Source organism: Xaviernesmea oryzae (assembly GCF_900109605.1).
Taxonomy (GTDB): domain Bacteria; phylum Pseudomonadota; class Alphaproteobacteria; order Rhizobiales; family Rhizobiaceae; genus Xaviernesmea; species Xaviernesmea oryzae.
Genome location: NZ_FOAM01000006.1, coordinates 1 through 351,107, shown reverse-complemented (window position 1 = coordinate 351,107; position 351,107 = coordinate 1). Strand labels below are relative to the sequence as shown.

Here is a 351,107-nt window from a genome sequence, read left to right as displayed (position 1 = left end):
TCTGCTAAGCGCAAGAAAACAAAACTCACAAAACAAACATAAAACCAACGCTATGGAAAACGGCAAATGCCGTCGGCCTCCGGGCAAACCAACCGTATGTTGCTCACGCAAAAACGCGACCGGACGCCAATATTTGCTGAAGAAAAAACATGGCGTATTTTGCTCACGCAAAAATCGGGCGGTATTTTGCTGAAGCAAAAACGCGGCGTATTTTGCTGACGCAAAAACGCGGCGTATTTTGCTGACGCAAAAACGCGATAACGCGGGGTGGAGCAGCCCGGTAGCTCGTCAGGCTCATAACCTGAAGGCCGCAGGTTCAAATCCTGCCCCCGCAACCAAACATTCCCCCTCGATCTCAGTGTGACAAGCCTCCCTCGGGAGGCTCTTTGCGTTCATCGGACGTGAACGCCCCGCATTTGTCTTCCAGTGGTCTTGTCTCTCAGAACAGACCGGGGGAGGGGACATGCGCCATGCCGCTGAGGGGCGCCGGCATTGACCTTAGCCCTCGTCAGGTCTCGCGACTTGATTTCCAAGAAGACAGTACCTCGTTGGATCTGGCTCCCTCAACCTCATGCTGCCCATTGGCAGTGTGATCTTTCTCTGTCTCAGTTTTTCTAGAAATCGTGTTTTCTTTGTGCAGCCGCCGCCGAGCTTGGCAGGCAGTAAAAGACTGACGCATCATTTGGATATTATGCTGCTTTATCAATCATATCCGCTGCTCCAGGCAGCGAGACGCGCCGACGGCGCCTGATGCATATCAGCGAAATATGCGTACGCTTGGTGATCTCCCGGCTTTGGTGCCTGCTCCTGCCGCGTCGTGATCCACGACAGGCAAAGCATTCGGTCACCGTTCGTGGAGGGGTGGGTCGACTTTGCTTAAAGTCTTCATTTTAGAAGTCATTTAATCAATCCGCCGTATCTCTTTTCCAAGCCGTCTATGGGATGAGTCGAGGAAAGGACCGGTTTGAACGATGGGACCTTGATCCCCCTGTCTTGCAGCGCAGACGTCGAAACATGTGCGGCAAAGAGGATGCATGTTCGCAAGCGCTCTCGGGCCCGATCAAGCGTGTGAATCCGCATATGCGACAGATCGCTGCTCCGCGATCTCTTCCGGTAGCTGATGCATTTGGGCAAGGCCGACACAGTCCGATCCAAGGTCGGACTTATCCAATTTTGACCAGCGCCTCCCTAGAGCTCGATCCTGAAATGTGTACCACCTGTTCGCCGGCTTTCCAGAATCCAGGAGATTGACCAGCCATGTCACTCTATGTTCGACTGAAAAAGACGTCCCAGCCGCAAACGGCCCTGCGGGAAATTCGCCGGCTTACGCAAGCCCTGGCGGAGGGAAAGTTAGCCGAGCGTGCTCAGCTCGACGACGCCACCGACGAAGCGCAGGAGATGCTTCAGGCTGTCAACGCGCTTCTCGATGCCGTCGCCGTCCCAGCCTCGGCGTTACGCGAGCGGATTGCTCACATGGCGTCCGAGCATGAGCGTGGCGATATCGATGTGACCGTCGCGCCGGAACAGTTCAAGGGCGACTTCGCCACGATGGCGCGGGACGTCAATGGCATTGCTGCGGGTCACATCCAGGTCAAGAAGAAGGCGATGGCCTGCGTCGAAGCCTTGAGCGAGGGCAATTTTGAAGCGAAGCTTGAGGCCTTTCCTGGCAAGAAGGCCTTCATCAATGAAGCTATCGAGAGACTGCGCGGCAATCTCAAAGGCCTGATCAGCGAGATGAATTACATGTCGTCCGAGCATGATCGCGGCGATATCGATGTCTATGTCCGCGTCGAAAAATTCTCTGGCGATTTTGCCACTATGGCGCGCGGCGTCAACGACATGGTGGCGGGCCATATTGCGGTGAAGAAAAAGGCGATGGCCTGCGTCAAGGAATTCGGCGAAGGCAATTTCGACGCGCAACTGGATCAGTTTCCCGGCAAGAAAGTCTTCATCAACGAGACCATCGAAACATTACGTGGCAATTTCCGGTCGATCATCGCCGAAATTCAACGGCTGATTCTGGCATCGACGGCCGGAAAGCTCAGCGAGCGAGGCGAGGCGACCCGCTTCGTCGGAGACTTCGCCAAGCTCGTCTCCGGCATCAACGGTATGCTCGATGCAATTCTGCTGCCGATCGCCGAGGGCAACCGCGTTCTCAATCTCGTCAGCACCGGCAATCTGACCGAGCGGGTCGAGATCGCGTGCGAGGGCGACCATCAGCGGATGAAGATGTCGATCAACGAACTGGTCGATAGCCTGACCGCCTTTGCCGTGGATGTGGCCGGCGCGGCCGATCAGGTGACCGATGGCAGCCAGGCGCTTTCTTCCAGTGCCGAAGAGGTCAGCCAGGGCGCGACCGAGCAGGCCGCCGCCGCCGAGGAGGCCTCCGCCTCGATGGAGCAGATGGCTGGCAACATCAAGCAGAATGCCGACAATGCGGCGCAGACCGAAAAAATCGCGCGCCATTCTGCCAAAAATGCCGAGCTTTCGGGCGAGGCTGTGCGCAAGGCTGTCGAGGCGATGCAGACCATTGCCGAGAAGATCTCGATCGTTCAGGAAATCGCCCGCCAGACCGATCTTCTTGCGTTGAATGCCGCGGTGGAGGCTGCGCGCGCCGGTGAGCATGGGCGGGGCTTTGCCGTCGTTGCATCCGAAGTGCGCAAGCTCGCCGAACGCAGCCAGAACGCAGCGGCGGAAATCGGGTCGGTCTCCTCCGAAACGGTGAAGGCGGCACAGCAGGCGGGAGAAATGCTCGCCGGTCTGGTGCCGGATATCCGCCGGACAGCCGAGCTTGTTTCGGAGATCTCGGCCGCCTGTCGCGAGCAGGATATCGGCACCACGCAGATCAACCAGGCAATCCAGCAGCTCGACAAGGTGACGCAGCAGAATGCGCTGGCGGCTGAGGAAATGAGCACGACGTCGGAAAAGCTGGCGAACCAGGCGGAGCAGATGCAGGGGTCGATTGCCTTCTTCCGTGTCGCCTCTGCGACCGACAGTGAAACCCCCGTGCGCCTGAACCATGGTCGCCCGGCCGCTAGCGGTCGCAAGCCGGCGGCTAAACAGCAGGCGGCAAAGCCGGTGCCGGCGGGGCGTCATACCGTGGCGCGTCAGCAGGCACGCGTGCGCGGCTTCGCGCTGGATCTCCAGCAAGGCGGTCCCGATGGCGAGGACGATGCCTTCAAGGAGTTCGACTGAGATCGGATAAAGGGCTTGCCAATCTGGCGTACGTGCCCCGCAATCTTGCCGGTCTGCAGCCATATGGACCTGGCATGAGCAGGGATTGAGGAGACTGCCACACGCATGAGGGCGACCGGGCGCTGGGCATCAGGCCTTCCGCCCGGCTTGCGCCAGCCCGTGGAAAGGGTGCTCGGCTTTAGCGGTTGTGAAACGCTCGACCTGACAGCGGCAGGAGAAGCCGGTGGCTGCGACCGTCTCTTCGCCACGCACCGTATCGGCCCAGGCAAGATCGAAAACGGCACGGCTGACGTCCAGGCTGCGCGCACGGTGGCCGAAAAGGCCAGCCATGCCGCAGCAGCCGGCTGACACCACCTTCGTCGGCACATTGAGCGCGGAAAAGAGGGCTTTCCAGGCTGAAACGGCCTTTGCGTCCTCGCTGCAGTGGGGCAGAAAACGCGCGGGCCAGGATGCACCCTTTGGCAGCCTCAGCACCTTGCCGCGTTCCAGCTCGGCCAGCAGGAAATCCTGTACGCTCAGCACAGGCGGTACATCGATGCCTGCTTTCACATAATCCTGGCGCAGCATGGCGATGAAGGCGGGATCGATGCCCAGCATAGGGCGACCGCGCTTTGCTACAGTGGCAAGAGCCGCTGCAAGCTTTTGCGCGTGGCGTTTGAAGCGTTGCCTGTCGCCCAAGCCATGAGCAGCCTTGCCACCGGTCACGAGATCGACAAAGACGGGCTCATAGCCGAGGGCGGCCAAGCCTCCGGCCAGATCGAGCGCCGCCTGCCTGTCGAACAGCGCGGTAAAAGGATCCTGCCAGAGGAAGACGGTCTGGGGGCTCCATTCTTGCCGCGCGATGGTTTCAGCCGAGCGGACCGGATAAGGCCCCGTCGCAAGGCGATTTCTAGAGAAGGCTGGCAGGTCGACAAGGCCGATCGCCCTGCCGATCATCGGCATCAGCAGATTGGCGATCGGCGCCAGCACCGTCCGACCTCGGCTAAGGAGGGCGGCATGGCTTTCGAGCAGCAGCGCGGCCCGGTCACCCCAACTGCGGGCCCGGCGGCTGTGCACATCCGCCAGAAAATGCGATTTCATCTCAGGGATATCGACCTGGACGGGGCAGCCCGTCGCGCAGGCCTTGCAACCGAGACAGCCATCGAGTGCGGCGAGCACGCTGTCTTCCAACCCCACTGTCAGATTTCCGCTCCGCTTGGCTTGGTGCCAGGCGCGCAGCGCTTCCGCCCGTCCCTTGGGCGAATGGGTGACGTCGCGCGTCGCCTTGAAGGAAGGGCACATGGTGCCGGCGCGGGGGTAGCTCAGGCATTGTGCATTGCCGTTGCACGAAAAGGCCAGCGCCAGCGGATCGGCTTCGTCAATGCGGGGTACGCGCATCGGCGTGGTGGAAATGCCCATCAGCGGGCCCGCATCGCTGACCAGCTTGCCCGGATTGAACCGCCCCCGGGGATCGAAGGCCCGCTTGACGGACTGGAAGGCAGCATAGGCATCCATCCCGACGAATTCGGCGAGGTAGGCGCCGCGCACGCCCTTGCCATGCTCGCCCCAGAAGATGCCGCCATGCCGGCGCGTCAACGCGAAGACCTCGTCGGAGATCGCCTGCAGGGTCGCGCGGTCCGCCTCTTCTCCCAGATCGAGCGCCGGGCGGACATGCAGGCAGCCGACATCGACATGGCCATAGATGCCATAGGCCAGGCCGTGGCCGGTGATCAACGCGGTGAAGTCGCGCACGAAGGCGGCGAGATGCTCGACCGGCACGACGCAATCTTCGACGAAGGCCACGGGCCGGCGCCGGCCTTTGACCTTGCCAAGCAGACCGACGGCGGCTGCCCGGACCTGCCAGAGGGCGGCGATCTCCACCTCGTCGCGTGCCACATGAACGGCGACGGCCCCTGGGAGCGCCAGGCCCGCTTTGGCGAGAGCGGCGACGGAGTGGGCAAGGGACACCTCGTCATCACCGACGAATTCCACGAAGCTGTAGGATACCGGCCGGCCGTCGCGCGCGCGCAAGGCAGGCGGAAGCGCGCCCAGCACACCGGCCTTTTCCGCGAGATCCTGAACCCATTCGTCCATGATCTCGATGGCCAGCGGCTCGTGCGCGAGAAGCGCCGTGCCTGCATTCAGCGCTGCCTCGAAACTGTCGAAAGCGATCACGACCAATCGCTTCAGGCGCGGGCGGCGGTGGAGCTTCAGCCGCACGCGGGTGACCAGGCCGAGCGTGCCTTCCGCTCCAATCGCCAGACGCCACCAGTCGAAGCGCTCCGGCGCGGGCAAGGCACGGGCAAGATCATAGCCAGTGAAGCGGCGCGAAAGATCCGGCACGCGGGCAAGCAGGGCCGCGCGTCCCTGCGCGCAGGCGTCGCGCGCCTTCTCCATCAGCGCTGCCGCTTCGCTGGGCGATTGCGCGAAACTGTCGAGCAGCAGCCCGCCTTCGCCCACCAGCCGAAGGCCCAAGACATTGTCGCTGGTCTTGCCATAGATGCGCGAGCCTTTGCCCGATGCGTCGGTGCCGACCATGCCGCCGATTGTGCAGCGGCTGGCGGTGGAGGTGTTGGGCGCGAAAAACAACCCATGCTCGGCGAGCTTGCCGTTCAACTCTTCAAGCACGATGCCGGGCTCGACCTCGACCCATTGCCCGGCGACGTCGAGCGCGAGGATGCGGTTCATGTATTTCTGAAAATCGACGATAACGCCGACATTGAGGCTCTGGCCGTTGGTGCCCGTGCCACCGCCGCGCGCGGTCACCGGCAGGCCGATATAGTCTGGCTGCTCCAGCACCCGCATGAGACAGCGCACATCCGCCTCGTCGCGCGGTGCCACCACCAGATCCGGTCGGATGGCATAGACGCTATTGTCCGTCGACATGGCGGCGAGCAAGGCAGCGTCGCCGCTGACATCCCCGGCAAAGCCTGCTTGGCGCAGCGCAGCCGGCAGGCGGGCGAGCGCGCTCAGCGAGACATGCGGCGGGGTGAAGCGGATCTGTTCCATCATGACCTCAAAGCGAATGAGGCTTCTATTGAACCATATCCCGATGCTTCGTATAAGCAGAATGATATGAAGATCTTTTCGGAAAATACGAATATCGGATTGCGTCATTTCCGTGCGGCTGTGACCGTGATGGAGGAAGGCTCCTTCAGCCGGGCCGCAGACAGGCTCGGCGTCGTGCCGTCCGCCTTGACCGAGACCGTGCGGGCGCTGGAAGCGGAATGCGGCACGCGGATTTTCGACCGCGCCTCGCGGCCCGTGCGGCCAACGGAGGATGGGCGGCGCTTTCTCGACCATGCGCGCGACGTGCTCGACCGGTTCGAACTATCGCTTCATGGCTTGCGCCAGATCGGTGCCTTGCAAACGGGCCGCGTCACCATTGGTGCCGCTCCCTCGTCGGTTCAGGACTATCTGGCCGATGCACTTGCCCGGTTTTGTCAGGATTATCCGGGTGTCGATGTCGTCATTCATGACGATGTCGCCGAGCGGCTTGCCGCCATGGTGGCCGATCGGAGGCTGGATTTCGCGCTGGCCGGCCAAACCGCCGGTTCTTCCACACTTCAGGCGCGCGAGATCGGTGCGGACCGGTTCGGCCTTGTCTGCCATTGCGATCACCCTTTGGCGAAGCCGGGACGTGTCTTGCGTCTTGCCGATCTGCCGGAAGGCGCGATGATCGCGCTCGAAGGGCAGACCGGCATCGCCCGGCTACTGGCCGATCATCCTGACTTGCCGCCGGCGCTTTTGAAAGGGCGCATCCGGACCTACAGCACCATTGCGCAGCTGACGCTGGTGCATCGCAATCTCGGCATTGCGCTTTTGCCCGAGCGGGCGGCGGCCGTGCTGCAAAGCGACCAGATCGTCTTTCGCCTTATTGACGACCTCACCTTGACGCGCAGCATCTACCTGCTCACCCCGTTTCGAACCGCTTTGTCACGCGCTGCCGAGCGCTTCATCGAGTGCCTGCCGGCCGCCTGATGCGGCGCGCGGTGGGGCTGGCTGAATTCCTGGTTGAACCGGCCGCCACTCTGTGCTTTGCCACCTGTGTGTGTTCTTCGCGAGGGGAGACGGGCACGATGACACTCCGGCAGCAGATCATAGCGCTTGCGCTCGTTCCGCTGGTGTTGGCCGTCCTGTCGATCACCAGCTTCATCACCTGGCAATCGGCCGAGCTTGCCGGCAGCAGCATCTCCACCTTCGAGCGCAACATGCTCGACTCCAAAGAGGCGGAAATCGTCAATCTGACGTCGCTCGCCATGTCGGCGATCCGCCCTGTCTATGAAGCGGCGGGGCCGGATGACGCGGCGGCGAAGAGCCGCGTGATCGAGATCATGCGCGGCCTGGATTATGGCCGCGATGGCTATTTCTTCGTCTATGACGATCAGGGCAACAATCTCGTGCATCCCCGCCAGGCCTTTCTGGCCGGCCACAACTGGATCGACCTGACCGATCCCGACGGCAACAAGGTGATCGAGAACCTGATCCGGCAGGCCAAGGCCGGCGGTGGCTTCTATCGTTACAAATGGGAGCGGCCGTCCACGGGCGATGTATCGGACAAGGTTTCCTACGTCGTACCGATGGCCAAATGGGGCTGGATCGTCGGCACCGGTGTCTATCTCGATGAAATCTATGCCCAGACGGAAGCAGCCAAGCGCGATATTCGCGAGCGCATCCGCTGGACCTTCCTGATCGTGGCGCTGGTGGCCATTCCCGCGACGCTGCTGGTCTTTTCCACCTGCATGCTGATCACCCTGCGCGAGCGGCGGCTAGCGGATGCCAAGCTGAAGCAGCTGACCCAGCGGGTGATCGACACACAGGAAGAGGAGCGGGCGCGGCTGGCACGCGAGCTGCATGACGGAATTTCGCAGAGCCTGCTCGGCGTTCGCTATCGCATGGATCTTGCCGCGCGCAAGGTGGCGGCGGGCGCCCCGGATGCGGAAGGCGCCTTAGCCCAAGGGGTGGAGACGCTCAACGGTGCGATCAAGGATGTTCGCCGGCTTTCGCATGACCTGCGGCCGAGCCTGCTTGACGATCTCGGCATCGTCGCGGCGCTGCGTTCCCTCTGCGACAATTTCAGCGAACGGACCGGGATCGACGCGACCTTGTCGGTCGAACGCTTCGAGGACCGGCTGAAGTCGGAACCATCGACCGCGCTCTACCGCATCGCCCAGGAGGCGCTGACCAATGTCGAGCGCCATGCCGGCGCGCGCCGTGTCGATATCACGCTGTGGAGCGAGCGGGGGCGGGCGCGCATGCGCATCAGCGATGATGGCCACGGCTTTTCCGAGGAGGCGCTGCCGGGGGTAAGCGGGCTGGGGCTACGCAACATGCAGGAGCGCATGGCGCATTTCCGCGGGCTCCTGATGATCAGCAGCAATGGCGGCGGCACGGTGATGACGGCGATGATGCCGAAATCCGCCAACCGCCTGCAGGAGGCCTCCTGATGGCGGCCCCGATCTCCCTGCTGCTCGTTGACAACCATCCGCTCGTTCTTGATGGCCTCAAGGCGATTCTGCAAACCTATGACCATCTGCAGGTCGTTGCCACTGCCACGGATGCGCAGGAGGGCGTGGCGTTGGCGGCGGCACTGATGCCTGACGTGGTGCTGCTCGACATCAACATGCCCCGGCTGAACGGCATCGATGCGATCGAGCGCTTTCGCACCGTCGCGCCGCAGGCCCGCATCCTCATGCTCTCCATGCATGACAACAGGGAATATATCTCGTCCTCGGTGCTGCGCGGCGCCTCTGGCTATATCCTAAAGGAGGTCTCGACCGGCGAGATCGTCGCGGCCATCGAAACGGTGATGGCCGGCGGCACCTTCTTTTCTTCCGGCGTCAACGACGCCATCCTGGAGGCAAGGACGAAAGTGGAGGCCTCTAGCCCGGGCCTGACGGCACGTGAGCAGGATATCCTCATGGGGATTGCCACGGGGCGCAACAACCGCGATCTCGCCGAGACGCTTGGTCTTTCTATCGCCACCGTCGAAACCCACCGCAAACATCTGAAAAAGAAGCTCGGCATTGCGACGACCGCAGGGCTGGTCCGCTATGCGCTCGATCACGGCATCGCGCCTGAGGGTGTGCGCTAGATCATCTTGTTAAGGCACGACATGCTTCGGCGCAGTCAGACAAGGCGCTGACGGACCTGAAGGCAACATCCCAAGCCTCTCTCGTGTTCTACCCACTTGTGGGTAGGGGCAAAGAGATCGCCGTCTGTCCTGCTTGCCGGCAGGGCTGCGCAAGCTTACCCCTGATGCTGTTATTTTAGCGAATTCGGGAGGAATTCATGTCGCGTCCGTCCAAGACGGGCAGCCGGGCCGCTCTGTGGCTTCTGGTCCTGCCCTATATCGGTCTTCTCTGGGTGCCGTTCTACAATATGCGCGAGCCAGCGCTGTTCGGCTTTCCCTTCTTCTACTGGTATCAGCTTGGCTTTGTGCCGCTGACTTCGATCCTGATCTATATCGCTTACCGGAGCGTGCGCGATGACGACTGAGATCAATCCCGTCGCCCTTTCCGTCTTCATCTTCTTCTTCGTTCTTGTCACCGTCATGGGCTTTGTCGCCGCGCGCTGGCGCCGGCCGGAAACGCTTGCCCATATCGATGAATGGGGCCTTGGCGGCCGCTCCTTCGGCACTTGGATCACCTGGTTCCTGGTGGGTGGCGATTTCTATACGGCCTATACGGTCATCGCCGTGCCGGCGCTCGTCTATGTGGTCGGCGCCTATGGCTTCTTCGCGCTGCCTTACACGATCATCGTCTATCCCTTCGTCTTCCTCGTCATGCCGGTTCTCTGGCGTCGCGCCCGCGATCGCGGCTACGTGACGGCGGGCGATGTGGTGCACGGGCAATATGGCTCGCGCGGGCTGGAGCTGGCGGTGGCCGCCACCGGTGTCATCGCCACCATGCCCTATATCGCGCTGCAACTGGTCGGCATGACGGCGGCCCTGAAGGCGCTGGGGCTGACCGGCGAAATCCCGCTGTCGATCGCCTTCATCATCCTGGCGGTCTATACCTATTCGGCGGGCCTGCGCGCACCGGCGCTGATCGCTTTCGTCAAGGACATTATGATTTATATCGTGGTGATCGCGGCCGTGGCGCTGATCCCGTCGAAGCTCGGCGGCTATGCCAATGTCTTCGCCTCGGCGGAAGCGGCCTTTGCCGCCAAGGGCTCCGGCAATATCCTGCTCGGCGGCAATCAATATGTCGCTTACGCCTCGCTGGCGCTCGGTTCCGCGCTCGCCGCCTTCATGTATCCGCATACGCTGACCGGCATCTTCGCCTCCTCCGGCGCGCGCACCATCCGCAAGAATGCCGTGCTTTTGCCGGCCTACACGCTGCTGCTCGGCCTTCTCGCCTTGCTCGGCTATATGGGTCATGCGGCGGGTCTCAAGCTGGACAGCCCGAACGACGTCGTACCGGCGCTGTTCCAGACGCTTTTCCCCAGCTGGTTTGCCGGATTCGCCTTTGCGGCGATCGCCATCGGCGCGCTGGTCCCGGCGGCGGTGATGAGCATTGGCGCGGCTAATCTCTTCACCCGCAATTTCTGGAAGGCCTATGTCAATCCGGCCGTTACCGATGCCGGCGAGGCGCAGGTGGCGAAGGTCACGTCGCTGGTCGTCAAGGTTGGGGCGCTTCTGGTCATCCTCTTCCTGCCGACCCAGTTCGCGCTCGACCTGCAGCTGCTCGGCGGCATCTGGATCCTGCAGACGCTGCCGGCACTGGTCTTCGGCCTCTATACGCGCTGGTTCCAGGCGCCGGCCCTGCTTGTCGGCTGGTTCGTCGGCTTTTTCGGCGGCACCTATCTGGTCTGGGATGCCGGCTGGAAACCGCTGCATCTGGTCAGCCTCGGCGGCACGTCCTTTACGGTCTATACCGGCCTGCTGGCGCTGGCCGCCAATATCGCGATCGCCTGCCTGGTCAATGTCGCTCTGCGTACAGGCCGACCAGCCACCGCCTGAGTGATGATGTAGACTTCTCGCAAGACCCATAGCCGTCGACGAATGGCCCGCATGGCAGCGCATGCGGGCCATTCGCTTTTCTGCCGCTGAATCCAGATAGCGTCTCGATCAGGAAAATTCTGAGAAAACGTTTTTTCATTTGACTATGACGGAGGGAAAAGCTTTTCTCAGTGCATGGATTTGGGAGAGAGCGCGAGAATCTCGCAGGAGAAAAAAGGTCGGCTGACCATTCATGATCTGGCGGCCGCAGCCGGTGTCAGCATTTCCACGGCATCGAAAGCGTTGAATGGCACAGGGCGCATGGGCGCGGAAACGCGCGAGCGGGTGCAGCGGGTTGCGCGCGAGATCGGCTTTCGGCCGAACGCGCTGGCCAAGGGCCTCCTGTCGAAGCGCAGCTTCACGATCGGCCTTTTGACGAACGATACCTATGGCCGCTTCACCCTGCCGTTGATGGCGGGTGTGGCCGAAGCGCTGGTCGATCATGGCGTCTCGGTCTTTCTCTGCGCCATCGAGGATGATCCAGCGCTGGGGCAGGTTCATGTCGAGGCGATGCTGGACAAGCAGGTGGACGGCATCATCGCCACTGGTAAGCGTGTGGACCGGTCCTTGCCGATCGACCTGTCCAATTTGCCGGTGCCCGTCGTCTATGCCTTCACCGAGGGAACGCGGGGAAGCGTGACTTTTCGCTCCGACGATGGGCATGGGGCGCGGCTGGCAAGCGAATGGCTGATCGCTCAGGGGCGGCGACGCCTTGTCCATATTACCGGGCCGGAGAGCTTCTTCTCGGTCTGCGAGCGGGCCGAGGCGTTCAGGGCTGTTGCGGGTGGTCAGGCTCCGGTCGTCTACGGCGACTGGTCCGAAGGCTGGGGGTATCAGGCCGTTGCCCGGCTTTGGGATGAGGCGGCGGAAAAAGGGCAGGAGGCGCCGGATGCGATCTTCTGCGGCAATGACCAGATCGCGCGCGGCGTTGTGGACGCGCTGCGCGAGCGGGGCCTGAAGGTTCCGACGGATGTGTCCATCGTGGGTTTCGACAATTGGGAGATTGTCGCCGCCCAGATGCGTCCGCCGCTGACGACGGTGGACATGGAGTTGAGGGAGCTTGGGCGCCAGGCGGGGCTAACCGTTCTGGCGCTGGCCGAAGGCCGGGTGGTGGAGCCCGGCGTGAGGACGCTGCCGTGCCGGCTGGTGGTGCGGGAGTCGTAGGGCGGGAGAGGCCGCCAGGGCATCGGACCGGAAAGTGGGAACCGGTTTCCGAGACAATCCGATGCTCCAGAATAAATGCAGCCCGGCGCTGGAGGAGCGCCGCACAAGGGAGGAATGACCATGATGAAGACGCTTCTGGCGGCAACGAGCCTGGCCGCGCTGATGCTGACGCAGCCGGCCTCGGCCGAAACCATCAATATGTGGGTGCGCACCGGCGTCGGTGACGCCTTCAAGGAGGTCGTTAAAGCCTATAATACCGGCCACGACGACAAGGTGCAGCTCACGGAAGTGCCCTATAGCGAGCTGGTCCAGAAATATGCGACCTCGATTGCCGGCGGCCAGGCGCCCGACGCGCTGTCGATGGATCTGATCTATACGCCCGCCTTCGCCGCTGCCGGCCAGCTGGAAGATCTGACCGACTGGGCCAAGAGCCTGCCCTATTTCAAGTCGCTCTCGCCGTCGCATGTTCGTCTCGGCACCTATGAGGACAAGCTTTACGGCCTGCCGCTCTCCGTCGAAACCTCGGTCTTCGCCTGGAACAAGAACCTCTATCGCAAGGCCGGCCTCGATCCGGACAAGGCGCCCGCCACCTGGGACGAAATCACCGCCAATGCCGAGAAGATCCGTGCGCTCGGCGACGACACCTACGGCTTTTATTTCTCAGGCGGTGGCTGCGGCGGCTGCATGATCTTCACCTTCACCCCGCTCGTCTGGGGTGCGGGCGCCGATATTCTCTCGGCCGATGGCAAGAAGGCGACGCTGGATACGCCTGAAATGCGCAAGGCGGTCGACATCTATCGCACGATGATCAAGAAGGATCTGGTGCCGGCGAGTGCTGCGAGCGACAACGGCGCCAACTTCCTGTCCTTCACCAATGGCAAGATCGGTCAGCAGAGCCTCGGCGCCTTCGCCATCGGCACACTGGTGACCCAGCATCCGGATATCGATTTCGGCGTGACGCTGATCCCCGGCGTCAACGGCACGCCGTCTTCCTTTGCCGGTGGCGACAACCTCGTGGTCACCAAGGGCACGCCGAAGATCGAACAGGTCAAGACCTTCATCCAGTACATCTATTCGATGGATGGCCAGAAGATCATGGCCAAATATGGCAGCCTGCCGACCCGCGGGGATATTGCCGAGGAGGTCTTGAAGGGCCTGGATCCGCGCATGGCCGTGGGCCTGAAGGCGATCTCCGTCGCCAAGACACCCTACACGCTGCAGTTCAACGACCTGATCAATTCCAACAACGGGCCTTGGGCCGCCTTCATCACCGCCGCCATGTTTGGCGACGATGTCGACGGTGCCTTCAAGTCCGCCCAAGACGATATGCAGTCGATCATCGACAGCGGCCAGTAATTCTCCCGATGGCCGCCGGCCGGAGGCGTAAACCCCAGGGCTTGCCTCCGGCCTCCTCCTTCATTCCGAAGGATACCGGTCTGGGCAACGGCCGGTTTCTCAAATCGACGGGCTGGCCCGTGCATTCGGTCGCTTGGCCCGCCGGCAATGGCAAAGCCGGTTTCGAAGCGCGTTTCTCTCGTCTTACGCAGATCGATAAGCCGGCTATTCTTCTTTCAACGGGAGTTCGCGATGACCTCTGTCGTTTCGCCCATTCCGCTTGCGGCTGCGCCCGCGCGCCGTAACACCCGCCGCCGCCGGCGCGCGACGACAGGCTGGCGTGGCCTCGCTTATATCGCGCCGGCCATGCTGCTGGTGCTGATCTTCTTCATCCTGCCCGTGTGTCTGACCGTCTGGATGAGCCTGCACAACTGGCCGCTGATGGGCGTGCACAAATGGATCGGGCTGAAGAATTACACGCGGCTCCTCAGCGACGCCCGCTTTCTCCAAGCGCTCAATTTCACCGCCTTCTACACGCTGGTGGTCACCATCGCGATCTTTGCCGTCGCCTTTCCGCTGGCGCTGTTCGTCGAAAAGCAGCGCCGTTTCGTCGGATTCTATCGCACGATCATCTTCCTGCCGGTGGTTGTTGGCCTTGCGACGGCCTCGCTGCTTTGGGCTTGGCTTTCCCACGTCGAGAGCGGCTTCTTCGGCCCCTTCCTGAAGATGCTCGGCCTGGTGGAGCGCAGCCCCAATTTCCTGGCCACGTTCGACACGGCCTTTCTCGTCATCGTCGTGATGGTGGTCTGGAAGATCGCGGGTTTCACGATGATCATCCTGCTCACGGGCCTGCAGGCCATCCCGGCCGAACTCGACGAGGCTGCGCGCATCGACGGCGCCCGCCGCTTCCAGCGTTTCCGTCATCTGACTTTGCCCTTGATGCGGCGCACCATCGCGCTTGCTTTGATCGTATCGATCACCGGCTCGATCCTCGCCTTCGACCAGTTCTACATCATGACCAGCGGCGGCCCGCAGAACCGGATGATCTCGGTGGTCTATTACATCTTCAACCAGTCTTTCGTGTCCTTCAACCTCGGCTACGGCGCAGCGCTCTCCATCGTGCTGCTGGCCATTCTCGTGGTCATCAGCATCGGCCAGCTGAAGCTTCTAAAAATCGGCGAGGACCGGCCATGACCATCACCGAAACCATGACGCATCGTCCCGTCCGCCCTGCCGACCGCTCGGCGGAAAAGGCCGCGGCCAAGCTTCGCCGCGCGGCGCGGGCGCGCACTGGGGCGATTGCCTATCACACGGCCGGCGCGGCGATCGTGCTCTTCTTCATTGCGCCCTTCGTCATTGCCGGGCTCTCTTCTTTCCGCAACGCCACCGAGGGGCAGACCGCGCCGCTGCCGCCCTGGCCGCGCGCCGGCTTCAGCGTCGACAGCTACCGCACGCTCGACACATTCGGCGCCGGCATCTGGCAGCATACGGTCAATTCGGCCCTGGTCTCGCTTTCAACCGTGGTGCTGACCGTCGTGGTCAGCCTGCTCGCCGGCTATGGCTTCTCGCGCTATCGCTTCCCCTTCAAGAACACGCTGTTCGTGCTGATCATCGCCACGCTGATGATCCCGTTCCAGTCGATCCTGACGCCGCTCTTCATCATCCTGGCGAAGCTCGGCCTCAACAATTCGCTGTTTGGCCTCACGCTGGTCTATGTGACGCTGCAGTTGCCCTTTTCCGTCTTCATGATGCGCAATGCCTTCGATGCCGTGCCCAAGGAGATCGAGGAGGCGGCCCGTATCGATGGCGCGCGCGATCTGCGGCTGCTCGTGCGCGTGCTCCTGCCGCTGGTCCTGCCTGGCGCGGCGACGGTGGCGATCTTCGCTTTCCTCAACGCCTGGAACGAGTTCCTGGCCGCGCTCGTGCTCCTGTCCAGCAATGAGCATTACACGCTGCCCGTCCTGATGATGGCGGTACGCGCCGGCCGCCTCGGCGCCATCAACTGGGGCGCGGTGCAGGCGGGCGTCGTGGTCATGACTGTCCCCTGCCTCTTCGTCTTCCTGCTTCTGCAACGCTATTACATGCGCGGCCTGATGGCCGGCGCGGTGAAATGAAAGGATATTCCATGGACACGACCGCCATGCCATCAGCCCAGACCCGCACTCGGACCTTCCGGCCCTTGCCGGTGCCCAGCGTCACGCTCGGCGGCCTGTTTGGGGAGCGTCAGGATGCCGTCTGCGCCACCACGGCCGAGACGCTGCTCGACCGCTGCGTCGAGGCCGGCATGCTCGACGCCATCGACGTCACCAAGCCGAGCCCCGGCATCGTCATTCCGCTGCAGCCATGGTCCGGCTCGACCCAGATGTTCTGGGACAGCGATCTCGGCAAGTCGATCGAGACCGTCGCCTATTCGCTCTACCGCAAGCCTAATCCAAAACTCGAAGCCCGTGTGGATGCGATCATCGATCTCTATGAAAAGCTGCAGGACGAGGACGGCTATGTGAATGCCTGGTTCCAGCGCATCCAGCCGGAAAAGCGCTGGTCGAACCTGCGCGATTTTCACGAGCTTTATTGCGCCGGCCATCTGATGGAAGGGGCGGTGGCCTATTATCAGGCGACCGGCAAGCGCAAGCTGCTCGATATCATGTGCCGCTTCGCCGACTATATGATCACAATGTTCGGCCATGGCGAAGGGCAGATCCCGGGCTATTGCGGCCATGAGGAAATCGAGCTCGCTCTGGTCAAGCTCGCCCGCGTCACCGGCGAGCGCAAATATCTCGATCTCTCCAAGTTCTTCATCGACGAGCGCGGCACCGAGCCGCATTATTTCACCCAGGAAGCCATCCGTGACGGCCGCGATCCGAAAAACTTCATCCAGAAGACCTATGAATACAGCCAGTCGCACAAGCCGGTGCGCGAGCAGACGCATGTGGTGGGCCATGCCGTCAGGGCTATGTATCTCTATTCCGGCATGGCCGACATTGCTGCCGAATATGGCGACGACAGCCTGACGAAGGCGCTGGAGACGCTCTGGAGCGATCTCGTCACCCGCCAGATGTACATCACCGGCGGCATCGGCCCGGCGGCATCGAACGAAGGCTTTACCGAGCCCTACGACCTGCCGAACGAAAGCGCCTATGCGGAGACCTGCGCCTCCGTCGGCTTGGTCTTCTGGGCCAACCGCATGCTGGGCCGCGGGCCGAACCGCGACTATGCCGACATCATGGAGCAGGCGCTCTACAATGGCGCGCTCTCCGGCCTGTCGCTCGATGGCAAGACCTTCTTCTATGAAAACCCGCTGGAAAGTGCCGGCAAGCATCACCGCTGGGTGTGGCACCATTGCCCCTGCTGCCCGCCCAACATCGCCCGTCTCGTGGCGTCGATCGGCTCCTACATGTATGCGGTGGCCGATGACGAGATCGCGGTGCATCTCTATGGCGAAAGCCAGGCCCGTTTCGAAATCGCCGGCACGGTGGTCACGCTCGCTCAGCAGACCCGCTATCCCTGGGACGGCGCGATTGCGCTGACGCTGGGCGGACTGGAGACGCCACAATCCTTCGCCATCTCGCTGCGCATTCCCGGTTGGGCCAAGGGTGCAAAGCTGACGGTTGGCGCCGAGCCCGTCGATCTCGCGGCCGTGACGGTCGATGGTTACGCCCGCATCGAGCGGATCTGGTCGGCGGGCGACCAAATGCGTCTCGACCTGCCGCTCAATCCGCGCTTCCTGCATGCCAACCCGCTGGTGCGCCAGGATGCCGGCCGCGCTGCGCTAATGCGTGGGCCACTGGTCTATTGCGCCGAAGAGGTCGACAATGGCACGGGGTTGAACCGGCTGACGGTGACGGGCGATCCGCAGGCCGCGCGCGAGGCGTCGGTCGAGGGGCTGAAGAATGCCGTGGCGCTGGACCTCGACGCCGAACAGGATCGGGCCGATTGGGGATCGACGCTCTATCGCGAAGCGCCGCCCCAGACCCAGCCGGCCAAGGCGCGCTTCGTTCCCTATGCGCTCTGGGACAATCGCGCGCCGGGCGAAATGCTCGTCTGGATGCGCCGGCCTGACGGGCGCCAGACCAAGACAGGGAGCGGCGCATGAACATGATGGCACGCGAGATGATCCACTCTGGCAGTGACGTGACGGCCACCAGCGTCGAGCTCGTCGATGTCCGCAAGAGCTTCGGTGCGGTCGAGGTCATCCACGGGATCGACCTCACCATCCCCGAAGGCTCCTTCGTCGTCTTCGTCGGCCCGTCGGGTTGTGGAAAGTCGACTCTGCTGCGCATGATCGCCGGGCTTGAGGAGGTGACGGACGGGCTGATCGCCATCAAGGGGCGCGAGGTCACCGATCTCGACCCTTCCGAGCGTGGCATCGCCATGGTCTTCCAGTCCTATGCGCTCTACCCGCATATGACCGTGCGCGACAATCTGGCCTTCGGGCTGAAGATGGCGCGCACGCCGGCCGAGGAGATCGCCGCGCGCGTGGCCTCGGCGGCGGGGATCCTGAAGATCGAGCATCTGCTCGACCGGCGGCCCGGCCAGCTCTCCGGCGGCCAGCGCCAGCGCGTGGCCATTGGCCGGGCGATCGTGCGCAAGCCCGATGTCTTCCTATTCGACGAGCCGCTGTCCAATCTCGATGCCGAGCTGCGCGTCTCCATGCGCATCGAGATCGCCCGGCTGCATCGCGAGCTTGGCAATACGATGATCTATGTCACCCACGACCAGACCGAGGCGATGACGCTGGCCGACCGGATCGTCGTATTGCGCGACGGGCGGATCGAGCAGGTGGGCAGCCCGCGCGAGATCTATCAGGATCCCGACAATCTCTTCGTTGCCGGCTTCATCGGCTCACCGCGGATGAACATGCTATCCGGGGCTATGGAGGAGGAGGGACATGTGCGTGTGGCCGGGCAGACGCTGCCTGCGCCGGTCTCGGCGCCTCAAGGCGAGACCGTGACGCTTGGCATTCGCCCGGAACATCTGCGCGTGGCCGGAGCCGGCGAGAACGGACTGCCGGCACAGGTGGATTTCTCGGAATATCTCGGCGGAACGCAATATCTGTACTGTACGCTGTCGGATGGCCAGGCGATCACCGCTGAGCATCGCGCCCCGGGCGCGATTGCGGCCGGCACCCTGGTTCAACTGGCCTGGGATGTGGGCGAGGCGCGCTTGTTCGACAGCCAAGGCAGGAGGTTGCGCTAACCTCGCAACACTCGACCTGCCGAGATCGGACCTTCTGGAGGCACTTGACCGATGCGAGGGCGTCGTGCGCCTCCAGTCCGATGCGTCGAGCGCGGTCTTGCATGGAGTCTCAATCAGCGCCTGACTCCGTCAGGCGTCAGGCGATCTCGGCATGGGCCGAGACCGAATCTAACTCGGAGGCAACCCCGCCCGAGAATACACCCGGTGGGGCTGCCAAGTCTCCTTCTCAGAACTCTTCCCAGTTATCATCGGCCACTGCCACTGCGGCGGCGCTGGCGGCGCTCCGGCGGGGCATGGGGGCTGCGGCCTTGCGCACGGGTGTTGGCTTGGCGGCAAAGCGGGCAGGCGCGGCGGCTGGACGGTGCGCCGGGCGAAGCTGTGCTGCCGGTGCATGGCTCCCGACATCGCTCTGCGCGCCCAGGCGGAATTGCGCCAGAAGCGCGAAGAGCCCTTCCGCTTCGCCGGCCAGGCTATGGCTGGCGGCTGTCTGCTGCTCGACCATGGCCGCATTCTTTTGCGTGCCCTGATCGACCATGTTGACCGCCTGGTTGATGTTGCCGAGCGCCAGGGTCTGCTCCCGCATCGCCTTGACGATGGCATCGACATCGGCATGGATTTCGTTGACCGAGCCGGCGATCTCTTCCAGCGCCCCGCCTGCCTTGCTGACAAGCGCGACACCATTGGCGACATGAGTGCTGGAGGCAGAGATCAGCGCCTTGATCTCCTTGGCGGCCGTTGCCGAGCGCTGAGCAAGCTCACGCACCTCCTGGGCAACGACGGCAAAGCCCTTGCCGGCTTCGCCCGCTCGCGCCGCTTCCACCCCGGCGTTCAGCGCCAGAAGATTGGTCTGGAAGGCGATCTCGTCGATCACGCCGATGATATTGGAGATCTCGCGCGACGAGCTTTCGATCTGGTCCATCGCGCCGATGGCCTCGCGCACGGTCTCGCCGGAGCGCTGCGCATGGGCCTTGGTGCGGGTGACGAGGGCGCCCGCACCCTCGGCCCTGCGGCTGGAATCGGCCACGGTCGTGGTGATCTCTTCGAGCGCGGCGGCGGTTTCCTCCACCGACGCCGCCTGCTGCTCCGTGCGCCGGGCAAGGTCGTCGGCCGACTGGCGGATCTCGTTCGAATTCGACGAAATCGCCCGGGCATTGTTGGCGACCGTCAGCATCGCGCTCTTAAGTCTGTCTGAGGCGAGGTTGAAGTCCGTGCGCAGCTTTTCCAGCGCAGGAATGAAGGGGCTGTCGATCCGCTGATCGAGATCGCCGGCGGCAAGCTCGTGCAGGCTGGCGCTGAACGCCTCGACATTGGCGACGCGCGCGGTGATGTCGGTGGCGAATTTCACCACCTTGATGATCTTGCCGTCAGGATCGAAGACCGGTGTGTAGGATGCCTGGATGAAGACCGTGCGTCCGCCCTTGCCAAGCCGCTTGAACTCGCCGACGACGAATTCCCCGGCCATCAGCCGCGCCCAGAACTGGCCATATTCGGGCGAGGCGGCATAGGCGGGTTCGAGGAACATGCGGTGCATCCCGCCGACCACCTCGTCGCGGGCATAGCCCATCACGTCCAGAAAATTCTGGTTGGCCGTGAGGATCTTTCCATCCGTGGAAAATTCGATCGTTGCTTGCGCACGGCCGATTGCATCGACCTTGGCGCGGCTGTCGATCGCGTTCATCTTGGTCTGCGTGATGTCATTGGCGAACTTGACGATCTTCAGCACCTTGCCGCTGGAGTTCTTGATCGGATTGTAGTTGCCGCGAATGTAGATTTCGCGGCCGCCCTTGCCGAGCCGCTTGAATTCATCGCATTCGAAATCGCCCCGGCGCAGCTTTGCCCAGAAGGCGGCATAATCGTTGGATGCAGCGTAGGCAGAATCGACGAAGATGCGGTGATGCTTTCCGACGATCTCCTCGGGCGTGTAGCCCATCAGCTCACAGAAGTTCTTGTTGGCCTTGAGAATCTTGCCGTCCATATCGAATTCGATAATGGCCATGGACAGATCGAGCGCCGACAGCACCTGTTCGGCGCCGGAAGAAAAGATGTTGAGCAAGGTGGCCTCCATAGATCATCCGAGCGCGTTACCGGCATCGGTTTCAAGGCCGATGGGATACGCGCCGCAAAGCATTTGCCAGATTTGTCCTCCAGCAACCCCGCCCTTGCTGCCTGACACCATCCGCCTTTAAGCGTAAGCGGATGCCGTTAAATTTGCCTGAATTGACAGGCTTTTCGCGGGGGTCTCGCTGCCGATTTTCTGCAGATCTAACGTATCTTTATGTAATGCAACGACATTAAAGGCGGATGACGACGTTGCATGCGATCTTTATTGTCAACCTGCATGCGCAGATTGGTCATTCATGCACGTAGCGCGTTTCATTTTGTGTTGCTAAGGCGTTTTGATCTAGTCACCTATGGACGCAGCTGTTTCCCAGGGAAGGTCCTTCTGTATAAGAAGGCGCTAAGCGCTGTATGACTGTATGATGATACTTGGTCGTTCCTGCGCGTGATGGGGTCACCTGACGAGCGGATATCGCCATCGCATCCCCGTATGGTTTTCGCACGGTTGTGGATCGGCATTGCCCGCCGACCGGCTCCCGCGCGGCAATCATTCCCTCCAAGGCGGAAGTTTGGAACAAATTTCCTCAGTTAATTTATAGAGCTTATTATCATTGGAGCATCGGCGAGTAGCAGTCGGTGCCGAAGGGCTGGCTGCGGGAAACGGGAGCCCGGAATGATATCACGCAGGCAGACGCTTTCGCTTCTGGGTGCCAGCACGGCGGCGCTCGCCATGCCGAAGATTGCCTCGGCGACGTCGGGCGGCACCTTCCGCATCGGCTGGCAGAAGAACGGTGTGCTCGCATTGGCGAAGAACACCGGCGTGCTGGAAAAGCGTCTGGCGCCGCTGGGCTTCACCATCACCTGGGCCGAGTTCAGCTCGGGGCCGCCGCTTCTGGAGGCGCTGGGCGCCGGCGCGTTGGATTTCGGGCCGACCGGTGATGTGCCACCACTTTTCGCGCAGGCCGCCGGCGCCAATTTGCGCTATGTCGGCACCTATAGGGGTGCGCCTTCGGGCTCTGCCATCCTCGTTCACAAGGATGGGCCGATCAAGAGCCTGGCCGATCTCAAGGGTCAGCGCCTCGCCTTCAAGCGCGGCTCGAGCGCCCACAATTTCGTGGTGAAGGCCCTGCGCAAGGGCGGGCTGACGGTGAACGACGTCAAGCCTGCCGATCTTTCGCCCGCCGATGCGGGCGCTGCTTTCAAGACAGGCAATATCGACGCCTGGGCGATCTGGGATCCCTATTTCGCCGTGGCTGAAGCCGATCCGAACACGCGCGTGCTGATCACGGGCGAGGGCATTATCGAGAGCTGGAGCTATTATTTCGGCCAGACGGATTTCGTGCGCGACCATCCCCAGGTGATCCTCGACGTGCTGGACGAGTTGGCCAAGACCGGCGCGGCCGCGCAGGCCGATCTCGACAAGACGGTCCCGGCGCTGGCGCAACTCACAGGCGTTTCCGAGGCGATCACCCGCACCGCGCTGACGCGGCCCGGCGCCGATCTCGGCAAGGTGTCGATCGTGCCAGACGAGGCCTTGGCCAATCAGCAAGCTCTGGCCGACGAATTCTACGAACAGCGCATCCTGCCGCGCAAGCTGAAGGTGGCCGACATCGTCTGGCGCCCGAAGGCGAGCTGAGACGCGCTGTTCCCGATAAAGACATGGACAAGGACATTTGCAATGACCGCGACGAAGCCGCTCGATTTTCTCTGGTTCATTCCCTCCTCGGGTGATGGCGCCTATCTCGGCTCGGATGAGCTGAGCCGGCCGTCAGATCCCGCTTATTTTCGCGAGATTGCGCAGGCGGTGGACCGTCTTGGCTATTCCGGCGTGCTGATCCCGACCGGTGTTGCCTGCGAGGAGTCCTTCATTCTCGCCACCTATCTCTCGGCCTTTACCGAGAAGCTCAAATTCCTCGTCGCCATACGTCCCGGTGTCGCCTCGCCGGCCTATTATGCCCGCCTCGCCTCCAGCCTCGACCGGGTCTCCAACGGCCGTCTGCTGCTCAACATCGTGGTCGGCGGCAGCGCCCAGGAACTTGGCGGCGACGGCATCTTCCTGCCGCATGACGAGCGCTATGATCACGCGGAAGAATTCTTTCAGGTGTTCAACCAGCTGCTGGCCGAAGGCCATGCCAATCTCGATGGGCGCTACATCAAGGCGCACAATGCGCAACTCGGCTTCCCGCCGGTGCAGGCGCCGCGTCCGCCGCTCTATTTCGGCGGCTCGTCCGATTCCGCCATCGATTTTGCCGGCGCCCATGTCGAGAAATATCTGACCTGGGGCGAGACGCCAGCGCAGGTGGGCGAAAAGATCGCCCAGGTGCGCGCTTCCGCCGCCAAGCGCGGCCGCGAGGTCAGCTTCGGCATCCGCCTGCATTTCATCGTGCGCGAAACGGATGACGAAGCCTGGGAGGCTGCCGACCGGCTGATCTCCAAGCTTTCCGACGAGACGATTGCCAAGGCACAGGAAGGCTTCCTGAAAAATTCCGACTCAGTCGGTCAGGCGCGCATGCAGGCGCTGCATGGCGGCCGGCGCGACAAGCTGGAAGTGGCGCCCAATCTTTGGGCCGGCATCGGCCTGGTGCGCTCGGGCGCCGGCACAGCCCTGGTCGGTTCGCCCAAGACGGTGGCCGCACGGCTGAAGGAATATCAGGATCTCGGCATCGAGACCGTGATCGCTTCGGGCTATCCGCATCTGGAAGAGGCCTATCGCGTGTCCGAACTGCTATTTCCGGAAATCGGCCTCGGCGGCCCGCGCAACCAGATCCGCTCCTCTTTCGGCGAGCATCAGGTCTTCGGCGGCGGCGGCCATGGTGGCAATCTGCGTGTGGTCGCCGGCTCCTGACGAATGCTCGGCTGTTGAGTGGCAGTCAGACCGCGCGGCGCGATGTCGCCGCGTCAGTAGCTGTCACTCGATTGGGCTTTTGGCCTGCGGTGAACGAGATGCTTATGTGCGCCGTTTCGCTGTGTACCGGGCTTCAGGACGAAGCAGAGGCGCGGCTTCCGGGACGACTACGGGTCTCTTTTGCTTTCCGCTCTGCTGTCTTGATAGGGTGTGGAGGTGACGAGGCTGCTCCCGGCTAGGCTCTGCTTGATCGGCACAGGTCTCCGGTCACGGTAAACGGCTGCAACCAGCAGGCTTCAGCGTGTCGTGCGACGCTGCGGACCTTGGATATTGCGGTCGGTTCTGGCGGCCGGGGTTTTCGCCCAGTGGCCTCGAAAGACAAGTCGGCAAAACCGGATGTCAGGTGTCACCGTCAGTCGGTACCGGTCATCGGATGCCGGCTGCCAAAGTCTCCAACGGCCGCTCATGAGGCCCGTGCCTGAAGCGCGGCCTCAGCTCAGCGCGAATGCCTGGGCCTCGATCTGACGGATCGCATTGCCCAGCAGCGTGTGGGCGATGGCGTCCACCTGGGCGGCGATTTCGGGTACGCCGGTCAGCTCGCCGAAGGTGCCGCGCGCGAGCGGGCCGGCGACGAACAGCGTATCCACGGGTGCGCCGTGGGCGCAGATTGCCCGGCTGGCGCCGTCACAGGCCAAGCCGAGGCCATGACTGTCGCGGCGGATCAGGCCTTGCGCCGCCAGATCCTGCAGATAGCCATGACGGGCAATGACATCCGCATGATCGGGGCCGGTGGCGACCAGCAGCCACTGTGCCTTGAGCCTCCGCTCTTCGCCGCCTCGCGTGCTGACGGTGAGAGACAGGCCCTTGGCATCGCCGCGCGCATCGACAATCCGACCGCCCAGCCTTTGCAACCGGCCGGCGGTCTTGTCCTCTTGCAGCTGTGCGGCGATTTGCGGTGGCATGCGATAGCGGTGGGTCTCGAAACGACGGCGCAGATGCCGAAGGAAGCGCTGGCGTTCGGCATGGGGCAGGGCCGACCATATCGCCTGGCCCTGCTGGCGCAGGCTGTCGAAGACGCTTTGCCAAGCAAGCCCCTGTGCTTCGGCTGCGGCCACCGCCGCGCGCACGCGTGTCAACAGCCGCCGTGCGGTCAGCGGTTGGCCCAGCACCTCGCAAGCCGAAGGCGACGCTGAATGGGCGGTTGCATGTGGCTGCGGCAGCGCGTTTGAGCGCGAAAGCAGCGTGATCAGCCCCTGATGGCCGCGTGCCCTCAGGGAGGCGACGAGGTCGAGCGCCGTCAGCCCTGCGCCGAGGACGATGACCGGATCGGTTGCGGCAATGCGGGCGAGCTGGCGCGTGTCGAAGGGGTCGGTCATCAGGCGCGGCGTGCCGGAGAGCGCCGAGGCGACCGGCTCCGGACATCGCGGTGCGGGATGCGAGGTGGCGATGACGAGGATATCGGCATGCAGGCGGCTGCCACGGTCTCCCGCCACGGCATATCCGCCGTGCTCGCGGCTCACGGAGATGACCGCTTCGCGCCGGTGCTCCACCGCGCCGTAGGCCAGGAGAGGGGCCATCTGCGCCTGCATGAAATCACCGAAATCGGCCCTTCGGGCATAGATCGCCTCGCCGGCCACGGCTTCCGGATCGCAGGCCAGCCGGCCTGTCTCCTGAAGGAAGCGCGCAAAGGCTTGGGGATCGTCCGGCAAAGCGCGCATGCGGGCTGCCGCCACGTTCAGCCGGAGAGCGGGATCCTGCGTGTCATAGGCCAGGCCGGCGCCGAGACGGGCGCGTGGTTCGAAGACGGTGATCTCCAGCTCTGCGCCTGACAGCGCAAGACGCCGTGCCAGCGCTGCGCCTGTAAATCCGCCGCCGATGATGACCACGCGGCGCGTGACTGGGCGGCGGGGCCGTGGGATCTGGCTGGGCGAGGCTTCGGTGATACCAAGCATTGCGCGTCCTCCATGGCTTCGAGGCCTGGCAGCAGCAGATGCTGTCGCCGGCCGCAGAAGGGCGAAATCTCGTCAGGTCGTCGCGATCCGCCCGCATTCTCCATAAAACATATAGAGAAATTGCGCTTTGTCCATCGTGCAAGACAAGCGAGTTGGAATCGCAATCCTCAGGGCACGTGCCGTGGAAACTGCCCTGCATCTGGCGCATTCGCCCAGCTCTGCAGGGTCTGGCCGCCATCGATCAGCCAGTCCACGCCGGTGACGTGACGAGCATCGTCGGAGGCGAGAAAGGCGACGGCGGCGGCCACATCCTCCGGCTGGCCGATGCGGCGCAGCGGAATGCGGTCGGCAAAGCGGCGAATGCCGGCTTCATAGGCTGCCTCGTCCTGCGAGGGCACGCCGAGCCGGGTTTCGATCACGCCGGGGCAGATGGCGTTGACCCGAATGCCGTAAGGGGCCGCATCCAGCGCAGCGATGCGGGTGATGCCGACCACGCCATGCTTGGAAGCGGCATAGCCAACGCCGCCTGAGAGAACGTCCCACCCTGCCATGGAGGAGCCCATATTGACGATGGCGCCTTGAACCTTGCTTTCGATCATCGCCTTCAGCGTCGCCTGCAGCACATAGAAGATGCCGTTGAGATTGATGCCGATGATCTTTTGCCAGTCCTCGATCGCCAGTTCATGCACCGGCGCCACGGTGCCGGAGATCCCGGCATTGTTGAAGAGCACGTCAATCCGGCCGAAGTGCTCTTGCACGGCTTCCACCATATGCGCGGCTTGCGCGGCATCGGCGACATCGACGGCAAAAGCTGCCGCGCCATGACCGATCTCCCGCGCCAGCGCCTCGGCTCTTGCGCCGTCGAGATCGGCAAGGGCGACTTGCGCCCCTTCCTGGACGAAGCGTCGGACAGCCGCCGATCCGATCGCGCCCGCCGCTCCGGTGACCAGCACCACCTTGTCCGTAAATCGCATGGTCTTTACTCCTGCTTGTCTTTGACGCGGCTGCCGATCAGGCGGGATAATCCCGCCAGGAATGGCGCGGCACGAAGCCGAGGGTTTTGCGCGCGGCGCTGGTGTCGATCAGTGCGGCGTTGCCATCCAATGGAGCCTTGAGCGGCACGCCCGGATAGGCTTCAGCGATCAGCGCCGCGCTCGGTCTCTCCATGTAGCTGTCGGCGGCGCTGAGGAACAGGCGCAGATGCCCTGTTACTGGCTGCTCTACCGCCGCCAGGAAGGCGGCCGCCGCATCGCGCGCATCGAGATAGGCCCAGAGATCGCGCGCGGCCTCGGCCTGCAGCCGGCGCGGGCCGATTGAGGTCTGAAAGCTTTCCGGCGTCTGGATCCAGGGCATGCGCAGGCTGACAGCGTCAAAGGCGCGCCGGCGCACCATGGCCTCGACCATCTCCTCGCCCAGCCATTTCGTGGTCGCATAGACATCCTGCGCCGCAGCCGGATGGCCCTCGTCGACAGGCAGATAGGGGGGCGTCACCGGCTGTTCGAAAAAGGGATAGCCGAGCACGCTGAACGAAGAGGCATAGACGAAGCGGGAAACACCCATCAGTCGTGCGGCCTCCGTCGCCGCATACATGGCGGCCATGTTGATGCGGAACACATCGGCTGCCGCCCGTCCCGTCGGGCGCGGCACGGCGGCGATGTGGACAAGCGCGTCCTGGCCCTTCGCCAGCTCGACCATGGCGGCGAGATCGCCGGCCTCGGCCATCACATGTGTCCAGCCGGCGCCTGCCGGCGGCGGCGCGAGGTCCATGCCGGTCACGGCATGGCCGGCCGCGCAAAGCGCTGCGGCCACATGCCGGCCGAGAAGCCCGCTCGATCCGGTGACGAGAATGCGGCTCATGCCGCCGCCTCGTCGCGCGCGGCCATCTTCGCCGGCAGCGCCTTGATGATGCGTTCGGCCAGTTCGAGATCGTCAAGGCCGCCCTGAAGCGGTGTGATCGGCGCCGCCTTGCCTTCGATACAGGCGAGGAAGTGCTGCCATTGCCGGCGGAAGGCGGTGTCCGGGGTGCCGGGCAGCACACGCTCGCTCGCGCCCTCGCTGCCATCCGCTTTCGCCGCCTGCTTCAGCCTGATGGTGGCAGCGGCGTTGCGCACATAGGGGTTCTGGAATTCGATCAGCATCTGGCTCGCCTCGCCATCCACGCGCATCCACTCGTCCCACCATTCATACTGCGCGCCAAAGGCCACTTCCAGAAGGGCCGGCACGCCATCGGGAAAGCCGAGCACGGCCAGGATGTGATAGGGGCCGACGGCCTGCGCGTAGTCGACCCGCTCGGCGACGCCAAAGGCACCGCGCAGCACGGCGAGATCGTGGCTGCCGAGCATCAGAAGCGTCATGTAGAGATCGCCATAGCCGGCATGGTCCGGTCCGAGCGCCGCGGCGATCTCGGCGGCCGCTGCCGCCTGTCCTGCCTTCAACACGGTAGGATCGATGTCGGTGCCACGTAGCTGGGTATAGAGGCTCTGATAGCGGTCGAAGCGGCCGGCGAAGTCATGCACATGGATCATCTTCGGCCGGCCGATGGCCTCAAGCTGCTCCAGCCCCAAGCGGTAGCCGGGATCGTAGAGTTTCATATAGCCGACCAGCGCCACCAGACCCTTCGCCGCAGCCGCTGCGACCAGGGGCCTGGCCTGCTCCGCCGTGAAGGCGAGCGGCTTTTCGACGATGAAATGCTTGCCTGCCTCGATCGCCGCCTTGACCACCGGCCCATGGTCGAAAGTGCAGATCACCACCGCGTCGACGGCGGGATCGGCGAGAAGGTCGCGATAATCCTTGTAACAGGCGGCAACGCCATAATGTGCGCTCAAGCCCGACAGAACCGTGTCGGAGAGATCGCAGAGCGCGGCAATGCGCAGTCCCGGCAATTCATGCAGGATGGGCAGATGCATGAGCTGGGCGATTTCGCCGCAGCCGATAACACCAACACCCAGAGCTTTGCGCGCGACGGTAGGGTTCATGGTGGTCGAGGCTCCCTTGTTGACTGATCGGCCGGCGTCAGGCCTTGACCGCGCCTGCGGTCAGCCCGGCGATGAAGTGCCGCTGCATCAGGATGAAGATGAGGATGACGGGCAGGGTGGTGATGGCGAGCGCGGCGAAATAGAGGTTCCACATCGCGCCATATTGCTGGAAGAAGGCGACGAGCCCGAGCGGAATGGTCTGCAGCGCGGGGTCGCGCAGCATGAGGAAGGCGAGGAAGAAATCGTTCCAGATTTCGATGAAGCCGAAGATGGCGACCAAGGCCAGACCGGGGCGGATCAGCGGCAGCATCACCTTGATGAGGATCTGCAGCCGGCTTGCGCCATCGATCCGGGCGGCATCCTCCAGCTCCATGGGCAGGGACAGGAAGAACGAGCGCAGGATGAAGATCGATAGCGGCAGGTTCGCGGCGGCATGGATCAGCGCCACGCCAATGCGGCTGTTGACCAGGCCGAGATCGCGCGCCGTCATGAACAGGGGAATGGCCATGACCTGCGGCGGCACCAGCATGGCCGAGACGACGAGGCCGAGCAGCAGGCCGCGCCCGCGAAAGACGAGCCGCGACAGGGCATAGGCCGCCGGCGTGGCCGCGAGGATCAGGAGCGCGAGCGCGCTGCCGGTGATCACCAGGCTGTTGACCACCCTGGCGCCCATGCCCGAGACCCGCCATGCCTCGGCGTAGTTCTGCCAGACGAAGCTCGATGGCGGACCCCAGACATTGGCGATCACCTCCTCCTTGGTTTTCAGCGAGCCGAACAGTACCCACACCAGCGGATAGAGCGTTTCGATCAGCACGAGCGCCAGGAGGCCATAGACCAGCGCCAGCTCCTTCATCGAGCGTCCGGCAATGGTCTGGCGCCACCAGGGGCGGTGCGCATAGGCTTGATGCGCTGGTGCCGTCAGGCTCAGGGGCTGCGTTCTGCTCATAGGGCCACCTTTGCGCGGCGCATGAGGGCAAGCAGGCCGATGCAGGCGAGACCGACGATCAGGAACAGCGCATAGCCCATGGCGCTGGCATAGCCCATATTGCCATCCTGAAAGGCGGTCTTGACCATCAGCGTCATCACCACCTCGGTCGCATGGTTGGGGCCGCCCTGGGTCAGCACCTGGACGATATCGAAATTGCGCACGAAGGCGCCGGAGAGGCCGAGGATCACGTTGATCAGCACCACCGGCATCATCAGCGGCAAAGTGATATGGCGGAAGCGATGCAGCGGCCCGGCGCCATCGATGCGCGCGGCCTCGTAGAGTTCGTGTGGAATGGTCTGCAGGCCCGCCAGATAGATGACGGCGTGGAAGCCGAGCCATTTCCAGATGTCGACGGCGACGATGGAATAGAGTGCGACATCGGCATCGCCCAGCCAGGAAAGTTTCAGCGCCGAGAGACCGACGAGATCGAGCGCGGCATTCAACAGGCCGAAGACGGGATTATAGATCCACGACCAGAGCAGGCCCGTGGCCGCGAAAGACAGGGTGACCGGGATGAACACGGCGGCCCGGATCGGTCCGCGCAGGAAGACGGCGCGGTCGAGCAGGATGGCGAGTCCGAGGCCCAGCGCATTCTTGAAGATCAGGATGAGGACGACGAAGATCAGGTTGTTTTCCAGCGCCCCGAGAAACAGCCTGTCCTGAGCCAGTTTGAGGTAATTGGCCGCGCCGACGAAGACGGGGGCGGAAAATCCGTCCCAGCGCGTCAGACTTAGCCACAGGCCGCGAAAGAACGGCCACAGGAAGAAGAGGCCGAAGAGCACGGCCGCCGGCGCGAGCATCAGTGTTGCGACGGTGCCATCGCGGTCGAGCCGTGCCGCAAGTTGGCGCCGCTGGGCCATCTTCGCCTCCCTCAGGCCTGGGCCGGGTTCAGCGTCAGGCCGAGCGTGCCGGTAAGATAGGCGATGCTCTCCTCGGCGCTTTGTTCGGCCGTCTTCTGCGAAGCGTCGAGTTCGACGATGGCGAGCCCGTCATAGTCCGCGTCGATGAGCACGTCGACGAGGCCGGGAAGATCGACCACGCCGGCGCCCAGCTCGCAGAAGGCGGCATAGCGCTCCGGCCCGACAAGGCTGTCATCGACTTTCGTGTCTTTCAGATGCATGTAGCGCACGGCCGAGACATAGGTCCTCAGCGCGTCGACCGGGTCGGAATGGGTCTGGGCCAGATGGGCGGGGTCGATGCAGAGCCCGGCGTGGCGCGTGTCGAGTTCGTCCATCATCCGGTCGAGCTGCTCTCGCCGCTCGATGAACGTGTCGAGATGCGGATGGTAGACGGTGGCGATGCCGAGATCGGCGGTGCGCCGGCCGATATCTTCGAGGGCCCGGCAGAAGGCTTTGTAATCGTCAGGCCTGTGCTGATTGCCCGACGCCTCGGAGGGCCCACCGCCCAGCACCAGCACAGGTGCGCCAAAGCCCTTGAGGATGCGCGCCAGCGAGATGAGGCAGGCGCGCTCATGCTCCCACAGCACCGGGTTGACGAAGGTCGCGTTGACATAGAGCGAGGAGAGGCGAATGCCGAGATCGCTCTGGGCTTCGGACAACAGCGCATAGCGCTTGAGAATATCCGTGTCGGTGGTCACACCCGGCGGCGGCAGATCGCCGAGCTGCATATATTTGCGCGCGAACTGATCGGACAGGCTGGTGAAGGCGAGGATCTCGAACCAGGAGAAGCCCTTACGGGCCAGAAAATCCAGCGCCGGGCGCAGCGGCTGGCCGGTCAGGTCCCAGCTGTTGAGATGATAGCCGATCGAGAATTTCTGGCGAGCGGAGCGGGTCATGGTCGTTCCTCGAGAGCGATGGCAGGTCATCGCTTGGGTATGGTGCCTGAAGGGAAAGGCGTCCGCCGACGCGGGAGGGCTCGCCGGCGGACGGGCCGTATGGACGGCGTGGCGAGAGGCCCGCGCCGGCGGATACGGCAAACTGGAGGAAGGCTGGCAGGGCGACCGAGTGCCACCCTGCCTCTGCGCGACGACATCGATCCTAAGCCGGATTCATGCGTTCCGATGGACCGATGTCATGCAGGAGCGCTCAGTCCTTGGGCGGCCAGTTGCCGTCATCGACCAGCGTCTTGAACGCAGCCTGAACGCTTTTGGCGGCCTCCTCCGGCGTGGTGGTGCCACCGACGACACCGGCAATGCCCGAAGCCACCGCCGTCGTCACCTCGCTTGGCCAGATCCAGTCGAGGAACTTCACCGTGTCGGGGAAGGTGTTGGCGCGCAGATCCTTCGCATAGGGCTCATCGACCCCATCCACGCCCTTGATCGAGGTGGCGATCGGCTTGTCGGCGTCGAGGTAGATCTTGGCGATCTCGGGCTTGGTCAGATAGGCGATGAAATCGAGCGCCGGCTTGACCTTTTCCTCCGGGATGTTGGCCGAAAGGCACATGCCGTTGTCGGCGCCGCCGCCATGCTTGGGTGCACCCGGCGTGCCGGGCATCTTCGGGAAGGGGAAAACGCCCCAAGTGAAATCCTTCACATTCTCTTTCAGCGAAGGCACCTCCCAGGTGCCGCCATAATACATGGCGCTCTTGCCGCTGGCGAAGGCGGCGCGCATGCCTTCCATGTCGACGGAGAGCGAATCCTTGGACAGGATGCCGTCATCCACCCATTGCTTGATCAGGCGAAAGGCCTCCACGCTTGCGGCGTCATCGAAGGGTTCCTTGCCGTCGAGCTGCTTCTGCGTGAGGCCGACCGGATCGCCCGAGGATTGCGAGACGGTTTCGAAGTACCACATCGGCCACATCACGGCATTGGCGCCCTGATGCAGGAGCGGGATGACACCGGCCTCCTTCAGCTTCGGCAAGGCTGCTTTCAGGTCGTCATAGGAAGGCGGCGTGGGAATGCCGAGCTTCTTGAACAGCTCGACATTGTAAAACAGCGTCGAGGTCGACAGCGAGCTGATCGGCACGCCATAGATCTTGCCGTTGATGGTGAAGGCGCCGAAGCTCGCCGGATCGACATTGGCGGCGAACGGCTTCACCTCCTCGGTGATCGGGCGCAGCAGGCCGCGGCGCACATAGGCGCCATTGACCCAGAAGGCCGAGCAGGCGACGAGATCCATCTCCTGGCCGGAAAGCTTTGCGGTCATCATCCGCTGAAGCGAACCGGATTGCGGTCCCTGCGCATCCCATTCGACGGCGGACACATCGGGATGAGCCTTGAGGAAGCCGGAAACGATCTGCTCGCGGATCTTGGTCTGAACTTCCGGCTTTTCGCGCGGAGCGAGGACGTCGAGCGACGAGCCGCCGAAAACCTTCAGCGTGACACCTTCCGCCTGGGCGGCGCCCGGCACAGACAGCGGCAAGGCGACGGACAGGCCGAGCGCCAGCGCCAGAAGGCTGGAAACGGAACAACGGCGTGGTTTGGATGGCAATCGGGATGCAGGCACGAAAACAGGCATGGAAAACCCCTCTTATTGCTTGCGACCGGCGTCGTGCGCCGTGACCATATCGTTGATGGTCATACGAGTAAGGATCAAGTTCCGGCACCTGTCAAGCCGGTGGATTGGAAAGTTTTCACGCCAAATATCGGGGCTTACTGCTCAAAATTGCAGCTTATCCGGTAAATTTAACCGACGGCCTGGGAAAGCCCTTGACAGGTCAGACATTCGGTTGCTTGTTTGATCATCAACGAAATCAGATGGCTTTGAGCCGACTGACAAAGGGGTCGCCATGTCGCTGGATGTGTTTTCCGCTCATGTGAACGAGCAGCAGGTGACGCTTGATCCGACACGCTGCGCCGTGATCGTGGTCGATATGATCAACGAGTTCTGCAAGCCGGGCGGCAGGATGGTGCTGCCGGGCTATGAGGCGCTGGTCGGTCCGCAACGTGCCATCGTCGAGGCCGCACGGGCGGCCGGCGTGCCCGTCATCTGGATTCACGACGCCCACCGGCCGAACATGCGCCACGAACGCGAATGGGCCAAGCGCACCGAGCATGGATTGGAAAATACCTGGGCGACCGAGATCATCGAGGATCTGGGCGCCCGTCCCGACGACATCCATGTGACCAAGCGACGCTATTCCGCCTTTTTCCAGACCGATCTCGACCTGACGCTGAAGGACATGAAGGTCGATCAGCTCGTGGTCTTCGGCGTGGTCACCAATATCTGCGTTCGCTCCACCGTGCACGACGCCTTCTTCATTGGATATGAGGTGGTGGTGCCGGCCGATGCTTGCGCGGCGACTGGCCCGCGGGAGCAGGAAAGTTCGCTCTACGATATTGCCACCCATTTCGGCGTGGTCAGCGATACCAAGAGCGTGGTTGCGGCCTTCAACCAGGGCGAGACGATTTCCAATCTTATTGCGGCCTGAACGGGCATTGGCTAGGCTTGACGAGTGAACAGTGATGCGCCGGGATGGCAGAGGCCGATGCCGGCAGGACGGAACCGGATTTGAGTACTTTCGATGAGATCGAGACAACACGGGTGAGCAAGGCACGTCCTGTCAAAATGGATGACGTGTCAGATGCGACGAACCCGGTGGAAGAGGCACCGGCGCTGGGTCGCGAGGAAATTCTCGCCTTTCATGCCCGCACCGGCTATGCGCTGGATCATCACCCGGCCCATCTCCTGCGTCGCGCTCACCAGCGCGCCACCGCCTGCTTCCAGGAGGTCATGCCGGGTGACGATCTGACGCCCACGCAGCATGCGGCTCTGGCAACGTTGCTGAAGCATGGCGAGCTGTCGCAAAACCATCTGGGCCGCATCACGCAGATGGACCCTTCGACCATCAGCCTGGTGGTGAAGGCGCTGATGAAACGCGGACTGATAGCGCGCAAGCGTTCCGACACCGACCAACGCATGACCATGATCACGCTCACCAATGCCGGTGTGCATTACATCCTGCCGCTGCTGGACCTGAGCATGGAAGTCGCGCGCCGCCTGCTTTCGCCCCTGTCTCCGGGTGAACAGGCCACGCTGCTGGACCTCCTGAAGCGCATCGGCGATGCTGAGACCGCGGGCTAGAACATGTCCAAGTGTCGGCTCGATTCCGGCGCCTCCTGGGCTGTCGCGGTGCCTCCTTCACCGGCTTTCGTAGAGCAGCGTCGGCGCGCTTTTATCCGCATGGCCATCGGCGCCCCTGCGGAGGACATGCCAACGCCGAAACCCTGATCGTCTCCGGCTGCGGTTTGCAGCAAAACAAGCGTCGACGCCTCATGCCCATCGTCAGCGATAGGGCAGATGCGTCCTGATGACCTCAAGGACCAATGCCATGTCAGATGCCACGTCTTCCCCTGCGCCTGCGCCCTCCCGCCTGCTGATCCGCAATCTCGGCCCCGTTCTCTCCGGTGATCTGGCCCAGCCTCTGCTGGATGCGGATGCGATCCTGATCGAAGAAGGCAGGATCCTCGCGGTAGGGCGGGAAAGCGATCTGGGATCGAGCGGCGTGACCCAGCTCATCGATGCCAAGGGCTCGGGGATCATGCCCGGGATGATCGACAATCATGCCCATCCTGTCATGGGCGATTGGACGCCGCGCCAGAATCAGCTCGGCTGGATCGATTCCACCTATCATGGCGGCGTGACCACGCTGGTTTCGGCCGGGGAGGTGCATCTGCCGGGCCGCCCGCGCGATGTCATCGGCGTGAAGGCACTGGCGATCACGGCACAGCGGGCCTTCTCCGCCTTCTCGCCTACCGGCATGAAGGTCCTGGCCGGCGCGTTGATCCTGGAGCATGGGCTGGAGGAAAAGGACTTTGCCGAGCTTGCCGAGGCCGGCGTGACGCTGGTCGGCGAAGTCGGCCTTGGCACGGTCAAGGATGGGCCGACCGGGCGAAAGATGATCGACTGGGCGCGCCGCTACGGCATGACCTCGATGACCCATACCGGCGGCCATTCCATTCCCGGCTCGGCCCGCATCGGCGCCGAGGTGGTGCTGGAGGTCGATGCCGATGTTGCAGCCCATATGAATGGCGGGCCGACTGCGCTGCCGGAGGCGGAACTGCGGTTGATCTGCGAAGAAAGCAAGCGCGGGCTGGAAATCGTCCATAACGGCAATCTGCGCGCCGGGCTGTTCGTGCTCGACACTGTGCGCCAGGTGGGCGCGCTCGACAGGCTGGTGCTGGGCACGGATGGGCCGGCCGGCTCCGGCGTGCAGCCGCTCGGCATGCTGCGTCTCGTCACCATGCTCGCCTCGCTGGGGGACGTCGCGCCCGCCGAGGCCTTCTGTTTCGCCACGGGCAATGTCGCCCGGCTGCGTGGGCTTGAGGATCGCGGCCGTATCGCCCCGGGCCTTGCCGCCGATCTGGTCTTCATCGATCAGGCCATGGGGGGAGCGGGCGAGGATCTGCTCCACAGCATCACGCTCGGCAACATGCCCGGCATCGGCATGATCCTGACCGATGGCGTGCCGCGCATCGGACGCAGCCGCAACACGCCGCCTTCGATCCGCGTGCCGGAGAGCCTGCCGGCTTGAGCGCTTCTTCGATAGGCTTGGCTTTCCAATTGAAGACAAAGGCTTTTTACCTCCGGTAAAAGCCATTGACCTGCCTTCGGCGATCTCCTTAAATCGCTTGAGTCTGGAGCTTCGTGTCGAAAATCGGCGCTGGCTCCAGTGTTGGTTTGCCTCGGATCTGCCCGACATTCGTGTGTCGCTTTTGGGTCCGATGCTTTCAAGCGTGCGGTGGAGGTCGGATGTGAAGATTGCTTGTCTGCACACGGCGCAGAGCAATGTCGCGGTGTTCGAGGCGGCGGCCGAGGATCTGGGCCTGGCGGCCGCAAGCCTGCATCATGTGGTGCGCGCCGACCTGCTGGCCGCTGTCGAGCGCGCGCGCGTGGTGGCGGACGATGTCAAACGCGCGACGGTTTCCCTGCTCCTCGATCTGGCCGAAGAAGCGGATGCGGTGGTCCTGACCTGTTCCACTCTGGGGCTGGCCGCCGAGGCCGTGCGGGAGGTGGTAAACGTGCCGGTGATCAGGGCGGACCGTGCATTGGCTGAGCAGGCGCTGGTCGAAGGCCGGCATGTGATCGCGCTTTGTGCGAGTGCAACGACGCTGGCGCCGACCTCAGCGCTCTTTTCCGAAATTGCCGAGCGGCGCGGCGCATCCTTCGAGATGCGGCTGGTGCCCGGCATCTGGGAGCTTTTTCGCGCAGGCGACATGATGGGCTATTTCAGGCGCATTGCCGAAGCCGTGCAGGACACAGCGTCGGACGGCGCCGTCCGCGTGGCGCTCGTCCAGGCCTCCATGGCCGGCGCCGCCAGCCTGCTGGACAATCGCCAGCGCCCGCTCACCAGCCCGTCCGCTGCCTTGGCGGAGGCGGTGCGCCAGCTGCGGCCACATTGATTTCGAGACATGGCAGGCTGGCGCATGTCGTCAGCAGGGCGTTGAAGACGCTTCCGCCGTCGCGCAGGTCGAAGGCCGGCAAGGCTGCGAGATCAAGGCAAGCGGCATTGCTTGCCGCACGCGCTTTACCGCGATCCAATCAGATCACGCCGTTCTTGCCGATGATCCGGTCCTTGGTCAGTCCGCCGACGCGGGGCAGGGGACGGCCGGAATCGGTCACGGCGATGGCGACGGCGATCTCATCTGCGCGTGGACCGTCCGGCACACGCACCTCCATCCCGTCGAAATGGCTGCGGACGCGCGCCGCGTCCTTGTGGCCGAGCGGAATGTCAAAGGGTGCACCGGGTGCGCCGCGCTTTTTGGAAGACGGGATCAGAGCTGCCCCGCCGCCCAGCACATCGCGAAAGGGTGCGCCAAGGTCCGGATGGAGAAGGGCGGCGGCATGTTCCAGCTCGCCATCCTCACCCACCAGGGCCGCTTTGCCGAAGCTCTCGATGGCGCAACCCTCCATCTCGAGTGCCGCCACGGCACGTTCGGGAAGGAGCCGGCCCAAGGCCTTGCCCGTTTCCATCAGAGGCGCCAGATCTTCCTCGTATATGCCGGAGAAGGGGTTGGCGATCACCGCCACGGAGGCGGCACGGCGCGTCGGCTTGGCCAGCACCTGTCCGCCTTCGATCAGCGTTTCCTCGACAACGGTCAAGATCCGGCGCAGGCCGGCAGGCGCGGCGCCTCTATCCTCCTCTGTCATCGCAAGCCGTCCTCACCCTTGATCTCATTCGCCTTCAGGCCGCCGACGCGGGCATGGATGCGCGGTCCCGTGCTCATGGTCAGCGCCAGAACGATCTCATTGGCGCGCGGCGCATCGGCAATGCCGATTTCGACCGCGTCGAAATGGCTGCGCACATAGGAGGCGTTGATGTGGGTGATTGGCACGTCGAGCCGGGTGCCTGGTCCGCCGACCTTCTTGGTCGAGGGCACGATCGCCTTGGCGCCGCCGAGAAGCTCGCGCATCGCATAGCCGCCCGGATTGTGCCAGAGCGCGGCATGTTCGAGTTCGCCGCCGGTGCCGACGATGGCGCCCTTGCCATAGCCTTCGATCACGGCGGGATCGCCGCCCAGCGCATCGACAAGGCGCTTCGCCATTTTCAGCCCCAGCGGCCGCAGGGCATCCATGAAGGGCGCGATTTCTTCGACATAGGCGCCGGCAAAGGGATTTTCGATCACGGCCAGCACCGCGCCGCGCTTTAAGGGCGTGGGGGACGGAGGGCCGCCCTCGTGAAAGATCTCGTCGACGACGGTGACGAACTTGCGCACGATGGGCTCGCGCATTCTTCTCTCCATAATTGTTAGAGTAGCAACAATCTACGCTCTCAGGAATTTGTCAAGCGCTTGTGGCGCTGCGGCATGAAACGAGGAATTATTCCGCATATTGCACCTGTTTTACGCAGTTGCACAGGAAAACGACCTGAGAAAAGCGCGCCGAGAGGGATTGACAAGGCGTCGTGCTCAAACCAAACTTCATATGACCATCAATTAAATCGGCGCCTCGATAGACCGGTGTGATGGACCTGCCGAACAGGCTACCAGAGGGATTAACAGCAATGAAACTCTTCGCTCGTCTTATGGCGGCCGGCGTCGTGCTGGCTGCATCGGCCTTGCCGTCTTTCGCGGCCGAGAAAGTCCATGTCGCCGCCATCTCCGGCTATTTTGCCCAAGGCTTCGGCGTCTCCATCGTCAACGGCCTGAACAAGGCCAAAACCGATTTCGGCATCGACCTCAAGCTGGTCGATACTGGCAACCGTGCGCTCGATTATGAAGAGCAATTTGCCAATCTTGCCAAGAGCGGCCAGTACGATCTCATCTTTGTGATGGGCTGGGAGCTGGTGGATGCGCTGCAGAAGGTCAGCGCCCAATATCCCAACCAGCGTTTCGTCTTCATCGACGGCGTTCTCGATTCCAAGACGATGATCTACGCCAATTTCGCCGAGGAGCAGGGCTCCTTCATTGCCGGCGCGCTGGCCGGCATGGTCGAGGATCTCGGGCCGAAATTCGACAAGATCGGTGAGGGCAAGGCCATCGGCTTCGTCGGCGGTCGCGACATTCCCGTCATCCGCAACTTCCTCGGCGGCTATGAGCAGGGCGCCAAATATGCAGCCCCCGATGTGAAGGTAAACTCCGTCTTCGCCGGCACCTTCGACGATCCGGCCAAGGGCAGCGAACTGGCGATGACGCTCTACGGCCAAGGTGCCGATATCGTCTATAACGTTGCCGGCCCGACCGGCGAGGGCGTGATGCAGGCCAGTGCGACGGCCGACAAATATTCGCTCGGCGTCGATATCGACATGTGCGCCAGTGCGCCCGGCAATGTGCTGGCCTCCATGCTCAAGCGCGGCGATGTCGCGGTTTATGCGATCATCAAGGACGAGGTCGAAGGCCGGAAGGTTACCCCCGGCACCCGCACCTTCGATCTCGCCTCCGGCGGCGTCGAGGTGAAGATGTGCGAGGATGTTGCCGCCAAGCTGCCGGCCGAGATCAAGGCCAAGCTCGAGACGATCCACAAGGACGTCGCCGACGGCAAGATCAAGATCGCCAGGGCCAAGTAAGCGCTTTCGCGACACCGGGCAGCCTGTCGCTGCCCGGTCTTCATCGGCGCCCAGCAAGCAGATGATGCCAAGCCTCCGTCCGCCTGCTTTCGCCATTCCCGGCTTACGGGATGGACAGCCGCCTCAAAATGACATTTTTTGTCGACAATCTGCATTCATGTGCCGAACGGATTGCATGCGTCCATGGATCTTGCCGTAGACCTCCAAGGGATCACCAAGCGCTTCGGCGCCTTCACCGCCAATAGCGGCATCGATCTTGCCGTGCGCCGTGGCGAAATCCACGCCATCATTGGCGAGAACGGCGCCGGCAAGACGACGCTGATGAACATTCTCTTCGGCCTGTTGCAGCCGGATGAGGGGCGTATCGCGCTGAATGGCAAGGCGATGGTCATCGACAGCCCGGCAGTGGCGATTGCCGAGGGGCTCGGCATGGTTCACCAGCATTTCAAGCTGGTGCCGTCGCTGACGGTGGCCGACAACATCTTTCTCGGCATGGAGATCCGCCGCAACGGGCTGATCGACCGCGCCGCCCAGATCGAGCGCACCCGCGTGCTCTCGCAGAAATTCGGCCTGCGCGTCGATCCGAGTGAACGTGTCGCCGGCCTCTCCGTCGGCATCGAGCAGCGTATCGAGATTCTCAAGGTGCTGGCGCGCGATGCCCGTACCATCATTCTGGACGAGCCGACGGCCGTTCTGACCCCGCAGGAAAGCCGCGACCTCTTCGCCACGCTGCGCAGCTTCGTCGATGATGGCATGACGGTGATCTTCATCTCCCACCATCTGGAAGAGGTGATGGAGGTCTCCGACACCGTCACCGTGCTGCGCGACGGCAAGGTAGTGGCGACACGGCCGAAGACGTCTCTGTCGAAGCGCGAGCTGGTGCGGCTGATGGTCGGTCGCGACGTTAGCTTCGATCGTCGCCCGCGCGGGCCGGTCGACGGCAAGGCGGCCTTGGAGATTGCCGATCTCTGGGCGCGCGACGACCGGCGCCTGCCCATGCTGAAATCCGCCTCGCTGACGGTTCGATCCGGCGAAATTCTCGGCATTGCCGGCGTGGCGGGCAATGGCCAGACGGAGCTCGCCGAGGTGCTCTCCGGCCTGCGCCCGCCAAGCCATGGCAGCGTGCGCCTGCATGGCCAAGAGGTGCTCGGCCTTGCGCCGGCGCAAATCCGCGCGCGCGGCCTGGCCCATGTGCCGGGAGATCGCATGGTGCGCGGCGTCGACCGCAATGCCTCGCTCTCGGCCAATATGCTGATGGGCCGGCAGGATAAAGCGCCCTTTTCTCACAGGGGCATCCTCAGCTGGGCCACCGCACATGCCGAGATGCGGGCGCTGATCAAGCGTTTCGACATCCGGGCGCGCGGCCCGAAGGATCCGGCGCGCAGCCTTTCAGGCGGCAATATCCAGAAGGTGGTTCTGGCGCGGGAGTTCACCGCCGGCGGCGACGTGCTCCTGATCGACCAGCCGACGCGCGGCGTCGATATCGGCGCGCAGGAGGCGATCCATGACGAGATCATGCGCCAGCGCGACCAGGGCCGGGCCATCCTGCTGATCTCGACCCAGCTCGACGAACTCGCGGCCCTTGCCGACCGCATCCTCGTGATGTTCGACGGCCGGATCATGGGCGAGGTCGATGGCGAGGCCATGGACGAGGAGGCGATCGGCCTGATGATGGCCGGCGTCGATCCTGCCACCCCTGTCGATCCCTCGACCGGCATCGACCCGATAGGTGCTGCCGCTGCCCCCGCTTTCCCCCGCCCTCCGGCATCCGAGGAGGTCCGATGAAGACCCTGCCGCTTCCCTCCGGGCTGCTGCGCACGCTTGCCGGCCAGGCCCTTGCCTTTGTCATCGCGCTCGCGCTCGGCGCCGTGATCATCCTGATGATCGACGAAAGCCCGGTTGCCGTGTTCATGACGCTGATGCGCGGCGCTTTTGGCGATGCCGAGAAGATCGCCGGCACGCTGTTGCAGACGACGCCGATCCTGATCTGCGGCATTGCCGCCTGCATCGGCCTTCGCGGCGGCATGTTCAATGTCGGCATCGAGGGCCAGCTCTTTCTCGGCGGTTTTGCCGCCGCCTGGGTCGGCTTCGCCTTCTCCCTGCCGCCCGTGCTGCATGTGCTTGTTGCCATGCTGCTGGCGGTCGTCGCCGGGGCGGCCTGGGTTGCGATCCCCGCCTTCTTCCGGGTGCGGTTCGGCACGAACGAGGTGGTCTCGACCATCCTTGCGAATTACATTGCGACCCTGCTCACCTCCTATTTCACCATCTTCCTGTTCAAGCGGCCGGGCGGCTGGTCGGAAACGCCGCCGATCCTGGAAAGCGCCTATCTGCCGGAGCTCTTCTCCTTCTCGCGGCTCAATATCGGCCTCCTGATCGGCATCGCGCTTGCCATCGCCACCGCTTTGTTCTTCCGCTGGACGGCCAAGGGCTATGCGGTCACCATGGTCGGCTCCGCGCCGAAATTCGCCGAATATGGCGGCATCAATGTCCGCAAGGTCGGCTTCGGCGTGCTGCTCGTCTCCGGGGCCGTCGGCGGCCTGGCCGGCGGCGTGGAAACGCTCGGCGTGCATCACCGCTTCATGGAGGGCTTTGCCCCCGGCTTCGGCTTCGACGGGGTGATTGCCGCGCTTCTGGCCAATGGCTCGCCCATCGGTACGATCTTCACCGCGCTGTTCTTCGGCGCGCTTCGGGCCGGTTCACTGCTGCTCGAAGTCGACACCACGGCCTCGCGGGAGATCATCACCGTGATCCAGGCCCTGATCATCCTCGCCGTCTCGGCCGATCTTCTGATGCGCCGGCGTGGCGACCGTACCGGAGAGCGCCGATGGAAGTTCTAGGCAGCCTGTTCAACGTCGCGCTGCTGGTGGCGACCATTCGCACCACCACGCCGATCCTGCTGGTCGCGCTCGGCGGCTCCTTCACCACCAAGGCCGGCATCTTCAATATCGGTCTCGAAGGGCAGATGCTGATCGCTGCCTTCTTCGCGGTCATCGGCTCGATCTATACCGGCTCCTCGGTCGGCGGTCTCGTGATCGGCGTTGCGGCGGCGCTCGTCTTCGCGCTGGTCTACGCCGTTCTGGTCGTCAGCTTTCGTGCCAACGAGGTGGTGGTCGGCCTTGCGCTGAATATCCTCGCCGGCGGCATGACGATCTCGCTGATGAAGGCGATCTTCGGCACGCGCGGCTCGATCGTCGGGCGCGGCATTGTCGGCCTGCCGAAGGTTCAGGTGCCCGGCGCGCGCGATCTCTTAGGGTTCAACGCCGCGCAGCTGATCTCCGGCTACACGCCGCTCGTCTATGTGGCTTTCCTGGCCGTGCCCGCCATGCTTCTCATCTATGGGCGCACCCGGCTCGGTCTCTATATCCGCGTCGTCGGCGAGAAGCCCGAAGCGGCGGAGGCCTTGGGCATTTCAATCGCCCGCGTGCGCTACACCGCCTCGCTCCTCTGCGGCCTGATGGCGGGGTTGGCGGGGGCGCATATGTCGCTCGGCTACATCACCATGTTCACGGAAAACATGTCGGCCGGCCGAGGCTTCATGGCCGTGGCGATCCTGATCTTTTCCGCGGGCGATCCGTTGAAGGTGCTGGCCGGCTGCCTGCTGTTCGGCTTTGCCGATGCGCTGTCGCTGCGGCTTCAGACCTTCGGTTTCCCGTCCTATCTGGTGCTAGCCGTGCCCTATGCAGTGGCGCTGGTCGCGCTCTTCGCGCTCTCCTGGCGGGCGCGGCCGAAAACGATCCGCGAGACGCTGGAGACCATGCGCCGGGCGCTCTCCGTCTCGCCGGAGCGCGAGAGCTCCTCCACCCGTTCCTGATCCGAAGCTTCACTTCCTCAAGGTTTTTCCATGCAGCGCATCATTCTCGACGTGGATTCCGCCGGCGACGACATTCTCGCCGTGCTCTTCGCCGCCGCCCATCCCGAGATCCAGCTCGAAGGGGTGACCACCACGACCGGCGCGGCCGGACCGATCAAGCAGGTCACCGACGTCGTGCTCAACACGCTGTCGCTCGCCGGCCGCGATCACATCCCCGTCCATGCCGGCGCCTGGCGGCCGATCCTCGGCCATTCCAAGGCGGACATGGAAGCGCCCGTCCATTTCGAGAAGCGGCTGACGGCGCGCTTCGGCGACCGTCTGAAGACCTTCAATCCGCCCGCGCCCGAGCCCAAGCGCAAGGCGACTCCGGGCCATGCCGTGGATTTCATCATCGACACCGCGAAGGCCAATCCCGGCGAGATCACTTTGGTGACGACGGGCCCGACCACCAACGCGGCCATGGCCATCCTGCAAGAGCCGGAGCTGCCGAAACTCCTGAAGAACATGCTGGTGCTCGGCGGCAATTTCACCACGCCGGGCAATATGACGCCGCTGTCGGAATATAATATCTGGGCCGATCCGGAGGCCGCGCGCATCGTGCTCAATGCCGACTGCGACAAGATCCTCGTGCCGCTCGATATTTGCGAGGACAATCGCGTGGCCGATAGCATGCTGACCCGTGACGATATCGCCGACATGCTGGCCGATGGCGCCGACAATCCGGTGATCGCGATGATCCAGCATGTCTTCCCGATCTATATCGACATCTGGCGCGAATTCTTCGGCCTGGTCGGCTTTCCCATGGATGACGTGATCACGGTGGCGCTGGCGATTGCGCCGGACCTGGTGAAGACCACGGATCCCCTGTTCATGGATGTGGTGCTCGAAAAGGGCGTGGCGCGCGGGCAGACGGTTGCCTACCGCGGCCACCAGATCCTGCCGGGCGGCGATGGGCCGAAGACCACGCGGATTGCCACCGGTCTCGACGGCCGCCGCTTCCTCGACATGTTCAAGACGACCATGGCCCGCTACGCGCGCGCCGCAGCCTGAGGGATTTGACCTGCCATGCCGACCCCTATCCTCTATGACTGCGACCCCGGCCATGATGACGCCATCGCGCTTGTGATGGCGCATCGTTCGCCCGATATCGAACTTCTGGGCGTGACCACGACCTGCGGCAATGCCGAACTGGACAAGACCACCTCCAACGCCATCCGCATTCTCGATTTCATCGGCGCGGGCGACGTTCCTGTGGCGGCCGGCTGCGTGCGTCCGCTCGCCCGTCCGCTCGTGCTCGGCACGGCCGATGGGCCGAGCGGGCTGGAAGGATCTCCCTATCTGCCCATGCCGAAGCGCGATCCCGTGCCGCAGCATGCGGTGGATTTCCTGGCCGAGAAGCTGGCGGCTTCGTCCGAGCCGATGATCGTCGTGGCCACCGGCCCGCTCAGTAATATCGGCCTGCTCGTGCTGAAACATCCGGAGGTGCTGCCCAAGATCAAGGAGCTGATCTGGATGGGCGGCGTCTTCTATCGCAAGAGCGAGATCATCACCCCGACCGAATTCAACGCCTTCTGCGATCCGGAAGCGCTGAAGATCGTGCTCGATGCGCGCGTGCCGATCACCATGGTTGGTCTCGACGTGACCATGCAGGTGCTGATCGAAACGCCGCAATATGAGGAACTCGCCACCATCGACACCGAGCTCGGCCGCCTCGTGATGGACTGGCTGCGCTTCTATGAAAAGCTCCACCGCAATTCCATGGGTGTCGGCGGTGCCATGCATGATCCGCTGGCCCTGGCGCTGGTGATCGACCCCACTCTGGTGCGCACGCGGCCGGCCCATATCGGCGTCGATCTCGGCGGCACCTATGCCTTCGGCGCGACGGTGGCGGACTTCTGGAAGGAGCGGGGCGAGGAGGACAATGCCCGCATCGCCTATGAGGTGGATGCCGACCGCTTCTTCAAGCTGATGTTCGACCTCCTGCGCGATCCCGCCTGACGATAGAAGCGATTTTTGGATTTTCGCTCTTGCCTCTCTAGTCACTAGAGGTGGTTTACCTGCTGTGACAAGCATGGGAGCGACCTATGAGCGAGCAACGTCAGACGCGATTTCGGGTGGAGGGCATGGATTGCGCCTCCTGCGCGGCGAAGATCGATACGGCGGTGCGGCGGCATTCCGGCGTGGCGGATGTCGCCGTCTCCGTGACATCGGGCACGATGACCATTCACCATGGCGATACCACCGACCTGCCAGCGATCGAAAGCCAAGTGACGCGGCTTGGCTACAAAACCGTGCGCCTCGCTGCACCGACTGCGCGGGCGCAGGCCGGTTCCGTTATCGTTGAGGACACACCGTCCGGCGCGGGCTGCTGCGCCGGGCATGCGCATGACCATGCAGGCCATAAGCATGGGGAGCATGATCATGACGGTCATGACCAGCCTAGCCACGATCATGCCGGGCATGATCATCACGATCATAGCCATAGCCATAGCCATGACACTGCCGCGCCGGCCGTTTCGGGCCTGCATGGCCATGATCACGGCCCGACGAACGGCCCCTGGTGGGCGAGCGCCAAGGGACGGCTGACCATTTTCTCCGGGCTGGCGCTGGCGGCTGCCTATGGGATCGGCCATCTCGTTCCGTCGATTGCATCCTATGCCTTTCTGCTGGCCATGGCCGTTGGCCTCGTGCCCATCGCGCGGCGTGCGGTGCTTGCCGCCTTCGCCGGCACACCCTTTTCCATCGAGATGCTGATGACCATCGCCGCCATCGGCGCGATCGTCATCAACGCAACGGAAGAAGCCGCCGCCGTGGTGTTCCTCTTCCTCGTCGGCGAGCTTCTGGAAGGGGTGGCGGCCGGCCGGGCGCGTGCGAGCATCCAGTCTCTGACGACTCTGGTGCCGAAGAAGGCTTTGCGGCTCGCCAATGGCAAGACGGAAGAGGTGCCGGCCGAATCGCTCGAGATCGGCACGCTGATCCTCGTGCGCCCCGGCGAGCGCATTTCGGCCGATGGGGTGATCGTCGAGGGCCAGAGCGCCGTGGACGAAGCGTCTGTTACGGGTGAAAGCGTGCCTGTCTCCAAGGGCGTCGATGACACAGTCTTTGCCGGGACGGTCAATGGCGATGCGGCGCTGACCGTGCGGGTCACGGCGGCGGCGGCCGACAACACCATTGCCCGCGTCGTGCGCCTAGTAGAAGAGGCGCAGGAATCCAAGGCGCCGACCGAGCGCTTCATCGATCGCTTCTCGCGCTATTACACGCCTGGCGTCGTGGCGCTGGCTGCCTTGGTGGCGCTCATCCCGCCGCTTGCTTTTGGCGGAGCCTGGGGCGAATGGGTCTACAAGGCGCTGGCCATCCTCCTGATCGGCTGCCCCTGCGCGCTTGTCATCTCGACGCCGGCCGCGATTGCCGCCTCGCTCTCGGCGGGTGCCCGGCGCGGTCTTCTGCTGAAGGGCGGCGCGGTGCTGGAACAGGCCGGCAAGCTTCAGCTCGTCGCGCTCGACAAGACCGGCACGCTGACGCGCGGCAAGCCTGATGTCACCGACATCCTCGCCTTCGACCGCGACGAGCGCGAGGTTCTGCGCCTTGCCGGCGCTTTGGAAACCGGCTCCAGCCATCCGCTCGCTCTGGCCATTCTGGCACGCGCCGAAAAGGATGGCATTGCGCTGCCATCCGCACAAAGCGCGCACGCATTGGGCGGCAAGGGCGTGGCCGCGCGGGTCGAGGGCCGCGACGTCTATCTCGGCTCGCCGCGCTCGGCGGGCGAAAAGACTACGGTGCCGGCAGCCGTCTCCGCGCAGATCAGTGCGCTCAACGATGAGGGCAAGACGGTCTCGCTTCTGGTGGTCGATGGTCAGCTTGCCGGCGGCATCGCCATGCGCGACGAGCCGCGCGAGGACGCCGCAGCCGGCCTCAAGGCACTGTCCGATCTCGGCATCCGCACGGTGATGCTGACGGGCGACAATGCCCGCACGGCCAATGCCATCGGCCGCACGCTCGGCATCGACGTGCGTGCGGAACTAATGCCGGAGGACAAGCAGCGCATCGTCGGCGACTTCAAGCGCGAGGGACTGGTGGTCGGCAAGGTCGGCGACGGGATCAATGATGCGCCCGCGCTTGCCGCCGCCGATCTCGGCATGGCCATGGGCGGCGGCACCGACGTAGCGCTGGAAACGGCCGATGCGGCGATCCTGCATGGGCGGGTTGGCGATGTCGCCCGCATGGTGCAGCTGTCGCGCCGGACCATGCGCAATATCGGCGAGAACATCACGATCGCGCTCGGCCTCAAGGCCGTCTTCCTGGTGACGACGCTGATCGGCATCACCGGCCTCTGGCCTGCCATTCTTGCCGATACCGGGGCGACGGTTCTGGTGACGATGAACGCGCTTCGGCTTCTGCGCGTGCCGGATTGAGGCTTGCCGCTGCCGGTGGCTCAATGAGGATATGCGTGCGTGAAGGAGGCGGCCTGCGTCGGTATGCCACCTCCTGCATCGTCCTTTGCTTTGCAGTATGGTTCAGCGACGAATCACGTCAATCGAGACGCATGCCGGTTTCCTTCGGCCATGCCGGAGGTCCATCCATGCAACGCAAGCTCATTTTCTTCTCGCTGATGGCGCTCGTGGTTCTATCCGTCATCTTCGGCCTGATCGGCGTCTATTCCGTCTGGGCGCCTTTCACGCCCGCACCCGTTCCAGCCCCGGCAGGATAAGCCGCTGCAGAGGGCACCTATGCGACACGGTCTTTGACGGGAGGCGGAAGCCATCCTTCTGCCGGCTTTATGTCGCGGCAGCCGGGCCCGTTCCAAGGCTCGGGCTTCGATCGCGCCATCTGCGTCATTTTAGACCTCACGAACATCTGAGCGGTCGGTGAGCGCCAGACGCCCTATGTGCTTTCTGTCCAGACGCTGATCAATCGGCCGCGGTGCCCGAACCGCCGGCCGGCTTCGAACGTTCTGAGGCCGAAACCCGCATTTCCCTGCGGGAGGATCGCACAGATGAGATCGTCCTTGATGCAAAACACGCTAAGCCGCCGGGGCTTTCTCCTCGGCTCCGGTGCCCTGGCCGCTTTGGGTCTCTCCGGCTGCGCCAGCACCCAGACAAGCCCGGTTCCGGTGGCCGAGGTCGCGCCGCCGGTTGAGACCAGCGCCTATGCCTTCATGTATGGCCCAAAGCCGGATGAGCCTTATCCGCTGCCGCCGATCCCCTATCAGAAGATCCCGAGCCGCTTCCTGCGCCAAATGGTGGCGGACCCGACAGGCGAGCAACCGGGCACGCTGGTGGTCGATACCGGCGGACATTTCCTCTATCTGACCTTGGGGAACGGGCAGGCGATGCGCTATGGCGTCGGTCTCGGCCGGGCTGGCTTTGCCTGGGCCGGTCGCGGCAAGATCCAATACAAGCGGCAATGGCCGCGCTGGACGCCGCCAATCGAAATGGTTGCCCGCCAGCCGGAGCTGGCTCCTTATGGCGTCGGCACGGGCGGCATGGAGCCGGGCCTGAAGAACCCGCTCGGCGCCCGCGCGCTCTATATTTTTCAAAACGGCCAGGACACGCTCTACCGTATTCACGGCTCGCCCGAATGGTGGACCATCGGCAAATCGGTATCGTCGGGCTGCGTGCGGATGATCAATCAGGATGTGGTCGATCTCTACGACCGGGTGCCTGACGGCACACCGATCGTCGTAACCGACCTTTCGGCAGCACCGCAGATGGTCTCGGCCCCAGACGGGTTCGGTGCCCCGCAGGTCATCGGCGGGCCTCAAGTGATCGTCGAGCCGTCGCAACCGGTTTTCTGAGCCTGTCTTGCGCCTTCCTGCGCGCGATGTTCTGGGCTAGAGACCGTACCCCGACTGTCGAGAGGAAGGCGCCGATGACGACGACGATCTACCATAATCCGGCCTGCGGCACCTCGCGCAACACGCTGGCGCTTCTCATCCATGCCGGCATCGAGCCTGTCGTGATCGACTATCTCAAGACGCCGCCGAGCCGCGACGAACTCGTGGCGATGATCGAGGCGGCCGGGCTGACGGTGCGCGAGGCGCTGCGCGAGAAGGGGACGCCCTATGCCGAGCTTGGACTGGACGATCCGTCGCTTGGCGACGAGGCCCTGCTCGACGCCATGCTCGCCCACCCCATCCTGATCAACCGGCCTTTCGTGATCACCCCGCTCGGCACCCGGCTTTGCCGGCCTTCGGAAAGGCTTCTGGAAATCCTGCCGAAGGACGGCTTTTCCTCCGCCTTTTCCAAGGAGGATGGCGAGGCGGTGCTCGACGAGCAGGGCCGACCGATGGGCCGCTGATCAGTAGCCGCGCGCGCGGTCGACAGTCGGCGGCAGGGCGCCCGTCTCGCGGTAGATCGCGATATTGCCGGCGACGATGGCGCTGGCGGTGCGCCGGTCCGTGGGCGCGGAAATATGCGGCAGGATGGTGATGTCGGGCCGGTCCCAGAGCGGGCTTTCGGCCGGCAGCGGCTCCTGATCGAAGACGTCGAGAACCGCATGGGCAAGATGGCCGCTGTCGAGGCTCGCCAGGAGATCCGCTGTCACCACGATCGGCCCCCGGGCGAAATTGATCAGGCTCGCGCCCGGCTTCAGCCGCGCCAGCCTGCCGGCATCGATCAGGCCGCGTGTCTGCGGCGTCAGCGGAACCAGGCAGACCAGAATATCGCTCGTCTCCAGCAGCGCGTTCAGGCCGTCTTCGCCGGAAAAACTCTCCACACCCTCAAGCACCTTCGGCGTCCGGCTCCAGCCGGCCACGCGAAAGCTGCCCTCCTTCAGCCGCCCGGCCGCCGCCGTTCCCAGCGCGCCAAGGCCCAAAAGGCCGACCGTCGTCTCATCGGCGCGCTTATAATCCAGCTGCGCCCAGAGGCGGTCTCGCTGCTGGCGGGCATAGGCCGGCATGTCGCGGAAGAGATAATAGGTCCAGGCAAGCACGGCTTCGGCCATGGTGTGGCTCATCTGCGGGTCGACCAGCCGGACGATCGGCACGTCGAAATCCTCAAGCTCGCTCACCAGCCGCTCGACCCCGGCCCAGAGACCGTGGATCCAGACGAGACTTGGCAACTGCTTCAGATCGGCCGGATCGGGATTGGCGACGATGGCGATTTCGACGGCTTCCCGCTCCTCCCGGGTGAGGCTGGAAAGGCTTTCGATCCGCTCGCCCGGCATGGCTTGGCGCAATGCGGCAAGCCAGACCTGCTCCTCCTCGGGAGAGATGCGGGTGACGAAGGCGATCGGCTGCGGCATGAAAGGCATCCTGTGGTCAAGCGCCCGACCGGGAGGGGTGGTCCGGCGCGAAGAAGGGATCACATGCCTTCTCTCGCATGCCGACAAGGCGGCCGTGAAGCCCGGAAATCTCCGGGAGACTCTTCATTGCGTGAATGCAGAGACGGCGGCTTTCATGCGTCGTGCCGATCGCCGCTCAGGCATACTCCGCCGCCATCAAAGCCAGTTCGTCCCACAGGTTCTGGGCAAAGCCGCGCAGGACGAGAAGCTCGAAGCGATCCTCGTCCGTGCGGGTGAGATGGACGCCGATATGGCCGATGAGGGTCGGGGTGGCGTGGCCGATGGGGAAGGCTGGATCGCCGAGATCGACCGCCGTGCCCTTGGCCAGCACATCGCGTGCGCGAGGGCCTGAGAGCGCGATGCGCACGCGGCCGTGGCCCTGATCGACCAGATCGGCCAAGGGTTTCACGCGGGCTTCGAGATCGGCGAGGGCCTGTGGCGTCAGGACTTCGTCGCCGACGAGAAACCATTGTCCCGGCGAAACGGGGCGCAAGGGGCGGCAGGCCGCGTTCTGCAACGCTCCGGCATCGACCTCCGGCGCGGCGAGCAGATGCAGGACATGGCCCTCCGGAAGCGCTTCGAGTGCGATGCCCGGATGCTGGATGGGCGAACGCTGGCCAAGGGCAGGGCGATGCTGCAGGACGTGGGACATTGCGGGCCTCAGACCTTGAGTTTCTCATGGGCGGGATCGACAAAGACGGGATCGCAGAGCCGGCCTGGCGTATATTCGCCGCGCAAGCCGTTCCACACCATGACCTCCTCCCCATGCCGGCTGGCGCCGGCGCGCACCAAAGCCAGCCCGATGGTGGAGCCTACATGCGGCGAGTGGCAGCTGGAGCTGACATGGCCAAGGCTGCTTTCCAGCGTCGCCGTCGCGCCCTTGGCGAGAATATGCGCGCCGGTGCGAAAACTCGTTGCCGGATCGAGCGGTACGACACCGACGAGCTGATGGCGGTTGGCTGCCACCAAGCCCTCGCGCGACAGCATATGCTTGCCGATGAAGTCCGCCTTCTTGGTCGAGACCATGCGGCCGAAGCCGAGATCGGCCGGCACCACCGTGCCGTTGATCTCATTATGGGTAACGTGGCCCTTCTCGATGCGCAGCACCGAGAGCGCTTCCACGCCATAAGCGCACATCCCGTGCGGCTTTCCGATCTCCATCAATGCGTCGGCAACGCTTTCGCCATAGCCTGCGGGCACGGCCAGCTCATAGGCAAGCTCGCCGGAGAAGGAGATGCGGAACAGCCGGCCGGCAAGCGCACCGTTGAAGAGCGAGACGGTGCGGGCGCCAAGGAAGGGGAAGGCCTCGTTGGAAATGTCCGCGTCGACAATGTCCTGAAGGATCGCGCGGGCCAGCGGACCGGCTATCGCCATCTGCGCCCATTGATCGGTGACGGAGGCCAGCCGCACGTCAAGCTCCGGCCAGAGCGCCTGGGCGCAAAATTCCAGATGATTGAGAACGCCGGCGGCATAGGCCGTCGTGGTCGTCATGAAGAAGCGGTCTTCGGCGAGCCGGCTGGTGGTGCCGTCATCATAGATGAAGCCGTCCTCGCGCAGCATCAGCCCGTAACGCGCCTTGCCCACGGGCAGGTTGGCGAAGCCGTTGCAATAGACGCGGTCGAGGAAGGTGGCGGCGTCCTTGCCGGTGATCTCGATCTTGCCGAGCATGGAGACATCGCAGAGCCCGGCCTTTTCGCGCACGGTGCGCACCTCGCGGTCGACGCTCTCGCGCCAGGTGCTTTCGCCCGCGCGCGGGAACCAGGCGGAGCGATACCAGAGGCCGGTCTCGACGAAGCGGGCGCCGTTCTTCTTCGCCCAGTCATGCAGCGGCGACTGGCGCACCGGCTGGAAATGCTTGCCATGGGAGGATCCCGCCAGCGCGCCAAAAGAGACGGGCGTGTAGAAGGGCCGGAAGGTGGTGGTGCCGACCTCGTCAGGCGAAACGCCGCGCGCCTCGGCAAGCAGGCCGATGGCGTTGACATTGGAGAGCTTGCCCTGGTCGGTCGCCATGCCATTCGTCGTATAGCGCTTGGCGAGTTCCACATGGGCATAGCCCTCGCGCACGGCAAGGCCGAGATCGGCGCGGTGGACGTCGTTCTGAAAGTCGATAAAGGCCTTGCCCTTGATGCCGGGGATAGACCAGAGCGGCTTGGTAGCCGGCGCGACGATATCGCCTTCGACATCGGGGAAGGGCGCAAATGTTGCGGCGATGCCGAGCTGGTCGAGCAGGGCGAGAGCCGTGCGCGCGCCGGCCTCCAGGCAGGTGGCAAGACCGGAGAGGCCGGCGGCGGCCCCTGCCAGCGCCAGGCCCTTGCGGTCCTCGGCGAGAAAGGCCCCGTTCTCATCCGACCAGGATAGCTTGCCGCCGCGATGGCAGGCGAGATGGACGATCGGGCTGAAGCCGCCTGAGACGGCGAGGCCGTCGACGCCGAGCTTTTCCGTGCGTCCTTGGCTGGCGATGGTGATGGCCGAAAGCGACTTTCCGCCATGCGCATCGCGCACCACCGCGCCTGGGATGATGCGGGCGCTGCCCTTGTAAAGGCCGGGTGCAGCCCCCTCGGCGCGGCTGTCGATGATGGCGGAAAGCGACACGCCGGCCGCTTCGAGATCGCGCACCAGCGCATAACCGCTGTCATTGGTGGTGAAGACGGCCATCTGCCGGGCCGGGGCGACGGCGTAGCGGTTGACGTAGCTGCGCGCGGCGCTGGCCATCATCACGCCGGGAATGTCGTTGCCGCCGAACACGAGCGGACGCTCTTCCGCGCCCGTTGCCAGCAGCGCCTGACCGGCGATGATCCGCCAGAGGCGTTCCACCGGCCGGTTTGCAAGCGGTTCGGCCAGATGTTTCTGCACCCGCTCGACCGCACCGAAGACATTGCCGTCATACCAGCCAAAGGCGGTGGTGCGGGGCAGGACGCGGACATTGGGCAGGGCCTCGAGTTCGGCCAGGAGGGTCTCGGCAAAGCGTGGCGCCGGCACGCCGCTGATGGTTGCTGTCTCGGACAAAAGCCCGCCGCCGATGGTCGCCTGCTCATCGAGCAGAATGACCCGCGCGCCGGCGCGGCCGGCGGTCAGCGCGGCGGCAAGACCCGTCGCACCGGCGCCGATGACGAGAAGATCGCAATGGGCCCAGCATTTCTCGAACCTGTCGGGATCGCTCTCCTTCGCGGCCTCGCCGAGCCCCGCCGCCTTGCGGATGAAGGGCTCGTAGAGCTTCTCCCAGAATGTGGCCGGCCACATGAAGGTCTTGTAGTAGAAGCCGGCGCTCAAGAACGGCGAGAGCAGGCCGTTCAGCGCGCCGATATCATGGTCGAGCGAGGGCCAGCGGTTCTGGCTGCGGGCGGTGAGCCCGGCATAGAGTTCCTGCATGGTCGCGCGGGTGTTGGTCTCGGTGCGTCCGCCCTTGCCGATCGTCATCAGCGCGTTGGGCTCGGCCGCGCCCGCCGTCAACACGCCGCGAGGGCGGTGATATTTGAAGGAGCGGCCCATCAGCCGCTGGCCATTGGCGAGCAGCGCCGAGGCGAGGCTATCGCCGGCAAAGCCCGTCATCGGCTTGCCATCGAAGGAGAAGGAGAGCGGCTGGGCGCGGTCGATCAGCCCGCCCTGGTTCAGGCGATAGCTCGTCATCGGGCGGTCTCCCTGCGCCAGAGTGCTGCGTCCCGGGTCTCTTCCAGCTCATGCGTTGCGGTATCGCGGGTCACCACCAGCCAGCGGCGGCAGCCGGAGGTGTGGTGCCAGAATTCCGCGTAGCGACCGCGCGGATTGTCGCGCAGATAGACATGGTCGAACCAGGTATCCGCGTCGGCCTCCGGCTCGGGGCGGACGAGAGCCGCGCCCTTGATGGTGAATTCTTCCTTGGGTCTCCTGCCGCAATGCGGGCAGGCAATCAGGCTTGCCATGTCGGTTGTCCTTGCGAAAGCAGGTTAAGAGCGTCGGACCGATGTTCTCTGATCAATGCAGGTTCGGCTGGGCGCCCTGGCCCTTTTCGTCGATGAGATAGCCGCGCTTGAAGCGGTCGAGCCGGAAGGCCGTCGCGGTCGCCTGCGGCGCGTCGCGCGCCAGCAGGTGCGCGAAGCAGAAGCCGGATGCCGGTGTCGCCTTGAAGCCGCCATAGCACCAGCCGGCATTGAGATAGAGATTGTCGATCGGCGTGCGGTCGATAACAGGCGAGCCATCCATCGACATGTCCATCACCCCGCCCCAGGACCTGAGCACCCGGATGCGCGACAAAGCGGGGATCATCGCCTTGCCGGCCTCGGCCACATGCTCCACCGTCGCCAGATTGCCGCGCTGGGCATAGGAATTATAGCCGTCGATATCGCCGCCGAAGACCAGCCCGCCCTTGTCGGATTGCGAGACGTAGAAATGGCCGGCGCCGAAGGTGACGACGCCGTCGATGAAGGGCTTCAGCCCCTCGGAGACGAAGGCCTGCAGCACATGGCTTTCCATCGGGAGCTTGAGGCCCGCCATCTCGGCGACCCGGGAAGAATTGCCGGCGGCCGCCAGCGCCAGCTTGTTGCAGGCGATGAAGCCGCGTGTGGTCTCGACGCCCAGAACCCGGCCCTGCGATTGGCGAATGCCGGTGACCTCGCAATTTTGCAGGATGTCGACGCCACGCATATCGGCGCCGCGGGCATAGCCCCAGGCCACCGCATCATGGCGCACCGTGCCGCCGCGCTTTTGCAACAGTCCGCCCTGGATCGGGAAGCGCGCATTGTCGAAGTCGAGGAAGGGCACCATGGCGCGCACGGCCTCGCGGTCGAGAAGGTCGGCATCCACACCGTGCAGCTGCATGGCATTGCCACGCCGGGTATAGGCGTCGCGCTGGGCGTCGGAATGAAAGAGGTTTAGCACGCCGCGCTGGGAGACCATGGCGTTGAAGTTGAAGTCCTGCTCCAGCCCTTCCCAGAGCTTCATCGACAGTTCGTAGAAGGGATTGTTGCCCGGCAGCAGATAGTTGGAGCGGATGATCGTGGTGTTGCGGCCGACATTGCCGGAGCCGACATAGCCCTTCTCGACGACGGCGACATTGGTGATACCGAATTCCTTGGCGAGGTAATAAGCGGTTGCCAGCCCATGTCCGCCCCCGCCGACGATGACGACGTCATAATGCGGCTTGGGTGCGGGTGTGCGCCAGGCCGGCTTCCAGCCCTTGTTGCCGAACAGGCCGTTCTTGAGAATGGACAGGGCGGAATAGCGCATGCGCGGAAGCCTCGGGGCCGGTCAGACAGGCCCTGATCCTAGCGGAAGATATCCTCCGGCTATTGCAGGAAAGAGACGGAAAAGTATAAATTCGGGACATGAGCGAAATTGACGCGCGTCCCGACAACCGCAATATCCAGCGCTTCGGCTTTCTTCTGCTGCCGAATTTCGCGCTGATGTCCTTTGCTTCGGCAAGCGAGCCCTTGCGCGCCGCCAACCTGCTGGCCGGGCGGGAGCTTTATGAGATCGCGCTGTTCTCGGTCGATGGTGCGGCGGTCATCAGTTCCTCCGGCCTGCCCATGCCGTGCAGGGCGCTGGCAGCAGGCGGTGAGGCGTGCCACACGCTGTTCGTTTGCGTCGGTGGCGGCTTGAGGGACTGGCGCGCCGCCGAGCCGGCCTTCCCGCTCTTGCGCCGGCTGGCGCGCCAGGGCGTGCGCATTGGCGGCATTTCCAGCGGCGCCTATGTGCTGGCCGCCGCCGGTCTGCTTGAGCGGCGCGATTTCACCATTCATTGGGAACATGCCGCGCTGCTGAAAGAGGCGTTTCCGCATCTCGCCCCGCGCCAGGCGCGCTATGTGCTGGATGGCGACCGCATCACCTGCGCCGGCGGCGTCGCGCCGCTCGACATGATGCATGCGCTGATCGGTGAGCGTATGGGCGGCGATTTCGCTCGTCGGGTCAGCGACTGGTATCTGCATACGGGACTTGCCCAGCCGGAAGCCGCCCAGCGCAGCGCGGCGGCCGAGCGATTCGGCACCCATCATCCCGCCCTCCTGACGGTGCTCGAAAAGATGGAGGCGACGATCGAGCAGCCGCTCGATCGCCAAACCATGGCGCGGCTGGCCGGCATCAGCCCCCGCCATCTCGACCGGCTCTTTGCCCAGCACATGCGCTTAGGCTTTCTCGACACATACCGCGCCATCCGTCTCGCCCATGGTCGGCGGCTGGTCGAGCAGAGCCCGCTGTCGATCGCCGAGATCGCCTATGCGACGGGATTTTCCAGCGCGGGGCATTTTTCACGTTGCTTTTCAGAGCTCTACGACATGTCGCCGCATGCGTTGCGCCAGAAGGCCGGTAAAAATCAATCGCCTTAAGAAGAAAATTTTATTCCTGATAGTTGATCCTGTGGCATGCCATATGATAGGCCTTCCTTCAGCAACGAATGGAGGTGACTTCCGATGTGCGGCATTGTTGGACTGTTCCTGAAGGATCCGAGCCTTGAGCCGCAGCTGGGCGCGCTGCTCTCGGACATGCTGATCACCATGACCGATCGTGGGCCGGATTCCGCCGGCATCGCCATCTATGGCGGCGCGGCGTCCGGCAAGGCGAAGGTGACGATCCAGTCCGCAAAGCCCGAGGTCGATTTCGACGGTCTGGCGGAGGCGCTGACGCAGGCCGGGATCCCCGCCAGCCTGACGGTCAAGAGCACCCATGCGGTGATCGACTGCGATGCCGACAAGCTCGGCGCCGTGCGCGAGACGCTGGCAAGCCTCAGGCCTGATGTGCGGATCATGGGCTCGGGCGAGAGCGTTGAGATCTACAAGGAAACCGGCCTGCCCAAGGATGTCGTCGCCCGGTTCGATGTGCGTGCGATGTCGGGCACGCATGGCATCGGCCATACCCGCATGGCGACCGAAAGCGCGGTGACGACGCTCGGCGCGCACCCCTTCTCCACCGGGGCCGACCAGTGCCTGGTGCATAATGGCTCGCTGTCCAACCACAACAATCTGCGCCGCGAGCTGGTGCGCGAAGGCATGCGCTTCGAAACGCAGAACGATTCTGAAGTCGCCGCCGCCTATCTCACGGCCGAAATGGCCAAGGGCAAGGATCTGGGCGAGGCGCTGACCGGCGCGCTCGACGATCTCGATGGCTTCTTCACCTTCGTCGTCGGCACCAAGTCCGGCTTCGGCGTGGTGCGCGATCCCATCGCCTGCAAGCCCGCCGTGATGGCCGAGACCGACCGTTACGTCGCCTTCGGTTCGGAGTACCGCGCTTTGGTGAACCTGCCGGGCATCGAAGAGGCGCGGGTCTGGGAGCCCGAGCCGGCCACTGTCTATTTCTGGGATCACGAAAAGGCCGCCTGACCGGCCACCGGACCAAACAAAGCCCGGCGAGGAAGAGGTTCACGCCCGCCCGCCGGCATCCTTCAAGAGGGGATCTGATGCCTGTTTTCGACCTGTCCCACACGCCCCTGCGGGCGCTGAACGGCGCGCTACACGGTCTTTCCACCGGCGCCAACGATACCGAATTCGAAGTGGTCAATCCGCGCGGGCATCATGCGGTGGCTGTCGGCATCGACAGTCCCGTCACCGTCGAGGTGCGCGGCTCGGTCGGCTATTATTGCGCCGGCATGAATGATGGCGGCACCGTCACCGTCCATGGCTCCGCCGGTCCCGGCGTGGCCGAGAACATGATGTCCGGCACTGTCGTTATCGAGGGCGATGCCTCGCAATATGCCGGCGCCACCGGGCGCGGCGGCCTTCTGGTCATCAAGGGCAATGCGGCCTCGCGCTGCGGCATCTCGATGAAGGGCATCGACATCGTCGTTCACGGCTCGATCGGCCATATGTCGGCCTTCATGGGGCAATCGGGCCATCTGATCGTCTGCGGCGATGCGGGGGATGCCCTGGGCGACTCGCTCTATGAAGCGAAGCTCTTCGTGCGCGGCTCGGTCAAAAGCCTCGGCGCCGACTGCATCGAAAAGGAGATGCGGCCCGAGCATCTGGAGAAGCTGGCCGAGCTTCTCGACAAGGCTGGCGTGACCCATGCAAAGCCTGAGGAGTTCAAGCGCTACGGTTCGGCTCGCAAGCTCTACAATTTCAATATCGACAACGCCGACGCCTACTGAGCCGGCACCCGCGCGCGCGCCTGCGCGCCGCATTCCTCCTCACATTGCCCGGGACGAGAGGCCAAGACGATGAGCTATCACAACCCCCATACGCCGCCGCGCAAGTCCGCGACCTTCGACGATCACACGATGGCCGAAATCCGCCGGGCTGCCGCCACCGGCATCTACGACATTCGCGGGGCTGGCACCAAGCGCAAGGTGCCGCATTTCGACGATCTCCTGTTCCTCGGCGCCTCGATCTCGCGCTATCCGCTCGAAGGCTATCGCGAGAAGTGCGACACGACGGTCACGCTCGGCACGCGCTTTGCCAAGAAGCCGATCACGCTGAAAACGCCGATCACCATTGCCGGCATGAGTTTTGGCGCACTGTCTGGCAATGCCAAGGAAGCGCTCGGCCGCGGCGCCACGATTGCCGGCACCTCGACCACCACGGGCGATGGCGGCATGACGGATGAAGAGCGCGGCCATTCGCAGACGCTCGTCTATCAATATCTTCCCTCGCGCTATGGCATGAACCCTCGGGATTTGCGCCGCGCCGACGCCATCGAAGTCGTGGTCGGCCAGGGCGCCAAGCCCGGCGGCGGCGGCATGCTGCTCGGCCAGAAGATTTCCGACCGGGTGGCCAACATGCGCAACCTGCCCAAGGGCATCGACCAGCGCTCCGCCTGCCGCCATCCCGACTGGACCGGCCCCGACGATCTCGAGATCAAGATCCTCGAACTGCGCGAAATCACCGATTGGGAAAAGCCGATCTATATCAAGGTCGGCGGCTCTAGGCCCTATTATGACACCGCGCTGGCGGTCAAAGCCGGGGCGGATGTCGTCGTGCTCGACGGCATGCAGGGCGGCACGGCGGCGACGCAGGACGTGTTCATCGAGCATGTCGGCATGCCGACGCTCGCCTGCATTCGCCCGGCCGTTCAGGCGCTACAGGATCTGGGCATGCACCGCAAGGTGCAGCTGGTCGTCTCCGGCGGCATCCGCTCGGGCGCCGATGTCGCCAAGGCGCTGGCGCTCGGCGCCGATGCGGTCGCCATCGGCACGGCCGCGCTCGTTGCCATCGGCGACAACGACCCGAAATGGGAAGAGGAATACAACAAGCTCGGCACGACCGCCGGCGCCTATGACGATTGGCACGAGGGCCGGGACCCCGCCGGCATTACGACGCAGGACCCGGAGCTTGCAGCCCGCCTCGACCCGGTCGCCGCCGGTCGTCGCCTTGCCAACTATCTCAAGGTGATGACGCTGGAAGCCCAGACGATCGCGCGCGCCTGCGGCAAGAACCACCTGCACAATCTCGAGCCCGAGGATCTTGTGGCGCTGACCATGGAGGCCGCCGCCATGGCGCAGGTGCCGCTGGCCGGCACCAGCTGGTATCCCGGCAAGGGTGGGTTCTAACGCTTCATCATAAGCCAGCGCGCAAGGGAGGGCGCGCCGGACACGGTCTTGCGCGGCGTGGGAGTGCCGCAGGCCGGGCCGGACCAGAAGGTGCGAAAGACGGCCATCAAGCGCCGTGCCCCTTCTTCATGTGTCTGAAAGTCAAAAGACAAAGGGGAATGCCGTGACACTTGACCTCTCCGCATTCGCCGCCGAGCGCGGCATCAAATATTTCATGATCAGCTATACCGACCTGTTCGGCGGCCAGCGCGCCAAGCTGGTGCCGACACAGGCGATTGCCGACATGCAGGCCGATGGCGCGGGCTTTGCCGGCTTTGCCACCTGGCTCGACCTGACCCCCGCCCATCCCGATCTCTTCGCCGTGCCCGATGCCGCGTCCGTCATCCAGCTGCCCTGGAAGAAGGAGGTCGCCTGGGTGGCCGCCGATTGCGTGATGGAGGACAAGCCGGTCGCCCAGGCGCCGCGCACCGTGCTGAAGCGGCTGGTGGACGAAGCGGCAGCCGAGGGTTTGCGCGTCAAGACCGGCGTCGAGCCGGAATTCTTCCTGATTTCACCCGATGGTACGCAGATTTCCGACCCCTACGACACGGCCGAAAAGCCCTGTTACGACCAGCAGGCATTGCTGCGCCGCTATGACGTGATCGCCGAAATCTGCGACCATATGCTCGAACTCGGCTGGAAGCCCTATCAGAACGATCATGAGGACGCGAATGGCCAGTTCGAGATGAACTGGGAATATGACGACGCGCTGAAGACGGCCGACAAGCATTCCTTCTTCAAGTTCATGGTCAAATCGGTGGCGGAGAAGCATGGTCTGCGCGCCACCTTCATGCCCAAGCCCTTCAAGGGACTGACCGGCAATGGCTGCCATGCCCATATTTCGGTCTGGGATCTCGACGGCAAGGTCAATGCCTTTGCCGATAAGAGCATGCCCTTCGGCCTCTCCGCCAAGGGCCGGACTTTCCTCGGCGGCATCATGAAACACGCTTCGGCGCTGGCCGCGGTCACCAATCCCACGGTCAATTCCTACAAGCGCATCAATGCGCCGCGCACGATCTCGGGCGCGACCTGGGCGCCCAATACGGTAACCTGGACCGGCAACAACCGCACCCACATGGTGCGTGTGCCGGGCCCCGGCCGCTTCGAGCTGCGCCTGCCCGATGGCGCGGTCAACCCCTATCTGCTGCAGGCGATCATCATCGCCGCCGGCCTCTCCGGCCTGCGCACCAATGCCGATCCCGGCCGCCACTACGATATCGACATGTATCGCGAGGGCCATACGGTCACCGATGCGCCACGTCTGCCCTTGAACCTGCTCGATGCCCTGCGCGACTATGAACGCGACACGGTGCTGCAGGAGGCGCTCGGCACCGAGTTCTCCGCTGCCTATCTCAAGCTCAAGCATGACGAGTGGAACGCCCATTGCGCCCAGTTCACCGAATGGGAGCGGCAGACCACGCTCGATATCTGACATCCCCGGCCGCGCTGGAAGCGCGCGGCCTCTTAGCCCCGCGTCTTATCGCGGGGCATTTTCTTCAACATTGTCCTCACCGGTGGATGCCATGGCCTCATCGGCGCCGGGGTATGGGCGAAAAGCGTTTGCCCTTGCGGCCTCGCCGCCCTATGGCCTTTGCCAGTTCGTCTTCCATTTCTCTGTCTACTAAGGGATGTGCCCGATGTCGCACTTCGTCTTGACCGTTGCCTGCCAGTCGACCCGCGGGATCGTGGCCGCGATCTCGGGCTATCTGGCGAAGATCGGCTGCAACATCGTCGATAGCTCGCAGTTCGATGATCTTCACACCGGCCGGTTCTTCATGCGCGTCTCCTTCCTGTCGGAAGAAGGGGCAGAGTTCGAGGCGATCCGAGACGGCTTCGAGACCGAGGTCGCCACGCGCTTTGCCATGGAGGCCCAGCTTTATCGCGGCAATGAGCGCACCAAGGTGCTGCTGATGGTCTCGCGTTTCGGCCATTGCCTGAACGACCTGCTCTACCGCTGGAAGATCGGCGCGCTGCCGATCGAGATCGTCGGCGTGGTTTCCAACCACTTCGATTACCAGAAGCTGGTGGTCAATCACGACATCCCCTTTCACCACATCAAGGTGACCAAGGAGAACAAGCCGCAGGCGGAAGCCCAGCTGATGGAGCTGGTCAAGGCGAGCGGTACGGAGCTGATCGTGCTCGCGCGCTATATGCAGGTGCTGTCGGACGAGATGTGCCGGGCCATGTCCGGCCGGATCATCAACATCCACCATTCCTTCCTGCCGAGCTTCAAGGGCGCCAATCCCTACAAGCAGGCCTATGAGCGCGGGGTGAAGCTGATCGGCGCGACGGCCCATTACGTCACCGCCGATCTCGATGAAGGCCCGATCATCGAGCAGGACGTGGCGCGCATCACCCATGCGCAGTCGGCCGAGGATTATGTGTCCATCGGCCGCGATGTCGAGGCGCAGGTGCTGGCGCGTGCCATCCATGCCCATATCCATCACCGCACCTTCATCAATGGCAATCGCACCGTGGTCTTCCCGCCGAGCCCCGGCTCCTATGCCTCCGAGCGCATGGGCTGAAACAGAGCGAGGTCGAAAGCCGGCTTGCTTTTGCACGTCCCGCCCGGTAATTTCTTGGTACACCATAATACCAAAAGCCGGTTGGTCTTAGATCAGGCATGACCGGCGCCGGGAGACACCATGAGCCTTGACCTGCCTGACAGTGCCATTCGCGTTGAGCGTCCCAACAAGACTCTGCGCGAACTCGCGCTCGACAAGGTGCGCGAGGCCATCGTCAGCGGCTATTTCCGCCCGGGCGACCGGCTGGTGGAGCGCGATCTCTGCGCCCAGCTCGGCGTCAGCCGCACGGTGGTGCGCGAGGTGCTCCGGCATCTGGAGTCGGAAGGACTTGTCGCCAACCAGCCGAACAAGGGGCCGATCGTGGCCCAGCTCGATCTGGACGAAGCCCGGCAGATCTATGAAATCCGCGGCGCGCTGGAAGGCATGGCGGCGCGGCTGTGTGCGGAGAAAGGCGATCCGGCAATTGCAAAGGCGCTGGAGGCCTCGCTGGCTGAAATCCGTGCGAGCTATGGGCGCGGCGACATGCCGGCTGTTCTCACGCATACCTCCGCCTTTTACCAAACCCTGTTCGGCAAGGTGGATCGCCATGTCGCCTGGGGCGTGGTCAATCTTCTGACGGTGCGCATCAACCACCTGCGCTCGATGACGATCAAGACCAAGAACCGCGACAGCGAAGGGCCGGCACAAATGGCGCGGATCGTCGCCGCCATTCGGAAAGGCGATGGCGAAGCGGCCTATCAGGCCGCGCTCGACCATGTGCACGCGGCCTGCGCCATTGCCGAACAGGTGCTGTCGGCGCAGTCACAGGTTTGACTTGCCGGGATAGAGCAAGACTCAAATAGGTAAGTATCTTCTTACTTTGAAAGCCGACCGTCCAACAGAAATGGGACGGTCGCCATCTCTCTGATGTGCCTTTCGGCATTTTTGGTGGCGAGCTTGCCAACGCCTCAAACATGTGTGCCAACGCCTCAGCATCCGAAGGTTTTACGGTAAGGCACTCTATATAAAAGACTTTTTCCTCCCTGCAGATTTTGCGGCCATCCTCCGCCTTAATGCTTGACTGATGCATATTATGGCATACCATAACATCTAATAGCCAAGGGAACGAGACGATGAGCATCCAGATCCGCAAGACCCTGCTTCAGGTGGAAACGACCTTGATCGAGGGTGGAAAGGCGGCCGCGCAGCCGCTGAAGCTGTTCTCCGCCATCGCTGTGGTGAAAAATCCCTGGGCCGGTCGCGGCTTTGTCGAGGATCTGAAGCCGGAGATCCATGCCGCCGCGCCCGTGCTCGGCGAGCTCTTGACGCGGATGATCTTGGATGCCGTTGGTTCCGGTGAGGCGGTTGAGGCCTATGGCAAGGCTGCCGTCGTCGGTCTCGATGGTGAGATCGAGCATGCCTCGGCGCTGATCCACACGTTGCGCTTCGGCAATCATTATCGCCAGGCCGTGGGCGCCAAGTCCTATCTGGCCTTCTGCAACACGCGTGGGCCCGCCAATGCGCCCGTGATGATCCCGCTGATGGACAAGAACGACGAAGGCCGCCGTTCGCATTATCTCACCATCCAGACAGCCGTTCCCGATGCACCCGCCGCCGATGAGATCGTCGTGGCGCTCGGCGCCTCGGTTGGCGGCCGTCCGCATCACCGTATTGGCGACCGCTACCAGGATCTCAAGGATCTGGGGCAGGACGTTGCCAATCCGGCTGGCGTCTGAGGGAGCGGGAGGATGCAGGCGGGCGCCCTCATGGAATTGAAAGCCGGCGAAGGACCGTCGGCCCTGCCGCGCCTGAAGACCCCGGGCGGCATCGCTTATGCCGAGGCGGGTCTTGGGGAGGGCGCGCCACTGGTCCTGATCCATGGCGTCGGCATGCGGCTGGAGGCCTGGGGCCCGCAGATCGCGGCATTTAAGGATCGTTGCCGGGTGATCGCGGTGGACATGCCCGGCCATGGCGAAAGCGCTGCGCTGGCTGAAGGCAGCGGGATTGCGGATTTTGTGGCCTGGCTCGGCCGGTTTCTGGACGAGATGAAGCTGGAGCGCGTCAGTCTCGCCGGCCATTCCATGGGGGCGATGATTTCGGGTGGTGCCGTAGCGCGTTTTCCCGAGCGGATTGCCCGTGTCGCCCTGCTCAATGGCGTGCATCGTCGGCCGGAGGCGGCAAAGGCGGCGGTGCTTGCCCGCGCTGCCGCGATCCGCGCAACCGGTGTCGACAAGGACGGGCCGCTGAAGCGCTGGTTCGGCGAGGATGCGGCAAGTCTTCAGGCGCGGGCCCTGACGCGCGGCTGGCTCGAAGCAGTCGATCCCGAGGGCTATGCGGTGGCCTACACGGCCTTTGCGGGCGGTGATGCGGTCTATGCCGAGACGTGGCCGACGGTCACCTGTCCGGCCTTGTTTCTAACCGGCTCGGGCGATCCGAATTCAACGCCTGAAATGGCGCAGGCGATGGCGGCCATGGCGCCCAAGGGCTGGGCGCGGATCATCGAGGGCCACCGGCATATGGTCAATCTCACGGCGCCCGAGGCAGTCAACGGCTTTCTGGCGGAATGGCTGGTGGCAGAGGAGAAACCGGCATGAGCGATTCAAGCTTCGATCCGCGCGCCCTGCGTGATGCCTTCGGCGCCTTCGCGACTGGCGTAACGGTCGTCACGGCAAGGGATGGCGTGGGACAGCCGCTCGGCTTCACGGCCAACTCCTTCACCTCGGTCTCGCTCGATCCACCGCTTCTCCTGGTCTGCCTCGCCAAGACCTCGCGCAACTATCAAGCCATGACGACGGCGACGCATTTCGCCGTCAACATTCTTTCCGAGACGCAGAAGGATGTGTCCAACACCTTCGCGCGTCCCGTGGAGGATCGCTTCGCCACGGTCAGCTGGCAGGCGGGGGGGCATGGCTGTCCGCTGCTGGCGGATGTCTCCGCCTGGTTCGAATGCGCGCGTCACGAGCTGGTCGATGCCGGCGATCATGTCATTCTGATCGGCCGCGTGCTCGCCTTCGACAATAGCGGGCGGAATGGCCTCGGCTATGCGCGCGGCGGCTATTTCACGCCGATGCTGGCAGGCAAGGCGGTCTCGGCAGCCAGCGAAGGCGCCATCGAACTGGGCACGGTGCTGGAGCGCGATGGCGAGATCCTGCTTCTTGGCGATGACCTGCTGCGCCTGCCGGCCTGCATGGCCAGCGGCGGCAACCCGACGGAGACGCTGAAGACGCATCTGGAGGCGCTGACCGGCCTGCCTGTGACCATCGGCTTCCTCTATTCCGTCTATGAAAACAAGGCGTCCGGCCAGCAGCATATCGTCTACCGGGCCTTTGCCGGGCCGGGCGTGCCGGCGGAAGGACAGTTCATCGCGCTTGAGAGGGTCGAGCCCGACCGGCTGCAGGACCCTGCCAGCCGCGACATCGTCAGGCGTTTTGCGGCGGAGAGCACGCTCGGCAATTTCGGCGTCTATTTCGGCAGCGAGACCGCCGGCCGCATTCATTCGATTTCCATGGGGGGCGCTCAGCGATGAAATTCTCTCTCTTCGTCCACATGGAGCGGCTCGATGCCAGCCAGAACCAGCGTCAGCTCTATGACGAGTTCCTGGCGCTGTGCGAGATCGCCGACAAGGGCGGCATGCATGCGATCTGGACCGGCGAACACCACGGCATGGATTTCACCATCGCCCCCAATCCCTTCGTCACCATCGCCGATCTCGCCCATCGCTGCAAAAACGTTCGGCTCGGCACAGGCACGGTGATTGCGCCCTTCTGGCATCCGATCAAGCTCGCCGGCGAAGCGGCCATGACCGATCTGATCACCGGCGGCCGGCTCGATCTCGGCATTGCGCGGGGCGCCTATTCCTTCGAATATGAGCGGCTGATGCCGGGTCTCGACGCCTGGGGCGCCGGCCAGCGGCTGCGCGAGCTGATCCCGGCCATGCGCGGCGTGCTGGAGGGCGATTACGCCCATCAGGGCGAGTTCTGGACCTTCCCGGCCACGACGGCGGCGCCGAAGCCCGTACAGGCGTCGATCCCGGTCTGGGTTGCCGCACGCGATCCCAACAGCCATGAATTTGCCGTGGCCAATGGTTGCAACGTGCAGGTCACACCGCTGTGGAACGGGGACAGGGAAATCGACAGCCTGATGGAGCGCTTCACCGCCGCCTGCGCCAAGGCGCCCGAGGTGGCGCGGCCGAAGATCATGCTGCTGCTCCACACCTATGTCGGTGCTGATGCCGCCGATGTGGAGCTGGCGACGCGCGAACTCAGCACTTACTACAATTACTTCTTCGCCTGGTTCAAGAACGAGCGGCCGATCCATCAGGGGCTGATCGAGCGCCTGAGCGAGGAGGAGATCGCCGCCAATGCCATCGTCTCGCCGCAGGTGATGCGCGACAATCTCGCACTCGGGACGGCGGACGCGGTGATCGAAAAGCTCAAGCGCTACGAGGCGCTGGGCTATGACGAATATTCCTTCTGGATCGACACCGGCATGAGCTTCGAGCGCAAGAAGGCCTCGCTCGAACGCTTTATCGCCGAGGTCATGCCGGCTTTCGGGAGCTGAACCGATGCGGCGCTTCCAGCACTATATCGCCGGCCAGTTCGCAGACGGCGAGGCCCGCTTCGAAAGCCTCGATCCGGCCACCGGCGCAGCCTGGGCCGAGATGCCGGAGGCACGCGAAGCTGACGTGAACAGCGCCGTCGAGGCCGCCCATTCGGCGCTTTACGACGGTCCCTGGGCGCGGATGACGGCGAGCGAGCGGGGCAGGCTGCTCTACAGGCTTGCCGATCTGGTGGCGGAAAACGCCCCCGTCCTGGCGGAACTCGAAACCCGCGACACCGGCAAGATCATTCGCGAGACCTCGGCGCAGATCGCCTATGTCGCCAGCTATTATCGCTATTATGCCGGCCTTGCCGATAAGATCGAAGGCTCCTTCCTGCCGATCGACAAGCCGGACATGGATGTCTGGCTGCGGCGCGAGCCGGTCGGCGTCGTCGCCATGATCGTCCCCTGGAACAGCCAGCTCTTTCTCTCGGCCGTCAAGATCGGCCCGGCGCTCGCCGCCGGCTGCACGCTAGTGCTCAAGGCCTCGGAAGACGGGCCGGCGCCGCTGCTGGAGTTCGCCCGCTTGGTGAAGGAAGCCGGATTCCCGGAGGGCGTCGTCAATATCCTCACCGGCTTCGGCGCCTCCTGCGGCGCTGCGCTCACCCGCCATCCCAAGGTTGCGCATATCGCCTTTACCGGCGGGCCGGAGGCGGCGCGGCGGGTGGTGGCCAATTCCGCGGACAATCTCGCCTCGACCTCGCTGGAGCTGGGTGGCAAGTCGCCCTTCATCGTCTTCGCCGATGCCGACCTGACCAGCGCCGTCAACGCGCAGGTCGCCGGCATCTTCGCCGCCACCGGCCAGTCCTGCGTCGCCGGCTCCCGGCTGATCATCGAGCGTCCGGTTAAGGATGAATTTCTGGCGCGGCTGAAGGCCAAGGCGGAAGCGATCCGCATCGGCAGCCCGCTCGACATGGCGACCGAGGTCGGACCGCTCGCCACCCGCCGCCAGCAGGAGCATGTGGATCGCCTGGTTCAGGCCTCTGTCTCGGCCGGGGCAAGGCTGGTGACCGGCGGCGTCAAGCCGGAGGGGCCGGGCAACTACTACCCACCGACCATTCTCGATTGCGACGGAATAAGTTCGCTATCGCTTACCGAAGAATTCTTCGGTCCTGTGCTCTCGGTTCAGTCCTTCGAGACGGAGGCCGAGGCGCTGCGGCTCGCCAATGACACGCGTTACGGTCTCGCCTCCGGCGTCTTCACCCAGAATCTGGCGCGTGCCCATCGGTTCAGCCGGCAGATCCGCGCCGGCGTCGTCTGGCTCAACACCTATCGCGCGGTCTCGCCGATCGCGCCCTTCGGCGGCTATGGTCTTTCGGGCCATGGGCGCGAGGGCGGGCTCTCTGCCGTGCTCGACTATACCCGCACGAAGACCGTCTGGCTGACGACCTCGGATGCGCCATTCCCCGATCCGTTCGTGATGCGGTGAGGGAAGCGCGATGTTCTACGAGATCCGAACCTACAGGCTGAAGAATGGCGCGATCCCGGCCTATCTCAAGGTAATCGGCGAGGAGGGCATTGCGATCCAGAAGCGGCATCTCGGCAAGCTCGTCGGCTACTTCTTTTCCGAGATCGGGCCGATCAACGAGATCGTCCACATCTGGGCCTATGAAAGCCTCGACGATCGCGAAGCCCGTCGCGCCCGGCTGGCCGCCGACCCGGCCTGGCAGGCCTTCCTGCCGAAGATCCGCGATCTGATCGAACTGGCCGAGAACAAGATCATGAAGCCGGCCCCTTTCTTCCAGATGGAGAAGGTAGAGCGGCGCTGAGTAAAGGCCGGGCGGCGGGGAGATGCCGGTCGGCGACAACGAAGGCAATGGCGATAACCTCGTAGAAGGGTGACGCCGCATCCTGAAGACAAGCCGCAAAAAGCGGCCATCGACAACGATAAGGGAACAGATGCCATGAAGATCAAGACTGCGACCACCAAGACTGCCATTCTCTCGCTTGCCCTCATGCTCGGCCTGGCCGGCGCCAGCCATGCCGCCGACATGGTCTTCACCAGTTGGGGCGGCACCACGCAGGATGTCCAGAAGAGCGCATGGGCCGATAAATTCTCGCAAAAGAGCGGCATCAACGTGCTGCAGGATGGCCCGACCGATTACGGCAAGATCAAAGCCATGGTCGAGGCCAAGGGCGTGACCTGGGACGTGGTGGATGTCGAGGGCGACTATGCCATTCAGGCCGGCGACAAGGGCATGCTGGAAAAGCTCGATTTCCAGGTGATCGACAAGGCCTCGCTCGATCCGCGCTTCGTCACCGATTATTCCGTTGGGTCCTTTTATTATTCCTTCGTCATTGGCTGCAACAAGGATGCGGTTTCCGCCTGCCCGAAGAGCTGGGCCGATCTGTTCGACACCGCCAAGTTTCCCGGCAAGCGCACCTTCTACAAATGGTCGGCACCCGGCGTGATCGAGGCTGCATTGCTGGCCGATGGCGTTGCCGCCGACAAGCTCTATCCGCTGGATCTCGACCGGGCCTTCAAGAAGCTCGATACGATCAAGCCCGACATCATCTGGTGGTCGGGCGGCGCGCAGTCGCAGCAATTGCTGGCATCGGCCGAAACGCCCTTCGGCTCCTTCTGGAACGGCCGGCTGACTGCGCTTGCCGCCACCGGCGTCAATGTCGAGACCTCCTGGGCGCAGAACATCACGGCGGCCGATGCGCTGGTCGTGCCCATGGGCGCCAAGAACAAGGACGCGGCGATGAAATTCATCGCTTACGCGACCTCGCCCGAGGGACAGGCCGAAATGGCCGCCGGCACCGGCTATGCGCCAACCAATGTCAAATCGCCCGCGCTGATGGATCCCGCGGTCGCCAAGACCCTGCCGGACCAGCAGACCGCCTCGCAGATCAATGCCGACATGGCCTATTGGGCCAAGCATCGCGACGAGATCGGCGAGCGCTGGTATGCTTGGCAATCCAAGTAAGTCCTGATCGCCCGGGCGTGACCATCGGCTCGATCGGCCGATGGTCTGCGCGAGCCTCCTCGTCGTCTCTGCCGGTAAGGCGATGTCGGCAGGCGGACAGAAAGTGCTTTCAGGCCCAATGGCGAATGTCCTCATTGTGATCAGGAGATCGCGGGCGGCCTGCGGGCATGGTCGGGAGGTGCGAGGTTGTCAATCATGGTCGCTTCAGTCGAAACGGAAATGCCGGCGCTGGCACCGCCGAAACGGCGCTTCGTGCCCACCGGATTCAAGCCGACTTTGCCGGCGCTGATCCTCGTGCTGGTCTTCTTCGTCCTGCCTGTGGCCATCCTGCTGACGCGCAGCGTCACGGAGCCGGTGCTTGGCCTGCAGAATTATGCGACGCTGCTCGGCAGCGCCACCTATCTGAAGATCTTCGTCAACACCTTCACCGTCTCGGCATTGGTCACCCTCTTTTCCGTGATGATCGGCTTTCCGGTTGCCTGGGCGCTGGCGATCATGCCGCGGCCATCCGCCAATATCGTCTTCGCCATCGTGCTGCTCTCCATGTGGACCAATCTCCTGGCGCGCACCTATGCCTGGATGGTGCTGTTGCAGCGCACCGGCGTGGTCAACAAGACGCTGATGGGTCTGGGCCTGATCGACCAGCCCTTGATGCTGGTCAACAATCTGGTCGGCGTCACCATCGGCATGGTCTATATCATGCTGCCCTTCACCATCATCCCGCTCTACGGCGCGATCAGGCGGATCGATCCGATGATCCTGCAGGCAGCGGCGCTCTGCGGGGCCAATCGTCGCCAGGCCTTTACCGGCGTGCTTCTGCCGCTGGCCATGCCCGGCATCGCTTCGGGCGCGCTGATGGTCTTCGTCATGTCGCTCGGCTATTTCGTCACACCCGCGCTGCTCGGCGGCACGGCCAATATGATGCTGGCCGAACTCATCGCCCAATTCGTGCAATCCCTGGTCAATTGGGGCATGGGCGGCGCGGCGGCGCTCGTCCTCCTCGTCGTCACCTTGAGCCTTTATGCGCTGCAACTGCGCCTCTTCGGCACCGCAGGTGAAAGGAGCTGAGATGCTGCTCAATTTCAACAGCCTGGGAAGCTGGAAATGGGCGCTGGTGGCCATCACCACACTGACATCGGCCTTCCTGCTTCTGCCCATCGTCTTCATCGCTGCCCTGTCCTTCGGCTCCTCGCAATGGCTGATCTTTCCGCCGCCCTCCTGGACGCTGAAATGGTATGGCGCGCTGTTTTCCGATCCGCGCTGGCTCGAATCGGCCTGGACCAGCCTGCGCATCGCGCTGATGGTGACCGTGCTGTCGGTCGTCATCGGCCTTTTCGCTGCCTTCGGCCTGGTGCGCGGCCGCTTCGTCGGGCGCGACGGCTTGCGGGCGCTGTTCATGACGCCGATGATCCTGCCGGTGGTGGTGCTGGCTGTGGCGCTCTATGCCTTCTTCCTGCAGATCGGGCTTGCCGGCACCACGCTCGGCTTCGTCATCGCCCATCTCGTGGTCGCCTTGCCCTTCTCGATCCTGGCTTTGACGGGTGCGCTCGAAGGCTTCGACAAGTCGATCGAGGATGCCGCCATTCTCTGCGGCGCCTCGCCGCTGCGGGCCAAGATCACCGTCACCTTGCCCTGCATCGGCCATGGGCTGTTTTCGGCGGCGATCTTCTCCTTCCTCACCTCCTGGGACGAGGTGGTGCTGGCGATCTTCATGTCGAGCCCGACGCTGCAAACCTTGCCGGTGAAGATCTGGGCGACCCTGCGCCAGGATCTCACCCCGGTGATCGCCGCCGCCTCGACCATGCTGATCCTCGTCACCATCCTCCTGATGCTGCTGGCCGCCGCCGTGAAAAAAGGACTGAAGGCATGACGCCCTTTCTCGACATCCGCCATGTGCGCAAGGAATACGGTCCTGTCGTCGCGGTTCATGATGTGGAACTGACCATCGAGCGCGGCGAGTTCATGACCTTTCTCGGGCCTTCCGGCTCGGGCAAGAGCACGACGCTCTATATCCTCGCCGGCTTCGAGCAGCCGAGCTCGGGCGATATTTTGCTCAATGGCAAGACCATCCTGGACACGCCGTCCCACAAGCGCAATATCGGCATGGTGTTTCAGCGATACACGCTGTTCCCCCATTTGAGCGTCGGCGACAACATCGCCTATCCCCTGAAGGTGCGCGGCTGGTCCAAGGCCTCGATCACCGAGCGCGTGCGCCAGATGCTGGCACTGGTGCGGCTCGAAGGCTTCGAGGACCGGCGGCCCGCGCAGATGTCCGGCGGCCAGCAACAGCGCGTGGCGCTGGCCCGTGCGCTTGCCTATGACCCGCCGGTGCTGCTGATGGACGAGCCGCTCTCGGCGCTCGACAAGAAGCTGCGCGAGGAGATCCAGTACGAGATCCGCCGCATCCACCAGGAAACCGAGGTGACGATCCTCTATGTCACCCACGACCAGGAGGAGGCGCTGCGTCTCTCCGACCGCATCGCCGTCTTCTCGCGAGGGGTGATCGACCAGATCGGCACCGGCGCGGAGCTCTACGCCCACCCCCGGACCCGGTTCGTTGCCGAATTCATCGGCGACAGTGATTTCCTGCCCTGCCAGCTTCTTTCGGCACAGAACGGCCGGGCCGACGTAACGCTGCCAGGGGATGTGACCGTTGCCGGCATTCCGCTGCATGGCGCTGCCGCTGACGGCAAGGCCCTGCAACTGATGCTGCGGCCTGAGCGCATCGCGCTTTCACGCGAGAAGGACGGCCATGCTCTGGCGGCCGTGGTCGAAGACATCACCTTCCTGGGCAACAATATCCATGTGAAGACCCGGATCGGCGAGGAAGCGGCCGTTTCCGTCCGCCTGCCTTTCGGTCATGAGGCGGTTTCCGGTCTTGCCAGGGGCATGCCGGTCTGGCTTTCCTTCGATCCGGATACGGCCCACGTCTTCACCGCCTGAGCCGGTCTCGACACGCATCCCTCGGTGACGGTTTGGCATCGGCGGAAAATCCGCTAGATCCTGATCGACAGTCTTATCGAAGGGAGCGCGCAATCATGGCTGAGGAGCCGGCAAAGACCAAGGCGGCGAAGGCGGCGCTGACGCAGAATCCGCATGCCGTGCGCGAGCCGCGCGCCAACAATCTCGAACTGGCCATCGGCCATGAGGTGCGCACGCAGCGCAAGAAGCTCGGCATTACCGTGGCCGATCTTTCGGCTGCTACGGGCATTTCGGTCGGCATGCTTTCCAAGATCGAAAACGGCAATATCTCTGCCTCGCTCGGCACGCTGCAATCGCTCTCCAAGGCGCTGGGCATGCCGATCACCGCCTTTTTTCGCGGCTACGAAGAGCCGCACAGCGCCAGCTTCGTCAAGGCAGGGCAGGGGGTGAACATCGAGCGGCGTGGCACCCGGGCGGGACATCAATACAGCCTGCTCGGCCATATCGCCAATAATTCCACCGGCGTCGAGGTCGAACCCTATCTGATTACGTTGAATGCCGAATCCGACGTCTTCCCGACCTTCCAGCACGAGGGCATGGAGTTTCTCTACATGCTGGAGGGCGAGGTGGTCTATCGCCATGGCGACAGCCTCTACCGGATGGAGGCGGGCGATGCCTTGTTCTTCGATGCAGATGCACCGCATGGACCGGAGGAACTGGTGACTCTACCGGCACGCTATCTGTCGATCATCTGCTATTCCAAAGGATAGTTGGCAGGTTCCTGACGCTTTCCGGGGATCGTCATTCCCTCAAAATGAGGAAAGGCGAAAAATCCTATGTTGAAGCGCCGGGTTAAAATGCCGACAAAGGCGGCCGTCGACAGTTTTCACGGAGACGCTCCGCATGACCCAATATCTTCCCGCCGCAGACCGTTATGAGGTTGCGCGCTTTCGCCGCGCCGGCCGCAGCGGGCTGGACCTTCCGCTCGTGTCCTTTGGCCTCTGGCATAATTTCGGCGACACGACGACGCTCGACCGCCAGCGCCAGATCCTGTTCAAGGCCTTCGATCTCGGCATCACCCATTTCGACCTCGCCAATAATTATGGGCCCCCGCCCGGCAGCGCCGAAATCAATTTCGGCCAGATCCTCAAGCACGACCTCGCCGCCTATCGCGATGAGCTGATCATCTCGACCAAGGCCGGCTGGGACATGTGGCCCGGCCCTTATGGGCGCGGCGGCGGCGGCAAGAAAGCGCTGCTGGCAAGTCTCGACCAGAGCCTGAAGCGCATGGATATCGACTATGTCGACATCTTCTATTCGCATCGCTTCGACGCGACGACGCCGCTCGAAGAGACCGCCGATGCGCTGGCCACCGCCGTCGGACAGGGCAAGGCGCTTTATGTCGGCATCTCGTCTTATTCCGGCCGCAAGACGCGCGAGATCGCGGCGCTGCTGGCCGAACGCGGCGTGCCGCTGCTCTTGAACCAGCCGTCCTACAATCTCTTCAACCGCTGGATCGAAGGCGATCTCTTGGATGCCTGTGACGAAGTCGGCGCCGGCGTTATCGCCTTCACCCCACTCGCCCAGGGCCTGCTGACCGGCAAATATCTGAATGGCGTGCCGCAGGATGCCCGTGTCAATCGCCCGGGTGGTGATTATCTGCGGCCGGAGCATCTGAAGGATGAGAACATCGCCCGCGCCCGGGCACTGAACGAGATCGCGCGCGCGCGCGGCCAGAGCCTCGCCCAGATGGCACTCGCCTGGGTTCTGCGTGACCCCCGCGTGACTTCCGCGCTGATCGGCGCGAGCTCGCCGGAGCAGGTGGCGGAAAATCTCGGCGCCTTCTCCAATCTCAGCTTCTCGGAAGAGGAATTGAAGGCGATCGACGTCCATGCCGTCGAAGGCGGCGTCAATCTCTGGGAAAAGCCTTCGAGCGACGAAGCCGTTTAAAGACAGAGAAGACCGGCCTGCGCGCCAAGCCGGCCGGTCTTCCGCCTTCTTCAGATGCGTTTGTCCAAGCGTGCCACCAGAACATCGCCCAGCCACTGGATGAGGCAGACGAGCAGGATCAGCACGGCGACGACGGCGACCATGATCGCCGTTTCGAAACGCTGATAGCCATAGCGGATGGCAAGATCCCCCAGGCCGCCCGCACCGATGGCACCGGCCATGGCGGAGGCGCCGATCAGCGTCACCAGCGTGACCGTGAAGCCGGCGACGATGCCCGGCAGCGCCTCGGGCAGAAGCACCTCGCGCATGATGGTCCACCGGTTGCCGCCCATCGCCCGCACGGCCTCGATCAGACCGCGATCGACCTCACGCAGCGAGACTTCGGCGATCCGCGCATAATAGGGCGTGGCGGCGATGGCGAGCGGCACGATGGCAGCCCAGGTGCCAATGGAAGTGCCGACGATGAGCCGGGTCAGCGGAATGAGCGCGACCAGCAGGATGATGAAGGGCACGGAGCGGAAGCCGTTGACGATGGCGCCGACCACCCGGTTGACCCAAAGGTTTTCCGCAATTCCGCCCTTGGCCGTGGCCACCAGCAAAAGACCGAGGGGCAGGCCCGCAATGAGCGAGATGACGCCTGAGGCGACCGTCATGATGACCGTTTCCCAGAAGGCGCGGACGAACAGGCTATACATCATCGGCGACATGGCCGAGCACCTCCAGATGCGCCCCGGAAGGGACAAGGTGGGCTTGAAGGGTGGCGAGGCTTGATACCGGCAGCGCAAGGAAGAAACGGCCGACCGGCCGCTCCTGAATGGTCTCGACGCCGCCATGGATCAGCCGCCAGCCCGCAATTTCGGTCGCGAGACCCGGCAGCAGCGTTGCGGCTTGAGGGCCGGTGATGTCGATGCTCACGATCATCTCGCCGCGCGCCGTGGCGGAGGGTGCGAGCCGGGCGGCGACATGTCTCGGCAGGCTGGCGCGCACGCCTGACAGCAACGCCTTGGTGGTGTCTGCCTCAGGCCTTGAAAAAACCGACCAGACCGGCCCCTCCTCGACGATCCTTCCCTTGTCGATCACCGCAACGCGATCGGCGACCTGGCGCACCACCTCCATCTCATGGGTGATCAGCAGAATGGTGACGCCGAGCCGGGCATTGATGTCCTTGAGTAGCGCCAAGATCGAGCCGGTGGTTTCCGGGTCGAGCGCCGAGGTGGCTTCGTCGGACAGGATCAGTGCCGGATTGGCGGCCAAGGCCCGGGCGATGCCGACGCGCTGCTTCTGCCCGCCGGAGAGCGCGCGCGGATAGGCGCGCGCCTTGTCGGTCAGGCCGACGAGATCAAGAAGCTCGCGCGCGCGGGCAAGCCGCTTCGCTCTGTCCCAGCCAGCGATCTTCAGCGGCAGGGCGACATTGTCTTCCACCGTCTTTGCCGAGAGCAGGTTGAAATGCTGGAAGATCATGCCAATGCGCCGGCGCAGGGGCTGCAATTGCTCTTCCGAAAGCCCGACAATGTCGCTGCCCTCGATTTCGATCACGCCGCTATCGGGCCGTTCCAGCCCGTTCAGGCAGCGGATCAGCGTTGACTTACCGGCGCCCGAGCGCCCGATCAGGCCAAGGATTTCGCCTTTGGCGACGGTGAGCGATATGCCGTCAAGTGCCGGTGTGGTGCCGAAATGACGACGCACGTCGTCCAGGCGAACGACGGGCTTTGCCGCTGCGCTCTGGTTCGGCACGCCGTCTGCAACGCCGGATGCGGCATCGGCCGGGACGGGCAGGGGAGCCTGTCTGGTCATCGATGACTTACCTTTCAATGCGAAAAACGACCCGCTATCGTCTCTTGAAGACGGAGCGGGCCGTTGCAGTTCCTTCACGCGATGCGCGTCATTGCATCGGGATAATCAGTAGGCGCTGAGGCCGGTGCCCTTGTAGACCCGGTCGAATTCCGCCTTGACCGTGTCGTTCTGGTAGGACGAGACAAGCGTCTTGACCCAGGGCTGGTCTTTATCCGCTTCGCGCACGGCGATGAAGTTGCGGTAGGGATTGTCGGCGATCTGTTCCTGGGCAATGCGGTTGGCCGGGGTGAGCCCGCTCTTCAGCGCCCAGTCGGTGTTGACGACGGCGGCGTCGAGATCGTCGACAGCGCGGCCGACGATGCCGGCATCCAGTTCCTTGATCTCGATCTTCTTCGGATTGTCGGCGACATCGGCGATCGTGGCGAGAATGCCCGTGCCGCTCTTCAGCTTGATCAGGCCCTCATGTTCGAGAACGCGCAGTGCACGACCTTCATTGGACGGATCGTTCGGCACGCCGATCACCGCCCCGTCCTTGATCTCGGCGATCTTGGAAAATTTCTTGGAATAAACGCCGATCGGCCAGACGCCCGTATAGCCGACCGGAACGATCTTGTAGCCGTGCTGACGAACCTGGTTTTCCAGATAGGGCAGATGCTGGAAGGCATTTGCGTCGATCTCGCCGCGATCGAGTGCCTCGTTTGGCTGGGTATAGTCGTTGAAGATCACCGGCTCGACCGTCAGCCCCTTCTTGGCGGCTTCGGCGACAACCACGCGCCAGACTTCTTCATCCTCGCCGCTGATGATGCCGACCTTAACGGTCTTCTTGTCTTCAGCCTGCGCAGTCTGCGCGTTCAAACCGATGCCGGCGACAGCGAGCGTGGCCAGGGCCGCAAGGCCGATGACGCCAGCACGGCGGGTGAGGGAAAAGCGGTTCAAAAAGCTCGTCATGATCGTCCTGCTTTCGCGTCCAGAGGCATTTGCTGTGATAATAAGTGGCAAATGCTCAAGTTCTGGGCAACGCATAGGCCTATCTTGTGCGCTGCAAAAGAGGAAATTCACTCCAATTTGGCCGGGCAAGGCAAAATGCTGTTCTAGCAAGATCCAGTAACCGGCCTTGAGGCGATAAAAACCATCTTTAGAGGGTGCGAAGTCAGGAGGGTTGCGGTTCGGCGTGGCGGCTCTTCAGGCCGTCAAGTGCTAGAAGCAGCGCGATGCCGCCGCCGCCGGCAAGGGCGCTGAGGATGGCGGTGCCCGAATAGCCCGAGACAGCCGTGCCCAGCCCGAAGATCAATGCGCCAAGACCGGCGCCGAGAAACATGTTGACCGAGATCAGCGCGCTGCCGAGGCCGGGGCGGTCGGCGATCAGATCCTGAAGATAGGTGATGGGAATGCTGATCAGTGCGGCAGCACCAGCGCCCGAGATCAGGCTGAGCGCATAGACCTGCCAGACGGCGGTAGACAGGCCGAGCAGGCCGAGATAGGTGACGTAGAGCATGGTGCCGACCGCCAGCGTCGCCATGGCGCCGATGCGCCGAATCAAAGGTGCCAGCGCGACGATGAAGATGACTTCGAGCAGCGCGACGATGCCGATGAGAATGCCGACATCGGCGACATTCCCGCCAACGGGGCCGGTGACGATCAGCGACAGCACCGCGCCATTCACATGCAGCATGGAGGTCACAAGCGAGACGCCGAGCACGCGCACGAGAATGCGCGGCGTGGCCACATGCGCCAGCGCCGCCCAATAGCTCAAATGATTGATCACGAGCGCATCGCCGGGCGCGACCTTCGGCAGGAAGACGACGATCAGCCCGAGGCAGGCGACGGCCGCCAGCGTCGAGAAGAGATAGGCCGGCAGCATGCTGGGCGAGCCGGCGAGCAGCGCGCCCGTAATGCCCGGCACCAGCACCCAGGAGAGCGAAATCATCGCCCGTACGCCGGAATTGACGCTGGCCACGTCCTCGCGCTTCATCCGGTTGGTCGCCGCACGGGCATTGGCAAAGAGCAGCGAGTTTAGCGCGCCATAGGCTGGCAGCAGGAGAAGGCCGGAAAAGACGAAGGTGCTCTGCGCCGGCAGGAGATAGATCGCACCATAGCCAGCAATGCCGAACAGTGCGACGAAAACCATCATCCGCCTGTAATCGCCCAGCCGGTCGGCAATGTTGCCGACGAGGATGCTGATGACGACATTGACGGCGGCGGCCGCTGCCAGAAGCATCGAATAGGCCCTGTCCGACAGGCCCAGCTCATGAATGCCGACGATCGAGCTATAGGGCGCGGTAGCGGCCCCGGAGAAGCCGAAAGCGAAGATGGCGAGCATGGTGGTGCGCACCGTCGGGTTGCGATAGGCGTCGGGAATGCGAATGGACATGAGCAAAATCTCGCGGCGCGCGGAGGGGCTTGAAGGAGCGCGCCGCTGAAAGGGAAAAAGCGATAGGAACCGCTTACTCTGCCCAGCGGGCGGAGTAAGCGACATTGGGACTATAGCCGAAATCACGGTCGAAGGGGAAGGCGGGGCGTTGCCGGCGATGGCTTGCGAGCGCCGGAATATCCTGGTTCACCACGCCATCGGTCAGCGCCATCAGATTGGGATTGGCAATCGGCGCCAGTTCTGGCGAGAGATAGCCCGACTTGACCACCACCAGACGCGCCGTCTTCGGATCGAGCCCCAGCAGGGCGAAGTCGGCGAGATCGTGATAGGGCCGGCGCTTGGCGGCGAGCACCAGGGTGATGCCGCCAATGGCGACCACGGCTTGGTTGTCCGCCGGCGTGGCGCCCGGCTGCAGCCTGACGACCTTTGCGGAGGCCTTGACCGGCCGGCTCGCCGAATCGAGCGTCGCCCCGATCGATAGCACGATCTCAGCGCCTGTGCCGGCAGCAAAGCAGGCTTCGACGGCCGGACGGTCGGTGATGCCGGCCATGATCACGTCGGAAAAGCCGCGTTCAATCAAGGCGGCAAGCACATCGGCCCGGTCGCCGACACCGCCGCCGGTCGGGTTGTCGCCTGAGTCTGCGAGGATGATCGGACGAGTCTTGGTCTTCTCGGCGATGTCGAGCATCTCTTCCAGCGGGCCGGTAACAGGGCCGAAGCGGAAATCTTCGCGCGCGTTCCAATAGCTTAAGGCGATCTCGCGGGCCGATTGCTCGGCTGCTGCCTTGTCGCTGGCGGTGACGACCGCGCAGGCTGTCGCACGGGGCTCGTCGGCCCAGACATAGCCGATCATCAGATTGGCGTCGAGAATGCCGGGCCGGGCATCATGGCCTGGCAAAGCGGCGTAAAGGCTCGCCGTCGGCTCGTCCTCGGTCGAGGTCCGCTCGCCCGGCAGAAGCACCGGCACCTTGGCCCAGGCAACGCCCGGTTTCACGCCGGTCTGCAGCGCCTCTACCAGCATCGACCAGGCGCGCACGCGCGTCTCATGCGTGTCGATATGCGGTGCGGTGCGGTAGGCGGCGAAGATGTCGAGATGGTCGATGATCCTCTGGCTGACATTGCCGTGCAGGTCATAGCTCGTCGCCACCACGCAATCGGAACCGACCAAGGCGACGGCTGCCGAGATCCAATCGCCCTCGGCATCGTCCATACCCTCGACATTCATCGCGCCATGCATGGCGAGATAAAGCCCGTCGAGCGGAAGAACCGCCTTCAGCCGCTCCAGAAACTCCGCCTTGAAGCCTTCATAGGTGGCGCGGGCCAGCGGCCCGCCCGGAACGGCGCGGGCGTGGAGGAGCGGCAGGGCTTGGATGCCGTCGGTCTTGACGAAGCTGAAATAATCGGCGGCGAGCAGATCCTCGCCGCGCATCACGCGAAAATCCTCAGGCGCCATCAGCACCGGCGAATAGGTGGAGCATTCGGTGTGGATACCGCCAACGGCGACCCGTTTCATGGGGCTTGGTCCTTCAAAGTTGCGGGCAGAGGGGAACGATGGCCGCGAAGCGCTCCCAGTTCTTCTGGGCCTTCGGCGTCCAGGCGGCTTCGGCAATGGCCGGCAGGCGGGGGAAGACCAGCCGGTTGAAATAGCCGCGCGAGAGGAAGTGCTCGGTCCAGATGCAGGCCTGAACGCCCTTCATCCGGTGTTTCAGCGTCTCGGGGAAGTCGCCCTCGGCTTCGTAAGCATAGGTATGGGCGGGCGGCACGGTGCCGGCCCAGCTGGCGCCGGGCTCCTGAAAGGCCTCTGCCTGGACCATGTCGAGATAATAAGCCTGGCCCGGCGTCATCACCACGTCATAGCCTTCCTCGGCCAGCGCAATGCCGACCTTTGGATTTTCCCAGGCCATCAGCAGCGAGTTCTCCGGCGCAACGCCACCGCCATGGGCGACCTCGTTCCAGCCGGCGAGCTTCTTGCCGCGCTGATCGAGCATGGCCTTGACGCGCTTGAGGAAATAGCTCTGCAGCGCAAAGGTGCCGGAAATCCCCTCCTTCTCCATCAGGGCCTTGGCGAGCGGCGATGCCATCCAGGCGCCATGGGCCACCTCGTCGCCGCCGATATGGATGTAGTCGCTGGGAAACAGCGTGACCATCTCGTCGATCACGGCTTCGAGGAAGCTGTAAGTCGCCTCGATGGCCGGGTTCAGCGCATTGTTGGGATAGCCCTGGACCGAGTGATAGCTGTCAGGCGCTTCCTGCCCGTCCACGAGATCCGGCAGCGCCACCAGCGTCGCGGCATTGTGGCCGGGAATGTCGATTTCCGGCACAACCTCGATCGACAGTGCCGCTGCATGGGCGACGATCGCACGGACATCGTCCTGCGCATAAAAGCCGCCGACGGATGCTGCACCATTGCCGAGCTGTGGCAGAAGCGGCTCGTCCGGCCCGCGCAGAACGCCCGTGGTGGTCAGTGTCGGATAGGCCTTGATCTCCAGCCGCCAGGCTTCGTCGTCGGTCAGGTGCCAGTGGAAGGTGTTGAGCTTCAGCCAAGCCATGATGTCGAGCAGGCGGTTGACGTCCTCAACGGGGAAGAACTGCCGGGAGACATCGAGATGGCAGCCGCGCCAGCCATAGCGGGGACTGTCTTCGATCGTGCCGGATGTGGGAAAGCGGAAGGTCTGCGGCCTGGCGCGGGCGCCCTCCAGAAGCTGGGCGAGCGAGGTCAGCCCATATTGCCGGCCGGCCGCGCCGCCATAGGCCAGATGAACGGCATTGGCTTCGAAGCGTAGGCGATAGGCTTCGGTGCCAAGACCCTCTTCCTTCGACAGATGCAGGATACGGCCCTGCGGATCGGCCACGAGCGAGAACGGCGCATGGGCGCTCGGGATTAGCCGGTGCAGGAGCGCGGTGACCTCGGAGATCGCTCGGCGCTCCTCCAGCTCAGCGCCTTCGGCCGCATAGAGCACGACTGGAAAGCCTTCGCCCGGGACGGCATCGATCTTCGCCGGCCAAGGCTGGAGCGCGAAGGGCAGGTCGAGCTTGCCTTGCGGGAGCAGCACCGGCGGCGGCTCGCTCACGCGGCCTGACAGCAGCAGATCGGAGACAGCGACATCCGCATGGGTGCCGTCTTCCAGCGTGATATAGGCGGATTTGGCGCCATCGGTGCAATGGCGCGCCGGGCGGTGTATGCCGGAGACGGTGAACCGCCAGCTTTCGCCCGGCGCCAAGACAAGCCCTTCCGGCGGGGCATATTGATGGAAATTGGCGTTGCGGCGCAGGAAGACCGCATTGTCGCAGGCCTCGGGAATGATGACGCGGTAGAGCGATGTGTAAGCTAGCTTGAAGCCGGAAAGCGGTGCTTGCGACAGGTTGGTGAAGGTAAAGGTGAAGGCGCCGTGTTCGCCGCCTTCGGCGCTCCAGCTTGCCTCAAGGCGATAAGGTGCGGATGCCATGACTGTTCCTCTCATGCTGTTTTTTGGCCGGCGCCTCTGCCGGAAAGGTGGCTGCGGTGGGGCGAGAGACAAAAGCCTCTGCTCTGTCCTGCCCGGCTGCAGGCAGCGTGACGCCGGGATCGTGGCGGTGTCAGTAATCCTGCGATTGCGAGAAGGTGCGGGCGAGTTCCGCCTGCCCGGCGGTCAGGCCGCAATCGACGGGCAGGCAGATGCCGGTGATTGCCGCAGCCAGGGGGCTGGCCAGAAAGGCGACGGCATTGGCCACGTCGGCAGGATCGACCACGCGGCGCAGAGGATACCAGCGCTTGGCCTCCTCGAAGACATTGGGATTGGCGTCGGCGCGCGCATTCCAGGCCTGTGTGCGCACCGTGCCCGGCGCGACCGCGTTGCAGCGCATGCCGAATTTTCCATATTCGACGGCTGCCGCGCGGGTGAAATGCAGAAGTGCCGCCTTGGCGGCGCTGTAGGCGGGATGGCCGAAGATCTGCAGGCCGTTGACCGAGGCGATGTTGATCATCGAGCCCTGTGAGGCCTTCAGCTGCTCTTCGGTGGCCCGAAGCGTCAGAAAGGCGGCCTCGCAATTCAGCGCCATGTCCTGGCGCCAGATGTCAGGGCTGGTCGATTGGAGGCTGACGGCGCGGGCGGCGCCGGCATTGTTGACCAGCGTCTTCAGGCTGCCGAGCGTTGCGGCTTTCTCGGCCATTGCCGCCACCGCCGCTTCGTCGGTGATATCGGCGGCATGGGCGATGAAGCGATCTGCCGCCCCAAGCCCGCGCGCGGCGGCTTCGGCCGCGCCGGCGTCGATGTCGACCATGAGGATGACGTCATGGCTGTCGGCGAGCCTTTCGGCAATCGCCCGTCCAATATCCCCGGCGGCGCCGGTCACGATGGCGAGGGTGGTCACGGGGTCTTGTCCTTTGATGCGTTCTGGAAGGGTCAGTCGCCCAGCGGCTGGCGGTCGTCGCCGTCGCGATGCTTGACGAGCTGCTGCTTGATGCGGCGAAGCGTGGTGACGGCCTGGCCCTGGACTTTGTAAGCCACGAGGCTGGCGAGAATATCGACAAGTGCGAGATAGGCGATGCGGGTGGAGGTGGGGCGGAAGATATTGACCCCCTCTGCCAGGTTCACGGGCAGCACGATGTCGGCAGCCGCAGCAACCGGGCTGCCGCTCTGCGTCAGGACGATGGTTGCCACCTCCTGCTCGCGCGCAAGCTTCAGGGTCCGGACCAGCTCACTGTTGCGGCCGGACAGGGAGGAGCCGATGATCACATCGCGCGGGCTGCAGGCCGCCGCCATCATCAATTGCATGGCATGATCGCAGCTTGCCGTTACCCGAAGGCCGAAGCGAAACAGCCGGTTCTGCAGCTCGTTGGCGATCATCGAGGAATTGCCGCCGGCGCCGAAGGCATAGATCATCTCGGCCGCCGTGATACGCTCTACCGCGCGTTCGAGCGCCGGCATGTCGAGCTGGCTGTGCAGCAGAAACAGTGCGTTCTGCGCCTTGGCAACGATGTCTTGCGCGACATCGGCGGCATCGCTGCTTTTCGGCTCGGGTTTCAGATAGCGCATGCCGACATAGGCGGTGCGCGCCAGGCGGATCTTGAAATCGGAGAAGCTGTCGCAGCCGAGACGCCGGCAGAAGCGCGTCACCGTCGGCGGCGAGACTTCCGCACGCTCCGCCAGTTCGATGATCGAGGCATTCACAGCAAATTCGAAATCGCCGAGAATGGCATCGGCAATGCGCACTTCGGACTGCGAAAGCCTGGCCTTTTCATCCTGCAGATTGGCGAAGATATCCATGTCGACCATGCCTGCCCTCTCCCCTGTGCCGCATCGCGCCATCGCCGCAGGGCCCCCGCGTAAAGGGACCTCGCGCATCGGCAAATGGCTGACCGATCCCGGTTTCGATTCGCAAGATCACAGGAAATCGGCCACCCGTGTCAAACCCGTTTCAGCAGCGGCCTTTCGGGCTCAGCTTTCCTTGGGCTTGTAGGCAACGCAATCGATCTCGACCTTGCAATCGACCATCATCGACGACTGAACGCAGGCGCGCGCGGGCGGATGCGCGCCGAAATAGCTTTGATAGACCGCGTTGAAGCTCCAAAAATCCCGGGGGTCGTCAAGCCAGACGCCGCAGCGCACGACATGCTCAAGACCGTAGCCGGCTTCTTCCAAGATGGCGATGACGTTCTGGATCGTCTTGTGCGTCTGGGCAATGATGTTGCCCTCGATGATCTCGCCGTTCTCCATGGCCACCTGGCCGGACACATAAAGCCAGCCATCGGCTTCCACGGCCCGGGCAAAAGGCAGCGGCTTGCCGCCGGCACCGGTTTGAACAGTTCCATAGCGCTTGATGGACATGGGCGTCCTTGCAAATTATTTTCGTGATGCGTTGACAAGTCATCATATTGGACGGATTTTGGCCAGAGAAAAACGCGGCTCATGAAAAGAATTTCAATATGACGCTCTCTCGCGATCCTTTCCAGAACCCCTTCCCCTCGGCCGACGCCGCCCGCCACGCCATCTGGGAGATGCTGGTTGAGCGCGACATCACCGCCTTTCTGGCGGCCGACTGGTCGATGGTCGAGGATGATTTCGTCGAGGACGGGTTCATCGGCATCGACGGGCGCAAGATGGCGAGCCCGTCCGACTGGCGGCTGACTTTTCCGACCCTGTCGGCCTATCGCGCGGAATGGCTGCGCCAAGCCGAGGAGTTTGGCCGGGAGCAGTTTTCCGAGGACGCGCGCACCGCGATCTTCACCACCACGACGCTTGAGGACATCGAGATCAATGGCGAGGTCGCCCTTGCCCGCAAGATGTTCGACGGCTCGATCGAGAAGGCTGATGGCAGCCGCGATATCCTGAAATGGCAGACGCTTTATGTCTGCCGGCTGCATCAGGGCCGCTGGAAGATCAGCGGCTTTACCGGCTATCTGCCCAACCCGATGGGCTGATGCGCGGCTTTGCGGGCCGCTTGTGCCGTTTGTCGGCCGGCACCCGCCTTCCAACAGCAAAGGCTGACGTTCTTGCGCATTTTTACGGCCGCATTGGCCACCGAGACCAACACCTTCTCCCCGATCTGTGTCGATAAGCGGGCCTTCGAGGCCTCGCTCTACGCCCCGCCGGGCAAGCATCCGGAAACGCCGACGCTCTGCACCGCGCCGATCACCGTCGGCCGGCGGGTGGCGCGCGAAAAGGGCTGGACGCTGATCGAGGGATCGGCCAGTTGGGCAGACCCCGCCGGCCTCGTCTCCCGCAAGACCTATGAGAGCCTTCGCGACGAGATCCTGGGCCAGCTGACCGCGGCGCTGCCGGTGGATGCTGTCGTACTCGGCCTGCATGGCGCGATGGTGGCCGATGGCTATGAGGATACGGAGGGCGATCTGCTCGCGCGCGTGCGTGCGATTGTCGGAGACGACGTGCTCATCGCGGCCGAACTCGACCCGCACAGCCATCTCACGGCCAAGCGTTTCTCAGCGGCTGATATCCTTGTCTATTTCAAGGAATTTCCGCATACCGACTTCGTCGATCGCGCCGAGGATCTCTGGCGCATCGCGGTGGACACGCTGGAAGGGCGGGTCACGCCGGCCATGTCCGTATTCGACTGCCGGATGATCGACGTCTTCCCCACCTCGCGCGATCCCATGCGCAGCTTCGTCGACGGAATCATGGCGATCGAGGCCAGCGATGCCGACGTGCTGTCGATCTCCGTCATCCATGGATTCATGGCTGGTGACGTGCCGGAGATGGGCACGAAGATGCTGGTCGTCACGAACAACAAGCCGGAAAAGGGCGCGGAACTCGCCCGGCAGCTGGGCATGGACCTGTTTTCCAAGCGCGGCACTTTCATCATGCCGCAAATCGACGAGAAGCAGGCGGTGGCGCGGGCCATGGCGGCGGACAAAGGCCCCGTCGTCATCGCCGATATGTGGGACAATCCCGGCGGCGGCACGGCGGGCGACGCGACCGTTCTTCTGGCCGAGCTTCTGGCGCGTGGCGTGACAGACGCTGCTGTCGGCACGATCTGGGATCCGATGGCCGTGCAGATCTGCATGGCGGCGGGCGAGGGGGCCGAGATTCCCTTGCGGTTCGGCGCCAAGTCCGCGCCGGGCACCGGCCAGCCGATCGATGGCCTCGTTCGCGTGGTCAAGCTCGTGGAAAATGCCGAAATGCGCTTCGGCGAGAGCTTTGCGCCCTTCGGCGATGCAGCGCATATCCAGCTTGCAGGGATCGACATCATCCTAAACTCCACGCGGGCGCAGAGCTTCGACCCAAGCCTGTTTTCCGTCATGGGCATCGATCCCACGGCGCGGAAGATCCTGGTCATAAAATCGACCAATCACTTCTACGCCTCCTTCTCGAAGATCGCCGCCGAGATCCTTTATTGCTCGGCCGGAACGCCTTATCCCAACAATCCCGCCCGCACGCCGTACCGCCGCGCCCGCCGCGATATCTGGCCGATGGTGGACGATCCCCATGGGATCAACGAGGTGGCGTGAGACAAAGCGCGCGCCATTGCAGAGGAGGCGGATCGCTCCTTGCTATGCCGCCTTCGGCAGGGGCTTGGCGCGTTCCACACGCGCCCGCTCATCGGGCGAATTCATGACGTTCCATAAGTCGCACCGGCGCTGGGTGTTCAGCCAGAAGTCCGGGCTATTGCCGAATACCCGCGCAAGAATGAGAGCGGTCGCCGCCGTCACGTTGCGCCTGTCGTTACAGAGTTCGTTCACATGCTTTCGCTGCACGCCCATTGCTTCGGCCAGCGCGGCCTGTGTCAGGCCGAGCGGCTGCATGAACTCTTCCGTCAGGATTTCGCCGACCGTTGCCGGCTTGCGTGTGCTCATCAACACGGCGTCACCTCATCGATAGCTGTGGTTGTCGAGATAAAGCTCCGACGCTTCGCCGCGACCGCCGTCCCATCGGAAGATCAGCCGCCATTGATTGTTGACGCGGATCGAATGCAGGCCGTCGAGCGTTCCGCGCAGCTTCTCGAAATGATTGCTGGGCGGTACGCGCAAATCCTGATCGGTCATCGCATCGTCGATCATCTGGAGCTTGCGGAACAAGCGGCTTTCGAGATCGGGCGGAATGCTGCGGGAGTGGATATCCTCCACAAAGAAAGCTCGCAGCCATTCATCCCGAAACCCGACGATCATTCCACATCTCCGGTGCGTGGATTATGTACCACTCTATGGTACATTTCGCAACCGGTTTGCGCTGGCGCCCCGCCGGGACTGCGACTGGAGGCCGGAACTTCGAAGCACGCACAGATCCGTTGTCAGGCGGCCGACGGTCCCAGAAGGCTGAGATCGATCTCCGTCAGCGAAACCCGGCGTTCGAACGCCTGGCCCTCGGCGTCGAACAGATGGCAATCGCTTGCCTTAATGCCGAGGCTCAGCGGCTGTTCGGCGCGGATGCCGATCGTGCCCGGCAGCATGGCGCAGAAATTCTCGGTCTTGCCGTCGACCACGGCATAGGCGACCGTCTGTGCGCCAAGCCGTTCGATCACCGTCGGCGTCACGTTCAGCGTCAGGTCGCCACTGCCGAGAAGCAGATGCTCCGGGCGCACGCCGAGCGTCAGCGCTTCGCCCTCCCGTGCACGGCTTCCATCGACAGGGATCGTCGCCGTCTGGCCCTTGTAGTCGACAGTGACACCGTCAGATGTCGCGCCCATGCAGGTCACCGGCAGCATGTTCATCTTCGGATTGCCGATGAAGCCGGCGACGAAGAGATTGGCGGGCTTGTGATAGAGTTCCAGCGGCGCGCCGACCTGGGCGATGTTGCCGGCATTCAGCACAACGATCCGGTCGGCCATGGTCATGGCTTCGACCTGGTCGTGCGTGACATAGATCATCGTCGCCTTCAGCTGCCGGTGCAGCTTGGCGAGTTCGATGCGCATGTCGGCGCGCAGGGCCGCGTCGAGGTTCGACAGGGGCTCGTCGAACAGGAAGATCTTCGGTTCGCGCACGATCGCCCGGCCGATGGCCACACGCTGGCGCTGACCGCCGGAGAGCATGCCCGGCTTCTGTTGCAGCCGCTGCTCCAGGTGCAGGATTCGGGCGGCATGCTCCACCTTCGCCTTGATCTTGTCTTCCGCCATTTTTTCCACGCGCAGCGGAAAGGCGATGTTCTCGAACACGCTCATATGCGGATAGAGCGCATAGGACTGGAAGACCATGGCAATGCCGCGCTTGACCGGCGGCAGCTCGTTGACGCGCAGGCCATCGATGACGATATCGCCCGCCGAGGTGGCGTCCAGGCCGGCGATCATGCGCAGCAGCGTGGATTTTCCGCAGCCGGACGGGCCGACGAAGACGACGAATTCCCCGTCCTTCACGTCGAGCTGCACGCCCTTGAGGACCTCGAAGTCGCCGTAGAACTTCTGAACCTTGTTGAGATAAAGCTGTCCCAAAATCAGTCTCCGGCCGCGAGAGGTCGGCGGCGTTCTTTAAGTGCCTATCTTGCCGCGCTGAGTGCCGGTGCGCCAGAAGGGCGCAGGCTCGGCCTGTTGGGGCGTCGTTCGCCTGTCGGCGTCCACACGGCAACAGAAGCCGGGACATCGGACAAGGCTTTGCTAGGGCCACAGGTTCTTCGATCGGGCGGGATCCGCGAGCCGAAGCGGCGCGCGGATCCCTGTGCATAACGACGCTGCGCTTACTTGTACTGTTCGAGCTCGCCAGCCGCCTTTTTCAGAGCGGCTTCAGGCTCGGCCTTGCCGGTGACCACGGACTGGACCATCTCGATCGTGACGTTCTGGAAGCCCTTATAGTCCTTGAACAGCGGTTCCGGACCGCCATAGGCGATGCCGTCGATCAAAGGCTTCCAGGACGGATCGGCCTTCACGAACTCATCGACCTTCGGCGAGGGGCGCAGCGGGGTGAGGCCGGCATCGCCCTGCAGCTCATATTCGCCCTGCGGGCCCGGCGAGGTGATGAACTTGGCGAATTCGATCGCCTTGTCTTCCACGCCCGTGCCCTTGAAGATCGCCAGGCTGTCGGTGATGAGCAGCGTGCCCGGACCCTTGGCCGAGGGGCCGAGCGGCAGGGTGGTGATGCCCCAGTGAATGTTGGTCTTCTTCAGGCGCGAGGCGGCACCCGAGCCGGCCTGGATCATGCCGACCTTGCCATCGAGGAAGATGGCGCGGATTTCGTTCTGCTCGTAGGCCGTGGCGCCTTCGACGGAATAGGGCGTGATGTCCTTGTAGGCCTTGAGCGCGGCCAGCACTTCCGGGCTGTCGGCCACGACCTTGTCGCCGTCGATCATCTTGCCATTGTTGGTGTAAACCCAATGCATGAACTGGTGCATGGTGTTGTCGAAGGTCTTGGCCGGCAGACCGTAACCGGCGATGCCGGTCTTTTCCTTGATCTGCTTGGCGAAAGCGATTTCTTCAGCCCAGGTCTTCGGCGGGGTTTCCGGGTCGAGACCGGCCTGCTTGAACAGATCCTTGTTCCAGTAGAGCGCCTTGGTCGAGAAAGCGATCGGCACGCCCCACTGGTTGTCGTCGAAGGTGACGGTATCGACGATGTGGGGATAGTAGCTCTTCTTCTCCTCGTCGGTCATCGGGACCGGGACGATGAGGTCGTTTTCGGCGAATTCCTTCAGCGTGCGCGAGCCGACATAGGCCATGCCGACGGGCGTGCCGGCGGCAGCGAGCGTGGTGGCCTTGTCCTGGCACTGCTCCCAGCCGACGACTTCTGGCTTGATGGTCCAGCCGGCATTCTTGCCTTCCCATTCCTTGATATACTTCTCGTGGATCGGGTCGATCTTGTCGCCGCAATAGATCCAGCTGATCTCCTTGTCGGCGGCTTCAGCCGTGGTGACGGCGGTCATGGTGGCAAGCGCGGTGGTGCCCAGGAGGGCAAGCGCGGCAAGGCCGGTCTTGACGGTGATGGTCACTGAAGAAACTCCCATTCTCTGGTGGTTGTTTATTGTTTCACCGCGCCGGCGGTCAGACCGCTGACGAGATAGCGTTGCAGGAAGAAGATCACGATCATGGCAGGGGCGATGCCGACGAAGGACGCCGCCATCAGCTCGTTCCAGACCACTTCCTGACGACCGAAATAGGCGAAGAGGCCAACCGGCAGCGGCGCATATTCGGACTTTGAATTGAAGGTGAGCGCGTAGATGAACTGCTGCGCATAAGCGCCGATGAAGGTGGTTATGGCCACCACCACGATGCCCGGCATGGCGATCGGCAGAATGACGCGGCGCAGCGTATAGAAATGGCTGGCGCCGTCGACGAAAGCCGCCTCGTCCAGTTCGCGCGGAATGCGCGCCATATAGGTGCGCAGGAGCCAGATGGCCGAGGGAATGAGGAAGGCGACGCCCGGCACGATCATGGCGAAATAGGTGTTGAGCACGCCAAGCGAGCGCATCAGCCGGAAGAGCGGGATCAAGAGCACCGCGCCGGAGAACATGTTGACCGCCAGAAAGGCGCCGAGCAGGAGGCCGGAGCCGCGAAATTCGAAGCGGGCAAAGGCATAGGCCGCCGGCACGACCAGGATCAGCACGATCACCGTGGCCGCTCCCGAGATGACGAAGGAGTTGACGATGTAGCGGGCAAAGCCCGGCACATGCTCCCACATCGTGTGATAGGCCTCGAACGAGCCATTCTCCGGAATGAAGCGATAGGGCGAGGAGAAGAGCTGCGACAGGGGCTTCAGCGAGACGAGGAAGCCCTCGACGAAGGGGGCGAGCACGAAGGTCAGGAAGATCGCGATGCCGGCATAGATGCCGAGGATCTCGTACCACTTGTACCGGTTGATCAGCTGCGGCGGTTCTCTCATGACGCCAGGATCCTATCGCTTGTCGTTAGCCGAGAGACGGCTGGTGACGCGGAAGTAGCAGAGGCAGAAAATCGACAGGAAGATGCAGATCAGCACCGCGCGGGCAGCGCCCTCGCCATATTTGTTCGAGCCGATCGCCGTCTTGTAGGTGTCGATGATCATCGTGGTGGTTTCGCCCGAGGGGCCGCCGCGGGTGAGGATCCAGATGATGTCGAAGGAATTGAAGGTCGAGATCAAGGACAGCATCGACATGGTGATCATCGACGGCACCAGGAGCGGCAAAGTGATGCGGCGAAAGCGGTAGAAGCGTCCGGCGCCATCCGTCCAGGCGGCTTCGTAGAGATCCTGCGGGATCGCCTGCATGCCGGCCAGCATATAGAGCGTCACCATCGGCACACCGATCCACACGTCGGTGATCACCGTGGCCCAGAAGGCGGTGGAGCCCTGCGCCAGGAAGGCGACCGGCCCATCGACCAGGCCGAAGCGCTGGAGCATGCCGGAGATCATGCCGAACTGGCCATTATACATCCAGCCCCACATGAAGATGCCGATGGCCATGGGCACGATCCAGGGCGGCATGGTCAGCACGCGAAACAGCGCTCGGCCGGGCACGGCGGCATTCAGCATCGCCGCGCCGAAAGTTCCGATGATCATCTTGATCGAGACCGAGAAGAAGGTCCACACGAAGGTGCGGATGATCACCTCGGCGAAGGTCTCGTTGAAGATCTTGTCGTAATTGGCCCAGCCGACCCAGTTCGTCGTCTTCTTCAGCGACGCATCGGTGAAGGAGAGGATGAAGGTATCGACCAGCGGATAGGCGACGATGGCCGTGACATAGAGCAGGGCCGGAAGGAGGAGGATCCAGGCGAAGATGATGGCGTTGCGCTGAACACTCATCTGCGCCCCTCTCAAGCCGCCTTGGTGGAATGAAGCGCTTCGTCGAAGCGGTCCCAGATCGGGCGGAGATCGACGACCGTCTTCTTCACCCGCGCCTCGTCCATCGAAAGAGCCAGAATGCCGGCTTCGAGCGCGTTCAGCGTCGAGACGGGAAGATGCGCACCGCCGTTCACATGCTCCATGATGTCGGCCGCCATCTGCTCGTCCGCGCCGTAATGCTGCGACAGTTCGGTCGCCTCGTATTTCGTGGCGATGACCTTTTCGTTGGACAGGACCTCGGTCACGTCGAGATAGCCACGCACGAAGTCGCCCTCGGCGGTCGCCCGCGTGCCCATGATGGCGAAGCGGCGGAACTGGTCCGGCACGTTCAGGTTGGTGTGGAAATTCATGCCGACGCCATTGGCATATTCGACGATGGCGACCTGATAGTCGATGATATCGGCGTCGCTGTCGAACACCTTGTCCGTGCCCATCCAGCCTGTCGGCTTGGAGTGGAACATCGACATGTCGTTGACCCCTGACAGGCGGGGGTCATTTTCCGGCACGAATGTGCGCCTGCCGCCGAAGCTCGCCACCCGCTCGGGCCGCGCGCCGACCACGCCATTATAGAGGTCGAGGTCGTGGCAGCATTTCTCCAGCATGAAACTGCCGGAATATTTCTCGTAGCGGCGCCAGTCGCGCATGAAGAAGGCGCCGTGATAGGGATAGATGTGCTCCGCCGCCTCGATGGAGACAACCTTGCCCAGCGTGCCCTTGGCCTGAGCGGCGAGCAGGTCCTTGTAAAGCGGCGAATAGCGCAGCACGAGGCCGACCATCAGCCGATCATGGCCGAATTTCGCCATCAGCCGGGCAAGCTCGATGCTGTCGGCAATCGTCGTGACGACGGGCTTCTCGCAGAACACTTTCAGCCCAGCTTCCAGGCCGAGGCGGATATGTTCGAGATGGAAATGATTGGGCGAGCCGATCATCAGGAGATCAAGCTTTTCAGAGGCGATCAACTCTTGCGGCGTCGCATAGGCCTTGCCGGCCGAAACGCCCTTTTCCTCCAGGCCGGGAAGGCCGGCCGGAGCAGGGTCGCAATATCCGACGATTTCGAAGTCTTCATTCAGGGTCTTGAAGACATAGCCCAGATAGCCGAGCCGAAAACCAAGCCCGATAATCCCCACTTTCATGGCTGATCATGTTCCCATTGCGTAATTTATTTTCTTCAGACTGGGGCAAATTTTCACGCTCGTCAACAGCAATCGCTTAAAAAACATGCGTAATGAAATTCATTTTCATAAAGGCTGAAAATTGGGCAGATTGAGAGCGTGCTTGCCAGTGATAACGCCGTGCACTGCCAAAGCGCAAGGCAAAAGCCGTGACAGCCAAATGAAAACGCTCCGGCGGACGGGCGTCCACCGAAGCGTCTGATGCTGCTGACTGGCTCGACTTAAGGATCAGCCGGCCGGCTGCTTGGTCTTGCGCAGATAGGGCAGGACCGTATCGAAGGAGCCGAAGCGCTGGATGGCATCCTCATTGGAAACGGCGGCGGTGATGATCACGTCATCGCCCTGCTGCCAGTTGGCGGGTGTCGCCACCTGATGCTTGGCCGTCAGCTGGATGGAATCGATCGCTCGCAGGATCTCGTTGAAGTTGCGCCCGGTGGTCATCGGATAGGTGAGGATCAGCTTGATCTTCTTGTCCGGCCCGATGATGTAGACGGAGCGCACGGTGGCGTTATCGGCAGGTGTGCGCCCCTCCGAGGTTTCGCCGGCGCCGGCGGGCAGCATATCGTAGAGCTTGGCGATCTTCAGGTCCTTGTCGCCGATCAGGGGATAGTCGACCTCGAAGCCTGTCGCCGTCTTGATGTCGTTCTTCCACTGGGCATGGCTTTCCACCGGATCGACGGATATTCCGATGATCTTCACACCGCGCCGGGCAAATTCGCCCTGCAGGCCGGCCATGGCGCCGAGTTCGGTGGTGCAGACCGGGGTGAAATTCTTCGGATGGGAGAAGAGCACAGCCCAGCCATCGCCGATCCAGTCATGAAAGCTGAGGGAGCCTTGCGTCGTCTCGGCGGTGAAGTCGGGGGCGATGTCGTTGATGCGAAGGCTCATGGTCGTGTCCTCGAAGATGCGGCCGGCAAGGCGGCTGTTTTCGGGCCCTGGCATGGCGGCTGAAGAGCCGCCTTCCATGCCATGGCCGCCGGGCGGCATGATGGCGGCAGAGCGCGGGCGAGGCAAGGGTCGATCATGCTCTCGTTCCGCTTGGTATTGGGATGATTTTGCGTCAGCCCTGCCGGTTGGCTGGAGAGCGTTCCCGCATGGCCTGCCTGCTTCCGGCCGCACGAGGTTGTGCAGGGTGCTGGCGGGGCAAGGCGAAGGAGTTGCGGGCCAATGGATGTCGCGAACCGGATGACGCGCCGCTTTGAAGCCAGCTAGCTTGCCTCACCACCGCACCCACACGGCCTGATGAGATGAGCGACCTTATGACGACAAGCGCGAAAACCTATGTTCTGACCGTATCCTGTCCCTCGCGGCGCGGCATCGTCGCGGCGATTTCGGGCTATCTCGCCGGCGAGGGCTGCAACATCGTCGACAGCTCGCAATTCGACGATCTCGACACCGGCACCTTCTTCATGCGGGTCAGCGTGCTGTCGGAAGCGGGCGCAAGCGAGGATCGGCTGAAGGACGGCTTTGCCCCCATCGCCGCCGAATTCGCGATGGATTGGGCCCTGCACAATGCCGAGCGGCGCACCAAGGTGCTGCTGATGGTCTCGCGCTTCGGCCATTGCCTCAACGATCTGCTCTATCGCTGGAAGATCGGCGCGCTGCCTATCGAGATCGTCGGCGTGGTCTCCAACCATTTCGAATATCAGAAGGTGGTCGTTAATCATGATATTCCCTTCCACCACATCAAGGTGACCAAGGAGAACAAGCCGCAGGCCGAGGCGCAGCTTCTCGATCTGGTCGAGCAGACGGGCACGGAGCTGATCGTGCTCGCCCGCTATATGCAGGTTCTGTCCGAAGCGCTCTGCGCCCGCATGTCGGGCCGGATCATCAACATCCACCACTCCTTCCTGCCGAGCTTCAAGGGCGCCAACCCTTACAAGCAGGCCTTCGAGCGCGGTGTGAAGCTCATCGGCGCCACAGCGCATTATGTCACGAGCGACCTCGACGAAGGTCCGATCATCGAGCAGGACGTGGCGCGCATCACCCATGCGCAATCGGCCGAGGATTATGTGTCCATCGGCCGCGATGTCGAGGCGCAGGTGCTGGCACGTGCCATCCACGCCCATATCCACCGCCGCACCTTCATCAATGGCAATCGCACGGTGGTCTTCCCAGCCTCGCCCGGCTCCTATGCCTCTGAGCGGATGGGCTGAGGCCCCGCTCAAACCGGCGGTGCCAGCTCCAGCGGCGACCCGTCGAAAAAGCGCGACAGGCGAAACGGCGCGGGATCGACAATCGGCGCGTCGCCGGTGGCCAGATCCGCTGTCAGCTGGCCGGCACCGGGGCCGATGCCGAAGCCATGGCCGGAATAGCCTGTTGAAATCACCAGGCCCGGCACGCTGTCCACGGTCGAGATCACCGGCACGGCATCCGGCGTCACATCGATCAGCCCTGCCCAGATCTGCGCGGGTGCCGTGCCGCGAAAGATCGGAAAAGCCTCCTGTGCTGCCTTCAGCGCTTTCAGCGCGGAGGCTTCGTCGGGCTTCGGATCGAGAATGCGATGGCGTTCGAAAACGCCGGGACGGTCGAGCGGCACGGCGCGGATCTCGAACAGCTCCTCGAAGGAGCGGCGTGTCAGGCCAATCTGCACGCTGTCTCCCTCCGCCTTGCGGGCCGGGCCGAAAAGCCGCAGGAAGCGGATGCTGTCCGGCACCAGCGCATGCAGATTGGCCGCACCGTCGGCGATCGTATAACCCCCGTCGAGGCGCTTGCGGTAGGCATAGGTGGAGGTCGCGCCCGCTCCCTTCGGACCCCCATCGACGGGCCCCGTGCGCAGAACGCTGTTTCTCACCTTCAATTGCGGCAGGGTGATGCCGAGCCCCTTGAGCAGCAGCCGCGACCAGGCGCCGCCGGCCACCACCACGGTGGAACAGGCAATGCGACCCTTCTCCGTCACCACGCCGGAGACGCGCCCGCCGCTCAATTCGACTCCACGCACCGCGCAGCCGGCAAGGATGGTCGCGCCCTTGGCACGGGCACCGGCGGCAATGGCCGGCACCGCCTTCTGCGGCTCGGCGCGGCCGTCACTGGCCGTCAGCATCGCCCCGCGATAGCGCGCCGTGGCGCCCGGCATCAGCGCGGCAGTTTCGGTCGGGCCGATCTGGCGCGTGTCGAGCCCATGAGCGCGCGCCAGCGCCAGCCAGCGGTCGCGGTTGGTGATGTCTTCTTCGGTCTCGGAAATATAGAGGATGCCGGCTCGGCGAAAGCCGGTCTCGCCGCCGATGCGCGCATCGATCCCGTCCCAGATCTTCAAAGCCTCGATGGCCAGCGGAATCTCGCGTCGGTCGCGGCCCATGACGCGCACCCAGCCCCAGTTGCGGCTTGACTGTTCGCCGCCCAGAACGCCTTTTTCACAGAGAACGGCGGGAATGCCGCGCTCGGCCAGCATCAAGGCCGTGGACGCTCCGACGATGCCGCCGCCGATGATCACCACCTCTGTCTTGTCTGGAAGGGTCTGGTCTGTTTCAAGCGGATCGAGACGGGGGCCTGGCATGCTGTATGTCCTTGGAACAGGGAGGATGCGGGGCTGGACCACTCGCAATCCTGTCGCATCTGCGCCCTCCTGTCATCGTGATCAAGCCGTATGTTTTAAGGATGTAAACAGGATCTGACGCAAGGACGTTGCATATGCCGCCTGATCGAGCCTGGGCGGGGGCTCGCATCGGTGGAACAGAAGGCATGGCAGCTCTTGGCGCATGCCTGGTTTATGCGGGATGGGCGCTGGTTTTCCGTACGTCGCGCCGCCAGGTCGATGCGCGAGATCGGAACTTTGGAAGGGGAAACGAGAATGGCAAAGGGCACCCAACAGGCGTTGAAGCCGGTGATCCGAATCGATTTTCCCGCCGAGCGTCTGGGGCACGGCAAGATCCGGCTTCTGGAGCTGATTGCCGAGACCGGCTCGATTTCGGCAGCCGGGCGCGCCATGGACATGTCCTATCGCCGGGCCTGGATGCTGGTCGCCGCGCTCAACAGCATGTTTGCCGAAGAGGCCGTGTCGTCCCAGCGTGGCGGGCGCCAAGGAGGCGGGGCGGCGCTGACCCCTTTCGGCGAAGCGCTGATCGCCTGCTTTCGCGCCATGGAGGCCCGCGCTGCCGAGGCTCTGGCGCAAGACCTCGTCTGGCTGGAGGCACGGCGCGCGCCGGAGCAGACCGCAGCCGATGGGCCTCGCATCTGATGTCAGCGATCGAGCGCCACCGACTTGATCAGCGCCTGGACCTCCATGCCTTCGGAAAGCGCCAGCGCCTTAGCTGATACACGGGTGATCTGCGCCAGAAGCTGCAGACCCTCTTGGCCTGCCAGCACCACGTCCATCGTTCGGTTTTCGCGCGGATGCAGGGCGACGATGCGCATGGGCAGGCTGTTGAGCGCGCTGATCCCTTCGACAGGCTTCAAGGCTAGCATCACATCGCGCGCGGCGATCCGCAGGCGAACGCGGCTGCCCGGCAGAAGGCCTTCCTGGGCAAGGCGAAGCCGGGTGGTCGGTCCGAGCTCCACCGCCGTGACGCCTTCCTCGTCTTGAGCCGTGGCGATCCGGCCCTCGAGCACCACGCCGCGCTCGCGCAAGGGGGCGCCGTGTAGCAGGCTTGCTCCGCTCAAGGTTTCGGCGGCCGGGCCTGCGCCCACCACATGACCGTTGTCGATCAGCACGACCTTGTCGGCCAGCCGGGACACTTCTGCGACCGAATGGCTGACATAGAGGATCGGAATGCGGGTCTCGTCGCGCAGGCGCTCGAGATAGGGGAGAATCTCGGCGCGGCGCGCCTCGTCGAGCGCGGCCAGCGGCTCGTCCATCAGCAACAGGCGCGGAGCGGACAAAAGCGCGCGTCCGATCGCCACGCGCTGGCGCTCTCCGCCTGACAGATGGCGCGGCGCGCGTGAGAGAAGCGGGCCGATGCCGAGCAGGGCGACGATGTGATCGAACTCCGCGCGTGTCGTCTTCGCCTTGTTGAAGAAGCTGCCGAAACGCAGATTGCGACGCACGGAGAGATGCGGAAACAGCCGCGCCTCCTGAAACACAACCCCGAAGCCGCGCCGATGCGGCGCCACTGAAAGGCCGTGCGCCGTGTCGAGAAGGGTTTCGCCGCCAAGGCGGATCAGGCCGTCCCGCGGGGTCGTCAGGCCGGCAATGGCGCGCAGAACCGAAGTCTTGCCCGCGCCAGACGGACCGAACAGAGCGGTGACGCCGTCTCCTGCGGAGAAATCGACATCGAGCACCACCGTGCCAAGCCGGGTTTTCAGGCGGACGTCCAGGCTCATGCGGCGCCGATCCGGCGCGCGGCCAGCCGTGCCAATCCTTCCGAGAGCATCAGCGCCGCGAGCGAAAGCGCCACTGACACAAGGGTAAGCCGGAGCGCGCCCGCATCGCCACCCGGCACCTGTGTAAAGCTGTAGATCGCCGAGGCCAACGTCTGGGTTTCCCCGGGAATATTGGAGACAAAGGTGATGGTGGCGCCGAATTCGCCCATGGCCTTGGCAAAGCTCAGGATCATGCCGGCGATCAGGCCGGGCAGGCAGAGCGGCAGGGTGATCGAGAGGAAAACGAGGAACGGAGCCGCGCCCAACGTGCCCGCTGCCTCTTCCAACCGCTGGTCCACGGCCTCGATCGACAGGCGAATGCTGCGCACCATCAGCGGAAAGCCCATGATGGCCGCCGCCAACGCAGCACCCGTCCAGCGAAACGAGAAGACGAGTCCGACGCTCTGTTCCAGAAAAGCGCCGATCGGCCCGCGCCGACCGAAAAGAAGCAGCAAGCCATAGCCGGTGACGACGGGCGGCAGGATCAAAGGCAGATGGACCAGCCCGTTGAGCAGCGCCTTGCCGGGGAAGCGTCCACGTGCCAGCGCCAGCGCAACCAGAAGCGCGGGCGGCAGGCTGGTCGCCATGGCCACCAGAGCCACCTTGAGGCTGAGCCGCATGGCGGTCCATTCCGCCGGGCTGAAGGAAAGATCGATCATGGTCTGCCTGCCCCTGTGTCGTCCTTGCCTGGTTCGAGCGTGATGGCCGCAAGCAAGGTTCAGGGGACGATCCGCTCTTACCCTATTTCGACAGCACGCTGAAGCCATGCGCCGAGAAGATCGCGCCGGCTTTTTTCGAGCGCAGAAATGCCAGATAATCGGCCGCGCCCGTATTCTTAGAGTCTTTCAAGATCGCGGCGGGATAGACGATCGGCGGATGGCTGTCTGCGGGAAAGCGCCCGGCGATGTGGACGTCCGGATCGGCGGCGGCATCGGTCTCGTAGACGATACCGAGCGGTGCTTCGCCACGTGATACCAGAAGAAGGGCGGCGCGCACATTCTCGGCCCCTGCCACCTGGTCCTTCACGCTGTCCCACAGGCCGATCTTTTCCAGCGCCGCCTTGCCATATTTTCCGGCTGGTACACTGTCCACCGCGCCCATGGCGAGCTTGCCGCCCGAAAGCTTACCCTTGAGGTCGTAATCAGGGCCGATCCCGCCGGGCGTGCCCTCATCCTTGGCCGAGACCAGCACTAGGCGGTTGCCGAGCAGGTCTGTGCGGGTCTCCGGCCTGATCAGCCCTTTGCCGTCCAGGTCGTTCATCCAGTCCTCATCGGCGGAGATGAAAAGATCGGCCGGGGCGCCTGAGGCGATCTGCTTGGCAAGCGCAGAGCTCGCGGCATAGGAGACCCTGGCCTGCGCGCCGCCTTCCGCCGCCCATGCCTCATTCACCGCGTCCAGCGCATTCTTCAAACTTGCCGCCGCGAAGACCGTGACCGGCTCCTGCGCTCTTGCTGGCATGGGCGCCAAAGCCGGCCAGGAAAGCAGGCCGATGGCAAGAGCGGCCGCGAGATGGCCAAGGCCACGGCGGGAAAAGGTAGCGCTGCGGGCAGGGCGCGGCGAAAGTCTCATCAGACGGATCTCCCATTGCCAAGGCGACATATTCGCCTGAATATAGCGGGCGCTGCTCTATCGGCTAGCTTTATATTTTCCGAGATATAACGCAGTGCTGCGCTCCAAGCCTGAAAATCCTTTCGACGCTGCCATCCTTGCCTTATGAAAGGACGGGTTGAATGAGGATCTCTGGTGATGAGCGATACGGTACGGCTGCAGGAGAGCTGGAAGGCGGCGCTGACGGACGCGTTCTCAAGCCCTTATATGGCTGGGCTGAAAAGCTTCCTTCAGGCAGAAAAGCAGGCGGGCAAGCAGATCTTCCCGCGCGGGTCCGAATATTTTCGCGCGCTGGACCTGACGCCGCTCGACGACGTCAAGGTCGTCATTCTCGGGCAGGATCCCTATCATGGCGAGGGCCAGGCGCATGGCCTGTCCTTCAGCGTCCGGCCGGGGGTGCGCATTCCGCCATCGCTGGTCAATATCTACAAGGAGCTGCAGAGCGATCTGAGCATTCCGCCGGCCCGCCATGGTTTTCTGGAGCATTGGGCACGCCAGGGCGTTCTGCTCCTGAACAGCGTTCTCACGGTCGAGCGGGCCATGGCCGCATCGCATCAGGGCAAGGGCTGGGAGCATTTTACCGACGCCGTGATCCGCGCCGTCAACGGTCTGCCGCACCCCGTCGTCTTCATCCTCTGGGGCTCCTATGCCCAGAAAAAGGCCGCTTTCGTCGATCGCGAGCGTCATCTGGTGCTGCGCTCGCCGCATCCCTCGCCACTCTCAGCCCATAACGGTTTTTTCGGCACCCGCCCGTTTTCCAAGGCCAATGCCTTTTTGGTGGAGCACGGTTTGACGCCGATAGACTGGCAGCTGCCGGACGAGCCTTGAAGAAAAAGTCGGAGGCCTGCCTCTCAGGCCTCTGCCATGGCCGTCCTGCTATCAGGAATTTTCTCGGTAATGACGATCGAGACTTCGCGGTCGAGACGGCGAAGGCATCTGAGCAGCCGCTCGATGGAAAACTTGTCTGTCCGCCCACTGATGAGCGCGGAAACGTCTGGCTGTTTCAGGCCCAGTACATCAGCAGCTTTCATCTGCGTCAGGCGACGGCTCGCGAGAATATCGCGGATTTCTCGGACGAGCTGTGCCTTCAACTGCTCTTCCTCCGGATGGTCGAAGCCGAGATCGGCAAAGACATTGCCGCTGCTTGCCGTTACCGAAATCTCATCGCTCATGGCTTGCTCGCTTCACATAATGATCGTTGTGATGTGCTTCTGCCCGCTTGAGGCGCATCTGGATCAGATCCAAGTCGGGTTTTGGCGTTGCGATGCCTTTTTGGACTTCTTTTGGAAGACATGCAGGACATAAACGACGCCTGCAAATTTTACGGTATAAACCGCTTGATACGTCTCGCCGTCGAAGTCCTCGACCACTTCCAGAACATGTCGGCCGCCGAATCCTTTCAGCGCCTTGACGGCAGGATGTTCGCTGCCGCGCTGAGCATCATCGAGCGCCTGGCCGAAAACACGCCTGACGACGCTGGGCAAATCGCGCAGATCGTCGAGCGATGATCCGATTCATTCCAGAGCCTGCCGTTGCTCCATTTGTCCCACCTATAGCTGAATCGCTATAATTCCGCCAATCCAAAATGATGTTTTCAACAATACTTATAGAATGAAACCGGAACGTGAGGCAGTTCATCGACTGGCGATTTTCGGAGAATCAGATGCCGGCTGCGGTGGGAGGTCGCACCCTGGACCAACGACAGATCAAAGATCGCCCGTCGCCTTCACCTCCGCCGGCGGTGCCGTGCGGCGGCCGACGACGCTTTCCCGCCAGATGGTGAAGATGCCAGCGCCGACGACGATGGCGGTGCCCACGATCATGTTGGGGGTCAGTGTTTCACCGAAGACGGTGACGCCGACGATGGAGGCGAAGACCACTTGGATGTAGCTGATCGGCTGCACCTCGGACGCGTCGAGATATTCATAGGCCTTGATCAGGAAGAAATGGCTGGACATGCCGGTGAGGCAGAGAAGCGCCATCCAGCCCCAGTCGTGAACGGCCAGCGGCTGCCAGAAGAACGGGCCGATGAGGCTGGTGACGAGTGCGCCGCCAATGCCTGTGTAAAAGAAGCTGGTGGAGGCGCTGTCTTCGCGGCTGACCAGGCGGGTTGCCACCGCATACAGCGCGAAAAAGGCCGAGCAGAGCAGCGGCACCAGGATCGCAGGCTCGATCGTTCCCACGGGATTGATGATGATCAGCACGCCGACAAGGCCGGCACCGATGGCGCTCCAGCGCCGCCAGCCCACGCGCTCGCCCAGAAGGACCATCGAAAGCAGGGCGATGAAGATCGGCCCGGCGGCGAGAATTCCCTGCGTATGGGCAAGGCCGACCAGCGTGAAGGAAAAGATGACCGTGACGATCTGCCCGGCCAGCAGGACGCCGCGCATCAGCTGCAGGATCGGTCGGCGGGTGCGGATCGCGGCTTTCAGCCCGCCCTTCGCCCGCGCGGCCATCAGCACCACGAAGATGGCGAAGGCCCAATAGCGGATCATGGTGATCACGACAGGCGGGTAGATCGCGCCCAGATGCTTGGAGACGGCATCCTGCATCGTGAAGATCACGATGGCGAGAAGCGTGAAAACATAGCCGTTGCGTCGAGCGTGCATGAAAAGCGTCCTGCCGCCGCAATCCGGCGACGGAGCTCGGCATTGTGCGGCGCATCAAATTCCTGTGGTCCGCTTAGCACAACCACGCGAGGCCTGTGACGGTTTTCCGCCGCGCGCCGAAATTTTGTGCCGCGTGGCGACCGGCAAGGCCTGTCGCCGTCGGTTTGTCTGGCGGCTCAAGGGCCACGCTGTGTGGCCGGCCGGTCAGTCCTCGCGGAAGGTGCGCTGCATCTGCTCGGTCAGCGGCTTTGCGAGATAGGAAACCACGGTGCGGTCGGCGATCTTGATGTAGGTTTCCGCCGGCATGCCCGGATAAAGGCTGAGGCCGTTGAGCTTGGCCAGGCTTTCCGGTTTCGGACGGATGCGCAAGGGATAGTAAGAGACGCCGGTACGTTGGTCGGTGACCAGATCCGGCGCGATGTTCACCACCTCGGCGTCGACAACGGGCGTCGTGCGCTGGTTGAAAGCGCTGAAGCGCACTTCCACCGCTTGGCCGAGCCGGATCTGGTCGATATCCGTGGTGTTGACGCGGGCTTCCACGGTGAGATTGTCGGCTTCCGGCACGACCAGCATCAGCTGCTCGCCTGGATTGACGACGCCATTTACCGTGTGGACGGCGAGCTGGTAGACGCGGCCGGCAATGGGCGAGGTGATGTCGAGGCGCTTCAGCTGATCGAGTGCGGCAACCCGCCGGTCTTCATATTCAGCGATTCGGGCTTCGACCTCGGTCAGTTCCTTGGCGCTTTCGGTGCGGCGGTCTTCGTCGAGCTGCAGGATCTGTAGGTCGATTTCGCTCGACTTGCCCTGCGCCTGCGCGCGGGACGCAAGACGCGCGCCGCGGTCGCCCTCGAGCTGGGCCTGCTCGCGCTTCAGGGTGGTCACCCGCTGCATGGAGACGAGACCCTGCGCATAGAGCTTGTCGAGGCCGGTCATTTCCTGCTCGATCAGTTTCAGCGCATCGGCGATGGCGGCCAGCTGCATCGTCAAGCCCGAAACCTCGTCCGCCAGCTGCGTCTTGCGCGAGGCGAGCTGGCTCTTCATGCCGGCGAGCGCGCTGCGTCGGCTGTCGAACAGCTTGCGCTCGCTTTCTTCGAGAAGCCGGGCGGAGGCGCTGTCCGTCAGCGCGTCGATGCGCTCGGGAATGTCGAAGCTCTGCGCATTCGTTTGCTCGGCGATCAGCCGGGCGCGGCGGGCATAGAGCTGGGCGAGCGTGTTTTGTACGATCGACAGGTTGGCGCGCACCGTGGTGCCATCGAGCCGGATCAGCACCTGGCCCGCTTCCACCCGGTCGCCTTCGCTGACCTTCAGTTCTCCAACGATGCCGCCGGTCAGATGCTGGATCTTCTTGACGTTATTTTCGACCACGACGGTGCCGCCGGCGACGATGGCGCTCGACAGGGAGGTGGTCGCGGCCCAGCCGCCGACGCCGCCGACGAGAACCAGCGACATGACGCCGATCGCCAGCATGTGGCGCCTGAGAGAATTGCGGGCCGAGCCGCCTGCGGGCTTGCCAGAGGTCATTCGCCGGCTTCCTTGTCTTCAACCACTTTCAGCGCCGGCGGGCCGCCAGCGGATGCCGCGACAGGGCGGGGCGCCTCGCGCCGCAGGATCTGGGAAAGCGTCTCGTCGCGTGGGCCGAAGGCCTGCATGCGCCCGTCCTTCATCATCAGCACCAGATCGACCGCGGCAAGCGCGCTAGGCCGGTGGGCGATGACAAGCGCGATGCCGCCGCGGGCGCGCACGCTCATCACGGCTTCCGACAGGGCCTGTTCGCCCTCTGCGTCGAGATTGGAATTGGGCTCGTCGAGCACGACCAGGAAGGGATTGCCGAACAGCGCGCGGGCGAGCGCGACGCGCTGGCGCTGGCCGGCGGACAGGGCCGTGCCGCCATCGCCGATCTCCGTTTCGTAGCCGTTCGGCAGGCGCAGGATCAGGTCATGCACGCGGGCGGCCTTGGCGGCGGCGACCACGGCTTCCGCCGTCGCATTGTCGCTGAACCGGCCGATGTTCTGCGCCACGGTGCCGGCGAAGAGTTCGACGTCCTGGGGCAGATAGCCGATGTGCTGTCCTAAGCGGTCGCTGTCCCACTGGTCGAGGGCAGCGCCATCGAGCCGCACGGAGCCGCGCAAGGACGGCCAGATGCCGATCAGCGCACGGGCGAGCGAGGATTTGCCCGAGGCGCTCGGACCGATGATGCCCAGCGCACTGCCGGCGTGGACGGTGAAATTGATGTCGCCGAAAATCAGGCGCTGGGCGCCGGGCGGGCCGCCAGCCAGGCCTTCGACCGTCAGCCGCTCGCGCGGGGGCGCCAGCTCCAGCGGGGCGGGCCGCTCGGGCAGGGCGGTCATCATGTCCTTCAGCCGCTGCCAGCTCTGGCGAGCGGACACGAAGCCGCGCCAATTGCCGATGGCCAGTTCCACCGGCGCAAGAGCCCGCGCCGTCAGGATCGAGCCGGCGATGATGATACCGGGCGACGCCATGCCTTCGATCACCAGCACGGCACCGGTGGCCAGAACGCCTGACTGAAGCGCCATGCGGAAGACCTTGGAGACCGCGCCATAGCCATTGCCGACGTCGGAGGTGATGCGGTTTTCCTCGCGGTAGGTGCCGTTCCGTTCGGCCCACAGCGCCGACATGCGCCCGAGCATGCCCATGGCCTGAACGACCTCTGCATTACGGCGCGAGGCCTGGGCGAAAGCATTGCGCTGGTTGCCGGCTTCGGCCGCCCGGCGGGACGGCAGCTGCGTGCCGCGATTGGTTAGGAAAGTCAGTGCAATCAGGATCAGAGAGCCGATGATCGCGACCGTGCCGATCAACGGATGGAAAAGAAAGCAGATGAGAATGTAGAGCGGCAGCCAGGGCAGGTCGAAAAAGGCCGTCGGGCCGGTGCCGGACAAGAAAGCGCGCACCTGGTCGAAGTCGCGCAGCGCCTGCAGGCCGTCGCCCGGCATATTGACCTTCAGCGGCGCCTGGACCACGGCGCGGTAGATGCGCCCGGTCATCGCCTCATCCAGCGCATTGGCGATGCGCACGAGCATGCGCCCGCGCATCATGTCGAACGCGCCTTGGAAGGCATAGAGAAGCAGCGCCAGCACGCTCAGCGCGATCAACGTCGGAATGCTGCGCGAGGGCAGAACGCGGTCATAGACCTCGAGCATGTAGAAGGAGCCGGTGAGATAAAGCAGGTTGACCAGCGCGCTGGCGATGGCCACGCCGATAAAGGCGCTCCGGCAGCTCTTGAGCGCGTCACCCGGCTCGACGCTGCCTGCCTTTGTCTGGGTCTTCATCATGCTTTCCCCGATGTGCCCTCGATCCGGAGCGGCGCCTGCCTGTTTCGTCAGACGCCCATGCCGATCTCAATCAAAATGCGCGGCGAGAGGCGACGCGTCATGGACGGCTGCCACCGCCGCCGACGTGGCCCTCATTCCCGGCTTCGCCTGCCATGGTCCGCCGCGTCATGTGCCGAGCCTGCGATCCGCCTTCGCAGGTGGATCGGCGAAAGCAGAATCAGTGCGGCATCGTCAAGTTTAGATCAGATCCAGCTTAAAGATTCGTTCAGCTGTTGCCCCGCTCTCGCATGATCTGCGCTCGCTCTGCTTGCAGAGCATCTGAAGCCGATCGCGCATGCCATGGCCCTCTCCTGCGCGCGCAGCCCTTATCGCCAATCAGCGGCCGAATTGCGGCGGGTCGCTGAAAATACAGCCCGGAGCGCGCTTTCGCTCAACCTTCCAGCTTGACCTTTTTCCGCCGATCGGGTCTCCCGATAGCGCGAAAGAGGAGGCAGCATGCGGCATATCAAAGTGATCGGCATCGGCACCGGCAATCCGGATCACCTCACGATCGAGGCCGTCAGGGCGCTGAATGCCGCTGACGTTCTGTTCCTGCCCGACAAGGGCGAGGAAAAGGCCGAGCTTGCGGCCGTGCGCCACCAGGTGATCGCAACGTATGGAACACGTGCAGACCAGCGCCATATCGGCTTTTCCGTGCCGAAGCGGCAGGTGGAGGGTCTTGCCTATGGCGACAGCGTCGATGCGTGGCACGCCGCGCTTGCGGACAATCATGCCCGTCTCATCGCCAGCCATCTCGGCGAAGCCCAGACCGGGGCCTTTCTCGTCTGGGGAGATCCCATGCTGTACGACAGCACTCTGCGCATTCTCGACCGGGTCAAGGCCACGGGGCTGGATTTCTCGCTGGACGTGATTGCCGGCATCACCAGCCTTCAGCTGCTGACCGCCCGTCACCAGATCCCGCTCAACGGCATCGGCCAGCCGGTGACCATCACGACGGGCCGACGTCTCTCGCAGGATTTTCCCGAGACGCGTGAGACGGCGGTGGTCATGCTCGACGGAGAGCAGGCCTTTCTGGCGCTGGATGATCCCGATGCCGAGATCTATTGGGGCGCCTATCTCGGCATGCCCCAGGAGATCGTCATCTCCGGCCGGCTGGGCTCGGTGCGCCAGGAGATCGCGACCCGGCGCGCCGAAGCGCGGGCGGCTCATGGCTGGATCATGGATATCTACCTCCTGCGCAAGCCTCTCCCTTCTACGTGACGGTCGCAAAAAAGCGTCCTGCCAAAACCGCTCCCGTTTTCTGTCTGCCGCTTCAGCCCGCCCGTCGCCATAACCGAGGCCAATGATGGCTTGCCGGCGCTTTGTCGCCAAGCTCGAGATGCGCTATGAAGACCGCTCGCAAAACATAGGCGGCGTCGGGACCACGCCGAATCAGGCCATGGACGGCGCGATCGCGCAAAGGCAGGAAAGCGAAGCGGCTGAGGCCGGCCAGGGCGCGCGCCGGCGCGGCGCCTGTCCGACGCTTGCCGCTCCGATGCCGACAGGCGATGGCCTGCTCGCGCGGCTGCGGCCTATCGATCCCGCGCTCTCCATTGCCCTTTTCCGGTCCGTGCTGGCGGCGTCCGGCGCCCATGGCTCCGGCCTTGTCGAAATCACTGCGCGGGGCAGCCTGCAGGTGCGCGGGCTCACGCAGGAGAGTGCAGGTCCATTCGCGCGCGCCGTCGAGACCCAGGGTTTTCCGCTGGCCGAAGGGCCTGCTGTCGAAGTGTCGCCGCTCTGCGGCCTGGACGATCTGGCGCTTTCCAGCGGGCGAGACCTTGCCGCGCAGCTACGTGGCCTGCTTGACGACGAGGAGGCACGTGCGCCTGGTTTTTCTGCCCGTCTTGCCCCGAAGCTGTCCATCGTTATCGATGAGGGCGGCCGTGTCGATCTTTCCGGATTGATTGCCGATCTGCGTCTGCGCGCGGTCGCGCGCGACCGGTGGGTCCTGTTCCTCGGCCCCCATGCGGTCGGACCGTTCGGCTCCGGCGATCTCCTGGCGGCCGTGCGGACCTGTCTGCAGGCGCTTGCCGCAGGTGGGCCCTCATGTCGTGGCCGCGATCTCGATCTGAAAGCGTTGGGTTTTACTCCCTGGCCGGATGCCGATCCGCCGCCGGCGCGCCGGAAAGGCCAGGCGATGATCGGGCCTGTCGATCTCGGCCCACATGGCGCGGCGCTCGGCCTTGGTTTTGCTTTTGGCCAGGCCCGGGCGGAAGCGCTGGATCTGCTGCTGGAGGCGGCGGAGGCCCTCAGCGCCCGCGATCTCCGGCTGGCGCCCGGCCATGGGCTGATCGTCACCGGCCTTGATCTGCATGCAGTCGAGCAGCTGCGCATCAGGGCCGAGGCGCTCGGCTTCATCGTCCGGGCCGATCATCCCGCACTTAGCATTGCTGCCTGTGCCGGCCAGCCGGCCTGTGCCTCGGCGACGATCGAGACCAAAATGCTTGCCGAGCGCGCCGCGCAGACGCTGGCGCCGCTCTTCGATAGAACACTGAGCCTGCATGTGTCGGGCTGTTCCAAGGGCTGCGCCCTGCCCAAAAAGGCCACGCTCACGCTGGTCGGTGGATCGGTGCAGGGCCGGCTTGGCCTGATCGTCAACGGCCGTGCCAGCGATGCCTTCAGCTTCACCCTTGACGCGGACGACCTGGACAAGGCACTGACACGGCTTTCCGGGCTCGTCGCGGGTGCCAGTGCCGCCGGCGAGTCGGCTGGCGCCTGCCTCATGCGGCTCACTCCCGAGACGATTGCCGTGGCGCTTCAACAGGGATAGGCATGCCCGATTACGATTATATCCGCGATGGCGATGCCATCTACCGGCAGTCCTTCGCCATTATCCGCGCCGAAACGGATCTTTCCCGTTTTTCGGCCGAAGAGGCCGAGATCGCGGTGCGCATGGTGCATGCCTGCGGCCTGCCGGAGGCGGCGCGCGATTTCGTGTTCTCCCCAGATTTTGTCGAAGCCGCACGGACGGCGCTTGCCGGCGGCGCACCGATCCTCTGCGATGCCTTCATGGTTGCGGACGGGGTCACGCGGGCACGCCTCGCCGCGGGCAACGCGGTGATCTGTACGTTGCGGGACACCGAAACGCCTGAGATCGCCAGGACGATCGGCAATACCCGCTCGGCCGCCGCGCTCGATCTGTGGGGCGCGCGCATGGAAGGCGCCGTGGTCGCCATCGGCAATGCGCCGACCGCGCTGTTCCATCTGCTGGAACTCTTGCGCGACGGCGCGCCGAAGCCGGCGGCAATCCTCGGCATGCCCGTGGGCTTTGTCGGTGCGGCGGAATCGAAGGAGGCGTTGGCGGCGCAGTCTTATGGGGTGCCTTTCGCCATCGTGCGCGGCCGTTTGGGCGGCAGCGCCATCACCGCTGCCGCCATCAACGCCTTGGCAAGGCCGGGGCTGTGAGCGCGATGGCGGAGGTGCTTCCTCTTTCCGGCAGGCTGATCGGTGTTGGCACTGGTCCCGGCGACCCCGAACTCCTGACGGTCAAGGCCCTGCGGGCGCTCGAAAGTGCCGATGTGCTGGCCTTTTTCGCCAAGGCGGGGCGGCGGGGCAATGGCCGGGCCATCGTGGACGGACTTCTCAAGCCCGGTATTGTCGAGCTGCCGCTCTATTATCCCGTGACTACCGAGATCGAGAAGGATCACGACGACTATAAGAGCCAGATCACGGATTTCTACGATCGCTCGGCCGAGGCCGTCGCCGCCCACCTGTCGGCTGGCCGCACGGTCGCGGTCTTGAGCGAGGGCGATCCCTTGTTTTACGGCTCCTACATGCATCTGCATGTGCGCCTTGCCGGCACGTTTTCCGCCGAGGTCATTCCTGGCATCACCGCCATGTCCGGCTGCTGGTCGGTCGCCGGCCTGCCAATCGTCCAAGGTGACGATATTCTCTCCGTTCTGCCCGGCACTTTGAGCGAGGCCGAGCTGGCCCGGCGGCTGGCCGATACGCAAGCCGCAGTGATCATGAAGGTCGGACGCAACCTGCCAAAGATCCGCCGGGCGCTGGCCGCCGTCGGCAAGCTTGCCGAGGCCGTCTATGTCGAGCGTGGCACCATGGCCAACGCCGCGATGGTGCCGCTGCCGGAAAAGGTGGACGATGCCGCTCCCTATTTCTCGCTGGTGCTGGTTCCCGGCTGGAAGGGGCGGCGATGAGCGCGCAATCATCTGATGCCAGGGGCGCGGGGCGGTTGACGGTGATCGGCACCGGGCCGGGCGCGCCAGGGCAGATGACGCCGGACGCCCAGGCTGCCGTCGAGGCGTCCGAGCTGTTTTTCGGCTATGGTCCCTATCTCGACCGTCTCGCGCTAAAGCCACATCAACAGCGCATCTCCTCGGACAATCGCGAGGAACTGGCCCGCGCCAGTCATGCGCTGGAACAGGCTTGCGCCGGCCATCGGGTCTGCATGGTCTCGGGCGGCGATCCCGGTGTCTTCGCCATGGCGGCGGCCGTGTGCGAGGCCATCGATCGGGACCCGCAGGCGTTCGGCCATGTCGAGCTGGAGATCCTGCCGGGGGTCACCGCCATGCTGGCCGTCGCCGCCCGCGCCGGCGCGCCGCTCGGCCATGATTTCTGCGCGATTTCGCTCTCGGACAATCTCAAGCCCTGGCCGTTGATCGTCAGGCGGCTGCAGCTTGCGGCGGAAGCCGGGCTGGTGATCGCGCTCTACAATCCGATCAGCCGCGCAAGGCCCTGGCAGCTTGGCGAAGCCTTTACCACGCTGCGCGCCGTTCTGCCCGCGACGGTTCCCGTGATCTTCGGCCGCGCTGCCGGTCGTCCGGATGAGGCGATCCGCGTTTTGCCGCTGTCCGAGGCCGATCCGGCGCTGGCGGATATGGCGACCTGCGTGATTATCGGCAGCGCCGAGACCCGCATCATTGCCAGGCCCGGCCAGGCGGATCTCGTCTACACGCCGCGCTACGCCACTGGCGCTCAAGGCAGCGATCAGGAAAAGAGCGCACCATGAGCCAGCGCATCGAGCGCCGCCTCGATCGTGCCGACACGTGGGGCCGTGCCCGGCGGTGGACGGTCGACCAGGATCACCTCGATGCCGAGCGCCCGCGCCGCCGCAAGCTTGCCATAGGTGGCGGTGCCGCCGCTGTTTTTGGCGACGATCGCCTCGATCCCTTCGCTCAAGAGCAAGGCATGTTCTTCGGCTTGCGGGAAAGGGCCTCGGGCCTCGATGAAGCGCGCATGCGGCAGGTCAAGCCTCGGCACGATGGGATCGACGCTGCGCACGAGATAATGGTGCTGGGGCGCTTGTTCGAAAAGGCTGGCCTCCTGCCGCCCGATGGCGAGGAAGACACGTCGGGACACGGATCCGAGCGCTGCCACGGCATCGGCGACGGAGGACACCCTGCGCCAGCGATCGCCCGGCATCTCGGCCCAGCCGGGCCGGCGCAGAACGAGAAGTGGCACACCGCTGCGGCCGGCCGCGATTTCCGCATTGGCCGAGATGCGCGCGGCGTAAGGGTGGGTGGCGTCGATCAGCTGCGTGACGGCGCTGTGCTTGAGATAGGCCACCAGTCCTTCGACGCCGCCGAAGCCGCCGATGCGCACGGGCACCGGCAGTGGACGCGGCGTCTCGGTGCGGCCGGCAAGCGACAGGGTCACCGCGTAACGGCCATCCTCGGCCAGCCTTTCGGCAAGTTGCCGCGCCTCGGTCGTGCCGCCGAGGATCAGAATATGATGGCGCGCGCCCATGGATGATGCCCAGTTTTCTGCCGTCTCAGAGCCGCCAATGCCATGGCTCACCATACTTGGCATTGGCGAGGATGGTCTAGCCGGTCTTGGGACAGAGGCCAAGCTGCGGCTCAAGGCGGCCGCGCTTGTCTTCGGCGGGACGCGCCACCTGGCGCTGGCGGCGCCGATGATCACGGGTGCGGCGCAGCCTTGGCTCAGCCCCTTCTCCCGCTCGATCGAGGCGGTACTGGCCGCGCGCGGGCGCCCCACTGTCGTGCTCGCCTCGGGCGACCCCTTTCTCTATGGCGTCGGCGCCACGCTCTCCCGTCACCTCGACGCGCGCGCGATGCGCACCATCCCCGCGCCTTCGGCTTTCAGCCTGGCTGCGGCACGGCTTGGCTGGCCCCTGCAGGAGACGATTTGCCTGTCGCTGCATGGCCGGCCGCTCGATCTCCTTCGGCCGCATCTTCACCCCGGCGCCAGGATCCTGGCCCTGACCTCGGACGAGAAGGGCCCGACCGCGCTTGCCGGGCTTTTGGTCGATCTCGGCTTTGGTGGCTCGACGGTCACCGTTCTCGAAGCGATGGGCGGCGATGCCGAGCGGCTCACCCGCCATCGCGCCGACGCCTTCGCGCTTAAGGATATCGCTGCGCTGAACCTTTGTGCCGTCGAGGTGGTGGCGGATGCAGGTGCGCGGGTGCTGCCCTTCACGCCAGGCCTTGCCGACAGCCTGTTCGAGCATGACGGGCAGATCACCAAGCAGGCGGTCAGGGCGTTGACCCTGTCGGCGCTGGCGCCCCGCTATGGTGAACTGCTCTGGGATGTCGGCGCAGGCTCCGGTTCCATCGCCATCGAATGGATGCTGGCCGATCCGTCCTTGAGTGCAATTGCGATCGAAGCGGATGCGGCGCGGGCCGAGCGCATCGGCCGCAATGCCATCGCCTTCGGCGTGCCGGGCCTAAAGCTGGTGCCGGGACAGGCGCCGTCGGCACTCGAAGGGCTGGAGCCGCCGCATGCGATCTTCATCGGTGGCGGCGGCAGCGAGCCGGGTGTCATGCCGACGGCACTTGCGGCGCTGAGGCCCGGTGGTCGTCTGGTCGCCAATGCCGTGACCATCGAGATGGAACGGCTGCTCCTCGACCATCATGCCCGGCTCGGCGGATCGCTGACGCGCATTGCCTTGTCCTCCGCTTCGCCCATCGGCGGCATGACCGGCTGGCGTCCGGCCATGCCGATCACTCAATGGGTCTGGACCAAGCCGGACGATCAGACGGCGGCGATCCGGGTATGAACTGTCGCGAGCCGCCGGCCGGCGCACGGCATGGGTGACCGTCGCCCTTGCTTCATTCGCGATTTTTCGTGAAGAACAATGTCCCGCAATGTGAGCGATATGGCGAAAGCCGCGCAGATGGTTCGCCGCCTCACGCCCGCGATCTTGTCGCACGAGCGCGCCTGACGAAGGAATTTCTATGACCGTTCATTTCATCGGTGCCGGGCCAGGAGCTGCGGATCTCATTACGGTGCGCGGGCGCGACCTGATCGCGGCCTGTCCGGTCTGCCTCTATGCCGGTTCCATCGTCTCGAAGGAGCTGCTCGCCTATTGCCCGCCCGGGGCGCGCATCGTCGATACCGCTCCTATGTCGCTCGATGAGATCGAGGCGGAATATGTGCGTGCCGCCGAAGCGGGCCTGGATGTGGCACGGCTGCATTCGGGTGATCTTTCGGTCTGGAGCGCGGTGGCCGAACAGATCCGCCGGCTTCAGGCACGCGGCATAGCCTATACGCTGACCCCCGGGGTGCCGGCCTTTGCCGCCGCCGCCGCGTCGCTCGGTCGCGAACTGACCCAGCCCGCCCGGGCACAGAGCCTGGTGCTGACCCGCCTGTCCGGCCGCGCCTCGCCGATGCCGGCGGGGGAGACGCTAGCCGGATTCGGTGCGACAGGCGCGACGCTTGCCATTCACCTGGCCATTCATGCGTTGGATCGGATCGTTGAGGAGCTGACGCCGCTTTATGGTGGTGATTGCCCTGTTGCCATCGTCGTCAAGGCGTCCTGGCCGGATGAGCGCGTGATCCGCGCGACGCTTGCCACGATCGAGGCCGAGGTGCAGGCCGAGCCGATCGAGCGCACGGCCATCGTCTTCGTCGGACGCGGTCTGGACGATAGCGCGGATTTCCGCGAAAGCGCGCTCTACGATGCCGGCTACCAGCGCCGTTTTCGCGGGCGCGGTGAATAGGCAGCAGGCTGCTCCTACTCCTCGACGGCTGCTTCCTCTCTCAGCCCCGCCTCCTTGTGCGGCACTTCCTTCGAGCCCTCTGCGCGGTCGCGGTAGAGCGCGGCCTGACCGAGCATCATCAGCGTCACCGGCGTGGTGATCATCATGAAGGCGATGATCGCCAGTTCGTGGAAGATCCAGCGGTTCTGCAGCACGGCGAAGGTGATCATCGAGGCCAGACAGATGAGGATGGTGGCGCCGCTGGTCATGAGCGACGGCGCATGCAGCCGGGCATAGAAGCTTTTCAGCCGCAACAGGCCGATAGCGCCCGCCAGCGCATTGCCGGCGCCCAGAAGCAGCAGGATGCAGACCGGCAGAGCGGCCCAGAGCGGCAGGTCGAGAACGGTCATTCGATCACCTCGCCGCGCATCATGAATTTGGCGAAGGCGATGGTGGAGACGAAGCCGAGCACGGCGATAACAAGCGCCGCCTCGAAATAGATCGTATTGGCGGTGCGGATGCCGAACGTCAGCAGCATCAGCATGGCGCTCACATAGAGGGCGTCGAGCGCCAGCACCCGATCCTGCGCGCGCGGTCCGAAGATGATGCGATAGAGCGTGCAGGCCATGGCCACGCCGAGCATCAGCTGTGCCAGCAACATGCACCAGATGATCAGAAGTTCGCTCATTGGAAAATCTCCGCAAGCGGCCGCTCATAGCGGGTCTTGATGATGTGCTGCCAGTCCATGCCATCGGCCGTATCGAGAATATGAAGCGTCAGCCGGCGCGATGTGCGGTCGAATTCCAGCCAGGCGGTGCCGGGCGTGGCGGTGAGGATGCAGGCGAGCACGGCAATGGCGTTTTCGTCCGTCAAAGTCAGCTCGATCTGCAGGAAGCCGGCGGTGGCGGGCTTGCCGCGCCGGCCGAGCATGACCTTGAGCACGGCGATGTTGGAGCGGACGATATCGACGGCAACAGCGCCGACCAGCCGGAACACCGGTCGCACCCTTCCGGGCACCGTCTTGTGCGGCGAGAGATTGACCATGGCCCAGGCAAGCGCGACCGACAGGATTCCGCCCAGGAGCAACGTGCCCGGCGAGGTCGACTGGCTGATCAGCACCCAGAAGGTCAGCAGGCCGAGCGACAGGAAAGGGAAGGGGAACCAATAGCGCATCCTCAGTCCCCCCTTGGCGAAGCGATGCGCGGCACCGAGAGCACCGACTCGATATAGCCTTGCGGGCGAACGAGCGCATCCGCCGTGGCTTCGAGATAGGAGATGGCCGAACCGGCGCCCAAGGTCAGCACGGCGCAGGCGCCGAGCAGCAGTAGGATCGGCGCGATCTCGATCATGTAAATGCGCGGCACCGTGCCTTCGAGCGAGATCCAGAACGTGCGAATGCCGACGCGGTTCATGGCGATCAGCGTCGAGAGGCCGGAGAGGATCAGCAGGGCGACATAGGCCCACTGCGCGCCGCTTAGGCCCTGGAAATTAATGGCCGCGCCGGGTGGCCCGCTGCCGAAGAGGCCATGCAGGATCGAGACCTTGGCGAGAAACCCGGAAAAGGGCGGCAGGCCGGCCAGCAGCATGGCCGTTACCACGAAGCAGAGACCGAGCACCGCCATGGTTCCAGGTACGGCGACGCCGACCTCGGTCTCCACCTGATCGTCATCGCTGTCGCCATAGGCTTCCATGGTCACGGCAAGAACGTCGGCGCCGGCATCGCGGGCGCGCTCGACCAACTCGATCAGCAGAAAGAGCGCGCAAGCCGCCAGCGTCGAGGTGACGAGGTAGAGCAACGCGCCGGCGATCACCGCACGGTCGGCGATGCCGATGGCTGTAAGAAGCGTGCCGGAGGAGACGATGATGCAATAGGCTGCCAGCCGGCCAAGCGCCTGGGAGGCAAGCACGCCGATCAGGCCGAAGAGAATGGTGGCGAGCCCGCCATAGAGCAGCACGGAAAGCCCGAAGCCGGCCGATGGTCCCGCGCCGGCGCCAAAGAGCAGCATCGAGAAGCGCAGCAGGATATAGGCGCCGACCTTGGTCAGAATGGCGAAGAAGGCGGCCGAAGGCGGGCTGGCGGCGGCATAGGCGCCGGGCAGCCAGAAGCCGAGCGGCCACATGGCGGCCTTGACCAGGAAGGCGATGCCGAGCAGCGCCGCGCCGGCCTCCATCAGCATGCGGTTTTCCACGTTGAGCTGGCCAATGCGCAACGCAAGGTCAGCCATGTTCAGCGTGCCGGTGGCGCCGTAGATCAGGCTGACGCCGATGAGAAAGAGGGAGGAGGCAGCCAGGTTGATGGCGATATAATGCAGCCCCTTCTTCACCCGCATCGGCCCGGAGCCATGCAACAGAAGGCCATAGGATGCGCCAAGCATGATCTCGAAGAAGACGAAGAGATTGAACATGTCGCCGGTCAGGAAGGCGCCGTTGATGCCGACCGCCATGAACTGGAACAGCGAATGGTAATGAAAGCCCTGGCGATGCCAGCGGGCCATGGAGAAGGTCTGTGCGCCCAACGCCACCAGGCTGGACAGCACCAGCATGACCGCCGACAGACGGTCGACCACCAGCACGATGCCATAGGGCGCGGACCAGTTGCCGAGCAGATAGACCAGAGGCATTCCCTCCGGCTGATCGGCCGCCGCATACATCAGCGATAGCGAGACGACGAAGACGACTGCGCTCGAGAGAACGCTGATCACGCCCTTCATGTCGCGGTTGCGGTCGTTGATCGGGATCAGCGCGGCAGCCGTGATGAGCGGAATGAGGATCGGCAGGATCGGCAGATGGTCGAGGATCGACATGGCCTCACTCCCTCCCATCGACATGGTCGTTGCCGCTGAAGCCGCGCGAGGCCAGAAGCACGACCAGGAACAGCGCCGTCATGGCGAAACCAATGACGATGGCGGTCAGCACGAGCGCCTGGGGGAGGGGGTCGGCATGGGTCAGCAGCCCGCCGGCGCCGCCTTTCTCGATGATCGGCGGTGCATCGACGCGCAGCCGCCCCATTCCGAAAATGAACAGGTTCACGGCATAGGAGAGTAGCGAGAGGCCGATGATCACCTGATAGGTGCGCGGGCGGAAGAGCAGCCAGATCCCCGAGGCAGCCAGAACGCCGATGCCGGCCGAGAGCACGAGTTCCATTAGGAGGCCTCCGTTCCGCTTGGTCGCGGCGCGCGAATATGGGCGCGCGGCGCACGCACGGACTGGTGGGCGAGCGCGATCAGGATCAGCACCGTGGCGCCGAGCACCAGCGAGAAGACGCCGAGATCGAAGAGGATGGCGCTGGCAAGCGGCACGTCGCCGACGAGAGGCAGGTGCAGATAGCGCGACGTTGAGGTGAGGAAGGGATAGCCGAGCGCCCAGGAGCCAAGCCCTGTGGCGGTGGAAACAAGCAGGCCGATGCTCATCCAGCGCAAGGGGTGGATGCGCAGCCGCTCCTCCACCCAGCGGGTGCCGCCGGCCATATATTGCAAAATGAAGCCGATCGACATGGCAATGCCGGCGGCAAAGCCGCCGCCCGGCAGATCATGTCCACGGAAGAAGAGATAGGCCGAAAGCATGCCGATGGCCGGAAACATCCAGCGCATGATGACGGTCGGCACGAAGAGATAGTCGGAGATGCTGTCGCCTTTCGACCGATCGGGATGGCGGTCGTCGAAGTCGTTCTGCACCTGCTGCTGCATCGGCTTTTCCAGGCTGTCCGATGCAGGGCGGAAACGCAGCAGCAGCGCGAAGACGGTGAGCGCGACGATGCAGAGCACCGCGATTTCGCCGAACGTATCGAAGCCGCGGAAATCCACCAGGGTGACGTTGACCACATTGGTGCCGCCGCCTTCGAAATAGGCGCGCTCCAGGAAATAGCTGGAGATGGTGCCGGGCATCTGACGGGTCATCACCGTATAGGAGATCAGGCTCAGGCCCAGACCGCAGGCGACGGCGACCAGAAGATCGCGCAGACGGCGCAGGCGTACGCCAAAGGTCATCTCCTCCGGCTTGGTGGCGCCCTCGATCCGCTTGGGCAGCCAGCGCAGGCCGAGCAGGATGAGGACGGTCGTGACGATTTCCACCAGAAGCTGGGTGACCGCCAGATCCGGCGCCGACAGCCAGACGAAGGTGATGCAGGTGATCAGCCCTGCGCCACCGAGCAGAACCAGGGCAGCCAGCCGGTGGAACTTCGCCTGCCAGGCAGCGCCTACCGCGCAGGCCATGCCGATCAGCCAGACGAAGGCGAAAGCGGGATCGATGCCGCGCAGCACGATGTCGGCCGGCTGGAAGCCGCGATGCAGGAGCGGGATGGCGGCGGCAAAGAGCGAGGCCGCAGCAAGAATGCGCAATTGCGGCTGCAGCCGCCGCGTGCCCGCCTTGGCTTCGACCAGACGCGCCCAGCGCCAGGAGAGCGCCACCAGCACCCGTTCGAAGATGCGCTGGCCTTCGAGCCGGCGGATATAAGGCGGCCCCTCGACGCTGTTGGCGAGGTAGGATTTCATCAGCGCATAGAGGATCACACCGCCGATCAGCGCCGCGATGCTCATGAAGAGCGGCAGGTTCCAGCCATGCCACATGGCCAAGCTGTAAGAGGGCGTATCGTCCTTGAGAACCGCCTCGACGGCCGTGTGCAGCAGCGGGCCGATGGTCAGGGAGGGCACGATGCCAACGATGAGGCAGGCCAGCACCAGGAATTCCACCGGCACTCGCATCCAGCGGACCGGCTCATGCGGCACCTTCGGCAGGTCGCGGGGCGGCGGGCCGAAGAAGACTGAATGGATGAAGCGGATGGAATAGGTCACCGAGAACAGGCTTGCCAGCGTCGCGACATAGGGGGTGACCGTGTCGAGCAGATTGACCTTGTGCGTCTCGATCGCCTCGGCGAAGAACATTTCCTTCGACAGGAAGCCGTTGAGCAGCGGCACGCCGGCCATGGAGGCGCTCGCGACCATGGCAAGTGTGGCGGTATGCGGCATGTAGCGGAAGAGGCCGCTCAAGCGGCGCATGTCGCGCGTGCCGGTCTCATGGTCGATGATCCCCGCGGCCATGAACAGCGAGGCTTTGAAGGTAGCATGGTTCAGCGTGTGGAAGATCGCCGCCACTGCCGCGACGGGGCTGCCAAGGCTGAGCAGCACGGTGATCAGCCCGAGATGGCTGATGGTCGAATAGGCGAGCAGCCCTTTGAGATCATGCTGGAAAATGGCGAAATAGGCGCCGAGCAGCAGCGTCGTCAGGCCTGCAAGGCCTACCAGCCAGAACCAGGCATCGGTGCCGGCCATGACAGGCCAGAACCGCGTGAGCAGGAAGATCCCCGCTTTCACCAGCGTGGCCGAATGCAGGTAGGCCGAAACCGGGGTCGGCGCCGCCATGGCATGGGGCAGCCAGAAGTGGAAGGGAAATTGCGCGCTCTTGGTCAGCGCGCCTGCCAGAATGAGGATCAGCGCCAGCAGATAGAGCGGATGGTTGCGGATGGCGTCGCCCGAGGAGAGAACCGCATCGAGATCGTAACTGCCGACGATATGACCGATCAGCATCAGCCCGACGAGCAGGCACAGGCCGCCCGTTGCCGTGACCGTCAGCGCCATGCGCGCGCCGTCGCGGGCCTGGCCGTTTTGATACCAATAGCCGATCAGCAGGAAGGAGACGATGCTGGTCATCTCCCAGAAGATCGCCATCAGGATCAGGTTTCCGGAGAGAACCAGGCCGAGCATGGCGCTCATGAAGGCCAGGAACAGCGAAAAGAAGCGCGGCACCGGATCGCTCGAGGACATGTAATAGCGGGCGTAGACGACGACCAGCAGGCCAATGGCGCTGATCAGGCCCGAAAACATCCAGGAGAACCCATCCATCCTGAGCTTCAGGTTCAGCCCATATTGCGGGATCCAGGCGACCTGCCAGGCGATCACGCCGCGATGGCTGACATGCAGATAGAGATAGACGCTGATGCCGAGGCAGAGAAAAGCGACCAGGCCCGAGAGCCAGGCTGCCTCTGTGCCCTGGCGCGATGGCAGGCAGATGGCCGCGATGCTGCCCGCAAGCGGGGCGAAGACGAGAACCGGAAGCAGGAGCGCGGCGATGTCTATGGTCGTTCCTCTCGGATGGCAGGTCCAGGCGGGAGGCTCAGCCAATGCGCAAACACGAGCATGAGACCGGACCCCGCTCCTCGTCGATGAAGAAGAGCCGGATGATGGCAGCCCGAAAGCACGCCTGCATCCGTCAACCGCGCCAGCGCAAAGGCGGGCACCGGCATCTCTGCACGCGAGACGTGCAGGCGATAGCCGCTTTGAAGCAGCGCTCGCGGGGATGCGTCGAATATGGAGAGGTTCTTGTGGAATGCCAACCCTGAACCGGGAAAAAACACGCAAGGATGGGCAGGCTTTTTGAAAAGAGTCAGCGCGGACATTCCAGCGGTTGCCCCGGCGTGCAGCTTGAGCACCATGCCCGTGCTGGCGAACTTGACGCACCGATGGCAAGGCGCGCTTATGCAAGGCGTCGGATGGACAGGCGAGCAGGCGCGGCCGAGCGTTTCGGAACGGTGCGCGATCCGCAGGAGGAGGAAATTTGATGGGAGACACAGTTGTTCTCAAAGCCGGGGCTTACCGGTTCGAGGCCCGGCTCGAAACAGAGGCGGCGCCGCAAACCTGCGCGGCGATCTTGAAGCTTCTGCCCTATCGCGAGCGGATCATTCATGTGCGCTGGAGCGGCGAAGGGCTCTGGATTCCGCTGGGCACGGCCGATTTCGGGATTGGTTATGAGAATCACACCAGCTTCCCGACGCCGGGGCAGATGCTGCTCTATCCCGGCGGCATCAGCGAAACGGAAATGCTGCTCGCCTATGGGGCCGTCCATTTCAAGTCGAAGATGGGCCAGCTTGCCGGCAACCACTTCCTGACGGTCACCTCGCCGCTCGAGGATCTCGCCAAGCTCGGCCGGATGGTCCTGTGGGAAGGCGCGCAGCCGCTCGAGATCTCAAGGGACTGATATGTGAGACGGTTACAGCATCGGGCTTAAAACGATACGCAGTCCGATGCTCTAAATTTCTGTTTTACATCGGATTTTTCCGAAAACCGGTTCCCACTTTTCGGTCCGATGCCGAGGGACGGGCACGAAAAAGGGCGCCGGTCTGGCGCCCTTTCGATGCAACGGAGTGTTTGCCTGTTCGCCTTACTTGGTGGCGACGACCGTGCTGCGCAGCGGCACCAGCGGCGTGCCGCGAGCCGGCACGTTGATGGCCGAGCCGCCGCCGATAGCGACATTGAGCGCCACATAGTTGGAGGCCAGGCTGCGGATCGCGGAAGCGAGCGAGATGCGCGATTCCGACAGGGTGCGTTCGGCGTCGAGAACATCCAGAAGCGAAGTCGCGCCGCCGCGATAGCTTTCGCGGGCGAGACCCAATGCCTGTTCGGAGGAGGCCACGACCTTGCGCAGTGCTGCGACCGTCTCGTAATTGTTCTTGAGCGCGATCAGCGCGTTTTCGACATCCTCGACAGCGTCGAGCACGGTCTGCTTCCAGCTCAGATAGGCTTCCTGCGCTGCGGAGCGCTGTGCCTCGACATTGGCGCGCAGACGGCCGCCATTGAAGATCGGGATGGTGAGATCCGGGCCGAAGGACCAGGCGCCGACACTGCCACGCAGGGCATTGGTGACTGTGCGGCTGGCGCTGAGCGAGCCCGACAGCGTGAGGCTCGGATAGAGCTGCGCTTCGGCCACGCCGATTTCCGCCGTTGCGGCGGCGAGATTGCGCTCGGCGGCGCGAATGTCCGGACGGTTGCGGATGAGATCGGCGGGAACGCCGACCTTCGTGTTATAGCGCGGGGTCGGCTGCCCGCCGCTGCGCACGAGCTCCGACGTGATCGAGGTCGCCGGCAGGGCAAGCAGGGTGGCGATGTGGTTGGCGGCGGTGTTGAAGCCGCTCTCATAGGCCGGCAGTTCCGCCAGCGTCGAGTTCACGAGGCCTTCCGCCTGGACCACGTCGAGGCTCGACGCAGCGCCCGCTTCGCGGATGTCATTGGTGAGCTTCAGCGTTTCGCGACGCGATTCCAAGCTCTTGCGAGCAAGCGCCAGTGCCTCCTGGTTATAACGCGCATCGATATACGAGGTGGCGAGATCGGAGAGATAGGCAAGCCGCGCCGTGCCGACATTGTCATAGGCCGCATCCAGCGAAGCATTGGCCGATTCGACCGAGCGGCGATACTGGCCGAACAGATCGAGGAGCCATGAGCCCGCGAGCGCGCTGGACGCGCTCTTGGTCTCGGAATGGTCACGCGCACCGCCCGACTGGCGGCGCAGATAGGAACCGTCCTGGCCGTCGATGCTGGCCGAGGAGGAGGAATTGAGCTGCGGCAGCGCACCGGCGCCGGCAATGATCACGTTGGCGCGAGCCTGATTGATACGCTCAAGCGCCTGCTGCACGCTCAGGTTTTCATTCATACCGCGCGTCATCAGGCTGTCGAGCTTCTTATCGCGGAAGGACTGCCACCAGGGGTTGAGAGTGGTGTTGTCCTGGGCGGATGCGCCTCGCGAAAACTTGGCCGGCAGCGCGGTCGGCGGCTCCTGATAGTTCGGGCCGACGACGCAGCCGGACAGCAGGAGGAGGCTCAACGGCAGGAGCGCTTTGACTGATATCATCGGGTTTCCCCTTCCGGACTGAGACTGCCGGTAACGAGTGATTCACTATTCCTCCTTATCATTTTGCCGCCGCGAAGCGAGGGGCCAAACGCCGCCTTCCCCCAAATTATGGTAAGTCCCTCAACAAGTGTTTCCTTCCGGCCACGGTCTGGTCGAAAGCGGGACAGGCACCAGTGCGGCGCAAGGCTTGATGAAATCCTCTAAGCGTCTGCGATCGCAATTATATTAGGCAGGTAATGATTCGCCCTAGGCTGCCTTCCAGGTTTTGCGCGAGGCGAAATCCACCAGCATCTCCGCGCTCATCGGTCGGGCGAAGGCATAGCCCTGCAGGGCGTGAGCTCCCAGAGCACGCAAAACATCGGCATGATTGCGCGTCTCCACGCCTTCGGCGATCACGTCGATGCCGAGCGCGCGGCCGATATCGATGATGGAGGAGACGAGTCGCAGCTGGCGATTGGACGACAGAATCGGCATGACCAGCTGCCTGTCGATCTTCAGCCGGCTCGGTTTGAGCTTCAGGAGGCTGGTGATCGAGGCATAGCCGCTGCCGAAATCGTCGATTTCCAGATCGATGCCGAGGTCTCGAATGCGCTCGATATTGCTGAGGATCCGGCTGTCGGTTTCGTCAAAGGAAATCGATTCGAGCAGTTCGAAGGACAACCGCCCCCTGGGCAGCTGCCGCGCTTCCAGACGCTCGGGAAGGGCCTGGTCGTTCAGCCGGTCATGCGACAGATTGACCGACAGCTTCGGAATCGCCAGGCCCGCTTCGTCCCAGAGGCGCAGGACCTCCAGCCCGCAATCGAGCACGCGGTCATCGATTTTTGCCACGACGCCGATCGCCTCGGCGGTTTCCAGAAAGGCGGCCGGTGCCAGCAGGCCGCGCGTCGGGTGCTGCCAGCGCGCCAAGGCTTCCACGCCGATAATATCGAGCGATACGGGCGAGAACTGCGGTTGGAAATAGGCAATGATCTCGCCGCGCTCCAACGCGCGCAGGATCTCGTCGCCTGTTTTCTTTGTCTTCAGCGCCGCCGCCCTTAGCGCCGGTGTGAAGAACTGATAGCGGTCGCGTCCGCTGCGCTTGGCCTCGTAGAGCGCGATATCGGCATTGACGAGTAGCTGCGCCGCCGTCTCCTCATCGGAGGATTGGCGGGCAATGCCGATGCTGGCGCCGATGCGGCACTCATGGCCGCGATAGGGCACGGGCGTGCGCATGGCCTCGATGATGCCAGCCGCCAGCGCCTTGCCCTCGTCGGGCAGGCTGTCATTGGCGGCGATCACCACGAATTCGTCGCCGCCGATGCGGGCAACGAAATCACCAGGGCGGATCCTGGCGCGCAGCGTGTCGGCGGCATGGCGCAGCACCTCGTCGCCGGCAGCATGGCCGAGCGTGTCGTTGATATCCTTGAAGCGGTCTAGATCGAGATGGAAGACGCTGATCGGCGTGCCGCAGGGCGTCAGCGCATTCAGGCGCTGATCGAGAAAGCGGCGGTTCGGCAGGCCGGTCAGCGGATCGTGCAGCGCGTTGAATTCCATGCGGTGGCGCGCGGCCTCGATCTCGCGGTTTCGCTCTTCGGCAAGCCGGCGTGCTTCCTCCAGGCTCTGGGTCTTGGCCACGTCGGCGCTGATGTCCCAGTTGACGCCGACCACCTTCTGCTGGCCCTTGGCATCGGTGAAGCAGGAGCCGATGCTGCGTATATTGCGCACGCGCCCATCCGGCAGAACGATGCGGAATTGCGAATGATAGGTGCGTCGGCTCTTGGAGGCCTCGACGATTTCCGCAATGGCGCCCTGCCTGTCCTCCGGGTGCAGCCGGTCGGCCCAGAAGGTCATGTCGGCGGTCTCATGCGGCTGCGCGGCGTAGATTTCGTGCATGCGCTTGTCCCAAACCAGGGTTTCGCGCGCTACGTCCAGCTCCCAGATGCCGGTTTCGGATGCGTCAAGCGCAATGCGCAGCCGGCGGGACAGCTCGCCCAGTCGCTCCTCCTTCTGTTCGAGGATGCGGATGTTTTCCTGGCGCTCGTCCATGAGCCGGCTCAGCGTGTAGACGGGAACGAGAATCAGCAGGCTGCCAAGCGCTACCGCCAGGCGAACCGCCCAGGCATTGGGCGGCTCGGCGGCCCATCCGCCTTTGGGCGTACCGTTGATGACCCAGCTGCCGCCCGGCAGCGCCACCGCAAGGCTGACCGGATTGCGTCCCAGAACCGCCGCTTCACCGAAAAACAAGGCGCCGCCAGCGCCAAGCCCATCCCGGCCGGACAGCGCAACGTCGAGATCCAGCCCGCTGCTGGTCAGGCCGGCTTCGTCATAGACTGCGTCGATATCGATCACGGCGGAGAGAATGCCCCAGAAGCGGCTGCCGCCCTTGTCGTCGTCCACGCGAATCGGAAAGCGGCTGACGAGACCGCGCCCACCCTGGATGAGATCGACCGGTCCGGCCAGCACCATGCGGTTTTCGTCGCGGGCGCGCAGGGCCGCCTCACGCTGCGTGGTGCTCTTGCGGTAATCATGGCCGAGAGCCGCCTCGTTGCCGGCACGCGGATAGACTTGCCGGATGACCAGATCCGGCGCCAGCGCCAGATTGTGCAGATGGGACGGGCTATCGAACAGGCTCTTGGACAGGGCTGCGAAGCGCGTCTCGCTGATATCAGGCTCCGCTGCCACCATGGCCGCGAGCCCGCGCACCAGCTGGACATCGCCGTTGATGCTGCGCTCCAGCTTCGAACGGATCGCCGTCAGCCTTTCGCTGACCATGGTGCGCGCCCGCATATCCGCAATCGAAGCATTCTGCTGCTCGGCAAAAAAGGTCGCGGTCACCACCACGGCCAGCGCGATGATCGACGGAATATAGTTTGGCCCGAGCAACCGGCGCAGGTGCCGAAACCATTTGGTCCTCGGAAAGCTAATTTTCACCACGCTCATGATCTCTTCGAAATGATAAAGGATCGTCGCGCCTCAGTGTTAACATTACCTAGCAGTGCCATGGCGTGGTTTTGCAATTCGGCTCTTCCAGAGAAAATAAAAGGTAAAAACCTCCTGAAGCGACCAGTTAAAATTAAAGGGTCGGACACGCTAATTTTAGCGATGACGGGTTTGCTTGCGGATGAGACGGTCTGATGGCCTGCCCGATGAGCGCGGATGTCTTGGGTCTTCTCGCAAAGTCATCCGCCGGAGCCGCTGCAAGATCGACGTCAGGGGGATCCCCCAGCGCCCGCCAGAGGCCGATCATCTAAGGCCGTCGCGGCCTTGGCGGCCTCAAGAGGAGAGGTCGCCGTCCATTTCCTCCACAGTGCCGGCCGGGATCATCGCCATCAGTGTCTCCAGCCGGTCGGCGTCGCGCGGCAGCTTATCGGCGCGCAGCCGGGCGATGCGGGGAAAGCGCATGGCGACGCCGGACTTGTGCCGGGTCGAGCGGTTGATCCCTTCGAAGGCGATTTCCAGCACGAAGCCGTGATCGGCGGTTGCCCGCACCGAGCGCACCGGCCCGAAGCGTTCGACCGTATTGTTGCGCACGAAACGATCGAGGATTTCGAGTTCGGCATCGGTAAAGCCGAAATAGGCCTTGCCGACCGGCACGAGCACCTGCTTGCCATCTACCTCGGTCCAGACACCGAAGGTGAAATCGGAATAATAGCTGGAGCGCTTGCCATGGCCGCGCTGGGCATACATCAACACGGCGTCGATATTGTAGGGCTCGCGCTTCCATTTGAACCACGGCCCCTTGGCGCGGCCGGACTGATAGGGCGAGTCCCAGCGCTTGAGCATGATGCCCTCGATCACCGGATCGGGCGGGGCGATGCGCAGCTGGTCGATCTCCTTCCAGCTCGAAAAGGAGACCAGCGGCGACAGGTCGAAATGCGTGGGCGAGGCTGCCTCGATCAGGCCCGACAGCGCGGCGCGGCGCTCGGAGAAGGGCAGAGGGCGCATGTCGCCCTCGCGCGAGAACAGGAGATCGTAGCCGCGCACGAAGGCGGGATAATCCTCGATGGTTTTACGCGTCACCGTCTTGCGGTTCAGCCGCTGCTGCAGGTCGGAGAAGGTGCGGGTGGCGCGGTTGGTGCGCGCGGTGCCGCCGACCAGAAGTTCGCCATCGATGATGCCTTCGAAATCGACCGCTTCGAGAATGTCGGGAAAGGCGGCGGAAATATCGTCGCCACTGCGCGAATAGAGACGGCGCGTGCCATCGAGATTGGCGAGCTGCACACGAATGCCGTCCCATTTCCATTCGGCGGCATAGTCCTGCGGATCGAGATTGGTCAAATCGCCGTCAGCCACAGGCGTTGCCAGCATCACCGCATGGAAGACGGCCGGCATGGACAGCGCCGGGCGCTCCGAATGGCCTTCGAGCCAGGAGAAAAGCGAGAGATAGGGCGGTTCCAGCCCATGCCACAGCGTTTCGATCTCGCTGGCATCGACGCCGCCCATATCCGCCAGCGCCTGCTTCACCAGCCGGGCAGAGACGCCGATGCGCATGGAGCCGGTGACGAGTTTCAAGAAGGCATAGCGCGCGGAGCCGTCGAGCCGGTCGAGAAGATCGCGCACCAGGCCGCGCACATCGCCGCGCCCGGCGCTCTGCAGCCGATGGATGACCGCGCCGAGCGACAGGTCTGCCACCTCGGCCTCATCGGGTTCGACCGTCTCCCAGACCAACGAGATGGTCTCGGCCAAATCGCCGACATAATCATAGGAATATTGGAAGAGAATGGGGTCCATGCGCTCCAGCATCAGCTGGCGCAGGAGCGCGGGCTTGACGGTGGCGATGTCGAGTGTTCCGGCGATTGCCGCCAGCGCATAGCCACGGTCCGGGTCTGGCGCCGTGCGGAAATAATCGGCCATCAGCCGGATCTTGGCATTGCGCTGCGGGGTCAGCACCAGCCGGTCGAGAAGCTCGGCAAAGGCCTGCATGGCTCATTCCCCCTCGTCGTCATAGCCGACGAGATGCAGTGGCCGGGCGGCAATGCCTTCAAGCTCGCACCAGCGCACCAGCGCCTCCTCCCGCCCATGGGTGACCCAGACCTCGCCGGGGCGCAGTTCGGCGATGGTCGCGGTCAGTTCCGCCCAGTCGCAATGGTCCGAGATCACCATGGGCAGCTCGACGCCCCGCTGGCGGGCGCGCTGGCGCACCAGCATCCAGCCCGAGGCGAAGACGGCCATGGGTTCTGGAAAGCGCCGCGCCCATTTGTCGGCAAAGGCCGAGGGCGGGCCAATCACCACGCGGCCGGCGAAGGCGCTCTTGTCACGGCCGGTGATGGTGGCCGGTTCCAGGGGGCCGAGATCGATGCCTTCGCGCTGATAATAGTCGCAGAGCCGGGCAAGTGCCCCATGGATGAAGATCGGCGCGTCATAGCCGGCTTCCCGCAGCAGCATGATTACCCTTTGCGCCTTGCCCAGCGCATAGGCCCCGACCAGATGGGCGCGCTCGGGAAACTGTTTCAATGAGGTAAGGAGCTTGCCCACCTCCTCGGCGTCGTCGGGATGGTGAAAGACCGGCAGGCCAAAGGTTGCCTCTGTGATGAAGACGTCGCAGGGCACCGGCTCGAAGGACAGGCAGGTGGGATCGCGCCGCCGTTTGTAATCGCCTGATACGACGATGCGCATCCCCTCCGCCTCCACCGCGATCTGGGCAGAGCCGAGCACATGGCCGGCGGGATGGAAATGCACGGTCACGTCGCCGATGCGCATTTCCTTGCCGAGTGGCGCCTCTTGCGGCGTCTGGCAGAAGGCCTCGCCATAGCGCACGGCCATGATTTCAAGGGTCTGGCGCGTGGCGAGCACCGCCTGATGCCCGGCGCGGGCGTGGTCCGCATGCCCATGGGTGATCAGGGCTCGCTCTACGGGCTGCACCGGGTCGATATAGAACCCGCCTTTTTCACAGTAGAGGCCTTTGGGCGTCGGATAGAGCAGGCTGTCGGCTTTCATGCCGTTAGAAGATAGCCGCGCACCGGCAGGGGAAAAGCCGGCGCGCGGATTTTTATTTGATGCGTCTCAGACGCCTGTGCGGGCGAGCGTGTCGGCCACCAGCTTGAGCACGGCCGGCGCATCGATCTCCATGCAGGCAGCCTGCGAAGGAAGTCCATCCCAGACGCTGGGTCCGCAGCCGAGATCATCAGGCTTCTGGATCGTCTGGCCATCGGCAATGCCGCCGCAGACAACGCGCATGGCGCCCTTTCGGATGGTGAACAGCTCCGGCGCGACGAGATAGACGCAGGCGCAGCTGTCATGCACCAGCATGCCATCCGGCACGCGGGTCTCGTAGAAGTCGATATAGAATTGCGAAATGTCCGACAGCAGCTGGGTGCGCGCGCCGCCCCTCTCCACGATGGCGGCAAGATCGGCGCGGGTCATCACGGTCTTGGTGGTGACATCGAGGCCGACGACGGTGACAGGCCAGGCGGCAGTGAAGACGGCATCGGCCGCTTCCGGGTCGCCATGGATATTGGCTTCGGCCGCCGGATTGACATTGCCGTTGGTGTCGAAGGCGCCACCCATGATGATCACGGCCTTCACCAGGCCGATGATCCCGGGATCCTCCTTGAGCGCGCGTGCAAGATTGGTCATCCGGCCGACGGCGATCAGCGTCACCTCGCCAGGGTGAGCGTGCACTGTCTCGATGATGAAGCGATGGGCGGGCCGGGGATCGATCGGCAGGTCGATGGTTTCCGGCACGCCGATATTGCCGAGCCCGTCCTCGCCATGCACGAAGGTCGGCCAGGCGGCATGGGCGCGGGCGGGGTCGAAGGTTTCGGGTATGCCTTTGGCAACGGGCGCGTCGATCTGCCATTCGCGCTTGAGGAACAGCGCATTGCGCGTCGTCGTCTCCACCGAGGCATTGCCGAACACCGTGGTGATGCCGATGAGATCAATCTCGGGATGCTGGTGAAGGAAGAGGAGTGCCATGGCGTCGTCGACGCCGGGATCCGTATCGAAGATGACCTTATGCATGGGGCAGTCCTTATGCCGGGGGAGGATGACTTATGCCAGAGGATTACTGGAAACGGCTGATCGAGAAAGGGGCGAGCGCCGGATCGGCACTGCCTTCCAGGAGGTCGGCGATGTGGCGGCCGGTCACAGCCGACAGCGTCAGGCCGAGATGGCCATGGCCGAAGGCGAAGGCGATGCGCGGATCCTGCGGGGAGAGGCCGATCACGGGCACGCTGTCGGGCGTCGATGGGCGACGGCCCATCCACTCCACGCCCCCTGTCTCCGGCAGGGCGGGAACATAGCGGCGCATCTTGGTGCGCATGGCTGAGGCACGGGCGAAATTGGCCGGTGCCTCCGGCTGCGCCAGTTCCACCGCGCCGCCGACGCGCAAGGCATTGTCGAGCGGTGTGGCGACGAAGCCATGTTCGGAGAAGAAGACCGGCATGGGCAGGCTCAAAGGCGGGTCGGTCCAGGTCGTGTTATAGCCGCGCTCGGTTTCCAGAAGGACTCTCAGCCCGAGGCGGCGCACCAGATCGCGCGACCAGACACCCGAGGCGACCACCACCTTGTCGAATGCGTGATCTCCGCTCGCGGTGCGCAGTGACACGCCATTGGCGGCTGGAAGAACCGCCGTCACCGCCTGATCTTCGATCCGGCCACGGTCGCGGATCACCTGCCGCAGACGGGCTAGGAAGGTCTCGGGATGGTTGAGCGTGTGATAGCCGGCGGAAAACACGGCGCCGGCGAGCGCGCCTTCGAGCGCCGGCACACGGGCGCGGGTCTCGGCCGCATTCAGCCGCTCGACCTCGAAGCCCAGAAGCCGGGCATTGCGCTGCTCGTGCTGAAAGGCTTTGTCCAGCGAGGACTGGCTGTCATAGACATGCAGCGCGCCGGTATGGCGGATATGGCCCTCCAGTCCGACCAGTGCGCCGAGATGGGCATGGGCGGCCAGCGCCTGGCGCATCAGGAAGCCCAGCGCTTGGCGGGATGCATCGACACGCTGCGGCCGGGCGGCGGCCAGGAGAGCGGCCAGCCAGGGGGACAGGGCCGGCAGATCCTGCCAGCGCAGCGTCAGCGGCCCGAGCGGATCGACCAGCCATTTCGGCGCGGCAAACAGCATGTCGGGCCGCGCGATCGGGTCGATTTCTGGAATGGCGAGAATGCTGGCATTGCCGACCGAGGCCGGCAGTCCGCCGCCGTCCTTTTCGAAGACCGTCACCGCATGGCCGCGCTCGATGAGTTGAACCGCAATCGCCGCGCCGATGACGCCCGCGCCCGCAATGCCGATCCGCGCCATGGCCATGATCCTCTCTCGTCTGCTTTGCCTGATCGAGGTCATGCCCGGTCACTGCGGAGCGATCAAGGGGCGCCAAGCGGAAAAGACGAGCCGGCGCTGGCGAGCGGCCGATCTTTAGAGTTCCGAAACGGGCTCCGCTTAAAGTTGCGTCACCATTTTTGTTTTGTGTCATGGTCACGGAAGCGCGAGGCGACCGGCGTGAAGGGTATCAAGTTCAAGATTCGCCTGTCGAGGAAGGTGTTCATCTTCTCGCTCGTCGGTGTCGTCGTGCTTTCCGGCGCCGGCGCCGGTGCGGCCTTTTATTTCGGGCCGCATGACGACGGTGTGGACGAGGATGCGAAGACGGCAGCGATTTCCGGCCTCGACTGCTCGCTCGTCGATGTGATCAAGATCCGCCGCAACGGCCAGCGCTATATTCGCAAGTATGTATCCGTTGGCGGCGGCGACGGGCTGGAGCGCGCACGCACGGCGCTGCGCGTCGCAGGCCTTCTGGCCAAGCAGGAAAAGGCCGATCTCTACCAGGTGGTGGTGCTTGCCCAGGCCGGGCCGCAGGTGCGCGCGGACTGGCGCGGCACGGCGATCGGCGCCGAGGCGCTCTTCGCGCCGGATCCGAGCCGGGTTGCCGACATGCCGCAACCTTTCGTCGCCAGCTACAAGGAAGGTGAGGCCAACGAGGCCGGCCGCTTCACCGGCGAACAGAAGGCCATGTCGTTCGATGATATTCGCGGCGTGATGACAGCCATCGCCGACCCGAAGGATTGCTTCGACGCGAAGGCCGCCGCTGCTGCGGCCGCCGCCGCTGAAGCCGCCGCAGCCGCGGCCGCCCATGGCGGCGGGCATGGGGCGGCACCGGCAGAAGGCGGGCACGGCGAAAGCGCCGGTCATGGTGAAAGTGCGGGGCATGGCGAAAGCGCAGGCGGCGAGCACGGTGCGCCGGCCGAAGGCGGACACGAGGCGGCCCCTGCGGAAGGCGGTCATGGCGAAGCGGCGGCGGAAGCCGGCCATGGCGAGGCCGCAAAGGATGGCGAGAAGAAGGAGGGCGCGGACGGTCACGGCGGCTCTCCCGTGGCGAGCGCGGAAAGCGGCGGCTGGTTCTCCTCGATCACCGGCATGATTTTCGGCGCCAAGAGTGCGGAGCCTGCCAAGGCCGAAGGCGGTCATGACGCCCCTGTCGCTGCAGAAGGCACGCACGAAGCATCAGGCGAAGGCACAGCCCCAGGCCATGATGCGGCAAAGCCAGAGGAGCATGGCGCCGAGCCGGCCGCAAGCGGACATGCTGCTGACACCCATGAGGAAGCCAAGGCCGAGGCCGCGCCTGCAGATCATGGCAATGGCGAATCCGCAGCACCGAGCCCGCATGCGGCAGAGGCGCCGCCGCCCGCAGACCACACGCCCGAAGCGCATGATGAGAGCGCCACGCCTGCCGCGCAAGCCGCAGAACCCTCGCATGAGATTACCGGCGATGCCGGTTCGGACGCAAAGCCAGCCGCAGCGGCTGCCCACCTGATATCGCCCGGCGCTGATGCCGCCAATGTGCCTGACGCGACGGCAACGGGGCATTGAGCTCTGTAGCGCGATCGTCTGTCGGGCCGGCAAGGCAATCGCGTTGTCGGCTGCTTCAACGTGTTTTTATGTGAAGACAGCATGATGATTGGCGGCGGTTCGCAAACCGTCGCCTTTGCCGTCCTCCTCCCCGGAAAGGAGAAGGACAATAACAAGGCGCGGTTTAATCCGCCTTGGCGCGGCGCGCCGGGAAGAGGATGACGTCGCGGATCGAGGGCGCGTTGGTCAAGAGCATGATCAGCCGGTCGATGCCGATGCCCAGGCCGCCGGCCGGCGGCATGCCCTGGTCGATGGCGTCGAGGAACTCGTCGTCCAGCTGCTTTTCCTTCTCGCCGCGCGCATGCGCCTGCTCCAGCTGCTCGACCATGCGGCGGCGCTGCTCTTCCGGATCGTTGAGCTCGGAAAAGGCGTTGCCGATTTCCCAGGCGTTGCAATAGGTCTCGAAGCGTTCCACCAGACGCGGCTCGCCCGGCACCTCCTTGGCGAAGGGCGAGATGTCCTTGGGGAAATGGGTGACATGCGAGGGCTGGATCAGCGTGCCCTCGACCTTCTCCTCGAAGATGAAGGCCAGGCATTCGCCCCAGGTCGCATCCTTCTCCACCTCGAAGCCGGCGGCCTTGGCGGCGGCGCGGGCCTCTGCGTCGGTCTTGATCGCCAGGAAGTCGATGCCTGTCGCCTCCTTGACCGCATCCGGCATGGGCACGCGACGGAAGGGGCCCTTGAAGGAGAGCGTCTGTTCGCCATAGGCGACATCGGTCGAGCCGTGAATGGTTTGCGCCAGTGAAGCAAAGAGCCGCTCGACGAGGTCCATAATGTCCTCGTAATCGGCATAGGCCCAATAGCATTCCATCATCGTGAATTCGGGATTGTGCCGGGTCGACACGCCCTCATTGCGGAAGTTGCGGTTGATCTCGAAGACCTTGTCGGTGAGGCCCGAGACCAGCGTGCGCTTCAAGAACAGCTCCGGCGCGATGCGCAGATACATGTCGAGCTTCAGCGTGTTGTGGTGCGTCTTGAAGGGCTCGGCCGTCGCCCCGCCATAGACGGAATGCAGCATGGGGGTCTCGACCTCCATAAAGCCGTCCTCTTCCATGAAGCGGCGCACGCCCGAAATGATCCGGCTCCGCTGGCGAAAACGCAGCTTGGAATCCTCATTGGTCATGATGTCGAGATGGCGCTTGCGGTAGCGCAGCTCGATATCGGAGAGGCCATGCCACTTCTCCGGCATCGGCAGCAGCGCCTTGGTCAGCATGGTGATCTCCTGCGCATTGATCGTCAGCTCGCCGCGCTTGGTGCGACGCACGAGGCCGGTCACGCCGATGATGTCGCCGAGGTCGATCATCGGCAGCAGCGCGCGCGCTTCTTCCGGCGTCGTATCCTTGTGCGAGAAGATCTGGATCTTGCCGGAAGCGTCGTGCAGGTCGATGAACATGCCGGAATTGCGCGCGGAATAGACGCGGCCCGCCACCGTCACCCGGTCTTCCGTCTCGGTATCCGGGGCGAGATCGGCATATTTCTCCGCCAGTTCCGCGCCGGTATGGCTGCGGTGGAAATGGGCGGGATAGACGTCGCCGATGGTCTCGCGCAGGCGCGCCAGCTTCTGGGCGCGCACTTCGGTCACGTCGGAGGACAGGGCAGTCTCGGTCTTGGTCTCGGCGGGCTTGTCGGACATGGCTTCAAACCTTCTGGCGCTTTTTGCGGGATGGCGAGGCTCAAAGCGGCTTCGGCGATCATCCCGCCCGGTTCTTCTTATCGGGCGAAAAGGCAGGCGGCGCTTAAGCGCCGCTGCCGACCATGGAGGCGACGACGCCTGTGGCGATCTTCAGCCGCTGGCGCACGACCGAGCGGCCGAGCAGCGCCATGGAATCGAAGAGCGGCAGCGAGCGCGACGAGCCGGAAACGGCGACGAAGAGCGGCGGTGTCACCACGCGCAGCTTTTTGCCGAGGCTGTCGGCGACGCCACGCAAGGCGCCGTCGATCGCCTCGACATTCCATTCCACGAGCTTTTCCAGATCCGCCTGCACGGCATTGAGGATCTCCAGCGTCTCGGCCGGGCTGGTCTTCAGCCCGGCGAAGGAGGCGGGCGAGAGCCCGACATCGCCTGCCAGCAGGAAGCCGGCGAGCGACGGCAGCTCGCCCAGCCGCGAGATGCGGCTCTGGGACAGCTTCAGCCCCTCGATCAGCCGGCTGTTTTCCATCGCCCAATCGAGCACGCGGGCGACGAACTGGTCGGCATCGAGCTTTTCGCGCAGCCACCGGCCGTTCAGCCAGTCGAGCTTCTGCACGTCGAAGATCGCGCCGGCCTTGGACAGATTGTCCGGATCGAATTTCGCGATCAGCTCATCCATGGTCAGCATCTCCTCGCCCTCGGCGATCTGGATGAAGAACAGGCCGAGGAAGTTCATCAGCGCTTCCGGCAGATAGCCGAGCGCCGAGTAATAGGAGATCGAGGTCGGGTTCTTGCGCTTCGACAGCTTGGATTTGTCGGCGTTGCGCATCAGCGAGAGATGCATGAACACCGGTTCATCCCAGCCGAAATAGCGATAGAGCAGGATGTGCTTGGGCACCGAGGCCAGCCATTCCTCGCCGCGCGCCACATGGGTGATCTTCATCAGATGGTCGTCGATCACATTGGCCATGTGATAGGTCGGCATGCCATCGGCCTTGATCAGCACCTGCATGTCGACGGAATCCCACGGGATCGAGACATCGCCATAGACGCCGTCGGTGAAGTCGCAGGAGCCTTCCGTCGGGATCTTCATGCGGATGACCGAAGGCTCTCCGGCGGCCACGCGAGCGGTGACTTCCTCGGCGCTCAGGTTGAGGCAGTGGCCATCATATTTCGGCGGCTTGCCGGCGGCACGCTGGGCCTCGCGCATCTGCTCCAGCCGTTCGGGCGTGCAGAAACAGCGGAAGGCATGGCCCTTGTCGAGCAGCTCCTGCGCGTAAGGCTGATACATGTCCTTGCGGTCGGACTGGCGGTATGGGCCATAGGGGCCGCCAATATCGGGACCTTCCGCCCAGGTAAGCCCGCACCACTTCAGCGCGTCCAGCACCTTCTCCTCGAATTCCGGCGTCGAGCGCGTAGCGTCCGTATCCTCGATGCGCAGGATGAAGGTGCCATTGTTCTTCTTGGCGAAGAGATAGTTGAACAGCGCGATATAGGCGGTGCCGACATGCGGCTCGCCGGTGGGGGAGGGCGCGATGCGCACGCGGACGGGGGTGTCACTCATGGGGTCGGGCTCGTGCTTCAAGCGTTCGGGGGACCGCGATCGCCGCCTATGCTCAAGCGGGCAGGCGTCCATGCGGCTGCGGGGCGGGTCAAGCGCGCCGTTGCCGGCGCCGAAGGCCTTTTCCCTTGGGCTGGCGTGAGACCATATTCCCCGCGACGCGTCAAGGAGAAGGGCCTACAGACAGAAGGCCCCGCAGCGGGCGCTGGCCAGCGGTTTACGCCGCGCGAAGGTGCAGCCACGTCTGACCTGATTGGAGAAACACTGAGCAATTTAATGAAACCGACTACCAGTTCTTAAGGGACTCGGCCCTATGGTGCAGGCATCGCATGATGCGAGGTAAAAGGACCAGATGGACGACTTGGTCAATCAGCGAGCGCAGCTCGCGACGACGAACACCCATGAGCAAATGCCTGACAACGAGATCCACTGCCTGAGGCAGAGGCTTCAAAGCCATGCACAGCAGCTGCAGGCGCTCACCGCCGAGCTTTCCCATGTTCGCAAGATCTTCAACCAGGCCTCGGCCATGGCGCGGATCGGTGTGTGGGAATGTACGCTTGCCGATGGCTGCCTGTCATGGAGCGATGTGATCTACGACATCTTCGACCTGCCGCGCGGATCGACGCTGTCGCGTGCCGAGGTGTTCCAGCTTTATGCTCCGCATTCGCGGGCGGAGCTGGAGATCAAGCGCGCTCAGGCAATTGCCGAATGCGGCAGCTTTTCCATGGAGGCGGAGGTCATCACGCCGCGCGGCAACCGCCGCTGGGTGCGCATCACCGCCAGCGTCGAGAAAGAGGGCGAGCTGCCGCTGCGCATCTTCGGAATGAAGCAGGACATCACCGAAGAGAAGATGCATCTCGACCAGATTCGCGAACTCGCCGAAAACGATATGATGACCGGCCTGTCGAACCGCGCCCGCTTCCAGAGCGTGTTTCCAGGTTTCTGCGAGAGCAATACGGACGCGCCCGCGGGTCTGATGCTGATCGATCTCGACGGCTTCAAGGGCGTGAACGACACCTTCGGCCATGCAGCCGGCGATGCCTGTCTGAAGCAGGTGGCGGAGCGGCTGACGTCGGTTCTTGACCCGGCGCAGATCGTCGCGCGCATTGGTGGAGACGAATTTGCCGCATTGATCGGGCCGTCCGTCTCTCCGGAAGAGGTGGAGGCCATGGCCTGGCGTCTGGTGGAGGCTCTGAGCCGGCCGCTGATCTACGAGGATCAGCCGCTGATCGTCGGTGGCTCCGTTGGTGTCGCCTTTACCGGTCCGGAAATTGGCCCGACTGCGCTGTTTCGCCATGCCGATCTGGCGCTCTATGCCGCCAAGGGTGCCGGGCGCAATCGCGTCTGCCTGTTCGATACCAAGCGTGCGGCCACCATCGGCAGCTACCGCCGCGCGGGTTGAGACGCCCCGCGTTTCATCAATGTCAATTTCGCTAGCGACCGGGCCGCTTGCAGCCCGGTCCTCTATGGCAATCTCAGGCGGTCAGTGGCCGGTCTTGTTCCGTTCGCGGCGACGTCGCGCCGCCATGTTCAGGATCTCGACCAGGGCCGAAAACGCCATGGCGGCGTAGATGTAGCCCTTGGGCACATGGAAGCCCATGCCGTCGGCGATCAGCGTTGCGCCGATCATCAGCAGGAAGCCGAGCGCCAGCATGACGATCGTCGGATTGCGGGCAATGAAGTTGGCGAGCGGATTGGCCGCCAGCAGCATCACCGCAACGGCGGAGATCACGGCGATGATCATGATCGGCAGATGCGGGGTCATGCCCACGGCGGTGATGATCGAGTCGACCGAGAAAACAAGATCCAGCACCAGGATCTGGCCGATCGCGGCATTGAAGCTCAGCATCGCGCCTTGGCCGACAATATCCTCTTTGTGATCCACGGGATCGACCGTGTGGTGGATTTCCTTGGTGGCCTTCCAGACCAGGAAGAGGCCGCCGGCGATCAGGATCAGGTCCTTCCAGGAGAAGGGATGGCCGAAGACCTCGAAAACAGGCGCGGTCAGTTTGACGATCCAGGCGACGGTGCCGAGCAGCGCCAGGCGCATGACCAGTGCCAGGCCAATGCCGATGCGTCGCGCGCGTTCGCGCTGCGCCTCGGGCAGCTTGTTGGTCAGGATCGAGATGAAGATCAGATTGTCGATGCCGAGAACCACTTCCATGACGACGAGCGTCACGAGGGCGATCCAGGCGGTGGGGTCTTGCACGAGCTGCAGAATATCCTGCATCAGGGCGGGTTCCTTCTTCGGTCGGGTCGGCCGGCAAACGCGGCCGCACCTGCCTTAGAAAGGCGAGACATGCGGGCGTGCGGCAGCGCCCCAGCGGCGCTTGCGCACATATCTATTGGCTCTTTTAGGAACGGCAAGCATACGATCGCGTGACCAGAGCGGGTTGGCCCACAGTCCGCCCGCTTTTTTCTCGTCTCCGCGCTCCAAGACGATGATGGAAACGATCAGGCGTGGCGCTGCTCGCGCTCATAGCCTTGGGCCGATGGCGCATAACCGACGGTGAAGAGGCGCACGGCGGAGGCGACCATCCGGGCGATTTCGTCTTCGTCTGGCGGCACGGCGAGATCGCCGAAGAGGCGGCGCTTGAACACGCCAGCGGTGCACAGGTCGATGAACTGGCGCGCGGCCAGCTCCACATCGTCGATCTCGAGCCGGCCGGCATCGACCTGACGGTCAAGAAAGGATTTCAGCACCGTATAGACATTTTCCGGCGTAGCGGAGAAGAAACGTTTAGTCAGTTGCGGCATACGTTCCTTCACCGAAAGAACGGAGCGCATGGCGCAGATCGTGCTCTCGGAACAGACATGGGTGGCAAAGCGGATGCCGAACCCTGTCAACGTATGCTGAATGGGCGCCTGATCGTTCAGCGTATCCTTGACGTTGCGCACGAAGCGCGCGCGCTCTTCCTCGATCAGGCGACAGAAGAGGTCTTCCTTATTGTCGAAATAGACGTAGATCGTGCCTTTGGAAACGCCCGCCTCGCGGGCGATGTCGTTCATGCTGGCGGCGTCAAAGCCGACGCTCATGAAGACACGCTTGGCGCCCGCCAGAATCTGCTCGCGCTTGGCCGGATCCGCCCCGGCCACGCGCCTGCCTGATCCGGCCTGATCCTCGTCCTGTACGGGGGCACGCAAAGCCATATCGTCCCTGGTTTTCACTTCGTTCATCGTCATCAACCTTTTCGAACCGAGCGGTTCGATTTCCTCTTGATATGGGCGATCATTCAGCCTATGTCAATTCGAACCGAACGGTTCGGTCCGATCCTTCGCTTTTCTCTTCATTTTGCGGGTATGCTTCCATGGCAGCCAAGACCACTTCCAGCGCGGCGCACGTTCGCCCTGTCGAAACTCTCCCGGCCGATCCGTCGGCAACAGTGCGCGAAGGCCAGCCGACAGGCGAGGTGCGTCCGGCGGAAAGCAAGGCTGAGGCTGCGCCCGCACAGGCTGCGCCGGCCCAGGCTGCTCAGGCGCAGGCCGCCGCACCGGCAAAGAAGCGCCGTGGTTTCCTGCTGCCGATCATCGGTCTTGCCGTTCTGGCGGGCGCTGCCTGGTACGGCCATGAATGGTGGACCAATGGCCGCTTCATGGTTTCGACCGACGACGCCTATATCGAAGGCGACATCGCATCGATCTCGCCGAAGGTGTCAGGCTATGTCGAGAGCGTCCCGGTGATCGCCAACCAGCATGTGAAGGCCGGCGATCCGCTTGTCGTTCTCGACAATGGCGATTATCGCATCGCGCTCGAACAGGCCGAGGCGCAGATCGCCACCGAGAAGCTGTCGCTTGCCCGTTTTGATGCGCAGACCACGGGTGCCGAGGCCTCGCGGGCTCAGGCGCAGGCGCAGAAGGTGGCTCTGCAGGCCGCTGTGCGCGGCGCGGAAATCACCCAGCGGCGCGAGAGCGATCTCGCCTCCCGCTCGGTCGGCACGGCTGCCGCGCTGGATGCGGCCAATGTGGCGCTCGATCAGGCCCGCGCCAATCTGCTGGCCGCCGATTCCAGCATCGCCGTCGCGGATGCCAATATCGCGGTTCTCAAGGCGCAGCGTGCCGAGGCGGAGAGCACCATCCGATCGCTCGAGCTGGCCCGCGACAAGGCGGCGCGCGACCTGAGCTTCACCATTCTCAAGGCGCCCTATGACGGTGTCGTCGGCAATGTCTCGGTGCAGAAGGGGGATCTCGTTTCCTCGGGCCAGCGGCTCGCCGCCCTGGTGCCGACCGAGGCACTCTATATCGACGCGAACTTCAAGGAGACCCAGATCGCCGGCCTCGTGCCCGGATCGAAGGTCAAGGTGCATGTCGATGCCTATGACGAAAAGCCGATCGAAGGCACCGTCCAGTCGATCGCGCCGGCCTCCGGCTCGGTCTTCTCGCTGCTGCCGCCTGAGAACGCCACGGGCAACTTCACCAAGGTGATCCAACGGGTTCCCGTTCGCATCAGCTTGCCCAAGGATGCGCTCGACAGTGGCCGGCTGCGCGCGGGCCTGAGCGTGGTCGTCGATGTCGACCGCCGCACGGCCCCCGGCGCCACCGATACTGCCGCCAAGTAAGGCGCTTCGGCATGAAGATCGCCCGCCGGGCTCGCCCCGGCGGTTGCCTTGCCCGGCTTGCGCCGGTGCGGCCGGGCTTCGTCCTGGCCGGATAAACATCAATTTTCAAAGGACGAAGCCGCCGGCCGGCCCGGGCGCGCATCCAGCGCGGTGACCGCGACCCTCACGACGCTTCAGGGCAGACAGGCGGAGACATCAGCCATGGCCTCAATTCAAGCGGTCGGATCCGGCGCGCGGCCCGTCCAACAGCCGGCCCGTCCGATGGCGCCGGCGGAAGAGCGGATGGACCCGAAGCGGCTCATTGCCTTTTTCGCCATGGTTGTCGGCATGTTCATGTCGATCCTCGACATTCAGATCGTCTCGGCCTCGCTTGCGGAAATCCAGGCCGGTATCTCCGCCGGTTCGGACGAAATTGGCTGGGTTCAGACCTCCTATCTGATCGCCGAGGTGATCATGATCCCGCTGTCCGGCACGCTGGCGCGCATCGTGTCGACGCGCGTGCTCTTTGCCAGCGCCGCCATCGGCTTCACCGTTGCCAGCGCGCTGGCCGCCACGTCCAGCAGCATCGAGGAAATGATCATCTATCGCGCGCTGCAGGGCTTTATCGGCGGCGGCATGATTCCCTCGGTCTTCGCGGCCGCCTTCACCATCTTCCCGCCCTCCAAGCGCAATGTCGTCTCGCCGATCATCGGCCTGATCGCCACGCTGGCGCCCACCATCGGCCCGACGGTCGGCGGTTATCTCAGCCATGCCTTCTCCTGGCACTGGCTGTTTCTGGTCAACGTTCCCCCCGGCATCGTCGTGGCGATCGTCACCTGGACCTATATCGATTTCGACAAGCCCAATCTCGCGCTGTTCAAGCGCTTCGACTGGTGGGGCCTCATCTCGATGGGGGTCTTTCTCGGCGCGCTGGAATATGTGCTGGAAGAGGGCAATACCAATGACTGGTTCAGCGACGAACGAATCGTGTTCGGCGCCGTCGCCAGCGCCATTGCCGCGGTCGTCTTCTTCTGGAGAGCCTTCACGGTCGACTTTCCCGTGGTGGATCTGCGGTCCTTCTCGAACCGCAACTTTGCCTTCGGTTCGCTTTTTTCCTTCATCATGGGCATCGGGCTCTATGGCCTGACCTATCTCTACCCGCTCTATCTCGGGCGCATCCGCCATTACGACTCGCTGATGATCGGCGAGACCATGTTCGTCTCCGGTCTCGCCATGTTCTTCACCGCGCCGATTGCCGGCATTCTCTCGGGCAAATTCGATCCGCGCGCGCTGATGGTCGCCGGCTTCACCAGCTTTTCGCTCGGCACCTGGATCATGAGCGGTATCACCGCCGACTGGGATTTCTATGAGCTTCTGGTGCCGCAGATCCTGCGCGGCTTCGGGCTGATGATGTGCATGGTGCCGATTAACAACATCGCGCTCGGCACGCTGCCGCGCGAGCGAATCGGCGGCGCATCCGGCCTGTTCAACCTGACCCGAAATCTCGGCGGCGCCGTCGGCCTTGCCATCATCAACACGCTTCTGACCCGCAGGCAGGATATGCACTATGCCCAGCTCTCCGAACATGTGCATTGGGGCAATCCGGCGGCCGTAGAGAAGCTGAACACGATTGCCGGAAATTACACCGCGCACGGCATCGATGGCCACACGGCCGCGCTCAGGCAATTGTCCGGCATTGTCCAGACCCAGGCCTCGGTCATGTCCTTCTCGGATATTTTCATCCTGCTCACCGGCCTGTTCTCGGCGTTGATCCTCTGCGTGGCGCTGATCAAGAAACCGCAGGCCGCGCCATCGGGTGCCGGCGGCGGGCATTGAGGCGGCGCAGGGCAGCCTGAACGGCAGATATGAGGATCGGTCTTGCACCGGCGCGGCGATCACGGCTGCGCCGGTGCCTTGGCATCTTCGCCGTCCGCATTACGGTCAATGATTGCATTTTTCGCTCTGGTCCCCTGCAAATCTGCTCGCGACCGGGCTCTGCCCGTGTCAAGCTTTGCCGACGAAGCAGGCGGCGCTGCCTGACTGAGCGGTGGCGCATGGAAAGGAGCTTGGCCCATGCCCTTGTTGACAGGACTATCCCGGCGGCGATTTCTGCGCGGTGCTGGCGGTGCGTTGCTGGCAACTGCGACCTCGCCGGCCGGACCGGCCTGGTCTCAGGCAGCGGCGCCAGGTGCCGCATCTGCTACGACAAGCCGGCCGCCTGTCGACGCCACCTTCCTTTTCACCTCCGATGTGCATGCCTGTCTGATCTCGGCGGATGCGCTGTCGCCCGATTGCGCCGAGCAGGGAAAGACCGACGCCAATCTGGTTCGCCATGTCACGGCGCTGAATGCGCTGGCCGGCAAGGCCTGGCCTGAGCGGATCGGCGGGCAGCCGAGCGGCCTTTATAGCGCCGGCCAGCCGATTGCCCGCCCCCTTGGCTTGGTGATTGCCGGCGACCTCACCGACGATGGCGGTGGTCAGGTCAAGGTGCCGGGCGAGGGCTGGCAGCTCAAGCAGTTCGCCAACCGTTACAGTCAGGGATCCGGCCCCGGCCAACTGGCCATGCCGGCCTATGTCGGCCTCGGCAATCATGATATCGATCAGGACGGTGCGGCTGGACATGTCGATTGGTATCGCCGCGAGCTGCGCGATTATGTCGAGTTCACCCATCGCTCGACGGTCTTCTCGACGCCGCCCGTGCCGGTCGGCAATTATGACGTGCTCTCCGACAGCTATTCCTGGGATTGGGGCGGTTTGCATCTGGTGCAGCTGCAGCGCTTCGGCGGCGACCGGGGCCATGGCGCGCCAAGCGGGCTCGACTGGCTGAAGGCCGACCTCGCCGCCAGCGCTGCCGACGGCCGCCCGGTGGCGATCTTCCAGCATTATGGCTGGGATCATTTCTCCACCGAGGTCTGGGATCCGCAGGCCAAGACCTTCGATGCCACCGGCGCAGGCGAAGCGCATTGGTGGAGCGCCGCTGAGCGGGCCGCGCTTGTGGAGATCCTCAAGCCCTATCGCGTCGTCGGGCTATTCCATGGCCATCAGCATGATCAAGCCATGGCTTACCAGGCCGATGGGCTCGATATCTTCACCGCTTGTGCCGCCTTTCTTGGCGGCTTCGCGCTGGTGCGCATCAACACCGAGGCCATGGATGTGGCGTTCGGCGAGGCGCGCGACGGACAGGGAACGGTCGAGTTCACCCACGCCTTCACCAAGCCGATTGCCTGAGGTCATTCTCCTGCAAACGAAAAATGATGCACGTACATCAGAATTTGATTTACGTGCATCAGGATCTGTTCTAAGCCTTCGGCCGGGAGGAAGATCATGCGGCCGACGGTGCACGACATCGCGGCGGAAGCGGGCGTCAGCCTGGCAACCGTCGACAGGGTACTGAACGCGCGGGCGGGCGTGCGCAGCGAGACGCGACTGCGTGTGCAGGCCGCCGTGGAGCGGCTTGGCTATGTGCGCGACGTTGCTGCCGCCAATCTGGCCAAGAGCCGCATCTATCCCATCCGTTTCATCCTGCCTTCGGGTGACAATCCTTTCATGCGCGCGCTAGAGGCGCATGTGCGCCAGGTCGGCAATCCCGCGCTCAGACCCGGCGGACTGGAGCGTGTCGCCGTGTCGCTGGATTGCGTGCCGCCGCTCGATGCGCCAGCGCTTGCAGCAGCGCTGATCAAGGCGGGCGAAGACGAGCCGGCCGGCATTGCCGTGGTCGCCGTCGAGGCGCCGGAAGTGGCAGCCGCCGTGCGGACCTTGCAGGCGCGGGGCATTCCCGTGGCGACGCTTGTCTCGGATCTGCCTGCCTCAGGGCGCAACCACTTTGCCGGCATTGACAATATGGCGGCAGGGCGCACCGCCGGCGGGCTGATGCGCCGGTTTCTGTCGGGCAGTCGCGGCGCGGTGGCGGTGATCGCCGGCTCTCTCAGCCTGCGCGACCATCGCGAGCGGCTGGATGGATTTGCCCAGGCGCTTAGGGAGGCGGGAGAAGGGCTGACGCTGCTGCCGGTTCTGGAAGGGGAGGACGATCCGGCGAAGGTGGAGGCGCTGGCGAAGCGCCTTCTGGCCGAGCAGCCTGACCTCGCCGGCATTTACAGCCTCGGCGCCGGCGACCGCGGCCTCGTGCGTGCCTTGGCGCAGACGAAGATGCCGCGTCCTCAGGCCGTCGTGGTGCATGAACTATCCGACCATACGCGCCAGGCTCTGGAAGAAGGGCTGGTGGATGCCGTGCTTGCCCAGGATCCCGGCCACATCGCCCGTAGTGCCGTGCGTGTGTTGCGCGCCTTTGCCGACGGCCTCGTCTTCGATCCGGCTCAGGAGCGCATCCGCATCGATATTTTCTTGAAGGACAATCTGCCGCCTGCCCGTCAGGCCCTGTCCGACCCCCATTTGCCCACAGGAGAGTAAGTCATGTTTCTCGGCCTCGACCTCGGAACTTCCGGCGTCAAAGCGCTTCTGATCGATGAATCGCAGCGCATCGTCGGTTCGGCCTCGGGAGAATTGACCGTCTCCCGACCGCATCATGGCTGGTCCGAGCAGGATCCGGCGCACTGGATCCGCGCCACGGAGGAGGCGATCGGCGGATTGAAATCGGCACATCCGCAGGCGCTTGCGGCGGTCAGGGGCATCGGCCTCTCCGGCCAGATGCACGGCGCGACGCTGCTCGATGCGTCCAACGCCGTCTTGCGACCCTGCATTCTCTGGAACGACACCCGCAGCGCTGCCCAGGCCGCCAGGCTCGATGCCGACCCGCGCTTTCGCGCGCTCACCGGCAATATCGTCTTCCCCGGCTTCACGGCGCCGAAGCTGGTCTGGGTCAAGGAGAACGAGCCGGACATCTTTGCCAAGGTCGCCAAGGTGCTCCTGCCCAAGGACTATCTGCGCTTCTGGCTGACAGGAGAGCATATTTCTGAAATGTCGGATTCCGCCGGCACCTCTTGGCTCGATACCGGCAAGCGCGCCTGGTCGGACGCGCTTCTGGCCGCAACCGACATGACGCGTGCGCAGATGCCAGCGCTGGTGGAGGGCACTGCACCTGGCGGCACGCTGAAGGCCGATCTCGCGCGGGGCTGGGGCATGGGCACGGAGGTCGTCGTCGCCGGAGGTGCTGGCGACAATGCGGCCTCTGCCTGCGGCATGGGCACGGTGGCCGCAGGCCAGGCCTTCGTTTCGCTCGGCACCTCGGGCGTGCTCTTTGTAGCCAATGACGCCTATCTGCCCAAGCCGGAAAGCGCGGTTCACGCCTTCTGCCACGCGCTTCCTGACACATGGCACCAGATGGGCGTCATCCTCTCGGCCACCGATGCGCTGAATTGGTATGCGCAGATCACCGGCAAATCCTCCGCCGAGCTGACCTCTGAACTGGGTGACCGGCTGCTGGAACCCTCCGCCGTGACCTTCCTGCCTTATCTTTCCGGTGAGCGGACACCGCATAATGACGCAGCCATCCGGGGCGCCTTTATGGGACTCGAACATGCCAGCAGCCGCAAGGTGTTGACCCAGGCGGTGATCGAGGGCGTGAGCTTTGCCATTCGCGACAATCTGGAAGCGCTGAAGTCGGCCGGAACCTCAGTCTCGCGCGTCACCGCCATCGGCGGCGGCTCTCGCTCTCGCTACTGGCTGGCCTCGATCGCCACGGCCCTTGGCGTCCCCGTCGATATTCCCGCCGATGGCGATTTCGGCGCCGCCTTCGGCGCGGCCCGTCTCGGCCTCGTCGCCGCGACCGGCGCCGATCCGTGCTCCGTCTTTACGCCGCCCGCCACCGCAGAGACCATCGAACCCGATACGGCCCTGACGGCGGCGTATGAGGAGGCCTATGGCCGCTACCGCGCGCTGTATCCCGCAATCCGCCCGCTGTCTCATTGACGGCGGACCATGGCGCATCCGGTGTTCGGGCGCGCCTAGCTTTAACGTGAAAAATCCACTGAGGAGACATCCATGAGCACCGGCTTTTTCGGCAATATCCAGAAGATCAAATTCGAGGGTCCTGACAGCACCAATCCGCTCGCCTTCCGGCACTACAATCCGGACGAGGTGGTGCTCGGCAAGCGGCTGGAAGATCATCTGCGCTTCGCCGTCGCCTATTGGCACACCTTCGTCTGGCCGGGCGGCGATCCCTTCGGCGGCCAGACCTTCGAGCGCCCTTGGTTCAACGACACGCTGGATGCGGCCAAGCTGAAGGCTGACGTAGCCTTCGAATTCTTCCAGCTGCTCGGCGCGCCCTATTATTGCTTCCACGATGCCGATGTCCGTCCGGAAGGCAAGGACTTCAAGGAAAACACGGCCAACCTCAACGCCATCGTCGACCACTTCGAAAAGAAGCAGGCCGAAACCGGTGTGAAGCTGCTTTGGGGCACGGCCAACCTGTTCTCGCACCGCCGCTACATGTCGGGCGCGGCCACCAATCCGGATCCGGATGTCTTCGCTTTTGCTGCTGCCACGGTGAAGACCTGCATCGACGCCACCCACCGGCTGAACGGCGAGAACTATGTGCTCTGGGGCGGCCGCGAAGGCTATGAGACCCTGCTCAACACCAATCTGAAGCAGGAGCTGGACCAGCTCGGCCGCTTCCTCAACATGGTCGTCGAGTACAAGCACAAGATCGGCTTCAAGGGCACGATCCTGATCGAGCCGAAGCCGCAGGAGCCGACCAAGCACCAGTATGATTACGATGTCGCGACCGTCTACGGCTTCCTGAAGACCTACGGCCTGGAAAACGAGGTCAAGCTCAACATCGAGCAGGGACATGCGATCCTCGCGGGCCATTCCTTCGAGCATGAGCTGGCGCTCGCCAATGCGCTCGGCGTCTTCGGCTCGATCGACATGAACCGCAACGACTACCAGTCCGGCTGGGATACCGATCAGTTCCCGAACAACGTGCCGGAAATGGCGCTGGCCTATTACCAGGTTCTGGCAGGCGGTGGTTTCACCACCGGCGGTACCAATTTCGACGCCAAGCTGCGCCGCCAGTCGCTCGATCCGGAAGATCTGCTGATCGGCCATATCGGCGGCATGGATGCCTGCGCGCGCGGCCTGAAGGCGGCAGCACGGATGATCGAGGATGGTGCGCTGTCGAAGCCGCTTGAACAGCGCTATGCCGGCTGGGCAACGGAAAAGGGCAAGAAGCGCCTGACCGCGATGTCCCTGGAAGACCTGGCTTCGCTGGTCGAGAGCACCGATCTCAATCCGCAGCCCCGCTCCGGCAAGCAGGAGCTCCTGGAAAACATCGTCAACCGTTACGTCTGAGCCAAATACGGTCAGCGCCGGCCCCCACCTTTATGGTAGGTCGGCGCTGACTGATCAATGTCTTTGCTACGAAAGTTCATGATTACATTTTATTCGATCGAACTGGAGTGATCCCTAATTCTGATAAGGGATTCGGCTTGGTTAAATCCTTGTTAGGGCGCTGCTGCGATGGTCCAGTCAATGACTGAGTGCAACCGCAAGGCATGGTTTTTCCCGCAGTGCGCGGCGCGACGGCAGGGCTGGTTCAGCCTGCTCGCCTGTATGGACTTTCGGCTTGGTGTCGTTCCGGGGGCGGATCGGCACAGCGCCGCGCCGTTGCCGCTCGGTCATCTTCTTCTCGCGCAGGCTTTAAGGACCGGCGCGGACGCAGCTGCTTGGGGCCAAGAATGAGCGACACCACCACATCCATCTCCGATCTGCAGGCGCGGCTCGATTTCGTCAATCTCGGGCAGGAGCAGCGCGCGACGCTCGCAGACATCCTGCCCCTGATTTCCACCTCGGTCGGCCCGGCGCTGGATCAGTTCTACGCCAAGATCGCGCATCATCCCCATACCTCCAAGTTTTTCCGCGATCAGGCCCATGTCCAGGCGGCCAAGCAAGCCCAGGCGCAGCATTGGGAAACCATCGCCTCCGGCCGGTTCGACGAGGGATATGCCCAGAAAGTCAACGCTATCGGCAAGGCCCATGCCCGCATCGGCCTGGAGCCGCGCTGGTACATAGGCGGATATAGCCTGATGCTCGAAGCCTTGCTGAAAAGCATCGTGGAAAAGGAACTGTCCGGCTTTCTCCATCGCCCGCGCGCTAAGGGCGTGAGCGATCGGATCACGTCCGTCGTCAAGGCTGCGCTCGTCGATATGGATTATGCCATCACCGTTTATCTCGACACGCTGCAGGAGCAGCGGGCGCGGCTTGAAGCGCAGCAGGCCGAAGAGCGGCGTGAGCAGACAGCGGCGCTCTTCGCGCTGGAGCGATCGCTCGTCTCGCTGGCTGAAGGCGATCTGACGAGCCAGATCGGTGACGCGCTCGCCCCGCAGTTCGAAAGTCTCAGGCAGAATTTCAACCGGGCGATCGATCGCCTCGACGATGCCATGCATGCTGTGGCGGGCGCGGCGCAGGACGCGTCCGACAACGCCCATGAAATGCTTTCGGCCGCCGATGACATGGCCAAGCGTACGGAGCATCAGGCAGCCTCGCTCGAGGAAACGGCTGCGGCGCTGGAGCAGATCACAACCATCTCCGGCCAGTCGGCGGAGCGTGCCCATCTAGCCCGTGACATTGTGGCCCGCACGACGGAAGAGGCTGGCCGCTCGGGCGCCGTGGTTGCCGAGGCCGTGGCGGCCATGAGTGCGATCGAGGACTCCTCACGCAAGGTGACGCAGATCATCAGCGTCATCGATCAGATTTCCTTCCAGACCAATCTCCTGGCATTGAATGCCGGTGTGGAGGCTGCGCGTGCCGGCGAGGCGGGCAAGGGTTTCGCCGTGGTGGCGCAGGAGGTGCGCGAACTCGCGCAAAAATCCGCCGATGCCGCACGCGAAATCAAGGGGCTGATCGACAGCTCTTTCAACGAAGTTCTGAAGGGCGTTTCGCTGGTCAATCGCGCCGGCGACGCGCTGCAGACGATCGGTAGCCAGGTTGTCGGCATCAACGAACATATCGATGCGATCGCCAGCTCCGCGCGCGAACAGGCCTCCGGCATCAGCGAGATCAATTCGGCCATCACCAGCATGGACCAGGCAACGCAGCAGAATGCCGCCATGGTCGAACAGACCAATGCGGCGACCCATGCGCTTGCCGAGGTCAGCGGCAACCTGAAAGATCTGATCGGCCAGTTCCGCACCTCCGCGCGGGTCGGTCACGGTTCGACGGCGGACGTCGCCTCAAGCAGCCGCTTGCGCAGCGCAGGGTGATGCATAGGCGGTAAGCTTGGCGGGGGTCGAGGCCGACGCTGGCCGGGCCTCGGCGAAGAAGCGGTTAGAGATGCAGCGGCGCGTGCCGGAAGGCGCGCGCCTGAGCGCGTTTGCTCTCTAAGTCGCTGAAGAAAATATGAAAAATTGCTTTCCGTCAGCGGCTTTTTCGCGTGCTGGCGGCTTGCTTCCAGGCTCCAAACTGGTACCTTCCGCTCGCATGCAAACGTTTACACTGCGTTTGTGACGGCAGTCCCGGCCCCAAGGAGGCGGATGGGGCAAGAAAAGATTACCCGGCGCCTTCGCGTCTGCCGGGCTCATCAGGCGGGAGGAGATCAGATGAAGACGATCAAGGGGCCGGGCATCTTCCTCGGCCAGTTCGCAGGCGACGCCGCGCCGTTTAATTCCTGGGATGCCATCACCAAATGGGCCGCCGATAAGGGCTATGTCGGCGTGCAGGTACCGACCTGGGCAAGCCAGCTGATCGACCTGAAGAAGGCAGCGGGCTCGAAGGATTATTGCGACGAATTTGCCGGCAAGGCGCGCGAGAACGGTGTCGAAGTGACCGAGCTTTCGACCCATCTGCAGGGCCAGCTCGTGGCGGTGCATCCCGCTTATGACGAGGCCTTTGACGGTTTTGCGGCGCCCGAAGTGCGCGGCAATCCCAAGGCGCGCCAGGAATGGGCTGTCGAGCAGGTGAAGATGGCGCTCAGCGCCTCTAGAAATCTCGGCCTGACGGCGCATGCCACCTTTTCCGGCGCGCTGGCTTGGCCCTTTATCTATCCCTGGCCGCAGCGCCCGGCCGGCCTGGTGGAAACCGCCTTTGACGAACTGGCTCGCCGCTGGACGCCGATCCTCGATCATGCCGAGGAGTGCGGCGTCGACGTCTGCTACGAGATCCATCCCGGCGAGGATCTGCATGACGGCGTGACCTACGAGATGTTTCTGGAGCGCACCGGCAATCATGCCCGCGCCTGCATGCTCTACGATCCCTCGCATTACGTGCTGCAATGCCTGGATTATCTGGACAATATCGACATCTACAAAGACCGCATCCGCATGTTCCATGTGAAGGATGCGGAGTTCAACCCGACCGGGCGGCAGGGCGTCTATGGCGGCTATCAAGGCTGGGTCAACCGGGCCGGCCGCTTCCGCTCGCTCGGCGACGGGCAGGTGGATTTCGGCGCGGTTTTCTCCAAGCTCACTGCCAATGATTTCGACGGCTGGGCCGTGGTCGAATGGGAATGTGCGCTGAAGAATTCCGAGGACGGCGCGCGTGAGGGTGCCGAGTTCGTCAAGCACCATATCATCCGCGTCACCGACAAGGCCTTCGACGATTTCGCTGCCGGCGGCACGGACGAGGCCGCCAACCGGCGCATGCTGGGGCTCTGATCCATGCATCCCTGACCAGCCCTTCGTCTGGAGGGGCTGATCAGGGCGCTTGCCTGTCAGGCGAGTGCCTTCAGCGCTTCCAGGTCGCCACGTTCCAGAATGGCGAGATTGGCCTCCAGCTTGTCCATGGGCCAGTCCCACCAGGCAATAGTGAGAAGCAGGTCGATGACCTCTTGCGGATAACGCATGCGGATCAGGCGGGCGGGATTGCCGCCGACAATGGCGTAAGGCGGAATGTCGCGGGTGACGACCGCCTCCGCCGCGATGATCGCGCCATGGCCGATGGTGACGCCGGACATGATCGTGGCCTTGTGGCAGATCCAGACGTCATGGCCGACGATGGTATCGCGATAGGGCAGGTTCGGATAACCAAAGGTTTCCGGATTGAAGATGCGAAACGGATAGGTGGTGAAGCCATCCATCGGGTGATTGGCGTCGGCGCTGATGAAATAACTGCCGCGCGCGATCTGCACGTAACGGCCGATGACGAGCTTTTCCCTACTGGTCGGGAACAGATACGGGGCCAGGATCCCAGCAGTCTCTTCGACCTTGCCGGAATGGGTGTAGTAGCTGAAGTCACCGATCTCCATGCGCGGATGGATGACCGCGTGCTTGAGATGAACGGTATCGCGGTAAAGTGTGCCGTCTGGCAGCATGATCGGATGCAGGGCTTCGGCATTGAGCAATGGCATGATGCGGACCTTGAAACAGAACTGAGCAAGCCCGGAGCCGCTTGTGGCGCTGCGGGCAGGGTGATCGACCTCCAGAGAGGTTGACGCTCAGTTGTTCATTGTCAGGGCATCCTTTTGCTTGCAGGGGATGCTAATGGATTCCGGATGAAAGATCCAGTCGGGATGGATGAGGAGGAGAAACATGGCTATCGAAAGCAACAATGAGACCAAGCGCGAGGCACCGATCCGGCTCGGCATGGTCGGCGGTGGCTCCGGCGCCTTCATCGGCGCCGTGCATCGCATGGCCGCGCGTCTGGATGGGGAGTTTCAGCTGGTGGCGGGCGCCCTGTCCTCGACGCCGGAAAAGGCCAAGGCTTCGGGCCTGGAACTCGGGCTCGATCCCGCGCGCACCTATTCTGACTTTAAAGAAATGGCGATTCGCGAGGCACGGCTGAAGGACGGGATCGAGGCGGTCGCGATCGTGACGCCCAACCATGTCCACTATGCCGCCGCCAAGGAGTTTCTCAAGCGCGGCATCCATGTGATCTGCGACAAGCCGCTGACCTCGACTCTGGGCGATGCGCGCAAGTTCAAGAAGCTGGTGGACGAGAGCGATGCGCTTTTCGTGTTGACCCATAATTACACGGGCTATCCCATGGTGCGCCAGGCCCGCGCCATGGTGGCTGAAGGCGCCATCGGTGCCGTGCGTCTGGTGCAGATGGAGTATCCGCAGGACTGGCTGACGGAAGCGGTGGAAAAGACCGGCTCCAAGCAGGCAAGCTGGCGTACCGATCCGGCTCAATCCGGCGCCGGAGGCTCCACCGGCGACATCGGCACCCATGCCTATAATCTCGGCTGCTTCGTCTCAGGACTGGAACTGGACGAACTGGCTGCCGATCTCGACAGCTTTGTGGAGGGCCGTCCGCTCGACGACAACGCCCATGTGATGATGCGCTTCAAGGAGAAGGACGGCGTGCGCGCCAAGGGCATGCTCTGGTGCAGCCAGGTGGCACCGGGTCATGAAAACGGGCTTCAGGTCCGCATCTATGGCACCAAGGGCGGCCTGGAATGGACGCAAAAGGACCCGAACTATCTTTGGTACACGCCCTTCGGCGAACCCAAGCGCCTGATCACCCGCGCCGGTGCCGGTGCCGGGCCCGAGGCCGCTCGTGTCACCCGCATTCCCGGCGGCCATCCCGAAGGCTATCTCGAAGGTTTCGCCAATATCTATATGGAGGCCGCCCGCGCCATCCATGCGCGTCGCAAGGGCACGGCACCCGACGCCGAAGTCCTTTATCCCACCATCGATGACGGTATGAAGGGCATGCTCTTCGTCGATGCCTGCGTGCAGTCCTCCAAGCGCAACGGCGCCTGGGTCAAGGCTTGATCCTGACCTGGAGAGCGTCGCGTGCATCGTTCCTCTCAATCGCAGGCGTTTGAGAGGAAGCCGCATGCCGCAGCCTGAGGTGCTGGACATCGTGCGCTCGATGAGCGCCCGATGTCTTGTCTGCGTCTGGCTTCTCTGCGTCTGCCTGCCGGACGGAGACGCTTGGCCTCAAGGCTCTCCGCCGTTGGCCTCCTGGTTGCGCCCGGGCTTGCTGATCTCGACCCTGCTGCAGGTCATGACGCCACCGGCGTTTCGGCAATAGGTCGTCTGCGAGAAGAGCCGTTTGACCTGCGACGTGTCCGCGCGGGGCTTGTCAGGGCTGCCGGGGCTCGGCGCTTTGATCGCGCCCGTATAGGGATTGTCCGCCGTCGGACCGTTTGCCATGCCTTGTGCGACCAGCTTGATCTGCAAGGCCTGCTCACCCAAAACGTCCACGGCCGCCAAGGCGATGCAGAAGAGCAGCAAGGCTGCGCAGGGAAGGAGTGTCTTCATGGTTGCCATGTTGCCATTCCCAAAGCGGATCGCGATCCTTCAGGGTCACGCACGCGCTTCAAGCTCCTGTTGTGATGCATGTCATTTCCGCAAGTCGATACGCCGGTAAAACCGAGTGCGTTCTCGTCCGAGACACGTCTCAGTTTCCTGATGCCGATCATGCCCCTGATTCTAGACCGAAGAGGTTTAAAATCTGAACCAGGATCGATTCGCGCAAAGCTTGTGCGACATGCCCAAATAGTTCGACTTTTGATACGCAGCACAGCCCCTTCATCATTCAGATTGCCCGTTTTGCATGAAGCAATGATCCCACGAGAATCGAAGGTGCATCCTGTCCTTTTACAGGAGCAAGCTGGTGGGAGGATGACGTCGTGCGCTGAATTTGGAATTTTCTGCCGCTACAGGTAGAAATCGCCACAGCGCCCTTGCATCGCACACGGGCACAAGCGATTGACTTTTCTGTCCGTAGATTTACTGCAACGTTTCAGTTCCATGGAAATCGGAATCGCCGCCATGACCAGCTTGAAGACGGATCCCAAAACGCTCGCCGCCCGCTTCCCCGCCGACTTCATCTTCGGCGTTGCGACGGCCTCTTTCCAAATAGAAGGTGCGGCCAAGGCCGATGGCCGCAAGCCGTCGATCTGGGATGCCTTTTCCAATATGCCGGGCCGTGTGTTTGGCCGCCATAATGGCGATGTCGCCTGCAATCACTACAACCGGCTGGAGGATGATCTCGACCTGATCAAAAGCCTCGGCGTCGATGCCTATCGCTTCTCGATCGCCTGGCCGCGCATCATTCCCGACGGCACCGGACCGATCAACGAAAAGGGCCTCGACTTCTATGACCGGCTGGTCGATGGTTGCAAGGCGCGCGGGATCAAGACCTTCGCGACGCTCTATCATTGGGATCTGCCGCTGACGCTTTCGGGCGATGGCGGCTGGACGGCACGTTCGACGGCTTATGCCTATCAGCGCTATGCCAAGACCGTCATCGCCCGGCTGGGAGATCGGCTGGATGCGGTGGCGACCTTCAACGAGCCCTGGTGTTCCGTCTGGCTCAGCCATCTCTACGGCATTCACGCACCGGGCGAGCGCAGCATGGATGCGGCATTGCACGCGCTGCACTTCACCAATCTGGCTCACGGCCTTGGCGTGCAGGCGATCCGCGAGGAACGGCCGGACCTGCCTGTCGGCATCGTCATCAATCCCATGCACGTCATTCCCGGCAGCGACAGCGCGGCCGACCGGGCTGCGTCCGAGCGCGCCTTCGATTTCCACAATGGCGTCTTCTTCGGCCCGATCTTCAAGGGCGCCTATCCCGAGCGCTTCCTCAGCGCGCTGGGCGAACGCATGCCTGAGATTGAGGACGGTGATCTCGACATCATCCACCAGCCGCTCGACTGGTGGGGGATCAACTATTACACGCCGATGCGCATTGCCGACGATCCGAGAGAGGGCGCCGAATTTCCGGCAACGGTGCCGGCCCCGCCCGTGAGTCAGGTAAAGACCGATATCGGCTGGGAAGTCTTCGCCCCGGCGCTGGGCGACTGCATCCGTACCCTCAACGCCCGCTACGACCTGCCGGCCTGCTACATCACCGAGAATGGCGCCTGCTACAATATGAGCGTGGTCGACGGTATCGTCGACGATCAGCCGCGGCTCGATTACATTGCCGATCATCTGGCGGTGACGGCCGATCTGATTGCCGAGGGCTATCCGATGAAGGGCTATTTCGCCTGGAGCCTGATGGACAATTTCGAGTGGGCGGAAGGCTATCGCATGCGCTTCGGCATCGTCCATGTCGATTACGACACCCAGGTTCGGACTATCAAGAAGAGCGGCGAGTGGTACCAGGCGTTGGCGCGGGCGCATGGTGAGGCGGGCTGACTTTGAGACGGCAGTTTTCGCTTTCAACGCGAAGTTGACGAGACGTTACAGGCAGCCTTCGCGTCGTCTGGCCGTTTGGCTGGGCTGGACGCCCATCTCGTGAGCGAGGAGCGTCCGCCGTGGCTCGTTTCATCCTGCAGCAGCCCCTAACCCTTCATCTCCGGGGATTCGAAGGTGGAGGCTGAGATCGTTCGGGATGTCGCGAGCTAAGGCCGGCAGATCGGCCTCTGTCAGGATGTGCTGGCCATCCTTCTCGACAGGCTCGAGCAGGACGAGACGCTGACCGGAGCGGAGCGCGATGCGGCTGACGATTTTCGCGCGCTGATGCGGGAAATCGGGAAGGTAAAGAAGCGCAAGAGCAAATCGTGAGACGGATCCCGGCGCCAATCATCGGCCTTGTCGGCGCCCGGTTTCGGCCGCCGACAAGGCAGAGGGTTATTGGGCGGGAACGAAGGCCCGTAGCCGGTGGCCGTCCGGGTCGCTCATCGTCATGGTCAGGCCGAATTCCTTGGCTTCGATCGGCTGCAGCAGGGTAAGGCCCAGGGCTGTCCAGTTTTGCAGCGTGGCTTCGAGTTCGCCATCGGTCTCAACTGCAAAGCCAATCTCCAGCCCGCCGGCCGGTGCCGTGACCGCCGGCTCGACATTCTCGCGCCGCCAAAGACCGACACGCAGCGTGTCGAGCGCGAAGAGTGCGAAGCCGGGTGATTGTTCGACCGGGGTCGTCGAGAAGATCTGGCTGTAAAGCTCCGCACTCTTGGCGACATCGGTGACATAGAGAAGGAGATAGCTGGGGTTCATGGCAGGCATCCTTTTGATGCATCGGCCTGCGAGGTCATGTTTCCTGCGCAAGATCCGATGCTCTGGCAAACTCCGGCGGTTGCCGGGATGCGCGATAGATGCCCGATCTCACTGTCAGTTTCTGTCAGCAGCCTTCGACTGCGTGTCTGCTGGGCGCTCGCCACGTTTGCCGATCTGCTGCCGTCGCCATTCTGCCATCAAAAGGGCGCGGCGGGTGGGGTAACGCTGATCGAGGCGAAGGAGGCCGTCGATCCGGTCTGTGCGGAAATGTCGAATGGCGCCGCGCAGCTCGCACCAGGCAATGAGAATCCGCGTGGTTTCGAAGAAGCCAAGCGCGAAGGGCCAGACGATGCGCCTGCTGACAGAGCCTCCGGCATCGCGATAGGCGATGTCGAGCTTGACCTCGGCGCGCATGGCGGCGCGCAAGTCGGCCGTGTCGATGCTTTCAGGCGCTTGGCTGGCGGGGCCGATCAAAAGGTTCTGCTGCTGCATGCGCTCGGCCAGCCGCGTAGGCAGCACCGCCTCGATCCTGGCCAGCGCCTGCTCGGCGGCTCGTGCCAGCTCGCCATCGCCGCGCGCGGTTACCCACCGCAGGCCCAGCGCCACCGCCTCGATCTCATCGTCCCCGAACATCAGCGGCGGCAGGGTAAAGCCCGGGCGCAGGATATAGCCGAGCCCGGCCTCGCCGGCGATATCGGCACCTTGGCCGCGCAACGTCTCGATATCGCGATAGAGCGTGCGCACACTCACGCCCGTTTCCTCGGCCAGCGCCTCGGCGCTGACGGGAAAGCGGTGGCGGCGAAGGATATCAATGAGCGTAATCAGGCGGCCGGCGCGCGACATGGATGATCCTTCCGCGCGCGGTGCTGCTCAGCTGCCCAGATGCTGCGTGCCACGTTTGCGGGCAAGGTCCATCTGTTGCTGGCGCTGGCGATAGCGCGCCTTGTCCTCGTCCGACCGGCTGTCATGGCAGTGGACGCAGGCAACGCCTTCCTCATGCAGTGGCGAAGCGAGGTCTTCGGGTGAGAGCGGCTGGCGGCAGGCATGGCAGAGCACGTGGTCGCCCTGCTTCAAGCCGTGGGTGATGGAGACGCGCTCGTCGAAGACGAAGCAGGCGCCGTCCCACAGGCTTTCCTCCGCCGGCATGTCCTCGAGATATTTGAGAATGCCGCCCTTGAGGTGATAGACCTCCTCGAAACCTTCCGCCTTCATGAAGGCCGTGGCCTTCTCGCAGCGAATGCCGCCGGTGCAATACATGGCGATCTTCGGCTTGTTGTGCAGGCCGGTGTTGTTGCGCACCCAATCGGGAAATTCGCGGAAGCTCTTGGTCTTCGGATCGACCGCGCCGCGAAAGGTGCCGATCGCCGTCTCATAATCATTGCGCGTGTCGATGACGATCGTGTCGGGATCGGAGATCAGCGCATTCCAGTCCTTCGCCTCGACATAGGTGCCGCCGATCCGGTTGGGGTCTATATCCTCGACGCCCATGGTCACGATTTCCTTCTTCAGCCGCACTTTCATGCGCAGGAAAGGCATGGCGTTCGCCCGGCTTTCCTTGTGCTCCAGCCCGGCAAATTCCGGCTGGGCGCGCAGGAAGGTCAAAAGCTCGGCAATTGCCGCGTCGCTGCCGGCGACCGTGCCGTTGATGCCCTCATGGGCGATCAGCAACGTGCCCTTGATGCCGCGCGCATCGCAGAATTCCTGCAGAGGTGCGCGGAAAGAGGCATGACGCGAAAACCGCGCAAAGTGATAGAGGGCCGCCACCAGAACAGGCGCAGCCTCGGACGGGCTGCTGGCCGCCGGGGTCATGGGGTCGATCATGTCGCTCATAGCGCTCAAATACAGCCTATCCCGACGGGGCGCAATCATCTCGCGCCTGTCGGAGGGGTTGCGCAGTAGCCCGAGCGGGATTGGGACAGTCGATCAGCCTGCCTTGCGCCAGAGATGCTTGAGATGCCGCGCATCGGTCGCCGCATCGATCTCATAGAGTGCGTCCGCCTTGGCCAAGACCTTCTTGCGTCTCTTCCGCAGCGTTTCGGCGATAGCGGCCAGGACTAGGGCTCTGTCATGCCCGGAGAGAAGCTGTACCTCCCGCTCGATCAGCTGATGCAGAACGGCGAAGTCGTTGACCATGCCCAGATCTTCGGACAGAGCCTTTAGCCGCGTCTCGCGCGCGTTCAAGGGGCCTGGCCAGGCCTCGCGCATCAGGAGATGGAAGAAGCGCCAATCCTGCGCGCGCTTGCGCAGATCATGAAAGGCTTCGGCCTCAGGCGCCTCATGGCAGCGCTTCAATGCGTCCTGTGCCTTGAGAATGCTCTTGCGCCAGGCCTTGGCCAAAAGGGCCGGCGGCCGGCCTGCCGTCGTCATCACGAAGCGGTCGGCAGCCTCGCGCGCTTGCTTCAGGGCCGCAATGGTCGCAGCCAGGTCCAGCGCGTTGGCGCTGGCCGTCCGCGCCGCATGTCGGGCCTCGAGCGCTGCGCCGGCGTGGGCGATGGCGGCTGAAACCTCTGCACCGTCAGCGGCTTCCAGGCGTGTGACGGTGGAAACCAGCACGGCGCTGTCGCGCGTGGCAGACAGGCTGCGTGCTATGTCGCGCAACCGTGCATTCTCCTCCCGCTGGAAAAAGGGTGCACCGGGCGCGATCAGCCGGTAGAGACCGCGCGTCTTCTTCAGGGCGCGCCGCGCCTTGTGAATCGCGTGCTCCATACCCTCGGGCTGTTCGTTCAGGAGCGAGATCGCATGGGTCAGTTCATCCGTGGCGATGCGCCGCACCGAACGGGCGAGCGGCTTGTCGACGGCCAGGCGAAAGCCCATCACGCCACCTCGACGCCGGATGTGGCCAGCACAAGATTGGAGTAGCGCTCGTCTCCCGTCACCTCCTGCCCCAGCCAGGCGGGCAGGGCCGGCTGCTCGTCTTCCGCCTGCATTTCCACCTCGGCCACGACGAGGCCTTGATGCGCGCCGGAAAAGACATCCACTTCCCAGACATAGCCATCGCGGCGAATGCAATGCCGCGTTTTCTCGATCACCGTGCCAAAGGCCGCCTGCAAAAGCTCCTCGGCATCCCGCACCGGAATGTCGTATTCGAACTCGTCACGGCTCATCAGACTGCGGCCGATCTTGATGGTCAGGCGGGCCCGGTCCTGGCCGAGAATGCGCACGCGCACCGATCGATCGGACATGGAGGCGATATAGCCTTGGCGAATGGTGGAGCTGTCTTCGACCTCTTGCCGCCAATCATCGCTCGCTACGAGAAACTTGCGTTCGATTTCCTTCGCCATCATCATCCTTTTTCGTCACCATCGGCTTGTTGGATGGCGGATCACCTATGTCCTGTCATATTCACGCGCATTCATCCGACCAGACATGCAGCGCGCAGAGGCGGCAGGAAGCGCGCCGTCGCAAAAAGGATAGGAAGACGGTTCGAACTCGACAAGCGTCGGAGGCGGCGTTATGTCGAAGACGAAGATTTCAATCGGTTTAAGCCGGGCGGCCAAGCGACCGCTTGCCATGAACGCGGCGCACCCTGCGCGCGCGAAACAAACGAAGACAGGTCCATCCCATGAACGAGAAGACCCAGAAACTCCTTTCCGTCCTCAAGCTGCAGCCGGTCGTGCCGGTGCTGATCATCGAGGACGCCAAGAGCGCCGTGCCGCTTGCCCGCGCGCTGGTGGAAGGCGGCCTGAAGGCGATTGAAATCACGCTGCGCACGCCCGCCGCGCTCGACGCGATCCGCGCCGTTTCGCAGGAAGTCGAAGGCGCCGTGACCGGTGCCGGCACGATCCTCAATGCTCTGCATTACGAAGATGCGGTGGAAGCCGGCGCGCAGTTCATCGTCAGCCCCGGCGCAACCGGCGAGCTTCTCGATGTCGCCGACGACCACGAGGCTGCCTTCCTGCCGGGCGCTGCCACGTCGAGCGAGATCATGGGTCTGCTCGAAGAGGGGTATGAGGTGATGAAGTTCTTCCCGGCCGAGCAGGCTGGCGGCGCTGCCTATCTCAAGTCGCTCTCCTCGCCCTTCGCCGGCACGCTGTTCTGCCCGACGGGCGGCATTTCGCTGAAGAACGCCCATGATTACCTGTCGCTGCCGAACGTCGTTTGCGTCGGTGGCTCGTGGGTCGCGCCTAAGGATCTCGTCGCTTCGGGCGATTGGGCCGGGATCACCAAGCTCGCCCGCGAAGCCTTCGAACTGCGCGGCTGAGGACATCGTTCGAACGGCGCAAGAGCGAGGATCGAGGCGGCACTGCTTCGGACCAGAAAGATGGGCCAACCTGATGACGCCTGCCGGTAACAGCGCGGATCTGGTTGCCTCGATCCTTTCGCGCCTCAGGCGGGCCGGTCTTGCTTGCCTGCTTTTCGGCGGCTGGGCGGAAGAAGCCATAGGCCTGAGGTTGCCCGGTCCGCATGGTGATATCGATTTGCTTCATGTCGGGCCCGGCTTTGCCGGGCTCGACGCGTTTCTGGCCGGGAGTGAGGAATTGACCCCGCGGCCAGCCAAGTGCTTTGCCCACAAGCGCGCTTTCCTGATCGGCGACGTGCTCTGCGAGGTCATCCTGGTTGAAATGCAGGTGGGCCTTCCGGTGACACGTTTTTGGGGCGATGTCGATTTTGCCTGGCACCATCCCCTGGCGGAGCCTGAGCCGGTCTATCTGGACGGCCATGCACTGGCCTGCGCCAGCCGCGCCAATCTGCTGGCTTATCGCCACCGCCATGCCGAGACGCAGCCCTGGCGCTGGCGTGCGGCCGAAAGCCGTGTTGCGCCCTTCTCCTCCTGATAGGCCTTTCTGACGTTTGCTTGATCGCCCTTTTTACCGCCGGCTTCACACCTATGTCCGTCAGCGATCCTTTCAACAGGGACTATCATCAAACAGGGCAAGGAGACGTTCATGTTCGATCCGAAAAAGCTGCTCGACCAGTTTCTCGGCAGCCAGATGCCCGGCGCGGGCGGCAGCTTTGGCCAGCGTGCCGGCCAGCTTGGCGATCTCGCCCGCAACAACCCCTTGAAAACCGGCGCGCTGGCCGCCGTTCTCCTCGGTACGGGCAAGGGGCGGGAGATTGCTGGAACGGCGCTGAAGCTCGGCGGGCTCGCCGCCGTCGCGGGGCTTGGCTATGCCGCCTATCGCAACTACCAGGCCGGCAAGGCGCCGGCCGAGGTGGCAAGGCAGGAGCCGGCCGTCGACCTCTTGCCGCCGCCGGCGGAATCCGGCTTCAGCATCGAGCCGCACGCTATCCGCAATGATTTCGTGCTGGTGCTGGTGCGTGCCATGATCGCGGCTGCCCGCGCCGACGGTCATATCGACGCGCAGGAGCGCGCCCGCATCATGGAAAAGGTGCGGGACGTGGGTCTGGACAGCGAGGCCGAGACCTTCCTGCAGGAGGAGCTCAACCGCCCCGCCGATCTCGACAGCCTCGTATCCGAAGCCCGCACGGAAGAGGAAAAGGTCGAACTCTACACCGCTTCGCGCCTTGCCATCGAACCGGAAAGCCGGGCCGAGCGCGGCTATCTCGACCTTCTGGCCGGCCGTCTCGGTCTGCCCGATGCACTGGTCGATCACATCGAGGCGACGGTTTCTTCCGCCAAGCTGCCGGCGCAGGCGCCATCCGCTAATTTCGATCCCTCGATTTAAACGCCGGCTGCGGCAGATCGACGGTGCGACGGCATCCCGCGTTTGATGCTGACGCGGGATGCCGATGCTGGTGACAAGGCTTGCTGTCTTCCAAGACACCGAGAACCGTGTCTCGCATCGAGCCCGTCGAAAGCGCAATCGAGCCGCGACGCGGTTGCTCTCTGGTTCCAAAGTCTCGCATGCCAGTTTTCGCGCTGTTGACGGGGGCAAATTTCCTTTGGCATCGCCATGATCTACAGTAGGCTCCGGCCAGCGCATCGGGCCGACGCGCGGCGATGACCGGCGGCTCTCATGTGGTCATACGAAACCGGAGGGGCGCCGCATCCTCTTCTCAATTCCGCAGGCTCTGACAATGCCCGATCTTTCCGCTTGGACCCCACGCCCCTTGCCGCAGCCGGTGACGCTGGAAGGGCGCTTCATGCGCGTTGTTCCCTATCGGCGCGGGGACCATCTGGAAGCGCTCTGGGCAGCTTTCGGCGGCCATGCGATCAACGATCGGTTGGCCTATTTCGCCCAGCCGGATTTTGGCGGCATCGGCGATTTCGACATATGGCTGACGGCCTGTCAGGCGGCTGGCTGGGTGACCGAGCTGTTCCAGTCGACAGACGGTGGCGCGATCCTCGGCATGGCCAATTTCATGCGCGCGGACCCGGTCAACGGCGTGGTCGAAGTCGGCGGCGTTGCACATACGCTGGCCATGGCCCGCACGCCTCTATCGACCGAGGCGCATTATCTCATGGCGCGCCATGCGTTCGAAGATCTTGGCTATCGTCGCTACGAGTGGAAGTGTCATAACGAAAACGCAGCGAGCAAGGCCACGGCTCGCCGCCTGGGCTTCACCTTCGAAGGCGTCTTTCGCCAGCATATGATCTCCAAGGGCGAGAATCGCGACACGGCCTGGTTCTCGATGATCGATGGTGAATGGCCGCTTCTGAAAGCCGCCTTCGAAGCCTGGCTCTCTCCCGACAATTTTGATGAGGCGGGTGGCCAGCGTCGCAAGCTGGAGGATCTGCGCCTCGCACTGGCGCCGGCCTTCAGCGATGACCATGCCGTGGATGCCGCTCAATGAGCGCGCCGCAGGGCCACGATCCCGAGCGAGCGGGGGCGCCGCGACAGTCCGATCGAACGGAGCGTTCCTCGCTGATCGCCGCAGGCGTGTTCCTTCTGCTCGCCGGCCTGGGCTTCGCCTTCCTGCCGCGCATGATGCTGGCGCTCGGCAATATTTCCCCTGTCCTTGCCGGCTTTTTCGGCGTTCTATTCGTCGGCGCCTTTTTCCTGGTTTTCTGGCTGCGCGCCCGCGTCCAGCGCCGCCGCGATCAGGCGGGCCTGCGCAACGAGCATCGCGACGCACCTTAAACATCGGTGTTGCGCCCGTTGACCGCCGTCAATGCGCAAGGCTTGACGCCAGTTGGCCTTGGCGCTGGGTTATGCCGTCAGCGCCGCCCCGAGCAACAGAAGACCGAGCAGCAGCACGAACAGCGCGCCAAGGATCTCGATGGCCGTGCCGATGCGGCTCGCTGCGCCGCTGCTGGATGCCAAGCGCAGCGCTAGCCCCTTGGCGGTAACGGCTATGGTGGCAAGCAGGGACACGGTGATGGCCGTACCCACGGACATGGCCAGCACCGAGAAGACGCCGCCCAGCATGAGGTTGTTCAAAAGGGCGAAGGACAGGACGATGAGCGCGCCGGAGCAGGGGCGCAGGCCGACGGCCAGCACCGCCGACCAGGCTTCGCTCGCGCCCAGCCGCTCGCCGCCAAGGCGCGCCGGATCGGGCAGATGCGTGGTGCCGCAGGCTTCGCAGAAGTCGCCGGTTCGGTGGCTTAGCTGGGTGCCGTGGTAATTCAGTCCGCCGCGCTTTTGCTGCGGCCATGCCACGGCATGGCCAAAGGCAAGGTCGCCACTGTCTCGCGCCGTTGCAGCGCCTGAAAAATTGGCCTGAGAGAGCGATGTCGATGCGGCTGCGGCTGGTGCTGGGCCAGCGGCAAACAGGACCGCATCGGCGCCATGCTGCGCAGCATGTGCACGGCGGCGAAACAGGCCGGCCGACCGCAACTTGCGAAACAGAAGCCATGCCCCGAATGCGGCGACCAGTGCATAGCTGGCGGTTTCCAGCGTCGTCGTCGCCCGTGTCAGCGAAATGCCGCTGCCCCGTAGCACATAATAGGCCATGCCGATCAGGACGATCGCCATGACGCCTTGCAGGAAGGCCGAAAGAAAGGCCAGCGCCACACCGCGCTTCAGCTCGATCTCATTGGCAAGCATGTAGGACGAGATGACCGCCTTGCCATGGCCGGGCCCCGCGGCGTGAAACACACCATAGAGGAAGGAGAGGCCGACCAGCGACCAGAGTTGCCAGGGATCGTTGCGCATGGCGCGCAATGCATCGGTCAGCGTGCGATAGAAGAGCTGCTGCTCATGATTGACCCAGGCGAACAGGCCCGCCAGCGGCCCGCCGACCGTGATGCTTGGCTCTGCCGTGCCGATGCCGAGCGGAGACTGGGCCAAGGCCAGCGCTGGATGCAGCGCCAGCAGGGCAAGGCCGCCTCCAAGGGCTAGCCCGACGAGGCGAGGACGCTTCAGCATGTGAACTCGATCCGCGTTGCGAAGAGCTTGGACATGTTGGTTCCCGTGGGATCGTTGAAGAAAGCGGAGGTCAGCGTCGCCTGATTTTGCGCGATCACGTCGTCCGGATTGGGCCTGACGACCTTGTGCTTGCAGCTTTTCAGTTTGTCGCCGACTGCAACCAGATCATCGTCTGTCGGAAAATCCATCGCCGTATACATGGTCGGGTCATAAACGCCGATCGAGAAGGTGCCTTTCAGCGCAATGGGCTCGGCCGGCTTGGCCGCAAACATCAGCAGGAGCTGCCCATCCTTGAAATCCGCATGGATCACCTGCGGCTTGGCAAGCTTCACGCTTTTGCCATTGTCGAAGATCGTCGTGTAATAATTATATTCGCCCAGCGATTCCAGCACGGTCTGCCCGACCTCGGCCAGTTCCTTGGCATCGAGCTTGGCGTCGGAATTATGGTCGAATTCCAGAAGCACGCTTGCCGAAAACATATCGTCGAAGCGCCAGACATTGCGCAATTCGCTGATCTGCCCCTTGTCATTGGCCACCACCTCCAGCCGCGCCTGGGCGAAGATGTGGGGATGGGCAAAGGCGCCAGATGCGGAGAACAGGCCGAGCGCCAGCGTCAGGCAGGCGCCCTGTCGGCCAAGGATCCGGCGAAAGGCATTGAGGCGCGGGCGGGGAAACTGGATCACGAAGCGGCTCTTTCCTCGATGGGGCGAAGGAAGCTCTGCGCTCCCGCGTGAGAGCATCGTGCCGAAACCGGATCGGCTCGATGCTGAGGGCGGAATTGCCATGCGGGCTTCCGCCTCGCTTGCTGCGATGCCCGTCAAATGGGTCGGAATTTCGGCCTTTGCTTCATCAGCAGGAAACAGGCGGCCGGTCGAAAAACGAAAGCGTCTGTCCTTGGATGATGGCGGAGCGGCTGCTGCTCAGGCAGCGTCGTTGGCGGAGGCGCGCAACGGGCCCGTCGATTGGCGGATGCGCATCTCCGGCTTGATCAGATGAATGCCGTCTGGATCATGGCTGCCCGCCAGCTTGTCGAGCAGGGCACGCGCGGCGCTGCGGCCGACATCCGATTGGCCGTTCCACACCGTGGTCAGCGCCGGCGTCGACAGAGAGGCTTCCTCCAGATCGTCATAGCCGGTCACGGAAATATCGCGGCCTGGTATGAGGCCGGCACGGGCGATGCCGTTCATCATGCCGATGGCGACGAGATCGTTCCAGCAGACCACGGCGGTTGGCTTCTGCGGCAGCGACAAAAGATGCACAGCCGCTTCGAAGCCGCCCTGCATGCTGCGCGGGCCGGGGATGCGCAATGCCGGATCCACCTCGATATTGGCCTTGCGCAGCGCGTTGACGTAGCCCTGATAACGATCCCGGCCGGTCGATGTCTGGTCTGTGCCGCCAACCATGGCGATGCAGCGGTGGCCAAGCCCGATCAGGTGGTTGGTGGCCAGCGCGATGCCATAGGCATCGTCGCCCCGGAAGATCGGCACGTCGAGCCCCTCGACCGAACGGGCAATCAGAATCGCCGGCATGCCATTGTCTTCCGCCAGCCGGATATCCTCCGGCGGCGTGCCGATGGCCGGCGACATGATCACGCCATCGCCGCCGAGCTGCAGCAGTGTTTCGATGAAGACGCGCTGCTTTTCGACCGAATCGTAATGGTTGGAGAGAATGAAGGTCTGACGGTCGCGGTCGAGTTCGGCTTCGATGGCCTTGAGGATCTCGCCGTAGAACGGGTTCATGATGTCGTGCACGACGACGCCGACGATGCCGGAGCGCGAGGTGCGCAGGCTGGCGGCGCGGCGGTTGTAGATATAGCCGAGCGCCCGGGCCTGTTCCTTGATCTTGTCCCGCGTCTGGGCAGCAACCAGAGGACTGTCGCGCAGCGCGAGCGAAACGGTGGCGGTGGAAACGCCGAGCGTCTCCGCGATCGTCGAGAGCTTGATCTTTTGCGCCACGTCCTCTCCCAGGTTGCAGCATTCCTCGGTTTTATTTTTCCTTAAACTGTTTAAATGACCGATGCAACAGCGGGTGCAGCCCTTCGAGCACGGCTGGAAAGGCGGAGAGACAAGGCCGAATCTTGGCGCGAGCCGCGTGCAAAGGGGCCGAGCGGATAGCGCAGGGGTAGGCGGGTGAGGCTCAGTCTTCGAGCGCGCCGTTCTGGAGATTGGCGTCCAGCGAGCGCAGCAGCTTCATCAAAAGCTTGATCTGCTTGTCGCTGAAGCCCCTCAGCGCCTGTTCGCCGGTCTGGCGCCCCGCTTCGGCAATGGCGTCGAGCCGGGCGCGGCCCTCCTCGGTCAGATAGACCTTGGTCAGGCGTGCATCCTCGTCATCCGCCCGGCGATGCAGGAAGCCCTGCGCCTCCATACGGCCGATGGTGCGCGTCATCGTCGGCGCCTTGACGCCGAGCCGGGCCGCAAGCCCACCCGCCGTCATGCCGTCTTCTTCGGCAAGCGCCAGCATCACGCCATCCTGACCGGCGTAAAGACCGCTCTCGACGAGATTTCGCGACATGACCGTGCGCATGGAGCGCGCGGCCTGGACCAGGGCAGCTGCCACGACCTGGCCGCTCGGCTCGTCATCGATCGCTTCGGGCGCGGAAGACAGATCGATCTTCTGCTTCGGGCCCTTGATCTTCGTTTTCTCGGCTTTGCTCTTCTTGCCCAATTTGTCCTCTTGCGCAAACGGGTTGCACGCTCAATCGACCTCTGTATGACAGAGATTTCTGTTATATGACAATCGGCAGAGTTTGACTGCAGGATGGCTGAAAAGGTTTGAAAAAATGCTTGCTCCGGCAATTTTGACGAAAGCCGGCCTGTCCTGTGCGCTCGATTGGGTCGGCGATGCTGCCAATTCGGAGCCGATCGCGGTGCTCCCGCTGGGGGCCCATGAGCAGCATGGGCCGCATCTCCCGTATGAGACCGACAGCCTGATTGCCGACGGCATGGTCGCGCGGCTGCGGCCTGTGATCGCCGATGCTGGCCTGACGGTCGGCTTCCTTCCGACGGAGACGACAGGCTATTCGATCGAGCATGGCTTCGACCCGGAAACACGCTCGCTCTCTCATAGTGAGGCGGTGGAGCGCTGGATGGGCATTGCCGAGGCGCTGGCCGGGCAGGGGATTCGCAAATTTCTGATGCTCAACGCCCATGGCGGCAATGCGCCGCTGATGACCATCGTCGCGACGGAGGCACGGGTGCGCTTCTCGATGCTGGCGGTGGCCACCCATTGGCTTCGTTTCGGCCTGCCGGAGGGATGGATGCGGCCGGAGGACAAGGCAATCGATATCCATGCCGGCGATATCGAGACCTCCGTGATGCTGGCGCTGCATCCCGACAAGGTGAACATGGCCAAGGCGGCGAATTTCCCCTCGCGCCAGAGCGAGTTTGCGGCGCGCTTCACCCATCTGCGCGCCTATGGTCCCCATGCCTTCGGCTGGACCATGGCCGACCTCAACCCGGACGGCGCGGCCGGCAATGCGGCGGCGGCCACCGCCGAACGCGGCGAGGCGCTGATAAATCATGCGGCCCAAGGTCTCATGGAGCTGCTGCAGGATGTGGATGGCTTCGATCCCGACGCGCTTGCCTGAGCCGTTGCGTCGTCGCCAGTCAAGCCGCATATTGAAATGAGGGCGACAGACAGGAGCAAGCCGATGCGCATCTCCATCGAACAGGCAGCCGGCCAGTTGACCGAACTCGTGCGGCTGGCCGAGGAAGGCGAAGACATCGTGCTGACGGAGAATGGCGAAGCGCGGGTGCGGCTTCAGACCGTGTCCGGTTTTAATCCGGACAAGGACTTACGGCTGAAGCTGATCGAAGACATTCAAGAGCGCGTCCGGCAAAAGAATTTACCGCCTGGACCGGATGCCGCCCATAGTCAGGATTTTCTTTATGATGAGGATGGCCTGCCGGCATGATTGCGGTCGACACTTCGGCCTTGATTGCGATCCTGCAAAAAGAGCCTCGCGCGGCTGTATGTCGCGCCGCTCCGGTAAGTTATGACAGACTATTGCTGTCAGCGGGGACGTATGTGGAAGCCATGATCGTTGCTGCCAGACGTGGGTTACCCGCAGAAATGGATGATCTGATCCAGATCAGTATTTCCGACATCATTCCGGTCACACCTGACCGTGCCCGGCGGGCTTCGGCGGCCTATCGGCGTTGGGGCAAGGGTTTCCATCCTGCTGGCCTGAACTATGGCGATTGCTTCGCCTATTCTCTGGCCGAGGAGTTCGGCTGCCCGTTGCTCTTCATCGGCGAGGATTTCGCCCGCACGGATCTGGCGCCGGCCGTCAGCGTGGCATGATCGCGCCGCTGCCTTCGAGGCGGCTTTGAACTGACGGAACTTGCGCTTATATGGAGGCGACGCCCGCCGCCCTTGACGCGGCGGTCCCTTCACCGTCCTTGCGAGGCTATCATGACCGCATCTGCTGCCGAGACCCCGAAGCCCATTCCCGTCACCGTGCTCACCGGCTATCTCGGCGCCGGCAAGACGACGCTGCTCAACCGCATTCTCTCCGAGAACCATGGGCGCAAATATGCTGTCATCGTCAATGAGTTCGGCGAGATCGGCATCGACAACGACCTGATCGTGGAATCCGACGAGGAAATCTACGAGATGAACAATGGCTGCGTCTGCTGCACCGTGCGCGGCGACCTGATCCGCGTGGTCGAGGGGCTGATGCGCCGTCCGGGCCGTTTCGATGCGATCATCGTCGAAACCACGGGTCTCGCCGATCCCGTGCCTGTCGCCCAGACCTTCTTCATGGATGACGATGTGCGTGCCAAGACCGAGCTCGACGCCGTCGTCGCGCTTGTCGATGCCAAGCATCTGCCGCTCAGGCTCAAGGACAGCCGCGAGGCGGAAGACCAGATCGCCTTTGCCGATGTCGTTCTCTTGAACAAGACCGATCTGGTGACCCCGGAAGAGCTTGCCCGCATCGAGGCGACCGTGCGCGTGATCAATCCGAGCGCGCGCATCTATCGCACCGAGCGCTCCAACATCGATCTGACCCGCGTGCTCGACCAGGGTGCCTTCAGCCTGGAACGGGCGCTGGAGAACGATCCGCATTTCCTGGAAGAAGCCGCGCATGAGCATGACCATGTCTGCGGCCCCGATTGCGACCACGATCACCATCACCATCACCACGCCCACGACCACGACCACGACCATCATGATCACCACCACGATCATGACCACCATCATCACGACCACGATCACGGACATCATCACCATGATGCGCCTTCGCCGATCCATGACGTGACGGTGCAGTCCGTTTCCCTGCGTGGCGGGCAGATGATCCCCGACCGCTTCTTCCCCTGGATCCAGAAGGTCACCCAGACCATGGGGCCGAATATTCTCCGGTTGAAGGGCATCATCGCCTTTGCCGGCGATGAGCAGCGCTATGTCGTCCAGGGTGTTCACATGATCATCGAGGGTGACCATCAGCGGCCCTGGAAGGAGAACGAGGCACGGGAAAGTCGTTTGGTCTTTATCGGCCGCGATCTCGACCGCAAGAAGCTCGAGGAGAGCTTCAAGGCTTGCGAGGCGCAGGCCAACTGATGCCCACCATTGCCCCGCTCGATCTTTCGGGCCATGTCGTTGCCGTCGCCTATCTGGGCGACGTGCCCGTTTTCGCCGAAGCCTCTGGCCTCGTTCATCGCCTGGAGGACGGGCACAAGACCATCGAGGCGCAGGACGGCCTGCTTACCGCCGTTTACGATCCCCTGACGGAGACGCTGCTGACGGGCGGCGAGGACGGGCGCGTTCTGCGCATCGCCCGCACGGGCGCGGTGGACGAGCTGGCGGTCGTGCCGCGCCGCTGGATCGGCCAGGTCGCGGCCGGGCCTCAAGGCGCCGTTGCCTATGCCTCCGGCAAGACCGCCTTCGTGCGTCTGGCCGATGGCACGGTGAAGGCGTTTGCCGAGGAGCGCACCGTCGAGGGCCTGGCCTTCGCGCCCAAGGGCCTGCGTCTGGCCGCCGCGCGCTATAATGGCGTGTCGTTGCACTGGGTTGCCATACCCGGCGATCCTGTGGATCTCGACTGGAAAGGCGCGCATAATGCCGTGACCTTCTCGCCTGATGGTCGCTTCCTGGTCACATCCATGCAGGAAAACGCCCTGCATGGCTGGAAGCTTGATTCCAAGCCCGGTGCGGAAGCGCGGCATATGCGCATGACCGGCTATCCCGCCAAGGTCAAATCGCTCTCCTGGTCGGCCAAGGGCAAATGGCTGGCCTCTTCCGGCGCGCCGGCCGCCATCGTCTGGCCGTTCCAGTCCAAGGATGGGCCGATGGGCAAGGCGCCTTTGGAACTCGGCACGCGCGGCAATGTCATGGTCACGGCCGTGGCCTGTCATCCGAGCGAGGATGTGGTCGCCATCGGCTATTCAGACGGCATGATCCTGGCGGCCCGCTTTGCCGACTCACGTGAGGTGGTGCTGCGCCGCCAGGGCAAGGGCGCCCTCACTGCCATGGCTTGGCACAAGAGCGGCCAGCGTCTGGCCTTTGCCAGCGAAACCGGCGATTGCGGCGTGGTCGATATCACCGTCTGACCCCTCAAGCGCGGCGAGTTCTGCTTGCCGCGCTCTTCCTGCCTTTCCGCCAATTGCAGCGTTCCGTCTCACCGGCTTAAACGCCGTCAATGTTGTCTGACTTTTGCCGCCGTGTGAGGAACAGCAGCAGGAATGCGGCACCTGCGCCGAACGAGGCGAGCCGGATGGCCATGCCGAAGCCATTGAGCTGCGCGATCAGGCCCATGGCCGGCACGGAAAAAATTCCCGCCAGGAAGATCGAGTTCATATAAAGCGCCGTCGCCCGCGCCAGGCGGCCCCGCGAAAAGCTCTGCACGAAGGTGAGGCAGGTGCCGGCAAACAGGCCGTAATACGTGCCTTCCATGGCCGCACCGATCAGCATCTGCGGCACGGTCTCAACCGAGGCTATGACGTTGAAGGCGAGCACCGCCAGGATCGTCGCGCCGCCGAGGATCAGCCGCGGGCTGATAAAGCGCGCCATCCGAGGCGCCATCAGGATAAAGAACACCTCCATCGCGCATTTGACGCTGAGCGAAAGCCCCGGCGCAAAAGCCGGCAGGCCGGCCTCCCGTACGAAGAAGACGGGCAGCGCGGAGGCGCAGAGCGAATGGGCGAAGGAGAGGAAGAAGCTGATGGCGGCCGCCAGCCAGAGGCCGAGATTGCGCCCTTCCGGCTCGGCTTCAGCGCGACGCTCCATCGGACAGGTTTGCCCGCGTGGAATGACGGCCACCGCGATCGCCACCCAGATGAGAACGATCAGCATGGCATTGACGAAGACAAAGCGCGCGCCGGCGAAATCCGCAACCAGATAGGCGGCAGCAGGCATCACCATCCAGGCGAGCGACACCGTCATGCGCAGAAAGGCATTGTAGCCGACCGGCTCCAGCCCATGGGTGCGCCCGTAATGCCGGCCATAGCTGAAGACCAGCGTGCTCGCCGCATTGGTCAGGCCCATTCCCGGCGCGGTGATGAGGATCAGCAGCGGCAGGCTGCCGGCAAGCGCCGCCGCTGCCGCGCAAAAGGCGCCGAAGGCGCAAACGAAAAGGAGCGGCCGGATCCGTGCGCCGCCATCCACCCATTCGCCATAAAGCCGGCTCGACAGGATCGAGATCGTCATGGCCGAAACGCTGTAGAGCCCGACGGTGGCAGGCGCATGCCCCAGAACCTCGATGATATAGAAGCCCATGAAGGGCACGATCGCCGCATTGGTGGCGCCGGAGACAAAGACCAGAAGCGCGATCATGAGCGCTTGATGATCGGACCGATAGGCCAGAGCTTGCTTGTCGGACATCGCGGGCGGTCTGCTTGGGAATCACGAGGGGAGGCCACCGCCATCTGGCACCGGCGCGGCCGAGGTGACAACCTGTTTCGGCAGGGTCATGACAAGAAGTCATGGGCCGGATCACGCTGGCGTGAGGCAATTTGCCTGGGGGATGGCGGATCTGGTGCGTCGATTGCTGGCGCCAGCCCTTACACATGCCGCTGTCGATCATGCCCGCGGGCTTCAGGCCGGCGTGGCGGCCTTTATGATCTCGCCCAGAAGCGCATGCAGCGCGTCCCGGTTCTGGCCGATGGCGCGTTTTCGTCGTAGAGAATGACCAAGGTCAGCCCGCGCGGTGGCGCGAGATAGAGCATCTGACCGCAATAGCCCCAGCCATAATGCACAGGTGGGTAGGCGGTTTGTAGATAGCAACCGGCTGGAGGTGATAGTCATAGGGAAGTGAGGAAACAGTCTTCTGAGAATCGGTGTGAAAAAGCCTATTAAATTAGCCTTATTTCTTCCGATACACACCGGCCTGTTATTTAAATTACAAAAATTTATTATTGCGATTCAAATTATAATATTATCGAAGTGTCATCTGATATGAATCATTAATATTTATCCTAACGCAGTGTAATATGCATATTTTTCTGCTTATAATGATTTTAAATAAATCACATGAATAATTATGTTTTTCTAGAATTTCTTATGCGATATTTCTGTTTATGTTAATATTTATTAATTCAGAAATTGCTTCCCCTAGTGCATTAGCTTCTTCTACAGCGCGCTTTAAATCAGGTCGGCTTGAGTAAGCTGCGATGATTTCCTCTAGATCTTCTGGCTGATCTGCCGTCATAATGCTAAGCGGTGTTACCAAGCCTATTGTGGATGTCAGAAGTCCTGCATTCAAAGAATGCTTTGACCGTTCATCGATTCGCTCAAAGGTTAAGTCTCTAATAATCTCAGCATAGGCAGGCGAGCGAAGCACGGTAAGCGGCGCGCGCGCGCAATTAAAAATGGCTATTCCAAACTGAACTGCCTCTTCTCGCGTAGGAAATCTACCCTTATGGACAACTTCATTGCGGAATTCGCTCTGCTTGCGAGGTAGCATATTTGGCGTGTTACGGGTTTCGAGCAAAAAAGCGGTGAGGAAAGCTCCAAGCTGGCGCTCAGACTGCTTCGCCATCTGCTTCCAAACCACCGAGAATGCATCACGCGAAATGCCTTGCTTGCGGCACACAGCTTCGATGAAGAATTCGTAGAGCCTCTCCAACGAAGTGGCAAAGGAAAAGACTGCGTCGCGATGGAAGCCATTAACGATGGCTCTTACGCCCATTTCAGAGAGAATCTCGAATTTGCTTTGCTGGATGACCAATGCAGTACGATGCCCGCGATTGCATGTGGTTTCGATCAAACCGCTTTCTGGAATGTCTACCAGGGCAAGTGATAGGAAGTTTAGGATACCAAGTTCGGCCTGGCACTGCATGCACATTGTGAATGTTTGCACTAGCACCTCTTTTCAATAGTGGTCATCCGCCTGCCATCCGAATTTTTCTACGAAGATAACATTAACTTAATTATTCGGTTCAGTCCAACTGCGATAACAGATCGGAGCAACTATGTTCCCATAAGGGCGGCAGAACATTAAAAAACGGAAGACGCCTCACCCGTCAGGCAGCGTATCCGGCCATTGCTGTGCACCATGCAGAACGCGAAGGACGCGGACGGCCGATGCCGTTACTTTGTAAGCGAGGATATAGGGCGTGCCAGCGACGACCCGCTCGCGCGTGCCGGCTATTCGGCCCGGACGACCGCTTTCCGCAAAGTCGATCAGCTGGCGTGCTGCACTGGCTATCTGCTCGTCCATCTTGATGGCGGCCGCCGGATTCCCCGCCTCGATATGAGTAAAGATTCCGTCGCGATCGGACATCGAGAAGGCTGACCACGTCAGCCTCACGACGACAGGTCGTCCAGGCGGCGCGCTGCTGCTGCACGGCGGCGGGCGAAATGCGCCTCGGCCTCCTCATCGGACATGTCCGGCCTGTGGTCCTGAAGGGCTTCCAGAACCTTTGCCCGAAACCAGGCATCATGCTCTTTGCCGCCTGCTACGAGTTCCATCGGCAGCGCACCCTCATTCGCGGTTCGCGTGAGCAGGATGCGGACGGCATCGGAGACCGTCAGGCCCATGGGTTCAAGGACAGCCGCCGCCCGATCGCGGATATCGGCATCGATGCGAGTTTGAACGAGAGCGTTTGCCGCCATGATTTACCTCCTGTAGTCGCCAGAATGTAATTCAATTGAATGGTGAGCGCCATCCTCAAATGGTTTGGACAAGCGAGCGCAAGGAGCCCTCCCACCCCCTGCGCCCAAATCCTCTTTTACCAAGCCAGCTCCACATGCGGCCGCCCGTTCGAGGTCCGCTCCACCGTTCGCCCCGTTTCGTCCACCGTGCAGTGAACCCTCTGGCGGAAGGCGGAGAAGCTGTCGAAGGTGACGACATCGACGGGTGTGTCGAAATGCAGCGTCAGGCGGTAGCGCGGCGGATCGCCAGTCAGTTGCTGGACGCCTAGCACTTCCGCCTGGAAGGCTTGGCCGAGATAGTGGCCTGATAGGCGCGCGCCGATGCGCCAGGGGTCGAAGGGCGGGCGGTTGCCGAGCCTCGCGTGGAGCGTGTTCCAGTCGCGAAAGCCATATTGGCGGGCGATGAGTTCCAGCGCGCGGCTATGGGCAATGGTCTCGCCGGTTTCGGCCAGCGCTTGGCGCAGGCGTCTTGCTTGGTCCTTGAGGCTATCGAGAGCCGGCAGGGGCGTTTGCGTGGGGGATGTGATGTCGTGTGCGGGCAGGGCCATGGTCTGATCTCCGGTCCGGCGGGGATCGTTCAAGGTGGGTGCCCGCATTGCCGCCTGATCCTTAAATGCCGGATAGGGTCGACCGAAACTGAAGAAAAAGAGACTTCACCAAAGCAGGATCTGCTCGCGGACGGCGGGCGCTCTTTAGACCCTGAGCGCTTATAACCGGTATCGCGCTGTCTGGCGAGAGGCTGCTTTTCTTTGGTCGAGGCCTGTTTCGGGCGCACGAACGAAAACCGCCCCGATGCTGGATGTCATCGGGGCGGCTGCATGTCGGCAGGTTTGGAATCAGGCCACTCTGGCGATGCGGGGCTGAGACAGCCGGGTGCCGGTCGGCACCAGCAGACCGGCAGCGCCGTCAAGCCAGCCGGTTTTCAGCTCCAGCCCGAGGAAGCGGCGCCGCTCAAAGGGGCCAGGCATGACGAGATGGGCGGCCTTCTCGGCAAAGAAGCCGAAGCGCTCGTAATATTCCGGATCGCCCACCAGCAGGATGGCGCCATGGCCGCGGGCGGCGGCTTCGGTCACGGCAGCGCGCATCAGGGCCGCGCCGATGCCCTTGCCCTCATGATCGGCATCCACCGCCAGCGGGCCGAGCAGCAAAGCGGGCACGGCCGCGCCATGCGGGCCGACACCGGCATCGACATGCCAAAGCCGCACGGTGCCGATCACATGGCCATCGCGGTCGCGTGCGACCAGCGCCAGACCCTGCGCCGGCAGGCGGCCACGGCGGATCGCTTCCGACGACTTGCGCTTGCGGGCAGGGCCCATGGCGCGGTCGAGCAGGCGTTCGCGCTGGACGACATCGCCAGGATGCTCGGCTTCGATTGTAAATTCTGCCTTACGGAAAAAGGCGATTGCAGCGTCAAGAACAGCGGCCATGGCTTGGCCTCCCGCACTCAAAGCCGTCTCAGAAACGGCACTCAGGAAGATGGTGAGGGCCGCGCTTGCTCGGTTCAGGAGCAGGCGCGGAGAAGGCGCGTCAGATGACGTAGGCCTTGAGCGGCTCGAAGCCGTTGAACGCCACCGCCGAATAGGTGGTGGTGTAGGCGCCGGTGCCTTCGATGAGAACCTCGTCGCCTATCGTCAGAGATAGCGGCAGCGGGTACATGTTCTTCTCATACATCACGTCGGCCGAATCGCAGGTCGGACCGGCCAGCACGCAGGGCTCCATCTCGTCGGCGTCGCGCTCCGTGCGGATCGGATAGCGGATCGCCTCGTCCATGGTTTCCGCCAGGCCGCCGAACTTGCCGATGTCGAGGAAGACCCATCGGTGATTGTCATTGTCCGACTTCTTGGAGATCAGCACCACTTCCGCTTTGATCACACCGGCATTGCCGACCATGCCGCGGCCGGGCTCGATGATCGTCTCGGGCAGCTTGTTGCCGAAATGCTTGCGCAGCGCGGCGAAGATCGCCTTGCCATAGGCTTCCGCCGAGGGCACGTCGCGCAGGTACTTCGTCGGAAAACCGCCACCCATATTGACCATCTTGAGCTCGATGCCCTGCTTGGCCAGCTGCACGAAGACGCGCTTGGCATCGGCCAGCGCCGCATCCCAGGCGTCGAGCTTGGTCATCTGCGAGCCGACATGGAAGGACACGCCATGCGAGGTGAGGCCGAGCTGGTGCGCATAGACCAGAACGTCGACCGCCATCTGCGGCACGCAGCCGAACTTGCGCGACAGCGGCCATTCCGCGCCTTCGCCATCGGTCAAAACGCGGCAGAAGACGCGGGCGCCAGGGGCGGCGCGGGCGATCTTCTCGACTTCCTCATGGCTGTCGACGGCAAAGAGCGAGACGCCGATGGCATGCGCACAAGCGATGTCGCGCTCCTTCTTGATGGTGTTGCCATAGGAGATGCGGGCCGGCGTGGCGCCGGCAGCCAGTGCCATTTCGATTTCGGCCACGGAGGCGCAATCGAAATTGGAACCGAGGCCGGCGAGCAGCGACAGGATCTCAGGGGCGGGGTTGGCCTTGACGGCATAGAAGACGGCGCTGTCGGGCAAGGCATGGCGGAAGGCGCGGAAATTGTCGCGCACCACATCGAGATCAACGACGAGGCAAGGGCCTTCCGGACGGCGGGTCTTCAGGAAATCGGCGATGCGGGCGGTCGTCATTGGCGTGTGTCCCATAGATCCAAGGCTCCGGCGCGAACCGGAGGACAAAGGCCGACGCAAGCGCGCACGGAACCAGCCGATGGAGACCCTGGAACCAAGCGGGCGCATGAATCGCGCAAACGGTGGAGCAAAGCCTGCCTCAGGCTTCGATCCGGCTATGTCTGCCATGGATTGGACGGGGGACCCGACCGCACGTCCGGCAATGAAGGTGTGCCTCTTCAGTAACCCCGGCTGATGGAAAGCCGGAAGAGAACAAAAAGGCCCGCACCGTCGTTGCTTCAAGGTGTCCTCGCATTTCCCGGTTGGCCGGAATAGCGACTGGAGCGGTTAGTTCCAGGTACCTTACCGATTTCCTCACCACATCGAGGGTCGGCGGACACCCACAGGCACGTGCGACTTTGGGCAAGGGGTAGATAGGGAATTCGTCCGTCTCAATCAAGCCTTTTTTCGCACGTCCGCCGGAAAGTTTGATGACAATCCCTAGGCTTGATGAGCCGGCTGCCGATCGGGACGACGAGGCTTGCGCGAGGCTGGCGCGGAGCTTGCCAGTCGGGCGCTGCGGAGGCTAGGGTCGGTGTCTTGAAAGCCGAACGCCCGAGAGTTTCATGGACACGCTGACCCGCATGCGCGCCTTCATCGACGTGGTCGATGCCGAGGGCTTTTCCGCCGCCGGCCGGCGCGTCGGCCGTTCCAAGGCGCTGTTGTCCAAATATGTACGGGAGCTGGAAGACGAGCTCGGCGCGCTTCTGCTCAACCGGACGACGCGCCAGTTTTCGCTGACCGAGGCCGGGCATCTCTATTACCGTACGGCATCGGAGATCCTGAAGGAGATCGACAATCTCTCCGATCTGGTGCGCGCCGGCAATGCAGACCTCAAGGGCCGCATCCGCATCACCGCGCCGCGCACTTTCGTCGATGCCGAGATCGGCCAGTCGCTGATCGACTTCCGCCTCGCGCATCCGGAGCTATCGCTCGAAATCATCGCCGATGACCGCTTTGCCGATCTGGTGGAGGAGGGGTTCGATGTGGCGATCCGCATCACCAAGCTGGAAGATTCCACGCTGATCGCGCGCAAGCTCTCCGATTTTCAGATCATCATCTGCGCTTCGCCGGACTATCTGGCGCGCAGCGGGCCGATCAATCATCCGTCCGATCTCGCGCGCCATGCCTGCATCATCGACACCAATGGTCGCTCCTACAGCAGCTGGCGCTTCTGCGAGACGGATGGCACGCCGCTCAGTGTGCAGGTCTCTGGCCCCCTGGAGGTCAACAGTCCGCTGGCCGGCGTGCGCGCGGCCGAGGCCGGGCTCGGCCTTGCCGCCGTGCCGGATTTCATCGCCCGGCCGAAGATCGCCTCCGGTGGGCTCGTGCCGATCCTCGAGAGCTACTGGCCGCAGGATCGCGGCATCTATGCCATTTACCCGCATCGGCGCTATTTGCCTGCCAAGGTGCGCACGCTCGTCGATTTCCTGCATGGCTGGTTCCGCCGGCCATGATCCTAGGCCGGAAAGGCCGCGCAGTTTTGTTCTTTTGCTCTGACACCGGGCGCTCTGCCTTTTGGAGGTTTCATGTCCAGCGAACAACGTCCCGTCATCGTCGTGCCCGGCCGCATGCATCCCCGCGTTCTTGCCCGCCTGCCGGATACGTTCGAGATGATCCGGCTGGACGAGGCCGATCCGGCGCTGGTCTCGCCCGAGCTGGGGGCAAAGGCCGTCGGTATCGCCACCACCAACCGGCTGCCGGCCGATTTCCTTGCGGCGTTCCAGTCCGTCGAGATCGTCGCCAATTTCAGCGTCGGCTATGATGGCATCGCTGTCGAGGCTGCAGCGGAGCGCGGCGTGGTGGTGACCAACACGCCCGATGTGCTGAACGAGGAGGTCGCCGATACGGCCATCGCGCTGCTCCTCAACAGCCTGCGCCGTTTTCCAGCGGCGGAGGCCTATCTGCGCGCAGGCCACTGGGCGCAAAAGGGGCCTTTTCCGCTCACGCCGCTCAGCCTGCGCGGCCGCAGCGTCGGCATATACGGTCTGGGGCGCATCGGCCAGGCGATTGCCCGGCGGCTCGAAGGCTTCGGCCTGCCGATTTCCTATCACACGCGCAGTCGGCGCGACGATGTCGCCTACACCTATTATCCCAGCCTGAAGGCCATGGCCGAGGCTGTGGATACGCTGATCAGCATCGTGCCCGGCTCGGACGAAACGCGCCATACGCTGAATGCCGAGATCTTCCAGGCCCTGGGTTCGCGCGGCGTGGTTATCAATGTCGGTCGGGGATCGACGCTGGACGAGACGGCGCTGGTCGCCGCGCTGAAGGAGGGCACGATCGCCGCTGCCGGACTTGATGTCTTCGAGAACGAGCCGCATGTGCCTGAGGACCTGATCGCGCTCGAAAACGCCACGCTGCTGCCGCATGTGGCCTCGGCCTCCGAGGACACACGCAATGCCATGGCCGATCTCGTCGTCGACAATCTCAAAAGCTGGTTTGCGACGGGTAAGGCGCTGACGCCGGTGCCGGAGACGCCTTTCGAACGCAAGGGGTGAGCCGCCCCATCGATGTCTGTCGCGCGCTGCTCAGGCGTCAGGCCGAAATCGACGCCTGCTTGCGGCCCGCGACATAGGCGTTGAGCGCCTCGCCAAAAGCGGAAAAGATCTGACCGGAGGGGCTGTCGGTGCCGACCCAATATTCCGGATGCCATTGCACGCCGACGGCAAAGCCCTTGGCGTCGATGACCGAGACCGCCTCGACAGTGCCGTCATCGGCCAGCGCTTCGACGGCGAGACTTGGTGCAAGCTTCGAAATGGCCTGCCGATGCAGGGAGTTTACCTGGATCTCACCGGCGCCCAGGACTCGCGCCAGGCAGGAGCCTTCCTTGACCGAGACGCTCTGGCGGATTGCGTATTTCACGTCGCTGTCTGGATGCTCCGGGTGGCGATGGTCCCAGATGCCGGGCTGGTCCTGGATGTCGTTGGCGAGCGAACCGCCGAGCGCAACGTTGAGCTCCTGAATGCCGCGGCAGATGGCCAGCACCGGCATGCCGCGCTTCAGCGCAGCGCGGATCAGCGGCAGGCTGGTGGCGTCGCGTGCCGGGTCGAAAGGCCCATCCTGCTCGCTTGCCTCGCGGCCGTAGAGCGAGGGATGGACATTCGAGCGCGCGCCGCTGACCAGGAGGCCATCGACTCGATCCAGCAGGGCTTCCGCATCATTGCCATCTTCCAGCGCCGGCACGAGAAGCGCCATCGCGCCAGCCCCTTCCACCGCCGCACGCACATATTGATGCGGCACCGCATGCCAATTGCTGCCTTCGAACTGACGGAAATCGCAGGGGATGGCGACGATGGGCTTGGTCATGGGCAACTCCGGAGCAAGGCGGCGGCGCGCGGATCGGCGCGAGCCTCGATTTGCGATGCCGCAGGCCTGCGGCGGCGTCAAGACATTCGATACCGAATGCGGGCAGCAACGCCTGATCGGCTCTCTCAGCCGATTGCGCTCACGCGCGGTTTCGCTACACTGGCGGCGGGTAGAGTGGAGGCGCGCCGAGACAGGTGGCGCCTCAAGGAGACAGGGAGAGGGCGCCATCATGGCTGAACATATCGAAGGACCGGCCGAAACGGGCGCGCCGATGGACTATGCCGAACATGAGAAGACCTACAAGGCCTTCCTCATCGGCACGAAATTCGTGACGATCTTCTGCGTCGCCCTGCTGGTGGCAATGGCAGCCTTGTTCTTCACCAATGCCGGGGCGATTGCCGCCTTGATTCTCTTCGTGCTGCTGAACATCGCCGGCCACTATCTGATCGGCTGACAAAGGCCTCGGCTTCTCGGCCCGGCACGGCGTTCGGGCCGAGAGACGAGCCTATTCCTCGCACGAGGCGGCCCTAAACTGGCCGCTCATGTTGAAGGTCCACGCGCTAACCCCGAAGCAGCCCGTGTCCTGACCCGGCCGGTCCGCCCTCAGGCGCCGCCCTTGACGCGGGCGAGGCCTGCGCGGGCCGGCTCGTATTTCGGATCGAGCTGAAGCGCGTGGGAATAGGAACGTGCAGCCTTCGCCTTGTCGCCACGGCGCTCATAGACCAGCGCCTGGTTGGCCCAGCTTTCGGCGACATTGCCGTTGAGGTTGATCGCGGTATTGAAATCCGAGAAGGCGTTGTCGTCGTCGCCGAGCGCCAGATAGGAAATGCCACGGCCGTTATAGGGCTCTGGCGAAGTCGAGGAGAGCGAGATCGCCGTCGAGAAATCCTCGATCGCCTGATTGTGCTGCTTGCGGGCCTGATAGATCAGGCCGCGATTGTGATAGGCGCGCGGATCGGTGGTTTCGTTCTGGATCGCCTGGTTGAAGTCGGCAAAGGCCTGGTCGAGGCGGCCGGCTTGGCGATAGAGATTGCCGCGGCCGATATAGGCGACGTCATAGCGCGCATTGATCTGCAGCGCGGCGTTGTAATCCTTCAGCGCCGAGGCCTGATCGCCCATATTGCGCTCGACCAGAGCCCGGTTCGCATAGGCTTGGTAGAAGCGCGGATTGAGTTCCAGCGCGCGGTTGAAGTCGGACAGCGCGCGGCGGAACTCGCCGGCGCGGCCGTAAGCCGAGCCGCGGACATTATAGGCTTCGGGATCGTTCGGATTGGCGGCAATGACCGCAGAGAGCGAGGCGATGTTCTGGTCGGAGCCTTGGGCTCGCTCGACCTTCATCATATCGCCGCCCGTATCGGTCTGGCAGCCGGACAGGAGAGCTGCGCCCATGAGAAGAAGGCCGGCAGCGGCCGTCTTGCCGAGATGGGGCGCCAACGCGCCGATTTTGTCGCCGATGATGCCGCTCCAGCCTGCAATGCCCACAGTCGTCAAAGTCGATCCCTCATGTCCGAATCTGCCCGGCGCCGTCCTGCAGACGGTCGATCTCCGGCTTGTCCTGTCCGATTGCGCCGCTCTGATCAAGCTCAAATCGCTGAACGACGCTGCGGCACCACCCTTTGAGAGGCCTGAAGACCTCTTAGGTCTGCTGGCCAACGCCTCCCCATCGAGGGGTAAGGCGTATCATGTCCGCGCGCGCCATGTGTCGAGCGCCATGCCGGGACGGGTCCATCGTCGCCCGGACAGCCGGATTGACGCGGATTGCGCCGGCGGATCGGGTCCTATCCAACGGGCGCATATGGGAGGCCGGATGTCCGGCACCTCCGTCATCGAATGATGCGGCCAAGGTGCTGCCCATCGGCCTCAGTGTGAGGGCAGGGTGACGGGCCATGGCTCCAAAAAACTACCGTCACACGAATCGCTTCTCACGCTTGCGGCGCAAACGCGGCGAAAAGCAGGCGCGGCCTGGCAATTCACGTCGAAGATCCTGACGGGCAAGGATCGTGGCCAGACAACTGTAAAGCAGAAGCCAAACATGAACAGAGCGCCGCTGATGCGCCTTCTCGGCGCGCGACGCTCTCTCCATCAGAAAGTCCAGAGGCGCTTCATCCGAAGCGCCTGACGTCTGCTCAGCGGGCGCCCGGGCGGCCCGTGGCGCTGACCAGGCCTTCGCGCTGCGCGCGCTTGCGGGCCAGCTTGCGAACGCGGCGAACGGCTTCAGCCTTTTCGCGGGCACGCTTCTGAGACGGCTTTTCGTAAAAATCGCGCATTTTCATTTCGCGGAAGATGCCTTCGCGCTGCATCTTCTTCTTCAGAGCGCGGAGCGCCTGGTCGACATTGTTATCGCGGACGAGTACCTGCACGAGAATCACGTTCCTTTAGAGTGTTTGAATGGCCAAGGCCGAGTTCTGGCGAAAGGCAGCATGCGCCGGCGATTTTTCTCTCTGGCGGCATCGCTCACGATGGCAAAAGAAAAACGCTCGCGCGGGCACCTGCCCTGCGATTGGTGAGCGGAAATAGCAGAAGGGACCCCAGGAGTCCAGATGGCAATCCGCCTGCCCGGCGAAAAACCGCGCTTTGGCAAAGCGTGCCGCGCATTTTCGCTATCCTCAGACCTCCTTCGCGTGATGAAGCTGTTTAACCGAAGGCTTCACGGCCGTGCCGGCGAATCGCCCGCCTGCTCGATCGCGTCGATTGCCGCCTTCAACGCCGAATGCGCGCGGGAGCGCTCGCCAGGCTCCAGCCGGCCAAGATCGAGATGCAGGTCGAGGCCGGTAACATGTTCGCTGAGGATCCGGCTGCCCTCGCCAAGATCCACCAGCCCTTCCACCGCATAGGGCACCACTTCGCGCGGAATGCCCTTCATGGTGATCGGCGGCAGGGGATGGGCGATGACGATGTCGGCGACCAGAGAGTAGGTTTCGTAGCTCATGACGATGCGTCCGCCATCGGCGATTGATTGGAGACGGGCGGCCAGATTGGCCTCTGCGCCGATGATCGTATAGTCCATCCGGTCGCTCGAGCCGAAATTGCCGACATTGCAATAGCCCGTGTTGATGCCCATCCGCACGACGAAGGGCTGTTCCGTGCCCCGCCGGCGCCAGCGCTCCTTCAGTTCGCCCAGCCGCTGCTGCATGTCCACCGCCATGCGCAGGCAGGCCTTCGCATCCTCCACCGGCCCATGCGTGTCCGGATCGCCGAAGAAGACCAGCATGGCGTCGCCGATGAACTTGTCGACCGTGCCCCCGTGCTTGAGCGCGATCGCCGACATTTCCGTCAGATAGTCGTTGAGCATCTCGGTCAGCGCTTCCGGCTGCAGCCGCTCCGTGGTGGCGGTGAAATCCTTGATGTCGGAGAAGAAGATGGTCAGCCGCTTGCGCTCGGTATGGACCACGACGTCCTTCTGGCCGCTGAAGATGCTCTTGTAGATCTGCGGCGAGAGATAGCGTGAGATCTTCAGCGAGATCGCCGCCAGGAAGTCGTTGGTCGATTCGAGTTCCCGGTTGACGGCGCGGATCGTCGCCGTCTGGCGTTTCTGCAGGAGGATGACGATGGCACCGAAGGCGGCCATCAGCACGAAATAGGCCAGCAGGAACTTGAAGGCGAAGATATTGCTGGCGAGCGGCTGGCGGATGATCACCTCTTGGATGCCGCGCACATCGCCCACCTTCCAGTCCGTTTTCGGGCTTTCCGGATGGCTGTTGTGGCAGGCGACGCAGGCCGCGCCCATGATCACCGGGGTGACGAGCCGCAGCGTGTTGGTGAGGCCGGCGCGCGTGAGATCAGTAAGGGTCTGTTGGGCATCGGCGCGCAGGGCCGTCAGCGCCGCGTTTTCGAAGGCATCGAGATTGTGCGGTGCGCGGTTCTTGAAGGGCAGGTCCGAGACGAAGCGGTAGGTGATATTGGCCTGCTGCTCGCGTATGACGTCGCCCAGCTCGAGCGAAAGCGTCGCCGGGATGGGGATAGCGCCGGGGATCGCCGCATAATTATGGCTGAGCACCGTCTCCTGGCCGATGCCGCTGGCATGGGCGGCCTGGATGCGGCCGACGACATTGCTGGCATAGTAGCCCCTGATGGAGCTGATCAGCGAGCTCATGTCATGCGCCTGACGTCCGAGCGCTGTGCGCGACAGCGCATCGACATCCAGCCAGACGGCAAGCGGCAGGCCCGTCAGCAACAAGACGACCATGATGATCACCAGGCGCCCAATGCGGCGGACGGAATGCGCGGTTTTCGTCTCGATCATGGCTGGAGCACCTCACGCGCGCCCGGCCTGCAAAAGGCACGGCCTTCGGGCATAAAGCCCGGCAGGCTGTACAAGGTCAATCTGATTTGCCGCCCAAACCGCCGTCAAAAAGCCGCGCGCATCAGCCTTGTCGAAACTTCGTGCATGCGACGTCGCAAAAGAGACGTTGCGTCGCGAAAGGATCTGCGATGTCTAGGCCAAGAACAGGGCGCGCAGATGCGTCGCCGCGCCGGCGGAGCCTGCAGGATCAGGCTCGGCAAGATCAGATAAGGAGATCGGCACATGCGCAAATATTCGGTTTTCGCCGTCGCGCGCGAGGCCATGCGGGCGCATAAAGGCTGGGAGGCGCAGTGGACCTCGCCCGAGCCGCGCAGCCAGTATGATGTGATCATCATCGGCGGCGGCGGCCATGGCCTGGGTGCTGCCTATTATCTCGCCAAGGAGCATGGCATCACCAATGTCGCGGTGATCGAGAAGGGCTGGCTCGGCGGCGGCAATACCGGCCGCAACACCACGATCATCCGCTCCAACTATCTCTATGAAGAGAGCATGGACATCTACGAGCATTCGCTCAAGCTCTGGGAAGGGCTGAGTCAGGAGCTCAATTACAACGTCATGTATTCGCCGCGTGGCGTGATGATGCTGTCGCACAACATTCACGACAGCCAAGTGTTCAAGCGCCATATCCATGCCAACCGGCTCTACGGCATCGACAATGAATGGCTGACGCCGGAACAGGCCAAGGATTACTGCCCGCCGCTCGATATTTCGGCGAGCGCCCGCTATCCGATCAACGGCGCGGCGCTGCAGCGGCGCGGCGGCACCGCGCGCCACGATGCGGTTGCCTGGGGCTATGCCCGCGCGGCGTCCGATCGCGGCGTCCACGTCATCCAAAATTGCGAGGTCAAGGCCATCCGGCGCGGTCCCGATGGCGCGGTGACCGGCGTGGAGACCACCAAGGGCTTCATCGGCGCGAAGAAGATTGGCGTGTCCGCATCAGGCCATAATTCGATGGTGCTGGCCATGGCCGATGTGCGCCTGCCCTTGCAGTCCAATCCGCTGCAGGCGCTTGTCTCCGAGCCGCTGAAGCCGATCTTCCCCTGCGTGGTCATGTCCAACACGGTGCATGCCTATATCTCGCAATCGGACAAGGGCGAACTGGTCATCGGCGCCGGCACCGATCAGTTCAATTCCTATTCCCAGACCGGCGGGCTGCAGATCATCACCCATACGCTGGATGCGATCTGCGAGCTGTTCCCGATCTTCCGCCGGGTCAAGATGATGCGCCAATGGGGCGGGATCACCGACAACACGCCAGATCGCTCGCCGATCCAGGGCGTGACCCCGGTGCCGAACCTCTTCGTCAATTGTGGCTGGGGCACCGGCGGCTTCAAGGCGACGCCCGGCTCGGCCCATCTCTTCGCGCATCTGATTGCGCGTGGCGAGCCGCATCGCCTCGCCGCTGGGCTGACGCTCGACCGCTTCCGCACCGGGCGGCTGATCGACGAAGCCGCCGCCGCCGCCGTGGCGCATTGAGCGCGGCCTCCGCCGCCTCGCGCCGAACCGAATTGATCAGGAAAAGCCCATGCTGTTGATCCATTGCCCCTATTGCGGGGAGGACCGCTCTGAACTGGAGTTCCGCGCCGCCGGCGATGCCCATATCGCCCGTCCCGCCAATATCGCCGCGATTTCGGACGAGGAATTCGCCGACTACTTCTTCCTGCGCGACAATCCCAAGGGCCTCATCTATGAGCGCTGGCGCCATATCCATGGCTGCGGCCGCTTCTTCAATGCCGTGCGCGACACGGTGAGCGACAAATTCGTGATGACCTACAAGGCGGGCGAGCCCAAACCGGATCTGAGCCCGGCGCCGGGCGTCGCGCCAGCGCTGCCGGCCGATAGCCGCCCTGTCGAAACCTATGAAGCCACGGAAGGACGAGCCGAATGACGGGCGCCAACCGCATTGCCGGCGCGGGCCGGCTCACCCCCGCCAAAACCGCGCGCTTCTCCTTCGACGGGCGCAGCTATACCGCGCTTGCGGGCGATACGGTGGCTTCGGCACTGCTTGCCAATGGCGTGCATCTCATGGGCCGCTCGTTCAAATATCACCGGCCGCGCGGCGTCGTTTCCGCCGGGCCGGAGGAACCCAACGCGCTGATCAACGTGTCGCGCGACACTGCCCGCAGCCAGCCGAACGTTCGCGCCACCGTGCAGGAAGTCTTCGACGGGATGAAGGTGGGGTCGCAGAACCGTTATCCCTCTCTGTCCTTCGACCTGGGCGGCGTCAATGATGCGCTCTCGCCCTTCTTTGCCGCCGGCTTCTACTACAAGACCTTCATGTGGCCGAAGCAGGCCTGGGCCTCGATCTATGAGCCGCGCATTCGCGAGGCGGCGGGCCTCGGTGTCTCGCCGACGGAGGAAGATCCGGATCACTATGCCTGCCGCTATGCCCATTGCGATGTGCTGGTCATCGGCGGCGGCGCGGCCGGGCTTGCGGCGGCCAGGGCGGCGGCACTTTCGGGTGCGAGCGTGATCCTGGCCGACGAGCAGCCAGAGCTTGGTGGCGCGCTGCATTTCGATACGGGCGCCGAAATCGATGGCCAGAACGGTTATGCCTGGGCGCAGAAGACGGCGCGTGAACTCGTCGGCATGGAGAATGTCACCCTCTTGAGCCGCACCACGGCCTTTGGCTATTACGCCCAGAATTTCGTGGCGATGGCCGAGCGCGTGACCGACCATATCAGCCGTCCCGAAGCCAATGCCCCGCGAGAGCGGCTCTGGCAGGTGCGTGCCAAGCGCGTGATCATCGCAACTGGCTCGATCGAGCGGCACATGGTCTTCGCCGACAATGATCGTCCGGGCATTCTGCTCGCCTCGGCGGCGCGCACCTATCTCAACCATTTCGGCGTTGCGGTCGGCCGCAAGGTCGGCGTCTATACCGCCCATGATTCGGCCTATGAGGCTGCCTTCGACCTGAAGCGGGCTGGCGTCTCAATCGTTGCCATTATCGACAGCCGCATGCGGCCGGGCGAAGGCCTGCTCGAACAGGCCCGTTCGCTCGGCATCGAGGTCTTCACCGATCATGCCGTCATCGCGACATCAGGCCGCCTGCGTGTGGCCTCGATGACGGTCGTGCCGAATGGTGGCAGCGCCAAGCGCAAATTCACGATCGATGCGCTGATCACCTCCTCCGGCTGGACGCCGTCCGTCCACATGTTCTCGCAGTCGCGCGGCAAGGTGGCCTATGATGCGGCGACCGGCCGCTTCCTGCCGGGCCATTATGTCCAGGATTGCGTCTCCGTCGGCACCTGCAACGGCACCGACGATCTCCAGGCGATCCTGGAGGAGGCGACGGCAGCCGGCGTTAAGATGGCGGCCGAGTCCGGCCATGATGGCGCAGCCGCGGCGACGCCTGCCGGCCGCAACCTGTTCGCCTGGACCGGTGGCATGGCGGGCGCGGCCTATGGGGCGGGGCCCGACGACAGCGTCAAGGCCTTCGTCGATTTCCAGAACGATGTCTGCGCCAAGGACATTCGCCTCGCCGTGCGCGAGGGCATGCATTCGATCGAGCATATCAAGCGCTTCACCACCAATGGCATGGCAACCGACCAGGGCAAGCTGTCGAACCTGCACGGCCTGGCGATTGCGGCGGAAGCGCTGGGACGCGGCATTCCAGAGGTAGGGCTCACCACCTTCCGCGCGCCCTATACGCCCGTCACCTTCGGAACGCTGATCGGCCATGCCCGCGGCGATATTTTCGATCCGACGCGCAAGACGCCGATGCATGCGGTCGAAGAGGCCAATGGCGCGGCCTTCGAGGATGTCGGCCAGTGGAAACGCGCCTGGTATTATCCGCGCGCCGGTGAAGACATGCATGCGGCCGTCAACCGCGAATGCCGCACCGTGCGCACCAGTGCCGGCTATTTCAACGCCTCCACGCTCGGCAAGATCGAGGTGGTCGGCCCCGATGCCGCCGCCTTCCTCAATCTGATCTACACCAACAGCTGGGACACGCTGAAGCCCGGCCGCTGCCGCTATGGCATCATGCTGCGCGAGGATGGCTTCGTCTATGACGACGGCGTCGTCGGCCGCATCGCCGAGGACCGCTTCCACGTGACCACCACCACCGGCGGCGCGCCGCGTGTGATGCATCATATGGAAGACTATCTCCAGACCGAATTCCCGCATCTCGATGTCTGGCTGACCTCCACCACCGAGCAATGGGCCGTCATCGCCGTGCAGGGACCGAAGGCGCGCGAGATCGTCGCGCCGCTGGTCGAGGGCGTCGATCTGTCGAACGAGGCCTTCCCGCATATGAGCGTGGCCGAAGCCAAGGTCTGCGGCGTGCCGGCCCGGCTCTTCCGCGTCTCCTTCACCGGCGAGCTCGGCTATGAAATCAACGTGCCGGCCGATTATGGCGCGGCGGTGTGGGAAGCGGTGGCCAAGGCCGCAGAGCCCTTCGGCGCCTGCCCCTACGGCACCGAGACCATGCACGTCCTGCGCGCCGAAAAGGGCTATATCATCGTCGGCCAGGATACGGACGGCACGCTGACGCCCGACGATGCCGGCCTTGCCTGGGCTGTCGGCAAGAAGAAGCCCGATTTCGTCGGCATTCGTGGTCTCAAGCGACCGGATCTCATTCGTGAGGGCCGCAAGCAGCTGGTCGGCCTTCTGACCAAGGACCCGAACATCGTGCTGGAGGAGGGTGCGCAGATCGTTGCCGATCCCAACCAGCCGAAGCCGATGACCATGCTCGGCCATGTCACCTCGGCCTATTGGTCGGAGAATGCCGGGCGCTCGATCGCGCTGGCCGTGGTCGCCGGCGGTCGCGCCAAGCTCGGCCAGACGCTCTATGTGCCCATGCCTGACAGGACGATTGCCGTCGAAGTCTCCGACATGGTGTTTATCGACAAGGAAGGAGGCCGTATCCATGGCTGACCCGTTCGCCACCGCCGCGCGCCGCCCCGCGCTGGCCGCCCATGCGTCAGGCGCCGCGCGCGCCAGCCTCACCCCGGCCGGCCCCGCCACGCGCCTGTCCTTGCGCGCCAAGCCGGAGGCGGTGCCGGCACTCTCCGCCGCGCTCGGCCTTGACCTGCCGACGCAGCCGAAGCGGGCCGCCCGACAGGGCGAGCGCCACGCGCTGTGGCTCGGGCCGGACGAATGGCTCGTCATCGATGAGAGCGAAGCGCCGCTGCTGCAGGCGCTTGACGGCGCAGGCGTGCTGCATTCGGCCGTGGATATCTCCCACCGCAATGCCGCCATCCTCGTCTCGGGCGCGGGTGCTGCCGCCGTTCTCAACAGCGGCTGCCCGCTCAACCTGTCGCCTGCCGTTTTCCCGATCGGCGCCTGCGCGCGCACGGTGCTGTCCAAAGCCGAAATCGTGCTCTACCGCACCGGCGAAACGGACTTCCGCGTGGAATGCTGGCGCTCTTTCGCGCCTTATGTTCTGGCCGTGCTGGCGGAGGCGGCTGCGGAGGTTTGAGGGCCGTACACTTGGCTGAGGTCGACTAGCCCTTTCTTTTATCCTTGAATGCGGCGTCGTCATCCCTGTTCAGGAAGGCGGCGCCGTCGCTTTCATAAATGCGTGTACAATCTCACTATCTCAACGAGCATTTCGTATCGCTTCATTGAAAGAGAATAAATTTATGATAAGCATTTCCGGCAACCGGGGGGCTGGAGATGATCAATCATCGCAAAGATATCGACGGATTACGTGCCGTCGCAGTTATGTCTGTCGTACTTTACCATTGCGGCTTTGAACGCTTTTTACATGGTGGCTATGTAGGGGTGGACGTTTTTTCGTCATCTCTGGCTTCTTGATCACCAAGATAATCTATTCAGAGATCAATTCCGGTATTTTTGACATCTGGAACTTTTACGAGCGTCGTGCGCGCCGAATCCTGCCGGCTATCCTTGCGGTCTATCTGGCCGTGATGATTGGCTCGTTTCTTATTTTAATGCCCAGCGAGACGGCTCAACAGGCACGAAACGCCATCTCGTCAATGGCGTTTGTCTCCAATATCTACTTCTATGAAAAATTTGACTATTTCGATGCGTCATCCGAATTCAACGCCTTGTTGCATACATGGTCGTTGTCGGTCGAAGAGCAGTTCTACTTGTTCTTCCCGCCGCTGCTTTTTGTGACGCACAAATTCTTTCCGAAGGCAGTGAAGCCAGCGATTGTTCTGGTTGCGATCTTGACCCTGGTCCAGTCGCAGATGCAGATCGGCTCGGACCCTTCAGCGGTCTTCTATCTCGTGCATTATCGTGCCTGGGAGTTGATGATCGGCTCCATTCTGGCCATCGGCCTGATCCCGGTTACAGCAAGCCCTGTCATTTCGAACCTCGTGTCTGCTGTTGGCCTTCTGTCGATTGTTGGCAGCGCGCTGCTTCTTGACAGAACGTCGCAATTTCCTGGCTTGGCCGCCGCACCGGCATGCTTGGGCGCCGCTGCCATTATCTGGGCAGGCACAAAATATGAGCCTGCGGTTGCCAAGCTGCTCGCACTGTCACCTGCTCAGTTCTTCGGGCGTATCTCTTATTCGCTGTATCTATGGCATTGGCCCATCTGGGTGCTTGGGAGTCAGCTTTTTGAGCCGAAGAACACGGTGCACAGGCTCATCTACATCTCCATAGCGATCCTCTGCGCCACCATCTCCTATTATGTTGTCGAGCAACCGTTCCGTCGACGCACACCTTCCGTTTCGGCAAAAAGGGTGGTTTTCTCGAGCTCCGTAAGCCTTGCTATCATGACAGTCGCCGCTCTTGCTCTGCCGTCGCTGTCGCAAGCTTTCTGGCGGGTATCGGCGCGTGTTGAGGAGGTGGCGAGCTTCATTAATTACCGGGCTGATCAGAACTTCCGAGTTGGAAAGTGCTTCCTGACCTCACGCTTCAATAAGCTCAGCGATTTTCATTTTGATGATTGCTTGGCCATGGCGTCTGACAAGCCAAATTACCTGTTGCTTGGTGACAGTCACGCAGCCCATTTTTACCCTGGGCTGGCGTCAAGGTCCGAGTTCAACCTCCTGCAAGCCACAGCTTCGGGATGCCGACCGATCGATACGAGCTTCGGCGAAAAGCGATGTGTCTCGCTTTTTTCTTACATTACAGATGAATTTCTTCCGACACATAAGGTCGATACCGTTATCATCTCCGCGCGGTGGCAGGAGGGTGATATGACCGGTCTGGCTAGGGAAATCGCCAAGATCGAGAAATTCGTCCCGAATGTGATCGTTTTCGGTCCGATTGCTGAGTATGACAAGGCGCTGCCCCGTGTTCTGGCGCAGTCGCTTTATCTCAACGATCCCGAGTTGCCGGCCCATCACCTGATTGCTGTGCGCAAGGCAGTCGATGCAGATTTGGCAAAAGGCGTTCCTGGCACCGGCGCACAATATGTATCTGTTTACGATACACTATGCCCCGCAGGCAGCTGCGAGCATTGGACAGCCGACGGGAATCCAATTCAATCTGATTACGGGCACCTGACGACGGCTGGATCCATGGAAATAGTGCGCAGAATGCAGCCTGTCCTGCTGGCCGGCTTTGCTCCGTAGCCCTGACTATATCCCCTGGTCAGCAGGACTGACATGGTCCTTACTGATCAGAGGAATTTAGGCTCTTCAAACCCCCTCCGGTCGATCCTTCGGGTCGAACTGGATGATGGTCAGCCAGGTGGCGGTCAGCGCCGGCTTGCGCTCGGCTTCGATCTCCACCGTCACGTCATAGGTGACCATCAGCATGCCGCCGCCGCGAAAGCGGGCGTCGGCCATGGTGAAGCGGCCGCGCACGCGTGCGCCGCTTTTGACCGGGGTGGCGAAGCGGACTTTGTCGAAGCCGTAATTGATGCCCATCGTCTGCTCGCGCACGCGCGGCAGGCAATTGTAGTTCATGGCCGACAGCAGCGACAGCGACAGGAAGCCATGGGCAATCGTGCCGCCGAAGTGGGTTTCCGCCTTGGCGCGCTCCGGATCGGTATGGATGAACTGATGATCGTCGGTCGCTTCGGCGAAGCGGTCGATCATGTCTTGCGAGACGGTGATCCAATCGGAAAGGCCGACCTCGGTGCCGATGAGATGCGGCACGTCGGAAAGGCTGATGTCGCGAGCCATGGTCGTCTCCGTGCTCAGGCCGCCTCGATGAGAAAGGCGATGCTGCGAGGGGCAATGATATCAGGCGCCGGCTCGTTGGAGGCCAGCGCATCCAGCCAGCGGCCGGGCAGGCGCAACGGCGCTGGTGCATCACCGCGATGAACGGCAATGGCCAGCCGGGTCGGAGCGCCGGTCTTCCCGTCCGTCGTCGACAGCACCATTACCAGGCTGTCGCTTTGAGGATTGTCCCAGTCCGACACCGTCATGGTCGCGCCGTCAAGCCGCAGCCAGGCGACATCGCCTTGGCCTGTGAGAAAAGCCGTGTCCTGGAAGACGCCGAAGCGGGCGCGTAGCGCAGCCAGCGCTTGCGCATGGGCGAGCAGGACCGGGTCGGCCGCCTGCCAGTCCACCCAGGTGATGGCGTTGTCCTGGGCATAGGCATTGTTGTTGCCCTTCTGGCTGCGCCCGAATTCATCGCCCGCCGCCAGCATGATGGCGCCCCGGCTGGCAAAGAGCGTCGACAGCAGCGCCATCAGGTCGCGCCGGCGCGCGGCGAGAATGGCGGCATCCGACGTCTCGCCCTCGGCGCCATTGTTCCAGGAATGGTTTTCATTATGGCCGTCGCGATTGTCCTCGCCATTGGCCTGGTTGTGCTTGCCCCTGTAGGCAACAAGATCGGCCAGGGTGAAGCCATCATGGGCGGCAATGAAGGTGACGCTGCGGGTTGCCTCTTCGCCATGATGCGCGAAGAGCGCCGAGGAGCCGGACAGCGCTGCGGCCAGCGCCCCCACCTTGCCGCCATCGCCACGCCAGAAGCAGCGGATGTCGTCGCGGGCGCGGTCGTTCCACTCGAGAAAGTCGGCCGGGAAATGACCGAGCTGATAGCCACCGGGGCCGATATCCCAGGGCTCGGCGATCATCAGCCGGCCGGCGAGCCAGGGATCGGCGGCCATGGCCTTGAACAAGGGCGCTTCCCGGCGGAAGCCCCAGGCGTCGCGGCCGAGAATGCTGCCGAGATCGAAGCGGAAGCCGTCGATGCCGGCATGGCGGACGAAATGGCGCAGCGTATCGAGGATCAGCCGCTCGACCACCGGATGGGCGCAGTCGATGGTATTGCCGCAGCCCGTATCGTTGATCAGCGTCAGGTCGGGCGCGTGGCGGTAATAGGTCAGGTTATCGAGGCCGCGCATGGAGAGCGTCGGGCCGAAGCGGTCGCTTTCGCCGGAATGGTTGAAGACCAGATCGAGGATCACGCCAATGCCCTCGGCATGCAGGGTGGCCACGGTCTCGCGCAGCTCCGTCACGCCGCCCGGCACGAGGCGCGGATCGAGCGCCATCATCGCCACGGGATTGTAGCCCCAGCCATTGGTCAGGCCCAAGGGCCCGAGATGCTGCTCGTCCACCCAGGCGGTGATCGGCATCAGCTCGACCGCCGCCACGCCAAGCGCCTTCAGATGGGCGATGATGGCGGGATGGGCAAGCGCGGCCACCGTGCCGCGCTGGGCCTCGGGAATATCGGGATGGAGCTTCGTGAAGGGGCGCACCGCGACTTCATAGACCAGCCCGCCTTTCGACCAATGCGCCGGCGTCAGCGGCAGTTCGGGCAGATCCGTCACGAGGGCGCGCGGCACAAGATCGGATGTATCGACACCTTGGACGCCGAGTGCGGGATCATAGCGGAAGGGCCGGTCGAGGATCACGGCATAGGGATCGACCAGGAGCTTGGCAGGATCGAACCAGAGCCCGCGGTCCGGCGCATAGATGCCATCGGCGCGGAAGCCATAGGCGGTGCCTGCAGGCGCCTGCGCCTTCACCCGCCAGACATGATCGGGGCCGCGCTGCATCGGCAGACGCGTCTCGCCGCCCGTCTTGGGAAAGAGGCAGAGATCGACCTGGGCGGCATGACGGGAGGCCACCGAAAATTCGGTGCCATCGACGTGGAAGGAGGCGCCAAGCGGGCTGTCGGTCATGCGGAAACTCCGATGCGGCGGGATGTCGAGAGCTGGACTATGACGGGGAGGTCTTGACGCTTCGTTCCAGAGTGGGGCGGGCCGACCCGGCGATCATGATATGCATAAAAAGGCCTGCCGTGCTCGCCTTCCAGACGCATGGATGACCGGATGACACGAGTTCGGATGCGTCCAAACTTGCCGTGAGACCATAATGCCAGCCCAATACATGGCCCTACGTCTAAAGAGCAGGGGCGTAAGGTCACTCTGCGCTTTTGCGCCTGTCGCGAAGTTTGGCTACCTTGCCCCAAGGCAACACCGAGGAGGAGACGGACATGCCCTACAGCATCACCCAATCGCGCATTTTGCGCGCACCGGCGGAGCGGATCTACCGCGCCTTTATCGAGCCGGATGCGCTGGTCAAATGGCTGCCGCCGCATGGCTATACCGCCACCGTGCATGCCATGGACGCCAAGGTTGGCGGTGGCTTTCGCATGTCCTTCCGCAATTTCACCAGCGGCCAGTCGCATTCCTTTTCCGGCCGCTTCCTGGAACTGCATCCGCATGAAAGGCTTCGCTATGTCGACAGTTTCGACGATCCGGCGCTGCCGGGCGAGATCGAGGTGGTAGTGGCGCTGAGAACGGTGATGATCGGCACCGAACTCACCGTGACACAGAGCGGTCTGCCGGATGTCATTCCGGCGGAAGCCTGCAATCGCGGCTGGCAGGAATCGCTCGGCCTTCTGGCCGAGCTGGTCGAGGCGGATATACCGGGCTAAGGATCGATCCGGGTGACAAGAAAAAGGCCCGGCGCGCTGGCGCCGGGCCTTGATGTCTGGATCAGGTAATGACGCTCGGCGTCTGCCGGCCGGTGCGCTGCCGGATATCGGCGATCTCTTCCGCCGCCTGGATCAGGTCGGCCAGCGCCTCCTGCGTCTCGATGTCGTGACGGGCGGCGTCCGGCTCGAAACGCTCGATATAGACGCGCAGCGTCGCACCCGACGTGCCGGTGCCCGACAGACGGTAGACGACGCGCGAGCCGCCTTCGAAAAGGATGCGGATGCCCTGATTGCTGCTGACGGAATGGTCGACCGGATCGTGATAGGAGAAATCATCCGCCGTCTGAACGGTGAGATCGCCGATCTTGGTGCCCGGCAGCGAGGCCAGCTTGTCGCGCAGCGCGGTGACGAGACCATTGGCGGCGGCCGAATCGACCTCTTCATAATCATGGCGCGAATAATAGTTGCGGCCATAGATCATCCAATGCTGGCGGGCGATCTCGACAACGCTTTCCTGGCGCACGGCCAGGATGTTGAGCCAGAGCAGCACGGCCCAGAGGCCATCCTTTTCGCGCACATGGTTGGAGCCGGTGCCGGCACTTTCCTCGCCGCAAATGGTGGCCAGACCGGCATCGAGCAGATTGCCGAAGAACTTCCAGCCGGTCGGCGTTTCATAGATGCCGATGCCAAGCTTTTCGGCCACGCGGTCGGCGGCGCCCGAGGTCGGCATCGAACGGGCGATGCCGGCGAGACCCTTCGAATAGCCGGGCGCCAGATGGGCGTTGGCGGCGAGCATGGCCAGACTGTCGGAGGGGGTGACGAAGATGCCCCGGCCGATGATGAGGTTGCGGTCGCCATCGCCGTCGGAGGCGGCGCCGAAATCAGGCGCATCATCGCCCATCATCTGATCGTAGAGCGCCTTGGCATGGACGAGGTTCGGGTCGGGGTGGTGGCCGCCGAAATCCGGCAGCGGCATGAAGTTCAGGACTGAGCCCTTGGGCGCGCCAAGCCGGTTTTCGAGGATTTCCTTGGCATAGGGACCGGTGACCGCGCTCATCGCGTCGAAGACGATGCGGAAGCCGTTCTGCAGCAGGGCGCGGATGGCGTTGAAATCGAACAGCTCTTCCATCAGCGCGGCGTAGTCGCTGACGGGATCGATGATCGTCACCTGCATGCCGGCGATTTCATGCGTGCCTTCGATGTCGAGATTGACGTCGGCTGCCTCGGCGATCTTGTAGCTGTCGATCACCTTGGTGCGGGCGAAGATCGCCTCGGTGATCTTCTCCGGCGCCGGGCCGCCATTGCCGATATTGTACTTGATGCCGAAATCCTCGGTCGGGCCGCCGGGATTGTGACTGGCCGACAGAACGATGCCGCCGAAGGCCTGGTATTTGCGGATGACGTTGGAGGCGGCTGGCGTGGAAAGAATGCCGCCACGACCGACCAGAACCCGGCCGAAGCCGTTGGCAGCCGCCATCTTGATGGCGATCTGGATGACCTCGCGGTTGAAATAGCGGCCATCACCGCCGATCACCAGCGTCTTGCCCTGGAAATCCTCCAGCGAATCGAAGATCGACTGGATGAAGTTCTGCGCGTAGTTTTCCTGCTGGAAGACCGGCACCTTCTTGCGCAGGCCGGAGGTTCCGGGTTTCTGATCCCCATAGGGCGTCGTCGCAACGGTCTTGATCATCGGGTTCGTTCAGCCTTTCGCGCAGAGTGTGGAATAGAGCGCGGCATAGCGGCCGGCGCTCGCATTCCAGGAAACATCCGTTTTCATGCCTTGTGCCTGCAGGCGGGCCCACAGGTGCGGCTCCTTGAACAATTTGACGGCGCGGCGCAGGGCCTGCCGAAGCGGATCCTCGCCGATAGGCGAGAACTGGAAGCCGGTCGCCGCAGCCGCATTCATCGCTGCCTCATTGGCATCGATAATGGTGTCCGCCAGGCCACCGGTGCGCGCCACGATCGGCACGCAACCGTAGCGCAGGCCATAAAGTTGCGTCAAACCGCAAGGCTCGAATCGGGAGGGGATAAGAATGGAATCGGCGCCCGCCTGCAACTGATGCGATAGGGGCTCGTCATAACCCTTCACCAGACCGATCCGGCCGGGATAAAGCGCGGCCGCTTCCTCGAGCAGGGCTTCGAGTTCGGCATCGCCGGAGCCGAGCACGGCCAGCATGCCGCCCTGGTCGATGATGTCGGGAATGACGGCGGCAAGCAGGTCCATGCCCTTCTGCCAGGTCAGCCGGCTGACCACCGAAAAAAGCGGACCTTCGGTATCGACGAGCTTGAAGCGCTCCAGCAGCGCCTTCCTGTTGGCCTTGCGGACCTCCAGCCGGCTCACGTCGTAATGCGCAGCGATCATCGGGTCCTTTGCCGGATTCCAGACATTCGTGTCGATGCCGTTGACGATGCCGACGAGCCTTTCCTGTCGGGCGGCCAGCAGGCCTTCCAGACCCATGCCGAATTCAGGCGTGAGAATTTCCTCGGCATAGGACGGGCTGACGGTGGTGATGGCATCGGCCGCGCGCATGCCACCCTTCAGGAAGCCGACCTGGCCATAATATTCGACCCAGTCCATGTGGAAAGCGGCCGGGGGAAGCGCGAGTTCCTGAAACGTGTCGGCGGAAAACTGGCCCTGGAAGGCGATGTTGTGGATCGTCAACACAACAGGCGTTTGCGGCCGGCGGCCGAAGCGCAGATAGACCGGCGTCAGCGCCGCCTGCCAGTCATGCACGTGAACGAGATCAGGCCGCCAATTTTTCAGGCAGCCTTCAGCAATCAGGGCGGCGGCAAGCGAAAGACCGGCAAAACGGCGGAAATTATCCGGATGATCGCGGCCGCCTGTGTCGAGGTAAGGTCCGCCTGGCCGGTCGAACAGGGCAGGGGCGTCGAGCAGCAGAAGGTCCAGCCCCTCATGCGTGACAGCCAGGAGACGGGCAGGGTTGCCGAAAAGCGTCTCGAAGACGTGCACTTCGCGCGGCTCTTCGCCATAGCGCAGCTTGGCCAGCACGGCGGGATAGGCGGGAAGCAGCGTGCGCATGGTCACGCCATGGGCGGCCAGCGCTTCCGGCAGGGCGCCCGCCACATCGGCCAGGCCGCCTGTCTTGATCAGCGGGTAGACTTCTGAGGCAACGGAAAGAACCTGCATCGCCGGCGTGCCCTGTTGTTCGATTGATATGGTTATGCGCTGATCAGACAGGTTCGGCTCCGGCAGCAGGATTGTCTCGCAAGCAAGAGACGGAGCCATGTGTGCGTCGCCGTCTCTTCGCGCCTTTGTCTGGAGCAGCTTCCTGTTTCAGGAGGATGACAGGCCGCGCGCCTTTCCTCAGAGAGGCAGGCGGCCCGTTTCAGCTGTCTGCGTCAGAGCATCAGCTTGTCGATCATCGGCTGGGTGATCAGGCAAATGCCGCTCTCGGTGCGCCGGAAGCGCTTGGCATCCAGCTCGGGATCCTCGCCGACGACAAGGCCTTCGGGAATGACGACGCGGGCATCGATCACGACATTGCTCAGCTGCGCATGACGGCCGATCTTCACATCCGGCAGCACGACCGAATTTTCCACGTGCGAATAGGAGTTCACGCGCACACCTGTGAACAGCAGGCTGCGGTTCAGCGAGGCGCCGGAAATGATGCAATCGCCCGAGACCAGCGAGGAAACGGCGGAGCCCCGGCGGTTGTCATCGTCATGGACGAATTTCGCCGGCGGCTTGATCTCGGCGAAGGTCCAGATTGGCCAGGTGCTGTCATAGATATCGAGTTCGGGCGTGATGTGGGTTAGGTCGATATTGGCCTGCCAATAGGCATCGATCGTGCCGACATCGCGCCAGTAGGCTTCGCGTTCGAAATTGGACCGAACGCAGGAATTGGCGAAGCGGTGGGCGATCGCTTTGCCATGCTCGACGATGTAGGGGATGATGTCCTTGCCGAAGTCGCGGCTGGACTTGGGATCGGCGGCATCGCGGCGCAGGATGTCCATCAGGAACTTGGTGTGAAAGACATAGATCCCCATGGAGGCCAGCGCCACCTCGGGATTGCCGGGGATGCCGGGCGGATCTGCCGGCTTTTCCACGAAATCGATGATGCGGTCATGTTCATCGACATGCATGACGCCGAAGCCCGTGGCTTCCATGCGCGGGACTTCCAGGCAGCCGATGGTGACGTCGGCGCCGGAATCCACGTGCTGCTGCAGCATCAGCTCGTAGTCCATTTTGTAGATATGATCACCCGCCAGGATGACCATGAATTCAACGCCGTAATCCTCGATGATATCGGCATTCTGATAGACGGCATCAGCCGTGCCTTCATACCATTGCGTCTCGGAGACGCGCTGGCTCGCCGGCAGAACGTCGAAGCTTTCATTGCGTTCGGGACGAAAGAAGTTCCAGCCGCGCTGGAGGTGGCGGATCAGCGAATGCGCTTTGTACTGGGTGGCGACGCCGATGCGGCGAATCCCCGAATTGAGAGCATTGGAGAGGGCGAAATCGATGATGCGGGCCTTGCCGCCGAAATAGACGGCCGGCTTGGCGCGCCGGTCGGTCAATTCCTTCAGGCGGCTGCCGCGTCCGCCGGCCAGCACATAGGCCATGGCGTCTCGTGCCAGGGGTTGCGTGCGTTTCTCCATGTAGTCCCTCCCGATGTCCTTGTTCGTTCAGACTGCGCTCGGCGGAGCGCCTACTGCTTCATTCGTGTCAAAGCCCTACTGTCGACAGCATCCTTCGCGTTTGGCAAACGCTGATCAGATGCCGTAACGCGTCAACCCGCCGCATGGTTTTGTCCTCAAGATCCGATCCGATCCCAGGACGATGCATGGGTTTGCGTCTCTCTCCCACGACGTCTGCGCTTCGCGTCACCTCGATCTTACACTTCGAACGCATCGAGGCACCGGATTTCGAGCTAAAAAAGCTCGTTGTCACCTGGATTTATCACATCGCCGGGCCAGGCGCGTCCTCCTCGTCCTCCGTGCTCACCTCCTCGAACATCACGGTGGCGAGCGGAGGCAGGGTGATGGCGGCGAAAATGGCTCCCGAGCCGATCCGCTTGGCTTCGATCGAGCCGCCATTGCCCTTGCCGCTGCCGCCATAGATCTCGGCATCCGTGTTCAGGATCTCGCGCCAGCGCCCGGCCTTGGGCAGTGGGATCGAATAGTGCTCGCGATAGACGGGGGTGAAATTGCTGACGACGGCAACGCGCTTTTCGCCCGGCGCCTTGCGCAGCCAGGCAAAGACCGAATTCTCGCGGTCGTCGGCGATCAGCCATTCGAAGCCTTCGCCTTCGCAGTCGCGCGCATGCAGCGAAGGCTTGGCGCGATAGGTGCCGTTGAGATCGCGCACCAGCCGGTGCATGCCTCGATGGAGCGGATATTCCAGCAGGTTCCAATCGAGCCCGCGCTCATGCGACCACTCGCTCCACTGCGCGAATTCCTGGCCCATGAACAGAAGCTTCTTGCCCGGATAACCCCACATGAACCCGTAATAGGCCCTGAGATTGGCGAATTTCTGCCAGTCGTCGCCGGCCATCTTGGCGATCAGCGAGCCTTTGCCATGCACCACCTCGTCATGGGAGAGCGGCAGCACGAAGTTTTCGGAAAAGGCATAGACCAGACCGAAGGTCAGATCGTGGTGATGATATTTGCGGTGCACCGGCTCACGCGACAAATATTGCAGCGTGTCGTGCATGAAGCCCATGTTCCATTTGAACCCGAAGCCCAGCCCGCCGTCATGAACCGGGGCTGACACCTTGGGCCAGGAGGTGGACTCCTCGGCGATCGTCAGAATGCCGGGATGGCTGCCATAGGCATGCCGGTTCATCGTCTGGAGAAAGCGCACCGCCTCCAGATTTTCGTTGCCGCCATATTCGTTCGGCACCCATTCGCCATGCTTGCGCGAGTAGTCGAGATAGAGCATCGAGGCGACCGCATCGACGCGCAGGCCATCCAGATGAAAGGTCTCGGCCCAGTAGAGCGCGTTGTTCACGAGATAGGAAAAGACCTCGGCGCGGCCGAAATTGTAGATGGCCGTGTTCCAGTCTGGGTGGAAACCCTGGCGCGGGTCCTCATGCTCGTAAAGCGCGGTGCCGTCGAAACGGCGAAGGCCATGGGCATCGACGGGAAAATGGGCGGGCACCCAATCGAGGATGACGCCGATGCCGGCCTTGTGCGCACCGTCGACAAAGCGGGCCAAGCCTTCAGGCTCGCCAAATCGCGCGGTCGGCGCATAGAGCCCGGTCGTCTGGTAGCCCCAGGACGGGTCGTAGGGATATTCGCTGATCGGCAGGAATTCGATGTGGGTGAAGCCCATGTCGACGCAATAGGGGATCAGCCGGTCGCCAAGCTCGTCCCAGCTGAGGAAATCGCCCGTATCGCTCTTCTGCCAGGAGCCGGCATGCACCTCATAGATCGAGATCGGCTGGCGGCGGGCATCGACGGACGACCAGTGCGCCCGATGCGCCGCATCCTTCCAGTCATGATCGATGACGGGCGCGGTGACGGAGGCGGTGGCCGGGCGCAGCTCGGAACGCCGGGCATAGGGATCGGCCTTCAGCGGCTGCAGTTCGCCATGCGGGCCGAGGATCTCGAACTTGTAGGCCGCGCCGGTCGTCACGTCGGGCAGGAAGATTTCCCAGATGCCTGTGTCGCGCCGCAGACGCATGACATGACGGCGCCCATCCCAACCGTTGAAATCGCCCACCACCGAAACGCGCTGCGCATTGGGCGCCCAGACGGCGAAGTGGAAGCCATCGACGCCTTCATGGACCAGCGGATGCGCGCCCATCTTGTCGAACAGACGGAGATGGGAGCCTTCGCGGATGAGATAATCGTCCATCGGCCCGAGCACCGGACCGAAACAATAGGGGTCAACGACCCGCCAGCTGCCGCCGGCATTGGCAGCGCGATAGGCGATCGGCTGGCGGCGATCGAGCGTCACCGGCCCTTCGAAGAATCCGGCATCGTCAAGGCGGGTCAGCGTGCCGACCGCCTCGCCCGACAGGGTCTCGACCTCGACGGTTTCGGCGCCCGGAATCAAGCAGCGGGCCAGAAGCCCGCCGCCGTTTTTGTCATGAAGCCCCAGCACGGCGAAAGGATCGCCATGCCGGGCGCCGATGATGGCATCGATGTCCTCGCGCGGAAGCGATGATGGGTTCGTCGTCGCGTCCACGGTCGAGTTGGTCATCCTGCTCTCCAGATTTCCTTGGAATATTGGCGAATGGTCCGGTCGGAGGAGAACCAGCCCATACGCGCTGTATTGCGAATGGTCTTGCCGTACCAGACGGCTTCGTCCGTCCACAGCGCGTCCACCTCGCGCTGGGCTTTGGCATAGGCATCGAAATCGGCGGCGACCATGAACCAGTCGTGGCTGTAGAGCCCGTCGACGAGGCCGGAGAAGCGGCCACGATCATCGTGCGAAAACACGCCGGAGGCAATCGCCTGCAGCGCCTGCGACAATTCGCGGGAGCCCTCGATGATCGCGCGCGGATTGTGACCCTCGGCACGTGCCTTGGACACCTCTTCCGCCGTCATGCCGAAGATCTTGATGTTTTCTTCCCCTACCTGGTCGCGCATCTCGACATTCGCCCCGTCGAGCGTGCCGATGGTGAGCGCACCGTTCAACGCAAATTTCATGTTCCCGGTTCCCGAGGCTTCCATGCCGGCGGTCGAAATTTGTTCCGACAGGTCGGCGGCGGGCACCATGATCTCCGCGAGCGAGACATTGTAATTGGGGACGAACACGACTTTCAACAGGCCACGCACCGCCGGATCATTATTGATGACGCGGGCAACGTCGTTGGCCAGTTTGATGATCAGCTTGGCGTTGTGATAGCTCGGCGCCGCCTTGCCGGCGAAGAGCTTGACGCGCGGCACCCAGTCGAGTTCGGGATGCGAGCGGATCTGGTCGTAGAGCGACACCGCCTCGATGATGTTGAGCAGCTGGCGCTTGTATTCGTGGATGCGCTTGATCTGGATGTCGAACATGGCCGAGGGGTTCAGCCGCACGCCCATGCGGTTCTGCACCAGTTGAGCGAGCTTGACCTTGTTGTCGCGCTTGATCGCGGCAAAACGGGCCTGGAATTCCCGGTCGTCGGCAAAGGCGTCCAGCGCCTTCAGCTCTTCGGCATCGTCCATGAACGCGTCGCCAATGGCTTCGCGGATCAGGCTGAACAAGGCCGGGTTGCACTGCATCAGCCAGCGGCGTGGCGTGATGCCGTTGGTCTTGTTGTTGATGCGCTGCGGATAGAGCCTGTGCAGGTCGGCAAAAACCGTGTCCTTCATCAGCTCGGTGTGCAGGGCCGAGACGCCATTGATCGAATGCGAACCGACAAAGGCGAGATTGCCCATGCGCACGCGGCGGTCGCCGCTTTCGTCGATCAGCGAGATCGTGCGGATGGCCTCGTCGCCAAGCCGCTTCTCCTTGCGCGCCTCGATCATGATCTTGGCGTTGATCGCATAGACGATCTGCATGTGGCGCGGCAGCAGCCGCTCGAACAACGGCACCGGCCAGGTTTCCAGCGCTTCCGGCAGCAGCGTATGGTTGGTGTAGGAGAAGGTGTGACGGGCGATATCCCAAGCCTGGTCGAAGCTCAAGCCATGCACGTCGGTCAGCAGGCGTACGAGTTCGGCGACCGATACCGCAGGATGGGTATCGTTGAGCTGGATCGAGACCTTGTCCGGCAGAGAGGTGAAATCGGGATATTGCTGGAGATGGCGGCGCAGGATGTCCTGCAGCGAGGCGGAGGAGAAGAAATATTCCTGCCGCAGGCGCAGCTCCTGGCCGGCGGGCGTGGCATCGGCCGGATAGAGCACGCGCGCCAGGCTCTCGGCCTTGTTGCTTTCGCGCAGCGCGCCGATATGGTCGCCGGCATTGAAGGCGTCGAGCAGGATCGGGTCGATCGGATGGGCGGTCCAAAGCCGGAGCGTGTTGGTGCGCTTGGCGCGCCAGCCGACGACAGGCGTATCGCAGGCGGTGGCGATCACGCGTTCGGCTGGCTTCCAGAGATAGCGGGTGACTTCCTCATCGATATTGACGGTTTCGACAGAGCCGCCGAAGCCGATTTCGTAGGAGCTTTCGCGCCGCTCGAATTCCCACGGGTTTCCATGGGCGAGCCAGGTTTCCGGCAGCTCCACCTGCCAGCCATCCGACATTTGCTGGCGGAAGAGGCCGTGGACGTAGCGAATGCCGTAGCCATAGGCGGGGATATCCACCGTGGCCATCGATTCCATGAAACAGGCTGCGAGACGGCCGAGACCGCCATTGCCAAGCGCGGCATCCGGCTCGAGCTGGGCAATCACATCGATATCGACGCCGAAGGTGCCGAGCGCCTCGCGCAGCGCTTCGTCGATGCCCAGATTGGTGATGGCGTCGCGCATCAGACGGCCGATCAGGAATTCCAGCGAGAGATAATAGACGCGCTTGCGGCCGCTCTCATAGGTCTTGCGCGTCGAGTCCATCCAGTTGTCGGTGATCCGGTCGCGCGCCACCAAAATGGCTGCCGTCAGCCAGTCATGCGGCTTGGCGACCTTCGGATCCTTGCCTATACGATAGGTCAGGCGCTCGATGATTTCCTGCGCCAGGATCTTGGGACTGGATTCCCGCGGCTCGGCTGCCGGAACATTCTCATTCTCGACTTGTCTGCTCATGAAGCGCGCACCCCTCGTCGCATGGATCATGACGGTTTGGGAGCTGCCCGCTCCAACACCGCTCGGTCTGCATCAAAAAGTCGGAGCAGGACGAAAGCACACAGGCGTTTCGCCACCCTGTTCCAGGCGGAAAACAGGCGGGCCAAGGCCATCCCTGTCCGCACGATGAGCATAGTTATGCATTGATGTGAAAGTGGTGCAACGGGTGACGCTGTCAGAAAATGGCACAATTGTGCGGTGGTGAATGCTTTGCCAAAGCTTCCCGCATCTTTTTGATATTTATGAGAAATACTACGATGCCCGCAAGGATTTCTTAAAGTGTTTCAGGCATCCTGAATGCTTGTCAGTGGGCCAAGGTCACGGCGAGGCTCGCCGTGTTCAGGCCGATGGTCTTGAAGGCCGACATCAGGCCGGCGGCATCGTCGGCGGGAAAGAAATGCGCGGCATCTGTCGCGCAGCTCGACAGAAGCTTCTTGCCCGCAGCCGGCGCCATGAAGGCCACTGTATAGACCTCCATGCCCGCGGATTTCGCCTGTTTGCAGGCCGAGAGCGTTGCGCTGTCGGAGGCGCCGCTCGAATCCTTGTTCTTGCCGAAATAATTGTTCTCGCCATCGGTCATGAACACGATGGTCTTTTTCGGCACCAGGCCGTTTTTGTTGAGATGGGCCTTGTTCTCATCGGCAGTGACCAGAGAATTATAGGCCATCACGAAGGCGTCGCTGGAATCCGTGTTGCCGCCGGCGCTCAAGGCGTTGACATAGCTCATGGCTGTGGCGGTGCCCCAGGCCAATGGGCTCGGGGTGTACATGGAGGTGCTGTAAGACACCGCGCCCGTGCGCACATAGGATGAGTCCGGATCGCTGTTCTTCAGCTGGGTAAAGAGGCTTGAGACTGCCAGTTTGAGCGAATTGATCTTGGTGAGGTTGCAGCTGGTAGCCGTGTTGCCGGCTGCGCAGCTGGAGTTCGGATCACGCTGGTTGGTTCGGTCGCCCATCGAGCCGGAGCGATCGAGCACGAGATACATGGACACGGCATTTTGCGTGCTGGTCGTGCCTTTGGATATGCTGGAGGCATGGACCACCGCGTCGGTCGCGCCGAGCATCCGCGTCAGGCCGGAAATCTTGACGGGCATGTCGGCCGAGATGGTGACGACGTACCGCGTGCCATTGCCGGGCATCGCCTGCTGGTCGATATCGATGCCCAGGCTCTGGGCGAGGCGCTCGCTGGCTGCGTCGTCCTCCGCCGTCGACGAGCTTCTCCAGTTGCGCATCTGCGTGCGGAAGAAATCACGCGCGACGAGCTTGGCCTGATCGGAACTCATCGTCTTGTTGGCAAGGGCCGAGGAGGCGGCCAGTGCTGCTGCATCCGCCGCATCCTGAAGCGTGCTGCGCGCGCGCACCATATTGGTCATGTCGATCGCCACGCCCCCGGCGCCGAAGGCAATGGGCAGGGCGATCGCCGCGGTCACGCCGAAATTGCCGGCCTTTGCCCGCATGAAGGCGGCGAGCGCGGCGCGCAGACGTGCTCGATGAACCATGGCGCTTTCCCTCCGGAATTTCGGTCGTAGCTTACCTTATGGGAGTCCATGTTTCTGTCTGGTCATCAAGATTGCTCAATATGTCTTCATCGGCCAGATTTGAGGGTGTGTCCGTCATGCAGGAGGCAGAGGGCCGGGTGGGGATGACGGAGCCGAGACGGCGCGGATCAGGGTCTGGCTGAGACGGCGCCTGTGTCAGGACGCGGGCTTGACCGGAATGACGTCCACGGCCTGTTGCGTATCATGGCTGCCATAGCTCTTGAGAACGCCGATGACGGGCGCGACATCGCTATAGTCGCGGCCATAGCCAACGACGATATGGTCCCGTCCGGCGGCGATGTTGTTGGTCGGGTCGAGCTCGATCCAGCCAAGGGTAGCGCCGCACCAGACACGCACCCAGGCATGCATGGCATCGGCGCCTTCCAGCCTTTCCTTGCCCGGCGGAGGAATCGTGCGCAGGAAGCCGCTGACATAGCCGGCGGGAATGCCGAGCGCGCGCAGCGCCACAATCATGATATGCGCGAAATCCTGGCAGACGCCGCGCTTGATCTTGAAGGCATCGCGCGGGGTGGAGTCCACTGTCGTGGCCTTGGGATCATAGGTGAAATCGGTGTAGATGGCCGCGCAAAGCGTCCGCGCAAGCTGCAGCACCGTGTCTCCCGGCTTGACCAGAGCGCGGGCATAGGCCGCGATCGCTGCATCGTCGCCAAGGCGTGGGCTGGAGGCAAGAAAATGATGCGGGGAATCGCAGGCAAGCGACCAGACTGCTTCCAGATCGTCCTTCAGCCTGGTCAGCTCAGGCGAAAGATCGACCGTCTCCATCTGCGTCTCCACGGCGACGCGTGCCTGCATGCGCAGCGCCAGTCGCTCGTGCGGTTTGCGAAACAGCAGTCCGGTGACCGGATTGGCGAAGAAGTCGTGCCGGTCGTATCGTTCGTCCGGCACTGGCGTGGCGGTGAGCGAGCCGGCCACCAGACGCTGACGGCCAGGCAGCGACAGCGGCATCACGCGCAGCACATGGCGTGCGCCCGAGACCGGAACCTCGTAGCGATAGGTGATCCGCAAAGTGATGTCATAGAGCATGTCGACTGTTTTCAGGCTCTGTATCGCCATGGGCGACATCTCTTCATGCTGAAGCTGCACCCACCATCTCCATCAATATCGGCGCCGCCCAAGCCGCCATGCGGACGCCGGGCGGCACTCAAGCGCGTTCAGTTCAGATAGGTCTCGGCGAGAATATCGGAGAAACGTTCCAAATCGATTTCCAGCCGCGCAAAAACCTCGCGATCGACGGCCTCCGCGGTGGTGACCGCCAAACCGGAATGCAGGCGCACGGCTTCGCGATAAAGGCGCGACATCTGCCCATTGATATGAGCATTGGGCAGCTCCTCCACCTGGGCGCGGATCTCATTCAGCTGGTAGAGGATCGAGCGCGGGTTCAGCGGGTCGAGCGCCAGGAGATCCGTCACCGTCAGCTGCACCGTGTTGACATTGTAGCGGCGGCGATGGGTCATCACGCTGTCGCCGATCTCCAGCAGCATGTCGAGCGTGCCGTCAGGCGCATCCGGGCCACACATATGGCCGAGCAGGCGGCTCATCTGCATGCTGCGCTCCAGATAGCGGCCGATGGACAGGAAGCGCCAGCCGGTGAACCGATACATGTTTTCATGCACCAGGCCAGCAAAGCCGGCGAGTTTGCGCAGGAAGACGGTCATGGCATGGGTCGCATCGTCGCCCGCCTGAACCCGCGACTGGAACTTGCGCACCGTCTTGGAAAGATCGTTGAGCGCCAGCCAGCCATCGGCGGAAAAGCGGTCGCGGATGTTGCTGGCCGAAAACAGGGCGCCGTCAATATTGGCGATCAGGCTGTCGGGCACCGGCTGGTGCGGGTCGATGTCGAGCGCCGCTAGATAATCGGTAAAGATCTTCAGCAGCGGCATGGAGCTATCGGCCGATTCGGCGTAGCGGCCATGCCAGGCGCGCAGGATGCGCAGCCCGCCTTCCGCGCGCTCGATGTAGCGTCCCAGCCAGAAGAGGTTGTCCGCCGCCCGGCTCGGCAGGCTGCCGGGCATGGTGCGGATGAAACTTTCTTCCGGCGCGAGAAGCGAGATGCGCTCCACTGGCTTGTCGCTGACGATCCAGACATCGGCGGCCGTGCCGCCGGCCTGCATGGTGATGGCGGCCACATCGTCGCCAGAGGAAATGCGCCCGAAGCCGCCGGGCATCACCTCCCAGCCATCGCGCGTGCGCGCCGCATAGACGCGCAGGCTCATGGGGCGCGGCACGAGCCGGCCGTTGACCCAGGCCGGCGTGGTCGACAGCTTGACGACCTCCTGCCCGACCAGCTTTGCTCCGTCGCTCGCCAGCCACTCGGCAATCGAGGCCTTGGCCGTATCGCGCAGCGAAGCACCCAGCACGGATTGGCCATTGTCGTCGAAGAAGGGCCGGGTGGAATAGGCCGGGCCGATCACCATCTTCTCTAGCTCGGCGGCCACATGCAGCCGCTCTGGTTCCTGGCCGCACCACCAAGTGGCGATGCTCGGCAGAAGCAGATCCTCGCCGAGCAGATGGCGACAGATGCGCGGCATGAAGGCCAGGAAGGCGCGGGTTTCCAGAACGCCGGAGCCGATGGCGTTGACGAAGGTCACCGTCTGCGCACGCAGCGCCTCAAGAATGCCGGGGGTGCCGATATGGGAGCGCTGGTTGAGCTCCAGCGGATCGGCGAACACCGAATCCAGCCGTCGCCAGAGCACGCCGACCGGTTTCAATCCCGCCACCGTGCGCACCATGACCCGACCATCGACCACGGTCAGATCCTCGCCTTCCAGCAGCATGAAACCGAGATAGCGGGCGATATAGGCGTGTTCGAAATAGGTCTCGTTGGCGAGACCGGGTGTCAGCACGGCGATGCGGTCGTCGGGATGGCGCTTGTTGGCCTGCAATGTCTCGCGGAAGGCGCCGAAGAAGCGCGCCAGCCGATGCACATGGGTTTCGGCATAGATATCCGAAAAGGCACGCGCGGTGGCCACCCGGTTTTCCAACGCGAAGCCTGCGCCGGAGGGGGCCTCTGTCCTGTCCGACAGCACCCACCAATTGCCATCGGGCCCACGGCCGATCTCGAAGGAACAGAAGTGCAGATAATGCCCGTCCGCCGGGGGCACGCCGGCCATTGGACGCAGAAATTCCGGATTGCCCGCCACCAGCGATGGGGGCAGGAAGCCTTCCGCCACCAGCCGGTTCTCGCCGTAGATATCGCCGGCCATCTGCTCCAGAAGCTCGGCGCGCTGGATAATGCCACGCGACAGCACCTGCCATTCGCTTTCGGCGATCAGCACGGGGATATAGGACAGCGGCCAGGCACGCTCGGAGTTTTCCGTACTGCCATAGGCGCGGTAGAACACGCCGGCATCGCGCAGATAGCGGTCCGCCCGGGCGAAGCGGTTGGCGAGCTCGGTTTCGTCCATGCGGCCGAGCGCGGACAAGAGCGGCTGCCAGACAGGGCGCACCGCGCCCGTGGTGTCGACCATCTCGTCGGCAACGCCAGGCAATGGGCTGTAATCGGCGACGGGGTCGAACCTCTCCCGTTTGGTGGCTTTGCCGGCGGACGCGGCCTGGTCCGCATGGGACTGGGGGCCTGCCTCCCTGTCCGCAGCGTCTGCCGCCGCCGTCCGGCGGGCCGGTCCCGTGCCTTCGGCGTCTGGCGTGACCTGAGCTTGGGCGGCTGCGGCCTTTGGCGTCAAGGGATCCGACATGGTCTCACAATCCGGGCGGCCTGCGCATGTCGAGCGTCAGCGGAAACTCCGCCGAGGGCTGTTCGCGCATCAGCATGTAAGGGCCTGCACGATGCCCCCAAGGTTCGAAACGCGCAAGACGCCTTGCTTCCGCCTCGTTGCCATTGACGGGGAAGGTCTCGTAATTGCGCCCGCCGGGATGGGCGACATGATAGGTGCAGCCGCCGATGGCGCGGTTCGACCAGCGATCGAAAATATCGAAGGTCAATGGCGCGTGGACCGGCAGGACCGGATGCAGGCCGGACGCGGGATGCCAGGCCTTGAACCGCACGCCGGCGACCGACACGCCGCTCTGTCCGGTCGGCCTCAGCGGCACCGGCCGGCCGTTGCAGGCCACCGTGTAGCGTTCGGGATTGGCGGTTTCCAGCTTGACCTGCAGGCGCTCCACCGAACTGTCGACGAAGCGCACCGTGCCACCGATCGCGCCCTGTTCGCCCAGCACGTGCCATGGCTCCAGCGCCTGGCGCACCTCCAGCCTGGCGCTGTCATATTCGACCTCGCCGCAGAAGGGGAAGCGGAACTCCAGCTGCGCCTCGAACCATTCCGGCCGTATGTCGAAGCCGTTCTGTTTCAGGTCCTTCAGCACGTCGAGGAAATCCGCCCAGACATAATGCGGCAGCATGAAGCGATCATGCAGCGTCGTGCCCCAGCGGGTCAGGCCGCCATCGGCCGGGTTCAGCCAGAAACGGGCAATCAGCGCGCGCACGAGCAATTGCTGGGCAAGTGACATGCGTGCATTCGGCGGCATTTCGAAGCCTCGAAACTCCACGAGACCGAGCCGGCCCGTCGGTCCATCGGGCGAAAACAGCTTGTCGATGCAGATTTCCGAGCGGTGGGTGTTGCCGGTCACGTCGGTCAGGAGATTGCGAAACAGCCGGTCGACCAGCCAGGGCAAAGGCGGGGCGCCCTTGCCGGGCACCGGCACCTGGGCCATGGCGATCTCAAGCTCGTAAAGCGTGTCGTGACGCGCCTCGTCGATGCGTGGCGCCTGGCTCGTCGGGCCGATGAACAGGCCGGAGAAGAGATAGGACAGCGACGGGTGGCGCTGCCAGTGCAGGATCAGGCTCTTCAGCAGATCCGGCCGGCGCAGGAACGGGCTGTCGTTCGGGTTGACGCCGCCGACCACCACGTGGTTGCCTCCACCGGTGCCGGTATGACGCCCATCGATCATGAACTTGTCAGCGCCCAGCCGGCTTTCGCGCGCCTCTTCATAGACGGCGCTGGTGATGGCCACGCAATCGCGCCAGGTCGCGGCGGGATGGACATTGACCTCGATCACACCCGGATCGGGCGCGACGCGCATGACATTGACGCGTTCGTCATGGGGCGGCGCATAGCCCTCGATATGCACCGGCTTGCCCAGTTGTGCGGCCGCGCGCTCGGTGGAGGCGATCAGGTCGAGATAGTCTTCGATGGACGCCGTCGGCGGCATGAAGACGCAGAGCCGCCCATCGCGTGCTTCGACGCTGATGGCCGTGCGCACGAAGCCGTCGATTTCCAGGACCGACTGCTCCATGCGCACCTGCTGCGCCGCAGACGCCTGAAAATGCGCCGCCTCGAGCGTCCGTCCATCCTTCTTTTCGAAATCCGGCAGAGCGGCACGGGGGACACTGGGATCGACAGGATTGATATAGGGATATTGCGAGGGGGGAAGCCAGGGGAGTGCGGTCAACGGCAGGCGATAGCCGACCGGGCTGTCGCCCGGTGCCAGGAAGATTCGCCCGCGGCGCGTGCGCCAGCGCTCGCTGATCCAGCGCCGGCCCCCGGCCCTGGCGTTCCAGGGCTGCACCGGCAGCACATAGCCGGTCGGTTGGGTCAAGCCTCTGTCGAAGACCTTGACCATGCGTGCCCGCTGCTCGGCATCCTCCAGCTTGTTGTTGGAGGGGTCGAGGTTCTCGGGCAGGTTCGCCTCTTTGAGCAGCCATTGCGCCGGGTCCTCATAGGCCGGCACGACATTTTCGGCGGGAACGTCCAGAGCTTCGGCGATCATGGCCAGCAGGCGCCCGGCATCGTCGTCGGTGACGCCGTAATCGCGGCCCTCTTCGGCGATCAGGTCGGCATTGCGCCAGATCGGCAGACCGTCCTTGCGCCAGTAGAGCGAGAAGGTCCAGCGCGGCAGGCTTTCGCCCGGATACCATTTGCCCTGGCCGTAATGCAGGAAGCCGCCGGGCGCGAAGCGGGTGCGCAGGCGCCGGATCAGCGCATCGGCCTTGGCGCGCTTGGTGGGGCCGACGGCCTCGGTGTTCCATTCGCCGGACTCGAAGTCGTCGATCGAGACGAAGGTCGGCTCGCCGCCCATGGTCAGCCTGACGTCGTGGGCCTTCAGGATCTCGTCCACCTCCTGGCCGAGGCTGTTCAGGGCTTCCCAGCTCTCGTCCGAGAAAGGCTTGGTGATGCGTGGATGCTCGGCCACCCGCTCGACCTTCATGTCGAAGGCAAAGGAGGTTTGCGCCTGGCCGATGAAGCCGCCCGAAATGGGCGCAGCATTGCGGTAATGCGGCGTGGCGGCCAGCGGAATGTGGCTTTCGCCGGTGAGAAGGCCGGAGGTGGGATCAAGGCCGACCCAGCCGGCGCCCGGCAGGTAAACCTCCGCCCATGCATGCAGGTCGGTGAAGTCCACCTCGGTGCCGGACGGCCCGTCCAGCGCCTTCAGATCGGGTGTCAGCTGAATGAGATAGCCGGAGACGAAGCGTGCGGCGAAGCCGAGATGGCGCAGGATCTGCACCAGCAGCCAGCTCGTGTCGCGACAGGAGCCCCGCGCGCTGACCAGCGTCTCCTCCGGCGTCTGCACCCCCGGCTCCATGCGGATGACGTAGCCGATATCTTTCTGCAGTTTGGCATTGAGCTCGACGACGAAATCCACCGTGTTGCGCGGTGTGCGGTCGATACCGTCGAGATAGGCCTTCAGTGCCGGCGAGGCCGGCTCGGCCTTCCGATAGATCGAAAGGTCTTCGACCAGATCCTCTGCATAGTTGAACGGCCAGGTCTCGGCTTCCTCCTCGACGAAGAAGTCGAAAGGATTGTAGACGGTCATATCGGCGATCAGATCGACTTCGATCTTCAGTTCGCGCACCGGCTCGGGAAAGACATAGCGGGCCAGGAAGTTGCCGTAGGGGTCCTGCTGCAGCGTGACGAAGTGCTGCGCCGGCGTGACCTTGAGGGAATGGCTGAGCACCTTTGTGCGCGAATGGGCCGCCGGCTTCAGCCGGATCACCTGTGGCCCGAGCTGGACCGGCTTGTCATACTGATAATGGGTCAGATGATAGATGCTGGCTTTGATCGACATGCGCGCTTTATGTCCCCTTTGGGCACCTTGGCCATCAGAGACTTTGTGCAATGCGAAGACAGAATGCAAGGGCCGGCTTCCGCGTGCATTCCTCACCGCTTGCGGAAGCGCCGCTCATGGTTTGCGGCGCGCGTCATCCTCATCGCTAAAGGCGAGCGTGGCCAGAAGCGGCAGATGATCGGATGCGATCCGGGTCATGGCCGTGGCGATGGGTGCGGCTGCCGTCGCTCTCAGTCTGCCGTTCATGAAGACGTGGTCGAGCCGCATGAGGGGGAAGCGTGAGGGAAAGGTCGCCGGCAGCTTGCCCGTTACCGGATCGGCAGCGGCGGGAAGCGCATGGTTGAGCATGCGGAAGACCGCCGAACGGGTAATGGCGTTGAAATCGCCCGTCAGCACCGCCGCGCCATCTCGGCAGTCGGGATGCCCGAGCCAGTCGGAGCCGAGCAGCGCCTTGGCCTGAAGAAGGCGTTCGCCGCCCCGCAGGCCGAGATGGGTGTTGACGACCTGCACCGGCCGTCCGCCGAGATCGATCTCCACCCAGATCGCTCCGCGCGGCTCGCCGATCGAAGGAAGTGGGCCGGCGCGCCTGATGCGCGAGGGCAGGGCGGTGAGGATCGCATCGCCATACTGCTCCTTCTCGACATGCATGGCCGGATGGAAATGTGCGGTCATCTTGAGATGGTCGGCAATGCGCTGGGCCTGGTCCACGCCTTTTGTGCGCAGTCGGCCGACATCGAGCTCCTGCAGCGCGATGATATCGGGCTTGGCAGCCGCGATCACCTCGGCGATCCGCTCCGGATCGTGGCGGCGATCGGTGCCGATGCAGCTATGGACGTTATAGGTGAGCAGACGGAAGGACGGGATCATCGAAGCGTGCTTTGTGGGCATGGCACGGAACCCGATGAGGGGCAGTTTCGTTCCGTGGAGCCGATTGCAATGGTTTGAAGATGCGGGCGCCTGTCCTGACGCCTTCTGTCCGGCGCGGCGGTTTCTCTTCACGGGCAAGCGCCCCCGCCGTTGGGCCTATTCGGATCGAACCCATGACGTTTCGTCTTCTCCTGCGCGCTATCATGATCGTCGCGGTCATTGCCGCTCTTTACCTGCTTGTCCGCACCTTGCGGGAATATTCGCTCGACGAAATTCTCGATGCCTTGCGCGCCATTCCCGTGAGCCATCTCCTCGCCAGCCTCGGTTTTGCCGCATGTTCCTATCTCTGCCTCTCCTGCTTCGATGCCATGGGCGTGCGCTATGCCGGCAAGCGGCTGGCTTTCCACCGCACGCTGCTCGCCTCCTTCGTTTCCCTGTCGATCGGCCATAATGTCGGCGTTGCCGCCTTGAGCAGCGGTGCGGTGCGCTATCGCTATTATGCGCGCTGGGGGCTGACCGCCGAGGATGTCGCCAAGATCGTGCTCTTCTGCGGTGTCACGGTCGCGCTCGGCCTGATGACGCTCGGTTCGCTCGGCCTGTTCCTGCGGCCGCAGGAGGCCGTGCAGATGACGGGGCTTTCGACCCAGACGGTCTTCCTGCTTGGCATCGCATCGCTCCTCCTGCCGCTCGTCTATCTCGGCCTTGCCGCCACGCTGCGCAAGCCGCTTCAGCTGCGCAGCTGGAGCTTCACCATGCCGAGCCTGCCGCTTGCCGCGGGCCAGGTTCTGATCGGCACGCTGAATTTCGCCTTTGTCGCCGCCAGCCTGCACCAGATGCTGTCAGCCTTCTCCGACGCCAATTATCTGAAGGTCGCGGCCGTCTCGATCATCGCCAATGTCGCGGCGATCATCAGCCATGTGCCCGGTGGCATCGGCGTTCTCGAAGCGACGGTTGCCCACATCCTGCCCGGTGCTCAATCGGTTGCCGCCGTCATCGCCTTTCGCGTCGTCTATTACTTCATCCCGCTGGCCATTGGTCTGCCGCTGCTGATCGGCAGCGAAATGCTGATCCGCAAGGGCGAAAAGACCAAGCCTCGCCACGACGAGGCGCCTGAAGGTCACGCCCATCCGGCGTGATCCCTGTTTTTCCCGAAAGCGCCCATCAAAAAGCCCGCCGGTCCTTCGGATTTGGCGGGCTTTGTTTTGGGGCAGCATTGCAGGACTGGCAGAGTCTCTCAGAACACTGCTGTTCGCAGCCGGCGGGCGATCTGGCTCATACCTGTCATGATCGCCTTGAACGGCCGGAATGGCCTGTGCGGATCGACGATGGCTGTGCCTGGGATAGGATCGACCGCGCCCTTGGTTACATCCACATCGAAATGGCGCAGGCCGCGCAGATTGTGATTGACCGCCTCGATGCCGTCGAGCAGCGATCCGGTCTCGGCGATCGAGCGGGAGACAGCCTCCGGCGTGACGTCGAGATGCTCGGCCAACAGCCTGTCACGCAGCGCGGTGATCGCCTGGCGGTGCGTTTCGCTGACAGCCTCGACGGCGATGTCGGCTTCCGTATCCAACCCCTCCGAGCGATTGTTGAGGTTGGAGGAACCGATGCGCAGGAAGACATCGTCAACGACGACCAGTTTGGAATGGACAAGCACTTCCTGCTCGCCGCCACCTGGTTTCGGCACGACCGAATACATCACGCGGAAGCGGTCATAGGGATCGCGGCGCTTTAGCTGGCGGATCAGCCGGTCGCGGTTGTTGCCCATCATGATCTTCTCGATGAAGCCGTGCGAGATGCGGCTGACGACGATCAGGATCTCCGGCCCATCGGGCTGCTCAAGATGCTGGGCGATAATATCGGCTATCCCGAAAGACGCCAGATACTGCGCTTCGATATAGACATGGCGGCGCGCGGCCTTCAGCGCCTCCTTCAGCAGCAAGATGGATTCCTGGTGGCCGTCATGATCGGGGCCGTCCGGCTCCGTGCGGGCAATGGCCACGCGGCAATCGGTCAGATCGGGCTTGATCTCGTCAGGCCAGATGTCGGCGGCCTGCTTCGCCGTGAGATCATCCAGCTGGGGTGCCTCGACCGGGCCGATTGCACCGCGCCAGCGCAGGCGGATGAGATCGCCCACGGCACCGGCCGCAGGGCCCGACAGCATGGCCTGCATGTCGTGCACCGGCTCGTAAGGCTCGCCCTTGGGCGTCACGCGCAAGGGATTGCCGGGCAGATGCTGGTTGTCGTCCCAGCGCCGCGCCGTCAGGTCGATTCCGCCGAGAAAGGCGATGCGATCATCGATCGACACCATCTTCTGGTGATGCGAGCCGCGCACGGGATGGCGGCCATCGAAGCGCAGCTCGATGCGCGGATGGTTGGGCCAGCCATGTTTGCGAAACAGCTTCAGCGACTTGCCGGAATAGATCGGGCCCATGGCCCAGATGAGGATTCGAACCCGCAGCGCCGGATTGGCATCGACCAGGGACAGGAGGATGTCGCCCAATGTTGGGCTGTCCGCCAGATCCGGCCGCAGGCGGATATCGGGGTCGAAATCCCAGCCGACAATCAGGATCTCGCGCTCGGCCTTGTGCAGCAACCGGTCCAGCACCGCGTAATATTGCGCGGCATCGATCAGGAAAGCGAGCCGCTCGGCAGCCACCGAGCGCCAGGCATTTTCGCCGACACGGATAATGTGCCCGCGCCGGCCAAAGGCCTTGGAGGCGCGGGAAAGAACTGAACCGCGGTCTGACAAAAGAAGCTCCCTCAAACAAACCCGCCCCGGGGGGTGATCCACGTGTCGGTGAGCCAATCATGCCTCTTTCAGGCATGACCGGCTTCCTCACGTACCACCCCAAGATCCGACCTGCGCAAGGATCGAGGTTTTGGGTCACCAGTAATCGATCATGGCGCAAAACGGGTCGACGGGGCGACGCCCCGTCAACGGTCTCAGCGGGAATTTGTTCCTGAGAGGGCCTGTCGGCCCGCCAAATTCAACCTTCGGTGGTCATTAACAGAAAGGGCGCCGCAGCGCTGGCGGAAAGCGCCAGAATTTCGTCCGCTTCGACCGCGGCCTCGTCCGTGCCGAGGCGGTCGTGCCAGGTACGCCCGATCAGGTCTTCGGGCAGATGAACGTTGATTTCGGCTGCCGCCGTGTCCAACCCCTGCGCACCGGAGGCTTCCAGCAGATCATGGATCCGGACCGGGGCGACCGCGATGGCGGCCTGTCCCTGATAAACCCGCGCAAACGCCACGAAGCGCTCGGCATGGTCTCCCGACAGACTGAGTGGGCGATAATCGCCCTTCAGAAACAGGTTTGGCAGTGCCTGGCGTGCAGCCAGACCGCGCCGCACCAGCGCCTGCTTGGCTGCGCCGCTTTCCAGCGAGTCGAGATCAAGGCGGATCGTCGCAGGCTGCTGTGCCAGCCGCTCCAGACGTGCGAAATCCGGCATGCGGCGATTGTCGGGATCGACCAGGCTGAAATCGTCCGTTTCCGAACCCTGGTAGATATCGGGCACGCCGGACGCGGCGAGCTTGACCAAGGTCTGCGCCAGCCCATTGTAGAGCCCCGTCAGCGCATAGGGGCCGAGCGTCGCTGCGAAGTCCTGCAGGAAGGTATGAGACGACAGGAGCTGGCGGACGAAATCCTGAACAGCGCCTTCATAGGCTTCGTCCGGCTCGGCCCAGAAGCTGCGCAGCTTGGCCTCGCGCATCGTCTTCTCGACATAGGCTGCAAAACGCTCGCCGAAGGCTTCGATGCCCTTGGCGTCGTCGGTCTTCAGGCCTACGGGCCAAGCACCGGCCAGCGCCTGATAGAGACCCCATTCGACGGCAGGTTCAGGCGCTTTGCCGCCGGGCAGGTCCTTGACCGAACCGGCCTGTGTGGCATGCCAGCGACCCACGGCGTCGATCCATCGCTGCGGTCCCTGCGACAGCGCATAGAGGCGTGCCCGCGCATCTTCGCCACGCTTGGTGTCATGGGTCGCCGTGGTCGACAGCGCCTCCGGCTGCTCGCTGACGCGGCGAACCATGGCATCGTGGAAGGCGTCGATCGAGGGATGCGGCTCGACCGGGTTGCCGCCGACCTCGTTCAAGGCCAGGAAGGCGTTGTAGCGATAAAAGGCGGTGTCCTCCATCGCCTTGGCCATGACCGGGCCGGACAACTGCTGGAAGCGCGTGCGAAACAGGGCGGCTTTTTCCCCTGGGCGACGCCCCCTCAGCAGCGCTTCGATGTCGCCAAGCGCATCGCGCTCCTCGACGGAAAGATCGCCTGCGGCCTTCGCCAGCGCCGCATCCAGCACTTTCTCGTCGGCGCTATTCAAGGGACCATCTGTTCCATAGGTGCGGTAAACGGAAAAGCCCGCGACCAATGCGCGCAAGGCCCCGGCAAAGGCCTCGGCGCTGCCGGTGCCGGCTCCATCCGCCTGTCCCGCCGCTTCTTTTCCGATACGGGTCAGCGCTTTGACCTCGCCTTCGAAATTTTCCCGCAGCATCAGCATCTTGGCATCCTGCAGGATGTCGTCATAAGCTTCGCCTGGCGCGAAGCGGTCATACGCTGCGCCAAGCGTCGTCATGCCGTCCTTGGCGGTGAAAAGCTGTGCCAGTGCGGCCACGAACTCATAGCCCGTGGTTCCCTCGACCGGCCAGTCCTCGGCAACGCTCTCCTCTTCCTCGATGATCTTTTCGATGACGATCGGCACATCGGGACCGACGGCGGCGCGCAACCGGTCGAGATAGGCCTTGGGGTCGGCAAGGCCATCGACATGGTCGATGCGCAGGCCATGGACGATGCCCTTGCGGACGAGATCGAGGATCAGACGATGCGACGCCTCGAACACTTGCTCATCTTCCACGCGCAGGCCGGCTAGCCCGGCGATTTCGAAGAAGCGCCGATAGCTCAGGCCGCTCGCCGCTTTCTTCCAATCCATCAGCCGGTAGGGCTGCGCCTGCGAAAGGGCGAGAATACTGCCCGGCTTGACTGCTTTCAGCGCCGTTTGCAGGGCCTCCATCCCCTCCTTGTCGGCATCGATTGCCTGACGTATCGCGGCATGAAAGGCCTCGTCCTCGTCAGCGCGCGCGCTCGAACCGCATTCGGCAAGGGTGCGGGCCAGCGGCAGGTCTATGCCTTCAAGCGCCATCTTGTAGGTGGACGGCAGAAGCGGAAAGACCTGTTCGTAATAGGACAGGCCGAGCACGCCGGCTTCGCGGTCGATCGCCAGACCGATCTCGCCTTTCTGTACCCCCTCCTCGAAGCTGCCGCCAAGCACGGTCAGGGTCAGCGGCTGCGCCCAGTCCACATCGAAGGTACGCGCATGCGGGCTCTCTTCCCCCCATTCGACGATGCTGCGCCACCAGGGATTTTCCAGCGATGCGGCCATGTGATTGGGGACGATATCGACGATCAGGCCCAGTTCCGCCGCGCTGAGGGCGGCCGACAGCCGATCGAACCCTTCCCGTCCACCGAGATCCGGATCGAAGAGATTGGCGTCGGTGACATCATAGCCGTGCGTCGAGCCTTTCGTGGCGGCGAAGATCGGCGACGCGTAGAGATGGGTTATGCCCAGGTTCTTGATATAGGGAACGAGGCTGGCAGCCTTGTCGAAGGTCATGCCATTGCGGAACTGCAGGCGGTAGGTTGCGAGAGGGCGGGCGAAAGCGGGGCGGGTCATGGAGAGAAGCGCCTTGTAGCTGGAACGGGTTCAAGATGGCCGAGGGACCGGCGGGGATGAAGGCGGGAGGAAGAAGCTGCGGATATGAGAAATCGCATCCGCCGGGATGAGGCGAATGCGCTGCTGGCAAGAAGTAAGCACGATCCGATCAGGGCTGACGCATGTCCGTCCCCATTGAAGCTGCCTTGGTCATTTGTTGATGCGGCCGCGATCGCTCGGATCGACGCCGCCTTCGGGCGTGGTGTCATTGGCGGTGTCGCCTTCCACCGTGTTCTCGCCCTGCAGGAGTTCGTCGTCGGAACGCGATTGAAGCCCGCGCGTGCGGCCAACGCCCGGATCCTCGGTCAGATCGGTATCGCCGGGTTTCTGTGTCTTGGGATGTTTGGTCATTTTGAGCGCCTCAATGCCGGTCGATGAACTTGGAAAAGCGACTGGTTTTGCCCTCTGCCGTTTGGTCCTGATAGAGAAGCGCGGGGCCGTTTTCGTCGAAAATCTCGAAGAATTCGTCCCAGGAGATCGTCTCAAGGGAATCTTCCGGCTCACCGAAATCGAACCGGAGGATGCCGCCGTCCTTGCTGCCCTTCACCTTGGCTGGATGGCCATCGCGGCTCTCTGCCCATTCGCGAATGGTCTTGTGGTCGGTGGTTGTGGACGACGTGCTCATTTGGAACCCTCCGATCGCCGAAGACGGCATTGGCCCCTCGAAACCACAGGAGGCTACCCTTTGTTCCCCGGCGCGGCCCGTTCCCATCCCGGCCACAAAGACGGCACCGGCCTCCAGCAAAAGCAAAAGGTGACGTAGGCCCCGTTTTGCGCTAGGAACGCCGCAAATACGCGCAGCCGGAAGGGTATGACGACCGTGGAGGCCGCCCTTTGCCTTGAAGACGCGCCCCGTCAGCACCGTCCGAGGACATCACATGCCTGCATATCGTTCGAGAACCACCACCCATGGCCGCAACATGGCCGGCGCGCGCGGCCTTTGGCGCGCAACCGGCATGAAGGATGGGGACTTCGGCAAGCCGATCATCGCGGTGGTCAACTCCTTCACCCAGTTCGTTCCCGGCCATGTCCACCTCAAGGATCTTGGGCAGCTGGTTGCCCGCGAGATCGAAGCGGCCGGCGGCGTCGCCAAGGAATTCAACACCATCGCGGTCGATGACGGCATCGCCATGGGCCATGACGGCATGCTCTATTCGCTGCCCTCGCGCGAGATCATCGCCGACTCGGTCGAATACATGGTCAATGCCCATTGCGCCGACGCCATGGTCTGCATTTCCAATTGCGACAAGATCACGCCCGGCATGCTGAACGCCGCCATGCGGCTGAACATTCCCGCTGTCTTCGTTTCCGGCGGCCCGATGGAGGCCGGCAAGGTCGTGCTCAACGGCAAGACCCATGCGCTCGACCTGGTCGATGCCATGGTTGCGGCGGCCGACGACAAGGTGTCCGATGCCGATGTCCAAGTGATCGAGCGCTCGGCCTGTCCGACATGCGGCTCCTGCTCGGGCATGTTCACCGCCAATTCGATGAACTGCCTGACCGAAGCGCTGGGCCTGTCCCTGCCAGGAAATGGCTCGACGCTCGCCACCCATGCCGACCGCAAGCGCCTCTTCGTCGAGGCCGGCCATCTGATCGTCGACCTCGCCCGCCGCCATTATGAGCAGGACGATTACTCGATCCTGCCGCGCTCGGTCGCGACCAAGGAAGCCTTCGAGAATGCGATGTCGCTCGACATCGCCATGGGCGGCTCGACCAACACCGTTCTGCATATTCTCGCTGCCGCTTACGAAGGCGAAATCGACTTTACCATGGACGATATCGACCGTCTGTCACGCAAGGTGCCCTGCCTTTCCAAGGTGGCGCCCGCCAAGGCGGACGTGCATATGGAAGACGTTCACCGCGCCGGCGGCATCATGCGCATTCTCGGCGAGCTCGATCGCGGCGGCCTGATCAACCGCGATTGCCCGACCGTGCATTGCGAGACGCTGGGCGACGCCATCGACCGCTGGGACATCACCCGCACCAATTCGGAAACCGTGCGCCGCTTCTTCCGCGCGGCCCCGGGTGGTGTGCCGACACAGGTGGCCTTTAGCCAGGAAGCCCGCTGGGACGATCTGGACATGGACCGCGAAAAGGGCGTCATCCGCTCGGTCGAACATCCTTTCTCCAAGGATGGCGGCCTTGCCGTGCTGAAGGGTAATCTGGCGGTCGACGGCTGCATCGTAAAGACGGCCGGCGTGGACGAATCGATCCTGGTCTTCTCCGGCCCGGCCCGTGTCTTCGAAAGCCAGGATGCCTCGGTCAAAGCGATCCTGTCCAACCAGATCGTCGCCGGCGATGTCGTCGTCATCCGCTATGAGGGCCCCAAGGGCGGCCCCGGCATGCAGGAAATGCTCTATCCGACGAGCTATCTGAAGTCGAAGGGCCTCGGCAAGGCTTGCGCGCTGATCACCGACGGCCGCTTCTCCGGCGGCACGTCCGGTCTGTCCATCGGCCATGTCTCGCCCGAAGCTGCCAATGGTGGCCTGATCGGCCTGGTGCGCGAAGGCGACATGATCGACATCGACATTCCCAACCGCACGATCTCGCTGCGCGTGAGCGACGAGGATCTCGCCGCCCGCCGCGCCGAACAGGATGCCAAGGGCTGGAAGCCGGCCGAACAGCGCAAGCGCAAGGTGACCACGGCGCTCAAGGCCTATGCCGCCTTTGCCACCTCGGCCGACCGTGGCGCAGTACGCGATCTGGGCGATCGCGAATAGGCGATCTCGTCACGGATCACATCCGCGGGCGGAGGCGCATGTCTCCGCCCGTTTTCATGTCGGGCCTACCGCAGCCTGCCTCATGTGCCCGGCGCGGGCGCCGCCATGTGGACTAGCTCCCAGACATGGCCATCCGGATCCTGAAAGCTTGCGCCATACATGAAGCCGAGATCCGTCACCGGCTTCCACGGCTTGCCGCCATGGGCCAGCGCCTTGGCGAGGAGATCATCCACCTCCGCCCGGCTCTCGGCCGACAGACAGGTCAGAACCTCCGTTGCTTTCGCCGTGTCTGCGATCTCATCGAGAATGAAATCCCTGAAGCGCGCCTCGGTCAGCAGCATGACATAGATATTCTCGGCCACTACCATGCAGGCCGCGTTCTCATCGGTGAATTGCGGATTGAAGGCGAAGCCCAAAGCCTCGAAAAAGGCCTTGGAGCGGTCGAGATCCCGAACCGGGAGATTGACGAAGATCATGCGCATGCGAGGCTCCTCCTCTTGGTGCTGCCCGGTGCCATGCAGACGTGATCGATCGTCCGGACAGTCCTGATGTGATGCCGGGACTGTAAACGCTGCGCACGCGTCACGCTATCCTGACAAAGCATGGCATCCTGGCCTGAGCATCACGGCTTTTGTCAGCTGATCGACCTCCGGATGGGAACATCGCGGTCGGCTGCTCGTTATCTGTCCATGCGTCCGGCGAACAAAGCCGGCTTGCTGAAACAGAGCAAAGGAGTTTCCGATGCCAAACCGCAATCCCATTCCGACGCCCGACGCCGAAACGCCGCGTGGCCCTCTGGCGACGCCAGGCTTGCCCGATCGCGGCCAGGATCGCCCGCCGGAGCCGCCGGTTCTCAATCCCGGCGATAGCAAGAACCCGAACGATCCGACGCTGAAGGAACCCGCCCTTCTGCCGATCGGTGACCCAGCGGCCATGGCGTGAGCATGAAGGTCGGACGTACAAGTGACCTCAAGTCGCCCTGTCGAGCCGGCCGGTGATCAGCACTGAGTTCTTCCAAGGCCTCTGCAGCAATGCGGAGGCCTTTCCTGTTTTGAATCTGTGGGCGACGAGGTTCATTGACTTGTATCTTAAAACTGCCAGCCTCATCGCCCAGTCGGGGGATTGGGCTCAATTCAGGCAGCTTTATGCCCAGCTCCGATGGCAAGGACATATATGTTTGACCGATCGGCCATATGGACGACGCCGTCTCACAGGCTGCCATCGCCTTTGAAATAGCCGGGATATTGCACGAAGTCGGGGTTCGGCCGGTCCGGGGCGCCTTTGCTATCGGCCGCCGCCGCATCTCCTGGATCTGCTGCCGAACGGCGTGAAAACCAATCACGCAGGATCCGCCCTAGCGCTTCTTCGCGTGACAGGCCTTCCTGCGCCATGAAGCTTTCCAGCGCGTCTTCCACATCGTCAGGCAGATTTGTCATCCGGGTTCATCCTCTCAAACGCGGGCGAAGCGATGCGGTGTGTCTGCGCTACCCCGATCCTGTTCCCGTACAGGTTTCTGCCAAAGCGATATGCTTCCGCACACCTTATCGGAGACCGAAGTCCTATTGGCAGAAGCTGTTGCCATTGCCATCGACAAAGCAGCGCGATTGCGTGGCGCCCGTGCTGCCGCGACGAACGGAGGAGGGGCGCTCGGAGCGCACACCCGGCCGGCGTCCGCCAATCTGGCCGGATCGGGAATTGCCGCTGCAGTCGATCTGGAAGTTCTGGTTTCCATAGGTGCCCTGTGCGCCACAGCGCCCCGTCGGGGTCACCTCGTAATTCTTATACTGCGCATCGGCCGCTGCGGGCATGAGCAGCAGCGACAGGCTGAGGGCAAGCGGCTTGATCATCGTCGTCTCCCATCCATGCGTGGGCCAGGCGGATTTGGCCTGCACAACAGCGACCCTGCTTCCGGCCAGGCCGCCTTTCCCATAAACTGACGTACAGAGGCGAAGCTCTAGGGTCTCTGCAGCTTCGCGCATATGCCAGTGACCATCTTCACTCTGAATTTAGGGTGGCGGAAGCCTAAAGGCAAAGTCGTGCCACCAAGTTTATCGCAAGCCCATCCGTAAAACACTGGGGGACTACCTCTGGTTGCGCACCCAAATTTCAAGGCAGACAAACCGCTCTGCAGTACAGAGGTCGAAATGCAGAGCCCTCTGGATCGAAAACGGAAAAGAGCTGCGGGCGACTTCGAGAAGTCCACCCGCAGCTCCCGCTGTCTGATCGAGATCGTGGCTTTCAAGCGCCTGCCATTGCAGCCCACCAAACGATCTGCGAAGAGGCGCTTTTAGTCCTTCAGCTCGACTCGATCGAGGATCTGCATCAGCGTGTCGGCGCAGGCCTTCATTGGCTCTTCCTCGTCACACTTGATCTCGACCTTGGTGTCACCCTTCTCGATGCGGAAATGCGCACCCTTGGGCGGGCGCGGCGGCGGCGGCATCGGGCGGCCTTCTTCCATCATCGGCGGACGTGGCCCACGCGGCGGCTTGCCGGCTTCACCCGGCGGCGGCGGGGGTGGCGGAGCCGCTTCGCCGGCAACCGGCGCGGGGCCTCCCGGCGGCGGGGGCGGTGGCGCATCCTGAGCGAGCGCCGAGCCGGCGAGCGAGAGAGCGAAGGCTGCCATCAGCAGGGTTTTCATCCTGTGTCCTTTCGAATGTAAATGACAAGCGATGAATGAGATGCGGGGCAATTCGTTCCTTGCCGATCGGAACGTGACAGCAATTTCATGATCGGGTCGGATTGAGGCAGATCGGGTCGGCATGAGGGTAGGTTCGTTGAACCTAAGGAGCACGACGCAAAAGGCCCTCATATTTCTGTGTAGGCCCTGCCAGAGCGCGAGCGAATCCCGGCAATGAAACATCCGTTACATTGTCGCCCGAAATAACTTCTCTCCACCTGGAAAGGTGAGGGGGGCAGAGCGAGTTGCGCAATGGAATGAATGAGCGCGACAAGCCTCAACGTGAGGGAACTTCACGACACCCCAAAACGACAAAAGCCCTGCAATTGCAGGGCCTTGAAGGTCTTGTAAGACTAATCTGGATGGTGGGCGTGACAGGGATTGAACCTGTGACCCCTACGATGTCAACGTAGTGCTCTCCCGCTGAGCTACACGCCCATCCGATGAGCGGCATAGACCACAAAACCCTTCGCGGCGTCAAGACGGGATGTGAAGGTTTTTTGCGTCTTTTTTGACAGGCCTATGCGGCCAGCATCTTGTTGACCTCGTCGACGAGGTCGCGCAGGTGGAACGGCTTGGAGAGCACCTTGGCATCCTTCGGCGCCTTGGAGTCCGGGTTGAGTGCCACAGCGGCAAAGCCGGTGATGAACATGACCTTGAGGTCGGGATCGAGTTCGGTCGCCCGCCGGGCAAGTTCGATGCCGTCCATTTCGGGCATGACGATGTCGGTCAAGAGCAGCGAGAAGGGTTCTTCGCGAAGCCGGTCATAGGCGCTGGCGCCATTGTCGAAGGACAGGACCTTATAGCCTGCCTTTTCCAGCGCCTTCACCAGGAAGCGGCGCATGTCATTGTCATCTTCTGCGAGGAGAATCTTTGCAGTCATGGATGTCCAGCCGTTGCTGTCCTTAAAGCATCGTGCCGACAATCGGGCGCGGCTCGATGCTCCAGGTTTTTGTTGCTGCATCGGATTTACCGAAAATCGGTTCCCCCTTTTCGGTCCGATGCTCTAGGTCTTCATCATGCCGGTGGCGCAGCGCGCCTCCCGGCCATGACGTCGGAAAATGTCTAGATACCCCGTGAAAAGACGCGGTCAAGCCGCGCCCACGAGGCCCTGAAGAGACTATGGACACAGATGCCTTCCACTGGCAACATGACAGAATGCCGACATGGCGACATGGTAAAAAGGAATGTGATGTCCGAGGCTTCCGGGGAGGCGCTGTTCGAGGTCCTGGAGCCGGCCCAGCAGCTTCTTCCCCTTGTTTTGAACTCGCCGCACAGCGGTCGTGCCTATTCGCCTGATTTCCTTGCGCAGTCGCGCCTGGACGCCTTGTCGATTCGCCGCTCCGAGGACCCCTTTGTCGAAGAGCTGTTTTCGGCCGGCTTGAGGCTGGGCGCGCCCATGCTCAAGGCGCATTTTCCCCGCGCCTTTCTCGATGTGAATCGCGAGCCCTACGAACTCGATCCGCGCATGTTCGACGGCGCTCTTCCGCCTTATGCCAATATCTCGTCCCTGCGTGTGGCCGGTGGCCTGGGCACCGTGCCGAAGCTGGTGGCGGAGAACATGGAAATCTACCGTACGCGTCTTCCCGTAGACAGTGCGCTCGGACGGATCGAAACCATCTACAAGCCTTATCATGCTTGCCTGCGCAAGCTGATCGCCCGCACCCATGTACGCTATGGCTTTGCCGTGCTGATCGATTGCCATTCCATGCCCGGCAATATCAGGGTGACCGGTGGGGCGAGCCGGCCGGATTTCATCATCGGGGACCGGTACGGCACCAGTGCGGCCGGAGAGTTGAGCCGCGCGGCGGTCGGCATTCTCGAGGATCTCGGATTTTCGGTTGCGCGCAACAAGCCCTATGCCGGCGGCTTCATTACCGAACATTATGGCCGGCCGAGCCGGGGGCTGCATGCCCTGCAGATCGAGGTGAACCGCGCGCTCTACGTGGATGAGGCGAGCCTGGAGAAGCGGGCGGAGTTTCCGGCGCTTGCGACCATGATCGGCCTGTTCCTGGAAAGTTTCGCTTTCCACATGATGAAATATGCCGAGAGCCTGCCGCTGGCAGCCGAGTGATCCAATCAAAACGATGAGGTCCCGACCCGCGTTCAAAATCTCACGCGGCGCTTGCGTCGTTGTGCTTGGACATAAGGCAAAAAAAACCGCGCTGACGCGCGGTTAAGTCTAGGGAGGAAACACCCAAGGAGGGTATTTACAGCCACGAATGACTGTAACTATGACAATAATATTGCAGTGCAAAATTGTCAACATGGTTTTGCCGTATTCGCCACATTTTTGCATGAAAAAAGTGCGGGTACGGAAGCTGCTTAAATCGCAAGCAGAGAATAAGGAGGCAGGTCAAAGGAGGTCCTTGCCTGCTTCGGCTATGCAGGCTTTGAAAAGATTGCATAATTCGTCGGGACAAAGGCTGCCTGTGAAGCGTGCTTATTCCCAGGCTGTGCAAAACAAAGGCCTATGATACAGACGCATTGCATCATCTTCACGCATGCTGGCCGCTCTGGATGATGGCAGGGCGGCCTTCCTGTCGTTCCCGATCCGACCGAGGTTTCCATGATCCCCGATCTTGCCTTTCTCAACCGACTGGCGGATGCCGCCAAAGCCGAGACCCTGCCACGCTTCCGCACAGGGGTTGCGATCGACAACAAGTATAAGGTCGGCTTCGATCCTGTCACCGAGGCCGATCAGGCCGCCGAGGAGGCGATCCGCGCGCTGATCAAGGCCGAGTTTCCGGATCATGGCATTCTCGGCGAAGAGCATGGCGGCGAGGGGCTGGATCAGGATTATGTCTGGGTCATCGACCCGATCGACGGCACGCGCGCCTTCATTTCCGGTGTGCCAGTTTGGGGCACCCTGATTGGGCTTTATCATCATGGTCGCGCGGTGATGGGTATGATGGACCAGCCCTTTACCGGCGAACGCTATCTGACGGTGGGCGACGGCACCTACTATCGCGGGCCGGAAGGCGAGAAGCGGCTGAAGACGCGGGCCTGCACGTCGCTTGGCGAGGCGACGCTGTTCACCACCTCGCCCTTCCTCTATGGCCCAGCCTCGGCTGGATCCTACAAGGCGCTGGAGGCCCAGGTTCGGCTCGCCCGTTACGGCTGCGACTGCTATGCCTTCGCGCTGCTGGCCGCCGGCCATGTCGATCTGGTCTGCGAGGCGGGGCTGAAGCCCTATGACATCGCCGCGCTGATCCCGCTCATCGAGCAGGCGGGCGGCGTGGTAACTGATTGGACAGGCGGCCGGCCCGAACAGGGGGGCGACATTCTGGCGGCTGGCGACCCGGCGCTGCATGAGAAAGCCCTGGCGCTTCTCGCCAGCGCGGCGCCATGACAGGGCTGATGCGCAAGGCCTGACCGAGCCTTGCGATCATGGGGCGCATCGACGTGCTTTCTCGGGAGGCCGCTCTGAAGCGCATATCTGAGCATCAGACCGAAAAGTGGGGACCGGCTTTCGGAAGAATCCGATGCGAAAACAAAATCTAGAGCGTCAGACTGCGTATGATTTTCAGTCCGATGCTCTAGACAATGGTCGCCTCTTCCATCTGCTGCGGCAGGCCGCTCTCCACCGAGCCGGGCAGGAAGGCGGCGATGGCGGCCAGCGCCTGGTCGCGATAGCGGTCCGCTTCGTGCAGAACCTCATGGCGGGCGCCGGCGATCGGGATCAGCCTCGCGGCGCGGAAATGTGCGGCAAGCTCTTCCTGCGCGTGATAGGGCACCAGCGGATCGCGCGTCGGTGCGAGGATCAGCGTTGGCACGGTGATGCGCGTCAGATGCTCCTGGCGGCGAACACGCCGCATCGTCCTCAGCGTTTCGTGAAGCCAGCGCGCGCTGGGCGGGCCGAGCACGAGATGCGGATGCGCCTGGGCGATCCGCTCCGCCCGGGCGAAACGCGCGGCATCGGATGTCAGGAGATTGATGGGGAAGGGCAATGGCCCCCGATCACGCGTCAAGGCGAACCGTCCGAAGCCGCTCAGGCTTGCCAGACGGGCCAGCATCGCCACGCGCTCTTCGCTCAGGCTCTGGCCGCCCAGCGCCACGAAAGGCGCGGAGAGCACCATCCGGTCGATCCGGCCTGAGAGCTTGGGCGCCTGCGATAGCGCCACCAGCCCGCCCATGGAATGCGCAAGGAGAAAGAAGGGCAGGCGTGTGTCCGGCAGAACGACCTGGTCCAGAAAGGCCTCGAAATCCGCCTCGTAATCGGAAAAGCGCCGGACATGGCCGCGGCGTGGCAGGCGCGCAAGCAGGCGGTCCGAGCCCGCCTGGCCGCGCCAGTCGAAGGTGGCGACCCATAATCCGCGCTTGAGAAAGCCGCCGATCAGTTCGAAATATTTCTCGATCGACTCATTGCGCCCATGCAGCAGGATGACGGTGCCTTGCACCGGCTGATCCTCCACGCGGAAAATCGCATAGCGCAGCCTGCGGCCATCAACTCCTTGGAAGAAGCCGAGCGTATGCGGCCCCGGCACCGGATTGTCGGGCGTGGGATAGAGAAGAGCATCCGGTGTCATGAGGTCTGCGGGTCCTGTCTGCTGTCAGCGGCCGGGCGCATGCGGTTCGCGCGCATTGTCGCATGCGCAGATGGCCGGCTGGGGACGATCCTAGTCCATCTCGGCATCGCTTGCAGCATTTTCGATGGCCGCAGGCGTGGGAATGCCGGCGCCATAGCCGAGCGGCGCAGCAACGTCGGACGCAGGGAAAAGGGGCCGGAATGCCACGGGGTTGTTTTTGCATTCCGGCCCTTGAGGAGGCGCAGCAACGTTAAAGGAGCCAGTGGCGTCAAAGGGGGACGTCACCTCGGCAGCCACCGCTCCCGTTGCTGCGATGGCCTGTTCTATCCGTCTCAGGCTGAACCTGAGCGGAACCGCATGTTCATGTGCCATTCATCCGGCTGGCGTGAAGCACAGCAAAATGCGCGCCGATTTTTTTCGAATGTCCGCCTTGAACGGGCTGAAATCGGCCCCCATCTCAACGCTGCGGGCGCCGAGACCGGGCCCGCTCACACGGTTCATCCGCCGCCGGCTGCCGGGACGGAAGGATCAGGACAGACCGCAATCCGTTGCTCCAAGGAGGACATTATGCGTCACGTTGATTTTTCGCCGCTCTATCGTTCCACTGTCGGTTTCGACCGCCTGTTCACCATGCTGGACAGCCTCGGCCAGCCCGATCAGTCGCAGAGCTATCCGCCCTACAATATCGAGCGCACCGGCGAGAACACCTATCGCATCACGATGGCTGTTGCCGGCTTCGACGAAACCGAACTTTCGATCGAAGCGCGTGAGCACACGCTGACTGTCAAGGGCGAAAAGAGCGAAGACAAGACCCCTGAAAACCAGTTCCTCTATCGCGGCATTGCCAAGCGGGCTTTCGAGCGTCGCTTCCAGCTTGCCGAATATGTGGAAATCACCTCCGCTTCGCTGAAGAACGGCCTGCTTCATGTCGATCTCCTGCGCGAGATCCCCGAAGCCGCCAAGCCGCGCCGCATTGAAATCACGGCGGCCAACTCGGCTCCGAAGCAGATCGAAGCCTCGACCGTGAATGGCGCCGCTGCCTAAGACAGCGCGTTCCATGGTGAGGACGGCCGAAAGACAGGATCTCTCGGGAGCCTGTTGACGCGGCCTCGCCACCTTGCTTCTTCATGCGGAAACGATAGCAGACGGCGTCCGAATTCGGGCGCCGTTTTTTGTTGCCAGTTCCCAGCGCAGACATGGCGGCTCAAAGAGCGGACAGGAACCGGTCGACGTCCTCGGATCTGGTGGCGAAGCTCGTGACCAGACGGTACATGCCCTCATCCTCGGCAAGTTCATGGGCCATGTCGCGCGGCGGATGCCAGTCGTAAAAGACGGCGCCCCGTTCCATCAAAGCCTGCGCCCGTTCCCGCTGGATGATGACGAAGAGCTCGTTGGCGTCAGCCGCCCAGCCAAGCCGCGCGCTGTTGGAGCCTTTGAGACCATCGGCGAGGCGCCGCGCCATGGCGTTCGAATGGCGGGCCATCTCCAGCCAGAGCCCGCCTTCGAAATAGGCCTCCAGCTGCGCGGAGACGAAGCGCGTCTTGGAGAAGAGCTGAGCCGAACGCTTGCGCAGATAGGGGAAGCCCTCCGCCATCGCCGGATCGAAGAAAACGAGCGCCTCCGCGCACCAGCAGCCGTTCTTGGTGGCGCCGAAGGAAAGAATGTCGACGCCGCGCTTCCAGGTCATGTCGGCCGGCGTTGTTTTCAACGCGACAAGGGCATTGGCAAAGCGCGCGCCATCCATGTGCAGCGGCAGGCGGTATTGGCGGGCGATCGCGGAGATCTCGGCGATCTCGTCAAGCGAATAGACGGTGCCTGCTTCGGTCGCCTGTGTCAGTGTTACCGCCATCGGCTGACCGCTGTGAACGACGCCGGGTGTGAAGCGGCCGATTTCGGCGGCAAGCTTGCCTGCATCCATCTTGCCGAATGGCCCGTCGACGGCCGCCATGCGGGCGCCGAGCGAGAAAAACTCCGGCGCATTGCATTCATCCGCATTCACATGCGCTTCCCGGTGGCAGAAGACATGGCCGCCCGGTTTGGCGACGCTGGCAAAAGCCAGCGAATTGGCAGCCGTGCCCGTGCCGACGAAATAGACCGCGACATCCCGCTCGAAAATCTCCGAAAACAGGCTTTCGACCTTCTTGTCCAGCGCGCTGGTGCCATAGGCGGCGGCAAAACCGCCAGCCGCCTTGACCAGGCTTTCGGCAATGCGGGGATGGGCGCCGGCCCAATTGTCGGAGGAGAAGATCATGGGACAGGTCCTGCAGGATGAACGCGGGGGGACGAAGGTGGCATGTCGTCGGGCGGGCAGCGGGCTGACAATAGGAAGAAGCGCAGGCCAAGCCAAGTCGGCCGAACCAGCCGTCTCTTTGGCTTGCTGAATTTGAAAGCAAACATCGCCAGACCTGTGGTTCGCGCAAGAAAATTACAAAGCCATGCATTTTTACGCAAGGAAGCGACCAAGCCATGCGGTTTTTCCGCATCGACCTCTTGCGGGATCGCGGCGTTTCTGGCATAGAGCAGCCGAAATAGGACAGTCTTGCTGTCCTATTTCGCGCGGAAGACGCCGCGCGTCCTTCAGTCGACGTGCGTCGCATGCCCGCATTATGATGCTGCGCAGCCCGCTTTCGGCAGAATCTCCTTCTGCATGGACAAAGGTGGCGCGGCAGGCCGATCGACCTGCCCGGCAAGGGTTCGGTCGATGGGCCGCTAAGCGCGCTTTGCGCTGCTGGCGCGAACAGGGGCATGCCCCGTTCATGGCAGGCGGCAGACGGCGCGGGGCGGGATCCGACCCGCTGGAGCGCCAAGGCTTCAATTGCGGCTGAAACGAGATCATGCAACCATAGAGGCGAGGCTGCCTGAGGGGAGGGTTCTTCTCCCGCGGCGGCACCTCGGCTGCGGCAAGGCCCGGCTCGGCGAGCGGGGCGCAACTGGAGGAAGACCCATGACGGATCATACGCCAATCGACAGCATCGAGACCGCTGGCGCCGTGAACAAAGCCGTCGCCACGCGACGCGCCGCCGCTCTTCCTGCCCGCCAGGGCCTGTATGATCCTGCCAATGAGCATGATGCCTGCGGCGTCGGCTTCGTCGCCCATATGAAGGGCCAGAAGTCGCACCAGATCGTGCGCGATGGCCTCTTCATTCTGGAGAACCTCACCCATCGCGGCGCCGTGGGCGCCGATCCCCTGATGGGCGATGGCGCCGGCATTCTCGTGCAGATCCCCGATCGCTTCTTCCGCGAGGAAATGGCGGCCCAGGGCGTCACCCTGCCCAAGGCCGGCGATTACGGTGTGGGCTATCTGTTCATGCCGCAGGATGAAGCCCAGGTCGAACATTTCAAGAGCGTGATCGCGCAGGTCGTCACCGAGGAAGGCCAGGTGCTGCTCGGCTTCCGCGACGTGCCGGTCGACAATGCCTCGCTCTCCAAGGCGCCCGACATTGCGGCGACTGAGCCGCGCCATGTGCAGGTCTTCATCGGCGCCGGCCGCGATGCCGCGACGCAGGACGAATTCGAACGCCGGCTGTTCACCCTGCGCAAGGTGATTTCCAACCGCATCTATGACGCCTTCGAAGGGGCCGAGACCGGTTTCTACCCGGTGTCGCTGTCTTCCAAGACGATCGTCTACAAGGGCATGTTCCTAGCCTATCAGGTTTCGGCCTATTACAAGGACCTGGCCGATCCGCGCTTCGAAAGTGCCGTCGCCCTCGTTCACCAGCGCTTCTCGACCAACACCTTCCCCTCCTGGAAGCTGGCGCATCCCTATCGCATGGTTGCCCATAACGGCGAGATCAACACGCTGCGCTCCAACGTCAACTGGATGGCGGCGCGCCAAGCGTCTGTGTCCTCGCCCCTGTTCGGCAGCGACATCTCGAAGCTCTGGCCGATTTCCTATGAGGGCCAGTCCGACACGGCGTGCTTCGACAATGCGCTCGAATTCCTGGTGCAGGGCGGCTATTCGCTGTCGCATGCGGTGATGATGCTGATCCCCGAGGCCTGGGCCGGCAACCAGCTGATGAGCCCGGAGCGCAAGGCGTTCTACGAATATCATGCCGCGCTGATGGAGCCGTGGGACGGTCCTGCCGCCGTCTGTTTCACGGATGGTCGCCAGATCGGCGCGACGCTCGACCGCAACGGCCTGCGTCCGGCCCGCTATCTCGTCACCGACGACGATCGCGTCATCCTGGCATCGGAAGCCGGCACCTTGCCCGTGCCTGAGGAGCGGATCGTCAAGAAGTGGCGGTTGCAGCCCGGCAAGATGCTGCTGATCGACATGGAAGAAGGCCGCATCATCTCCGATGGCGAGGTGAAGTCCGCGCTGGCTGGCAAGCATCCCTATCGCCAGTGGCTCGACAACACCCAGCTGATCCTCGAGGAGCTGAAGCCCGTGGAGCCGCGCGCGCTGCGCCGCGACGTGTCGCTGCTCGATCGCCAGCAGGCTTTCGGCTATACGCAGGAAGATACCCGTATCCTGATGTCGCCCATGGCGACGACGGGTCAGGAAGCTGTGGGCTCCATGGGGACGGATACGCCGATCTCGGCCATGTCCGACAAGCCCAAGCTGCTCTACACCTATTTCAAGCAGAACTTCGCCCAGGTCACCAACCCGCCGATCGATCCGATCCGCGAGGAACTGGTGATGAGCCTCGTCTCCTTCATCGGGCCGCGGCCGAACCTGCTCGACCATGTCGGCGCGTCCCATGCCAAGCGGCTGGAAGTGCGCCAGCCGATCCTGACCAATGGCGATCTGGAAAAGATCCGCTCCATCGGCCACACGGAAGACCGTTTCGACACCAAGACGCTCGACTTCACCTATGAGGTCGCGCTCGGTGCCGAAGGCCTGCCGGAAACGCTCGATCGCCTGTGCGAACGCGCGGAGGCGGCGGTCAAGGGCGGCTACAACATCATCGTGCTCTCCGACCGTCAGATCGGGCCGGATCGCGTGGCGATTCCGGCGCTTCTGGCGACGGCCGCCGTGCATCATCACCTGATCCGCAAGGGCCTGCGCACCTCGGTCGGCCTGGTGGTCGAGTCCGGCGAGCCGCGCGAGATCCATCACTTCTGTCTGCTGGCCGGCTATGGCGCCGAGGCGATCAACCCCTATCTCGCCTTCGACACCCTGATCGACATGCACAAGCGCGGCGACTTCCCCAAGGAGGTCGACGCCAGCGAAGTCGTCTATCGTTATATCAAGGCGGTGGGTAAGGGCATTCTGAAGGTCATGTCCAAGATGGGCATCTCGACCTACCAGTCCTATTGCGGCGGTCAGATCTTCGATGCCGTCGGTCTGTCGAGCGAATTCGTCGACCGCTATTTCTTCGGCACGGCGACGCAGATCGAAGGGATCGGCCTCGACGAGATCGCCAAGGAGACCTTCGCCCGCCATCAAGCGGCCTTCGGCCCCGATCCGGTGCTGACCAACACGCTCGACATCGGCGGCGAATATGCCTTCCGCATGCGTGGCGAATCCCATGCCTGGACGCCCGATGCCGTGGCCTCGCTGCAGCATGCCGTGCGCGGCAACAGCCAGGACCGCTACCGCGAATTTGCCGAGATGGTGAACGAGAGCGCGCTGAGGATGAACACCATCCGCGGCCTGTTCAAGATCCGTACGGCGGAAGAGATCGGCCGCACGCCCGTCTCCGTCGATGCGGTCGAGCCGGCTGCCGAGATCGTCAAGCGCTTCTCGACCGGGGCCATGTCCTTCGGCTCGATCTCGCGCGAGGCGCATACGACGCTGGCAATCGCCATGAACCGGATCGGCGGCAAGTCGAATACCGGCGAAGGCGGCGAGGAGAGCGATCGCTATACGCCGCTCGCCGACGGATCGATGAACCCTGAGCGCTCTGCCATCAAGCAGATAGCATCTGGACGTTTCGGCGTGACGACGGAATATCTCGTCAATGCCGACATGCTGCAGATCAAGGTGGCGCAGGGTGCCAAGCCCGGCGAAGGCGGCCAGCTGCCCGGCCACAAGGTCGACGCGACCGTTGCCAAGACCCGGCACTCCACGCCGGGCGTCGGCCTGATCTCGCCGCCGCCGCATCACGACATCTATTCGATCGAAGATCTGGCGCAGCTGATCTACGATCTGAAGAACGTCAACCCGGAAGCCGATGTCTCGGTCAAGCTCGTCTCGGAAGTCGGCGTCGGCACGGTTGCCGCCGGTGTCGCCAAGGCGCGCGCGGATCATATCACCGTCTCCGGCTTCGATGGCGGCACCGGCGCTTCGCCGCTGACCTCGCTGAAGCATGCCGGCAGCCCTTGGGAAATCGGTCTTGCCGAGACCCAGCAGACCCTTGTCCTGAACGGCCTGCGCTCGCGCGTGGCGCTGCAGGTCGATGGCGGGCTGAAGACCGGCCGCGACGTCATCGTCGGTGCGCTGCTCGGTGCGGATGAATTCGGCTTCGCCACCGCGCCGCTGATCGCTGCCGGCTGCATCATGATGCGCAAGTGCCACCTCAACACTTGCCCCGTGGGCGTTGCTACCCAGGATCCGGTGCTGCGCAAGCGCTTCAAGGGCGCGCCGGAGCATGTGATCAACTACTTCTTCTTCGTTGCCGAAGAGGTGCGCGAAATCCTGGCCTCGCTCGGCTTCACCAAGCTGGACGAGATCATCGGCGCCACCGAGCTTCTGCAGAAGGACGAGCTCATCGCTCATTGGAAGACCCGTGGCCTCGATTTCTCCCGGATCTTCCACAAGGTGGAAGCGGAAAAGGACGCGACCTACTGGACCGAACGCCAGAACCACCCGATCGTCGATATCCTCGACCGCACGCTGATCGAGCAGGCCAAGCCTGCGCTTGAAAGCAAGACGCCTGTGAAGATCGAGGTGCCGATCAAGAACGTCGACCGGTCCGCCGGCGCGATGCTCTCGGGTGCGCTCGCCAAGCGCTGGGGCAACAAGGGCCTGAAGGATGGCACGATCGACGTGACGCTGACCGGCACGGCCGGCCAGTCCTTCGGGGCTTTCCTTGCACGCGGCATCACGTTCCGCCTGATCGGCGACGGCAATGACTATGTCGGCAAGGGCCTGTCCGGCGGCCGCATCATCGTGCGTCCGTCCGAGACTGCCGTCATCGTGCCGGAGGAGTCGATCATCGTCGGCAACACCGTGCTCTATGGTGCAACGTCAGGTGAATGCTACTTCAACGGCGTCGCGGGCGAGCGCTTCGCGGTGCGCAACTCCGGCGCCATCGCGGTTGTCGAAGGCGTGGGCGACCACGGCTGCGAATATATGACCGGCGGCGTGGTGGTCGTCCTCGGCGAGACGGGCCGCAATTTCGCGGCCGGCATGTCCGGCGGTGTCGCCTATGTTCTGGACGAAGCCGGCGACTTTGCCCGCCGCTGCAACATGGCCATGGTCGAGCTGCAGCCGGTGCCGGAGGAAGATGACATGCTGGAAAAGCTGCATCACCACGGCGGCGACATCATGCATAAGGGCATGGTGGATGTGACAGGCGATATGACGCGCCATGACGAGGAGCGTCTGTATCAGCTGATCACCAACCATCAGCACCATACCGGCTCGCCGCGCGCCAAGCAGATCCTGGACAATTGGGCGGATTACAGGCCGAAATTCCGCAAGGTCATGCCGGTCGAATATCGTCGGGCGCTCGAAGACATGGAGCGCATGAAGATGGCGGAAGCCGCGGAATAAAGCCGCGGCCTCTTCTCCCGGAAAGAGGCGGGCAGGCGCGCAAAATCAGCGCCGAGGCAAGCCGCCTCTTACTCCGGCCTTCAAGTTATGGTAGCGGGCTGCCCGTACGAGCCTTCGCGCGCCTCTTTCGAAAGAAGGTGCGCGTTGGGTCGCGCCATGACCGTCAACGGCAGCTAGGTGTGATTTGTCGAAGGAACTGAAAGAACGCGTTGCCTCCGAAGGGGTAATTCCGCTCTCCTGGGTATCGACCGGGCGGGGCGACGATTATCTCAATCTGGGCGATGCTCTCTCCCCTGTCATCGTGGCCATGATGTCCGGCCTGCCGATACAGCATGCCGCCGCCAAGTCCGGTCAGGTGCGGCTGGCGGCTGTCGGCACGATCGGCCATATGTTCGCAGGCGGAGATGTTTCCTTCTGGGGGACAGGCACGTCGCCGCACCTCAACCCCAACCAGTCGACGGAAGCGAAGGTCGTTTACACGCGCCCCGAGAACACCCGCTTCACGACCTATGCAACGCGCGGGCCATTCAGCCGGCGCGTGCTGGATGACACGGCGCCGGGCCCGGCAGTCTATGGCGATCCGCTCTGGCTGCTGCCGCGCTTTCACAATGCGCCGGTCGAAAAGACATGCGAGCTCGGCGTCATCCTGCATCTGTCCGAGCTCGCGGATCGCTCCCATGACGCCCATCCCAAGCCGGATTCGCTGCGCCACCGGGTGGCGCCGGCCGATGCATCCGCAGTCAAGCTGATCAATACGGTCACGCCTGTGAGCATCGATGGACTGCGCCACCGGCTGGACGAGATCCTGTCCTGCAAGCGCATCGTTTCCACCAGCCTGCACGGCATGGTCTTTGCCGAATCCTACGGTATTCCCTGCCTGTACTTCTCTCCGCGCGCGCGAGATGCCGGCCTTGGCCGCATCGATCTCCTGGCGGAGGAAGGGCTGGATCTGCGCTTCGTCGATCTCTATCGCGGCCTTGGCCATGATCATCTCGATGTCTGGTATCAGCCGCGTGGCGAAGAGACCGACTGGGCGGCGCTGATCGAGGCGATCGACCAGGTCTGGAGCCCAAAGACGCTGGATGAGGAAGCGCTCATCCAGTCTTTCCCCCTGCCGCTCAAGATGCTGGCCAAGGGCCCCGGCGGCAGTGCTTTCGATCATCCGCTGGTGCGCGGCCTGCCGACGCAGCGCGACCATTTCGTCGTCAAGACGGCGAAGGAGGCTAAGAACTCCTTTCTGTCCCGCCTCTTCGGGCGCGGCTGAGAAAGGGGATCAAGCGTGGTCATCGAAGCGGCACGACAGCTCCTGCGGCGCAAGAACGATCCGGCTTCCGGCGTTCTGGTTGGGGGACGGATGGGCAAGCGCATCCGCCTCTCGTGGGTCTGGTCCACCGACCGGCATCCCGATGCAAATCTCGGCGATGCCTTAAGCGCTGTGATCGTTTCGGCGATCTCCGGTCTCGGCGTCGAGCGCACGGCTTTCAACAATGCCGAGGAGAGGCTTGCTGCCATCGGCACGATCGGTCACGCCCAGCGTGGCTCCACCATCCATCTCTGGGGCACGGGCTTCGATCTCGGCCGCCATGTCGACGGCACGCCGGGTGCTTATGCCGTGCCCGAGGATACCACGCTGGTGGTTCATGGCGTACGCGGCCGGCGCACGGCCGAAGGTCTGCGCGCACGCGGGCTGACCGTGCCTGACGTCTTCGGCGATCCCGCCTGGTTCCTGCCACGGATTTTCCCGTTCAAGGATGTGCAAAAGAGCCACGATCTCGGTGTGATCGTCCACATTTCCGAGTTGGAAGACGCAGTTGCCGGCGCCTTGGTGCGTGCCACGATCGAGCGCTACAAGCTGCCGCCGGAAATGGCAGACCGCATCCGCATCATCAACACCTATTGCGCGGCCGACATGGCCGGCATGGAAGACAAGCTGCGGGAGATCGTTTCCTGCCGGCGCATCCTGTCGACGAGCCTGCATGGCCTCGTCATCGCCGAGACCTATGGCATCCCCTGTGCATGGTTCTGCACGGCGGCAGGCGAGCCTGGCGATCTGCCCTTCGATGGACCGGTGCCGATCGATCATCGCATGGCGGATTTCTACAGCGGCGCAGGGCGCGAAGCGGTGCTGATCTATCTGCAGCCCCTGGCGCAGCCGACCGACTGGGCGGCGGCGATGGCCTTCATCGACACGCATTGGCGTCCGCTCGACTATACCGGCCAGGCGCTTTTCGATGCCTTTCCGCTGGCAAAGGCGGTGAAATTCAAGCAGGCGGTCTGGCCGCTGCCGAAAGCGGTGCTGGACAGCAACCGCTATTGAAAGGCCTGCCGTGTCCGTCTGTCTCTTGACGGCGCGGAAGAAGTTCGGCTTGGGCGGATACCGCAACATCGCGGGTCCTGGCGGGCCGGCGCAAAGGATTGCCGGTGGCGAGGTGGTTCTCTCTGGGGGAGGGGCACCTGAAGGCGGCTGGATTATGGGGCAGATCATCGCGAGGCGCGAGGGTGGCGAAAACGCCATTTCGGCCGGCAGCACAGTAAAAAGGGTCAGGCAATGGGCAAGGTCACCGGCTTTCTCGAAATCGATCGGCAACTGGCGAAATATCAGCCGGCCTCCGACCGCATCCGTCATTTCCGCGAATTCGTCCTGCCCATGTCGGATCAGGAAGTGCAGAAGCAGGCGGCGCGCTGCATGGACTGTGGCATTCCCTATTGCCATGGCCCAACCGGCTGCCCCGTGCACAACCAGATCCCGGACTGGAACGACCTCGTCTATAACAACAATTGGGACGAGGCGATCCGCAACCTGCACTCGACCAATAACTTCCCGGAGTTCACCGGCCGCATCTGCCCCGCGCCCTGCGAGGAAGCCTGCACGCTGAACCTGGAGGACGCGCCCGTCACCATCAAGACCATCGAGCAGGCGATTGCCGATAAGGCCTATGAAATGGGCTATATCGTGCCCAAGCCGGCCGTGACCAAAACCGGCAAGTCGATCGGCATCATCGGCTCGGGCCCGGCCGGCATGGCCGCAGCCCAGCAGCTCGCCCGCGCCGGCCATACGGTGCATGTCTATGAGCGCGAGTCGCGCCCTGGCGGCCTGTTGCGCTATGGCATTCCCGACTTCAAGATGGAAAAGAACTTCATCGATCGCCGCGTCGAGCAGATGAAGGGCGAGGGCGTGACCTTCCATTGCGGCGTCAATGTCGGCGTCGACCGCACCACGGAGAGCCTGCTGGCTGAGCACGATGCGGTTCTTTATTGCGGCGGCTCGGAAACCCCGCGCGATGCCGGTATTCCCGGTGTCGAGCTGGAGGGCGTGCATGATGCCATGCCCTATCTCGTTCAGCAGAACCGCCGTGTCGGCCGCGAGAACATCGACAGCGTGGCCTGGCCGTCCGATCCGATCCTTGCCGGCGGCAAGCATGTCGTCGTCGTTGGTGGCGGCGATACGGCGTCTGACTGTGTCGGTACCGCCTTCCGCCAGGGCGCCGTCAAGGTCACCCAGCTCGACATCCGCCCGCAGCCCCCGGAAAAGGAAGACAAGCTGGCCGTCTGGCCCTATTGGGCGACGAAGATGCGCACCTCGTCCTCTCAGGCCGAAGGCGCCATTCGCGAGTTCCAGGTCGCCACGCTCGAATTTGTCGGCGATGAGGACGGCATCCTGACCGGGGTGAAGTGCTGCCAGGTGGACGAGCGGCGCAGGCCGATTCCGGGCACGGAATTCGTGATCAAGGCCGATCTCGCCTTCATCGCCATCGGTTTCCGCGGACCTTTGACGACCAGTGTTCTTGCCGATTGCGGGGAGAAGCTGGCGATCAACACTGACAGCCGCGGCTCCAGCAATGTCATCGCCAATGATCGCGATTATCGCACCTCGGTTGATCGTCTCTATGCGGCTGGAGACGTGCGCCGGGGTCAGTCGCTGGTGGTCTGGGCCATCCGCGAGGGACGCCAGGCTGCCCGCGCCATCGATGAGGCGCTGATGGGCGCCAGCGTTCTGCCGCGCTAAACGCTCGATCAGCAACGCATTTCAAGGCCGCCCGCCATGCGGGCGGCCTTTCGATTCAGGGTCTGAGCGTATCGTCGGACAGAGGGACGGCTGCCTGCGCGCCGGCGTCAGATGCGCTTTGCGCCCGATCCGGTCCAGCGAGGGCGCCGGGCAAGCGAAAATCATCGACGCGCCCGGCCGGTGCCGTGGCGACTTCACCTTTTTCGACAAGCAGATCGCGGGGGCTCTTGCCGTCCTTAGCGGCTGCGGGCGTTGCGCCCAGCAGCGTATGGCCGCCATCAAGCTCCGGGTCGGTCAGCGCGATCGGCGCCGTTCGCACGATCGCTTCATTGCCAGCCGGCGCGGTGACGACTCGGTCCTTGAGATCGCCGCTCGGCTCGCTCTGGTCGAGGCCGAGCAGGCGGCGAATATCCTTTTCCAGATAGAAAGCCAGCCGACGCTTGCCTGCCGGGGTGAAGGTGATGCCGTCCTGTCCGCGAAGGCGCACCTGCTGGCCGTTGATATCGGCGCCCGTCATCACGAACTTGCCGTCCTCGTCGGCAAAGCCATCCCAGACGTCGATGAACTGGGCGCCGGTGCTCTCGGCGGCATCCCGGTAGATCGCGTTCAGCGTCACCATGTCGGCGCTCATCATGGTCGCGGGGAAGGGCGGCATGCCGACCCAGAGAACCGGTAGCTTGGCAGCCTGGGCAAGCTTGGCCAGTTTTTCGACGCGGCTGGTATATTCCGTCTTCCAACCCTCGCTGCGGAATTTCTCGCGGGCTTCGCCGAAGCGCAGCATCTGCCGGTCATTGGCGCCCAGGCTGATGACGAGCAGGGCCGGCTTGGTGTCCTCCACAGCGACCGGCAGCATTTTCAGCCAGTCGAAATGGTCGTCCCGCACCAAACCCGATGAACCATCGGTGCGCCCCTCCACGACAATGCCGGCAGTCTCTTCGAACGCCTCGGTCAATCCATCGGCAAGGCTGGACGCGACGAAATCTCCGAGCACGAGAACCTTCTTGGCATCCGCTGCCTTCTCCACCAGCTTCGGCGTCTCGATGACCGTGACGGAGGGCGTCTTTGCCTTTAGCTTGGCGGGTTTTGGCCGGCGGCGCTGTGGTGCGGCCGGACGCTCGTCCAGGCTCGGATCGTCATAAACCCGTGGGGCCTCGCGGCGCACGCGCGGCGTGCCGAACAGCATGTCGAGAATCGTGCGGCGCGGTTCCTGTGCGCTTGCCGGCACCGGCAGCAGGGAGAAGCTCAAAAGCACCATAAGAACGATCCGCGCGCCACGGCTAAAGCCGGCAAGCACATGCCAGGCGCCGCTTTTGGAGTTCCGCGCCTGGTGCAGTCCGATCAAAGCCTTTTCCTTCCCAGTGCTGGCCGCCCCGTCGCTTAAAGAGCGCGTCAGCGTTTCAGCCCTCGTGCCGATTGATGGCAGGCAGAGCAGCCCCGTTTTAGCGCGCCTTGTGCGACGGCACTAGATCATCTGGGCCAAGCGTGATTTTAGCGGCGCAACGCTCGCAAAACATGCTGTGTCGGCTCACCGTCCGGCTCCAGCCCGGCCTGATTCTGGAAAGCCTGGATCGCGGCCTTCGAGCCAGAACCGAAGTTGCCATCGACCTCGCCATTGTAATAGCCGAGTTCCTTGAGACGGGTCTGGATTTCCATCTTCTGGCGCACATCGAGCGAACCGTCCGGCCGGTTCCAGGCCTGCTGCATGCCGCCATAGCCGGCAATCTCGTCTGCCAGAAGGCCGACGGCGAGTGCATAGGAATCGGAAGCATTGTAGCGCTTCAGCACGAAGAAATTCTTGGTCATCAGGAAGCCCGGACCGCCGGCGCCGCCCGGCAGCTTCAGCGAGGCGCGCTGGCCGCCATCGCGGAAGGCTTTGCCGTTGGGCCGGCGCAGGCCAAGTTCGGCCCATTGCTTCAGCGATTTGGTCTGGCCGGCATATTTGGCAAGCGATGCCGGAACGGCCACCTCATAGCCCCAGGTCTGTCCGGGCTGCCAGCCATTCGACTTCAGGAGATTGGCCGCGGTCGCCAGTGCATCCGGCACGGAACTCCAGATATCGCGATGGCCATTGCCATCGGCATCGACCGCATAGAGCAGATAGCTCGTCGGGATGAACTGCGTGTGGCCCATCGCCCCGGCCCAGGAGCCGACCAGTTCGCGCGGGGTGACATCGCTGTTCTGCAGGATCTTCAGCGCTGCGATCAGCTGGGTGCGTGCATATTTGGCGCGCTTGGGATCGGCATAAGCCAGCGTCGCCAGCGCGCGCGGCACGTAATGCAGCCGCTCGTCCTTCTGCAGCACGGCGCCGTAATTCGACTCCATCGACCAGATGGCGAGCAGGATTGTGCGGTCGATGCCATAGTGACGCTCCAGCGCATCCAGCGTCCGCTTGTGCTTGGCGGCCATTTCCTGGCCTGTGCGCTGGGTGAAAGGGTTCACGCGGGAATCGACATATTCCCAGATCTTCGTCGTAAATTCCGGCTGATAGGCAGCCTTCTGGATGACATCGGGATCGGGCGTGCGCACGCCGGCAAAGGCCTTGCGATAGGTCGTCTGGGTAATGCCTTCCTTGGCGGCGACTGCATAGAAATTGTTGATCCACGTCTGGAAGCCGGAATCGGCAAGCGACGGGCCAGCGCCAAGGGAGATCGACGCGGCGATCAGGGCGGCGGCGGTGCGGCCGAGAAGGGCTCTCCGGGTGGTCATGGGCGGCGTCCTTTCCATGTCGTTCATCGCATGTTCAGCGTGGGGCCGATAGGCCGGCAATGCGCCTGCAGTCAGAGCTTACGCTGTCAGCACGGAGCGGGGCTGTCTTGAGGATGCCCTCCAGGCCGGCTGAGGGAGATCGTAAACCATGAAAGTCAACAAACACTTTACCATGGATTTTGGATGGTTGCCTGCGCTTGCAAAACCCACCAGACTTTGCGTAGGTCTACTCTTGTGAACAGCGTGTGCGCCTATACTTCGCTGCAATGCACCAAACGACGCCGATTGATCGCTTGAGGGATGAATATTAACAATCGAAAACATGAGCTTGGCAGCTTTTCGCACGTGCGTGCGTTTTTTTGTCCCGCCCCCTTAGAATATCATATTCATCTGTGCTAATCGGGTTGCATCATCAAATTCTGCTCACCTTTCTGTAAACTCCGGAGAATTCCATGACCGACGTGCGTAAAGTTCGAAAAGCCGTGTTCCCCGTTGCTGGTCTCGGCACACGCTTTCTGCCGGCAACGAAGGCCGTTCCGAAGGAAATGCTGACCGTCGTCGACAAGCCCGTGATCCAGTACGTGGTCGATGAGGCTTTGGAAGCCGGGATCGAACATCTCGTTTTCGTCACCGGTCGCGGCAAGGCGGTGATCGAGGATTATTTCGACATTCAGACCGAGTTGGAACAGACCCTGCGGGAGCGCAACAAGAAGGCCGAGCTGACGCTGCTCGAAGGCATTCTTCCGGCTGCCGGCACCACCAGCTTCACCCGCCAGCAGGCGCCGCTCGGTCTTGGCCATGCTGTCTGGTGCGCGCGGGACATCGTCGGTGACGAGCCCTTCGCGGTTCTCCTGCCCGACATGATCATGAAGGGCGAGAAGGGCTGCCTCAAGGGCATGGTCGATCTCTACCAGCAGAGCGGCGGCAATGTCATCGCGGTTGAGGAATGCGCGCCGGATCTCGCCCATAAGTACGGCATCGTCGGCGTGGGCGACGCGATCGGCGAAGGCTTCAAGATCACTCAGATGGTCGAAAAGCCGGCTGCCGGCACGGCACCGTCCAACTTCTTCATCAACGGCCGCTACATCCTGCAGCCCGAGATCTTCAAGATCCTGGAAACTCAGGAGCGCGGCGCCGGTAATGAAATCCAGCTGACGGACGGCATGCTGAAGCTGCTCGAAAGCCAGCAGTTCGCCGGCTATCACTTCCGTGGCGAAACCTATGACTGCGGCGCCAAGGATGGCTTCATCCTCGCCAACGTCGCCTTTGCCCTCGCCCGCGGCGATATTCGCGGCACCGTCGAAGGCCCGCTGAAGGCGCTGGTCGCCGGCCTCTGATCGAACGGCATCACAGACGTAAGAGCGCCCGGCCTCAACGCCGGGCGTTTTCGTTTAGGGGGCCTTTTCAACGCCGCATGGTCAGGCCGATGCCGATCTTGGCGATGCCGGCATTGATTCCGCTGTCGCGCAAGGTGCGCTCATAGGAAATGTCGCCGGTCAGAGCCAGCGCGCGGTTGATATCCCAGGTGAGCCCGGCGCCCGCGAACCAGACGCGCTCGTCCGGCGTGGCGGAGCCCGACGGATAGTTGCGCAGGGTCAGGCCGCCGGACAGGCGCGCCACCAGCGCATTGCGCAGCTCGCGCGTGGCGCGGCTGGTCAGCGAATACGCGATTGCGCCGGATTCCCCTGCGGTCGTCGAAGGCTCCAGCGCCGTCGTCAGGCTGGTGGCGATGTTGGTACCCCGCTGGGGCGACCAGTTGACGAGCCCATCGACGGTCAGCGCGCCGATGTCTCTCAGCCTCCCGTCGTCAAAGCCGTAATGACCATAGCCGAGCGCCAGTTCGCCGCCGAGCTTTTCGCCGAAATCGACCTGCAACCCGCCGCGCCCGCCCCAGCTGGTGTAGGAGCGCTCATAGCCTGATATGTCGCGCCGTTCGTCGTAGAGCCCGCGGCCCAGCGAGGCTTCGATGAAGGGAATGAGCGCCGGCGAAAGTTCATAGCCGAGCCTGCCAGTGGCCACGCCGACATTGCGATTGCGGTCCTTCAGCGAGAGCGTGGTGCCGTTGTCGAGCTCGACGTCGCCATAGGCATAGCGCGTCCCGTCAAGCCGGGCAGAGCCGCGCAGGATGCCGAAATCATGCTCGATGCTGGAGCCCAGTGAGAATTGCTGAACGGTCGATTGCGTCGTCGCATTCGCCACGGCATTCGGATCGGACGCATCTTCACGCTCGACCCGGTAGCCGGCCTTTAGATGGGCCGTGGTCTGGTGGCTGACATCGAGCCGGAGGTCCGCATCGATATCGACGAAGGGGTCGGTGGCGCCTTCGCCGGAGATATTCTTCTGCCACGCGCCCTGGCCTGTCACCGTCAGCTGATGGCGTGACCAGTCGGAGGTCAAGGTGGCGTTCACCCCGGTTTCCAGATAGCCGCGATGCTCACGGCTGGCACCATCGCGCCGGTTCTCTACATTGATCGATTGGTTGATCGACGGCTTCAGGGTGAAGGTGCCGAGCCGGATGCCAGGTGCATCGTTGCGCGTTGGATCAAGCCGCGTGCGCAGCCCGTCGACGCTGCCCTCGCGCTGGTTGAGGCGGGCCAGATCGTCGCCGACAGCCGGCGCGTCGCCCGCTCTGCCGATGCGCCCGCCTGAGGAAAGATCGCTTGCCGCGTCTTCATCGCGCGCGCCAGTGCCGGCCACACGGGCTTGGGTGGCGGCCTGGAGCGTTGCCGTGCTGAGGCCATTGTCGGCGCCGTCCTCGTCATCCGAGGAGGGTGGCGCCGGCGTGTCGACTGGCGTGGCCGGGGATGGCTGGCGCATCTGTTGTGCTTGGGCCGCCTCGCTTTCGAGGCCCGCGACCACGACGCCGGCGAGCGCCAGAAGCGCCAGCAAGCGGCCAAGGCGCCTGTCGCGCCGTGCCGAGGTCGAGATGAGGGACACCATGGCCGAAAGGTCCGGATGCGAGGAACAAACTCTTTCCGGACCCTAAGGATTTATGGTTAACCGAGTCTTACTTGCGCGGGCCACCTCAGACCCAGCCAGCCAGCTCCCGACGCACGACATGTTCGAGCACCGTCATGCCATCGGCGCTGTCGTTCAGACAGGGGATATGGGCGAATTTCTCGCCTCCGGCATGGTGAAAGCTCTCGGCCGCCTGTTCGGCGATTTCCTCCAGCGTTTCCAGGCAGTCGGACACGAAGCCGGGATTGACCACCGCGATCCGTTTCACCCCTTGTGCCGCCAGCGCTTCCACCGTCTTGTCCGTGTAGGGCTGCAGCCATTCTTCTGGCCCGAAGCGGGATTGGAAGGTGACCTGCAGTTTGTCCTTCGACCAGCCCAGCCGTTCGCGCAGCAGCCGCGCGGTCTTCTGGCACTGGCAGTAATAGGGGTCGCCCTTCTTGAAATAGGATTGCGGGATGCCGTGGAAGGAGGTGATCACCACCTCCGGCTCCCAGTCCAGCGTGGCGAGATGGCGGGTGATCGAATTGGCCAGCGCATCGATATAGATGGGGTCGTCGTGATAAGGCGGCACGGTGCGCAGGGCCGGCTGCCAGCGCATCTTCAGAAGCGCCTTGAAAGCCTCGTCATTGACCGTTGCCGTGGTGGCGGCCGCATATTGCGGATAGAGCGGGAAGACCAGGATGCGCTCGCAGCCTTCGGCCTGGAGCGCCTGCATGCGCGATTCGATCGAGGGATTGCCGTAGCGCATCGCCCAATCGACCACGACATTGGTCTGCGACTGAAACGCCTGCGCCATGATCTCCGCCTGGGACCGTGTGTAGGTGCGCAGGAAGCTCTCGTTGCGCTCGGTGTTCCAGATGCTCTGATAGGCCTTGCCCACCTTGCCGGGGCGGGTGTTGAGCACGATGCCAAAGAGGATCGGATACCAGAACACCCGCGACCACTCGATGACGCGCTTGTCGGTGAGGAACTGCTTGAGATAGCGCCGCATCGGCGCATAGTCCGTTCCCTCGGGTGTGCCCAGATTGACCAGCAGAACGCCGACGCGGCCGTGCTTGACCGGCGGGTGGCTGGCAGGCTTCACGCCCGTGGGCGAGGGGGCGCCGGAAAAGGGATTGATGGTGGCGCCGCTGGTCGAAGAGGGGGTCGTGGAAGCTGGGTTCATGCGAAGGATCCTGTCTCGGCTCTCCGGCCTTGGGTCAACGCGTCGAGGCGCGCCATCGGCCAGAGGGGTTCTGGCGCCTTCGGCTGTTTCCGAGGAAACCCGTTCAGCGCCACATCGTCTCGTTGTGCGGCCATGCCGCCTGTCCGGCCGAAACCAGGGCAGTGAAGGTTTTTCGGATCGTGTGCAAGATCCTGATCCGATGGGGTGCGCCGGCGTTTTTTCTCCACGCATCCATCTCAAGGCCGCCGCCCGCCATTACGCGTACACCTGCCGGATGGATGTAAAAACGGCAACCGGCCCGGAAAAGCCCGGACCGGCAATTTCGGCCAGTTTGGCCTGCGACCTATTGTCCACGTGGCGGCCTGTGCCGCTACGTGCTCGGCCTATTGAGCCGGAAGGACCAGCGCCTTGCCGACGATCAGACGGCGCGGCGCCGGCTTGCCATTGGCGTCGAAGATCACGCGCCACTTCTCGCCATCCCCATAGGTCTCTTGCGCAAGATCCCAGAGCGTATCGCCCTTGACGATCACATGCGTTCGCGGCCCGGCAGAGGTGGGTTGGCTTGCGGCTGGAGCAGGCGCTGCGGGAGCAACCGGAGCTGGGGCAACCGGAGCCGGAGCGGCCGATGCCGGTGCAGCCGGCGTCGGCTGATTGACTGGCGCAGGCGCGGTGGGCGCTGCCGGAGCCGGTGCGGCCGGGGTGGGAGCGGCAGGCGCGGGCGTTGCCGGGGCGGGAGCGGCAGGCGCGGGCGTTGCCGGGGCGGGAGCGGCAGGCGTGGGCGTTGCCGGGGCCTGTGCCGTCGTCGTCGCAGGGGCCGGGGCGGTCGTTTCCGGCTTCGGCGCCGGCTTGTAATCCGCCGGCGTCAGGTCGGTGATGCGCCCGTCGGTATAAGGCTTGTAGGGCGAATGCGCGGCGATGAAATCGGCCGTCACATCGGCCAGATCCGGGCCGTAATCATATGCGTTCTGGCCATTCTTGGCGAAGATGCTGTAGCCGTCGCCGCCGCTGCGCATATAATTGTTGGTCACCACGCCATAGGTCTTCTCCGGATCGAGCGGCACGAAACCATCGCCGTCCTTGACCTCGATGGCGCTGATGCGGCTGCCAGCAGGCTTCGACTTGTCGAAGCTGTATTTCAGGCCCGAGACTTGCGGGAAGCGGCCGGCGCCGTCGTCGATCTGGCTGACACCGTTTTCAAGTGCCGCCTGGAGATCCGAACCCTTCAACTGGAAGGTAGCGAGCGTGTTCTGGAACGGCAGGACGGTGATGACCTCGCCTTGCGTCACTTCGCCTCCGTCGATCGAGGCGCGAAGGCCTCCGCCATTTTGTACGGCGATCGAGATGCCCTGGCCTTTGACACGGTCGAGCATGGCGTCGGCCACCAGATTGCCCATCGAGCACTCTCTGGCGCGGCAAACCTCTCGCGCTGCTTCGATCGGGCCTTCGCTGGCGCCGATGACCTTGGCGCGCAGATCGGCAATCGGCTTGGCCAGTTCAGCGATACGCGTTGTCATGCCCGAATCGGGGGTGAAGCTCGAATCCAGCAGGATCGGATCGCCTTTGGCGCTTTTCACCACGCCATTGTCATCGAAGGTGATGACGATATCGCCCAGATACTTGCTGTAGGAGGCCGCCGTCACCACCGGTACCTTGTAGCCGCCGGGATTGTCCGACAGCGTCGGATAGGGGCCGGCCGCCTTAGGGTCCGTGTTGGACAGCAGCGTATGCGAATGGCCGCCGACGACGACGTCCACGTCGGGAATCTTGGCGATCACATCGACATCGCGGTGATAGCCGACATGAGTCAGCGCGATGATCTTGTTGACCCCTTGCGCCTTCAGCGCCTGCACTTCGGCCGTGATGGCGGCGACGTCGTCCTTGAAGGCGACATTGGGGCCTGGCGAAGCGAGTTCCGGCGTATCGACCGTCGTCGCGCCGACGATGCCGATCTTCTGGCCGCCGATCTCCATCACGGTCGAGCGCTTGACGTGGTCGCCAAGCGCCGAACCGGGCTTGATCTCGACATTGGCCGAGACGACCGGGAACTGCACCTTGTCGAGGAAGGGCGCGAGCGCCTTCTCGCCATCGTCGAACTCGTGATTGCCAAGCGTCATCGCGTCGAATTTCAGCGCATTGACGATCTCAAGCTCGGCCGTACCCTTGTAGGTCGTGTAGAAGAGCGAGCCCTGGAAATTATCGCCGGCATTGAGCACCAGCACGTTCTGACCGGCCAGCGCCGCGCGGCGCTGGTCGAGCGCCGTCTTCAGCCGGGCCGCGCCGCCGAAGCATTGATTCTTGCTCTCTTCCTCGGCCGAGCAGGTGGAATCGAATTTGTTGATCGCTTCGATGCGCGAATGGAAGTCGTTGATATGGAGAATTTCGAGCGTGTAGTCCGCGAAGGCCGCGCCCGAGGACAGGGACAGAAGCGAGGCGGCGAGAAACCCGGTTCGAAGGGTTTTTGTCATGGTCGTCTCCAAGGTCGTTCCTAATCACAGGACGGTCTTGCCTGGCTGAGGCGCCCGCAGCCGGGCTGCGGGAACGCTGTCTTCGCCGGCGTGGTTCTCGCGCAGCGTGTCCAGTCCGTCTGGCGGAATGGTTTCATTCCCATCGGAAGACATCAAGCGGAATTTGCCGACGTCGCGAAACGTTCATATGAGCGGCGGCTCATCCGCGCACGCCTATTGAGCACAAGCGATTATGCTCGCGCCGACGCCAGCGACGTCACGATGTTATCGTTCAGCTGCGGCGGGTGAGCGAGAATTGGGAGCCGGAGTCTGTCGTGCAATTCAGCTGGCTTGGCGTGGCAAGCGCGCAATTGACCTTGGACTGGGTCTTGCGAACCATGGAGGTCATGTTGATCTCGACCAGCTGCGGCGTGACGTTGGTGTAGCTGCCGGAGGCCAGCACCTGGTTGGTGTCGGTCGTGCGGGTGGTAAAGGTGCCACCGGCAAAGGTGGAGACAATGCCGTTCGGATCGACCCAGGCGCCATCTACACCTGCGGGCGTGGCCGGTGCCGTGCCGTAGACCGGACGATAGACCTCTTGCGGCGCGGATTGACAGGAGGCGGCCAGCGCAGCCAGCGAAAGAGTGAACCAGGTGGCGATACGTGTCATGCTTTCAAGTCTCTCCTGCGGGGCTTGCCGATCCGCGCCCCCTGGCCTGTCAGGGCCCTTCCGACGAACCATGCCGAATGCAGCCTTCGAAAGCAATATGGCACAGAGGCTTATCAGGACGAGGGCCCCCTGCGGCGATGCGCCAGAAGGCAGGCACCGACATGAAAAAGGGGCCGGCCCCGCAGCGGGCTCGCGCCACGCTTTGGAACCGACCCCGTCAGATTGGGTCAGGCCGATTTAGCGGACCAGGATGTTGCGGAACTGCCAGGCATCCTTCTCGTCGATATCCTCCGGGAAGAGGCCCGGGCGGCCATCGAGCGGGGTCCAGTCGGTGTAATGGCCTTCGACCGGGCCGAGATAGGGCGTCTGCACCTCGAGGCAGCGCTTGTAATCCATCTCGTCGGCTTCGACGATGCCGGCGGTCGGGTTTTCGAGCGCCCAGACCATGCCGGCCAGGACGGCCGAGGTCACCTGAAGTCCGGTGGCGTTCTGGTAGGGTGCGATCTTGCGGGTCTCGTCCAGCGAGAGGCGCGAGCCGTACCAATAGGCGTTCTTCTCGTGGCCATAGAGCAGCACGCCGAGTTCGTCGATGCCGTCGACCAGCTCGTTCTCGTCGAGAACGTGGAGAACAGGCTGCGCCTTGCCGCCATTGCCGAACATTTCGTGCAGCGAGAGCACGGCATCATTGGCCGGGTGGTAGGCGTAATGGCAGGTCGGGCGGTAGCTGACTTCGTCGTCCTTGTCGCGGACGGTGAAGAAATCGGCGATCGAGATCGACTCGTTATGCGTCACCAGGAAGCCATATTGCGGGCCGGGGGTCGGGCACCAGGTGCGCACGCGGGTGTTGGCGCCCGGCTGCTCCAGATAAATGGCTGCCTTGTTGCCCTTCTTGTGCTTCTGGGCGTTCTTCGGCATCCAGTTTTCATGCGTGCCCCAGCCGAGCTCGGCGGGCTGCAGGCCTTCGGAAATGAAGCCTTCGACCGACCAGGTGTTCCAGAAGACGTTGAGCGGCTTCGGGTTCTTGGTGCGCTGGGTGTCACGCTCGGCAATGTGGATGCCCTTGACGCCGACCTTCTTCATCAGCTTGGCCCAGCCTTCGCGATCGTCCTGCGCGGGCTCGTCGAAGGAGAGGCCGGTGTCCTTGGCGATGTTGACCAGCGCCTGCTTGACAAACCAGGAGACCATGCCCGGATTGGCGCCGCAGCAGGACACGGCGGTGGTGCCGCCCGGGTTCTTTTCCTTTTCCTTGCGCACGGTTTCGCGCAGCGCGTAGTTGGTGCGCTCGGAATTGTCCATGTCCTTATCGAAGTAGAAGCCCAGCCAAGGCTCGACCACCGTATCGATATAGAGAACATCGAGCTTGCGGCAGAGCTTCATCAGGTCGAGCGAGGAGGTATCGACCGAGAGATTGACGCAGAAGCCCTGGCCTTCGCCTTCGGTCAGAAGCGGCTTCAGGATATCCTTGTAGTTTTCCTTGGTCACATGCGCCTTGAGGTGGCGCACGCCATGCTTCTTCATGATCTCGACATCGGCGGCTTCCTCGCGCGGCTCGATGACGATCAGGCGGCTCTTGTCGAATTTAAAGTGGCGTTCGATCAAAGGCAGGGTACCGCGGCCGATCGAGCCGAAGCCGATCATGACGATCGGGCCGGTGATTTCGCCATAGACCGGATAGGTCACCGCGGGCGCTTCCGGGACGGCAGGTTCCTTCACGTCCACAGAGGTCTTTTTTGCCATTTGAGAGTCGCTCCTTCTTTTGCAGCGTCAGGCTGGTGGGGATTGCGTTAACCCCGCCTTTTATGTGTGGCAGGCCTAGAACACAATTCCATGTCACAATAAAGAGCTGTCGCTTTTTCTCAAAAAATAGGGCCTGACATCCTACTCCGCGTCCAGGATCGCGGGGATCAGCCCGCGCAGCGAATTGCCCATGAAGAGCCTGCCTTGTCGGACCTGGCGCAGCGTCAGGCGCTCCACCCGCGCGCGCCTGGCGCAGATCAGCGATGTGCGCAGCACGCCGGCCAGAAGGCCGTAGGCAACGGGTGGGGTCTTCAGCGTGCCGGAGCCGTCATCGAGAAAAAGCGAGGTGATCGTGCCTTCGCAGGGCAGGCCGGCCTCGTTGAGGATCAGCACCTCGTCGGCCTCGTCAGCCGTAAACTCCGCCCGCGCCTGATCATACAGCGTCCTGCGGCTCACCTTGTGGCGCAGCAGGCGATCGCGCGATTGTGCCTTGACCCCCGCAATGCGCAGGCGCCAAACCGTATCGGCGGCATGGGGCGTGAAAGGCGCCGAAGCGAGACTGAGCGCGCCCTCGCGCGTCAGTGCCAGCCGCAGGCGCAGGGCGCGCTCGGCCGGCAGCGCCGCAAGCTGCGCATCGAGAAAGGCAGGTGCCGACGCAGCCCCGGCAAAGCCCAACCGCCCGGCCGAGCGGGCAAGCCGGGCAAGATGAAAACCTTGCCGGACGACGCCTTCCCCGGGCGCAAAACGCATGGTCTCGAACAGGTGATAGTCACTCACGCGGGCTCGCTCCCTGCGGCAATGAGCTGATCACCCACGGCAAAGCGCGCTTTCAGCAGGCATTCTTCATATTCCGCTTCCGCCGTCGAATCAAAAACGATGCCGCCGCCGACATGGAAGGTGGCTCTCCCATCGTCGAACAGGGTGATCGTGCGAATGGCGACGTTGAAGCGCATGGAGCCGTCAGGCGCGATCCAGCCGATGGCGCCGCAATAGGCTTCGCGCGGACCCACCTCCAGCGCCTGCAGGATTTCCATCGCCCGGATCTTCGGCGCGCCGGTGACCGAACCGCAAGGAAACAGCGCCGCGAAGATCTCGCGCAGCGTCAGGCCGGGCAGCAGCATCGCGCTGATATGACTGACTAGCTGATGGACGGTCGGATAGGTTTCGACCTCGAAGAGGGCAGGCACATCCAGCGTGCCGACCTCGGTGATGCGCGAAATGTCGTTGCGCAGGAGATCGACGATCATCCGGTTCTCGGCCTGCGTCTTGGGATCGGCGAGAAGGGCTTCGACGATTGCTGCGTCCTCCGCCGCGCTGGCACCACGCCGGGCAGTGCCCTTCATCGGATGCGTTTCGATCCTGCCCCCGGCATCCACCTTGAAGAACAGCTCCGGCGAGCGCGAGAGAATTTGCGGCCCGTCAAGCGCTACGAAGGCGCCATAGCGCACGGGCTGTCGGGCAATGAGCGACCAGAAAGCGGCAAGCGGATCGCCGGTCCACCTGGCCTCGATGGGCATGGTCAGGTTCGCCTGGTAGCAATCGCCCTCGGCCAGGTGCCGGTGCAGCCGGTCGAAGCGCCTGCGATAGGCCGACAGATCCCAGGCGGCCTTCGGCTCGCTCAGGAAGGGCTCGTTTTCAACGCGCTGGCGCGGGCTGCCAAGCGGATGATCCGCGATCGGCCCTTCGAACAGCCCGAAGGAAAAGAGCGGCGTTTTTCTTCGGCCGGCGGCAAAAGGCGCAAGCTTTCGTTCGAAGAGATGCCCGGCCTCATAGGCCATCAGCCCGGCAATCCAGAGCCTCTGCGCCCGCGCCGCCTCTAGCTTCGCAAAGCCGGCTTCGAAGTCCTCCGGGGTCCAGGCGGTGACGATCTCCACCGGCTCGGCAAACAGCATCGTCCGGTCCGCGGGATCGTCACGAAAGAGGATGAAGTTTTGCGAGGACGCTGCCCTTGCCATGTCGATCCCGGATATGAATGTCCTGCCGTCGTCTCAGATGGGCGATGGAGCGGCGGACCGAAATGTGGAAACCGGCCTTCGGGCAGTCCGATGCACCATCAAAAGCCTGCATCCGGTTCGGATTTTCGCCTCGATGCTCAAAGCGCAAAGCCCTGGCTCGTTGCGGCCGGGCCTGATCCGGCCATCGTCAGCCATCGAACAGTGGATCCTCGGGACACGCCCGAGGATGAGGCAAGCGGCAGGTTCGTTCTCAGGCCGGCGAGACGCCTTCCGCCGTCACGCGATGTCACGCCATGCGGGTCTTCTCGGATCCTTATTTGCCGGGGATCGGCCGATGGACGACGTCCTGCAGCGCCTTGCGGATATATTCGTTGCCGGCGATGATCGAGCGGCTTTCGAGGATCTTGTTGCCGCCATCGAGATCGGACACCCAGCCGCCGGCTTCGCGCACCAGAAGCATGCCGGCCGCCATCTGCCAGGGGTCGAGCCCGCGCTCCCAGAAGCCGTCGAAGCGGCCTGCGGCCACCTGGGCGAGATCAAGCGAGGGCGCGCCGAAGCTGCGCAGGCCGGCGACTTCGCCCATGATATGGCGCAGCTCGACCAGATAGGTGCCATGGTTGGTGCGGCCGAGATAAGGGATGCCGGTGGCGATGATGCAATCCGACAGGGTGCGGCGTGCGGCCACGCGCAGGCGGCGATCGTTGAGGAAGGTGCCGCCGCCGCGCTCGGCGGTGAAAAGCTCGTCCAGCGCCGGATTGAAGACGAGCGAGGCGACGATCTCGCCCTGGCGTTCCAGCGCAACGCAGACGGCGAATTGTGCGAGCCCGTGAAGAAAATTGGTCTTGCCATCGAGCGGCTCGACGATCCAGCGATGCGCGCCGTCCGTCCCCTCGATATCGCCGGCTTCCTCGCCGAGGAAGGCATAGGTCGGGCGCGCCTTCATCAGTTCTTCGCGCAGGATCTTCTCGGCCTTGCGTGCCGCCTGTGCCACGAAATCGCCTGGCCCCTTCATCGAGACCTGCAGGTTCTGCACTTCGCCGTAATCGCGCGACAGCGAGCGCCCCGCCTTGAAGGCAGCCTGTACCATGACGTTGAGAAGAGCTGAACGCGCCATCCCGCTTGATCCTTTTTTCAATCGGCAAGCCGGACGCATGAAGGCCGGCGGAAAACCTTGTCATAAAACCGTCGGCACGCAGCGGCCGACCGCATCCGCCCATATCGCTGGACAGCTGCATGCTCGAAGGCCTCTGGAAGACCATAAATGCGCAAGAAGTTCAAGCCTGCAAGCCGGCTCCTGCCGGGAATGACGGGCTTACAGTGCCTTGACGCGCTCGTCGATCCTAAGGACGGATCGACCGGTGCGGGTCTTCCATGTCGAACATCACCAGGCCCGCTTCATCCCGAGAAGAGGATGCTTCAGCGCGGGCGGAAGAGATCGGCGGCCTTGCGCGCCTCGGCCACCTGCTCGTCGGGCAGCCCTTCCATGAAGTCCTCGAGTGCCGGGTCGCGCAGGCCGGCTTTGAGCGAGAGCAGCGCCCATTTGCCGGCTTCGACGGGGTTGGGCTGGGTGCCGATGGCATTGATATAAAGATGGGCGACGCGGTTTTGGGCGATGATGTTTCCGTTTTGAGCGGCAAGCCGCATCCAGCGAAAACCTTCTTCCAGATTGCGGTCGCCGCCAAGCCCGTCGATCAGCCAGATGCCGGCATCGAGCTGGGCCGTGTCGAAGCCTGCTGCCGCCGCGCGCAGCAGCCAGCTGCGGGCAGTGGCGCGCTTGTCGTCGCTGATCCCCTCGACATTCATATAGATCTGCGCCAGCGCATATTGCGCGTCGGCAATGCCCTTCTCGGCCGATTTCTCATAGTAAGGCAGCGCTGCCTTCAGGCCTTTCTCGCCCGGCATGTCGGACACCAGAAGCTGCGCATAATTGAACTGCGCCGAGCCATTGCCGAGATCGGCGGCGTCACGCATCAGCTCTTCCGAGCGTTTGCGGTCGCGCGCAACGTCGCGGCCCTCCATCAGCATCAGCGAGAATTTGAACATGGAGACGGGATCGCCGGCATTGGCGGCCTGCTCGTACCAGAAGGCGGCATTCTTGGTGTTGCGCGGCACGCCGAGCCCATTGGCGAAGAGTTCGGCAACCAGCGTCTGGGCGGCAGGATCGCCCTTCTGGGCGCGCGGCAGGGCAAGCTCCATGGCTGTCAGGTAGTAGCCGCGCTGAAAGGCGCCGTAGGCGTCGTCGGGCTTGCCCTTGAACGGCTTTTCCTTGGGCAGAGGCGGCAGAGACGCGCCCATGCGATCCAGCACGTTGACGCCGCCCGACGGCGCGATGGCGCCGGGTGCCGGCGGCGGCGTGCCGGACGGATCGAGCTTCGGCAGTTCCTCGACCGGCAGTGCCGCGCCATTGAAGGGCGTGATGCGCCCGCGCTTGGGCGAGGCTGCGTCATCGCCCGTCACCCGCTCGCCAAAGGTTGTGTCCGCAGTCGGTGCGGCATCGCCCATCGTTTCACCGGGAAGCGGCGCGCTCGGCACCGGCGTTCCTTCCGGTGCTGCCGGATCGACGGCGGCGGCCCCGCCTTCGGGCGAAACACCCGGCAGGTTGATGTCCTGCGCAAGGGCGCCAAGCGGCGTGCCCTCCAGCAGAGCGGCAAGCGCAAGCGCCGCGCAGCACATGGCAGGGCGGAGGAGGGCGGTCCGGAAGAGGAGCGAGGTCGGCATCATATCCGGCGGATTAATCCTCAAACCGTGGCGCTTTTTCGTCCAGCAGCGCATTGACGGCGGCGACGGCCTCGCCGGGCGCCGGTGCCGAGAAAATCGCCTGACGCAGGGCCACGAATTCCGCTCCGGTCTCCGCCACGGCAAGCGCGGATTGCAGATCGGAGCCGCCAAGCACGATACAGGGAATTTCGATCATCGAGGCCCACCATTCGCCAAGCGCGAGGTTCTTGGGATGCGCCTCCGGCTTGATGTCGCCATCGAGCTTGCCGAAAAACATATAGTCGGGCCGCGCCTCGCCGATCTCCAGGGCCTGATGCCGGTCGGCCGCGCCTCCGGCCCCGACGATCAGCTTCGGCGTGAACTTCTCCACCGCTTCCGCCACGGCCTCGCCATTGCCGGAGATATGAAGCCCGTCGGCCTTGACCCGGCTGGCCACGCGGCTGTCGCCCGCGATCAGCGCTGCCGCTCCAGCCGCCTGAATGATCGGCACCAGCCGCTCGGCCTGCTTCTGGAAGGCCTGGTCGTCCAGCGTGCCCTGCGGCAGGATGACCGAGGCGACATCGCCGCCCGCCAGCGCTGCTTCGAGAAGCTGCGCCTGTCGTTCCATATCATCCAGCGCGGGCACCACCAGAACCAGGCGGCAACGATCGTCTTTCGTCGTCATGTCTCTCCTCGACGGACCTTTGAGGCAGGCCGCGAACCTTGAAAAAATGCGCATTGCGTCGCGATGCTTTTCCCTTACAGCATGTCGCCGGATCGTGGGAAACGCTTTTGCGGATCCGATGCGGGAAGGCCTTTGCCGGGGAGGACGGTGCCGGCCTGCCCCGACAAGAGCGGCCGGCAGGCGCCGAGGAGGAGAACCGACATGCTGCCCGACTTGAATTTCTATCTCGTGGCCATTCCAGCCGTGCTGCTCGTCGGCTTTTCCAAGGGGGGCATGGGCGAGGCACTGGCCCTGATGGGCGTGCCGCTTCTGTCGCTGGTGGTCTCGCCGGTCAAGGCGGCCGCCCTGCTGCTGCCGATCCTGATCGCCATGGATATGGTCTCGCTTTGGGCCTGGCGGAAGAATGGCGACCGCAGGACGCTGCTGATCCTGCTGCCCGGTGCGCTGGCGGGCATTGCCATCGGCTGGGCCACGGCGGCGGTGGTTCCGCGCGACGCGCTTCGCCTGATCATCGGCCTGATCGCGGTTCTCTTCGCGCTGCGCTATGCCGTGCTCGTCTGGCGCGCGCGCCACGGCTATGTCATGACCCCGAAGCCGCATCGCCCTGCGCTGGCCGTCCTGCTGGGCGCCTTCTCCGGTTACGGCAGTTTCGTCGCCCATGCCGGCGGACCGCCGTTCCAGGTCTATGCCCTGCCGCTGCAACTGCCGCCGCGCGACTATACGGGAACCATGGTGCGCTTCTTCGCCATCTTGAACGCGGTGAAGCTCATTCCCTATTTCGCGCTCGGGCAGTTGGATACGGAGAACCTGATCGTTTCCGTCTCGCTCTTTCCCTTCGCGGTGGTTGCCACCATGGCGGGTGCCTTCTTCGTGCGGCGCATGAGGCCACAGATCTTCTACCCCTTCATGTATGCCATGGCTTTCCTCGCCGGTGCGCGACTCATTCACGAAGCGCTCGGTGCACTCCTGGACACACGCTAGAAAGGCTCATCAACAAAGCGCTACAGTCAGAAGATGCAATTTGGAAGCGAGAGCTGACATTGAGACACTCTTTTTTCGCGAAAAGGCAAAAGCAAAGACATCTTTCTTAGCCCCTAAAGTGACAATCCGCTTGCTCATAAGAAAGTTTTATCTTAGCGTTCGCTCATGTCCCAAGTTGATCCTTCTCTTATGTCTCAAGTTGATCCTTTCAGTGCCATCTCCGATCCCAACCGGCGTTATCTGTTGGAGGAGCTCCGTCGCGCGCCGCGCACGGTCAACGAACTTGCAGAGGGCCTGCCCATCAGCCGGCCCGCTGTCTCGCAGCATCTCAAGGCGCTGCTCGAATCGGACCTCGTCTCCGTTGCCCCAAGCGGAACACGAAGGATCTATACTATCAACAAAAAGGGATTCGACCGTGTCAATCTCTGGCTAGACCAGTTCTGGTCATAGTTTCGTCAGTCTCCGTCCGTCATCGAAACCCTCTCCACGACAACATTCTGCTACATCGTTCCGCCTGTATATTGGTGGGCAGGTCCTGTAATTCGCTCTGCTTCAAGGTCGGTCGTCTATTGAAGATCGTCTACCTTGCTGTGCTATTTTTTATTTGAGAATGCTGTATTAAGGCTGAGTGACGGGCAGTGTCTGTTTCCTGCGTTCAGCGGTTTGCCGCATCTGGTTTAAGGCGCAAGTGGCTCCGATTGAGATCGGTCACCTTCGCCCGGTCGGTTCAAGTGCCGGAAATGGTAGGGCGCCAATGCAGGATGTCTTCAGCATGATAGGCGCTGGAGGAGGTTCCGGAATGTTCAGTCCCTGCGTGATCGAGTCTTGTCGCGACACGCTCCGATTGGTCAGTGGTGCCTGTCTATAGGCGCTTTAAATCTCCCTCTCGGCGCTTCACAATTCGGGTGAAGAGCTCCCACTTAGTTCGTGGATGCTTTCGTTTTCGGCCAAATTGCGTGGCGATCCCCGCAGTTTCGGCTGTTCTGCCAGCTCATGAGTGGAGCAGGCGAATACAACCGTGATGCCGGTTCGTCGCTGACACGCTTCGGCGTATGAAGGGTAAGTCGTGGCTGTTTTTCGATTGGGTATCGGCCGCGATTTGACCGCGCAGCCCGAATGGAACAGCGCGCGGACAGCGTATATTCGCAAGCCAGCGATGGCGGACGGCTTGATGCATCCTCATGGTCGAAGCCGTTGCATCGCGCCTTTCTGATGATGAGGGCGTGACATCACGCCTCGACTTGCGTGTCGATGGCCATAGCTCGCCTTGAGCGCGCCTTGCACCAAGGTTGACCGCTTCAGCGTGATTCAGGCACGCGCGAACGCCGATCATGCGCACAGGTCAAAAGACCGCGCGATGCATCGATGAACTCCGGATTTTGTGTGGGGGGATAAGGAACATCCGTGTCGGATGGCGGGCTGATCCTTCAAGTCCGCCATCCTGTCTACCTGTTCAAAGCGGGACGACAGCGGATCGAAACGACCCATTTTGCTGGTCCACTCGGCAACGAAAAACGCAGGTAGAGCTTATTCTATCGGGCCAAACGTGTTATACGCCAGCCAAGTCGAAACTCAATGAAACGAAGACTTGATCTTCGCGATTTCATCCTTCAGCTGCAACTTTCTGCGCTTCAGGCTGGAAATGTAATCGTCCCTGGTCGATGGTTGCAAGAGCGCGGAATGCAACTCTTCCTCCAATACTCCATGTTTCTTTTCAAGCGTTGCGAGATGGGCCTCAATGTTCATTTGGCAGTCCCTTCCTTCTAGCTTGCACCCGGTCTTGGATGCCGGATGTTCCGGTTGGTAACGCACAGGAGTGTGCCATGACATTTTTCATTTGTCGAAGGCGTTTTCGTGGCAGGGGCGAACTTCCCGTTTGCGGTTAATCCATGCTAAGCGACGCGTCGAAACGACAAGAGGGCGGTTGCGCCGTCCCGGGCGTGTCACATGAGGTCGCCAAGCGGCCTTGCGATGGCATGCGTCGAAGCAAAGAGGTGAAGCGTCGGAGCGGCTCCAGGAGAGCGTGACACGCTTGAAAGGCGCGGCGAGGGTCAAGCACATGCCAGATCAGGATCAGGCGGAACTCAGATTGAGTGTAGCGCGGTTGCGGCAGGAGCATGAAGACTACGATACCGCCATCAACGCCATGATCCAGACGGGTTGCGACGCCCTGCGCATCCAGCGGATGAAGAAGAAAAAGCTGGCGATCAAGGACAAGATCACCAAGCTGGAAGACCAGATCATTCCCGATATCATCGCCTGATCCGGCTCGCCTCTTGCCTGCGCTGTTTCGGTGCGGGAAGATGCCTGTTCCGATCCCAGCCTTTCAAAGGCAACATGGCCTTAAGCCCGCCGGTATCGGATCTCCGGTCGGGCGCCTCTAGAGGAGCCGCAAGACGTGACCTCCCATTCCTCGCCTCCCGTCGCCCTCATCATGGGCAGCCAGTCGGATTGGGAGACCATGAAGAACGCGGCCGATATTCTCGACGCGCTCGACATCCCCTATGACGCGCGAATCATTTCGGCGCATCGGACGCCGGAGCGCATGATCGATTTCGCGCAGGGCGCCCGCGAGGAAGGCTTCAAGGTGATCATCGCCGGTGCGGGCGGTGCGGCCCATTTGCCGGGCATGACGGCGGCGCTGACGCCTCTGCCGGTCTTTGGCGTTCCCGTTCAGTCCAAGGCGCTCTCCGGTCAGGACAGCCTCCTGTCCATCGTCCAGATGCCGGCTGGGATTCCCGTGGGCACGTTGGCCATTGGCCGCGCCGGCGCCATCAATGCCGCGCTGCTGGCCGCCGCGGTGCTCGCCTTGTCGGATCTCGACCTTGCCGACCGGCTCGATCAATGGCGCGCCGAGCAAAGCGAGGCCGTGGCCCTTCATCCGGTGGATGCTCTATGAAAACGATTGGCATCATTGGCGGCGGCCAGCTCGGCCGCATGCTCGCCATGGCGGCGGCGCGCCTGTCGCTGAAAGTCGTCATCCTGGAGCCGGATGCGAACTGTCCAGCGGCGCAGGTCGCCAATCGAGTCATCGTCGCACCCTATGACGACGAGGCCGCGCTCGATGCTTTGGCTGAGGCCTGCGACGTCGTTACCTATGAATTCGAGAATGTGCCGCTCATCGCAGCCACGCGACTGGCGCGGCGCCTCCCGGTCTACCCGCCGCCGAAGGCTCTTGAGGTCTCGCAGGACCGGCTGGTGGAAAAGCGCTTCCTGAATGGCTGTGGCCTGGACACGGCACGCTACCATGCGATCGACAGTCTGGAGGCCCTGCAGGCAGGGCTGGAGGATTTCGGCGGACATGGCATCCTGAAGACCCGCCGCTTCGGTTACGATGGCAAAGGGCAGCTGGTGCTGAAGCCGGAAGGCCTGGACATAGAGGCCGCTTTTGCGGAACTCGGCGGCGTGCCCCTCATTCTCGAAAGCTTCGTGCCTTTCATCCGCGAGATCTCGATCATCGCCGCCCGGAGCATCGATGGAGCGATTTCGGCTTTCGATCCGGCGGAAAACATCCATCGTGATGGCATTCTCTCGACCTCCCGGGTGCCGGCGAACGTCGATGTGGCCATCATGCAAGCCGCTCGGTCCGCGGCGGCCTCGATTCTCACCGCACTCGATTATGTCGGCGTGATCGGCGTCGAGTTCTTCGTGCTGGCCAGCGGCAAGCTGGCGGTGAACGAGATTGCGCCGCGCGTGCACAATTCGGGTCATTGGACAGAGGCCGCTTGCCTTGTCTCACAGTTCGAGCAGCACATGCGCGCCGTGGCCGGCCTGCCCCTCGGCCAAACCCGGCGCCACAGCGATTGCCTCATGCACAATCTGATCGGCGACGATATCGATCGCGTGCCGGACTGGCTGGCAACCCCGGATGCCCTGTTGCACCTCTACGGCAAGGACGAGGCGAGGCCGGGCCGCAAGATGGGCCATGTCACGGTTCTTTCCCCGCGCTGAGCGGCGGGGCGTCGCGCTTGGCGGCATCCACGACACACGGCCCAAAGCTTCCCGCTTTTAGCCCTTGAAGGTGCCGGCAATGGCGGCTTTTGCATTGACAGAGGCACGTGTCCGGGTTATCTGCCTGCCACTCTTGAAGAAAGCGCGTTCCGGTATGAGGGCGCGCTTTCATTTATGTTTGGGACAGGGCGAGCTGCACGCCGCCGAGAACTGCGGATCAGGAAAATGAAGATCAAGAATTCGCTCAAGTCGCTGAAGACCCGTCATCGCGAGAACCGTCTGGTTCGCCGTAAGGGCCGCATCTACATCATCAACAAGCTGAACCCGCGCTTCAAGGCCCGTCAGGGCTGAGCCTTCAGGCTTGCTGGCGTCTCTGGACACCGCTTTGACGGTCGTTCGGGAATGCCGGGACATGTCACAGCTTTTGTGATTTGAAGATCGGCCATGGCGGGGTAACCTGAACGCCATGGCCAATTTTTTGATTCGTGTATTTGCCGCATGTCTGCTTCTGTCGCTTGGAGCCGTTGGCGTGGCCAGATCGGCCGAAGGGCCGGGTCAAGAAACGGCGCCCATGCTGGACAGTCCGGATGTGGTGGCTCCGTCCCTGCCAAAGACAGCGCTGGCCGATTCCGCTGCGGCCAGACGGGGGATCGCCTCCGACGACCGCAAGGCCACGCTGGATGCGCTGTTCGATGCGCTGAAGCGCGAGCGCAATCCGGACAAGGCGCGTGAGCTGTCCGGCCAGATCCGGCTCGAATGGGCGGAATCCGGCAGCCCAACGGTCAATCTCCTGATGCTCTGGGCGTCCAAGGCCATCGCTGAAAACCGCCAGACCAGCGCCCTCGATTTCTACGACCAGGTGATCGCGCTCGCGCCGGATTACTCCGAGGGCTGGAATGCGCGGGCGACGCTGCATTATCAGATGAACAATTACCGCAAGGCGATGTCCGACATCAATCACGTGCTGCAGCTCGAGCCGCGCCATTTCGGCGCGCTGGCCGGCATGGCGACGATTCTGACCTCGACCGACAAGCCTGAGCTGGCCGCCCGCGCGTGGGAGCGCTTTCTGGCGATTTACCCGGCCGAGCGAAAGGCGCAGGAGCAGTTGAACGAGCTGCAGGAGAAGGTCGCGGGCAGCCGGACCTGACGGTCATGCCGGATACGGTCGGCATGAGGCCTTTCTCTCTGCACAGACCACCATTATCGAAGATGGCATCTGTGTCCGGCTGTGGTGAAATCCGGCTCTCTTGCCGTTCCGCTTGAACCGACGCCAGCCTGCGGGCGTATGTGGCATATGACACGCTCTTTTCCCCTTGCCAGCCGCTTTGCCTGGTCCGCCTCAATCCCGCGCCTGAGCGCCCTCATGGTTTCGCTGACGCTCTCGGCCATGGTTATGCCTCCGGCCGCTCAGGCGGCCGGCGCGACCGACTCTGCGCGTCATGCCGCCGCTCGTCCGCCAGGGCCGGAACAGGCCGAACGCATCGATGTCGGCGGCTTCAAGATGAACAGCGTGCATGTGCCCCGCCCTGCGGGCGCCGATCTGCCGCCGCTCGTCTTCATCCATGGCGCCAGCACCAGCCTGCTCGATCCGCTGGGGGCGTTCCGGGCGCCTCTGGATGGGCGGGCGGAAATGCTGTTCGTCGATCGCCCCGGGCTGGGCTTTTCCGATGCGGGGCCCGCCCGCAACCGCTTTCCCGATGGACAGGCCGATGCGATCGCCGCGCTGATGGAGACGCGGGGCATCCGCAAGGCGATTATCGTCAGCCATTCCTTCGGCGGGGCCATCGCCGCCACCTTTGCCCTGCGTCATCGGGAGATGGTCGCCGGCCTCGTTTTTCTGTCGCCCGCGACTCATCCTTGGCCGGGCGGCATCGAATGGTATTATTCCGTTGCCAGGACGCCGGTGATCGGGCCGCTCTTTTCCACGCTCGTCGTGCCGCCGGTCGGCCTCCTGTCGATCGACAAGGCGACCCGCGCCGTCTTTGCGCCCAATCCGCGCCCGGACGATTACATTGCGCGCACGCGGGCCCGTCTTGCCCTGAGGCCCGACGTCTTCCGCAACAACGCCACCGATATTGCCAATCTGCTTGAGTATGTCCGCAAGGTCGCGCCACGCTACAGCGAGATCCACGTGCCCACTGTCATTGTCACCGGCGACCGTGATCATATCGTCCTGCCGGAGATCCATTCCGAAGGGTTGCACAAGGCCATTGCAGGCTCACGGCTGGTGCGGATCCATAATCTCGGTCACAAGCCCGATTATGTCGTTACCGACGTTGCCATTGCCGCGATCGAGACCGTGGCCGGCCAGCATCCTGACCTGGCCGGCATTGCGCGGCGGGCCGAGCGGCGGATCGCGAACGACAAGGAGCCATAGACGGCACCTGCCTTGCTGTCATCGACGGCGTCGTCGATAACGGGAACAGGACGACAAAAAAAGGGCGCGCCCGGCAGGACGCGCCCTTTCGAGTTTTCATTGAAAATCGACGTTTAGAACCCGGTTTGGCCATCGGGGCCGATATAGGCGATACGCAGCATGTTGGTCGCGCCAGGCGTGCCAAGCGGGACACCGGCAGAGATGATGATGCGGTCGCCCGGCTTGCCGAATCCTTCGTCCACAACGATGCGGCAGGCACGGTTGACCATGTCGTCGAGATCGGATGCATCGCCGGTGACGACGCTGTGGAGGCCCCAGACCACCGACAGGCGGCGCGCGGTCTGGATCACGGGCGACAGAGCGATGACCGGCACCTGCGGACGTTCGCGGGCCGCACGCAAGCCGGTATTGCCCGAAGAGGTGTAGCAGACGATGGCGGCAAGGTTCAGCGTCTCGGCGATCTGGTGGGCGGCGAGTGAAATCGCATCGGCGCCGGTCGCTTCCGGTGGCGTGCGCTGGGCGTAGATGATGCCGGAATAATGCGGGTCTCGCTCCACCTTGCTGGCGATCGAGGCCATGGTCGATACGGCTTCGACCGGATAGGCACCCGAGGCCGACTCGGCCGACAGCATGACGGCATCCGCGCCTTCGAAGACGGCGGTGGCAACGTCGGACACTTCGGCGCGGGTGGGAACCGGCGCGGAGATCATCGACTCCAGCATCTGCGTGGCGACGACCACCGGCTTGCCGGCGCGGCGGCAGGCGCGGATCAGTTGCTTCTGCAGGCCCGGCACGGCTTCGAGCGGCATTTCAACGCCCAGATCGCCACGTGCCACCATCAGAGCGTCGGAGAGTTCGATGATCTCATCGATCCGCTCGATGGCCTGCGGCTTTTCGATCTTCGACATCAGGCCGGCGCGCCCCTGGGAGATCTTGCGCACTTCGGCCAGGTCTTCCGGGCGCTGCACGAAGGAGAGCGCAATCCAGTCTACCTCGTTGGTGGCGAGCACCGCGTCGAGATCGGCGCGATCCTTTTCGGTCAGAACGCCGACGCCGAGCAGCGTATCCGGCAGGCTGACGCCCTTGCGGTCTGATATCGAGGTGCCGGAAACGACGGTGCAGACGATGCTCTTGCCGTCGGCCTGCTCCGCCTTCAGATGCAGCTTGCCATCGTCGATCAAGAGCCGATGGCCCGGCTTGACCGCTTCGAGAATTTCGGGATGCGGCAGGAAGACCCGGGTCTCGTCGCCCAGAGCCTCGTTGTTGTCGAGCGTGAAGGTCTGGCCCGGCGTCAGCGTCACCTTGGTATTGGCAAACTTGCCGACGCGCAGCTTCGGCCCCTGAAGATCGGCCAGAATGCCGATCGGCCGGCCACAGCGCGCCTCCACCGAGCGAATGCGCGCAATCAGCGTGCGCATCAGATCATGGCTGGCATGGCTCATATTGATGCGGAAGAGGTCGGCCCCCGCCTCATGCAGCTTCTGGATCATCTCCTCCTCGCCCGAAGCCGGACCGAGCGTGGCGAGGATCTTGGCTTTTCTGTTGCGCATCATCAATTCTGACCTTCCTGGGAGCCGGGCGTATCGGAGAGCTGAACCATCCAGCTGCCCTGTCGGCCCGTGTCATATTCCTTGAAGCCCATCCGCTGGAAACCGCGCGCAAAGCAATCCTGAACGCCGACGATCTTGAACTCGTTTTCGGCGACGCACATGTTCACGTCCCCCGTCCATCGACCGCCGCGCGCTGCATCCTCGGCATAGAGATAATAGTAGCGCGATTGCAGTTCGCCCTCGATCAGGGTGGCGCAGGTGGTGGCCGGCACCTGCCACCAGCCTTCCGTGACCCAGCCTTCCTTCGCGCGATAGCCGATCGCAACGCCCACCAGATTCTGTGTGCCATTGCACACCCGGAATTCGGCATGGGCGGCGCCAGGCGCCAGAACAGGCGCGGCCGCTACGACGAGAAAGAGACCAAGCCCTGCGGCAGACCAGCCGCCCGCCCGCGCGCCCTGAACTCCAGACACGGTTCCCAATGGTGCTCCACTGTGTTTGACCTGCGCCTTCTTGCGACGCGACGCCGACGATGTCAACGCAGATCTAATCGATTTAATCACTCTAGCTGACAAGGAATAATCCGAACTTAAACCGGGCCGCGACCCGTCTTTCAAGGCCTGCGGAAACTGCATTTGCCGCCCTTTGCCGGGCAGCCGCCCCTTGCCGGCCAGATCATCGCATGTCATCAGAACGTCATTCTTTCTCCCTGCAGCCGCCGCCTGGACCAGTATGGCGAAGGCAGACTGCAGAATTTTGAAATGGCTGCATAATTCCCGAGAATGAGTCCGATTTCAAAGACTTCTTACGCTCGGGGCGGAAGAGGCAACCGGAAAATGATGGACAACAGCGCGGCTTTCGAACGCATTGAGGGCAATTTTGCGGCAGGCCTGGTGCTTCTCGGCGACCATGCGACCAGCCTCGTTCCCACTGAATATGGCCGCCTTGGCTTGCCGGAAAGTGCCTTCGCCCGCCATATCGCCTATGATATCGGCATCGAGCCGCTGCTGCGTCGCCTGTGCCAGTTGACAGGGGCGCCCGCTGTCATGAGCCGCTTTTCCCGGTTGCTGATCGATCCAAACCGCGGCGAGGACGACCCGACGCTGATCATGCGCATTTCGGACGGTGCGATCATTCCCGGCAATCATCCGATCACGAAAGAGGCGTGGCAAGAGCGTATCGACCGCTTCCATCGGCCCTACCATACCGCTGTCGACGCCTTGATCAAGGAGGCTGCGGCAGCGCATGGGGCGGCGCCGCTGGTGATCTCGCTGCATTCCTATACACCGAGCTGGAAGGGTGTCCCGCGCCCCTGGGCGGCGGCCGTCCTCTGGGATGGGGATGACCGTGTTGCCCGGCCGCTGATCGCAGCGCTGGAAGCGCTCTCCATCCACACCGGCGACAACGAGCCTTACGATGGCGCGCTGAAGGGTGACACGCTCTATCGTCACTGCATGATGACGGGCATTCCGCATGCTTTGATCGAGGTACGCCAGGACGAGATCGGCGATGCGGCAGGCGTCGAGGCATGGGCGGATCGCCTGGCGCTGTTGCTGATGGATCTCAACCGCCGACCTGAGCTGCATCGCTACGAGCGCCATGCCTCGCGCACGGGACCCTATCCGGACGTGGATACGGCCGGAAGCGGATCGGCCTGAGCCAGGATCGGGTGCTGACGCTGCGGCAAGGCTTTACGCTTTCACCTTAGGGGCATCTGGGCAAGAAGCCCTTGCTTCCGGACGCGCAGGCCGCCACATCAGTGCACATCGGTCGATCGAACCGTTGGACCAGAAGGAGAGAGCATGACGGCGCTGACCCCCGAACAGCAACAGGCCTTCGAGGCTGCCGCATTTCGCAGGCTGCTGGCCCATCTCGACCAGCGCAGCGACGTGCAGAACATCGACCTGATGAATCTGGCCGGCTTTTGCCGGAACTGCCTGTCCAACTGGTATGGCGAGGCCGCCCAGGCAGCCGGCGTGCCGCTGACCAAGGATCAGGCGCGCGAGCACATCTATGGCATGCCCTACGAGGCCTGGCGGGCCCAGCATCAAAAGGAGGCCTCGCCCCAAGCGCAGGCCGCCTTCGACGCGAACAAGCCGGATCACAAGGATTGATCCGGGCCTGGCCCACGCGCTGAAGCGCCTGAAAGGGACTATTGCGCCCACGCTCCGATTCAAGGCTTGACCTTGCGGCGGCTTCACGGCAGGGACTGCCATCCACGCTTGGAGCACCTAACACGATCTCTGAGCGATGCCTCTGACGCGCTTAGCTTCATCTTGCGGCGAAGCGTGACGAGGCCGGATCGAAGAGCTTTTGTTAGGTGCTCCCATCCCGCATAAAGGAGATTGCCATGGCGGACGCGCATGAAGTCGCACGCGATCAGCTGCGCTCGTTCATCGAGCGGATCGAGCGCCTTGAAGAAGAAAAGAAGACCATCGCCGACGATATCAAGGACGTCTATGGCGAGGCCAAGGGCACGGGCTTCGATACCAAGATCCTGCGCAAGGTCATCCAGATCCGCAAGCAGGACAAGGACGAACGCGCTGAGCAGGAAGCCATTCTCGACACCTATCTGGCCGCGCTCGGCATGATCGAGCTGCCGCAGGACGAAGACTGAGCCCTGCACGATCCGGCGCCGTATCGGTCTCTGTGCCGCGCATACCTCATCACACTGCCCTCGGCCCGCCGGATCGCTCCGGCGGGTTTTTTGTCGTTTCCCTCGCGCGCAACCTGACGTGCCATGTCGCCGCGCAAGGCGGGCATGTCGCATTCCCGCCCGCGCCCGCTGTTTGCCCATGGTCTTCTGGTTGCTGTTCACGACGCGGCCCGATCAAGGGCCTTAAGCGAAGCCGGGCATGCGACATCGGCCCGGCGCGCGCCGCGAACGGACCGACCCGAACAACGTCGTTGAGGAGCGGCGCGGGCGGTCGATGCGGCTGCAATCCGACTGAGGATTGGCCGCCAACCACAGGAGGAGATCGCATGAGCAGGAACCGAGGCGTTGTCTATATCAAGCCGGGCCAAGTGGAGGTGCGCGACATTGACGACCCCAAGCTGGAGGCGCCCGATGGCCGGCGTATCGAGCATGGCGTCATTCTCAAGGTGGTCTCCACCAATATTTGCGGCTCGGACCAGCATATGGTGCGCGGCCGCACCACGGCCATGCCGGGCCTCGTGCTTGGTCATGAGATTACCGGCCAGGTGGTCGAAAAGGGCGTCGACGTCGAGATGCTCGAAATCGGCGACATGGTCTCCGTGCCCTTCAACGTCGCCTGCGGCCGCTGCCGCTGCTGCAAGTCGCAGGACACCGGCGTTTGCCTCACGGTCAATCCCTCACGGGCGGGCGGGGCCTATGGCTATGTCGACATGGGCGGCTGGATCGGTGGGCAGGCGCGTTATGTAACGGTGCCCTATGCCGATTTCAATCTGCTGAAATTTCCCGACCGCGACCAGGCCATGGCCAAGATCCGGGACCTGACCATGCTCTCTGACATTCTGCCGACGGGGTTCCACGGTGCGGTGCGTGCGGGCGTCGGCGTGGGCTCCACGGTTTATGTCGCGGGCGCCGGCCCGGTCGGTCTTGCCGCCGCTGCCTCGGCCCGCATTCTCGGCGCGGCGGTGGTCATGATCGGCGACTTTAACAAGGATCGTCTGGCCCACGCCGCCAGGGTCGGCTTCGAGCCGATAGACCTGACGAAGAGCGATCGTCTTGGCGATCTCGTCGCCCAGGTGATCGGCACGGATGAGGTGGACAGCGCCATTGACGCGGTGGGCTTCGAGGCGCGCGGCCATGCCGGTGGCGAGCAGCCCGCCATCGTTCTCAATCAGATGATGGAGATCACCCGCGCCGCAGGCTCGATCGGCATTCCCGGCCTTTATGTCACCGAGGATCCGGGCGCGGTCGACAAGGCGGCCAAAGAAGGCAGCCTCTCCCTGCGCTTCGGTCTCGGCTGGGCCAAGGCACAGTCTTTCCACACAGGCCAGACGCCGGTGTTGAAATATAACCGCCAGCTGATGCAGGCCATCCTGCATGGCCGCCTGCCGATCGCCGATATCGTCAATGCCAAGATCATCCCGCTCGACAGTGCCGCAGAAGGCTATGAAAGCTTTGACCAGGGCGCAGCGACGAAATTCGTGCTCGATCCGCACGGCGATCTCGCCAAGGCGGCCTGACCACACGTCATATCGAAAGAAAAGCCCGCCGGAGAGCATCTCCGGCGGGCTTTTGTCATGGGCATCAGGCCATCAATTGGTGCTGAATTTCTTCACTTCGAGGAAGTTCACGGCAGTGCCGGAAAAGCGTGCGGTATCGACCGGCTGCGGCGGATCGGCGGAGAAGCCGGCGGAATAGACCGTGGTCGGCGAACTGCGAAGGGACTTCGAAACGAAGCGTGGCGCCTTCACCGGCCGCGACAGCGTCGCCATCCGACTGTTCGACAGGGCCCATTCGGCAATGATTTTCTCGGTGAGCTTTGGCTCGGTGCGCACGGAGGTCGGCGCATGCTCCTCGGCCTGCTCCTTCTTCGGTCGCTTTCCCTTGACCGGTGCTTCGGTCTGGGGCGCGAAGGCGTCCAGCCCATTCGGCCTGCTGGCCTGGGCGGGCTGATAGGCAGCCAGTTCGACCGGCGCCGGTTCAGCCGAAGCGGACTTGCGCTGCTGGGACGGCTGAGCGAGCGCGGGGCGGGCGGCCGCCGGGCTTGGCAGTGCCATGGCAACCTTGGTTTCCGCCTGGGCAACGGCCGGATGCGGATGGGCGGCAAGCGCGCGCGGCGAGGGGATCGCAGACTGGACAGGCTCGGCTGCATCCTCCTCGGCATCCGGATCGGCAGCGGCCACCTCGGTCAGCTGCGGCCGCTCGGGCTCGGCGGCCACGTTGGCGGCGGCCAGTGTTGTCAACGCATCCTGGCCGGCCGGGCGCAGTGCCGGTACGGGAACGAAAGCCAGTTCCTCGGCGTCCTCGCCCACGGCGGGATCGATGGCGGCCACGGCTTCCGGCACGACGCGCGTCTGCGGAACGGGAATCTTCTTGAAGGTTGAAAGATCGGCGAATTGAGACGCGGGTTCCGGCGTCGCGGCGGCGAGCGCCTCGGCGGCAGCATTCTTCGGCGGAGCGACCAGGGCCGTCTCCACCGCGCCACCCGGCATAGCGGCCAGCGACGGACGTACGGCGGGAACCGGCGCCTTGGCCACGGCAAGCGGCGCCTCGGCGGCGGGGGCTGCGGCAGCAGCCGGCGGCTCTTCACCCGTCTCGACGCCAGCCAGTACGGGCTGGGCAGCCGGAGTGGCGGCGGCGGGCTTGGCACGGCCACGAGCCGGTGCTTCGCTTTCGCCGCCCTCGTCGGCGCTGGCGATCGCCGTGGGTTCTTCATCCTCGTCGCCGCCGCCAAACAGCATGGCGAAGAGGGTTGCGCGCCGCTTGACGTCCTTGTCGCCTGTGCCGGTATAGCCGCCACCGGCCACCTGGATGGCATCGGCGCCCACACGGCGCTTGTAGTCGGCCACGGCGGCCTCATAACCCGGCAGCGGCCCGCCATCGGCCGGCAGATGCATGGTCCGGCCATCGGGGAACAGCCGTACGAGTTCGTTGCGGCTCATGCGCGGCCACGCCCGCACGCCGCCGACATCCATGTGCACAAAGGGAGAGCCGGAGGTCGGATAAAAGCCGACGCCGCCGACCTGGAATTTCATGCCGATCTCGCGCAGCGTGGCGAGCTTCACGTCGGGCAGGTAGAAGTCCATCGCCTTGCCGAGCATATGCTGGCTCTTCTTGGCGACACCCTTGGTGCGCGAGCGCAGCATGCCGTTGGTGGCCGGCGAGCGATAGGCGGAAACGACGTGGATATATTCGTGCGAGCCGCTCTTCTGATAGACCTCCCAGACGAGATCCAGCAGGCGCGGATCCATCTTCGTCGGCTCGTTGCGGCGCCAGTCTCGTAGGAACTGATTGACCTGCTGCAAGCCCTTCGGATCATAGCGGCCATTGCGCTTGAAGGTGATCTGCGCCTTCTCGCCCGTATGGACGAAATAGAGCTTGAGCGTGCGTGTCTGCCCCGCCGCCTCGACAGGTGGCGTGAATCCGGGGGTGGCCATGGAGACCGCGATCAGGAGCGCGGCAAGCAGCCTTGGCATCTTACGGACCATCTTGCCGCACGTGTCGCAGACCGTGGCGCCGTTGGGCTTTTCGAAAAATTTCTGCAAACCTGATCCCCGTCCCAAGGACATGCGCCTCGTAGCCGACTGGATGCCGGCCAAATACGGTGAGAGCATGGCAAATATGCCACAGTCGCCGGCGATCCTTATAATATAGTGAACGGATGCCTAACAAGGTCTAAACGACGCCTTTATCAAACGCCAGACGCCGGTGATTCGTGCGCGTTCCGGACGCAACGGGCGCATAAAGCCCGGCTTGCGGGGCTTTTCACTTACTAAGCAAGCCCGTGTTTCCGTTCCAAAATGCGACAAAGCCGCAAGGCTGGCACAAGTTTCACCCCTGCGCCGCGGCGTGGCGGCCTTCGCAATCAACAGATTTTCGCTCTCATTCCGCTCAAAATCCTGCTTCTGCACAAGCGAGCGCGTGTGGCGCCTCGAATCATGCGGCGCTGCTCAGGGGATTGTCGGGGTCGATTCCGTAATCCTTCAGCTTCCGGTAGAGCGTCGACCGGCCAATGCCGAGCTTGCGTGCCACCTGGCTCATCTGGCCGCGATAAAATTTCAGGGCAAAGCGGATCAGATCCTCCTCGACATCGGCGAGCTTGCGCACCTCGCCCGTCGCATCCAGCCCCGCGATCGTGCCGTCCTCGCGTCCGGAGTGGGCGTCATTGCGGCCAGCCTCGCTGACACCGAGAATGGAGAGCTTGCCGGAGGCTGCCTGTTCCTGTGGCGCCGTGGTGCCGGCAAGGCGCGCGGACATGCCTTCGGCTGCCACCGAGCGCAGACCGATCGGGCCGGTGCGCGCGGCCACATCCGGAAAGTCGCGCACCGTCAGCTCGCGGCCTTCTGCAAGGATAAGCGCGCGATAGAGAAGATTTTCCAGCTCGCGGATATTGCCGGGCCAGTCATAGGCGGTCAGAAGAGCCATGGCGCCGGCATCGATGCCCTGGCCTACGCCCTCGTGGCCTTGCGCCACGGCCAGGCGGCGAACGATGTGGCGAACCAGCGCGGGCACATCCTCCCGCCGACGGGCAAGCGCGGGAATGGCGATCGGAAACACGCTGAGACGGTAATAGAGATCCTCGCGGAATCGCCCCTCGCGCACTTCGGTGATCAGGTCGCGCCCGCTGGACACCATCAGCCGCAGGTCCACCTTGACCGGGTTACGTGCATTCACCGGTTCGATCTCGCCGAACTGTACGGCATGCAGAAGCTTGGCCTGCACGGTCGTCGGCAGGGACGCGACATCGTTGAGCAGCAGCGTGCCGCCATCGGCATCGCGGAACTTGCCGGCAAGACGCACGGCAGCACCGATCCCCCGTTCGCGCCCGAACAGGATCGCCTCGGCGAGTGCCGGCGCCAGAGCGGCGCAATCGACCACGACGAAAGGGCCACCAGCGCGGCGGCCTTCCTGGTGGATCGCCCGGGCCAGCCGCTTCTTGCCGACGCCGGATTCGCCCTCAATCAGCACCGGAATATCGGAGGCGGCGGCGCGGCGCGCGAGATCGAGCGCCCGGATCATCGCCGGGCTGGCGGAAACGATGGACTCAAAGCCGATATCGTCGCTGGCCGGCTCGGCCATGCGGGTTGCGTCGTCATGGCGGCGTTCCACCTTCATGGCCTGATGCAGGGCCACTGTCAGCCGCTCTGGCGTCACCGGCTTCATCACGAAATCGAACGCGCCGGCCTGCATCGCATGCACCACCGTTTCGATGCCGCCCTGGCCGGTCTGGACGATCACGGGCACATCCAGCCCACGCCGCCCGATTTCCTCCAGAAAGGCCTGGCCGGACATTTCCGGCATCAGCAGATCGAGAAGAACCACGTCGATGCGCTCGCCCAACTCTTCAAGGATCGATAGACCGGTCCGGCCATTCTCCGCATGATGCGCGACATGACCGAGCTGCTCGATCATGCCGGCCAGCAAGCGGCGCTGCACCGGATCGTCGTCGATCACCAGAATATGGGACGGCATGGTTCCTCTCCTCGTGCCTTGCCTTAAGGGACGCGTTTTGCCGCCTATGGCGGAACGCCTTCATGTCCCCGGTGTTTTTGAGACACCCCCGCTTCCGCAGCCATCTGAAAGGTAAGCCGCAGGCATCAGCGGAGATCCGACCCCTTCCTCATTGCATGCTGGATTTGAACATCCTCTTTTGAGAAAAGCTCGCATTTTAGGCATCGGCATTTTCATGGGCGGCCATATGCTGCACGCTTTTTGGGCCGGCCGACCTTTCAGATTTCACCGGGGCTCTTACATGGGCTGAGCAAAGCGTGTCAGATGCGCCGCGACAGACAGGGCCGCACCATGAGGGACCGGCCTTTCATGGCTGCTTCAAGTGATTATGGAAGCCTGGCCGCATTGAACGAAGGGACGATTGACCATGATCCGCATCCAGCCTTCCCATGCCCTTTCGGCGCAGGACACCGCCCTTGCAAAGCCTGACATGGCCGAGCTCGGCGCTCTGCCCAGCTGGCGGCTGGAGGATCTTTACCCGGCACGCGATTCGGACGTCTTCAAGAGCGATCTCGCCAAGGCGCAGGCCGATACGCTGGCCTTCGAAGCGCGGTGGAAGGGTCGGCTGGCCGAGGCTGCGGGCAAAGACGGCGAAGAGGGGCTCGGCGCGTCCATTCAGCAGATGGAGGCGCTGGAGGACCTGATCGGCCGCATCGCCTCTTTTGCCGGGCTGACCTATTTCTCCAACACCACCGATCCGGCCAATGGCAAATTCTATGGCGACATCCAGGCCAAGCTCACCGATCTTTCGAGCCATCTCCTGTTCTTCGCGCTGGAGCTGAACCGGCTTGACGATGCGGCCATCGATAGTGCCATCGCCAACGATCCCCTGGCCGCCCACTACGCGCCCTGGATCCGCGACCTGCGTCTGGAGAAGCCGTACCAGCTGGATGACAGGATCGAGCAGATTTTCCTTGAAAAGTCGATGACGGGTGCTGCGGCCTTCAACCGGCTGTTCGACGAGACCATGGCCGCCATGACGGTGACGATCGATGGCGAGAGCCTTCCCATGGAAGTGGCGCTGAGCCTTCTGCAGGAGCGCGCGCCGGAAACCCGCGCCGCCGCTGCCGCCGGCCTGACGGAGACCTTCGAAAGCAAGCTCGCCATCTTCACGCTGATCACCAACACGCTTGCCAAGGACAAGGAAATCTCCGACCGCTGGCGCGGCTTCACCGACATTGCCGATAGCCGCCATCTGGCCAACCGTGTCGAGCGCGAGGTGGTCGATGCGCTGGCCGAGGCGGTCAAATCCGCCTATCCCAGGCTTTCGCATCGCTATTATGGGATGAAGGCGAAATGGCTGGGCATGGACCAGCTGAATTTCTGGGATCGCAACGCGCCGCTGCCGGAAACGCCGAATGCGCTGATTGCCTGGGACGAAGCGCGCGACACCGTGCTGTCGGCCTATGCAGGCTTTTCGCCGGAGATGGCGGCGATCGCCCAACGCTTCTTCGACGGCGGTTGGATCGATGCGCCGGTCAAGCCCGGCAAGGCGCCCGGTGCGTTTGCCCATCCGACCGTACCGTCCGCCCATCCCTACGTGCTGGTCAATTATATGGGCAAGCCGCGCGACGTGATGACGCTCGCGCATGAACTGGGCCATGGCGTGCACCAGGTCCTGGCGGCGGAGCAGGGGGCGCTGATGGCGTCCACGCCGCTCACGCTTGCGGAGACCGCCTCCGTCTTCGGCGAAATGCTGACCTTCCGCGCACTTCTCGACAAGACGCGCGACAGGCGCGAACGCAAGGCCATGCTCGCCCAGAAGGTCGAGGACATGATCAACACCGTGGTGCGCCAGATCGCTTTTTACGATTTCGAGCGCCGCCTGCATACGGCGCGCCGCGAGGGAGAGCTGACATCGGAGGCAATCGGCGGGATCTGGCTGGCGGTGCAGGCGGAAAGCCTGGGACCGGCGATCCGGCTCTCGGAGGGCTATGAAACCTGGTGGACCTATATCCCCCACTTCATCCACTCCCCCTTCTACGTCTATGCCTATGCTTTCGGCGATTGCCTGGTGAATTCGCTCTATGCCGTCTACCAGAACGCCGAGAGCGGATTTCAGGACAAGTATTTCGACCTCTTGAAGGCCGGCGGCAGCAAGCACCACAGCGAACTCCTCGCTCCCTTCGGCCTCGATGCTGCCGACCCGAATTTCTGGCAGAAGGGCCTGTCGATGATCGAAGGTCTGATCGACGAGCTGGAGGCGCTCGACCGCGACGCGACGTGATCGCCACGTCGAGGCGTCAGCTAGCGGCTCTCGAGGAGCGGGGCGTCGGGGATATCCGGTGTCCCCAATGGGCAGGACTTTGGCCTCTTGCTTCTTCAATTCGGCACAAACATAATTTACATCCCGCCGCAGGATGGAGATGGCGCGCCAAGATGGGCGCGGCCTGAGGCAGGCTTGCAGATCTCGACCGGCCGGAAGCGTGGGCGCCGTCTGGGGAAAAACAGAAGAGGCCGCGAAGGATGAGGACAGAATGGCCAGGCTGAGAGCGTTGGAACGCGGATATGCGGACGGGCCGGAGGAGCATGGCCTGGCTGAGGCGCAGCTGACGAGCCCCATGGTCTTCGTCTGGACCATGGTGATCTTCCTGATCATCATCGCTTTCGTCGGTGCCATTCTGTTTCGCCAGGCCCATGCAGCCTTTCTGAGCAATCCCGGGCTGAACGGGCTGATCCTCGGCGTGCTGCTGATCGGCATTCTCATGGCGTTCAGCCATGTGCTGAGCCTGCGCCCGGAGGTTCGCTGGTTCAATGCCTTCCGTGCTGTCGGCAATGCCGAGAAGGTGGGTCGCGAACCCGTTCTTCTTGCGCCGATGCGGGCGCTGATCGGCCAGCGCCAGCCGACGCGTGGCATCTCCACCGCCGCACTTCGCTCGATCCTCGATTCCATCGCCACGCGGCTGGACGAGACGCGCGACACGTCGCGCTATCTCATCGGCCTTCTGGTCTTCCTCGGCCTGCTCGGCACCTTTTGGGGCCTGCTCGGCACGATCGGCTCGATCAATACCGTCATCCAGTCGCTCGATGCCGGGTCCGGTAGCACGCAGGACGTGCTGTCGGCGCTGAAAACGGGCCTGTCCGCGCCGCTGACGGGGATGGGCACAGCCTTTTCCACATCGCTGTTCGGCCTTGCTTCCTCGCTGATCCTCGGCTTTCTCGATCTGCAGGCCGGCCGGGCGCAGAGCCGGTTTTACACCGAACTCGAAAACTGGCTGTCCTCGGTCACCGATGTCGGCGCCGACCGCGTGGTGTCCTCGACCGGCGCCGTCGATCATGACGAGATGCGCGATGTCAGCGAACAGCTGAGCCGGCTGGCCCAGGACTCCGGGGTCAGCCAGCGCACCGCCGCCGCCATGGCCAATCTGGCCGATGGCATTCAGGGCCTGGTGAAGAACATGCGCGGCGAGCAGCAGATGCTGCGCGACTGGATCGAGGCGCAGCAGGAAGAGGCGCGCGCCATGCGCTCGACGCTCGAAGGGCTGATCAACCGGCTGCCGGACCGCAGCGCCGGCGCCGTGGCACCACAGCGCCCGATGATGCCCCAGGCGACAGTTCCGCCTGCACCCGCGCAATCCGCCGCGCCGCCGGTCTCTGCTGCGCCTGTGGCTGCAGCCTCAACGGCCACGCCAGCCGCCGCCAGACAGACTGCGGCAGCATCCCGCACGCCCGAGGCGCCCCCGGCTGGAGCGCCCGTGCGCCGCCGTCGGGAACCCCCGCGCGACGGACAGGGGGACTAACGCCTTGGCCCTGTCGCGCCGCGCCCGCTCGCACCGCACCGTGGATTACTGGCCGGGCTTCGTCGACGCCCTGTCCACGCTTTTGCTCGCCATCATGTTCCTGCTGTCGGTCTTCGTGCTGGCGCAATTCCTGCTGAGCCGTGAGATCAGCGGCAAGGAAGACGTTCTCAACCGGCTGAACAGCCAGATCAACGAGCTGACTCAGCTTCTGGCGCTGGAAAAGAGCGGCAAGCAGGATCTGGAGGATTCGCTCGCCAGTCTCCAGGCCTCGCTGTCGACCTCCGAGAGCGAACGCTCGCGTCTGCAGGCCTTGCTCTCCCAAGGCAGCGGCAGCGCCGATACGGCCAATCAGCGTGTCGGCGAACTGACCGGCCAGCTCGAGAGCGAGCGCCAGACCAGCGCCCGGGCGCTCAGCCAGATCGATCTCCTCAATCAGCAGATTGCCGCTCTGCGCGCTCAGATCGCTGCCGTGGAAAGCGCGCTGCAGGCCTCCGAGGCCAAGGATGCGACGTCGCAGACCAAGATCGCCGATCTCGGCCGACGGCTAAACGTGGCGCTTGCCCAGCGTGTGCAGGAGCTCAACCGTTACCGCTCGGACTTTTTCGGCCGCCTGCGCGAGATCCTGTCCGACCGCGAAAATATCCGCATTGTCGGCGACCGTTTCGTTTTCCAGTCGGAAGTTCTGTTTCCGTCCGGCGGCAATGAACTCAATCCCGCCGGCCAGGAGGAGATGGCCAAGCTGGCCATGGCGCTGATCGATCTCGCCAAGGAAATTCCGCCGGAGATCGATTGGGTGCTGCGTGTCGATGGGCATACGGACAATGTGCCGCTATCCGGCAATGGCCGCTATGCCGACAATTGGGAGCTGTCGTCGGCCCGCGCCACCTCGGTCGTCAAGTTCCTGATCTCGCGCGGCGTGCCGGCAGACCGGCTGGTGGCCGCAGGCTTCGGGCAATACCAGCCCATCGCGCCCGGCGACACCAAGGAAGCGCGCGACCAGAACCGGCGCATCGAGCTGGCGCTCACCGAGAAGTAGGACGAGTTTCGGCTTACGGGCGCTTGTGTGAAGTAGCGCAAGGCCGTTGCGCTGGCTGTGCGGTGTGCTCTTCGCATGTCGTCAGGCCGGGTAAGTCGACCGGACGTTCTTCCTTGACCTGGTCGATTTATTTGCGCGCCGATCAGCCACCGGCGGCCTGCTGAACCAGGCCGCCATCGGTGAATTGCAGGCGGGCCAGCCGGGCATAGAGGCCGCCATGACGCATCAGGCTGGCATGGGTGCCATCCTCGACGATCCGGCCATTGTCCATCACGAGGATGCGGTCGGCCTTCAGGACCGTTGCGAGGCGGTGAGCAATGACGAGCGTGGTGCGGTGCTCCATCAGACCCTCGAGCGCACGCTGAACCAGCGTCTCGCTCTCGGCATCGAGCGCGGAGGTTGCCTCGTCGAGAAGCAGCACCGGCGCATCCTTCAAGATTGCGCGGGCAATCCCGATGCGCTGGCGCTGGCCGCCTGAAAGGGTGATGCCACGCTCGCCCACCTGCGTATCATAGCCTTGGTCCAGCGCCCGGATGAAGCCATCGGCCTGGGCAGCCCGGGCAGCAGCCTCCACGTCGGCGCGGCTTGCCTCTGGTCGGCCGAAGGCGATGTTGTCATGCACGGTTGCGGCAAAGATCGCCACGTCCTGCGGAACGATGGCCAGCCGCTGACGCAGGTCCTGCGGATCGGTCTGGCGGATGTCTTCTCCATCCAGCCGGATCGTCCCGCTGACGGGATCGTAGAAGCGCAACAGCAAGGCAAACAGCGTGCTCTTGCCCGCGCCGGATGGGCCGACGATCGCCACCGTCTCGCCCGGCTTGACGGCAAAGCTGACGCCATCGAGGCTCGCCGTGCCCTGACGGGAGGGATAGGCGAAGGACACCTGCTCGAAGGCGAGGCTCCCGCGCGGCGGCATCGGCAGGGATTTTGGCGTCGGCGGTGCGGCAATGGCCGGAACTTCCTGCAGCAGCTCGGACAGACGCTCGGCGGCGCCAGCGGCCTGTGACAGCTCGCCCCAGACTTCCGAGAGAGCGCCCAGGCTGCCGGCAGCGAAGACGGAATAGAGCAGGAATTGCCCGAGCGTGCCCGCCGACAGCGAGCCGGCCAGCACGTCATGAGCACCGAACCAGAGCACGGCAACGACGCTGCCGAACACCATGGTGATGGCAAATGCCGTCAGCGCCGCGCGCGCCTTGGTGGAGGCGCGGGCCGCCTGGAAGGCATCCTCGACGGCCGCACCATAGCGGGTGGTGGCCGCCTCTTCGCCATTGAAAGCCTGGACGTCGCGGCTGGCGGCGATCGCTTCGCCGGCAAAAGCCGAGGCCTGGGCCAGCCGGTCCTGCGCGGCGCGGGCGCGCCGACGCACCGAGCGGCCAAAGGCCACCAGCGGAAAGACGATCAGTGGGATCGCCGCCAGGACGAGGCTCGACAGCTTCGGACTGGTCGCAACCATCATCACGATGGCGCCGGCGCAGAGGATGATGTTGCGCAGCGCAATCGAGGCGGAGGCGCCGACGGCGGATTTGATCTGCGTGGCATCCGCCGTCAGCCGCGAGACGATTTCGCCCGACTGGTTGACGTCAAAGAAAGCGGGGGAGAGCCGCACGACATGGGCGAAGACATCGCGCCGAATATCCGAGACAATGCGCTCGCCGAGCGTGATGACGAAATAATAGCGCGCCGCGCTCGACAGGGCGAGAACGGCGGCCAGCACCATCAGCATGGCGAAGTAGCTGTTGACGAAACCGGCATCCGAGGCGGAAAAGCCCTTGTCCACCATGCGCCTGACGGCCATGGGCAGGGTCAGCGTGGTCACCGCCGCCATGGTCAGCGCCACCAGCGCGCCGGCCGCCATGGCCTTGTATCGGACGACATAGGGTCCGAGCAACATCAGCGGGGACAGCTGTGCCAAGGCAAAACCTTTGCGGCGGGGCATTTGAACGTCGACAGACACGCATCTTCTCCTGCCGGGGCCGTGATCGCACTTGTGATCGCACCGGCCTTCATGTATAGGCACCGCATCCCGAAAGAGGCCGTTCTGGAAATGCTGTGCGGCTTCATTTACGTGTTCGGTCCTCCTGTCGCAATGGCGTGCGACGAATGGACCCGCCAGAGATCTAGGAAGACAAACATGAAGGCTGATATCCACCCCGCTTACCACATGATCAAGGTCGTCATGACCGATGGTACCGAGTATGAGACCCGCTCGACCTGGGGCTCCGAAGGCGCCGTCATGAACCTGGAAATCGATCCCAAGTCCCACCCGGCCTGGACCGGCGGCAACCAGCAGCTCATGGACCGCGGCGGCCGCGTCTCCAAGTTCAAGAAGCGCTTCGAAGGCCTCGGCCTCTAAAATTTCCGCTCCTGGCGGACGTCAGAAAAGCCCGGCCTCGCGCCGGGCTTTTTGCGTTTGCTGGCTTTGATTTGGCAAGGATGCAGGGAGGTGTGTTCACGCAGCGAGGGCGGCTGCGATCATGCCAACGCACGCGGGGGCATGCTCTGCCGGGGGAAGATCGGCAAAAAGGGCAGGCCAAACGAAAAAGGCCCGGTCGCTTGACCGAGCCTCGTACGCCAGCAGAGATCTTATTCAGTTCAGGTGCGGGCAAACGCCGTCTGCAGCAGGTTAAGCTGGGCTTTCACCGCATTCTGATTGTCGGGGGAGAAGCTGGTGGCATCCTGCGGCCGATAGATTTCGCGGTCGAGCAGGGCCACACGGTTCTGCAGGCGCAGCGAGCGCTCGATCAAATCGCGGAAGCCTTCCGGCAGATCGTGCCAGCCGGGAGCGCTGCGATCGACGTTGAAGCTGTCGAGGCGGACCTTGTTCTTTTCCGACAGAACCTGGTCGCGCGTCATCTCGCCATTGTTGACGGCACGCTGCAGGAGCAGCCAGGAGGCCATCTGCATCAGCCGGGTGGTCAACCGCATGGATTCAGCAGCATAAAGAACTGATGCCAGACGCGGCAGGAGCTTGGAGGCCGTGCGGCCGGGCCCGTCGAGATAGGTCGCCGTTTCTTCCACCAAGGCCATGCCCTCGGCATAGAGCGCCTTGAACTGGGCGGAAGATGCCGCGTGACCTGCAAAGCTCACAGTGTTCAGACTCGGTTCTGACATGTCCATTTCCCTGCTTGCGCATCAATCAATCTGCGCAGGTAACGGGCCTTCCGGCGAAAAGTTTCGCTTGCCCCTGCGTGCTTGAGGTGAAGATGGTCCTTTACCGCATGACACGCAAGTCTGTTCTTAATAGAGGGTTAATACCCACAATTCTCTTCACCTTGTACCAAATAGACCCAGAGCCATAAAAAAAGAGCCGCTCGGAGGCGGCTCTCAAGGTAAAACAGGGAGAAAAATCAGACCTTTCGCCAAGGGCGACGGGCCTGAATCCAGAGCGATCTGGATGACAACAGCTTTACCGGGCGTTGCTTAACAAAGGGTTTCGCTCGGTATTTTATCAGATGCGAAAATGCAAAAACGGCGAAATTTTTTCGTTGACCGCTGGCGATTCGATGCTCTGTCAGCGCGGGGTTTCGCTGCGGTCATCCTCCTGTTTCGCGGTGCCGGCTTCCGGCGATACGGATGGCGCCGCAGCCGCGTCATGGACGGACGCTGAAACGGCCTGTTCGCTCAAGGATGTCTCGGCCGGAGGCGTCGGCTCTTCCGGCTTGTCTGGCGCAACTGCCTCGTTCGCAGCGGTCGGAAGTGGGCCTTCCGCAGCCGGCGCGCGCGGCGACATCTGCAGGCTTTCCGGCGTGGTCATGAGCCCGGCATTGGTGGCTGCGAAGCTGTCGCGGCGGTCGATGGGGATGGCCGCGCGCATCCGGCTGCGGATGATCGCATAGATCGCGATCAGCACATGGGCGCACGCGGTGATCATGAACAGGCCATAGGGTCCCATCGCGGTCATGATCGGCCCGCCGATGGTCGGGCCGATAATGGTGCCGATGCCGTAAAGCAGCAGCAGGCCGCCGGAGACCTTGACGAAATCCTCGGGCGCAGCGAAGTCGTTGGCATGGGATGCGGCGATCGGATAGAGCGCATTGGCCGTCGCGCCATAGACCGCCACCAGTGTCACCAGCAGCCACACCCGGGCGGGCTCGATAACGAAGATCAGCAGGCCGGCAATCGCGGCAACCAGCGCAAGGCCGGCGAGCACGTAGCGCCGATCAATTCGGTCGGACAGGCGGCCGGCCGGAAATTGCATGACCGCCCCGGCAAAGATGACCGAGCTGACCATGAAGGCGACATCCGCGTCGGACAGACCTGCCTGCCGGCCGAAAACCGCGCCAAGCGTGCCATAGGCGCCGTTGGCAATGCCGATCAGGAGAATGCCGAGGAAGGAGACAGGCGAGTTTCTGTAAAGGCCGCCGAGATCCAGGCGCACCTGTTTCAAGGGCGCCGGGCTGGCAGCCGTCGACATCAACGTCGGCAGCATCGACAGGCAATAGACGATACCGCAGATCATGAAGAAGAACGCGGTGTGCGTGTCGCCAAAGGGCACCATCAGCTGACCGGCGACGACACCGAACAGGGTAATGGCGATGTAGAGCGAGAAGATCGCGCCTCGGCTCTCATTTGTAGCCCGTTCGTTCAGCCAGCTCTCGATGATCATCGAGGTGCCGGCCGTCGAGAAGCCGGTGACGGCGCGCAACGCGACCCACCAGATGGGATCGACCAGGATGCCGGTCAGGAGCGCAATGATCGCCAGAAACGAGCTGAAGATCGAAAAGGCCCGGACATGGCCGGCGCGGCGCACGATGGTGGGCGCCGACAGGCAGCCGAGCACGAAGCCCGTGGCCCAGGATGTGCCGAGAAAACCAAGCAGCGTCGCCGAATACCCCTCGGCAGTTCCACGGATCGGCAGGAGCAGGCCGTGCAGACCGTTGCCGAGAAAGAGAAACAATGTGCCGAGAAGCAGGGCGGCGACCGGGACAAGGTTATTGCGCATGAACAATCCGCTGGCTTGGTAACGCGAAGAGCAATTGCCGCCAGGAGATGCCCGTCGAAAAGCACAACGGGCTGGCGGTGAATTTGCAGGGAATGTCGCCCGTGCCGCGTCGCCGCGACGATTCAAGGCCTCCCTGACGGGCTAATGTGCAAAAGCCGTCGGAAATTGCAATCACTTGCCGCCCATGAAATAGGATGGAGGCTCTCGTTATGGAGAGTACGGCAGTTTGACGATCATGGCATATGGCGTCAATGCGCTGACAGGACTGCGGCCTGCACGAAGACATGGCCGTTCATGCCGAGCGATTGAAAAGAGGGTGGGGCGCCGTGGCTGATGTGAAACCTGTCGGCGCTGGCCTGACATCGTTGAGGCAGGGCAGACCGGCATGACCAAGGCGCTCTCGCTTCTCCTGCTCCTCGCAATGGTCCTTCATCTCCTGAAGCCGTTGGCTTTGCCGGGGCTGCGCCGGCGCCGCGATTTCTGGAAGATCGCGGTGGCGGCCATTGCGCTGATGATGGTGACGGTCCTGATCCGGCCGTAGAACGCCACTTGTCCTCCAGCAAAAATAGGTGCCGCTGTACCTCTTGAATCGATGCGTCCGCTTTGCCGAAGCCAGTTCCGCCTTTCTCCCATGCATCGGAGCTTCGTCCTTCGACAAAAAAACCCGGCCACTTGCGCGACCGGGCCCTCCTCCCCTCCAGAAGGATCCTGCGGGCATCTTCGGCCCGCAGGGGTAAGCTTGATCAGGCCGCCTTTTCTAACTCGCGGCGCCAGCCGCCGAGCGCGGCAAGGCTGCACATGCGGGCGCGGTGGGTGAAGGCGCGCTGACCGGCGGCGACATTTTCCGCCTTGCCCTGCCAAGCCTTCAGCGCTTCGGCCTGCAGTGCGCGGCCATAGGAGAAAGTCAGCGTCCAGGGGAGCGCGAAGCCGGAAACCATCGCAGAAAGGTGTGCGGTAGCCTCCTCGGTCGACTGGCCGCCCGACAGGAAGGCAATGCCGGGAACGGCAGAGGGCACGGTGCGCTTGAGCACCTTGACCGTCCGCTCGGCCACGTCCTCGACGGAGGCCTTGCGGGCATTCTTGCCGTCGATCACCATGCTCGGCTTCAGGATCATGCCTTCGAGCGAGACGCGCTGGGCGGCGAGTTCTTCGAAGACGATGCGCAGGGTCGCTTCCGTCACCTCTTCGCTGCGGGCGATCGCATGGTCGCCCGGCGTGCCGTCCATCAAAACCTCTGGCTCGACGATCGGTACAATGCCGGCAGCCTGGCAGAGGGCCGCATAACGCGCCAGCGCATGGGCATTGGCCCTGACCGAACCGCTGCTTGGCAGGATGTCCGATATGGCGATGACGCCGCGCCATTTGGCAAATCGGGCGCCGGCCTCGTAATAGCGAGCAAGGCGGCCGGCCAACCCATCCAGGCCTTCGGTGATGGTTTCACCGGCAAAACCGGCCATCGGCTTGGCGCCGAGATCGACCTTGATGCCCGGCACGGCGCCGGCCTTGCGGATGATCTCGACCAGCGGCGTGCCGTCGGCAGCCTTCTGGAACAGGGTTTCCTCATAAAGGATGACGCCGGAGATGCAGGGCTTCATCGCATCATCGGCGCGAAACAGCATTTCGCGATAATCGCGGCGGCTGTCTTCGGTCGAGGCAAGGCCGATCGTGTCGAAGCGCTTTTCAATGGTGGAGGTGGACTCGTCCGCGGCCAGCAAGCCCTGGCCTTTTGACATCATCGCGCCGGCGATATCTTCCAGTTTCTCGGTCATCTCTGCCTCTCCCGATTGTTTTCTCTCGGGAAGCAGGCGTAGCAGAAGATTTTTTTCCGGCAAATAGGCACTCAAGCCATTGAAACGATTGAAAATATTTTAATCGTTTGAAAGTGTTCTGTTTCCGTTGACTGCTTATGTATAACTGCATTTGAGACCGCCTGCTCTCCATGAGAAAAGCGCGCCCCCGATGAGGGACGCGCTCCAAAATCAACGTCGGCTTTATGCAAAAGAGACCAGCATAGACCTTAGCTGTTCTTGAGGATGTCAACGCCCGGAAGCGGCTTGCCTTCCATCCATTCGAGGAACGCACCGCCGGCGGTCGAGACATAGGTGAAGTCTTCGGCCACATCGGCATGGTTCAGCGCTGCGACCGTGTCGCCGCCGCCGGCGACGGAGACGAGGTCGCCCGAGCGGGTGCGGCTGGCCGCATGCTTGGCCACGGAGACCGTTGCCTTGTCGAAGGGTGCGATTTCAAACGCGCCGAGCGGGCCGTTCCAGACCAGCGTCGTGGCCTTGCTGACCCAGGCATTGACAGCGGCAACGGAAGCCGGGCCGACATCGAGCACCATGGCATCGGCCGGAATGGCGGCGATATCGACCACTTCGTTTTCAGCGCCAGCCTTGAATTCGCGCGCGATCACGCCATCGACCGGCAGGACGATGGTGCAGCCGGCCTTCTCGGCTTCCGCCATGATCGTCTTGGCGGTATCGGCAAGATCATGCTCGCAGAGCGACTTGCCGACATTCGTGCCGCCGGCTGCCAGAAAGGTATTGGCCATGCCGCCGCCGATGACGAGTGCGTCGACCTTCTTCACGAGGTTCTGCAAAAGATCGATCTTGGTCGAGACCTTGGCGCCGCCGACAATGGCGACGACCGGGCGCTTGGGATTGCCGAGCCCCTTTTCCAGCGCTTCCAATTCGGCCTGCATGGTGCGGCCGGCATAGGCGGGAAGGTGGCGGGCGAGGCCCTCGGTCGAGGCATGGGCACGGTGGGCGGCCGAGAAGGCGTCGTTGACGTAGATATCGCCATTGGCAGCGAGCGCCGCGACGAATTCCGCATCGTTCTTTTCTTCACCCTTGTGGAAGCGGGTGTTTTCCAGAAGCAGCACGTCGCCATCCTTCATCGCGTCGATGGCGGCCTTGGCCTTGTCGCCAATGCAATCCTCGGCGAAGAGCACGCGCTGATCGAGAATGTCCTCGACGGCAGGCGCCACCAGCTTCAGCGACATGTCGGCCACCGGCGCACCCTTTGGGCGGCCGAAATGGGCAAGCAGGATCACCTTGGCGCCCTTTTCGGACAATTCCCGAATGGTCGGCACCACACGCTCGATCCGGGTGGCGTCGGTCACCTTGCCATCGGCAACGGGCACGTTGAGATCGACGCGCACGAGCACGCGCTTGCCCTTGATATCAGTCAGGTCGTCGAGGGTCTTGAAGGTCATCGGGGTCTCCGGGGGTCAAACGCGCTGAAACAGCGTGGGGTAATCCAGCACCAGTCCGTCCGCATCGACAGGCAGCTCGGCCGAAAAGCTGCGATCCGCCGCCTGATAGCGGTAGAGCGCTGCCGGCGACAGGCAGGTATAGATCTGGCCGTCGATCACAGGCTCGAACGTGTCGAAGGGAACATAGAGCATGGAGAGCCGGCGGGGGCCGTCTTTCGGCGCCAGCGCCAGCCGGCGGATGGGAAGCGTGTTGGTGAAAGGGGTGCCGCCAAGGTCGATATCGATGCAGCCGTCAAAGGCGGGGCAGGCGGCGCCGGCTTCATTGATCCAATGGCCCTGGCCATCACTGGCCATCGCCAGGTGCCGGCCATCGGTGGTTTGAAGGCTGAAGCGCCGCACATGCCAGCCGGCATCGCAGTCGATGGCATAGCTGACGCCGAAGGCATGTTCGTCCTGCGCGCCGATGATGACGCCCTGCGCCGTGAGGCCGCCATCGGTCTTGGGAGTGAGCTGAAGATGTTCGAGCCCCTCTCCATCGATCGGACGCCAACGGACCGTTCGGGGGGAGGGGCGCGCAAACATCAGATCAGCTTGGCCATGGCAACCGCGGTGTCGGACATGCGGTTGGAGAAGCCCCACTCGTTGTCGTACCAGCTGAGGATACGCACGAAATTACCTTCCATGACCTTGGTCTGGTCGATGGCGAAGATCGAGGAGTGGTTGTCGTGGTTGAAGTCGCGCGAGACCAGCGGCTCCTCGGTATAGCCGAGAACGCCTTTCAGCGGACCGTTGGCAGCAGCCTTGATCGCCTCGTTGATTTCCTGAACCGTCGTGTCGCGCTTGGCGACGAACTTGAAGTCGACGACCGAGACGTTCGGCGTGGGAACGCGGATAGAGGTGCCGTCCAGCTTGCCCTTGAGATGCGGCAGCACGAGGCCGACGGCCTTTGCGGCACCCGTCGAGGTCGGGATCATCGACAGCGCGGCGGCACGGGCGCGATACAAATCCTTGTGCATCTGGTCGAGCGACGGCTGGTCGTTGGTGTAAGAATGGATCGTGGTCATGAAGCCATGATCGATGCCGACGGCATCGTCGAGCACCTTGACCACCGGCACCAGGCAGTTGGTGGTGCAGGAGGCGTTGGAGATGACCAGGTGGTCCTTGGTCAGCTGGTCATGGTTCACGCCATAGACGACCGTGAGGTCGGCATTCTCGGCCGGGGCCGAAACGATGACGCGCTTGGCGCCGGCTGTCAGGTGGGCTGCGGCCTTGTCACGGGCGGTGAAGATGCCGGTGCATTCGAACGCGATGTCGACGCCCAGTTCCTTGTGCGGCAGAGTGGCCGGATCCTTGACGGCCGTCACCTTGATCGGCTTGCCGCCGCCAACGATGATGGAGTCGCCTTCGACCTTGACCTCGGCCGGGAAGCGGCCATGGATCGAGTCGTAGCGCAGGAGATGCGCATTGGTCTCGACCGGGCCGAGATCGTTGATGGCGACGACTTCGATGTCGGTGCGGCCGGACTCGACGATGGCGCGCAAAATGTTGCGGCCGATGCGGCCGAAGCCGTTGATGGCGACTTTCACTGTCATGGATGCAAACTCCCTATCGTAGAAACGGTGGCGCGGGCAGGCGTCTCGGCAGCCTGGAGCATCATGCCGAAAATCGGAGCAGGCTCGATGCTACAGGCTTTTGTCTTTGCATCGGATCGATCCGAAAACCGGTGTCCACTTTTCGGTCCGATGCCTTGGGAAGAGCGCAACCGCGCGCCCGCAAGCAGAAGAATTCCCCCTAGGTGCACAAGCACACCCTTATGTCGAATTACCGCAATCCATTTGCGATTGCGAGCGAAAGGTCAGCGAAGGATTGCATGACCGACCTGCGCAAATGGAGGGGCTCATCCGGCCGCTGCTCCTGGCAAGCGGCGGCCGGACGAGCCTGCACACTCAGCCGAGCTTGGCTTCGGCAGCTTCGACGACGGCGTCAACCGTGATGCCGAAGTGCTGGTAGAGATCCTTGTAAGGACCGGATGCGCCGAAGCTCTTCATGCCGATGAAGGTGCCGTCCGAGCCGATCAGGTGATCCCAGCCCTGGCGAACGGCGGCTTCCACCGCAATCTTGACCGGCGCCTTGCCGATGACGGCGGCGCGATAGTCGTCCGACTGCTCTTCGAAAAGCGCGAAGCAGGGGACGGAGACGACGCGGGCGGAAACGCCCTTGGCCTTCAGCGCCTCTGCCGCCTTGACGGCGATCTCGATCTCGGAGCCCGAGGCAAAGATCGACACCTTGGCATCGTCGGCCTTGACGAGCTCGTAGGCACCCTTGGCGCAGAGGTTCTCCTCCACATAGTCGGTGCGTACGGCCATCAGGTTCTGGCGAGTGAGCGCCAGCGCCGAGGGACGGTGCTGGTTGTGCAGCGCCAGCTGCCAGCATTCCGCCGTTTCCGTGGCATCGGCCGGACGGAAGACGAGCAGGTTCGGGATCGCGCGTAGGGCGGCGATCTGCTCCACCGGCTGGTGCGTCGGGCCATCTTCGCCCAGGCCGATCGAGTCATGGGTGAGCACGTGGATGACGCGCACGCCCATCAGAGCTGCCAGGCGGATCGGCGGACGGCAATAGTCCGAGAAGATCAGGAAGCCGCCCGAATAGGGGATCAGGCCGCCGTGCAGCGCGATGCCGTTCATCGCCGCGGCCATGCCGTGCTCGCGGATGCCGTAGTGCATGTAGCGGCCGGAGAAATCCGTCGGCGTGATCGAGACCATCTGGCTGGTCTTGGTGTTGTTGGACGGCGTCAGGTCGGCCGAACCGCCCAGCGTTTCCACGACGATGCCGTTGATGACCTCGAGCGCGTCTTCCGAAGCCTTGCGGGTCGCCGGGTTCGGCTTGGTTTCGGCCAGCTTCTTCTTGTAGTCGGCAATCGCCGCATCCAAGCCCTTCGGCAGGTCGCCGGCAAAGCGGCGCAGGAATTCCGACTTCTTGCCGGCATCCGTCTGTTCCAGGCCCTTTTCCCAGGCTTCGCGCAGCTCGACCGAGCGGGCGCCAGCCTGGCGCCAGGCGGAGAGAACGTCGGCAGGCGTTTCGAAGGCCGGGCTTTCCCAGTTCAGCGCCTTGCGGGTGGCGGCGATTTCCTCGGCGCCGAGCGGCGAACCATGGACCTTGTGGGTGCCAGCCTTGTTGGGCGCGCCGAAGCCGATGGTGGTCTTGGCGGCGATGAAGGTCGGACGGTCGGACTTCTGCGCGGCTTCGATCGCCTGGGCGATCTGCTCGGGATCGTGGCCGTCGATCTCGATCGTGTTCCAATGCACCGACTTGAAGCGGGCGATCTGGTCGGTCGAATCCGAGAGCGAGACTGCGCCGTCGATGGTGATGTTGTTGTTGTCCCAGAAGACGATCAGCTTGTTGAGCTTCAGGTGCCCGGCAAGCGCGATGGCTTCCTGACTGATGCCTTCCATCAGGCAGCCGTCGCCGACCAGCACATAGGTGAAGTGATCGATGAATTCGGGACCGAATTCGATATTGAGCTTGCGTTCGGCAATGGCGAAGCCAACCGAATTGGCAATGCCCTGCCCGAGCGGGCCGGTGGTCGTCTCGATGCCGGCGGCATGACCGAATTCCGGATGGCCGGCCGTCTTGGAGCCGAGCTGGCGGAAATTCTTGATCTCCTCGATCGTCATGTCCTCGTAGCCGGTGAGGTAGAGGAGCGAATAAAGGAGCATCGAGCCGTGGCCGGCCGAGAGGATGAAGCGGTCGCGGTTGGGCCAGTTCGGCTTCTTGGGGTCGAAGCGCAGATAGCGCGAGAAGAGAACCGTGGCGACGTCCGCGGCCCCCATGGGAAGGCCCGGGTGACCCGAGTTCGCCTTCTCGACTGCGTCCATGGACAGGAATCGGATGGCATTGGCCATCCGGTCGTGGGTTTCGCGAGAGATCATGACGGTTCCGCTTGTGTGACGTGAAGTGTTACGTGATCAGGACGGCCTCGAAGCTCCTCCGAAGGCCGTATCGGAAGCGGCTGAGACATAGCACCTCGACAGGCGGAGTCAACAAAGGGCCGGCTGCCCGGTTGCGTCGCTGAAGCCTTGCGGATCCACAGCTATTGCCCATGACCAAAACAGGCGGGCGTTGCCGCCACTTGACGAATAGGCTTAAGTGTTTGGACGAGCATATCCAGCCTGCCCTTTGATTCGGCTCGCCAGCGGCCGCTCGGACGCCGGCGGCTGATTCGTCGGCGCGACGCGATCTGAGGCGCGGCTGGCGGCAGGCATTTCGAGGAGCCCGAAGGCATGGCGGCGGAGAACACGGTGGCGGGTGCGATCGACGCTCTGCGTCAGGCTGTCGACCGCCTGGACCGGCTCGTGGACGGGCGGTTCGAGCGTGAGCGCGACCTTGGCGAGATCGAGGGCGAGGTGCGCAGGGTCAATGAAGACCGATCGCGGCTGGCCCAGGAGCTGGATCAATCGCAATTTCGCGCCAATCGGCTGGAAGAGGTCAACCGCGAGGTCTCGCGCCGGCTGGTGACCGCGATGGAAACCATCCGCGCCGTGCTGGATCGCTGAGGCATCAAGGCGAGCCACCTTTGAGAGGGCCGCCCTTCTGAAGGCGGCAAAGAGGCGATGGGCAGGGCCACAGGCCGCGCAAAGCTGTAAGGACAGGAACGGTCGATGGCGCAGGTAACGGTAACGATCGACGGCAAGGCCTATCGCATGGCCTGTGAGGAAGGGCAGGAGGATCACCTGACCGATCTCGCCAGCCGGTTCGATCGCTATGTCAGCCATCTTAAGGCGCAGTTCGGCGAGATCGGCGACTTGCGCATCACCGTCATGGCGGGGATCATGGTGACCGATGAGCTGAGCGAGGTCGGCCGGCGTCTGGCGGCACTGGAGCGCGAGGTCGAGGAGCTCAAGCGCCAGCGTGAAGAGGCCACCAACAGCCAGGCGCGCATCGAGCAGGCCCTGGCCTCGGCGCTCGGCGAGGTCACCTCCCAGATCCACGGCATCGCATCGCGCATCAGTGGCCAGACACAGGCCGCCTCGTCTTGAGCGCGGGCATCCGGCGCTGAGACGTCAAGGATTTTACCCGCGATCCCGCAATGCGCTCTGGCCTAACCGTATCACTGCGCCTATATTGCCCTCACGGTCTGCGCTTCCCGACAGGAACCACAATCCCTGGGGCCATACTCGATCCAAAGGGAGCTGTCCCTGACCAGTCCCGTGGGGCTGGACATATGGCGCCCACCTACGTTTGTAGGCACCCAGGATCGTAAATCTCCATCGGTCGTCGTGGATCGTACTTTTGAGCAGCACGATGGCGCTGCTTCTCGCGACATTGCCGCTTGGCCTCAGCTTCAGCCCGGCATGCGCTGCGCGTGTTCCCGTTCAAATTGTTGAGCATCGTTGCCATCCGCGTTTCGACTTGTCGGGGCGCCGGCGATGTTTCGTGCCTTGTGCCTTGTGCCTGATGCCCTTGACAGCCCATGCCGCAAGCGGAAAAGCCCTGCGCATGGCGCTGTGAGAGACAAGCGTCGTCCAATGTGCGGGGAAGAGAACATGACGCTGACGCGGCAGGAGGAGAAGGCGCGGCTTCGTGCCGAGCAGCTGGCCTTGCGCGATGCCATGAGCGAGGCCGAGCGCACAGCCGCCAATGCGGCCATTTTCGCCCACGGGCTTGAAGCCATCGCTTTCAAGCCTGACACCATCGTCTCCGGCTTCTGGCCGATCCGCTCCGAGGCCGATATCCGTCCGCTTCTCGAAGCCCTGCGCCAGCGCGGCGCCCGTATCGCGCTTCCCGTCGTGCTGGACCGGCAGACCATCGTCTTTCGCGAAGTCCTGCCGGATGCGCCCGTGGTCAAGACCGGCTTCGGCAGTTACGGTCCCGGACCGGAGGCGCCGGAGGTGGCGCCCGAGATCTTGCTTCTGCCGCTTTCCGCCTTCGATGCCGAGGGCCACCGCATCGGTTATGGCGGCGGCTATTATGACCGGGCGATCGAGCGGCTGTCCGCCGCAGGTTCCGCGCCGACACTGATTGGCGTGGCTTTCGCCATTCAGGAGGTTGCGTCCGTGCCGGCAGAGGCGCATGACAGGGCCATGAACGCGGTGCTGACGGAAAGCGGATTGCGCTGGTTCCGCCGGGCGAAGATGGATGAGTGAATGCGGCTTTTGTTTCTGGGCGACATGGTGGGCAAGACGGGGCGAACGGCGGTCTGGGATCGTCTGCCCGGCTTGGTCTCCGACCTGAAGCTCGATTTCGTGATCGTCAATGGCGAGAATGCCGCCGGCGGCTTTGGCATCACCGAGGAGATCTTTCTTGAGACGATCAATGCCGGCGCCGATGTGGTCACCACGGGCAACCATGTCTGGGACCAGAAGGAGGCCGTGGTCTTCTGCGAGCGGCACGACCAGTTCCTGCGTCCGGCGAATTATCCGCAGGGAACGCCGGGGCGCGGCTCCGGCCTCTACTTTGCCCGCAACGGCGCGCGCGTGCTCGTTGCCAACGTCATGGGTCGGGTCTTCATGCATCCGGAACTCGACGATCCCTTCAAGGCAGCCGAGGCCATTCTGGAGGCGGCGCCGCTGAAGGAGCAGGCGGACGCCGTGGTCTTCGATTTCCACGCGGAGGCCACCAGCGAAAAGCAGTGCTTCGGCCATTTCGTCGATGGCCGCGCGAGCTTCGTCGTCGGCACCCATACGCATGTGCCGACCGCCGATCACCAGATCCTCAATGGCGGCACGGCCTATCTTTCGGATGCCGGCATGTGCGGCGATTATGACTCGTCGCTCGGCATGGATAAGGAAGAGCCGCTCAACCGCTTCATTTCGAAAATGCCGAAGGGCCGCTTCGAGGCAGCCTCCGGGCCTGCGACGATCTGCGGCGTCGGCGTGGAGATTTCCGACCGCACGGGCCTTGCCGAAGCCATCGCGCCTTTGCGCCTGGGCCCGCGGCTGACCGAAACCCTTCCGCCCTTCTGGGCCTGAACGCCAACGGAACGCGCCATGTTCATCGTCTCGCTGACCTATCACAACGGCCCTGAAGCTGCCGACGACCATCTCACCGCCCATATTGACTGGCTGAAGCAGGGCTATTCGTCCGGCCTGTTCCTGGCGTCGGGCCGCAAGATCCCACGCACCGGCGGCGTGATCCTAGCCGACGGCGACCGCGCCGCGCTCGACGCGTTCCTCGCCGCCGATCCCTTCGCCCTGCATGGCGTGGCGGATTACGAGGTGACCGAGGTGGCCTTCAGCATAGCGGCCGAGGGGCTGGAGCGGCTGAAGGATTGAGCCTGACGGGATGGCAAGGATTGGCTGTCCATGGATCATGCCCTCAATGCGGCCGCCCTGCCTCCTGGAGTCACCTATGTCCGCGACGTCCTGTCCTCCGAGGAGGAGCAGGTTATCACCGACAAGCTCGATGCGGCGACATGGAGCAATGTGCTGAAGCGCCGTGTGCAGCATTTCGGATATATCTATGACTACAAGGCGCGGACGGTGTCGGCGGAGGCCTATCTGGGAGCGCTGCCCGCCTGGCTTGGAGATCTTGCGGATAGGTTGCTGATCTCAGGGCATGTCTCCGCTTTGCCGGATCAGGTCATCGCAAATGAATATTTACCGGGCCAGGGAATCAGCGCCCATGTGGATTGCGTGCCATGCTTCGGTCAATCGATTGCGTCGATCAGTCTTCTATCCCCATGCGAGATGATCTTCCGGGAAAGAGGCGGCTCCCGGTCGCTTGCCGTAACGCTCCACCCACGTTCATGCATCGTGCTGACGGGCGCTGGCCGATATGATTGGACACATGAAATTCCGGCGCGAAAATCCGACATCGTGGACGGCGCGAAGGCCCAACGCGGAAGACGGATTTCTCTGACCTTTCGCAAGGTGACGCCGCCGGCCGTTTCGACCATGGCCGCGCTTTAGGGCAGCAGCTTGCGGTACTGAACGAAGTCCGTTCTTTGCGCGAGCTTGTCATAAAGCTCCATGGCGGTGGCGTTCGAGCTCTGCGTCAGCCAATAAACCCTGGAGCATGCTGCGCGCTCCGCGACCTCGAACACATGTTCGATGAGCTTGATGCCCAGGCCCTGCTTTCGAAACGCCGGATCGACAAAGAGGTCCTGAGGGTAGCAATAGTCGCCCGTGGTCCAGCAGGAGCGGTGCATGATGAAATGGACCAGGCCGGCCGCAAGTCCGCCAACCAAGGCAAGCGCGCCGCCCATCGGCTCGTCGGGGTCATTGAGCCTCTGCCATGTCTGCCGTGTCACAGCTTCAGCGATCTCGACCTTGTAGAAGGTCTGATAGCCTTTCCAGAGAGGCAGCCACGACTGGAAATCTTCATCGGCGAGTGGCCGTATCTCAATCATGATGACCTCTTCGTGTTGTCTAAACCTTGACCGTCAACGGCAATTGGCATTTCGAGATCGGCGTTTCACTTTCCTGGCGAATGCTCTAACATATTGGAACAGTCAATGGGGTGCGCTATGGGCTTGGTCGCGCAAAATCTGGGCGGACGTGTTGTGTCCTCAGCGCTTTTTCCCGAGCTTTCGACGCTGCTTGGTCGAATTCAGGAAACCTATCGCCCTGTCGATATCATCCTCTATGGCAGCAGGGCGCGAGGTGAGGCGACCGCTCAAAGTGACTGGGACCTAAAGGTCATCGTCGATGACAATGCGCCTGACGACGTTTTGTCCCCTATGCTTGGCTGGACGATACAGGAAGGAACAGGTGTTCACGCCGATGTGTCCTGCGCACGGCTATCGGACTTCCAAGCCGACATGATGGTGGCGAATTCGGCAGCAAGCCATATCGTTGGCGACGGGCTCGTTCTTCTTGTCGATTGAGCTTCATATCGCCAATCATCTGCGGCTTGCCCACGAGGATCTGGATGCGGCTGAGATGTTGATCCGTGTCGGCAACCGATATGGTGCTTACCATCTTCAGCAAGCCGCCGAGAAACTTCTTCTGGCGCTTCTCACCGCAGAGGAGGTTAAGGCAGAGCGGCGCAACGTCCATCGCCTCGATGTCTTGCTTGACCTTCTTCCCGAGATCAACGCTTTCAAGGCAAGACTCCAGCCTCTGGCCTTTCTGACGATCTACGCAACGACCTACCGCTATCCAAAGGACGCGGGCCGTCTGCCGGCCAAGCCAGAGAAAAGCGAGCTTGATGCATCGATGATTGCTTTAGCTGATCTTATCAATGACGCTGCGTTGCATTTCGGCGTCGATCTTGCCGGCTCTGATAGGATTGCCGCAAAGACAGTCGCTCCGCCTCGATCCTGACATGGGACGGCACGGAGCGAGAGGGCCCGTTTCAATGACGCAAACGTGACGCTCCCCGATCACGCCGGTGCTGGACGCAAATCCGCGCTCAGCTATCCTCCCTTTCGCGAACGAGAAGTCCACGCGCGCGGGAGCTGCCGTCATGCTGCGCTATGCCGTTCTGTTGTTTGTCGCCATTGCCTTCCTTCATCTCGTCTGGCCCATGCCGGGCGCTCATGCGCAAGGCTTGCGGCCAGAGGCACCTGCCGCGCAGCCGGTGAGCCAGTGTCAGGCGATTGCCGGTCGGCTGCCGCATGTCCGCTATGCCGCCTTCGGCGCGGGTGAGACGGTGCCGACAAAGGCAGCGGGCAAGGCAGGCGCGGTCACCATCACCTATCTCGGCCATTCCGCCTTCAACATCGTCAGCCCTGAGGGTGTGTCGATCGTCACGGATTATAACGGCTGGTACAAGCCGGCCGGAACGCCTGAGATCGTGACGATGAACAAGGCGCATTCGACCCACTATACCTTGTCCCCTGATCCGGCGATCGCCCATGTGCTGCATGGCTGGCGGGACGATGGCGGGCCGGCCGATCATGATCTCGTGCTGCGCGATACCTATGTCCGCAACGTCGTCACCGATATCCGGATGGGCTGGGGCAGCGAGGCGATGGAGAAGAACGGCAATTCGATCTTCATCTTCGAGATCGCCGGGCTCTGCATCGGCCATCTCGGCCATCTGCATCAGGAGCTGACGGAGGTGCATTATGCCGAAATCGGGCGGCTCGATGTCGTGATGGTGCCTGTCGATGGCGGCTTGACGCTCGGCCCTGACAGCATGAGCCGGGTGGTGACAAGGCTGCGCTCGGCACTGATCCTGCCCATGCACCGCCGCGGTCCGCCGATCGATCGCTTTCTTTCGCTCTTCGGTGCGGGCTTTCAGTCCCGCTATGCCGACAGCGATCAGGTCACCGTCTCGCTCAACAGCCTGCCGAAGCGGCCCCTGATCCTGGTTCTCCAAGGGGTCTGAGCGCAATTTCCCCATGGCTGCCGCTGGACCTGCGCGTTCAAGCCGACTATAAGGCGGCCACTTCCCTCAAAGACGTCACGCGATCTTCATGAAGCTCGACTGCGCGGCCGTCTTGAGCCGATCGCCTCCGCATATCCTGTCCGACCTTCATCCCGGACGATGTGCCGTCAAAACCCTGGAATGAACACGAGTCACACCCATGGCAGGCCATTCACAGTTCAAGAACATCATGCACCGCAAGGGGCGCCAGGATGCCGTGCGCTCCAAGATGTTTTCCAAGCTCGCCCGCGAAATCACCGTTGCCGCCAAGACGGGTCTGCCCGATCCGACCATGAACTCGCGCCTGCGTCTGGCTGTCCAGAACGCCAAGGCGCAGTCCATGCCTAAGGACAATATCGAGCGCGCCATCAAGAAGGCGTCCGGCGCCGATGGCGAAAGCTATGATGAAGTCCGCTACGAAGGATATGGCCCCGGCGGCGTTGCCGTCATCGTCGAGGCGCTGACCGACAACCGCAACCGCACCGCCTCCAGCGTGCGCTCCACCTTTTCCAAGGCGGGCGGCGCGCTGGGCGAAACAGGCTCGGTCTCCTTCTCCTTTGACCGTGTCGGCGAAATCACCTACAAGGCCTCCGTCGGCAGCGCCGACAAAGTGATGGACGCCGCCATCGAGGCAGGCGCCGAGGATGTAGTTTCCGACGAGGACAGCCACACGATCTATTGCGGTTTCGAGGACATCAACGATGTCTCCAAGGCGCTGGAAGGCGCGCTCGGTGAAGCCGAGACCATCAAGGCCGTCTGGCGTCCGCAGAACACCGTGCCCGTCGATGAAGAGCGCGCCGCCTCGCTTCTGAAGCTGGTTGAAACGCTCGAAGACGATGACGACGTCCAGAACGTCTACACCAATTTCGAAGTTTCCGACGAGGTCATGGCCAAGCTTTCGGCCTGATCGCCGACATTACATCCCAAAAAAATCCCCGGTCTTCGTGCCGGGGATTTTTGTTTGTCCTTATGGGTGCGGAAATCCGCTCAAGCCGCCTCGGCGAGCCTTTGCTGCGCACCGGCGAAGAGCCTCACGGACTGGAGGCGGGCGTCCATGTCGAAGATCGGCATGGAGACGATCAGCTCATCGGCCTTGGTCATGTCAAGGAAGTCGCCGATCTTGCGCGCGACGCGCTCCGGGCCGCCGACGACCGCATAGGTCATGGAATGATCGACGAACTCCTTCTCGGCCGGCGACCAGAGGCCGTCCATGCTGTCGACCGGTGGCGGAAACTGGCCGCGTGCATTGCGCCGGAGCGCCACGAAAGACTGCTGCATTGAGGTGAACAGGTGGTCGGCCTCCGCATCGCTTGCCGCCGCCACACCCATGATGCCGACCATCGCATAGGGCTTGGGCAGCGTCTCAGACGGGCGGAAGCGTTCGCGGTAGATCTGCAGCGCGGTCATCAGCATATCGGGCGCGAAATGCGAGGCGAAGGCAAAGGGCAGGCCAAGCATGGCGGCCAGTTGCGCGCTATAGGTCGAGGAGCCGAGCAGCCAGATCGGCACATTGGTACCGGCGCCGGGAACGGCGATCAGCCCCTGGTTCTCGCCTGGCTCGGCCAGAAGCGCCTGCAGCTCGACCACGTCATTGGGAAAGCTTTCCGCGCCGGCATCCATGTTGCGACGCAGCGCTGCGGCCGTGCGCATGTCCGTGCCCGGTGCGCGGCCGAGGCCAAGATCGATACGGCCCGGATGCAGCGCTGCAAGCGTGCCGAACTGCTCGGCAATGACCAGCGGAGCGTGGTTGGGCAGCATGATGCCGCCCGAGCCGACACGGATCGACTGCGTGCCGGCCGCGACGTGGTTGATGACGACCGCCGTCGCCGCGCTGGCAATGCCACGCATGCCATGATGCTCGGCCAGCCAGAAGCGCTTGTAGCCATAGGCTTCCGCCTCCTGCGCCAGCCGGCGCGAATTGGCGAGCGCATCGCTCGCCGTGGCGCCCTGGGTGATCGGGGAGAGATCAAGGATGGAAAAGGGGACCATCATATGCGCCTTCTCTGAAGAGAAATCGGAGTTTGACTCTCATGTAAGCATTCGCCGGGCGAATCCAACCCTTGTGCCCTGTGGCGAAAAATGGGTAAGGGCGTTGCCCATGATCGCCTTCAACCTATTGTTTTAGAAAAGAATTCAGATCCGTTCACAGGCAGGCCGGCGCTTTCCCGGGGCCAGGGCACCTCTCTTTGCCATAACCGCATGTCTCGGCGTCTCATGCTTAACTGTTTTTGTTTTGTTCACTTTTGAATGGCAGTTTGGCCCTATTGAGTTTAGGGTTTTGCGCATGACAGCTACGATTCGGATCATCGGCATCGATCCTGGCCTGCGTCGCACCGGCTGGGGCGTTATCGAGACCATCGGGCATAGCCTACGCTTCGTCGAGTCCGGTACGGTGACGTCCGATGGCGACATGGATCTGGCTTCCCGTCTTTGCCAGCTGCATGATGGACTGGCCGATGTCGTCCATCGCCTGCAGCCCGACGAGGCCGCCGTGGAGCAGACCTTCGTCAACAAGGACGCGGTGGCCACGTTGAAGCTCGGCCAGGCGCGCGGCATCGCCATGCTGGTGCCGGCGCGTGCGGGCCTGCGCGTGGCCGAGTATGCCCCCAATGCGGTGAAGAAGGCGGTCATCGGCGTCGGCCATGGCGAGAAACAGCAGATCCACATGATGCTGAAAGTGCTAATGCCGCGCGCCACCTTTCAGGGCAATGATGCGGCGGACGCCCTGGCGATCGCCATCTGCCATGCCCACCATCGCCAGAGCGTGACCGGCCGGCTGGCGGCGATCATGGCAGGGGGCTAAGCGGCATGCGTGTGCTGATCGCCATATGGTCATTGCATCGTCATGGCTGGGTTTGGCGGGAGGCGTAGGTTGTCGTAAGGGACGGCGAGCAGCACGAAAGGTGGATGCCGATGGATAGCAAGCAGAGGCTCGAAGAGTATCTGCACCGGCAGATTCCGCTGTCGGCAGCCATGGGTGTCTCCGTCTCCTTCGTCAGCGACCAGTCCGTCGTGCTGTCCGCGCCGCTCGGACCCAACATCAACCATAAGCAGACGGTGTTCGGCGGGAGTGCTTCGGCCGTCGCGATCCTGGCGGCCTGGTCGCTCGTGCATCTGCGTCTGGAGCAGGCGGGCCGTCCGAGCGAAATCGTCATCCAGGCCAATCACATGGCCTATGACAAGCCGATGGTAGAGGTGTTCACAGCAACCTCCCGTCTGGTCGACGAAACCGTGTGGCCTGCCTTCGTGAAAACGCTCGCGCGCAAGAAGCGGGCGCGCCTCGATGTCCAGTCGGTGCTCGCGAGCGAGGGCCTCATCTGTGGCCGCATGACCGGCAGCTTCGTCGCATTTTTGCGCGATCGGACACAGGAACCATCCTGATCTCTGGCCGCATGCACGCAAGATCAGGTTGACTTCGCCCAAGGTTCGCTTTCTCTTCATCCGAAAATCAGAGAACGCGAAGGGAGAAGCGCATGCTGCTGAGCGCACGCCAGGAGGAGATTGTCGCGCTGGCCAAGGCGAGCGGGCGTGTCATTGTCGATGATCTCGCGGCGCGCTTCAGCGTCACGCCCCAGACCATCCGCAAGGATCTCAACGATCTCTGCGATGGCCAGATGCTGACGCGCGTGCATGGCGGCGCGATCTTTCCCAGTGGAAACGAAAATGTGCAATATGAAGCGCGCCGTGCCATTGCCGCGACGGAGAAGCAGGCAATCGGTCGCACCGCAGCCGGAATGATCCCGGACAATGCCTCGCTCTTCATCAATATCGGGACGACCACGGAAGCCGTGGGCGAGGCGCTGTTCGATCATGCCGGCCTGATGGTTATTACCAATAACATCAATGTTGCCAACCGGTTGAGACTTTCGTCCGGCATCGAGGTGGTCATTGCCGGCGGCGTCGTCCGTCGGTCCGACGGCGGTATCGTCGGCGAGGCGGCGGTCGATTTCATCCGGCAGTTCAAGGTGGATTTCGCGGTGATCGGCGTCTCGGCAATCGACAGCGATGGCGCGTTGCTGGATTTCGATTTTCGTGAAGTGAAAGTGGCGCAGGCGATCATGACCAATGCCCGTCACGTCATCCTGGTCTCGGACTCATCGAAGTTCGAACGCACCGCTCCCGTGCGCATAGGGCATCTATCCCAGGTTCATAGCTTCATCACCGATCGCTGTCCGAGCGAGCGCATCCGGACGATCTGTCAGGAAAACGACGTGCGGCTGATCGAAACCAACGCCTGAATCCTTTCGCAACTGCGAGCGAAAATCTTCGTTTGACATTCGTTTTTTCTTCGGTCTAGATGGCTGTGCTTTCGAATAAGGCGAGGGAAGAGCGCCGGAAAGCGGGGAGACATTATGTCAGACGGGACCATGCATGATCTGTTCGTGATCGGCGGCGGCATCAACGGCTGCGGCATTGCGCGTGATGCGGCAGGGCGCGGCTATTCGGTCGCTCTGGCTGAAATGAACGATTTCGCGTCCGGCACTTCGTCTGCCTCTACCAAGCTCATTCATGGCGGCCTGCGCTATCTCGAACATTATGAATTCCGGCTGGTGCGCGAAGCGCTGATGGAGCGCGAGATCCTGTGGACCATGGCGCCGCACATCATCTGGCCCATGCGTTTCGTTCTGCCGTTCCAGAAGGGCGGGGTCCGGCCGGCCTGGCTGGTGCGGCTCGGCCTGTTTCTCTACGATCATCTGGGCGGCCGAAAGCTGTTGCCGGCAACCCGAACGCTCGATCTCAAGCGTGATCCTGCCGGTCGGCCGCTAAAGCCGATCTTTCGCAAGGCCTTCGAATATTCGGATGGCTGGGTAGATGATGCGCGGCTCGTGGTTCTGAATGCGCGCGACGCCGCCGAGCGGGGCGCCTTCATCCTCAATCGCGCCCAGGTGCTTTCGGCCCGGCGCGAGGGCAAGGGCTGGCGCATCGAGACTCGAGATGCGCAGGGCAGGGTGTCGACGCATCAAGCGCGCATGCTCGTCAATGCCGCGGGCCCCTGGGTGGACCAGGTTCTCGCCGGCGTGCTGGCCCGCAACGATGTGCGCAATGTCCGCCTCGTGCAGGGCAGCCACATCGTGGTGAGGCGAAAATTCGCCGATCCACGCGCATATTTCTTCCAAAATCCGGATGGCCGCATCATGTTCGCTATCCCTTACGAAGATGATTTTACCCTGATCGGCACGACAGATCGCGATTTCACGGGCGACCCGCGCAAGATTGCGATCACAGGCGAGGAGGTGGATTATCTCTGCAGGGCGGCGAGCGAATATTTTGCCGATCCGGTCCGGCCGGAGGATATCGTCTGGAGCTACTCCGGCGTGCGGCCGCTCTTCGACGACGGGGCGTCCAAGGCGCAGGAAGCCACGCGAGACTATGTGCTGAAGCTGGACGGCAGTGAGGGCGAGCCACCTTTGCTCAATGTCTTCGGCGGCAAGCTGACCACCTATCGGCGGCTGGCCGAGCATGCGCTGGAAAAGATCGGCGAGGCGATCGGCGCCAAAGGGCCGGCTTGGACGGCTGGCGCCCGCCTACCAGGCGGCGATTTCCCGGTCGAAGGGGCAGGCGGCGAAGTCAAGGCCTTGCGCGGGCGCTTCCCGTTCCTGTCGCAGCGCCATGCCGAGCGGCTGGTGCGCTGTTATGGCAGCGATGCGGCCAAGATGCTGCACGCGGCCAGAGACGCCTCCGATCTTGGCCGCCACTTCGGCGGCACGCTTTACGAGGCGGAGGTGCTCTGGCTGGTCGAGCGCGAATGGGCCGTGACGGCGCAGGACATTTTGTGGCGCCGGACCAAGCAGGGTCTTTTCTTGAGCCAAGACGAGGTCGCGGCGCTAGAGAGCTATTTGGAAGGGGTTGTCGGGCGGCTGCAAGCTGTCTGACGGGACGTCGGACCGGCAAGTGGGAGCTGCTTCCGGGTCAATCCGATGTGAAAACAAAGAATGGAGAGCGTCAGACCGACCAAGGTTCCGGTTCGAGGCTCTAAGCGCTGAGGGTTTGAGGAGGCCCGAGGTCGACATGCTGGAATTACGAAATGTCTCGAAGACGGTGGCGGGCGCCTATCATATTCACCCGACCAACCTGACCCTCGAAAGGGGCAGCCTCAACGTGCTGCTCGGCCCGACCCTGTCTGGCAAGACATCGCTGATGCGGCTGATGGCCGGGCTCGACAAGCCGACCGAGGGCCAGGTCTGGTTCGACGGCGTCGATGTCACCGGCTGGCCTGTGCAGAAGCGCGCGGTGGCCATGGTCTACCAGCAATTCATCAACTACCCGGCCTTCACGGTCTATGAAAATATCGCGTCGCCGATGCGCGTTGCCGGCAAGGATGCCGCGACCATCGACCGCGAGGTGCGCAAGGCGGCCGAACTCCTCCGGCTGACGCCCTATCTCGACCGCACGCCGCTCAACCTCTCCGGTGGTCAGCAGCAGCGCACGGCGCTCGCCCGCGCCATCGTCAAGAATGCCAAGCTCGTTCTCCTCGACGAGCCGCTCGCCAATCTCGACTACAAGCTGCGCGAAGAGCTGCGCGAGGAATTGCCGCGCATCTTCGCCGCGACCGGCTCGATCTTCGTCTATGCCACGACCGAACCCTCCGAAGCCCTGCTGCTTGGCGGCAACACCGCGACCCTGAGCGAGGGGGCGGTGACCCAGTTCGACAAGACCATCGAGGTCTATCGCCATCCGGTCGATCTCGTCACCGCGCGCACCTTTGCCGATCCGCCGCTCAACACCATCGATGTGGTTAAGGCCGACGGGCGCTTCAGCCGGGCCGGCCGGCCGGTGGTCGATGTGCCAGCCCACCTCGCCAATGTGCCGGATGGTCCTGTCACCATGGGCTTCCAGCCGCATCATCTCTTTCCAAAGGCTGCCGGCTCCGCACAGACGCCCTTGCGTGCCCGCACGCTGATCTCCGAAATCGCCGGTTCGGAAAGCTTCGTGCATGTCGATTTCGAAGGCGCGCGCTGGGTCATGCTCGCCCACGGCATTCACGATATCGAACCCGACCGCGAGATCGACCTGTTTCTCGACACGCGCCACCTGCTGGCTTTCGACGGACGCGGACAGGCAATCGGCGGCAGCCGGCATGTGCCCGGCGCGGCATCCCCCGGCCGCGTTTGAGGAGACAGTCCATGGCCCGCATCACGCTCGACCACATCCGCCATGCTTATAACGAGAAGGCGCGCGCCGCTGGCGACTACGCGCTGAAAGAGGTCCATCACGAATGGGAGGATGGGGGCGCTTATGCGCTGCTCGGGCCCTCCGGCTGCGGCAAGACCACGCTGCTCAACATCATCTCGGGCCTTCTGCGCCCCTCGGAAGGGCGGATCGCCTTCGACGGAGCCGATGTGACGGATCTTTCGACCGAAGAGCGCAATATCGCCCAGGTCTTCCAGTTTCCGGTCGTCTACGACACGATGACGGTCTACGACAATCTGGCCTTTCCCTTGCGCAACCGGCAGGTGCCGGAAGCCGAGGTCGACCGCCGCGTGCGCGACATTCTCGAGATGACCGATCTCTCAGGCATGGCCACGCGCCGGGCACGCGGCCTGACGGCCGACCAGAAGCAGAAGATCTCGCTCGGCCGCGGGCTGGTGCGCGCCGATGTCAACGCCATCCTGTTCGACGAACCGCTGACCGTCATCGACCCGCATATGAAATGGGTGCTGCGCTCGCAGCTGAAGCGCCTGCATCGTCAGTCCGGCTTCACCATGGTCTATGTCACCCATGATCAGACCGAGGCGCTGACCTTCGCCGACAAGGTAGTGGTGATGTATGACGGCCAGATCGTCCAGATCGGCACGCCGGCCGAACTGTTCGAAACGCCGCGCCACACCTTCGTCGGCTATTTCATCGGTTCGCCGGGCATGAATGTGATGCCCGCTTCGATCGATGGCGCCACAGCGAGTGTCGGCGGCCAGACGATTGCGCTCTCGGCCGCGCCGCGCCTGCCGGCGGCTGGCCGCATTGAGCTCGGCATTCGCCCCGAATTCGTCAAGCTGGAGCGTGGCGGCCTGCCGGTACAGGTCGAAAAAGTCGAGGATATCGGCCGCCACAAGATCGTGCGCGCCCGCTTCGCCGGGCAGAAGCTGGCCATCGTCGTGCCGGAAGAGGAAGAGATTCCGGCAGAGGCCGGCATCCGCTTCGATCCCTCGGCAATCGGCGTCTTCGCCGATTCCTGGCGCGTCGGCATGGGAGCTTAAGAGATGGAAAAGACCTGGAACAACAAGGCCTGGTTCATGGTCCTGCCGGTTCTCGTGCTGGTCGCCTTCTCGGCGGTCATCCCGTTGATGACGGTGGTCAACTATTCGGTTCAGGACACGTTCGGCAATAACGAGTTCTTCTGGGCCGGCACCCAATGGTTCGAGGAGATCCTCTCGTCCGACCGCTTTTGGGATGCGCTCGGCCGCAATCTCCTGTTTTCCGGCATCATCCTGGCGATCGAGATACCGCTCGGCATCTTCATCGCGCTGAAAATGCCGAAGGCGGGCCTCGGCGTGCCGATCTGCCTGGTCACCATGGCGCTGCCGCTGCTGGTGCCGTGGAACGTGGTGGGCACGATCTGGCAGGTCTTCGGCCGCTCCGATATCGGCCTGCTTGGCTATGCCGCCAATGCGATCGGCCTTGATTACAATTACGTCAACGATCCCTTCGATGCCTGGGTCACGGTCATCGTCATGGATGTCTGGCACTGGACCAGCCTCGTCGTGCTGCTCTGCTATGCCAGCCTCGTTTCCATCCCCGATGCCTATTACCAGGCCGCACGCATCGACGGAGCGTCGCGCCTCGCCATCTTCCGCTTCATCCAGCTGCCGAAGATGAAGCGTGTGCTGCTGATCGCCTTCCTGCTGCGCTTCATGGACAGCTTCATGATCTATACCGAGCCCTTCGTCGTCACCGGCGGCGGACCGGGCAATTCCACCACCTTCCTGTCCATCGATCTCGTGAAGATGGCGCTCGGCCAGTTCGATCTCGGGCCCGCGGCCGCCATGTCGCTGATCTACTTCCTCATCATCCTGCTTCTGTCATGGGTGTTCTACACCGTCATGACCAGCCACGACGCGGAGGCTTGATGCCCATGACCGCCAGCAATGCGACATCGCCCGTTTTGGACAGAAGCGCTGCACAGGCGCCCACCGTCCGCTCCGCGACCACGCCGGCCGCGGCCCGGCGCATCAGACGCGACGGTGCCTCGCGCTTCGGCTTCCTGGTGCCGACGATCTACATCATCCTGCTGATGGTGCCGATCTACTGGCTCGTGAATATGAGCTTCAAGACGAACACGGAAATCGTCTCGTCCATGACGCTCTATCCGCATCAGCCGACGCTCGCCAATTACCGGACGATCTTCACCGACAGCTCCTGGTATTCCGGCTATATCAACTCGATCCTTTATGTCGTGATGAACATGGTGATCTCGGTGGCGGCGGCGCTGCCGGCGGCTTACGCCTTCTCGCGCTACCGCTTCCTGGGCGACAAGCACCTGTTCTTCTGGCTCCTGACCAACCGCATGGCGCCGCCGGCCGTCTTTGCGCTGCCCTTCTTCCAGCTCTATTCGGCCTTCGGCCTGATCGACACCCACATCGCCGTGGCGCTGGCCCATTGCCTGTTCAACGTGCCGCTCGCCGTGTGGATCCTCGAGGGCTTCATGTCGGGCGTACCCAAGGAAATCGACGAGACCGCCTATATCGACGGCTATTCCTTCCCGACCTTCTTCGTGAAGATCTTCACGCCGCTGATCGCTTCGGGCATCGGGGTCGCCTGCTTCTTCTGCTTCATGTTTTCCTGGGTCGAGCTCCTGATCGCCCGCACCCTGACGACGACCGACGCCAAGCCGATCGCCGCCACCATGACCCGCACTGTTTCGGCCGCCGGCATGGACTGGGGCCTGCTGGCTGCCGCCGGTGTTCTCACGCTGATCCCCGGCGCGCTCGTCATCTGGTTCGTGCGCAACTACATCGCCAAGGGCTTTGCCCTGGGGAGGGTTTGATATGACGTCTCTGTCCGATTTTTCCTGGCCCAATTTTTCCTGGATGGCCTGGACCTGGCAAACGGCCGCCTTCTTCGCCGTCATCGCGCTTTTGATCCTGGGCATGGGCCTCTGGGAGGCTGCTTCGCCCGGCGGAGCGCCGCGCCACGGCATCCTGCGTTTTGAGACGACGCGCGGCGACCGGCTGTTCATTTCGCTGCTTGGCAGCGCATTCATTCATCTTGCCTGGCTGGGCCTTTCCGGCCTTGACCTCTGGTGGGCTCTCGTCCTGTCCGTGGTCTTTGCCATCGGGGTCTTCCGCTTCGTCTGAAGCGCGAGGCTCCGAGAGGCAAGAGGATCTCGGGCGCGCGAGGAGACGCCGCCCGACCAACCGCATGCAATCGCAACTGGGAGGACAATCATGCGACGGCATTTGATGACGACGACGGCGGCCATCGTCTTGGCCATGACAGGCTCGGCTTTTGCCGGGATGGACGATGCGAAGCAATTCTTGGACAAGGAAATCGGCGATCTCTCGTCGCTCGATCGCGCCGGCCAGGAAAAGGAAATGCAATGGTTCATCGATGCGGCGAAGCCCTTCGCCGGCATGGAGATCAAGGTCGTTTCCGAATCGCTGACCACCCATGAATATGAGTCCAAGGTGCTGGCGCCCGCCTTCACCGCGATCACCGGCATCAAGGTGACGCACGACATCATCCAGGAAGGGGATGTGGTCGAAAAGATCCAGACCCAGATGCAGACCGGCCAGAACCTTTATGATGGCTGGGTCAACGACAGCGACCTGATCGGCACGCATTGGCGCTACAAGCAGGTGCGCAACCTGACCGACTTCATGGCCAATGAAGGCAAGGATGTCACCAATCCGGACCTCGACCTGAAGGACTTCATCGGCTCCTCCTTCACCACGGCGCCGGACAAGAAGCTCTATCAGCTGCCCGACCAGCAGTTCGCCAACCTCTATTGGTTCCGCTACGACTGGTTCAACGACGAGAAGAACAAGGCCGATTTCAAGGCCAAGTATGGCTACGATCTGGGTGTTCCCGTCAACTGGTCGGCCTATGAGGATATTGCCGAATTCTTCACCGGCCGCGATGTCGGCGGCAAGAAGGTCTTCGGCCATATGGACTACGGCAAGAAGGACCCGTCGCTCGGCTGGCGCTTCACCGATGCCTGGCTCTCCATGGCCGGCAATGGCGACAAGGGCCTGCCCAATGGCCTGCCGGTCGACGAATGGGGCATCAAGGTCAATGAGAAGTCGCAGCCGGTCGGCTCCTGCGTGGCGCGCGGCGGCGATACCAACGGCCCGGCGGCGGTCTACTCCATCGAGAAATATCTCGAATGGCTGAAGAAATACGCCCCGCCGGAAGCCCAGGGCATGACCTTCTCCGAATCCGGCCCGGTTCCGTCGCAGGGCAATGTCGCCCAGCAGATCTTCTGGTACACCGCCTTTACCGCCGACATGGCCAAGCCCGGCTTGCCCGTGGTCAACGAGGACGGTTCGCCGAAATGGCGCGTCGCACCCTCGCCGCATGGCGTCTACTGGAAGGACGGCATGAAGCTCGGCTATCAGGACGTCGGCTCCTGGACCCTGATGAAGTCCACCCCCGACGACCGTGCCAAGGCCGCCTGGCTCTATGCCCAGTTCGTCACCTCCAAGACCGTCGACGTGAAGAAGAGCCATGTCGGTCTCACCTTCATCCGTGACTCGACCATTCACCACAAGAGCTTCACCGATCGCGCCTCCAAGCTCGGCGGCCTGGTCGAGTTCTACCGCTCGCCGGCGCGCGTGCAGTGGTCGCCGACCGGCACCAACGTGCCTGACTATCCGAAGCTCGCGCAGCTCTGGTGGCAGGCGATCGGCGATGCCGCAGCCGGCGCCAAGACCGCGCAGCAGGCGATGGATTCGCTCTGCGAAGCCCAGGAGAAGGTGATGGCGCGCCTGGAGAAGGCCGGTGTGCAGGGCGATGCAGGCCCGAAACTCGCCAAGGAGCACGACATCGAATACTGGAACAAGGACGCGGTTTCCAAGGGCAACCTGGCGCCGCAGCTGAAGATCGCCAACGAGAAGGAAAAGCCGGTCACCGTCAATTATGACGAGCTGGTGAAGAGCTGGCAGAAGTAAGCTCTTGAACAAAAGGACCGGGGCGGCTGGCCGCCCCGGTCCTTCACGGCATGAGGGGGAGCGACGGGAATGCGCGGTTATATTCTGGCCATCGACCAGGGCACGACATCCACGCGGTCGATGGTCTTCGACCAGGACATGCGGGTGGTGGGCTCGGGACAACGGGAGTTTCCGCAGCATTTTCCCGATTCAGGCTGGGTGGAGCATGAGCCGGAGGATATCTGGACGAGTGTCACCGAAACGATTCGCCTGGCACTTGCCAATGCCGGCATTGCCGCCAGCGACCTTGCCGCAATCGGCATCACCAACCAACGCGAAACCACTGTTGTTTGGGACAAGGCGACCGGCAAACCGCTCCATCGCGCCATCGTCTGGCAAGACCGACGTGGAGCGCCGATCTGCGAGGCCTTGAAGGAGAAGGGGCTGGAGCCGCTGTTTGCCGCGCGCACCGGCCTGCTGCTCGATCCTTATTTCGCAGGCACAAAGCTTTCCTGGCTGCTCGATCATGTCGATGGGCTGCGCGCGCGTGCCGAGCGTGGCGAGGTCTGTTTCGGCACGGTGGACAGCTTCCTGATCTACCGGCTGACCGGCGGACGCCGGCATGTGACCGATGCCACCAATGCCTCGCGCACGCTGCTCTACGATATCGGGCGAAATTGCTGGGACGAGGAACTGGCCGGCATTTTGAATGTGCCCATGGCCATGCTGCCCGAGGTGCTGGACTGCGCCGCCGATTTCGGCGTGACCGATGCGGCGCTTTTCGGCGCCGAGGTGCCGATCCTCGGCGTGGCCGGGGATCAGCAGGCCGCCGTGATCGGCAATGCCTGCTTCGAGCCGGGCATGATGAAATCGACCTATGGCACCGGCTGCTTCGCGCTGCTCAACACCGGCACGGATCGCGTCGCCTCCACCAACCGGCTGCTGACCACCATCGCCTACAGGCTGGATGGTGTGACCACCTATGCGCTCGAAGGCTCGATCTTCATCGCCGGCGCCGCCGTTCAATGGCTGCGCGACGAGATGGGCTTTATCAAGGTCGCTTCCGAGGTCAGTGCGCTGGCAGAGGCCGCCGATCCCAACCAGCGCGTCTATCTCGTGCCGGCCTTTACCGGCCTTGGCGCACCCTGGTGGGATGCGGAGGCGCGCGGCGCGATCTTCGGCCTGACACGCGGCACCGGCCCTGCGGAATTTGCCCGCGCGGCATTGGAAAGTGTCGCCTTTCAGACGCTCGATTTGCTCGACGCCATGCAGCAGGACTGGGAGGGGCATGATGGGCGCACCGTGCTGCGCGTGGATGGCGGCATGGTTGCCTCGAACTGGACCATGCAGCGCCTCGCCGATATTCTTGCGGCGCCCGTCGACCGCCCGGTTTTCCTGGAAACCACGATCCTCGGCGCCGCCTGGCTGGCCGCCTCGCGCGCCGGCCTCTGGCCAGATGCCAAGGGGTTCTCTGCCCGCTGGCATCGCGACCGCCGCTTCGAACCGGCCATGGATACGACCGAACGTGCGCAGGCCACGGCCGGCTGGCGCGATAGCGTGCGCCGCTGCCTGTCATCCTAATGTTTCAGTCAACCGGCTCGCGTCGCGCATCATCCCATCATAAACTTTCCGCCAAATGACGTGCCGGTCGGCTTCATTCCTCGCTTTATGAGGATACGACCGATTGCTGCCGTCTTTCGGCGGCATGTTCTTGACTTGTTCTTGAATGTCCGCCTTTAGTCAGAAGGACATGAGGGAGAGTGGGACACGTCGCTGCCGCCGCTCCCCATGTCACTGGACCTCGCTAAGCGTTGAAGAGCGGATCATGATCGGAAAGTTGAAGGGGACCGTCGACGAGGTCGGCGAAGACCATGTTGTGGTCGATGTCCACGGTGTCGGCTATGTCGCCCATTGCTCGGCGCGCACGCTCTCCAAGATGAGCGTCGGCGAGGCGGCGGCCTTGTTTATCGAGACCTATGTGCGCGAGGATCAGTTGCGCCTCTTCGGCTTCCTCTCCGCGCTGGAGCGGGAGTGGTTCCGGCTTTTGCAGAGTGTGCAGGGCGTTGGTTCGAAGGTGGCGCTGAACGTGCTCTCGGTGATGACGCCAGGCGAACTCGCCAATGCCATTGCGCTGCAGGATCGTGCGGCAATCTCGCGCGCGCCCGGCGTCGGGCCGAAGGTCGCGCTGCGCATCACCACCGAATTGAAATCCCGCGCGCCGTCCTTTGCCGGCGAGATGGATAGCGCCATCGGCTTCAAGCAGGAGCTTGGCGAAGGCGTGGCCTCAGCCCCAGTCTCCGATGCCGTCTCGGCGCTGACCAACCTCGGCTATTCCCGCGACCAGGCCGCCAACGCCATCGCCGCGGCGCTGAAGAATGGCGGGGAAGGGGCCGACAGCGCCAAGCTCATCCGGCTCGGGCTGAAGGAGCTGGCGCGATGATGGACGCATCCTCCGATTTGCCTTACTTTTCTGGCAAGCGATAGAGAGGTGGCCATGGGTTTTGAGATGACAATCACCTCCAAGGGGCAGATGACCGTCCCGAAGATTGTGCGCGAGCAACTGAACATGCAGCCTGGCGATAAATGTTATGCGTGGGTTCGAAATGGCGAGATGATCGTCATTCCACGCAGCAAACCGGTGGCCGAGCTTTTGGGTTTTGCGCGTTCGGCTGCACGCGGTGATGCGCCAGCCTCCGAGACTGCCATGCGCGATAGCGTAGCGGACGCCGCTGTCGAGCGTTTTCTTCGGAACAGCGAAAAAGATCTGCGCAAGGATGGCGAGTCGTGACATCGCAGCGCGCGATCGACACCAATGTGCTTGTCCGAATTGCCGTTGCCGATGATGCCCAGCAAATCAAGGCCATCGAGCGTCTTTTTGCTTCCCTCGCTCCCGAAGAAACATTGCTGATCGGTCTTCCCGTCATTCTGGAAACGCACTGGGTTCTTGGTCGCTACTACAAGTGCTCAATCGATGTGATTATGGACTTCTTTCAGGCTGTCCTTGAGCGCCGCGAGATGGAGGTCGCAGACTTCGAGATCCTCGCCAACACGATCGAAGTGGTTCGCCGCACAAAAGCTGATTTTGAAGATGCTTTGATTGCCGAATGCAATCGGTTTGCTGGGTGCGAGGCGACCTTGACCTTCGACCGCTCTGCCGCCCGTAAAATTTCTGGAATGGAACTTCTCGCATGACCATGCCTCCCCGCCTTCTCTCTGCCGAAAAGCGCGGCGAGGATGTCGACACTACCTTGAGGCCGCAGTCGCTTGACGACTTTACCGGCCAGGCCGAGGCGCGGGCCAATCTGAAGATCTTCATCGAGGCGGCCAAGAATCGTGGCGAGGCGCTGGACCATGTGCTCTTCGTCGGCCCGCCGGGCCTGGGCAAGACGACGCTGGCGCAGATCATGGCCAAGGAGCTCGGCGTCAATTTCCGCTCGACCTCGGGCCCCGTCATCGCCAAGGCCGGCGATCTCGCAGCCCTTCTGACCCAGCTCGAAGAGCGCGACGTTCTGTTCATCGACGAGATCCACCGGCTCAATCCCGCCGTCGAGGAAATCCTCTATCCGGCGATGGAGGATTTCCAGCTCGACCTGATCATCGGCGAGGGGCCGGCGGCGCGCTCGGTCAAGATCGACCTGGCCAAGTTCACGCTGGTGGCGGCCACCACCCGCTTCGGCCTGCTCACCAATCCCTTGCGCGATCGCTTCGGCATTCCCGTGCGCTTGAGTTTTTACACGGTCGAGGAACTGGAACTGATCGTGCGGCGCGGCGCAAGGCTGATGGGCCTGCCGATGACGGAGGAGGGCGCGCGAGAGATCGCTCGGCGCTCGCGTGGCACGCCGCGCATCGCGGGCCGGCTTCTCAGGCGTGTGCGCGATTTCGCCGAGGTGGCGCGCGCGGAAGCGGTGACGCGGGAGATTGCCGATGTCGCGCTGACAAGGCTTCTGGTCGACAAGATGGGCTTCGACCAGCTCGACAAGCGCTATCTCACCATGATCGCGCTGAATTTCGCCGGCGGCCCTGTCGGCATCGAGACGATCGCCGCCGGCCTGTCCGAGCCGCGCGATACGATCGAGGACATTATCGAACCCTATATGATCCAGCAGGGCTTCATCCAGCGCACCCCGCGCGGCCGCGTTCTGACGGTCAACGCCTGGAAGCATCTCGGCCTGATCCCGCCCAAGGAGGCGGAGGCCACGCAGTTCCGTCTGTTTCAGGAGGAAGGGGAGTGATCGCCCGCCGCAATTTCCTGCGGGCCGCCGCCGGCTTTCTCTTCGCCAGCCTGTCGACCACCACCTATGCGGTCGGCATCGAGCCGATCCTGCGGCTGAAGACCGTGACCTATCGCCTGACACCGCCGAACTGGCCGGACGGCTTGCGTCTGCGCCTCGTGCTTCTGGCGGATTTTCATGCCTGTCGCCCGTGGATGACGGCACAGCGGATCAAGGGCATTGCCGACCAGGCTCAGGCGTTGCAGGGCGATATGGTGCTGCTGCTCGGAGACTTTCTGTCGGGCATGCGCCTGTCCGGCGGCCAGGTGGCGCCGGAGGACTGGGCAGACGCCTTGTCGGGCCTTTCCGCCCCGTTCGGTGTTCATGCCATCCTCGGCAATCATGATTGGGCCGATGATCCCGAGGCCATGGCGCAAGGCCACGGGCCGACCGTCGTTCATCGCGCGCTGGCAGGCATTGGCGTGCCCGTCTATGACAACCGCGCTGTTGCCATGGATAAGGACGGTCACCGCTTCTGGCTGGCGGGGCTTGCCGACCAATATGGCCCTCTTCGGCCGCTGGATGATCTGCCGGGCACGCTGGCGCAGGTGAAGGATGCGGCGCCTGTGATCCTCATGGCGCATGAGCCGGATATCTTTCCCAAGGTGCCGGATCGCGTCGCCGTCACCTTGTCCGGTCATACCCATGGCGGGCAGATCAAGATCTTCGGTATGATGCCGTTCATTCCCTCGCGTTACGGCGCGCGCTATGCCCATGGCCATATCGTCGAGGAAGGCCGTCACCTGATTGTTTCGGCAGGGCTCGGCACCTCGGGTGTTCCCATGCGCTTCGGTGTGCCGCCGGAGATTGTCGTAGTCGAACTCGGTGCCCAGGCTTCCGCTTGACACAGCGCCCCGCTGACGCGGTGCCCACAGGCTCGGCGGGCATGGGTTGAAAGTGATATGGCGATCGGCCAGAAACACGTCCATCATGGACGGTGAAAGGAAGTTGCCGATGACCACGCGCCGGATGATCCGCATGAAGCCAAAGCGCGCGGGCGAGCCGCTTTTTCAGCTGCGCATCGCCGGCCTTGCCTTTCGCGATGGCCATCTGCTCGTTCATCGCGCCACGCATGAAAGCTTCTGGACCCTCCCCGGCGGGCGCGCGGAAATCGGAGAAAGCTCCGATCTCACGCTGAAGCGCGAGATGATGGAGGAGCTTGGCGTGGAGGTCGGCATCGGGCGGATGCTTTGGACGGTCGAAAACTTCTTCCATTACGAGGGCGTCGACGTCCACGAACTCGGCTTCTACTATCTCATGGACGTGCCGGAGCATTTTCCCTTTCATCGCAGCGATATCGTTCACCGCAATATCGACGGGAAGTCCGAGCTGGAATTCAAATGGGTGCTGGCTACCAGCGACAGCCTGCGGGCGCTCGATATCCCGCCCTATTTCCTCGCCGAAACCATCGAGAGCCTGCCGGAGACCCCGCGCCACATCATCTGGCATGATGGCGATCTCGACCGCCCCTGACGCTTTTTGGTCCTGCGGACAGGCGCGCTACGGCTGCGTAGCTGTCTGGAACAACCTGTGGGACCGGGCATTCTTCTGGCGAGGCAGGTTTGCGGACGGGCAAGGCTGCGCTCAAAAGCCAAGGAGCGAGCCATGACGAAATTCCGCAAGGGCACCAAGGTCGAGTGGACCTGGGGCAAGAGCAAAGCTGAAGGCAAGATCGACGAGAGCTTTACCGAGGATGTGGAGCGTACGATCGAAGGTCATAAGATCAAGCGCAAGGCAAGCGCCGACGAACCTGCCTATCTGATCAAGCAGGAGGATGGCGCCCGCGTGCTCAAGAGTCACTCGGAACTGCGGAGCATCTGATGACCGAAACAGGCAAACACGTGCCGCCGGCCGCTGTGGCCAAAATGGCGGAAAAGGGCCTTGATCTGCGCGAACGCTTCAAGCGCGGCGGTACACAGGTTGGCGTCTCCCGCGCCCGCGATTTGAAAAACCGTCAGTCACTGTCCGACGAGACGCTAAAGCGCATGCGCAGCTACTTTGCCCGCCACAAGGTCGACAAGCGCGCTGCGAATTTCGGCGATGACGACAATCCTTCTGCTGGCTATGTCGCCTGGTTGCTCTGGGGTGGCGATGCTGGCCGCGACTGGGTGGCCAAACAGATGGACGAGACAAGCGATAAGGCGCCGAAAAAAAACGGCGCGAAGGCGAAATCGGCCAAATCCGCCCAGAGTGGTAAAAAGAACAGCAAACCGGACATGCGCGCCTCGGCGTCCTGACGGTTCCTTGAGGCTGGCGGGCGGCCGGAGAATCGGCTCATGCGTTGGTGCTTGTGCGCTTCACTCAGCGCTGGGCGCCGTCGCCAGCATCGTGATCGTCTGCGCCAGTCGCGCTTTGCCTCCTGGTGTCCAGCCAAGGCTGCGGAGGCGATCCGTCAGCATGTCGCGGTAAAGTCCGGGATCGGCGGGTGCGGGAAGGGGATGGCAAAGACCCGTCGCCTTCTGGAACAAGGCGAGAATCTCATGCGTGTCGGTGACGATATCGCCGACATTGAAGTTCTCGCCATTGATGCGGATCGGATCGGCCTGAAGCATCAACCTGACCGCTTTTGCGACGTCAGCGCCATGCACCTCGCCCCCGGCGCGGCTGGCGATCGGAAGTCCTTCCCGGTAGTCAGCGAAAAGATCCTGCCACTTATGCGGAAGCCCGGCTCTCGGCGCGCCGTAAACGCCTGTGATTCTCAAGCTTGCCGTGAAAAACGCATGGTAACAGAGCGCGGTGAGGCTGCGCTCGACGGCTAACTTGGCTTTGCCGTAAAGCGTATCGGGACGCGGTGTATCGGCTTCGGACAGGGAGGCTTGGCCGGCCACCGCGCCATAGACTGCCCGGCTCGACAGGAACACGCATCGGCGGACGCCTGCATCGCGCGCCGCCTCGAACAGGCGGATGCTGCCATCGACATTGGCTTTCAGGAAGCCTTCAGGATCGTCGCCCTCGCCACCGCGATAGCGTCCCGGAACATGAGAAAAAGCCGCATGGACAAGGTGATAGACGTCATCGAACAGCGCCAGCATGTCCTCGTCCGGATCCAGGCGCATGGGGCGAAAACCGACACGGCGCGAGAACAGCCCTGGCTGTGGCGGTGTGCGGCCGGCCACCGTGACACGCGCGCCGCTCTGCAAGAGATCTTCGACAATAAAACGGCCGACGAGACCCGTACCGCCGGTGACCAGGACATGGGTCATGAGACGGCGGCTTTATCCTGCCCCATATCGGTGCTGCTGCTGCCGGACTGGGGAAGGGCTGAGAGATCGCCGATCGGCTCTCCCCGATAGACCCGGTGCCAGAGATCGATCAGCGGCTTCAGCTGCTTTGCCTTGGGGTGATCCCGCTCCCAAGGCTTTTCATACTGGTAATGCAGCACCGAGATCGACTGCCAGTCCCAGAGGTCGGGCAGCGCGAACCAGACATATTGCAGCATGTTCATCGTCACCGGCAGGCCATGCCACTCGGGGAAGAAGGCTTGGAGGAAGGTCTGGTCGGTGCGCTGCCAGAAGGCGTCAGGCACGTCGAGCCGCGCCAGCATGGCGGCGAAGGTGTCCTCAGACGGGGCGGCGACGAAGACGCCGGAATTCAGCCGGTGAAAATCGGCCAGCGACTGATAGACATTCGGCGCGGCGCAAAACTCCGGATAGGCGAAGAAGCGGTCGATCGGCCTCAGCACGATCGTATCGGCATCGAGGAAGATCACGCGCTCGTAATCCGTCAGCTGCCAGAGCCGAAGCTTGCAGAAATTGTCGAGCGGCGAGTGGAAGAGCGGTTTTCGCCCCTTTGCAAAGGGCGCCGCGCCATGCAGCGCTCCGCGCGCGTGACGCTGGTTGAAGGCGTCTGACAGGGGCAAGTGATCGCAGGCGACCAGCCGCGCACCCAGCGCCTCCAGGGGTGCAAGCCGCGCGCCGTCAACACCGCCGGTATGGAGCACGACGAGATCGGCCTTCGTCCCCGTCTGCCTCAGCGATTGCAGCAGCGCCCGGGCGCCCATGGCGTAATCGGCATTGGTGACGAGCGTGACGAAGGCGTGGTTGCCTGAGGCGGAACGAGCGCGCCCCAGGCCACCGGAGGGATCTGTCGACATCATGACACCGACTTCAGCCGCTTGCCTTCCGGATCGTGATTGATCTTGGCGGCGATGTCGCGTGTCCAGGCCGAAACGGCTGGTACACGGGAGCGATCGACACGATAGGCGAACTTTCTGGCGACATCGACGATTTCGGACAGCAGGCCGCTTTCCAGTGTCGTCGGCGAGAGGCCGAGCGCCAGGAACTTGTCGTTCTTGACGACAAGATCGTTTTCCGCCGCTTCCTTGCGGGGATTGGGCAGCCAGACGATCTCGCCGCCGGCCATGCGCGCCACGATCTCGGCAAGGTCGCGCACACGATGGGTTTCGGTCATCTGGTTGAAGATCTCGACCCGGCTGCCGCGCGCCGGCGGGTTTTTCAGCGCGATCTCGATGCAGCGCACCGAATCCTGGATGTGGATGAAGGCGCGGGTCTGGCCGCCGGTGCCGTGCACCGTCAGCGGATAGCCGATGGCGGCCTGGATCAGGAAGCGGTTGAGCACCGTGCCATAGTCGCCGTCATAATCGAAGCGGTTGATCAACTGCGGATGGATGCGCGTCTGTTCGGTATGCGTGCCCCAGACGATGCCCTGATGCAGGTCGGTGATCCTCAGGCCGTCATTCCTCGCATAGAACTGAAAGAGCAGCTGATCCAGGCACTTGGTCATGTGGTAGATCGAGCCTGGATTGGCGGGATAGAGGATGTCCTGGGAAACGGTTTCGCCCGTCTGCGTCTCGATGCCGACAGGCAGATAGCCTTCGGGGATCGCCGCGCCGACAGTGGAATAGCCGTAAACGCCCATGGTGCCGAGATGCACCAGATGGGCATCGAGCTGCAGCTCGACCATGGCGTTCAGCAGGTGATGCGTGGCGTTGACGTTGTTGTTGACCGTGTAGTTCTTGTGTCGGTCCGTCTTCATCGAATAGGGCGCGGCGCGCTGCTCGGCAAAGTGAACGATGGCGTCGGGGCGATGCTGCGCCAGCCAGTTCTTCAAGAGCTCGTAGTCGCGGGCGAGATCGATCAGGTGAAAATGGATGCGCCGGCCGGTTTCGGCATGCCAGATGCGTGTGCGCTCCTGGATCGAGTCCATCGGCGTCAGCGACTGGACGCCGAGCTCGGTGTCGATCCAGCGTCGGGAGAGATTGTCGAGAATGTGGATGTCATGGCCGGCTTTCGACAGATGCAGGGCCGTCGGCCAGCCCACGAAACCATCCCCGCCCAGAACCGCGATCTTCATGCGCCGTCTCCTTCGCGTGTGTCGAGAGGCCGAGCCCAGCCTGTTCTGTTCGTCGATAGACTGGACTGGCAGCCCTGTCGGTCGATAGGCCAGAAATGTGACAGATGTGCCGCGCTTGAAAAAGACCAAGGCTTCCTGCAGAGAATTTTGAACGAATTTCACAGTTTGATGAGGCTGCACCATGCAGATTTCGCTTGCCGGCGAATTGACGGAAGCCGGCCACCGTCTGGTCCAGCGTGTCTATTATGAGGACACGGACTTCTCCGGCGTCGTCTATCATGCCCGCTACCTGCATTTCATGGAGCGCGCCCGCACCGACTATCTGCGCCTGCTGGGGGTAGAGCAGGCCTCGCTCGCCGTCGAAGGCGACACGGAAGGGCTGGTCTTCGTCGTCCATCGCATGGAGATCGATTTCAAGGCGCCGGCTCGGATGGACGATATTCTGACCATCGAAACCGTGACCGAAAAGGCCGGCGGGGCGAAGATGGTGCTGTCCCAGGCGATCTGGAACGGCGAGCGTCCGCTGATCAATGCGCGCGTGATCATCGCCGTCATCAATGCCGCCGGACGACCGCGCCGCCTGCCCGAGACGCTGGCCCAGCGTTTTCTCGCCAATGCGGCTCCCATTGTGGCATGATCATGGTGCTTTGACACCGACGGTCGGTCTGGCCCGCCGCGTCGGGCCATCGATACGGCGCCGTAACGACTTCTTAACCATAATGATGTCTTAATGCTCGGGCTGAAAGGGTTTGTGCGGTGCACGTCATCCTTTCACCAAGATTACGCTTGACAGAGCAGACCGGCGCTGACCGGCCGTGCCATGCCGGTCTTCGGCCCGTTGCGCATGCAGCGGCGGCGAGGCCCATGGTGAGCGGTCTTTCAGGCGGACGGACTTGTTTGAACGGCCCGGCTCATTTCGCGCCACACGCGCTCGGGATCGCCGGGCGTTCGGATTCGGGGATTAGACGAAAATGGAACAGGTTGGACTGGCGGCGACGACGGACGTGACGCTGTGGTCGCTCTTCATGCAGGCGGGCCTCGTCGTAAAGCTCGTCATGCTGGGGCTTATCGGCGCCTCGGTCTGGACATGGGCGATCGTGGTCGACAAGTCGGTGCGCTTTGCCCGCGCGCGCAAGCAGGCCGACAATTTCGAACAGGTCTTCTGGTCGGGTCAATCGCTGGAAGAGCTCTACCGCACGCTGTCGGATCGCAATCCTACGGGAATGGCGGCAATCTTCGTCTCCGCCATGCGCGAATGGAAGAAGAGTTTCGAGCGCGGTGCGCGTTCGCCGATCGGCCTGCAGATGCGCATCGACAAGGCCATGGACGTGACGCTGGCGCGCGAGGCCGAAGGGCTGGAAGCGCGGCTCGGCTCGCTCGCCACCATCGGCTCGGCCGGTCCCTTTATCGGCCTGTTCGGCACGGTCGTGGGGATCATGACCTCGTTCCAGGCAATTGCCGGCTCGAAGTCCACCAACCTCGCGGTCGTCGCGCCCGGTATTGCCGAGGCGCTGCTGGCCACCGCCATCGGCCTGGTCGCCGCTATTCCCGCTGTCATCGCCTACAACAAGTTCACCGCCGATGCCGGCAAGATGACGGCGCGCATGGAAGGCTTTGCCGACGAATTCTCCGCCATCCTCTCGCGCCAGATCGACGAGAAGATGCAGACGCGCCAGGCGGCGCAATAAGGCTTGAAGGCCCGGCGCCGAGACAGGCGCCCTTGGCCTGCTTGAAAGAAGGACAGATCCCATGGGCATGGCAGTCGGCGGAGGGGCGGGCTCTGGCGGTCGGCGCGGACGGCGCGGACGGCGCAAGGGCGCTATCAGCGAGATCAACGTAACGCCGCTCGTCGACGTCATGCTCGTGCTTCTGATCATCTTCATGGTCGCCGCGCCGATGATGACGGTCGGCGTGCCGATCGACCTGCCGGAAACGCAGGCCAAGGCACTGAACGCCCAGACGCAGCCGATCACCATCTCGATCAAGAATTCCGGCGAGATCTATCTGCAGGAAACGCCGATCCCCGCCGAAGAGGTGGTGGCCAAGCTGCAGGCGATCGCCACGACGGGCTATAATGAGCGCATCTTCGTGCGCGGCGATGCCACCGCCCCTTATGGCGTCATCGCCGACGTGATGGCGCGCATCCAGACGGCAGGCTTCAAGAATATAGGCCTGGTCACCCAGCAGAAGACGAACGGATAAAGCTTCGACAATGAGAGGCAGTATCGCGACATCGGCAGCGCTTCACGTCCTGGTTCTTGCCTGGGCGATGATCTCGCTCGGCAGTCCGGCACACTTCGAAGTGGCGGATACCGAGGCGATGCCTGTCGATATCGTGCCGGTGGAGGAGCTGACGCAGATCCAGCAGGGCGATAAGAAGGCGCCCAAGGCTGAGAAGGCCGCGCCCGCGCCGACCAAGCGGCCGGATGTCGTGGAAAATGCCGAGAATCTGGGCGAAAACAGCGTCGACCTGAAGACGCCGCCACGCCCCGAAGCCAAGCCGTTGGAAAAGGAATCGAGCGCCGCGCCCAAGGCTGCGGAAACGCCGGTGCCGACCCCCGAGCCGACCCCGCAGGACAAGCCCGAGCTCGTGGACGAGAAGCCGCCGGCAACGCCGGCCACCGAGGTGGCAGCACTTCCCACGCCGAAGGCAGAGGTGACGCCGCAGCCGCGCCCCGAGCCGCCAAAGCCCGAAACGAAGACCGAGGCGCCTCCGCCGCCGAAGGAAGAGCCCGAGCAGGCGGAAGAAAAGCCGATCGAGAAGCCCGACGCCGAGGCCTTGCCGGACAAGGTGCCGGCGCCGATGGCCAAGCCGAAGGTCGAGCCGAAACCTGAGCCGCCGAAGCCGGTTGAACAGGCCAAGGCGACCCCGCCGGCGCAGACGGCCAAGACGCCGGATCGCAAGGCCGACGAGGGCAAGAAGGATGCGAAGAAATCCGCCTCCGCCAAGCAGAGCGACTTCAACGCCGACGAGATCTCCAGCCTGTTGAACAAGCAGGATTCGTCTGGTGGCGGCGCCAAGCGCTCGACCCAGACGGCAGCACTCGGCGGCAAGAAGACGACGGGCGGCTCGACGTTGTCGCAGAGCGACAAGGATGCGATCAAGCAGCAGATCCAGGGCAACTGGTCGATCATTCCAGGCATCGCCGATACGGCCGGTATCCTGATCAAGGTCACGCTGCATCTCGACCGTGACGGCAACATCATCGGACAGCCGGAAATTTCCTCGTCCGGCGGGTCCGACGCGGCACGCAGAACGCATGAGGGCGGTGTTCGCCGCGCGATCATGAAATCGCTGCCGCTCAAGGGGCTGCCACCGGACAAATATGATGACTGGAGCGAGATGGTGCTGAATTTCGACCCGAGCGAGATGGGCTTCTGAAGCATGTCCGGATGAAGCGAGATCGCTTCATCGCCGGATCATGCGCAACAACAAAGAGCATCAGGGTGATCCGACTTTCACCGGCAATGCTCCAGACGCTTGCGACTGCGCGCAAGGTGGTCCGCGAAAACAGTGCCGGCGCGCTCGAACTTTGACGATATGAATGGCTGAAAGGCTGTAACTCCATGCTGAGACGTACGTTCTTCCAACTAGCCGGTGCCGCAACCGGTATGGCTGCCCTGGCCGCCGCGCCTGCCGAAGCCCGGGTCGAGATCAACATCAACCGCGGCAATGTCGAGCCGATGCCGATCGCGGTAACTGACTTCCTCCAAGGCGACCTGGGGCGGAAGATCTCGGACGTGGTGGCCGCGGATCTCAAGCGCTCCGGCCTGTTCGCGCCGATCAACCGCTCGGCCTTTATCGAAAAGGTTTCCAATCCGGATGCCGCGCCGCGCTTTGACGACTGGAAGGTCATCAACGCCCAGGCGCTGGTCACCGGCCGGGTGACGCAGGAGGGCGACGGCCGCCTCAAGGCGGAGTTCCGCCTGTGGGACGTCTTCGCCAATCAGCAGATGACCGGCCAGCAATTCTTCACCCAGCCGGAAAACTGGCGCCGCGTCGCCCATATCATCGCCGATGCGATCTATGAGCGCGTGACCGGCGAGAAGGGCTATTTCGACACGCGCATCGTCTATGTCGCCGAAAGCGGCCCGAAGACGGCGCGCAAGCGCCAGCTGGCGATCATGGATCAGGACGGCTTCAACTCGCGTGCGCTCACCAATTCCAACGATATCGTGCTGACGCCGCGCTTCTCGCCGAACAAGCAGGAAATCACCTATATGTCCTTCGAGGGGCAGCAGCCCCGTGTCTACCTGCTGCAGCTTGAGACCGGGCAGCGCGAGGTGGTCGGCAACTTCCCCGGCATGACCTTCTCACCGCGCTTCTCGCCCGATGGCCAGCGTGTCATCATGAGCCTTCAGCAGGACGGCAATGCCAATATCTACACGATGGACCTGCGCTCGCGCACGACCACGCGCCTGACCTCGACATCGGCGATCGATACTTCGCCCTCCTACGCCCCCGATGGCGGCCGCATCGTCTTCGAAAGCGACCGCGGCGGACGGCAGCAGCTTTACGTCATGGGCTCCGATGGCTCCGGTCAGTCCCGCATCTCCTTCGGCGACGGCGCCTATTCGACGCCGGTCTGGTCGCCGCGCGGCGATCTGATCGCTTTCACCAAGCAGTCGGGCGGCAAGTTCTCGATCGGCGTGATGAAGCCGGATGGTTCGGGCGAGCGCATCCTGACCAGCGGCTTCCATAATGAAGGCCCGACCTGGGCGCCCAATGGCCGCGTCATCATGTTCTTCCGCCAGAATGCCGGCGCGGGCGGCCCGCAGCTCTACTCGATCGATCTGACCGGCTATAACGAACAGCTGATCCCGACCCAGGGCTTCGCGTCCGATCCGGCGTGGTCGCCGCTGTTGGAATAGTGCGAGCTAGGGCGAATCGCCTTTGCAATCATTGCTCTTAACCCTCTGTCTGCCGGGCCGATCCTCAGGCTCACGCTAATGGCAAAGCGCCTGAAGCGCTTGGATAGCCGCCGCTGTTCAAGCGCTTCGTCTTTTGGACGATGGGTGATTGTGCAGAAAAAACAGGTGCCTGCCGCGGCCCTGTTTGAATTGCTGCGGTTTTGGCGAGAGGCGGGCGGGAAGATGGCGCGCTTGCGGCCATGTCTTGGCACCCTTGCCGCCTTCCTGCCGCAAAGTGCTGATTAGCCCCATCGGGAGGCGTATCTTGAAACTTCTTTAACCAAGAGCGGTGCATAAAAAGTAACCGTTTCCGGTTACCGTCTGGCAACTCTGATCGTTAAGACCATCCTTGAAGGAGAGACCGGCCCATGAGCCGCATTCCCGTTCCGGCCGCAGGCCGCATGCAGTCCATCGCCCGCAACCCCGTGGCCATCGCGCTCTTCCTCACGCTGTCCATCGCCGGCTGCGCCTCGAAGAAGAACCTGCCCAACAGCGCCGGTGATCTCGGCCTGAACGGCGGCGCTGGCGGCTCGGCCACGCCTGGCTCCCAGCAGGATTTCACCGTCAATGTCGGCGACCGCATCTTCTTCGACACGGACTCGTCGTCCGTGCGCGGCGATGCCCAGGCGACGCTCGACAAGCAGGCCCAGTGGCTGCAGCGCTATTCGAAGTATCCGATCACGGTAGAAGGCCATGCCGACGAGCGCGGCACGCGCGAATACAACCTGGCACTCGGTGCCCGTCGCGCCGCCGCAGCCCGCGACTATCTGGTCTCGCGCGGCATTCCCGCCAGCCGTATCAAGACGATCTCCTACGGCAAGGAAAAGCCGGTTGCCGTTTGCGACGATATTTCCTGCTGGTCGCAGAACCGCCGCGCCGTCACCGTTCTGGGCGGCGCTGGCATGTAAATCGCGGCGTGAGGAGGGCCGGGGCCTTGGCGCCCCTGCCGCCTTGCACGGGTATCAGGCCATCATGCTGGACCTCACGGCGTCGCGGGCACTTGCCTCTGCCGCTTGATGGGTTCGGCCTAGCCGGCCTCTTGCGTTTCGCAGGTTGCGGGGCGGTCCGGACCAGGGGCCGCCTTTTGCGTTTGTCATAGTTTGACCGAAGTCCGGTTGCTTTTTGACGGCAACTGGAAAAAATGCCTGCGACCGCGCGAGGCGCCTCACGAATTCCTGGGGCCGTTCCTTGTGGACGCGGCAGCTCGGCTGCAAGCCTTCCGCACGTGACCTGCGTGCGGCTCTTGGACCATGCCATGCGCCCGTGAGAGGGACGTGCTGTCCCTGAAACGTTCGTATGGCACTTTCACCTTGCCGAGGCGTGTCGGCGAAATGATTTCGCGCGTCGCGTTCCCCGGCTTCCGGATGGTTTTCGCAGCTCGCTCCTCTCCGGCGCCGATGAAGGACGCGCGGGTGGGTGGCTGCCTTAAGGGACGTTTGAGCCATGAAACACTTCGCCGTGGCGGCAACGATCGGGGTTCTGGCCTTTTCGGCCTCGGTGCTGCCGGTAACCGCCATGCCGCTCTCTGCCCTGATCGATCAGGCTCTGCACCGCGGCGAGGCGACATCGCCGCCGGCGCGGCCGTCTGCTGCGCCAGTGATCAAGGTGCAGTCGAGCGAGGCCGGCCGCATCGGCCAGCTCGAGGAGCAGGTCCGCTCGCTCAATGGCCGCATCGAGGAGATGAGCTTCCAGCTCCTCCAGATGCAGGAGCAGATCCGCAAGTTCCAGGAGGACAACGAGTTCCGCTTCCAGGATCTCGAAAAGGGTGGCGGCGGCGGTGCTGCAGCCCCGAAGAAGAAGAGCGCGCTCGAAACCCCGCGCACGCAAGACCAGGCCTCCGTCCCCGCGACGGAGAGCCCGGCGGCCTCGACCGGGCAGGAGCCCGGTCTTTCCGCCCGCAATTCCGCTGGCAGCTCAGCCACGACGGGCGCCCCGCCGAGCGACCTCGGTCAGATCATTCTCGATTCCGAGGGGCAGTCCCTGTCGGCCACCGCCGCGCCCCAGCCTTCCGCGCCGGCCCAGACGCAGGCCCCGACTCGCACGGCAGCGCTCAACAGCGACGCCGATCTCTACCAGTCCGCCTATGGCCATGTTCTCGCGGGCGATTATGCCGTGGCAGAGGGCGAGTTCCGCGATTATCTCGATTCCTTCCCCAAGAGCGACAAGGCCGCCGATGCCAGCTTCTGGATGGGCGAAGCACAATATTCCCAAGGGAAATTCAACGACGCCGCCAAGACCTTCCTCAATGCGCATCAGACCTATGGCAAATCGCCGAAGGCGCCGGAAATGCTGCTGAAGCTTGGCATGTCGCTGTCCAAGCTGGACAACAAGGAAACCGCCTGCGCCACCTTGCGCGAGGTCAACAAGCGCTATCCCAAGGCATCCCAGGCCGTCAAAACCAAGGTGACGAGCGAAATGAGCCGTCTGGCCTGTTGAGCTGACGCGCCGTCCGGCGTGTTTGCTCAGCGGTCCTTTTTCCGGCCCAGCCGCGCGCCTTGTGCCGCAGAATGCCCTTGGATTGCTCCCATGCCCACTCTCGCCGATGCCTTGACCGATCCTGTGGCAATTGCGGCGGACGACATGCTGCAGCGCTTTCGGTCCCCCGCGCGGCTGATCTGCGCCTTGTCAGGCGGCAGCGATTCCACCGGGCTGCTGCGCGCTTTGCATGCGGCTCTGCCGCGCCATCCCGGCCTTAGCCTCGAAGCCTGCACCATCGATCATGGATTGCGCCCGGCCTCCGCGGACGAGGCGCGTGCCATGGCGGCGCTATGCGCACAGCTGGGCATCGCTCACCACATCCGTCGCTGGGAGGGGGAAAAGCCAGCCTCCGGGCTTCAGGCGGCCGCGCGGCTGGCGCGTTACAGGCTGCTTGTCGATGTGGCCCAGGCGCGGGATGCGCAGGCGATCCTCAGCGGCCATACAGCGAATGATCAGGCGGAAACCATCGCCATGCGCAGTCTGCGCTCCGCGCCTGGCCAACCAGGGCTGGCTGGCATGGCGCCGGCAGTGCTGCTCTTTGGCCAGGTTTGGCTGCTCCGTCCTTTCCTTCCGCTCAGCCGCGCGCAGATCCGCCTTTACCTTCAGTCTCTCGGACAGGCCTTCATCGACGATCCGAGCAATGACAATCCTCGTTTCGAGCGCGTTCGGCTGCGCCAGTCCATGGAGCCGGCGTGCCTGCAGCCTCGGCCTTTCTTCCCTTTTTCGAAAGCCAGCGACCGAGCGGCGTCGGGCGCACGCATCGCCGCGCTGATGGGTGAGGAGGCCGCAAGCGTCGGGGAGGGGATCCTGCGGCTTTCGCCGAGGCTCTGCGCGAGCGCCGGCGAGGACGATACGGCACGCGCCATCGCCCTTCTGGCGGCCGCCATGGGCGGCAAGGCCATGCCGGTAGGGCGCGAGACCATGGGGCGGGTGGCGACCTTCCTGCAAGGTGGCATGCCCGGACGGATGACGGCCTCGGGCGTGGTCTTCGACCGCCGCCGCGAAGGTCTCTTTCTTTACCGCGAGGCGCGCGACCTGCCGGTGACGAGGCTGCTCTCGGGGCAGGAGGCGCTCTGGGATGGCCGCTATCACGTGCGCAATCTTGGCGCCGCACCACTGGTGCTCTCAAGCGGAGGGGACGCGGCTTCTCTTTCCCTCGGTCATGCCGGCACTGATATCGCCGATGCTGTTCCAAAAGGTGTCGTCCGCCGAGCCGCCCGAGCCGCCCTTCGGCTGAGCTTTGCAGATGATCGTCCTGTTACCCGCGACATGGTTGTCGTCAGGCCGGCACTCACTCTATACGACACGTTTTTGCCGTGTTTCGACCGGATGATTGCCGACCAGATCGCCATCCTGATTGGCTGCGAACGCTATATCCGCGTGCCGCTGACGGACCTGCTGCAGTCGGGTCCCTGGTAAAAGAACAAGTTTCTTTCAGGATGCCGAGAGATTTACCGGACGAAATCCAGAGCGAAGGCGTGCTTTGCCTTGGCAAGCCTCTCCTGCAATCCTATGTTAGACGCAAAAGTCGGCGTGTCCGGCGGAGCGATTTGCCCCTGACAAGGGAGGCGCGGATCTCCGGCTGCTGAAAATGAGGTTCCGGGGAGTTCAATGAACCCTAATTTTCGTAATTTCGCCCTCTGGGCGATCATCGCTCTTCTGCTGATCGCGCTGTTCAGCATGTTTCAGCAGCCGGCGGAGCGCAGCGGTTCGCGTGAAATCCCCTTCTCGCAGTTTCTGAAGGATGTCGACGGCAGCCGTGTGAAGGAAGTCGTGATCACCGGCAATAAGGTGGTCGGCAATTATTCCGAGAGCGGCACCACTTTCCAGACCTATGCGCCCTCCGTCGATACGGCCTTGACCGAGCGGCTGGAGGCCAAGAACGTCACCGTGACGGTACGTCCGGAAACCGACGGATCCTCCGGCTTCCTGAGCTATATCGGCACGCTGCTGCCCATGCTGCTGATCCTCGGCGTCTGGCTGTTCTTCATGCGCCAGATGCAGGGCGGCTCGCGCGGTGCCATGGGCTTCGGCAAGTCCAAGGCCAAGCTTCTGACCGAAGCGCATGGCCGCGTGACCTTCGAGGACGTCGCCGGCGTCGACGAGGCCAAGCAGGATCTCGAGGAAATCGTTGAATTCCTGCGCGATCCGCAGAAGTTCCAGCGTCTGGGCGGCCGTATTCCGCGCGGCGTGCTGCTGGTCGGTCCTCCGGGCACCGGCAAGACCTTGCTCGCCCGCTCCGTCGCCGGCGAAGCCAATGTGCCGTTCTTCACCATTTCGGGCTCCGACTTCGTGGAAATGTTCGTCGGTGTCGGCGCGTCTCGCGTCCGTGACATGTTCGAGCAGGCCAAGAAGAACGCGCCTTGCATCATCTTCATCGACGAAATCGATGCCGTCGGCCGCCATCGCGGCGCGGGCCTCGGCGGCGGCAATGACGAGCGCGAGCAGACGCTGAACCAGCTTCTGGTCGAGATGGATGGCTTCGAAGCGAATGAGGGGATCATCCTGATCGCCGCGACCAACCGTCCCGACGTTCTCGATCCCGCGCTTCTGCGTCCCGGTCGTTTCGACCGTCAGGTCGTCGTGCCGAATCCAGACATCAATGGCCGCGAGCGCATTCTCAAGGTTCACATCCGCAACGTTCCGCTCGCCCCCAATGTCGATCTGAAGACGCTTGCGCGCGGCACGCCCGGCTTCTCCGGTGCCGATCTGATGAACCTCGTCAACGAGGCGGCGCTGATGGCGGCACGGCGCAACAAGCGCGTCGTCACCATGCAGGAATTCGAGGACGCCAAGGACAAGATCATGATGGGCGCGGAACGCCGCTCGTCCGCCATGACCGAGGCCGAGAAAAAGCTGACTGCCTATCACGAAGCCGGCCACGCCATTCTGGCGCTGAACGTGCCGGCGGCGGATCCACTGCACAAGGCGACGATCATTCCGCGCGGCCGTGCGCTCGGCATGGTCATGCAGCTGCCCGAAGGCGACCGCTATTCGATGAGCTATAAGTGGATGGTCTCGCGCCTCGCCATCATGATGGGTGGCCGCGTGGCCGAAGAGGTGACTTTCGGCAAGGAAAACATCACTTCCGGCGCCTCTTCCGACATCGAGCAGGCCACGAAGCTGGCCCGCGCGATGGTCACCCAGTGGGGCTTCTCCGACCAGCTCGGTCAGGTTGCCTATGGCGAGAACCAGCAGGAGGTCTTCCTCGGCCATTCCGTGGCCCAGTCGAAGAACCTCTCCGAAGCGACCGCGCAGAAGATCGACAATGAAATCCGTCGTCTGATCGACGAGGCCTATGAAGAGGCTAAGCGGATCATCACCGAAAAGCATTCCGAATTCGTGGCTCTGGCCGAGGGCCTCCTCGAATATGAAACGCTGACCGGTGAAGAGATCAAGGCGCTGATCCGGGGCGACAAGCCGGCCCGTGACCTTGGCGACGATAGCCCGCCGCACCGTGGCTCCGCCGTTCCATCGACCGGCGCGAAGAAGGATGGCCCGAGCGGTGCGAAGGGCGACGAACCGGAAAGCGGCCTGCCGCAACCGCAATAAACTCCACGTCGAATCTGTTCGACCTAAAGCCGTCGCGGCATCCCCGCGGCGGCTTTTTCATATCAGGTGAACCAAGCGTCCATTCTCCGGGTTTGGCTGCAGAGCATATTTGCAGCAAACGAAGAGGAGACGGGGATGGAGCATATCAGCGGCGGCTGCCTGTGTGGGAAGCTGCGTTTCGTCGCCTCGGGGCAGCCCTACCGAGTGGGCATCTGCCATTGCCTTGACTGCCGGAAGCATCACGGCGCTCTGTTTCATGCCTCCGCTATCTTTCCCGAGGATGCCGTGGTGGTCGAAGGCGAAGCGCGGGATTATGCCGGGCGCTTCTTCTGCCCTACCTGTGGCTCTCCGGTCTTTGCGCGAAGCGGAGATGAAGTCGAGATTCATCTCGGTTCGCTCGATGCTCCCGATCGTTTCACACCGACCTATGAACTCTGGACGATCCGGCGTGAGGCTTGGCTTCCGCCCTTTGCAGTCCGCAGGCATTATGAGCGCAATCGTGATGAGACGCGCCGTCAGGAGGAATAGCCGAAGGCCGGCCGAGGAGCACAGGATGGCGAGGCTGGCATGAGACAGAACGACAGGTGCCAGTTCCAGCTCCTTCCCGGTAACGGGATTTAATGAATTTTGACTCTAATTTTGAGACCTGTGCCGCTAAGACATGGCAAAGACCAGGCAGTGAGCCAATTGGGTCCTCAGACACAGAGCGGGTTCAATCCCCGATCTAGACCGCGCGCTTGCAAGGCGCGACGATGAAGGAGCTTTTATGACACGTCGCTATTTCGGCACCGATGGCATTCGCGGCCAGTCCAACCTCTTTCCGATGACGCCGGATCTGGCGATGCGGGTCGGCATTGCGGTTGGCACCATTTTCCGCCGGGGCGCGCATCGCCATCGGGTGGTGATCGGCAAGGACACGCGGCTTTCGGGCTATATGCTGGAAAATGCGATGGTTGCGGGCTTCACCGCCGCCGGGCTCGATGTCTTCCTTCTCGGACCAATTCCCACGCCCGGCGTCGCGATGCTGACCCGCTCGCTGCGTGCGGATATCGGCGTGATGATTTCGGCCTCCCACAATCCCTTCCAAGACAATGGCATCAAGCTGTTCGGCCCTGATGGCTATAAGCTCTCGGACGAAATCGAGGCGCGTATCGAGGAGCTTCTCGATCAGGATCTGTCAGGCCAGTTGGCCAAGGCGGAAGATATCGGCCGCGCCAAGCGCGTGGATGGCGACATCTATCGCTATATCGAACATGCCAAGCGCACGCTGCCGCGTGATGTCACGCTCAAGGGCCTGCGCGTGGCCATCGATTGCGCCAATGGTGCAGCCTACAAGGTCGCGCCGCTGGCCCTTTGGGAGCTCGGCGCCGATGTGGTGACGATCGGTGCCGATCCGAATGGTACCAACATCAATCTCGATTGCGGTTCCACCAACCCCGCCGCTCTGCAGAAGAAGGTGCACGAGGTGCGCGCCGATATCGGTATTGCGCTGGATGGCGACGCCGATCGCGTCCAGCTCGTCGATGAACGCGGCCAGATCGTCGATGGCGACCAGTTGATGGCTGTGATCGCCGATCAATGGGCCCTGGATGGTCAGCTCAAAGGCGACGGCATCGTCGCGACCGTCATGTCCAATCTGGGGCTGGAGCGTTATCTGCACGGTCGTGGCCTGACCCTGCAACGCACCAAGGTCGGCGACCGCTACGTGGTCGAGCATATGCGTGAGCATGGCTACAATCTCGGCGGCGAACAGTCCGGCCACATCGTCATGTCGGATTTCGGCACGACCGGCGACGGTCTGGTGGCCGCGCTTCAGGTCTTGGCTGCCGTCAAGCGGCTGGGCCGGCCGGTAAGCGAAATCTGCCATCGTTTCGAGCCCGTGCCGCAGGTCTTGAAGAATGTCCGCATTGCTTCCGGCAAGCCTTTGGAAGAGCCGGCGGTTGCCCAGGCGATCGGCGAGGCCGAATCGCGTCTAAAGGGTCGGGGGCGGCTGCTGATCCGCCCCTCGGGCACTGAGCCGCTCATCCGCGTGATGGCGGAGGGCGATGATCGCGCCGAGGTCGAGGCCATCGTCGATGGTCTGGTAGGCGTCATCGGCGCGGCGCGCAGCGCTGCCTGACCGATCGACAATCAAACCCTCTTTGGGTCTGCCGTTCGACAGTGTTCGCCGATCACGGACACTGTCGAATTGCGTTGCGCGAGGGCATGGCGAAACTTTACCCTTATGAAATGGCCGCAGGATGAATGGGTTCATTATCTCGCGCTAAGATCGCAATGCCTTCTGTAAAGCAGTTGCTCATAAGCAATACTCCGATACTTGCAATCTACGCATTTTCTTAATGCCGATGAATGATCGTAGTTAACAGGAATTTAACTCTTACTCATTATTGTCCAGCTCCATGAAGTCTGGGAAGGTCTGTCCGTTCCAGGCGCCCGGTCTGGAGTCGTCCCATGAAGAGAAGCGTGATCGGCGTGTTCGCCGTTTTGCTTGCGAGCACACCCGGCGTGGCCGCCGACCTTTACCCGGTGCAAGAGGCGCCACCGCCGGTCGCGGTCGCGCCCGTGGCAGGCGGCTGGTATCTGCGCGGTGATATCGGCTACGCCTTCACCGACCTGCGTGGCGCGCATTATTACCAAGGCCCTGGTCGCTATGTCCGTGACTTCGACAAGGCCGATCTCGACGATACCTGGACGGCCGGCATTGGTGTGGGTTACCGCGCCAGCGAGCATCTGCGCGCCGATCTGACGCTGGACCATCTCGGAAAAGCAGATTTCAGCGGCTCGACCACGGGAAGCTGCGGCGTCGCGACCGCCTGCACCTCGCGGGATGTTTCCGCCCTGACGGCCTGGAGCCTGATGGCCAATGCCTATGTCGATATCGGCACTTGGGGTCGCTTCACGCCCTATGTCGGTGGCGGCATCGGCGGCACGCGGGTCAAGTGGGACAAGCTGAAGAACACCAGCTGCGAAACCGGCAATTCCGGGAATTGCGACGAGACGGTGGAGCATGAGGGCAAGGAGCGCTGGCGCTTCACCTATGGGCTGATGGCCGGTACCGCCATCGACATCACCTGCAATCTGCAGGCCGATATCGGCTATCGCTTCCGCCATATCCTGGCCGGCGATATGTTCGGCTCAAAGCTGCATGGCGGTCCCGGTTCCGACAAGGGGCTTTATGTCCATGAAGCCCGCGCCGGTCTGCGCTATAATTTCGGCGATTGCGAACAGGCAGCCTATGTGCCCGAAGTTCCGGTGGACCAGCCAATCTACAAGTAAGCGATCCTCCATTCCACATCCTGCAAAGGCCGCCACCGCGCGGCCTTTTCTGCGTCTTCTCCAGGCCTGTTGCGCTTACGACGATGTCTCCACCGGATTGATAAGCCATCGCGAGCGGAGCGATGCCGCCTGGAACGGCAGGTTCACGCCAGCCTGACCGTCTACAGCTTCGCACATCTGACAGCGCCTCAAGGACGCTGTAACGCCTTCAAACCTTTGCGTCATTTTTTCCTTAAATCGATGCCGGTTTAGGGAGGTGAGGTGCAAGGGAGGGATGGTCATCGACATGGAGACGCTGATGTCCGCTCCCTTCGCCAAGGCCATTGCACGCTACAAGGCCGAGGATGTTTCGGGCGCCATTGCCGCGCTTGATCCGCTGTTGCGATCGGGCAAGCCGCTGCCTTTCGAGGTGCTCTTGCTGGCGGCCCAGTGTTTTACCAAGGCGGAGCTGTGACGCGAGGCTGCCACCTATTATAACCGCGCCGCCGATCTCCAGACCGCCAACGCGCCGATGTTGCGTGGTCTTGCCGCAGGGCTGATGGTGCGCGTGGACGACGATTATGCGATGCTTGATCGCGCCCGTCAGGCGGCCCTTAGCGGTGTGTTCAATCAGGAGGTGGAGAACTACTACCGCTTCCTGCTGCATGAACATGTGTGCATCAATGAGGCACGCTGAAGACGAGCGCTTCCTGGCCGGCATGAAGGCGGGCGATGCCAAGCTCTTCGGCGTCGAATTTCCGTCCAGCAACATCAACTGGTGCGATGACGAGAGCATCAATTCTCGTATGACGTACACGCTGATCGAAACGCCTTTTACGCCGCAGAGCACCGCCGCGCGCCGGCGCCGTCCGCACGTCTTTCAGGAGAAGATCCGCGTCGGCTATCTCTCCAGCGATTTCTTTGCCTCGCACGCCACGCTCGTGCTGTTTCGCGGTGTGCTGGAACTGCACGATCCCGACCTCTCTGAGGTGACCTTCTTCTGCCACACCGACCCCGATCATGCCGCCACCGATACGGGCTGGCGCGCCCTGCAGCCATCGCTGGTCTCTGTCCGCGACATGACGGATGCGCAGGCTGCCGAGACCATCCGTGCTGCGGGGATCGATATTCTCATCGATCTCAAGGGCCATACGAAAGGCGGCCGGGGCGGCATCCTCAATGCGGGAGCGGCGCCGATCCAGGTGGCCTATATCGGCTATCCCGGCTCCGGCTGCGGCATCGACTATGATTATATCATTGGCGACCGCTTTGTGCTGCCCGACAGCAGCAAGCCGTATTATCACGAAAAATTCTGCCGGATGCCGGAGAGCTATCAGGCCAACGACGATTTTTATCGGCCCGATCCACCGCCCTTGCCGCGTTCGGCGCTGGGGCTTCCGGCTGACCGCTTCGTCTTCGCCTCCTTCAATGCCGCCCGCAAAATCTCGCATCGTACCGCGAGGCTCTGGGCGCGTATCATGAGGCAGGTGCCGGACTCCGTGCTGTGGATCCTGTGCCTCGGCAATCTCGCGCGCGACAATTTCTCGAACTGGATGGTCGACCAGGGCATTTCCCGCGATCGCATCATCATGACCGGAGGCCTTGATTACGGGCGGCATATCGCCAGGTTAAAGGCAGCCGATTTCGGCCTCGAAACCTATCCGGTCAATGGCCATACGACGAGCAGCGACAAGCTCTGGGCCGGCCTACCGATCGCCACCTTCAAGGGTCGGCATTTCGCCTCACGGGTTTCGGAGAGCCTGCTGAACGCAATCGGCCTGCCGGAAATGGTGGCCGAGGACGAGGAGGCCTATGAGGCACTGGTCGTGGCGCTCGCCAAGGATCGCCAGCGCCTGGCGGCCTTGCGCGAAAAACTGCAGAACAACAGGACGACGACGCCTCTCTTCGACACGCTGCACTTTACCCGTCATCTGGAATGCGCCTATCGCATGATGATCGACCGGGCAAAGGCCGGGCTGGATCCCGATCATTTCGACGTGCCGCCTTTGCCGTGATCCCGGCCGCATCTCTGCAACGAGAATTATGGCTGTGGCGACATCCTGGCTGGACCAGCGCGACGGCAGGTTCGCGCCAGCCGGATCGGCTATGGCGGAAGAATTTCGATCCATCTGGAGATCCGCCCATGTCCGCGTCCTTCGCCAAGGCCTTGCAGCGCTATAAGGCCGATGACGTTTCCGGCGCCATTGCCGCCTTGAAGCCGATGCTGCAGCCAAAGCGCATCCCGCTCGAGGTGCTGCTGCTGGCGGGGCAGTGCTTCACCAAGGCAGAGCATTGGCGCGAGGCTGCGAGCTATTACAGCCGGGCAGCGGATTTGCACGCCGCCAATGCGCCGATGCTGCGCGCACTGGCGGCCAATCTCCTGGCGCGCACCGACGATAGCTACGAGGCTATGCAGACTGCGCGAAAAGCGGCGCGCAACGGTGTCTTCGATGCCGATGCCGAAGACATCTATCGCAGGAATCTGCAGGATTTCGTCTGCCTCGATGAGGCGCAGGTGGAGAACGAGCGGTTCCTGGCCGGCCTCAAGGCGGGCGACGAGAAGCTGCTCGGCGTCGAATACCCCTTCATGAACATCAACTGGTGCGATGACGAGAGCATCAACGCGCGCATGACCAACACCAAGCTGAAGATCCCTTTGACCGCGCAAGCGCGGGCAGCCCGGCGGGCGCGGCCGCATGCGTTTCAAGACCGGCTGCGGATCGGCTATCTCTCCTGCGATTTCTATTCCCAGCACGCGACAATGCTGCTCTTTCGCGGTGTGCTCGATTTGCACGATCCCGAGCAGGTCGACGTCACGCTCTTTTGCTATACCAATCCCAAAAACACCGTCTTAGACGATGGCTGGCGCGGCCAGCAGCCCAAGCTGATCGACATCCACACGCTGTCGGACGAGCAGGCCGTCGCCCGTATCAGGGAGGAAGAGATCGATATTCTGGTCGATCTAAAGGGGCACACGCGGGGTGGGCGCGGGGATATCCTCAACATCGGTGCGGCGCCCATCCAGGTGGCCTATCTGGGCTTTCCCGGTTCCGGCGTCGGCATCGATTGCGACTATATCATCGGCGATCCCATCGTGCTGCCGGAGAGCAGCAAGCCCTATTACCACGAGAAATTCTGCCGCCTGCCGGAGAGCTACCAGGCAAACGACCGGCTCCACCGGCCGGATCCGCCGGCAACGTCGCGCGCCAGTCTCGGCCTGCCCGAAGGAGCCTTTGTCTTCGCTTCGTTCAACGCGGTGCGGAAAGTCACGCCGCGTACGGCCGCGCTTTGGGCGCGCATCCTTCTTTCGGTGCCGAATTCCGTTCTCTGGATCCTGTGTGCCGGCGACTTTGCCCGCGACAACCTGGCGAGCTGGATGGAAGGGAAGGGCGTCGCCCGCAGCCGCATCCTCTTTGCGCCCTTCGCCCATTATCCCGAGCATATCGCGCGGCTGAAGGTCGCCGATTTCGGTCTCGACACCTTTCCTGTCAACGGCCACACGACGAGCAGCGACAAGCTCTGGGCAGGGCTGCCGCTTGCCACCATCAAGGGGCGCCACTTCGCCTCCCGCGTGTCGGAGAGCCTCCTTGCCGCAGTGGGCCTTTCCGAACTCGTGGCCGAAGACGACGACGCCTATGTCGATCTGGTGGTGTCGCTGGCCAAGGACCGTGAGCGGCTGTCGGCTCTGCGCCACCATCTTTCAAAGGTGCGGGCTGAGGCGCCCCTCTTCGACACGGCGCGCTTCACTCGCCATCTCGAGAAGGCCTACCGGATGATGGCCGAGCGTGCCCAGACCGGCCAGGAGCCCGATCATTTCGACGTTCCGGCTCTGGATCATGGGGCATAGGATGGTCCGGCGCCTGGCAGAGCGCGCGGCGCGTTTTGAGATAGAGCATTGGACCGAAGTGGCGGCTGGCTTTCGGAACGTTCGATGCGAGAACACACTTCCAAAGCATCGCGCCGACTCCGATCGTAACCACGATGCTCCAGATCGCAAACCCGCATTCGCTGGCCATTCATGATGCGGATGCTTTTCCTTCAGGATTGTTAGTCATGTCGGCCTTGCTCGCTCAGGCGATGAACCTTTACCTCGCGAATGACCTTACCGGCGCGCTTGCCTTGCTCACGCCTTTGCTGGAGACGACCGACGATCTCGATCTGGAGCTTCTCCTTTTGATGGGCCAGTGCTTCGGCAAGGCCGAGCAATGGCGGGAGGCGGCCGTCGCCTATCGCCGCGCCGGTGATCTGGGGCCGCCCAACGCGCCGATGCTTTATACGCTGGCGGCCAATTTCCTGACGCGGGCCGGTGATGATCTGGGGGCAACCGACGCCTGGCGATTGGCCGCCCGCAGCGGCACTTTCGATCCCGACAGGGAAGATATGTATCGACGCTGCCTGCACGACTACCTCTTTCTGGAGGAGTCGCGCGCGGAGAACGAGCGGCTTCTCGACGGCCTGCGCAAGGGCGACGAGAGGCTGCTGGGCGTGGAGTTTCCGCTGGCTACCGTCATCTGGTGCGATGACGAAAGCATCGCCGCGCGCCTGACGAAAATGTCCTTCGCCACGCCCTTCAGCAAGGCCAACCGCGCGGCTCGCAAGGCGCGGACGCACGCCTTCGGGGAAAAGATCCGGGTCGGTTATCTCTCCGGCGATTTCTTCTCCGCCCATGCGACCATGGCTCTCATGCGCGGCGTGCTGGAAATGCACGATCCCGAAGCGTTCGAGGTCAAGCTCTTTTGCCACACCACGCCCAAGAACATCCTGATGGACGATGGCTGGCGCGATCTAGAGCCATCGCTCGTTTCCGTTATGGCGCTTTCGGACGCCGAAGCGGCAGAGGTCATCCGGGCGGCCAAGATCGATATTCTCGTGGATCTCAAGGGTCACACACGCGATAGCCGCAGCGGGATTTTAAATGCCGGAGCCGCTCCCATCCAGGTTGCCTATCTCGGTTTTCCCGGCTCGGGCTGCGGCATCGACTATGACTATATCATCGGCGACCGGATCGTGCTGCCCGAGAGCAGCAAGCCATATTATCACGAGAAATTCTGCCGGCTGCCACACAGCTACCAGGCCAATGACGACTTCTACCGCCCGGACCCGCCTGCTCCCCCGCGCCGCAACCTTGGTCTGCCGGAGGATGCGGTGGTGCTCGCCTCGTTCAACGTCGCCCGCAAGATCACCCACCGCACCGCCACGCTCTGGGCGCGGATCCTGAAGGGTGCGCCCCAAGCGGTGCTCTGGATATTGCCTTACAGCGAGCTTGGATTTGACAATTTCGTCAACTGGATGGAAGCGCAAGGCATTGCCCGCGAACGCATCTTTCAGGCCGGTTGGACGCCTTATGATGCGCATATCGGGCGGGTGAAGGCGGCCGATCTTGGCCTGGACGCTTTCCCTTGCAACGGCCACACGACGACCAGCGACCTTCTCTGGGCAGGCGTGCCGGTCGCAACGATCAAAGGGCGCCACTTCGCCTCGCGCGTGTCGGAAAGTCTCCTTACGGCCATCGGACTCGACGATCTCGTGGCGGAGGATGACGACGCCTATGTCGCCATGATGGTGGCACTGGCCAGTGACCGAAGCAGGCTGAAAGCCCTGCGCGCCCGCCTGGCGGAAAATCGAACCACCATGCCGCTTTTCGATACGTTGCGGCTCACCCGTCATCTGGAAGCCGGCTATCGCCACATGGTGGAGCGCGCCAAGGCCGGGGCCGAGCCCGATCACTTCGACGTCGAGGCGATCGACTGAGCGCGCGACGGACAGTGCTCAGTCCTGCACCGATCTTGAGGGCCTCTGTCCAATAAGAAAAGGCCGCCGCAAGCCCCGGAAGGGTGCCTGCAGCGGCCTTTTGCAAAGGCAGACGATCGGTGGCTTATTCCACAGCGAAGGCCAGCGGCTTGGCGTGGCGGATGGCCGGGTTGGCGCGCAGACGGTCAAGCACCTCTTCCGAGACCGGGCCATCGACATAGAGCAGCGCGATCGCGTCCGAACCGGCTTCCTTGCGGCCCAGCTGGAAGTTGGCGATGTTGACGCCGGCTTCGCCGAGGGTGGAGCCGATGAAGCCGATCATGCCGGGAACGTCGGTGTTGGTGATGTAGATCATGTGGCTGCCGACATCGGCGTCCAGATTGATGTCCTTGATCTGAATGAAGCGCGGCTTGCCGTCCGAGAACACCGTGCCGGCGACGGCGCGGGTCATCGAATCCGTCTTGACCGTCAGCTTGATATAGCCGTCGAAGACGCCGGTCTTGTCGCGCTTGATCTCGGAGAGGATCACGCCCTTCTCCTTGATCATGATCGGCGCGGAGACCATGTTGACGTCCGATACCTGGCTGCGGATCAGGCCGGCCAGAGCCGCGCTGGTCAGAGCCTTGGTGTTCATGCGTGCTGTCGAGCCGTCGAACAGGATCTCGATTTCCTTGATCGGCTCTTCCGTGACCTGACCGACAAAGGCGCCGAGCACGTCGGCAAGCCGGATAAAGGGCTTCAGGATCGGGGCTTCCTCAGCGGTGATCGAGGGCATGTTGATGGCGTTGGAAACGGCACCCTTCACCAGATAGTCCGACATCTGCTCGGCCACCTGGAGCGCGACATTTTCCTGCGCTTCCGTGGTCGAGGCGCCCAGATGCGGCGTGCAGACGACGTTCGGAAGACCGAAGAGCGGGCTTTCCTTGGCGGGCTCGACCTCGAAGACGTCGAAGCCGGCACCGGCGACATGGCCGGACTTGATGGCGTCGGCAAGGGCAGCCTCATCGACCAGGCCACCGCGGGCGCAGTTGATGATACGCACGCCCGGCTTGGTCTTGGCCAGCGCCTCGGCATTCAGAATGCCGCGCGTCTTGTCGGTCATCGGCACGTGCAGGGTGATGAAGTCGGCCTGGGCCAGCAGTTCGTCCAGCTCGACCTTGGCAACGCCCATCTCTTCGGCCCGCTCCTTCGACAGGAAGGGGTCATAGGCGATGACGCGCATCTTAAGCCCGATAGCGCGGGCGCAGACGATTGAGCCGATATTGCCGGCGCCGATGACGCCGAGCGTCTTGCCGGTGATCTCGACGCCCATGAATTTGGACTTTTCCCACTTGCCGGCCTGGGTCGAGGCATCGGCAGCCGGAATCTGGCGGGCGACGGCGAACATCAGCGCGATGGCGTGCTCGGCCGTGGTGATCGAATTGCCGAAGGGCGTGTTCATGACGATGATGCCGCGACGCGAGGCGGCCGGGATATCGACATTGTCGACGCCGATGCCGGCGCGGCCGATCACCTTGAGATTGGTGGCGGCGGCGATCAGCTTTTCGGTCGCCTTGGTGGCCGAGCGGATCGCCAGGCCGTCATAATTGCCGATGATCTCGGCGAGCTTGTCCTTGTCCTTGCCGAGCTGCGGCTGAAAATCGACCTCGACGCCACGGTCGCGGAAGATCTGGACGGCGGTTTCGGAAAGTTCGTCGGACACGAGAACGCGGGGTGCCATGGTAGCCTCCAAGAATGGGCAAAGGGCAGAATTTGAGCAAAGAGGAGCATGACCGCGCAAACCGAGCTTGCGCGGCGAGGATGCTTCAAAGCGTCCAGCGACGGAACAGGCTCCGGCGCTGAAACGCGACCTGCAAGGAAATGGCCGATGCGCGGTTTAAGCGGCGGCCTTGGCGAGCGACGCCTTCTGCGCGGCAAAGGCCCAATCGAGCCAAGGCATCAGCGCGGCCATATCGGCGGTCTCGATCGTGGCGCCGGCCCAGATGCGCAGGCCTGAAGGCGCGTCGCGATAGGCACCGATATCATGGGCAACACCCTGACCTTCGAGCGCGGTCACCAAGCCCTTGGCAAAGGCGGCCTGGGCCTTCTCATCGAGTGCCGTCACCTCTGGATCGACGATCTTGAGGCAGACGGAGGTGTTGGAACGCGTTGCCGGGTCTTCCGCCAGATTGGCGATCCACGGAGTCTTCTCGACGAAGTCGAAGATCACCTTGGCATTGGCGTCCGCACGCGCCATCAGCGCCTTCAGCCCGCCGATGGACTTCGCCCAATTCAGCGCGTCGATATAGTCTTCCACGCAGAGCATGGAGGGGGTGTTGATCGTCTCACCCTCGAAGATGCCCTCGATCAGCTTGCCGCCCTTGGTCATGCGGAAGATCTTCGGCAGTGGCCAAGCGGGCGCATAGGATTCCAGCCGGGCAACGGCGCGCGGGCTCAGGATCAGCACACCATGACCGCCTTCGCCACCAAGCACCTTCTGCCAGGAGAAGGTAACGACATCGAGCTTGGAGAAGTCCATCGCCTGGGCAAACGCCGCCGAGGTGGCGTCGCAGATGGTCAGGCCTTGACGATCGGCCGGGATGAAATCGGCATTGGGAACGCGAACGCCCGAGGTGGTGCCGTTCCAGGTGAAGACGACGTCGCGGTCGAAGTCGAGTGCACCGAGATCCGGCAGCTTGCCGTAATCGGCCTCGAACTTGCGCACGTCGGGCAGCTTCAGCTGCTTGACGACATCGGTGACCCAGCCGGAGCCGAAGCTTTCCCACGCGACCATGTCGACGCCACGGGCGCCGAGCAGCGACCAGAGCGCCATTTCGACGGCACCGGTGTCGGAGGCCGGCACGATGCCGATGCGGTAATCCGCCGGAACCTCAAGAATTTCGCGGGTGAGATCGATGGCCAGCTTCAGCTTGGCCTTGCCAACCTTGGCCCTGTGCGAGCGGCCGAGCGGCGCATCGGAGAGGGCATCGAGCGACCAACCGGGACGCTTCGAGCAGGGGCCAGAAGAGAAATGGGTATTGTTCGGACGTGCGTCCGGCGTTGCGAGATCCGCCATATTGGCTATCCTTCCAGATAGAAAGCCTCTCGTTGGGGAGAGGTGTCCCGCCGCCGTTGTTAAGCGGATGCGCGGAGAAAGTCAAGGCGGCGATGTCGTTTTAAAAGCCTAATATGTCGCAGCTTTGACCATCGGCTCTGGGCTGACGGATCCGGGAGACATGAAGGGCTCAGGATCGGTCTCTGAAAAGGACGAGGCAGCGCAGAAGGGCGGCCCAGTCGAAGGCCGCCCGTTCTTGTTTTTGATATTTTGAGGATGCGCGCCGCGTCAATCGAAGAAGAAGCGCAGGCCGGCGCGGATCTCATGGCGGCGCAGGCCGTCGTCGCGGGTCTTGTCCCCGGTCGCGCCATTGGCCGCTTCCCAGCCCTTGTAATCGAAGATCTTGCCATCGGCGATGTCGCTGTAGCGATAGCCGACATCCAGCGCCAGGCGGTCCGTCAGATTGTAGGAGGCGCCGGCCATCAGGGCATAGGTGAAGCGCCAGCTGGCCTCTCCATCATAGCGTTCGCCCTGCAGGGCGTTGCCGGAGCAGGCGGCCCCGGCCTCCTGGCACGTCCAGCTTTCCTTCACCGAGCCATAGGACAGCCTGGTGGCGCCGACGCCTGCGCCGATATAGGGGGTGATGCCGGCAATGGTGGCAAGATCGACATAGCCATTGGCCATCAGGCTGATGCCCTCATAGTCGGCCTTGTGCGAATGGTGGCAGTTGGTGCCGCTCGCTTCGCCGGAGCAGGCGCCGAGCACGTCGCTGTCGCCTTTGAAATCACCCTGAAAATATTCGGCGGTGATATCCGTGCGCAGCATGTCGTTGACACGCGCACCGATGCCGATCGTGCCGGCCAGCGGTTCGCCGAAGCGCACTTCGTCAAAGCCGATGGTGCGCGTCGAGGTGCCGTCGAAAGCCTTCAAGCTGGCGTCGCCGCCCTTGCTCTTCACCGTGAAGCCGATGTCACCGCGGAGATAAAGCGTGGGGCTGTCGGAGGCCTTGCCGATCACGACTTCCGGCACCTGTTCGAAATTCATGTCGGCACCATGGGCCGGAGCGCCGGCTGCCAGCACGACGAGAAGACCCGCCGCAATCCACCATCCCCCGCGTTCCATATCCGCTCCGTCTCGCTTGCCCGGAAACGAATCCCTTCCGGCGCTTTTGTCTGGAGCCGATTTTTCACCTTTGATGGTTAATGGATTGTTAATCCGGGCAGGTCGGACTTACGGTTTGACGTTGCGTCCCCATTCCGCCACCGCGATCCCGCCCAGCGCCAGTGCCAGTGCGGCGAGATGGTAGAGGTGCAGGGTCTCGCCCAGGAAAGCCAGCGACAGCAGGGTGCCGAAGATCGGGATCAGGTTGATGAACAGGCCGGCGCGGTTGGGGCCGATCATCTCGACGCCGCGCACATACAGAATCTGCGAGATCAGCGAGGGCATGAGGCCGGCAAACAGCGCTACGCCCCAGCCTGTCGTGTCCGGCAAATGAAATTTCCCGCTTTCCATTTCCACCACGAGCGGCACCAGCGCGGCGAGGAAGGCGCCGAGAACCGAGACCGAGATCAGGCTCTGCCAGTGGATGGACGGCTTGAAGCGCAGCGCAACGGTATAAATCGCATAGACCAGCACAGCTGCCATCATCAGTGCATCGCCTCGGTTGAGGTCGAGCGCGAGAAGCCGTGCTGGCTCGCCCTGCGACACCGTCAGGACCACGCCGAGGATGGTGAGCGCGAAGCCTGCCCATTGCGCGATGCGGACTGCGGTGCGGAACAGCAGGAAATTCAGGCCGAAGATCACCATGGGGATCGCCGCCTGGGCGACGACCGCGTTGATGGCGCTGGTGTGCTGAAGCGCGGCATAAAGAAAGGCATTGAAACAGGTGAAGCCCACCGCCCCATATCCCAAGAGCAGCGGCAGGTGCTGGCGGATCACCCGCCAGTCCCGCCGGATCTGCGGGCCGGCGAAGAGCGCGAGTGCGCAACCGGCAATCGCCCAACGCATGGCATTGAGCGCCATGGGGCTGACATGGCCGACCGACATTTTTCCGGCAACCGAATTGCCGCCCCAGATCAGCGTGGTGACGATGAGGAAGGTGTAGGCCTTGGCGTTTGAAGTGGCATGCATACGGGGATCTCGGGATGGCAAGCGTGCGGCTGGGGGCTCCAGGCGCCGGTGTCTGCCCCGTTCCTAGCCGCCGGCTCCGGCCTGTTCAACCGCCGCCACGGCTGGCTTTGCGGCTGGAGGCGACGATTAGCGAGGAAATCAAGTGGCCAACGGCGAGTTTCCCGCCCATGGGAGTCGATTTCCCCGGAACAAGTCAGTATAGATGCGCGAATTTTTGTGGCAGGCGAAGCCCTGCGCTTCAGCTATGGGATAGGTGAAAATGACGAATGTCGTGGTGGTCGGCTCGCAATGGGGCGACGAGGGCAAGGGCAAGATCGTCGACTGGCTTTCCGAGCGCGCCGATGTCGTCGTGCGCTTCCAGGGCGGTCACAATGCCGGACATACCCTCGTGATCGACGGCGTCAGCTACAAGCTTTCTCTGCTGCCGTCGGGCGTCGTGCGTCCCGGCAAGCTGGCTGTCATCGGCAATGGCGTGGTCATCGATCCGCATGCGCTGATTGCCGAAATCGAGCGGCTGGACGGGCAGGGCGTGACGATTTCGCCCGACAATCTGCGCGTTGCCGACAATGCCACGCTGATCCTTTCGCTGCACCGCCAGCTCGACGCGTTGCGCGAGGATGCGGCCTCCAACAGCGGCACCAAGATCGGGACCACCCGCCGCGGCATCGGCCCGGCCTATGAGGACAAGGTCGGCCGCCGCGCCATCCGCGTCATGGACCTGGCCGATCTCGATACGCTCCCGGCCAAGGTCGACCGGCTGCTGACCCATCACAATGCGCTTCGTCGTGGTCTGGGCGAGCCCGAAGTCAGCCATGAAAGCATCATGGAAGAGCTGTCCACGATCGCCGCTCGCGTACTGCCCTTCATGGACACGGTCTGGCTGCTTCTCGACCGGCACCGCCGCCGTGGCGCGCGGATCCTGTTCGAAGGCGCGCAGGGCACGCTGCTCGATATCGACCATGGCACCTACCCCTTTGTCACCTCCTCCAATACGGTGGCCGGACAGGCGGCGGCGGGATCGGGCATGGGGCCGGGCGCGCTCGGCTATATTCTCGGCATCACCAAGGCCTATACGACCCGTGTCGGCGAAGGCCCGTTCCCAACCGAGCTGAAAGATGCGATCGGCGAGTTTCTGGGCGAGCGCGGCCATGAATTCGGCGTGGTTACAGGGCGTAAGCGGCGGTGCGGCTGGTTCGATGCGGCGCTGGTGCGCCAGTCGGTCGCCGTCAACGGCATTAGCGGCATCGCGCTGACGAAGCTCGACGTGCTCGACGGCTTGGACGAGCTGAAGATCTGCGTCGGGTACAAGCTCGACGGCGTGGAGATCGACCACCTTCCGGCCGCGCAAGCCGCTCAGGCACGGGTGGAGCCGATCTACATCACCCTGGAAGGCTGGAAGGAATCGACGGTGGGTGCCCGTTCCTGGGCGGATCTGCCTGCCCAGGCGATCAAATATGTGCGCCAGGTCGAAGAATTGATCGGCGCGCCGGTGGCGCTTCTGTCCACAAGCCCCGAGCGGGACGACACGATACTTGTGACGGACCCGTTTGAGGATTAGTTTGAGGCTTGACGGCTCGATAGCAGGTGCCGAGAGCCTCGCGAGCATTTTGAGAAAGTTCTGATGGCGGATTTTGTAGCAGTTATTCGCAGGACCGTTGACGGCCTGTCCGACAATAGTCCCGAAATGCGTGCGCGAGTCTATGAAAAGGCGCGCGGCGCCGTTCGCCGTCAGCTCGAGGGAATGAAGCCGCGTCCGTCTGACGACATGATCAACCGTCAGATGACCAAGCTCGAAGCGGCAATCGCCGATGTCGAAAGCGATTTCGCCGAGGCGGTTGCCGAAGAGGCGCCGATCGAGGATATCGCAGGCGAAGCGGCAGCGCCCGATCAGCCGGTCTATGATGAAAGTCACGAGCCGGCTGCGCAAGACGAGCGAGCCGACGCCGCGCATGCCGAATCCCAGGCCGAGCCGGCAGATGCCGAGCGCTCCGAAGGGCCGGCGCCTCTCTCGCCGCACGAGCCGCCGCCCGAACATTGGCAGACGCCTGTTGTGTTGCAGGAAGAGCCTGCGCCTGCCGCCACGCTCCCGGATCCAGCCGTCCACCAGGCGGCGCTGGAGGCGGATGATCGCAGCCGTGCCGAGGATGAGGCCCGATACGCCGATCATGCCGAGCCTGAGGCCCGTCAGCCTGTCGAGCATTACGAGCCTGCCGAGGCTTATGAGCCTGTCGTCAATGACCAGGTCCATTCGCATGAGGCCGATGTCCATGAGAACCGGACCTTTGAGCCGGCGCCACATCCCGACCGGGCTGATGAGCCGGCCTATGCGCCGGCGGAGCATGCACCAGCGCCGTCGGCTGCCTATGACGACGATCACGACGCGGCACCTGCGCACGATCATGCTCATCATCCGGCAGATGCCTATGATCTCCCCGACGATCATCGGACCGATGGATATGTGCCGGATGAATTCGCAGGCCGTCCCGCCGAGACTGCGGCCGAGGATCGCTTCGGCATCGCGCCTGTCGAACCGGCGCCTTATGAACCCGAGCATGCCGAATTTGCGCCTGCCGAGCCGGCTCCCGTCGAGCCTGCCCATGATGCGTGGACGGACGCCGCGCCAGAGGCCTATGACGACCGGCTGCTAGACGATCCTTATGCGCAGCATGCAGAGGTGCAAGCCGCGCCTCAAGCGCATGCCGAACCTTGGCCCGCACCGGAGGCCTATCATGCAGGGGATGCGGCGGCGGACGATGCCGCGCGTGCTCTGGCCGAAGAATATGACGATCTCTCCGATCAGGCTTCGGGCCCGTTCGAGACGCATGCGCAGGCTGTGGTCGAGCCGCATGTGCCGGCAGAGCCTGCCTACGAAGTTCCGGCCCCTGCGCCATCCCAGCAGGCTGCCGCTGCTTCGGCCGAGGATGATGCCGCGGCCGCGCTTGTGGAAGCCTATGGCGACGGCGCGGGCCGCGCGCAGCAGATCCCGTCCGCCGACTGGGAGCTTCCCGAGTGGAACACGGCCTCAGCACCGGCGCCGGCCCAGCCCGTTCATGCCCATATCGAGCCGGAATGGCATCAGACGGCCGAGCACGTCGCCTATCCCGACGAACCGGAGGCCGTGGTCGTGCCTGCGGCTGCTGCGGTCGCACCCGCAGCCGGGGCGCCGGCGGTCATGGCCGATCCTCAGCGGGAAGCCGGCCAGGCCGAGGGATGGACGTGGGACGATCACGATCCCTTCGCCGCCACGCCGGACGCGGGGTCATCGCCCAAAAATGACGTCCGCAAAGAGGGCGAGGCCGACAGCGCGACAGGCTGGGCCTGGCCAGTGGAGGCTCAGCCCGCAACCGTGCAGGACGAGCGGCTGGAGCAGGACTGGGAAGCCATCGACGCCCTGCTGTCGCGCAGCGTGAACAAGGATGAGCCGGCAGCGGAAACGGAGGCGCCTGTCGTGGCGCCGCGTCCGATTTCCTACCGCACGGAACCCAAGCCACCGCGGTTCAGCATCAAGAAGGCATTGGGCCTGATCGTGCTTCTCGGTGTTCTCGGCGGCGGCGGCTATGCCTATTGGCTCCATCGCAGCACGGTAGACGCCTGGGTCGGCGACCTCCTGGCCTCGGCCAGTGTGCCCGCGCCAAGCCAAGCGCCCGGCAATGCAGGCCAGTCTTCCGGCAGCGCAAGCCCTGCCGCCACGACCGAAACGGCAGCGGTCGCGAACAAGTTCACCCAGCGGCTTCGGGCCGATGGCAGCGAGATCGACGAGGGCGTCGCCCCGGCGGCCGGCCGCTCGACAGCCGACGAAGGCCGATCCGTTTCCGCGCAAACGGAAGCCGGCAATCCGGTGGAAACGGCCCAGGCCGATCCGGCCCCGACGCCGACAGCCAATCCCGCACCAGCCGAAGGCGCTGCCGCGCCGGCCACCACGCCGCCTCCGGCCGGTTCGGTCTCTGCCACGGATGCGGGGACGCCTGCCGCGGCGGCCTCCGTCGAGGTGCCGGCCGGCGCGCAGAAGATGTTCCTTTACGAGGAGCGGCTCGGCCAGGCCGCGCCGACGGCGATCGAGGGCAGTGTGGCCTGGACCCTGAAAGAAGAGACGCCGGATGGCGCCAGCCGGCCCGAGCCCGTCATCCAGGCCCAGATCACGGTGCCCGGGCGTGGTCTGACAGCGCTGATGACGATCAAACGCAACACCGACAGCTCGCTGCCGGCCAGCCACGTGATCGAATTTGTCTTCTCGCTGCCCGCCAATTTCGAGGGCGGCACGATTGCCGGCGTTCAGCGCGTCTCGATGAAGCGGACCGAACAGGATCGCGGCGATGCGCTGATCGGTGTGCCGGCCAAGATCACCGACGACTTCCATATGATCGCGCTCAACGATTTTCCGGAAGCCGTGAAGACCAATCTCGACCTTCTGGGCAGCCGCGGCTGGATGGACATTCCCTTGACCTATCGCAACGGCCGTCGTGCTTTGCTGACCCTGGACAAGGGCACGGCCGGCGCCGATGCTTTCAGCCAGGCGCTGCGCACTTGGGCCGCGATCAAGCCTTCGGCTGGCTAAAGGCTTTTTGTGCCCCTAAGGGCGTACAAAACGCCATGTGCCGGGTCAGCACGTGAACAGAAAGCAGGATGGCCGGCGTTCAAAGCGCCGGCCATTTTCGTTTTTCGTTTGGTGTCTAAAGTATGTCGCATTTATTCAGCCTCATATCCTGCGGCTTTGAAGAAGTTTCGGCATTCGGTGACGGAGAAGAGGCTGATGATGTCACCGAGGGCTTGGGCAAGCGCGTCGAAGCTTCTGGCGGCTCGCTTTCGTAAGAGCGCCTTGAGCTTTGAGAACGCCATTTCGATGGGGTTCAGGTCCGGCGAATAGGGCGGCAGGAAGAGCAGCCACGCTCCCTTGGCCTTGACCAACTGTTCTGCTCGTTCACTTTTGTGGAAACCGACATTGTCGAGAATGACGACATCGCCGGGCGACAGTGTCGGCACAAGCTGTGTCTCGATCCAGGTTTCGAAAATGCGG

308 protein-coding genes, 2 tRNA genes, 1 other RNA gene and 2 pseudogenes are annotated in these 351,107 nt (G+C 63.3%); 172 read left to right on the top strand and 141 right to left on the bottom strand.

The genetic code is table 11. The annotated features are described in order from the left end of the window. The 3 genes from BMX61_RS24650 to BMX61_RS10275 form a co-directional block, all read left to right on the top strand. A partial coding sequence (locus BMX61_RS24650; protein WP_210186278.1) for a hypothetical protein occupies positions 1 to 193 on the top strand: 193 nt, incomplete at its 5' end. A 68-nt stretch (positions 194 to 261) separates the two neighbouring features. Further along, positions 262 to 338: transfer RNA gene (locus BMX61_RS10280), tRNA-Met, on the top strand. Between the two features lie 919 nt (positions 339 to 1,257). Then, positions 1,258 to 3,195, top strand: a complete 1,938-nt coding sequence (locus BMX61_RS10275) for a methyl-accepting chemotaxis protein (RefSeq protein WP_170854923.1) — start codon at positions 1,258 to 1,260, stop codon at positions 3,193 to 3,195. Between the two features lie 129 nt (positions 3,196 to 3,324). Here the strand turns inward: BMX61_RS10275 and BMX61_RS10270 are convergent, their stop codons facing one another. Beyond that, complete coding sequence (locus tag BMX61_RS10270) at positions 3,325 to 6,186, bottom strand: FAD-binding and (Fe-S)-binding domain-containing protein (protein ID WP_075626765.1); 2,862 nt, start codon at positions 6,184 to 6,186, stop codon at positions 3,325 to 3,327. A 63-nt stretch (positions 6,187 to 6,249) separates the two neighbouring features. On the opposite strand from BMX61_RS10270, the gene BMX61_RS10265 reads away from it, so the two are divergent. The 11 genes from BMX61_RS10265 (at position 6,250) to BMX61_RS10215 (ending at position 18,871) form a co-directional block, all read left to right on the top strand. After that, positions 6,250 to 7,155: a LysR family transcriptional regulator gene (locus BMX61_RS10265; protein WP_075626766.1), complete on the top strand. Its 906-nt coding sequence runs from the start codon at positions 6,250 to 6,252 to the stop codon at positions 7,153 to 7,155. 98 nt (positions 7,156 to 7,253) lie between these two features. Continuing rightward, positions 7,254 to 8,621, top strand: a complete 1,368-nt coding sequence (gene mctS, locus BMX61_RS10260) for a two-component system sensor histidine kinase MctS (protein WP_075626767.1) — start codon at positions 7,254 to 7,256, stop codon at positions 8,619 to 8,621. Then, a complete protein-coding gene (mctR, locus tag BMX61_RS10255) occupies positions 8,621 to 9,268 on the top strand; it encodes a two-component system response regulator MctR (RefSeq protein ID WP_075626768.1) in 648 nt (215 codons plus the stop codon). Before mctS ends, mctR begins: the two co-directional genes overlap by 1 nt. Positions 9,269 to 9,465: 197 nt before the next feature. Then, a complete protein-coding gene (locus tag BMX61_RS10250; RefSeq protein WP_075626769.1) occupies positions 9,466 to 9,672 on the top strand; it encodes a DUF3311 domain-containing protein in 207 nt (68 codons plus the stop codon). Next, the gene (gene mctP, locus BMX61_RS10245; protein WP_075626770.1) at positions 9,662 to 11,137 is read left to right on the top strand and encodes a monocarboxylate uptake permease MctP; all 1,476 of its coding nucleotides are present in this window, start codon (positions 9,662 to 9,664) and stop codon (positions 11,135 to 11,137) included. Before BMX61_RS10250 ends, mctP begins: the two co-directional genes overlap by 11 nt. 174 nt (positions 11,138 to 11,311) lie before the next feature. Next, positions 11,312 to 12,340: a LacI family DNA-binding transcriptional regulator gene (locus tag BMX61_RS10240; protein WP_075626771.1), complete on the top strand. Its 1,029-nt coding sequence runs from the start codon at positions 11,312 to 11,314 to the stop codon at positions 12,338 to 12,340. 120 nt (positions 12,341 to 12,460) lie between these two features. Then, positions 12,461 to 13,696, top strand: coding sequence for an ABC transporter substrate-binding protein (locus BMX61_RS10235; protein WP_075627021.1), 1,236 nt, complete (start codon positions 12,461 to 12,463; stop codon positions 13,694 to 13,696). A 231-nt stretch (positions 13,697 to 13,927) separates the two neighbouring features. Next, positions 13,928 to 14,869, top strand: coding sequence for a carbohydrate ABC transporter permease (locus BMX61_RS10230; protein ID WP_075626772.1), 942 nt, complete (start codon positions 13,928 to 13,930; stop codon positions 14,867 to 14,869). 14 nt (positions 14,870 to 14,883) lie between these two features. Next, entirely contained in the window at positions 14,884 to 15,789 is a 906-nt protein-coding gene (locus tag BMX61_RS10225; protein ID WP_075627022.1) for a carbohydrate ABC transporter permease, read from the top strand. Between the two features lie 11 nt (positions 15,790 to 15,800). Then, the gene (locus BMX61_RS10220) at positions 15,801 to 17,768 is read left to right on the top strand and encodes a glycoside hydrolase family 127 protein (RefSeq protein WP_234794644.1); all 1,968 of its coding nucleotides are present in this window, start codon (positions 15,801 to 15,803) and stop codon (positions 17,766 to 17,768) included. Positions 17,769 to 17,773: 5 nt separating this feature from the next. Then, on the top strand, positions 17,774 to 18,871 hold the full coding sequence (locus BMX61_RS10215) for an ABC transporter ATP-binding protein (RefSeq protein WP_407703762.1): 1,098 nt from the start codon (positions 17,774 to 17,776) through the stop codon (positions 18,869 to 18,871). Between the two features lie 226 nt (positions 18,872 to 19,097). On the opposite strand, the gene BMX61_RS10210 is transcribed toward BMX61_RS10215, so the two are convergent. Further along, complete coding sequence (locus BMX61_RS10210) at positions 19,098 to 20,867, bottom strand: methyl-accepting chemotaxis protein (RefSeq protein WP_407703761.1); 1,770 nt, start codon at positions 20,865 to 20,867, stop codon at positions 19,098 to 19,100. Between the two features lie 735 nt (positions 20,868 to 21,602). Here BMX61_RS10210 and BMX61_RS10205 point away from each other — a divergent pair. Further along, positions 21,603 to 22,565, top strand: coding sequence for an aliphatic sulfonate ABC transporter substrate-binding protein (locus tag BMX61_RS10205; protein WP_075626774.1), 963 nt, complete (start codon positions 21,603 to 21,605; stop codon positions 22,563 to 22,565). A gap of 42 nt (positions 22,566 to 22,607) precedes the next feature. Then, the gene (ssuD, locus tag BMX61_RS10200) at positions 22,608 to 23,774 is read left to right on the top strand and encodes an FMNH2-dependent alkanesulfonate monooxygenase (protein WP_075626775.1); all 1,167 of its coding nucleotides are present in this window, start codon (positions 22,608 to 22,610) and stop codon (positions 23,772 to 23,774) included. 491 nt (positions 23,775 to 24,265) lie between these two features. Here ssuD and BMX61_RS10195 read toward each other — a convergent pair whose 3' ends face one another. From BMX61_RS10195 to BMX61_RS10160, 8 genes are all read right to left on the bottom strand, one after another. Further along, the gene (locus tag BMX61_RS10195) at positions 24,266 to 25,726 is read right to left on the bottom strand and encodes an FAD/NAD(P)-binding protein (protein ID WP_075626776.1); all 1,461 of its coding nucleotides are present in this window, start codon (positions 25,724 to 25,726) and stop codon (positions 24,266 to 24,268) included. Positions 25,727 to 25,893: 167 nt separating this feature from the next. Then, positions 25,894 to 26,700: an SDR family NAD(P)-dependent oxidoreductase gene (locus BMX61_RS10190; protein WP_075626777.1), complete on the bottom strand. Its 807-nt coding sequence runs from the start codon at positions 26,698 to 26,700 to the stop codon at positions 25,894 to 25,896. A gap of 37 nt (positions 26,701 to 26,737) precedes the next feature. After that, positions 26,738 to 27,583, bottom strand: coding sequence for an NAD-dependent epimerase/dehydratase family protein (locus BMX61_RS10185; protein ID WP_075626778.1), 846 nt, complete (start codon positions 27,581 to 27,583; stop codon positions 26,738 to 26,740). Beyond that, on the bottom strand, positions 27,580 to 28,701 hold the full coding sequence (locus BMX61_RS10180; protein WP_075626779.1) for a Gfo/Idh/MocA family protein: 1,122 nt from the start codon (positions 28,699 to 28,701) through the stop codon (positions 27,580 to 27,582). The genes BMX61_RS10185 and BMX61_RS10180 overlap by 4 nt, the downstream gene beginning before the upstream one ends. Positions 28,702 to 28,738: 37 nt before the next feature. Further along, positions 28,739 to 29,647 carry a carbohydrate ABC transporter permease gene (locus BMX61_RS10175; protein ID WP_075626780.1) on the bottom strand — a complete coding sequence of 303 codons (909 nt, stop codon included), beginning with the start codon at positions 29,645 to 29,647 and terminating at the stop codon, positions 28,739 to 28,741. Then, positions 29,644 to 30,549, bottom strand: a complete 906-nt coding sequence (locus BMX61_RS10170) for a carbohydrate ABC transporter permease (RefSeq protein WP_075626781.1) — start codon at positions 30,547 to 30,549, stop codon at positions 29,644 to 29,646. The genes BMX61_RS10175 and BMX61_RS10170 overlap by 4 nt, the downstream gene beginning before the upstream one ends. A gap of 11 nt (positions 30,550 to 30,560) precedes the next feature. Continuing rightward, positions 30,561 to 31,484 (bottom strand): sugar phosphate isomerase/epimerase family protein, encoded by a 924-nt coding sequence (locus BMX61_RS10165; RefSeq protein ID WP_075626782.1) that lies wholly within the window; start codon positions 31,482 to 31,484, stop codon positions 30,561 to 30,563. A 250-nt stretch (positions 31,485 to 31,734) separates the two neighbouring features. After that, positions 31,735 to 33,105: an ABC transporter substrate-binding protein gene (locus BMX61_RS10160; RefSeq protein ID WP_075626783.1), complete on the bottom strand. Its 1,371-nt coding sequence runs from the start codon at positions 33,103 to 33,105 to the stop codon at positions 31,735 to 31,737. A gap of 271 nt (positions 33,106 to 33,376) precedes the next feature. On the opposite strand from BMX61_RS10160, the gene BMX61_RS10155 reads away from it, so the two are divergent. The 4 genes from BMX61_RS10155 (at position 33,377) to BMX61_RS10140 (ending at position 36,989) form a co-directional block, all read left to right on the top strand. Next, a complete protein-coding gene (locus tag BMX61_RS10155) occupies positions 33,377 to 34,018 on the top strand; it encodes a cysteine hydrolase family protein (RefSeq protein WP_075626784.1) in 642 nt (213 codons plus the stop codon). Positions 34,019 to 34,155: 137 nt separating this feature from the next. After that, the gene (locus tag BMX61_RS10150) at positions 34,156 to 34,671 is read left to right on the top strand and encodes a MarR family winged helix-turn-helix transcriptional regulator (RefSeq protein ID WP_075627025.1); all 516 of its coding nucleotides are present in this window, start codon (positions 34,156 to 34,158) and stop codon (positions 34,669 to 34,671) included. A 247-nt stretch (positions 34,672 to 34,918) separates the two neighbouring features. Further along, positions 34,919 to 36,121: an amidohydrolase family protein gene (locus BMX61_RS10145; RefSeq protein ID WP_075626785.1), complete on the top strand. Its 1,203-nt coding sequence runs from the start codon at positions 34,919 to 34,921 to the stop codon at positions 36,119 to 36,121. Between the two features lie 220 nt (positions 36,122 to 36,341). Next, positions 36,342 to 36,989 carry an aspartate/glutamate racemase family protein gene (locus BMX61_RS10140; RefSeq protein ID WP_075627026.1) on the top strand — a complete coding sequence of 216 codons (648 nt, stop codon included), beginning with the start codon at positions 36,342 to 36,344 and terminating at the stop codon, positions 36,987 to 36,989. A gap of 139 nt (positions 36,990 to 37,128) precedes the next feature. On the opposite strand, the gene BMX61_RS10135 is transcribed toward BMX61_RS10140, so the two are convergent. Both BMX61_RS10135 and BMX61_RS10130 read right to left on the bottom strand, forming a co-directional pair. Then, positions 37,129 to 37,737, bottom strand: a complete 609-nt coding sequence (locus BMX61_RS10135) for an amino acid synthesis family protein (RefSeq protein ID WP_075626786.1) — start codon at positions 37,735 to 37,737, stop codon at positions 37,129 to 37,131. After that, positions 37,734 to 38,318 (bottom strand): amino acid synthesis family protein, encoded by a 585-nt coding sequence (locus tag BMX61_RS10130; RefSeq protein ID WP_075626787.1) that lies wholly within the window; start codon positions 38,316 to 38,318, stop codon positions 37,734 to 37,736. Before BMX61_RS10130 ends, BMX61_RS10135 begins: the two co-directional genes overlap by 4 nt. A gap of 272 nt (positions 38,319 to 38,590) precedes the next feature. Here BMX61_RS10130 and BMX61_RS10125 point away from each other — a divergent pair, with 272 nt between their 5' ends. The 10 genes from BMX61_RS10125 to arsC all read left to right on the top strand — a co-directional run bounded on the left by BMX61_RS10125 (position 38,591) and on the right by arsC (position 49,700). Further along, positions 38,591 to 39,592, top strand: coding sequence for a BMP family lipoprotein (locus BMX61_RS10125; RefSeq protein WP_075626788.1), 1,002 nt, complete (start codon positions 38,591 to 38,593; stop codon positions 39,590 to 39,592). A 183-nt stretch (positions 39,593 to 39,775) separates the two neighbouring features. Then, positions 39,776 to 41,377 (top strand): ABC transporter ATP-binding protein, encoded by a 1,602-nt coding sequence (locus BMX61_RS10120; RefSeq protein ID WP_075626789.1) that lies wholly within the window; start codon positions 39,776 to 39,778, stop codon positions 41,375 to 41,377. Then, positions 41,374 to 42,429: an ABC transporter permease gene (locus BMX61_RS10115; RefSeq protein ID WP_075626790.1), complete on the top strand. Its 1,056-nt coding sequence runs from the start codon at positions 41,374 to 41,376 to the stop codon at positions 42,427 to 42,429. The genes BMX61_RS10120 and BMX61_RS10115 overlap by 4 nt, the downstream gene beginning before the upstream one ends. Beyond that, positions 42,417 to 43,403, top strand: coding sequence for an ABC transporter permease (locus BMX61_RS10110; RefSeq protein ID WP_075626791.1), 987 nt, complete (start codon positions 42,417 to 42,419; stop codon positions 43,401 to 43,403). Before BMX61_RS10115 ends, BMX61_RS10110 begins: the two co-directional genes overlap by 13 nt. A gap of 30 nt (positions 43,404 to 43,433) precedes the next feature. Further along, a complete protein-coding gene (locus BMX61_RS10105) occupies positions 43,434 to 44,453 on the top strand; it encodes a nucleoside hydrolase (RefSeq protein ID WP_075626792.1) in 1,020 nt (339 codons plus the stop codon). 15 nt (positions 44,454 to 44,468) lie between these two features. Beyond that, positions 44,469 to 45,401, top strand: coding sequence for a nucleoside hydrolase (locus BMX61_RS10100; protein WP_075626793.1), 933 nt, complete (start codon positions 44,469 to 44,471; stop codon positions 45,399 to 45,401). A gap of 86 nt (positions 45,402 to 45,487) precedes the next feature. Beyond that, positions 45,488 to 47,815, top strand: a complete 2,328-nt coding sequence (locus tag BMX61_RS10095; protein WP_075626794.1) for a heavy metal translocating P-type ATPase — start codon at positions 45,488 to 45,490, stop codon at positions 47,813 to 47,815. Between the two features lie 167 nt (positions 47,816 to 47,982). Next, positions 47,983 to 48,111, top strand: a complete 129-nt coding sequence (locus BMX61_RS25320; protein ID WP_267890836.1) for a hypothetical protein — start codon at positions 47,983 to 47,985, stop codon at positions 48,109 to 48,111. A gap of 285 nt (positions 48,112 to 48,396) precedes the next feature. Continuing rightward, positions 48,397 to 49,197, top strand: coding sequence for a L,D-transpeptidase (locus BMX61_RS10090; protein ID WP_083639355.1), 801 nt, complete (start codon positions 48,397 to 48,399; stop codon positions 49,195 to 49,197). A 74-nt stretch (positions 49,198 to 49,271) separates the two neighbouring features. Beyond that, positions 49,272 to 49,700: an arsenate reductase (glutaredoxin) gene (arsC, locus tag BMX61_RS10085; RefSeq protein ID WP_075626795.1), complete on the top strand. Its 429-nt coding sequence runs from the start codon at positions 49,272 to 49,274 to the stop codon at positions 49,698 to 49,700. Here the strand turns inward: arsC and BMX61_RS10080 are convergent, their stop codons facing one another. The 5 genes from BMX61_RS10080 to BMX61_RS10060 form a co-directional block, all read right to left on the bottom strand. Beyond that, a complete protein-coding gene (locus tag BMX61_RS10080) occupies positions 49,701 to 50,645 on the bottom strand; it encodes a 2-hydroxyacid dehydrogenase (RefSeq protein ID WP_075626796.1) in 945 nt (314 codons plus the stop codon). 175 nt (positions 50,646 to 50,820) lie between these two features. Next, positions 50,821 to 51,336, bottom strand: coding sequence for a sarcosine oxidase subunit gamma family protein (locus tag BMX61_RS10075; protein ID WP_075626797.1), 516 nt, complete (start codon positions 51,334 to 51,336; stop codon positions 50,821 to 50,823). Positions 51,337 to 51,344: 8 nt separating this feature from the next. Further along, complete coding sequence (locus tag BMX61_RS10070; RefSeq protein ID WP_075626798.1) at positions 51,345 to 54,311, bottom strand: sarcosine oxidase subunit alpha family protein; 2,967 nt, start codon at positions 54,309 to 54,311, stop codon at positions 51,345 to 51,347. Then, a complete protein-coding gene (locus BMX61_RS10065) occupies positions 54,308 to 54,583 on the bottom strand; it encodes a sarcosine oxidase subunit delta (protein WP_075626799.1) in 276 nt (91 codons plus the stop codon). Before BMX61_RS10065 ends, BMX61_RS10070 begins: the two co-directional genes overlap by 4 nt. A 52-nt stretch (positions 54,584 to 54,635) precedes the next feature. Further along, the gene (locus BMX61_RS10060; protein WP_075626800.1) at positions 54,636 to 55,886 is read right to left on the bottom strand and encodes a sarcosine oxidase subunit beta family protein; all 1,251 of its coding nucleotides are present in this window, start codon (positions 55,884 to 55,886) and stop codon (positions 54,636 to 54,638) included. A gap of 107 nt (positions 55,887 to 55,993) precedes the next feature. Between BMX61_RS10060 and BMX61_RS10055 the strand changes: the two genes are divergently transcribed. The 19 genes from BMX61_RS10055 to mgrA all read left to right on the top strand — a co-directional run bounded on the left by BMX61_RS10055 (position 55,994) and on the right by mgrA (position 75,076). Further along, the gene (locus tag BMX61_RS10055; RefSeq protein ID WP_407703760.1) at positions 55,994 to 56,980 is read left to right on the top strand and encodes a GlxA family transcriptional regulator; all 987 of its coding nucleotides are present in this window, start codon (positions 55,994 to 55,996) and stop codon (positions 56,978 to 56,980) included. An 84-nt stretch (positions 56,981 to 57,064) separates the two neighbouring features. Then, positions 57,065 to 57,970, top strand: coding sequence for a class II glutamine amidotransferase (locus BMX61_RS10050; protein ID WP_075626802.1), 906 nt, complete (start codon positions 57,065 to 57,067; stop codon positions 57,968 to 57,970). Between the two features lie 77 nt (positions 57,971 to 58,047). Further along, the gene (locus tag BMX61_RS10045) at positions 58,048 to 58,734 is read left to right on the top strand and encodes a GltB/FmdC/FwdC-like GXGXG domain-containing protein (protein ID WP_075626803.1); all 687 of its coding nucleotides are present in this window, start codon (positions 58,048 to 58,050) and stop codon (positions 58,732 to 58,734) included. Between the two features lie 69 nt (positions 58,735 to 58,803). Continuing rightward, a complete protein-coding gene (locus BMX61_RS10040) occupies positions 58,804 to 60,132 on the top strand; it encodes an FMN-binding glutamate synthase family protein (protein WP_075626804.1) in 1,329 nt (442 codons plus the stop codon). 163 nt (positions 60,133 to 60,295) lie between these two features. Further along, on the top strand, positions 60,296 to 61,603 hold the full coding sequence (gene glnT / locus BMX61_RS10035) for a type III glutamate--ammonia ligase (protein WP_075626805.1): 1,308 nt from the start codon (positions 60,296 to 60,298) through the stop codon (positions 61,601 to 61,603). Positions 61,604 to 61,808: 205 nt separating this feature from the next. Then, positions 61,809 to 62,696 (top strand): formyltetrahydrofolate deformylase, encoded by an 888-nt coding sequence (gene purU, locus BMX61_RS10030; protein WP_075626806.1) that lies wholly within the window; start codon positions 61,809 to 61,811, stop codon positions 62,694 to 62,696. A 120-nt stretch (positions 62,697 to 62,816) separates the two neighbouring features. Beyond that, the gene (locus BMX61_RS10025; RefSeq protein ID WP_075626807.1) at positions 62,817 to 63,509 is read left to right on the top strand and encodes a GntR family transcriptional regulator; all 693 of its coding nucleotides are present in this window, start codon (positions 62,817 to 62,819) and stop codon (positions 63,507 to 63,509) included. A gap of 299 nt (positions 63,510 to 63,808) precedes the next feature. Beyond that, positions 63,809 to 64,411, top strand: coding sequence for an amino acid synthesis family protein (locus BMX61_RS10020; protein WP_075626808.1), 603 nt, complete (start codon positions 63,809 to 63,811; stop codon positions 64,409 to 64,411). 30 nt (positions 64,412 to 64,441) lie between these two features. After that, on the top strand, positions 64,442 to 65,269 hold the full coding sequence (locus tag BMX61_RS10015; RefSeq protein WP_234794643.1) for an alpha/beta fold hydrolase: 828 nt from the start codon (positions 64,442 to 64,444) through the stop codon (positions 65,267 to 65,269). Beyond that, entirely contained in the window at positions 65,266 to 66,201 is a 936-nt protein-coding gene (locus BMX61_RS10010) for a flavin reductase family protein (protein ID WP_075626810.1), read from the top strand. The genes BMX61_RS10015 and BMX61_RS10010 overlap by 4 nt, the downstream gene beginning before the upstream one ends. Further along, positions 66,198 to 67,235, top strand: coding sequence for an LLM class flavin-dependent oxidoreductase (locus tag BMX61_RS10005; protein ID WP_075626811.1), 1,038 nt, complete (start codon positions 66,198 to 66,200; stop codon positions 67,233 to 67,235). Before BMX61_RS10010 ends, BMX61_RS10005 begins: the two co-directional genes overlap by 4 nt. 4 nt (positions 67,236 to 67,239) lie before the next feature. Beyond that, a complete protein-coding gene (locus tag BMX61_RS10000) occupies positions 67,240 to 68,703 on the top strand; it encodes an aldehyde dehydrogenase (protein ID WP_075626812.1) in 1,464 nt (487 codons plus the stop codon). 10 nt (positions 68,704 to 68,713) lie between these two features. Continuing rightward, positions 68,714 to 69,043 carry an NIPSNAP family protein gene (locus tag BMX61_RS09995; protein ID WP_075626813.1) on the top strand — a complete coding sequence of 110 codons (330 nt, stop codon included), beginning with the start codon at positions 68,714 to 68,716 and terminating at the stop codon, positions 69,041 to 69,043. Between the two features lie 186 nt (positions 69,044 to 69,229). Then, positions 69,230 to 70,204, top strand: a complete 975-nt coding sequence (locus tag BMX61_RS09990) for an ABC transporter substrate-binding protein (RefSeq protein WP_092742526.1) — start codon at positions 69,230 to 69,232, stop codon at positions 70,202 to 70,204. Between the two features lie 219 nt (positions 70,205 to 70,423). Beyond that, complete coding sequence (locus BMX61_RS09985; protein WP_170854926.1) at positions 70,424 to 71,272, top strand: ABC transporter permease; 849 nt, start codon at positions 70,424 to 70,426, stop codon at positions 71,270 to 71,272. A 1-nt stretch (position 71,273) separates the two neighbouring features. Then, complete coding sequence (locus tag BMX61_RS09980; protein WP_075626815.1) at positions 71,274 to 72,074, top strand: ABC transporter permease; 801 nt, start codon at positions 71,274 to 71,276, stop codon at positions 72,072 to 72,074. Continuing rightward, a complete protein-coding gene (locus BMX61_RS09975) occupies positions 72,071 to 73,147 on the top strand; it encodes an ABC transporter ATP-binding protein (protein WP_075626816.1) in 1,077 nt (358 codons plus the stop codon). Before BMX61_RS09980 ends, BMX61_RS09975 begins: the two co-directional genes overlap by 4 nt. A gap of 95 nt (positions 73,148 to 73,242) precedes the next feature. Continuing rightward, on the top strand, positions 73,243 to 73,896 hold the full coding sequence (locus BMX61_RS09970; protein ID WP_075626817.1) for a helix-turn-helix domain-containing protein: 654 nt from the start codon (positions 73,243 to 73,245) through the stop codon (positions 73,894 to 73,896). Positions 73,897 to 74,029: 133 nt separating this feature from the next. Beyond that, a complete protein-coding gene (gene mgrA / locus BMX61_RS09965; protein WP_075626818.1) occupies positions 74,030 to 75,076 on the top strand; it encodes an L-glyceraldehyde 3-phosphate reductase in 1,047 nt (348 codons plus the stop codon). Between the two features lie 50 nt (positions 75,077 to 75,126). On the opposite strand, the gene BMX61_RS09960 is transcribed toward mgrA, so the two are convergent. The 9 genes from BMX61_RS09960 to BMX61_RS09920 all read right to left on the bottom strand — a co-directional run bounded on the left by BMX61_RS09960 (position 75,127) and on the right by BMX61_RS09920 (position 85,048). Then, entirely contained in the window at positions 75,127 to 75,783 is a 657-nt protein-coding gene (locus BMX61_RS09960; protein ID WP_075626819.1) for a methionine ABC transporter permease, read from the bottom strand. After that, entirely contained in the window at positions 75,764 to 76,870 is a 1,107-nt protein-coding gene (locus tag BMX61_RS09955; RefSeq protein WP_083639356.1) for a methionine ABC transporter ATP-binding protein, read from the bottom strand. The genes BMX61_RS09960 and BMX61_RS09955 overlap by 20 nt, the downstream gene beginning before the upstream one ends. A gap of 105 nt (positions 76,871 to 76,975) precedes the next feature. Continuing rightward, positions 76,976 to 77,818, bottom strand: a complete 843-nt coding sequence (locus BMX61_RS09950; RefSeq protein ID WP_075626820.1) for a MetQ/NlpA family lipoprotein — start codon at positions 77,816 to 77,818, stop codon at positions 76,976 to 76,978. A 202-nt stretch (positions 77,819 to 78,020) separates the two neighbouring features. Beyond that, positions 78,021 to 79,346 carry an MFS transporter gene (locus BMX61_RS09945; RefSeq protein ID WP_324610603.1) on the bottom strand — a complete coding sequence of 442 codons (1,326 nt, stop codon included), beginning with the start codon at positions 79,344 to 79,346 and terminating at the stop codon, positions 78,021 to 78,023. Continuing rightward, positions 79,315 to 80,754, bottom strand: a complete 1,440-nt coding sequence (locus BMX61_RS09940) for a M81 family metallopeptidase (protein WP_075626822.1) — start codon at positions 80,752 to 80,754, stop codon at positions 79,315 to 79,317. The genes BMX61_RS09945 and BMX61_RS09940 overlap by 32 nt, the downstream gene beginning before the upstream one ends. A gap of 13 nt (positions 80,755 to 80,767) precedes the next feature. Further along, a complete protein-coding gene (locus BMX61_RS09935; RefSeq protein WP_075626823.1) occupies positions 80,768 to 82,687 on the bottom strand; it encodes a beta-N-acetylhexosaminidase in 1,920 nt (639 codons plus the stop codon). 130 nt (positions 82,688 to 82,817) lie between these two features. After that, positions 82,818 to 83,591, bottom strand: coding sequence for an SDR family oxidoreductase (locus tag BMX61_RS09930; RefSeq protein ID WP_075626824.1), 774 nt, complete (start codon positions 83,589 to 83,591; stop codon positions 82,818 to 82,820). 32 nt (positions 83,592 to 83,623) lie between these two features. Continuing rightward, complete coding sequence (locus BMX61_RS09925) at positions 83,624 to 84,487, bottom strand: MurR/RpiR family transcriptional regulator (RefSeq protein ID WP_075627030.1); 864 nt, start codon at positions 84,485 to 84,487, stop codon at positions 83,624 to 83,626. 171 nt (positions 84,488 to 84,658) lie between these two features. Beyond that, positions 84,659 to 85,048, bottom strand: coding sequence for a RidA family protein (locus BMX61_RS09920; RefSeq protein WP_075626825.1), 390 nt, complete (start codon positions 85,046 to 85,048; stop codon positions 84,659 to 84,661). A gap of 98 nt (positions 85,049 to 85,146) precedes the next feature. Here BMX61_RS09920 and BMX61_RS09915 point away from each other — a divergent pair, with 98 nt between their 5' ends. Next, the gene (locus tag BMX61_RS09915) at positions 85,147 to 85,641 is read left to right on the top strand and encodes a hypothetical protein (RefSeq protein WP_075626826.1); all 495 of its coding nucleotides are present in this window, start codon (positions 85,147 to 85,149) and stop codon (positions 85,639 to 85,641) included. Between the two features lie 72 nt (positions 85,642 to 85,713). Then, entirely contained in the window at positions 85,714 to 87,186 is a 1,473-nt protein-coding gene (locus tag BMX61_RS09910; RefSeq protein WP_075626827.1) for a M81 family metallopeptidase, read from the top strand. Between the two features lie 42 nt (positions 87,187 to 87,228). Here BMX61_RS09910 and BMX61_RS09905 read toward each other — a convergent pair whose 3' ends face one another. From BMX61_RS09905 to BMX61_RS09870, 8 genes are all read right to left on the bottom strand, one after another. Beyond that, positions 87,229 to 87,531, bottom strand: coding sequence for a HigA family addiction module antitoxin (locus BMX61_RS09905; protein WP_407703756.1), 303 nt, complete (start codon positions 87,529 to 87,531; stop codon positions 87,229 to 87,231). A gap of 15 nt (positions 87,532 to 87,546) precedes the next feature. Further along, positions 87,547 to 87,843, bottom strand: coding sequence for a type II toxin-antitoxin system RelE/ParE family toxin (locus BMX61_RS09900; protein ID WP_075626829.1), 297 nt, complete (start codon positions 87,841 to 87,843; stop codon positions 87,547 to 87,549). A 122-nt stretch (positions 87,844 to 87,965) separates the two neighbouring features. Continuing rightward, positions 87,966 to 89,099 carry an ABC transporter ATP-binding protein gene (locus BMX61_RS09895; protein WP_075626830.1) on the bottom strand — a complete coding sequence of 378 codons (1,134 nt, stop codon included), beginning with the start codon at positions 89,097 to 89,099 and terminating at the stop codon, positions 87,966 to 87,968. A 242-nt stretch (positions 89,100 to 89,341) separates the two neighbouring features. Beyond that, positions 89,342 to 90,598, bottom strand: a complete 1,257-nt coding sequence (locus BMX61_RS09890) for an ABC transporter substrate-binding protein (RefSeq protein WP_092742502.1) — start codon at positions 90,596 to 90,598, stop codon at positions 89,342 to 89,344. A gap of 14 nt (positions 90,599 to 90,612) precedes the next feature. Continuing rightward, a complete protein-coding gene (locus BMX61_RS09885; RefSeq protein WP_075626832.1) occupies positions 90,613 to 91,473 on the bottom strand; it encodes a carbohydrate ABC transporter permease in 861 nt (286 codons plus the stop codon). Positions 91,474 to 91,485: 12 nt separating this feature from the next. After that, the gene (locus BMX61_RS09880) at positions 91,486 to 92,370 is read right to left on the bottom strand and encodes a carbohydrate ABC transporter permease (RefSeq protein ID WP_075626833.1); all 885 of its coding nucleotides are present in this window, start codon (positions 92,368 to 92,370) and stop codon (positions 91,486 to 91,488) included. Between the two features lie 11 nt (positions 92,371 to 92,381). Next, positions 92,382 to 93,542: a Gfo/Idh/MocA family protein gene (locus BMX61_RS09875; RefSeq protein WP_075626834.1), complete on the bottom strand. Its 1,161-nt coding sequence runs from the start codon at positions 93,540 to 93,542 to the stop codon at positions 92,382 to 92,384. A gap of 267 nt (positions 93,543 to 93,809) precedes the next feature. Then, entirely contained in the window at positions 93,810 to 94,469 is a 660-nt protein-coding gene (locus BMX61_RS09870) for a peroxiredoxin (protein ID WP_075627031.1), read from the bottom strand. A gap of 359 nt (positions 94,470 to 94,828) precedes the next feature. On the opposite strand from BMX61_RS09870, the gene purU (BMX61_RS09865) reads away from it, so the two are divergent. Then, positions 94,829 to 95,737: a formyltetrahydrofolate deformylase gene (gene purU / locus BMX61_RS09865; protein ID WP_234794642.1), complete on the top strand. Its 909-nt coding sequence runs from the start codon at positions 94,829 to 94,831 to the stop codon at positions 95,735 to 95,737. An 8-nt stretch (positions 95,738 to 95,745) separates the two neighbouring features. Here the strand turns inward: purU (BMX61_RS09865) and BMX61_RS09860 are convergent, their stop codons facing one another. After that, the gene (locus tag BMX61_RS09860) at positions 95,746 to 97,077 is read right to left on the bottom strand and encodes an NAD(P)/FAD-dependent oxidoreductase (RefSeq protein WP_075626836.1); all 1,332 of its coding nucleotides are present in this window, start codon (positions 97,075 to 97,077) and stop codon (positions 95,746 to 95,748) included. Positions 97,078 to 97,371: 294 nt separating this feature from the next. Here BMX61_RS09860 and BMX61_RS09855 point away from each other — a divergent pair, with 294 nt between their 5' ends. Next, complete coding sequence (locus tag BMX61_RS09855; protein WP_075626837.1) at positions 97,372 to 97,758, top strand: winged helix-turn-helix domain-containing protein; 387 nt, start codon at positions 97,372 to 97,374, stop codon at positions 97,756 to 97,758. Positions 97,759 to 97,760: 2 nt separating this feature from the next. Here the strand turns inward: BMX61_RS09855 and modC are convergent, their stop codons facing one another. The 3 genes from modC to modA form a co-directional block, all read right to left on the bottom strand. Next, complete coding sequence (modC, locus tag BMX61_RS09850) at positions 97,761 to 98,840, bottom strand: molybdenum ABC transporter ATP-binding protein (RefSeq protein WP_075626838.1); 1,080 nt, start codon at positions 98,838 to 98,840, stop codon at positions 97,761 to 97,763. After that, a complete protein-coding gene (modB, locus tag BMX61_RS09845; protein ID WP_075626839.1) occupies positions 98,837 to 99,538 on the bottom strand; it encodes a molybdate ABC transporter permease subunit in 702 nt (233 codons plus the stop codon). Before modB ends, modC begins: the two co-directional genes overlap by 4 nt. Before the next feature lie 82 nt (positions 99,539 to 99,620). Next, positions 99,621 to 100,448, bottom strand: coding sequence for a molybdate ABC transporter substrate-binding protein (gene modA, locus BMX61_RS09840; protein ID WP_075627032.1), 828 nt, complete (start codon positions 100,446 to 100,448; stop codon positions 99,621 to 99,623). 177 nt (positions 100,449 to 100,625) lie between these two features. On the opposite strand from modA, the gene ung reads away from it, so the two are divergent. Continuing rightward, positions 100,626 to 101,315: a uracil-DNA glycosylase gene (gene ung / locus BMX61_RS09835; RefSeq protein WP_075626840.1), complete on the top strand. Its 690-nt coding sequence runs from the start codon at positions 100,626 to 100,628 to the stop codon at positions 101,313 to 101,315. Between the two features lie 23 nt (positions 101,316 to 101,338). On the opposite strand, the gene BMX61_RS09830 is transcribed toward ung, so the two are convergent. From BMX61_RS09830 to BMX61_RS09810, 5 genes are all read right to left on the bottom strand, one after another. Then, a complete protein-coding gene (locus BMX61_RS09830; protein WP_075626841.1) occupies positions 101,339 to 101,659 on the bottom strand; it encodes a helix-turn-helix domain-containing protein in 321 nt (106 codons plus the stop codon). A gap of 63 nt (positions 101,660 to 101,722) precedes the next feature. Next, entirely contained in the window at positions 101,723 to 101,971 is a 249-nt protein-coding gene (locus tag BMX61_RS09825; RefSeq protein ID WP_324610604.1) for a type II toxin-antitoxin system RelE/ParE family toxin, read from the bottom strand. A 222-nt stretch (positions 101,972 to 102,193) separates the two neighbouring features. Next, the gene (locus BMX61_RS09820; protein WP_075626842.1) at positions 102,194 to 103,096 is read right to left on the bottom strand and encodes a DMT family transporter; all 903 of its coding nucleotides are present in this window, start codon (positions 103,094 to 103,096) and stop codon (positions 102,194 to 102,196) included. Positions 103,097 to 103,300: 204 nt separating this feature from the next. After that, positions 103,301 to 104,617: an HlyD family type I secretion periplasmic adaptor subunit gene (locus BMX61_RS09815; protein WP_075626843.1), complete on the bottom strand. Its 1,317-nt coding sequence runs from the start codon at positions 104,615 to 104,617 to the stop codon at positions 103,301 to 103,303. Then, the gene (locus BMX61_RS09810) at positions 104,614 to 106,386 is read right to left on the bottom strand and encodes a type I secretion system permease/ATPase (RefSeq protein WP_092742500.1); all 1,773 of its coding nucleotides are present in this window, start codon (positions 106,384 to 106,386) and stop codon (positions 104,614 to 104,616) included. Before BMX61_RS09810 ends, BMX61_RS09815 begins: the two co-directional genes overlap by 4 nt. 495 nt (positions 106,387 to 106,881) lie before the next feature. On the opposite strand from BMX61_RS09810, the gene cobF reads away from it, so the two are divergent. The 5 genes from cobF (at position 106,882) to BMX61_RS09785 (ending at position 111,391) form a co-directional block, all read left to right on the top strand. Continuing rightward, positions 106,882 to 107,646: a precorrin-6A synthase (deacetylating) gene (gene cobF, locus BMX61_RS09805; protein WP_075626844.1), complete on the top strand. Its 765-nt coding sequence runs from the start codon at positions 106,882 to 106,884 to the stop codon at positions 107,644 to 107,646. A gap of 178 nt (positions 107,647 to 107,824) precedes the next feature. Beyond that, entirely contained in the window at positions 107,825 to 109,195 is a 1,371-nt protein-coding gene (locus BMX61_RS09800) for a hypothetical protein (protein ID WP_075627034.1), read from the top strand. 2 nt (positions 109,196 to 109,197) lie between these two features. Then, positions 109,198 to 109,830, top strand: coding sequence for a precorrin-8X methylmutase (locus tag BMX61_RS09795; RefSeq protein WP_075626845.1), 633 nt, complete (start codon positions 109,198 to 109,200; stop codon positions 109,828 to 109,830). Positions 109,831 to 109,835: 5 nt separating this feature from the next. Next, on the top strand, positions 109,836 to 110,579 hold the full coding sequence (locus BMX61_RS09790) for a precorrin-2 C(20)-methyltransferase (protein ID WP_075627035.1): 744 nt from the start codon (positions 109,836 to 109,838) through the stop codon (positions 110,577 to 110,579). Beyond that, on the top strand, positions 110,576 to 111,391 hold the full coding sequence (locus BMX61_RS09785; protein WP_075626846.1) for a precorrin-3B C(17)-methyltransferase: 816 nt from the start codon (positions 110,576 to 110,578) through the stop codon (positions 111,389 to 111,391). The genes BMX61_RS09790 and BMX61_RS09785 overlap by 4 nt, the downstream gene beginning before the upstream one ends. Here the strand turns inward: BMX61_RS09785 and BMX61_RS09780 are convergent. Beyond that, positions 111,370 to 112,128: a cobalt-precorrin-6A reductase gene (locus BMX61_RS09780; RefSeq protein ID WP_075626847.1), complete on the bottom strand. Its 759-nt coding sequence runs from the start codon at positions 112,126 to 112,128 to the stop codon at positions 111,370 to 111,372. The two genes, BMX61_RS09785 and BMX61_RS09780, sit on opposite strands and share 22 nt — an antisense overlap. A 37-nt stretch (positions 112,129 to 112,165) precedes the next feature. Here BMX61_RS09780 and cbiE point away from each other — a divergent pair, with 37 nt between their 5' ends. Beyond that, entirely contained in the window at positions 112,166 to 113,398 is a 1,233-nt protein-coding gene (gene cbiE / locus BMX61_RS09775) for a precorrin-6y C5,15-methyltransferase (decarboxylating) subunit CbiE (protein WP_234794641.1), read from the top strand. Positions 113,399 to 113,576: 178 nt separating this feature from the next. Next, positions 113,577 to 114,341, top strand: coding sequence for a precorrin-4 C(11)-methyltransferase (gene cobM / locus BMX61_RS09770; protein WP_075626849.1), 765 nt, complete (start codon positions 113,577 to 113,579; stop codon positions 114,339 to 114,341). A 14-nt stretch (positions 114,342 to 114,355) separates the two neighbouring features. Here cobM and mnhG read toward each other — a convergent pair whose 3' ends face one another. The 6 genes from mnhG to BMX61_RS09740 are packed head-to-tail and all read right to left on the bottom strand — an operon-like array spanning position 114,356 to position 120,391. Continuing rightward, positions 114,356 to 114,730, bottom strand: a complete 375-nt coding sequence (gene mnhG / locus BMX61_RS09765; RefSeq protein ID WP_075626850.1) for a monovalent cation/H(+) antiporter subunit G — start codon at positions 114,728 to 114,730, stop codon at positions 114,356 to 114,358. Next, on the bottom strand, positions 114,727 to 115,008 hold the full coding sequence (locus tag BMX61_RS09760) for a K+/H+ antiporter subunit F (protein ID WP_075626851.1): 282 nt from the start codon (positions 115,006 to 115,008) through the stop codon (positions 114,727 to 114,729). Before BMX61_RS09760 ends, mnhG begins: the two co-directional genes overlap by 4 nt. Continuing rightward, entirely contained in the window at positions 115,005 to 115,493 is a 489-nt protein-coding gene (locus BMX61_RS09755) for a Na+/H+ antiporter subunit E (protein ID WP_075626852.1), read from the bottom strand. Before BMX61_RS09755 ends, BMX61_RS09760 begins: the two co-directional genes overlap by 4 nt. Positions 115,494 to 115,495: 2 nt before the next feature. After that, positions 115,496 to 117,124, bottom strand: a complete 1,629-nt coding sequence (locus BMX61_RS09750) for a monovalent cation/H+ antiporter subunit D (RefSeq protein WP_075626853.1) — start codon at positions 117,122 to 117,124, stop codon at positions 115,496 to 115,498. Positions 117,125 to 117,128: 4 nt separating this feature from the next. Next, entirely contained in the window at positions 117,129 to 117,464 is a 336-nt protein-coding gene (locus BMX61_RS09745; protein WP_075626854.1) for a Na+/H+ antiporter subunit C, read from the bottom strand. Continuing rightward, positions 117,464 to 120,391, bottom strand: coding sequence for a monovalent cation/H+ antiporter subunit A (locus tag BMX61_RS09740; protein ID WP_407703759.1), 2,928 nt, complete (start codon positions 120,389 to 120,391; stop codon positions 117,464 to 117,466). Before BMX61_RS09740 ends, BMX61_RS09745 begins: the two co-directional genes overlap by 1 nt. A gap of 481 nt (positions 120,392 to 120,872) precedes the next feature. Between BMX61_RS09740 and BMX61_RS09735 the strand changes: the two genes are divergently transcribed. Continuing rightward, a complete protein-coding gene (locus BMX61_RS09735; RefSeq protein ID WP_075626856.1) occupies positions 120,873 to 121,289 on the top strand; it encodes a DUF3830 family protein in 417 nt (138 codons plus the stop codon). Positions 121,290 to 121,472: 183 nt separating this feature from the next. Here BMX61_RS09735 and BMX61_RS09730 read toward each other — a convergent pair whose 3' ends face one another. The 6 genes from BMX61_RS09730 to BMX61_RS09705 form a co-directional block, all read right to left on the bottom strand. Beyond that, positions 121,473 to 122,936, bottom strand: coding sequence for an efflux transporter outer membrane subunit (locus tag BMX61_RS09730; protein ID WP_075626857.1), 1,464 nt, complete (start codon positions 122,934 to 122,936; stop codon positions 121,473 to 121,475). A gap of 246 nt (positions 122,937 to 123,182) precedes the next feature. Continuing rightward, a complete protein-coding gene (locus BMX61_RS09725) occupies positions 123,183 to 125,855 on the bottom strand; it encodes a bifunctional diguanylate cyclase/phosphodiesterase (RefSeq protein ID WP_075626858.1) in 2,673 nt (890 codons plus the stop codon). Positions 125,856 to 126,188: 333 nt separating this feature from the next. After that, entirely contained in the window at positions 126,189 to 127,838 is a 1,650-nt protein-coding gene (locus BMX61_RS09720; RefSeq protein WP_075626859.1) for a cisplatin damage response ATP-dependent DNA ligase, read from the bottom strand. Between the two features lie 3 nt (positions 127,839 to 127,841). Continuing rightward, entirely contained in the window at positions 127,842 to 128,852 is a 1,011-nt protein-coding gene (locus BMX61_RS09715) for a ligase-associated DNA damage response exonuclease (protein WP_075626860.1), read from the bottom strand. A 66-nt stretch (positions 128,853 to 128,918) separates the two neighbouring features. After that, positions 128,919 to 129,875, bottom strand: coding sequence for a nucleoside hydrolase (locus BMX61_RS09710; RefSeq protein ID WP_075626861.1), 957 nt, complete (start codon positions 129,873 to 129,875; stop codon positions 128,919 to 128,921). Positions 129,876 to 129,918: 43 nt separating this feature from the next. Further along, positions 129,919 to 131,151 carry an NAD(P)/FAD-dependent oxidoreductase gene (locus BMX61_RS09705; RefSeq protein WP_075626862.1) on the bottom strand — a complete coding sequence of 411 codons (1,233 nt, stop codon included), beginning with the start codon at positions 131,149 to 131,151 and terminating at the stop codon, positions 129,919 to 129,921. Positions 131,152 to 131,349: 198 nt separating this feature from the next. Here BMX61_RS09705 and BMX61_RS09700 point away from each other — a divergent pair, with 198 nt between their 5' ends. Then, entirely contained in the window at positions 131,350 to 132,714 is a 1,365-nt protein-coding gene (locus tag BMX61_RS09700; RefSeq protein WP_075626863.1) for a hypothetical protein, read from the top strand. 163 nt (positions 132,715 to 132,877) lie between these two features. Here BMX61_RS09700 and lysS read toward each other — a convergent pair whose 3' ends face one another. Further along, entirely contained in the window at positions 132,878 to 134,386 is a 1,509-nt protein-coding gene (gene lysS, locus BMX61_RS09695; RefSeq protein ID WP_075626864.1) for a lysine--tRNA ligase, read from the bottom strand. A gap of 103 nt (positions 134,387 to 134,489) precedes the next feature. Next, positions 134,490 to 135,947: a glutamate--tRNA ligase gene (gene gltX, locus BMX61_RS09690; protein ID WP_075626865.1), complete on the bottom strand. Its 1,458-nt coding sequence runs from the start codon at positions 135,945 to 135,947 to the stop codon at positions 134,490 to 134,492. A 349-nt stretch (positions 135,948 to 136,296) separates the two neighbouring features. Between gltX and BMX61_RS09685 the strand changes: the two genes are divergently transcribed. Further along, entirely contained in the window at positions 136,297 to 137,346 is a 1,050-nt protein-coding gene (locus tag BMX61_RS09685; protein WP_092742498.1) for a diguanylate cyclase domain-containing protein, read from the top strand. Positions 137,347 to 137,427: 81 nt separating this feature from the next. Here the strand turns inward: BMX61_RS09685 and BMX61_RS09680 are convergent, their stop codons facing one another. Continuing rightward, the gene (locus BMX61_RS09680) at positions 137,428 to 138,174 is read right to left on the bottom strand and encodes a TerC family protein (RefSeq protein WP_075626866.1); all 747 of its coding nucleotides are present in this window, start codon (positions 138,172 to 138,174) and stop codon (positions 137,428 to 137,430) included. 224 nt (positions 138,175 to 138,398) lie between these two features. Further along, positions 138,399 to 139,121: a TetR/AcrR family transcriptional regulator gene (locus tag BMX61_RS09675; RefSeq protein WP_083639370.1), complete on the bottom strand. Its 723-nt coding sequence runs from the start codon at positions 139,119 to 139,121 to the stop codon at positions 138,399 to 138,401. A 131-nt stretch (positions 139,122 to 139,252) separates the two neighbouring features. On the opposite strand from BMX61_RS09675, the gene BMX61_RS09670 reads away from it, so the two are divergent. The 8 genes from BMX61_RS09670 (at position 139,253) to BMX61_RS09630 (ending at position 151,023) form a co-directional block, all read left to right on the top strand. Next, the gene (locus BMX61_RS09670; RefSeq protein ID WP_075627038.1) at positions 139,253 to 140,500 is read left to right on the top strand and encodes an HlyD family secretion protein; all 1,248 of its coding nucleotides are present in this window, start codon (positions 139,253 to 139,255) and stop codon (positions 140,498 to 140,500) included. Positions 140,501 to 140,761: 261 nt separating this feature from the next. Further along, positions 140,762 to 142,315 (top strand): DHA2 family efflux MFS transporter permease subunit, encoded by a 1,554-nt coding sequence (locus BMX61_RS09665; protein ID WP_092742525.1) that lies wholly within the window; start codon positions 140,762 to 140,764, stop codon positions 142,313 to 142,315. A 237-nt stretch (positions 142,316 to 142,552) separates the two neighbouring features. Next, on the top strand, positions 142,553 to 143,707 hold the full coding sequence (locus tag BMX61_RS09660; RefSeq protein ID WP_075626868.1) for a metallophosphoesterase: 1,155 nt from the start codon (positions 142,553 to 142,555) through the stop codon (positions 143,705 to 143,707). A 96-nt stretch (positions 143,708 to 143,803) separates the two neighbouring features. Further along, on the top strand, positions 143,804 to 144,886 hold the full coding sequence (locus BMX61_RS09655; protein ID WP_075626869.1) for a LacI family DNA-binding transcriptional regulator: 1,083 nt from the start codon (positions 143,804 to 143,806) through the stop codon (positions 144,884 to 144,886). 3 nt (positions 144,887 to 144,889) lie between these two features. Beyond that, the gene (xylB, locus tag BMX61_RS09650; protein ID WP_075626870.1) at positions 144,890 to 146,344 is read left to right on the top strand and encodes a xylulokinase; all 1,455 of its coding nucleotides are present in this window, start codon (positions 144,890 to 144,892) and stop codon (positions 146,342 to 146,344) included. 72 nt (positions 146,345 to 146,416) lie between these two features. Continuing rightward, on the top strand, positions 146,417 to 147,724 hold the full coding sequence (xylA, locus tag BMX61_RS09645; protein ID WP_075626871.1) for a xylose isomerase: 1,308 nt from the start codon (positions 146,417 to 146,419) through the stop codon (positions 147,722 to 147,724). A gap of 386 nt (positions 147,725 to 148,110) precedes the next feature. Beyond that, on the top strand, positions 148,111 to 149,634 hold the full coding sequence (locus tag BMX61_RS09635) for a globin-coupled sensor protein (protein WP_075626873.1): 1,524 nt from the start codon (positions 148,111 to 148,113) through the stop codon (positions 149,632 to 149,634). A gap of 336 nt (positions 149,635 to 149,970) precedes the next feature. Further along, entirely contained in the window at positions 149,971 to 151,023 is a 1,053-nt protein-coding gene (locus tag BMX61_RS09630) for a sugar phosphate isomerase/epimerase family protein (protein WP_075626874.1), read from the top strand. Positions 151,024 to 151,079: 56 nt separating this feature from the next. Here the strand turns inward: BMX61_RS09630 and BMX61_RS09625 are convergent, their stop codons facing one another. Then, entirely contained in the window at positions 151,080 to 151,715 is a 636-nt protein-coding gene (locus BMX61_RS09625; RefSeq protein ID WP_075626875.1) for a CatB-related O-acetyltransferase, read from the bottom strand. Positions 151,716 to 151,896: 181 nt separating this feature from the next. Between BMX61_RS09625 and BMX61_RS09620 the strand changes: the two genes are divergently transcribed. After that, positions 151,897 to 153,081 (top strand): Gfo/Idh/MocA family protein, encoded by a 1,185-nt coding sequence (locus tag BMX61_RS09620; protein ID WP_075626876.1) that lies wholly within the window; start codon positions 151,897 to 151,899, stop codon positions 153,079 to 153,081. Between the two features lie 168 nt (positions 153,082 to 153,249). On the opposite strand, the gene BMX61_RS09615 is transcribed toward BMX61_RS09620, so the two are convergent. Beyond that, positions 153,250 to 153,582 (bottom strand): hypothetical protein, encoded by a 333-nt coding sequence (locus tag BMX61_RS09615; protein WP_075626877.1) that lies wholly within the window; start codon positions 153,580 to 153,582, stop codon positions 153,250 to 153,252. Between the two features lie 504 nt (positions 153,583 to 154,086). Here BMX61_RS09615 and BMX61_RS09610 point away from each other — a divergent pair. Next, the gene (locus BMX61_RS09610; RefSeq protein ID WP_075627039.1) at positions 154,087 to 155,460 is read left to right on the top strand and encodes a GH1 family beta-glucosidase; all 1,374 of its coding nucleotides are present in this window, start codon (positions 154,087 to 154,089) and stop codon (positions 155,458 to 155,460) included. A gap of 237 nt (positions 155,461 to 155,697) precedes the next feature. Then, on the top strand, positions 155,698 to 155,829 hold the full coding sequence (locus BMX61_RS25315) for a hypothetical protein (protein ID WP_267890838.1): 132 nt from the start codon (positions 155,698 to 155,700) through the stop codon (positions 155,827 to 155,829). A 66-nt stretch (positions 155,830 to 155,895) separates the two neighbouring features. Here the strand turns inward: BMX61_RS25315 and BMX61_RS09605 are convergent, their stop codons facing one another. The 5 genes from BMX61_RS09605 to BMX61_RS09585 form a co-directional block, all read right to left on the bottom strand. Beyond that, positions 155,896 to 156,258: a VOC family protein gene (locus BMX61_RS09605; RefSeq protein WP_075626878.1), complete on the bottom strand. Its 363-nt coding sequence runs from the start codon at positions 156,256 to 156,258 to the stop codon at positions 155,896 to 155,898. Positions 156,259 to 156,372: 114 nt separating this feature from the next. Next, positions 156,373 to 157,101, bottom strand: coding sequence for a helix-turn-helix transcriptional regulator (locus tag BMX61_RS09600; protein ID WP_075626879.1), 729 nt, complete (start codon positions 157,099 to 157,101; stop codon positions 156,373 to 156,375). Positions 157,102 to 157,128: 27 nt separating this feature from the next. Continuing rightward, complete coding sequence (trhO, locus tag BMX61_RS09595; protein ID WP_092742524.1) at positions 157,129 to 158,067, bottom strand: oxygen-dependent tRNA uridine(34) hydroxylase TrhO; 939 nt, start codon at positions 158,065 to 158,067, stop codon at positions 157,129 to 157,131. A gap of 114 nt (positions 158,068 to 158,181) precedes the next feature. Continuing rightward, on the bottom strand, positions 158,182 to 159,072 hold the full coding sequence (locus BMX61_RS09590) for a CHAD domain-containing protein (RefSeq protein ID WP_075626881.1): 891 nt from the start codon (positions 159,070 to 159,072) through the stop codon (positions 158,182 to 158,184). Beyond that, positions 159,072 to 159,539 carry a CYTH domain-containing protein gene (locus tag BMX61_RS09585; RefSeq protein WP_075627040.1) on the bottom strand — a complete coding sequence of 156 codons (468 nt, stop codon included), beginning with the start codon at positions 159,537 to 159,539 and terminating at the stop codon, positions 159,072 to 159,074. Before BMX61_RS09585 ends, BMX61_RS09590 begins: the two co-directional genes overlap by 1 nt. Before the next feature lie 281 nt (positions 159,540 to 159,820). Between BMX61_RS09585 and BMX61_RS09580 the strand changes: the two genes are divergently transcribed. The 5 genes from BMX61_RS09580 to BMX61_RS09560 all read left to right on the top strand — a co-directional run bounded on the left by BMX61_RS09580 (position 159,821) and on the right by BMX61_RS09560 (position 163,241). Next, entirely contained in the window at positions 159,821 to 160,459 is a 639-nt protein-coding gene (locus BMX61_RS09580) for a 2-dehydro-3-deoxy-phosphogluconate aldolase (protein ID WP_075626882.1), read from the top strand. Between the two features lie 73 nt (positions 160,460 to 160,532). Next, entirely contained in the window at positions 160,533 to 161,033 is a 501-nt protein-coding gene (locus tag BMX61_RS09575; protein WP_075626883.1) for a hypothetical protein, read from the top strand. A gap of 111 nt (positions 161,034 to 161,144) precedes the next feature. After that, positions 161,145 to 161,885 carry a tellurite resistance TerB family protein gene (locus BMX61_RS09570; protein ID WP_075626884.1) on the top strand — a complete coding sequence of 247 codons (741 nt, stop codon included), beginning with the start codon at positions 161,145 to 161,147 and terminating at the stop codon, positions 161,883 to 161,885. Positions 161,886 to 162,237: 352 nt separating this feature from the next. Beyond that, positions 162,238 to 162,954 (top strand): GNAT family N-acetyltransferase, encoded by a 717-nt coding sequence (locus BMX61_RS09565; protein ID WP_075626885.1) that lies wholly within the window; start codon positions 162,238 to 162,240, stop codon positions 162,952 to 162,954. Beyond that, positions 162,951 to 163,241 (top strand): hypothetical protein, encoded by a 291-nt coding sequence (locus BMX61_RS09560; protein ID WP_083639360.1) that lies wholly within the window; start codon positions 162,951 to 162,953, stop codon positions 163,239 to 163,241. Before BMX61_RS09565 ends, BMX61_RS09560 begins: the two co-directional genes overlap by 4 nt. Positions 163,242 to 163,310: 69 nt before the next feature. On the opposite strand, the gene BMX61_RS09555 is transcribed toward BMX61_RS09560, so the two are convergent. The 4 genes from BMX61_RS09555 to BMX61_RS09540 form a co-directional block, all read right to left on the bottom strand. Next, on the bottom strand, positions 163,311 to 164,468 hold the full coding sequence (locus tag BMX61_RS09555) for a nickel/cobalt transporter (protein WP_083639361.1): 1,158 nt from the start codon (positions 164,466 to 164,468) through the stop codon (positions 163,311 to 163,313). After that, a complete protein-coding gene (locus tag BMX61_RS09550; protein WP_234794640.1) occupies positions 164,462 to 165,151 on the bottom strand; it encodes a DUF1007 family protein in 690 nt (229 codons plus the stop codon). The genes BMX61_RS09555 and BMX61_RS09550 overlap by 7 nt, the downstream gene beginning before the upstream one ends. A gap of 237 nt (positions 165,152 to 165,388) precedes the next feature. Then, positions 165,389 to 166,423 carry a LacI family DNA-binding transcriptional regulator gene (locus BMX61_RS09545; RefSeq protein ID WP_075626886.1) on the bottom strand — a complete coding sequence of 345 codons (1,035 nt, stop codon included), beginning with the start codon at positions 166,421 to 166,423 and terminating at the stop codon, positions 165,389 to 165,391. A 181-nt stretch (positions 166,424 to 166,604) separates the two neighbouring features. Next, complete coding sequence (locus BMX61_RS09540; RefSeq protein WP_407703758.1) at positions 166,605 to 167,078, bottom strand: MarR family winged helix-turn-helix transcriptional regulator; 474 nt, start codon at positions 167,076 to 167,078, stop codon at positions 166,605 to 166,607. A 169-nt stretch (positions 167,079 to 167,247) separates the two neighbouring features. Between BMX61_RS09540 and BMX61_RS09535 the strand changes: the two genes are divergently transcribed. From BMX61_RS09535 to BMX61_RS09515, 5 genes are all read left to right on the top strand, one after another. Then, positions 167,248 to 168,054, top strand: a complete 807-nt coding sequence (locus tag BMX61_RS09535) for a creatininase family protein (protein ID WP_083639362.1) — start codon at positions 167,248 to 167,250, stop codon at positions 168,052 to 168,054. 63 nt (positions 168,055 to 168,117) lie between these two features. Beyond that, a complete protein-coding gene (locus tag BMX61_RS09530; protein WP_075626888.1) occupies positions 168,118 to 168,381 on the top strand; it encodes a type II toxin-antitoxin system Phd/YefM family antitoxin in 264 nt (87 codons plus the stop codon). Continuing rightward, complete coding sequence (locus BMX61_RS09525; RefSeq protein ID WP_075626889.1) at positions 168,378 to 168,770, top strand: type II toxin-antitoxin system VapC family toxin; 393 nt, start codon at positions 168,378 to 168,380, stop codon at positions 168,768 to 168,770. Before BMX61_RS09530 ends, BMX61_RS09525 begins: the two co-directional genes overlap by 4 nt. Before the next feature lie 111 nt (positions 168,771 to 168,881). Continuing rightward, positions 168,882 to 170,027 carry a CobW family GTP-binding protein gene (locus tag BMX61_RS09520; RefSeq protein ID WP_075626890.1) on the top strand — a complete coding sequence of 382 codons (1,146 nt, stop codon included), beginning with the start codon at positions 168,882 to 168,884 and terminating at the stop codon, positions 170,025 to 170,027. Continuing rightward, positions 170,027 to 171,016, top strand: a complete 990-nt coding sequence (locus BMX61_RS09515; RefSeq protein ID WP_075626891.1) for a WD40 repeat domain-containing protein — start codon at positions 170,027 to 170,029, stop codon at positions 171,014 to 171,016. The genes BMX61_RS09520 and BMX61_RS09515 overlap by 1 nt, the downstream gene beginning before the upstream one ends. Positions 171,017 to 171,092: 76 nt before the next feature. Here the strand turns inward: BMX61_RS09515 and BMX61_RS09510 are convergent, their stop codons facing one another. The 7 genes from BMX61_RS09510 to odc2 form a co-directional block, all read right to left on the bottom strand. After that, positions 171,093 to 172,286, bottom strand: coding sequence for an MFS transporter (locus BMX61_RS09510; protein ID WP_075626892.1), 1,194 nt, complete (start codon positions 172,284 to 172,286; stop codon positions 171,093 to 171,095). A gap of 676 nt (positions 172,287 to 172,962) precedes the next feature. Next, entirely contained in the window at positions 172,963 to 173,763 is an 801-nt protein-coding gene (locus BMX61_RS09505; RefSeq protein WP_139198902.1) for a hypothetical protein, read from the bottom strand. A gap of 156 nt (positions 173,764 to 173,919) precedes the next feature. Then, entirely contained in the window at positions 173,920 to 174,213 is a 294-nt protein-coding gene (locus BMX61_RS09500) for a type II toxin-antitoxin system RelE/ParE family toxin (RefSeq protein WP_075626894.1), read from the bottom strand. Further along, positions 174,210 to 174,518, bottom strand: coding sequence for a type II toxin-antitoxin system RelB/DinJ family antitoxin (locus tag BMX61_RS09495; protein ID WP_075626895.1), 309 nt, complete (start codon positions 174,516 to 174,518; stop codon positions 174,210 to 174,212). Before BMX61_RS09495 ends, BMX61_RS09500 begins: the two co-directional genes overlap by 4 nt. Positions 174,519 to 174,634: 116 nt before the next feature. Continuing rightward, entirely contained in the window at positions 174,635 to 175,105 is a 471-nt protein-coding gene (locus tag BMX61_RS09490; RefSeq protein ID WP_075627045.1) for a glyoxalase superfamily protein, read from the bottom strand. A 288-nt stretch (positions 175,106 to 175,393) separates the two neighbouring features. Further along, positions 175,394 to 175,984 carry a GNAT family N-acetyltransferase gene (locus tag BMX61_RS09485; protein WP_075626896.1) on the bottom strand — a complete coding sequence of 197 codons (591 nt, stop codon included), beginning with the start codon at positions 175,982 to 175,984 and terminating at the stop codon, positions 175,394 to 175,396. Between the two features lie 100 nt (positions 175,985 to 176,084). Next, positions 176,085 to 177,218 carry an ornithine/lysine decarboxylase gene (odc2, locus tag BMX61_RS09480; protein ID WP_075626897.1) on the bottom strand — a complete coding sequence of 378 codons (1,134 nt, stop codon included), beginning with the start codon at positions 177,216 to 177,218 and terminating at the stop codon, positions 176,085 to 176,087. Positions 177,219 to 177,823: 605 nt separating this feature from the next. Between odc2 and BMX61_RS09475 the strand changes: the two genes are divergently transcribed. Continuing rightward, entirely contained in the window at positions 177,824 to 178,714 is an 891-nt protein-coding gene (locus BMX61_RS09475; protein ID WP_075626898.1) for a LysR family transcriptional regulator, read from the top strand. Positions 178,715 to 178,786: 72 nt separating this feature from the next. Continuing rightward, positions 178,787 to 179,758: a 2-hydroxyacid dehydrogenase gene (locus BMX61_RS09470; RefSeq protein WP_075626899.1), complete on the top strand. Its 972-nt coding sequence runs from the start codon at positions 178,787 to 178,789 to the stop codon at positions 179,756 to 179,758. Between the two features lie 37 nt (positions 179,759 to 179,795). Here BMX61_RS09470 and BMX61_RS09465 read toward each other — a convergent pair whose 3' ends face one another. Then, positions 179,796 to 180,566 (bottom strand): gamma-glutamyl-gamma-aminobutyrate hydrolase family protein, encoded by a 771-nt coding sequence (locus tag BMX61_RS09465; protein ID WP_075626900.1) that lies wholly within the window; start codon positions 180,564 to 180,566, stop codon positions 179,796 to 179,798. A gap of 229 nt (positions 180,567 to 180,795) precedes the next feature. Here BMX61_RS09465 and BMX61_RS09460 point away from each other — a divergent pair, with 229 nt between their 5' ends. Further along, the gene (locus tag BMX61_RS09460) at positions 180,796 to 181,020 is read left to right on the top strand and encodes an aa3-type cytochrome c oxidase subunit IV (protein ID WP_075626901.1); all 225 of its coding nucleotides are present in this window, start codon (positions 180,796 to 180,798) and stop codon (positions 181,018 to 181,020) included. 149 nt (positions 181,021 to 181,169) lie between these two features. Here the strand turns inward: BMX61_RS09460 and BMX61_RS09455 are convergent, their stop codons facing one another. From BMX61_RS09455 to BMX61_RS09440, 3 genes are all read right to left on the bottom strand, one after another. Continuing rightward, positions 181,170 to 182,009 (bottom strand): tetratricopeptide repeat protein, encoded by an 840-nt coding sequence (locus BMX61_RS09455; RefSeq protein ID WP_407703757.1) that lies wholly within the window; start codon positions 182,007 to 182,009, stop codon positions 181,170 to 181,172. 683 nt (positions 182,010 to 182,692) lie between these two features. Next, entirely contained in the window at positions 182,693 to 182,926 is a 234-nt protein-coding gene (rpsU, locus tag BMX61_RS09445; protein ID WP_075627047.1) for a 30S ribosomal protein S21, read from the bottom strand. Between the two features lie 287 nt (positions 182,927 to 183,213). After that, positions 183,214 to 184,809 (bottom strand): adenylate/guanylate cyclase domain-containing protein, encoded by a 1,596-nt coding sequence (locus BMX61_RS09440; RefSeq protein ID WP_075626903.1) that lies wholly within the window; start codon positions 184,807 to 184,809, stop codon positions 183,214 to 183,216. A 282-nt stretch (positions 184,810 to 185,091) separates the two neighbouring features. Between BMX61_RS09440 and BMX61_RS09435 the strand changes: the two genes are divergently transcribed. From BMX61_RS09435 to BMX61_RS09415, 5 genes are all read left to right on the top strand, one after another. Further along, complete coding sequence (locus BMX61_RS09435; protein WP_075626904.1) at positions 185,092 to 186,345, top strand: sarcosine oxidase subunit beta family protein; 1,254 nt, start codon at positions 185,092 to 185,094, stop codon at positions 186,343 to 186,345. Between the two features lie 49 nt (positions 186,346 to 186,394). Continuing rightward, entirely contained in the window at positions 186,395 to 186,757 is a 363-nt protein-coding gene (locus tag BMX61_RS09430) for a sarcosine oxidase subunit delta (protein ID WP_075626905.1), read from the top strand. Beyond that, the gene (locus tag BMX61_RS09425) at positions 186,754 to 189,747 is read left to right on the top strand and encodes a sarcosine oxidase subunit alpha (RefSeq protein ID WP_075626906.1); all 2,994 of its coding nucleotides are present in this window, start codon (positions 186,754 to 186,756) and stop codon (positions 189,745 to 189,747) included. Before BMX61_RS09430 ends, BMX61_RS09425 begins: the two co-directional genes overlap by 4 nt. Next, positions 189,740 to 190,291 carry a sarcosine oxidase subunit gamma gene (locus tag BMX61_RS09420; protein ID WP_075626907.1) on the top strand — a complete coding sequence of 184 codons (552 nt, stop codon included), beginning with the start codon at positions 189,740 to 189,742 and terminating at the stop codon, positions 190,289 to 190,291. Before BMX61_RS09425 ends, BMX61_RS09420 begins: the two co-directional genes overlap by 8 nt. Before the next feature lie 322 nt (positions 190,292 to 190,613). Beyond that, positions 190,614 to 192,362 carry an acyltransferase family protein gene (locus tag BMX61_RS09415; protein WP_083639363.1) on the top strand — a complete coding sequence of 583 codons (1,749 nt, stop codon included), beginning with the start codon at positions 190,614 to 190,616 and terminating at the stop codon, positions 192,360 to 192,362. A gap of 66 nt (positions 192,363 to 192,428) precedes the next feature. Here BMX61_RS09415 and BMX61_RS09410 read toward each other — a convergent pair whose 3' ends face one another. Beyond that, positions 192,429 to 192,917 carry a MaoC family dehydratase gene (locus tag BMX61_RS09410; protein WP_075626908.1) on the bottom strand — a complete coding sequence of 163 codons (489 nt, stop codon included), beginning with the start codon at positions 192,915 to 192,917 and terminating at the stop codon, positions 192,429 to 192,431. A 14-nt stretch (positions 192,918 to 192,931) separates the two neighbouring features. Then, complete coding sequence (gene glgX, locus BMX61_RS09405) at positions 192,932 to 194,866, bottom strand: glycogen debranching protein GlgX (RefSeq protein ID WP_075626909.1); 1,935 nt, start codon at positions 194,864 to 194,866, stop codon at positions 192,932 to 192,934. Between the two features lie 314 nt (positions 194,867 to 195,180). On the opposite strand from glgX, the gene BMX61_RS09400 reads away from it, so the two are divergent. After that, positions 195,181 to 195,624, top strand: a complete 444-nt coding sequence (locus tag BMX61_RS09400; RefSeq protein WP_075626910.1) for an SRPBCC family protein — start codon at positions 195,181 to 195,183, stop codon at positions 195,622 to 195,624. 61 nt (positions 195,625 to 195,685) lie between these two features. Here BMX61_RS09400 and BMX61_RS09395 read toward each other — a convergent pair whose 3' ends face one another. From BMX61_RS09395 to BMX61_RS09350, 10 genes are all read right to left on the bottom strand, one after another. After that, the gene (locus BMX61_RS09395) at positions 195,686 to 197,314 is read right to left on the bottom strand and encodes an alpha-D-glucose phosphate-specific phosphoglucomutase (protein WP_075626911.1); all 1,629 of its coding nucleotides are present in this window, start codon (positions 197,312 to 197,314) and stop codon (positions 195,686 to 195,688) included. A 9-nt stretch (positions 197,315 to 197,323) separates the two neighbouring features. Continuing rightward, positions 197,324 to 198,772, bottom strand: a complete 1,449-nt coding sequence (gene glgA, locus BMX61_RS09390) for a glycogen synthase GlgA (protein WP_075626912.1) — start codon at positions 198,770 to 198,772, stop codon at positions 197,324 to 197,326. A gap of 212 nt (positions 198,773 to 198,984) precedes the next feature. Further along, complete coding sequence (glgC, locus tag BMX61_RS09385) at positions 198,985 to 200,244, bottom strand: glucose-1-phosphate adenylyltransferase (protein ID WP_075626913.1); 1,260 nt, start codon at positions 200,242 to 200,244, stop codon at positions 198,985 to 198,987. A gap of 301 nt (positions 200,245 to 200,545) precedes the next feature. Next, positions 200,546 to 202,792 (bottom strand): 1,4-alpha-glucan branching protein GlgB, encoded by a 2,247-nt coding sequence (gene glgB / locus BMX61_RS09380; protein ID WP_075626914.1) that lies wholly within the window; start codon positions 202,790 to 202,792, stop codon positions 200,546 to 200,548. Continuing rightward, on the bottom strand, positions 202,789 to 205,254 hold the full coding sequence (locus tag BMX61_RS09375; RefSeq protein ID WP_075626915.1) for a glycogen/starch/alpha-glucan phosphorylase: 2,466 nt from the start codon (positions 205,252 to 205,254) through the stop codon (positions 202,789 to 202,791). Before BMX61_RS09375 ends, glgB begins: the two co-directional genes overlap by 4 nt. Before the next feature lie 343 nt (positions 205,255 to 205,597). Next, positions 205,598 to 206,791 carry a vWA domain-containing protein gene (locus BMX61_RS09370; RefSeq protein WP_075626916.1) on the bottom strand — a complete coding sequence of 398 codons (1,194 nt, stop codon included), beginning with the start codon at positions 206,789 to 206,791 and terminating at the stop codon, positions 205,598 to 205,600. 195 nt (positions 206,792 to 206,986) lie between these two features. Next, positions 206,987 to 207,874 (bottom strand): transglutaminase family protein, encoded by an 888-nt coding sequence (locus BMX61_RS09365; protein WP_075627048.1) that lies wholly within the window; start codon positions 207,872 to 207,874, stop codon positions 206,987 to 206,989. Positions 207,875 to 208,002: 128 nt separating this feature from the next. Beyond that, complete coding sequence (locus BMX61_RS09360; protein WP_234794639.1) at positions 208,003 to 210,543, bottom strand: circularly permuted type 2 ATP-grasp protein; 2,541 nt, start codon at positions 210,541 to 210,543, stop codon at positions 208,003 to 208,005. 4 nt (positions 210,544 to 210,547) lie between these two features. Next, positions 210,548 to 213,868: a transglutaminase family protein gene (locus BMX61_RS09355; protein ID WP_075626917.1), complete on the bottom strand. Its 3,321-nt coding sequence runs from the start codon at positions 213,866 to 213,868 to the stop codon at positions 210,548 to 210,550. Between the two features lie 114 nt (positions 213,869 to 213,982). Then, positions 213,983 to 214,756, bottom strand: a complete 774-nt coding sequence (locus BMX61_RS09350) for an endonuclease/exonuclease/phosphatase family protein (RefSeq protein ID WP_092742496.1) — start codon at positions 214,754 to 214,756, stop codon at positions 213,983 to 213,985. A 152-nt stretch (positions 214,757 to 214,908) separates the two neighbouring features. Here BMX61_RS09350 and BMX61_RS09345 point away from each other — a divergent pair, with 152 nt between their 5' ends. Next, a complete protein-coding gene (locus tag BMX61_RS09345) occupies positions 214,909 to 215,871 on the top strand; it encodes a lysylphosphatidylglycerol synthase domain-containing protein (protein WP_075626919.1) in 963 nt (320 codons plus the stop codon). A gap of 98 nt (positions 215,872 to 215,969) precedes the next feature. Here the strand turns inward: BMX61_RS09345 and BMX61_RS09340 are convergent, their stop codons facing one another. The 4 genes from BMX61_RS09340 to BMX61_RS09325 all read right to left on the bottom strand — a co-directional run bounded on the left by BMX61_RS09340 (position 215,970) and on the right by BMX61_RS09325 (position 221,065). Further along, positions 215,970 to 217,487, bottom strand: coding sequence for a phospholipase D-like domain-containing protein (locus BMX61_RS09340; protein WP_075626920.1), 1,518 nt, complete (start codon positions 217,485 to 217,487; stop codon positions 215,970 to 215,972). A gap of 238 nt (positions 217,488 to 217,725) precedes the next feature. After that, on the bottom strand, positions 217,726 to 220,401 hold the full coding sequence (treY, locus tag BMX61_RS09335) for a malto-oligosyltrehalose synthase (protein ID WP_075626921.1): 2,676 nt from the start codon (positions 220,399 to 220,401) through the stop codon (positions 217,726 to 217,728). 189 nt (positions 220,402 to 220,590) lie between these two features. Continuing rightward, positions 220,591 to 220,791 (bottom strand): hypothetical protein, encoded by a 201-nt coding sequence (locus BMX61_RS09330; protein WP_075626922.1) that lies wholly within the window; start codon positions 220,789 to 220,791, stop codon positions 220,591 to 220,593. 10 nt (positions 220,792 to 220,801) lie between these two features. Further along, positions 220,802 to 221,065, bottom strand: a complete 264-nt coding sequence (locus tag BMX61_RS09325; RefSeq protein ID WP_075626923.1) for a hypothetical protein — start codon at positions 221,063 to 221,065, stop codon at positions 220,802 to 220,804. Between the two features lie 253 nt (positions 221,066 to 221,318). Between BMX61_RS09325 and ilvD the strand changes: the two genes are divergently transcribed. Next, positions 221,319 to 223,160, top strand: coding sequence for a dihydroxy-acid dehydratase (ilvD, locus tag BMX61_RS09320; protein ID WP_075626924.1), 1,842 nt, complete (start codon positions 221,319 to 221,321; stop codon positions 223,158 to 223,160). Between the two features lie 80 nt (positions 223,161 to 223,240). Here the strand turns inward: ilvD and BMX61_RS09315 are convergent, their stop codons facing one another. Beyond that, complete coding sequence (locus BMX61_RS09315; RefSeq protein WP_075626925.1) at positions 223,241 to 223,642, bottom strand: VOC family protein; 402 nt, start codon at positions 223,640 to 223,642, stop codon at positions 223,241 to 223,243. Between the two features lie 259 nt (positions 223,643 to 223,901). Between BMX61_RS09315 and BMX61_RS09310 the strand changes: the two genes are divergently transcribed. Further along, complete coding sequence (locus BMX61_RS09310) at positions 223,902 to 224,102, top strand: hypothetical protein (RefSeq protein WP_075626926.1); 201 nt, start codon at positions 223,902 to 223,904, stop codon at positions 224,100 to 224,102. Between the two features lie 266 nt (positions 224,103 to 224,368). Here BMX61_RS09310 and BMX61_RS09305 read toward each other — a convergent pair whose 3' ends face one another. From BMX61_RS09305 to cpdR1, 5 genes are all read right to left on the bottom strand, one after another. Next, entirely contained in the window at positions 224,369 to 224,596 is a 228-nt protein-coding gene (locus BMX61_RS09305) for a hypothetical protein (protein ID WP_075626927.1), read from the bottom strand. Positions 224,597 to 224,719: 123 nt separating this feature from the next. Then, a complete protein-coding gene (locus BMX61_RS09300; protein WP_139198901.1) occupies positions 224,720 to 225,007 on the bottom strand; it encodes a hypothetical protein in 288 nt (95 codons plus the stop codon). Positions 225,008 to 225,447: 440 nt separating this feature from the next. Next, on the bottom strand, positions 225,448 to 225,798 hold the full coding sequence (locus BMX61_RS24645; RefSeq protein WP_075626929.1) for a hypothetical protein: 351 nt from the start codon (positions 225,796 to 225,798) through the stop codon (positions 225,448 to 225,450). Positions 225,799 to 226,200: 402 nt separating this feature from the next. Continuing rightward, positions 226,201 to 226,275 (bottom strand) — tRNA-Val (locus tag BMX61_RS09290). An 82-nt stretch (positions 226,276 to 226,357) separates the two neighbouring features. Continuing rightward, on the bottom strand, positions 226,358 to 226,720 hold the full coding sequence (gene cpdR1, locus BMX61_RS09285) for a response regulator CpdR1 (RefSeq protein ID WP_075626930.1): 363 nt from the start codon (positions 226,718 to 226,720) through the stop codon (positions 226,358 to 226,360). A gap of 309 nt (positions 226,721 to 227,029) precedes the next feature. On the opposite strand from cpdR1, the gene BMX61_RS09280 reads away from it, so the two are divergent. Together BMX61_RS09280 and hisN are read left to right on the top strand one after the other, a co-directional pair. Continuing rightward, positions 227,030 to 227,911, top strand: coding sequence for an N-formylglutamate amidohydrolase (locus BMX61_RS09280; protein WP_075626931.1), 882 nt, complete (start codon positions 227,030 to 227,032; stop codon positions 227,909 to 227,911). 495 nt (positions 227,912 to 228,406) lie between these two features. Further along, the gene (gene hisN / locus BMX61_RS09275; protein ID WP_075626932.1) at positions 228,407 to 229,189 is read left to right on the top strand and encodes a histidinol-phosphatase; all 783 of its coding nucleotides are present in this window, start codon (positions 228,407 to 228,409) and stop codon (positions 229,187 to 229,189) included. A 187-nt stretch (positions 229,190 to 229,376) separates the two neighbouring features. Here hisN and BMX61_RS09270 read toward each other — a convergent pair whose 3' ends face one another. Further along, entirely contained in the window at positions 229,377 to 230,366 is a 990-nt protein-coding gene (locus BMX61_RS09270; protein ID WP_075626933.1) for an alpha/beta fold hydrolase, read from the bottom strand. Positions 230,367 to 230,933: 567 nt separating this feature from the next. Between BMX61_RS09270 and BMX61_RS09265 the strand changes: the two genes are divergently transcribed. Continuing rightward, positions 230,934 to 231,410: an Hsp20 family protein gene (locus BMX61_RS09265; protein ID WP_075626934.1), complete on the top strand. Its 477-nt coding sequence runs from the start codon at positions 230,934 to 230,936 to the stop codon at positions 231,408 to 231,410. Positions 231,411 to 231,570: 160 nt separating this feature from the next. On the opposite strand, the gene BMX61_RS09260 is transcribed toward BMX61_RS09265, so the two are convergent. Continuing rightward, positions 231,571 to 232,617 (bottom strand): threonine aldolase family protein, encoded by a 1,047-nt coding sequence (locus tag BMX61_RS09260; RefSeq protein ID WP_075626935.1) that lies wholly within the window; start codon positions 232,615 to 232,617, stop codon positions 231,571 to 231,573. 693 nt (positions 232,618 to 233,310) lie between these two features. On the opposite strand from BMX61_RS09260, the gene gltB reads away from it, so the two are divergent. The 4 genes from gltB (at position 233,311) to BMX61_RS09240 (ending at position 242,032) form a co-directional block, all read left to right on the top strand. Further along, a complete protein-coding gene (gene gltB, locus BMX61_RS09255; protein ID WP_075626936.1) occupies positions 233,311 to 238,026 on the top strand; it encodes a glutamate synthase large subunit in 4,716 nt (1,571 codons plus the stop codon). A gap of 184 nt (positions 238,027 to 238,210) precedes the next feature. Continuing rightward, entirely contained in the window at positions 238,211 to 239,290 is a 1,080-nt protein-coding gene (locus BMX61_RS09250) for a polysaccharide pyruvyl transferase family protein (protein WP_075626937.1), read from the top strand. 15 nt (positions 239,291 to 239,305) lie between these two features. Next, on the top strand, positions 239,306 to 240,343 hold the full coding sequence (locus tag BMX61_RS09245) for a polysaccharide pyruvyl transferase family protein (protein ID WP_234794638.1): 1,038 nt from the start codon (positions 239,306 to 239,308) through the stop codon (positions 240,341 to 240,343). A 231-nt stretch (positions 240,344 to 240,574) separates the two neighbouring features. After that, positions 240,575 to 242,032, top strand: a complete 1,458-nt coding sequence (locus BMX61_RS09240; protein ID WP_075626938.1) for a glutamate synthase subunit beta — start codon at positions 240,575 to 240,577, stop codon at positions 242,030 to 242,032. 55 nt (positions 242,033 to 242,087) lie between these two features. Here the strand turns inward: BMX61_RS09240 and BMX61_RS09235 are convergent, their stop codons facing one another. Together BMX61_RS09235 and BMX61_RS09230 are read right to left on the bottom strand one after the other, a co-directional pair. Further along, positions 242,088 to 243,374: an SGNH/GDSL hydrolase family protein gene (locus BMX61_RS09235; protein ID WP_075626939.1), complete on the bottom strand. Its 1,287-nt coding sequence runs from the start codon at positions 243,372 to 243,374 to the stop codon at positions 242,088 to 242,090. Between the two features lie 146 nt (positions 243,375 to 243,520). Next, on the bottom strand, positions 243,521 to 244,738 hold the full coding sequence (locus BMX61_RS09230) for a lytic murein transglycosylase (RefSeq protein WP_075626940.1): 1,218 nt from the start codon (positions 244,736 to 244,738) through the stop codon (positions 243,521 to 243,523). Between the two features lie 452 nt (positions 244,739 to 245,190). Here BMX61_RS09230 and galU point away from each other — a divergent pair, with 452 nt between their 5' ends. Next, the gene (gene galU / locus BMX61_RS09225) at positions 245,191 to 246,075 is read left to right on the top strand and encodes a UTP--glucose-1-phosphate uridylyltransferase GalU (RefSeq protein ID WP_075626941.1); all 885 of its coding nucleotides are present in this window, start codon (positions 245,191 to 245,193) and stop codon (positions 246,073 to 246,075) included. A 67-nt stretch (positions 246,076 to 246,142) separates the two neighbouring features. On the opposite strand, the gene BMX61_RS09220 is transcribed toward galU, so the two are convergent. From BMX61_RS09220 to BMX61_RS09175, 10 genes are all read right to left on the bottom strand, one after another. Beyond that, the gene (locus BMX61_RS09220; protein WP_075626942.1) at positions 246,143 to 247,678 is read right to left on the bottom strand and encodes an outer membrane beta-barrel protein; all 1,536 of its coding nucleotides are present in this window, start codon (positions 247,676 to 247,678) and stop codon (positions 246,143 to 246,145) included. Positions 247,679 to 247,763: 85 nt separating this feature from the next. Next, on the bottom strand, positions 247,764 to 248,861 hold the full coding sequence (gene hemH / locus BMX61_RS09215; RefSeq protein ID WP_083639364.1) for a ferrochelatase: 1,098 nt from the start codon (positions 248,859 to 248,861) through the stop codon (positions 247,764 to 247,766). A 383-nt stretch (positions 248,862 to 249,244) separates the two neighbouring features. Beyond that, positions 249,245 to 251,326: a bifunctional metallophosphatase/5'-nucleotidase gene (locus BMX61_RS09210; RefSeq protein ID WP_075627051.1), complete on the bottom strand. Its 2,082-nt coding sequence runs from the start codon at positions 251,324 to 251,326 to the stop codon at positions 249,245 to 249,247. A gap of 271 nt (positions 251,327 to 251,597) precedes the next feature. Beyond that, positions 251,598 to 251,975, bottom strand: coding sequence for an outer membrane lipoprotein Omp10 (gene omp10 / locus BMX61_RS09205; protein WP_075626943.1), 378 nt, complete (start codon positions 251,973 to 251,975; stop codon positions 251,598 to 251,600). Positions 251,976 to 252,212: 237 nt separating this feature from the next. Next, positions 252,213 to 253,613, bottom strand: a complete 1,401-nt coding sequence (locus tag BMX61_RS09200) for a homospermidine synthase (RefSeq protein WP_075627052.1) — start codon at positions 253,611 to 253,613, stop codon at positions 252,213 to 252,215. 240 nt (positions 253,614 to 253,853) lie between these two features. Then, positions 253,854 to 254,489 carry an aminotransferase class IV family protein gene (locus tag BMX61_RS09195; protein ID WP_075626944.1) on the bottom strand — a complete coding sequence of 212 codons (636 nt, stop codon included), beginning with the start codon at positions 254,487 to 254,489 and terminating at the stop codon, positions 253,854 to 253,856. Beyond that, positions 254,486 to 255,667: an aminodeoxychorismate synthase component I gene (locus BMX61_RS09190; RefSeq protein WP_075626945.1), complete on the bottom strand. Its 1,182-nt coding sequence runs from the start codon at positions 255,665 to 255,667 to the stop codon at positions 254,486 to 254,488. Before BMX61_RS09190 ends, BMX61_RS09195 begins: the two co-directional genes overlap by 4 nt. A gap of 313 nt (positions 255,668 to 255,980) precedes the next feature. Beyond that, the gene (locus BMX61_RS09185; RefSeq protein WP_075626946.1) at positions 255,981 to 256,781 is read right to left on the bottom strand and encodes an inositol monophosphatase family protein; all 801 of its coding nucleotides are present in this window, start codon (positions 256,779 to 256,781) and stop codon (positions 255,981 to 255,983) included. A 302-nt stretch (positions 256,782 to 257,083) separates the two neighbouring features. Continuing rightward, positions 257,084 to 258,169, bottom strand: a complete 1,086-nt coding sequence (locus BMX61_RS09180; RefSeq protein WP_234794646.1) for a tetratricopeptide repeat protein — start codon at positions 258,167 to 258,169, stop codon at positions 257,084 to 257,086. Between the two features lie 229 nt (positions 258,170 to 258,398). Beyond that, positions 258,399 to 259,049, bottom strand: coding sequence for a thiamine phosphate synthase (locus tag BMX61_RS09175; RefSeq protein ID WP_075626947.1), 651 nt, complete (start codon positions 259,047 to 259,049; stop codon positions 258,399 to 258,401). Positions 259,050 to 259,250: 201 nt separating this feature from the next. Here BMX61_RS09175 and BMX61_RS09170 point away from each other — a divergent pair, with 201 nt between their 5' ends. Beyond that, positions 259,251 to 260,030 (top strand): sulfite exporter TauE/SafE family protein, encoded by a 780-nt coding sequence (locus BMX61_RS09170; protein ID WP_075626948.1) that lies wholly within the window; start codon positions 259,251 to 259,253, stop codon positions 260,028 to 260,030. Between the two features lie 189 nt (positions 260,031 to 260,219). Then, on the top strand, positions 260,220 to 260,480 hold the full coding sequence (locus tag BMX61_RS09165) for an ArsR/SmtB family transcription factor (protein WP_075626949.1): 261 nt from the start codon (positions 260,220 to 260,222) through the stop codon (positions 260,478 to 260,480). A 1,122-nt stretch (positions 260,481 to 261,602) separates the two neighbouring features. Here the strand turns inward: BMX61_RS09165 and BMX61_RS09160 are convergent. After that, entirely contained in the window at positions 261,603 to 261,776 is a 174-nt protein-coding gene (locus BMX61_RS09160) for a YdcH family protein (protein WP_075626950.1), read from the bottom strand. Positions 261,777 to 262,089: 313 nt separating this feature from the next. Between BMX61_RS09160 and BMX61_RS09155 the strand changes: the two genes are divergently transcribed. The 6 genes from BMX61_RS09155 to BMX61_RS09130 all read left to right on the top strand — a co-directional run bounded on the left by BMX61_RS09155 (position 262,090) and on the right by BMX61_RS09130 (position 266,358). Beyond that, entirely contained in the window at positions 262,090 to 262,293 is a 204-nt protein-coding gene (locus BMX61_RS09155; RefSeq protein WP_075626951.1) for a YdcH family protein, read from the top strand. Between the two features lie 171 nt (positions 262,294 to 262,464). Beyond that, the gene (gene purE, locus BMX61_RS09150) at positions 262,465 to 262,929 is read left to right on the top strand and encodes a 5-(carboxyamino)imidazole ribonucleotide mutase (RefSeq protein WP_075627054.1); all 465 of its coding nucleotides are present in this window, start codon (positions 262,465 to 262,467) and stop codon (positions 262,927 to 262,929) included. Beyond that, a complete protein-coding gene (locus tag BMX61_RS09145) occupies positions 262,926 to 263,981 on the top strand; it encodes a 5-(carboxyamino)imidazole ribonucleotide synthase (RefSeq protein ID WP_083639365.1) in 1,056 nt (351 codons plus the stop codon). The genes purE and BMX61_RS09145 overlap by 4 nt, the downstream gene beginning before the upstream one ends. Positions 263,982 to 264,206: 225 nt before the next feature. After that, positions 264,207 to 264,332 (top strand): type B 50S ribosomal protein L36, encoded by a 126-nt coding sequence (ykgO, locus tag BMX61_RS09140; RefSeq protein WP_075626953.1) that lies wholly within the window; start codon positions 264,207 to 264,209, stop codon positions 264,330 to 264,332. Between the two features lie 220 nt (positions 264,333 to 264,552). Beyond that, positions 264,553 to 265,128, top strand: a complete 576-nt coding sequence (locus BMX61_RS09135; RefSeq protein ID WP_075627055.1) for a tetratricopeptide repeat protein — start codon at positions 264,553 to 264,555, stop codon at positions 265,126 to 265,128. Positions 265,129 to 265,275: 147 nt separating this feature from the next. Then, positions 265,276 to 266,358 carry an alpha/beta fold hydrolase gene (locus BMX61_RS09130; protein ID WP_234794637.1) on the top strand — a complete coding sequence of 361 codons (1,083 nt, stop codon included), beginning with the start codon at positions 265,276 to 265,278 and terminating at the stop codon, positions 266,356 to 266,358. 113 nt (positions 266,359 to 266,471) lie between these two features. Here BMX61_RS09130 and pyk read toward each other — a convergent pair whose 3' ends face one another. Both pyk and BMX61_RS09120 read right to left on the bottom strand, forming a co-directional pair. Continuing rightward, positions 266,472 to 267,911 (bottom strand): pyruvate kinase, encoded by a 1,440-nt coding sequence (pyk, locus tag BMX61_RS09125; protein WP_075626954.1) that lies wholly within the window; start codon positions 267,909 to 267,911, stop codon positions 266,472 to 266,474. Further along, entirely contained in the window at positions 267,911 to 268,297 is a 387-nt protein-coding gene (locus BMX61_RS09120; RefSeq protein WP_092742506.1) for a DUF1036 domain-containing protein, read from the bottom strand. The genes pyk and BMX61_RS09120 overlap by 1 nt, the downstream gene beginning before the upstream one ends. Positions 268,298 to 268,747: 450 nt before the next feature. Between BMX61_RS09120 and BMX61_RS09115 the strand changes: the two genes are divergently transcribed. The 4 genes from BMX61_RS09115 (at position 268,748) to fdhA (ending at position 272,081) form a co-directional block, all read left to right on the top strand. Further along, positions 268,748 to 269,566, top strand: coding sequence for an N-formylglutamate amidohydrolase (locus BMX61_RS09115; protein ID WP_075627058.1), 819 nt, complete (start codon positions 268,748 to 268,750; stop codon positions 269,564 to 269,566). A 144-nt stretch (positions 269,567 to 269,710) separates the two neighbouring features. After that, positions 269,711 to 270,022: a DUF1244 domain-containing protein gene (locus BMX61_RS09110; protein WP_075626955.1), complete on the top strand. Its 312-nt coding sequence runs from the start codon at positions 269,711 to 269,713 to the stop codon at positions 270,020 to 270,022. A gap of 236 nt (positions 270,023 to 270,258) precedes the next feature. Then, positions 270,259 to 270,525, top strand: coding sequence for a DUF2312 domain-containing protein (locus BMX61_RS09105; protein ID WP_075626956.1), 267 nt, complete (start codon positions 270,259 to 270,261; stop codon positions 270,523 to 270,525). Positions 270,526 to 270,890: 365 nt separating this feature from the next. Beyond that, positions 270,891 to 272,081, top strand: a complete 1,191-nt coding sequence (fdhA, locus tag BMX61_RS09100) for a formaldehyde dehydrogenase, glutathione-independent (protein WP_075626957.1) — start codon at positions 270,891 to 270,893, stop codon at positions 272,079 to 272,081. A 72-nt stretch (positions 272,082 to 272,153) separates the two neighbouring features. Here fdhA and BMX61_RS09095 read toward each other — a convergent pair whose 3' ends face one another. Further along, positions 272,154 to 274,049, bottom strand: a complete 1,896-nt coding sequence (locus BMX61_RS09095; RefSeq protein WP_092742504.1) for a peptidoglycan L,D-endopeptidase MepK — start codon at positions 274,047 to 274,049, stop codon at positions 272,154 to 272,156. Between the two features lie 448 nt (positions 274,050 to 274,497). Then, positions 274,498 to 276,033, bottom strand: coding sequence for a sigma-54-dependent transcriptional regulator (locus tag BMX61_RS09090; protein WP_075626958.1), 1,536 nt, complete (start codon positions 276,031 to 276,033; stop codon positions 274,498 to 274,500). A 469-nt stretch (positions 276,034 to 276,502) separates the two neighbouring features. Here BMX61_RS09090 and BMX61_RS09085 point away from each other — a divergent pair, with 469 nt between their 5' ends. From BMX61_RS09085 to BMX61_RS09075, 3 genes and pseudogenes are all read left to right on the top strand, one after another. Further along, entirely contained in the window at positions 276,503 to 278,299 is a 1,797-nt protein-coding gene (locus BMX61_RS09085) for a M3 family oligoendopeptidase (RefSeq protein WP_234794645.1), read from the top strand. A gap of 250 nt (positions 278,300 to 278,549) precedes the next feature. Next, positions 278,550 to 279,617 (top strand): annotated as a pseudogene (locus BMX61_RS09080) (flagellar motor protein MotA); the annotation flags it as partial. 199 nt (positions 279,618 to 279,816) lie between these two features. Beyond that, positions 279,817 to 280,848, top strand: coding sequence for a peptidoglycan -binding protein (locus tag BMX61_RS09075; protein WP_092742491.1), 1,032 nt, complete (start codon positions 279,817 to 279,819; stop codon positions 280,846 to 280,848). A 142-nt stretch (positions 280,849 to 280,990) separates the two neighbouring features. On the opposite strand, the gene BMX61_RS09070 is transcribed toward BMX61_RS09075, so the two are convergent. Next, complete coding sequence (locus BMX61_RS09070) at positions 280,991 to 282,784, bottom strand: ABC transporter transmembrane domain-containing protein (RefSeq protein WP_075626960.1); 1,794 nt, start codon at positions 282,782 to 282,784, stop codon at positions 280,991 to 280,993. Between the two features lie 195 nt (positions 282,785 to 282,979). On the opposite strand from BMX61_RS09070, the gene rpmE reads away from it, so the two are divergent. Continuing rightward, a complete protein-coding gene (gene rpmE, locus BMX61_RS09065; protein ID WP_075626961.1) occupies positions 282,980 to 283,201 on the top strand; it encodes a 50S ribosomal protein L31 in 222 nt (73 codons plus the stop codon). Positions 283,202 to 283,440: 239 nt separating this feature from the next. Here the strand turns inward: rpmE and rcdA are convergent, their stop codons facing one another. Beyond that, entirely contained in the window at positions 283,441 to 283,959 is a 519-nt protein-coding gene (gene rcdA / locus BMX61_RS09060) for a protease adaptor protein RcdA (protein ID WP_075627061.1), read from the bottom strand. Between the two features lie 535 nt (positions 283,960 to 284,494). After that, positions 284,495 to 285,790, bottom strand: a pseudogene (locus BMX61_RS09055) (MFS transporter); the annotation flags it as partial. A 385-nt stretch (positions 285,791 to 286,175) separates the two neighbouring features. On the opposite strand from BMX61_RS09055, the gene BMX61_RS24640 reads away from it, so the two are divergent. Beyond that, on the top strand, positions 286,176 to 286,331 hold the full coding sequence (locus BMX61_RS24640) for a hypothetical protein (protein ID WP_092742489.1): 156 nt from the start codon (positions 286,176 to 286,178) through the stop codon (positions 286,329 to 286,331). 202 nt (positions 286,332 to 286,533) lie between these two features. Here BMX61_RS24640 and BMX61_RS09045 read toward each other — a convergent pair whose 3' ends face one another. The 5 genes from BMX61_RS09045 to tkt form a co-directional block, all read right to left on the bottom strand. Further along, on the bottom strand, positions 286,534 to 287,559 hold the full coding sequence (locus tag BMX61_RS09045; protein ID WP_075626962.1) for a class I fructose-bisphosphate aldolase: 1,026 nt from the start codon (positions 287,557 to 287,559) through the stop codon (positions 286,534 to 286,536). Between the two features lie 248 nt (positions 287,560 to 287,807). Beyond that, positions 287,808 to 289,004 carry a phosphoglycerate kinase gene (locus tag BMX61_RS09040; protein WP_075626963.1) on the bottom strand — a complete coding sequence of 399 codons (1,197 nt, stop codon included), beginning with the start codon at positions 289,002 to 289,004 and terminating at the stop codon, positions 287,808 to 287,810. A gap of 15 nt (positions 289,005 to 289,019) precedes the next feature. Then, positions 289,020 to 289,586, bottom strand: a complete 567-nt coding sequence (locus BMX61_RS09035; RefSeq protein ID WP_075626964.1) for a putative glycolipid-binding domain-containing protein — start codon at positions 289,584 to 289,586, stop codon at positions 289,020 to 289,022. Beyond that, positions 289,586 to 290,596, bottom strand: coding sequence for a type I glyceraldehyde-3-phosphate dehydrogenase (gene gap, locus BMX61_RS09030; protein ID WP_075626965.1), 1,011 nt, complete (start codon positions 290,594 to 290,596; stop codon positions 289,586 to 289,588). Before gap ends, BMX61_RS09035 begins: the two co-directional genes overlap by 1 nt. A 354-nt stretch (positions 290,597 to 290,950) precedes the next feature. Next, positions 290,951 to 292,933, bottom strand: coding sequence for a transketolase (tkt, locus tag BMX61_RS09025; RefSeq protein WP_075626966.1), 1,983 nt, complete (start codon positions 292,931 to 292,933; stop codon positions 290,951 to 290,953). A 351-nt stretch (positions 292,934 to 293,284) separates the two neighbouring features. Between tkt and BMX61_RS09020 the strand changes: the two genes are divergently transcribed. The 7 genes from BMX61_RS09020 (at position 293,285) to BMX61_RS08990 (ending at position 296,911) form a co-directional block, all read left to right on the top strand. After that, a complete protein-coding gene (locus BMX61_RS09020) occupies positions 293,285 to 293,557 on the top strand; it encodes a DUF4164 domain-containing protein (RefSeq protein WP_075626967.1) in 273 nt (90 codons plus the stop codon). A 105-nt stretch (positions 293,558 to 293,662) separates the two neighbouring features. Next, complete coding sequence (locus BMX61_RS09015; protein ID WP_075626968.1) at positions 293,663 to 294,040, top strand: cell division protein ZapA; 378 nt, start codon at positions 293,663 to 293,665, stop codon at positions 294,038 to 294,040. A 92-nt stretch (positions 294,041 to 294,132) separates the two neighbouring features. Continuing rightward, a non-coding RNA gene (gene ssrS, locus BMX61_RS09010) (6S RNA) lies at positions 294,133 to 294,291 on the top strand. 262 nt (positions 294,292 to 294,553) lie between these two features. Then, positions 294,554 to 295,147: a 5-formyltetrahydrofolate cyclo-ligase gene (locus BMX61_RS09005; RefSeq protein ID WP_075627062.1), complete on the top strand. Its 594-nt coding sequence runs from the start codon at positions 294,554 to 294,556 to the stop codon at positions 295,145 to 295,147. After that, positions 295,148 to 295,972, top strand: a complete 825-nt coding sequence (locus BMX61_RS09000) for a TIGR00282 family metallophosphoesterase (RefSeq protein WP_075626969.1) — start codon at positions 295,148 to 295,150, stop codon at positions 295,970 to 295,972. It abuts the gene before it with no gap. Between the two features lie 18 nt (positions 295,973 to 295,990). Then, positions 295,991 to 296,275 (top strand): YciI family protein, encoded by a 285-nt coding sequence (locus BMX61_RS08995; RefSeq protein ID WP_075626970.1) that lies wholly within the window; start codon positions 295,991 to 295,993, stop codon positions 296,273 to 296,275. Between the two features lie 30 nt (positions 296,276 to 296,305). Beyond that, positions 296,306 to 296,911, top strand: a complete 606-nt coding sequence (locus BMX61_RS08990; RefSeq protein WP_075626971.1) for an alpha-ketoglutarate-dependent dioxygenase AlkB — start codon at positions 296,306 to 296,308, stop codon at positions 296,909 to 296,911. Here the strand turns inward: BMX61_RS08990 and BMX61_RS08985 are convergent. Further along, complete coding sequence (locus tag BMX61_RS08985) at positions 296,908 to 297,351, bottom strand: GNAT family N-acetyltransferase (RefSeq protein ID WP_075626972.1); 444 nt, start codon at positions 297,349 to 297,351, stop codon at positions 296,908 to 296,910. The two genes, BMX61_RS08990 and BMX61_RS08985, sit on opposite strands and share 4 nt — an antisense overlap. A gap of 153 nt (positions 297,352 to 297,504) precedes the next feature. Here BMX61_RS08985 and BMX61_RS08980 point away from each other — a divergent pair, with 153 nt between their 5' ends. From BMX61_RS08980 to BMX61_RS08965, 4 genes are all read left to right on the top strand, one after another. Further along, entirely contained in the window at positions 297,505 to 297,828 is a 324-nt protein-coding gene (locus tag BMX61_RS08980) for a nucleotidyltransferase domain-containing protein (RefSeq protein ID WP_234794636.1), read from the top strand. Next, entirely contained in the window at positions 297,818 to 298,267 is a 450-nt protein-coding gene (locus tag BMX61_RS08975) for a HEPN domain-containing protein (RefSeq protein ID WP_139198898.1), read from the top strand. Before BMX61_RS08980 ends, BMX61_RS08975 begins: the two co-directional genes overlap by 11 nt. Before the next feature lie 142 nt (positions 298,268 to 298,409). Beyond that, complete coding sequence (locus tag BMX61_RS08970; RefSeq protein ID WP_075626975.1) at positions 298,410 to 299,276, top strand: MBL fold metallo-hydrolase; 867 nt, start codon at positions 298,410 to 298,412, stop codon at positions 299,274 to 299,276. Between the two features lie 199 nt (positions 299,277 to 299,475). Then, positions 299,476 to 300,222 (top strand): YebC/PmpR family DNA-binding transcriptional regulator, encoded by a 747-nt coding sequence (locus tag BMX61_RS08965; RefSeq protein ID WP_075626976.1) that lies wholly within the window; start codon positions 299,476 to 299,478, stop codon positions 300,220 to 300,222. Positions 300,223 to 300,302: 80 nt separating this feature from the next. Here BMX61_RS08965 and BMX61_RS08960 read toward each other — a convergent pair whose 3' ends face one another. Beyond that, positions 300,303 to 301,304, bottom strand: a complete 1,002-nt coding sequence (locus tag BMX61_RS08960; RefSeq protein WP_075626977.1) for an LLM class flavin-dependent oxidoreductase — start codon at positions 301,302 to 301,304, stop codon at positions 300,303 to 300,305. A 295-nt stretch (positions 301,305 to 301,599) separates the two neighbouring features. Between BMX61_RS08960 and ruvC the strand changes: the two genes are divergently transcribed. The 19 genes from ruvC (at position 301,600) to BMX61_RS08865 (ending at position 317,906) form a co-directional block, all read left to right on the top strand. Continuing rightward, positions 301,600 to 302,118 carry a crossover junction endodeoxyribonuclease RuvC gene (ruvC, locus tag BMX61_RS08955; RefSeq protein WP_075626978.1) on the top strand — a complete coding sequence of 173 codons (519 nt, stop codon included), beginning with the start codon at positions 301,600 to 301,602 and terminating at the stop codon, positions 302,116 to 302,118. Between the two features lie 110 nt (positions 302,119 to 302,228). Then, positions 302,229 to 302,696: a YiiD C-terminal domain-containing protein gene (locus BMX61_RS08950; protein ID WP_075626979.1), complete on the top strand. Its 468-nt coding sequence runs from the start codon at positions 302,229 to 302,231 to the stop codon at positions 302,694 to 302,696. Between the two features lie 92 nt (positions 302,697 to 302,788). Further along, entirely contained in the window at positions 302,789 to 303,553 is a 765-nt protein-coding gene (locus BMX61_RS08945) for a DeoR/GlpR family DNA-binding transcription regulator (RefSeq protein WP_075626980.1), read from the top strand. Positions 303,554 to 303,667: 114 nt separating this feature from the next. Continuing rightward, positions 303,668 to 305,188 (top strand): glycerol-3-phosphate dehydrogenase, encoded by a 1,521-nt coding sequence (locus BMX61_RS08940; protein ID WP_075626981.1) that lies wholly within the window; start codon positions 303,668 to 303,670, stop codon positions 305,186 to 305,188. A gap of 136 nt (positions 305,189 to 305,324) precedes the next feature. Beyond that, positions 305,325 to 306,428: an ABC transporter ATP-binding protein gene (locus BMX61_RS08935; RefSeq protein WP_075626982.1), complete on the top strand. Its 1,104-nt coding sequence runs from the start codon at positions 305,325 to 305,327 to the stop codon at positions 306,426 to 306,428. An 11-nt stretch (positions 306,429 to 306,439) separates the two neighbouring features. Then, entirely contained in the window at positions 306,440 to 307,510 is a 1,071-nt protein-coding gene (locus tag BMX61_RS08930; RefSeq protein ID WP_075626983.1) for an ABC transporter ATP-binding protein, read from the top strand. 3 nt (positions 307,511 to 307,513) lie between these two features. Next, a complete protein-coding gene (locus BMX61_RS08925; RefSeq protein WP_075626984.1) occupies positions 307,514 to 308,380 on the top strand; it encodes a carbohydrate ABC transporter permease in 867 nt (288 codons plus the stop codon). A 5-nt stretch (positions 308,381 to 308,385) separates the two neighbouring features. After that, entirely contained in the window at positions 308,386 to 309,297 is a 912-nt protein-coding gene (locus BMX61_RS08920) for a carbohydrate ABC transporter permease (protein WP_075627063.1), read from the top strand. Position 309,298: 1 nt separating this feature from the next. Next, positions 309,299 to 309,607: a DUF2160 domain-containing protein gene (locus tag BMX61_RS08915; protein WP_075626985.1), complete on the top strand. Its 309-nt coding sequence runs from the start codon at positions 309,299 to 309,301 to the stop codon at positions 309,605 to 309,607. 90 nt (positions 309,608 to 309,697) lie between these two features. Continuing rightward, complete coding sequence (locus BMX61_RS08910; RefSeq protein WP_075626986.1) at positions 309,698 to 311,419, top strand: ABC transporter substrate-binding protein; 1,722 nt, start codon at positions 309,698 to 309,700, stop codon at positions 311,417 to 311,419. A gap of 69 nt (positions 311,420 to 311,488) precedes the next feature. Continuing rightward, positions 311,489 to 312,979: a glycerol kinase GlpK gene (gene glpK / locus BMX61_RS08905; RefSeq protein ID WP_075626987.1), complete on the top strand. Its 1,491-nt coding sequence runs from the start codon at positions 311,489 to 311,491 to the stop codon at positions 312,977 to 312,979. A 244-nt stretch (positions 312,980 to 313,223) separates the two neighbouring features. Continuing rightward, complete coding sequence (gene ruvA / locus BMX61_RS08900; RefSeq protein ID WP_075626988.1) at positions 313,224 to 313,838, top strand: Holliday junction branch migration protein RuvA; 615 nt, start codon at positions 313,224 to 313,226, stop codon at positions 313,836 to 313,838. A 54-nt stretch (positions 313,839 to 313,892) separates the two neighbouring features. Continuing rightward, positions 313,893 to 314,186 (top strand): AbrB/MazE/SpoVT family DNA-binding domain-containing protein, encoded by a 294-nt coding sequence (locus tag BMX61_RS08895; RefSeq protein WP_075626989.1) that lies wholly within the window; start codon positions 313,893 to 313,895, stop codon positions 314,184 to 314,186. Beyond that, complete coding sequence (locus tag BMX61_RS08890; protein ID WP_075626990.1) at positions 314,183 to 314,590, top strand: PIN domain-containing protein; 408 nt, start codon at positions 314,183 to 314,185, stop codon at positions 314,588 to 314,590. Before BMX61_RS08895 ends, BMX61_RS08890 begins: the two co-directional genes overlap by 4 nt. Beyond that, on the top strand, positions 314,587 to 315,630 hold the full coding sequence (ruvB, locus tag BMX61_RS08885; RefSeq protein ID WP_075626991.1) for a Holliday junction branch migration DNA helicase RuvB: 1,044 nt from the start codon (positions 314,587 to 314,589) through the stop codon (positions 315,628 to 315,630). Before BMX61_RS08890 ends, ruvB begins: the two co-directional genes overlap by 4 nt. Beyond that, the gene (locus BMX61_RS08880; protein WP_075626992.1) at positions 315,627 to 316,514 is read left to right on the top strand and encodes a metallophosphoesterase; all 888 of its coding nucleotides are present in this window, start codon (positions 315,627 to 315,629) and stop codon (positions 316,512 to 316,514) included. The genes ruvB and BMX61_RS08880 overlap by 4 nt, the downstream gene beginning before the upstream one ends. A 109-nt stretch (positions 316,515 to 316,623) precedes the next feature. Next, positions 316,624 to 317,142: an NUDIX hydrolase gene (locus BMX61_RS08875; protein WP_092742480.1), complete on the top strand. Its 519-nt coding sequence runs from the start codon at positions 316,624 to 316,626 to the stop codon at positions 317,140 to 317,142. Positions 317,143 to 317,274: 132 nt separating this feature from the next. Then, the gene (locus BMX61_RS08870) at positions 317,275 to 317,490 is read left to right on the top strand and encodes a hypervirulence associated TUDOR domain-containing protein (protein WP_075626994.1); all 216 of its coding nucleotides are present in this window, start codon (positions 317,275 to 317,277) and stop codon (positions 317,488 to 317,490) included. After that, entirely contained in the window at positions 317,490 to 317,906 is a 417-nt protein-coding gene (locus tag BMX61_RS08865) for a hypothetical protein (protein ID WP_075626995.1), read from the top strand. The genes BMX61_RS08870 and BMX61_RS08865 overlap by 1 nt, the downstream gene beginning before the upstream one ends. Positions 317,907 to 317,966: 60 nt before the next feature. On the opposite strand, the gene BMX61_RS08860 is transcribed toward BMX61_RS08865, so the two are convergent. Genes BMX61_RS08860 through BMX61_RS08850 form a run of 3 tightly spaced genes read right to left on the bottom strand, consistent with a single transcriptional unit; the run spans position 317,967 to position 320,982 of the window. Beyond that, entirely contained in the window at positions 317,967 to 318,872 is a 906-nt protein-coding gene (locus BMX61_RS08860; protein ID WP_075626996.1) for an NAD-dependent epimerase/dehydratase family protein, read from the bottom strand. Then, complete coding sequence (locus BMX61_RS08855; RefSeq protein WP_234794635.1) at positions 318,869 to 319,765, bottom strand: glycosyltransferase; 897 nt, start codon at positions 319,763 to 319,765, stop codon at positions 318,869 to 318,871. Before BMX61_RS08855 ends, BMX61_RS08860 begins: the two co-directional genes overlap by 4 nt. Further along, positions 319,762 to 320,982 carry an NAD-dependent epimerase/dehydratase family protein gene (locus BMX61_RS08850; protein WP_075626997.1) on the bottom strand — a complete coding sequence of 407 codons (1,221 nt, stop codon included), beginning with the start codon at positions 320,980 to 320,982 and terminating at the stop codon, positions 319,762 to 319,764. Before BMX61_RS08850 ends, BMX61_RS08855 begins: the two co-directional genes overlap by 4 nt. A 181-nt stretch (positions 320,983 to 321,163) precedes the next feature. Here BMX61_RS08850 and ybgC point away from each other — a divergent pair, with 181 nt between their 5' ends. From ybgC to BMX61_RS08770, 18 genes are all read left to right on the top strand, one after another. Continuing rightward, positions 321,164 to 321,619 (top strand): tol-pal system-associated acyl-CoA thioesterase, encoded by a 456-nt coding sequence (gene ybgC, locus BMX61_RS08845; RefSeq protein ID WP_075626998.1) that lies wholly within the window; start codon positions 321,164 to 321,166, stop codon positions 321,617 to 321,619. Positions 321,620 to 321,953: 334 nt separating this feature from the next. Beyond that, positions 321,954 to 322,670: a protein TolQ gene (gene tolQ, locus BMX61_RS08840; RefSeq protein WP_075626999.1), complete on the top strand. Its 717-nt coding sequence runs from the start codon at positions 321,954 to 321,956 to the stop codon at positions 322,668 to 322,670. A gap of 61 nt (positions 322,671 to 322,731) precedes the next feature. Next, entirely contained in the window at positions 322,732 to 323,184 is a 453-nt protein-coding gene (gene tolR, locus BMX61_RS08835) for a protein TolR (protein WP_075627000.1), read from the top strand. A 10-nt stretch (positions 323,185 to 323,194) separates the two neighbouring features. After that, the gene (locus tag BMX61_RS08830) at positions 323,195 to 324,364 is read left to right on the top strand and encodes a cell envelope integrity protein TolA (RefSeq protein ID WP_075627001.1); all 1,170 of its coding nucleotides are present in this window, start codon (positions 323,195 to 323,197) and stop codon (positions 324,362 to 324,364) included. 185 nt (positions 324,365 to 324,549) lie between these two features. Beyond that, entirely contained in the window at positions 324,550 to 325,854 is a 1,305-nt protein-coding gene (gene tolB / locus BMX61_RS08825; protein ID WP_075627002.1) for a Tol-Pal system beta propeller repeat protein TolB, read from the top strand. 78 nt (positions 325,855 to 325,932) lie between these two features. Continuing rightward, positions 325,933 to 326,139: a hypothetical protein gene (locus BMX61_RS24285; RefSeq protein ID WP_139198897.1), complete on the top strand. Its 207-nt coding sequence runs from the start codon at positions 325,933 to 325,935 to the stop codon at positions 326,137 to 326,139. Between the two features lie 122 nt (positions 326,140 to 326,261). Continuing rightward, complete coding sequence (gene pal, locus BMX61_RS08820; RefSeq protein WP_075627003.1) at positions 326,262 to 326,801, top strand: peptidoglycan-associated lipoprotein Pal; 540 nt, start codon at positions 326,262 to 326,264, stop codon at positions 326,799 to 326,801. Positions 326,802 to 327,336: 535 nt separating this feature from the next. Next, complete coding sequence (gene ybgF / locus BMX61_RS08815; protein WP_075627004.1) at positions 327,337 to 328,329, top strand: tol-pal system protein YbgF; 993 nt, start codon at positions 327,337 to 327,339, stop codon at positions 328,327 to 328,329. Between the two features lie 90 nt (positions 328,330 to 328,419). Next, a complete protein-coding gene (gene tilS / locus BMX61_RS08810; protein ID WP_075627005.1) occupies positions 328,420 to 329,790 on the top strand; it encodes a tRNA lysidine(34) synthetase TilS in 1,371 nt (456 codons plus the stop codon). A 192-nt stretch (positions 329,791 to 329,982) separates the two neighbouring features. Then, positions 329,983 to 331,923: an ATP-dependent zinc metalloprotease FtsH gene (gene ftsH / locus BMX61_RS08805; protein WP_075627006.1), complete on the top strand. Its 1,941-nt coding sequence runs from the start codon at positions 329,983 to 329,985 to the stop codon at positions 331,921 to 331,923. A 135-nt stretch (positions 331,924 to 332,058) separates the two neighbouring features. Next, complete coding sequence (locus BMX61_RS08800) at positions 332,059 to 332,451, top strand: GFA family protein (RefSeq protein WP_075627007.1); 393 nt, start codon at positions 332,059 to 332,061, stop codon at positions 332,449 to 332,451. A gap of 238 nt (positions 332,452 to 332,689) precedes the next feature. Next, the gene (gene glmM / locus BMX61_RS08795) at positions 332,690 to 334,042 is read left to right on the top strand and encodes a phosphoglucosamine mutase (protein ID WP_075627008.1); all 1,353 of its coding nucleotides are present in this window, start codon (positions 332,690 to 332,692) and stop codon (positions 334,040 to 334,042) included. Between the two features lie 332 nt (positions 334,043 to 334,374). Further along, entirely contained in the window at positions 334,375 to 335,199 is an 825-nt protein-coding gene (locus BMX61_RS08790; protein ID WP_075627009.1) for an outer membrane protein, read from the top strand. Positions 335,200 to 335,497: 298 nt separating this feature from the next. Beyond that, the gene (locus tag BMX61_RS24635) at positions 335,498 to 335,653 is read left to right on the top strand and encodes a hypothetical protein (protein ID WP_170854921.1); all 156 of its coding nucleotides are present in this window, start codon (positions 335,498 to 335,500) and stop codon (positions 335,651 to 335,653) included. 57 nt (positions 335,654 to 335,710) lie between these two features. After that, positions 335,711 to 335,875 carry a hypothetical protein gene (locus tag BMX61_RS24630; protein ID WP_170854920.1) on the top strand — a complete coding sequence of 55 codons (165 nt, stop codon included), beginning with the start codon at positions 335,711 to 335,713 and terminating at the stop codon, positions 335,873 to 335,875. Further along, complete coding sequence (locus BMX61_RS08780) at positions 335,862 to 337,193, top strand: O-linked N-acetylglucosamine transferase, SPINDLY family protein (RefSeq protein WP_075627011.1); 1,332 nt, start codon at positions 335,862 to 335,864, stop codon at positions 337,191 to 337,193. The genes BMX61_RS24630 and BMX61_RS08780 overlap by 14 nt, the downstream gene beginning before the upstream one ends. A 128-nt stretch (positions 337,194 to 337,321) precedes the next feature. Further along, entirely contained in the window at positions 337,322 to 339,025 is a 1,704-nt protein-coding gene (locus BMX61_RS24885) for an O-linked N-acetylglucosamine transferase, SPINDLY family protein (RefSeq protein WP_075627012.1), read from the top strand. A 206-nt stretch (positions 339,026 to 339,231) separates the two neighbouring features. Beyond that, positions 339,232 to 340,929: an O-linked N-acetylglucosamine transferase, SPINDLY family protein gene (locus BMX61_RS08770; RefSeq protein WP_075627013.1), complete on the top strand. Its 1,698-nt coding sequence runs from the start codon at positions 339,232 to 339,234 to the stop codon at positions 340,927 to 340,929. Positions 340,930 to 341,053: 124 nt separating this feature from the next. Here the strand turns inward: BMX61_RS08770 and serA are convergent, their stop codons facing one another. From serA to BMX61_RS08750, 4 genes are all read right to left on the bottom strand, one after another. Then, positions 341,054 to 342,649 carry a phosphoglycerate dehydrogenase gene (gene serA / locus BMX61_RS08765; protein WP_075627014.1) on the bottom strand — a complete coding sequence of 532 codons (1,596 nt, stop codon included), beginning with the start codon at positions 342,647 to 342,649 and terminating at the stop codon, positions 341,054 to 341,056. A gap of 156 nt (positions 342,650 to 342,805) precedes the next feature. Continuing rightward, a complete protein-coding gene (locus tag BMX61_RS08760; protein WP_075627015.1) occupies positions 342,806 to 343,984 on the bottom strand; it encodes a phosphoserine transaminase in 1,179 nt (392 codons plus the stop codon). A 267-nt stretch (positions 343,985 to 344,251) separates the two neighbouring features. Further along, a complete protein-coding gene (locus BMX61_RS08755; protein WP_075627016.1) occupies positions 344,252 to 345,085 on the bottom strand; it encodes an outer membrane protein in 834 nt (277 codons plus the stop codon). Between the two features lie 108 nt (positions 345,086 to 345,193). Continuing rightward, positions 345,194 to 346,093, bottom strand: a complete 900-nt coding sequence (locus BMX61_RS08750) for a DMT family transporter (RefSeq protein ID WP_075627017.1) — start codon at positions 346,091 to 346,093, stop codon at positions 345,194 to 345,196. A gap of 259 nt (positions 346,094 to 346,352) precedes the next feature. On the opposite strand from BMX61_RS08750, the gene BMX61_RS08745 reads away from it, so the two are divergent. Further along, entirely contained in the window at positions 346,353 to 347,651 is a 1,299-nt protein-coding gene (locus tag BMX61_RS08745; RefSeq protein ID WP_075627018.1) for an adenylosuccinate synthase, read from the top strand. A 63-nt stretch (positions 347,652 to 347,714) separates the two neighbouring features. After that, complete coding sequence (locus BMX61_RS08740; RefSeq protein ID WP_139198896.1) at positions 347,715 to 350,648, top strand: hypothetical protein; 2,934 nt, start codon at positions 347,715 to 347,717, stop codon at positions 350,646 to 350,648. Positions 350,649 to 350,779: 131 nt separating this feature from the next. Here BMX61_RS08740 and BMX61_RS08735 read toward each other — a convergent pair. Further along, on the bottom strand, positions 350,780 to 351,107 hold a 328-nt coding region (locus tag BMX61_RS08735; protein WP_139198895.1), incomplete at its 5' end, for a transposase.

Excerpts from the sequence above, each read along its gene's own strand:
- BMX61_RS09815 (WP_075626843.1), bottom strand. The coding sequence starts at position 104,617 with ATGACCTCTGGCAAGCCCGCAGGCGGCTCGGCCCGCAATTCTCTCAGG.
- purU (WP_234794642.1), top strand. The coding sequence starts at position 94,829 with ATGAGCGACCTTATGACGACAAGCGCGAAAACCTATGTTCTGACCGTA.
- BMX61_RS09575 (WP_075626883.1), top strand. The coding sequence starts at position 160,533 with ATGACGCCTGCCGGTAACAGCGCGGATCTGGTTGCCTCGATCCTTTCG.
- BMX61_RS09430 (WP_075626905.1), top strand. The coding sequence starts at position 186,395 with ATGCTGTTGATCCATTGCCCCTATTGCGGGGAGGACCGCTCTGAACTG.
- BMX61_RS09760 (WP_075626851.1), bottom strand. The coding sequence starts at position 115,008 with ATGAGCGAACTTCTGATCATCTGGTGCATGTTGCTGGCACAGCTGATG.
- BMX61_RS10025 (WP_075626807.1), top strand. The coding sequence starts at position 62,817 with ATGAGCCTTGACCTGCCTGACAGTGCCATTCGCGTTGAGCGTCCCAAC.
- BMX61_RS09945 (WP_324610603.1), bottom strand. The coding sequence starts at position 79,346 with ATGTCGCTTACTCCGCCCGCTGGGCAGAGTAAGCGGTTCCTATCGCTT.
- tolB (WP_075627002.1), top strand. The coding sequence starts at position 324,550 with ATGCTGAGACGTACGTTCTTCCAACTAGCCGGTGCCGCAACCGGTATG.
- modB (WP_075626839.1), bottom strand. The coding sequence starts at position 99,538 with ATGATCGATCTTTCCTTCAGCCCGGCGGAATGGACCGCCATGCGGCTC.
- BMX61_RS09240 (WP_075626938.1), top strand. The coding sequence starts at position 240,575 with ATGGGCAAGGTCACCGGCTTTCTCGAAATCGATCGGCAACTGGCGAAA.
- BMX61_RS09990 (WP_092742526.1), top strand. The coding sequence starts at position 69,230 with ATGCTCGGCCTGGCCGGCGCCAGCCATGCCGCCGACATGGTCTTCACC.
- cobM (WP_075626849.1), top strand. The coding sequence starts at position 113,577 with ATGACCGTTCATTTCATCGGTGCCGGGCCAGGAGCTGCGGATCTCATT.
- cpdR1 (WP_075626930.1), bottom strand. The coding sequence starts at position 226,720 with ATGACTGCAAAGATTCTCCTCGCAGAAGATGACAATGACATGCGCCGC.
- BMX61_RS09110 (WP_075626955.1), top strand. The coding sequence starts at position 269,711 with ATGACGGCGCTGACCCCCGAACAGCAACAGGCCTTCGAGGCTGCCGCA.
- ruvA (WP_075626988.1), top strand. The coding sequence starts at position 313,224 with ATGATCGGAAAGTTGAAGGGGACCGTCGACGAGGTCGGCGAAGACCAT.
- hemH (WP_083639364.1), bottom strand. The coding sequence starts at position 248,861 with ATGAACCCAGCTTCCACGACCCCCTCTTCGACCAGCGGCGCCACCATC.
- BMX61_RS08780 (WP_075627011.1), top strand. The coding sequence starts at position 335,862 with ATGAGGCACGCTGAAGACGAGCGCTTCCTGGCCGGCATGAAGGCGGGC.
- BMX61_RS09755 (WP_075626852.1), bottom strand. The coding sequence starts at position 115,493 with ATGCGCTATTGGTTCCCCTTCCCTTTCCTGTCGCTCGGCCTGCTGACC.
- ykgO (WP_075626953.1), top strand. The coding sequence starts at position 264,207 with ATGAAGATCAAGAATTCGCTCAAGTCGCTGAAGACCCGTCATCGCGAG.
- BMX61_RS10080 (WP_075626796.1), bottom strand. The coding sequence starts at position 50,645 with ATGCCGCAGCCGATCGCCTTCGTCACCCGCATCTCTCCCGAGGAGGAG.
- BMX61_RS24640 (WP_092742489.1), top strand. The coding sequence starts at position 286,176 with ATGACCAAGGCGCTCTCGCTTCTCCTGCTCCTCGCAATGGTCCTTCAT.
- BMX61_RS10250 (WP_075626769.1), top strand. The coding sequence starts at position 9,466 with ATGTCGCGTCCGTCCAAGACGGGCAGCCGGGCCGCTCTGTGGCTTCTG.
- BMX61_RS10020 (WP_075626808.1), top strand. The coding sequence starts at position 63,809 with ATGAGCATCCAGATCCGCAAGACCCTGCTTCAGGTGGAAACGACCTTG.
- BMX61_RS09565 (WP_075626885.1), top strand. The coding sequence starts at position 162,238 with ATGCCCGATCTTTCCGCTTGGACCCCACGCCCCTTGCCGCAGCCGGTG.
- BMX61_RS10115 (WP_075626790.1), top strand. The coding sequence starts at position 41,374 with ATGAAGACCCTGCCGCTTCCCTCCGGGCTGCTGCGCACGCTTGCCGGC.
- BMX61_RS10265 (WP_075626766.1), top strand. The coding sequence starts at position 6,250 with ATGAAGATCTTTTCGGAAAATACGAATATCGGATTGCGTCATTTCCGT.
- BMX61_RS08790 (WP_075627009.1), top strand. The coding sequence starts at position 334,375 with ATGAAGAGAAGCGTGATCGGCGTGTTCGCCGTTTTGCTTGCGAGCACA.
- BMX61_RS08770 (WP_075627013.1), top strand. The coding sequence starts at position 339,232 with ATGTCGGCCTTGCTCGCTCAGGCGATGAACCTTTACCTCGCGAATGAC.
- purU (WP_075626806.1), top strand. The coding sequence starts at position 61,809 with ATGTCGCACTTCGTCTTGACCGTTGCCTGCCAGTCGACCCGCGGGATC.
- BMX61_RS09725 (WP_075626858.1), bottom strand. The coding sequence starts at position 125,855 with ATGAGCGTGGTGAAAATTAGCTTTCCGAGGACCAAATGGTTTCGGCAC.
- ruvB (WP_075626991.1), top strand. The coding sequence starts at position 314,587 with ATGACCATGCCTCCCCGCCTTCTCTCTGCCGAAAAGCGCGGCGAGGAT.
- BMX61_RS08930 (WP_075626983.1), top strand. The coding sequence starts at position 306,440 with ATGGCCCGCATCACGCTCGACCACATCCGCCATGCTTATAACGAGAAG.
- BMX61_RS09935 (WP_075626823.1), bottom strand. The coding sequence starts at position 82,687 with ATGGCATCCGCACCTTATCGCCTTGAGGCAAGCTGGAGCGCCGAAGGC.
- BMX61_RS10000 (WP_075626812.1), top strand. The coding sequence starts at position 67,240 with ATGCGGCGCTTCCAGCACTATATCGCCGGCCAGTTCGCAGACGGCGAG.
- BMX61_RS10205 (WP_075626774.1), top strand. The coding sequence starts at position 21,603 with ATGATATCACGCAGGCAGACGCTTTCGCTTCTGGGTGCCAGCACGGCG.
- BMX61_RS09345 (WP_075626919.1), top strand. The coding sequence starts at position 214,909 with ATGACGTTTCGTCTTCTCCTGCGCGCTATCATGATCGTCGCGGTCATT.
- BMX61_RS09980 (WP_075626815.1), top strand. The coding sequence starts at position 71,274 with ATGCTGCTCAATTTCAACAGCCTGGGAAGCTGGAAATGGGCGCTGGTG.
- BMX61_RS09680 (WP_075626866.1), bottom strand. The coding sequence starts at position 138,174 with ATGCAGGATATTCTGCAGCTCGTGCAAGACCCCACCGCCTGGATCGCC.
- BMX61_RS08740 (WP_139198896.1), top strand. The coding sequence starts at position 347,715 with ATGGCGGATTTTGTAGCAGTTATTCGCAGGACCGTTGACGGCCTGTCC.
- BMX61_RS09045 (WP_075626962.1), bottom strand. The coding sequence starts at position 287,559 with ATGACCGAGAAACTGGAAGATATCGCCGGCGCGATGATGTCAAAAGGC.
- BMX61_RS10190 (WP_075626777.1), bottom strand. The coding sequence starts at position 26,700 with ATGCGATTTACGGACAAGGTGGTGCTGGTCACCGGAGCGGCGGGCGCG.
- ilvD (WP_075626924.1), top strand. The coding sequence starts at position 221,319 with ATGCCTGCATATCGTTCGAGAACCACCACCCATGGCCGCAACATGGCC.
- BMX61_RS09675 (WP_083639370.1), bottom strand. The coding sequence starts at position 139,121 with ATGAACGAAGTGAAAACCAGGGACGATATGGCTTTGCGTGCCCCCGTA.
- BMX61_RS24645 (WP_075626929.1), bottom strand. The coding sequence starts at position 225,798 with ATGAAAACCCTGCTGATGGCAGCCTTCGCTCTCTCGCTCGCCGGCTCG.
- BMX61_RS08750 (WP_075627017.1), bottom strand. The coding sequence starts at position 346,093 with ATGCATGCCACTTCAAACGCCAAGGCCTACACCTTCCTCATCGTCACC.
- BMX61_RS08850 (WP_075626997.1), bottom strand. The coding sequence starts at position 320,982 with ATGAAGATCGCGGTTCTGGGCGGGGATGGTTTCGTGGGCTGGCCGACG.
- BMX61_RS24635 (WP_170854921.1), top strand. The coding sequence starts at position 335,498 with ATGTCCGCTCCCTTCGCCAAGGCCATTGCACGCTACAAGGCCGAGGAT.
- glpK (WP_075626987.1), top strand. The coding sequence starts at position 311,489 with ATGCGCGGTTATATTCTGGCCATCGACCAGGGCACGACATCCACGCGG.
- cobF (WP_075626844.1), top strand. The coding sequence starts at position 106,882 with ATGCGGCATATCAAAGTGATCGGCATCGGCACCGGCAATCCGGATCAC.
- BMX61_RS09315 (WP_075626925.1), bottom strand. The coding sequence starts at position 223,642 with ATGCGCATGATCTTCGTCAATCTCCCGGTTCGGGATCTCGACCGCTCC.
- BMX61_RS09810 (WP_092742500.1), bottom strand. The coding sequence starts at position 106,386 with ATGATGAAGACCCAGACAAAGGCAGGCAGCGTCGAGCCGGGTGACGCG.
- BMX61_RS09750 (WP_075626853.1), bottom strand. The coding sequence starts at position 117,124 with ATGTCGATCCTCGACCATCTGCCGATCCTGCCGATCCTCATTCCGCTC.
- BMX61_RS09495 (WP_075626895.1), bottom strand. The coding sequence starts at position 174,518 with ATGGCGGCAAACGCTCTCGTTCAAACTCGCATCGATGCCGATATCCGC.
- BMX61_RS09590 (WP_075626881.1), bottom strand. The coding sequence starts at position 159,072 with ATGGGCTTTCGCCTGGCCGTCGACAAGCCGCTCGCCCGTTCGGTGCGG.
- BMX61_RS09460 (WP_075626901.1), top strand. The coding sequence starts at position 180,796 with ATGGCTGAACATATCGAAGGACCGGCCGAAACGGGCGCGCCGATGGAC.
- purE (WP_075627054.1), top strand. The coding sequence starts at position 262,465 with ATGGGCAGCCAGTCGGATTGGGAGACCATGAAGAACGCGGCCGATATT.
- BMX61_RS09745 (WP_075626854.1), bottom strand. The coding sequence starts at position 117,464 with ATGGAACTCGTGCTCTCGGCCGGCATCGGCGTTCTGGCTGCCTCGGGG.
- BMX61_RS09280 (WP_075626931.1), top strand. The coding sequence starts at position 227,030 with ATGTCCGAGGCTTCCGGGGAGGCGCTGTTCGAGGTCCTGGAGCCGGCC.
- BMX61_RS08895 (WP_075626989.1), top strand. The coding sequence starts at position 313,893 with ATGGGTTTTGAGATGACAATCACCTCCAAGGGGCAGATGACCGTCCCG.
- BMX61_RS09270 (WP_075626933.1), bottom strand. The coding sequence starts at position 230,366 with ATGACACCGGATGCTCTTCTCTATCCCACGCCCGACAATCCGGTGCCG.
- BMX61_RS08830 (WP_075627001.1), top strand. The coding sequence starts at position 323,195 with ATGAGAGGCAGTATCGCGACATCGGCAGCGCTTCACGTCCTGGTTCTT.
- BMX61_RS09870 (WP_075627031.1), bottom strand. The coding sequence starts at position 94,469 with ATGAGCCTTCGCATCAACGACATCGCCCCCGACTTCACCGCCGAGACG.
- tilS (WP_075627005.1), top strand. The coding sequence starts at position 328,420 with ATGCCCACTCTCGCCGATGCCTTGACCGATCCTGTGGCAATTGCGGCG.
- BMX61_RS24885 (WP_075627012.1), top strand. The coding sequence starts at position 337,322 with ATGTCCGCGTCCTTCGCCAAGGCCTTGCAGCGCTATAAGGCCGATGAC.
- BMX61_RS10110 (WP_075626791.1), top strand. The coding sequence starts at position 42,417 with ATGGAAGTTCTAGGCAGCCTGTTCAACGTCGCGCTGCTGGTGGCGACC.
- xylB (WP_075626870.1), top strand. The coding sequence starts at position 144,890 with ATGTTTCTCGGCCTCGACCTCGGAACTTCCGGCGTCAAAGCGCTTCTG.
- glgB (WP_075626914.1), bottom strand. The coding sequence starts at position 202,792 with ATGACCAACTCGACCGTGGACGCGACGACGAACCCATCATCGCTTCCG.
- BMX61_RS10195 (WP_075626776.1), bottom strand. The coding sequence starts at position 25,726 with ATGCTTGGTATCACCGAAGCCTCGCCCAGCCAGATCCCACGGCCCCGC.
- glmM (WP_075627008.1), top strand. The coding sequence starts at position 332,690 with ATGACACGTCGCTATTTCGGCACCGATGGCATTCGCGGCCAGTCCAAC.
- BMX61_RS09800 (WP_075627034.1), top strand. The coding sequence starts at position 107,825 with ATGGACGGCGCGATCGCGCAAAGGCAGGAAAGCGAAGCGGCTGAGGCC.
- BMX61_RS09670 (WP_075627038.1), top strand. The coding sequence starts at position 139,253 with ATGGCAGCCAAGACCACTTCCAGCGCGGCGCACGTTCGCCCTGTCGAA.
- BMX61_RS09395 (WP_075626911.1), bottom strand. The coding sequence starts at position 197,314 with ATGATCAAGACCGTTGCGACGACGCCCTATGGGGATCAGAAACCCGGA.
- BMX61_RS08940 (WP_075626981.1), top strand. The coding sequence starts at position 303,668 with ATGTCAGACGGGACCATGCATGATCTGTTCGTGATCGGCGGCGGCATC.
- tkt (WP_075626966.1), bottom strand. The coding sequence starts at position 292,933 with ATGATCTCTCGCGAAACCCACGACCGGATGGCCAATGCCATCCGATTC.
- BMX61_RS09795 (WP_075626845.1), top strand. The coding sequence starts at position 109,198 with ATGCCCGATTACGATTATATCCGCGATGGCGATGCCATCTACCGGCAG.
- BMX61_RS10090 (WP_083639355.1), top strand. The coding sequence starts at position 48,397 with ATGAGATCGTCCTTGATGCAAAACACGCTAAGCCGCCGGGGCTTTCTC.
- BMX61_RS09220 (WP_075626942.1), bottom strand. The coding sequence starts at position 247,678 with ATGGTGTCCCTCATCTCGACCTCGGCACGGCGCGACAGGCGCCTTGGC.
- BMX61_RS09360 (WP_234794639.1), bottom strand. The coding sequence starts at position 210,543 with ATGTCGGATCCCTTGACGCCAAAGGCCGCAGCCGCCCAAGCTCAGGTC.
- gltB (WP_075626936.1), top strand. The coding sequence starts at position 233,311 with ATGACGGATCATACGCCAATCGACAGCATCGAGACCGCTGGCGCCGTG.
- BMX61_RS08860 (WP_075626996.1), bottom strand. The coding sequence starts at position 318,872 with ATGACCCATGTCCTGGTCACCGGCGGTACGGGTCTCGTCGGCCGTTTT.
- BMX61_RS09105 (WP_075626956.1), top strand. The coding sequence starts at position 270,259 with ATGGCGGACGCGCATGAAGTCGCACGCGATCAGCTGCGCTCGTTCATC.
- BMX61_RS09265 (WP_075626934.1), top strand. The coding sequence starts at position 230,934 with ATGCGTCACGTTGATTTTTCGCCGCTCTATCGTTCCACTGTCGGTTTC.
- BMX61_RS09165 (WP_075626949.1), top strand. The coding sequence starts at position 260,220 with ATGTCTCAAGTTGATCCTTTCAGTGCCATCTCCGATCCCAACCGGCGT.
- BMX61_RS08915 (WP_075626985.1), top strand. The coding sequence starts at position 309,299 with ATGACGTCTCTGTCCGATTTTTCCTGGCCCAATTTTTCCTGGATGGCC.
- serA (WP_075627014.1), bottom strand. The coding sequence starts at position 342,649 with ATGGCACCCCGCGTTCTCGTGTCCGACGAACTTTCCGAAACCGCCGTC.
- BMX61_RS09440 (WP_075626903.1), bottom strand. The coding sequence starts at position 184,809 with ATGATCGAGACGAAAACCGCGCATTCCGTCCGCCGCATTGGGCGCCTG.
- BMX61_RS09890 (WP_092742502.1), bottom strand. The coding sequence starts at position 90,598 with ATGGGAGTTTCTTCAGTGACCATCACCGTCAAGACCGGCCTTGCCGCG.
- BMX61_RS09130 (WP_234794637.1), top strand. The coding sequence starts at position 265,276 with ATGACACGCTCTTTTCCCCTTGCCAGCCGCTTTGCCTGGTCCGCCTCA.
- BMX61_RS09985 (WP_170854926.1), top strand. The coding sequence starts at position 70,424 with ATGCCGGCGCTGGCACCGCCGAAACGGCGCTTCGTGCCCACCGGATTC.
- BMX61_RS09015 (WP_075626968.1), top strand. The coding sequence starts at position 293,663 with ATGGCGCAGGTAACGGTAACGATCGACGGCAAGGCCTATCGCATGGCC.
- BMX61_RS09730 (WP_075626857.1), bottom strand. The coding sequence starts at position 122,936 with ATGATATCAGTCAAAGCGCTCCTGCCGTTGAGCCTCCTCCTGCTGTCC.
- BMX61_RS08995 (WP_075626970.1), top strand. The coding sequence starts at position 295,991 with ATGTTCATCGTCTCGCTGACCTATCACAACGGCCCTGAAGCTGCCGAC.
- BMX61_RS09365 (WP_075627048.1), bottom strand. The coding sequence starts at position 207,874 with ATGCTCTATGACATCACTTTGCGGATCACCTATCGCTACGAGGTTCCG.
- BMX61_RS09925 (WP_075627030.1), bottom strand. The coding sequence starts at position 84,487 with ATGGATATCTTCGCCAATCTGCAGGATGAAAAGGCCAGGCTTTCGCAG.
- BMX61_RS09180 (WP_234794646.1), bottom strand. The coding sequence starts at position 258,169 with ATGGGCGATGCCGCACCGACTGCGGACACAACCTTTGGCGAGCGGGTG.
- BMX61_RS08755 (WP_075627016.1), bottom strand. The coding sequence starts at position 345,085 with ATGGAACGCGGGGGATGGTGGATTGCGGCGGGTCTTCTCGTCGTGCTG.
- BMX61_RS08925 (WP_075626984.1), top strand. The coding sequence starts at position 307,514 with ATGGAAAAGACCTGGAACAACAAGGCCTGGTTCATGGTCCTGCCGGTT.
- BMX61_RS09585 (WP_075627040.1), bottom strand. The coding sequence starts at position 159,539 with ATGGCGAAGGAAATCGAACGCAAGTTTCTCGTAGCGAGCGATGATTGG.
- lysS (WP_075626864.1), bottom strand. The coding sequence starts at position 134,386 with ATGTCCGACAAGCCCGCCGAGACCAAGACCGAGACTGCCCTGTCCTCC.
- BMX61_RS10220 (WP_234794644.1), top strand. The coding sequence starts at position 15,801 with ATGGACACGACCGCCATGCCATCAGCCCAGACCCGCACTCGGACCTTC.
- BMX61_RS09780 (WP_075626847.1), bottom strand. The coding sequence starts at position 112,128 with ATGGGCGCGCGCCATCATATTCTGATCCTCGGCGGCACGACCGAGGCG.
- BMX61_RS08945 (WP_075626980.1), top strand. The coding sequence starts at position 302,789 with ATGCTGCTGAGCGCACGCCAGGAGGAGATTGTCGCGCTGGCCAAGGCG.
- glgC (WP_075626913.1), bottom strand. The coding sequence starts at position 200,244 with ATGGAGAAACGCACGCAACCCCTGGCACGAGACGCCATGGCCTATGTG.
- BMX61_RS10210 (WP_407703761.1), bottom strand. The coding sequence starts at position 20,867 with ATGGCCATTATCGAATTCGATATGGACGGCAAGATTCTCAAGGCCAAC.
- BMX61_RS09070 (WP_075626960.1), bottom strand. The coding sequence starts at position 282,784 with ATGCCCCGCCGCAAAGGTTTTGCCTTGGCACAGCTGTCCCCGCTGATG.
- BMX61_RS10065 (WP_075626799.1), bottom strand. The coding sequence starts at position 54,583 with ATGGCAAGCCTGATTGCCTGCCCGCATTGCGGCAGGAGACCCAAGGAA.
- BMX61_RS09830 (WP_075626841.1), bottom strand. The coding sequence starts at position 101,659 with ATGAGCGATGAGATTTCGGTAACGGCAAGCAGCGGCAATGTCTTTGCC.
- BMX61_RS09855 (WP_075626837.1), top strand. The coding sequence starts at position 97,372 with ATGGCAAAGGGCACCCAACAGGCGTTGAAGCCGGTGATCCGAATCGAT.
- BMX61_RS09785 (WP_075626846.1), top strand. The coding sequence starts at position 110,576 with ATGAGCGCGCAATCATCTGATGCCAGGGGCGCGGGGCGGTTGACGGTG.
- BMX61_RS09210 (WP_075627051.1), bottom strand. The coding sequence starts at position 251,326 with ATGACAAAAACCCTTCGAACCGGGTTTCTCGCCGCCTCGCTTCTGTCC.
- ssuD (WP_075626775.1), top strand. The coding sequence starts at position 22,608 with ATGACCGCGACGAAGCCGCTCGATTTTCTCTGGTTCATTCCCTCCTCG.
- trhO (WP_092742524.1), bottom strand. The coding sequence starts at position 158,067 with ATGACCCCGGCGGCCAGCAGCCCGTCCGAGGCTGCGCCTGTTCTGGTG.
- BMX61_RS08855 (WP_234794635.1), bottom strand. The coding sequence starts at position 319,765 with ATGATGTCGACAGATCCCTCCGGTGGCCTGGGGCGCGCTCGTTCCGCC.
- ruvC (WP_075626978.1), top strand. The coding sequence starts at position 301,600 with ATGACAGCTACGATTCGGATCATCGGCATCGATCCTGGCCTGCGTCGC.
- BMX61_RS09525 (WP_075626889.1), top strand. The coding sequence starts at position 168,378 with ATGATTGCGGTCGACACTTCGGCCTTGATTGCGATCCTGCAAAAAGAG.
- ybgC (WP_075626998.1), top strand. The coding sequence starts at position 321,164 with ATGCAGATTTCGCTTGCCGGCGAATTGACGGAAGCCGGCCACCGTCTG.
- BMX61_RS08760 (WP_075627015.1), bottom strand. The coding sequence starts at position 343,984 with ATGGCGGATCTCGCAACGCCGGACGCACGTCCGAACAATACCCATTTC.
- BMX61_RS09880 (WP_075626833.1), bottom strand. The coding sequence starts at position 92,370 with ATGAGTGTTCAGCGCAACGCCATCATCTTCGCCTGGATCCTCCTCCTT.
- BMX61_RS09300 (WP_139198901.1), bottom strand. The coding sequence starts at position 225,007 with ATGATCAAGCCGCTTGCCCTCAGCCTGTCGCTGCTGCTCATGCCCGCA.
- BMX61_RS09420 (WP_075626907.1), top strand. The coding sequence starts at position 189,740 with ATGGCTGACCCGTTCGCCACCGCCGCGCGCCGCCCCGCGCTGGCCGCC.
- BMX61_RS08970 (WP_075626975.1), top strand. The coding sequence starts at position 298,410 with ATGCTGCGCTATGCCGTTCTGTTGTTTGTCGCCATTGCCTTCCTTCAT.
- BMX61_RS09330 (WP_075626922.1), bottom strand. The coding sequence starts at position 220,791 with ATGACCAAACATCCCAAGACACAGAAACCCGGCGATACCGATCTGACC.
- BMX61_RS09170 (WP_075626948.1), top strand. The coding sequence starts at position 259,251 with ATGCTGCCCGACTTGAATTTCTATCTCGTGGCCATTCCAGCCGTGCTG.
- BMX61_RS09155 (WP_075626951.1), top strand. The coding sequence starts at position 262,090 with ATGCCAGATCAGGATCAGGCGGAACTCAGATTGAGTGTAGCGCGGTTG.
- BMX61_RS08870 (WP_075626994.1), top strand. The coding sequence starts at position 317,275 with ATGACGAAATTCCGCAAGGGCACCAAGGTCGAGTGGACCTGGGGCAAG.
- BMX61_RS09920 (WP_075626825.1), bottom strand. The coding sequence starts at position 85,048 with ATGTCCATCAAGCGCTATGGAACTGTTCAAACCGGTGCCGGCGGCAAG.
- BMX61_RS09400 (WP_075626910.1), top strand. The coding sequence starts at position 195,181 with ATGCCCTACAGCATCACCCAATCGCGCATTTTGCGCGCACCGGCGGAG.
- ung (WP_075626840.1), top strand. The coding sequence starts at position 100,626 with ATGAGCGATACGGTACGGCTGCAGGAGAGCTGGAAGGCGGCGCTGACG.
- BMX61_RS09660 (WP_075626868.1), top strand. The coding sequence starts at position 142,553 with ATGCCCTTGTTGACAGGACTATCCCGGCGGCGATTTCTGCGCGGTGCT.
- BMX61_RS08865 (WP_075626995.1), top strand. The coding sequence starts at position 317,490 with ATGACCGAAACAGGCAAACACGTGCCGCCGGCCGCTGTGGCCAAAATG.
- BMX61_RS09635 (WP_075626873.1), top strand. The coding sequence starts at position 148,111 with ATGAGCGACACCACCACATCCATCTCCGATCTGCAGGCGCGGCTCGAT.
- glgX (WP_075626909.1), bottom strand. The coding sequence starts at position 194,866 with ATGACCGACAGCCCGCTTGGCGCCTCCTTCCACGTCGATGGCACCGAA.
- BMX61_RS09940 (WP_075626822.1), bottom strand. The coding sequence starts at position 80,754 with ATGAAACGGGTCGCCGTTGGCGGTATCCACACCGAATGCTCCACCTAT.
- BMX61_RS09490 (WP_075627045.1), bottom strand. The coding sequence starts at position 175,105 with ATGGCCCTGCCCGCACACGACATCACATCCCCCACGCAAACGCCCCTG.
- BMX61_RS09605 (WP_075626878.1), bottom strand. The coding sequence starts at position 156,258 with ATGAACCCCAGCTATCTCCTTCTCTATGTCACCGATGTCGCCAAGAGT.
- BMX61_RS24630 (WP_170854920.1), top strand. The coding sequence starts at position 335,711 with ATGTTGCGTGGTCTTGCCGCAGGGCTGATGGTGCGCGTGGACGACGAT.
- BMX61_RS09735 (WP_075626856.1), top strand. The coding sequence starts at position 120,873 with ATGGGAGACACAGTTGTTCTCAAAGCCGGGGCTTACCGGTTCGAGGCC.
- pyk (WP_075626954.1), bottom strand. The coding sequence starts at position 267,911 with ATGATGCGCAACAGAAAAGCCAAGATCCTCGCCACGCTCGGTCCGGCT.
- BMX61_RS09630 (WP_075626874.1), top strand. The coding sequence starts at position 149,971 with ATGAAGACGATCAAGGGGCCGGGCATCTTCCTCGGCCAGTTCGCAGGC.
- BMX61_RS09020 (WP_075626967.1), top strand. The coding sequence starts at position 293,285 with ATGGCGGCGGAGAACACGGTGGCGGGTGCGATCGACGCTCTGCGTCAG.
- BMX61_RS10170 (WP_075626781.1), bottom strand. The coding sequence starts at position 30,549 with ATGGCCCAGCGGCGCCAACTTGCGGCACGGCTCGACCGCGATGGCACC.
- BMX61_RS08910 (WP_075626986.1), top strand. The coding sequence starts at position 309,698 with ATGCGACGGCATTTGATGACGACGACGGCGGCCATCGTCTTGGCCATG.
- BMX61_RS09510 (WP_075626892.1), bottom strand. The coding sequence starts at position 172,286 with ATGTCCGACAAGCAAGCTCTGGCCTATCGGTCCGATCATCAAGCGCTC.
- BMX61_RS09185 (WP_075626946.1), bottom strand. The coding sequence starts at position 256,781 with ATGGCGCGTTCAGCTCTTCTCAACGTCATGGTACAGGCTGCCTTCAAG.
- BMX61_RS09685 (WP_092742498.1), top strand. The coding sequence starts at position 136,297 with ATGGACGACTTGGTCAATCAGCGAGCGCAGCTCGCGACGACGAACACC.
- BMX61_RS10045 (WP_075626803.1), top strand. The coding sequence starts at position 58,048 with ATGCCTGTTTTCGACCTGTCCCACACGCCCCTGCGGGCGCTGAACGGC.
- BMX61_RS09790 (WP_075627035.1), top strand. The coding sequence starts at position 109,836 with ATGGCGGAGGTGCTTCCTCTTTCCGGCAGGCTGATCGGTGTTGGCACT.
- BMX61_RS09905 (WP_407703756.1), bottom strand. The coding sequence starts at position 87,531 with ATGAGCACACGCAAGCCGGCAACGGTCGGCGAAATCCTGACGGAAGAG.
- BMX61_RS09035 (WP_075626964.1), bottom strand. The coding sequence starts at position 289,586 with ATGTTTGCGCGCCCCTCCCCCCGAACGGTCCGTTGGCGTCCGATCGAT.
- BMX61_RS09230 (WP_075626940.1), bottom strand. The coding sequence starts at position 244,738 with ATGACCACCCGGAGAGCCCTTCTCGGCCGCACCGCCGCCGCCCTGATC.
- BMX61_RS09950 (WP_075626820.1), bottom strand. The coding sequence starts at position 77,818 with ATGACGAGCTTTTTGAACCGCTTTTCCCTCACCCGCCGTGCTGGCGTC.
- BMX61_RS09885 (WP_075626832.1), bottom strand. The coding sequence starts at position 91,473 with ATGAGAGAACCGCCGCAGCTGATCAACCGGTACAAGTGGTACGAGATC.
- odc2 (WP_075626897.1), bottom strand. The coding sequence starts at position 177,218 with ATGACGACCGCCCGCATCGCCGATTTCCTGAAGACCCGCCGTCCGGAA.
- mctS (WP_075626767.1), top strand. The coding sequence starts at position 7,254 with ATGACACTCCGGCAGCAGATCATAGCGCTTGCGCTCGTTCCGCTGGTG.
- BMX61_RS09625 (WP_075626875.1), bottom strand. The coding sequence starts at position 151,715 with ATGCCATTGCTCAATGCCGAAGCCCTGCATCCGATCATGCTGCCAGAC.
- BMX61_RS09515 (WP_075626891.1), top strand. The coding sequence starts at position 170,027 with ATGCCCACCATTGCCCCGCTCGATCTTTCGGGCCATGTCGTTGCCGTC.
- BMX61_RS09470 (WP_075626899.1), top strand. The coding sequence starts at position 178,787 with ATGTCCAGCGAACAACGTCCCGTCATCGTCGTGCCCGGCCGCATGCAT.
- BMX61_RS09200 (WP_075627052.1), bottom strand. The coding sequence starts at position 253,613 with ATGATCGGCTTCGGCTCGATCGGCCGCGGTACCCTGCCTTTGATCGAA.
- BMX61_RS09325 (WP_075626923.1), bottom strand. The coding sequence starts at position 221,065 with ATGAGCACGTCGTCCACAACCACCGACCACAAGACCATTCGCGAATGG.
- BMX61_RS09995 (WP_075626813.1), top strand. The coding sequence starts at position 68,714 with ATGTTCTACGAGATCCGAACCTACAGGCTGAAGAATGGCGCGATCCCG.
- BMX61_RS10130 (WP_075626787.1), bottom strand. The coding sequence starts at position 38,318 with ATGCGCGAGCCCATCGTGCGCAAGTTCGTCACCGTCGTCGACGAGATC.
- BMX61_RS09960 (WP_075626819.1), bottom strand. The coding sequence starts at position 75,783 with ATGTCGCCGATGATGTATAGCCTGTTCGTCCGCGCCTTCTGGGAAACG.
- rcdA (WP_075627061.1), bottom strand. The coding sequence starts at position 283,959 with ATGTCAGAACCGAGTCTGAACACTGTGAGCTTTGCAGGTCACGCGGCA.
- BMX61_RS09375 (WP_075626915.1), bottom strand. The coding sequence starts at position 205,254 with ATGAGCAGACAAGTCGAGAATGAGAATGTTCCGGCAGCCGAGCCGCGG.
- BMX61_RS09305 (WP_075626927.1), bottom strand. The coding sequence starts at position 224,596 with ATGACAAATCTGCCTGACGATGTGGAAGACGCGCTGGAAAGCTTCATG.
- BMX61_RS09555 (WP_083639361.1), bottom strand. The coding sequence starts at position 164,468 with ATGCTGAAGCGTCCTCGCCTCGTCGGGCTAGCCCTTGGAGGCGGCCTT.
- arsC (WP_075626795.1), top strand. The coding sequence starts at position 49,272 with ATGACGACGACGATCTACCATAATCCGGCCTGCGGCACCTCGCGCAAC.
- BMX61_RS08950 (WP_075626979.1), top strand. The coding sequence starts at position 302,229 with ATGGATAGCAAGCAGAGGCTCGAAGAGTATCTGCACCGGCAGATTCCG.
- BMX61_RS10230 (WP_075626772.1), top strand. The coding sequence starts at position 13,928 with ATGACCTCTGTCGTTTCGCCCATTCCGCTTGCGGCTGCGCCCGCGCGC.
- BMX61_RS08990 (WP_075626971.1), top strand. The coding sequence starts at position 296,306 with ATGGATCATGCCCTCAATGCGGCCGCCCTGCCTCCTGGAGTCACCTAT.
- mnhG (WP_075626850.1), bottom strand. The coding sequence starts at position 114,730 with ATGACCGTTCTCGACCTGCCGCTCTGGGCCGCTCTGCCGGTCTGCATC.
- galU (WP_075626941.1), top strand. The coding sequence starts at position 245,191 with ATGACCGACGTGCGTAAAGTTCGAAAAGCCGTGTTCCCCGTTGCTGGT.
- BMX61_RS09040 (WP_075626963.1), bottom strand. The coding sequence starts at position 289,004 with ATGACCTTCAAGACCCTCGACGACCTGACTGATATCAAGGGCAAGCGC.
- BMX61_RS09310 (WP_075626926.1), top strand. The coding sequence starts at position 223,902 with ATGCCAAACCGCAATCCCATTCCGACGCCCGACGCCGAAACGCCGCGT.
- BMX61_RS10155 (WP_075626784.1), top strand. The coding sequence starts at position 33,377 with ATGTCGCTGGATGTGTTTTCCGCTCATGTGAACGAGCAGCAGGTGACG.
- BMX61_RS09535 (WP_083639362.1), top strand. The coding sequence starts at position 167,248 with ATGCTTGCTCCGGCAATTTTGACGAAAGCCGGCCTGTCCTGTGCGCTC.
- BMX61_RS09610 (WP_075627039.1), top strand. The coding sequence starts at position 154,087 with ATGACCAGCTTGAAGACGGATCCCAAAACGCTCGCCGCCCGCTTCCCC.
- BMX61_RS09355 (WP_075626917.1), bottom strand. The coding sequence starts at position 213,868 with ATGTCGATCAAAGCCAGCATCTATCATCTGACCCATTATCAGTATGAC.
- BMX61_RS09190 (WP_075626945.1), bottom strand. The coding sequence starts at position 255,667 with ATGGCAAGGGCAGCGTCCTCGCAAAACTTCATCCTCTTTCGTGACGAT.
- BMX61_RS09520 (WP_075626890.1), top strand. The coding sequence starts at position 168,882 with ATGACCGCATCTGCTGCCGAGACCCCGAAGCCCATTCCCGTCACCGTG.
- BMX61_RS10160 (WP_075626783.1), bottom strand. The coding sequence starts at position 33,105 with ATGCCTGTTTTCGTGCCTGCATCCCGATTGCCATCCAAACCACGCCGT.
- BMX61_RS09560 (WP_083639360.1), top strand. The coding sequence starts at position 162,951 with ATGAGCGCGCCGCAGGGCCACGATCCCGAGCGAGCGGGGGCGCCGCGA.
- BMX61_RS09090 (WP_075626958.1), bottom strand. The coding sequence starts at position 276,033 with ATGCCGTCCCATATTCTGGTGATCGACGACGATCCGGTGCAGCGCCGC.
- BMX61_RS09715 (WP_075626860.1), bottom strand. The coding sequence starts at position 128,852 with ATGAAAGCCGACAGCCTGCTCTATCCGACGCCCAAAGGCCTCTACTGT.
- BMX61_RS10105 (WP_075626792.1), top strand. The coding sequence starts at position 43,434 with ATGCAGCGCATCATTCTCGACGTGGATTCCGCCGGCGACGACATTCTC.
- BMX61_RS08875 (WP_092742480.1), top strand. The coding sequence starts at position 316,624 with ATGACCACGCGCCGGATGATCCGCATGAAGCCAAAGCGCGCGGGCGAG.
- BMX61_RS09135 (WP_075627055.1), top strand. The coding sequence starts at position 264,553 with ATGCTGGACAGTCCGGATGTGGTGGCTCCGTCCCTGCCAAAGACAGCG.
- BMX61_RS10225 (WP_075627022.1), top strand. The coding sequence starts at position 14,884 with ATGACGCATCGTCCCGTCCGCCCTGCCGACCGCTCGGCGGAAAAGGCC.
- hisN (WP_075626932.1), top strand. The coding sequence starts at position 228,407 with ATGATCCCCGATCTTGCCTTTCTCAACCGACTGGCGGATGCCGCCAAA.
- BMX61_RS09655 (WP_075626869.1), top strand. The coding sequence starts at position 143,804 with ATGCGGCCGACGGTGCACGACATCGCGGCGGAAGCGGGCGTCAGCCTG.
- BMX61_RS10185 (WP_075626778.1), bottom strand. The coding sequence starts at position 27,583 with ATGAGCCGCATTCTCGTCACCGGATCGAGCGGGCTTCTCGGCCGGCAT.
- BMX61_RS10125 (WP_075626788.1), top strand. The coding sequence starts at position 38,591 with ATGAAACTCTTCGCTCGTCTTATGGCGGCCGGCGTCGTGCTGGCTGCA.
- BMX61_RS09095 (WP_092742504.1), bottom strand. The coding sequence starts at position 274,049 with ATGGTCCGTAAGATGCCAAGGCTGCTTGCCGCGCTCCTGATCGCGGTC.
- BMX61_RS09000 (WP_075626969.1), top strand. The coding sequence starts at position 295,148 with ATGCGGCTTTTGTTTCTGGGCGACATGGTGGGCAAGACGGGGCGAACG.
- BMX61_RS09620 (WP_075626876.1), top strand. The coding sequence starts at position 151,897 with ATGGCTATCGAAAGCAACAATGAGACCAAGCGCGAGGCACCGATCCGG.
- BMX61_RS09425 (WP_075626906.1), top strand. The coding sequence starts at position 186,754 with ATGACGGGCGCCAACCGCATTGCCGGCGCGGGCCGGCTCACCCCCGCC.
- modA (WP_075627032.1), bottom strand. The coding sequence starts at position 100,448 with ATGAGACTTTCGCCGCGCCCTGCCCGCAGCGCTACCTTTTCCCGCCGT.
- BMX61_RS10075 (WP_075626797.1), bottom strand. The coding sequence starts at position 51,336 with ATGTCCCACGTCCTGCAGCATCGCCCTGCCCTTGGCCAGCGTTCGCCC.
- fdhA (WP_075626957.1), top strand. The coding sequence starts at position 270,891 with ATGAGCAGGAACCGAGGCGTTGTCTATATCAAGCCGGGCCAAGTGGAG.
- mgrA (WP_075626818.1), top strand. The coding sequence starts at position 74,030 with ATGACCCAATATCTTCCCGCCGCAGACCGTTATGAGGTTGCGCGCTTT.
- rpmE (WP_075626961.1), top strand. The coding sequence starts at position 282,980 with ATGAAGGCTGATATCCACCCCGCTTACCACATGATCAAGGTCGTCATG.
- BMX61_RS09600 (WP_075626879.1), bottom strand. The coding sequence starts at position 157,101 with ATGTCGCGCGCCGGCCGCCTGATTACGCTCATTGATATCCTTCGCCGC.
- BMX61_RS10235 (WP_075627021.1), top strand. The coding sequence starts at position 12,461 with ATGATGAAGACGCTTCTGGCGGCAACGAGCCTGGCCGCGCTGATGCTG.
- mctR (WP_075626768.1), top strand. The coding sequence starts at position 8,621 with ATGGCGGCCCCGATCTCCCTGCTGCTCGTTGACAACCATCCGCTCGTT.
- glgA (WP_075626912.1), bottom strand. The coding sequence starts at position 198,772 with ATGCAGGTTCTTTCCGTTGCCTCAGAAGTCTACCCGCTGATCAAGACA.
- BMX61_RS10005 (WP_075626811.1), top strand. The coding sequence starts at position 66,198 with ATGAAATTCTCTCTCTTCGTCCACATGGAGCGGCTCGATGCCAGCCAG.
- BMX61_RS09820 (WP_075626842.1), bottom strand. The coding sequence starts at position 103,096 with ATGCACGCTCGACGCAACGGCTATGTTTTCACGCTTCTCGCCATCGTG.
- ftsH (WP_075627006.1), top strand. The coding sequence starts at position 329,983 with ATGAACCCTAATTTTCGTAATTTCGCCCTCTGGGCGATCATCGCTCTT.
- omp10 (WP_075626943.1), bottom strand. The coding sequence starts at position 251,975 with ATGACACGTATCGCCACCTGGTTCACTCTTTCGCTGGCTGCGCTGGCC.
- BMX61_RS09860 (WP_075626836.1), bottom strand. The coding sequence starts at position 97,077 with ATGCCAGGCCCCCGTCTCGATCCGCTTGAAACAGACCAGACCCTTCCA.
- BMX61_RS09955 (WP_083639356.1), bottom strand. The coding sequence starts at position 76,870 with ATGACCAGACAGGCTCCCCTGCCCGTCCCGGCCGATGCCGCATCCGGC.
- BMX61_RS09615 (WP_075626877.1), bottom strand. The coding sequence starts at position 153,582 with ATGGCAACCATGAAGACACTCCTTCCCTGCGCAGCCTTGCTGCTCTTC.
- BMX61_RS24285 (WP_139198897.1), top strand. The coding sequence starts at position 325,933 with ATGGCAAAGCGCCTGAAGCGCTTGGATAGCCGCCGCTGTTCAAGCGCT.
- BMX61_RS09410 (WP_075626908.1), bottom strand. The coding sequence starts at position 192,917 with ATGGCTCGCGACATCAGCCTTTCCGACGTGCCGCATCTCATCGGCACC.
- BMX61_RS10135 (WP_075626786.1), bottom strand. The coding sequence starts at position 37,737 with ATGACAGAGGAGGATAGAGGCGCCGCGCCTGCCGGCCTGCGCCGGATC.
- BMX61_RS09975 (WP_075626816.1), top strand. The coding sequence starts at position 72,071 with ATGACGCCCTTTCTCGACATCCGCCATGTGCGCAAGGAATACGGTCCT.
- BMX61_RS09160 (WP_075626950.1), bottom strand. The coding sequence starts at position 261,776 with ATGAACATTGAGGCCCATCTCGCAACGCTTGAAAAGAAACATGGAGTA.
- BMX61_RS25320 (WP_267890836.1), top strand. The coding sequence starts at position 47,983 with ATGCAACGCAAGCTCATTTTCTTCTCGCTGATGGCGCTCGTGGTTCTA.
- tolQ (WP_075626999.1), top strand. The coding sequence starts at position 321,954 with ATGGAACAGGTTGGACTGGCGGCGACGACGGACGTGACGCTGTGGTCG.
- BMX61_RS08965 (WP_075626976.1), top strand. The coding sequence starts at position 299,476 with ATGGCAGGCCATTCACAGTTCAAGAACATCATGCACCGCAAGGGGCGC.
- BMX61_RS09570 (WP_075626884.1), top strand. The coding sequence starts at position 161,145 with ATGTTCGATCCGAAAAAGCTGCTCGACCAGTTTCTCGGCAGCCAGATG.
- modC (WP_075626838.1), bottom strand. The coding sequence starts at position 98,840 with ATGAGCCTGGACGTCCGCCTGAAAACCCGGCTTGGCACGGTGGTGCTC.
- BMX61_RS09370 (WP_075626916.1), bottom strand. The coding sequence starts at position 206,791 with ATGGTTCATCGAGCACGTCTGCGCGCCGCGCTCGCCGCCTTCATGCGG.
- BMX61_RS08745 (WP_075627018.1), top strand. The coding sequence starts at position 346,353 with ATGACGAATGTCGTGGTGGTCGGCTCGCAATGGGGCGACGAGGGCAAG.
- BMX61_RS10150 (WP_075627025.1), top strand. The coding sequence starts at position 34,156 with ATGGATGACGTGTCAGATGCGACGAACCCGGTGGAAGAGGCACCGGCG.
- BMX61_RS09875 (WP_075626834.1), bottom strand. The coding sequence starts at position 93,542 with ATGAAAGTGGGGATTATCGGGCTTGGTTTTCGGCTCGGCTATCTGGGC.
- BMX61_RS10145 (WP_075626785.1), top strand. The coding sequence starts at position 34,919 with ATGTCAGATGCCACGTCTTCCCCTGCGCCTGCGCCCTCCCGCCTGCTG.
- BMX61_RS10165 (WP_075626782.1), bottom strand. The coding sequence starts at position 31,484 with ATGACCCGCTCCGCTCGCCAGAAATTCTCGATCGGCTATCATCTCAAC.
- BMX61_RS09475 (WP_075626898.1), top strand. The coding sequence starts at position 177,824 with ATGGACACGCTGACCCGCATGCGCGCCTTCATCGACGTGGTCGATGCC.
- BMX61_RS10275 (WP_170854923.1), top strand. The coding sequence starts at position 1,258 with ATGTCACTCTATGTTCGACTGAAAAAGACGTCCCAGCCGCAAACGGCC.
- BMX61_RS09465 (WP_075626900.1), bottom strand. The coding sequence starts at position 180,566 with ATGACCAAGCCCATCGTCGCCATCCCCTGCGATTTCCGTCAGTTCGAA.
- BMX61_RS10120 (WP_075626789.1), top strand. The coding sequence starts at position 39,776 with ATGGATCTTGCCGTAGACCTCCAAGGGATCACCAAGCGCTTCGGCGCC.
- BMX61_RS10060 (WP_075626800.1), bottom strand. The coding sequence starts at position 55,886 with ATGCGCTATTCCGCCCTGTCCATTCTCAAGAACGGCCTGTTCGGCAAC.
- BMX61_RS09260 (WP_075626935.1), bottom strand. The coding sequence starts at position 232,617 with ATGATCTTCTCCTCCGACAATTGGGCCGGCGCCCATCCCCGCATTGCC.
- BMX61_RS10095 (WP_075626794.1), top strand. The coding sequence starts at position 45,488 with ATGAGCGAGCAACGTCAGACGCGATTTCGGGTGGAGGGCATGGATTGC.
- BMX61_RS09530 (WP_075626888.1), top strand. The coding sequence starts at position 168,118 with ATGCGCATCTCCATCGAACAGGCAGCCGGCCAGTTGACCGAACTCGTG.
- BMX61_RS10070 (WP_075626798.1), bottom strand. The coding sequence starts at position 54,311 with ATGACGAGCTATCGCCTGAACCAGGGCGGGCTGATCGACCGCGCCCAG.
- mctP (WP_075626770.1), top strand. The coding sequence starts at position 9,662 with ATGACGACTGAGATCAATCCCGTCGCCCTTTCCGTCTTCATCTTCTTC.
- BMX61_RS08960 (WP_075626977.1), bottom strand. The coding sequence starts at position 301,304 with ATGGTCCCCTTTTCCATCCTTGATCTCTCCCCGATCACCCAGGGCGCC.
- BMX61_RS09350 (WP_092742496.1), bottom strand. The coding sequence starts at position 214,756 with ATGCCCACAAAGCACGCTTCGATGATCCCGTCCTTCCGTCTGCTCACC.
- BMX61_RS09900 (WP_075626829.1), bottom strand. The coding sequence starts at position 87,843 with ATGATCGTCGGGTTTCGGGATGAATGGCTGCGAGCTTTCTTTGTGGAG.
- BMX61_RS10240 (WP_075626771.1), top strand. The coding sequence starts at position 11,312 with ATGGATTTGGGAGAGAGCGCGAGAATCTCGCAGGAGAAAAAAGGTCGG.
- BMX61_RS10050 (WP_075626802.1), top strand. The coding sequence starts at position 57,065 with ATGTGCGGCATTGTTGGACTGTTCCTGAAGGATCCGAGCCTTGAGCCG.
- BMX61_RS09970 (WP_075626817.1), top strand. The coding sequence starts at position 73,243 with ATGGCTGAGGAGCCGGCAAAGACCAAGGCGGCGAAGGCGGCGCTGACG.
- BMX61_RS09665 (WP_092742525.1), top strand. The coding sequence starts at position 140,762 with ATGGCGCCGGCGGAAGAGCGGATGGACCCGAAGCGGCTCATTGCCTTT.
- BMX61_RS10180 (WP_075626779.1), bottom strand. The coding sequence starts at position 28,701 with ATGAACCCTACCGTCGCGCGCAAAGCTCTGGGTGTTGGTGTTATCGGC.
- BMX61_RS09085 (WP_234794645.1), top strand. The coding sequence starts at position 276,503 with ATGGCCGAGCTCGGCGCTCTGCCCAGCTGGCGGCTGGAGGATCTTTAC.
- pal (WP_075627003.1), top strand. The coding sequence starts at position 326,262 with ATGAGCCGCATTCCCGTTCCGGCCGCAGGCCGCATGCAGTCCATCGCC.
- BMX61_RS10270 (WP_075626765.1), bottom strand. The coding sequence starts at position 6,186 with ATGATGGAACAGATCCGCTTCACCCCGCCGCATGTCTCGCTGAGCGCG.
- BMX61_RS09705 (WP_075626862.1), bottom strand. The coding sequence starts at position 131,151 with ATGGCGCGGATCGGCATTGCGGGCGCGGGCGTCATCGGCGCGGCGATT.
- BMX61_RS09175 (WP_075626947.1), bottom strand. The coding sequence starts at position 259,049 with ATGACGACGAAAGACGATCGTTGCCGCCTGGTTCTGGTGGTGCCCGCG.
- BMX61_RS09435 (WP_075626904.1), top strand. The coding sequence starts at position 185,092 with ATGCGCAAATATTCGGTTTTCGCCGTCGCGCGCGAGGCCATGCGGGCG.
- BMX61_RS10100 (WP_075626793.1), top strand. The coding sequence starts at position 44,469 with ATGCCGACCCCTATCCTCTATGACTGCGACCCCGGCCATGATGACGCC.
- BMX61_RS09915 (WP_075626826.1), top strand. The coding sequence starts at position 85,147 with ATGACGCTCTCTCGCGATCCTTTCCAGAACCCCTTCCCCTCGGCCGAC.
- BMX61_RS09720 (WP_075626859.1), bottom strand. The coding sequence starts at position 127,838 with ATGCAGGCCTTTGCCGAGCTTCTCGACCGGCTGGTGCTGACCCCGCAG.
- BMX61_RS10175 (WP_075626780.1), bottom strand. The coding sequence starts at position 29,647 with ATGAGCAGAACGCAGCCCCTGAGCCTGACGGCACCAGCGCATCAAGCC.
- cbiE (WP_234794641.1), top strand. The coding sequence starts at position 112,166 with ATGCCATGGCTCACCATACTTGGCATTGGCGAGGATGGTCTAGCCGGT.
- BMX61_RS10010 (WP_075626810.1), top strand. The coding sequence starts at position 65,266 with ATGAGCGATTCAAGCTTCGATCCGCGCGCCCTGCGTGATGCCTTCGGC.
- xylA (WP_075626871.1), top strand. The coding sequence starts at position 146,417 with ATGAGCACCGGCTTTTTCGGCAATATCCAGAAGATCAAATTCGAGGGT.
- BMX61_RS08985 (WP_075626972.1), bottom strand. The coding sequence starts at position 297,351 with ATGATTGAGATACGGCCACTCGCCGATGAAGATTTCCAGTCGTGGCTG.
- BMX61_RS08935 (WP_075626982.1), top strand. The coding sequence starts at position 305,325 with ATGCTGGAATTACGAAATGTCTCGAAGACGGTGGCGGGCGCCTATCAT.
- gap (WP_075626965.1), bottom strand. The coding sequence starts at position 290,596 with ATGACAGTGAAAGTCGCCATCAACGGCTTCGGCCGCATCGGCCGCAAC.
- BMX61_RS09145 (WP_083639365.1), top strand. The coding sequence starts at position 262,926 with ATGAAAACGATTGGCATCATTGGCGGCGGCCAGCTCGGCCGCATGCTC.
- BMX61_RS09485 (WP_075626896.1), bottom strand. The coding sequence starts at position 175,984 with ATGGCCGCTGTTCTTGACGCTGCAATCGCCTTTTTCCGTAAGGCAGAA.
- BMX61_RS09580 (WP_075626882.1), top strand. The coding sequence starts at position 159,821 with ATGAACGAGAAGACCCAGAAACTCCTTTCCGTCCTCAAGCTGCAGCCG.
- BMX61_RS09115 (WP_075627058.1), top strand. The coding sequence starts at position 268,748 with ATGGACAACAGCGCGGCTTTCGAACGCATTGAGGGCAATTTTGCGGCA.
- ybgF (WP_075627004.1), top strand. The coding sequence starts at position 327,337 with ATGAAACACTTCGCCGTGGCGGCAACGATCGGGGTTCTGGCCTTTTCG.
- treY (WP_075626921.1), bottom strand. The coding sequence starts at position 220,401 with ATGACCCGCCCCGCTTTCGCCCGCCCTCTCGCAACCTACCGCCTGCAG.
- BMX61_RS08800 (WP_075627007.1), top strand. The coding sequence starts at position 332,059 with ATGGAGCATATCAGCGGCGGCTGCCTGTGTGGGAAGCTGCGTTTCGTC.
- BMX61_RS08920 (WP_075627063.1), top strand. The coding sequence starts at position 308,386 with ATGACCGCCAGCAATGCGACATCGCCCGTTTTGGACAGAAGCGCTGCA.
- BMX61_RS10215 (WP_407703762.1), top strand. The coding sequence starts at position 17,774 with ATGGCACGCGAGATGATCCACTCTGGCAGTGACGTGACGGCCACCAGC.
- BMX61_RS10040 (WP_075626804.1), top strand. The coding sequence starts at position 58,804 with ATGAGCTATCACAACCCCCATACGCCGCCGCGCAAGTCCGCGACCTTC.
- tolR (WP_075627000.1), top strand. The coding sequence starts at position 322,732 with ATGGGCATGGCAGTCGGCGGAGGGGCGGGCTCTGGCGGTCGGCGCGGA.
- gltX (WP_075626865.1), bottom strand. The coding sequence starts at position 135,947 with ATGAGTGACACCCCCGTCCGCGTGCGCATCGCGCCCTCCCCCACCGGC.
- BMX61_RS09710 (WP_075626861.1), bottom strand. The coding sequence starts at position 129,875 with ATGCATAAGGTCATCTTCGATACGGATCCCGGCGTCGACGACGCCATG.
- BMX61_RS10015 (WP_234794643.1), top strand. The coding sequence starts at position 64,442 with ATGGAATTGAAAGCCGGCGAAGGACCGTCGGCCCTGCCGCGCCTGAAG.